This window comes from Pseudomonas sp. HLS-6, from assembly GCF_002753995.1.
Classification (GTDB): Bacteria; Pseudomonadota; Gammaproteobacteria; order Pseudomonadales; family Pseudomonadaceae; genus Aquipseudomonas; species Aquipseudomonas defluvii.
On record NZ_CP024478.1, the window covers coordinates 2,786,589 to 3,247,961 of the forward strand.

The window sequence follows — 461,373 nt, forward strand, 5'->3', positions numbered from 1 at the left end:
TTCGAACAGCGCCGAACCCAGCGGCCCATGGCTGTAGTTCAAGCGCGCACCGTCATAGTCCAGGGTAAAACGGGCGATGCGCTCGCTCATCATCAGCGGGCTGAGTTCGAATGCCAGCTGTGCCTGGTGTTGGCCCGCCGGGAAAAAGCTGTCGCGCAGCTGTGCGGCGTTCTCCAGGGTGGCCAGCAGTGGCGCACTGACGCCGCCCACCGAAGCGCCCTCGTTCAAGCGCCAGGGGCGTGACCGGGTATCAAGCTGGCCGTCCAAGTGCTGCTCTACAAAGCGCTGCAGCACGCCGTCGGCCGCAAACAGCCGGTTGAAATCGTCCAGCGACACCTGGGTGTCTGAATCGCCGTCGAACGGGTAACGCCCGCTCAGCGCACGCTCACAGAGGGGCGCGACGTCGCTGGCCCATGCACGCTCAAGCACGTGTCGGGTGTGTTGCTGCACGTGCTGCTGACCGACCTGAACGATGTCCAGCATCATGGGTTGAAGCAGCGCGGGCAGTTGCTCCACCTCTTCCCTCAGGCGTTGCAACGAATCGCTGGCGTCCATGGGCACTTTCTGCCGCACGCCCTGTTGGCTGGCGTCGATGAACAAGGCGGTGTCTTTCAAGGCGAGCAGCAACTGCTCGGACGTGCTCGCCGGTGCCTCGGCCGACAGCCATTGGTGCAGGGGCTTGAAATGCTGGGTGACCGGATGAGGCAACGGGGTAACCGCCGGTACCGGTTGAGCCAGGCCGACCCGCTGCTGCAGGTGCTCGCCTTTCTGCAGGGCGCGCTCCAGCAAGCCGTGGGATGGTAATACGGGCGACAGCTGGGTGTGGCGCGCCGCAGCGTGCAACAGTTCCAGCAACGGCGAGTCGCGTTGCGCCAGTTGCAACAACCGACGCGGTACATGTTCGGACTGATCCAGACCGCTGACTTGCAGGTCGTCGAAAAACGCCTCCCACTGTTCGATATAGGCCTGATGGTAGAGCGCTAGCACCTCGTCCTTGATGGGCTTGATGCTCAGCACCTCGGCCTGCCCCATCAGGCGTCGCTCTTGTACAAGCGCTAGCGCCAGCATTGGCTCGACGCGTGCGCTAAAACGCCGGTGCCCCTCAACGGTGTAAAGCCCCGGTACCCCACGGGCCTGGGATTCTCCGCTGCGCTTGGTGAACAGCAACAGGCCGCCCGCGCCCAGTACAGAGGCGATACTGAATTCGCTCAGGGTGCGATCATCCACCTGCTCCAGTAGCTGCCGGTACAACCGGTGAGCCACAGGTTCAGCCGCCAGCTGGTTGCGCGCCTGCTCGATGAGCCCGCGGTCCAGTGGCCGTGGCGTGGACAGTGCCAGGCGTTTGAGCAACCGTTGCAGGTGCTCGTCAAACTGCTGATGCTGCGCATCACTCAGGCGGCTTCCGGCACTGTCGCGAAAGGCGCTGGCGTACCACTCGCCCAGCGCTTGCGCATCAAAGCGCCCTTCACCGCCAAGCATCAGGTACAACGACAGGCTCTGGCGCAGTGTTGCTTCGCTAAGGGTTTGAGCACGGCGTAGACGATCTTCGAGACGCTGCAGCAGATCGGCCAGCACCTGCTGTTCAAGGGCATGCGCATAGGCTTGCGCCGCATGCAACTGCAATTGACGACCGGTCGACCAGGGCAACCAGCCCTGGTCGAGGGTGTGCGCCATGTGGGCGAGCCGATCAAGCCGCAACAGGGTGTCGCCCCCCAGCACCGGGGTGTTGGCATGATGGGGCGCCTGCTGTAACGCTGCTATCTGTTGATCGGCGTGTTCCAGGCGACGGGTCTGATCGCGGTGCAGGCTGAGCAACAGCAGGCCGAGCATCAGGCTGATTGCCGGCACCAGAACGTGTGCCCATGAACTGCCCCATGCCAGCCCCTGGCGCATTGGCGTGCGCAGTCGGCCGGGGCGCCAACAGGTGTGCAACGCCCGCAACAAGACCGGGGCCGGCGATTCGACCGTGGCCGGTTGTGCACTGAAACGCACCGACTGCAGGGCGACCTGGGCAATGCCGCGTTCTTGGGCCAGGGCCGTTTCCAGCACCGCCTGCAGGCTCATGGAGAGTGCGCGCCACATCGGCGTGAAGCCGAACAGCATGGAGCGCACCTGAACATCCGGCTCGCGCTGAAGACGTTCGAGCGCGGTGCTGTGCAGGTCGGCAATCAGCGCCCTCATGCGCGGGCCTAAGGTCGCGAGCAGGTCTCGGTTACGCAGGGCAGGCGCAAACGCCAGGCTCAATTCACGCCGGTCTGCCGCCAGCCACGCCAGCGACTCCGTGTACCCGGGCAGTTGCTCACAACCGCTGACGATCACCTGCACCGACAGGGCGTTACCAAAGCGACTGGCCAGTTCTTCAAGGCGCGCACGGAGCATCAGTGCCAACTGATCGCGTTCGGCGACGCTCGCTTTGTGTAACTGCAGCGCCGACAGCACCAGCAGGATTCCGCGCGGCAGTGTGCCGCCAACCTCAGCCTGTTTGAGCTCATCGAGCAACAGACGCCACAGCCGTGCCTGCTCAGGTTGAGACGGGCTCAGCAGGCTGCCGTTGATATCGAACAGGGCGAAACCGCTCACCGTGGTGCAGCGCAGGTCGTCGTTGGCGTTGCCGCTCAGGCCGAGCAACGGGCCCTTGTCCAGCCCCGGCGGGCCGATCAGCAAGAACCCCGGCAACCTGCCGCTGGCGCGTTGAAACCAGGCCTGCAGCCGCTCGCGCAGCAGCCGTTCCCGGTCCGAACAGGCCTCCTGCGGCGCGGCGTCGATCAAGGGCGCTGGATCGGTTTCCTTTGTGCGCCGACGCCGACGCAGCCATAGCACCAGTGCCAGAACCGCAAGCCCGGCGCAGAGCAGCAGACGGCTCACCACACTGGCCAAGGGTGCGTAACCATCGACTGCCAGACGCTGGCCATGCATCAGGACCAGGTACATCATAACTACAAGGCCCAGCAGCGCCGAACAGGCGAACAGCAGGGTTTTCATGGCGCGCAGAAGCATGGCAGCAACATCCGCAAGTAAAAGGTGTGGGGGAATGCCGTCTCAGTCAGCCTTGCGTGGGATAGGCGAAAATTTCCACGCGACGGTTTCGGGCACGGTTATCCGGGCTGTCATTGGCGAACAAGGGTTCAAGCTCACCACGCCCCTCGGCGGTATAGCGCAGAGGGTCAATGTCATTGCCCACCAGCGCGCGAAGCACGGTCTCGGCACGGGCCAGCGACAATGCCTGATTGGAAATCAAGCGGCTCGCCACCGGCGTGTCGTCACTGTGGCCAATCACCTTGATGTGCACCGGCCACTGCTCCAGTGCAGCGGCAATACGCTTCAATACAGGCTCGTAGAGGGACGCCACTTCGCTACCGCCGGCAGCAAACAAACCGGAGGAACTGATCGTGATGCGCACGCCAAGGCCGTCTTCAAGCAGGTACAGGCGGCCAGCCCGTACGTCTGCGGAAAGCGCCAGGGCCAGTTGCTGCGCCAAGGTGTTCAGCGGTGCCTGCTCCAGTGCCTGCAACCGCACCAGGGTTTGGTAGGAACGGTTTTCCAGGTGATAGGCCAAGCCGGCCGCCAACATCACCAGCAACGCCCCACACCCCCACCAGACATAACGGCGACGGCTGAAGTAGTCATGACGCCAGCCACGCACCGGCTCATCCGGGCTGACCGTAGGCAGGTAGCCGCGTTGCATGCGAATCGTTTCGAACAGGTGGTTACGCCGCAGCGCAAGCGCGGCGCGCCCTTCACTCTGAATGCGGTAGCGGCCCTCCAGGCCAAGGGCCAGGCACAGGTACATCACTTCCAGCAACGGGAGGTTTTCCTCAGGTTTGAGCTCTGCAGCATCGAGATAGCCAAAAAAGCCGTCTCCACCTGAGGTCTGGCCATGGAAGATCATCAGCAGGCTGTGTTTCGACCACTCTCCCCTGCCCCATTCAGCACTGGAGATGGTTTCATCGAGCAGCGTACACATCGCATACTGGGCGCGCTCAACCAGGCTGACCGGTACGCGATCCTCCACCGCCTTCCGATGGAACGTACGCATCTGGGTGACCAGATGGGCGCGCAGATCATCAAGGTCGGGCGCCTGCTCAAGGCTGCGCAGCAGCACGACCTCATACAGCAGGTCACTGGCATGCAGCCCAAGCCCTTCGCTGCTCAGCGCGGGCAAGGCGTCATGTGGCCGCGCTGTCGGGGCCGGCAACGCCGACGCGCCCCAGCGCGCCTTGATGTTTGCAAGAGGGGTCCAGAAACGGCGTTTCATTGAGGCTCCTTGATCGCCCAGAAGGCCAGTTGCAAGCCCGGAAAATCACCGGCCACATGCAGGCCGAAACCGGCGCTGCTGCCAAGTGCCTGCCACAACGGGTTGTCGCGCTGAAGCTCGAAGTAGCTGAAGCCTGCGTAATACGGCAGTTCACGCGGCGCGGCCGGCAGAACACAGACGTTGATTCCGGGTAGCTGCAGGTCGACGAGGTCGGCGACGCGTTCGCTTGGCCCAACCTTCAGGCACGTCGGGAACACCTTGCGCAGTTCGTCATCCGGCACTTGCGCACGCACTGCAAGTACAAAGCGGGCGCTGCCATACAGGCTGGTGTCGAGCACGGCGGCAACACGAATACCGTGTTCACGCTCATTCAAGGCCAGGGGCACTACATCGGTTCCGGCCTGCGCACTGAGGATATGAGCCAGGTCGATCATGACGGGGTCGAAGCTGTCGGCGAGCCGATCATGCCGGTACACCGGATAGGACTTTGGCCGCTTGCTGGTTTCAGAGAAAATCGCCAACTCACCGGCCAGTGCGACCAACTCACGGAACAGGACCTCGGGGTGCAAGCCCGGGTAGCTTGCAAGGTGGGCGAGCATCGGCTCGGCTCGGTTGATCGTCTGCAGCATCAGAAAATGATGAACCTCGGCGATTCCGCCCAGCCCTGGTACACCCATGTTGGTCGCCAACATGTAGCCCCGCTGCCGAACACGGCCGAGGAAGTCATCCACGAATGCCGCCAGCCGCGGCGCCAGGCGCCAGTTCAGAACCGGTGCGATGAAGGCCTCATCCAGGCTGACCTGGCCACCAGAACTGCGTTCAAGCACCCGGGCGACATCCAGGTACACATGTGACTGCTCGACGTCCTGCCGACGTGCCAGGCGCAGGTTGAGCCGGGCAAGCTGCAAGGTCGCCTCTGCGGCACCCTCGGCGGTGCTGTCCTGCACCGTGGCCTCCAGCTGATGGTAGCGCGACAGGCTGTCGGCGGCAGACGCGTGCTCGACGTCAATGTGTGCAGCGCCCGCTCTGGGCAAGGCCAATACCACGTCCAGCCCGCGTGCACCCTCAGGGACCACAAAGCCGGCCTGCGCCAGGCCTTGGCTATCGAGGCTGAACAGCGTGCCATCGGGTAGAACACCTGCACACTCGAGCAACTGGATTCGCCCCAGGAGCAACTGCGCCGGGTCGAGTTTCAATGCGCTGAACCCCCAGACGTTAGCCTGTACCGCTTGCAACCCTTGAACCAACTGCGCCTGCACGTGGCGTTGTTGCTGTTGGAAATGCTGCGGCTGGAGGAACATGCCTTCCGACCAGACAACGCCGTCATTGCTGAGCATGTGTTAAGCCCTCTGCTATTGGAATGGCCTGAACCGATACCCTGTCCCGCGCCAGGTTCACCTTCAGTACCTCGGGGCTTTGGGCTTGAAAGACATCTACCGCGCGCCATTGAGCGTTATCCAGGTCGCGGTACTCCGCTACCACGCCCACCAGGCGCATCTGCGGATGGGGTACGAAAAGGTGTTCGCGCCGTTCGCCAGGGCTTAACTGAAACGTCTCGCGCACGAGCCAGGTCGCATCGGCCGACGACTCATTGGCATGCTCAAGCCGTGACAGGTCCGCCTTGAGGAAGGTTGTGGCATCGCTCAGTTGATAGAACGTGAGCAACACAGGAGACGGACGACCAAAGAGGTTCGGATTGACATCGAGCGCCGCCACAATGTCCACGCGCTTTTTCGGGTCGAGTGGCGCAGGCGCCTGAAACCAGCCAAATGCCTGGCAGCCCTGCAGCAATCCCAGGGCCATCAGCAATGTGCCTCGCAGCACCGTGCGCGGGACCTTTGCAACGGTGTTAGTCGCGGCCATCATCAGCCTCCTTGGGGGCTTTGGTTTTTTTCGGTTTTTGCGGTTGTTTGGGTGACGGCGCCTCTGCGGACGCCGAGCTACCCTCGCCGCCCCCGTTGATATCGACCTTGCCCTTGCCGTCGATGGCCACCATCGCGCCATTGATCGAAACCCCCTTGGGGCCTAACTCCACCGTGCTGGAACCGGCTTTGAGCACCAGCGTCTGGCCCGCTTCAAGGGTGATCGTCTGGCTGCCCTTGACGTCGACACTGCTGGCACCGAGCTTGAACTTGCCGCCAACCTTGATATCGCTGTCTGCGCCGATGTCCAGTGAATGCGCGCCGCCCAACTTGATCTGCTGATCAGCGCCCACCTCAAGCGAGCAACTGCCGTTGATCGCACAGGCCTGGTCGCCACCGACATCAAGCGAGTAGTCCGCGCTGACCCGAGCGTTAAGGTCACTGTCAATGTGCTCGTGGGCGTCTTTCATCACCTGGCGGTAAGCATTGCCGCCTACCTTGAGGTGTATATCGTTGCCGATGTGTTCAAAGGCATCGTTACGCACCGTGATGTCCTGGTTGCGCCCGGCATGGAACAACAACTGCTCGGCGCCAACCTTGTCCTCGAAACGCAGTTCGTTGTAGACATCCTCGGCCCCCAGCGACTGGCTCTTGATGCCACTGCGAGCGACCTGCGCGGGTAACGCGTAGGGTGGCCGCATGCCGCCGTTGTAGAGGCTCCCGGTCACCAGCGGACGGTCCGGATTGCCGTCGAGAAATTCCACCACGACCTCTTGGCCTACCCGTGGCAGGAAAACCGCCCCCCAGCGCTGCCCGGCCAGGGGTTGCGCGACACGCACCCAGCATGAGCAGTTCTCGTTGCGCTGGTCGCTACGGTCCCAGTGGAACTGCACCTTGATCCGCCCGAATTCGTCGACCCACAGCGGCTCGCCCTCCTTGCCGACGACGAACGCGGTCTGCGGACCAACGATCTTTGGCGGTGGGGTCTTGAGTTCGGCGCGGTAGCAACCGTCGCTGCGGATCGCCACGACCTGACAACTGAAACGTGGGCCACTGACGCCGTAGGTCGAGGTCACACAGGTTGCCTGAAGCTGTGCCTGGACGATCAGGTAATGCGTGTTCTGGTTGTGCTCGGGATGCCCCTCGAGGGTGAAGCAGGCCCCGGGCAGAAGATACGGTGCGCAACCTGCTGCGCGGATGCGCTGCTGTTCGGCATTCAGCGCCTGTACCCGAACCTTGGTCGCTGCCTCACCCGCAGTGACGTCATTGAAGTGCCCTGGGTAGTGGTAGTGTTCATAAGTGGCCTGATCATGCGCCATGACCACCGAGGCATCGGCGCTGAGCACGCTGGCTTCGCGGGTGTTGGCCTTGGTGAAATCGAAGTCGGTGGCACGCACTCGACCACTGCACAACACCTGCTCCGGCACCCACGCCGAAAAGCGATTGAACAGCTCGGGCTGGCCTCCACCCAGTTCAAACCGATGATCACCTTCAAGCAGCGTGTGTTCACTCATTGAATCGGTGATCACCAGGCAGTGCCCTTCAGCGGTGTGCCGGAAAAAGTAGTAAAGCCCGGCCTCCTCCATCAGGCGGCTGACAAAGGCGAAATCACTCTCACCGAACTGCACGCAGTATTCCAATGCCGGGTACTGCTCAAGGGGCACGCAGTCCAGGTTTCCCGGGTATACGCTCAGTACCTCCTTGAGCACCTCAGGCACCGACTTGCTTTGAAAAATCCGGCTGTTGCTCGCACAGGTTGCAAACCATAACCAGGGGCGCAGTAAAAACTCATAGCACGGCAGTTGGCCCTGATCCGCCACACGGCGGAAACCACAGATGTGCGCGTGCAGGACACGTGCAGGCGCTTGAAAGTCGTACGGGAGCTCGACGACCAGAGGCTGGCCCAGCCAATCATCGGCCTTCAGTTCGCCCTCCGGGCTCAGGGCCTTGACCGTGTATTCAAACAACTGGCTCAGCCCCTCGCTACCGTCCAGGCCGGCGAACAACAACGCAGTGGAACCTGGCGGCCCGGCGAAGGAGCAGGAGGTAGGGGCGTGTTTTGCAGAAGCGCTAGTCACGTGCAGCCCCTCAGGCAATCATCGTTTTACGGGTACCGGGCTGAACGATCTTGATCACGCCCCCCCAGTTGCACAGGCAGGTGGATTGGCTATGCAGCGCCGGTTGCCCCGCGAGATGGGTCTTGGCAGCGCCGGGTGTCCAGGGCGAGGCCGTTGCCGGCACACAGGGCATTGGGGTCAGTACCCCCATTGCCGCAGACGTCGCGGCGGAGACCGTCGGATTGGCCATCGACGAACACACGCCGAACGGGGCGATGTTGACCATCGGCTTGTGGTCCATGATGTTGGCGGCGGGCTGGCCTTCAACGTTGTAGCGGTTTACCGGCAGTACAGCCAAGTTCGCAGGCGCAGCCCCGAATGAACACCGTAACAACGCCCCCATTACAACTTGTTCTGGCACAGCAGCCCCTCCGCTGAATAATTGGTTACGTTATGCGGCAACCGACACCGATGAAAACGTGAAGCGGTATTTTGGCCAAAACCACGAAGCGTTAAATAGGAAAAATCCGAGAGGTACGAAGGATTTTCAGACAGCGTTTTGTTTAACCCAATGGTTTGACCGCACACCCATTTCATCTATTCACCCGCCAAACTCATTTACCATTACGCCAAACAAGCAAACACCTCGCGCCCACATAGCTAAAAGGCGCGCGGTGTTAAACCGTGTTGTTTTAAAACGAATTTTTAAACCGAGTTGTAGTGAAGCAGCCTCTTTGGCCTGAACCGCGCGCCTTAAAACGGGGACTGCCGACTAAAAAAGGCCTTAGTCATTGGCGAACTCGTAAATAATCCCTGCATCCCCAACCGATAAACTGACCCGTTGAGGCACGGTCTGATTTATTTCGCCCAGCAAGAATGCGCGACTGAGCTGCGGTAAAAGCCCATTCGTCAAGATGGAATCAACCATGCGCCCACCACTGTGTATATCGGTGCACTGGCTGACGATATAGTCCACCAATACCGCGTCATAGTGCAGCGGTACCTGATAGCGCTGTTCTACGCGTGCGGCGACGCGCTTTAGTTGCAACTCGACAATACGGGCCAACATGTCGTCGTTGAGCGCAAAGTACGGAATGGCAACAAGGCGACCGAGCAGCGCGGGCGGGAACACGCGCAGCAGTTCCGGCTTGAGCAGCTGTTCAAGGTCTTGGTCCGTCTCGGTGCCTTGCCGGTTGAACAGCACTTCGGAGCCCACGTTGGTGGTCATCAGGATCAAGGTATTGCGAAAATCGATGACCTGGCCCTCGCCGTCTTCCATCCAGCCCTTGTCGAACACCTGGAAGAACACTTCATGGACGTCGGGGTGAGCCTTTTCAATCTCGTCGAGCAGGATCACGCAGTGCGGCCGACGGCGCACCGCCTCGGTCAAGACACCGCCTTCACCGTAACCGACATAACCCGGCGGCGCGCCCTTGAGCGAAGCAACGGTGTGCGGCTCCTGGTACTCACTCATGTTGATCGTTACCAGGTTGTGCTCACCGCCATACAGCAGTTCCGCCAGGGCCAGGGCGGTTTCCGTCTTGCCTACGCCAGAAGGGCCGGCAAGCAGGAACACCCCTACCGGTTTGCCCGGGTGATCGAGCCCGGCACGGGAGGTCTGAATACGACGGGCAATCGCTTCCATCGCATGAGATTGGCCAATGACACGCTCACCCAGGCGCTCGGCGAGGTTGAGGATGGTTTCAATTTCATTGCGCTGCAGGATGCCCAGCGGAATGCCGGTCCAGCCTTGCAGCACGCTGGCCACCGACTGCGCATCGACATCCGTCAGTACCAGGGCAGGCGCTTCAGACTGGGCGGCGTGCAAGCGCTGCTGCAACGCTTCGGTGCGCTCCAGAAAGGCGGCCTGCAGTTCAGCCTGCTCCGCGCTTGGCGCGAGGTGCTCGGTGCAGAGGCGTTCGCGCAACTGCTGGATCTCGCCGACCCAAGCAGTTTGCGCCTGCCAGCGCTTTTCCAGCTCAGCGCTGTACTGCTGTTCATCGCGCAGTTGCTGCGAAAGGCGTTGCAGACGCTCAGGGTCGAGCAGGCCAATGGCCTGTTCCGTTTGCACCACCACTTTTTCAGCGCGCAGGTTCGCAATGCGCTCGCGGCTGTCAGCCAACTGTGCGGGCATCGCTTGCTGACTGATGCCAACCCGCGCACAGGCGGTGTCGAGCAGGCTGATGGCTTTATCCGGGAGTTGGCGATCGGGCAGATAACGGTGTGACAGGTGGACGGCAGCCACCACCGCCTCATCGAGGATCTGCACCCGATGGTGACGCTGCAAGGTGGGCTGCACACTGCGCAACATGGTGATCGCAACCTCGGGGCTCGGTTCGTCTACCCGCAGTACCTGAAAACGTCGCTTGAGCGCAGGGTCCTTCTCGATGTGCTTTTTATACTCGCTCCAGGTCGTGGCGCCGATCGTACGCAGTTTGCCCCGCGCCAGCATCGGCTTGAGCAGGTTGGCTGCGTCACCAGTGCCGGCCTGACCGCCAGCGCCGACCAGGGTATGCACTTCGTCGATGAACAAGAGTGTCGGTTGCGTGGCCGCCTGCACCTCGTCGACCACCTGGCGCAGGCGCTGCTCGAACTCGCCCTTGACGCTGGCACCGGCCTGCAACAAGCCAATATCCAGCGCCAGCACGCGGGCCCCGAGGAACGCTTCGGGCACGTCACCGGCGACAATTCGCTGGGCAAAGCCCTCGACCACAGCGGTTTTTCCAACGCCCGCCTCACCGGCCAGCAATGGGTTGTTCTGACGTCGACGCATCAAAATGTCGATGAGTTGACGCACCTCCTCATTGCGCCCCAGCACCGGGTCGAGGTTGCCAAGCCGTGCCTGCTCGGTGAGGTCGCTGGTGTAACGCTGCAATGTGCTGGATGCTTCACGGGGCTGGTCCGTTGGTGCTCCGTCACCGGGTACCACGGGCTGCTCCGGTGAACGCTGGACAATTTCGTGGAACTGTTCGAGCAGCGTCTCACGATTGATCTTCTCGAACTCACGGGACATTGCGAACAAGGTATGCCGCAAGCTTCCCGTACCCAGCACACCGAGCAACAAGTGACCGCTGCGAATTCTGCTCGCATCCAGTTGCAGCGCCCCATACAACCAGCCGCGCTCCATGGCTTCGTCCAGCTGAGCGGAAAGGTCGACGACCGAGGCCGCCTGCGCGGGCAAGCGGTCGAGGGCGCTGATCAAATCGCTGGAAAGCGTGCCCGCGTTCAGGCCGAAGCGCTCGTTGATGCGTCGCAGGTCGGAGTCTGGCTGTTGCAGCACCAGCTGGAACCAATGCACCAGCTCGACGTAAGGGTTGCCTCGTACCCGGCACAAGGTTGTGGCGGACTCCATCGCCTGGTAAGCCAAGGTGTCGAGCTTTCCAAAAAGCTTGGCGCGGCTGATGTCAGTCATGGCGCAGTTCCTGTTGTAGTCATTGAAGACGAGCCGGGGTCAGAACACAGGCTCGTGGTTGAGTCGCGGGGCGGTTGCTGGACAACCAGGAGGTCAGGCCAAGGGACAGATTGCCCCCCAGACGCATCGGCGTATTGGCACTCGGTGCGAGCAGCAGTTGCACATCCCACTCAAAGCCACACCCCAGGTAGTCATCCACCAGCCGTGCCAGGTCGCGCAACGCCTCGGTGCCAGGCAAGAAGCGTGTCATATCGGCCAGCGACAGCGGTCCGAGTGTCACGCGAACGCTGTGCTGGACATTCCACGCCCTGCGCCCGAGCAAGGAACTGCGCCCCAGTTGCGCGGCCTCGGTGCCAGCGCCCAACTGCAGTTGATCTGTTGGCGCCAGTGCACTCCAGCGCCCATGCCATTGATGCAGGGTGACGGGCACCTGCAGGTGATCGCGCAACACACCCAGCAGGCCCTCGGCACTGCGTCGCTGGTCGAGGTATTGGCTGGCGTAATAGCGTTCGCTGTGTGGAACGAACGCTTGCACATACTCGGAAAAACGGTCCTGGTTTGGCCGGTCGGCGCAGACAACCGGGCGCACCATTGCCCAGCTGCGATACAACAGGCACAGCAGGCGGTGGTGAAAGATGTCCAGAAAACTGGCCAGTGTTCCGTCGTTGTGGTTAATCTGCCGGGACAAGGCCTCTTCACTGAAGGGCAACGGCATCGGGCCATTGACCCCGGTCAGGCCAAAAAAGGTCACCCGCAACTGTGGCGGCAGCCCCTCGCGCAGTTGCAGGTTGCGCAGCATGGCCGGCTCGAAGGCCAGTGACACCGCCTGGCCCAGGCGCAGTAGATCCTCTCGCAGGTGTTCCGACGTGCCCAGGCGCGGGCGCTGCGGGTCGAGCGCATCCAGGCAGCGCAACGCGCTGAAAAAATCGAAACGCCAGGCCTGACGCTGCAGTTGCTCCCAAGGGCTCACAGGGTCATGCATTGGCTACTCCTCACCGGCCAACGCATGATCATCCCGCGTCCCACGGTGTACAGCACGGTCTGGGTAAACGCATTGATGGCCGCATAGCGGGCGAAAAAGACATCCAGCACCGCACCGAAAGCAACGGTACCAATGCCCTCGCAAGCGGCATCATCGAGGGTCAGATGCAGTTGCAAGCCACGGCCGAACGCTACCGGCCCGCTGCCGGGCAAGCGCTGTGTCAGCGCGGTGGCGCGCAAGGAAACGATGCCTTCAAGCAGGCGCTGCAGCACCGCATCATCCGGGGCGATGTAAAGCGATAGCAGTTCGCGCAACGCCTGTGCCCCGGCCAGTCCATCGTCATTGGCCAGTGGCAGGTAGTTCCGCGACAAATGCTGAATTGCCTGCCAGGGCCCCTCGCCCGAAACCGGCACAGCGAGCGGCGTCGACGGGCCAGCCAGCCTGCGAATGGCCAGTACGGGGGCACTGACATCCAGGACAAAATCGGTATTGCCCTTGCCGAAGCCAATGTGCAACGGCAGGTCGCGGTTTGAGCAGAGTACTTCAGCCGCCAGTTGATGCAGGTCCGGTCGATACGGCGGGTGCTGAGGGTCTACCAGGGCAATCGACAGGTCACTGCCCGCATAAGACGGCTTGCCATGCAGTGCAGCCGAGCGCGGACGGCTGGGCGCCCGCTGTACCTGAAAAAAGCCGGTGCCGGCTGCATTGGTTGCCCGCGCCTGCGGCGAATACAATGGCACAAAGCGCTGGCGCTCGCGGCTGCCGCTAAAGTAGCCGTGCACCTCCAGCACCTGATGAACTTCGTGGTTCAAGGGGTTCGCCTGATCGACCAGCACAGGAATCTCCGGCCGATGGTGCAACACGTTGATGCGATCAGTACGTTTCTGGAACAGGTTCTGCACCGGCGCACAGAACAGATTGAACATCGAACCATCGAGCCCGGCAGGCAGCTGATTGGACAACGGCGCCAACACGATCAGCAGTTCCAGGTGCTCACCGTCGCACCGACGTACCGCCGGGCCCAGCCCGGACAGGTTGATAAAGCGCTGCCCTTCGGGAAACGCCAGAAAACGCCTGAGCAGCGCGAAGCCGGCGTGCCCACTGACGCCACGCAAGGGTTCCTGTGTGTCAGGCGCGCCGTCAAGATTGGCCTGGGTGATGCACGCGGGCTCAATGAATTCGCACCAGGCCGGGGTGTCCTCAACCGGCCTTGCAAGCACACCGACTGCACGCGAGAGCAGCGCTTCGTGAACCGCCAACGCCCCTGCCCCACTCAGGTATACGCACAGCGCCTCCAGAGCAATCTGCTTGAACGTGACGCCCGTGGTGGTTCGCAAGCGCAGCCGCAACACCGAGTGCGCCTGGCCGGTAAACCTGGCAGGCAACCCTGATAGCAGGCTGGTACTGGCAAGGTAGTCGGCAGACTCGATCTGCACCGGCCACAAGGTGACCGGCTGAGTGCTACGCCACTCACACCGCACAGTGCGCCCGTCAAGCTTTGTCCGGCGTGAACTGCACCACCGCCATGGACGGCAGTGGCATTAACGATTGAGGCTGGAGCTGCTCCAGCAGGTTGCTGGTGAACTGCGGAAACTCCGACGCCATCTGCAGTTGAATGCGGGCCGTCAGGAAGCCCAGCCCCTCGAGCAGACGCTCCACACCGGGGTCGTGGCTGTGTTGGGTGTCCAGGCCAATGTGGCTTGCCACCTTGGGGTAGGCCTTGGCAAATTCGGCAGCCCCTTCTCGCAGGAACTGCAATTCGCGCTCGTACAAGCGCAACAGTCGCTCATCCATGCCGCCCCCTGAGGGGTGCTGTATCGAGGTGTACCGCACCACTTTGGGTATTCCAGATGGAGCGAAAGGTGAACGGGTGAGCGACCTCTGCATCGCGCAGTTGCCCCTCGATGACCATCTGTATTTCGAACAGGGGCGCTTCGGTGCGGCTTACCCAGGAAACCTGCAAGCTGTGGCGAATCACCCTTGGCTCGTAGGCCAGAATGGCCTGATGAATACGCTTCACCAGAGCCTCCGGAGAAAAACTGGAGAGTGTCTTGCCCGCAATGCTGTCAATCCCGTAGTTCAGTACAGAACGAGCGACGTAAGGCGCTTGGCTGAGGTCCAGTGTGCTGACAAGCCCACGGGTGTTTAGCAGCGTGCTCAGATCTTCGCGTAAACGGGACAACTGAGAATTTTTGCTTGCCGCAATGTCAGGTGTGCTCGCAGCATGAAAATTCAGGTTTAAACGCTCAAGCAACGTGTGGGCATAGCTATTCATAGGTAAGCCTGGTCACAAGCGATAACTGATAACGCATAGAAATCCAACAGACGTAATCAAAAGGACCAAGGCAAACGCATTTCAAACGCGCCTTGATCCTGATAACCACATTACTTTGCAGCAGCCACGTCGAAAGTTTTGTCCGCCGTACCGTTCTCGGCGGTGCCATCAAATTCATTGTACTTGTAACGGATGCGCGTATAGTTTAGAGAGATGCGTTCAGAAGGCTGACCATCGGTGTGACAGTGCGTCGAGAAAGTACTGATAACTGGGTTAGTAAGTTCTATGCGTAGCAGCTCCTGCAGTTTTTGGTTTGTACCCGAAGCGTGTAGCACAACAATAATAGCCTCTGTAAATGCCGTACCTTTCAACGACTGAATGAAAAACTCCGGCGAACTCTTATCCGCAGACTTCGCAAGAGAAACTTCCGAAATATACCCAGCGAGAAGTCTGCGCTCAGCGCCACTCCCCGAAATGTCCCTAGCTGTATTGAACGAATAAGAGTCAAACACGAGCCATTCCCTATAGCCTTCAACCTTGGAAGTACCCTTAATCTCCGAATAAAACTTTACCAAAATCATATATTACCCCTCGCATATTAAGCAAAAATTGAAAACTTTAAGACTTGACTGACGGCAATTTTGAGACCAGGCGTAACGAAACAGTCAACCCTTCCAACTGGTAGTGTGGGCGCAAGAAAAACTTGGCCCGATAGAACCCAGGGTTAGCCTCATTTTCTTCGACCGTCACCTCTGCCGCCGACAGCGGCTTACGCGCTTTATCGATATCCGTTGCCGTTGCCGGGTTCAGATCGACATAACGCATGATCCAACTGTTAAGCCAGCGCTCTAAATCCGCACGTTCTTTGAACGAGCCGATCTTGTCGCGCACGATGCACTTCAAGTAGTGGGCAAAACGGCACGTGGCAAACAGGTAAGGCAAGCGCGCGGCCAATTGCGCGTTCGAGGTTGCATCGGGGTCGTCGTACTGCTGCGGGCTATGCAGCGACTGCGCCCCGATAAACGCCGCTACCGAAGTGTGCTTGCAATGCACCAGCGGCATGAAGCCGTTGTTTGCCAGTTCCAGCTCACGACGATCACTGATGGCGATCTCGGTTGGGCAGGTCATGTCAACACCACCGTCTTCGCTCGGGTAGGTGTGCACGGGAAGCCCGCTGATTGCACCACCCGACTCGATACCGCGGATCTGCGAGCACCAGCCAAACTGCTTGAACGACTGGTTGATGTTCAGGCCCATGGCATAGGCCGCATTGACCCAGAGGTACTTGCTGGCGTCGCCCTGGGTCACTTCTTCAAAGTTGAAATTTTCCACCGGCGCGGTTTTCGCGCCGTAAGGAATACGCCCGAGAAAACGCGGCAGTGTCAGGCCCACGTAGCGCGAGTCTTCGGAGCTACGCAGGTTGCGCCACGCCGCATGCTCAGGGGTCTGGAAGATCTTGCTCAAGTCACGTGGGTTGGCCAGCTCTTGCCACGAGTCCATCAGCAGCGCGCCTGGGTCGGCAGCGCTGATCAGTGGCGCATGGGCTGCCGCCGCGATCTTGGCCATGGACGACAGCAGTTCGACATCCGGCGGGCTGTTGTCAAAGTAGTAGTCGGCAATCAGTACACCGAAGGGCTCGCCACCAAACTGGCCGTACTCGTGCTCATAGATCTTCTTGAACAACGGGCTTTGGTCCCAGGCCGCGCCTTTGAACTTTTTCAGTTCACGGGCCAGATCGCCCTTGGAGACGTTGAAGAAGCGAATCTTCAGTTTCTCGTCGGTCTCCGTATTGCTGACCAGGTAATGCAAGCCGCGCCAGGACGCTTCGAGCTTCTGGAAGTCGTCGTGATGCAAGATCGCGTTGATCTGGCTCGACATCTTGCTGTCGATCGCGGCGATAAGCGCCTCAATGGTGCTCAGCGTGTCGTCCGCAATCAGGTGCGATGCGCTCAGTGCCTGCTCAGCCAGGGTATGCACCGCAGCGTGCAGCGCTTCACTGGCCCGCTCGCTGCGCGGCTTGAACTCGCGTTGCAGCAGGCTGCCGAAACTATCGGGAGCATCGGTCGTCAGCTGACTGTCAGCGACCTGTATCTGTTCAGTTGCAGCCATGGCGGCTTACCTCATTCAGTGGTTTGGGCAGGAGACTTCGCTTGCGCCAGCAGCGAACTCATGAGCGCAGGGTCCTGGAGCAACTGCGCGACCAGTTGCTCAGCGCCACTCTTGCCATCCATGTAGGTCAAGAGGTTGGAAAGCTGATTACGCGCCTCCAACAACTTGTTGAGGGGTTCGACATTGCGAGCGATAGCGCCCGGGCTGAAGTCGTCCATGCTCTTGATATCCAGGGCAACGGACAGCTGGCCTTCGCCGGTCAGTTCATTCTTGACTGCAAATTTCAACGACGGCGCAATGGCATTCATGCGCTCATCGAAGTTATCAATGTCAATTTCCAGAAACTTCCGATCGGCCACGGACGGCAAGTGCGCAGTATTGGCACCCGACAAATCCGTCAATACACCGTTCACAAAAGGAATTTCTACTGTTTTCTCAGCCCCGTAGAGTTCGACGTCGTAGTCGATCTGAACCCGCGGCGCGCGGTTACGACCAATAAACTTTTGCCCACTATTACTCGACATGACACCCCCTCAAATAGAAACCTTAAACCCTCAATCTTCCTGTTCACCCGCCAACGCGCGCATCTCGCCAACACTTGACGGTGCAAGTTCGGCGATTATTTCCAGAAACTCTTTTCCCGCGAGCCGGCGTACTCTGCGGACCAACATGGGGATCGGACTGCTGGGCTCATGACGGCTGTAATACGCCTCGATCGCCTCAAGCGCGACAACCACCTCCTCTCGCGAGGAAAACGCTATTAACCCTGCGTGTTGGTAAACCACCGGCTGTGGCGTCGGTCGCTCCTCCAGTCGCTCAATGGCCACTGCCTGGGCCGTGTTACGCAACCGGCTGTCAACGACCTGAATCCATTGCTGCAGGAGCAGCACCATGGAATGCAGCGGCGAAACCGCGTCCAGGCCGGTCTTTTCATCCAGGCACTGACCGATATCGACCAACAGCTTTTTAAGGCGCTTCAGCACGCCCAACCCACGCATGAGATCCGCCGAGCAAAGTGGCTCGATCAACCCGGTCAAGCGCACCAGCGAGGCGTCACGCTCCGCGGACTCGTTTGCACTGGCAATCAACGCCAGGTCCGAACAACAGAGGCTCTCGCCCCCTGGGATACGGGCTAGCACTTCGCGGCGCAGCCTGACACCGATGGTCGACGGCACCGCAAGTTCTGCAAGCGCATTGACCCTGACCAACGGATCAAAGTGATCTTCGGCACTGAGCCGGGGATGCACGCTCTCCCAACGCTCCCGAAGCAAAAAGGCAATCAACTGGAGGCCATTGGCAAAGCCCGTCAAGCCCTCACGCTCAAGCCATGCGCGCGCCAGGCAAACAGCCACGCGAAGATCATGTGTGCGCTTGAACAAACTGATGCAGCGCGCCTCGACGGAAATCCAGTCAATGGGTTCAGGGACAAACACATAATCGCCGTATTGCGACTCTTCCCGCACCGTTACTTGATTGAACAGCTCAAGGAACTCTGCGTCGTATTCAAGATGCTCACCACACCCTTCATTGGCAAGCGCAGCAATAAAATTATCCACACTCATGCGTTAGCCTTTTGCAACAAACGTTAGTTGCGAAACCTGTTGATCGGGGCATGACAACATTGCAGCCCAGTCCTTGAATACAAACGAGGAAACGTAAAGAAGCGCTATAAACACGCAACCACTAAAAGTGCAGCGGGCTGTTTTTCAATACCCTGATAGCGACCCAATCACTGAAATGACTGTCAGCATGTTCTATCTGTCGGTGTTTGCCGACGACGCTATTGTGCTGATCAACAGGGGCCGTGAAAGTAGGTTTAGTTACCGCAGCAATGTAGGACGTTTCCCGCGAAATGAAGGCGTCGTTACCCTATTGACCACAGATGCCTGCGCGCCGGGCGCTTTGGTGCATGCATACCCTGGCCAGTACGCTTAAACTGAGCGCGTTAACGCTGCCGTGCCCCGGCACGACAGCCGCAGATGATGACCTCAAGCAAGAGACCCTTAATGGCAAACCACGACCTCACCTTCCTCCCCGATCCTGACCCGGAATCCATCTCGTCGGACGTCGCCAGTTTCGGCGGCGTACTGGTTTCAACGCAGATCCCGACCCGCGCTGACGGCAGCCTGGAGCTTGGCGGCATCGTCGAGCAGAGCGAATGCACCCTGCAGGCACTCAAGGTTGCGCTGGAGCGCGCAGGCAGTTCCATGGACCGTGTGATGCACCTGACCATCTACCTCACCGACATGGCCGACCGTGCCGCGTTCAATGAGGTTTATCAGCGCTTTTTCGCCAGGCCCTGGCCGGTGCGCGCTGCGATCGGCGTGGCGGCCCTTGCCGTTGAAGGCATGCGCGTAGAAGTCACGGCGATGGCCGCCAAGGGCTGAATACTCGGTGCTATCCAGTGGCGGCCCTCCGCGAGCGGCCGCCACCGGGCAGCAGGTGGGTGCCGGTCAAGCGTTTCGCAGCTACAATGCGCGCCTTGACCGTGACAAACGACCAGAAAAACATGTCCCTGCCCAAGCATCACCTGGAATTACTCAGCCCCGCCCGCGATGTTGCCATTGCTCGCGAGGCTATCCTGCATGGCGCTGATGCCGTGTACATCGGCGGCCCGAGCTTCGGCGCCCGCCACAACGCCTGCAACGAAGTGAGTGATATCGCTCAATTGGTAGCGTTCGCCCGTCGCTACCACGCCCGGGTGTTCACTACCATCAACACGATCCTGCACGACAATGAGCTGGAGCCGGCACGCAAGCTGATCCACCAACTGTACGATGCCGGTGTCGATGCACTGATCGTCCAGGACCTGGGCGTGATGGAGCTGGATATCCCGCCAATCGAACTTCACGCCAGTACCCAGACCGACATCCGTACGCTGGAGCGGGCGAAGTTCCTCGACCAGGCTGGCTTCTCTCAACTGGTACTGGCCCGCGAACTGAACCTCAGTGAAATCCGCGCCATCGCCGATGAAACCGATGCGGCAATCGAGTTCTTTATTCACGGCGCGCTGTGCGTGGCCTTCTCTGGCCAGTGCAATATCTCTCACGCCCAGACCGGCCGCAGCGCCAACCGCGGCGACTGCTCCCAGGCCTGCCGCCTGCCCTACACCCTGAAAGACGATCAAGGCCGCGTGGTTGCCTACGAAAAGCACCTGCTGTCGATGAAGGACAACAACCAGAGCGCCAACATTCGCGCACTGGTGGAAGCCGGCGTGCGTTCGTTCAAGATCGAAGGGCGCTACAAGGACATGGGCTATGTGAAGAACATCACTGCCTATTACCGCCAGCGCCTGGACGAGGTCCTCGAAGACCGCCCGGACCTGGCCCGCGCCTCCAGCGGCCGTACCGCGCACTTTTTCGTGCCCGACCCAGACAAGACCTTCCACCGCGGCAGCACCGACTACTTCGTCAGCGAGCGCAAGATCGATATCGGCGCCTTTGATTCGCCAACCTTCACCGGCCTGCCGGTGGGCGTCGTCGAGAAGGTCGGCAAGCGTGACCTGCTGGTAGTCAGCCATGAGCCGTTGTCCAACGGCGACGGCCTCAATGTGCTGGTCAAACGCGAAGTGGTGGGTTTTCGCGCCAACATCGCCGAAGCCAAGGGCGAGTTCGAAGAAGATGGCGAAAAGCGTTACCGCTACCGCGTCGAACCCAACGAAATGCCCGAGGGCCTGCACCAGTTGCGCCCCGGCCACCCGCTGAGCCGCAACCTGGACCACAACTGGCAGCAAGCCCTGCTCAAGACGTCCGCCGAGCGCCGGGTCGGTCTTTCCTGGCGCGCTCGCCTGCGCGAAGATCGCCTGGAACTGACCGCCACCAGTGAGGAAGGCATCACCGCCAGCGCTGCCCTGGACGGCCCGTTCGGCCTGGCCAACAAGCCGGAACAGGCCCTGGAGCAATTGCATGACCTGCTTGGCCAGTTGGGTACTACCCAGTACCACGCTACGGCCATCACGCTGGATGCACCACAGGCGTATTTCATCCCCAACTCGCAGCTCAAGGCGTTACGCCGCGAGGTCATCGATGCGCTGACCATGGCCCGTATCAACGCCCACCCACGTGGCAGCCGCAAAGCCGAGACAGACCCGCCACCGGTATACCCGGAGTCGCACCTGTCGTTCCTGGCAAACGTCTACAACCAGAAGGCCCGCGACTTCTATCACCGCCATGGCGTGAAGCTGATCGACGCCGCCTTCGAGGCCCACGAGGAAACCGGCGAAGTGCCGGTGATGATCACCAAGCACTGCCTGCGTTTCTCCTTCAACCTCTGCCCCAAACAGGCCAAGGGCGTCACTGGTGTGCGCACCAAGGTCGCACCGATGCAACTGATACATGGCGACGAGGTGCTGACGCTGAAGTTCGACTGCAAGCCTTGCGAAATGCACGTCATCGGCAAGATGAAGGGCCACATCCTTGACCTGCCGCAACCGGGCAGCGTGGTGGAACAGGTCGTCGGGCACATCAGCCCGGAAGACTTGCTCAAGACCATTCCTCGCGCCCCTCACTGAGTGATCGTGTAGCGCTCAAGGCAGTCGCAACCGCTCATTTCGGCCTGCACCTACAACAGGGCCCTTGGTTTTCCAAGGGCCCTGTTGTCATTCAAGGGCCTTGTCAGCGAGAAAGCGTGAAGTGGGAAAATACACTTTGAATGTTAACGATAATTACTATTATTATCGTTAACATTCAAATTGCTACCACTCGCCTCCAAGGATTGCGCCTTCCATGCGTCGCACGTTCGTCTCGCTATGCCTGCTTCATGCTGTTACGCCCACCGTGTGGGCTAATCCTTCAAATGAAACCGAGCCACCGCTGGTCGAGCTGCAAGCCTTGAGTATCAATGCCGACGCCGCCGATGCCGAGCGCGCCGACGGCCCGGTGCAAGGCTACAAGGCAACCCGATCGGCCAGTGCGACCCGTACCGACACCGCCCTGCATGAAACCCCGCAGTCCGTCAGTGTGGTGCCACGCGATGTGCTTGAAGACACCGGTTCGACCCGATTGCAGGACGCGTTGGACTACGCTGGCGGCGTTGGCCGGGCCAACAACTTCGGTGGCCAGGGCTTGACCACCTTTACTGTCCGAGGCTTTACCACCGGCGAGTTCTACCGCAACGGTTTTCCTATCAACCGCGGCTACCCGAACGCCCCCGATGCCAACACCGTCGAGCGGCTCGAGGTGTTACGCGGCCCGGCTACCAGCCTTTACGGCCGTGGCGATCCCGGCGGCACCTTCAACGTGGTCAGCAAACAGCCGCAGGTTGAGCAAAAGGTGACTGTCGGCAGCCAGATTGACGACCAAGGCATGCACCGTGCCACCCTCGATGCTACGGGTGCGCTCAACCAGGAGGGTTCACTGGCGTATCGTTTGAACCTGCTGGGCGAAGGTGGCGAGAGTTTCCGCGACAATGTCGAGAGTGAGCGTTACGACGTTGCGCCCGTGCTGAGCTGGCAGGTCAACGAGACGACCCGGATCGTTTTCGAGGGTGACTTCATGCGTAACAACCACCCGCTTGACCGAGGCCTGACGCGCTATGCCACGCAAAAAGGCAGCGCCTCGCGTGATACCAACATCTGGGAAAAAGGCAGCGACAACCTGCTGCACAATGACAACAACATGGCTCAACTGCGCTTCGACCACGCGCTGAACGACGACTGGACACTGGCCGGTGGCGTGCAGATGCTTGACGGCAGCCTCGAAGGCAACGCCGTGGAAGCCAACGCCCTGCAAGCGGACGGCCGCACCCTGGGCCGTAATTTCAACTATCGCAAGCTGGAGTGGACCGACCGGGACGTGCAACTGAACCTGACGGGGCACTTCGATACCGCCGGTTTCGCCCATACCCTGCTGACCGGCGTCGAGTACGAGGACTACGACTACAAGTCGATCATCCAGCGCTCTGCGGCTGGGGCATCGGCGTACCCCATCGATATCTTCGATCCCGTGCTCGGCCAACCCCGCCCTGCCCTGACCCGAACCACAACCCATGACAAGGAAAACCTGAAGACCTGGGCGTTTTTTGTCCAGGACCAGGTAGCTCTGACCGAGCGTCTCAAGGCATTGGCCGGGGTACGCGTCGAGCGCTTCGAGCACGACTACAACAACTACCTGCCCAACAGCAAAGGCTGGGAAGCAGCCGACAACGCGGTCACCCCACGCTTTGGCCTGATGTATGACCTGACCGATACCCTTGCGGTGTATGCCAACACGGCGCGCTCGTTCAAGCCCAACAGCGGTGCCAGCCGCCAGGATGAGGGTTTTGCTCCGGAAAAAGGCAAATCCGTCGAACTGGGTATGAAGTGGGAAGCACTTGAACGTCAGTTGAGCGTCGATGCAGCGGTGTATCAGATCGTCAAGGAAAACGTCCTGACCGTCGACCCAGTCAATGATGACTACAAGGTTGCAGCGGGCGAGGTGCGCAGCCGTGGTCTGGACCTCAACATTGCAGGCAACCTCACGCCCGAGTGGCGGGTTATCGGGGGCTATGCCTACGTTGATGCCGAGGTGACCAAGGACAACTCACTGGAGACTGGGACACGACTGGCCAACATTCCCCGCAACACCTTCAGCCTGCTCAACGTCTATGAGTTCCAGGATGGCATAGCCCAGGGGCTGGGGCTGGGCATGGGGGTCAAGTATGTCGATGACCGGGCCGGGCAGACCAGCGCACAGACCTACACCATGGACCGTTACAGCGTGGTCGACCTGTTGAGCTTCTATAAGCTCAACGAACATGTACGTCTGAACCTCGACGTGAAAAACGTATTCAACAAAGGCTATGACGAAGGCGCGTTCAACAACTACGTCTATCCCGGTGCGCCGCGTACGGTTCAGGCGGGCATCGCCTATACCTTCTGACGCGTCAACGGCATACGGCCCAGCCACTGGACGAGCGGGTACTTGCGCACCGGCTCGTCGCCCTGTTGCGTTTGCTCAATTGCAGCGCACTTCTATAGTGAGCTGATGGGTTTGCGGCACCGTCCGCAACGCCACCCGGTGGCCGACACGGGTGGCGGCGTTCCGATCCCGTTCAGGAGGGACATACGTATGCCTGCAAACCGCTTCCTTGGTGTAAACAGCGGTCACGAGCTGCTGGACGTGCTGATTCGTGCCGGGATGATCGCCGTGCTGGTGAGCTGGTGCTTTCAGATTTTCCAGCCGTTCTTGAACCTGATGCTATGGGCAGTGATCCTGGCAATCACACTTTACCCCTTGAATCAGAAACTCGCGGTCGTATTCGGCAATCGACCGGGGCTGGCCAGCATTCTGCTGATTCTGCTGGGGCTCGCCTGCCTGATCGGCCCGTTGAGCTTGCTGGGGAGCTCAGTCGCCAACTCCGTACAAAACAGCATGCAGACGCTACATAACCAGGCCCTCGAAATTCCTCCACCGCCAGACTCGGTGCGCAGTTGGCCTTTGATCGGCGAAACCCTGTTTGGTATCTGGAGCCGTGCGTCCAATGACTTGAGCTGGGCATACTCGCAGATCGCCCCCCATATCAAAGGGGTCAGCAAAACCCTGCTGGTCCAGCTTGCGGGCATCGGGACGGGCGTCCTGGTGTTTGTCGCAGCCCTCATGATCGCCGGCCTGATGATGGCAAAAGGCGACAGTCTGCAGCACAGTGCAGTGGCTATCGCCTCACGCATTTCCGGCGCCGAGCGCGGCACACAGCTTGCAGCGCTGTGCACCTCCACCATCCGTGCAGTAGCCCAGGGCGTTGTGGGCATTGCCTTCATCCAGATGTTGATGGTGGGTATTGGCCTGGTCGCGATGGGCGTGCCTGCAGCCGGGCTGCTGTCATTGGTCGTGTTGCTGCTGGGCATTACCCAGCTGCCGACGATCTTGATCCTCCTGCCCATTGTGATCTACGTGTTCGCGCATGATGGCGTGAGCGTCGCGACCATCGTCTTCACGGCCTGGATGATATTTGCCGGGCTTTCGGACAACATTCTCAAACCCCTGCTATTGGGACGAGGCGTGGCGGTGCCGATGCCGGTTGTGCTGATTGGCGCCTTGGGCGGGATGTTGAGCAACGGCATCATCGGGTTGTTCATCGGGCCGGTGATTCTGGCGGTGGGGTATCAGCTCTTCATGAACTGGGTCTATCAGACACTGCCAGATGACGGTCCCGACGCAAGTGACACGCCGGAAAAACCGCCCGCCGACTGAGCTCACGGCCACCCGGGCATCTGTGCGTCGGGCTGCGCGCCCAGCAGAATATCGAACAGCGCCTGCGCCGCAGCCGAAAGCTCATGGCCGGGCTTGGTCAACACGCCAATTGCCCGCTCCACCGGATCGCGCAAGGTAATGCACCGTGCGCCCAACTCCTGCATTTGCCTGGCGCACAACGCCGGTACCGTACTGACACCCAGCCCGCTGGCAACCATTCGGCCAACGGTCGCAAGCTGATGGCTTTCAAACTCCACCGCCAACTTCAATTGCCGCGCTTGAAGGTGATCTTCAAGCATCACCCGCACGCTTGAGGGGCGTTGCAAGGTAATAAAGGGCTGCTCAAGCAAGGTTTGCCAGTCGACCTCTTGAAGTTCAGCCAGCGGCGAGTCAAGCGGCACCACGGCAACGAATCGATCACGGTACAGCGTTGTAAACGCCAGTGACGAACTCTGCAGCGGCTCAAAAGCGACGCCCAGTTCCACCTGGCGATCGCGGACCATTTCCACCACCTGCTCGTTGATCACATCGTTTACCGTGACGCCAACCTTGGGGTATCGCGTACGAAAGGTTTTCAGGATCGGCGGCAGCAGGTTGCAGGCGAACGATGGCATCGCCGCCAGGGTGACGCGGCCCCGCTGGAGCGTGAACCGCTGGCGGATTTCATCTTCTGCGTTGTCCCAGTCGGCGATCAGACGGCGGGCCAGGGGCAGTAGCGACTCGCCTTCAGGGGTCAGGGTAACCGTGCGCGTGGTGCGGCTGAACAATCGCCCACCCAAGCCCTCCTCCAAGGACTTGATGGTCAGGCTCAGCGCTGATTGCGACAGGTGCAACCGCTCGCAGGCCACGGCAAAACTCAGGCTCTGCGCCACCGCCCAAAAGGCCCGTATCTGCTTGACTGTCATGACTGCTCCTGTATCGCCGCGCTTTATTGAGGTTTATCGATCAATTCATCTTAAAAATCAATTTAACAAATATATGTATTGGCGCAACACTTCAGCACAAATGGCCCTGAACACGGAGAGAGTCAATGCAAGAAGTCGTCATTGTCGCCGCCACGCGCACCGCGATCGGCAGTTTTCAAGGCTCACTGGCCGCGATCCCTGCGACAGAACTGGGTGCTTCGGTGATACGCAACCTGCTGCAACAGGCCGGGATTTGCGGCAGTGAAGTGGATGAAGTCATCCTCGGCCAGGTACTCACCGCTGGCAGTGGCCAGAACCCGGCACGTCAAGCGGCGATTCTCGCCGGCCTGCCCCATGCGGTGCCAGCACTGACCCTGAACAAGGTCTGCGGTTCAGGCCTCAAGGCGCTGCACCTCGGTGCCCAGGCCATTCGGTGTGGCGACGCCGAGGTGATCATCGCCGGCGGCATGGAAAACATGAGCCTGGCGCCTTATGTGCTGCCGGCCGCCCGCACGGGGCTGCGCATGGGCCATGCCAGCATGATCGACAGCATGATCAGTGACGGCTTGTGGGATGCCTTCAACGACTATCACATGGGTATTACCGCCGAGAACCTGGTGGAGCAGTACGCGATCAGCCGTGAAGCGCAGGACGCGTTTGCCGCAGCCTCCCAACAGAAGGCCTGCGCCGCCATCGAGGCCGGTCGCTTCATCGATGAAATCACACCGATCCTGATCCCGCAGCGCAAGGGCGAGCCCATTGCCTTCGCCACCGACGAACAACCACGCAGCGCAACCACTGCCGAATCCCTGGGCAAGCTCAAGCCAGCGTTCAAGAAAGACGGCAGTGTCACCGCTGGCAACGCGTCCAGCCTCAACGACGGCGCAGCAGCGGTGCTGTTAATGAGTGCAGAGAAAGCCAAGGCCTTGGGCTTGCCTGCACTGGCCCGCATTGCAGCCTACGCCAATGCCGGGGTTGACCCGGCAATCATGGGCATTGGCCCGGTCGACGCAACCCGCCGCTGCCTGGAAAAAGCCGGTTGGACCCTGGACCAACTGGACCTGATCGAAGCCAACGAGGCCTTCGCCGCACAGGCGCTCTCGGTAGGAAAAGAGCTGGATTGGGATGCAGACAAGGTCAACGTCAATGGAGGTGCCATCGCGCTTGGGCACCCTATCGGCGCTTCCGGTTGCCGGGTGCTGGTGACCCTGCTGCATGAAATGATCAAACGTGATGTCAACAAAGGCCTGGCCACGCTGTGCATCGGTGGTGGTCAGGGTGTTGCCCTGGCACTTGAGCGCGACTGATCAAGCCGAGGTGCAATAGAACAGCGCCGGTCAGCACAAGCGTGTGCTGACCGGCGTGTTTGCTGGCGTTTTAGCCCAGCAACTGAACCTTGCCACTCGCCAGTTCGTAGACCCCACCGACAATCTTCAAGCGCTTGGCGGCCAAGGCTTCGGTCAACACCGCAGACGCCCCTTTCAGGCGCTCGACGTTGTCCAGAACGTTCTGGCGAATGGCGTTGTCGAGCACATTGCCCGATTTGCCCATCACAGTCTTGACCGAAGGCTCCACGGCTTTGGCAAGCGTGTCGATATGCCCTGGGAAGGTCGTGCCATCGGTTGCCCGCTGCACCCCTGCCTTCACCGCGCCACAGGCTTCGTGACCCAGCACCATGATCACCGGGGTGCCCAGCACCGCTACGGCGTACTCAAGGCTGGCCAGGCCATCGGTGGTAACGAAATTGCCGGCCACGCGCACAGCAAAGATGTCGCCACGGGCACTGTCAAAGGCGTACTCCGGGGCAATGCGCGAATCTGCACAGCTGAGGATGGCCGCAAAGGGGTTTTGCCCGGATGCCAAGGCTTCCCGCTCGGAGAGGAAGTCATGCCGACGGGCGACGCCCTCGACATACCGCTGATTACCCTCCATCAACCGAGACAGCGCCAGGTCGGGCGTGAGGTCATTCTGTGGTTTAGGTAACGGGCCATCCTTGGGTGCAGCTATTGCTGGCATGGCCGGTAGCATCATCGCCCCAGCGGTCAACAAGGCGGCACCGCCACCAAAACGTAAAAACTGTCGGCGACTGGCTTGGCTGGCCGTATTGCGTTGCTCGTTACATTCACACATGGGCATACCTTCTCGGAAGCACGTAAAACGCGCATTTTCCGGTTATCTGCCCCCCGTGAACGCCGGATGATTCTGATAGCTCTGTAGGAGAATTCCTCTTATGACATGTAAAGCTTCAATCCAGTCGACGCCTGGACCGCCAAGCCCCCGCGATGACTGCTTATCGTAAAGCAGCCATTATTCTGCGTATGCGCTGAATGTCGGCCTATATTGAAGGTGTCGATGCCGGTGAAGCGTGCGCGCCTGAAACCTTCATTGACGCACGCTATTTCAGGGAGCTAGCGGACCATCCAAACCGTTGGAGGTGTCACATGAGCCAATATCAGCGCATCTTTCTCATCGCCGGCCAGAGCATGCGCCATTCGCCCGCCATGCAGCGCGCGCAAGCAATTGCCGATGCTACCGGGGCGGCCCTGCACATCACGTTGTTTATCGAAGATGTCGACATTCTGGGCCTGATGAGCGGTGGCGAAGCCTTGCGCAAACAACTGCAGGATGAACACCGCAAGTGGCTTGCCGATGAGGCTGACGTCATGCGCCGCAGCGGCATTGATGTCACCAGCGAAGTGGTGCTCACCCGTACCGTGTACGAAGACATGCTTGAGCAGGTGAAGCGGCTGCAGCCGGACCTGGTGATCAAAGACGTTCACCATGAGTCATTGCTCAAACGTGTATTCATCACGCCGCTGGATTGGCACTTGCTCAGAGAATGTCCGGCTGCTGTGCATTTTGTCAGCCAGATTCAATGCCCATTGCCACGTGTCATCGTCGCTGCCGTGGACCTCGCCCCACAACACACGCAAAACCCGGCCTCAACTACCAACGACTGCATCATGGCGACGGCTACCCGGCTCGCTGAACAATGCGATGCTGAGCTCCACTTGCTGCACGCCTACGATACGGCACACACCCATATCACCGATGCAGGTGCCGGGACGGTAACGATGCCAGGGTTCAACAGTGAAGTACGCAAAGCACTGCAGCATGCGTTCACTCAGCTTGCTGAACATTATGAAATACCGCCTGAGCGACAACACCTTCTTGCCGGATTCCCCGTCAAGGCGATTGCCGAATTTGCCGCGCAGCACCGCGCAGACGTCATCGTCATGGGCAACACCCATCACACAGGTCTTGATAAACGAGTAGGCAGCACCACCGAGCATGTGCTCTATCAAGTGCCCTGCAACATACTGGCAACTCGAGAAAAACTTGAACCCTGAGGAACTGTCCATGTTCACACCCGGTCATCTGCGTCGCAGTAACAACCCGAATATCCCTGGCGTTCCAAAGTTCGACATTGAGGTGTTCTATGAGGTTCGTCATGTTCCCGAAGAAGGCATGCTGATGCACTTCACGATGTCCGGGGAGGTCAATGGTCGTGCTTTTTCCGAAGAGTTCGACATGCACCGAGATACCGCGCACAACTTTGCCAGCCTGATTGCCAAGCATGCGGTCAAAAACGGCGTACCGCCCAATGCCAGCCCAATCATGCGTAATCACAGCGAATACGACGCGATGTTCAAGGATATTCGCGACAAACTGGGTATCAAGCCAGGGGATCCGATCAACCTGGATAACCTGGACAAAGACGGTCTCTGAGCCCTGCCCTGGTCGGTTGATCTACCTGGCACCCACTGCGCAAGTCGCCCCCTGAAGCAACGAGCCTAAGGTGCCCGGTGATCACCGTCCGGATTGGCGGGCGGGCTGTACCATTTGTCTCTGGGCACCCACTTCGCCTCGTGCGGGTCTCCCAGATAGTGCGGCGACATGATCTGTACGCCGTACTCATTGAACACGTCCTGGATATTGGCATGCAGCAGGGTCAACAACTCCGCACGCGGATGGGGTTGGCTCGGAATGGCTTGCGCCACTAACCGGTACTCGGGGTAGAAGTCCGACAGCGCGGTCTGGAACACCTGCGGCGGGGGTTGTTCGAGTACCCCCGTGGTACGCCGAGCAGCTTCCAGCAACATCGCTTCCACCTGCCGCCAAGGCGTGTCGTAGCCAATAGTGACCGTGGTGTCGACGACATAACCAGCCCCTTGCACGGTGCGCGAGTAATTCTTGGTCACCGCATTGGTGATCATCGAATTGGGCAGGGTCAGCACTTCTCCAAGCCCGGTACGAATGCGAGTCGTAAACATCCCAAGCTCCGTCACAGTGCCTTCATGCTCACCGATACGCACAAATTCGCCCGGGCGCAATGTGCGCGTATAGGTCAGTATCAACCCGGCCGCCGCCTGCCCGACCACACTGCTGGCACCTAGCGAGATCATCAGGCCAATCAGTACCGACAGCCCCTTGAAGGCTTCCGTATGGGCGCCCGGCAGGTATGGGTAGGCCATCGCCAGAGCAAACAACCAGATGGCCAGCGAGGTAAGGCGCGTGGTGGGTTGCAGGGTTTCCTCGTTGAGCCAACCGAAAACGCCCGAGATGGCGATACGCCGCAGCACGCTTTTGCTAAAGCCACTGAAGCCCCGAGCAATGAGAAAAATCGCCAGCACAACACCCAGCCGAGGCACAGCATCGATCATGCTCTCGAACAATGACTGGGCAACGCTGAGCAAGTAGTTGTTCAGGCTCTCGCCCCAAGGGCGCGTATACGGAAAGCGTGAAAGCACAAAGCCCAACCACTGATACGTGAGCAACACCACCAGCACCCAACGCAGGAACCACAAGACACGACTAATCAAGGGGTACAGGTAACTGGCGTCGATCAGCGGCATCTGGCCAACCTTCAACGACAGCGCATGCCGTTTCATCAATGCCGGCAGTACTGCAAGCAGCCTGCGACGAATGAAAAAGATCACCCACAACAGACCAAACAGCAGCAGAGAGGCCACCGCACAGGCCAGGGCAGCCCTGAGCATCTGCTGCACACTTCGCGCTTCCCGGGTTTCAGCAACGACCAGACGCAAATTCTCCGCAGCACCCTGTGCCGCTTGCATCACCGACTCGAACTGCAGTTCATCAACGTCCTTGGGAGAGATGATGAAAGCCCGCCTGGGCCCTATCAACACCAGATAGCTGTTCAACATCGGATCGACGCTGACCTCAAGCGAGTCTGTGCTGTCGAGCGCTTCATTGATTACAGCAGTGGCGTGCTTCACCCGCAGCTCCGGCACTTCGCCAAGCAAGGGCACCCGAAAGACCGTGATGGTGCGGTTGGCGATCTTCAGCTCAGCGCTGGGCGGTGGCTCTGTTGGCGTGTCGGCGGCAACACCCAAGGCTGGCATCAGCCAGCAGCACCACAAAAGTATCCCTACCAGCGCCCGGCTACGCATACGCTCTCAACCCCCTCGACACAGACGACCACCGCAGATGGTGTTTTCGCCAGTGTAGTCGCTGTTGCCAGAGGGGCAGCGGGAGCTAGTCCCGAGAGCGGAGTTCAGGTCGACCTTTCCGGGTAGACGCAGGTAACGGCCGAACATGACGGTTCATATAAAGCCTTGTTTTTGGGTGGAGTTATGCCGCCAACATGCAGGACAAATGACGTACAGTCTTCAGGATGAATTCGTTGAGTTATGCACCAGCATGCGAAAAACAGGGCCGTTAACTACCACAGATTACGCAACCTTGGAACATAAAAACGTAAGCTGCAGGCAGCAATAATAAGAAAAACAACTCCAACAACACCCCAATAGTAATGACCCTCAATCGGAACTATTGCCGTCACGCCCCACACAACGAACAACGCATAAAACATCGATGAACCAATAATGGCCAAATACAAACCAAAAATAGAAAAATCAATACGCATGACTTATGGAGCCTCATGAATACACATTATAAAAATCAATATACCCTGCGTTCATAGGCGATATGGAGCACACGACACAAGAGGCCGAGAACCTGTCGCTTCTACCATGGCCGGGGTGCTCAGCGAAAACCCGTCTTGCAGCAGGTGGATGTGCCGCATGGTTTCCAATGGATAAGGCTTACGGCCGCCACCCGCCTTTGGATGGAGCCCTCACAATGAGATAGCTTTGGAACTATCGGTTTTCCAGCCCGCAACGAAAAGCCCCGCAGACGTTGATCTGCGGGGCTTTCAAACAATAGAGGCCGAGGTCGAACCGGCGTAGAAGGATTTGCAATTCGACAGGACGATGATCAGCACGCTGAACTGTGTCATCTGCCGCACACGACGTGTCTTTCTGGGGCCTGCAAGCAATGCTTTTAATCCCTCACAGATCTGTGTAAAACAGATGGGATCCAAAACGCACAGGGGGCTTCAATCATGATCTACCGTCCATTGGGCCAAAGCGGCCTGCAAGTGTCCGCGCTGACCCTGGGCAGCATGATGTTCGGCGAACAGACCAGCGCCGAAGACTCGCTGCGTATCATCGACAAGGCCTGGGACCAGGGCATCAACTTCATCGATACCGCTGACGTCTACAACGGCGGCCGCTCCGAAGAAATTGTCGGCGAAGCCATCGCCCGCCATCGTCAGGATTGGGTGCTGGCCTCCAAGGTGGGCTTCGGCCCCGTGGATGGCGTTCCCAACCGCAGCGGGCTGAGCCGCAAGCATATTTTCAATGCCATCGAAGCCAGCCTGACACGCCTGGGCACAGACTATCTGGACATCTACTACCTGCACCGCGAAGACCATGGCACCCCGCTGGAGGTCACCGTATCCGCCATCGGCGACCTGCTGCGCCAGGGCAAGATCCGCCATTGGGGTGTGTCGAATTTTCGCGGCTGGCGCATTGCCGAGATCGTCAACCTGGCCGAGCGCATGGGTGTCGCAAAACCCGTGGTCAGCCAGCCGTTGTACAACATCGTCAACCGTCAGGCCGAACCTGAGCAGTTCACCGCCGCCGCCCATCATGGCTTGGGCATCGTCCCCTTCAGCCCACTGGCCCGTGGCGTCCTCAGCGGCAAGTACGCGCCCAATGCCACCCCTGACGCCAACAGCCGGGCCGGACGCCAGGACAAACGTATCCTGGAAACGGAATGGCGAGCCGAGTCGCTGGAAATCGCCCAGAAGATCCACGCCTACACCGAAACCAAAGGCGTTGGCATGGTCGAGTTCGCCATTGCCTGGGTGCTCAACAATCGACTGATCAGTTCAGCCATCGTTGGCCCGCGCACCGAGGCCCAATGGGACACCTACAGCGGCGCCCTGTCGGTCGAGATCAACGCCGAAGACGAAGCCTTCATCGAGGCGCTGGTGACCCCGGGCCATGCCTCAACCCATGGCTACAACGATGTCAGCCACTTCGTCAGCGGACGTCTGCCGCGCTGAGTACCGGGCCCAGAAGGTGGCTGATGGCAGCCTTGAGCTTCATCGGCCGCACTGGTTTGTTCAGCAAGCTGTGCCCCAAGGCCCGCACTTGCTGCTTGAGTTCGTTGCTGTAGTTGGCGGTGATCATCAAGGCGGGCAAGGGTGTCGCCCGCCGGGCGTTGATCGCAGCCACGGCGTCAACACCATTGCGGTCGTTATCCAGGTGGTAATCGGCAATCAACAGGTCGGCACCGGCATGGTCGGTGGCCACTTGGCGAGCCAGGTCTGCTTCGCTCAGCGCGGTCACCACTTCGCACCCCCATTGTTCAAGCAAGGTGCGCATCCCCGCGCAGATCGCCGCGTCATTGTCCAACACCCAGATGCGCGCGCCCTGCAGGCGTTCCACAAACGGCTCCAGCGGTGGCGTGGCTATGCGAGTGCGAGGCCCGCGCTTGCTGCGCGGCACTTCAATGGAGAACACAGAGCCTTTACCCGGCGTCGAGCGTACCGCGATCCGGTGCCCTAGAATGCCGGCGATTTTTTCCACGATGGCCAACCCCAGCCCCAACCCGCGATCCTGATCCGGGCGCTGAACATCACCGCGCTTGAACTCCTGGAAGATCTCACCGCGCTTGTCGGCAGCAATGCCGATACCGGTATCCCAAACCTCAATCAACAACCGCTTACCGCGCCGACGACAGCCCAGCAACACGCGGCCTCGGGGGGTATAGCGGATGGCGTTGCTGAGCAGGTTGCGCAGGATGCGCGCCAACAACTGGATGTCACTGCGCACTTTCAGGCTGCACGGTACGTAATCCAACCGTAAACCTTCAGTGTCGGCGATGTGGGCATATTCCGCCGCAAGGTTATCGAGCAGGTCACTCAGCGCGAAAGGCGCAACATCGGCCTTGATCACCCCGGCATCGAGCTTGGAAATATCAACAAGGGTACCGAGCAGGTTCTCCACATCATCCAGCGAGTTGCTGACATTGCGCACCAGCGCCGGGCTGCTGCTGGGCTGCTCCTGCAACGCGCTGGTAAACAATCGCGCGGCATTGAGCGGCTGCAGCAAGTCATGGCTGACGGCAGCGAGGAACTTGGTCTTGGACAGGTTGGCCCGATCGGCATCCTGCTTGGCCTCCCGCAGCCGCGCCTCGGCCGTGCGTCGTTCCTCGATCTCACGCAACAGCTGCTGATTGAGGCTTGTGAGCTCAGCGGTGCGTTCGCGCACCCGCACTTCGAGGTGTTGATAGGCCTGGTGCAAGGCCTCTGCAGTACGCCGACGCTCAGTGATGTCGCGAATCAGTACGAAGATACCAACCACTTCACCACTGGCCAACTGATTAGGGACATAGGAGCGCAGCATGTAGCGTTCCTGGCCGTTGACGTTGGTTTCAGCCATCTCAAAGGTCACGCTCTCCCCCGCCAGCGCGCGTTCAACGTAGCTTTCCAGGCGCTGGCAGTGCTCGGGGCTGTGCGCCTCGCGCAGGCTCTGGCCAAGCATCAGGCCGCGTGGCCAGCAATACCACTGCTCGTACACCTTGTTGGTGAACTCGTAGACCAGATCGGCATTGAGGTAGGCAATGAGCGCCGGTACGTGGTCGGTAATCAGGCGAATCCAGCGCTCGCTTTCGCTCAGTGCTTCAGCATGCTGGTAACGCTCGGTAATGTCGGTGAAGGTGTTGACGAACCCACCTGCGGGCAATGGATGAGTACGTATCTCCAACATGCGCCCATCGTACAGGCGCTGCTCCAGCTCACGGATGGCGCGGCCATTGGCATCGCGACTGGAGGGGGTCAGCAAGGCCAATTCGCTGTCGCCGATCACTTCGGCGAAGTCGCGATGGGCGGCAATCGGTGCCAGCCCGCTGAGTTCGAGAAAGCGTCGATTCCACAATTCGAGAACACCGTCGGCACTGACCATCGCCACCCCTTGGGAGAGGTTGTCGACGGCCCGTTGCAACAGCCGCGTTTTTTGTGCGAGCGCCTGCTCACGGCGCTGGGTTTCACTGAGTTTGACCTCGGTGATATCGGTGAACAGCATCACCCGCCCACCGTCACGGGTCGGGCGCTCGCTGACCTGCAGCCAGCGCCCGTTATGCAGGCGGTACACCGCGTGTTCTTCAGCCGAGCCGCGCAACGCCTCGGCGAACAGGCCGGTGCTGTGCATCAGGCGCTTGACCTCAGCCAGGCGCATGCCACTGATGATGCGGATCCGGCTACCGGCCCAAAAGGCCTTGAACCGGCTATTGAACAACACGATACGCAGGTCCTGATCGAACAACACGAACGCATCCGAGATGCTCTCAATCGCATCGACCAGATGCTGATGGGCCGTCTCGGCGCGCAATCGGGCGTCGCTGAGCAAATGATTGCTGGCCTTGAGTTCAGCCATTGCCTGGTTCAACGCATCGGTACGCTCGCGCACCTGCTCGGCCAGGACGACCGAGTGCTGGAATGCTGCGTAGGAGTCGTCAGGACGCGCAGCCCCCGACTCCAGGCGTTCAATCAGCGCCGCATTGATCCTGGCCAGTTTTTGATTGGCCCGCTGGAGCTGGGCAATCTGCTCCGCTGCGCAAATCTCGGGGCCGTCCAATGGCAACACCGGTGAAGGTCTGGTTGATGTGCATGCCATTGAACTGTTCTCCATAGGAGTTGAAGCCAAGCACTCGGCGTTCGCGCAGGAATGTACTGACGGCGACAAAGTCATCACTGCCTTCAAGCTCCAGGCGACGCAGGAAGCAGTCGCAACCGATGGTCAACAGCAGCGGCCCCAGGCGCTGCTGCAGCCCTTCGAACAACTGCTCCAGGTTGGGTATCAGCGGCCCGGGGTGCATGGCGGTGAGCACGATGCCGTTCTCCACCGCGCAGTAGAAACTCAGGCTCAAGTCATCGTGAACCTGTTGAATGGCCCGTACGTAGTAGCGCTCATTGAGCCGAACGGCCAGCGGGTGCGCAGCAAAGGTCCGATGATTGATCGCCTCGACCGGCACACCGATCAGTTGTGCATATTCCAATGCCGCAGGTTCGGCATTGAGCTCATACACACGGCGCAGGTTGCGGTCAGCCCGGGTGACAACCAGCTTCTCTGTACGTGGCTGGATGTGGTGGGTGGTGAACACCTCGAAATCCAGCCAGGTATTGACCAACAGCACCACTGCCGCGCCCGTGTGGAAGGCGCCGTCAAAATAGACATGGGTGTGGTGCAAGTAGTTGTCGTCGCCGGCCGAACCACCGAAATGCGGGATATCCCCCAGTGCCGCACTGAGGGCAGCGAGGAACATTTCTTCACGACTGGACAAGCCATCAAGCAAGGTCAGGGCGAAGCTGTGACCTTTGATCGGCGCCAGGGTGTTGCCCCGACACCCACCGACCAGGCGCTCAACCATGTGTTGAGCATCGATCAGGCTGAAATGCTGCATGTGATCGACCAGTTCGGCGGCAATGGAAAACTGCCGATGGTCGAAACCCAGCGCCGTGACACACCCGCGACCGTAGCCGTCAGGGGTGATCTCTCCGGCGCTGGTACAACCGGCCAGGCGGATCCCGCCAAAGCTTTGCCCCAACGCCTGGGCCAAGGCTGGCAGGTCGTACTCGGCCGAGCAGAAAAACAGCACAAACCCCAAATGCGGGTGCAGCAGTTGCCGAGCCAGGTCCTGCGCCACCTCGTCGGCGGCTGCGGCCCGTGACATGGCGCTGATGACACCTTCGGCCTGAAACTGCTGCATAACGGCCTCCTGGGTGGGGCGATAGCTCATGGCGGCAGTGTACGAGCGGTGCAGCACAGGCCGAATGCTACTTGGGTACTGGGTTGGCGTGTCGTTGGTTGTAGTGCCGTGGGTGTCAGGCGCAGGCCCTGTCAGAAACCAGAGGCATGGGAGCTCACCAGGTCAGCACGGCCCCCACCGCGAAGGTATCGGTGTCTTCGTTCTGGGCATCGCCCTCATGCCCGGTGATCTCGAACTGGTTGTACTCGGCCACCAGCTTGAGGTTGTCGTTGATGTCATGAAACAAGGCGACACCTCGGGTCTCGTAATCCGCCCCGGTATTGACCGCACCGTTGCCATCATCGTTGGTCTTGCCATAGGACAATGCCACGCGGTTCTTGCCGAACCGGTACGAGCCCTGCATCAGGTAACCCTTGCTGTCCACCTCGCGCAGCGTCGCTTCCCCGGCATTGTTGGTAAAAAACGGATTGATCCCTTTGGCGGTAAAGCCGGAGCCGGTCAGCGAAAAGCTGCCCATCTTGGCCTGCACACCGTAGCCGAGCCCTTTGGAGGTCACCGTATCGACCGTACTGTCGGTGTTCTCCGAAGTCTGGTAGGAGCCGTTGAGCCAACTGTAGATCTGCGCGCCACCGAGGTCGAACTGATAGGTAATCTCGCTCTCGGTACGCGGGGCTTCCTGATAGGCCTTGCCCACATCGCTGTCATCGTTGGTATCAACCGGGTCCATGATCCCCACCGCCACGCGCAGCCCGTCCATCAGCGGCGTGCGGTAGGTAATCTGTGAGGTCGGGAACGGGTATGGATAGCCACTGCCGATGTTGCCGAACGATACCCCGCCACCGTCCACCAGCCCCAAGGTGTCGCTGACCTGGCCATAACCGGCAAGCAACTCGTCGAGCAGGATGTTGGAGCGGGCAAACAGACCGAAGTCCTTGCCGATCAGCACTTCGCCCCACTCGGGGTTGGCCACGGTACCGTAGAACTGCCGGACGTCGATGGCCGTGTCAGTGCCGTTGGTCTCACTGTCGTTGATGGTCACCCAGAACGAAGCACGCCCGCCCAGCTTCAGGTCATCGACCTGACGGGTCATGTTGAAACCCAGGTAGTTGGGCAGAAAGCCCATCTTCACCCGTGACTGGCGCCGATCGTACTGCTCACCCGCACGGTCGACATCGCTGTTGACGTAGAAGGCGTTGATGTAGCCGTCGGTAGCGAAGGTGGTCTGGTCCTTGTCGTACAGCATGATTTCGGCCTCGGCCAAGGGGCTAAGGCCCAGGGCTGCGACGCTGGCGAGCAAGGGCAGGAAACGGGCATTGGCGTTGTTATTGTTGTGCATGGCGCTCTCCGCAAGCAGGGGGACAGGTGTCGGAGGCGATTATCGGAAGCCTGCGCTGGCTGCCCTACACTGCATTGGAGGCAAAGTGCTGCTGCTTTGGCCCGGCGTGACAGGCGGTGGGCCAAGGGCACTAGTACCGCGTACGGCGGTGCCACAACGCTAAAGTGCCAGTACTGTAGGCATAAGGCGTGGTTCGCCATGCAAAAATGCAGATTAGGACTGCAGTTTTGCGGATTGTATTCGGCAAATTTGCACTGCTACGATCCGGCAATCCTTGAAGGCTCATCCACAGCGTGACAATTCATGTGGAAAATCAATAACAAAGCAGGGAGATAGCGATGACCGCGCAAGCCCACCCTCCGGTCTCTGTCGACACGACCCAAGTACTGGCGGAGGTCCGCAACCATATCGGTTACCTGACGCTCAACCGCCCCGCCGGCCTCAATGCCATCACACTGGAAATGGTGCGCAGCCTGCACCAGCACCTCAAGGCCTGGAGCAGCGATCCTCAGGTACGTGCTGTCGTCCTGCGTGGAGAAGGCCCGAAGGGCTTCTGCGCCGGTGGTGACATCCGCTCGCTCTACGACAGCTACAAAGCCGGTGACAGCCTGCACAAGGACTTCTTCGTCGAGGAATATGCCCTTGACCTGGCGATCCATCATTACCGCAAACCGATCCTCGCCTTGATGGACGGTTTCACACTGGGCGGCGGCATGGGCCTGGCGCAAGGCGCCGAGTTGCGTATCGTGACCGAACGCAGCCGCCTGGCCATGCCGGAAACCGCCATCGGCTACTTCCCGGATGTCGGCGGCAGCTACTTCCTCTCGCGCATCCCCGGCGAGCTGGGCATTTACCTGGGTGTCAGCGGCGTGCAGGTGCAGGCCGCCGATGCACTCTATTGCGGGCTGGCCGACTGGTACGTCGAGAGCAACCAGCTGGCCGTGCTGGAAGAGCGCCTGGACAAGCTGAACTGGAGTGCCAACCCACTCAAGGACCTGCAAGGCGTACTGGCCAAGCTCGGCACCCAGGCGCTGGACAATCCGCCACTGGCAGGCCTGCGCCCTGCCATCGACCACTTCTTCGCCCAGCCCGACCTGCCGAGCATCATCGAGCAACTGCGCAGCGTGAGCGTCGCCGATAGCCGCGAGTGGGCCTTGAAAACCGTAGAGATCCTGGAGAGTCGCTCACCGCTGGCCATGGCGGTCACCTTGCAGATGCTTCGTCGGGGTCGCACGCTAAGCCTTGAAGACTGCTTCAAAATGGAACTGCACCTGGACCGGCAATGGTTCGAGCACGGCGACCTGATCGAAGGCGTACGTGCGCTGATCATCGACAAGGACAAACAACCGCGCTGGAACCCGCCGACCCTGGCGGCGCTGGAATCCAAGCGCGTCGACCAATTCTTCGAAGGCCTCTGAGGGCTGGAGTACGCACATGCAAGACCTGGAACTGACTGAAGAACAGATCATGATCCGCGACATGGCGCGCGACTTCGCCCGAGGCGAAATTGCCCCCCACGCCCAAGCCTGGGAAAAAGCCGGCTGGATCGACGATGGTGTGGTCGCGAAGATGGGCGAACTCGGCCTGCTCGGCATGGTCGTGCCGGAACAATGGGGCGGCAGCTACACCGACTACGTCGCCTACGCCCTGGCGGTTGAAGAGATTTCCGTGGGTGACGGCGCCACAGGCGCGTTGATGAGTATTCACAACTCGGTCGGCTGCGGCCCGCTGCTGGCCTATGGCAGCGCCGAGCAACAACAGACCTGGCTTGAGCCACTGGCCACGGGCAAGGTCATCGGCTGCTTCTGCCTCACCGAACCACAAGCCGGCTCGGAAGCCCACAACCTGCGCACCCGTGCCGAGCTGCAAGGCGATCACTGGGTCATCAACGGTGCCAAGCAGTTCGTCAGCAATGCCCGCCGCGCTGGCCTGGCGATTGTCTTTGCCGTGACCGATCCAGAGTTGGGCAAGAAAGGCCTCTCGGCCTTCCTGGTGCCTACCGACAACGAAGGCTTTGTCGTCGATCGCAGCGAGCACAAGATGGGTATCCGTGCCTCCGACACCTGCGCCGTGACATTGAACAACTGCCGTATTCCTGCAGCCAACCTGCTGGGCGAGCGCGGCAAAGGCCTGGCCATCGCGCTGTCCAACCTTGAAGGCGGGCGTATCGGCATTGCTGCCCAGGCATTGGGCATCGCCCGCGCTGCGTTTGAAGCGGCCCTGACCTACTCCCGCGACCGTATCCAGTTCGGCAAGCCAATCAACGAACACCAGAGCATCGCCAACCTGCTGGCCGACATGCAACTGCAGATCAACGCTGCACGCTTGCTTATCCTGCACGCCGCGCGCCTGCGCAGCGCTGGCTTGCCGTGCCTGTCGGAAGCCTCCCAGGCCAAGCTGTTCGCCTCGGAAATGGCCGAGCGGGTATGTTCCAAGGCGATTCAGGTGCATGGCGGCTATGGCTACCTGGAAGACTACCCGGTTGAGCGCTACTACCGCGATGCGCGGATCACCCAGATCTATGAAGGCTCCAGCGAAATCCAGCGGATGCTGATTGCGCGGGAATTGAAGCACTACCCGCTCTGACCGCTACAAGAGCCAGCCTCTGCGGTGAGAGGCTGGCTTGCCAGCGCTACAAACGCCGCGTACTCACGGCCAAACCTCAGCGATCCACCCGGCGCAACACGTCACGTTCATACTGCGGATACAGATGGCTGACGGTTCGGGTCAGCTCATACTGGGTCAGGCTGATCCCGGCAAAGCGCTCAGGGATCGGCGTTGCCAATACCTCGTTCATCTCAAGACCTTGCAGGGCGCTGTCGTGCAGCAACCCATCGAGCCATCCCAGGTAATCCACCATCTGTTCAAAGGGCGCCGAGTCATTGGCCAGCGGACCGTGGCCAGGTACCAGCAGCGTCCAGGGCAAGCCTTTCAACTGCTGCAAGTCCTGCAGCCAGACATCCAGCCCCGGACTATGCGGTGTGGTCAGGGCGCGTTGATAGAACAACAGATCACCGGCGAACAGCACCCCGGTCTTTTCATCGAATACTGCTAGGTCCGCACCGCTGTGGCCGCTGAACGCCAACAAACGCAAAGGGTGGCTGCCAAACACCTGCAGGCCGGGCTCAAGCACCTGGTCTGGCAAGTGCACCTGAGTGCCGCGCATCCAGTCACCCACCAGCCGGTACATGTTTTCGGCCAGGGCGTCGCCCTGCTCCTTGAGCCGCACACCCGTCCCGGCCAGGGCCCCGACAGGCACATCGGCAAACGCCTGGTTACCCAGCGCATGGTCGGGGTGATGGTGGGTCAACAGCACCTGCACGACAGGCTTGTCGGTCACACGGGCGATGGCCTGGCGCAAGGCCTGGCCGTAACGTAGTGACGGCCCCGTGTCGATCACCACGACGCCGGCTTCCGTGACAATAAACGCGCTGTTGACGATGTTTGCACCATTGCTGCGAGAGAAGTTTTCGGTGCTGCCCTCCAGCATCCAGGTGTCGGTGGCGATCTGGCGCGGCATCAGCCGGTAGTCCAGATCGGCAAGGCTCGGCAGGCTGAACGCAGCCAGCAATAGCACTATCAAGCGCATGGGTGGGTCTCACTCCAGGGCAGCATCGAATTGATTGCCGTTGTTGTCGCGCAAGCGTAGCCGTACCGGGCCGGTATCGCGCAGATCGAAAGAAAGGCTGGGGTTCTCACTCACCGCCGGGTACAACACCAGGGTCGCCAACGAGTGCCCGGCGACGTCGAACAGTTCAGCCTGCTCGATGAAAAACTCCGGTGTGCCCGCCACCAGGCCATTGTCCATGGGGTGCGCAACGTGCACGCGCAGGCGACTGAACCCCTCTCGCGGGTAGCGGCCACCCAGTACCTGGCCCAGGCGCTGCTCCCAGTCAGGTTGGCTGCGCACCACGCTGGGCGCCGTACAGCCGCCACCCGCCGCATCGATCAGGGTCGAGCCGACATGCCAGACACCGTCTTCGGTCTGCACGGCTGCGCGCAAGGCCGTAGCCTGCTCAATACGGATACGGATCGCCAGCCAAGGCAACACATGAGGCCCCGGTTGAAAGTCGACGATTGTCGGCAAGGGGTTAAGCTCTGCCCAGGCAATAATGCGCGTAACCTTACCCGGCACGTCACGCGCATCGATTTGCAGCGGTACCTGGCGGGCGTCCTCGGCAAATGGCGGGGCAATCACACGCACCCGCGCATCAAAAAGATAGGGGTCGTCCTTGATCCACTGTTTACGGTAGAACTCCCACATCACCGACGGTACCGGGTCCGGCCCTGGCTCAATGGCCTGCACAGGCATACCGAGCATCAGCAGCGCCAGCAGCAACGGCCCGCGGCTCATGGCTCACTCCTCGACGTGCACGCTGTCCAGGTAGCTGCGTACCGCCCAAAGCGCTTCCTGGCTCAGGTAATCTGCCATTTTCGGCATGTACACACGACCGTCGCGCACCGCGCCGTTGCGCACGCGCTCAACAAACCATTCATCACCGTTCACGCCGGCATCGAGCATGCGCAGGTCCGGTGCAATACCACCGGATTTGGCCTCCAGACCGTGGCAGGCGGCGCAGTTCTGGTTATAGGCAGACGCGCCGATCGAGACTGCCTTTTCCTGTTGTTCGGTGTTGCGATAAGGGTTTTCCGTGCGCCATTCGCTGCCCAGTTGCTCCAGACCGTCGGTCTTGACCGCCTGGGGAACGACGTTGCCATGGGCGAAGACTGCGCCCGCACTCAACAGGCTGCCCGTCACAATCAGGCTCAACCAGGCTTTCTTTACTGTTTTCATTGTTCTGCCCTCGACTTCTCTGCACGATGCACGCGAAAACCTCTCGACTGAAAGGTTCTGCCGGGCATCTTAGGAAGGCCGCAGAGGTGCCCCCATGCTGCTTTGGTGGTCGCGCCTTACTCCCTTGGTAGTAGGGCTTGTGGGGCAGTGCCAAATCATATCCGGGGTGGGAAGTTTTCCCGGGGCAGGCGGGAGTTTTTCCATATCACGCAGCGCAGCAGCGTTCCAGTCTATGCAGGCCAAAACCTCCATTGGGAACACTCACCATGACAATAAGATCGTTACCCGCCGCGCTTTCGCCACTGTCCATCGCCGTGCAGACCGTCCTGCTGGTCGGCAGCCTTGCCCTGGCCCCGGCCGCCCATGCCAAGCCCGTGAGCTGGGAAGACATCGCCAACGACCACACGACCACCGAAAACGTATTGCAGTACGGCATGGGCACCAACGCTCAGCGCTGGAGCCCGCTGGCTCAGGTCAACGACAAGAACGTGTTCAAGCTGACCCCCGCCTGGTCCTATTCGTTTGGCGATGAGAAGCAGCGGGGCCAGGAATCCCAGGCCATCGTCAACGACGGTGTGATCTATGTGACCGGCTCATACTCGCGGGTATTCGCCCTCGACGCCAAGACCGGCAAGCGTCTGTGGACCTACAACCACCGCCTGCCCGACAACATCCGTCCGTGCTGCGACGTGGTCAACCGTGGCGCCGCCATCTACGGCGACAAGATCTACTTCGGCACCCTCGACGCCCGGGTCATCGCACTGAACAAGGACACCGGCAAGGTCGTCTGGAACAAGAAGTTCGGCGACCACAGCGCCGGTTACACCATGACCGGTGCGCCGACCTTCGTCAAAGACCAGAAAAGCGGCAAGGTCCTGATGATTCACGGCAGCTCTGGCGATGAATTTGGCGTGGTCGGCCAACTGTTCGCCCGCGACCCGGACACCGGTGAAGAAGTCTGGATGCGTCCGTTCGTTGAAGGCCACATGGGCCGCCTGAACGGCAAGGACAGCACCCCGACCGGTGACGTCAAGGCGCCGTCCTGGCCGAACGACCCCACCACCGAAACCGGCAAGGTCGAAGCCTGGAGCCATGGCGGCGGCGCCCCATGGCAGAGCGCCAGTTTCGATCCCGAAACCAACACCGTCATCGTCGGTGCCGGCAACCCTGGCCCGTGGAACACCTGGGCACGTACTGCCAAAGACGGCAACCCACACGACTACGACAGCCTCTACACCTCCGGCCAGGTAGGCGTCGACGCCACCACCGGCGAAGTGAAATGGTTCTACCAGCACACCCCGAACGACGCCTGGGACTTCTCCGGCAACAACGAACTGGTGCTGTTTGACTACAAGGACAAGGATGGCAAGCAGTACAAGGCCACCGCCCACGCCGACCGTAACGGTTTCTTCTACGTGGTTGACCGCACCAACGGCAAGCTGAAGAACGCCTTCCCGTTCGCCGACAACATCACCTGGGCCAGCCATATCGACCTCAAGACCGGTCGCCCGGTCGAAAACCCGGGGCAGCGTCCAGCCAAGCCTGAGCCAGGCCAGACGAAGGGCAAGCCGGTCGAAGTCTCGCCGCCGTTCCTGGGTGGCAAGAACTGGAACCCAATGGCCTACAGCCAGGACACCGGGTTGTTCTACGTGCCGTCCAACCAGTGGAAAGAGGAATACTGGACCGAAGAGGTCAACTACAAGAAAGGCTCGGCGTACCTTGGCATGGGCTTCCGTATCAAGCGCATGTACGAAGACCACGTCGGCTCGCTGCGAGCCATGGACCCGACCACCGGCAAGATGGTCTGGGAACACAAAGAGCGCCTGCCGCTCTGGGCCGGTGTACTGGCCACCAAGGGCAACCTGGTGTTTACCGGTACCGGTGACGGCTTCTTCAAGGCCTTCAACGCCAAGACCGGTGAAGAGCTGTGGAAATTCCAGACCGGTAGCGGCATCGTTTCGCCGCCCATTACCTGGGAGCAAGACGGCGAGCAGTACATTGGCGTAACCGTCGGCTATGGCGGCGCGGTACCACTGTGGGGTGGCGACATGGCCGAGCTGACCAAGCCGGTGGCACAGGGTGGTTCGTTCTGGGTGTTCAAGATCCCGGCTTGGGACACCAAGACCGCTCAGCGCTGATGTGAACCTCAGGGGCGCCTCTGGCGCCCATCGCCAGCAATGCCGGCAGCTAGCGCAACGCGTTGTAGCTGCCGGCTTGCCAGCGATAGCCCTCTCACTGCCCCAGGAGACTCCCATGAAGTACCTTCCACTGCTGCTCGTCGTGGCCATGAGCCCCGTCTTCGCCGCCAGTAGCGACACCGGCGACGACACGCCGTTGACGATCAACGGCTGCGTCATCCAGCCCGAAAGCCAGTGCCCCGATGCAGACCTGCGCAATGCCGACCTGAGCAATCAGGACCTGCGCAAGATGAACCTGGCGGGCGCGGATCTGCGCGGGGCCAACCTGCGGCACGCCCGCCTCGACCTGGCCAACCTGGAAAAAGCCAACCTGCAAGGCGCCAACCTGACCCGCGCCAGCCTGCAACAAAGCAACCTGCGCCTGGCTGACCTGAGCGGCGCCAACCTGATAGCGGCGCAAGCCTGGGGGGTCTTTGCTCAGGGTGCCAATTTCAACGATGCCAACCTCAGCGCAGCCTACCTGGAGTTTGGTCGACTCTCCGGTGCCAAGCTGCACAAGGCCAACCTGCAAGCTGCGGACCTGGAAATGACCTGGCTGAGTAAAGCCGACCTCAGGGGCGCCAGCCTGGTCGATGCCAACCTGCAAGAAGCCAAGCTGGGTGAGAGCAACCTGGAACAGGCCGACCTGCGCGGTAGTCGCCAGCACTATGCGAATTTTCAGGACAGCAACATGGAGGCCTGCCAAGGCTGCCCGGTTTCGTGGGACTAAGCGGCAATCCGCAGCAGGCCGGCGTCAATCGCCAGGTGCACCAGCTCGGCCTGCGAGCTGACCTGCAGTTTGCTCTTGAGCAAGGTCAGGTAGTTGGAAACGGTCTTGGCGCTGATACACAACTGCTCGGCAATGAGCCGGCTCGGCGTACCTTTAGCCAGCATCAGGAAGATCTCCGTCTCACGCTGCGTGAGGCCGCGAAGGCGTGCGTCGCCTGCCTGCATATGGTGGGACTGGCAGGCCAGTTGGGTCGCCAAGGACTGTTCGATGTAGGCGTGCCCGGACAGCACCCGACGAACTGCCTCCACCAGTATCTGAGGTTGCACGGCTTTGGACAGGAAGCCGCAGGCGCCGGCATCAAGCGCTTGTCGCACTAGGCTCAATTCGGTGTGTTCGCTGAAAAACAGGATTCGCAACTGCGGTACGCGCTGACGCAGGCGCCGGGTGGTTTCCAGGCCGCTGATACCGGGCAGGTCGAAATCCATGATCAATAACCCTGGCAGTTGCTCCTGCACCCGCTGCAGGGCCTCCTCACCACTGGCCGCCTCGGCAATCGGCAGCTCAGGCAACGCCTCGCGCAAGGTGTGTGCCAGGCCAAGGCGGACCATCGGGTGGTCGTCGACCAGCAAGATCTCCATACAGCCTCCGGCAGTGAGTGGGTTGGTCGTCGCAGGCCTTCATGCTAGAGCTGCCACAACGCGCACAATCTAATACTTTGGTACTGCTTTAGCTGTCGATGGTCGCATTCACAAAGCGTCACGACTGGCCTGTAATGAAGGCATAACAAAAATGAGACTGCCGACCATGTTGCGTGCCATGTCCGCCCTCGTCTGCCTGACGCTATCTGCCGTCGTGGCACTGCCGGTGCTTGCCGAAACGCCGCTGTTTTCCAGCGATGGCTACCGCATTGCCCTGTATCGAAGCCCCACCCCTGCCCACGCCGAACCGGCGCAAACCCTCGACACCAAACAGTTGCAAAGCCTGCTGCGGGAAACACCGGGGCCTGTGCTGATCGATGTCTACCGCCGCACCTGGTTGCATGGCCAGTTCATCGATAGCGAAGCGCATGCCAACCTGCCCGGTAGCCATTGGCTGGCCAACACCGGAGACGGCGAGTTGAGCGCTGACTGGGCGGCCTACTTCCAGAAACACCTGCACCGCCTGAGCGCTGGCGACCGGCAACGCCCACTGGTGTTCTATTGCCGCTCTGATTGCTGGCTAAGCTGGAACGCGGTCAAACGTGCTGCCAGGCTGGGCTACACCCGGTTGTACTGGTACCGTGACGGCATCGACGCGTGGGAGGCCGCCGGGCTGCCACTGAGCGCTGCAACACCCGAAGTCTTCCCCTGAGTTTCCTGCCTGCGAGCATGACCACAACAATAAGGTGCAAAGCCATGTACAAGATTCTGATCGCCGACGACCACCCGCTGTTTCGCGAGGCCATCCACAATGTGATCAGTGACGGCTTCCCTGGCAGTGAAGTGCTGGAAACCGCCGACCTGGATAGCGCCCTGGCGCTCACTCAGAACGCCGATGACCTCGACTTGATCCTGCTTGATCTGAACATGCCGGGCATGCACGGTCTCGGCGGGCTGATCAACCTGCGTAACGAGGCCCCCACGGTACCGGTGGTCATTGTCTCGGCTGAACAGGACAAGCAAGTGGTCCTGCAGGCCATCACCTATGGCGCGGTGGGCTTCATCACCAAATCCTCACCACGGTCGCAAATGACCGAAGCCATCGAGCAGATCCTGAACGGCAATGTCTACCTGCCGCCTGACATCATCCGCACCCAGAAAAACACCAGCCGGCGTAGCCAGAACGAGCCTCAGGGGTTTGCCCCGGAGCTGCTCCAGGCACTGACCCGCAAGCAACTGCTGGTGCTTGAACGAATGACCAAGGGTGAGTCGAACAAGCAGATCGCCTACAACCTCGATATCGCCGAAACCACGGTCAAGGCCCATGTCTCGGCCATTCTGCGCAAGCTCAACGTGCATAACCGGGTGCAGGCGATTCTCAGTGCCGGCGACATCGACTTTACCGCCTACTTGCGACGCTGAGCGGGCAGGTTTATCGCACTCATGCAAAAAGACTATTGAATCCGCGGGCCGCCCTACAGTAAGCTCGGGGACATCAACTGGAGCCAGACATGTCACTTACCACCCTCACTCAAGCACGTCACACCGGTCGCCTCGCGCAGCCGCTGCTGGTTATTGCCGAGTGCGGTAGCTGCGCTCCAGCCAGCTTTTATTTTGGGTATTGGTTTAGCCAACGGCGCCGCTGATACCTACACCGGCGCCCACTTCCAAGGGGACGCCAGGCACAGAGAATACTCAACCCCCGGTCGGCTCCCCGACCGGGGGTTTTGTTTTTGGGCGTCGTACACCACACACATTGAGGAACAGCACATGAACTACAGCACTTATTACCGTTACCCAGGTTGCATCGCGTGGCGATTTAGCCAGTTCCGTTCGGGCCTGCCAGCCGCCGCCGATCGGTCAAACACAGGTGGCAACGACACAGATGATCTTAATCCGGCCCACTGTCGAACACCTCGATAGGGCCGGCTGCGCGGGCCAGAACCCGCTCTTCGCCAAGGATTCCCGAATATGCAATCGTCCAGCCTCGCTCTGCCCCTGACTCACCCGCAACCTCAGGTTGCCGCCAATACCGCTGTTAGCCAGCGCCTGCCCAGCAGCCACATGCTCAAGCAACACCTGCCGCTTTCCAATGCGCTCAGCGCACAGGTCGAGCAGCACCGCCAAGCCGTCAAGGCCATCCTCGAAGGCCGCGATCCACGCCTGTTGGTCGTCGTCGGCCCCTGCTCCATCCACGACCCGCAATCTGCACTGGAATACGCCGAGCGCCTGGCCCATCTGGCCGAACGCGTCGATGACCAGATGCTGCTGGTGATGCGCGCCTACATCGAAAAGCCACGCACTACGGTCGGCTGGAAAGGCCTGGTCTATGATCCGCAGCTGGATGGCAGCGATGACATGCACGGCGGCTTGAACCTGTCACGGCGCCTGATGCTGGACATGCTTGCGCTGGGCTTGCCGATTGCCACCGAGTTGTTGCAACCCATGGCCGCAGGCTACTTCGACGACCTGCTGAGCTGGGCCGCCATCGGTGCCCGCACGACCGAGTCACAGGTACACCGCGAGATGGTCAGTGGCCTGGCCCTGCCGGTGGGCTTCAAGAATGGCACCGACGGCAGTATCGGGATTGCCTGCGATGCCATTCGCAGCGCCGCTCATGGCCATCGTCATTTCGGCATCGATGCCCAAGGGCACCCGGCGATCATCGAGACCCTGGGCAATCCGGATACCCACCTGGTATTGCGCGGTGGTCACAAGGGCCCCAACTACGATCGCCAGAGCATTGAGCAGGCGCGCAAAGGGCTGGAAAGCGTCGGCCTGGCGCCGCGTATCATGGTCGACTGCAGCCACGCCAACAGTGGCAAGGACCCGGCCCGCCAACCACAGGTGTTCAACGAGGTGCTGGAGCAGCGCCTGCAGGGTGACCGTGCGCTGGTTGCGGTCATGCTGGAGAGCCATTTGTTCGACGGCTGCCAGGCACTGGGCAAGCAACCACTGCGCTATGGGGTATCGATCACCGACGGCTGCCTGGGCTGGAACAGCACCGAGACGTTGCTCACCAATGCCGCCGACGCACTGCGCGAGAATGCGCGGGAAAAACCCGGCGCAATCCTGTAGGCTCGCCATTTTAACGCCAAGGAGCCCTGTATCATGGCCAAAGCCACTGCCCGTCACATCCTGGTTGCCAGCGAAGCCAAGTGCAACGAACTGAAAGCCGAAATCGAAGCCGGTGCCGACTTCGCTGAAATCGCGAAGAAGCACTCCACCTGCCCGTCCAGCCGCCAAGGCGGCGACCTGGGCAGCTTCGGCCCTGGCCAGATGGTCAAGGAGTTCGACACCGTGGTCTTCAGCGCACCGGTCAATACCGTACAAGGCCCGGTGAAGACCCAGTTCGGTTACCACCTGCTGGAAGTCACCAGCCGCCAGGACTAAACGTCATCGGCATCCAGCGCACGGCCCCTGTGGGTCGTGCGCCTGGCACTGGGCCTGGAAGGATCGCAGTGCGTTGCCCCGCCGTCGTTGCGTACACTGTCAGAACGAACAGACACACACCGCCAAACGATCAGGCCAACCTTCCATGCGGTCAGCATTCTGCTACGTCCTCGCCCTGCTTTTCGTGCCAATCGCCGCATTGGCAGCGCCTTCACACGCACTGACCGTCTACGGTGAAGCCCCCCGCTACGCCGCCGGCTTCCAGCATTTCGCCTACACCAATCCCGAGGCCCCGAAAGGTGGGACGATGCGCCGCTCGGCGCTGGAAATCGGCCAGTTCGACCATGTGTTGCCCTACATCGACAAGGGCATCGGCGTCAGCCAGGTAGACGGCTGGTTGTACGCACCCTTGGCGGTGCGCAGCGAAGATGAGCCCTATACCGTCTATGGTTTGGTCGCAGAGCGCATGGAGCGTGGCCCGGATGGCTTATGGTTGCGTTTCTACCTCGACCCGCGCGCGCGCTTTGCCGATGGAACGCCGATTCGCGCTGAAGACGTGAAGTACACCTTCGCGCTGCTGATGCGTGAGGGCAACCTGAAGTACCGCACACAGTTTGCCGATGTTGCCGCGGTCGAAGTGGAGCAGCCAGGCCAGGTGCGCTTCCTCTTCAAGAACAATCAGAACCGGACCCTGCCGCTGGACCTGGCAACCCTGCCCGTGCTGCCTGAACACTGGTGGAAAACCCGCGACTTCGCAGCCGGTGGCGGCTTTGAAGCGCCCTTGGGCAGCGGCCCCTACCGCATTGCACACATCGACAATGGCCGCAGCGTCACCTTCGAGCGCAATCGCGACTGGTGGGGCAAAGACCTGCCGGTCAATCGCGGACGCTACAACTTTGACCAGATCCGCATCGAGTACTTCGGTGATACCGATGTTGCACGGCAGGTGCTGCGCGGCGGCGGCTACGACTACAACCGCGAGTTTTCTGCCACCGGCTACACCTTGGGCTACAACGGCCCGGCACTGGACGACGGTCGCCTGCAGCGCGCACACCTGGCCCGAGAAGCACCACAAAGCGCCCAAGGGTTTGTCTTCAACCTGCAACGGCCCGTGTTCCAGGACCGGCGCGTGCGTCAGGCATTGGCCCTACTCTGGGACTTCGAGTGGAGCAACCGGCAGATGATGCGAAACCTGTACATCCGCCAGAACAGCTACTTTGCCAATACAGCACTGGCGGCAACGAAACCGCCAGATGCAGAAGAGCTGGCCTTGCTCGAACCGTTGCGCGGGCAGATTCCCGATGAAGCCTTCAGCCAGGTGTTCGAGGCGCCGAAAACCGATGGTTCAGGCTTGATCCGCGCCCAGCAACTCCAGGCCCTGGCGTTGCTGAACGCGGCGGGCTGGCGAGCTCAAGGCGACCACTTGGTCAATGCCCAGGGCGAACCCCTGAGTTTCACCTTCCTCAATGCCCAAAACGGCTTTGAGCGCTTGTTGCTGCCGTGGAAGAGAACCTTGGCACAGATCGGCATTACCCTGGACATCCGTCGTATCGACGCCTCGCAGTACATCAACCGCGTGATGGAACGCGACTACGACATGATCGTCACCGGCTACCCCGTATCGCCCTCCCCAGGCCTTGAGCTGTACAACTACTTCGGTTCGGCAGCCGCCGACGACCCAGGTTCAAACAACTACATGGTGCTGCGCGACCCGGCCGTGGACCGTTTGATCGACGGCCTGGTAAAAGCCGCAACCCAGGCGGACATGCTGCGCCACGCACATGCACTGGACCGGGTGCTGCAATGGAACCACTACTGGATTCCCAACTACTATCCACCGGGCTCCTCTACCGTGTGGTGGAACCGTTTCGGCCAGCCGAAGGTGCAGGCCAGCAACGACGAGGCGCTGGACACCTGGTGGGAAATCAGCCCCACACCACTGACCAACGCACAGATGGCTGAACGGCTTGGCAAGGGCACCGTGGCCGGGAGCACCCCATGACCGGTTACATCCTGCGACGCCTACTGCTGATCGTGCCAACCCTGCTGATCATCCTGCTGGTGAACTTCGTCATCATCCAGGCGGCACCTGGCGGCCCGGTGGAACAAGCTGTCGCCCGCCTGCAGGGCATCGGTGCTGGCGCCCCGGGTTCCAGCAGCGAAACCCTGCACAGCGGCTCGCGGGCCAGCCGTGGCCTGGACCCCAAGCTACTGGATGACATCAAGCGCCAGTACGGCTTCGACAAATCGGCGCCCGAACGGCTCTGGCTGATGCTGAGCAACTACGCCCGGCTGGACTTCGGCAAGAGCTTCTTTCGCGGCGCAAACGTCACCGACCTGATCCTCGAGAAAATGCCGGTCACGCTGTCCTTGGGCTTCTGGGCGACCTTGATTACCTACCTGGTTTCCATCCCCTTGGGCATTCGCAAGGCGGTGCATCATGGCAGTGCCTTTGACGCCTGGAGCAGCACATTGATCGTGATTGGCTATGCCTTGCCGGCCTTTCTCTTCGCCCTGCTGTTGATCGTGTTGTTCGCCGGCGGCACCTCACTGAACTGGTTCCCGGTCCGCGGCCTGGTCTCGGAGAACTTTGCCGAGCTGAGCCTGCTGGGCAAAGTGGCCGACTACTTCTGGCACCTGGTATTGCCGGTCGGCGCCTTGGTGATCGGCGGCTTTGCCACCTTGACCCTGCTGACCAAGAACGCCTTTCTCAACGAAATCACCCGCCACTATGTACTCACCGCCCGGGCCAAGGGCCTGAGCCAGCGGCGAGTGCTGTATGGCCATGTGTTCCGTAACGCCATGCTGCTGGTGGTGGCCGGCATTCCGCAGGCACTGATCACGGTATTTTTCGCCGGTTCGCTGTTGATCGAGGTGATTTTCTCCCTCGATGGCCTTGGCCGCATGAGCTACGAAGCCGCCGTATCTCGGGATTACCCGGTGGTATTCGGCTCGCTGTTCATCTTCACCTTGTTCGGCCTGCTGATCCGCCTGCTGGGCGACCTGTGCTACACCCTGGTCGACCCGCGCATCGATTTCGCGACGAGGAACGCATGATGTTCAAACCCTCACCGCTTGCCCTTCGGCGCTTCCAGCGTTTTCGGCGCAACCGTCGTGGCTGGTGGTCACTCTGGCTGTTCATCGGCCTCTTTACCCTGTGCCTGGGGGCTGAACTGATCGCCAACGACAAGCCCTTGCTGCTGGGCTACAAAGGCGACCTGTATTTCCCGGCCCTCAAGCGCTACACCGAACAGGATTTTGGCGGGCAGTTGCCCTTTCAGCCCGACTACCGCAGCCAGTACGTGCGCCAGTTGATCGCGCAACAGGGTGGCTGGATGCTCTTTGCGCCGATCCCCTTCAGCGCCGACACCCCCAACTACGACCTGCTGCAACCTACCCCCAGCCCGCCGTCGACAGACAACTGGCTAGGCACCGACGACCAGGCCCGCGATGTGCTGGCGCGGGTGCTCTACGGCACGCGAGTATCGATCCTCTTTGCCCTGGCGCTGACCGCCGTCAGTACGCTGATTGGCGTTGCCGCTGGCGCACTGCAGGGCTATCACGGTGGTTGGGTCGACCTGATCGGTCAACGCCTGCTGGAAGTCTGGTCGGGCTTGCCGGTGCTGTACCTGCTGATCATTCTCTCTGGTTTCGTCGAACCGAACTTCTGGTGGTTGCTGGGGATCATGGCCCTGTTCTCCTGGCTGGCCCTGGTGGATGTCGTTCGTGCCGAATTCCTCCGTGGGCGCAACCTGGAATACGTGTTGGCCGCACGGGCCATGGGCCTGCCTGATCGGCTGGTGATCCTCCGGCATATCCTGCCCAACGCCATGAGTGCCACCCTCACCTACCTGCCATTCATTCTCACCGGCGCTATATCGACCCTTACCGCCCTGGACTTCCTTGGCTTTGGCATGCCTGCCGGCAGCGCCTCGCTGGGCGAATTGGTGAACCAGGGCAAACAGAACCTGCAGGCACCATGGCTGGGCTTCACCGCCTTCTTCGCCCTGGCGCTGATCCTGTCACTGTTAGTATTCATTGGCGATGCGTTGCGCGAAGCCTTCGATCCTCGGGCCTGAGCGGTGCATAATTCCTGACCCGGCCCCAAGGAGCGGTTCATGCACGACAGCGACAACCTCAAGGACTATCAGCGGGTACGCTTACTGGCGATTCGCTCGCTGTTCGAAATCATCGAGCAATCCAGCGAAGGCACGGTGATCGTTGACCGCGATGCACGCATCGTCTGGATGAACGAGCGCTATGCCCGCCGCTTTGGCCTGGAGGATGCCAGCAGCGCCATCGGCCAACCGTGCGAAGCGGTAATCCCCGGCACCCTGATGCGTGAAGTGGTCAGCAACGGGCGCCCCATACTGCTCGACATGCTCGACACCCCCAAAGAACCGCTGGTGGTGATGCGCCTGCCCATTCAGGATGCCAAAGGCGGCGTGATCGGCGCCATTGGCTTCGCCTTGTTTGATGAGCTGCGCAGCCTCTCGCCATTGCTCAAACGCTATTCGAGCATGCAGCAGGAACTGGCCTCGACCCGCTCGCTGCTGCAGGCGCGCCAGGCCAAGTACAGCTTCGCCCAGTTCATTGGCACCAGCGCGGCAACCCTTGAGATCAAACGCCGTGCCCGACGCGGTGCAGGCAGCGATTCACCGGTGCTGCTGCTCGGCGAAACCGGCACCGGCAAGGAACTCCTGGCCCATGCCATTCACGCGGCCTCACCGCGTGCGCACAAGGCGTTTGTCAGCATCAACAGCGCGGCCATCCCGGAAGCCTTGCTGGAAGCCGAGTTCTTCGGCACGGCGCCAGGCGCCTTTACCGGTGCAGACCGCAAGGGCCGCCCCGGCAAACTGCAGATCGCCCAGGGCGGCACCTTGTTCCTCGACGAAATTGGTGACATGCCGTTGCCGCTACAGAGCAAGTTGCTACGTGTACTGCAAGAGAAAGAGTACGAACCCGTTGGCTCCAACCAGGTGATGCGCAGTGACGTACGGATCATCGCCGCCACATCGACAAACCTGGAAGCTGCCATGGCCAATGGCAGCTTCCGTGCCGACCTGTACTACCGGCTCAATGTCTTGCCGATCAATGTGCCACCGCTGCACGCACGGCTGGAAGATCTGCCGGCCCTGAGCGAGGCGATTCTGGAAGACCTGGGTAGCCAGCATGAGCTGGATGGCGAGGCCCAGGCACTGCTGCTCCGGCATGCCTGGCCGGGCAACATACGTGAACTGCGCAACGTACTGGAGCGAGCGACCTTGCTGGCCGATCATCCACGACTCGGCGCGAGCGACATCCAGGCCGCCTTGGGCACCTTGGCGCCGCTGGCGCAACAAGCGCCACAGAAAACCTACAAACAGGCCTGCGAAGATTTCGAGCGGCAGTTACTGACCGATACGTTGGCGCAGTGCGCAGGCAACGTGCCAGAAGCCGCCAGACAACTGGGCCTTGGCCGTTCGACCCTGTACAAGAAAATGGTTGCGCTGGGGTTGTGATCGTCGCCGGCCTTGCGCGCAGCACCTGTCTCTATATAGAGAAATACCATCTCTTTATAGAGACAGTGGCCATAAAGCACTAATCCGGCTTATTTCCAGCGCCACAGCGCACTCAGGCCAATCACTTGTCTCTGTTCAGAGAAAATAGTGCCTCGCATTGCGCTTGAAAACAATAAAACCCTTATATTTCAATACGTTGTAAAACTGGCACGAATCCCGCTATCTCCGTCGCATCAACAAAAACAAGATGCCTCAAGGAGACACTCGATGAGTGTAATCATCGCCCTGGCAGCGCTTGCGCTGCTGATGCTGGCTGCCTACCGTGGTTATAGCGTTATCCTGTTCGCCCCCATCGCCGCGCTTGGCGCGGTGTTGCTGACAGACCCTTCTGCCGTTGCGCCCGCCTTTACCGGGGTGTTCATGGAGAAAATGGTCGGGTTCATCAAGCTCTACTTCCCGGTGTTTCTGCTGGGCGCCGTATTCGGCAAGCTGATTGAGCTGTCCGGCTTTTCCCGCTCGATTGTCGCTGCAGCCATACGCGTCCTCGGTACCCGCCAGGCAATGCTGGTGATCGTACTGGTCTGCGCCCTGCTGACCTATGGTGGCGTTTCGCTGTTCGTGGTGGTTTTCGCCGTCTACCCGTTCGCGGCCGAGATGTTTCGCCAGAGCAACATCCCCAAGCGGCTGATCCCGGCCACCATTGCCCTGGGCGCGTTCTCCTTCACCATGGACGCCTTGCCCGGCACCCCACAGATCCAGAACATCATCCCCAGTACCTTCTTCAACACCACCGCTTGGGCAGCGCCGTGGCTGGGGCTGATCGGTACGGTGTTTGTCTTCTGTGCCGGCATGCTTTACCTGCAACGCCAACGCAACAAGGCCCAAAGGGCCGGCGAAGGTTACGGCACGGATTTGCGCAACGAGCCCGAAACCGCCACCGACCTGACCCTGCCCAACCCACTGTTGGCCCTGTCGCCACTGGTATTGGTGGGGGTGATGAACCTGCTGTTTACCCACTGGATTCCCGCTTGGTACGGCAAGACCCATAGCTTGAGCCTGCCCGGCATGAGCACCCCAGTACAAAGCGATATCGCCAAGCTCACCGCAATCTGGGCGGTAGAAGCCGCGTTGCTGATTGGCATTCTGATGGTGCTGGTGTGCGGCTACAGGGCCATTCGCACGCGCCTGGCAGAGGGCACCAAGAGCGCCGTCAACGGTGCCTTGCTGGCCGCGATGAATACCGCGTCGGAGTACGGCTTCGGTGCAGTCATCGCCTCGCTGCCGGGGTTTCTGGTGCTGGCCGATGCGCTCAAGAGCATTCCCAACCCACTGGTCAACGAAGCCGTCACCGTCACCCTGCTGGCAGGCATTACCGGTTCTGCGTCCGGCGGCATGAGCATCGCCCTGGCAGCCATGTCGGAGACATTCATCGCTGCCGCCAACGCCGCGAACATTCCGCTGGAAGTCCTGCACCGCGTGGCTTCGATGGCCAGCGGTGGCATGGACACCCTGCCGCACAACGGTGCGGTGATTACCTTGCTGGCAGTCACCGGGCTGACCCACCGCGAAGCCTACAAGGACATTTTCGGCATTACCCTGATCAAGACCCTGGCGGTATTCGTGGTTATCGCCACTTTCTACGCCACGGGCATCGTTTAAGGAGCACAACATGAACTTCAACGGAAAGACCGCATTGGTGACCGGCTCTACCAGTGGTATTGGCCTGGGGATCGCGCAGGTATTGGCCCAGGCCGGTGCCAACCTCATACTCAACGGCTTCGGTGACGCCAGTGCGGCCATCGCCGAGGTTGCCCGTCACGGCACCCGCGTGGGCCACCACCCCGCCGACCTGAGTGATGTGCAGCAGATCGAAGACCTCTTCGCCTATGCCAACCGCGAGTTCGGGGGTGTCGATATCCTGGTCAACAATGCCGGCATCCAACACGTCGCGCCGGTTGAGGCCTTCCCCACCGAGCGCTGGGACGCGATCATCGCGCTCAACCTGTCGGCCGTGTTCCATAGCACGCGGCTGGCACTGCCGGGCATGCGCCAACGCAACTGGGGGCGGATCATCAATATCGCCTCGGTGCATGGCCAGGTCGGCTCGGTGGGTAAAGCCGCCTATGTTGCAGCCAAGCACGGGGTGATCGGGCTGACCAAGGTGGTTGGGCTGGAAACCGCCACGACCCCGATCACCTGCAATGCTATCTGCCCTGGCTGGGTGCTGACGCCGCTGGTGCAAAAGCAGATCGACGACCGCGCCGCAGGTGGCATCGATCCGCAGCAGGCGCAACACGATCTCTTGGCCGAGAAGCAGCCGTCACTGGCCTTCGTCACCCCCGAACAGCTGGGTGAGCTGGTAGCGTTCCTCTGTAGTGAGGCTGGCAGCCAGGTTCGCGGCGCCGCCTGGAACATCGACGGCGGCTGGCTGGCCCAGTAAGGCAGGCGCTTTGCCGGGCGGGCTGCGGCCAACACAGCAATTCTGGCTGTCAGCCCCGAGGTTCGCGAATACACTGTTCTCAGGACGATAACAAAGAGGACATGGCATGAACGAGGTGCTCTGGCGCCCGACCGAGGCGCAAATCCAGGCCAGCCCGATGGATGCCTTTCGTCGGCAGATCAACCGTCGCCATGGGGTGCACCTTGACGACTATCATGACCTGCACCGCTGGAGCATCGAGCAGCGCGAGGCCTTCTGGCAGGCCCTGGCCGACACGTTCGAGGTGCGCTGGCATCAGCCACCGCGGCAAGTGCTCGAGGAAGGCCCACACATGCCCGATGCTCGCTGGTTCAGCGGCGCGACCCTGAATTTCGCCGAGCACCTGTTGCGCCGCGACGACCTCCGCCGTGACAACTGCGCCGTGGTGTCACTGCGCGAAGACGGCAGCCGTTTCACCCTCAGCCACACGGAGCTGGCCGCCCAGGTTGCAGGGCTGCAGCGCAGTTTCAAGGCGATCGGTATCGGTGTCGGCGACCGTGTCGCGGCCTGCCTGCCTAACACCTGGCAAACCCTGGTGGCGATGCTCGCCTGCACCAGCCTGGGCGCCGTCTGGTCGTGCTCCTCGCCAGAGTTCGGTACCCATGGCATTGTCGACCGCTTTGGCCAGATCGAACCCAAACTGCTGATCGTCTGCGCGGGTTATCACTACGCCGGCAAAGACATCGACCAGACCGATAAAATCAACGAAGTACTGGCCCAGTTGCCAAACCTTGAGCAGGTGCTGGTGCTGCCGTACACCCGCACGCAAGCGCAGACTGCGGACTTCCACTGCGCGGCCAAGGTCAGCCTGTGGGACGACTTCTATCAGCCAGGCGGTACACCGACGTTTACCCCCCTGCCGTTCGACCACCCGCTCTACATCCTGTACTCCAGTGGCACTACCGGTGTGCCCAAGTGCATCGTTCATTCGGCCGGCGGTGTGCTGCTGCAACACCTGAAGGAACATGGCCTGCACAACAGCCTTGGCCCGGACGACACCCTGTTCTACTACACCACCTGTGGCTGGATGATGTGGAACTGGCTGGTCAGCGGCCTGGCCCTGGGCGCGACACTGGTGCTCTACGATGGCTCACCGCTGTACCCTGACGCGGGACGCCTGCTCGACCTGATCGACAGCGAGTCAATCAGCGTGTTCGGCACCAGCGCAAAGTACCTGACTGCACTGGAGCATGAAGGCCTGCAACCGCAGCTCAGCCACCGTCTGGAGCGCTTGCGCCTGCTACTGTCCACCGGCTCGCCGTTGTCACCGCAGAGCTATGACTACGTGTACCGCGCGTTCAAGCACGACCTGCATCTGGTGTCGATGTCGGGTGGTACCGACATCGTCTCCTGTTTCGTGATCGGCAACCCCACCCTGCCCGTGAGGCGTGGCGAGATCCAGTGCAAGAGCCTGGGCATGGCGGTAGAAGTCTGGAACGATGAGGGCCACCCGGTGATTGGCGAAAAAGGCGAGCTGGTCTGCACCCGACACTTCCCGGCGATGCCGTTGGGGTTCTGGAACGACCCGCAGGGCGAGCGTTTCAAGGCGGCCTACTTCAGCCAGTTTCCCGGTGTATGGGCACAAGGCGACTATGCCGAGGAAACAGCCAGCGGCGGCATTATCATCCACGGCCGCTCCGACGCCGTACTCAACCCCGGCGGTGTGCGCATCGGTACGGCTGAGATCTACCGTCAGGTAGAAAAGATCGACGAGGTGCTGGAAAGCGTCGCCATCGGTCAACACTGGCAGGACGATGTTCGGGTGGTGCTGTTCGTCCGGCTGCGCGACGGTATCGTCCTCGATGATGCCCTGCAAACACGCATCCGCCAGACCATCCGTGCCAACACGACACCACGGCATGTACCCGCAGTGATTGTGGCGGTCAGCGATATCCCACGCACCATCAGCGGCAAGATCGTCGAACTGGCAGTACGTAATGTGGTTCACGGTCAGCCGGTGAAAAATACCGATGCCTTGGCCAACCCCGAAGCACTGGCACATTTTCGCGACCGCGCAGAGCTGCGCGATGAGGCATAATCGGCGCTTTTCTCAGGCGTCACAGAGGTACCTACAGCCATGAAAGCACAGGCCCGCCATATTCTGGTCAAAACCGCCGAAGAGGCCGAGCAACTCAAGCAACGCATTGCCAAGGGCGAAGCCTTTGACGTGCTGGCCAAAAAGTTCTCCACCTGCCCTTCCGGCAAGCGCGGCGGCGATTTGGGCGAAGTGCGCCCCGGGCAGATGGTCGGTGCAATTGACCAGGTCATTTTCAAGAAACCCCTGCGTACCGTGCACGGGCCGATCAAGAGTAAATTCGGTTACCACCTGGTGCAGGTGTTCTTCCGCGACTGAACCCAGCCCGGGCCTCTCCAGCGGCGAGCCGCGGTAACCGTTCACCACCTGTCATTTCTGTCAGTTGTCAGTTTCGGCCATTGGGTTATACCCCTTGGAGCACACAGACGTGCGCCATTGAGGTACTCAAGCATGCGAAAATTTCGCTGGTTCATGACCCTCGGGGCCTTGCCCCTGTTGGGTGACGCCGCTTTTGCAGCCTGCAGCTTCGCCCCGGGGAGTGGCGACGATGCTTACGTGTGTGACAGTGGCATCGCTGCATCGCTGTCCGACACCTCAGGCGACAACAGCCTGCTGATGCCCACGGATGGCACCGGCAGTATTACGGGCAACGTGACCTTTGGCGCTGGACGTGATCGGGTGCAGATTGATTCCGGCACCATTGCGGGCAACGTCGGCCAAGGGGGCGGTATCGACACCTTCGTCATGAACGGAGGACAGATCCAATCACTCACCCAAGGCGATGGCCTCGATACCTTTCTCATGAGCGGTGGGCGCATCGTCGGCGCGTTCGAGGATGGCGACTACGCCATCATGACGGGTGGCCGGATTGGCCGCGTGAACATGAAACTGGACGACAACCTGTTCGACATGTCCGGGGGCAGCATCGACGGCAACCTGGTGGCCGGCTTCGGCAACGATACGATACTCCTCAGCAATGGCAACATCGGCGGCAACATCAGTCTCAGCGGGGGTGCCGACAACGTGACCATCAGCGGCGGCGAGGTCGGTGGCGACGTACTGCTGAGTTTCGGTAGCGACCGCTTCATCTGGAAAGACGGCGGTGTAATCCGCGGCAGCGTGCAAACCGGCCCTGATGATGATCAGGCATTGCTGATCAACCTTGATGAAACACATTTGGCCACTACCCGGCTGATTGATGGCGGCGATGGCAATGACCACCTGATCTTCGACACCAGCAGCCCGGAGGGCGGCGCTCGTTATGTGGGATGGGAGACCGTGTCATTGAATAGTGGCTCAGCGCTCACCTTGAACGATACCCTCTTGCTGGGCGATACAAACAGTGGCACTGGCGTGCTGAACATCGATTCCAGCAGCCAGTTGCTGTCACACAGCGGCGCCGTAGCGCCACTGGCCGCCGGGCAGCACGCCACGCTGAACAATGCAGGGCTGGTCGACCTGAGTGGTGGCAGCGATGCGCAAGGGCGCCTGACACTGACCGGCGATTACATCGGGCTCAATGGGGTTCTCAGACTCAACAGCGTCCTGGCCAGCGATGCAGCCCATTCCGACCGCTTGATCGTCAGCGAAGGCAGCGTTTCCGGCACCACAACCTTGCAGGTCAACAACCTGAACGGCGTTGGCGCGCAAACTGCCCAAAACGGGATACAGGTGGTTGAGGCGACAGCCGGCGCAACCAGCAGCGCCGATGCCTTCCGCCTGGGCTCGTCGCTGTCTGCCGGTGCGTATGAGTACTACCTGTTCAAAGGCGGCGTCACGGCGGGCAGCGAGAACAGCTGGTACCTGCGCTCGAGCGTGATCGCCCCCGTTACAACGGCGGAGCCGGGTGAGGCGCCGCCAGCCCTGAGTGTGCCGGTCGCGGCCCCTGGAACCCCGGCATTACCGACAGCGATCGCCGGTGAGAGCATCCCCCTGTACCGCGCAGAGGTGCCACTGTATGCGGCAGCAAGCCGTTCAGCTGCACTGCTGCCGCGCCTGACCCTGAGTACGTTCCATGAGCGCCAGGGTGAACAGAACCTGCTCAACGAAACCGGGCCGATTGCCGCCGGTTGGGCGCGAACTGTTGGTGATCAACTGCGGCAACGTTGGTCTGGTACGGTTACCCCGAGCCTTGACGGCGATCTGCGCGGCTATCAGGTGGGGCATGATCTGTATGCCGCGCTCGACAATGACGGCTATCGCCACCACCTGGGGCTGTACCTCGGTCATGCCCGGCTCACGGGTGATATCAGCGGTTTTGCCTTGGGTTTCACCGACAATCACGTCGGTGACGTGCGCCTGGATGGCGATAGCATAGGCGCCTATTGGACGCTGGTCGGCCCGCAACAGTGGTACCTGGATGGCGTGCTGCAGTACACCGACCTGGACGGTCGCACCCGCTCAGATCGCGGCGTCACATTGGACCTGAACGGCCACACGATTACCGGCTCGCTGGAAAGCGGCTATCCATTGCCCATGAACAGCCGCTGGGTGGTGGAACCGCAGGCACAACTGATCGTCCAGTCGGTCAGCCTGCACAGTGCCAATGATGGGATCTCACGGATCAGCTACGACAACCAGCACGACATCAGCGCGCGCGTGGGCGCACGCCTTAAAGGCCATTTCCAGGCCGGTCGAGTACCCGTGCAACCTTACCTGCGCAGTAACGTCTGGCAGAGCTTCGGCGGGCGCGACAGCGTCAGCTTCGACGCTGCCGATGCGATCAAGACAGATCACAAAAGCACCTGGATGGATGTCGGCGCAGGCCTCAGCGCCCAGCCAAGCCCATCCCTCAGCGTGTACGCCAGCCTGGATTACGGCTACAACCTCGACAGCCGCCAACAGGAACAGGTCGGCGCCAACCTCGGCTTGCGTGTGAGGTGGTAGCGGGCCTCACGCGCGGCGAGCAGCCAGCAGACCAACACCTGCGCAGGCAAGCAACGACGCACTGACCCGGTTGAACAGCCGGCGCCGAGCCGGCTGGCTGAACCAGCGCTGCATGTACGCCCCCAACCAGGCATAAATGGCAATGGCCAGCCATTCCAGCAGCAGGAACAAGCCACCCAATACCGCAAACTGTTCACTGACTGCAGTGTCGCTGGACACATTGACGAACTGTGGCAGGAACGCGGTGAAGATCAAAATGGCCTTGGGGTTGCCAGCTGCGACCCAGAACTCCTGACGCGCCAGGCGCAGGGTACCGGCATCGCGCTCGACGGCCACGCCGTCTTGCCCGACCGGCGCCCGCCAGAGCTGCCAGGCAATGTAGAACAGGTAGGCCGCCCCCAGCACCTTGATCATCAGGAACAGGTATTCACTGGCGTGCAAGACCACGGCCAGCCCGGTCGCGGCCAGGGCGATCATCCCGGCAAAGGCCAGCAGGCGACCGGCACCCGCCACGCAAGCGGTACGCAGACCGTAGCGGCTGGCGTTGTTAAGGGACAGCAGGTTGTTGGGCCCCGGCGCCATGTTCAAGGCAAAGCAGGCGGGCACAAACAGCAAGAGGCTCGAAAGGTCCATGGGCCACTCCAAAAACCTCAAGACTCTCGCCTGGCCGACCTCACGTCAAGCGTGGCCAACTCCAGAAAAGAGAAATGCCCGTTCAACCAGCCGCCGGTATCGATATGCCAGACATTACCGAGCACCCGCACTGATGGCCCTGGCGTATGCCCGACAATCAGCGCCCGCAAACCCGCGACAGGTGTCGGGTCATTCTGCTGCAAGCGCCGACGTGACCACTGGCAAATGTCCTGCGCAGCTTTCACCGGACCGACAGCTAGTTGATCACACCACGCCTGCCAACTGGGACTCGGGCAGTCGGCGTGCAGCACACCGACCGGGCCAGCAAGCGTGTCGATCTCCAACGCCAGCGGCAAGCGGGCAAATTGCTCGGCATATCGGGCCTGCTCTGCGGCGGGGCTATCCAGGAACCAGGCACCACCATTGGCCCGATACAATTCAACATCGAGCCACTGTCCTTGAACATGGGCCACGGCAAGTGCCTCGTGATTGCCCTGCACGGCAAAGAACCAGGGGCGCTGCAACCAGGCAAGCGCCTCTTCGCTGTCTGGCCCGCGATCGACCAGATCGCCCACGCTGAACAGACGGTCCCTGCTGGCATCGAAGCCAATCAATGCCAGTGCCTGCTCCAACCGCCGAAAATGGCCGTGAATATCACCGACCGCGAAATCCCGGCCCCGTTCATTACGCGCAACGCGCTGCAAGCGTCCCACCGCGCCCCTCCTGCTGATACGAGGCTCAGGTTTTCACGAAGACAATCCAGAACGGTAAAGAATCGATGATCTGCTCCTCGAACGCGAGCTGAACCTGACCAAGGCCGAAAGGGGTTATTTACTTCAAGCATAGCCCGCCCTGAACACGTGCCTTCACGCCTCAGGCAAGCCAATCCGTGACGGAGGTTTGCAAACGGGGAACTACAGGCACTCGTACACAGCACGTTTAACCGACGTATGCCAAGGCGCGCCCTCATAGAAGGAAATCAGGCTGCCCTCACCTTGCCGATGAACCTCAAGGTAGTCACTGGCAGTCACGCTGCCTGACACGCTGAGCTCATAGCCTCTGGAGATCGCCTTGCGATCCACCTGAGCATGCTGCTGTTGCTGCCAGCGCCCCATGACACACGCGCTATAGTCGTCCGGCGACTTTGCCGAGTGCTCTGAAATCGTTGGGGAATTGGGCGTGAGGGCCACTGGCAATGAGCATCCCGCCAGGAGCACGCTGATCATCGCGGCGACGACTGTCTTCTGCATGGCGCACCTTGAGCAAAAGCCGGCACTTTAGATCAAAGCGGCGGGGTTGTGACCTCACCAAAGGTCTAGCAAGGGCGGATAGCCGGCAGCGGCTATTAGCCCACGGCGTGACTGCTGACTTTTCGATTACATCACTTTCACGCAGCCTTCACAGCCCAACGCCTAAGGTCGCAACTGCTCCTTTGGAAACTCCACATCAGCCCGCCTCCCCTAGCGGGCTTTTTTTTGCTCGCCAGGGCTTGAATGCGTGTGGAGACTGGCGGTAGGCATTCGGCGTTACAGCGTTGCCGTTCAGCATCAGGTTGTTGCGATTGCCGGTTCAGGCATCATGTGATGTTGCCGCAAAAGAGATTGACACTCCCGTCCATCGGGCCGGCCCTCAAGACCAGGACATAGCCACCGGAGCGAAGCGCGGCGAGTGAAACAGGCGCTATGGTGGACAGCCGCATTGGCGACGACATAGACCTTGTCGTCATCGACTGATTCATCTCATAGACCGGCTTTGGCCCCATGCGCTCACACGTCCCTGAGTAGATGTACGTGTCGATGTGTACAGGTAATGCCGTACCGCTTGGCACCCCGCCCAAAACAATCGAAAGCCCTGTCCTGTTTCCTGTCGTTGACGACAACAACGCTGATGCCACATGGCCGGTGTTGTACTGAGTGGCGTTCAGAGCAACGTTGACCACCTGATGATCACCCGCTGTTGCCACGCCTGAGAGCAAGCCGGCTGTCACCAGCAATGCCAGTGAGGGTACTCTGTTCATCGTAAGCCTCCTGATTTTTCAGGTTACGTTGACGTGATCCCCCCACTAGATTCTAGCCAGCTAGCATCGGCTTGATTATCTTTCGACGACCGGTCCCACGCTACGCCCAAATGACCGTCTCGCTATTGATTAACGGTATTCGATCAGGGTTGATTTCACGCTCACAATGAAGAAACGTCTGAGTTCTCTCGACATCAAACGCCCGCATGGCCCTCTGCTTCATGATCAGGGATGAAACCCCGAAGTGCCCGCACTCCGGGCATACGAGCTCAATGCCATCCATTTCAGAGTCCACTTCCCGCGCGTCTGCAGAACAGATCAAGCACTTCATGTGTTATCCCCTTAATCAGCACCACACTATAGCCTCGCAACTGCTGATAATTCCTGGTTACGATGCCGCAGATCCGGAGCGCGGCGAAGGATACGGCCCCTTCCCAGATACCCCCAGTGCGCGCTGCTGGTAGTGTTGCACGGCCCGCATCAGCGACTCGGCTTCCAGGCGAAGACGCTCAACCTCTTCAGGTGGCGTCGAAGAATCTCTAGCTTTGTGATACGCGCAAACAGCCTCAAGGGCTCTTTTTAGAAGCTGCTCACCCGCCTTCATCATCTCGGTCAGATCCATGGTGCAACCCCCAGGCTTGCTCGCTCGTCTGGAGTATAGGCAGCGATCTGGCTGCCCCCCCTGCATTTAGGCGCTAATGCCCTGTACCCCAGGGTCCTGGAAAGCCTTCCTGTGCCGTATACCCACCGATCATCCGCCACGGATACACTTTGCAAAAAAACAGCGCTTGAAGAATCAAAGCGGTTATTTCTAGTCTGTCATCAGTGACGCCGGGCCACTCTGACGGCATGCAGCCGCCATGTCGGAGTCATAGTTGGTAAAACTACGACTAACAGGAGAGGCTCATGACTGTCTTACATTCGATCATCTTCGCTGATGTGCTGGGCACTGCCGCCTGGCTCTGGCTGACTTTCCTTGCGATCGTCATCGCATTACTCGCCTTTGACCTCGGCGTCCTGCATCGCGAACACCGAGAAATCAATGTAAAGGAGAGTTTGTTACTGTCGGCGGGCTACATATCCATGGGCTTGCTTTTCTCCGTCTGGGTCTACTTCCAGAAGGGTGCCGACGCCAGTATGGATTACCTGACCGGCTTCTTGATCGAGAAGTCGCTCTCGATGGATAACGTTTTCGTCATCGCATTGATTTTCGGATTCCTGGCCATTCCCCGGGCACTTCAGCATCGCGTACTGTTCTGGGGAATCATGGGTGTGATCGTGCTCCGGGCCATCATGATCGCCTTGGGCGCAGCTTTGATCGCCGAGTTCAGCTGGGTTCTTTATATATTCGGCGCCTTCCTGCTGTTCACGGGTGTGAAAATGCTTTTTGCGTCGATTAACGATCAACCCGATCTGGAGAACAATCGATTCGTCAAATTCCTGCGCAGCCATCTGCGCATAACAGAGCACCTTCACGGACATTCGTTCTTCATTCGTCAAGCGGACAAGACTGGCAAGAAGGTGCTCTGGATTACACCCTTGTTCCTGGCGTTGATTCTGATTGAATGTGCCGATCTGGTATTTGCCATTGACAGTGTTCCCGCCATTTTCTCAATCACCCAAGATACCTTTGTCATTTACACATCAAATATCTTTGCCATCTTGGGCCTTCGTGCACTGTACTTTGCACTTGCCGCGATGATTCATCGTTTTGCCTACCTGAAATACGCCTTGGCTCTAGTGCTCGTGTTCATTGGCGCGAAGATCTTTCTACACGACATCATAGGCAAGGTACCTGCTGCACTATCGCTAAGCGTCACACTTGGGCTACTCACCGGTGGGGTATTGTTGTCACTGTGGAAGACGCGAGTGCGGCCAGGCCATGAAGGCGATCACTGAATTGAGAGCCTGGGCGTGTAGCGCGTGAAACAGGAATTCGACCTGTGAAGGTCGCCCCCACCAAGGGCGACCTCTGCTTGCAAAACTGGGCATTCACGACCGGAAGCCTTACAGCGGGTGGCTAGGCGTTGATTTTGCTGGGCCAAATCCCCCGCTGCCCCCATCAAAACATACAGTTTGGTATCAGCATTGGTATCGCTCTGCCTTGCTCTGCGGCATCCTGCCGAACGAACACCGCCCTCCCCTTACCGATCGTCACCCGGGATTAATCAGGCCTTCTCAAGCGCCGAGCTGTTGGCCACTAAACCAAAACACAGTTTCGTTCTGATGCTATAGCTATCCCGCAGATAAGAAAAAATGATTCTTTCTTTTTAATGATCCCCGGATGAAAAAACCAATAAATCACCAAGGCGCCAGGCATGTTGATCCTCTCGACCTGAACTGCAGTCTGCCTGACAGACCAAGCTCAAACCCGTGCCAAATTTTTCCAATCATATTAATGTGCTACCACCTAATGACTTAGAAGAAATGCTTCATGATCAATGTTGAGCAAATGGCTTTGATTCTGGAGGCTTTGCCGGACCCGGCTTTCATCCTGTCCCGCAGCGGCAAGTATGTCGCCGTGTTCGGCGGCCGTGATAATCGCTACTACCACGATGGCAGCTGCCTTGTCGGCCAGTACATTTCAGACTTGGTCAAGCCTGAGAAGGCAAGCTGGTTTCTCGAACAGATCGACAGGGCGCTCGAGTCGCGAGAGCTATTGATCGAAGAGTACGAACTGAGCAATAGGGATGTGAAAGGCTTATCCGATGAAGGCCCAAAAGAAGCGATCTGGTTTGAAGGCCGTATCCAGGCCCTGAATTTCCTGGCTGACGAGGAAGCAGTTGTGCTCTGGGTCGCGAGTAATATCTCGGAGAGGCACAACCTGGAGGTCAGACTGAGGGAGCTGAGCGATACCGATCAGCTAACCGGCCTTTTCAATCGAAGAAAACTGGAGCAGGACCTCGCTCTTCACTACGAATCATCAGTGCGGCACTCCGTGCCGACGTCCATTTTGATGCTTGATCTGGATGGGCTCAAGAAAATCAACGACACAAAAGGACACCATGCAGGGGATGAGATAATTCTGGCCGCTGCCAACATTTGTAGGTCGGTGCTACGAAAAACTGATACCGCATGCCGCTTGGGGGGTGATGAGTTTGTGCTTGCTCTGCCCAATACCAACCATGGGCAAGCAGTGCAGTTCGCCAAGCGTTTACAGGCGTGTTTTAGAGAGACGCTGAGCCGGTTTTCGGCGGATGGTATCGCCGTCACGGCAAGCATTGGTGTCACGACTATAGCGCCGGATGATCGCTCATACGAAGACACGCTCAAGCGTGCCGATCGCGCATTGTATGAGGCCAAAGGCATGGGCAAAGACAGGGTGGTTTCTGCATGACAGTCCTGGGCCAAGCCAGAGGGATGCCAGAGCCGGAATTTTCGAGCTTCAGCGATGCGCTGCCTGGTCATACGAAAGGACCTATAGGTCAACCCCCGAGAATTGCCTTACCTGTTCGACCTGAGCTACCGTGATGGCAAAGTGAATCGCCGGAGGAAAGACCCAGCATGAGCAGTCGCGTGGTAACAACCAAGGAAGATCTGAAAAAGGCGTTAAAGGATCGTGTTGAGGTCATCCACATCGCTGCCCCTGATCTGGCTCGTCACGTCAAAACAGTAAAGACCGCGAAAAAAGGAACCGCCATTGCTTGTGCGACCGTCTTGGGCATAGGTGTGGCAAGCGCCTGGAATCCTCTAGGATGGGGAATCGCCGGAGCTGCCGGGCTCACTGCTGCCATGTCAGGCGCTACGGCCGGAGTGCTGATTGCCGCAATCACTGCGCTGACCTTTCTCGGTACGCTTTACCTGGTCATGGTAAAAGATTACGAGCTTGAAACTAACGGCGACTTCAGCGGCAAACAAAAAAACACGCTCGGCGGCTCTGAGGGTGCCGGCGCGTCAACGACACAGCAGGGTAAGGGAAGCTTCAGTTTGACCCTCAGAAAGAGCAAATAGCGGTGACCCATTTCCATCCTGGCCCACCCTACTTTTTTATCTGCAAAAAGTGCAAACATCGCTTCGGGCGAAAAATCCGCCTAGGGGGGATCTGCCCGTCCTGTAAAAGCCTTTTCGTGGAAAGAGATCGATCCATACTCAAGTGAACCGTCTGATGCCAGTGCTGCAGCACAAAGGCAGACGTGCCAGGCCGTTTCCTAGCAGCAGGAAACACAGCAGCTCTGGATGAAGGAACTGCGGATTCGTTATCGGCCGTCGTACAACTGCCGTCATACCTATGCGACAATAGCGGCAATGTCTGGCCTCAACCCCGCCTTTATCGCCCAACAGCTTGGTCATAGCGTGCAGATGCTTCTGTCGACTTATGCACGATGGATCAACTCGACCTCCCATTGGAACGAACTGGAAACGTTGAAGATTGATCCCAATCTGGTCCCAGGCGACATCAGCATCACATAAGTTATTGATAGGTAAGCCCTTTGATCTCCACCGCAAATATCACCATGCAGTTCGGCGCCAAGCCGCTGTTCGAGAACGTCTCGGTCAAATTCGGCAACGGCAACCGTTACGGCCTGATCGGCGCCAACGGCTGTGGCAAGTCGACCTTCATGAAAATCCTCGGCAGCGACCTGGAGCCATCCGCTGGCCAAGTCATGCTGGAGCCGAACGTACGCCTGGGTAAGCTGCGTCAAGACCAGTTCGCATACGAAGAATTCACCGTGATCGATACCGTGATCATGGGCCACGAAGAGCTCTGGCGGGTCAAGGCCGAGCGCGACCGCATCTATTCGCTGCCGGAAATGACCGAAGAGGACGGCATGGCCGTCGCTGAGCTGGAAACCGAGTTCGCCGAAATGGACGGCTATACCGCCGAGTCCCGTGCCGGTGAGTTGCTGCTGGGCCTGGGCATTCCGCTCGAGCAGCATTTCGGCCCGATGAGTGAAGTTGCCCCAGGCTGGAAACTGCGCGTGCTGCTGGCACAGGCGCTGTTCTCGGACCCGGAAGTGCTGCTGCTCGACGAACCGACCAACCACCTGGACATCAACACCATCCGCTGGCTGGAAAACATCCTCACGGCGCGTAACAGCACCATGATCATCATTTCCCACGACCGGCACTTCCTGAACAGTGTCTGCACCCATATGGCCGACCTGGACTACGGTGAGCTGCGCCTGTTCCCGGGCAACTACGACGAGTACATGATCGCCGCGACCCAGTCGCGCGAGCAGTTGCTGTCGGACAACGCCAAGAAGAAAGCCCAGATCGCCGAGCTGCAGACCTTCGTCAGCCGGTTCTCGGCCAACGCCTCGAAAGCCAAGCAGGCCACGTCGCGGGCCAAGCAGATCGACAAGATCCAGCTGGCTGAAGTCAAGCCTTCGAGCCGTGTCAGCCCGTTCATCCGCTTCGAGCAGACGAAAAAGCTGCACCGTCAGGCAGTTACCGTCGAGAACGTCTCCAAGGGCTTCGATGGCAATACCCTGTTCAAGAATTTCAGCTTCCAGGTCGAAGCCGGCGAGCGCGTGGCGATCATTGGCCCGAACGGTATCGGTAAAACCACCTTGCTGCGTACGCTGGTTGGCGAACTGCCGGTAGACAGCGGTGAAGTGAAGTGGACCGAAAGCGCCGAGATCGGTTACTACGCTCAGGACCACGCCTCGGACTTCGAAGACGATGTCAGCCTGTTCGACTGGATGGGCCAGTGGACCCAGGGCGGCGAGCAACTGGTTCGCGGCACGCTGGGTCGCATGCTGTTCTCCAACGATGAAATCCTCAAGTCGGTCAAGGTGATTTCCGGTGGTGAGCAAGGCCGTATGCTGTTCGGCAAGCTGATCCTGCAAAAGCCCAACGTACTGCTGATGGACGAACCGACCAACCACCTGGACATGGAGTCGATCGAGGCCCTCAACATGGCGCTGGAGAACTACCCGGGTACGCTGGTGTTCGTCAGCCACGACCGTGAGTTCGTGTCCTCGCTGGCCACCCGCATCATCGAGTTGAGCGCCAACGGTGTCGTGGACTTCAGCGGCACCTACGATGACTACCTGCGTAGCCAGGGTGTAATCGTTTAACACTCGTAAAAAGCCTGTTTGAAGGCGATGGCGTGCTACCCGGCCCCGTCGCCACAAGCGGGACGCCTATAAAAGCAGGCTAACGGACCGCCAAGATTCGTTAGCCTGCTTTCTTTTTCCCTCGCATACAGCGATGATGGCGTTTCCAAACGCCCATCCTGTGTAGCCATGTCTGCGCTAGAACCCGCCGCACTGCCGGCAACGACGATTACCCGAAAAATCGTCTCGATCATCTTCTATACCTTTATCGCCTTCCTCTGCGTAGGGCTGCCAATTGCCGTGCTGCCGGGTTACGTGAATGAGCAGTTGGGCTTCAGTCCGGTTGTGGCCGGGATAACCATAGGCTTGCAGTACTTCGCCACGCTGGTCAGCAGGCCGATGGCCGGGCGCGTGGCTGATAGCCTGGGCGGCAAGCGTGCAATCATCTACGGCCTGCTCGCCATTGCCCTGAGCGGCCTGGTGACAGCGGCCTCGACACTGCTGGTCAGTATGCCCTTGCTCAGCCTGGCGGTATTGCTGACCGGGCGCGTGCTGCTGGGCCTTGCCCAAGGGTTGATTGGTGTTGCCAGCTTGAGCTGGGGCATCAGCCAGGTGGGAATAGCGCATACAGCGCGGGTAATCTCCTGGAATGGCATCGCCTCTTATGGTGCCATCGCCATTGGTGCGCCGCTTGGGGTGAAACTGAACCAGTTGCTGAACTTCGCAAGCATCGGTCTGGTCCTGTTTGTCCTGGCGACATTGGCCCTGCTGGTGATCCGCAACAAGCCTTCGCTCCCGGTCGTTGCTGGCGAGCGCCTGCCGTTCTGGGCGGCCTTCGGGCGGGTAGCGCCCTGTGGTGTTGGCCTGACGTTGGCATCCATAGGCTATGGCACCCTGACCACCTTCGTGACCCTTTTCTACAGTGAGCGTGGCTGGACCGGCGCAGCCTGGTGCCTGAGTGCGTTCGGGGTCTGCTTCATTCTGTCCCGCTTGCTGTTCGTCAATGCGGTGAATCGATGGGGCGGCTATCCGGTTGCGGTTGTCTGCATGGCGACTGAAGCCGTTGGCCTGGCGTTGCTCTGGCTGGCGCCCTCCCCGCTACTGGCATTGCTCGGCGCGGGCCTCAGCGGTGCCGGGCTGTCGCTGGTCTACCCGGCACTGGGCCTTGAAGCCATCAAACAAGTACCCAGTAGCAGCCGTGGCGCGGGTTTGGGCGCTTACGCGGTGTTCTTCGACCTGGCCCTGGCCATCGCCGGGCCGCTAATGGGCGCGGTAGCTGCACATCTGGGCTATGAATCGATCTTCGGTATCGCGTCATTGCTGGCATTACTTGGAGTCGGGTTGGTACTGCTGCTGTCGCGGCGCAGCGCACATACTCACTGATCAGCCGTACGCCATCCCGTACGGTCCGCTCGCCCAAGCGTCTGACTGAAAAACAACGCCGCCTCCGACTGCAGCGAATGATGAATGCTGGCACGGTCGACGCCCTCGGCGTCGGTGCATAGCGCGGCCATGTGCACACGCTGGGCTTCATCGCAAGGCGCCATGAAAATGAAATGCCCTGCACCGGCCAGTAGCCGGTAATCAGGAGTGCGGGGTAGTTTACGCGCCAGCGCAGCGGCGTTCTTGTCGATTGCCAACAGCTGATCGCGATCACCACTGTAGATCAGCGCCGGTACTTTCACCCCGGCCAGGGCATGACGACCGAACATCAGGCTCAACGGTGCCATCAGCAACAATGCCTTGATCCTTGAGTCTGCGGCGGGCAGCAGGTCGTCACGGTCGGCGATCAGTTGCCCGCGCATCTTGCAGGCGTCAGCATCCAGAGGGCGCTCTTCACAATAACGGCGCAGGCGGTCCAGTTCCGGGCGTGCGCCGGAAAGGATCAACGCGGTTTCACCACCCGCCGAATAACCAATCACCCCGACCTGCTCGGCGTTCACATAGGGCGCCAGCAGCTTGTCGTTCAGGGTTGCGCTGATGGCCGCGCTGATCTGCAGCGGACGCCCATAGAGGTTGCTCAGGGTGCCCAGTCGGCTGTGATCATGGGCATTGTCCCCCGGGTGCACCACCGCCACCACCACAAAGCCCTTGCGTGCCAGTGCCGTTGCCAGGTCATGCAATGCCAATGGCGTACCGGTATTGCCATGGGAAAGCATCAAGAGCGGGAAACGCCCCATCGCAATGGGCGCCTCAAAACCGGCTTCCACCCGATAGCCTTCAACCCGGCTCCAATGTGCTGGCCCGGTTGCCGGGTAAAAGGCCAACGCCTGCATCGGCTGTTCGTCCAGCGGGTCGGCGAGGATCATCCGGTGCAACCCGACATGCCAGCGCTCGCCCGCCTCGCCCGGCAGCGACAACACGATCCCGATCACCGCGAGGATGAACATACCAGACAGACGCTGCATGGCTGACACCTTGTCCCTTTATAGCCAGCGATCAGCATAGGCTGGCGCACTGCGCGCCAGATGAAAACTGAATGAAAAAACCGACTGCCGGTTACCCCGGCAGTCGGCTTATGCGGTGGTTACTCCAAATCAGGCAGCTGCAAACAGCTCGTTATCGATCTGAGCGCGCGCTGCACTCATGGCATTGCTGCGGTGTTCATCGCCATATGCCAAGCCATGAGCGCGGACGAACTCGACATCGGTGATACCAATAAAGCCCAGGAACACCTTGAGAAAATCTTCATGACCGACACCGGTTGGCTGGCCAACATGCAGGCCACCCGAGGTGGATACGACAATGACTTTCTTGCCACCACACAGGCCTTCAGGGCCAGCCTCGGTGTAGCGGAAGGTTTTACCGGCAACAGCGATACGGTCGATCCAGGCTTTCAGTTGGCTGGGAACGCTGAAGTTGTACATCGGTGCGGCAATCACCACGGCATCGGCATCCAGAAACTCTTGCAGTGTTTCGCTGCTCAGTTGAGCTTCGTGCTTCTGGGCGGCATCGCGCAGTTCTTCTGGCGTACCAGCACTGACCAGGGTGGCAGCGGAAAAATGGCTGATGGCATCACTGGCCAGGTCGCGGTAAGTCACTTCAACACTGGCATCAGCAGCCTGCCAGGCCTGCACGACTTCACGGCTCAACTGACGGGAAGCCGAATTGTCGCCGAGGATACTGGAATCGATGTGCAACAGTTTCATGGGTGTTCTCCTGGATTTTGAAGACCGCGAGGCGGCGATCACGATGGAGAGAATCCTACCCAAACAGCGAATAGAGGATTAGTCGGCAAAAATGCGTTAGTTTGTCCTACATACAGAACAGTGCAGGGCAAGCTATGCAAGACCTCAATGATCTCTATTACTTTGCCCGGGTGGTTGAGGCCGGAGGCTTCTCTGCGGCCGGGCGCCTGCTTGGTATACCCAAGTCCCGGTTATCCCGACGCATTGCCGAACTGGAAGAACGCCTGGGGACTCGCCTACTGCAACGCACGACCCGACAACTGAAGCTGACCGGAGTTGGCGAGCGCTACCTGCGTCATTGCCAGGCCATGCTGCTGGAGGCGGAGATGGCCGACGAAGCGGTTGCAAGCATGGTCAGCGAACCACGCGGGCGCTTGCGCGTGTCCTCACCGGTTGCGTTGGCCCATGCATTCTTGCCGGACGTCATCAGCAGCTTCCTGGCACGCTACCCACAGGTACAGCTGGACATGGTGCTGCTCAATCGTCGGGTTGATGTAATCACCGAGGGTATTGACGTTGCGTTGCGCGTACGCGACCAGGGCGACGAAGACCCTACCCTGGTCACGCGGCGTTTGCGCCAGGCACAAATGCTGTTGGTCGCAGCACCGAACTTCGCCGCCGAGCATGTCATCGAGCAACCACAGGACTTGATCAATCTCCCCGTGCTGGGCGCGCTGGAGGCTGACCGCCTGGTTCACCTGCGCCTGCTGGATGCCAAGGGCAATCGCGAGGACCTGGCGCTGGAGGCGAGGCTTGGTATTGATGACTTTGTCGTACGAAAATCCGCCGCCGTTGCCGGCCTGGGGTTCACGGCCCTGCCGATCATGCATTGCGAAGAAGAACTCGCCCGCGGCGAACTGATCCGTCTATTGCCCGAGTGGTCGCTACCCAGCGGCTATCTGCAGGCGGTCTACCCGCACAGGCGAGGTGTACTACCTGCCGTACGCGCCTGGATTGATCACCTGGTCATTTCATTTGAAGCCTGTGGAGAGCGTTATGTCTGAAGACGACGTGGTGCAGTTTTGCCTGAGCCTGCCGGGCGTACAGGACGATTACAAATGGGGGGGCGTCCGGGTGTTCTCTGTGGCCGGCAACAAGATGTTCGCCCTGATCAACCTGGGCCGAGCCGACCTGGCCTTCAAGGTCGACAACGAGCTGTTCCTTGGCTATGTGGACAGGCCCGGTATTCGCCCGGCACCGTATCTGGCTCGCGCCCACTGGGTCAGCATGGAGCAGCCCTACCCCATGGGCCGTGAAGAACTGTGCGATCTGCTGCAACGGTCGCACCAACTGGTGGTACGACGCTTACCGAAGCGTTTGCAAGCAGGCTTGTTGCTCTGATTGGCGCGGGCAGACTCAGCGCTTACTGAAACAGCCTGCCCAACCCGCGCCCCGCCAGCACCAGATAATCAAGCCAGAACACCTGATGCGCGGCGACGATTGCCCAGAAGATCAACTGAAACGACAGTTTGCGGGTCTTGTGCCGAAAGGCCTGCTGAGCCACCAGGGCGCCTGGCCAACCGCCACACAGCTCAACGACGTGAAGCCATTTTTCCGGGGTCCGCCAGGTATTGTTGCGCGCCTTGCGTTTGTCGTTCCAATAGAGGAAGACGCTGAGCAGGCTGGCTGCCGGGTAGAGCACTGCTGGCAACCAGAAATGCCCGCTCAGCAGCATCTGCAGCACACCCCAGGACGGCAACAGGCAGATACCGGCAAACAACGACAGTTTGAGCTTGAGGTGTTGAACCGCGCCTCGGACTGGGGCCGGGCGCGGCTTGATAGCAGCCTGACGCACCCTGTCAGCTCTGCGCCGTTGCCCAGTCGACCAGCCCGAGTTGCCAGGTGGCCAGAATGATCAGGCCGAAGGCAATCCGGTACCAGGCAAAAACGGCGTAGCTGTGGCTGGCGATGAACCGCAGCAACGCACGCACCGAGATCATGGCAAAAATGAACGAGACCACAAAGCCAAGCGCAAACACCGGGAAGTCACCAGCCTGGAACAGTGCACGGTACTTGTAGCCCGAATACACGGCTGCACCCACCATGGTCGGCATGGCCAGGAAGAACGAGAACTCGGTCGCAGCCTTGCGCGACAGCCCGAACAGCAAACCACCAATGATGGTGGAGCCTGAACGCGAAGTGCCTGGAATCATCGCCAGACATTGGGCTACACCGATCTTCAAGGCATCGCTCCAGCGCATGTCGTCTACATGCTCGACAGACACCACATGCTCCCGACGCTCGGCCCACAGCATGATCACGCCGCCCACCACCAACGCCGTCGCAACGGTAATCGGGTTGAACAGGTAGTGATGAATCAGGTCGGCAAACAGCACACCCAGGACCACTGCCGGCGTGAATGCGATCAGCAGGTTGGCAGTGAAGCGTTGCGCCTGGCGTTGGCGCGGCAGCCCAACAACCACGTCAAAGATCTTGCGCCGAAATTCCCAGACCACTGCCAGGATCGCCCCCAACTGGATGATGATGTTGAAGGCCATGGCCCGTTCACCGCCGAAATTGATCAGATCGGCAACAACGATCTGGTGGCCGGTACTGGAGATGGGCAGAAATTCCGTCAAGCCCTCGACAATCCCAAGTATTACAGCCTGCATGGCGGTCCAAAAATCCATCATTCCCCCGTGAAGCGCTGCTCAAGGCAGGCCCCTTCATGTTTTCTAGAGTGGTGTATGCACGGTAAATCACAGCGACAGTGGATCGTGAAACCACGGAAAAGGTTCACGCCCCTCAAGGTTTATCGCTTTGGCGCCGAAATGCTAGCAGACCTGCCGGATAAACGCTGCTGATCTACGCAACAGATGCCTCTGGATCAAGCACTTAGCCCTTGGTCGACTAGGTAAGGGCAGTAAAAACGTGCTTGGATGCACAAGACAATAAAAATACCTGAGTGACCTACATGAAGACTCTACGGAATATGTCGATCAGCCGCAGGCTTTGGCTCATCCTGGTGGTGGCGGTGGTGATGTTATTTGCCCTGGGGCTGTTGATGCTGCGCCAGATTCACGGTGACCTGTACCAGGCCAAGGCCGAAAAAACCCGCCATGTGGTCGAAACTGCTGCGGGCATCCTGACCTACTACCAAGGGCTTGAGGCAAGCGGTAGCCTGACCCGCGATGCGGCTCAGCAACAGGCGCTGAACGCTGTACGCGGCTTGCGCTACAACCAGAACGAGTACTTCTGGATCAACGACCTCGAGCCGAAGATGATCATGCACCCGGCCAACCCCAAGCTCGACGGCCAGGTACTCTCAGGCATCAAGGACCCAGACGGCTTCGCCTTGTTCAATGCCATGGTTGCGCTGGCCAAGGACAAGGGGGCTGGCAGCATCGATTACCGCTGGCCTAAACCCGGGGCGAGCGATCCGGTACAGAAAACGTCGTATATTCAACTGTTCAAGCCTTGGGGCTGGATCATTGGTTCAGGCATCTATATCGATGACATGAAAGCCGAGTTCAACCGGCAACTGCGTGATGCCTCGCTGCTGGGGTTGGCTATTGCGCTGATCATGGGACTGCTGGTCGTAGTGATCGCGCGCAGCATTTCCCGCCCCTTGCAGGAGGCGGTCGATGCCATGGCCACCATCGCCAGCGGCGAAAGCGACCTGACCCGCCGCCTGGACACCCATGGCCGCGACGAGATTACGCAACTGGGGACACACTTCAACAGCTTCACGGCACAGCTGCAGCAGGTGGTCGGCCAATTGCATGACGCTGCACGTGCGCTGGGCCACTCGGCAGTCGAGATGGGCGACAACGCCAACCAGGCCGAGCTGCGCAGCGAACAACAGTCGCAGCAGATGGAACAGGTCGCCACCGCCATCAACGAGGTCACCTACGCGGTACAGGATGTGGCGAAGAACGCCGAACAAGCCTCCACCGAGATGCAAGACGCCCAGCACCGTGCAGAACAGGGGCAGCAGAGCATCCAGGGCAGCCTGCAACGTATCGGTGAACTCTCCGGCACCATTGATGAAGCCGTTGAAGTCATTCAGGCCTTGGCCAACCAGAGCACGAAGATTGGCAGCGTTCTGGAAGTGATCCGGGCCATTGCCGAGCAGACCAACCTGTTGGCGCTCAACGCGGCCATCGAGGCGGCCCGCGCAGGTGAGCAAGGCCGCGGGTTCGCGGTGGTTGCCGATGAGGTACGCCTGCTGGCGCAGCGCACTCAGCAGTCCACCGCCGAAATCCAGACCATGATCGAACACCTGCAGGGGCAGTCCGAAGCGGCAGTCAAGGCCATCGGTGCCAGCAGCACCGCTTCGCGCCAAACGGTTGAGCAGGCCAGTGAAGCTGGTGCCAGCCTCGATGCAATCAGCCAGGTGCTACTCAACCTCAATGCCCTGAACGCCTCGATTGCCAGCGCCACCTTGCAACAATCCCATGTGGTTGAAGAGATCAATCGCAACGTGACCGAAACTGCCGACCTGTCTCGGCAAACCGCCAGTGCAGCACAACAGTCCAGCAGTGCCGGCCTGGCATTGCGCCAGCTCAGCGAGCGCCTTGAACAATTGTTGCGCCAGTTCCACGTCTAAAACCCCGCGCACCTGTGGCGTGTTCTGCGCCACAGGTTACAATCCCCGCCTCTTTCGAACCTGCCTCAAGGAATGCCGATGTCCGGCCTCGAACTGTTCGCCGCCGTGCTCGGCGTCATTGCCGTTTGGCTCACCGTCAAACAGAACCCCTGGTGCTGGCCGATTGGCCTGGTGATGGTGCTGCTGTACAGCGTGGTCTTTTACGAGGTGAAACTGTACTCCGACATGCTGCTGCAACTGGTGTATGCACTGTTGCAGGTCTACGGCTGGTGGCAATGGACACGCCCCGAGCGCCTCGCCGAGGCACGCCAGGTCAGCTCCCTGCAACCTGCCCCGCTGCTGTTTGGTCTGGGCCTGGGCGCACTGGCAAGCCTGGGCTTGGGTGCGGCCATGGCCACCTGGACAGATGCGGCGCAACCCTGGCTGGATGCCACGCTGACGGCCTTCAGCCTGGTGGCGCAATTATGGATGGCGCAAAAGCGCCTGCAATGTTGGGCGCTATGGATTGTCCTTGACGTCGTCTTCGTCGGTTTGTTTGTGTACAAGGCGCTTTACCTGACGGCAGCACTCTACGCCCTGTTCACCCTGATAGCTGTCCAGGGCTGGCGTGAGTGGCAACGCGACCCTGCCTTGGTGAACGCGTGAAAGTGTTGGTGCTGAGCGGCCCCGAGTCCAGCGGCAAGAGCTGGCTTGGCAGCGAAATCCAGGCTTGTTTCGGTGGCGAACTGGTTGGCGAATACGTACGCCACTTCATTGACCGCGAGCAACGTGACACCTGCTACGCCGACATCCCGACCATCGCCCGTGGCCAGTTGGCCTGGGAGGATGCAGCGCGCGGTAGAGCGCCTGAGCTGTTGATCCTCGACACCCACCTGCTGAGCAATCTGCTCTGGAGCCGCACGCTGTTCGGTGACTGCCCACACTGGGTCGAATCAGCGTTGCTTGAGCGCCGCTACGATCTGCACCTGCTGCTCAGCCCAACGTCAGTTGAATGGGTAGATGACGGACAGCGCTGCCAACCGGAATTGGCCCAGCGCCTGGCATTTTTCGAGGAAAGCCGCGCCTGGCTGGAGCAACATCAACAACCGTTCATCACCATCGACGGTGACTGGAACCGACGAAAAAACGCGGTTTTTGATGCGGTTTCAGGTTTGCTGTCCCGCTAAGCCATTGGGTTGTTACATCAGCGATACAGTCCCACCTGCGCTAAACCCCGTTCTTGATGGGTTGCCTCCATGATTGCCTAACAGTGTAAACCTGGCGTAACAGGGTATAGGGTGCCCAGCAGGGCAAGATCTGTCTCGCCAACGTTACAACGCTCTGCCCTCGCCGTCCGCGCTTATCCGCAAGCCGTTGATATTTCTGGATAAACCAAAAGCGGCACGCCTTCTGCTCTCCTTCTCGCAACGCTGATAGGGCCAGCGAACTTGAAGAAGGAACCGCCGCCGTGGGGAATCAGAACAGCAAGCTGCTTCATCTTCTGCTGATGGGATGCGCATTGAGCGCCACCTTCTGCCTGCCCGTTCAGGCTGCCGGGAATGGAGTCATCGTTCTGCAACGCGATGTACAGGCCCGCCCTGCGGTACGTCCCACCGGTACACCAGACCCGCACCCGACTACCGTCAGCGCCAATCCGTCCAAACGCGTAATCGCCCAAACCAATAATGAACTCAGTGACGGCGACTTCGCCAGTGTTGCCAGCGGTTCATCACTGATGACGCGCGTACTGACCCCAGACAACTCCGGCACTGTTCGCGGCCTGGGCGCAGCGCAACAGGTGCGTCTGCCTGGCATGGCCGGCGGCTCCGGGGCGGGCAGCGGTGGCGGTAACAGCATCTCCAATCAGGTCAATCAAAACGTTCAGCGTGGCATGGCGCCGCTGCAGATCCTGACTGGAGGCCGCTGAAATGAGGTACTCACTCCTGTTCCTGGCCCTGTGCAGCAGCGGCCTCGCGCTGGCCGGATCGCCAGTCAAGGACAACGCCACTATCGACACAAGCGGCCAAGGCTACCGCGGCAATATCGCAGTCAACCAGGCAGCGGGCGATCAGCAGCAACAGAACAACAGTCGGGCTATTGCCATCGGCACCAACGCCAATGCCTCAACCCAGATTCGTCAGCACATCGACACTGCCACCAGCCAGGCACGTGATGCCCGGGCCGGTATTGGCGGCAACTCATTCAGCAATGGCAGCGGCGCGCTGGGTATCAACCAGTCAGCCGGTGCCAATACACAACAAGTCAATGCCGTTCGGGTCAGCATCAGTGCCGTCCCGCAGCGCATCGACGACAGCGTCCTCGATCAACAGAACGTGGCGCTGACAAAAGGCTCCGACCCAACTGATCAAGCACCCGGCAGTCGCCAGATCGCGAACAGCGATAGGGCCTTCACCGGCAGCCGTGGAGTGATCCAGTTGAATCAGAGCGCCGGGGTGGGCAACCGAATGGCAAACACCCTGAGCGTACGGGTTGCGGACTGACCCGACAGGTAACCGAGTAACAACAACACTTAACTACCTAAAAAAATGCGGAGAAACACCATGAAACCTAAAATGGCACTTAAGCCTCTGGTTTTCGCACTCGCAGCGGTCATGGCTGTTGCTGCACACGCTGGCGGACGTAATGACGACCACGGTGGTCATAATGGCGGTCACAATGGCGGCCATAACGGTGGTCATAACGGTGGTCACAATGGCGGCGGCCACGGTGGTCATGATAACGTTCTGCTGGGCCTGCTGATCAATGCAGGCTCCCTGGCCAAAGTTGGCGACACCCAAAACAACTATGGGAACAGTGTCACCAACCAAGCCACCGAAAATACCGCCACGATGGATAACTCGGCCAACAACTCTCAGGGCAACCTGGGCGTTAACGTGGCCGCGGGTGACGGCAACCAACAAGACAACGTTGCCGCTATCGCCACAGCCGATGAACGTTTCATCTTCGGTAGCGCTATCGCCGACTCCACCGCAACTCAAAACAACACCGGCAACACCGTTAAAAACTACTCGACCCAGAACGCTGCCGCCCTCAACAACTCGGCCAACGGCAGCTCGGGTAACATCGGTATTAACGTTACCGCTGGCGACTTCAACCAACAGAAAAACAACATGGCGATCGCCGTATCCGGTGGCCGTGTGGCCTCAGCCACAGCGAATGCCACTCAGACCACCACTGGCCTGAAAGTCACCAACAAAGCTGACCGCACCTACGACACCCAGACACTCAGCTCTTCGTTCTCCGCTTCAGGCACCTACCAGGGCAACGGCAAAGGCTGGGTCGGCGGCGACGATCATCATGGTGGTGGCGGCCACAACTACGACGATCGTCGTGGTGGTGGCGGTGGTCATGACGACGACAAACAACCGCTCAAATTCCACGAAGAAGGCACCTTTGTGCTGAGCGGCGTAGCCACCTATCAAGTGCTGACCCCAAGCGGCTGGATCAACCCTGTGACCAACAGCGCTTCGCTGACCAACTCGCTGAACGGCGTGTCGGGCAACGTCGGTGCCAACGTCTCGGCTGGCTCGGCCAACCAGCAAAGCAACTCGCTGTCCATCGCCGCAGGCTGCAAGGCCTGCCTGTAGACGCAACAGTGAACGGGGCCCTTCGGGGCCCCTTTCCTTGCTTTCACAGGGTGTGAAGACCATGCGAATTGCCCTGCTAGCGGCACTGATAGGTTTGGCCAGCGTGGCCGAAGCTGCACAGATGCCAATCGCCGCCCTGCCTGGCGGTACGGTCATTTACAAGCCGGTTCAAAGCCTGCGCGAGCGGCGCTTTGCGGACCTGGTGCAACAGAAAACCGATTTCAGCTGCGGCGCTGCAGCGCTGGCAACCGTACTCAAGCAAGCCTACTGGCTGGACGTGGACGAAGCCCACATCATTGAGGGCATGCTGGCCAACTCCGATCAGGAACTGGTGAAAACCCAAGGTTTCTCGATGCTCGACATGAAACGCTACGTCGAGAGCATTGGCATGCGCGCCCGTGGTTACCGCATCGCACCAGAGAACCTTTCAAGCGTCAGCATTCCGGTTGTGGTGCTGATGGACATTCGTGGCTACAAGCATTTTGTGGTGCTGCAGCGCACCGAAAAAGACTGGGTATACGTTGGCGACCCGGTACTTGGCCACAAACGTTATGCATTCGACGACTTCATCAAAGGCTGGAACGGGATCATTTTCGCCGTGATCGGCCCTGGATACGACAAGGCCAACGCCCTGCTCGACCCGCCCGTACCTCTGAGTGCCAAGAACAAAATCAACAACTTCCATCCGGTCCAGGATGCGGAGTTGATGGAGTTCGGCTTCATTCAGAGTGACTTTTTCTAATGACAAGGGGCATGAAGCTCTGGGGAGATACCCGATGAAGACTTCAACCTTGCTGGTTGCCGCCTGCCTGGCAGCCAGTTTGCCTGCCCAGGCGCAGGTATTTAAACCGATCGAGGTAAAAGACAGCGAGTTAGCCGGTCTGCGCGGGCGCTATGTAATGCCGGGCCGCATCATCAGCTTTGGTGTTGTAATGAACAGCACTTGGCAGAATGCCAATGGCGACCGCATCGGTGCAACGGCCACACTGCATGTTCAGCAAAACACCTTCAAGCCACAGTTCTACGTCTCGCTCATCAACGACAAAGGCACTGGCAACTCCATGACCCCAGGTACCGGTAGCGTGTCCGGTGGTTCAGGGCTAAACAACACTCAGGGCGTTACCCAAACATTGCAGGCCGCCGGTGACTACAACACCGCGTACAACAACGTCTCCATCAACGTGAAAGAGGGCAAGGCCGCAACAGCCAATGGAACCCCCTCAGGACAGGTGCTGGCAGGCGGGTCAAGTATCAGCGGCAGCAACGGCGCTGGCACCCTGAACATCTCGGCAGGCGCCAATGGCATCAAGATGGGCATCAACGCCAGCAACAATCAGGGCTATACCGTGCAGAGCCTGGCCCAAGGCGGCCTGTCACAGGCAGCAGTGCTGCTGGGCGGGAACAACGTTGTCAGCAACATGACCCAGCTCAATGTGGTGCTGCGTGACAACATGCCCACCGCTGGCGCGCTGAACTGCAACCTTGATCAACTCAAGGGCCTTCGCATCTCAGGATATTGAACTACGCTCTGTCTCAACATTCGTAGTTGAAAGGGACGGCTAACCCATGCATCGTTCGTTTTCACTGAAAGCTGCCGTATGTTTAAGCACATTAATCCCGGCGACGTTCCTCCAGGCGGCGCCGGACCCTCAGGTAGAGGCGTTGAAACAGGAACTGCAGGCACTGCGCCAGCGCTATGACGCGCAGCAGCAGGCGCTGATGGTTCTGGAGCAACGCGTTCGCCAAGTCGAAGAGCAACCTGCGGCCCCGCCGCCCAAGCGCTTGACACGCTCACCCGCCTCGCAACCGCGCACGGGCCAGACCGTTGCCGCATCAGGTACTGGCAGCTCCTACGGTGAGTCGCTGAAAGACGACTCGCAACCGGCGCAAAGTGTCTCCAACCTCTATGACGAAGCCAGCGGCTTTTTTGGTGGCGGCAAGTTTAGCGTTGAAACCGGTATTACCTATGCGCGCTACGATACCCGGCAGTTGATTCTCAACGGTTTCCTGGCACTGGACTCGATCTTCCTCGGTAACATCAACCTCGACCGGATCAAGGCCGACAACTGGACCCTCGACGTTACCGGGCGCTACAACCTCAATCAGCGTTGGCAATTCGACATAAACGTACCCGTGGTCTACCGCGAATCCACCTACCAATCCGGTGGTGCTCAAAACAACGCTCAAGGTATTACCGAACAAACCGTTACCCGTGACCCCACCATCGGTGATGTCAACTTTGGCGTGGCGTACAAGTTCCTCGACGAATCGGAAAGCCTGCCAGATGCGGTCTTTACCCTTCGGGTCAAAGCGCCAACCGGCGAAGAGCCCTTTGGTATCAAGCTACTCCAGGATCCCAACAACGACAGCCTGTTCTACCCCGAGGACCTGCCGACCGGCAACGGCGTCTGGTCGATCACACCGGGCATCTCGCTGGTCAAGACATTCGACCCGGCGGTGCTGTTCGGCAGCCTGAGTTACACCCATAACCTGGAGGAGTCGTTCAGCGATATCAGCTCTACCGTGGGCGTGAGCCACCCAGGCAAGGTCAGGCTGGGTGACAGTTTCCAGCTGGGTGCGGGCATCGCTTTTGCGCTTAACGAAAAAATGAGTATGTCATTCTCGGTGTCCGACCTGATTGTCAAAAAATCAAAAATCAATCAAACGGATACCAATGATGGCTGGGTCACTGTGCCCAGCAGCGATGCCAACGCCGCCTACTTCAACGTTGGCATGACCCTGGCAGCCACCGATAAACTGACCATCGTCCCCAACCTGTCGATCGGCCTGACCGACGACGCCCCGGACTTTACCTTCAGCCTGAAATTCCCGTACTACTTCTAAGCATCAAGCACGCCTTGTGGTCGCCTGCAGCTAGCGTCCACAAGGCCAACCTGAGCGCAGCAGTCAAAAATGCAGCGTCGGTTGCTGACTGTTCGGCTGCTCGGCCAACCAGCGCTCAAAGCTGTCGGCCGGCATGGGTCGACCAATCAGGTACCCTTGCCCCTGGTCACACCCGGCATTGCGTAAAAATGCATACTGGGCATGTGTCTCGATACCTTCTGCCGTAATGCGAAAGCCCAACGCGTGCCCCAGGTCAATGATCGACTGGGTAATCGCAACCCCGTCGTCATCATCAGGCAAATCCTTGATGAACGTGCGGTCGATTTTCAGGTGATCAATCGGCAGCACTTTCAGGTAGGCCAGCGAAGAGTAGCCCGTACCGAAGTCGTCGACAGCCGTTGCCACGCCCATCTGCTGCAACTGCGTAAGAATCTCGCAGGCGTGCTGCGGGCTCTCCATGAGCAAGCTCTCGGTAATTTCCACCTCCAGCAATGTTGCAGGAAGATCGTAACGTTGCAAGGCACGAGACAGGCTCTCGACAAAGTTGCTGCGCTCAATCTGCAACGCCGCCACGTTGATTGCCAACGGCCCGGGCAAGCGTTCACGCGCACGCCAACAGGCAAGCTGAGCGCACGCAAGATCGAGCACTTTCTCGCCGAGCGGAATGATCAGACCTGTACGTTCAGCCAGGGGAATGAAATCTGCCGGAGACACCAGGCCGTGCTCTGGATCACGCCAACGCAACAACGCTTCTGCACCTTCGACACGGCCACTGAACAGGTCGATCTTGGGTTGGTACCACAGTTCGAATTCATTCTGCTGCAACGCTCGGCGCAACGCGCCTTCAAGAAAGATCCGCTGCTGCAACTGCTGGGTCATGTCGGGATGGTAGATGCGATAGGTGTTACGACCGCTCTCCTTGGCTGCGTACATCGCCGTATCGGCATGGCGCAGCAAGCTGTCACAGGTGTGCCCGTGCTCAGGGTAGAAGGCGACACCTATACTGCCTGTGACCAGCGCGGCCGTACCCTTGAGGTCGAAGGGCTGCTGCATGGCCAGCAGCAACCCTTGCACCTGCGCCATGACCTGCTCGTCCTGCGGGCAACACAACACAAATGCAAACTCATCGCCGCCCAAACGGCACGCTGTATCCTGAGCCGTGAGCAGCCCGAAGAAACGCTGGGTTGTCTGCTGAAGAAGGAGATCGCCCAACGGGTGACCGAGGCTGTCGTTGACCAGTTTGAAACCGTCGATATCCAGTATCAACACGCCAAGGCGCTCGCCGTTGGCCATGGCGAGTTCAAGGCGCTGCTGGAACAACAGCCGATTAGGCAGCCCCGTCACGGCATCATAATGCGCCGACTGCTCAAGCTGAGCCTGCGAGCGCTTCAGCTCATCGTTACGCTGATGAATCACCTGGTTGCTACGGATCAACTGCGCTACGAACAAGCAGAACACGCCGGTGCAGGCCAGGGAGAACATAAACAGCGGCGAAGCGAACAGGCTCATCGTCGGCCAACCGCCCTGAGGGGTTGCTGCCAACTGCCAATGCCCACCCGGCACATCAACGTTGAGCGTCACGCCAGGCTCGTTGAACAACGTAGCCTGGCCCCAAATGACCGCGCCTTGATCCCCGCGACCGTCGGCGCCCCGCAAGGCCAGTTCAAACGCGCCGTCTTGATCCAGGCCCGCGGCCTTGAGCAGGCGGTCGGTATCGGCAACGATCGAGAGGTTGCCCCAATAGGTATTGCCCGACGGACCACCGACAAACACAGGACGCCGATAGATCAGCCCTCGCCCGCCTTGATAAAGGTCAACGGGCCCGGCCAGCACCGCATGATGACTGTCCCGCGCACGCTGCAGCATCGGGTATTGCGTCGGCAATGTCCGATAGTCCAGCCCGAGCACACGTTGATTGCCCTCCAGTGGGAAGACATCAGCGACAACATCCGCAGGCGCCACAGCGATGTGCCGTATATAGGGCACTGAAGCGATGGCCTGACGAGCCATGTCGTGGAAATGTCCAGGCGTGATGGTGCCATCAGCGCTGATGAGCTGAGCAATCCCTTCGGTTTCGCCGAACGCAGAACGTAGTTGAGCCTCAAGGCCGGCACGCAAGCCTGAAAGCCGCGCACTGGCATTGCCCATCAACTCGCTTTCCTGGCGCTGTACATCCAGATAGCCCAATGTCACCGACAAACCGATGCCCACCACCGCGAAACCGATCGGTAATAGCCTGAACAAAGGCATGCGCATGCTGCGGGGCCAATTCCAGATACGAGCAAACGTTACGGTTCTGGTTGTCATACGCCTGCTTTTCACTGACGGGGCGACAGTTTATCGACCTTTTTCGAACAACATTGAGCGGTGCTGGCTTTTTTTTTACAGGCTGGCGCTATGCTGCAACTGAATCGTTTCACCCACATTCCAACAAGAGGTGCTACGCATGAACCATCTGCTTGATTCACTGTTCCCCAACGCCACCGAAGTGCCTGAAGCCTGGCGTTTGAGTGAACCGCTGGAGCAGCGCGATTACCTGGTCGACGGCCAACTGCAACAGTGGCATGGCCCGCTGGCGACCGTGCGCAGCCCGATCTGGCTGAAAGGCCCTGACGGCGAACAGCAGGTGATTCTGGGCAGCGCGCCACTACTGGATGCCGAGACCGCGCTGACTGCGCTGGATGCCGCCGTACGCGCCTACGACAAGGGTCGCGGCGCCTGGCCCACACTGCGCGTAGCCGAACGCATCCAGCACGTCGAAGCGTTCCTGGCACGCATGCGCGAACAGCGCTCAGCCGTGGTCAAACTGCTGATGTGGGAAATCGGCAAGAACCTGAAGGACTCGGAGAAAGAGTTCGATCGCACCTGCGACTACATCGTCGACACCATCAACGCGCTCAAGGAACTGGACCGCCGCTCCAGCCGCTTTGAACTGGAGCAGGACACCCTCGGGCAGATACGCCGTGCGCCCTTGGGCGTTGCGCTGTGCATGGGGCCTTACAACTACCCCTTGAACGAAACCTTCACCACCCTGATTCCAGCGCTGATCATGGGCAACACCGTGGTGTTCAAACCGGCCAAGTTCGGTGTGCTGTTGATCCGCCCGTTACTTGAGGCGTTCCGCGACAGCTTCCCTGCCGGGGTCATCAACGTCATCTATGGCCGTGGCCGCGATACCGTCAGCGCGCTGATGGCCAGTGGCAAGATTGATGTCTTCGCGTTCATCGGCACCAACAAGGCCGCCAGCGACCTGAAAAAGCTTCACCCGCGCCCGCACCGCCTGCGCGCAGCCCTGGGGCTGGATGCGAAAAACCCGGGGATCGTGCTGCCGGACGTCGACCTGGACAACGCCGTCAGCGAGGCAGTGACTGGTGCGCTGTCATTCAACGGCCAGCGGTGCACTGCACTGAAGATCCTCTTTGTGCACGAACAGGTGGTCGAGCAGTTCCTCGATAAATTTCAGCAGAAACTGGCCGCGCTCAAGCCCGGTATGCCCTGGGAGGCCGGTGTCAGCCTGACGCCACTGCCTGAGCCGGGAAAAATCGAATACCTCGATGGCCTGGTTGCCGATGCCCTCGCCAAAGGCGCCGAGGTGATCAACCCCAATGGTGGCGACAGCCGCGGTTCGTTCTTCTACCCGGCCCTGCTCTACCCAGTGAACGCCAACATGCGCGTGTACCACGAGGAACAATTCGGCCCGGTAGTACCGATTGTGCCCTACCGTGATCTACAGACCGTGATCGACTATGTACTGGACTCGGACTTTGGCCAACAACTGAGCCTGTTCGGCAATAATTCTGCGCAGATTGGCAGCCTGGTCGATACCTTTGCCAACCAGGTGGGCCGTATCAATCTCAATGCCCAGTGCCAGCGCGGCCCGGACACCTACCCGTTCAATGGCCGAAAAAACTCTGCCGAGGGCACCTTGTCGGTCCATGACGCGCTACGCGTGTTCTCGATCCGTACGCTGGTTGCAACCCGATTCCAGGAAAGCAACAAGCAACTGATCAGCGACATTATCCGTAACCGCGAGTCGAGCTTCCTCACTACCGACTATATTTTCTGAACGACAGCAGCACCGCTGACAATCCCGTTGCCCATCGTGAGAATCACTGCCTTGCGTGGGTGACAGGTGACGTTGCGGTGCATTTCGCTTACCTTGCCGACAAAGGATTTCTGGCCAGGACCGTGCATGAGAATCATCGATAAAAACACTACGCTGGTGCGAACCCTTACCGCCGCCGAGTACGACCTGGTTTGTCGCTTTGTCGAAGGCAGCCTGGAAGGTCATCGCCTGTTACAGGCCAACCAGTTCCTGATGAAGGTGCGCGCCGCTGGCCATTGGTTGGCATGCGAATGCCAGCAACAGGTGATGCCGATACTCAATGTCACCCTCAATAGCAACACTGGCACGCTGTTTCTGAAGAACAACCCAGGCACTCCCGAACATGCTGTCGACTGTCCATTCGGCAAGGCAGCACGCGAGGGTGAAAGCACACGTAGCGAACATACTCAGTTTCCAGCGGCATGGCTGCCCCCTGATACGCCACTGCGCTTGATCGGGGACTTTCCTCGCGACGAGGACACCAGCACTGCAAGCGGCACGGGCGAAAAACGCGAACAGCAAAAACTGCTGTCCCTGCTGCTGACCCTGATCGAAGCCAGCGGCCTGAACGTATATGCCACACACCTGAAGAAAGACCTGAGCGGACAGTTCGCCGAGCTGCGCGGAGTCGCCAGCCGCTACCCGTTGGTCGAGCGGGTACCGGCGAGTAACTACCTGGAAACCCGCCTGGACATGAAGCACATGATGATGCTCAAGGCACGTCTGCGAGAATCATCGGCCTTTGGCAACCACCGGCGCTATGGTTTGATCCTCGATTGCGTCAACCAGATCAAGGCACGCAAGGTATTCAACGACCGTAGCGAAGACGGCTTCGACTTCCAGGGGCATCACCTGCTCTGGGGCGGCAGCAAGACCCCAGGGCCGTTGTTGGCGCTGGCGATCTATTCCCCGATCCGGGCAGGCAGCCACTTTTACGAACTGATCCATGTCGCCAGCGTACCCGTACTCTCGCGCGGGCAGCTATTTCCGATCTACCGCGACGAAGAGCGCGAGCCATTGAAGATGCTGCAGTCGCTGATCGACTGGATGGCCAGCAAGGGCGTCAAGGTCATCATGCGCCGACCGGTCATCGGCGCCGAGGTCATGGATGAGCTGGTGCTAAGCTCCGACCAGGACCGCGTGTTGTCCGTATCACTGACCGAACAACCCCTGGGCCCGGAACCGGAGGTCGAACACTTCAAGCGTTACGCCGACTTCAAGAGCCTGGACACCTTCCGCAAGTACGTGGCGGGCTTTTTCATGCGCGAACGCGATTGAGGCGTAGCCATGAACCGGTGATTGGCTGATCGCCATCTTTTTACGATGCCCAGCAGCCTTGGGTGCTGCTGCAACATACCTGGGACACTCACACAGCCCCCGCCACCAGCGAACGGTAACGCATTCCTCAATCTGCGTAGGATTTTTCCCAATCCGCCTGACGTGACCGAATGTGCCCAATCACGAGGGTATGCTTTCCTCCTGCACCGACCAGCACTCATGCTGCCAACTGATCACAGGAGAGAACATGGCTTCCATCAACGCCGCCGTCTTGCCCCCCATCGCCCACGGGAAAATCACTCCACAACCGGTACGTGCCGGATTGGCTGCCAGCCCGGCAAGGCCCGCAACGCTGGAAAGTGTGCAGGTCAACCTGTCAGAAGCGGGCACGAACAAGTCGGCACAAGCGAATGCCAAGAACGCTGACATCGACGCCAGCAACCTGCCCGATAACGTGAAGAAGGTGTTGAAGTCTGTTCGGGAAATCCAGGAGCGGATCAACAAGACGATGGATGAGCTCAAGGCCGTGATGAATGATCACATGCTGCCGATAAAATCGCGTGAGGCGAAAATCAATGGTTTGCAAACAGTATTAGCCTGCCTGACCAGCGACCTGAACAAGGCCACCCAGCTGTTACGCCGGACAGAAAACGAGATGAAACTGTCAACAGCTGAAAAAAGCCTGTCCAAGGCACTGGCCAACCCCTATCGATAACCCGGCACTCTTCATCAGGTGTGCACAAGGGATAGCCCATTGCTGCATGTGAGCCTCAGTTCCTAACAGCTTCCTGACCTTATGAGCCCTCAGCTACCCGCAGCAACACGCGCAGCGGACACTTGTTCGGGCACTGTGGTGCCTTCCTGGGAGCAACCGCACCTAGGTGTGCGCTACGGGTGTATCTTCGGTACGGCTTCAACCGGTTGGCCCGAATGCTGCCGCTCTGCCTGTACATGAGCGACCAGCTCCGCCAAGGCCCGACTGCTGGACAATTCATCGGCGCGAATACCGGCGACGGTCAATGCACGACCGTGCGCATCCTGCTCCAACTGGATGGTCAGCGAGCCGTCATCAAGGCAGGACACCACGCAGTGAGAAGGCAAAAAAGCCTGTTCGATGACCTGACGTAATTCCAGGCTGCAAATGCCGTGTAATGACATGATCAACTCCTGCGTACAAGGTGGTTGAAAACGCAGTAATCCCCCTGTTTTCCGCGCATTTCAAATTGATAAATACGATGCCTGGCAGGAGCGTCATGCACCGCCATTATTCTTGTACAACAACAGCATTGACTCACTGTTTTGTACAACCTTGTACAACCTTGTACAACCTTGTACAGCCCCGATATAGCGCCGTGAAAAGGCCAATGGCCGGGCGCCCCCAAAGGGTCGCCCAGCGTAAAACTCACTTGCCTGCGGTCAAGGTGGTGTAACTGGTGATCAGGTTGCGGTAATCCGGAATATGGTTGGAGAACAGGGTGCCCAGCCCTTCGATGTCGTTGCGCCAGTCTCGGTGCAGTTCACAGGCGACACCGAACCAGGTCATCAGTTGCGCACCGGCAGCCGACATACGGTCCCAGGCCGACTGCCGGGTGATCTCATTGAAGGTGCCGGACGCATCAGTCACCACGAACACCTCGAAGCCTTCGGCAATCGCCGACAGGGCCGGGAACGCCACACACACCTCGGTCACGACACCGGCAATGATCAGTTGCTTCTTGCCGGTGGCCTTGACCGCCTTGACGAAGGCTTCGTTGTCCCAGGCATTGATCTGTCCTGGCCGGGCGATGTACGGCGCCTCGGGAAACTGAGCCTTGAGTTCCGGCACCAAAGGGCCGTTGGGGCCACTTTCAAAACTGGTGGTGAGGATGGTCGGGAGGTTGAAATACTTTGCCAGATCACCCAGCGCCAGCACATTGTTCTTGAACTTGTCCGGTTCGATGTCACGTACCAACGACAGCAGCCCAGCCTGATGGTCAACCAACAAAACCGCTGCATTGTGCTTGTCCAGACGGGTGTAAGGGACGCTCATGGTCTTGCTCCTTGTCGTTGAGGTACGGCGTGCGGATCGCAATACGGATACACCAGACTAGTCGGCGTTGTGGTCGCCGGCCTTGCCTTTGGTCATCTGGCCGAAGCGACCGGCATGAAAGTCGTCAAACGCCTCGGCAATCTCGGCCTCGCTGTTCATCACGAACGGGCCGTAACCGACGATCGGCTCGTCAATCGGCTCGCCACTGAGCAGCAGCACACTGGCATCCTGAGTTGCCTCCAGCAGCACCTCATCGCCGTCACGCTCAAACAGCACCAGTTGTGCCGCACCAGCGCCCTGCTCGCCGTTGACCCTCACCTCGCCGCGCAACACTACCAACGCCGCGCTATGGCCCACCTCGAGCGGCAGCGACAATGACGCCCCGGCGTTCAGGTGGATGTCCCAGACGTTCATGGGCGTGAAGGTCCGGGCCGGGCCTTTATGGCTAAGGTACTCACCGGCGATCACCCGCAGGCTTCCCCCATCGTTGGCCAATGGCACACGCGGGATATCGCCATTGAGCAGGGTCTGGTAGCCCGGCGCTGCGAGCTTGTCGCGTGCCGGAAGGTTGACCCACAACTGCACCATTTCCAGGGTACCGCCGGTGGCCGCAAACGTCGCAGCGTGAAATTCTTCGTGGAGAATGCCTTTGGCCGCGGTCATCCACTGCACATCGCCCGGGCCGATCATGCCGCCTGCCCCCGTTGAATCGCGGTGCTCCAACTCGCCCTGATACACAATGGTCACTGTTTCGAACCCCCGGTGGGGGTGCTGCCCGACCCCACGCCGGGCAGCGGTCGGGGTAAAGGTGTATGGGCCGGCGTAGTCCAGCAACAAAAATGGGCTGATGTGCCGCGCCAGGTTGTCGTAGGTGAACAGGCTGCGAACCGGAAAGCCGTCACCCACCCAATGGGGCTGGGGGCTGCGGTAGATGCCTTGGATCGTTTTCATGGGATACCTCCTCTCGTGCATGGCTATAACAATACGTATGCAACGACAGTGGCGGTAGACCCGCAAAAACGCCCTCAGCGTTCCATCTACAGAACAGTCCGAGCAGGACCGTGCGAGAGAAAAGCCTCGACGCGCTTGGCGCTGTCAGCAGGATGCTCCTGCATGAAGCAATGCCCACCGGGCACCACTGCCGAGGTGACGCAACGGTTCATGCTTACCCAGCGCGCGACCGAGGGCGGTACGAAGGGGTAGGTCTGCTCGCCGTGCAAAACCAGCGTTGGCGTCCTGACCTTGGCCAGTGATGCCCACAACCGCCGTGGAAAGGAACTGAACAATTCCATCTCGCGGCTGGGCCGACACTTCAACGCCACCCCTTCGCCACAATCCGTCAAGGCATGCTCCACATAAGCCTGCAGCGCCGCATCGCTCCAGCCCTTGAAGGTTCCCCTTCCCTGAAGCCCTGCATGGGCAGCGGCACGGTCCGGCCAGTGGCTGCGGCGCGTGGCCGCCTTGCGCGCCAAGGTATGACGACGGTGCATGCCCACCATCGACGCCACGCCCAACACGGCGATCATCGAGCGGCTGAACAGCACCGGATCAAGCAGCACCGCCCGTTTAAACAGCGTCGGTTCATGGGCCAGGATCAAACTGGTCAATACCCCACCGAAGCTGTGCCCCAGCGCAAAACAGGGTACGTCGGCATAGGCGCCACGCCCAGCCACAAAGGCCTCAACAGCCAACTCGGCGGTACGGTTCCAACCAAGAAACGCCCCGCCATGGTCGCTGTCGCCATGGCCCTGGACATCGCTCAGCCACAGATCGAAGGACTCACTGAGCACCTCCAGCATGGGCCGGTAGGCCAGGCAGCAGAAACCGGTGCCGTGCAGAAAATGCAACAACGGCTTGCCACTGGGCGGCGAACGCCAGCCACGCAAGGTGAAACCGGCTGAAGACGGAAAAGACCACGGAACGAGGTGCATGCAGGTCACTGAATACAGGGCGGCACAATAGCCAGGGAGGCTGATTACAACGTCGCCCCCTGGCAAGTTCAAGCACCTTGCGATTTAGTCGGCGTGTTTGTCTGAAATCGCCGGTTCCACGCCTGGCACGCTTACTGAAAACTGTGCGAGGCAAACAACAACGGGTACAGCGAAATCACCAGCAATCCCGCCATCAGCCAATTGAATGCCATCAACCAGCGCGGGTTCTGCAACACCTGGCGCAACGCACTGCCAAACATGACCCAGACACAGACGCTGGGCAGGTTGACCAACGCAAACAGAGTGGCAATGACCATGACATTGGTCAGGTAACCCTGCGCCGGGGTGTAGGTGGTAATCGCACCAACCGCCATCACCCAGGCCTTCGGATTAACCCATTGAAACGCCGCCGCGCCCCAGAACCCCAGTGGCCTGGGCGTTTCCGAGCGGGTCGCCGACAGCGGGCCGGACGTTGCGATCTTCCAGGCCAGGTACAACAGGTACGCGGCACCCACGTAACGCAACAGGGTGTAGAGGGGAGGAAACGTCTTGAATACTTCACCCAGTCCAAAGCCTACCGCCAGCACCATGACCATGAATCCGACACTGATGCCGACGGCGTGAGGAATCGAACGACGCACGCCAAAATTCACCCCGGAGGCCAGCAGCATGGTGTTGTTCGGCCCCGGCGTAATCGAGGACACAAAGGCAAAGAGCACAAAGGCTAGAAGCAGATCGAGGGAGGCAAACATGGCGGCGGCATCCTTGGAGTCGTTGTGTCACGACACTAACGGAGCCCGCAGCGGCAACAGCCATACAGTTACCGGAAAATAGTGCACTACACCTGCGCTGTACCGAACCTGCGTGGTGCCGCCTGCTGACTAGCCACGGGGCAAGCGAATCCTGAACTGCGCACCGCCCAGCGCCGACTGCTCCGCCGTCAGGCTTCCACCCTGGCTCTCGATCGCCCGTCGGCTGATCGCCAGGCCAAGCCCAAAACCACCGGTGGTGCGATCGCGGCTACGGTCCAGGCGGTAGAACGGCTGGAAAATCCGCTGACGCTCCTCAGATGGAATGCCAATGCCGTCGTCTTCCAACGTCAACAGGCAGGCACCCTGCTCGTCCATGTCCACGCGCAACAGCAAACTGCGGTGACAGTAGCGCATGGCGTTGCGTATCAGATTCTGAACCGCCCGCGCCGTGAGCCTCGGGTCGAGCACGAAACGCGGCAAGCCGGCTTCGGCCCGCACCTCCCACTCAATGCCACGGCCATCCAGTTCCTCGGCGAAACTGCCGAGGATACTGTCGACATACTCGGTCAACGACACCTCGACGCGTTCAGCCAACTGCCCTGGTGTCTGCAAGCGGCTGTAGGACAGCAGTTCCAGGACCAGCTCATCCAGTTCCCGCACATGGCCAACCAGCTCCAGCAGGCGCTTGCGACTGGCCGGCGGCACTTCGTCGAACAGCAACACCAGCCCGAAGTCGAGCCGGGTCAGTGGAGTGCGCAGTTCATGGGAGACGGCATTAAGCAATTCACGCTGTTGGGTCAACAAGCGCTCAATATCCTGGGCCATGGTGTCGAAGACCGTCGCCAGGTCGCCGATATCCGAGCGCGGCGAAATGTGCGTACGCTCCGACAACTGCCCTTGGCCCAGGCGCTGGGCCGTCGCCTGTAGCCGTTTCAGGTCTCGCCAGTGCGGCCAGACCCAGAGCAACAGGCAACTGAGCAAGGCAGCGCCGATCAATACGGTAATCCCCCAGGACAACAGGTTGATCTCCAGTGGGTCCGGCGGGTTGCGCAACTCAACCAGCCACTGGTCGTCCAAGGGGGCAATGGCGGTGCTGTAGTAGCCCCATTCGCCCACCCGAACGACAAACTGCCCGGCGCCCAGGCGCGCGCGCTCGACAGGGCTCAGTTCAGTCTCGTCCTGACGGCGCAATTCGACTTCCAGCGGTGCAAAGTCAGCTGCCAACGCTTGCGCCACTTCAGGCCACTGGGTCGAGGGCACGTGCTGGAACTGCTTGAGCATCAAGCGCTGCACACCTTGGGCCTGCTGCAGGTTGTAGGCTTCGTAGCGCTCGTGGAACACGCTCAGGATCAGCTCGGGAATCAGGAAGATGGCCCCGGCGTAGCTGACGATGGTGATCAGGTACAGGCGGACAAGGATTTTCAGCATGGTTCGGGCAGCGCCTTCAGCATTCCCATTCGACTCGGCTGAACAAGTAACCCTTGCCCCACACCGTCTTGATCTTGCGTGCTTCGCCCGCATTGTCGTCAAACTTGCGGCGCAACTTGGAGATGGCGACATCCACCGAGCGGTCAGTGCCGTTGAACTCGATACCGCGCAGGTGCTGCAGGATGCAATCCCGGCTGAGTACCGTGCCGGCATTACGCGCCAGCACCACCAACAGGTTGAACTCGCCGCTGGACAACTCCACTGGTTGCGCGTCCCAGTGCACAGTGCGCTCGGTAAGGTCGATCTGCAGGCCACCGATCTGGATCAGGTCCGAAGCCACTTGAGGTTCATTGACGCTACTGCGCCGCAGCAACGTGCGTACCCGCGCCAGCAGCACCCGAGGTTCACAGGGTTTGCTGACATAATCGTCGGCCCCCATCTCAAGGCCCAGCACCTGGTCATGACTGTCATCACGCGCGGTGAGCATCAGGATGGGCAACACGGCCGACTCGGCACGCAGCAGGCGACACACCTGCAAACCGTCCAGGCCCGGCAGCATCAGGTCGAGGATGACCAGGTCGGGCTTGTTACGGCGTGCTTCCTCAAGCACGTGGTCGCCGCGAGCGATCACCCGGACGAAAAAACCGTTGCGTTGCAGGTAGCTGGCGATCAGTTCGGACAGCGCGCTGTCGTCTTCGACCAAAAGAATATTTGTCATGGAAAGTGCGTAAGCGCAAATAAGTCCGGCAGGATATCGAACCTCGCACACGCGAGGCGGTAATCTTCACACTTTTTCACAGACCGCCTACAGAGCTTAACAGTTGCGCCGGGGGTGCCTGCCTTAGCATGGCCGGGTCATTTTCGGAAGATCCGCATGTCCAGCCCAAGCCCCTCCCGTCTACGCACCCTGCCCGCCCTTGTCCTGCTCGGCCTGGCGCTGGCGGCCTGCGACAAGCAAGCCCCGGTCGAAGAAAAAGCACCGCCACGCCCTGTTTCGGTGGAAACCATGCGTGTCGAACCCTTGGCCATCAGCAGCGAGTTGTCCGGGCGCATTCTGGCCCCGCGCACCGCAGAGGTACGCGCGCGAGTCGCCGGCGTGGTGCTCAAGCGGGTGTACCGCGAAGGCAGCGACGTCAAACAGGGCGAGGTCTTGTTCCGCATCGACCCGGCACCGTTTCAAGCCGACTACGACAGCGCCCGTGCCGCCCTGGCCAAAGCCGAGGCCAACCAGTTCCAGGCGCGCCTGCAGGACCAGCGCTACAGCGAGTTGATCGCCATCAATGCGATCAGCCGCCAGGACTACGACAACGCCCGCGCCGCCGCCCTCCAGGCCAATGCGGACGTCGCCGCTGCCAAGGCGGCACTTGAGCGTGCGCGCTTGAACCTGGGGTATGCCACCGTCACCGCGCCGATTTCCGGGCGCATTGGCCGTGCCTTGGTCACCGAGGGCGCACTGGTCGGGCAGAACGAGTCGACGCCTCTGGCGACGATCCAGCAACTGGACCCGATCCACGCCGACCTGACCCAGTCCACCCGGGAGCTGAACGCGCTGCGCCGGGCACTGCGCGCCGGCGAATTGCAACAGGTCGGCCAGGACCAGGCACGTGCCACGTTGATCCAGGACGACGGCACGGCTTACCCGTTGCCCGGCAAGTTGCTGTTTTCGGACATCAGTGTCGACCCGAGCACCGGGCAGATTACCCTGCGCAGCGAGTTCCCCAACCCTGATCTTGACCTGCTGCCGGGCAGTTTTATCCGCGTTCGCCTGGAACAGGCCATCAAGCAACAGGCAATCAGCGTGCCGCAGCGCGCCATCCTGCGTGACAGCGCCGGCCAACCGCGTGTGCTGCTGGTGGATGCCGAGCAACGCATCAGCGAGCGCCCGATCGTGCTGGGCAGCGCGCAACAGGACCGCTGGATCGTCAGCGAAGGCCTGGTTCCGGGCGAGCGCGTAGTCATCGAAGGCCTGCAACATGTGCGCGTAGGTGATCAGGTGCACGTCACCCCTGCCGCCAAGGATGCCGCTTCTGTCGTACAGACCACTGGCCAATGAGGGCCTGATCAATGCCGCAATTTTTCATTGACCGCCCGGTGTTCGCCTGGGTGGTCGCGCTGTTCATTCTGCTGGCCGGCGCGCTGGCCATCCCGCAACTGCCGGTGGCCCAATACCCTAACGTAGCCCCGCCACAGGTAGAGATCTATGCCGTCTACCCGGGTGCATCGGCACAGACAATCGATGAGAGCGTCGTCAGCCTGATCGAGCAGGAGCTCAACGGTGCCGACCATCTGCTGTACTTCCAGTCGCAAAGCAGCCTGGGCAGCGCCACCATCACCGCCACCTTCGAGCCGGGCACCAACCCTGAACTGGCTCAGGTGGATGTGCAGAACCGCCTGAAGATCGTCGAGTCGCGTTTGCCGCGCGCGGTCACCCAGCAAGGCCTGCAAGTGGAGAAAGTTTCCACCGGGTTCCTGATGCTGGTGACCCTGACGGCTGAAAACGAGTCTCTGGACGAAGTCGCCCTCAGCGACTTCCTGGCGCGAAACGTCATGAACGAGATCCGCCGCCTCAACGGTGTCGGCAAGGCGCAGCTGTACGGCGCCGAGCGCGCCATGCGCATCTGGATCGACCCGCAGAAACTGATCGGCTTCAACCTGACCCCCGAAGACGTCAACCTGGCCATTGCCGCACAAAACACCCAGGTAGCCCCCGGCAGTATCGGTGACCTGCCAGGCCGGGCGACCCAGGAAATAACCGCCAACGTGGTAGTCAAAGGCCAACTGTCGACACCGGAGGCGTTCGCCGACATCGTTTTGCGGGCCAACCCGGACGGCTCGCGAGTAACCCTCGGCGACGTCGCACGGGTAGAGATTGGCAGCCAGGAGTACCAGTTCGGCACGCGCTTGAACGGCAAGCCGTCGACCGCCTTCAGCGTGCAACTGTCACCGGGTGCCAACGCCATGCAAACCGCGACCCTGGTCCGCGCCAAGATGGACGAGTTGTCGCGCTACTTTCCGGCAGGCGCCCGCTACGACATCCCCTATGACACCTCGCCGTTCGTGAAAGTCTCCATCGAACAGGTCATCAACACCCTGCTCGAAGCGATGCTGCTGGTGTTCGCGGTGATGTTTCTGTTCCTGCAGAATATCCGCTACACCCTGATCCCGACCCTGGTGGTGCCTGTGGCGCTGATGGGGACCTTTGCAGTAATGCTCGGCATGGGGTTCTCGATCAACGTACTGACCCTGTTCGGGATGGTGCTGGCCATCGGCATCCTGGTCGATGACGCCATCGTGGTGGTGGAAAACGTCGAACGGATCATGGCCGAGGAAGGCCTGCCGCCCCGAGAGGCCACCCGCAAGGCCATGGGCCAGATCAGTGGGGCCATCGTCGGGATTACCCTGGTGCTGGTCGCGGTGTTCCTGCCGATGGCCTTCATGCCAGGCTCAGTGGGAGTGATCTATCAGCAGTTCTCGCTGGCGATGGCGGTGTCGATCCTGTTCTCGGCCTTCCTCGCCTTGAGCCTGACACCCGCCCTGTGCGCCACCTTGCTCAAGCCCATCGAAAGCGGTCATGCGCAAAAGCGCGGTTTCTTTGGCGCGTTCAACCGACGCTTCGAGCGCCTCACCGACGGCTACCAATCCTGGGTGACCCATGCCCTCAAGCGCAGCGGACGCTACCTGCTGGTATACGGCCTGCTTTTGGCCGGCCTGGGCTACCTGTTCAGCCAACTGCCCTCCTCGTTCCTGCCGACCGAAGACCAGGGCTACACCATCACTGACGTCCAGCTCCCGCCCGGTGCCAGCAAGCCACGTACCGAGCAGGTTGCGGCGCAGATCGAAGCGCACAACGCCGAAGAACCCGGTATCGGCAACACCACGGTGATCATGGGCTTCAGCTTTTCCGGCACCGGGCAGAACGCGGCGCTGGTCTTCACCACACTCAAGGACTGGTCCGAGCGAAGCGCCGAGGACAGTGCAGCGGCCATCGCCGAGCGCGCCACCGCCGCTTTCAGCCAGTTCAAGAACGCAATTGCCTACTCGGTGCTGCCGCCACCGGTCGACGGGCTTGGCACGTCCAGCGGCTTTGAGTTCCGCCTGCAGGACCGTGGCGGTCTCGGCCACACCAACCTGATGGCCGCACGCGATCAGCTACTGGCCGCTGCCGAGAAAAGCCCGGTGCTGATCAACGTACGTGAAAGCGCCCTGGCCGAAAGCCCTCAGGTACAACTGGAGGTAGACCGCAAGCAGGCCAACGCCCTGGGCGTTTCCTTTGCCGACATCGGCACCGTGCTCAACACCGCCATCGGTTCGACCTACGTCAACGACTTCCCCAACCAGGGCCGGATGCAGCGGGTGGTGGTACAAGCCGAGGGCGACAGCCGCAGCCAGGTCGAAGACCTGATGAAAATCCATGTCCGCAACAGCAGCGGCAAGATGGTGCCACTGTCGGCGTTTACCCGCGCCCATTGGGTTTCCGGGCCGGTGCAGTTGACGCGTTACAACGGCTACCCGGCGATCGCGGTGTCCGGTGAACCAGCGCCCGGCTACAGTTCGGGCGAGGCCATGGCAGAGATCGAGCGCCTGGTCAGCCAGTTACCACTGGGCATGGGCCTGGAGTGGACCGGCCTGTCGCTGCAGGAACGGCTGTCCGGCAGCCAGGCACCCATGCTGATGGCGCTCTCGCTGCTGGTGGTGTTCCTGTGCCTGGCGGCGCTCTATGAAAGCTGGTCGATCCCGACCGCGGTGCTGTTGGTGGTGCCGCTGGGCGTGCTGGGCGCGGTACTGGCAGTGACCCTGCGAGGCATGCCCAACGACGTGTTCTTCAAGGTCGGCCTGATCACCTTGATCGGCCTGTCGGCGAAGAACGCGATCCTGATCATCGAATTCGCCAAGCATCTGGTGGACGAAGGCCACGACCTGATAGACGCGACGGTACAGGCCGCGCGCCTGCGCCTGCGCCTGCGGCCCATCGTCATGACCTCACTGGCGTTCATCCTTGGCGTCGTGCCGCTGGCCATCGCCACTGGCGCCAGTTCGGCCAGCCAGCAGGCGATCGGCACCGGGGTAATTGGCGGCATGCTCAGCGCAACGCTGGCCGTGGTATTCGTACCGGTGTTTTTCGTGGTGGTCATGCGCCTGGCGGGCACGCGACGACGCCAGCCTGAGGGTACGGTAAGCCTGGAAAGCTGATGGACAGCCAAAGCCGGTCATGGGATCGTGAGCGGCTTTGGCGCTACAGGTAAACATCATGATCCAGCTTCCGTCGCCCTGCTCCATCCTCCTCTTGGCGGGCGGTCGTGGCCAGCGTATGGGCGGACGCGACAAGGGCCTGATTCCCTGGCACGGGCAGCCCCTGATTGCCCACGCCCAGGCCGTGGTGCGTCCACTGACCGACGACCTGATCATTTCCTGTAACCGCCACGCCGAGCAGTACCGGCCCTATGCCGATCATCTGGTCAGTGACGAATCAGGCGACTATCCAGGCCCGTTGGCCGGTGTGCTCAGCGGGTTGGCCCAGGCGCGTCACCCGTGGCTACTGGTGCTCGCGTGCGATGCACCGCTGATCGACCGCACACTGGTTCTTGACCTGCTGAGCCAGGCGAACGATCAGGGGCGACCGGCGATGATCCGTCAGGATGGCCACTGGCAACCGATGTTCTGCCTGCTGCCGAGCAGTCTGCTCGACGACCTTCGCCAGCGCTGGAGCCAGGGTGAGCGCAGCCTGCTGCGAGCCCTGCTGGCACAGCCACTGCAGGCGCTGGAGTATCCGCTGGACGATCCACGCCTGAGCAACTTCAACTCGCCAGAGCACCTGACGCCATGACTGTCAGCAAGCGCGAACCAGACAAGGAAACGCGATATAGCGACCGCACTCAAGGCCTGAGGTCGTCGAAGAACGCTTTACTGCCATCAACCTGGGACGATGCCCGGGGCAGATTCTGCGCCTCCCCGGTCGGCGTCTCGACATGCCAGTAACAATGCCTGACGGCGCGGGTAACCGCGACATAGGCCAGGCGCAGGACTTCGTCCTTCTGCGCGTTGTCGTAGGCTTCAGGGTCACCGCTACGGCCAAGCCCCGCCTGGCGATAGACCTGGTTCTTGTACGGTGAACGGGTCACGTGCTGGCAGTCGCCAAGCATGAACACCGCATCCGCCTGCAGCCCCTTGGCGCTGTGGTAGGTCAATTGACGGAACCGGCGCTGCCCCGGCGCAAGGCTTTTCTCATGATTGATCAGTGGCTGCAAATGCTCTGAAATCAATGACTTATCACTGCTTTTTCGATACAACATCATCACCGAATCGCCCTGCCGGTAATGCGCCATCAACTGCTGGGCAAGCGCAGCCTCGTCACGCGGCTGTACCGTGACCGGCACCGCATCCTCGGCCGCCAGGCCGCAGGCCTTGGCTTTCTTGCCATTGATCGCCGGCGCCGGCTTAACGATGTGCTCGGCCGCATCGATGATGTGCTGGTGGCTGCGGTAATTGTCGCTGAGCATCACCCGCGTATTGGCTGGCGAGACGAATTCCTTGGCGAACTCCATGAAGTACTTGGGTGAGCTCCCCCGCCAGCCGTAGATCGATTGCCAGTCATCGCCCACACACAGCAGCGACGAATGCTGGGCGGTGCGCCCCACATGCAATGCCGGCCCGCGCCGACGGATTTCACGCAGGCTGGCCCTTAGCCAGGAAACGATCTGCGGCGAGACATCCTGAAACTCGTCGATCATCAAATGCGCCAAAGGCCTGAGCAAGGCATCGGGCAACAAGCGCAGGTTCTCGGGGTTGTTCTCCGAGAACAGGGCGAACATCCGGTTATAGCTCATGATCGGCGGCGACTGCGCCAACAGGTGGTTCTCCAGCGCCCGCCAGTACAGGCTCAACGCCTCGAAGAACAGTGCATCGCTGTCACCTGTTGGAAAACTCATGTTTGCGACTGCCGCGCCCACGTCCAGCCCGAGGTTCTCGATGAACCCGGCAGCACTGACGAAAGCATCCAGGAGCGGCACCGACGAGAGCTCGCCCTTGACCTTGTAGTCAAAGCCCGGCCCGGCCACGGCATCCGTTGCAAGGGAGGCGGTCAAGCGCTTGGCTGCCGAATAGTTTTCCAGCCATATCAAGGGTTTATCACAGAAAGCTTGAAAAAGTGTGCGCTTGATAACCCATTCGGCCCACACCGGTAACTTGGCGTTCGAACGTTTGTAGTCCTTGTTTTCCCCGGGATCGAAGCCCAGTACCACCCAGGCATCGAGTTCGGCAATATGGCCATGGACGTGAAAACGGCTGCCATTGATCTCCACGGTTTCCCGGCGTGGCTCAATGCCCTTGATCGGCCACGCGCCCGCCCTGAACCAGAGGTCTTCAATCGTGTCGCACAACTCCTCGTCGCGCTCGGCGGACAGTTGCGTCACGGCCACACGCTTCTGCACGTCGGGATGATCGCGGTCCAATGCCTTGAGCTGCAAGGCCTGGCGCCGCAGGGACATGATCAACTCGGCAAAGCGTGGGCTGCCCTGCATCAGGTCGCGGTAGCACAGGTTCAGTTGCTGACGCTGGGCATCATTGATACGCAGGTCGAACGGGTTGGTCTCGGCATTCGACTCGCTGCCACCCGGTAACTCACTGCCCAGCGTCTCAAAGGCCCGCAGCTGGCTGAAGCCCGGCAGGCTGCGCACCAGTGGCAGAATCCGCGAATGGAAGGTGCGCACCAACTCGCGGGCCTCTACCGGGCTCAGGTTGATGCCCCACAGGGCAAACACCTGGGTCAGTCGTGCGATGAAGTCCTTGCGCGACTCGCGCGTGAACGTGACCACGGTCATGGCGTCCAGTCCATAGCCCAGGTAGTGACGCAACAGCAGAATACGCAGCACCAGGGACGTCGACTTGCCGGCACCGGCACCGGCAATCACGCAGGTCGAAGGCGTCTCACTGAAGATCATTTTCCATTGCGCAGTACTTGGCTGCGCCTGGGCTGGCAGGCGCTGCGCAACGTCGGCCTTGAAGCGTTTTTTAAGTTCCGTGGTGAGCGGCAGGCGCCAATCGTCGAACAGGCTGTCGTCTTGCCCCGGCACTGCGTGGGCATCGGGGCGAGTATCACGGATCACCAGAACCTGGCGGCCAGCCTCGAAGCCATCGACACGGCCCTCCTCATAACCCTCGCGCAGGCCCTCGGCATGGCCGGTACGTTGACCGCTAGCATGCCCGTGAAACCACGAGTCGCGGTGCTGAGCCTGCAGCCGGCTCAGGCCTCGACCCAGTACACGGGCCAACAACCGTCTGACCCAGGGCAACTGGGCCGGCGGGGTTAATTCCGGGGGGTGCTTGGGGCGCTCGTGTGACACACCGACTCCAACTGAAAAGGGCTCTGCCGCCATGTTCGCTCCATTGACCGCAAAGCACCAGCCGAATGCTTACAGATCAGTCAATTAGGCGATGAAGTGAATCAATCACTGCACCTTAAGTATCTAATAAACCGATTAGAATCAGCCATTATTTACGCTTAATTTCGATCATTAATTGGGCGATCATCGTTCACATAAACCTTGCCGAGGAGATGAATCATGCTGCAACTTCGCCCGTTCGCCACACTGGGCCATGCCAACCACGGCTGGCTGGATGCCCATCATCACTTTTCATTCGCCGAATACTACGATCCCGAGCGCATGCACTGGGGCACCCTGCGGGTCTGGAACGATGACCTGATCGCCGCAGGCAGCGGTTTCCCACCGCACCCACACCGCGACATGGAAATCATCACCTATGTCCGCGAAGGCGCTATCAGCCACCAGGACAACCTGGGCAACAAAGGCCGTACGGAAGCGGGCGATGTGCAAGTGATGAGCGCCGGGACCGGGATCGTCCATAGTGAGTACAACCTGGAGAAGGTTGATACACGCATCTTCCAGATCTGGATCATTCCAGAGCGCAGCGGCGAAGCACCCTCGTGGGGCACCCGTCCATTTCCCAAGGGTGAGCGCGGTGAAGGCTTCGTGACCCTGGCCAGTGGTCGTGAAGGTGATGAGCAGAGCTTGCGCATTCGGGCTGACGCACGGCTGGTCGCGGCTACCTTGAAAGCCGGAGAAAGCGCCGAGTACGTGCTGGACAGCGGACGTCGCGGCTATCTGGTGCCGGCGAAGGGGCTGGTCGAGGTCAACGGTGTGCGCGCCGCTGCCCGTGACGGCCTGGCGATCGAAGATGAATCGTTGTTGCGGGTGACTGCGCTGGAGGACAGCGAAATCGTTCTGGTGGATGTCGCCTGACCGCCCCCCGCCAAGCCTGCTCCCATAGAACCTGTAGGAGCCGGGCTTGCCCGCGATACAAACGCCGCGAACTCACTGGCACCCCACCGACGCCATCGCAGGCAAGCCAGCTCCAACAGAGCCCGCGTAACCTGTAGGAGCCGGGCTTGCCCGCGATGCAGACGCCGCGCACTCACAAGCACCGCGCCGAGGCCATCGCAGGCAAGCCAGCTCCAACAAAGCCCGCGCAGCCTGTAGGAGCCGGGCTTGCCCGCGATGCAAACGCCGCGAACTCACGGATACCCCACCGACGTCATCGCAGGCAAGCCAGCTCCAACAAAGCCCGCGCCAGTCTGTAGGAGCCGGGCTTGCCCGCGATGCAGACGCCGCGTACTCACGGGGACCCCACCGACGCCATCGCAGGCAAGCCAGCTCCAACAAAGCCCGCACAGCCTGTAGGAGCCGGGCTTGCCCGCGATGCAGACGCCGCGAACTCACGGGCACCCCACCGACGCCATCGCAGGCAAGCCAGCTCCAACAAAGCCCGCGCCAGCCTGTAGGAGCCGGGCTTGCCCGCGATACAGACGCCGCGTACTCACTGGCACCCCGCCGACGCTATCGCAGGCAAGCCAGCTCCAACAAAGCCCGCGCAAGCCTGTGGGAGCCGGTCTTGCCCGCGATGCAAACGCCGCGAACTCATGGATACCCCACCGAGGCCATCGCAGGCAAGCCTGCTCCAACAAAGCCCGCGCAAGCCTGTGGGAGCGGGTCTTGCCCGCGATGCAAACGCCGCGAACTCATGGATACCCCACCGAGGCCATCGCAGGCAAGCCTGCTCCAACAGGGCCCGCGCCAGCTGTGGGCGCGTGGCTTGTGCCCGCGATGCAAACGCCGCGAACTCACGGGCACCCCACCGACGCCATCGCAGGCAAGCCAGCTCCAACAGCGCCCGCGCCAGCCTGTAGGAGCCGGGCTTGCCCGCGATGCAAACGCCGCGAACTCACGGATACCCCACCGACGCTATCGCAGGCAAGCCTGCTCCAACAGGGCCCGCGCAAGCTGTAGGCGCGGGGCTTGTGCGCGACCGATGATCAAGAAATGGCGTTGTCGACCAATTCCTGGGCTTCGCTTACCAGGCGCTGCAAATGCGCATCATCGATAAAGCTTTCGGCGTAGATCTTGTAGATGTCCTCGGTACCCGACGGACGCGCCGCAAACCAGCCGTTGGCGGTCATCACTTTCAAACCGCCAATGGCCTGGCCATTGCCTGGGGCATGGCTCAGGATCTGCTGAATCGGCTCACCGGCCAGCTCAGTGGACTTCACCTGCTCCGGCGCCAGTTTGCTCAACAAGGCTTTCTGTTGCGGGTTGGCCTTGGCCTCGACACGCGTTGCGAATGGCTCACCCAGCTCGGCAGTCAGTGCCGCATAGGCCTGGCTCGGGTTACGCCCGGTACGTGCAGTGATTTCCGCCGCCAGCAACGCCGGGATCAGGCCGTCCTTGTCGGTGGCCCAGACACTGCCATCCTTGCGCAGGAACGAAGCGCCTGCACTCTCTTCGCCACCAAAACCGAGTGAACCGTCGAACAACCCTTCGGCGAAGAACTTGAAACCCACCGGTACTTCGTAGAGGCGACGCCCCAAACGTGCCGTCACCCGGTCAATCAGGCCGCTGCTGACCACCGTCTTGCCGACGGCTGCATCGGCGCGCCACTGCGGACGGTTCTGGAACAGGTAGTCAATGGCAACCGCCAGGTAGTTGTTCGGTGCCAGCAGGCCGTTCGGCGTGACGATGCCGTGGCGGTCATGGTCGGGGTCGCAGGCAAAGGCAACGTCAAAACGCTCACGCAGGCCGATCAGGCCCTGCATGGCATAAGGCGAGGACGGGTCCATGCGGATCTGGCCGTCCCAGTCAACGCTCATGAAGCGGAAGGTCGGGTCGACCTCAGTGTTGACCACCTCCAGGTTCAGGCGATAGTGATCGGCAATGGCCGACCAGTAGCGCACACCGGCACCGCCCAGCGGGTCAACGCCCAGGCGCAGGTTGGCACCACGAATAGCATCGAAATCAATCACATTGATCAGATCGCTGACGTAGTTGCCCAGGTAGTCATGGCGATGGGTCGTGCTAGCCTTGAGCGCCTGCTCGTAGTCCATGCGTTTCACGTCTTTCAGGCCATCGGCCAGCAGTTCGTTGGCCTTGGCCTCGATCCACTTGGTGACGTCGCTGTCAGCCGGGCCGCCATTGGGCGGGTTGTACTTGAAACCGCCACTCTGTGGTGGGTTGTGCGACGGCGTGATGACCACACCATCGGCCAGCCCGCGGCTGCGACCACGGTTGTAACAGAGAATCGCGTGGGACACTGCTGGCGTTGGCGTGTACTCATCGTCCTTGGCCAGCATCACTTCGACGCCATTGGCCGCCAGTACCTGCAGTGCGGTAGCCGCTGCCGGGGTGGACAGTGCATGGGTGTCGATGCCGACGAACAGCGGACCATCGATGCCTTTGACCTTGCGATACAGGCAGATGGCCTGGCTGATAGCCAGTACGTGGTCTTCGTTGAAACTCAACTCCAGCGAACTGCCGCGATGCCCGGAGGTACCAAACGCCACGCGTTGGGTGGCGATGCCGGCGTCCGGCCGGCCAGAGTAATAGGCGGTCAGCAGTCGAGGGATATCGACCAGGATCGACGCAGGTGCCGGTTTGCCCGCCAGGGGACTGAGCTTCATGCAAAACCTCAAGAATGGGTGTTCAGGGTAATGAAAGGACACAGTTTACTGGCAGTTTGACCTTAAGGCGACGAGGAAGCTCCCTGCCCTGACGACTATTTTTTTTGCGGTGCCCACCAGCCTGGAAACATCTGCTGTACCTTCTGCTCGGCGAATCGATCATCAATCAGCATGACCACCCCACGGTCCTGCGGGCCACGAATGACGCGCCCTGCGGCCTGGATAACCTTGCGCACGCCTGGGTACAGGTAGGTGTAATCGAAGCCCGCGCCAAACCGCTCGGCCATGCGCTGCTTGATCTGCTCGTTGACCGGGTTGACTTGTGGCAGGCCCAAGGTGGCGACGAATGCGCCGATCAGGCGGGTTCCCGGTAGATCAACCCCTTCGGCGAACGCCCCGCCCAACACCGCGAAACCAACCCCTTGCCCACCTTCGACAAAGCGTTCGAGAAACGCCAGGCGTGCCTCCTCCGCCATCCCTTGCGACTGACGCCATTGGGGAATGGCCGGGTACCGCGTTGCGAGCATTTCAGCCACGTGCTGCAGGTACTCGAAGCTGCTGAAAAACGCCAGGTAGTTGCCTGGTTGCCGGGCGTACTGCTCGGCAATCAGCTCGCTGATGGGGGCAATAGATGCCTGACGGTGCTGGTAGCGCGTCGACACATTGCTCACCACGCGTACCTGCAACTGCTCTGCGACAAAGGGAGATGCCACTTCCAGCCAGGCAGTGTCGCCTGGCATCCCCAGCAGGTCGGCATAGAACTGCCGGGGGCCGAGGGTGGCGGAAAACAGCACAACGCTGCGCGCCGCCGCCATTTTCGGCGCGATCAATGCTGCGGGCAGCACGTTGCGCAGGCACAGGGTGGACAGGCTGCGCCGCCCCTGTGCCTCGCGCTTACTGATGTCGAACAGGAAGTTCCCATCAAAGACCTCGCTCAAGCGGCTGAACTGCAGTGCACGGAAATAGAAGTCCATCAATGCGGGGTCCAGCCCCGACGGGGCCTGATTCATCTGTTCCTGAATCAGCGTCAGGCAGCGCTGCAAGGCCTTGAGAAAGGCCGTCGGCAACTCGGCACTGGCCCTGTAGGGCGCAACCTGGTCATTGTGCAGGGCATTCCATTGACGATTGAGTTGCTGCAGGGCACTGCTCATGCCGACAGGCTTGCTGCGACGCAGGCTCTGCAATAACCACTGATCGAGGCTCGCGCTGTACATCTGACGGGCGCGCTCGACCAGGTTGTGTGCCTCGTCCACCAACACCGCCACCCGCCATTGGTTGACCTGGGCCAGGCCGTACAACAAGGCGCTTTGATCAAAGTAATAGTTGTAGTCGGCGACCACCACATCGACCCAGCGCGCCATCTCCTGGCTCAAGTAGTAGGGACAGACCTGATGCGTCAGCGCCACCTCGCGCAACGCGGCTTTATCCAGCAAGGCGACTTCCCGGGCCGCCTGGCGAGCCACCGGCAATCGGTCATAAAAGCCCTTCGCCAACGGGCAGGATTCGCCATGGCAGGCGCTCTGCGGATACTCGCAGGCCTTGTCCCTGGCCACCAGTTCAAGGCTGCGCAGCGCCAACGTCGGGGCACTGGTCATGACCTGGCGCACCGCCTCCAGCGCCAAGGCCCTGCCCGGCGTCTTGGCGGTCAGGAACAGCACTTTGTCCAGCTGTTGCGGCACGACAGCCTTGAGCATCGGGAACAACGTGCCCAGGGTCTTGCCGATACCCGTTGTGGCCTGGGCCATCAGACAACGACCGGTGCTGACCGCCTTGTACACCGTTTCGGCCAGATCGCGCTGGCCGCTACGCATCTGCGCATAGGGAAAGCTCAATGCCTGCAACCCGCTGTTACGCTCGCTCAGGCGCTGCATCTGCGGGATCGCCCAACCCAGAAACACCGCACATTGCTGCTTGAAGTACTGCTCCAATGCCTCGGCCTGGTAGTGCTGCTCGATACGCGTCTCGCGGTCACTGTCGACATCAAGGTAGACCAGCGCCAGGTGAATGTCGGTCAGTTGCCGCGCGCTGCACAGCAGCCAGCCATAAATGCGCGCCTGCGCCCAATGCAGCTCGCGGTGGTTATGCGGTTGGCTGGCAAGGTCGCCTCGGTAGGTCTTGATTTCCTCCAGGCGGTTGGCTGATGGCGCGTAACCGTCGGCGCGGCCGCGCACGCGCAGTTGCTCGTAACAGCCCTCCAGGGTGACTTCTGCTTCATAGTCGGGCCCGCGCCGAGCAACCACCCGGCGATGCCCGGCCATTCCTTCCTGCGCCGTGGGCGACGGGGTGAAGCGCAGGTCAAGATCGCCCTGTTTTGCGGTGAATTCGCAGAGGGCACGCACCGCGACTACGTAGCTCATGACGCCTGCGGCGCCCATTGCACATGGCAGACCTCGACCGGCAGGCCATGCTCACTGCAGAACGCTATCCAGCGCAGCTGGTTGTCCTGCAGACGGTCGCCAGGCCCCTTGACCTCGATCATTCGGTAACGCCGCGCCTCGGGCCACAGTTGAATCAGGTCTGGCATGCCGGCGCGGTTATGTTTGATATCTTCCAGCAAGCGCCGGAAACACGCGGACAGATGCTCAGCGGGAAGGCACGCCAAGGCCTGCTCCAACAGCGTTTCGTCAAGCACCTCCCACACCACGAAAGGCGACTGCAAGCCGCGCTTCGCCGTATGGTTGGCGCGAATCGTCTGGTGATAGCGACCGTCTTCCAACTGCGCTAGGCAATCGCCAAACAGCGCCTCACGACGTGCGTGGAAACCGGGATCATGAAGGTCCTGAGGGCTACGTTGGAAAGGGTGGAAGAACGCACCCGGCAGCGGCGCGAAAATCGCGTCCCAGCAAAGCAGGCCGAACAGGCCATTGAACAGGCAGTTCTCGACGTAGAACACCTGACCGCCCTCTTCCTCCAGGTGCTGCTGGACTGCCCGCTCGACACCCAGCGTCGAATGCTCGCGAGGCAGGCAGAGGTCGACCCGGTGTACGTCAGGTGCGCTGCGCCTCGGCTGCGCGGGCCCACCCAACTTGCGCCGCAGGCGCGGCAGTACGCGGTCCAACGCCTGCGCTTGCAGTGCATTCAGCGGCTGCTCACTGACCGCCTCGGCCAGATTCAGCGCGGCCGCCCACTGTTCGTCGCGCTCCAACACCCGTATGTGGCGCAATGGCGCCTGCGGGTGCGCACTGAGCGGATAGATCTGCTGGGCCAGCGCCCAGTTACCCTCGCGCTCACACTGCTGGCCCAGCTGGAACAGCAAACGAGCGCGACGGCGTTCCAGCCAGGGGTTAAGGCTGTGCAGGCACTCGGCACGCGCCAGTACCTGCTCGACAGCAACCCCCGCAGCCAGTTGCTCGGCACACTCATGCAGGGCCAAGGCGACCTCGACATCGTTGCGCTCACGCATCGCCCGGGAATCGGCACTGAACGCCACTTGCTCGTAGCGCAGTACGCCAAGGTCAGCCAATACGAATTCGGACCAGTCCTGGTGCAGATTGCCAAAGAACAGCAGGCGCAAGCGGTCGCACAGGGCTTGCAAGCGCCACGCGTAGACAACCTCGGCAAACCCCGGATACCACTCGGACAAACGACGTGGCTCTGGGTACAGAGGTGCCAGTTGTTCAAAAAGCTCGGGTTTGGCCGCACGCGGGCGCGTCAATGCCGTGGCGAAACAGTCAACGATTTCATCCTTGCGCAGCATCTGAAACAGCTGTTCCAGGCTCAGCACGGCATCATCGTCGACCCACGCCAGGGCCACCAACGGCGCCAGTGCCTCGGCTGACGGGCCGATTTCGGCGTATTCCAACTTGCTTTCGCGGAACAACTGCCCCTTGCGCATCACCATGCGCACCAGCATCGCCCGGGCGGCCTGCGGTTGTTGGCCGAACTGGTGAATGAAATCATGCTCCTGCTCCGAGAGCAGATCGGCATAACGCAGCAGCAACCAGTCCAGTACCTGCTGGAAGTTGTGGAGGTAGTAAAACGGATCAGAAACAGGGTGAGCGATCACAGCAGGCAGGCAACCAGAATGTCCAGGCACTGGTTATACATACAGATCAGCTCTCTTGGCAACTTCCCGTGATCAGCGGCTTGCCATGGCCCTGCCAGGCGACAGATCGCTTACCGGGTGACAGAGCGTTTTACTCAACGTCTCGGCTTCAAGCCAGTACAACGTCTGCAAGGTCGACAGCGGCAAGCCACTGATATTCACCAGCCACTGAACAACCGGCTCCGGTGCCCGCTGCTCACGCAGCGCCTTGTGCATGTAGGGCAACGCAACCAGCATACCCGGGTGACACTGGCGCAAAAACGCCTCCAGCCGCTTGCCGCCTTCGATAAAGGGCGCAAACAGCAGGCAGATCAACTGAGCCTCACTCAAGCCATAGGCCTGAGTGGCAAGATCAGCGGCCTGCTGGCGACGCTGTGCCAACTGATCGGCGCCCTGCCACGCTACCAGGACCTCGCGCTGCAGTAGCGGCGACATCTGCTTGCGCTGCATCCGAATACCGGCTCGCTTGAGGTAATCGCTCACGCCGTCCGCGTAGCACTGCCCGTGCACATGCTCGCGCCGAAGGCCCCACAGGTGCGCGCTCAGCAGTGGCGTGACGCAATCCGATTCGCTGAGCACGCACGAATGCTCACTGCACTGGAAACCAAGAAACGCGCTTAACACCTCACACTCCGCGTCAAACGGCTGGTGAACCAGATCATCGATCGCAATGAACCGCAAAGGACGTTGATTGCCGGAGAAGTACTGGGTTTGCAGCGGCAGGCCCAGCAACCGTTGCAGGTGTTGACGCCGCACCGCGCTCAGCGCGTCGATCATCGCCCGGGGAAATGTCGCAACCTGGGCACTGAGGCCAACACCCGCTCGCCTCAGCTTGCGCCGCCCCCAGGCCAGGTAGCGCTTGCGCTCAGGCAAGGGGTCGGCGCTGATGACCGCATCCACACCGCCGTCCCATGCCATTGCATGCCGGTACAGGTCGGCCAGGCCCGCGTAACAGCATCCACAGAATGGGGGGCAAGCCACCCCGCCCGCCAGATGCCCGGCCAACAACAGATCGTTGCGGTCTGCCTGACGCTGGTTTGGCGACGAGAGCTGAGCACTGTCGAACGGCTGCATGACACCATCATCGAGCACCAGCACTTCAACACGCGGATCATCCTGGACAAACAGTGCCGAGTAACCACGCTCGATGTTCGCAATGACGTCAGCGGTTATGCCCGCATGCCGGGCGGTGGCAATGCGCAGGTTGAAGGTCGCGTGAGCGCGAGCCGCAATGCTCAATTGCGCAGCCCGCAGAAATGCCAGGGCATGAACACTGTCTTTGCCACCCCCATGGGCATACATCACTTTGAAGCTACCGACGCGCTCATAGCCGCCCGCGGCGACGATCACGCGCTGGATCAACAGTTGCAATGAAGCGCGCTGAGCCGGGGAAAAGCGCTCCATCAGCCGCTGAAGGACTTGTCGATAGACATACTGCATGGCCTGGTCATGAACGCTACTCATAGTGCTTACCTGCTGTACCGGAAAAGCTGACGACCGTGTTCGACCGCGAGAGCAGGTCGGGAAGAAGAATGAAGGTGGCCATAGATGTTTCCTACAGAGCCATAGGACGTTTAGAGGACAAACGCGCAGGCGCAACGCCTGTCCCAGGCTTTGTCGTGAATCCGCAGAGGTCGCCTGTAATCAGTCGAACAATCATTTCTCGCTCCGTGAGAGGACAGTGAGTGGGGTATCCAGTTAACGTGTCGGACAGGCCGCAGTACTTTTTCCTATTCATTCAACAGTAAGCCAATACGCGCTCATCCGTTTCAGCAAACCGAGTAGGAAATTTCTGAAGCTCACTCAGAGCGCCAAGCGCGGGCGTCTTGGCGCGGGATATCGCAGGCAAGCCCCCTGTGAAGTGACTTGCCTACGACGGTATTGGCGGGGTAAATACCAAGGTGCCAACTATTGCAGTTGGCCATCCAATACAGCGATCTGCTTGAATCCGTCGCCGTCACGCAGCAAAAACACCGCATCCATACCCCGCTGCTGCGCCAAGGCAACGCCTTTATCCGGGCCCAGCACCATCAACGCGGTGGCCCAGGCATCCGCGTACATGCAGCTGGTGGCAACCACCGAAACCGCCGCCAGCGGCGAGCTGAGTGCGCGGCCACGGGCCGGGTCCATGGTGTGTGAATACACTACGCCGTCGCGCTCGACCCAATGCCGGTAGTCTCCGGAGGTGGCGATGGAGGCATCGCTGAGTTCCATGACCCCCAGCACCTCTCGCCGGCCACGCAGCGGCTTTTCAATCGCGATGTTCCAGGGTTCGCCCGAGGGCTTGTGCCCGGCGGCACGCATCTCGCCATCGATGCCGACCAAGTAATGCCTGATGCCCGCCTGTTCCAGGCAGTGAGCCAGTTGGTCGACAGCAAAGCCTTTGGCGATGCCGTTCAAGTCCAGGGTAATGGGCAAGCGTTTACGTACACGCTGAGCGCTGAAGTCGAGTTCAAGGGCCGCAGAGGCGCGGTTTCGCTTCTGGCTACCCTTCACCAGCGGCAGTTCGGCGGATTGGCCGCCCGCACCAAACCCCCAGGCGTTGACCAGGTCGCCCACGCCGATATCGAAGGCCCCCTGTGACTCATGCTCGATACGCAGCGCAGTCGACAAGACCCACAGCAAGGCGTCGGGAATCACCCTCCACGCCCCCACCGGCAAGGCGTTGAACTGCATCAAAGCGGAGTCGGGCTTCCAGGTGGACATCTGCTGGTCCACGGCATCGACCGCCTGAAACAACTGCGCACCCAACACCGCCAAGTCCTGGCCCGCTGGCGCATAGAAGACGGCGCTGTAGCGAGTTCCCATGGTTTCGCCATTCAGGCTGTAGCGCTCAAGCGCCGCCGCTTCAGAACACATCTTCACGGTATCGCCCCTGTACGTTAAGGGTTTCGACGTTCAGGCAAAGGGGTGCCAACAGCCCATCAAACACCTGCCTGACGCTTTCTGCCATTTCACGCCCACCGCAGACCAGCACCTGCGCACCGCTCTGGATGAGCGCCTGCAACTTCAGCGCATCGGCGCGAATACGGTCTTGAACATAAGCGCGCTCCGCACCGCGAGAAAACGCCGTGCTCAAGTGGTGGAGCCGTCCGTCCTCCAGGTAAGTACCCAGTTCGTCCTCATAGAGGAACTCCGTTGTGGCCGAACGCCCACCCCAGTACAGGTTGATCGGGCGCGCCCGGTGGTTCTTGCGGATAAAACCTACCAAAGGTCCGATCCCGGTACCCGCGCCCACCAGAATGACCGGTGCCTGCCCGGCACTGGGGCGGAAATGCGGGTGTTGCTGAACAAACGCCTCGATACGACCGCCAAGCGGCAGCGTATGCAGGTATCCCGAGCACAGCCCCTGCGCATGCCGGCGCACACAGATCTCCACCACCCCATCGCTACGGCTGGTGGCAATCGAGTAGAACCTCGCCTCTTCCCCGCGGCTCGGTACCACACCCAGCAAGTCACCGGGCTCGAACGCTGGCAAGCGGTCTTTGCCCAGTAATCGGGACAGCAGGTTACGACCGCTGCCGGGTACCGGTGCAAAACGCAAGACGGCGGTACTGGTTGCCTCGGTTTCGCCATAGACCACCCGCTCGATCAATTCGAGGCTGCGTGTCGGCACCGAGACGCGTGCCGGTTTCAGCAGCAATTCGACCCCCAATTGTTCGGCAAGGGCACTGCCCCACTGGCTGAAGGCCTCGGCATCGCCACGGTCAACCGTTGCCAAGGGCAGCAACATCGAGCAACCCGCGCCCTGCAAGGCATCCTGTACCCGGTGGGCATAGGCGCAGAACTGTTTGAAACGCGAGTCACCAAAGCCCAGCACCGCAACGCTCAGGTCCGGGCCCAACTGTGCCTGTTGCAGACGCGCCATGAACGCACTGGCGGAGTCCGGGGCGTGGCCGTCGCCGTAGGTCGAGGTCAGTACCAGCAGGCGCTTGGCCTGGCGATAGCGCGGTTGCAAGCTGTTCATGGTGGCGGTATGCACGGCATGGCCAGCGTTCGTCAGCGCATCATGCACGGCACTGGCGAATGCCCAGGTGGTCGCCGACTGACTGCCGACCAACACCACGGTATCCGCCTGTTGCGCGCCGACGTTGGCACGCAGTGTCGGCGTCAGCCTGCGCCGTTGCCACCAGATCAGTGTGCCGGTAATGGCCAACAACGGCACTGCCGACACACACAGGCCACACAGCAGGCTCAACCACCAGTAGCCTTCGCCGGTGTGCAATTGATAGACCGTCTCATACACCTGACGCGTCAGCGTGTGGGCCTGATAATTCAGCAGTTCGCCTGATGCCGGGTCGACGTAGCCATCGCCAGATGCGGTTCTCAGGGTGATGACCCCGTTGCTGTCATTGGGCTTGGGAAACTCCAGCTCACGCAGGTCAGCGATATCAACCGCCTTGAGTGCCTTGAGGTCAGCAACGGCCGCATGCGGGCCTTGTGCAACCTGGCTGGGATAGGCCGGCTCAAGCGCCATGCCATCGTCGATCAGGCCAAAGGTGACGCCGGACATGTACAGGCCTGTCACCGACAGCAGTATCAGCCCCGGCAGGCTCAGGCGGCCAGCGGCCGAGTGCCAGCGCTGAGAACGGTCGCCCGTTGATCGGGACAGCAGCATGCGCCATCCCCCCATTTTGCGGGCCAACAGCACCACACCAGACAGTGACAGCAGCGCCATCGCCAAGGCGACGACACCACTGACGCCGCGCCCCACATCGCCCGAGAAAAACGAACGGTGCAAGTCCCGCATCCAGGCCATAAAGGCACCCGGCTCATAGGACCCAAGCGTTGCCCCTGTGCGCGGATCGACACGCACGGTGTCGCCACCGTGCTTCGAATCGACGGTCACCCGAACTTCGCCTGACGGCGCGCGCTCGATCAGTTCGACACCGGCAACCTGCTGGGTGATCCGCGAGGCGACGACGGCGGCGCTGACACACTGCAGCGGGCTGCCGACATCCAGACGCGTAAGTGTCGGTTGCAGTGCCAGGGTCACACCACTCAGGGCGACGACCATGACCAGCACACTCAGCGCCACACCTGGCCATGAATGAAGTTTGCGCAGCATTAGCCTGTACCTCACCGGTATCAGAGATCGTAACGGAAGCTATCGACGTAACCGTTGCCCGACGTGGCCTTGCCTGAACCTTCGCGGGTCAGCGGCACCTGAACTTCGGCGCTGTTTTCGCGCTTGTCTTCCACCGCAGTATCGATGCGGATTTGATAGCCGGCGTCGATCAATGCATCAGCAATGTCCACCGACACTTTCAGCGTTTCACCACTGCCGACGCTGGCGCCACTGACGCCGTCGAATTCGGCAGCATTCAGGCCGCTGCCACGGGCCCAGTCACGCAGGTGCTTGTAGTACTTGGCCTTCTTGCCGGCCACCCACAGGGTCCGTTCGTACTTGCCCTGGGCATCGGTCAGGTAAATGGCAACATAGGCACCGTTGCCCCGATAGGATTGCAGGGTGCTGGTGAGGGTGACTTCCCGAGCGTGAGCAAATGCTGGGGCAGCGGCGACACCCGCGAGTGCAAGGGAAAAGACAACCTTTTTCATCGAGAAGCCCTCAGGCAGAGGAAAAGATGGCTTCACGATAACGGCCATTACTTAATGGAAGCTGAACAGGCTTTCAGCGGTGCTTAAGGGTTCCTTAAGGTGCTTGTGCACCAACAGCGCGGGTACGGGCCAGGTCAGTCAGCGCGCGTTTTGCCCAACAGCAGGAGCAATGACAGCGCCGAAAACACGGCACCGGCGTAGAACGCCATCGCCGCACCATAGGCTTGCCAAAGCCAGCCGGCAATCACACTCGCCAGCAGCAAGGCCAGCCCACTGACCAGGTTGAACACCCCGAATGCCGTGCCTTTCAGAGCGGCGGGCGTGGTATCGGCGACCAGTGTGGCCAGCGTGCCCTGGCTAAAGCCCATGTGCAGCCCCCACAGCGCAACGCCGACCATCATCGACCAGGCGCTTTGGGCATGCGCCAGAACAACGTCAGCCAGTATCAGCAACACCAGGCTCATGGACAACAGCGACGTGCGGCTCACGCGGTCAGACCACTTACCGACCGGGTATGCCGACACCATGTAGAAACCCGCCATCACCACCATGACCACAGGCACCCAAGTGGCCGCGAAACCTGCCTGCTGTGCACGCAGGATCAGAAACGCCTCACTGAAACGTGCCAGTGAAAACGCCGCACCAATGGCCACGACCCACCAGTATTCGGCGGAAAACTGCTTCAACGAGGCCATTCGCAACGGCGCACGGAAGTGCCGCTCGCCCGCCTCATGGACGGGCTCGCGGATCCCTACCAGTAACAACCCAACGGCCAGCGCTGCAGGAATCACGGCAAACCACAGAACCGACGAAATCGCCCCGGCAAAGACGGTCATCAGCAGAATGGCCAGCAGCGGCCCGAGAAAGGCACCCACGGTGTCCATCGCCTGGCGCAAGCCAAAGCAGGCACCGCGAATGTCGGCAGGCGCCACATCGGCGACCAGTGCGTCGCGTGGTGCGCCGCGTATACCTTTGCCGATCCGGTCCAGAATACGTGCGGTAAATACCACGCCTGCCGAACTGGCCAGCGGGAACAGTGGCTTGGTCAGGGCCGCGAGGCCATAGCCAAGCAACAACAATTCCTTGCGCCGCCCGATGAAGTCGCTGAACGCCCCGGAAAACACTTTCACGATCAGGGCGGTGGCTTCTGCCACCCCTTCGATGATACCTACCGCCAGGATGCTGATGCCGAGCTCACCTACCAGATACAGTGGTAACAGGCTATGCACCAGCTCGGACGACAGGTCCATGAACAGGCTGACAAAACCCAGCGTCCAGACCGTTCGCGGGATACGTGGAAGCGAACGATCGGCCCCCCTGTTCATCGAGTAGCCCCCTGACGATGACCTTGGCCGGCGGGAACACACCCGCCGCGGATGCAACCAGAGCATAGTCGATCGCCCCGCCCGCCTCCTGCGCCTTGGCCCTCGTCATGTTTGGGATTACGCCAGGACCTCAGGCTCGTTCACCGCGGGTTTTACCGTCGCACGGGCGTCGAAAGCGCCACCCGTCAGTACTTGGTCTGCTAGCGTCACCGGCTTTTTCCCAGGCAACAGCGGGAACACCAGCTCGGCAAAGCGAATCGACTCTTCCAAATGCGGGTAACCCGACAGTACGAAACTGTCGACACCCAGTTCGGCGTACTCCTGCAAGCGCGCCGCAACCGTTTGTGGGTCGCCGACCAATGCCGTACCCGCGCCGCCACGCACCAAGCCGACCCCGGCCCACAGGTTCGGGCTGACTTCCAGTTGGTCGCGCCGCCCGCCGTGCAAGGCGGCCATGCGTCGCTGGCCTTCGGAGTCCATGCGGGCGTAGTTGGCCTGGGCGCTGGCAATGGTGTCGTCGTCCAGGTGGCTGATCAGCCGTTCGGCGGCAGCCCAGGCTTGTTCGGTGGTCTCGCGCACGATCACATGCAGACGCACGCCAAAACGCACTGTACGCCCGTATTTCGCCGCACGTTCACGCACATCAGCAATTTTTCCGGCCACCGCAGCCGGCGGCTCGCCCCAGGTCAGGTAGGCATCCACATGCTTGGCCGCCAGCTCATGGGCGGCTGCCGAGGAGCCACCGAAGTACAGCGGTGGATAGGGTGTCTGCACTGGCGGGAAGACGTTCGAAGCCTGTTTGACGTTGACGTGTTTGCCTTGGAAATCCAGGGTTTTGCCAGCCAGCAGTTGGCGCCACACGGTGAGGAATTCGTCTGCTGCTTCGTAGCGCTGGTCGTGATCGAGGTAGACGCCCTCTGCCGCCAGCTCAGTAGCATCGCCACCGGGTACGACATTGAGCAGCAGGCGGCCGTTCAACGCCTGGTCGAGGGTGGCGGCTTGCCGCGCCGCCACCGTCGGGCCGCTCACCGAAGTGCGCAACGCTACCAGCAACTTGATCCGCTGGGTCACCGGCACCAGGCTCGCAGCGGTGACCCACGGGTCCAGGCAACTGCTGCCGGTTGGAATCAACAAACCGTCGTAGCCCAGGCTTTCAGCGGTCACTGCAATCTGGCGCATGTAGGCGTTGGTCGCCGGGCGACCGGACGACGACTTGCCCAGGTAGCGGGTGTCACCAGAGGTGGGTAGAAACCAGAAAATCTCCAAGCTCATAGGTACAGGCCTCAATAATAAATGCGCGGCTGACAGGGCAACCCGTTCTGGCGCAAGGCGCGCGGCATCCGTGCCGTCGGTATGTTGCGCGCGCTCTGCGGCGCGCTGAGCAGCAACGTGGCTGTATGGGACAGCGGTGAGCAAGAGCTGTACCAGTTGCTGCCAGGCCTGGCTCAAAGCCTCTCGGGCCGGAGAAAACCAGCAGGGCGACCAGCGCTCATAGCCCGCTGACGGCGTGGCAACTATTGCCCAGCCAACAACACTGTTGATTGGCTGTTGCCAGGAAAACACCTGCACCGGGAACCCACAGAAAATTCCACAGGTCGCGATCCAGAGCCGCCCGGCACGTCACGGCAACGCCTTAAGCTAATAACTAAAATGTCTTTATTTAATGTTTGTTAGATCAATTACATTCAACACCGCACACACCGATACTGTTGTGCCTTACGCAGCTCAGCAGTGTTGCCAGCCCAACAGCCCGTCTACGACTGAACGGCTGGGCGCCAAACGGGGCGCTACAAACACCGTCTTTTTACTCATAGGCCCGATCATGCAACTACTCACGCTGCCGCCCTCACCCGCACTGGCCACGTCGATCCGCGCCACTGCGCAGGTTTTCGAAGACCCTAAATCGCAAGCGCTGCTGGCGCACCTGCAACAGATCGCGCCCAGTGACGCCAGCGTGTTGATCATTGGTGAAACCGGTACCGGCAAGGAGTTGGTGGCGCGTCACCTGCACAACCTCAGTGCCCGGCGCAACAAGCCGTTTATCGCGGTGAACTGCGGCGCTTTCTCTGAAACGCTGGTGGAAGCCGAGTTGTTCGGTCACGAGAAAGGCGCCTTCACCGGCGCCCTGAGCGCCAAGGCCGGCTGGTTTGAAGAGGCCAACGGCGGCACGCTGTTCCTTGACGAGATCGGCGATTTGCCAATGCCCATCCAGGTCAAACTGTTGCGCGTGCTGCAGGAGCGGGAAGTGGTGCGCCTGGGCTCACGCAAGAGCATCCCGATCAATGTGCGGGTACTGGCCGCCACCAACGTACAACTGGAAAAGGCGATCAATGCCGGACATTTCCGCGAGGACCTCTACTACCGCCTGAACGTCGTCAGCCTGGAACTCAACCCTCTGCGTGAACGACCAGGCGATATCCTGCCGCTGATTCGCCACTTCATTGCCGAGTACAGCCGACGCCTGGGCTACGGCGAGATTGTGATGGATGCCGAGGCCCAGCAGAAACTGGTGAACTATTCCTGGCCGGGTAACATTCGCGAGCTGGAAAACGTCATTCACCACACGTTGTTGATCTGCCGTGACAACCTGATACGCGCACATGACCTGCACCTGTCCAATTTGCGCATAGAGCGCCAGGAGAGCAGCAACCACAACGACAGCGCCGAAGCCTTGCTGGAACAGGCCTTCCAGAAATTGTTCGAAGAGGAAAGCGGTGCCTTGCATGAACGGGTCGAGGCACTGCTGCTGCGCGCCGCCTACCGTTTCTCCCACTACAACCAGGTGCACACCGCCAACCTGCTCGGCCTGAGCCGCAACATCACCCGGGCAATGCTGATCAAAAGCGGCGAGCTGGTGGTCAATAAACGCCAACCCGCACCACGCGAGACCGGTGCCAGGGCATTCAACCTTTCAATCTGAACAGCCGTGATCAATACAAAGAAGCCCGGGGCTATCCCATCGATAGCCCCGGGCTTTTCAGCTTCAACAGCGCAAGCCCCTTCAGCGTGGCGCGAGGTACCCCAGCAACTGCACCCGGTCGGCCAGCGTCGCCGCTTTTGCGATCAGCGCCTCGGCATCGCCCTGAACCGGCACGCCGACCAGCAAGCGCCCTTGGGCGCGCCCCTGAATACGCTCGACACCACCGTGCAGCAAACGGCTCTGGGGCCCCAGAGCCCGGGCAATCGCCAGCAGGTCCACTTCGTGCCGGTGGCCGCTGAACTGCAGGCTCAACAACCGTTCATCCGTCACGGCCCCCGGCCCGGCGTGCAACCGCTGTTGCAGATCGGCAGGTACGTCACTGAGCTGATGGTCCAGCAGGGTGCGGGTGACCTCATGCTGTGGGTCACCGAACAGTTGCCAGACCTCGCCCTGCTCCACCACCTCTCCGCGCTCCAGCACGACCACCCGGTCGCAGATCGCCCGGATGACTTCCATTTCGTGAGTGATCAATACAATGGTCAGGCCCAGACGGCGGTTGATATCGCGCAGCAGGGCCAGGATTGCCTGAGTACTTTCCGGGTCGAGGGCTGAGGTAGCCTCGTCACAAAGCAGGATCTGCGGCTGGTGCACCAGGGCACGGGCAATGCCGACGCGCTGCTTCTGCCCTCCGGACAGTTGCGCCGGGTAGGCCTGATGCTTGTCTTGCAACCCCACCAGAGCCAGCAGTTCGCTGACCTTGCTGGCAATCTGCGTCTTGTCCACCCCGGCCATGCGCAAGGGCAGTGCCACGTTGTCCCAGACGGTTTTCGCCGACATCAGGTTGAAGTGCTGAAAAATCATGCCCACTCGCCGCCGCAACTGCACCAGCTGCGCGGCGTTGTAAAGGCCGATATCCTGATCGTCGATCAGCACCCGACCGCTGCTCGGCTGCTCGAGGCGATTGAGGGTGCGAATCAGCGATGACTTGCCAGCACCGCTACGGCCAATGATGCCAAATACCTCACCGTGACGAATTGCCAGGTTCAGGTTGCTCAACGCTGGCTGGGGATTGCCCGGGTAGTGCTTGCCTACCCCTTGCAGGCGGATATGCGCCGGTTCATGCAGGGTGCTCACCTGTGCCTCGCGACGGGCGGAGGGCGCCGGCGCCAGATCATCAGGTGCAACCTTGAGTGCAGTGTACTGGGTCATCTGAATGGGCTTCCTGACAGCCACGATGCCGACAGGGCTTAGAACCCTGGGGCAATCTGGCCTTTGTAACGGGCAAGGATGAATTCACGCACCTGTGGCGAGTTCAGCGCTTTGGCCAGTTTCTGCACGGCCGGGCTCTGCAGGTTGTCCGGACGGGCGACCAGGTACTCGACGTAGAGGTCCTTGCCCTTCTCGACAATCAGCGCACTGCGGGTGTCGATACCGGCTTCAAGGGCGTAGTTGGCAAACACGAAGGCCAGGTCGACCTGGCTTACCGAGCGCGCCAACAGTGCGCCTTCCAGCTCACGAATCTTCAGTTTCTTCGGGTTCTCGGCGATATCGCGCTGGGTCGCCAAGGTGTTGCTTGGGTCTTTCAGTTTGATCAGGCCAGCTTCATGCAGCAGTACCAATGCCCGGCCTGTGTTGACCGGGTCGTTGGGTATCGCCACCGAGGCGCCGTCCTTGAGTTCCGACAAGTCCTTGATCTTGGTTGAATAGGCGCCAAAGGGCTCGATATGCACGCCGACCACCGGCACCAGGTTGGTGTGGCGGGTCTTGTTGAACTCGTCGAGGAACGGCCGGTACTGGTAGTAGTTGGCGTCGAGGTTCTTTTCTGCCAGTTGCAGGTTGGGCTGGATGAAGTCGGAGAACACCTTGATGTCCAGATCGACGCCCTCCTTGGCCAGTGCCGGTTTCACGAATTCGAGAATTTCCGCATGGGGAACCGGGGTAGCACCCACGACCAGTTTTTCACCCGCCTGCACGCTGAACGCGACCACGGCAGCCAGAATGGCAATAGCCTTTTTCATTACAGTGACTCCTTGAACAATAGAGGATTGGCCGTCGTGGGGTGGACGTGGGGCCACAGTTGGCAGCACTACCCGGCTGCCACTCGGGAGGATATTTTTCAGCGTCGGCTGTAACGCACCACCAACCGGTCACCGCTGACCTGCAGGGCCTGCACCAGGACAATCAGCAAAAGCACGGTGACCACCATCACATCGGTCTGGAAACGCTGATAACCAAAGCGAATGGCCAGATCGCCCAGGCCACCGCCACCGATCACCCCGGCCATTGCGGTGTAATCCACCAGGACAATGGCGGTGACGGTCACGGCAGCGATCAGCCCGGTGCGTGCTTCAGGCAGCAAGGTGTGCCAGATGATCTGCCAGGTGCTGCCGCCCATGGATTGGGTTGCCTCGACCAGGCCTCGGTCGACCTCGCGCAGGGCGGTTTCCACCAACCGGGCGAAGAACGGCGTGCAGCCCACCACCAGCGGCGGAATGGCGCCTGCCACGCCCAGCGAAGTACCGGTCAACAGCGTGGTTACCGGTACCAGAACAATCAGAAGAATAATGAACGGCAACGAACGCAGGGTGTTCACCAGCACCGACAGGCCGCGGTACACACCCGGGGTTTCGTGCAGCTGCTGTTTGCCGGTGAGGTACAGCCACACCCCCAACGGCAAGCCCAACAGCACGGTAAAGCTCAGCGCAGCGCCGAGCATGGTCAGGGTATCGAGGCAGGCCTGAGCGATTTCCCCTCCATTGAGATTGGCGAACAGTTCGTTCATCCCTTCACTCCTCAGTGCAGTCCGCCCTACGACCAGTCATGGCGTGGCGGTTTAACCCCATTGAGCAACCAGTTGCCCACCACGTGGTACTTCCAGCGCACCGGGTCGTGCAAGGTATGCACGCGGGCGTTGCGCCAATGCCGGTCATGGTTGTGCAGGGCCAGCGAGGAACGCGTGCCGCCCAGTTCGAACAGACGGTTACTGGCTTCCAGGGCGATTTCCGTGGTCAGCACCTTGGCTTTGGCGACGGCCACCGAAGCCCTTGCCACCCCGTCTTCGTCCGGCGCTGCCCGCACGCTGTCCATGACCTTGCCGGCGCGCTCCAGCAATGCTTCGGCAGCCTCCAGGCGGATGCTCAGGTTGCCGACCTGGACGATAGTCAGCGGGTCTTCACTGGCCTTGGCCAGCCCGGCGTCGATCCAGGGCCGCGCATGCTCACGCACAAAACGCACGGTGTCGCGCAGCGCAGCCTGGGCAATACCGGCATCAATGGCGGCGGTGGTGATCTGCGCAAACGGCCCGGCCAGGGTCGGGTTCTCGTAAGAGCGATAGGTCTGGAACACATTGAACGCCGGTACCCGCAGGTTCTGCGCCAGTACCGTACCGCTGGCGGTATTGCGCTGCCCGATACTGGCCCAATCATCGACCACGGTCAGCCCATCGGTGTGGCGTGGCACAAACGCCAGGTGCGCCCTGCCCTCGGCATCCAGCGCCAAAACGCCCAGCCAGTGAGCGTAGAGCGAACCGGTGCAGTAACCCTTGCGCCCATTGATGACGATGGACTCGCCATCGTGGGTAAAGCGCGTCTGGATGTCCTGTACCGTCTTGCCGCCCGTCTCGGACAGTGCGTTGGCGAAACGATTGCCCTTGAGCGCCAGGCCGAAGAAAAAGCGCTTTTGTGCGTCACTGCCCTGCAGGCGGATGTCTTCGAGCAAGCAATAGTGGTTTTGTGGAATCTGCCCCAGCGACGCATCGGCCGCGGAAATAATGGCAATCACTTCGGCCAGGGTGGCGTAGGACACCTCAGCGCCACCGAAGGCCTTGGGCACGGTAATACCCCACAGGCCGCTGTTGGAGAACACATCCACCACCTCGGCGGGCACCTGGCGCTGGCGATCACGCTCAGCGTCGCGCTCCAGCAGGAAAGCTGCAACCTTGTGCGCAACGGCAATGGCTTCGGCATCGCTGCGGATGACATGCGCATCCGGTTCAGAAAGTGGGTAGTGCGCGCTGGTCAGGGTGTTCGGCATAGGTTCCTCACGGCTTACTCATCGTCGGCCACCACCTTCGGCGGCCTTTTGATGAGGCACTGCAGGAGCCATGCCAGTATTTTTATCCTTATATTTCAGTAACTTATGGTTAGTGCTGAAATCCACGCAGTGTAAAAAGCAACAAAGTGTTGGGTGCCTGTTGCCTGGCGAACAGTTCGCCAGGAATCAGCGTCCTGCTACGCAGAAAACCCCCGCGATAAACAAAAGCGATACCCGCTTAAAGATTTCCAAGAGGCCGTCCCACGGCCTGCAGCCGTAGACTCACCCCACTCCGCGATGCGGTCAGGTGATTCCTGCCGGTCATCAGTGTTTTCGAATGCCCGGCGGAATTTTCACCACTACAAAAACAAAAGGTGAATGCGCATTCTCAATCAAACTGTCGATGTGAAAGCGTGGATCGACAACCGGCCCATGACAGGCTACCAGTGGCTTATTCTCGGTTTGTGCTTCCTCATTGTCCTGTTCGACGGCTTCGACGTCGCGGTCATGGGCTTCATCGCCCCTTCGCTGATGCAGGAATGGGGGTTGTCCCGTGCGGCCTTCGGCCCAGTGATGAGTGCCGGCATGGTGGGCCTGGCAATAGGTGCCCTGACCGCCGGCCCCTACGCCGACCGCTTCGGGCGCAAGCGGGTACTGGTTTTCGCCGTGACCGGCTTCAGCCTCCTCAGCCTGGGCTGTGCATTTGCCCGCAACCCTTATGAGCTGGCGGCCTTGCGCCTGCTGATCGGTATCGCGCTGGGCGCGGCATTGCCAAACACCACGACCCTGCTCTCGGAATACCTCCCCGAGCGCAATCGTTCACTGCTGATCACCCTCATGTTCACCGGGTTCAACCTGGGCTCGGGTGCCGGTGGGCTGCTGGCCGCCTGGCTGATCCCTCTGCATGGCTGGCAATCGGTACTGATGGCCGGCGGTATTCTGCCCTTGCTGCTCCTGCCCGCTCTTTGGTTCCTGCTGCCTGAGTCGGCGCGTTTCCTGGCGGCGCGCAATGCACCCGCGAGCCAGATCGCCAAGGTCTTGAACCGGCTGGGCGGCACCTTCGATGCGAACACCTGCTTTACCGTTGCCGAACCCAAGGCCCAGCATAAAGCACCTGTACGCATGCTGTTCAGTGAGCGCTATCGCCTCGGCACCCTGGCACTCTGGATGACCTACTTCATGGGCCTGCTGGTGATCTACCTGACTATGGGCTGGCTGCCAACACTGCTGCGTGACAGCGGCCTGAGTATCGAGCGGGCAGCCACCCTGACCGGCCTGTTCCAGATCGGCGGCACCGTCGGCGCCATCGTCGTCGGCTGGATCATGGACCGCCGCAACCCGAACGGCGTCATCGCCACATCCTATGCCCTGGGAGGCACCTTCATCCTCTTGCTTGGGGCCTTGAGCCTGGAGTCGAACTTGCTGGCCGTGGGCGTGATTGCCGCGGGCTTCTTCATGAGCGGTGCGCAAACTGGCCTGAATGCCTTTGCGCCCAACTACTACCCAACGGATTTTCGCGCCACTGGCGTCAGCTGGATGCTCGGCATCGGTCGCTTCGGGGCGATTTTCGGCTCGCTGATCGGTGGCGTGATTCTAAGCTTGGGGCTGGGCCTGCCCACCCTGTTCACCCTCCTTGGCTTGCCGGCCTTCATCGCGGCCCTGGCGATTCTGGCCAACGGTCAGGCAAGGCGCCGCGCCAACCAGACGTTGATCGCGCAATGATCCGCTTCGTTTAAAGGAAACTCACATGGCACGTATTATTGGTGGTCTTGCGGTCTCGCACACCCCAACCATCGGCTTCGCAGTCGATCACGATAAACAGGACGAGGCAGCCTGGGCGCCGATTTTCCAAGGCTTCGAGCCGATCAAGGCCTGGCTGAAGGAACAGCAACCCGATGTGCTGTTCTACATCTTCAACGACCATGTCACATCGTTCTTCTTTGACCATTACGGCGCCTTCACCCTGGGTGTGGACGAGCGCTACGACGTGGCTGATGAAGGTGGCAACCCACGTGCGCTGCCGCCCATCAGGGGCCATGCGGCACTGTCACGGCACATCGGCGAAAGCCTGATGAGCGACGAGTTCGACATGGGCTTTTTCCGCGACAAACCGCTGGATCACGGTTTCTTCTCGCCCATGTCGGCCCTGTTGCCCTGTGAACCCGACTGGCCAGTGGAAATCGTCCCCCTTCAGGTCGGCGTCCTGCAGTTCCCGGTTCCCAGCGCAGCGCGTTGCTACAAGCTGGGCCAGGCCCTGCGCCGCGCCATCGAGAGCTACCCGCAAGACCTCAAGGTTGCGATCGTGGCAACCGGCGGTGTGTCGCATCAGGTGCACGGCGAGCGCTGCGGCTTCAATAACCCGCAGTGGGATGCCCAGTTCATTGACCTGTTCGTCAACGACCCGGTGCGCCTGAGTGAAATGACCCTGGCCGAATACGCCACGCTCGGTGGCATGGAGGGTGCAGAAGTGATCACCTGGCTGATCATGCGCGGCGCGCTGTCATCGACGGTGAAGCAACTGCACTACGACTACTACCTGCCCTCCATGACCGGCATCGCCACGCTGCTGCTGGAAAACCAGGCGCGCCCAGTGCCGGCCGAACTGAACGCACGTCATCTGCAACACATGGGCCGTCAACTGGCCGGTATCGAGAAGCTGGAAGGCACCTACCCGTTCACACTGGAACGCAGTGCCAAGGGTTATCGCCTGAACAAGTTCCTGCACCGCATGATCGAACCGAACTGGCGCCAGCGCTTTCTGGACGCACCCGAAACCCTGTTCGAGGAAGCCGGGCTGAGCGAAGAAGAACGCGACCTGCTGCGCCGACGTGATTGGCGGGGATTGATTCACTACGGCGCGATCTTCTTCGTCCTGGAGAAGCTCGCCGCCGTCCTCGGCATCCCCAACCTGCACGTCTATGCAGCCATGCGCGGGCAAAGCCTGGAAGACTTCATGAAAACCCGCAACCAGCAAGTGCTGTACTCGGTCGCAGGTAAAACCGCACGCTGATCCATGGGCGGGGCCCGCGCGAAAAGGCGAAGGCCCCTACCCCCACCCGCTGCACCAGCGCCCGCCCAGGCCACCCTGCAACAGCCCCATTCGACCTGCCCTGCAACGGGGCGGCGGGCCACGCTTTGCTCAAAAAACGGAGAACAACAACAATGAAAACAACCGTCACCCCTCGCTTGCTCTGCACCCTGGCGATTGCATCTGCACTGCCACTGGAGGGGTTCGCAGAAGGTTTCAGCGATGACGCCAGTGCGACACTGACCCTTCGAAATTTCTATCTGAATCGAAACTTCGTCGATCAGACCAGACAGGGCAAGGCCGAAGAATGGACGCAGAGCTTCATTCTCGACGCCAAGTCTGGCTTCACCCAAGGCACCGTCGGCTTTGGCCTGGACGTGCTCGGCCTGTACAGCCTCAAGCTCGATGGCGGCAAAGGCACCACCAATACCCAGCTACTGCCGGTGCATGACGACGGCAGGCCTGCAGACGACTATGGACGCCTGGCCCTCGCGGCGAAGGCCCGCGTATCGAAAACCGAACTGAAAGTCGGCGAGTGGATGCCCGTGCTGCCGATCCTGCGCGCCGATGATGCACGGTCACTGCCGCAGACCTTCCAGGGCGCCCAGATCAGCTCGCGGGAAATCGACCACCTGACCCTCTACGGCGGGCAAATCCGCGGCAACAGCCCGCGCAACGACGCCAGCATGGAAGACCTGTCGCTGTTCACCCGTACCGCGTACACCACTGACCGGTTCAACTTTGCAGGCGGCGAATACCGGCTGAATCAGGACCGCACGTTGATTGGCCTGTGGAACGCCGAACTCAAGGACATCTACCAGCAACAATACCTGCAACTGCAGCACTCACAACCGCTGGGGCGCTGGGTATTGGGCGCCAACCTCGGCTATTTCTGGGGCAAGGAAGACGGCAGCGCGCGGGCTGGCGAACTGGACAATCGCACCGCTTCCGGGTTGTTCTCCGCCAAGTACGGCGCCAGCACCTTCTATGTCGGGCTGCAGAAAGTCATGGGTAAAGACGAGTGGTTCCGCGTCAACGGCACCAGTGGCGGCGTGCTGGCCAACGACAGCTTCAACTCCAGCTACGAAAACGCCAGGGAGCGCTCCTGGCAACTGCGCTACGACCACGATTTCGCCAGTTTCGGCGTACCGGGCCTGACCTTCATGACCCGCTACATTCACGGCACCGACGTGCATAACAGCAGCACCACGGATGGCACCGAATGGGGCCGCGAGAGCGAACTGACCTACACCGTGCAAAGTGGCAGCTTCAAGGCCCTCAACGTCAAATGGCGCAACTCCAGCATCCGCCGTGACTGGGGCAGCACCAACAGCTTCGACGAGAACCGTCTGATCATCAGTTATCCGCTCAGCCTGCTCTGATCCACCCGCAACAGGCTGGCCGAACGTTCGGCCGGCCTGTCAGCCATCCACCTGCTCGCGAATCGCCTGGCGAATGATCGTCATCATGACCTGCGCGGCGGGCGAATGCAGGCAACCACTGCGGTAAGTCAGGCCAATGGCACGGGTGGTCTGCTTCAGTTGCACCGGCAGGATGCACAGCGCCCCCGAGGCAATGTCCTGCTCCAGTTGGTGGGCGGACACAATGGCCAGCATGTCCGAGCGCAGCAACAGCCCGCGAATGATCGCCAAGTCGCCACTTTCGACCACCGGCCAGGGCACGGCCAGGCCCGAGTCGGTGAACCACGCGTCCAACAATTGCCGCGCCGGCGAACCGGCCCGTGGCAACACCCAGTGCGCCTCACTGAGCGCTTCGCGTCCAACCGGCACGCTGCACAGCGGGTGGTCACGGCGCGCCAGTATGACCATTTCCTCCGTCAGCAAGGCCTCGCCGACCAGGTCCGAGGCATAGTCAGCCGAACGCAACGCCCCCAGAATGAAATCGACATCGCCGGCCCGCAGTTCGGTAGCCAGCAGGTCGAACGGGCTCTCGTTGGTGATCACGCGAATGCCGGGGTGCGCGGCCGTGAGCCGAACGATGGCGTCCGGCAGTATGCGGGTACGCCCCAACGGCAGCGCGCCGACATGCACCACACCCTGCAATGTGCCGCGCATTGCGGTGATATCGGCCTGAATATGCCGCAGTTCGTTCAGCGCACGACGGATCGGAAAGACAATCTCGTGGCTGGCCCGCGTCGGTTGCAAGCCCCGTGGTGTTCGCTCGAACAGCGATTGCCCACAACCACCCTCCAGCACCTTCAGCGCCGCACTGACGGCAGGTTGGCTCAAGCCAAAATGGCGCGCCACCGTCTGCATGTGGCAGGTCTCGCAGAGTTTGACGAACACCTGCAAGCGCCGGGCCTGGAACAGGTAGAGCGGCTCGACCGCTTTGCCCGCTGCCCCCTCCAGCAGGCGTGGCACCGTCTCCAGCTCCGCCAGGACACGCCGTGCTCGGGGCAGCACCCGGGCGCCATAGTCGGTCAGGCGCATGCCGTTGACATGCCGCTCAAACAGCGGCACCTCCAGGCGCGCCTCCAGCTCGGCGATTGCCCGCGTGACCACCGACTGTGCCCGGTAAACAGCCTCGGAGGCCTTCGACACGCTGCCCAGTTCAGCCACCCGAACGAACGCTCGCACCTGCATCAGGTTTGGAAGCTCATCAGCCAACATTCGTGCTCATACCTTCTGGAAGTCTCATGCTGGCGGAACTATGCCCCTGCGTCTTGAGGACATCAATAAGAAAAACGCATACCTCGAACAACTGAACGCATTATTCGCCAGTGGCGCTGAGTGACATGCTTTTCAAAAAGCAGGAGGACACCTCGCCATGATCGATGTACAGAAAACCGCACTGGTCGTCAGCGCACATTCCGCCGATTTCGTCTGGCGCGCAGGCGGCGCCATCGCCCTGCATGCCGCACAAGGCTATGCCGTACATATCGTCTGCCTGTCGATGGGTGAACGCGGTGAGTCCGCCAAGCTGTGGCGCAAGGGCGACATGAGCGAGGAGCGGGTCAAGGCCGTGCGCCGTGACGAAGCCCTGGCAGCAGCAGAGGTGTTGGGGGCCAGCGTCGAGTTTTTCGACATCGGCGATTACCCGATGCGTGCCGATACAGACACCCTGTTTCGCCTGGCCGATGTGTTCCGTCGCGTGCAACCGGCCTTTGTCCTCAGCCACTCGCTGAAGGACCCCTACAACTATGACCACCCCTTGGCCATGAACCTGACCCAGGAGGCGCGCATCATCGCCCAGGCCGAAGGCTACAACCCCGGCGAGAAAATCCTCGGGGCACCGCCGGTCTACAGCTTCGAGCCGCACCAACCAGAGCAGTGCGAGTGGCGCCCGGACGTGTTCCTCGACATCACGGAGGTCTGGGACAAGAAGTACGCTGCGATCCAGTGCATGGCCGGTCAGGAACACCTCTGGGAGTACTACACCCGCGTGGCACTGCAGCGGGGCGTACAGGCCAAACGCAATGTCGGCATCACTTCCAGCCGCAACATTGTCTACGCCGAAGGTTACCAGAGCCTCTTTCCACGGGTTACGGAGAAACTGGCATGAGCGCACTCATCGGAAAAACCGGGATTGTCGTGCGCAACGCACCCCGTGCCGACGCCGCGCTGATCGACGAACTGGGGCGCTTCGGCGTAGCCACGGTGCATGAAGCACAAGGGCGCAAGGGGCTGCTCGGCGCGTCGCTGCGGCCCATCCAGCAAGGGGTGTCGATCAGCGGCTCAGCCGTCACGGTACTGGTGGCGCCGGGCGACAACTGGATGTTTCATGTCGCCGTCGAACAGTGCCGGCCAAGCGATGTCCTGGTCGTGGCACCCAGTTCACCCTGCACCGACGGCTATTTCGGCGACTTGCTCGCCACCTCGCTCAAGGCACGCGGTGTACGCGCACTGGTGATCGACGCCGGCATCCGTGATAGCCACACACTGCGTCAGATGGGCTTCCCGGTCTGGTCCAGCGCCATCAACGCCCAGGGCACGGTGAAAGAAGTGTTGGGCTCGGTCAACCTGCCGCTGGTCTGCGCTGGCCAATTGATCAACCCCGGGGATGTTCTGGTGGGCGACGACGATGGCGTCGTGGTCGTACGCCACAACGAGGTGCATCAGGTCGTAGAGGCCACGCGCAAACGCGCCGACCTGGAGGAACAAAAGCGTGTACGCCTGGCCAATGGCGAACTCGGTCTGGACCTCTACAACATGCGCCAGCGCCTGGCCGAAAAGGGCCTGCGCTACGTCGATAGCCTGGATGAACTGGAGGGCTGAGCATGAGCCAGGTACGTATACCTTGCCTGCTGATGCGCGGTGGCACCTCCAAGGGCGCCTACTTCCTGGCCAGCGACCTGCCCAGCCAACCGACACAGCGCGACCGCCTGTTGCTCGCGGTCATGGGCTCACCGGACAAACGCCAGATCGATGGCATCGGAGGCAGCGACCCGCTCACCAGCAAGGTCGCGATCATCAAGCCGTCTGACCGACCCGATGCCGACGTTGACTACCTGTTCGCTCAGGTACTGGTGGATGAACCACGGGTGGATTACGGCCAGAACTGCGGCAACATTCTTGCGGGTGTCGGTCCGTTCGCCATCGAAAAGGGGCTGGTCGCGATTCACGCAGCCATCACCCCGGTACGGATCTTCATGGAAAACACCGGACAAGTCGCGGTCGCGCAGGTACCGACACCGAACGGTGCCATCTGCTACGCCGGGGAAACCCGGATCGACGGCGTACCCGGTCAGGCCGCGCCCATACTCATCGAGTTCGCGGATGTCGCCGGTTCCAGTTGCGGCGCGCTGCTGCCAACCGGCAATGCGCGGGATGTCTTCGACGGCGTCGAAGTGACCTGCATCGACAACGGCATGCCGGTCGTGCTGGTGCGCGCTGCAGACCTGGGCTGCAGTGGTGAGGAAAGCCCCGAACAACTAGACGCAAACACACTGCTGAAGGCCCGCCTTGAGTCGATCCGCCTGCAGGCGGGACCGCGCATGAACCTGGGTGACGTCAGCGCGCGCAATGTGCCGAAAATGTGCCTGGTCGCGCCGGCGCAGTCGGGGGGTGCCATCAGCACCCGCTCGTTCATCCCCCACCGCTGCCATACCGCTATCGGCGTGTTCGGGGCCGTGAGTGCGGCCACCGCCTGCCTGATCGAAGGTTCTGTCGCACACGCCATCGCGCACCTACCGGGCGGTGAGGTAAAGCGTATATCGGTGGAGCATCCAACCGGCGAGTTCAGCGTCGAGATCCGCCTGCACAACGGCCAGATCGCCGGCTGCGGCCTGATCCGTACCGCCAGGCTGTTGTTCGAAGGAAGGGTCTGTGTACCGGAATCGCTGTCGCAGCAGTGAGCATGAACGATGGGGTCGCACTGTGGTTGCATGCCAGCCAGCAAAGGGAGCGCTGGGCTTCAGCGACCCGACGGTACCTTTGCCAGCGGCATCGTGCCCGTCACGGGCTATTTGTTGGCGATCACTGCGGCGAGTAACGGCGCCGCCTGCTCATCGGTCAGTGCAGGGTGAATCTCCATGCTCATGAGATCCGTCCATTCAAGTGCCCACTTTTGCATCAGCGCGGCATCGCTGGCTTCTGCGATACCGACACCGGTCATGCGCCCGATGGCATGCCAGCGCCCCAGCAGGGTCACACCTGCGGGTGGAGCGCCTCCCGTCTTGAGAAACCGCTCGATTGCCGCGTTACGACGTTCCGACGAAATTGACCAACTGACAATGAACAACATCGGCCACCTCCTGCCAGGGATTGGCACCTGTTTTTCGGTTCGCGCACCGAGCCTGCATAACAACCCAGATACGCTGCGGTTTGTACCGTTTGTACATTGCTCCTGAGTGAACTGAAACACTGCTCCCTTGTGAAGGCATAGCAGCCGCGAGCATTGACCGTACGACCACTGATCCTCTTTCCACGCCGCAGCGCTGGCAGCTCCAGTGTGCTTTACTTCTGCCACCCGAGCGCTGAATGCTTGTGGAGCGTACAGCGCATGGCTTGCGAGTACACTCTGACGACAAGTATTGGGATACCAAGGTTGTAATCAGCGCGACAGGTGGGGCGTGTCATTGACCAGCCCTGGGGGAAACAGCGATGCCTAAGTTGGTTATACCCTTGCCCGACAATGACGCAGCGTTTCTTTCGACGGCCGCCGCTGCGGCGGCTCTTGCAGGAGTGCCTATCGAAACCCTAAACAGTCAGTGTTTTTGCATCAGCCTGGATAAAGACGCCCTGCGCGAGACCCTGGAGTCGACTCTCGGTCAGCCTGGCTTGTTTGAGCTTGTGCAGCAACGCTGCCCCCACCTATTTGCCGCCCATCCGGTCTTTATCGCACCAGCCCACTTGGATCGAATGGCGCAGGTCGTGCGCGCGGTCGAATCAGTCGTTGCACTCCCGGCTTACCGAGAGGAAGTGCTGGCTCACTCTCCTGCTATCGCACGACATGACCCAGGTGGGGCCAAGGGAGTGTTCTTTGGGTATGACTTCCATGTCACCCAGAACAATTTCGGCCTGATCGAGATCAACACCAATGCGGGTGGGGCGATGCTCAATGCAGTGTTATCAAGAGCGCAGCACGCCTGCTGCCCGGCTATAGAGCAGTTGCTGCCACCATCAAGAAGAGCTGAGGTAATTGAGAGCAGCATTAGTGCAATGTTTCGTCAGGAGTGGTCACAGTATGGGCGGGACAAACCGTTGCGCAGTATTGCCATTGTCGATGAGACGCCCAAGCAACAATACCTGTACCCAGAGTTCCTGCTGTTCCAGCAGTTGTTCCAACGCAACGGTATAGAAGCAGTGATCGTCGACCCCTCCGAACTGAGCCTGAGGGATGGACAGCTTTGGCATGAACAGTTGGCCATCGACATGGTCTACAACCGTTTAACCGACTTTTCCCTCGAGGCCGTTGGCAATGCCACACTGCGCCAAGCCTACCTTGAACGAGCCACGCTACTCACACCACACCCGCAAGCCCATGCCTTATACGCAGACAAACGCAATTTGGCCTTACTCTGTGATGCCCAACGATTGAACGCATGGAAGGTTCCACAAGCGACCCAAGATCTATTACTGACCAGCATTCCGCATACCGAAGTCATTACGGCAGAAAATGCTGAGCGCCTTTGGCAGGAGCGCCGGGGGCTGTTCTTCAAACCTTGCACCGGATTTGGCAGCCGGGCAGCCTACCGTGGTGACAAGCTCACCCAGCGGGTCTGGCAGGAGATTATTGCAGGTAGTTATGTAGCCCAAGCCTTGATCCTGCCAGGCCAAAGAACCCTATCAGCCGAAACGACAGTCTCAGTGCTGAAGTTCGACGTTCGTAACTACGCCTATGCTGGCGAGGTACTGTCAGTGGCCGCACGGCTATACCAAGGCCAGACAACCAACTTCCGTACATTGGGCGGCGGATTTGCTCCTGTGTATCCAGGCCCACAAACAGCGGGTTGACGCATAGGCAGTCCTGCAGCTCATACGCTGATAAATACGGCGGGACAGCAAAGTACCAAGCGGTCAGCCCAGGGCATTGGGTCGGCCAAACCGGCGTGCAAGTCCAACCCTCAGTCGATGCACTACGCCATATTCAACGATCACGGCAGTGGTTTACGACTTCAGTCCGAGAAGCGCGGACGAACATTCCCGCAACTTCCTTGGTCAGTGGAGCGCCAAGCTAGAGTGCGACGATTTTGCTGGTTGCAAAGCAAGGAACTCGCGTAGCGAATTTTCTGATTGGCCAATCCTGCGATTTACCGCTGCGCAGGCATGCTGCGGCCAGTGTCGTAACGGCCGTGATTCAGGTCGTATTTGGATGCGCCTCGATCTTACCGGTCAGTATAGTCAACGCCATCCCTATGCCGGAGCACCTTAAATTGGACAATACCCGTGAGCGCTTGATTGACGCGGCGATGAAGCTGTTTCTGTCACAAGGTATATACATGACGGGGGTGATGGCCATTGCCGCGATGGCGGGTGTTACCAAGATGACGCTCTACAGCCATTTCCCTTCCAAGGATGCGCTGATAGTGGCTTGCCTTGAAGAACGTGACCGACGCTGGCGCGAAGAGGTAGCGCGCACCTTGGCAGGGCATCCTGAGCCGGTCAGTGGCATGCTCGCGTTTTTCGATTTGTATCAACGCTTTCTTTTGCAAGATAGCGAGCGTGGGTGCCTGTTCGTCAACAGTGCGGCTGAATTCCCGCAGTTTAGCCACCCTGTGCATTTGGCAGTGAGTAGACACAAGCAAGGGATACGCGAAAATCTTACTGCCTTGGCCATGAGCGCCGGTATAAGCGACCCTGACGTAGTTGCTGAGGGGCTGTTTGTCTTGCTGGAGGGCAGTTTTGTCAGCGGCGCCATGGGCCAGGACGTGCGGGTATTCGACACTGCCCGGCACGTAGCTCATTGCTGGATCCGGAAGCAGCAGGGCCAGCAGGAGCAGAGCGTATGATCCTAGGCTTGTTAGCAGCCATTGCCGCTACTTTTTCATGGTCGCTGCTCTATATCTTTCCGAGTTTGGTCGGCGATTACAGCCTTTTTGATCTGGCCGTGGTGAGCTATGCCTTTGCCGGTTTAGGTAGCCTGCTCGTGCTGTTTGTTTACCGTAGCGAAGTGCGGCAATTGCAACTGAGCGACTGGGCCATTGCCGCATTGCTGGGCTTCTTGGGCTACATCGGCTACTTCTTTCTGATCACCACTGCGGTCTTGGCAGCTGGGCCGGTGATCCCTCCGGTAATGATGGGGTCAGTACCGATCGTGCTCGCGATTGCCGGCAACATGCGAAGTTCCAGCGTGCCCTGGCGCGCCATTGCCGGGCCGCTGCTGGTCGCGGCTTTGGGCATCAGTTTGGTCAACTTGAGCGTGTTTGATTTCAGCGCCGCAAAGGTGGCGCTCCCGACCAATTCGATACTGCTCGGGCTGCTCGCATCGTTAATGGCCATTGGATTTTGGACAGGTTTTGGCCTGCTGAATGAAAGTGCTTTGGCTCAACGCCCACGCATGTCGCCCATGTTGTGGTCAGCCATGCTGATCTTCATGTGCAGCGTCGAAATGCTGGCCTTCATCCCAGTTGGGCTGTACTTGAAACTCTCCCACTTCGCTAGCCATCCGAACGGGTTAGCAGGTACTCAGGCGCTAATCGTATGTGGGTTAATTCAGGGAGTAGGTGCCACCCTTGCAGGTGCCTGGGCGTGGTCAATCGCAACGCGGCGCCTACCCCTAGCTCTAAGCGGGCAATTGATCGCCAGCGGAACCATTTATGCAACTACGATGGGCCTTCTCATTGACCAACGATGGCCCTCTCCTATGGAAGCAGTTGGGACAGGATTGTTATTCGTAGGGGTGGTGTGGGCTATTCACGCCTTTTATCGCAGGCAAACACGCCTCGCGACGCATGGCGGGATAACTGATCTTGGCCAAAACTAATGCGACCGTGCCGATATGGGCATTGCATGTGTCCACTTTGGTTTGATTTGGCGGGGCACTGACGCTTCAGGCTTACGGTGTCACTTGATAGCCGCGCTGCTGCATGCACGTGCTGTAGGCAGAGGATGTACTGGCGCTGTTCTGATCCGCATTGCGCCGGTCCTGGCGCTGCCGCGATCCACCGACCGCCATCCCGGCCACCGCGGCATTCTTGGCCTGGTTCTGCCGGTAGTCTTGCTTTACATCATCGTCGACCCGGTCATACACCTCGTCATGCTGACGCATACGCGCCCCGGCAACCGCCGCCCCCGCGACCGCGCCGGTAGCGGCACCACGGGCACGACCACCCGATTGCGTAGTGTTGGTGCTGCTGACGCTGCCAGCCTGTGCCTGGCAGGCGCTGATGTCCTGCTGGACAGTCTCCGGGGACTGGCCCTTGAGCGGTGTAACGGTCTCGGCCGTGGCGCCAAGGCAAAATAGCGAGAGGAGCGTTGCTACGCAGGGAACAAGGGCGGTTCTCATAAGGGCTCCACTGTCATTTAGCGTGGTCTGAGGATTGAAGTCTAGCGCGACAGCTCGACCATACCCCTACGGCTGGACCTACGGTCTCAAGGGCACCGCGCGGACGCTTCGCGATAGCTGCCCCTGCGCTACTCACTCCAGTGGAAGTTAACCGTGCCGGTTGACGTGCCGGCGAGCGCAATGCTGCGCCGCTGTTCACGGCCATCAGTGCGGGCAATCACAAGGTATTTGTCTGCCGGCAACTGTACATACACCAGCGGCCCTACCTGACTCAGCGACAGTACAGGCTTGCCACTTTCAGTCTGAATCACCAGATCGACATTGCTGACGTACTGGTTAGCGGGCCCCGTTGAAAAGGTCAGGTGCAGGTTATAGCCCTTCGTCTGCTGAAGGGCCGTCGACTCGTCCAGGCCAATGCCTCCGCTGAGGTAGCGGATTCCGTTCTGCTCCTGAGGTTCCAGTTGTACCGCCGAGCTATCGACTGTTTCTTCAGTCGTCGCGTACAGCATCGCTGAAGACAGCCCGAGCAGCAGCGCCAAGGCAAGCCTTGAACGTGTCAGTTTATGAGTGAATATCATGATGACGTGCTCCTTGATGCGCTAGCGCGCATAGGGGTGACAACTACTTGGTTTCGTGGCCGATGATTCCGCCAATCGCGGCGCCGCCGACAGTGCCCATGGTGCTGCCACCGGTCAAAACGGCACCACCGACAGCGCCAACGCCCGCGCCAATGGCCGTGTTACGCCCCTGTGTCGACATGCTCGGACAGCCACTCAGGCTGACGAGCAAACCCACCATCAAGGCGCTATACGTGAATCTGTGCAAGGTGCTCATACTGTTCTCCGACGAATACTGGCAGGGATCTACCTATGACCCAGCATGCGCGTGCCCGTCCGCCAGCGTCTGTGCGCTAGTACACGTAGGCCTATGTGTTTCAGCGAACAGACCCTGTGTCGCCAATCCCTCAAACTCAGAAAACGGAGCGGCACGGTTCGACACCGCGTTCCGATTGGCTCCAAGGCGTAGCGCGAGCAAACGCCCTGCGCTGCCCTGCACTCACGACAAAGGACGTACACCATGGTCATTCATTTCAAGGTCGCCGGGCATCTCGCCTGCGGCCATCACGGCGACAACCTCAGCACCACACTTGAGCTTTCAAAGGTGAAATGCCGCAGTTGCCGCAACACCGATGCCTTCAAGGCAGCCCGCAGAGACCTGCGTAACGCCACGCGCCGTTCCGCACGGCACGCAAAGGGGGCTCACGCCATCAATGACTGGCGCGCGGACTGGCGGGCAAAACTCGCCGCGATGCCCGGTCGTCAGCGACTTCCAAGAGGTTTCCACGGTCAATCGTTCGCCTAGCAGTGCAGGCGGCAACCGTTGGCCGGATGCCTAGTTTCGTCAGGGTATCCGGCTCACACGGGTGTCGAGCCAGACTGTGACGTTCCTGCAACAACGGTGGCAGCAAGGCTCAGGCACTCGCTGCCCCGTACGCTCGACCGCGAAGCCTGTAGACATAATCCGTCAAAATCATATTTGATAATGATTATCAACACGACTACTATCGCCACGCCTGATCGGGCAGTCATTGTGTTTAACAAGCGTGGTCGTTGTGTCAGAACACCGTCAAAAACTTGAACTTTACCTCTCACACCGCAAGGCGCTGGTGGAGTATGCGTCGCCAATCGTGGGCTGTCGGTCCAAGGCTGAAGACGTGGTTCAAGAGGCCTGGCTGCGCTTCAATGACATCAACGCCGATCGAACACCCTTGGCTCAGCCCGTGGGTTACCTCTACCGTATTGTGCGTAACCTCGCCCTTGACCTGAATCGGCGCCTCTCCCGGGAAAACCGTCACCCGGCCAGCGAGGACGAGCTCGAAGGGTTGCCTTCTGAAAATCCTTCGCCAGAATGCGAAGCCCTCTACAGCGATGAGTTGCAGCAGCTTCAAAATGCCTTGGCCCAATTACCCGAGCGATCTCGCCAAGCGTTTGTCATGCACCGCTTGCACGGCATGACCTTCAAGGACATCGCACAACGCCTGGGCATTTCCTTGAGCCTGGCCCATCAACTCGTTCGGGACGCCCTCACCTACTGCGCGGAGCAATTGAGCGATGACTGACAACACGCCAGCGGTACGCCTGCATGCCATTGCAGCAGGTGTTGCCCACACGACCTGCAACGCCCGTGCTTGAGCCTCGCGCCGAAACACCCGCGGCGGTGAACAGTCGTCCTGGGGATCCAGTCTGGGAAACGGCGCTGGACTGGTTCCTGCGCGTGCAGGAAAACCCTGCAGACCAAGCCTTGCACGATGAGCTGCAGGCCTGGCTTGAGGCGTCCCCTGCGCATTTGCGAGCCTATCGCAAAGCCGAGAAAGTCTGGCGGATAAGCGGGCAATTGATGAGCAGCCCCCTGCTCGATTGCCCTTTGCCTGCGCCGATCACCCCACCAGGCGCACGACGTCGCTGGCTGCGCCGCATGGTCGTCAGTGGCGCCGTGGCCGCCTGTGCGATGCTGTTGGTGCTCCCCGACTGGCAAGGCAACACTGCCGACTACAGCAGTCCTGTCGGCGAGCACCGCCAGGTCATCCTGAGCGATGGCAGCGTGGTGGAACTGGACAGCGGCAGCGCTATCGATGTCCAGTTCAGCGCCGATAAACGCCAGGTAACCTTACTGCGCGGGCAAGCGTTCTTTTCCGTCAAGTCCCAGCCTCAGCGCGTGTTCCAGGTATCCGCCGAGGCGATAACCGTCACCGTCACCGGCACCGCCTTTGCCGTCGAGGTGTCGCCCGACACCATTGATGTGAGCGTGGCAAACGGCTCGGTCAATGTCGAAGACCAACGTGGTCATGGCGCCACACTGGAACCGCTCAAGCCAGGCCAGCGCATCAGCTTCTTGCGTCAGGACCAGAGTATTCAACGCGCCTCCATCCCCGTGGAGCAGATTGCGGCCTGGCGCCACTGGCAGATGTTGGTGATCGATCAGCCAGTGAGCGACGTCGTTGCACGCTTGCGGCCTTACCAACCTGGGCTGATCGTCCTCAACGACGAGGCGCTGGGCAAACGCCGGATCACCGCCGCGCTCGACCTGCGCTCGCCACGGCAAGCGTTGCAGGCAGCCATCGCCCCCTTGGGCGGCCATGTGACAACGTTGAGCCCCTACGTACTGATGGTGTCCGGCGCCGACTGAGTCGGTGCACTCCCCTCGCTGCGCCAAACCTGAGCCTGAGCCTGAGCCTGAGCCTGAGCCTGAGCCTGAGCCTGAGCCTGACAATCGCCGTTTCATCGAATCGGCGATTTTTTTATTTATTTCTGGAAATTACGAAAGGTCGAGCGTCATTAACCTGAAGGCTACTGAAAACTATTCGCATTAGCGAACCTGAATTTCACGTCACAGGTACACGAATGTCCCGCTCGAAGCGCTCTGTCTCCTCTACGCCGCAGTCTTTCTTGCCCAAATCCAGTGTGCTCGCCCTACTGATGGCGCTGCCGTACCTGGCGCACAGCGCGCCCACAGCGGCCACCACGGATCTGCTGGCACCCTCGGCACATCGCACCTACTCGTTCGATATACCTGCCGGCTCACTGAGCAACGCGCTGATGCTGTTTGCCCAACAGTCGGGCGTGCAGGTCAGCGTCGAAAGCGCATTGCTGCAAGGGCTATCCTCAGGGAGAGTCAAGGGCCGGATCAGCCTGGAACAGGCACTGGCGCAACTGCTCACCGACAGTAACCTTGCCTGGCAACACAGCGCAGACAACGCCGTCTCGATCCATAGGCGCGAGGCGGCCGATGTGCTGCAGTTGGACAGCACCCGCGTCAATGGCCAGGCCGCTGAGTATCAGGCGGACAGGACCATCGACCGACGAACCATCGAATCACTGCCCAGCGGTAACGGCGACATCACCAGCCTGCTACGAACCAATCCCAGCGTGCAGTTCGACGACGGCCAGCTCTCGGGCAAAAGCCCCGGAGAGATCAGCCCGGCCAACGTCAGTATCAACGGCGCCCGTTACTGGCAGAACCTGTTTGTGGTCGATGGCATGAGCATAAACAACGATATCGACCCTGGTTCGACAACCAACAGTTATGACCAGGTTGAAGGCCGCAGCCAGGGGCTGGCACTGGACACTGATCTGCTGGATGAGATCAAGGTTTATGACAGCAACGTGCCGGCCGCCTATGGCGGTTTCAATGGCGGGGTGATTGAGGCCAATACCCGTAACCCCAGCAAGGAACTGCACGGCAAAGTGTCGACTCAAATGACCCGCTCGTCCTGGACCCGTTATCACCTGGACAAGGACGACCCGGACCTGGATGAGTTCGAGGCAGGATATGGCACAGGCAATCAGCCGGAGTTCGACAAAGTCATCACCCGCGCCACGCTGGAAGGTCACCTGACCGACACGTTTGGCTTGATGGGCAGTTTTTCGCGCAAGGACTCCACCATCCCGACCCGCACCTTTGCCTTGAGCCACAACTCGGCTCAAGCCAGTGAGGAGCAAGAGCAGACGCGCCGCATCGACAACTACTTCTTGAAGTCGGTCTGGCAGATCAACGATGACTGGGGCCTGGATGTCAGCCTGACCCACGCGCCGGAAACAGCGCATACCTATGGCAACAATGCCTTGTATTCGGCCAGGGACACCACGGCAGGCGGCGAAAGCATCGCAGCACGCTTGGTATGGAACGCCCCTCTGGCCAGGGTCGAGCAGAACCTGAGCTGGAGCCAACTGGAAAACTCCCGCTCGTCCGAGTCTGACTACCTCATCGCCTGGCGCTCTTCGACCACCAAGAACTGGAGCAACTCGACCACAGCCAGTGAAGGTGGCCTGGGTGACATCGAGCAGGAACAGAAAAACCTGAGCTACAAGCTCAAGGCCGACTGGAACAGCTTCCGCACCTTTAGCCTTGAGCACACGCTGCAAACCGGCCTGGAGCTGTCACACAGTTCAACAGCCTATGACCGCTCTTCGCCCTATACCAGCTACGCCGTTTCAGGGATGACCAAGACCTCGACCTGTGTTGGCGACGACCCGCTGTGCTCGATCGGCAAGACCGTCAACGGCTGGGATGGGCAGTACGCAAAAACCAAAACCGTCACCCAAGGCAAAATTGACTTCGATACCCGCGCCTGGGCAGTCTTCCTTCAGGACGACATGCGCTGGGGGCGCTTGAAAGTCAGGCCTGGCGTACGTGTCGACGCCGATGACTACATGAATGCGACCACGGTTGCCCCTCGCCTGGCGGTGGAGCTGGACGTATTTGGCGACGGCCAGACCCGACTCACCGGTGGTGCCAACCGTTATTACGGGCGCAACCTCTCCGCCTATAGACTGCGCGACGGCGTTGCGGCCCTGCAGAGCAACTACACACGTGCCAGCCAGACGTCGGACTGGGTCTACACGTCCCGCGTGGCCAACGGCGCCAAATTCAACGAACTGGATGTACCCTACGACGATGAGCTGACCCTGGGCCTGACACACATCCAGTGGAACACCGAGTTCGCGCTGAAGTACGTCAACCGCAAAGGCCATGATCAGATTTCACGGGCCTGGGGCGCCCAGATTGGTCAACCCAGTACCGATACCCAGGTACTGGCCAGCAACTACTTCACCTATTACAACGGCGGTGAGAGCGAGTCCGATATCTACACCCTGACCATCACCCCGCTGCGCGACTTCGCCTTGTGGGGCACACGCAGCAGTGGCCAGCTGGCGCTCGACTGGACCGAAGTGCAAAGCTCAGGGTTGTCCGATTACACCACCAGCATTGGCCTGCTGTATGTCGACGATCCCATCATTCAGTACCAGGGCACCTTCATGAACTATTCGGACCGCCCTGCCGAGAACTACAACCGGCCCTGGACCGTACGCCTGACTACCCTCACTGAGATCCCCCAACTTAACCTGAAATGGGGCAACTTCCTGCGTTACCGCGATGGCTACCGGCGCATTGCCGGCACCGGTGAAACGGTCGCTTACAACGGCCAGCAGGTACGCGTCTGGGAAGAAACCGATTATGCCGCCGCACTGACCTGGGACACCCGACTGGCCTGGGAACTGCCTACTGCCAAGGATCAGGCACTGTTCGTCAATCTGGACGTGAGCAACCTGCTGGATAAAGCCATTGTCAGCAACACAGACAGTGACGACATTGCCACTTACGAGGTGGGCCGCCAGTTCATGGTTGAAGTGGGGTACCGGTTTTGAACGCACCTGCAGATGGACGCCCGTTTGACATGAAGCGACCGCTCAGGCGCACCTTCCTGACTGCGGCCTGGCTCATGGCCTTGCCGCTGGCTGCCGACCCAGCCGATGCCGCCGAACCCTGCGAAGCCGTAGCAGGAACACTGCGCGCCTATCAAGCCTGTATCGGCCAGCTGTACCGTCAACCTGTCGCGCAATGGCCCGCGCCGCAGATTGACCCGGACGTGTCCTGGGAAGAAATGGGCCCCTTGCCTGAGCTGGCCCCCTCTCCGCCCGAGAACCCCTACACGCAAGCCAAAGCGGCCTTGGGTGAGCGTCTGTTCAACGACCCGAAACTGTCCCGCTCCGGCCAGATCGCCTGCGCCTCCTGCCACGAACCCGACGAGGCGTTTGCAGACGGACGCCGGGTTTCCTTCGGCCACGACCGTCAAAGCGGTCGGCGCAACGCCCCCAGCGTGGTGATGAGCGGCTTTACCCGGCACTTGTTCTGGGACGGTCGCAGCAGCAGCCTTGAGGCCCAGGCACTACGCCCCATCAACGACCACGTCGAGATGGCGTTCACCACCGACGAACTGCTCTCACGCCTGAACGCTGACGCCGAGTACCCCGGCCTCTTTGATCAGGCCTTCGCCAGTAAAGGCACGGTCACGGCTGAACGCATTGCGCAGGCACTCGCCACCTACCAGCGCACACTGGTGACCGCTACCCGCAACACCGCGTTCGAGCAACTCCTGCGCGGTCGACCACAACGCATGAGCGACGAGCAACTGCATGGCCTGCACCTGTTCCGTACCCAGGCTCGCTGCATGAACTGCCACTTCGGCCCGAGCCTGAGCGACGATCAGTTCCACAACCTGGGGCTGACCTATTACGGCCGCAAGTATCAAGACCTCGGACGCTACGAAGTGACTGGCAACGTGGACGATGTCGGTGCCTTCCGCACACCGTCACTGCGCCTGCTCAGCAAGACCGCACCGTGGATGCACAATGGTCTGTTCGTCAACCTGGAGGGCACCATCGCCCTGTACAACAGCGGCATGCCTCGACCACGACCGGCCGAGCAACAGAAAAACGATCCGCTGTTTCCCAAGACCAGTGATCGCCTGAAGCCGCTGGGGCTGGACATGGATGAACGCCGGGCACTGATACGTTTTCTCGAAACGCTGTAAAACCAGCGTTTGAGCAGATCTGAGGCCAGGCATCACACGTTCAGCAGGAACATGGCCTTGGCCAGAAACAGGATGCCGAGCATGTGCAACAGCACACTAAGATGGAGCCGCCGTGATCGTGATGCGGTCATGCGGCCGGTGCGCATCAGGTACACCACGCCGATGAACTGCACGAGGATACTCAGGGCCAGGCCGATTTTCAGCGCCATCATGGTCCCAAGGCTGCTGTCCAAGGGGTTGTGCAGCACCGCGCGATACTGCCAGGCCAACCCCAGGCCTGCACCGTAAAGCACCGGTATCACCCAGCGCATGACACTGCGCGCACGCAGGCCCACGGCTTTGGACAACTGCTCGCGCGGGGCCTGCTCCAGTTGTCGGGTCACCCGACTGAGGATCATCACCTCAAAAAAAACACCGCCAATGAAAAAGGCTGCCGCCGTCAGGTGGATAAACTTCAACAACAGGTAACTCATAGCGTCTCCATCAGCCTGGGTGACCATCAGCACGCGTGCGCCAGAGCATGGGCGCATAGCAGAAAAGGTACTGGGCAAACGCCCCCGCCCAGCAGGCAGCCGCCAGCCAAAGTGCCGGCTGGTGCCAGAAACTGACCGCCAATACGCGAAACAGGCTGCCCAGGTTGAGCAATACGAATGCCCAGGCAAACCCCTGTGGCAGCACCAGAGGACGCCCGGTATGCCCCAGCGAGACACGCGCCAACATGGCCAGGATCAACCCGCCCAAGGCGCCGACCGTGAACGCATGCAACGCCAGGCTTACACTGCCGAGCAGGCCGAAATGCCAGAGCGCCATGCCAAAGCAGGCCATTGCCAACCAGGCATACGCCACATGCAGTGACCACAACAACGGCTCCTTCAGCAGGCCACGATCAAACCAGCGCAACAGACGAATACCATGCCCCGCGGCCAAGGCAATAAAGACCAACCCCAGCCAGGCGTGCACCTGCAGCGCAAGCCCCGACGCATACAGGATCGCCAGCGAAACCGTGACAATCAGCAACGCCCAGTCCAGCCAGGCCCAAGGCTGAACGGCAGCCGCACGCCCGAGCCCCCGTTGGGTGAAGAATGGAATCACCCGCCCGCCGATCAACCCCATCATGGCGGCGACCAGCCACACTGCCGCCCAGACGCCTTGGCGCTGCCAACCGTCGTTTGCCTGCTGCAGCCCGAGCTGCGTCAACAGGTCGGCCCCCAACAGCAACACCAGGACCGCCACAATCGGATAGTTACGGGTTTGCCGTACCGCCCACAGCTGATGCGCCATGACCAAGGCCACACAGGCAAAGAACATAAGGTTGGCCGTCATCAGCAACGGTGGCGACCCCGTCCACCATGCCAGCCGAGCCGCCAACCAGATCACCACCAGCACGCCCAAGGACTTGCCAGACAGGCCGGGGCGCCCCGTCCAGGTCTGTACCGCAGTCAGCAGAAAACCGGCAATGATCGCTCCGGCAAAACCGAAGACCAGTTCATGTCGATGCCAGGCCAGCCAACCGCCCAGGGGCTGCGCTGTAATGCCATCCCCCAGCAAGGCGAAAACCCAGAGGGGCACGGCCAGGGCGGCCAAGGTACTGCCAAGCAGAAAAAAGGGCCGAAAACCCAGGCGCAATAATGGCCACGTGCTCATGGCCTGGCGTTTATCGAGAATCTGCATGGTTTCTCCGGGAGGCAGGCCGTTCATCCATCTCAGTCTCGCAGCTCTATGCCCATGTCGCCATGACAGACATCAAGCATTGGGCCACAGATTTCGCCACCTGCTCACCTTGTTCTATGCGACATGGCGGCAACCTTGATCATCAGCGCCTATAGTCCAATCTCCTATCGCTGACAGGGAAGCGTGCGATGCCATCGCGTCGAATTCCACTTTATGTCCACATTGCCTACCTGTTCGTTGGCCTGCTGCTGACCTTCGCCATTCTCAGCAACGGCTATCAGTTTCTGCAGAACCGCGAACAGATGGTCAGTGGCGCGAAAAAACACTTTGAACTGGTCCGTCAGCTCGCCATTTCCGAACTGGACGCCCTCTACCGGCCCACGGTGAGTACAGTGTCATTACTGGCCCATCAGCGCCTGATGCGTGCGCAGACGCTCGAGGCACGCCTGGATAGCCTGCAGTTTCTGGCCGCCGCCCTGGATAGTCAGCCCGCATTGACTTCGCTGTACATGGGCTACGACACCGGTGATTTTTTCATGATTCGTCCGTGGCGCAATGAAGCCGTATTGGTTCCGCTGTTCAACCCTCCCGCCGGGACACGCTGGATCGTGCAGAGTATTCAGGTGATCGACGGTCAGCCATTGGGTGAGCATCTGTTCATCGGTCAGGACTTTCAGGTGATAGAGCGACGAGCACGGCCGGACTACCGCTACGACCCGCGCGGCCGTCAGTGGTTTATCGCCGCTAAACAGCACGGTGATCTCTACGTCACCGATCCGTACGTGTTTTTCTCCACTGGACAGCCCGGCGTGTCCTTTGCCCATCCCACCGAGAATGGCAGCGGTGTTGCGGGGGCAGACATCACCCTAAGCTCGCTGAACGCACTGATGCTGGAGCTTAAAGCCACCCCGGACAGCCGCATCGCCCTGCTCAACGCCATGGGCGAAGTGCTCAGCTGGCAAAAAGGTGCACCGCAGATGCTTGATGACGGCGCTGGCAAACTGCGTTTACCCCGCCTGGATGAGTTGCAGGCGCCGATACTGCAACGCCTGGTCAGCACACTGAACGAGCGCACAGAAGACGGCCTGAGCTTTCAGGCTGCTGGCGACGACTGGCAAGGTATCCGCATTGCCCTGCCCACGGTCGGCGGACAGACCCTGACACTGTTGATGGCGGCGCCCTACCGTGAGCTGCTGGCAGACGCCATCGCACTGCGCAACCGCGGCATGCTGATTGCCTTGGCCTTGCTGGTCCTTGGTGTACTGATGGCCCTGGCCATGGCGCGCCTGGCGTCCAAACCCCTGCAAGCCTTGACCGCCGAAGCAGAAAAAATCGAGCACTTCAACTTCGACGAGCCCATCGAGGTAGAGTCGCAGATTGCCGAGGTGGTCGACCTGTCTCGCGCCATGGGCAGCATGAAAAACACCATTCACCGCTTCCTTGAGTTATCGATTGCCCTCTCCAGCGAGACCAACTTCCAGCGGCTGCTGGCCCATCTGGTACGTGAAATGCAGGAGATCACCAGCGCCGAGGTCAGCCTGATCTACCTGGCAGATGCTGATGCCACTCGTCTGCAACTGGCCCGTGTTCACTGCCGAAACGGCCCGTTCGACGCAGCGCCTGGCAGTGATATCGAGCTTGCCGTGGCCCATGATCATCCCGTGGTACGGGCCATGCGCACGGCCACACCCTGCGCAGTGTCGGCTGATGAGTTGCAGCGCAACTTTCCGCCGTTCAGCAACATCGATCAGCCCTTGTCATTGTGGGTACTGCCGCTGAAGAGCCGGGCAGGCGATCTGCTTGGCGCACTGGCGCTGCTGGTCAACGAGCAGCATCACCCGCTGAGCCCGGAATTGATGGCCTTTGTCGAGGCACTGTCCACAACCTCGGCGGTGGCGCTGAACACCCAGCGCCTGATCGATGAGCAGAAGGTTCTGCTGGAAGCCTTCATTCAGTTGATCGCCGGGGCCATTGATGCCAAGAGCCCCTACACCGGCGGGCACTGCCAACGTGTGCCTGAGCTGACCAAGATGCTCGCACGCGCCGCCTGTGCCGAACGCAGCGGGCCTTTCGCTACCTTCAACCTGACTGAAGAACAGTGGGAGGAACTGCACATTGCCGCCTGGCTGCACGACTGCGGCAAAGTCACGACGCCGGAGTACGTGGTGGACAAGGCAACCAAACTGGAAACCCTGCACGATCGTATCCATGAAATACGCATGCGCTTTGAAGTGCTCAAGCGCGACGCAGAACTGGCCTGCTGGCAGGCAATCGCGGCGGGTGGCGATAGCGATTTGCTGCAGGCCGCACTGGCTGAGCAGTTGCATGAGCTGGACGAGGAATTCGCCTTCGTTGCCCAGTGCAATGAAGGCGGCGAGTTCATGGCCCCGGAGCGCGTCGAGCGGCTACAGCGCATCGCCGCGCGCACCTGGCGGCGTACCCTGTCCGATCGCCTTGGGATTTCCCATGAGGAGAAAGCGCGCAAGAACCTCAACCCGGAGCCGGCACTGCCCGTCGACGAGCCGCTACTGGCCGACAAACCCGAACACATTTTCCCTCGCGGGCCGCGCGAACAGATGCCTGCCGACAACCCTTGGGGCTTCAAGGTCAAGGTGCCCGAACATCTGTACAACCGCGGCGAGCTCTACAACCTCAGCATTGGCCGAGGCACCCTTGTCGAGGAAGAACGCTACAAGATCAACGAACACATCATCCAGACCCTGATCATGCTGGAGAAGCTGCCGTTCCCACGGCACCTGCGGCGCGTGCCGGAGATCGCCGGTGGCCATCACGAGAAAATGGACGGTACCGGCTACCCCAAGGGCCTGACACGCGAGCAGATGAGTGTGCCTGCCAGGATGATGGCGATTGCCGATATCTTTGAGGCGCTCACCGCCGTCGACCGCCCCTACAAACAGGGCAAGACCCTGTCCGAGGCGATCAGGATCATGGGCTTCATGCGCAAGGATCAGCACATCGACGCGGAGCTGTTCGCGCTGTTCCTGCGCTCGGGTATCTATCGTCAATACGCCGAACGCTACATGCCCCCGGCGCTGATCGACGAGGTGGATATTGCCGCCTACCTGTAGCCGCTTGCGTTTATACGGATATCCCGGCCTGCTGCACAAAGGCACGCGCCTGGCGGGTCAGTTGATCGAGGTGCCGGTCACGCTGCTTTTCCGCTTCCACCATCGCTTTCTTGCCCTGTTGCTGAAGCAGATAGGTGTGTATCTGGCGTACCTCCACGGAACGGTAGATGGGCGCTACATCCAGCACTGCCACATGCCCGTGGGTGCTGTGGTCACGGGTGTTCATCAGTACTTGCGGGCCACGCACGCCGATGACCTGAAACCCCATCGACTCGAAGCACGGCACTTTACCGGTAAAGCACGCCAGCTCGGCATGTGGGTAGCGACTCAGCATGGCCTGCACCATCGCCCGGGCAATCCCCTGACGCCGGTGGCTGAGCGGCACGGCCATATAGGCGACCGAGCACGCCTCGGGATCACCCGTCGCGGGCAGGTACAGCAGAAAGCCGACAACCGTTGCCGGGTCGTCGGCATCCAGGGCCACGATCAGCTCGACAGGCATTCCCCTGGAACCGTCCATCGCCTCTAGATAAAGATGAACCTCGTAGCCAACGCCGTATTGGTAAAGCCGGTAGAGCGGGTTGCTCGGCGCAATGGCCACCGCGCTGATGTCCGTGACGTAATCGACGACCATCTGCATGATCTGGCTTCTGATCGCCTCGGGGGGTGGGCTTTCAAGGCGGGTGACAGTGAACATTGCGTTTCGAACTCCGGGACTAAGGCATGCCCATGGCCTGAGACGTTGGCGCTGGGCGCCGACATGATAACCCGTCTTTACGCCGCTGGCCTGCTACACGGCTCACCGATGATGAGGGGGTACCAGAGCAAAACCGCGCTCAACCGCGCAGGCGCCCTGCCAGTGCCGGTATCACTGTCGCTGGCACCGGGCGTGCCAACAGGTACCCCTGGCCCAGCTCGCAGCCCAGCCGTAGCAGTTCGTCGGCGGTGCATTGATCTTCGATGCCTTCGGCCAGGGTTTCCAGCCCCAGCGAGCGCGCCATCTGGATGATCGCTTCGACGATGGCGTGGCCATCGGCGGCGCTGGTCATACCGCGCACAAAGGACTGGTCGATCTTGAGCGTGTCTACCGGCAGCCGACGCAAGTACGCCAGCGAGGAATAGCCGGTGCCGAAATCGTCGATAGACAGCTTGATGCCATAGGATTTAAGGCTGATCAGCGTCGCCAGCACCTGCTCGGTGTCTTCGATCAGGCTCGACTCCGTCAGTTCCAGCTCCAGTGCCGACGCTGGCAAGCCGGCATCGCTCAGCGCCTGCTTGATTACCGCTTCCAGCGAATGGTGGTGCAGTTGCACGGGCGACAGGTTGACCGCGACCCTTGGAATATCCAGCCCACTGGCCCGCCATTGTGCGGCCTGCCGACAGGCCTGCTGGATAATCCAGTCGCCCATTGGCACGATCAACCCGCTTTCTTCAGCCGCAGTAATGAAACGGTCTGGCGAGATCAGCCCTTGGGTTGGATGCTCCCAGCGTACCAGCGCTTCGGCACCGACAATACGACCACTGCCGAGCTCGAACTGCAACTGGTAATGCAGCGTCAATTCATGCTGGTCGATGGCCTGGCGCAGGCTGTTGAGCAGTTGCAGGCGCTCACTGACCTCCAGGTTCATTGCAGCGCTGTAGAAGCGCCAGGTCTTGCGGCCGGCCTGCTTGGCCTTGTACATGGCTGTTTCAGCATTACGCAGCAATTCAGCCGGTGCTTCGCCATCGTGAGGGGCCAGGGCGACGCCGATAGACACTGAGGTTGAGATTGCCTGCCCGGCAATCCGGAAGGGCGCAGCCAGCAGGTCGAGAATGGTTTGCGGTACCTTGGCAATGTCATCGGCATTCACCGGGCCAGTCGGCAGTACAGCAAACTCATCACCACCATAGCGACACACGGTAGCCGTCGCTGGCAACCCTTCACGCAGGCGCTCACCTATTGCCCGCAGCAAATCATCGCCGTGGGCGTGGCCCAGGGAATCGTTGACCAGCTTGAACGCATCGACATCCAGAAAGAGCAAGACGACCGGGTGGTCGTCACCCCGCATACTGACCAGCGCCTGCAGCGTCCGGTCTTGCAGCAATGCCAGATTAGGCAGGCCGGTCAGCGTATCGTAGAACGACATGACCTCGATGCGCTTCTCGGCAGCCTGGCGGTCGGCGATTTCTACAGCAAGACGCTCGTAGGGTTCGCGCACGCTTGAAACAAACACAATGCGGTAGATCAGGCAGTACGAGAGAACCTTATAGAGGTGCCCGGTCAGGCTGTAGAGCTCGTTGACGTTGTGATAGGCGGTGAAGCAAAGCTCCGAAAGAATGGAAATCAGTGCAGCAGCCAACAGGCCATTGGCGTCATAGGCAAGGCTGCGCCGAGCGCGCCAGAAACACACGGAAGCGATGGCCAGCACGCCAATGATGGCCCACTCCATTGCGATCTTGAAGGGCGTCAGGCCCATGCCCTCAACGAAGGTGTGCGGCCAGACATCGGGGAAAAACAGGCCGAGCACGTAAATCACCGCCACCATCACCAATGCCGCGAGCAGCATGGGCAAGCGCGGCGTGCTACTAGTCAGTGGGCGCCAGGAACGGATGGAGATCAGCAACAACGTGCCTGCGGTCAGTACGCGCGATACCAGCCAGAAATTGATCGCTTTTTCGGGAGATGAAAGCGTAACGAACACTGGCATGCCCCTATAGGACAGCACATGTGCCAGATCAAGCAGCGCAATTGAGAGGAACGCACAGCCGAGCAACAACAGGTTACTGGGCTGCCCTGGCCGATAGCTGTGCCAGGTCACCGCGAATACCAGCACCGCAACGGTAATGGCAAAGATTTCACAAATCGAATGCAACGCAACCGGGAACCAGCCGGCACTGACTTGAACCGCAGCCGGCGCAAGCCATACGGCAAGCAGCACCAACCCGAGAACAACGACCATGATCAGGTGGTTACTGTCGCGAGGCTGACGGTCTGTAGCGGGGAGTGTCGGAGAAGAACTGCTCGGATAGGTCATAGGCACAATCAGGCTGTGTTTCCGATAGCAGCATGGATACCGTCAGCTGCGGGCGGGCGCCATTGTATAAGGCGGCCTGAGCTAAAACCATATTTAAAATGGGTTTACTGGTGTCCTTCAAGGCCCTGAAGCCGCGTAAATCAAGGCACGTACGTCCCAACATTGCGACAACCCGCCGGGTTAAAGATTTCTATTCTCACAAGCAATGTTATAGAGTAACTAGCCTTAATGCCTATCAACCCCCGCATTGCGAACGGCCCATGACCCCTGCTCTTGCTCACACCACAACCACTACCACTGCCAACCGGTTGCTCTCGATTGATGCCTTGAGGGGGCTGGTCATGCTCTTCATGTTGCTGGACCACGTCCGGGAGACCTTCCTGCTCCACCGACAAGTGTCCGACCCGATGGACATAACGGTGACAGAGCCTGCGCTGTTCGTCAGCCGGACCCTGGCCCACCTGTGTGCGCCTGTGTTTGTCTTGCTGACCGGGCTGTCGGCTTACCTGTTCGGTGAAAAGTACGCCGGTAAAGGCGATGTGAGCGGTTTTCTGTTCAAGCGTGGGCTGTTTCTGCTGGTACTGGAGTTCACCCTGGTCAACTTCGCCTGGACGTTCCAGTTGCCACCCACGGTTATCTACCTGCAGGTCATCTGGGCGATTGGCCTGAGCATGATCGCCTTGTCAGCCCTGGTCTGGCTGCCACGTCAGGTCCTGCTGGGTTTGAGCCTGCTGATCATTGTCGGCCACAACCTGCTCGACCCGCTGCACTTCCCGGATGGGACGGCGCTGCACGTGCCGTGGGCGATTTTGCATGATCGCGGCTGGATCGAGCTGTCGGATACCCTGCGGTTGCGCACCTCTTATCCCGTGCTGCCGTGGATTGGCGTCATCGGCCTGGGCTATGCCATCGGCCCCTGGTTCGCACGCGGTGCAGCGCCGGCTGCACGCCAACGCAAACTGGCAGGCTGGGCAAGCTTCGGTTTAATTGGCTTTGTTGCCTTGCGCCTGCTCAATGGCTACGGCGAACGCCCCTGGACGGCCGGCGAAGCTCCTTTGCATACGTTGATGAGCTTCTTCAACATCACCAAGTACCCGCCATCCCTGCTCTTCCTTGCCCTGACCCTGAGCCTTGGCCTGTTGCTGCTGCTAACGTTCGAGCGCCTCCAGAAACACAAGGCCATCGGCCCTTTGAGCGTGCTCGGGTCGGCGCCAATGTTCTTCTACCTGCTGCATCTGTACGCGCTGAAAGGGCTGTATGTGCTCGCCGTGGCGCTGTTTGGGCTGAACCAGGGCGACTATTTCGGGTTCGATGGCATCTGGGCCATCTGGTTGACTGCCGGGGTGCTGGCTGTAGCGCTATACCCTGCCGTACGCAGGTTCGCGAGTTTGAAGGCTCAACGCCGTGATATTGCCTGGCTCAAGTATTTCTAGCGGCCATTGCACAGCATCGCCATGGTCGGCCCACGGCGATGCCGAGGCGGGATTAACCCAGCAATTGCGGATCGATCATGTCGCACTCAAAGGCCAGCCAGCCGCCATTCGGTTCGGCATGGCCGTTAACAATCGGGCCGTAGTAGGACAGGCCGTTCTTAAGGGTAATGCACACATGCGTCGGTGCATCCGGCGCCGCCAACTGGCCGGTGAAATGCACCTTCTTCAGGTTGTCGGTCACTGCTTCCAGGCCAATGGCTACGTTTTCATTGTCGACCGCCTCGACCTCTCCCGCGCTTTGCTCAGCGCTGACGGTCACGGTGGCTGTGTCTTGGTACATGCTTGAACTCCATCGGCAGGGCATTCGGCACAGTGCCGCGCCAAAAAGACACTAGGGTAAGCCAGTGACGGCATTAGCTGAAGCGCCTACGCGAAAACATTTAGCCGCGACACGGCCAAGGCGACGGAGAACACCCTACATCAGTTGAGCACCCAGCGCTGGCGAATGCGGTCACTCACCGCGTCGACGATCAACACCAGCGCCAGCATGGCGATGATCACGGTACTGGCCCGCGACTCCTGGAACAGGCTGAGCGTCATGTACAGCATCTGGCCCAGCCCTCCGGCACCGACGAAACCCAGTACCGCAGCCATGCGGATGTTGTTTTCCCAGCGGTACAGGGTGTAGGCCAACAGTTGCGGCCAAAGGTTGGGCAGCATGCCGTAGCAGAACGCCGAAACCTGGCTGCCGCCCTGCAAGCGAATGGCCTGGGCCGCTGCAGTGGGTGTGTTCTCGAAGGCTTCAGCATACAGCCGGCCCAGCACACCCGCCGTGTGCAAGGCCAGCGCCAGGGTACCGGCATTTGGCCCAAGCCCTGCGGCCAATACCATCAGCACCGCCCAGACCAGTTCGGGTATCGCCCGCAAGGCATTGAGCAGCAGCCGCGCGAGCCCTCGCAAGGCCCCGCCGAACAATCCGGCCGCAGGCAATGCCAGAAGCAGGCCCAGTGCCGCCGCCAACAACGTGCCTACACCCGAAATGGCCAGTGTTTCCAGCGCACCTCGCGCAACGGCCTGCAGGTGCTCGCGACTGGTATCAGGAGCGAGGAAACGCGCCGCGTACTCCCCCATCTTGCCCGCCCCGCCCTCACCCACCAGCGCCCACAGATCCAGGCTCAAGTAAGCAAACGATGAAACGATCGCGGCCAATACCGCAAACAGCACCAGCAGGTTGATCAGGCGCCTCATGCCAGCCTCCTGCGCAGCAAGCCACTGAGTTGATCGGCCAGCCAGACCAGCACCAGGAACGTCAGCAACATGCTAGCCACTTCCGCGCCAGCAAACATGCGCATCGACAAATCGATCTGCTGGCCCAGCCCACCAGCACCGACAAACCCCATCACCACCGAAGCCCGAATCGCGCATTCCCAGCGGTAGATGGTGTACGACACCAGCTCTGTACCCGCACAGGGCAAAATACCGTAGAAAAAAGCCCCAAGACGCGTGCTGCCAGCTTGCAGCAACGCATGGGCAGGTCGCTGATCGACCGACTCGAAAATCTCCGCATAGACTTTGCCCAACATGCCGCTGTAGGTAATGGCGATAGCCAGCACACCCGCGGTCGGCCCCAGGCCCACGGCCCTTACGAACAGCAACGCCCAGACGATTTCCGGCACACTGCGCAGAAACACCATCAGCGCACGCACCGGCCAGCGCAGTGCCACAGCCAACGCACTGGGGCGCCCGCCCCGGGAGGCTGCGGACAACGACAACGCGCGGCTGGCCAGCAGGCTGGCCGGGACCGCCAGGAGCAAGGCCAGGGTCATGCCCGCCGTGGCAACGGCGAGGGTTTGCAGCGTGGCGCCCCATAGCAACTCAAGGAACGCCTGGTCATGAGCCGGCGGCCAGAAAGCGCTGACGAAGCTGCCGATCTGACGACGGCTGTCGGCCTGAAACAACACACCGAGGTCGAGTTCGCTCAGGTGCAGCCCCGGCCAGAGCAGTGCCAGCGCCAGCAGGGTCAGCAACAGCCGTGGCGCGGTTGCCGGGTCGCGCAGGTCACGACTCAGCATCGGGGAATCTGCAGGGTCAGCGGCGCAACGGGCTGAACCGGCGAGGTCAGTTGCTCATTGGCGTACAAGGCATCAAGCAAGTCCTCGGTCACTTCAGTCGCCGGTTTGTCGAACACCAGACGGCCTTCACGAATACCGATCACTCGTGCGAAGTGGGCCAATGCCAGGTCTACCGCATGCAGGCTGGCGACCAGGGTAATACCCCGTACGCTGGCGTAGCTGCACAGGGTCGTCAGGCTATGCGCAGCGAGCACCGGGTCCATCGCCGAGACCGGCTCATCGGCCAGCAGCAGGTCCGGCTGCTGGTACAGCACCCGGGCGATGCCAACTCGCTGCAATTGCCCGCCGGAGAGTTGTTGGCACTGCACGAACAGTTTGTCCGCCAGGTCCAGGCTCGACAGCACGGCGCGCGCGCCGGCCACATCGACGGGCCGCAACAGGCTGAGCAGCCCACGCAGGGTCCCCCACTGCCCCAGCCGGCCGGCCAGTACGGTGGTGACCACCCGCTGACGCGGCGGCAAGGGCGGCACCTGATGAATCAGCCCCAGGCGCGTACGCAGCTTTTGCCGCAGCCGCGCCGAAAGGTGCCAGGGCCGCTGGCCGAGCACCTCCAGCTCGCCGCTGCCTGGTTTGGTGGCGGTGGCAATCAGGTGCAGCAAGCTCGACTTGCCAGCACCCGAGGGGCCAATAATCGCCACCTGCTCGCCGGCCTCGATGGTCAGGTTCAGGTCACGCAGCGCTTGCAGCGCACCATGGTTGAGGCAGGCCCCGGTCAGTCGGATCGTCATTTCAGCAGTTCAGCAGCCCGAGCGGCCTCTTCAATACCCGCATAGTTCTCCGGGCGCGTTTCGATGAAACGGGTAGCCGCCTGCAAATCAAGAATGGCCTTGTGCTCGGGGTTGGCCGGATCAAGGGCCAGGAACGCCGCCTTGATCTTCTGCGCCAGCGCCGGGTCAAGGCTGCCACGCACGGTCCAGTTGTAGTCGAAGTACGTAGGCGTCGTGGCGAACACGTGTACCTTGCTGGTATCGACCTTGCCAGCGGCCACCAGTTTGTCCCACACACTGGCGTTGAGCACACCGCCGTCGACCTTGCCCGCCTGCACCCAGGCAGCCGTGGCGTCATGGGCACCGGAATACGCTACGCGGCTGAAGAAGGTTTCTGGCTTGATGCCGTCCTTGAGCATGAAGAAACGCGGCATCAGGCTACCGGAGGTGGACGATACCGAGCCAAAGGCAAAGGTCTTGCCCTTGAGGTCAGACAACTGTTTGACCTGCGGGTCGGCCGTGATGAATTTGCTGGTGAACCGGGCATCCTGCTCGCGCTGTACCAGCGGCGTGGCACCAGGGCTTTTCAGGTGAACCTGGACGAAGGTGAAACCGCCAAGCCAGGCGAGGTCCAGACGGTCACTGGCCAAAGCCTCGACGACCGCCGGGTAGTCGGCCACCGGCACAAACTCCACCTTCATGCCCAATTGCTGCTCAAGATAAGCGCCCAGCGGCTTGAACTTGCGCAGCAGCTCGGTTGGGGCTTCATCGGGAATCGCGCTGACGCGCAAGGTTTCAGTGGCCTGAGCCAGAAAAGCGGAACCACTCAGTACCAGGCCGGCAAGCAGTGCCAGGGTGTTTTTGAGCATGGGAGTTCTCCGGTTCGACAGCGCAATAGGTAGGGCTTACAGGTGCCGAATTATAGGAGTTAGCAGCACAAAGACCAGCTTTGCTAGAATCCGGCGCTATAACTCCTTGAGGTGTGACATGAGCGAACCCATTCGCCTGACCCAGTACAGCCACGGTGCCGGCTGCGGTTGCAAGATTTCCCCCAAGGTGCTGGACGTGATCCTGGCCGGTAGCGGCGCCCAGCATCTGGACCCGAAACTCTGGGTCGGCAATGCCTCACGCGATGACGCCGCCGTCTACGCACTCGATGACGAGCGCGGCGTGGTCTCGACCACCGATTTCTTTATGCCGATTGTCGATGACCCCTACGATTTCGGCCGCATTGCCGCCACCAACGCCATCAGCGATATCTACGCGATGGGTGGCGACCCACTCATGGCCATCGCGATTCTCGGCTGGCCAGTGAACCTGCTACCCGCAGAAGTGGCCCGCGAAGTGATTCGTGGTGGCCGCGCCGTATGCGATGCCGCAGGCATTCCCTTGGCCGGTGGCCACTCCATTGATGCACCCGAGCCGATTTTCGGCCTGGCCGTCACCGGCGTGGTCGAAAAACGCCACATGAAACGCAACGACACCGCCACACAGGGCTGCCGCCTCTACCTGAGCAAGCCACTGGGGATTGGCATCCTCACCACGGCGGAAAAGAAAGCCCGGTTGCGCGAGGAGGACAAACACCTGGCCCGCGACTGGATGTGCACACTGAATACACCCGGCAGCCGTTTCGGCAAGTTGTCAGGTGTTCAGGCGATGACCGACGTTACCGGTTTCGGCCTGCTCGGCCACCTTGTGGAAATGGCCGACGGCAGCAACCTGACCGCACGCATCACCTACAGCGCCGTACCGCGCCTGCCCGGCGTCGATTACTACCTGGCCGAAGGCTGCGTGCCTGGCGGCACGCAACGCAACTTCGACAGTTACGGCGAGAAGATCGCAGCCCTGAGTGATGAACAGAAAAACCTGCTCTGCGATCCGCAGACCAGCGGCGGCCTGTTGGTTGCAGTAAGCCCCGAGGGTGAAGCCGAATTTCTGTCTGTAGCCACCGAACTGGGCCTGACACTGGCTCCGATCGGTGAACTGGTCGAGCGACAGCGGCACGCGGTAGAGGTGGTGTAATGGCTGACAACACCCACGACTACCGCTCACTGTTTATCGATGATGTGCCACTGATGGACGTTCGCGCCCCCGTTGAATTCAACAAAGGTGCCTTTCCCGGTGTAGTCAACCTGCCGTTGATGAATGATCAGGAACGTCAGCGAGTCGGCACCTGCTACAAGCAACGCGGCCAGCAGGCGGCCATTGAACTGGGTCACCAACTCGTCTGCGGTGCTACCAAGGACGAGCGCATTGCCGCCTGGGCTGCCTTTGCCCGGGCCAATCCAAACGGATACCTGTACTGCTTTCGCGGCGGGCTGCGCTCACAGATCACCCAGCAGTGGCTCAAGGACGAGGCCGGTATCGACTACCCGCGTGTAGTCGGTGGCTACAAGGCAATGCGCACCTTCCTCCTTGAGACCACCCAGCAGGCAGTGGCGCAGTGCGATTTCGTCCTGGTCGGCGGCCTCACCGGCACCGGCAAGACCGAGGTGATCCATGCCTTGCGCAACGCCATCGACCTGGAGGGGCTGGCCAACCACCGTGGTTCCAGCTTCGGCAAGCGCGCTACCGGCCAGCCGGCACAGATTGACTTTGAAAACCGCCTGGCCATCGACCTGCTGAAAAAGCGTGATGCCGGTATCGAACAGTTCGTACTCGAGGACGAGAGCCGTCTGGTCGGCAGCTGCAACCTGCCCCTGGAGCTCTACCAGGGCATGCAGCAATACCCCATGGTCTGGCTCGAAGACAGCCTGGAACACCGTATCGAACGCATCCTTCAGGACTACGTCACGGGCCTGTGTGCCGAGTTCATCGCTGTCCACGGCGAGGAGACGGGGTTCGTACAGTATGCCCAGCGCTTGCAAAACAGCATGGCGAACATCCAGAAACGCCTGGGTGGCGAGCGCTACAAGCGTTTCTCGACCCTGCTGCAGGACGCGCTCGATGAGCAGCAACGCAGTGCTCAGGTTGACTTGCACCGCGGCTGGATCGCAGGCCTGCTGAACGAGTATTACGACCCGATGTACGCCTTCCAGCGCGCCAGCAAGGGCGAACGGGTTGAATTCGTTGGCGAACAACAGGCCGTCATCGAGTACCTGCAACAGCGCATGGCACGCCACTAAGCGCTATCAATCGCCCTGCACTACTTCAGATAAGACCTGAGCAGAGCGGCAATCTGGTCGACTTCGGCTTGCCGCTGCTGCGCAGTCAAATCCTCTGCTCCTAGGTGCTCACGAATGTGACCCTCCATCACCTCGGTCATCAAGCCATTGACGGCACCGCGAATGGCCGCGATCTGCTGCAGGATCGCGATGCAGTCAGTGTCCTGCTCCAGTGCCGTTTCCAGTGCCGTTGCCTGCCCTTTGATCCGGCGAACCCGGGTCAGCAGTTGCTTCTTGCCTTTGGTTGTGTGTGCCATTGCATTCTCGCCAATTAGTATACTGGGGTATAGTATGCGAACCCCCTGATATCCCGAGCATGATACCCATGAATTCACTGGCCTCCGAGTACCGGCATTCCCATGTCTTCGACGAAGGGAATCCGCTGGCGGAAAAAAAGACCCGCTGGGCCCTGGGTTTGACCCTGGTGATGATGGTCGCAGAGATCTGCGGCGGCTGGTTGTCCAACTCGATGGCGCTGCTTGCCGACGGCTGGCACATGAGTTCACACGCTCTGGCGCTGGGCTTGTCGGTTTTTGCCTATCGCGCGGCCCGGCAGTTGGCCAACGACGGGCGCTTCGCCTTTGGTACCTGGAAAATCGAGATACTGGGTGGCTACTCGAGCGCCATCGTGCTGCTGGGTATCGCGGGCTTGATGCTGTTCCAGTCCGTCGAGCGACTGTTCAGCCCCAGCCCGATCCATTATGACGAAGCCATCGCGATTGCCATTGTCGGGTTGGCGGTGAACCTGGCCTGCGCCTGGCTGCTCAAGGACGATCACTCGCATCATCACGATCACCACCACGGGCACGCTCATGAAGGGCATGGACATGGGCATGACCACCACCATCACGACCTGAACCTGCGCTCAGCCTACCTGCACGTCATTGCCGATGCGGCGACTTCGGTGCTGGCAATCATCGCCCTGATCGGCGGCAAACTCTGGGGCGCGGTATGGCTGGACCCATTGATCGGAATTGTCGGCGCGGCAATGGTTGCGATCTGGGCCGTAGGCTTGCTGCGCGAAACCGGGCGCGTGCTGCTGGATGCCGAAATGGACGCGCCAGTCGTCGAAGAAATCCGCGAGGTGATCGAGCAGTTCCCCATCCAGGCGGAAATCGCCGACCTGCATGTCTGGCGTGTTGGTAAAGGAAAGTACGCCTGTATCCTCTCCCTCGTCAGCCACGGCTCATTCAACGCCGATGCCGTGCGCCGGCGGTTGAGTATTCACGAAGAACTGGTACACATTACGGTAGAGGTGAATCAGCCCCGCGCGGCGTGATCCACCTCTACGACAACGACAGCCCTGCGTATCACCCGCTAGCGGTGTCGGGCATCAGGACGGGCTTCAGGCACAGGGCTTCTGCGCCTGATCCAGGGCGCGTAGCACCTGGACTTCCGGGGGTGTCGCCAGCCAGCCGCTGATGCGACTGCGGTAGGCCTGAAAATGCGCGCTGTCACGGTGAGCCTCCAGTGCTGCCTGGTCGGCATAGGTCTCGAACAACGAGAACCCGGCGCCACCGTCAAGGTCCGCAAACAGGTCATAGCACAGGTTGCCCGGCTCTTGGCGGGTAGCGGCGACCATCGTGCGCAGCTCCGCCTCAACCTGTGCCTGGTGCTCCGGCAACGCGACTACACGGGCAATGACGTGAATCATCAATACAGTCCTCTCTGCAATATTCAGTGCTGAAGGTCGGCCAGTCTACTGGCTGACCTGATAGCGTTCCAGCCAGTGGGCGTAGGGCGTGGGCAGCACCCAGGAAGGGCGTTCTACCTGCAGTTGCAGTGCCGCCTGGTAGGGCCAATTGGGGTTGGCCAGGTGAGCGCGGCCCACCATCACCAGATCCATCTGCCCCTCGGCCAGGGTAGCTTGCGCGATTGCCGGGCTGTCGATGCCCCACGCAGCAGCCACCGGCAGTTCCGTTTCACGACGCACGCGCTCGGCAATCGGCGCAAGGAACGCTGGCCCCCATGGAATAGAGACGTCCGGCACAGTGAAACCCACGCTGACACTGAGCAGGTCCAGCCCACCCCGGCGAAATGCCTTGGCCAGCTCGATGGACTCTTCCAGCGTCGCCTCGTCGCGACCGTCATATTCAATGACACCGAAACGCGCGGTCAGCGGCAGGTGCTCCGGCCAGACCTCTCGCACCTGCGCCAGGGTTTCAAGCAGGAAGCGGCTACGGTTTTCAAAGCTGCCACCGTAGGCATCATCGCGCTGGTTGCTATGGCTGGAAAAGAAGCTCTGGCCCAGGTAACCATGAGCAAAATGCAGCTCCAGCCACTCAAAACCGGCCGCCAGGGCACGGCGTGCCGCCGCCACGAAGTCCGCGCGAACACGGGCAATGTCTTCGAGGGTCATGGCCTTTGGGGTTTTCGGCAGATGAGTACCGAAAGGAATCGCCGAGGGTGCGAGGGTGTCCCAACCACGGGCATCCTCTTCGCCAATGTGATCGTCGCCTTCCCACGGACGGTTGGCACTGGCCTTGCGACCGGCATGAGCGATCTGAATACCCGGTACGGCACCGGCGCGCTTGATCGCAGAGGCGACCTCAGCCAACGCGTCGGCCTGGGCATCGTTCCAGATGCCGGCACAACCCGGGGTAATGCGCCCTTCCGGTGAAACAGCGGTGGCCTCGACAATGACCAGGCCGGCACCACCACGCGCAAGGCTGGTGTAGTGCGCCAGGTGCCAGTCATTGATCAAGCCGTCAGTGGCGGTGTATTGGCACATCGGCGGGACGGCAATGCGGTTGCGCAAGGTCACGCCCTTGAGCTGGAACGGGGTAAAGAGTGCGGACATGTAATCAACTCGTCTGATGCTGAAACGAAGAGAAGGCAGGCTGAACAGCGCCTGCCTCGGGGGCAGCCGGGTGGCCAGCCTTAGAGCAGCTTGAGCAAGGCGTGGGCGGTGGCATCGGAGGACGCTGGGTTCTGCCCGGTTACCAGCAGGCCGTCGACGACCACATGGCTGTGCCAGTCCTCGGCACGGCTGTACACCCCACCATGGCCTTTGAGCATGTCTTCAACCAGAAAAGGCACCACATCCGTCAAGTTGACAGCCGCTTCTTCGGTGTTACTGAAACCCGTCACCTGCTTGCCCTTGACCAAAGGCGCACCGTTGGCATCCACAGTGTGGCGCAGCACCGCCGGTGCGTGGCAGACCGCACCAACGGGCTTGCCCAGTGCCTGGAAACGTTCAATCAAGGCGATCGAGCGCGGGTCTTCAGCAAGGTCCCAGAGCGGACCATGACCACCGGGGTAAAACAGTGCATCGAAATCATCGGCGTTGACCTGAGCCAAGGTCAGGGTGCTGGCCAGGGCCTTGCGTGCAGCCTCATCGGCCTGGAAGCGTTCAGTGGCGGCAGTCTGCGCGCCGGGATCGTCGCTCTTGGGGTCGATCGGCGGCTGGCCGCCCTTGGGCGAGGCCAGGGTGACCTGCGCCCCTGCATCGAGAAATGCGTAGTAAGGGGCTGCGAACTCTTCCAGCCAGAAGCCGGTCTTGTGGCCTGTATTACCCAGGGTGTCGTGGGACGTGAGCACCATCAAAATGTTCATCGGGTTCTCCTGCTATGGCCGCGGGGCCAGTGATGAGTCAGTGCCGAGGATCTTAGAGCGGGACTCAGGATTCGATAAATCGAACGCAGTGATTAACGGTATTCGATTAATGAATAGCAGGTAGCACCCGTGCTACAGGGCGGTGCCCAGTACCTGGCGCAACTGCGCGCCACGCGCATCGGCAACGTCACTGATCAATGCATAGTTATAGTCACCGCGAGACCAGTAGCGCGCTTGCAGTTCGCCCTCGGTGCGCTCACCACTGGGCATCCGCACATAACGCTCACTGGGAGAGCGCAGGAAAAGGCTGACACGCTCACCGTTTCGGTCCTGGAACAGCAGCAGCGCGGCCGGGCCCTGCTCATTGCTCAGCAACCGTGCCCCTACCGGAGTAAACCCATAGGCCGAGAGGTCCGGCAGATTGCCGGCATGCCTGAAGTGCTGGCCCAACCAGGCCTGCAGTTGCTCTGGGGTGTTTACCGACAAGTCCAGTGAGGATGCATAGGCGAACAGCCGGTGCGCCTGCACGGCGTCGGCCATCGGCGGGTTGCCAGCCATCAGATTGACCTCCCGCGCCTGCCAGCCACCCAGCCCCCCTACGCCCAACGCGACCAGCAGCATCGCAGCACTGGCCCAGCGGCGCTGGCGACGCTGACGCAGGTCGCGGCGAACCCAGGCCGGGTCGAGGCGCGGGTTAGGCGCCTGTTCGATTTGCCCTGCCAGGGCAGCACGCAAACGCCGGGCATCGGCACGCCAGGCATCAAGCTCGGCGGCCCGCTGCGGATGTGCCGCCAGGTACCTGTCTACCTCACGTCGACGTTCGGGCAGCAACCGATCATCGACGTAAGCCTGTAATTCCTCTTCGGATGGGATCAACCGACTCATTTCAACCTCCGCAACCCAGGGGGCAACGGCGTGCCCTCGGTCAGTTCTCGCAGTGCTGCACGGGCCCGCGACAAGCGCGACATCACCGTGCCAATCGGTACATCCAGGGCCTGCGCGGCCTCCTTGTAGCTCATGCCTTCAACACTCACCATCATCAACAAGGCGCGCTGCTCAGCCGAAAGCCTGGCAAAGGCAGCCAGACCGGACTGAGCCTCGACAATATCCTCGGTATTGTTCCCGACCTCTTCGGCCCGCCCGAACCAGCTCAGCCAGCGCATATGGCGGCGCTCTCGACGCTTGCTGTCGAGAAACTGCCGGTAAAGGATCGAGAACAGCCAGGCACGCAAGCTCGCAGGATCACGCTGCTGCGCGCCCCGGCTCAATGCTCGCTCCACCGTTGCCTGCACCAGGTCGTCGGCGCTCGTGCCCTCGCGGGTCAACCACAAGGCGAAACGGCGCAGCCGCTGAAGCATCTCGCGTAGTTGGTCGTCATCCAGTTCGTTCATCGAGTGATCCGTGATCGTCGTGCAGTCAGTGTACGAGGTAGACGGCCGACCGCGAATTTTATTCCAGGCCAATGGAATAAAACTTCAGCGGGTGCGTCCTACCCGCTCATTTACTGACCTGGATAGCACCATGAGCACTCCGCTAAACGGTCGCGCCCGTACGCTGCGCCTGACTGCCATCGGCCTTGGCGTCGCTGCAATGGGCGCAGGCTTTGCCTTTACCGCCGGCTGGATCGGCCCGGACCGGTTGACACCGAAACGTATCGTCGACACCTTCGAAGCTCAGGCCGGACACTACCCTGGCTACCGGAAAAACCACGCCAAAGGCCTGTGCGTCAGCGGCTACTTTGAAAGCAGCGGCCAGGCCGCCGAACTCTCAAGCGCTCGGGTGTTTGCCCAGCCAAGGGTACCGGTTATTGGCCGCTTCGCCATCGGCGGCGCCAACCCGCATAGCGCCGATGCCAGCGTCGCCACTCGCAGCCTGGCCGTGGAATTCACCAGCGATGATGGGCAACGCTGGCGCAGTGGCATGAATACCCCGCCGGTACTGGCAGTGAACACCATCGAGGGTTTCTACGAACAGGTGCTGGCAATGACCCCGGTACCCGCCACCGGTAAACCCGACCCGGCAAGGTTGCAGGCCTTCTTTGCCGCACACCCGGAAAGCGCGGCCTTTCGCCAGTGGGTCAAGGACTATAAGCCCTCCGACAGCTTTGCCAGTTCGGCTTACCACAGCATCAACGCCTTTCGCCTGATCGACACCAAGGGCACCCCGCATTACGTGCGCTGGAAACTACAGCCACTGACCCCGTTCAGTGCATTACCCGCCCAGGTGGAAGACCCGAATTACCTGCAGAATGACCTGCGCAAACGCCTGACCGAAGGCCCCTTGCGCTGGAACCTGCTGTTGACCCTGGCCGAGCCGGGCGATGCAGTCGACGATCCCGCTCAACCCTGGCCTGAGCAACGGCGGCAAGTCAACGCGGGCACCGTGGTCATTGAGCAGGTCGATGCGGCCGAGCAAGGCGCCTGCCGTGACCTGAACTTCGACCCACTGATTCTGCCAACCGGCATTGAACCGTCTGCTGATCCGATTCTCGCCGCCCGCTCGGCCGCCTACTCGGAATCCTTCAACCGCCGCAGCCGCGAAGCGGCCCATTCAGGAGTACAACCATGAACCCCTCCTTCCATCCCCTGCTGCGCGGGCTGCACTGGCTGATGGCTCTGCTGATCCTGAGCATGCTGTTCATCGGTGTAGGCATGATCAGTGACCTGTCACCCCGGCACACCCTGTTGGTCAGCGTACACAAGCTGGTGGGGCTGGCCCTTCTGGTCTTGGTATTGATCCGTATCGGCGTACGCGTGTGCGTTGGCAGCCCCGCGTTGCCGAGCGACCTGCCACCGGCGCAACGCTGGGCAGCCAAGGCATCGCACCTGGTGCTCTACGGGATGATGCTGGCCATGCCGCTGCTCGGCTGGGGCATGCTTTCGGCGGGAGGTTATCCATTACCCCTGCAGTTACCCGCACTGCTGCCTCAGGATATCCGCGTCTACGCCGTCCTTCGCCAGGCGCATGGCTGGCTCGCCTACCTGCTCTTCGCGACCGTGTTGTTGCACTTGGCGGCGGCGTTGGTTCACGGCTTGATCCGCCGCGACGGCGTGTTACGCAGCATGTGGTCGGGACGTGTCAATTGAGCGTGCGCTACTGAGGGCCCGAGTGTGCTTTAATGCGTCGCCATTTATTTTTGACACTAAGGCAGCTATGGATACGGGGACACGACTCAGACTGGTGCGTGAACGCAACAAGCTCTCGCAACGGGAACTGGCCAGACGCAGCGGATTGACCAACTCGACGATCTCGCAGATCGAGCAAAACCGCGTCAGCCCGTCGGTCAGTTCCCTGAAGAAACTGCTCGAAGGCATCCCGATGTCTCTGGCAGAGTTTTTCAGCTTCGATGAACCGCCGCGCCAGGAACGCTTCGTGTTCCGCTCCAACGAACAACCCGACCTGGGCAATAGCGGCCTGCGCCTGTTGCTGGTCGGCGCCAGCGTGGAAGGTCGGCAAATGCGTATGCTGCGCGAACTGTATGCACCCGGCGCAGACTCCGGTGAAGAGCCGATCGTGCATACCGAGGGCGAGGAATGCGGCCTGGTTACCCGTGGCACCATCGAATTGCGCGTCGATGGCCAGGTCAGCGTGCTCAATTCCGGTGACGGTTACTACTTCCCCACCACCCTGCCCCACAGCTTCAAGAACATCGGCCCGGATGAAGCCGAAATAATCAGCGCCAACACCCCGGCGAACTTCTGACGGGCAAGCGCCTGCGAGCGTGAGCCTGCCTGCAAAGGTGTTGACTGGGTGTCAGTGAGTTCGCGGTGTGTGCATCACTGGCACGCCAGTTCCCACACGGTGGCGACGCCACCGCGAAGTCTCACCCTGTTTTCACATCCAGCCCAGCCAGTGCCACCAGGTAGCCGCGAATACCAGCATCAGCAGGTAGCCGATCAGGGTAATCACCACACCGACCCGCGCAAACTGCCTGGCATTGAAGGTTTCGGTACCCAGGCAGACCATGTTCTGCGGCGCGTTGATCGGCAAGATGAAGCCATAACTGACGACAAACCCCAACGCCATGGTCATCCCCAGGCGACTGAAGTCGCCCGGCAGCGTCTGCAGCACGGCAATCAGAATGGGCAGCAGCGCCGAGGTCAGTGCGGTGGCACTGGCGAAGCCGAGGTGGATAAGGATCAGGAACGCCGCAAGAATCGAGAACACCCCCAATGTACCGAGTTGGTCCAGGCCGGTATGGGCCACGACCTGCTGCCCCAGCCACTGCCCGGCCTGCGTCGTGAGCAAGGTAGTGCCCAGGCTGATCCCGACACCGAAGACAATCACCGTGCCCCACGGAATGCGCGACTGCACATCTTTCCAGGTCATCACGCCAAAGCGCGGCAGCAACAGCAAGACCAGCCCGGCGTAGGTGGTCGAGGTCGTGTCAAAGCGATGCAACTTGCCTTCCGTGGCCCAGGCCAGCAGCAACAGGACCGAAACGCCTAGCAAGCGTTTCTGCGCAGACGTCATCGGCCCCAATGCGGCCAACTGATCCGCCACCGCCGCCTTGCCACCGGGAATGCTGTCGCTCTCTGGCGGAAGCATTTTCAGTACCACGACGATCAGCACCAACGACATGAGCACCGCCCAGGGCGCACCGGCGATCAGCCAGTCAATCCAAGACACTCGCCCGCCGAGCATTTTGTCCATGAAGCCCACTGTCAGCAGGTTCTGTGCCGCTGCGGTCTGGATACCGATGTTCCAGATACTGGTGCCCTGCGCAACGATAATCATGATCCCGGCGGCGATGTTTGAGCGCTTGTCGACGCCAAAGGCCGCAATCACCCCCATCATGATCGGCACGACACAGGCACTGCGCGCCGTCGCGCTGGGCACTACCAGGCTAAGCAATACCGTGACTGCGACGGCGCCCAGCAGGATGCGCCGGGTGCTGACACCGACACTGGACAAGGTCACCAGTGCGATACGCCGGTCCAGCCCGGTATGGGTCATGGCCGCTGCAATGAACAAGGCGCCAACCACCAGCGCCAGCGCTGCGTTGGAGAAACCGGTCAAGGCCATGGTGATCCCGGCGGACGAACCGTACGTCACCGAGGGATCGGCCAGGGTCGGTGCCGTGCCAAGCAAGAACGCCATAAGCGAAGTGATCATGATGGCGCTGGCTTCGTACGACACCGCTTCAGTGATCCAGATGACCACGGCAAATGCGAGGATCGCCAAGACCCGCTGCCCCGCCACAGGCAAGTCAGCCGGCAATGGCAGCAACAGCACCGCAATCAAGGCCGCAATACCGACCATAAGGCCCAACGGCAGCGAAGCCTTGGCGGTTTCTGAGGAAGGCGTGGAGGCCGGTGAATGCATGAGGATCTCCCTGAAAGGCATGTGCCGGCCATGATCCGCCATCCCGATGACACCTGCGCTGATGCGGATCAATAAGCCCAGGCCCGGTATTGTCGGACAATATGTAGTGAAGATAAAAAAACACTACAAACCCTATTGACGCCGTTCATCGCCGCTTGCATGATGCAGACGTCTCCCCGATCGGGAGCGCTGGCAAGGGTGTTCCAGACGGCTCAACGGATCCAAGAGCTGTCGCTGGATGGGTACTGCCCAAAAGGCAGAAAGTAGAAGCCCCCTGTTGTGACGCTGCTGTAGCAGCTTTCTGTCAACGCTACATGATTGGCGCCAAGCAATAACTCAACAATTAATGGTGGTTAAGGGGGCTTTAATGATGAACTTGAACAATCAACCTACTATCGACGAATTGGCCCGGCTGTTCGCAGCACGCAAGGACAGTCTCGACAGCCACATTCTCTGGGTCTGCGACTCGGGCGAAGTTCGCATCGACAAGGTCTCGCCGCTGGCTGGTGAAGAAGAGTTCGAGCAACGCAACCCGAACATGCGTGCCCGCTTCAAGATGTACCGCCGTGGCCATGGCTACGTCGGCAAGAAGGCCGCTGCCGATACCCACTTCATCGGTAACGTACTGCAGACCCTGCAACATGAATGGGCCGCCGTACAAAACCAGCCTGGCGTACGCTTGATCGACCGCTACAGCTGATCACGCCATTGCAACGAGAAAGCCCGGCCTGAAAAGGTCGGGCTTTTTTCGTTCAAGGCGGCGCCAGCTCTGGCTACAATGACCCTTTGAGCTCATGAGTCCTGCGGATGAACAAACCTGCATTCGGTACTGGCGATGCATCCTACCAAGCCGCTGGCGGCATTGATGGCCTGCGCCGACTGGTCGACGATTTCTATCGGTTGATGGACGAACGCCCGGAAGCTGCACTCATCAGACGCATGCACCCGCAGGATTTGAGCATGGCCCGGGACAAACTGGCCTGTTTTCTCAGCGGCTGGCTGGGTGGCCCACGGCTGTTCAGTGAGCGTTATGGGCCCATCTCGATCCCGGCATTCCATGCCCAGTGGCCGATCGATGAAACCCATAGCGCCCAGTGGCTTGAGTGCATGGCACAGGCCATTGCCTTGCAACCCTACGACGCGGGCTTTGCCGAATACCTGCTAACGCAGTTACGCGTGCCAGCCCAACGCATTGTCCAGGCCAGCCACAATCGCCACGGCACGCCCTAGGCCTGGCGCCGTAACGTTTGGGTTTCAATCGCTATCGCGCCCGTGGCCAAGGCCCGGGCCCGATCAACCCCCCACACCAACGCCCGGGTCATGCTTTCGCAAGGCCGGTTCGCGTAGTACTCCTCGACCAACGCCTTGCCGTTGCGGGCATAGATACCCACGAACAACTGTGTAGCGCCAGTACGTGAAAGGCGGGCTTTCACATCAATACTGATGCCGTCGCTGAGTTTTTCATCATGGCTACGGCAGCTCAATTGCCGGTCTGCCCAGCGCCAATAAGTCGCTTCCCTGATACGCATTGAGGTCCTCCTCGATTGAATCGCACCTAGTAAGACACACAAGTGTTACAGCCGCGAGACCAACTGCTCAGGCGTTTGAGCGAGATCAATCAATCAGAAAAAATACCTTGCTCAACAGGCTGTTACCGACAAAAGGCATTAAAAAGCCCCTCATGCAGACGGGGCTATTCTTGACGTGTTCGTTAACGCTTCGGTACCACAACCCTGGGCACGAACTTGGCCAGGCGACGCCGCTGCTGGCTGGCAGGCGGGTTCAGGCCTGACGCATCGTCGGCAGTCATGTTGGCAAAACCGAGCCTGACTGCCGCCTGGCCACAGCGGACCCGGCTATTGATTGGAAACTCGTCCCCATCGTCTTCAATGTAAGGATCACTCATCCTTGCGCCCCCTCCTGCGATAGACCGCTACCGGTAACCCATCGATTACCTGAAAATACCGGCCATCAACAGAAACTGAGACTAGCTGGTCATTTGCAGACTTAAAGTCCGAAATGCAAAAAGCCCGACCAGTTGCCTCACCGAGGACACCGTTGACTCAGCGCCAGCGGCTCAAACGGCTCCACAGGCCCACCAGCGTATTCTCGATCGAACTGCTGGCGGCCAAGCCAACCCGCTCCTGCAGGCTTTTGCGCTCGGCAAAATGCAGGTGATAGAGGTTCGCCTCTCGGGCACGGTCGCTGAGGTACTCATCGCTGGTTTTCAGCTCATCAACCAGATGCTTGTTCAGCGCGGCAACACCCAACCAGACTTCGCCGGTGGCGACCTCATCGATGTGCAACTGAGGGCGATAGCGCGACACGAAATCCTTGAACAGCTGGTGAGTGACGTCCAGGTCTTCCTGAAACTTCTCCCGCCCCTTCTCGGTGTTCTCGCCAAAGACGGTCAGGGTGCGCTTGTACTCACCTGCGGTCAGCACTTCAAAGTCGATGTCATGCTTTTTCAGCAAGCGATTGACGTTGGGCAACTGCGCCACCACGCCGATGGAGCCCAGCACGGCAAACGGTGCACTGACGATTTTCTCGCCGATACAGGCCATCATGTAGCCGCCGCTGGCCGCGACCTTGTCGATGCACACGGTCAGTGGTACACCCGCCTGGCGAATGCGCGCCAACTGCGAAGCAGCCAGGCCGTAGCTGTGGACCATGCCGCCGCCGCTCTCCAGGCGCAGCACAACCTCGTCACGCGGCGTCGCGAGCGTCAGCAGCGCCGTAATTTCATGCCGCAGGCTGTCGGTGGCAGACGCCTTGATGTCACCGTCGAAGTCCAGCACGAAGACCCGGCTTTTATCGTCAGGTGTTTTTTTCTGCAACTTCTCGGCCTTGCCCTGCTGCTTGCGCAATGCCTTGAGCTGGGCCTTGTCGAGCAGGTTGGTCTCCAGCCGCTCACGTAGTTCCTTATAGAAGTCGTTGAGCTTGGTAACCTGCAATTGCCCACCGGCCTTGCGCCGACCCTTGCCACGCAGGCCGGCGAGGGCCGACAGAACAACCAGTATCGCGATCACCAGGGTCGCGGTCTTGGCGAGAAAGCTTGCGTACTCAGCAAGAAACTCCACAGGGGCACCTCAAAGGCTTGAAAGCCCCATTCTACGGGCATCGAGCAAGCGATGTCTAACAAGGTTCTAACACTGTTCTAACACTTTTGATGTCAACAACAACGCCACCTCAGGCAGCGCTGAGGCCACGATGAGGACCATCGAGAGGATCAATCAGGGGTCCTTATCGCCTGCCGCGAGGGGTCCCTATGGCGCCTGCGAGAGGCCACACGGGGGAACCTGCACGAGTAGAAGCAATGAGGTGGTCAAGGAAAAATATCCGGTGAAATGCGAAAGCCTTTACGGTGACCTATGCGTCCACAGTCAGAGGACCACACGGACTACCAGACAGGCCCAGATGATGGCCTGTAAGTAGCCCATGGGGTTCTCTCCTTTCAGATGGTGGTGGAATCAGTAGTCCGGCGAAGAGTTCTCAAGGACCTTCTTGAGGCGGGTCTTGGAAGCTCGATTGGCTTTACCCTTACGGGCCTTCTCCTCGGCCACCTTAAGGTTGATCTCCTCGGCCTTGCTGCGCAGCCAATCCAGACCACGGGGCTTTACGCGCCAGCCTTCCCGGTTACCGAAGTCCGATGAGACTTTCACGAAGGCAGTCTTCTCGAAGCCGGACTTGTGTGGTCGAGGTGAGCCCTCACGGCTCCCGAAGTTGTCCACGGGGTACACAAAGGCGCCCATTGAGACCAAAGCGTCCAGAGCGAGCCGGGGTTGCTGGATACCAGCCACACGACAAGCCTCAGTCCACGTAAGGCCAGCGCCTCGGGCTTTCATGTCGAGGGCCGAAGCCTTGGGCATGTTGGCGTCCAAGAGGACATCCTTGTGGCGAAGCTCACTGAGAGCGTGGTTACGCATAGCAACGAAGGCATCTACGACCATCACATAGAAGTCCAGTGAGCAGGCCATAGCGTAGGCGATGGTTGCCCGTTCGGTCGCGTAGGTGCCCCCACTGTCACCACGAACGGTATGCAAATTTGCACATCGCTCGAAGTAATCACGGTCACGACCACGCCATTGAGCAGGTGGCTTTGTCAGGTCAGGTAGAGCCTTGTTGATTTCAGTGAGGCTCCACAGGCCCTCAACGTTTGGCTTAAAGGTGTGCCCCTCGATAGCGATAGGTAGCAGGGTGTTGGTGTTGTGCATAATGTCAATTTCCTTTTGGTAGAGCCCTTCAGGCCGCACCCACAGCCGGTCATCCAGCCCCCGACAAAGGGAACCGGCGTGGCATGAACGGCGCTATCAGAAAGACTGGATTGATTGAGATGCCCAGCAACGGGCGAGGAGATGGAACAGGCAGATCACGAATGAGATCCCCGCAGGGTTGCCCGTTAAGTGGCCTATCCCAAATGGCTGGTGTTCGACAACAAACACATTCACCCCTGACGGGGCTCGTCGAGTGTCCCTACATACATACGACACTAATTCGACGAGGCAGGCCATCGGCGTCTGCATAGCTGGTCGAATCACTGCGTTTGCGGTACTGCCCCAGGAGGCAGTAGATCTCCCCGTCGAGTGGCACTCCCCCCGAAAGAGCTCGATACGTCTTCTCTACATACATGCGGCGTAAATAAATCGGGCAGTCCTCCGGAGTTGCGTGACTGCCCATCGCGTCGATGAGACGCTGAGGTCGAGACGCAAGGACATGCGGCATCGCCAGCTCGATAGCTTTGACGTAGCGCTGTGACTGTCGGAGTTCCAGGCCAGTGAATTCCTTGACCGTCGCAGCGGTGATCTCTTCGACGGATGCGAAGAGGTCCATCAGCACACTGACGGACAGCGGCTTGGCGGTTTCGGTCGAGCCCTCTTTGCGGTCGTGCCAGTTGAGCCTTGATATGCCTTCGATGATGTCCAGAGTGAACGCAGGGTATCGACCATACTCGGTGGCTGGCCCGACGTGACCCACGAAGGGATTTGCAATTCGCTTGGGTGGCCTGCCGCGCCGTTCGCTGGCGCTCTTCTGCTTGGGTTGCTGCTTGACTATGGTGAGGTTCTTCTGATTGTACGCGTCAATAAGTCGGTCGGCGTTCGCTCCGAGTTGCTGAGAAAGCTCGGCGAGCTGCCCCGGAGAAAGCATGTCGGTCATGTTGTGGCCCTCGTATGGCTGGTTGGCCATAGTGAGGGCTTTTACAATTAACTATTGACTTTTTATAAAAATGCCGAGCTCGAACTTTATGCCGTACATAGTGAGGGTTTTTCCAGACCCGCGAGATGCTCCAGAATCGCCACGTCCGCCATCCTGACCCAGCGTATTGGTCGTGTGTCGATCATCGCGCCACGGGGCTAAGCGATAGCCTCAAAAACTGCGGGCATGAGATTTTTTAGTCATTCCTGACCCTCAAGTCAGCTCAAATAGACATCTTGCCTTGTAGCTAATTTGGCGAAGTCGCTTTTGATGGCGAGGACACGGGCTGACTCGAAAACAGCGGTTTTGAGGGCTCGTTGCGGGAGTTGCCAGATCAACGCCGCGAACTCGACGCAGGGTTACTTGCGGATCACGAGACGGAGCACATAGATGATGCTTTTCGCTATCTGTAGTTTGAATATTTTTTGTATATCCCGAGGGGCCGCTCGATTTCCTTGTGATGCCAGTCCATAACGTTATTGCCGCCCGCCAGCATGCCTTCCTCAAACTCATCAAACCCCAAGATATGAGCCGCTTCTTTGTCTGATGCCAAGGTAAGTCTGGCGATATGGTATGTATGAATGGCTTCCACTGCATCTGCTTTTTCGTAAAATGCCGCGTAAATAATATAAAGGACATTGATGTCAAATTTTCTTCCGCAGAGTTGACTGAAAGCGTCGCAATAACCACTTATATACCCCGCGAGCCATAGGTCAACTATTGCCTGCTTATCTCTATTTCTTCCCCGGACTATGGGGGGTGGTACTCCATCGTTTTGCGATCTAAGAAGAAAGAACTGAGGGCTGAGTGTGGAGCATACGGCGCTAATGAATCTCTCTGTCTCCGGATCGATAATAGTATTCGGATCAAAATGCGGAGGCGTGTTGGGCTCTACTTTCTTTCGCTTCTTCAAAAAACCAAATAAGTTCATTAACTACGCAACCTTGGCTTGGCAAAATAAAGCACATGATAGCAGTTAAGCATCACAAGCAGAGTCACGCGTAAGCCTTGGTCGATGTACCAGGGGCCTTGGGCGCCCTCGTTGGGCAGATAGGAGGCAACGTGGACCGACGTCAGGTGCTGCGGCGTCAAATTGAAGAGGACCTTTGCGAGCGAAGGGAGGAGGTCCGCGATTTCGGCAGGCCCCAGGGCTTCACCTCAACCAAGTCAAAGGCTTTCTTCATGGCCTTATGGAGGATCGAGATTCGATAGGTCATCAAGCTCGATGCCTATGACATTGCGCTTTTCAAAGCAGGCCTACCGGCAAGCGGTAGCCCTTCAACTTTTTTGTAGGTGTCATAGGCGCGTACTACTCCCGAAGGGATCTGCGGGAAACTGATATTGGATTCCCGTATCAGTGAGACCCATACCGAATTTCGGTAGGTCACCCAGCATCACTACTTGGTCAGTAAGGCTGCTCCCAGAGCCTCAGCCATTAAGCCAATCTCAACGCCCCTACCCGCCCCATAGCGGTCATACGTGATCGACCCGGAGCTATGCCCGGTGATCGCATCAGCCACTTCAACGGAAACACCAGCAGCCTTCAAGGACCCTGAAAGATGGTGTCTAAGCGAATGGAATGACAGCCCGGTCTTGGTCTCGGTGCCCAGCACATCACGGATCAGCAAGTTCAGCATCTGCTCGAAGCCACTCTGCGACATCTTGAACAGCTTCCCATTGGCAGACTCAGCGAACGCCTGGAGCGCCTCAAGATCCAGCCCATAGGCCGCTACCAAAGGCACCTTACGAATGCTGAATTTGTTCTTGATGGTCTTCCCGTCATTGATGTTTATGTCCATGACCAAGTGACCATTGATCTCAGCGATGTCCTTCGAGGTGATCTGATAGATCTCCCCGATGCGAGCCCCAGTGATGACCCCAAGGCTCAACCCCCAGCGCTTCCAATCGGTTGCTGGCAGCTTGTTAGCGTGCTCCATGAGCTTGGCTACTTGGTCCGGTGAGAACTCTTTACGCTGGCTCTCAGCACCTTTACGGATCTGGAGCTTGTCCACGAATGCCTTGTTTATATGGGCATTGGCCTCAGCCCACTTAGCGATGGTGGCGAGATGGCTGAGGATCTTGTTCACCGTTGAGACCTGCCGACCCTCCTTCAGGCTCTCCCTCAAGGCCAGCATGTCAGCCCGTGTGTGGGTCGTCATATCCAAGTCACCGAGCAGCCCGCTGATGGTCCGCACAGATGCCGTCAGGTTCTTCAAGGTCGAGCCTTCAAGATCGTCCTTGCGTTCCTCCATGTAGAGGTCCGCGAGATGCTGAAAGGTGGTGAGCTGGCGAGTAGCTAACGTGGTGCAAGTACCTTGAGAGCCGTTAAGAGGGCCTTGAGGATTCGTATATACAGATAGGGACACAGGATCAGGCACGTCAGTGGCGTGCTTCATTCCCTCAATGATCTCCACGATGCCCTCAAGGTCGCCCTCTGTGCGCCTCTCAGCAGCAACCATTATCTTGGTCCCCAACATCACAGCCTTTGCCTGGTCGACCGTCAGAGGCATCGTGTGGGCAATCTCTTCGAGATCTCTACGGAAGTCCGAGTAGACCACTCCCATGCCACCATAGGCCGGAGAGGCACTGATAGGGTCGAAGCGATCCCACACTGAGCCAGCCGAAAGGATGCCCTCTGCGATCTCCTTGAGACGCTCGATGAGCTGGTTCCAAGTGGCATCAGGGTTATCGAGATGGAACGTTCTCAGCGTGGTCAGCAGGTGGTTAGCGGTGGTCACAGCGGTTTGCCTATGGGTCGTCTTGAGTGAGAGCGTGCAGGTAGCTTTGGAGCCCATTGGGCGTATTCGGAGTGTGTAGCGGCCTTGCCTGCGGTAGACCCATGGCGTGGCAAGTTCTAACACTGTTCTAACATTGGTTCGCTTGGCAGTGGTGGTCATATGTGGTCCAGCCCTTGTGCTGCGTGGCTTTGACCTCTGTGGCTCCCCTGTTAGCAAGAAACTCCACAGTAACTCCTTAACATGCCTGCGCCCATACGGCGCGAACCAGAGCTCAAGCATACCGACGCTACCCCGCCCCTGCCAGCGCCTGAAAACACCGGCATCACAGTTCAAACAACCTTTTCAAACGCTTGTATGTTTTTTCATTGACAGCCTGACAGCGGCAACCTAACCTCGCCGAAACCCTTAATTCCGGCAGACGGTCGCAACGTGGGCAGCATTTACCTGATTCGACATGGCCAGGCCTCCTTTGGTGCAGACGACTACGACGTCCTCTCGCCCGTCGGTGTTCGCCAGAGCACCGTGCTTGGCGAACACCTGGCCGAACTGGGCCTGCGCCTGGACCGTTGCCTGGCCGGCGATCTGCGTCGCCAGCAGGATACCGGGCGCCTGGCACTGGCGCGCATGCAGGAGGCCGGCGCCACGGTGCCGAGGCTGGAAACCGACAGCGCCTTCAACGAGTTCGATGCTGATACGCTGATTCGCGCCCTGCTGCCGAGCCTGCTGCCAGACGAGCCCCACGCACTGGATGTCTTGCGCAACGCGGCACAACACCGCAGTGAGTTTCAGCGTATTTTTGCCCTGATTGTTCGCCGCTGGCACACGGGTGACTACCAGCACCCCGAGGTGGAAAGCTGGCAGGGTTTCGTCGCCCGGGTAAATGCCGGGTTGCAACGCGTGCTGCAACAGGCCGAGCATGGCGACAATATCGCGATCTTTACGTCGGGCGGCACCATTACTGCCCTGCTCCACCTGATTACCCGAATGACACCAGACCAGGCCTTCGCACTGAACTGGCAGATCATCAACACCTCGCTCAGCCAATTGAAGTTTCGCGGCAGCGAGGTGGCCCTGGCTTCCTTCAACAGCCAAGCCCATGTGCAGCTGTTGAAGGCGCCGGAACTCATGACCTATCGTTGAGTACCGGCCCATGGTGACCTTTGCCGGTCGCCGAAATCACTTAATAAGGAATGCACCATGACCTCTGTAGCTGATGCCGTTCAAGCCATGAAATCCAAGTTCAACCCAGCTGCCGCTGCTGGCCTGGACCTGGTTTTCGGTTTCAACGTGACCGACGAAGACAAGCACTATGCGCTGATCATCAAGGATGGCACCTGTGACCTGCAGGAAGGCGAAAACCCAGACGCCAACGTCACCCTGGTCATGGACAGCGAAACCCTCAAGGGTATCGTCAGCGGCGAAACCGACGGCATGCAGGCCTTCATGGGCGGCAAGCTGCGCGTTGAGGGCGACATGATGCTGTCGATGAAGCTCAGCGAGCTGTTCCCGGTTTAAGCCGTCTGCGGATGCAATTGAAACCGAAGTGTTGCCTGCTTCGGTTTTTTTTCGCCTGCATTTTGCTGGCCCATCAGGACCGCTGATCGACCGGCAACACGGCCGCCAATAAAGCCCTGCGGCACTTGTTCGGCCCGAGGGCCAGAATTAGATTAGCCAATAATCTCAGGCCTCAATCATAAGGGATAAGCATGACGCTCAACGACCAGTCCACCCAGGTCCGTCCCGGCGAAGAACTCGACGTCGCCCTCATCGACCCTTATCTGAAAGCACAGATTCCCGGCCTGGGCGGCACGCCGCGCATCAGTCAGTTCCCCGGCGGGGCCTCGAACCTGACCTACCTGCTGCAGTACCCGGAACAGGAACTGGTACTGCGCCGCCCGCCTTTCGGGCACAAGGCCAAATCGGCCCACGACATGGGCCGTGAGTTCCGTATCCTCAACCAGCTCAACCGTGGTTTCCCGTACTGCCCCAAGGCCTATGTGCATTGCACCGACGCCTCGTTGATCGGCAGCGAATTCTACGTAATGGAACGGGTCAAGGGCATCATCCTGCGCGCCGACCTGCCGGCAGAGCTGAACCTGAACGCCGAGCGCACCGAAGCCTTGTGCAAGAGCTTCATCGATCGCCTGGTCGAGCTGCATCAGGTCGACTATAGCGCCTGCAACCTGACCGACCTCGGCAAGCCTGAAGGTTACGTACAGCGCCAGATCGAAGGCTGGAGCAGTCGCTACGAGAAGGCATTGACCCCTGACGCGCCGCGCTGGGAAGCCGTGGTCGCCTGGCTGCGCGAGAAGATGCCGGCAGACCACGCGCGCCCCGGCATCATTCACAACGACTACCGCTTCGACAACGTGATCCTCGATGCCGCCAACCCAATGCGGATCATCGGCGTACTGGACTGGGAAATGACCACCCTCGGCGACCCGCTGATGGACCTGGGTAACACCCTGGCGTATTGGATCGAAGCGACAGACCCTGCCCCCGTACAACTGATGCGCCGCCAGCCGAGTAACGCCCCCGGAATGCTGACCCGTCGCCAATTCGTTGATTACTACGCCGAACGGGCGGGCATCACGATCGATAATATTGATTTTTACTACACCTACGGCCTGTTTCGCCTGGCCGGTATCATCCAGCAGATCTACTACCGCTTTTATCACGGGCAAACCCAGGACAAGCGTTTCGCCCCGTTCATCCACATGAACAGACTGCTGGAGCATATGAGCCTACAGGTCATCGAAAAATCCAGCCTTTGACACCAACAAGAAGAAAGGAATTGCCCATGTCCAAGACCCAACTGTTCGACCTCGACGGCAAGATCGCCTTTGTCTCGGGGGCCAGCCGTGGCATCGGCGAAGCCATTGCGCACCTGTTGGCCCAGCAGGGCGCCCATGTCATCGTCTCCAGCCGCAAGCTCGAAGGCTGCCAGCACGTAGCCGATGCCATTATCGCGGCAGGCGGCAAGGCGACCGCCGTGGCATGTCACATCGGCGAAATGGAACAGATCCGCGAGACCTTTGCCGTTATTCGCGGGCAATTCGGGCGCCTGGACATTCTGGTAAACAATGCGGCCACCAACCCGCAGTTCTGCAACGTGCTGGACACCGACCTGAGTGCCTTCCAGAAGACCGTTGATGTGAATATCCGCGGCTACTTCTTCATGTCGGTGGAAGCCGGCAAGCTCATGCGCGAGCACGGCGGCGGCAGTATTATCAACGTCGCCTCGATCAATGGGGTTTCGCCGGGGCTGTTTCAGGGCATCTACTCGGTAACGAAAGCCGCCGTGATCAACATGACCAAGGTGTTCGCCAAGGAGTGCGCCCCGTTCGGTATCCGCTGCAATGCCCTGCTGCCCGGCCTGACCGATACCAAGTTCGCCTCCGCGCTGGTCAAGAACGAGGCCATCCTCAACACGGCCCTGCAGCAAATTCCGCTCGAGCGCGTGGCCGATCCCAAGGAAATGGCGGGTGCGGTGCTGTATCTGGCCAGCGATGCCTCGAGCTACACCACAGGGGTGGCGTTGAATGTCGATGGCGGTTTCCTGTCCTGAGCCGCGCGGCGAGGCGGTTTGTTGGCTTGCCTGCGGCAGCAGGCGCCAGCAAGGCTGGCCCCAGCAGGCACCTGGCGGTACCATGTCGGCCCTTCTGCGCCCTGCCGAATTAAGCCGATTAAATGCCTTTTGAACTCAGCGTTGACCTGACCACCCTCGCCATTCTCGCCGCCGTTGCTTTTGTCGCCGGCTTCATCGATGCCATCGCCGGTGGCGGCGGATTGCTTACCACACCCGCCCTGCTGACTGCCGGCCTGCCACCGCACCTGGTACTGGGTACCAACAAACTCAGCTCGACCTTTGGCTCGGCTACCGCCGGTTTCACGTTCTACCGGCGCAAGCTGTTCGACCCCATTCAATGGCGTCGAGGCCTGATCGGTACGGCGATTGGTGCATTGATTGGCGCGGTCACCGCCCATTACCTGCCCGCCGAGTGGTTGAACAAGATGCTACCGGTGATCGTCTTCGCCTGCGGCGTCTACCTGTTGTTCGGTGGCACGCCCAAGGCGCCACTGGACGCCAACGCGCCGATCAAGAAAGGCAGGCAGTTTCCCCAAGGCTTTTCCCTGGGTTTCTATGACGGCGTTGCCGGCCCTGGCACGGGCGCCTTCTGGACCGTCAGCAGCCTGCTGCTGTACCCCATCGACCTGGTACGGGCCAGCGGTGTGGCGCGCAGCATGAACTTTGTCAGCAACGCAGCCGCACTGTCGGTGTTCATCTTTTCGGGGCAAGTGGACTGGCTGATCGGGCTGTCCATGGGGTCGGCGCTGATGGTGGGTGCGTTTTTCGGTGCACGCACCGCCATCAGCGGCGGCGCCAAGTTTATCCGCCCGGTGTTCATCACCGTCGTGCTCGGGCTGACTGTCCGCTTAGCTTGGCAACACTGGTTCAGCCAGGCCTGAACGACGGGCTACATAAAGGTCAATCAGGTACCGGGCGATAGAGCGGCTTGCTGGCAACGGCGGCAATGCATCGACCCGGAACCACCGGGCATCCTCGATCTCGTCAGGCTGCATGACGATCTCGCCCCCGGCGTACTCAGCATGGAACCCCAGCATCATGGAGTGCGGGAACGGCCAGCACTGGCTGCCGACGTACTGGATGTTCTTCACCTCGACCTGCACTTCCTCACGCACTTCACGAACCAGGCAGTCTTCAGCGGACTCACCTGGTTCGGCAAAGCCTGCAAGGGTGCTGTACACCCCGGTGACAAAGCGTGGTGAACGGGCCAGCAGGATTTCATCGCCACGGGTGATCAGCACAATCATGCTGGGCGAGATACGTGGGTAGAAACGCAGGTCGCACGGCGCGCAGTACATCGCGCGCTCCCAGTGGATCTGTTGCATCGGCTGACCACAACTGCCGCAGAAGCGGTGTTCACGGGCCCAGGTACCGATCTGCGCGGCGTACCCCAGCACCTTGTAAATCTCGAAGTCACCTTCGAGCATGAACTGGCGCAGCCCACGCCAGCTGCAGCCGGGTACGTCCTGCTCGGCCTTGAGCTCCAACAGAAACACCGGTTGCCCATCAAAATAGCCGATGCCGTGTTCGCACAACACCTCCAGGCCCTGGTGCTTGAGCCAATCGCGGGGAAACAAGGCACCGTTATCGTCAACCAGAAAACCCTGGGCACAGCGGGCGACCGCCAAGCCGCCGCTGATGTTCGTATCCAGTACCGCGGTTGTCCAACGCACTGACATATTCCGGTTCCTTGTGCGAGCCCGCGGCTGGGTGGTTTCAGTCGGCGAACTCGGGTTTCTGTTTACTCATGTGGGCAGCCATGGCTACCCGCAGATCGGTGGACTGCAGCATGGCAGCATTCCAGGTGGCGATGTACTCCAGACCATCGTCGATGCGGTGGTCGCGCATGTAGCTGAGCATCTCCTTGGTGCCGGCCACGGCAATGGGGGATTTTCCCGCAATTTCCTTGGCAATGGCAAAGACCCCGTCGAGCAGGCTGGCCTGATCGGTGAAGGTACGGTTGACCAGGCCGATTTGCCGCGCCTCTTCAGCGTCGATGGTACGGCCGGTATAGGCCAGCTCTCGCACCAGGCCATCGCCGATGATACGTGGCAAACGTTGCAAGGTACCGACGTCCGCCGCCATGCCCATGTCGATTTCCTTGATCGAGAACTGTGCATCGCTGGCGGCATAGCGCATGTCGCAGGCGGTGACCAGGTCGATGGCACCCCCCAGGCAGTAGCCCTGAATGGCCGCCAGGACCGGTTTGCGGCACGTGTCGACGGCATTGAAGGACGCCTGCATCTGCAAAATGGTGCGCCGCAGCAGGCGCGCATTGCGGCCAACGTCCTTGCCCAGCTGGTTGGCCACCGAGGCCAGCAGCATCAGGTCGATGCCGGACGAGAAATGCTTGCCCGCGCCGCTGATCACCACGACCCGCACAGCATCGGTATCGTCGATCCATTTGAAAATGTCGATGATTTCCGCCCAGAACGCGGCGTTCATCGCGTTGACCTTTTCCGGACGGTTGATCTGTACATGGGCAATGTTGTTCGACAGTTCGACCTTGAACGCTTGATAGTCGGTCACAACGGCACTCCTCGGGCTAAGGCAGGGTTAGTCGCAGGACTATATCAAGGTGACGGCCGACACCCAGACCGTGGTTTTGCCAAAACAAGGACTACATCCGCCTTGATCTTGCGGCCCACATCCGGCAAGTTGCGCAGCTGTTGAATCATAAGGATACATTTTTCATGTCCCGCTCCCTGGCCGGCGCCCTGGCCCACAATTTTCTCGGGCAGTCGCCACGTTGGTATAAAGCCACCATTTGCCTGTTCCTGCTGCTCAACCCACTGTTGCTGTTTACCCTCGGCCCGGTAGTGGCTGGCTGGGTACTGGTAATCGAATTCATTTTCACCTTGGGCATGGCGCTCAAGTGCTACCCATTGATGCCAGGCGGGTTACTGATGGTCGAAGCCCTGTTGCTGGGGATGACCACGCCACAAACACTGTACGAAGAGCTGCAACACAACTTCCCGGTGATCCTGCTGCTGATGTTCATGGTGGCCGGCATCTACTTCATGAAAGAGCTGTTGCTGTTCGTGTTCTCGCGCATCCTGCTCGGGGTGCGCTCAAAGGCCCTGTTGTCGCTGCTGTTCTGTTTCCTCTCAGCGTTTCTGTCGGCCTTCCTTGATGCCCTCACCGTGACCGCGGTGATCATCAGTGCCGCCGTGGGCTTCTACTCGGTGTACCACCGGGTGGCATCAGGCAACAACCCACGCGAAGAGTCGCTGGTCGATGATGATCAGCACCTGGCCAACCTGCACCATGAAGACCTGCAACAGTTCCGCGCCTTTCTGCGCAGCCTGCTGATGCACGGCGCAGTCGGTACGGCACTGGGCGGTGTCTGCACCCTGGTGGGTGAGCCGCAGAACCTGCTGATCGGTCATGAAATGGGCTGGCACTTTGCCGACTTCTTCCTCAAGGTCGCACCGGTGTCCTTGCCCGTACTGGCCGCCGGCCTGGTGACCTGCGTGCTGCTGGAGAAACTGCGCTGGTTTGGCTATGGCACCTTGCTGCCGGACAACGTGCGCCGCGTGCTCGCCGCCTACGCCGCCGAAGACGATGCCGCCCGGACCTCCCAGCAACGCGCCGCACTGCTGATTCAGGGCCTGGCCGCCTTGATCCTGATTGTCAGCCTTGGCCTGCACATCGCCGAAGTGGGCCTGATCGGCCTGCTGGTCATCGTGCTGATCACCAGCTTCACCGGGATTACCGATGAGCATCGGCTGGGCCGCGCCTTCCAGGACGCCATGCCATTCACCTCGTTGTTGGTGGTGTTCTTTGCCGTGGTCGCGGTCATCCACCAACAACAACTGTTCAGCCCGCTGATTGCAGCGGTACTGGCCCTGCCGGCCGAGCAGCAGCCCGGCATGCTGTTCATTGCCAACGGCCTATTGTCGGCGATCAGCGATAACGTCTTCGTCGCCACGATCTACATCACCGAGGTCAAGCAGGCGTTCCTGGCGGGCAGCATGAGCCGCGAGCATTTCGAAACCCTGGCGGTGGCGATCAACACCGGCACCAACCTGCCGAGTGTGGCCACCCCGAATGGCCAGGCGGCGTTCCTGTTCCTGCTGACGTCGGCCATCGCACCGCTGATTCGCCTGTCCTACGGGCGGATGGTCTGGATGGCCCTGCCCTACACCATCGTCATGGGCGGGCTGGGCTGGTGGGCCGTGACCTATTGGCTGTAGGCCAACAGCACACTTGAGCGCCGAACAGGGCTTCGACAGGCAACCGCCGGTCGAAGCCCTGTTTTTTTCAGCCAATTTTCAGCCAATCGGATGCCAGGCGCGGTGATCCCGTGCCAGCAGTTCATCCGCTGCAGCCGGGCCATCTTCGCCAGCCGCATACGGCTGTACATCACCGCCACACTGCCACGCATCGAGAAAAGGCTGTACCGCACGCCAGCCATTCTCGATGTTGTCGGCGCGCTGGAACAACGTCTGATCGCCGGTCAGACAGTCATAGATCAGCGTTTCGTAGCCCGTTGATGGCTGCATCTTGAAAAAATCCTTGTAGGCAAAGCCGAACTCCACCGTCTCCATGGCAAGGGTTGGCCCCGGGCGTTTGGCTTGCAGGTCAAACCACATCCCTTCATTGGGCTGGATCTGGATTTTCAAGTAGTTGGGCTTCGGCCGCTCGGCATCGCTGTCACGAAACTGCGCATAAGGCGCCGGCTTGAAGCAGATGGCGATTTCGGTATCACGCACGCTCATCCGCTTGCCGGTGCGCAGGTAAAATGGCACCCCGACCCATCGCCAGTTGTCGATCATGACTTTCAGCGCAACATAGGTCTCGGTCTGGCTATGCGGGCCAACCCTGGGCTCTTCGCGATACCCCGGCAGTTTCTTGCGCCCTTGTTTGCCTGCCGTGTACTGCCCACGCACCGAATTTTTCAAAGCCATGGCCGTCGACCAAGGCCGGATAGCCCCGATCACCTTGGCCTTCTCGCTGCGCACGGCATCGGCGCCAAACGCCGCTGGCGGCTCCATGGCAACCATCGCCAGCAACTGGAACAAGTGATTTGGCACCATGTCCCGCAATGCCCCAGTGTGGTCGTAAAACCCGCCACGGCTTTCCACGCCGATGGTTTCGGCTGCGGTGATCTGCACATGATCAATGTAGTGATTATTCCAGAAGGCCTCGAACAAGCCGTTGGAGAAGCGGCTGACAAGAATGTTCTGCACCGTCTCTTTGCCCAGGTAGTGGTCGATGCGGTAGATCTGCTTTTCGCTCATCACCGTGAGTAACGCCGCATTCAGCGCCTCAGCGCTGGCCAGGTCGGAACCGAACGGTTTTTCCACCACAACCCGACGAAAGCCGTTGGATTCGTCGAGCAACCCAGCGCCGCCCAGTTGCCGGGCCACCTCGGCGAAAAAACGCGGGGCGGTAGCCAGATAGAAGATGGCATTGCCCGTGCCGCTCTTGTCGATCCGTTGTGCGATGGCTTGATAGGTGGTCGAGGCGAGGAAATCGCCAGTCAGATAATGAATACGCCTGGCCAGGCGCCCCCATCGCTTTTCATCAAAACAGCGTGTGCCCTCATTACCCTGGTCGCGTTCACGCATGAAGGCTTCCAGACGCGCGGCAAACTCACGGTCGGCGGACGGGTTGTGATCGACCCCGACAATACGCATGCGCGGGTCAAGCAAGCCATCACGCTGCAGGTTGAACAGGGCAGGCATCAGCAGACGTTTGACCAGATCGCCATTGGCACCAAACAGAAACAGCGTGCACGGTTCAGCGGTTTCAGCCTTGGCTAGCGTCATTCGAACTTCTCACTGTGCCCACCAAAACCAAAACGCATCGCTGAAAGCAGTTTGTCGGCATAGGTGCCTTGCTGCTGGCGTGAGCGGAAGCGCGCAAACAGGGCACTCGACAACACCGGCACGGGCACTGCCTGCTCGACTGCCGCATCAATGGTCCAACGCCCCTCCCCACTGTCGGCAACGGCGCTGCTGAAACTGTCGAGTTGCGGATCGGCGACCAGCGCGTTGGCGGTCAGGTCTAGCAGCCAGGACGTGACGACACTGCCACGGCGCCAGACCTCGGCAATCTCGGCCAGGTCGAGGTCAAGACGCTGCTCGGCGGGCAGTGCTGCGCTGGCTTTGCTCTTGAGCAGGTCGAAGCCCTCGGCATAAGCCTGCATCAGGCCATACTCGATGCCATTGTGGATCATCTTCACATAATGACCGGCACCTGCAGGCCCGGCATGGATGTAGCCCTGCTCAGCGCGCCCGAGCGGCCCCGTGCGCCCCTCGGTACGGGTAACGTTGCCAACCCCCGGCGCCAGCGCGATGAACAACGATTCCAACCGTTCCACGATGGCTGCCTCGCCACCGATCATCATGCAATAGCCGCGCTCCAGGCCCCAGACGCCGCCCGAGGTTCCTACATCGACATAATGCAGTTGACGTGTGGCCAAGGTGTCGGCCCGACGGATGTCATCCTTGTAGTGGGTGTTACCACCATCAATAATCACGTCATCGGCTTCCAGCAGGTCGGCCAACCGGGCAATGGTCTGCTCGGTAGCCTCACCGGCTGGCAGCATTACCCACACGGCCCGCGGCTTGTCCAGCAGACCAACCATGTCCTCGAGGCTCTGCGCGCCGCGCGCGCCTTCAACGACCAGGGCATCGATTGCCTCCACGTTACGGTCGTGAACCACTGGAAGATGGCCATGGCGCATCAACCTTCTCGCGATGTTGCCGCCCATGCGGCCCAGCCCCACGATTCCCAATTGCATGACGATGGCTCCACTGGATGTCGGAAAATTCAGCCCGTTGTTGGGCTCAAGATTAGTCCAGAGAGAGGCATTGGCCGTCATAAAGCGCACCGACGCGCGATGACTGACCGGCCAACGCCTGCAGCAGCGCCGTCGTTCACTCAGGGTTGGCCGAGAAACACTTCATCTGCGGTTTTCTTGTCCAGTTTGGCGCGATAGATCGCAATCACCTGCTGGCCGTCGCTGGCCTGCGCTTTCTGCCACTGCAAGCCTTGTCGTCGTTGCTCGCGGGTTTTCACATGGGCAGCGCTGAAGTCACGCTCGGCTGCGTCGGCACTGGCGTAATGAAAATGGGCATACCAGAGCACTTCGCCATCCTTGTCACGTATTTCGTACTCATCCAGGTAGTCCACCAGCCGTTGCTGCTTGTCCTTCAACGGTTTACGCCTGACGGTACGTGCGATGGTGATCGCCTTCTGCTCGTGCAGGTAGGCAATCCGTGCAGCCGTTGGCAGTTGGCGTTTGATCATCTCGATACGAATCCGCTTGCCAGCCTCGCGCATCTGCTCGGACTTGTCCCATAAGGCCTTGTTTATCAATTCTGCAGACTGCCCCGTCACCGCCTCATCGGTCGCGTTGTCACGAATGAGCAGCGCATCGATCTGCGAGTACAAGTCAATCAAGGGCCGAGCCTGCAACACCAGCAGGTCCTCCATGTCAGAAGGCAACTGAGCCGTCAGTGACTGGGCCTGAGCACGCGCAATGGACTGATCGGCTTGACGCAACAGCGCATCGGCACGCCCCAGCAATGTCCGCAGGGCAACACCCGGTTGCGCGGCGGCCTGTGTCCGTTGGGCCATTGGCACCTCGCGCCATACTGACTCGCCAGGGGTCTGTTCATAACTGGTAATGACCGTGTTCTCGATCGGGTCCATTACATCGACAATCGCCGGTTGCCCCGCGTGCCCCTCAGCACGGCGCTGCCCGATGACCAGGCGCTGCCCTCGGGTACGAATCAGCGTTTTACCCCGGCTGGAAGGCCCCGGTTTGGGCTTTGGCGCTTTGGGAAGGTGAGTGATCTGCTCTGCCAGCGCCTGTAATGCCTGGTCCAGGAGTTTATGAATCAGATCGCGCAGCGGCGCCAGCAACGCCTGATGTTCGGCTTCATCAAGGCTTTGACGGTAGTTATCGAGCGTGTCGAGTGATTTTTGGTAGCTTCGTACCGCGTTATCCAACACCTCCACCTGCTCCTGCGCCGACAAGGCAGGGTCCTTCGCATCGATTCTCAACCGACAGGCCAGTTTGGCTTGCGGAACGACCTGTTCCAGCAACACCGTGCTGCTGTCTTCGATCTTCAGCATGATCCCGAGGGCAATCGTGTACAACTGCGTCCCCCGCCAGGCCAGGGAGGATGACAACCCGACCTGAAGCAGTTGAATTTCCGTCAAGTAACGAGGGCCATCAGGAAGCGTTTTTTCCAATACTGGCGCCAGCGACTCCATGGCGTAAGTCGTCTCGGCAATTTCAGTGATTTGGGCCTGTTGCTTGGCACAATACTTCTCCAACAGTGCACGTTCCGGCGTACCGTGCCCCTTGAGCAACGCAGGCAACCCGCCTCGCCCCTCAAAACTGTTGACCAAGCGGTCGATCAACTGCTTGACGCTAAAGCGCTGCAAACGCAGCTCTGAAGACAGTTGCCCCTTGACCAGCATGTGCTGCCTGAGCATTTCGGCCATAATGCGCCGATAGCCGCTTACCGCCGACAGGTCGTTCAGCGTTTGCATGTTGCTGATCACCTGCCCGACCAGTTCGTCGTGCTGACGCAGCCGTTCAATCAGGCTGGCCAGTTCAGCCCCGGATAATTCCTCTGGGCGCCTGGGTGCGTCCCGCAGCGCTTCCAGTTGCGCACGCTGGGTTGTCAGCTCTCCCTGTAACGCTGCAATACGCGCCTGCTTGCTCACCTGGGCCGCACGTATACGCGCACTGCCGTGCATGCCACCGCGCAGGCGTAAACGCAGGTCCAACGCCCAGGTGCCATCGGCCTGACGTTTCAGCCAGGGCCCCGGCTCATCCGGTGTGCGGCTGTCGGCGATGCGTACCCCCTCTTCATCCACTCGCACCGGGTAAACGTCATGGCCGATCTGAACCCAGTTTTTGTGCTGGAAGGAATACACGCCCTGCGCATCCGGCGAGCCGAGTGTGTCGATTGATTTAGCTGAGCGAAAACGTGCCAGCGCCCGAACCTGTGCGCTCGACAACCGGCCTTGAGCCGATGACCAGGAAAAGTCCAACTGATTGAGCACCGTACCGTTACTCAATACCGCGGGCGCCTCTTCAACACGCAGCGATATCGGAGCCTCGGTTGACGGGGGTAACGGCGCAGCCCCTGCAGCCGATGGCCGTACCGGTAGCGGCAGTAACTCCAGGACGTACATCAGGCAGAACAACAGATCGAGCAAGGCCGGTACAAGTTGCGACGGGCTGGTCTGGCCATTGAGCTGCTGTACACCATGGGCAAACGCCAGCGCCCAACCCACAGCGGCCAAGGGACCACGCACAAATGGCAACAGCGTATTGAACAGCAGCCAACTGAGCGTTTGCCAATGTTTTGCACGGTCCTCGGCATTGGAGATGGACTGCAGGTCGGCAATGCGCAGCAGCTGCGCAACAGTTCCTTCATAGACATGCCGAGCGGCCTCACCCGACAGTGCCAGGCTACTCAACACTACAGGTGCCGGCGTTTCGATGAGCTGGAAATCGGGTTCCAGCAGAACCCTTCGCAGGTGCGGCTCGCTGAAACCGCCATGGTCGTAGATCGGCCTTACCAGATCGGCCAAGCGGGACAGGATATCCGCCTGCAACCCTGGGTCAGCCACTATCTGCTCCAACAGTGCCTTGCGCGAGGCAAACTGCAACAGCGGCGTGGCGTGCAGGGGTCGAAACAACAGCAGAGGCCCCGGCGAGGAAGGCTCAATCAAGTAGGTGTTCTCTACCTTGTCTGCCGAGGCGCCCGGTTCAGCGACAAAGGCCAGTGCGGACACCGTTGGCGACGGCCCCGCAGGCGATGACGTCAGTGCAACCGCCAACTCATACCCCGCCTCGGTAAAGCCACATGCACCGCGAATGGTGTTTTCAAGTGCCAGCAACGGCAGTTGCCCATACCATTGGGCCCTGAACAACGGATAGCGCAGTTCAACCTGCGCAGCATCATCACGCAGTTGGTTTGCCAACAAGGCCTGATACTGCGCGCCTGCATCGACGCTACGGACCAGGTGCCTGACATAGTCAATGTCGAACCATTCCGGCAAGGCAGCCGCGCCTCGGGTGCGAACTTCAAGTGCCCCGGGGCGCAAGCTCTCGAGGTTGTCGAGTGCCAGTTGTGTCAGGCTGCGGACGCTGGTTTTAATCGTACCCTGCACCGTCAGGTTGCCAGCGCTACCCAACGCTGCACCGATCACCTCATGATTGAGGACTTCGATCTGCTCGATCGCCACGGCCTGGGCATCAGGGTGATCACGCAGCATTTGTTGCTGCAGGCGCTTTTGTGCAAAGACCTCGATCGTCGGAATACCGTCGAGATAAGAACGGCCACTCATGACCTCCGGTATCTGCGCCACTGTCTTGAGGCACTGAACATAGCGATCCTGGTCGTTTTTGCGTGCGTTCAACAACCACTCCGGGAGATGCCGGGACAGCGCACGTGCATAATCAATGGCCTGCAGTTGCCCGATGGCTTGCATCGAGATCACGCCATCCAGCGTTGCAGCGAAGGTACTGCCATCAAGGTCCGCGCGCTTGCCCATCAGGTCAATCCAATGGAGCTGCTGCTCAAGCAGCAAACGTGCCTGAGCCTCGAACATATCGCCAAGGGTACGGGAAACGGTACAGGCGATCGCACGGTGTTCGGGCCATTGTCCAACATACTGCAGCAACGCCTGGAGTGAGTCGAAGGGTTGCAGATAGCCGCTCAGGTCGTACAGGTACACCTGGGTATTGTGCTCACCCTCCAGCCCACTGATGATCAGGCTGCTCATCAATTCGCCAGCGACCCCATGCTCGCCCGGCGGTACACCCAGCACGTACAGCTTTACCTTGGCCAGTTCGGTAACCCGTGAACGATCCGCCTCGACAGGGTAGCGGGCCAGTTCAGTCAGCAGTGACTGCTGGGTAGCGGTAAGGCGACCCGACGCCTTCGCGACCTGGACTGCGCTTGCAAAATGCTGCCGCAGCCAGTGCTCAGTGCAACTGAGCGGCGTTTGCCCGGTGGGTAATGCGCGGTTCCAGAATTCGACCAGCGCCTGTTTGTACGCATCGAGAAGTGCAGTGCCGCAGGCATTGATCAGCAACTCCACGGTATGCAGATCAAGCGTCAGGGCCTGAGGAAATTCGGAGCCCTGCTCTTGCGTGAGGAAATCATGGCCGGGGGTAAGGTTGCAGGTGATTTTGCTGGCGCACTGCTGGACTACCGCTTGAGCCAGGCTCAGCGCGGTACTCGCCTGGTCAGACACCGGCCCACGCACGGTGACATGCAGGGGGTCGAGCGTCACAGGCAATTGCCGCGCTGCCCATTCTCGGCTCAGTAGTTGCTCGGCCACCGTGCCCAGGGTGGGTCGGGAGGCAACGATCCCGGCCAAGGTCATTGCCTGTGAAACATGGCGCTCGCGCCATTGGGCATAGTGTAGGTCTGTCATCTGAAAAGCCTTCTTGTATAGAACTGAAAGCCCGATTTGAACGCAGTGCTGCCAATGCCACGCGGTATCCTGATACCGCCCTGCAACAAAACCGCTTAACCTTCGCAAAACCCTCGCTAAAGTGACCAGCGGGTCACATATTTCGCTCAAGCTCTCCTACACACATAACGCTGCCCGGATAACGTTTGGGGAACTTGCCCTGTCGCACCGGTCACGCCTGAAAAACGGGCTAACCACCCAGTAGTAACCAGGCCAGGGTTCCTGACAACAGGTACAACCCTTTCGCCCTCAGTCTGAAACACGCCTTCGGCTGAAAGCATCAATGGGTGCGGCGTTTGCATGCAAGAAAACGAACACCTCAACACGACGTATAAAACAGAGAAATCGCTTTACCGCTAATGACCATTTCGGGTGCCATTACACCCGTTTGCATAGGGACGGAGAGACGTATGATTGATGCTGCTGTCGAACCTCATGTAACGCATTTCACTGCTCAAGTCATCGAGCCGGCCAGCCCCCCTTTCGCACCTGCAGCGACGCCATCCAGGCCCGTACCACAGCAAAACCCGAACAAGAAAAAAATCCTGTTCGTCACGTCCGAGATTGCCGACCTGGTCAAGACCGGTGGCTTGGGTGATGTCTCGGCTGCCCTGCCGCGCGCCATGAGCCACCGGCATGACGTGCGGGTACTGATCCCCGGCTATCCGCAGGTGCTGGAAAGCGATAATCCGATTCATCTGGTCGGGGAACTGGGCGGGCACGCCGCACTCCCTCCCTGCAAGATCGGCCGCATGGACCTGGCCGACGGCCTGGTGATCTATGTCCTGATCTGCCCAGAGCTGTACCAGCGCGAAGGCACGCCCTACGGGGCAAACAATGGCCGCGACTGGCCTGACAACCACATCCGCTTCGCCCGCCTGGGGCTGGCCGCCGCCGAGATCGCGGCTGGCGAGGGCATGGTGCACTGGAAGCCCGACCTGGTGCATGCCCATGACTGGCCCGCTGGCCTGGCGCCGGCGTACATGCACTGGCGCGGCCTGCATACCCCAACCCTGTTCACCATTCACAACCTCGCCTATCAGGGGGTGGTCAGCCGGGCGTGCTGCCCGGAACTGGCCATCCCAGAACACGCCCTGCAGCAGGAAGGCATGGAGTTCTATGGCAAGCTGTCCTTCCTCAAGGCCGGCCTTGCCTATTCCAGCCACATCACCACCGTCAGCGCCACCTACGCGCAGGAAATCACCACACCCGCGTTTGGCTGCGGCCTCGACGGTTTTCTCTCGAGCAAGGCGCAGTTGGGCCTGTTGAGTGGCATTCCCAACGGTATCGACGAGAGCTGGGATTCGGCTACCGACACTCACCTGAGCCACCCCTTCAGCCTCAACGACTGGGAGGGCAAAGCGCGCAATACCCAACAGGTGCGCACGCTGTTCGGCTTGCAGCCCAGCGAGGGGCCACTGTTTGCAGTCGTGTCACGACTGGTCTATCAGAAAGGCCTGGACCTGACCTTGGGCGTTGCCGAATACATCGTCCAACAAGGCGGCCAGATCGCGATTATCGGCCGTGGCGAGCCGGAAGAAGAACAGGCCATGCGTGACCTGGCGCTACGTTTTCCAGGGCAGATCGGCGTACGCATCGGTTTCAATGAAACTGACGCCCGGCGCATGTTTGCCGGCAGCGACTTCCTGCTGATGCCGTCACGCTATGAGCCCTGCGGCCTCAGCCAGATGTATGCGCAGCGCTTCGGTTCACTGCCGGTAGCCCGCAATACCGGCGGCCTGGCCGACACCATCGAAAATGGCGTCACCGGGTTTCTGTTCAACGAGTCTACGGTGGAGAGTTACCGCGAAGCCTTGAGCCGGGCCTTTTATGTCTATGCCAAAAAAGACCTGCTGCACGCCATGCGCTGCCTGTCGATGACCCAACCCTTCAACTGGTGCCAAGCGGTAGAGCCCTACGCCCGTTTGTATGAAGCGTTGGTAGAACGCGCCACTCAAGGTCACTCATAAGCACGAGGTAACGGGCATGCCCAAAAGCCCGGCCCAGTTGCCAACCCTCGGTAATCACCTGCTGGAGCACGAAACTAGCCGTTTCGTGCTCCGGGCACCGGAGCCTTCCCATGACTGACCACGCCTTGCTCTTGCTGGCGCACCGTGCCGGCCTGCAAGTGGACTGGACCGACGCCAACGGCCGTCAACAACGGGTCACCGACACCGTCCTGCGTAAAATGCTGGCCGGGTTGGGCCATCCGGCCGACACCCCAGCAGCCATCGAGAAGAGCCTGAGCGCACTGCTCAAAGCCCATGACGCCAAGCATCTCCCTCCCCTGTTGACGGTGGATCTGGGGCAGCCACTGGACCTGTCGCACTACTTTGCCGCAGGCAGCACCTGCCAGGTGACACTGGAAGACTCGCATCAACAGTCGCTGCAACTGGACGCCCACGCCATGCTGCCCGGCACGCTGCCAATCGGCTACCACCAGGTGGCGATCGACGGACGTACCTTCACCCTCGCCGTTGCACCTTTGCGTTGCTACAGCCTGGCGGATGCCTTGGGCACCGATCATCCACGCTGCTGGGGGCTGAGCGCTCAACTCTATAGCCTGCGTCGCCCGGGTGATGGCGGTTTCGGTGACTGCCTGGCACTGGAGGCGCTGGCACGCAGTGCCGCCGAGCGCGGTGCGGATGCCCTGGCTATCAGCCCGGTGCATGCGATGTTTGCCAGCGACACTGAACGCTACAGCCCCTACTCACCGTCCAGCCGACTATTTCTGAACAGCCTGTACGCTAGCCCGGCGATCATTTTTGGCGAGCGTGCCGTACGCCAGGCAAATGAACAGATCGGGCAAGAGGAACTGCAACGCCTCGAAGACCTTCCACTGATCGAATGGCCCAGTGCCGCGAAGGCCAAGCAGCGCCTGCTAGAGGCGTTGTACCGAGACTTCATCCAGCAGGAACATCCGCTGTACAACGACTTCCAGAGCTTTCGCGACACCGGTGGTCAAGCCCTGGAGCATCACTGCCGCTTTGAAGCCATGCTGGAGGCCGCCGCTGAACGCGGCATGGACGCTGACTGGCGACATTGGCCGAAAACCTGGCACAACCCCTACAGCGCGGAGGTCGCAGCCTTCGCCGAGCAGCACGCCGAACGGGTTACTTATCACGCGTTCTGCCAATGGCTGATTACCCGCAGCCTTGAACGTGCCCAGGACGCTGCCCGCAGCAACGGCATGAGCGTTGGCCTGATCAGCGACCTGGCCATCGGTGCTGACGGTGTTGGCAGCCAGGCCTGGAGTCGCCAGGACGAACTGTTGGCCGACTTCAGCATCGGCGCGCCGCCCGACCTGCTCAACCGTGCCGGGCAGAAGTGGGGGCTGTGTGCGTTTTCGCCTGAAGGACTGCGGCGCAATGGCTTTCGCGCCTTTATCGAGATGCTCAGGGCCAGCTTTCAGCATGCCGGGGGCTTGCGCATCGACCATGTACTGGGCCTGCAGCGGCTCTGGCTGATCCCCTTGGACGCCGAAGCAGGTGACGGCGCCTACCTGCACTACCCGCTCGACGACCTGTTGCGCCTGCTGAGCCTGGAATCAGTGCGACACAAGGGCATTGTGCTGGGTGAAGACCTCGGCACCATACCGGAAGGCTTGCGCGACAAGCTCTCCGCACGGGCCATACTCGGCCTTCGTGTGCTGTTGTTTGAGCAGCATGGACATGGCCAGTTCAAGCCGATCCTTGATTGGCCAGACGATGCGCTGGCAACCAGCAGCACCCACGACCTGCCACCGCTGGCCGGCTGGCTGCAGGCCCGCGACATCGATTGGAACCAGCGCCTGGGGTTGATCGACGCCATCACCGAGCGGCACTGGCGCGAAACCCGCGTAGCGGAATGCAAAGGCCTGCGCAGCATTCTGGAACAGAACTACCACCAGTCGCTCCCGGACAGTGATTCGCTCATCGATGCCTGCGTACGCTTTATCGGCCATACCCGCGCGCCGCTGGTGCTGCTGCCACTGGAGGATGCCTTGGGTATTGATGAACAGCCCAACCTTCCGGGTACGGTCAGCGGCCATCCCAACTGGCGTCGACGCTTCGCCCTGAACGCCGATGCCTTGCTCGATGACCCGGACGCCGCTCGCCGCCTCGAGCTGCTGGCGCAAGCCCGTGAACAAGCCTTCGAGCGTGACAGATGAATTCAACCCCGGCGATCTCGGCGCTGCTGCACAGCGGTTTGCCTGCCACTGCAACACCCCGCTTGATCCCGGCACAGAACCGGGACAACACACCTGTGCTTCTACCCTTTGTCTTGTCCTCTGCCAGCTGTTCGGGACGTGCTGACACATTTCCCGTCAATCTCGTTATCCAGCCTATCGCCTGAAACAGGAGCATCAAGATGAGTGTCGAGGAAAAACGCATTAAAGAATTCGCCTACCTGATCTGGGAATCGGAAGGTAAACCCGACGGCCAGGAGCATCGCCATTGGGAAATGGCACGCAAACTGGCTGAAGCCGAAGCACTGGCACCCAAGGCAAAACCGCGCAAACCCAAAGCTGCCGCCAGCGCCCCCTCGCGTGCCAGCCCCCCAAACGCTGACAAGCCAGCGTCGGTGAAAAAACCACGCACCACCAGAAAGCCTGCTGCACAGTAAGCGCACTGCAACGTCGGCCTGCCGCTGCACAGGCCGACGTATGTTCGAGCAAGCGACAGATGAACGGTGAGTGCGTCCGTTGCAGGCACAACATGGCCCGGAACTGCGACCGCCACCACCCACCGGCCCCCATGAAGCAAGGACCTCCATGACGACACGCAAGCCCGCTGCGCCACTCCATGAACCTTCGCGATTGCGTGAGGGCCTGCCCTATCCGCTGGGTGCCACCTGGGATGGCCTGGGTGTCAATTTTGCACTGTTCTCAGCCAACGCAACCAAAGTTGAACTGTGCCTGTTCGACGCTGACGGTCAGGTGGAACTTGAGCGAATCGAACTGCCTGAGTACACCGACGAGATCTACCACGGCTACCTGCCCGACGCGCATCCAGGGTTGCTCTATGGCTACCGTGTGCATGGTCCCTACGCGCCGGAAAACGGCCACCGTTTCAACCCCAACAAACTGCTGATCGACCCCTACGCCAAACAGTTGGTCGGCGATGTGCGGTGGTCCGAAGCGCTGTTTGGCTACACCATCGGCCACCCCGACGGCGACCTGAGTTTTGACACCCGCGACAGCGCGCCCTTCGTGCCCAAGTGCAAGGTCATCGACCCGGCCTACACCTGGGGGCGCGATCAGCGCGTCAACGTCCCCTGGGATCGAACCCTGCTGTATGAGGCACATGTACGCGGCATCAGCATGCGCCATCCGGCCGTGCCGGAGACCCACCGCGGCACCTTTGCCGGTTTGATGTGCGAGGCGTTGTTGAGCCATATCAAACAGCTGGGGGTTACCTCCGTTGAACTGCTGCCCATTCATGCATTTGTCAACGACCAGCACTTGCTGAAAAAAGGCATGAACAATTTCTGGGGCTACAACAGCATCGCGTTTTTTGCCCCTCATCAGCGCTATCTGGCCAGCGGCAAAATCGCCGAATTCAAGGAGATGGTCGCGCACCTGCACGATGCAGGGCTGGAGGTCATACTCGATGTGGTCTACAACCATACCGCCGAAGGCAATGAGCAAGGCCCGACCCTGTCCATGCGCGGTATCGACAATGCCTCCTACTACCGCCTGATGCCCGATAACAAGCGGCTCTATATCAACGACTCAGGCACCGGCAACACCCTCGACCTGAGCCACCCGTGCGTGCTGCAACTGGTGACCGACTCCTTGCGCTATTGGGCTGGCGACATGCACGTGGACGGGTTCCGCTTTGACCTGGCGACCATCCTTGGTCGCTACCATAGCGGCTATGACGAACGTCACAGTTTTCTTGTTGCCTGTCGCCAGGACCCACTGTTACGTCAGCTCAAACTGATCGCCGAGCCCTGGGACTGTGGCCCCGGAGGCTATCAGGTGGGCAACTTCGCTCCCGGCTGGGCCGAGTGGAACGACCGATTCCGCGACACCATGCGCGCCTTCTGGAAGGGTGACGAGGGCCAGTTGACGGACTTCGCCTCGCGTATGACCGCCTCCGGCGAGCTGTTCAACCGACGTGGCCGACGGCCTTTCGCCTCAGTGAACTTCATCACCGCCCACGACGGTTTCACCCTGCGCGACCTGGTGTCCTATAACCAGAAACACAACCTGGACAACGACGAAAACAACCAGGACGGCAGCGACCACAACCTGTCCTGGAACCATGGCGTCGAAGGCCCTACCGACAACCCCGAGATCCGTGCCCTGCGCATGCAGCAAATGCGCAATTTCTTCGCAACCCTGCTGCTGGCCCAAGGCACCCCCATGATCGTCGCGGGCGACGAGTTCAGCCGTACCCAGCACGGCAACAACAACGCCTATTGCCAGGACAGCGAGATCGGCTGGGTCAACTGGAACCTGGATGAAGAAGGCACAGCCCTGCTCGACTTCGTCAAACGCCTGACCGCACTGCGCCGGCACTACCCGGTGCTGCGCCGTTCGCGCTTCCTGGTGGGCACATTCAATGAAGCCCTGGGTGTCAAGGATGTCACCTGGCTGGCAACCGACGGCAACGAAATGACCACAGAGCACTGGCATGACCACCAAGGGCGCTGTCTGGGCATGCTGCTGAACGGACGGGCACAGGCCAGCGGCATCCTGCGCCCGGGGAACGACGCGAGCGTGCTGTTGATCGTCAACGCCTACCACGACCCACGCACCTTCACCTTGCCGGCAGTCCCGGATGGCAACCACTGGCGCTGCCTGCTCAATACCGCCCGGCCTGCGGAGGGCAAGACCAGACGGCTGGCGTTCGGCAGCAAACTGAAGGTCAGCGGCCGTTCTCTGGTGTTGTTGGAACTGCACGCTGCCGAGGATGCGTGATTTCGGGCGTGCTGATCTTCGTCGAGGCGGCAGGCTCGTTTTTTTAGTTTTTACAAATCAGATAGTTAAGCTTTTTCGCACGCCTTGATCATTTTTCGTACCGAAAGACACGAAAAGTGCGCAACAAGGAACGAGCGCGCCAGGAAAGATGCAACACCGTTGCAGTGCACTACCCGGAAGCACTCCTTAGAAATGATTCGAAATAGCCAGCCCCGTTGAAAGACCCACCGGGGCTATCAAAAATGAAGAAATCATAATTTTCAGCACATTAGATGCTCCAACGCACCGCTCACGACACTTTCACAATTTCTTGACGCCCGCCTTGACCTCTCCTTAGCTTCAGGGAGTGAAACCTTACAGAATTTCTCATTCCGAGCCTCTAGCTCGCGGTTTTTAGCGCAAGCCAGAGGTAGGTTTGCTGGCGCGTGTCGCCCTCTGATTTTGTTGTACAGCCCGTGACATTCAGCCAGGCCATTGGCTGTTACAACAGAGGAGATCCGCCATGAAAAAAACATCGAGTCCTTCGGGCTTTGAGTATGTTTTCTATGCGGTTTCCACGTCGCTGCTAATCGCAACCCCTGTGGAAACCCATGCAGTGAGCCTAGAGGATAACGATTCGTTCTACGCACAATCGGCGGACCTGCCGGTTGTGTCGCTGCAACCGGTCAGCGTTGCGGGGTTGAGCCTGAGTAGCCTGAGCGGCTTCTCTGGACGCCAGGCTGAGCGAGCAATACAGGTTCCGCAGGACAGCATTGCCAGCCAATGGGCGCAGTTCCTTCCATCCCCTGGCAAGCCTGCAGGCACTGCACCGTACAACCTTGACGCGCCGAACCAGAACCTGCAGATCAGCCCCGACCTGTTCGTCCGTGAAACCAGTGATGGCAATACTCACCGCGCTGGTTTCTTCGTCGGTCACAGCAACTTGCAAAGCCGCTTTGATGGTATGCGCCCACGCGGCAGCGAACCGAAGAATGCGGTCAAGCTGGAAGGTGAAAGCCTGGGGGTCTATTGGAGCATGACCCATGACCAAGGCTGGCATGTGGATGCTGTCGCCATGGGCACCCGCTTCGATGCCAGCGGCCGCAACGAAAGCGGTACTCGCCTGGACGGTACAGGCCATGCGCTAACCCTCTCGGTAGAAGGTGGCTACCCCATTGGCCTGGGTGACAACTGGGTGATCGAACCACAGGCACAATTGATCAACCAACAGTACTACCCCGGGAACCCTAACCAGGCCGAAATGCTGCAAAGCCACGACAGCCTGCCGAACTGGAGCGGACGCGTCGGCGCGCGCTTGTCTGGACGCTATGAGGTGCGCGGCATGCCGATCGAGCCCTACGTGCGCACCAACGTCTGGTATGACTTCTCCAACGCCGACACCCTTAGCCTCGACAAGGTAGACAAAGTCAGCAGTAGCCGCAGCTCTGCCACGATTGAACTGGGGATGGGCCTGGTCGCGCGAATGACACCCAAGGTGAGCCTGTTCGTCAGTGCCGACTACAGCAGCGTTGTCGACGATAACGCCCTGAATGGCTTGATTGGCAATCTGGGTATACGGGTGCGCTGGTAGTGGCGTGGCCCCATCGTCGGCAACGCCGGTCCTGCATGGGGCTCGGCATACCAGCCCCAGCAGGCGGTAGGCGGCTATGCCGGACGCAGGATCAACACCGCCAGCGGTGGCAGATTCAGTGCCAGTGACCGCGCTTGCCCATGGCTGGCAATCGGCTCACTGGCCACGCTGCCACCATTGCCGTAATTGGACCCGGCATAGCATTCGGCATCGCTGTTGAGCACCTCACGCCAGTGCTCACCGCAGGGTACACCGATGCGGTAGCCCTCACGCGGCACAGGGGTGAAGTTGGCGACCACCAACAACGGCTCACCTTTCGCGCTCCAGCGCAGCCAAGCGTAGACACTGTTGTGTGCATCGTCACCGATCAGCCATTGAAAGCCGCCTGGCAGGCAGTCCTGCTCATGTAACGCGCGCTCCTCGCGGTACAACCGATTGAGGTCCCCCACCAGACGCTGAACGCCCAGGTGCTCGGAGTACTTGAGCAGGTACCAGTCCAGCTCACTGTCGTGGTTCCACTCACGCCACTGGCCGAATTCGCAGCCCATGAACAGCAGCTTCTTGCCTGGATGCGCCCACATGAAGGTCAGGTACGCCCGCAGGTTGGCAAACTTCTGCCAACGGTCGCCCGGCATCTTGTCAATCAGAGAGTGTTTGCCATGCACCACTTCGTCATGGGAAATAGGCAGGATGAAATGCTCGGAGTAGGCATAGATCAGGCCGAAACTCATCTCGTTGTGGTGGTGCACGCGGTGCACCGGATCGTTCTGGATATAGTGCAGGGTGTCGTGCATCCAGCCCATGTTCCACTTGTAGGAAAAGCCCAGCCCGCCCTGCTGAGTCGGCTGGCTGACACCGGGCCAGGCCGTCGACTCTTCAGCGATCATCAGCGCACCCGGCACTTCCTCGGCAACCACCGCGTTCAAATGCTTCAGGAAGTCGATGGCCTCAAGGTTCTCACGACCACCATGACGGTTGGGTATCCACTCACCTTCGTTACGCGAATAATCGCGATACAACATCGAGGCCACCGCATCGACCCGTAACCCATCAATGTGGAAGTGCTTGAGCCAGTGCAGTGCCGAAGCCAGCATGAACCCATGAACTTCGGTACGGCCAAGGTTGTAGATCAGCGTATCCCAGTCCTGATGAAAGCCCTCCAGCGGGTTGTCATACTCATACAGTGCCGTACCATCAAAACGTGCCAGGCCGTGGGTGTCGGTCGGGAAGTGTGCCGGTACCCAATCGAGAATCACACCGATGTCGGCCTGATGGCAGGCGTCGATAAAGGCAGCGAAATCCTCGGCCGAACCGTAGCGTGCCGTGGGCGCAAACAGCGACAACGGCTGATACCCCCAAGAGCCGCCGAACGGATGCTCCATGATCGGCATCAGTTCAATATGGGTAAAGTCCAGGCTCTGGATGTAGGGGATCAGGCGCTCGGCCAGCTCTCGCCAGTTGTAAAACCTTGCAACCTCACCCTCATCGTCCAGCTCGCACTGCCAGGAACCCGCATGCAGTTCATAAATTGACAATGGCGCATCGGTGGCCTGGCGAGCACTGCGATTCTGCATCCAGTAGTGATCCTGCCAGTCATGCTGCAGGTGCCCAGCCACCTTCGACGCCGTGCTCGGTGGCAGCTCCGTGGCCCGGGCCAAGGGGTCGGCCCTAAGCGGCAGGATCCCTTCATGGCCGAGAATTTCGTACTTGTATGCCTCGCCGGGATACAACCGAGGCACGAACACTTCCCAGACCCCGCTGGAATGGCGCAGGCGCATCGGATGCCGGCGTCCGTCCCAGTTGTTGAAATCACCCACGACAGAGACCCGCCGGGCATTGGGCGCCCACACCGAGAAACACACACCATCAATACCGTCCACCTGCATCGGCTGCGCACCGAAACGCGAGGACAGGTCGCGGTGATTGCCTTCGGCGAACAGGTAAAGGTCCATATCACCCAGTAGCGGGCCAAAGCTGTAGGGGTCTTCGGTGATTTGCTCGTCGCCCTCCCAACCGATCTTCAAGCGATAAGCCTGTGCCGTACCGATACGCCCGGTAAACAGTCCCTCTACGTCACCCTGCACCAGGTCGGCGAGCACCTCATCACGGTCACGGGCCAATACCTGTACCGTCAATGCCTTGGGCAGGTAGACCGTGACCCACTGAGCGCCGGCACCATCAAGGTGCGGCCCCAGGACTGCAAACGGATCAGCATGTTCGGCCTTTACCAGCGCCTCGATATCCCGTTGGTCAAGCCGCCCCTGCTCCCGCTTGTGCACGCTCATCTACTGCTCTCCCAGGTACTGATAAGCCCATGCAGACCATGCAAGGATACGGCCAACCGCTTGGGCGGTCGGCGTCATGAGCCCCTGCACCAGCCAACACCCTGGCAGCAGCATAGACGACTGAACGCAGCGTGCGCGCTTGATATGCGCACTGGCGTTAACCGCGCTTGCAGGTATTGATACCCAACAATGCGTACGCCGGGCAAAAGCGGAAAATACCGGTCAATACCGGCACTACGCCGATCCAGCCCCAAACGCCGATCACCCCGGCCAGGCTCAGGCCGATGAGGATCAGGCCAGCGATAACACGCAGGCTACCGTCGATGGTTCCAACATTTGCGTTCATGGTGATCTCCCGATCAATGCGCGCGCCGACGCTCCAGCGCCGCGAACAGCAACATGCCGGCCAGCATGGCCAACACGAAGACAACGCTTTGCCAATGCCCGGTTAACAACACTGCAACCGCCGGCCCCGGACAGATACCGGCAATTCCCCAGCCTATACCGAACACCAGACCACCGACGATCAAGCGACGATCCAGCTCACGCTTGACCGGCAGTTGCATGGGCAGGCCCAGTAACGACGTCGAGCGCTTGCGGGCCACGCTCATAGGCACAAAGGCCACAGCTATCGCTCCCACCATCACCAGTGCCAGCGAGGGGTCCCAGGCACCGCCCAGGTCGAGAAACGCCAGTACTTTGCCTGGGTTGGCCATCCCCGCCAGCAGGAGCCCGATACCGAACAACAGCCCTGCAAGAAACGCTGTCAGCTTGTTCATGCTCAACCTCCCCATAGATGACGCAGGACAAACACCGTGGCAAAACCACTGGCCATGAAACACAAGGTTGCCACCAGCGAGCGCCCAGACAACCGTGAGATGCCACACACCCCATGGCCACTGGTGCACCCGGCGCCATAACGTGTACCGATACCAACCAGCAAACCGGCGCTGACCAGACCAAGCACCCCGTTCTGGAACTCAAGGCTTGGCAGCGCAGCAAAAAGCCCCCAGACCAATGGCGCGACCAGCAGCCCCAACAAGAACAGCGCCTTTTCGCCACGCCCCTCGCCGTCGCGCTGCAACACGCTACCCAGCAGGCCGCTGATACCGGCAATCCGCCCGTTGGCAAGCACGAACAGGCTGGCCGCCAGGCCAATCAGCGCGCCACCGGCCAGGGATGAGCCTGGTGTGAAATGTAACCAGTCGATGTTCACGAAGCCTCTCCTGCACAGAACAGTTGATACAGCGTATTGATCACCGCCAGCGCCGCCGGGCTGCTGATCCGGTAATAGATCTGCTTGCCTTCACGGCGGGTGGCAACCAAGCCCTCGCGACGCAACACCGCGAGCTGTTGCGACAGCGTCGGTTGTTGAATGCCCAGCAGTGCCTCCAATTCACTGACATTGCGCTCGCCCTCGGTCAGTTGGCACAGCAACAGCAGACGATCCGGGTTGGCCAGGGCCTTGAGCAACTGACTGGCCTGGTCGGCATTGGCATGCAGTTGCTGGATATCGAGGGGCTGCACGTGGCTATTCATGTCAGGCGGGCTATTCAATTAAGACAATAACAATCTATTACTTTATATAGTGTATGGCAAGCAAAACGCCACCGGGAGGCGACATTGCATCGCTCCTTGGTGGCGTCTGCTGATCGACGTTGATTTACCCGTTGTTGCCCTGACGCGTGCGCAGCTCCTCGATACTGATTTCGCGCATGCGGAACTTCTGCACTTTCCCGGTAACGGTCATCGGGAACTCGTCGACAAAGCGGAAGTAACGCGGTGTCTTGAAGTGCGCAATACGGCTCTTGCACCACTGCTGCAGCTCGACATCGCTGGCGCTGTGGCCCGGGTGGAACTTGATCCAGGCCACGATTTCCTCGCCATAGCGGTCATCCGGAATGCCAATGACCTGCACATCGGCCACCGCGGGATGGGTGAAGAAGAACTCTTCCAGTTCGCGTGGGTAGATGTTCTCCCCGCCGCGGATGATCATGTCCTTGTTGCGCCCGGCTATGCACACATACCCCCGCTCATCCATCGTCGCCAGGTCACCGGTATGCATCCAGCCTGCCGGGTCGATGGCATCACTGGTTGCCGACGGGTTGCCCCAGTAACCGAGCATGACGCTGTAGCCCCGGGTACAGAGTTCACCAATCTGCCCACGCGGAACGACGCAGCCGTGCTCATCGATGATCTTGCTTTCCAGTTGCGGCTGGGTGCGCCCTACCGTGGTCACCCGCAGCTCCAGCTCATCGTCCGGCCCGGTCTGCAACGACACCGGGCTGGTCTCGGTCATGCCATAGGCGATCTGCACTTCACTCATGTGCATCTCATTGATGACCCGGCGCATCACTTCAATCGGACAGGTCGCACCAGCCATGATCCCCGTGCGCAGGCTGGAGAGATCGAACTCACCACGTTGCGGGTGATCGAGCAAGGCAATGAACATGGTCGGTACGCCATACAACGCCGTGGCCCGCTCTTCACTGACCGTACTCAGGGTCAGCAATGGGTCGAAGGCATCGTTGGGGTAAATCATGGTGCTGCCATGGGTGACGCAGCCCAGGTTACCCATGACCATGCCGAAGCAATGGTACAGCGGCACCGGGATCACCATGCGGTCGTGCTCGGTGAGCCCCAGGCTTTCACCCACCATGTAGCCATTGTTGAGGATGTTGTAATGGCTCAGCGTCGCGCCTTTCGGGAAGCCGGTGGTGCCGGAGGTGTACTGGATGTTCACCGGCTGATCGAACTGCAGGCTGTGCTGACGGGCCAGGTACTCCTGTTCACTGACACCCTCGGCCAACGCAGCCAGATTACCCCAGGCGAGAAAACCGCCCGGCGGTTGTGCCGCAAGGCTGATCACGCCGTGCAGATCCGGCAGACGCTCACTGTTCAACTGACCAGGTGCCTGATGTGCCAGGTCAGGCAACAGCTCGCCGAGCATCTCATGGTAGTTCGAGGTTTTGAACGCATCGGCACAGATCAGCCACTGGCAGCCTGACTGTCTGAGTACATACTCCAACTCACTGGTGCGGTAAGCCGGGTTGATGTTGACCAGGATCACACCGACCTTGGCACTGGCGAATTGGGCAATGCACCACTGAGCGCAGTTTGGCGCCCAGATACCCAGTCGATCACCGGTTTTCATGCCCAGCGCCATAAACGCTTTGGCATGCTGGTCGACACTGTCAGCCAGTTGCTGCCAGGTGTAACGTATCTGCTGGTGACGCACCACCAGGGCCTCACGATCAGCAAAGCGTGAGGCCGTGTGATCGAAAGCCTGGCCGATGGTCTTGGCCAGCAAGGGTTTGTCCTGGCGGCCCTGGGTGTAGCTCGGTTGATTCATGGCGGTCCCTTTTTGTGTTTGTTCTGGGAGCGGATTCAAGCGGCTCTTACTCTGGCGAAAATTTACGTTAACGTAAAGGTCATGGTGCGATTGACAGTTAACAGCGGCAGGTTTACGTTAACGTAAAGGTTAGAAATGAACGGCCACGGTACTGGCCAGTCGCTGAAAAGCCTGCGACACGGACCTCATAGAACACACCTCCCAAGAACAACCATTAAAGGTGCCAGCATGCGTTATCCGACCCTGAACTTTGCCCTTGGCGAAACCATCGACATGCTCCGCGACCAGGTCCAGGCCTTCGTTGCGGCGGAACTGGCGCCACGCGCCGCGCAAATCGACCACGACAACCTGTTCCCCGTCGATATGTGGCGCAAGTTCGGTGACATGGGCCTGCTCGGCATCACCGTACCGGAAGAATATGGCGGTGCTGGCCTGGGCTACCTGGCCCACGTGGTAAGCATGGAAGAAATCAGCCGTGGCTCGGCCTCGGTCGCCCTCTCCTATGGTGCGCACTCCAACCTGTGCGTGAACCAGATCAACCGTAACGGCACCCACCACCAGAAAACCAAGTACCTGCCGAAACTGATCAGCGGCGAACACATCGGCGCACTGGCCATGAGCGAACCCAACGCCGGTTCCGACGTGGTCTCGATGAAGCTGCGCGCTGACAAGCGCGGCGACCACTATGTACTCAATGGCAGCAAGACCTGGATCACCAACGGCCCGGACGCCAACACCTACGTGATCTACGCGAAGACCGATCTGGAGAAAGGGGCGCACGGCATCACCGCCTTTATTGTCGAGCGTGACTGGAAAGGCTTCACCCGCAGCAACAAGTTCGACAAGCTGGGCATGCGCGGCTCCAACACCTGCGAGCTGTTCTTCGACGACGTCGAGGTGCCGGAAGAAAACATCCTCGGCAGCCTCAACGGTGGCGTCAAAGTGCTGATGAGCGGCCTGGACTACGAGCGCGTGGTACTGTCCGGCGGCCCGACCGGGATCATGCAAGCCTGCATGGACATCGTCGTGCCGTACATCCATGACCGCAAGCAGTTCGGCCAGAGCATCGGCGAGTTCCAGCTGATCCAGGGCAAAGTGGCTGACATGTACACCCAGCTCAACGCCAGCCGTGCCTACCTGTATGCCGTGGCCCAGGCCTGCGACCGCCGCGAGACGACCCGCAAGGACGCTGCCGGGGTGATCCTGTACAGCGCCGAACGCGCCACACAGATGGCCCTGGACGCCATCCAGATTCTCGGCGGCAATGGCTACATCAATGAATTCCCTGCCGGCCGCCTGTTGCGCGACGCGAAGCTGTACGAGATCGGTGCCGGCACCAGCGAGATTCGCCGGATGCTGATCGGTCGCGAACTGTTCAACGAATCCCGCTGAGCTGCGATAAGGAAAAGGCGCCCATGGCTATCCTGCACTCCCAGATCAACCCGCGCTCGGCGGAGTTCGCCCACAACAGCGCGGCCATGCTCGAACAGGTTCAGGCCTTGCGCACCCTGCTCGCCCAGGTTCACCAGGGCGGCGGCGCCAAGGCACAGGAGCGGCATACCTCTCGTGGCAAACTGCTGCCGCGCGAGCGCATCGACCGTCTGCTTGACCCCGGCTCACCGTTTCTCGAAATCGGCCAACTGGCCGCCCATGCGGTGTATGGCGAGGACGTTCCGGCGGCCGGGGTAATCGCTGGCATCGGCCGTATCGAAGGCGTCGAATGCATGATCGTGGCCAACGATGCCACGGTCAAAGGCGGCTCCTACTACCCATTGACGGTGAAAAAACATCTGCGCGCCCAGGCGATTGCCCTGCAGAACCGTCTGCCCTGCATTTACCTGGTGGACTCAGGCGGAGCCAACCTGCCGCGTCAGGACGAAGTATTCCCCGACCGCGAACATTTCGGGCGGATCTTCTTCAACCAGGCCAACATGAGCGCCATCGGCATTCCACAGATCGCGGTGGTGATGGGCTCCTGCACCGCAGGCGGCGCCTATGTGCCGGCCATGGCCGATGAAGCCATCATGGTTCGCCAGCAAGCGACCATCTTCCTTGCCGGCCCACCTTTGGTGAAAGCGGCCACCGGCGAAGTGGTAAGCGCCGAAGACCTCGGCGGTGCCGACGTACACTGCAAGACCAGTGGCGTCGCCGACCACTACGCTGACAACGACGAACACGCCCTGGCGATTGCCCGGCGCTGCGTGGCCAACCTGAACTGGCACAAACTCGGCACCTTGCAGCAGCGCATGCCGATCGCGCCGCTGTATGACGCTGAGGAACTCTATGGCGTGGTTCCGGCCGATGCCAAACAGCCGTTCGATGTGCGTGAAGTGATCGCCCGCCTGGTCGACGGCTCGGTGTTTGATGAGTTCAAGGCACTGTTTGGTACCACCCTGGTGTGCGGCTTCGCCCACCTGCACGGCTACCCGATTGCGATCCTGGCCAACAACGGCATCCTGTTTGCCGAAGCGGCGCAAAAAGGTGCGCACTTCATCGAACTGGCGTGCCAACGTGGCATTCCGTTGCTGTTCCTGCAGAACATCACCGGCTTCATGGTCGGCCAGAAGTACGAAGCCGGCGGCATCGCCAAGCACGGCGCCAAGCTGGTCACCGCCGTGGCCTGCGCCCAGGTACCGAAGTTCACCGTGATCATCGGCGGCAGCTTCGGTGCGGGCAACTACGGGATGTGCGGCCGGGCCTACGACCCACGTTTCCTGTGGATGTGGCCGAACGCCCGAATCGGCGTGATGGGTGCCGAACAGGCGGCCGGGGTACTGGCCCAGGTCAAGCGCGAGCAGAGCGAACGCAGCGGCCAGCCATTCAGCGCCGACGACGAAGCGCGGCTCAAGCAACCGATCCTTGACCAGTATGAGCACCAGGGCCATCCCTACTACTCCAGTGCCCGGCTCTGGGACGACGGCGTCATTGACCCGGCACAGACCCGCGATGTCTTGGGCCTGGCCTTGTCGGCGGCACTCAACGCACCGATCGAGCAAAGCCGTTTCGGCATTTTCCGGATGTGACCGATGAGCGACTTCACGACCCTCGAACTGATCAAGGACCCACGCGGTTTCGCCACACTGTGGCTGAGTCGCGAGGACAAGAACAACGCCTTCAACGCGCAGATGATCCGCGAGTTGATCCTGGCCATCGACGCCGTCGGCAACGATGCCAGCCTGCGCTTCTTGCTGCTGCGCGGACGCGGACGGCACTTCAGCGCCGGGGCAGACCTGGCCTGGATGCAGCAATCGGCACAACTGGACTACAACACCAATCTGGACGATGCCCGCGAACTGGCCGAGCTGATGTACAACCTGGCCAAGCTCAAGCTACCGACCCTGGCAGTGGTGCAAGGCGCCGCCTTCGGGGGTGCGCTGGGGTTGATCAGTTGCTGCGACATGGCCATTGGCAGCGAAGATGCCCAACTGTGCCTGTCGGAAGTACGTATCGGCCTCGCCCCTGCGGTGATCAGCCCGTTCGTGGTTCAAGCCATGGGGGAGCGTGCCGCACGCCGCTATGCACTGACCGCCGAGCGTTTCAGCGGCCTGCGTGCCCGTGACCTGGGTTTGCTGGCCGAAGCCTACCCCTTGGCCGAACTGGAACAGCAGGTCGAGCTATGGGTCACCAATCTGCTGCAGAACAGCCCCCAGGCGATGCGCACCAGCAAAGAGCTGTTGCGTGAAGTCGGCCATGGCGAGCTCACCCCTGCCCTGCGCCGCTATTGCGAAACCGCCATTGCCCGAATCCGGGTCAGCGCCGAAGGCCAGGAAGGCCTGCGCGCCTTTCTGGAAAAACGCACGCCAAACTGGCACGTCGAACCCAACAAGAAGGAACCGCGCCCATGAGCCGTCCCACGCTGACCACCCTGCTGGTTGCCAATCGTGGCGAAATTGCCTGCCGCGTCATGCGCACCGCCAAAGCCCTTGGCCTGACCACCGTGGCCGTTCACAGTGCTGTGGACCGCGAGGCCCGGCATAGCCGCGAAGCCGATATCCGCGTTGACCTGGGCGGAGCAAAAGCCGCTGAAAGCTATCTGGATGTCGCGAAGTTGATTGCTGCGGCCAAGGCCAGCGGTGCCCAGGCCATTCACCCCGGCTACGGTTTCCTCTCGGAGAACGCCGGCTTTGCCCGCGCCATCGAAGAGGCCGGCCTGATATTCCTCGGCCCACCGGCTTCGGCCATCGAGGCCATGGGCAGCAAGTCGGCGGCCAAAGCCCTGATGGAAACCGCCGGTGTGCCACTGGTACCGGGCTATCACGGTGAAGCCCAGGACCTGGAAACCTTCCGCGCGGCCGCCGAAAAGATCGGTTACCCGGTACTGCTCAAGGCGACGGCCGGTGGTGGCGGCAAAGGCATGAAAGTGGTCGAACAGGAAAGCCAGTTGGGCGAAGCCCTGGCGTCGGCCCAGCGTGAGGCGCTGTCGTCGTTCGGCGATGCCCGCATGCTGGTGGAAAAATACGTGCTCAAGCCCCGCCACGTGGAAATCCAGGTATTTGCCGACCAACACGGCAACTGCCTGTACCTGAACGAGCGTGACTGTTCCATTCAGCGGCGCCACCAGAAGGTCGTCGAGGAAGCGCCAGCGCCCGGTCTGAGTGAGCAACAACGTCAGGCGATGGGTGAAGCCGCTGTGCGCGCGGCTCAAGCCATCGGTTATGTGGGGGCCGGTACCGTAGAGTTCCTGCTCGACGCCCGGGGCGAATTCTTCTTCATGGAGATGAACACCCGCCTGCAGGTTGAACACCCGGTCACCGAAGCCATTACCGGCCTCGACCTGGTCGCCTGGCAGATCCGTGTTGCCTGCGGTGAGCCGTTGCCGATCACCCAGGCACAGGTACCGCTCAACGGTCACGCCATCGAAGTGCGCTTGTACGCAGAGGATCCGGCCAACGATTTTCTCCCGGCCACTGGGGATCTGACGCTGTACCGCGAGTCGGCTCCCGGTGCTGGGCGTCGGGTCGACAGCGGTGTCAGCGAAGGCGACAGCATTTCGCCCTACTACGACCCAATGCTCGGCAAGCTGATTGCCTGGGGCGAAAACCGTGAGCAGGCACGCCTTCGCCTGCTGGCGATGCTCGACGAGTTCGCCATCGGTGGCCTGAAAACCAACATTGCCTTCCTGCGGCGCATTCTCGCGCACCCGGCGTTTGCCGACGCCGAGCTGGATACCGGGTTCATTCCACGCTATCAGGCGCAACTGTTGCCTGAAGCCGACACGCTACCTGCCGAGTTCTGGCAAGCGGCTGCCGAAGCCTTCATCCAGAGTGAACCGCTGGTACAACGCGATGACGACCGGCATTCGCCATGGGCCACCCACAGCGGCTTGCGCCTGGGCGTGCCAGCGCATATCAGCCTGCACCTGCGCTGCAATACCGAAGAACAGGCTGTCAGCCTTGACCACAGCGCGCCCTCAACCCTGACGCTGCGCGGTGAGCAGTTGGTCCACGAGCACAACGGCTTGCGTCGCCAGCACCTGGCGATCCGCCGTGGCAATACCCTGTATCTGCAGTGGAATGGCGAACTCCAGGCAATCACTCAGCTCGACCCGATTGCCGAAGCCGATGCCAGCCACAGCCATCAAGGCGGCTTGGGCGCGCCCATGAACGGCAGCATTGTGCGGGTCATGGTGGAAGTCGGCCAGGTTGTCGAAGCCGGTACACCACTGGTGGTACTGGAAGCCATGAAGATGGAACACAGCATCCGTGCACCGTATAACGGTACAGTGAAAGCCTTGTTCTGTGAGGAAGGCGACATGGTCAGCGAAGGCAGCGTACTGGTCGAGCTGGAAGGCAGCGACGCGTAATACCACCCGCGACGCCAGTAGCCTGGGAGACCGGCTGCTGGCGCCGAGCGAAGGGTGCCGATCAGAACTTCATCGTGGCCTGCACCACCACACCGATCATTTCACACGCGTCATCGCATACAACCTTGGGATAGGTCGGGTTGAGCGGGCGCAGATAACGCTGCCCGCCTTCCTCGATCAACTGCCGGAAGACCGGCGTTGCACTCGTGGGCAAGCGGGCAATCACCAGTTTGCCGGGCAGTGCCGATAGCCCCGCATCCACCAGGATCAGCATCCCGGCGGGCACACTCAAGCCCACCGGCGCCGTCATCGCATCGCCCTGCACCTCCAGCCAGAACGCCGAACCCTGGGCGTAATAATCGGTGGCTTCAAAACGTGCCTCAGGGTCTTCCACCCCGAGGCTTTCCCAGCGCGTGACCGGGTAGCGAAAATACAGATTGTGCTGTGGGATACGTCCTTCGGCATCTGTAGCCGAATTCTGATCGTCACCATAGGAACCGGAGGATTCGGCGAGTTCGGTAACCAGCGCGAACTCCATTGGCGGCAACCCGAGCACCACCAGAATCTGGTTCATCGTCTCCAGTTTTGGCCGGCGCTCGTTGCGCAACCAATGCCCGACGGCGCCTTGAGTCACCCCAATGCGCTCACCCAACTTTTCCTGCGTGATCTTCAGCTCACACATTCTGGCCCTGACCAGGGCAATCCATTTATCCATTGCTGGCACGATACGGACTGCCCCGAAGCTCTCAATACACAAATTGTAGTATTTAAAACGTCGAAATAAATACATCCCGTACTTATCGTTAATACACCCACCCACAATCGCCACAGGCAGCCCCCATGAGCTCACATTCACCGGATGCACTGGATGCCAAACTGGACAGCGAATCGCTGAGCAGCAGCGACGCCGCCCGACGTGCATTGGACTACTACCTCAACCCCCCACAGCGCGCCGCAGAAATGGAGGCACCGTTTTTTGTCCCGCGCCCCGATCTTGGCCGCCTGAAAGCCAGCGAACACGCCTGCAGCCTGCTGCGCTGTGCGTCGGCAACCACCTATGAAATGGCAGACGACCTCAAAGGGACACGGCGCGACATGGCGCTGTCAGTGGTGCACATCATCAACATGGCATTGGCTCTGGTGGAGCACAGCCTGGGCGAGCGAACTGGCTTGCCGCCAGGAATCGAAAGCACCTGACCCGGCGGGTCAGTAATGGCCCGAATGGGTCATCACGCGGGAAAACAGACACACCGAGAAACCTATTTTCTGCCATGACAGAAAATTCACTTGACCTGTAAATGATAACGATTATTATTGTCAGCAACTGGTCGCGAGACTGGTTGGATAAACTGAAAGCTCACAGGTCGGACTCTCAGGTTATCTCCTCATCAGGCTAATCACGGTTTTTGACCCGGCTTTTTGCCGGGTCTTTTTTTTGCGCTTGTCCCGTCCGAATGGCCGCATTCAAGCACCACGCCCCACCCGTTTTCTTGCAAGGAGCCCGTACCATGACCCCTCTGTTGCTGCCCCTTGAATCCCCTGCCCTCGCCGCCCCGGGTGATCAGGCACTGCTGCAGCGCCTGAAAAAACTCCCGCGCCGCGCTCAACAGGTGTTCCTGCTCAGTCGCCTCGATCAATGGTCGTTTGCCATGATCGCCGAACACCTGGCCGTCCCTCCAAGCACGGTGGAGCGGTACATGAACCAGGTGCTGCAAAGCGTGCAACCCGCCACTGACCCGCTAGCCCGTGAGGCCGGGTACTGGTATGTGCGCCTGCAAAACCCGCAGATTACCGCCAGCGAACGTATCGACTTTCGCCGCTGGCTGGACAGCGCACCCGCCCACCTGACCGCCTTCCATGCCACTGAGCTGCGCTGGCGCAGCCTGCTCGCACCCGCGCAGGTACTGGGCGATGGCCACGGTTACCGTCAGGTTCGTCCGGCACTGTCCCTGGGTGGTTGCTCGGTCGCCATTGCCGTACTGCTCGGTACGCTACTGACACTCGGTTTCTGCGCCTGACGCAGGGGTGTAGAGTAAAGGGCACAACAACGCTGAAGGAGCCTGGTAATGAGCGTGACGCTGTCCCCCCTGCACATCACTTGCGATTTCGATTCCGGTAACATCGTGGTTCGCGATGCCAGCGAGCCCTCTCAGGTGCGCCTGGCGATCCGTCCCGATACCCGCAGCGATCATTTCCAGTGGTTTCACTTCAAGGCCAGCGGGCTGACCCCAGGGCACACACACCGCTTCACCCTGGAGAACGCTGGGCAATCCTCCTATAACCAGGCATGGGACGGCTATCAGGCGGTTGCCTCTTATGATCAGCAACACTGGTTTCGGATACCGACCCAGTTCGACGGCCAGGCGCTGCACTTCCAGCTTGAGGCCGGCGAACAGGAGGCCTGGTTTGCCTACTTTGAACCCTACTCCCGCGCCCGCCACAACCAACTGATTGAACGGGCGGTCAGCCTGCCTGGCGTGGAACTGCTGGCCACAGGGCGCAGCGTCGAAGGGCGCGACATCCCGCTACTGCGCGCAGGCAACGGCGCAGCAGGCAAACGCAAGCTGTGGATCATCGCCCAGCAGCATCCCGGCGAGCACATGGCAGAGTGGTTCATGGAGGGCGTGATTGATCGCCTGCAGGCCAACGATCCAACGGTTCAGGCGCTGCTGAAGGTGGCCGACCTGTACCTGATCCCGAACATGAACCCCGACGGCGCGTTCCACGGGCACCTGCGCACCAATGCTCAGGGCAAGGACCTCAACCGCGCCTGGCAGGACGCCAGTGTCGAACACAGTCCGGAAGTGTTCTTTGCACAGCAACAAATGAAACTGCAGGGTGTCGACCTGTTCCTCGACATTCACGGCGATGAAGAAATCCCTCACGTCTTCACGGCAGGCAGCGAAGGTACACCAGGCTACACGCCCCGTATCGAGCAACTGGAAAGCGCGTTCCGTGAGCGTTTGTGCCGCCTGACCGCGGACTTCCAGCAGGTGCATGGCTACCCGCGCGACAAACCTGGGCAGGCGAACCTGACCCTGGCCTGTAACAGCGTTGCACAGGCCTATGGCTGCCTGGCACTGACCCTCGAAATGCCGTTCAAAGACCACGACGACGCACCCAATGCCGTTACCGGCTGGTCTGGGCAGCGCTCCAAAGCGCTGGCCAGTGCGGTGCTGGATACGCTAGCGCCGATGGTCGGCGACCTGCGTTGAGTGCTTGCGGTTGGCCCTGGTGCGTTCAGCGCGTCGTGGCCAACCGCAACCGATAGCTTCCCGGGCTCTCACCGGTCCACTTCTTGAACGCCCGGTGAAAGGCACTGGGCTCCTGAAAACCCGTCTGCTCGGCAATTTCCGCGACACTCAGTTCACTGCCACGCAGGCACTCGAACGCCATCGCCCGGCGCACTTCGTCCTTGATCTGCTGGAACGAACAGCCCTCACGCTCCAACTGCCGACGAAAACTGCTGGGGCTCAAGCCTTCCCCCTCGGCCATGGCCAACAATGTCGGCCATTGCCCGTACTGCCGTGCACGCAAGTGCCGATAAACCCTTGCTGCCAGGCCGTTCTGATTACGGTAGCGAATCACCAGCCACTGCGGCGCACTGTGCAGGAAGGTCTTCAGTGCCCCCAGGTCCTGAACCACCGGCAGGCGCAGGTAATCGGCAGCAAATTCGATTTCGGTATGCCCCGCCCCCAACTGCAGGTTCGGCCCCCACAGCAGTGCGTCATCATCCAGCGGTGCCCGGGAGTCGGCCAGCTCCGTGCGGTCGATGCCGATGCGCCGTCCACTCAGCCAGCACAACAGGCTGATCACCAGCACCAGGAAGGTTTCCTCGGCATAGACCCGGGTCTGTGCATCGGCCATCGTCGACTCCAGGCGGATCACCGCGCGCTGCCCCTTGAGGGTCAATACACCCTTGAGGTCACGCAGGAACAGCGCAAAGTAACTCAAACACTGGCGCAAGGCTTTTTCCAGGTTGGGCTCCTGGATCAGGCCACGGCAGATCAAGGCAAAACTGCCCAATGGCATGCCGTGGCTGTCGAGGTGGAAGAACTCGTCATCCAGTTCGTGAATCAGGATAAGCCAGAGCCGAGCGAAGGCCTTCGCCGGCACCCGGGCGCCCGGCTCGTCAAGCAGCTCAACAGCGATGCCGGCCTGCTCCAGCAGCGCAGCCGCGCGCGCAGGCTGATCACGCAAGCCATGAAGCATGACATGAACAAAATACACCGCGACCGAATCGTTTTCCCGCATGGCTGGTTCCGCTGTAACACGCACTGGTATGGCAAAAAATGCCAGCTCGTCTGGACAGTTATGGCATAGGACGACAGCGTCCCTTTGCCTAGACTCGACTGCATCCTGAAGCTGGTGCCCGGCATTCTCGCAGAGCCGAACACTGCCACGCCACGCTTTCGCACTCTGGAGTCGACGATGAACAACCACGAAATCTATGTAGTCAGCGCCGTACGCTCGGCCATTGGTACCTTTGGCGGCTCGCTGAAAGACCTGCCGCTGGCGGATCTGGCCACTCAAGTCTGCCGCGCCGGCATCGAGCGCGCCGGCATCGACCCGGCCCAGATCGGCCATGTGGTCATGGGCACCGTGATTCCAACCGAAGCGCGCGACGCCTACCTGGGCCGCGTCGCAGCAATGAATGCCGGCATTCCCAAGGAAACCCCGGCCTTCAACGTCAACCGCCTGTGCGGTTCGGGCCTGCAGGCAATCGTCTCCGCCGCCCAGAGCCTGATGCTGGGCGATGCCGAAGTCGCACTGGCCACCGGCGCCGAATCCATGAGCCGTGGCCCTTACCTGCTGCCACAGGCCCGTTGGGGCGCGCGCATGGGCGACCTGCAGGGTATCGACTATATGGTCGGCGTCCTGCATGACCCCTTTGAACACTTCCATATGGGCATCACCGCCGAAAACGTCGCGGCCAAACTGGGCATCAGCCGGCAGATGCAGGACGAACTGGCCCTTACCAGCCAGCGCCGCGCAGCCCGCGCCATTGCCGAGGGCCGCTTCGCCGGGCAGATCGTTACGGTCGAAGTCCCTGGGCGCAAAGGGCCACAGCAATTCAGCATCGATGAACACGTGCGCGGCGAGGTCAGCCTTGAGCAACTGGCCGGCATGAAAACCGTATTCAAGAAGGACGGTACGGTCACCGCCGGTAACGCCAGCGGCCTGAACGACGGTGCCGGGGCCTTGGTGCTGGCCACTGGCGATACGGTACGCCGCCAAGGGCTCAAGCCGCTCGCCCGCCTGGTGGGCTATGCCCATGCCGGGGTTGAGCCGGAACTCATGGGCCTGGGGCCGATTCCGGCCAGCCGCAAGGTGCTGGAAAAGGCCGGTCTGACCGTCGCTGACCTGGACGTGATCGAGTCCAACGAGGCCTTTGCCGCCCAGGCTTGCGCCGTTGCCCGCGAACTGGGTTTCGACCCTGAGAAGGTCAACCCCAACGGCTCCGGTATCTCGCTCGGCCATCCAGTGGGTGCGACCGGCGCGATCATCGCGACCAAGGCCATTCATGAATTGCACCGCATCCAGGGCCGTTATGCCCTGGCGACCATGTGCATCGGCGGCGGCCAAGGTATCGCCGTACTGTTCGAACGCACTTGAGCCCAAAGGAGTTTTATACCGTGACAATCAACAACATCGCCGTGATCGGCGCCGGGACCATGGGCAACGGTATTGCTCAGGTCTGTGCCGTAGCCGGCTTCCAGGTCACCCTGATCGACATTTCCGACGCTGCCCTTGAGCGTGGCGTAGTCACCCTGCGCAAAAACCTCGAGCGTCAGGTCAACAAGCAAACGCTGGACGCTGCACAGGCCGAGGCGGCGCTGCAACGAATCAGCACCAGCACCGACTATGCCCAGCTCAAGAGCGCGCAACTGGTCATCGAAGCGGCTACCGAGAACCTTGAGCTCAAGCAGCGCATTCTCGGCCAGGTCGCAGCCAGTGTCAGCGATACCTGCATCATCGCGACCAACACCTCGTCGCTGTCGATCACCCAACTGGGCGCGACCATCAGCCTGCCAGAGCGCTTCATTGGGGTGCATTTCTTCAACCCGGTGCCCATGATGGCCCTGGTGGAGGTGATCCGTGGCCTGCAGACCAGCGACGCGACTCACGCAGCAGCGCTGGCCCTGACCGAAGCACTGGGCAAGACCGCCATCAGCGCCGGCAACCGTCCGGGCTTTGTGGTCAACCGGATTCTGGTTCCGATGATCAACGAAGCGATCATGGTGCTGCAGGAAGGTCTTGCCAGCCCGGAAGACATCGACACCGGCATGCGCCTGGGCTGCAACCAGCCGATCGGCCCGCTGGCCCTGGCTGACCTGATTGGCCTGGACACCTTGCTGGCGATCCTCGAAGCCTTCTACGACGGTTTCAACGACAGCAAATATCGCCCGGCCGCACTGCTCAAGGAAATGGTCGCCGCTGGCTACCTGGGCCGTAAGAGCGGTCGCGGTTTCTACACCTACTGAGGCTATCACCATGCCAATGACCTGTGCCGAACGCGGTGGCTACTATGAAGAGCGGCGCGACAAGGCGCTCGAACTCCTTGCAGTCAAGGGCTTCGGCCAGGTCAGCATGCGCGAACTGGCCAGCCACCTGGGCCTGACCGCAGGCTCGCTGTACCACCACTTCCCGAGCAAGCAGCACCTGCTGTTCGACCTGATCGAAGAGCTGTTCGAGGAGTTGCTGGCCACGCTGCAGCCGCCACGGCGCAGCCGTGGCAGCAGCGAGGACTGGCTGACGAGCGTCATCGATGCGCACTGGCAGTTGCACCGCGAACGTCCGCTGCAGTTTCGTCTGGCCGAGCGTGACCTGTGCTGCCTGACCGACGAGCAACAGGCCCGGATCAAGCACCTGCGCGATGACTACGAATGCCAGTTGCTGCGCCTGATCGCACCGACGGCGGCGCTGTCGAAGGCGGCACGACAGGCGGCCGGCCATGCCATCGCGACACTGCTCAACAGTTTGCCGGGCTGGCTACAGTCGAGTGAATTGCCCGAAGCCCAGCGCCTGACGTTGATGCAGAACCTGCTGTTGGGCGCCATCGAGCGGACGCTGCACGATAGCGCTCAGGTGTGCGCTGCCTGAAGCACTCAGGCGAGCAACTGTTGAATGCGCTCGCCCAGCGTATCGAGGTCGAAGGGCTTGGTCAGGATCGGCGCCTTGCGCGCAATGGCACTGCCGGACTCCAGAATTTCTTCGGGGTAGCCACTGATGAAGATCACTTTCAGCTCGGGCCGCAACTTCACCGCGGGCTCGGCAATATCGACCCCCGAGATCCCGCCCGGCAGACGAAAATCCGTGACCATCAGGTCCAGGTGCGGTTTGCTGGCAAGCATTTCAAACGCCTGCGCACCATCTTCGGCCACCAGTACCCGGTAACCTTCCCTGGCCAGATAATCGTGCAGCACCCTGCGGATCGCCGGCTCATCCTCGACGATCAGCACGACATCTTGTGCATCTTCACTCATATCAACGCCTTGTTTTTCAATTCAATCGCTATCCGACCCCAGCGTCAGGCAGAGGTTGCCTGCTGCCGGTCAATTTCCTGCACGTGGCGTGCCACCTGTAAGCGTACCGCAAAGGTCAGCCCCTTGCCTGCACTCCTGTACGTCGATACCCCTTGCCACCACACGGTTCAGGACTTGCGGTAGATTCGCTCGGCTTTGACCAACGCCTCGAAGCGCTCGCTATAGCCCGAAAAGCTCAGGGTTTCCTTGCTGCCCAAGACCAGAAAACCACGGTGGCACAATGACTCGTGGAACAAACCCAGGGCCCGGTCCTGCAACGGCTTGTTGAAGTAGATCAACACATTCCGGCACGAGATCAAGTGGGTCTCGGAAAATACGCTGTCAGTCGCCAGGCTATGATCGGCGAAGGTCACCTTCTCACGCAGGCTACTGTCGAGTATCGCGCTGCCGTAGGCCGCCGTGTAGTAATCACTGAGCCTCTGCAGGCCTCCTGCCTTTTCATAGTTGCGCGCATACCGCTCCATCGCCTGCATCGAGTAGATACCCTGCCTGGCCCGCTCCAGTGAATACGGGTTGATGTCGGTTGCGTAGATGATCGAGCGCTCCAGCAGCCCCTCCTCACGCAACAGGATGGCCATGGAATACACCTCCTCACCCGTGCTGCAACCGGCGATCCAGAGTTTGATCGACGGCCAGGTACGCAACAACGGCACCACCTCCCGGCGCAATGCAAGGACGTGCTCGGGATCACGGAACATCTCGCTGACCGGAATGGTCAAGTATTGCAATAACGCCATGAAGGCCGCGGGGTCCTGCAATACGCGCGTCTGCAAGGCCGCTACGGTCGCACAGCCGAGCTGACGCAACGCGTGCTGTATCCGACGCGTGATAGAGGCGCCAGAGTAGTTGCGAAAGTCATAGCTGTACGTGAGGTAAATCGCCTCGATCAGCCCTTGAATCTCGATATCGGCACTGCACTCACTGGTCAAATGCGCTCCAGATGCGGCAACCACACGCGAATCAGCGAGAACAATCGCTCCAGCTCTATCGGCTTGGCCAGGTAATCGTTGGCACCGGCCTGCAGGCAGCGTTGCTGATCATCCTTCATCGCCTTGGCCGTCACGGCGATGATCGGCAACTTGCGCCAGCGGGGGTCTTTGCGAATCAATCGGGTTGCCTCATAGCCATCCATTTCCGGCATCATCACGTCCATCAAGACCAGATCGATAGCCTCGTTCTGCTCTAGCCTGTCGATGGCCTCGCGGCCATTACGGCCAACCTCGACAATGGCCCCCTTCTGCTCCAACGCACTGGTCAAGGCGAAGATATTGCGAACGTCGTCGTCAACCAGAAGCACCGTGCGCCCCTCGAACACCCGGTCGCGGCTGCGCGCGGTCTTGAGCATGCGCTGGCGCTCGTGGGACAGCTGCGATTCGACCTTGTGCAGAAACAGCGTCACTTCGTCGAGCAGGCGCTCTGGAGAACGTGCGCCCTTGATAATGATCGAGCGCGAGTACTTGAGCAGGTTGGCCTCTTCATCACGGCTCAGGTTACGCCCGGTATAGACGATCACCGGCGGGAAGGCCCGGATACTGTCCTCGGCCATGCGCTGCAGCAGCTCATTGCCCTGCATGTCAGGCAACTTGAGGTCGATGATCATGCAATCGTAGACCTGCTCGTGCAGCAATTCGAGGGCGTCCTGGGCCATGCCGACCGCCGTGATTTCGATATCCTCATCGCCGATCAGCCGGGCAATGCTGTCACGTTGCAGGTCGTCATCTTCGACCAGCAGGATGTGCTTGAGCTTCTGGGTCAGCGTGGCCTCCAGCCGGCCAAACACCGCCTTGAGCTGTTCTCGACTGGCCGGTTTTACCGCATAACCAATCGCCCCCATGTGCAGCGCCGCCTCGACGCGGTCCTCCACCGAGATCACATGAACCGGGATATGCCGGGTGAGCGCCTGCTCCTTAAGCCGTTGCAACACCGTCAACCCAGAGTGATCCGGCAGGCGCATGTCCAGCAATATGGCATCGGGCACATAACTGACGGCCAGGTCGAACCCTTCATCGGCCGCGTGCGCCACCAGGCAGCTGTAGCCCAGCTCATGGGCCAGGTCGAAGAGGATGCGAGCGAAGTCCGGCTCGTCTTCAATCACCAGAATGCAACGTTTGCTGAACGGCGCTAGCTGGCGGTCATCAGCAAAACCTGGCGCGCGCGGCACTGTCTCTGGCGGCGCACAATCAGCCTGAACCGGCACAACGGATGAACGGATGATAACCGGCGAAACGGTTTGCTCGACAATCGGCTCGTAGCGCTCCGGGAGGATCAGGGCGAACTCACTGCCCTCCCCCAAACGGCTTTCGACGCTGATCTGGCCACCCAGCAACTGGGCCAGGTCGCGGGAAATCGAAAGCCCGAGGCCCGTGCCGCCATAGCGCCGGTTGGTGGTGCCATCGGCCTGGTGAAAGGCCTCAAAGATGGTCTGCTGCTGATGGGCCGCAATACCGATACCACTGTCGCGGACACGAAAAAAAATCCCCTCGCCCGCCTGTCGAGCAATGCTCAGGTTGACCTCGCCATGTTCGGTGAACTTCACCGCATTGGACAGCAGGTTCTTGAGGATCTGCTCCAGGCGTTGGTGGTCGGTGTAAAGGGCTTTTGGGGCCGTGGCGTCGACGTTGATACTGAAGCCCAAGCCCTTGTGCTCAGCCAGCGGTTCGAACAACTGGCGCAAGCGCTCGGTCAGGCCCTCGACCTGAGTGGTCTCCGGGCGCACCTCAAGCTTGCCGGCCTCGACCTTGGCAATGTCGAGGATGTCATTGATCAAATTGAGCAGATCATTACCGGCCGAATAGATCGACTCGGCAAACTTCACCTGTTCTTCGCTGAGGTTTCCCTGTTCGTTCTCAGCCAGCAACCGGGCCAGAATCAGCGAACTGTTCAATGGCGTGCGCAGCTCATGGGACATGTTGGCAAGAAACTCGGATTTGTACTGGCTTGAACGCTGCAGCGCTTCGGCACGTTGCTCCAGCTCGATCTGAGCCTCGTTCAGCTCAGCGTTCTTGCGGTCCAGCGTGTCGCGCTGAAGGGCAAGCGCTTCGGTGCGCTCCGCCAGTTGCTCATTGGTTTGCTCCAACTCTGCCTGCTGGGCCTCCAAATACGCCTGTGACTCCTTGAGCACACGTGACTGTTCTTCCAGTTCCTCGTTGGCGGATTTCAGTTCTTCCTGCTGAACCTGCAGCTCCTCATTGAGCAACTGGGTTTCAGCCAGCACTTCCTGCAAGCGCTGTCGATATCGGGCGCTCTCGATCGAAATGCCCAGGTTATTGGCCACCCGCTCCAGCAACTCGACATCACGCGGCTCCAGCGGACGCAGGAAGCCCAGTTCGACGACACCATTGATCTGACCATCATTGCGGGTCGGGGCTACCAGAACGCTATGTGGCGACCCTTCACCCAGCCCGGAGCTGACCCGCAGGTAGTCCCCCGGCAGGTCGTCCAGACGCAACACGCGTTCCTGCAGCACCGCCTGGGCCACCATGCCCTCATTGCTGCCGATCAGTTGCTCCTGCTGTTCTTGCTCTCGGGGCAGGCCATAGGACGCCACGCGACGCAAGTGGCCCTGAGCATCACGAACATACAGCGCCGCGACCACCGTCCCCAGATACTCGGCAAAAAACTGCAGGGCGTTGCGTCCCAGCAACGGCAGGCTCAACTGCCCCAGCAGTTGTTCGGCCAGGCGGGTCTGGCCCGTGCGTAGCCAGGCCTCTTGCTGCAGGCTCAATGCACTGCGTTGTTGAGCTTCAAGGTTACTGTTGTAACTGCTGGACAACCCCAACAGATCGCGCCGACCAAAATAGGCCAGCATGCCACTGAGCAACACAACGAAGCCCAGGTACAGCGAAATCGAGGCCACCGTCGTGCTCTGCACGCGATCGCTGCGCGCTTGGCGCAGTTGCTGCTCGGTGGACACGAAGGCTTCATACTCCTGGCGGATCTGGTCGGTCAGGCGCTTGCCGTGACCCGCCCGCATCGCCTCGACATAAGCACCTCCGCTGCGACGCAGGTTGATCATGTTCTCGGCAAAGCGATTCCACTCGGCTTGCAGGGACTTTATCCGAGCCACCCGTTCAACCTGTTGAGGGTTGTTCGACACCAGTGCCTGCAGCGAAGCCAGGTCGGCGTCTATCCTGGGTTTGGCCACGCTGTAGGGTTCGAGAAAATGCTCATCACCGGCAATCAGGAAACCACGCAGCCCGGTCTCCATGTCGATGGACAGCTTGATCGACTCATTGGCACTGTTGATCACCCGGTCGGTATGCTCCACCCACTGGATCACTGACAGCAAGTAGCTGATGACGGCAACAAACACCACCGCGCTGAGCAATCCAACACCCAACGGCAAGCTGATATTACGACCCAGGAGCTTGCGAAAACTCCGTTGGTCGATTGCGGTTGGCTGAATCATCCTTAAAAAGCCCCCGTAACGGTGTATCAGGACAAGAGAGTCTGGCGTTCTCTCGAGTAATAGTTCCATTTTCGCAATCGTGCTGTAACGCAACGCACTCGCCAGGGCTGGAGTCTAACCGCTAGAACCCTTGAGCAGCATAGAAAGCATGCCTTTCAGGCAGATTACCGACAATCGCTGCGTGCCCACGTCGGCAGGCTGCACTGTGGTTAAATACGCATTTTTCGCTGAAGGCCGATCGCTCATGCCCGCATCACCGCTCAAGGTTCTCGTTATTGGTTATGTCTGGCCGGAACCGCGCTCGTCAGCCGCTGGCGGGCACATGATGCAGATCCTCGAGAGTTTTCTTGAACGCGGCTGGCAAATCACCTTCAGCAGCCCGGCCACCGTTGGCGAGCACAAGGCAGACCTCGCGGCACTGGGCATTGCCGAACAGGCCATCGTGCTCAATTGCAGCAGTTTCGATCATTTTGTCGCGGAACTGGCGCCCGATGTCGTGCTGTTCGACCGCTTCATGATGGAGGAGCAGTTTGGCTGGCGTGTCGAGAAACACTGCCCTGCGGCGCTGCGCGTGCTGGAAACCTCTGACCTGCAAAGCCTGCGCGATGCCCGTCAACAGCTGTTGCGCCGCCGCTTGATCGAGGGCCTGGACAGCAACGACTTCAGCGCGCTGTTTGCCACCCCGAGCGCGACCCTTTACCGCCACATGGCCAACGCCGACCTGACCCAACGTGAAGTGGCCGCGATCTACCGTAGCGACCTGAGCCTGATGATCTCGGATGCAGAAATCGACCTGTTGACCGCGCATTTCGGTGTTCCACCCGCGCTGCTGCACTGGTGCCCGCTGATGCTCGATCAACCGGCAACCCCTGCACGAGGTTTTGCCGAACGCGCGCACTTTCTCAGCATCGGCAACTTCCGCCACGCCCCGAACTGGGACGCCGTGCTCTGGATGAAGCACAGCCTGTGGCCGATGATCCGTCGACAACTGCCGCAGGCCCAACTGCATGTCTACGGCGCCTACACCCCGCCCAAAGCCACCGCATTGCACAACCCGGCGCAAGGCTTTCATGTACTGAACTGGGCCGAAGATGCCCTGGAGGTCATGAGCGCCGCACGCCTGTGCCTGGCGCCTCTGCGCTTCGGCGCCGGGATCAAGGGCAAACTGACCGATGCCATGCTCTGCGGCACCCCCAGCGTCACCACCCCGATAGGGGCCGAAGCCATGCACGGTGCCCTGCCCTGGCCTGGCGCTGTTGAAGTCACCGCCGAAGCGCTGGCCGAAGCGGCCGTGCAGCTGTACCAGGACGAAGCCCGCTGGAACGCGGCACAACAGGCATGCACGCCGCTCATCGCGACGCGCTTCAACCGGCGCATTCACGCGACCGCGCTGGTCGAACGGATCGAACAAACCCTGGCCGACCTGCCACAACAACGCCTGAACAACTTCACCGGCGCCATGCTTCGTCATCACCAGCACAAAAGCACCCAGTACATGGCCCAGTGGATCGAAGCGAAAAACCGCTTCCCGACACAGGCCTCATAACCGTCGCGCAGCGACAGGCCCCGAGGCGATCACTGCGCCCTCACAGTGATCGCCTTTTCGGAAAGGTCCTACAACAAGTCGTCGGTCCAATCTGCTAGCGTCCAAACCTCTGGCCTTGAGGCCCTTGAGGATGCTTCAGTGTTCTGCCTGCCAACGACTCAATTACTGTTTCCAGTTGCAGTCCTGCTGTTACTGACCGGCTGTCAGGCCCAATCCCTGCCGTTGCCCAAAAGCGAAAAACTCTCCGCGGAAAAAGTCGCGCAGATCGCGACGAACATCGACCAGACCTACCCGAAGCTTTCTACCGACATACGCACCCAACTGCTCAACACCGTGGTGCAGTCACTGGACAATATGGTGTTTGTCGAAGGCGGCGAGTTTCAGATGGGGGACTTTGGGTGGAAGTGTGACTATGACCCCAGCAATATGTGTGAATGGCCGTGTGGGGTTGAGCCAGAGCGGTTGTGCAACATCAGCATGGATGGGGATGATGATTTTGTTCATCCGGTAAAGCTGAGCAGCTACTACCTTTCAAAATTTCAGACCACGATAAAAGACTTCGATCTGTTTTTTATTGCTCAAGGCAAACCGCTGTATGACGCAGAAGATCGTAAGCGTGAGGACATACAGTTCCTGTACACACCCAATAATCCTGCACCGCCCAAAAGCTGGGATGAAGCCAAGGATTACTGCAATTGGCTGGGCAAGCTGAGTGGTTACCCAGTCGATTTACCCAGCGAAGCACAGTGGGAATATGCTGCTCGCAACCGTGGTCAGTATGTTTTTTTTGCTACCGATAACGGTGGTTTGGACTATGGGCGAAATTTTCCTCACCCCAATGAAACGCGCACCTTTGCTGTAGACCGTTTTGTACCCAACCCCCTGGGAATTCATAACCTTTCTGGTAACGCCGTTGACTGGGTTAATGACTGGTATGGTGCGGATTACTACCATCACTCCCCCGTAGAAAACCCAACCGGCCCAGAAACGGGAACACTGCGTGTACACAGAGGCTCAACCTATGCCGAAGGGCCGCTACTTTCTGCAAGTACGGTTCGGCGCTGGGCTGATGAGCCAGTCAAAAGTGGATATTTTCCAGGGTTCGGCTTCCGCTGTTCCATACAGTCCGATCAGCCACTCTAAAACTCTGCACCAAAGCAGCCCTACAGCGCCTACCTCATGTATGCGCATTCGCTGGTCATTGAGTTTGGGAAAGGTCCTACATCCAACCAGTAGCCGGATCTGCTAGCGTCCACGCTTTTCTGACGCTTGGCCCACAGGGATGCTGCCATGTTCTACCTGCCCGCTGTTCGCGTACTTCTGCCTGCATGCGCACTGCTGCTACTGACCGGCTGTCAGGCCCAATCCCTGCCATTGCCCAAGAGCGAAAAACTCTCCGCGGAAAAAGTCGCGCAGATCGCGACGACCATCGACCAGACCTACCCGAAGCTGTCCACCGACATACGCACCCAACTGCTCAATACCGTGGTGCAGTCGCTGGACAATATGGTGTTTGTCGAAGGCGGCGAGTTTCAGATGGGGGATTTTGGCTGGAAGCGTGACTATGACCAGAGCAATATGTGCGAATGGCCGTGTGGGGTTGAGCCCGAGCGGTTGTGCAATATCAGCATGGATGGGGATGATGATTTTGTTCATCTGGTAAAGCTAAGCAGCTACTACCTTTCAAAATTTCAGACCACGATACGCGATTTCGATCTGTTTTTTATTGCCCAAGGCAAGCCGCTGTATGACGCAGAAAATCGCAAGCGTGAGGATATACAGTTCCTGTACAAACCCGACTTGCCTGCACCCACTCAACGCTGGCAGGAGGCCAAAGACTATTGTGGTTGGCTCGCAAAGCTCAGTGGATATCCGGTAGATTTACCCACCGAAGCGCAATGGGAATACGCAGCACGCAGTCGCGGTCAGTACGTGTTTTTTCCTACTGACAATGGCGGCTTGGACTATGGGCGTAACTTCCCAGAACCACGCGAGCGCCATACGTTTGCCGTGGACAGTTATGTACCCAACCCGCTCGGGCTCTATAACATGTCAGGAAACGCTACTGACTGGGTCAATGACTGGTTCGATGAGGACTATTACCGAAACTCGCCCCTGGAAGATCCCAAAGGACCTGATGTTGGAATCCAAAAAATTCGTAGAGGCAGCGATGTAGGCGAAAGCCCATTGCTGACCGCCAGCACTGTACGACGCTTCCCTTATGATCCTGTCAGAAGAGGCTACTTTCCAGGAACTGGTTTTCGCTGCTCCGTACAGTCCCATCAGCCTCTCTAAAACCATGCGCCTATAGTTACCTTCGCTATCCATGCATGCACATTCGCTGGCAAAAGGAGTTTGGGAAAGGTCCTACATCCAACCAGTAGCCGGATCTGCTAGCGTCCAAGCTTTTCTGACGCTTGGCCCACAGGGATGCTGCCATGTTCTACCTGCCCGCTGTTCGCGTACTTCTGCCCGCCTGCGCACTGCTGCTACTGACCGGTTGCCAAGCCCAATCCCTGCCATTGCCCAAGAGCGAAAAGCTCTCCGCGGAAAAAGTCGCGCAGATCGCGACGACCATCAACCAGACCTACCCGAAGCTGCCCACCGACATACGCACCCAACTGCTCAATACCGTGGTGCAGTCGCTGGACAATATGGTGTTTGTCGAAGGCGGCGAGTTTCAGATGGGGGACTTTGGCTGGAAGTGTGACTATGACCCCAGCAATATGTGCGAGTGGCCGTGTGGGGTTGAGCCAGAGCGGTTGTGCCCGATCAGCTTTCGCAACAATGATGATTTTGTTCATCCGGTAAAGTTGAGCGGCTACTATTTTTCAAAATTCCAGACCACGATACGCGATTTCGATCTGTTTTTTATTGCCCAAGGCAAGCCGCTGTATGACGCTGAAGATCGTAAGCGTGAGGACATACAGTTCCTGTACACACCCAATAATCCTGCTCCCCCCAAAAGCTGGGATGAAGCCAAAGATTACTGCAATTGGCTGGGCAAGCTGAGTGGTTACCCAGTCGATTTACCCAGCGAAGCACAGTGGGAATATGCTGCTCGCAACCGTGGTCAGTATGTTTTTTTTGCTACCGATAACGGTGGTTTGGACTATGGGCGAAATTTTCCTCACCCCGACGAATCGCTCACCTTTGCTGTTGACCGTTTTGTACCCAACCCCCTGGGAATTTACAACCTTTCTGGTAACGCCGTTGATTGGGTTAATGATTGGTATAGTGAGGATTATTACCGTAACTCTCCACTGGAGAACCCAACCGGCCCAGAGACTGGCACGTTACGCATCCATAGAGGTTCGTACTATGGTGAAGGCCCGTTAATATCTGCGAGCACTGTTCGGCGCTGGGGTGATGATCCGGTCAAAAATGGATACTTGCCAGGATTCGGCTTCCGCTGTTCCGTGCAATCCGATCAACCACTCTGAATCTAAGTAGCATACAAGGGCGCAATTATCCGCCCTTGTCAATCTCAGCGTTTACGCCAACCCTGTAAACCTACCGCTGCGTTGTGCGGCCAATAGAACGTCCTGTTTCGCGCTAAGAGAACTCGGCGTCCAAGCCATACGTTTTTCGCCACGCTCAGCTTTCGGGCTGACGGCTAACGCGTCAATAAAACGGTTGAAGAGGCGTTGCTCGCGGGCATCGAGTAACGAGTTGATTCGTGCCAGACTCTCCATGGCATTTACTTTTTTGGCTTTTGGATCGCAGTGCTCCAATACCTCGATAAACTGTCGCCAAGTGCGCACAGCTGAAAGCAACATAATCAATGCACGCTCCCTATGTTCGTTAAAGCTCCAAACAAGGCTCTCGGACAACAAGTGGACCATGGGCCCCATTGTTTCGGGTGGTAGCAGGTCCAAGGGAATACGCTGTCTGTTTATCATTACAGCATGATGTTCAAGTAGGTGGTCTGTGAGACTGTCGGCTTCAAGCTTGCTAGCGTTTCTCTTCCCCCACCAAATAGTCATATCCATGAAGCTGGTTTCAAAGGCAGCTTGGACGGCTTCTTTCGGCCCGCTCGCCACTTTAAACAACCCTGATACCAAGTAACTAAACGCATCTCCGGTTACCCCCAGCAAATACCGGTAATCCACCTCAGCCAACGCCTTGCAAAACAGTAGGACCAGTTTTCCGACCAGCTCCACGTCGACTACGGTAGTGAAGCCGCCTCCAGCACCAGGCCCCAGTACCAGCGCACCACTGCAGCGGATGGCCACACGCCTTTCGGCAATCTCGATCCCAAACTCACCGCTGGCGCCAATGCCTGCAGCAAAGTTCCCCTCCGCCTTGATCTGCGCCAGATTCACCCAGTTGCTGCTGGCATTCGCCTGCCCGGGTTCGATGTTGCCGATGCCTTGCAGGTCGGGTTCGATCCATTGAAAGTTGCCGGTCAGGGCGCCTCCCGTTTGGGCGCCGGCAAACGCAGTGCCTTTGACCCCGATGTAGCCGCTTTTGCCGACGTCCAGGGTTGGCGTGCCGAGCAAGGCCGTTGCGCCCGCGGGCTGTTCGCGGGGTTTGTACTGTGTCTTTGTTGCCGCTTCCCCCTGTAATTGGCTGCCCACAAAGCAACTCAGCTCCAGCCGGCCGCTCAGGCGGAACACGCCCAAGGGGTGGCGCACGGTCTTACCCTCGCCGTTGCGGTAGGTGATGCTGGCCAGGTAGCCGCCCTGGCTGGGGAAGTAGCTGTTGAAGGACACCGAGGCGTCAGCCAGGGAAAATTCGGCCGTGCCCTTGACCCCGACGTCGATCAGCCCCTGCGCCGGGTTCCAGCTGTTGATGCCGGCACTGGCGCTGGCGGCGAAGCGCAGGGCCTGGGCGTCGGCCGAGACGGCGTAGCGGGCCGCATCGTTGGCGTTGGACGTCCAGGACACTTCCTGGTGCAGGGTGTTGAGCAGGTTGTCCTTGTCACTGCTCCACGAGGCCAGCTTGGCCTCCAGGCTACCCAGTGGCCCTGATTTACGGCTGGTGCTGATCGCCGACTGAATGTCCTTGATCAGTTCACCGGCCAACTGCTTGTTGAAGGGTTTACCAGCCAGAATCCGTGTACTGACATGCCCTTTCCAGTCGACGCGCTGATGGAACGACGTGCGGATGTAGTGGCGACGGCTAGGGTCGCTGAACAGGATCACTTCCACCACATGAATACCGGTGCGCTGCTGATGCCCTTGTTCTGCTCTGCGCTCACGGCCCAGGCCGTGCTTGAGGTCGGGCATGGCCGCCGTGGAGCGGGTGCTGCTGGCTTCGGCTTCGCCCTTGCGCTGGGCAGCCAACTGCGTGCGCAGTTCGGTGATTTGCGCGTCGATATCCTGCACTTTCCGTTGCTGCAGTTGTTCCCAGTTGCTTTCGCTGCGGCTGCCCGAGAACAGGCTGGGCTCATAGCGTTGGTACCAGTCGCGGGCTTCCTGCAGGGTATGGAGTTGCCCGGACAGATCTTCCTCGGTCGTCGGCGTTGGTGTGCTCGGCTCAGCAGGTTCGACCGGCGCCTCACGGGTGAGCACGCCTGCGGCTTCGGCCTTGAGCGTCCAGTCCTCTTTGACGCAACGGGTGCAACTGCACGCGGCATAAGGCACTTCGATGCGGGCGCAGTGGCTGACGGGCTGGGCGGCTGCCAGCGTTTCGTGCAGTTCGTCCATCAGTTCGCGAACGAAGGCGACTTCCTGTTTCAGGGCCTTGGCCTGCGGAGCGGTCAACACGCACAGGTGCGGCGAGCCTGTTACATGGACCACATCGACCAGCTCTTCCTTGCATTCGATACTACCTTCAATGGAAAGGCAGGTCTGGCTGTCCGCGTGCATGCGCGGGGGCAACCGCGGACGCGAAGGCGTAGCAGGCAGGTTCAGTTGCCAGCCCACCTTGATCACATCGGGATCCTTGATGATCGGGTTGAGCGCCAGTACCTCTGGCACGCTAGACCCATTCTGCTGGGCGATGAGCACCAGCGTGTCGCCGGCTTTGACGGTGTAGGTGTTAACCAGCATCTGTTTGTCGTCCTTGTACGTTATTACAGTTAGAGCCGTTCAAGCGCGTTTAGCTTGTCCACGCTGGCAAGGTCATTACGGGCCAACAGATCGCTGTCTGGGGAGCGATGCCAAAAGCCATCGCCTCGCTGGAGGGCCAGGCACAGCCAGCGCTCAAACTCAGCTACGTGCGCATACCCCGCCTGCCGGGCGCCCAGCAGTTGTCGAAGCACAAACTCGACCGGTTCAGGCATGGGTAACGCCCGCTGATAATCCTGAGCCAGGCGTTGCGCCAGTACCTCAAGTTGTCGCTGTTCCAGACCTGCCTGATGCGCCTGGCTCAGGTACAGCCAACCCGGCGCACGCAGTTCGCCGTCCCACTCGGGGTAAGGGTTGGCGCAGTGACGCCAGCCAAGTTCGTTGCGCCAGGCCAGGTCAGTGCAGGGGCCGATGAAATGCGCCCGCTCACGCTCGTCGAAACTGGTTAGCAACGGTTCGAGCCAGCGTGGATCGAAAAAACGCAGCATCCGCAGGGAGGTGTCGGTGCGCATCGTCAGCAGGCTGCGCCAATGCTCCACGGCCTGCGCAAGGGTGGCGTCGTCCGCCAGGTACGCCACATAACCGGCATCGGCCCGCTCCAGCAGGCCACGGGCGTAGTCGGCGAGTTCGCCATGGGCCGGGCAACGCAGCACATAGGGGCCAGCGGCTTGCAGCCCGGCGTAGGGCGTGCCCTCGAACAATGGCACGCAGCAGGCAGGGGTGTAGCCATAGGCATGCTTGAGGGTGGTCGGCAGGTTCATGTCGAAACAGGCGTCGAGGATGACGCACAGGGTTCCCGACGCAACAGGTGCCTCGAACGGCGAAGTAATGGATGTGATCATGCTGGCTTCCCTGATTGATGAACTGGGCACTCACCCTTGCCGCCGCAACTACAGACTTCGGGTGGTGACAAGGCTCCCAGCACTGCATGCGGTTGGTAAATCGGCAGTCTTACCGGCACCGAGGCTGCAGCCGTGCCGGTCATGGGTGCACCGCCCAGTTGAATTTCCGTACTGCTGAATATCCCTCCGGCGCTGATGACGAGGTGGTGGCCTCCCGCCCTCAAGGTGAGGCTGGCCCCGGCCTCAAGCACTACCTTCAACCCGGAGCTCAGGTGTATCTGTTGCCCCGCCTCCACCACCAGCGTCTGCCCGATCCGGGTGTGGCTGCTGGCCCCCACGTCCAGGTACTCACTGGCCTTGAGCTGAACCTTGCGATCCGCCTTGACCGTGTGGTGCTCCTCCGCCTCCAGTACCGTGATGCTGTTGCCCGCGACCCGGGCCGCGTACTCACCGCCCACCTCCAGCCGGCTGTCACGCTCGACCTTCTGTTCCAGATCTCGCTGGGCGCGCAGGTAGATCAGTTCGTGACCTTTGCGGTCCTCCACATGCAGTTCGTTGTAGCCACCACCACCCGGTGTGCTGCGGCTGCGAAACACGCTGCGGGTCTTGTTCGCCGGCAAGGCATGGGGCACCGGGTTGAGGCTATTGGGTAGGCAACCGCTGACCAGCGGACGGTCCGGGTCGCCCTCCAGAAAGACCACCAATACCTCCATGCCCACCCGAGGAATGCTGACGCTGACATGGCCGTTTCCTGCCCAGCCCGAGGCGACCCGCAGCCAGCAACTGCTCTGGTCGTTGTGCTGGCCCTCGCGGTCCCAGTGGAACTGCACCTTGACCCGGCCATAAGCGTCGCAATAGACCTCTTCGCCTTTCGGGCCGGTAACCCGGGCTGTCTGGCTGCCCAGCACACGGGGCTTGTGGTACGCCTGCTGCGGACGGTAGAACACGTCCCAGGGGGTGGCGCTAAAGTGGTTGCGATAGCCCTGCGAGAAGCCGTCATCCGCCGCCGCGCAGTCGGCAGTCATGCTCTCCTCCAGCACTTGCGGTTGCTTGCCTTCATGCTGAATCTCGGTCAGCAGCCACAGGTCGTTCCAGGCCTGGCACGGGTGCCCGGACAGCTCCAGCAGATGGCCCGTCACCAGGCTCGGCTGGTCGCTTCGGCCCTCCGCTACCCGATGCTCGGCCCGGTGGCGTTCCAGGGCGCGCTGGCTGAGTCGCTTGCCCTCCTCGCCCTGCAGAAAACCACCGGGGTAGGTGTAGTCCTCCAGGTTCGGCTCCGGGTAGGCCGCATCAGCCTGACGCTCGGCCTCGAGCACGAAGCTGGATTTCTCGAAGTCATAGTCGCGCCAGAACGTGCGCCGGGTGCGCGCTTCCACGCGCAGGTTGAAACGGCTGATTACCGGCTCGTCGACCACCAGGCCGCTGTCCTGTTGGTAGGGGGTGGGCTGGCCGAGCTTGGGGAAAAAGGTCTGGTGGTCACTGAACACCACCGTGTGCCCGGTGCGGCTGTGCCGGAAGGTATAACTGACGCCCTCCTCGAAGCACAGACGCTGCAGAAAGTGCAGGTCGGACTCGCCGTACTGCACGCAGTACTCCCGTGGGGTACTGGTCTTTTCCAGGTGCAGTTGGTAGGCATCGCTGAGGATGCCGTGTTCCTCAAGCACCTGGGCGATGATCTGCGCCAGAGTGCGCTGCTGGAAAATCCGGTGGTTGCGGCGCAGCCCGAGGTAGGCCAGTTGCGGCACCAGCCTCAGGTTGTAGCGGGTCAGGCGCTTACCGGCATCGCCCTGCGAAACGCGGTAAACCTGCCCGTGAATGCCGGCGCCCTGCGCGTTGAACGCCAGGAAAGCCTGCTTGTGCAGCAAGGTTTCAAGCTCAAGGTCTGCGCGTTCGCTGACCAAGGCCACGTCAAAGGCAAAGGGTGTGCTGATGGCTTCCGTGCCGGTGAATGACAGCACCTGAAGGTCGTGCTGAAGGTCATCGATCGTCAGGCTGAAGTGCGCGTGATTGGCGGCTGAGAACATCCCTTGTCCCTATCGCGACGGTGATGGGCGAGGCGCTCGTGCAAGCATGAGCACCCCACATACGAAGGGATTTGACGCTAGCAGGGGTGTTTTCAGAAGGATGTAGGATGCGTCTGAACTCTGCGCCAGACGCGTCGCTAAACAGAATTGTGTGGCCTGTTTTAGTACAGCCGTCGCAGCAAATAGGTGTCCATGATCCAGCCTTTGCTGGCCCTGGCCTGCTCGCGCCGGGAAAGGATCTGTGCCTTGACCTCCAGCAACGGCCCCTGGATCAGGATTTCATCATCCGTTCCCAGATAAGCGCCCCAATAGATGTGCAACTGCGGATCGTCCAGCGTGGCAAAGACCGACTGGGCGTCGAGCATCACCACCACGTTTTCAATTGGCGACACATCAGCCAAACGCCGACCGGGCAGTATCTGCAAGGGCTCGCCAATGCGGTTCAAGGGGATGCAATGACGCGCGGCCAGCGCCTGGACACTGCTGATACCGGGAATGACCTCAAGGGAAAAGTGCCGCGCTTCGATCAGATCGAGAATGCGCAATGTACTGTCATACAGCCCAGGGTCGCCCCATAGCAGGAAAGCGCCGCATTCCCCCTGCTGCAGTTCATCTACCAGCAGTCGCGCATACAAACACGCGCGCAGGCGGTGCCAGCACTGTACGGCCTCGACATAATCCGGTGCCCCGGCGTCACGCAGCGGGTCATCAACCACAACCACCCGGTAAGGCCGATGCACATGCTGCTCAAGCAACTCCATGCGAGAACGCAGCAAGTCATCCTTGCCCGCCCCCTTGTCCAGCAGGAAAAAGACGTCGGCGCGGTTCAGTGCATCAATGGCTTCCAGCGTGATCTGTCGGGGATTGCCCGGGCCGATGCCGATCAGCAGCAGGTGTTTCATCACTGTCGCTCCCAGGAATACACGGTCATTGTCGAACGGCCGCGTATTCCTGGCAAAGCCGTTTACAGCAACGAGAAGTTGTAGCTGACAATCACCCGGGTTTCGTCCATGTCGCGGGCAAATTTTTCGTAGTTGCTGCGGTAGGTAGCGTTACGCAGGCGCACACTGACATCCTTGAACGTACCGCTCTGTACCTGGTACTTGAACTCGGTGTCGCGCTCCCATTCCTTGCCTTCGGCCTGGCTACCCGGCACCTTGATACTGTCGCCGTTGATGTAGCGGGTGAAGAAGGTCAGCCCCGGAACACCCAGTGCCTTGAAGTCATAGTCGTAGCGCAGTTGCCAGGAACGCTCCTGTGCGGCGGCAAAGTCGTTGACCTGAGAATAGTTGACCAGGTACGGATTACTGCCATCGAGGTACGGCATGGCGTTTTCGCCATACATGCGCTGCCAGCCAGCACTGAACTTGTGCCCGCCGAGGCCGTAGCCCAGCATGCCGCTGAACGCACGGTGATCGATACTGCCAGCCTTGGCTGCGCCGATGTCGTCACTCTTGATAAGCCGCAGGTCTGCCGACAGGCTGCCCACGCTCAGGGGCTGGCTGGCGAGCACGCCCAGGAAGTGCTGACGGTAGATGTCGTCCAGGGTCGCAACCTGGTACTGACCCGTGAGCCGCTCATTGAAACGGTAGTCGACCCCAGCCATGTCAAAGTGATCGGCCTTGGTATCGCAGGCGTAGCGCTTGTTCTTGCAATGTACGCGAATCTCTTGTGCATCGGTCGAATCCCGCGCGGTGTAGCGATCCAGGCGCGCCGCCATGAACTTGAGGTCCTTGACCTCTTCAGAGGTCAACTGGGTGCCGTGGAACATGGTTGGCAACAAACGGCCATCGTTGTACTTGAGCAACGGCACATCGGGCATCATCGCACCGTACTTGAGCACGGTGTTCGAGTAGCGCACTTTCCCCGCTACGCCCAACTTTGCATACTGGTCCGCAGAATGCCGGGGGTTGTGGCCACTGGAAGGCAACAGTCCACTGTTACTGTCGCCGGGGCTGGAGTCGAGCTTGAAACCGAACATGCCCAGTGCATCAACGCCAAACCCGACAGGCCCTTCGGTATAACCGGATTGCACATTCAGGATAAAGCCCTGAGCCCACTCTTCACGTTTTGAGCCCCCCTGTTGCGAGCTGGTGTGACCATCGCGAAAGTCGCGATTGAAATAGACATTACGTGCCTCGACTTTGGCACTGGTGTCGTCAAGAAAACCGGCGGCCTGGGCCGAAAAACCGGCAAACAGGGCCACTAGGCCCGCCAGATGGCGCCCTTGGACAAATGGAGAGGGGGGGAACATGAGTTACGACAATCCGAATAAAGGCAAAGAACCAACCGGCGCCCTTCCTGGCACCGGCCACATGCACCGACATACCACCTGCGGCGACCTTAAATTATCGCCAGACCGCTCTAGAACGGGCCATTGGACCTTGGTCTAGACACCTCGGCCGCTCGACTAATCCTCAAATAGCGGAAAGCGCTGTAGTTCAATAGTTCTGCACACCGTCATTATAAAAGCCTAACCGCGGCGCGTTATTTATTGACTACACTGATTATTACTATGACGCCATGCCCCTGCGACCGCTGTGCTTTTCAATACGCTAATGATGGCCGTGCATACAACGCCATTGCAGATAAAGAGGAGTAATGATTGTGTCCCGACTTGCTGAGTTTCGTGCTGCCGAAAGAGCGCTCCAGGAACAGCTTGCTCAACTGGAGGCCTTGAAAAAGGATGCCGGCCTAAAACGTGAAATAGAGTTCGAGCAGAAACTTGTCGGCCTGATGAACAGCTATGGCAAGAGCCTGCGCGATGTGATCGAAATACTCGATCCCAAAGCAGCCGAAAAGACATCGCCCGCCACTGTCCGGCAACGTCGTCCACGCGTGGTAAAAGTCTACGAAAACCCCCACACCGGCGAGTTGATCGAAACCAAAGGGGGCAATCACCGTGGCCTGAAAGCCTGGAAACAACAGTACGGTGCGCAGACGGTCGAGAGCTGGGTACGCCACTGAAAAACGCCCTTTTACTTCACATATTTTTCACATCATCTCTTCCAGGATGAAAGCTGCTAAAGGACTAGCGCCCCATTTGCCCGCTCCGGCGGGCTACTTATTTGATTGCGCCCTGCCGACCCCGTCTGCAGGGCGCAAACCGTTTGCGCAATCGCTTCACTTCCGTATCATGGCCGTCTGACCGTTTCGCTGGCACCACCGTGCCAGCCTTTTCTGCGGAGAGCCCATGAGCTTGCAACATCTCGACACATTTCCTGGCGTCACTGCACAACCGGACGCTGCGACCCAAAACTTCGTGTTCAACCACACCATGTTGCGGGTCAAGGATGTCGCCAAATCCCTGGACTTCTACACCCGTGTACTGGGCTTCAGCCTGGTGGAAAAGCGCGATTTCCCGGAAGCTGAATTCAGCCTGTACTTCCTCGCCCTGGTCGACAAGGCGCAGATCCCCAGCGATCCAGCAGCACGTAACACGTGGATGAAGTCGATTCCTGGCATCCTTGAATTGACGCACAACCACGGCACCGAGAATGATCCTGCGTTCGCCTATCACAATGGCAACACCGATCCGCGCGGCTTTGGCCATATCTGCATTTCGGTACCGGACATCCGCGCGGCCTGCGAACGCTTTGAAGCACTGGGTGTCACCTTCCAGAAGCGCCTGAGCGATGGCCGTATGAAGCATCTGGCCTTCATCAAGGACCCGGACGATTACTGGGTCGAGATCATTCAGCCTACTGAATTCTAAGCGATGCCCCGGGCGCTTGCGTCACAGGGGCACAGACAGCCGAAAGCGCTTCCACCCTCCTGGGGTAGAAGCGCTTTCGGTAATGGTCAGGCTAGGCCTCAGGCTGGCGCCGAGGTACGAATCAGGTGATCAAAGGCTGCCAGTGATGCTTTGGCGCCCTCACCGACCGCAATGACAATCTGCTTGTACGGCACAGTGGTCACGTCACCGGCGGCAAAAACACCTGGCAGGCTGGTCTGACCGCGGGCATCGACCACAATCTCGCCACGCGCGGACAGTTCAACGGTGCCCTTGAGCCAATCGGTATTGGGCAGCAAGCCGATCTGTACAAAGATCCCTTCCAGCGCCAGATCATGCACCACTTCAGTCGTGCGGTCCTTATAGCGCAAGCCGCTGACCTTCTGCCCATCGCCCAGGACTTCAGTCGTCAAGGCGCTGGTGATGACCTTGACGTTGGGCAAGCTGTGCAGCTTGCGTTGCAGTACCGCATCGGCACGCAGTTGGCTGTCAAACTCGATCAGGGTGACCTGAGCAACGATACCCGCCAGGTCGATAGCCGCTTCCACACCGGAGTTGCCACCACCGATCACCGCCACGCGCTTGCCTTTGAACAGCGGGCCATCGCAGTGCGGGCAATAGGCGACACCGCGGCTGCGGTACTCCTTCTCCCCCGGGACGTTCATTTCACGCCAGCGCGCACCGGTAGCAAGAATGACGGTCTTGGCCTTGAGCGACGCACCACTGGCCAGGCGCACCTCGTGCAGGCCACCCTCGGTACCTGGAATCAGCGCGTCGGCACGCTGCAGGTTCATGATGTCGACGTCGTACTGCTTGACGTGCTCCTCCAGCGCCGTAGCCAGCTTCGGCCCTTCGGTTTCCTGCACCGAGATAAAGTTCTCGATTGCCATGGTATCCAGTACCTGACCGCCAAAACGCTCAGCAGCAACACCGGTACGAATACCCTTGCGCGCTGCGTAAATGGCCGCTGCAGCACCGGCCGGGCCACCACCGACCACCAGCACATCGAACGCATCCTTGGCATTGATCTTCTCGGCCTGACGCTCACCGGCGCTGGTGTCGAGTTTGCCGAGGATCTCCTCCAGCCCCATGCGGCCCTGACCGAAGACCTCACCATTGAGGTACACACTTGGCACGGCCATGACCTTGCGTGACTCGACTTCATCCTGGAACAGCGCGCCGTCGATCGCGACGTGGCGCACGCTCGGATTGAGTACCGCCATCAGGTTAAGCGCCTGGACCACATCCGGGCAGTTCTGGCAGGACAACGAGAAGTAGGTTTCAAAGTTGAACTCACCCTTGAGCGCACCAATCTGCTCGATCACTTCGGCGCCGGCCTTGGACGGATGACCGCCGACCTGCAGCAACGCCAGCACCAACGAGGTGAATTCGTGCCCCAAGGGGATACCCGCGAAACGCAGGCTGATATCGGCGCCAGGGCGATTGAGCGAGAACGACGGGCGACGGGCGTCACTGCCATCCTCACGCAGGGTAATCAGGTTCGACAGGCTGGCGATTTCGCGCAGCAGGTCGTGCAATTCACGGGACTTCGCGCCGTCGTCGAGGGAAGCAACGATCTCGATCGGCTGAGTGACCCGCTCCAGGTAGGACTTCAACTGAGTTTTAAGCGTGGCGTCCAACATACGGGCGATTCCTTTTTAAACAGTAGAAAAAACAACGCCCGGGCGAAAGCGCCCGGGCGTTTTGCGGGGCGGTGACAACGTCAGGTGCGGTAGACCGCCCTCGGCTGGTTCACGGTCTTAGATCTTGCCGACCAGGTCCAGCGATGGCGCCAGGGTGGCTTCGCCTTCTTTCCACTTGGCCGGGCAGACTTCGCCTGGGTGGGCGGCAACGTACTGGGCGGCCTTGACCTTGCGCAGCAGCTCACTGGCATCACGACCGACACCGCCGTCATTCAGCTCGACGATTTTGATCTGGCCTTGCGGGTTGATCACGAAAGTACCGCGGTCAGCCAGACCGGCTTCTTCGATCAGCACGTCGAAGTTGCGGGAGATGACGTGGGTTGGGTCACCGATCAGCGGGTACTGGATCTTGCCGATGGTGTCCGAGGTGTCGTGCCACGCTTTGTGGGTGAAGTGGGTGTCGGTGGACACGCCATAGATCTCTACGCCCAGCTTCTGGAATTCGGCGTAGTTGTCGGCCAGGTCGCCCAGCTCGGTTGGGCAGACGAAGGTGAAGTCGGCCGGGTAGAAAAATACCACAGACCATTTGCCCTTCAGGTCAGCTTCCGACACCTCGACGAACTTGCCGTTGTGGTAAGCGGTAGCGTTGAACGGTTTGACCTGGCTATTGATGATAGGCATGAGTGACGCTCCTTCAGGGGTTGAGAAATCTGATGGAGAGAATCCTAGTCACTTATCGAAAAAATCGCTCATTGGCAAAGCTGATGCCGCCGATTGGTTTTGGCTATAAGCCGAAGTGATTAATAGAAGATTTCTGTTTGTATCGCAGGCAAGCCAGCTCCAACAAAAGCTAAACAGCCTGTAGGAGCCGGGCTTGCCCGCGATGCAGACGCCGCGCACTTACTGCCACCCCGCCGACGCCCTCGCAGGCAAGCCTGCTACAAAGGCCGTTCCAACACAGGTGCCTGCAATGGGCGACTGTTAGCGAACAGGCGTGCGCATGGTCACAAACTCTTCGGCAGCCGTTGGATGCACACCGATGGTTTCGTCGAATTGCTGTTTTGTCGCCCCCGCCTTCAGCGCAATACCCAACCCCTGGATGATCTCGCCAGCATCCGGGCCAACCATATGGCAGCCAAGGACGCGGTCCGTCTTGGCATCGACTACCAGCTTCATCAAGGTGCGTTCCTGGCACTCGGTGAGGGTCAGTTTCATTGGCCGGAAACGGCTTTCAAAAATACTCACCTCATAGCCCTGCGCGACCGCCTGCTCTTCGCTCAGGCCAACAGTGCCAATCGGCGGCTGACTGAACACCGCTGTCGGTATGTTCTGGTAGTCAACCTTACGGTACTGCTCAGGCTTGAACAGGCGCCGCACCACGGCCATACCCTCGGCCAGCGCCACCGGGGTCAATTGCACACGCCCGATCACATCACCAATCGCCAGAATCGATGGATCAGTGGTCTGAAACAGTTCGTCGACGCGGATGAAGCCGCGCGAATCAAGTTCGACACCGGTGTTTTCCAGGCCCAGGTTATCCAGCATCGGACGACGCCCAGTGGCGTAAAACACGCAATCGGCGATCAGTTCACGGCCATCGTTGAGGGTGGCCTTGAGGCTTCCGTCCGCCTGTTTCTCGATACTGCGAATTTCAGTATTGAACTGCAGGTCCATGCCGCGCTTTTCCAGTTCCTCCTTCAGGTGCTCACGCACGGCACCGTCGAAGCCGCGCAGGAACAGGTCCCCTCGGTAGAGCAGCGAAGTTTTGGCACCGAGCCCTTGGAAAATACCGGCAAACTCTACCGCGATGTAACCGCCACCCACCACCAGCACGCGCTTGGGCAGGTCCTTCAGGTAGAAAGCTTCGTTGGAACTGATGGCCAACTCTTTACCCGGGATGTCCGGAATTTGCGGCCAGCCACCAGTAGCGATCAGAATGTGCTCGGCGCTGTAACGCTGCCCGTCGACCTCCACTTCATGGGCCCCGGTCAGCCGCGCATGCCCCTCAAGCAAAGTCACGCCGCTGTTCAGCAGCAGGTTGCGATAGATACCATTGAGCCGCTCGATTTCACGGTTCTTGTTGGCGATCAATTGCCCCCAATCGAACTGTGCATCTTCCAGTGACCAGCCAAAACCACTGGCTTGCTCAAAGTCATCGGCGAAATGAGCGCCGTAGACCAGCAGCTTTTTCGGCACGCAGCCGACGTTTACGCAGGTCCCCCCCAGGTAACGGCTTTCAGCAACCGCCACCTTTGCACCGAAACCCGCGGCAAAGCGTGCCGCACGCACACCGCCGGAACCGGCACCAATCACGAACAGATCAAAATCGTAGGCCATCTCAGGTCTCCTTGGCAGGCCATCAGCATAACCCCGGCGACAGCCAGGAACAAAAAAGCCACCCGAAGGTGGCTTTTTCGACTTCAACGGTTACGCCAACAAATCAGTAGGCCTTGCCGGTCTTGTAGAAGTTTTCGAAGCAGAAGTTGGTGGCGTCGATGTAGCCTTCGGCACCACCGCAGTCAAAACGCTTGCCCTTGAATTTGTAGGCCATTACGCAGCCGTTCTGCGCCTGCTTCATCAGGGCGTCGGTGATCTGGATCTCGCCACCCTTGCCTGGCTCGGTCTGCTCGATCAGGTCGAAGATGTCCGGCGTCAGGATGTAGCGACCAATGATGGCCAGGTTCGACGGCGCATCTTCAGGCTTTGGCTTCTCGACCATGCTGTGGACGCGGTAAATGTCGTCACGGATCATCTCGCCGGCAATCACGCCGTACTTGTTGGTTTCCGAAGGATCGACTTCCTGGATGGCCACGATCGAGCAGCGGAACTGCTTGTACAGCTTGACCATCTGGGTCAGCACGCCATCGCCTTCCAGGTTGACGCACAGGTCGTCGGCCAGTACTACGGCAAACGGCTCGTCGCCGATCAGCGGACGACCGGTCAGGATCGCGTGGCCCAGGCCTTTCATTTCGGTCTGACGGGTGTAGGAGAACGAACACTCGTCGAGCAGGCGGCGAATACCGACCAGGTACTTTTCCTTGTCGGTGCCCTTGATCTGGTTTTCCAGCTCGTAGCTGATGTCGAAATGGTCTTCCAGAGCACGCTTGCCACGACCGGTAACGATGGAGATCTCGTTCAGACCTGCCTCCAGCGCCTCTTCAACGCCGTACTGGATCAGTGGCTTGTTCACCACCGGCAGCATTTCCTTGGGCATGGCTTTGGTTGCTGGCAGGAAGCGAGTGCCGTAACCGGCTGCCGGGAACAAGCATTTTTTGATCATAAAAGTCCTTAACAAGGGCTGTGCGTACGAAATTCGGCGCAGTCTAATCAGGCGGCGGTCACCTTACAATGCCCCGCCCACGGTTAGCCGATGCCAAATAGAGAAATACCAGTGTAGATAGTTCCCTGGCCAGGTAAATATTGCACCTGCCGATCACCCTCGACAGGCACAAAATGGCAGGGGCTGAGCTTACTCAGTGCCTTGACCAATCAAGACACCCTCGACCTTTTGCCCATACAGGTTCACGCCATCATTCGCGTGGAACTTCAGACGGGTCTTCTCGATGGAGCCTTCGATCAACCGTGGATCCTGAGGGCGCTCGTGTTTGTTGATGTAAGCCGCCACGTCCCAGGCTTGCTGGTCCGAGAGGCTGCCGGGCTTGCCCAAGGGCATATTGTGCTTGATGAACGAGGTGGCCGTATTGATCCGGTGCATGCCCGCGCCCCAGTTATAGGAGTCCTTGCCCCAAAGTGGCGGCATCACATAGTCGCTGGCAACCTTCTGGCCTTCACCGTTGTTGCCATGACACACCGCGCACTGATCCTTGTACACCTGCTCGCCCCGGCTGAAATCGTAACCCTGAGCAGGTTCCGGTACGTCCGGGTAACCACGCCCGGGTGTCTCGACGCCAATCGGCGCCTTGCTGGCCAACCAGTAGGCGTAGACCGACAAGGCGGTCATTTCCGGGCTATCCGCTGCAGGCGGCTTGCCATTCATGCTGAACTGAAAACACCCTTGGATACGCTCGGCGAAGGTGTTGACCTTGTCGTTTTTCTTGCGATAGGCCGGGTACATGGGGTACGCCCCCCACAGCGGGGCCGAGTTGGCCAGGCGCCCCTGATCAAGGTGGCAGTTACTGCAATTGAGACCATTGCCGACGTAGTTCGGCATCAGCCGCCGAGTATCGACGAACAGGGCGTAGCCATCACGGACCATCTTGCCGAACGCGTTGTCCGGCAGTTCACGTTCGGCAGGAGGAACGAAGCCACTTGCCGTGCTGGCAGGTGGCACGTTCAACTGGGACTGGTCCTCCATGACAACCTGTGCAGCGTGAACACTGCCCATGGACAATGCCAGCGAAGCCAAGATAAAGCGCGTCATTGTTTGCCCTCCTGGCTGCCAAGGTTGGCAAAGTACTCCGCTACCGCCTTGACCTCGTCGTCACTCAATGCCTTGGCTACGCCAACCATGAGCTGGTTGGAATCGTTGCTGCGAGTGCCGTCTCGCCACGCGTTGAGCTGTGCCGCCAGATAGGTGGCCGGCTGATGCACCAGTGGCGGGAAATGCTCGCCGACGCCCACGCCGCCAGGGCCATGGCATTGAACACAGCCAGGAATGCTGCGTGCCCAATCGCCGTACAGCGCCAGCTTCTCATCTGGGCTGCTCGCCATCTGCTGACGGCGGACAAGCGGGGTTTTCGGGGTGGGCATGGCTGCCAGGGCAGCGCTGACTGCCTGGATTTCCGAGGCGCTCAGGGCCTTGGCCAACGGCTCCATGATCGGGTTCTTGCGGCTGCCACTACGAAAGTCGGCCAGTTGCTTGCTCAGGTAGCCGGCAGGCAAGCCTGCCAACCGTGGGAACCCGGCCGCTGCCATGCCCATGCCATCAGCGCCGTGACAGCCCATGCATGCCATGGCGGCGGGGTTCTGGCCGCCTTGAGTGAAAACGTTTTGACCTTCCGTAGCCTGCGCGACCTGAAGCGAGAGCAGCAATGCGCCGCTCGCCAGGATTCGATCCAGTGGGATCATCACGAACTCCATTTTCTAGTTATTAGCTTAGGCACATAAAATATAAGCCTATGAATAGTAGGCCTATATACCGCCCGCTACAAACATTGCGCCAACACTGGAAAAGGAGGGATACCGCACTGAATCGTTCTATCTGGAGACCATCATCGAAACACCGGCCTCAGCCCGAGATACAGTGCGTGGCTGCGGTTTTCACATCCCCCAAACGCATTGGGAAGTTGTTCAGGCGTTCATACAACTTGATGCTGCTGCCACTGCCACGTTTTTCAATATCGAATACCGCTGCAGGCCCAGCGGAAAGTTTTTGCGGCACGATCAAGCGAACCCCATCATGGCGCTCTTCCAGTTGCAAAGGTGCGCGACTGTCGGCCAGCGCTTGCTGGACACAATGGGCATACGCCTGTGGCGACTTGCCTGAAATAACATCCAGGGTCTCGGGGGTTTGCTCAAGCTCTGCCACACTCGCACAACCAGTCAGCGTTACTGCCAACGCTGGGACAAGCCATCTCATCGATACCACTCCATCGAAAAAAGTTCTGACCACGCGCCGACAGATTTGCTCCCTTGATTGGCAGATTTCTCCTAGGTCTGGCGCGAAGGCCGACAGTGTAACCGACATCGTGGTATCGTTTTGATTTGCGAAAAGTTCCGTTGCGGAGAGTCACATGAAATTTGTACATCGGCGCGAACATCTCAATGAGGACGACATTGTCGTTATCGAGTGTTCCCAGCGCTGCAATATTCGCCTGATGAGCGATGCCAACTTCCGCAGCTTCAAGAATGGTGGTCGCCATACCTACCACGGTGGCGCTTTCGACCGGTTCCCGGCAAAAATCACGGTACCCAGTTCCGGCTTCTGGAACATCACCATCGATACCGCCGGCCCGCGCCTGAACAATGCCGCCTCACGCAAGACGACGTTCACCCATTCCATCAAGATCATCCGTCGATCTTCTTCAAAGCTGAGCTGAACATGAGCGACACACGCAAGTACGTCATCCATTACAAACTCGACGATCAACGCCGCTGGGACTTTGCCCAGTTGACTGATGATTCGCTCGAACAAGCTCGAGCCGCACTCAAGACGATGCACGGCGAAGACGCCGAACGCATCACTGAAATTCGCGTCACCCGAGCGCTTTAACCACAGGACTGCACATTACGCCACAAGGAGCACCGGGCAATGAGCCGCTGGCCAGACAGCCGTATCCTCGATTTGCTGGGCATCGAACTGCCCATTATCCAGGCACCGATGGCCGGCGCTACGGGCTCCGCCATGGCCATTGCCGTCAGTAACGCTGGCGGCCTGGGCTCCCTGCCCTGCGCAACCCTGAGCATCGAGCAGATGCGCCAGGAGCTGCAGGCGTTTTCCCAGGCCAGCCAACGCCCGCTTAACGTCAATTTTTTCTGCCACCGTTCGCCAACCCCCGACAGTGAACGCGATGCGCGCTGGAAACAGGCATTAAAACCGTATTACGACGCCTTGGGCGCCGATTTCGAGGCGCCTACACCGGTTTCAAACCGCGCCCCTTTTGATGCCGCAGCCTGCGAACTGGTAGAAGCCTTCCGCCCGGCGGTTGTCAGCTTCCACTTTGGCCTGCCAGACGCCGAGCTGGTAAGACGGGTCAAGGCAACGGGGGCCAAGGTGTTGTCGAGCGCAACGACCGTCGCTGAAGCCGTGTGGCTGGAGCAACAGGGTTGCGATGCGATCATTGCCATGGGCTACGAAGCCGGCGGGCACCGCGGCATGTTTCTCAGCAGCGACCTGAATACCCAGGTCGGCACCCTGGCGCTGGTCCCCCAGGTTGTTGATGCCGTGCAGGTCCCGGTCATTGCCGCTGGCGGTATTGGCGACGCACGCGGCATCGTTGCAGCGTTTGCACTGGGTGCTTCAGCCGTACAGATGGGAACCGCCTACTTGTTCTGCCCGGAAGCCAAGATCTCGGCTGCCCATCGCCAGGCCCTGCACACCCATGCGGAGAGCGATACGGCACTGACCAACCTGTTCACCGGGCGCCCGGCCCGCGGGATTACTACCCGCATCATGCGTGAACTTGGCCCGATGAACCCCGCCGCACCCGCCTTTCCTCTGGCAGGTGGTGCCTTGATGCCACTGCGGGCGATCAGCGAGCCCCAGGGCAATACCGATTTCAGCAACCTGTGGTCCGGCCAGGCGCTGAGGCTGGGCGTTGAACTGCCGGCTGCACAACTCACCCAACAGTTGGCGAACAAGGCCCTGGCACTCCTCACACGCTGAAACAATCCTTCCGGTGTACCTGCGTATCGCTATATATTTACGTACATAGCGATACCCCTTCAGCACACGGAGCCGTGTTTCATGCGTATGAAAGCCCCCCGTTTCGCCCTGGCCCTCCTGGGCGCCGTCGTGACCAGCAGCGCTTGGGCCGATGACGTGCAGGTTGCCGTGGCAGCCAACTTCACTGCGCCCATTCAGGCAATCGCCAAAGAGTTCGAGAAAGACACTGGCCATAGGCTGGTCACGGCCTTCGGTGCCACCGGGCAGTTCTATGCACAAATCAAGAACGGCGCACCCTTCGAGGTGTTCCTGGCCGCAGACGACACCACACCAGCCAAACTCGAAGCCGAGGGCGATACCGTCAAGGGCTCGCGCTTTACCTATGCAATCGGCACGCTCGCGCTGTGGTCAGCCAAAGACGGCTATGTCGATGCCGAAGGCAACGTGCTGAAACAGAACCAGTTCCAGCACTTGGCCATCGCCAACCCCAAGGCCGCACCTTATGGCCTTGCCGCCACTCAAGTACTGCAGAAACTGAACCTGACCGAGGCAACCCGGGCCAAGCTCGTGGAGGGCCAGAACATCACCCAGGCCTATCAGTTCGTCGCCACCGGCAATGCGGAACTGGGCTTTGTGGCGCTGTCGCAGATTTATCAGGAGGGCAAGATCACCCGCGGCTCAGCCTGGGTAGTGCCCGCAGCACTGCATGAGCCGATCCGTCAGGACGCTGTGATTCTGGCCAAAGGCAAAGACAACCCAGCCGCTCAGGCCCTGGTTGACTACCTCAAGGGGCCAAAGGCCGCTGCCGTCATTGCCGCCTACGGTTACTCACGCTAATGCCACTGGACGCCAACGACCTTGCCGCGATCTGGCTGACCTTCAAACTGGCCAGCCTGACCACGCTGATTCTGCTGATCGTTGGCACCCCCATCGCCTGGTGGCTGGCACGCACCCGTTCGTGGCTGCGCGGCCCGATTGGGGCTATCGTCGCCCTGCCCTTGGTCCTTCCGCCCACCGTCATCGGTTTCTACCTGCTGCTGGCGATGGGCCCCAATGGTTTGATCGGCCAGGCCACCCAGGCACTGGGCCTGGGCACTGTGGTGTTCAGCTTCAGCGGCCTGGTAATCGGCTCCGTGATCTATTCCATGCCCTTTGTCGTACAACCCTTGCAGAACGCCTTCAGCGCCATCGGCGAGCGTCCACTGGAGGCTGCAGCAACATTGCGCGCCGGGCCTTGGGACACCTTTTTCAGCGTAGTACTGCCGCTGGCCAAACCCGGCTTCATCACCGCCAGCATTCTTGGATTCGCCCACACCGTTGGCGAGTTCGGCGTAGTGTTGATGATTGGCGGCAATATTCCCGACAAAACACGCGTGGTTTCGGTACAGATCTACGACCATGTGGAAGCCATGGAGTACCTGCAAGCACACTGGCTGGCGGGCGCCATGCTGGTGTTCTCATTTGTGGTGTTGTTGGCCCTGTATGCCAGCCGCCGTGAAAAACCGGGCTGGAGCTAAACATGCACCCCATGATTCATGCCCGCTTGAAAGTGGCCTGGAAGGCGTTTGAACTGAACGTCGACCTGCAGTTGCCCGGCCGCGGGATCAGCGCCCTGTTCGGTCACTCCGGCTCTGGCAAGACAACCTGCCTGCGTTGCCTGGCAGGCCTTGAGCGAGCGAAAGAAGCGTATATCGAGGTCAATGGCGTGGTCTGGCAAGACTCACGCAGGCAGTACTTCCTGCCCGCGCACAAGCGTTCCATTGGCTACGTGTTCCAGGAAGCCAGCCTGTTCAGCCATCTGTCGGTGCGTGGCAATCTGGAGTTCGGACAGCGCCGCACCCCGCCCCGTGAGCGCAAAGTGGCGTTTGAGCAGGCCTGCGAACTGCTTGGCATCGGCCACCTGCTTGAGCGTCAGCCTGATACGCTCTCTGGCGGCGAACGGCAACGCGTAGGCATCGCTCGCGCCTTGTTGACCAGCCCGCAGCTGCTGCTGATGGATGAGCCACTCGCGGCACTCGATGCACCGCGCAAGCGCGAGATCCTGCCGTACCTTGAGCGCCTGCACGACGAACTGGAGATTCCCCTGGTATACGTCAGCCATGCGCTGGACGAAGTGACACAACTGGCTGATCACCTGGTGATCATCGAACAGGGCAACGTACTGGCCAGCGGTGCCATAGCGCCAACCCTGGCGCGCATCGACCTGCCGCTGGCGCAGGACGAAGATGCCGGGGTCATCATCGAAGGCAGCGTCGCACATTATGACCCGGCCTATCGATTGCTGGGGCTGCATCTGCCCGGCACAGCCTTGCAACTGCGCGTCACTCATACGCCGCTGGCGCTTGGAACGTACCTGCGGCTCAAGGTCCGCGCGCGCGATGTGAGCCTCAGCCTGGTCGAAAACGACCATTCCAGCATCCTCAATCGCCTGCCCGTGCGTGTTGGTCAACACCGCATTGCCGACAATGACGCCCACGTGCTGCTCAGCCTTGATGCCAGTGGCACACCATTGCTGGCGCGCATCACCCGCTTCTCATACGACCAATTGGGTATCCATGAAGGGCAGCAGCTTTGGGCGCAAATTAAATCGGTGGCTTTGCTTGGCTGATCACACGTGCCACGCGTTAAAATTCTAGGCTGTTGGGATACGGCATATTAAGATTTTGCTCATGCCTAGCAGAGAAATTTCCCATATTCGTCGCCCCCCCCCTATGCTTGCGTCTGCGGGCAAAGGTGCGTTCCTACGTTTGCATCCGCCCAGTCGCCTCCTGCGACTAAAGACACGCAGCAGAATCTTTGCTCGGAGAATTTATTTTCAACGAATGCGTCTTTAATAAAGGAAAGAGGAAGCGCATATAGTGCGCGACCGGCCTGGGCAACAACGTTGCCAGGCAATTCAAGCTACCAAGGAGAAATACATGCTGATACTCACCCGAAAGGTCGGCGAAAGCATCGTTATCGATGATGACATCAAGGTCACCATTCTCGGCGTCAAGGGGATGCAAGTGAGGATCGGCATTGATGCACCCAAAGATGTACAAGTGCATCGAGAAGAGATTTTCAAGCGCATCCAGGCTGGCAACCCAGCACCAGAGAAAGGAGACGATCAGCACTAACAGCCCATGACTCGAGTCGCACGGATGCGCTTGGTCGCTGAAGACCGGCCATGACCGCAGATCGCATGCCTTTCAGGAGGCCCAGGCGCGCCGATCAACGCCTGCAACTGCAACGTGCCGCCCCATGAGCGAAAAGCCAATAGCCGACTATTGAGGCGTCTCTTGCTCAGGATTTCGTCCTGGAACACGCAGATTCAGCCACAACGGCGTGATAAGTGTGCCTGCCACAAATGCCGGTAACCGTTGACCGTCGGGCAAACCGACTTCAGCACTGACCGTAAACACTATTCCCGCGCACCTGCCAGGTTCAGCAGTAGAAAAGCTGCAACCCGCCGAACTGTGGCAAACCGTAGTTGCCATTGTCCGCGCACCGGCCCTCGGCCTTCCCTTCGCTGCGCAAACACCTGATCAGGCACTGGTAACTTGCTATAGTCCCCCCGCGGCCATAGCAAAGCCCACTGCCGATAAGGGACTAGAGGATAAGGTCTTGGTATCAGACATGCGGATGAAGGGAATTCATGACGACTTGGAGCACACGGCCGAGAAACTTGAGCAGGTTGCGACAACGTTAGCGGGCCATGCGCTCTACCTGCAACACTCGGTACATGCGCAGGATGCCGCGGATATGCAGGGACGAATAGCAGGCTTACAGGCCTCTGTAGATGACCTGCGCGACGTGGCGCAGAGCATTGAGCAGCAACAGCTTGAACAGGGCAAAGCCCCTGCCCGGTTGACTCAAATATAACGATGAGTTATAAAGACGCCTCGATTTTGCGCCACTGATTAGTTGCGCCGAGTGGCTTGATGTAGCTTGCTTTGAGTTGCTTGATGTAGCGCAGTAAAGAAATCGAGCATGCGAGTGTGGTGGAATTGGTATACACAGCAGACTTAAAATCTGCCGGCGTGAGCCTTGCGGGTTCGAGTCCCGCCACTCGCACCATATTAGAGAAGGCGCCTTGATAGGCGCCTTTTTGCTGCCTGCGATTCATCCAGAACAGTCATCCAGCCCTTTAGGCTAACCGCTCCATACAGCCTACAAATGCGGCATCCTGCCGAAACCAATAACAGAAAACACTGTCAGAGCCTTGCAACTAAAAAACCGCGCTGCGGATCAAGGAAACAACAGTGCTGACTCGCCTTTCGCAATTCGCCCTGATCGCCACTTTCCTGGCGTCCTCCGGCTGTTATCACCATCATTACCATGACCGGGATGACGATGGCTGGCGCGATCAGGACCACCGCTACTCGCAAGACCGGGATCACCGCCGTCATCACCGACATGATGATCGCTACCGGGACGAGGACCGCTAAAGCCCTCGCTGACATGTTTGCTGTACGACCTGCCCATTTGAACACTGCCCCCCTTTTCTGAGGCTCATATCATGCGTTTTACATTGCCTACCCTTGCTCTAGGTCTTCTCTTGTCTCAATGCGCGTTGGCTGCCGGCGATGGTACTGCCGCAGTCGGCGGCGGCCTGGGTGGCGCCTTGGGTAATGTCATCGGCCAGCAAATCGGCGGTAGCACAGGCGCAGCGATTGGCGCTGGTGTTGGCGGCGCAGCCGGCAGTGCTGTCGGCGCCAAGAAAGGCAACCGCACCGAAGCTGCTCTGGGTGGCGGGCTCGGTTCTGCGGGCGGCTCGATCATCGGTCACCAGATCGGCGGCTCCACCGGTTCCACTATCGGCGCAGGCCTCGGTGGCGCAGCGGGTGGCGCACTGGGTAACCATCTGGGTGACGATGGCGACAACAACGATGGTGGCAAGCGACACAAGCACAAGCGTCACCACAAGCACGATTGATCCCTCGTGACACAAACCCGGCCTGGCGCCGGGTTTTGCATTTTCTCGACACCCTCTTCACAAACAGTTCACGTCGAGCGCCCTATTCTGGCAATGCTCCTACAGAATCTCCCTTGGCCCGCCCAGTGCGGGTTTTTTTATGCCTGCCCGCCGCCGACCAGTTACTCAAACTGCTGGCCGGGCACTGAGGGCGGCAACAGCGTGCACATTTCATCTGAAGCCGCTGCCCGTCACACCCAATGAAGGTTCGACCACGGACTGATCCCATCAGGCGGTCAAAGCAATGGCGTTGTTCTGGCGGACGCAAAAGTGAAGATGAAAATTCAAACCTGACTGAGTATTCTGACCGGCGGCACTCCGCGGCCAGCAAGCGCCAGGTGACAGTACCTGACGATGTTTTGAGAGGTAGGAATGGGCACCAGGAAATCAAGCAGTGAACTGAAACGCGACCTGAAAGCGGTTGCATCAAACCTGGAACGAACCGCCGGGGAAATCAGCAAACTCGCCGAACGGGTCAAAGACGTCGATGTCGTGGCAGTACTGCACTTGATGAATCGTCTGTACAAGGATTCTGACAGGCTGAAGGCCTACGCAGACGAGATCAAACAAGGAAAAATCGTACGAGGCAAGTCAGATTAAACCCCAACAGGCGTATCCTGTTTTTGAATCAGACCCTGTTCTGGCCGGCAGATACCGATGGAGATGTTCATGCTTGGTGTAACGGACTACAGCGCTTTTGTCATTGCCTTCATTATCTTGCTGGCCATCCCCGGCCCAGGTAACTTCGCCTTGATCACGTCGACCGGCAAGGGCGGAATCAAAGGCGGGCTCGCGGCCACCTTCGGCGTCATCTTCGGTGACCAGGTGTTGTTGTGGCTGGCGGTCGCTGGCGTTGCGGCACTGTTGAACACCTACCCGGCAGCCTTCCATCTGGTGCAGTGGCTCGGTGCGGCCTACCTGGCCTGGCTGGGCGCACGGATGCTGCTGGCAAAACCGGGTACAGCCCCTCTCCGGCAGATGAAGCCCAACCGTTACCTGCGCCAAACCCTGATGATCACGCTGCTTAACCCCAAGGCCATCGTCTTCTACATGGCGTTTTTTCCGCTGTTCGTCGATCCGGTACGCCACCAAGGGCTGGTGACGTTTGCCTTCATGGCCGTGACAATCGCGGTGCTCACGTTTCTGTATGGCCTGATAGCGGTGCTGCTGACTCACTTTCTGGCCGAGCGTTTGCGTGCAAATCCGAAGGTATCCAGCGCCCTGGAAAAACTGGCAGGCGCATGCCTATTGGGATTTGGCATCAAACTGGCTGTGCTTCGCTGAAGCGCCACCTGTTTCAAACACCTCGAGTCACCGACATAAAAAAAGCCGCCAGCGACCAGGCTGGCGGCTAAACATAGCGCAATGAAGATAGTGCCGTCGCCACCGAGGGACCTCTCCCAAGTGACCGCAAGAGTATCTCCTGAACCCGCGTACGGTGCTTGTTCATGCCTGCCAAAGACGTTGCAGCTGCGTGCCACGCGCAAACCTCAGCAGCGCCCACCAAAAACGTAGATATTTTTATTTTTTAGCGATACTTTTAACCGCTTGGCGACCTTAACCGCTGATCCGTCGTCGCCATGCCGAAGTTCTGCCAGCCACATCAGGCACCCCCTGTCTCGCTCAAGCGCTGACAGACCACACATTATAAAAAGCCTCGCTGCGTGCATTTCACACCACCAGGGTCTTAGTCGGAGACTAAACGCCGTGCTGCAAAACCTGAAATTCAGCCACAAGATCCTGATCGCTGCCTCATTGGTGGTGATCGCCATTCTCTCGCTGTTCTCGGTTTACAACGATGTTCGCCAAGGCGCCTACATCGAGAACGAACTGCGGGGCGACCTGCAGAACAACGGAACACTCACCGCACAGAACATCCAGAGCTGGCTCTCCGGACGCGTCGCCCTGCTTGAGTCGATGCAGCAAAACATCGAGCGCGACCTGAGCGATGACTCAATCATCGCAGCCATGTCATTGAAAGCCATCCGTCAGGCATTCGAACTGGCCTACATCGGAACCCAGGCAGATGGCCGCTTCCTGGCCAACAAGCCGACGGACCTGGGCAAAGACTATGACCCACGGGTCCGCCCTTGGTACAAAGAGGCCGAGACTGCAGGCCAGGCCATACTGACCAACCCCTACATGGACCTGGTGAGCAATGAGCTGGTGATGTCGATCACCGCACCTGTGCGGCACGACGGGCGCCTGGCCGGTATCACCGGTGTAGACCTCAGCCTGAAGACCATGACGGACATGATCAACGCCCTCGACTTCAATGGCACCGGCTATGCCTTCCTGGTCAGCAGGGACGGTACGATTCTGGTCCACCAGGACCGCAAACTGGTCATGAAGTCGCTGAAGGATCTGTACCCGAACCATACCCCGGGTATCGACCAGCGCTTTGCCGAAGCTGAAGAGAATGGCAAACCCCGCATCGTCAGCTTCACACCCATCAAGGGCCTGCCCTCAGTCGACTGGTACATTGGCCTGTCAATCGACAAAGACATGGCTTACAGCCAACAACGAGAGTTTCGTGCCAGCGCACTGATCGCCAGCATTGTGGCGGTCGTGGTGATCATCGCCCTGCTGGGGATGCTGATCCAGGTGCTCATGAAACCCCTGAACAACCTTTCTCGCGCAATGGAAAACATTGCCCAAGGCGAAGGCGACCTGACCCGGCGAATCGATGTGCAATCGCGCGATGAATTCGGCCAACTGGCCATCGCCTTCAACCGCTTCGTTGAGCGCATCCATGGGTCTATCCGCGAGGTGGCGTCTACCACGGCTCAGGTCAACAAAGTCGTCAAGCAAGTGATCCGATCGTCAGAGTCGTCAATGAGCAGTTCTGACGAGCAAAGCCAACGCACCAACAGTGTCGCCGCGGCCATCAACGAACTGGGCGCCGCAGCCCAGGAGATTGCGCGCAACGCAGCAGATGCGTCACGCCAGGCGTCAGGTGCCAGCCTGCAAGCCGAGGACGGTGGCCAGGTCGTGGCCCGAACCCTCCAGGCCATGAGCGAGTTGTCCTCGAAGATCAGTGCGTCGTGCCTCAATATCGAGACCCTGAACAACCGTACCGTCGACATCGGTCGAATCCTCGAGGTGATCAAGGGCATTTCCGAACAGACCAATTTGCTGGCACTGAACGCGGCCATCGAAGCCGCTCGGGCGGGTGAGGCAGGACGTGGCTTTGCCGTGGTGGCGGACGAAGTACGCAGCCTGGCACATCGTACCCAGGAGTCCGCACAGGAAATCCAGACGATGATTCAAGAGTTGCAGGTCGGCGCACGCGAAGCCGTGGCAACCATGACGGAAAGCCAGCAACACAGTGAGGAAAGTGTGACGATTGCCAATCAGGCGGGCGAACACCTGAATGGCGTAACCGGCCGCATCGTGGAAATCGACGGGATGAACCAGTCCGTCGCGGCGGCAACAGAGGAACAGACCTCGGTCATCGAGTCACTGAACGTCGACATCATCGAGATCAACAGCCTCAACCAACAAGGCATCTCCAACCTCAATGCAACGTTGCAAGCCTGCAAGGCGCTAGACGAACAGGCCGAACGCCTGAAGACCCTGGTGGACAGCTTCCGCATCTGATCTGATCGACAGGGGCGCCCGTGCGCCCCTGCATCACTGCCCGAGCGTGTCAGGACGCCGGGACAAGCGATACCGCCTTCCCCAACCCTTCACGCTGCATGACCTCAAGAATGATCGGCACGGGCGACATCAGGTGGTTACGCATCATGGTCGTCGCGCGCTCCGTGTCCCGCGCCAGGATCGCTTCAACCAGCGCGGCATGCTCCTTGCGCTTGATCTCCAACGCTTCCTCCGAGAACACCGTCTGGGTCAACCACAGATGGCGGTAGCGCTCGGCCTGATCGAACAGATAGGTGCGCACCTGCAACAAGTGCTTGGAACCGCAGCCTGCGGCGATGGCGCTATGAAAAGCCTTGTGCCGCATATCCCAGACATCGAGGACTTTTTCGCGGGTTTGTACATCCATCACTTTGGACAAGGTATGGGACTGGGCCACGACCTGCGCTTCCCACGCATCATCGCCGCGCTCGATGGCGAGGCCCACGATCATGGCTTCAAGGTTCGCGCGAGCATCATAGATATCCTGAAGCTCCTGCAGCGACATGGACGCAACCCGATAGCCCTTCTGGCTGATGACCACCACCAGATGCTCTGCCACGAGCTGCGACAGCGCCTCGCGTAGCGGGCCGACGCCCAGGTCATAGCGCTCCTTGAGCCCGCTCATTAGCAGCTTTTCACCTGGTTTGAATACGCCGCGAATGATGTCGTGCTTAAGCCGCTCGTACCCACTGAATGCAGAGTTATGCCTGGGGGCGAGGCTTTCCAAGGTACTGCTCCTGAACTCAAAAAAATCAATCATACCCAAACCGCTTGCAGCGGAAAAACATTAGACAAAAAGATTTTCTGTCGCTCAAATTGAAAAATGTAGACATTTTTAATTTGTAGCGATATTTTACTCCTGCCTGATCCAGATCATTGCTGGAAGACGCCTTTTACTACCTCTGCCAGGAGCCTCCATGAACGCCTTCACTCACATTCAAGACCCCGTTATGCCGCTTCCGGTAGAGACCAAGGGCTTTACCGTCAGCCCGTCCAAGCAGTCCCCACGCCTGCTGGAACTGACCTTCAGCAAGGAAGTCGTCGATGCCTTCGTCAGCGCCGTAGCCCAATGGCCGGTACAGGCGCTGGAGTACAAGTCGTTCCTGCGTTTCCGCGTCGGCCAGATCCTCGACGAACTGTGTGAAGGCACACTGCGTCCGGTACTGCTGAACACCATCCTGGATCGCGCTACCGGCGGCATGCTGGTCACCCCGCAGGGCCTGTGTGACGTGACCCAGGCCGACGAGATGGTCAAGTTCTCCTCGGCCATCGCGCACCTGATCGGTCGCTCGAACTTCGATGCCATGAGCGGTCAGTTCTATGCCCGCTTCGTGGTAGTCAACACCGACAACTCCGACAGCTACCTGCGTCAGCCTCACCGTGTAATGGAACTGCACAACGACGGCACCTTCGTCAAAGAGCACACCGACTACGTGCTGATGATGAAGATCGACGAGCAGAACATGGTCGGTGGCAACACCCTGCTGCTGCACCTGGACGACTGGGAAGACATCGACCACTACTTCTCTCACCCACTGGCGCGCCGTGAGATGCGTTTCACCGCACCACCGAGCAAGAACGTGCGTGAAGATGTCTTCCACCCGGTGTTTGACAATGACGACCAGGGCCGTCCAACCATGCGCTACATCGACCAGTTCGTGCAGCCGCAGGACTTCGAGGAAGGCATCTGGCTGAACGCCATGTCCGAGTCGATCGAAGGTAGCCAGAAGAAGCTTTCGGTACCGGTACCGGTTGGCAGCTTCGTACTGATCAACAACATGTTCTGGCTGCACGGTCGTGATCGTTTCACCCCGCACCCGGAACTGCGTCGCGAACTGATGCGTCAGCGCGGCTACATCAGCTATCAGAAGACCCTGTACAAGCGCGGCCAATAATGCGCGCAACACGCTGAAGCGACGAGGCCACCACCGGGTGGCCTTCGTCGTCTCTCCAATAAACCTAATTCAGGTGGGTGCAGGCTAATGGCTATGTACGACTTCATTATCATCGGTGGCGGCATCGTGGGTATGTCCACGGCCATGCAACTGATCCAGGTTTACCCCGACGCAAAAATCCTTTTGCTGGAAAAAGAATCCGGCCCGGCCAAACACCAGACCGGCCATAACAGTGGCGTGATTCATGCCGGTGTCTATTACACCCCCGGCAGCCTGAAGGCGCGCTTCTGCCTGGAAGGCAACAAGGCCACCAAGGCGTTCTGCGACAAGCACGGCATCCGCTATGACGAGTGCGGCAAGCTGCTGGTGGCAACCAACGAGCTGGAAATGCAGCGCATGAGTGCGCTGTGGGACCGCACCGAAGCCAATGGCTTGAAACGCGAGTGGCTGAGTGCTGACGAGCTGCGCGAGCGCGAGCCGAACATTGTCGGCATGGGTGGCATCTTCGTGCCGTCCAGCGGCATCGTGAACTACGCACAAGTGACCGCCGCCATGGGCCGCGAGTTCGAAGCGGCCGGTGGCGAAATTCGCTACAACAGTGAAGTGAACGGTATCGACGAACGTGCGGATGAAGTGCTGGTGCGCACCGACGGCCACGAGTACCACGGACGCTTCCTGATCACCTGCTCGGGCCTGATGGCCGACCGCGTGGTGCGCATGCTGGGGGTCAAGCCGAACTTCATCATCTGCCCGTTCCGTGGCGAGTACTACCTGCTGCCCAAGCAGCACAACCAGATCGTCAACCACCTGATCTACCCGATCCCGGACCCGTCCATGCCGTTCCTCGGCGTACACCTGACCCGGATGATCGATGGCACCGTCACTGTCGGGCCGAACGCGGTGCTGGCGATGAAGCGCGAAGGCTATCGCAAGACCGACATTTCGATTCCCGACCTGTTCGAAACCCTGACGACCCCGGGCATCCTCAAGGTACTGATGAAGAACCTGCGCCCGGGCCTGATCGAGATGAAGAACTCGATGTTCAAGGGTGGCTACCTGAAAGAAGTACAGAAGTACTGCCCGAGCATCGTCAAGAGCGACCTCACCGCCTACCCGGCCGGTGTGCGCGCGCAGGCCGTTTCGCTGGATGGCAAGTTGATCGACGACTTCCTGTTCGTGAACACCAAACGCAGCATCAGCGTGTGTAACGCGCCTTCTCCTGCCGCGACCTCGGCCATCCCTATCGGCGCCCACATCGTCGACAAGGTACGCGAACAGCTTTCCAGTCAGGGCGCCAGCTTCGTCAAGCCCGCCAACACCGCCCGGCCTGCCGTGGCAGCGGCATCCGCCGCGACCAAGTAACGAGGAACTCAACGTGCAACTCAACGATTTGAAACTGTTTCGCCAACACGCCTACATCGACGGCGCCTGGGTAGAAGCCGACAACGGCCAGACCATCACGGTCACTAACCCGGCCACGGGCGAAACGATCGGCACCGTGCCGAAGATGGGCGCGGCCGAAACCCGTCGTGCCATCGAAGCCGCGGACCGCGCGCTGCCGGCCTGGCGTGCATTGACCGCCAAGGAACGTGCGGTCAAGCTGCGTAAATGGTTTGAATTGATGATGGCCAACCAGGAAGACCTGGCCCGTCTGATGACCCTGGAACAGGGTAAGCCACTGACCGAGTCGAAAGGCGAGATCGCCTACGCTGCATCGTTCCTGGAATGGTTCGGTGAAGAAGCCAAGCGCATCTACGGCGACATGATTCCTGGGCATCAGGTCGACAAGCGCCTGATGGTGCTCAAGCAGCCTATTGGTGTAACGGCAGCGATCACCCCGTGGAACTTCCCTTCGGCAATGATCACCCGCAAAGCCGGCCCGGCACTGGCCGCCGGTTGCACCATGGTGCTCAAGCCTGCTTCCCAGACCCCCTACTCGGCACTGGCACTGGCTGAACTGGCCGAGCGCGCCGGCATTCCAAAAGGCGTGTTCAGCGTTGTCACTGGCAGCGCGGGTGAAGTCGGTGGCGAGCTGACCGGCAACCCGATCGTGCGCAAGGTGACCTTCACCGGCTCGACCGAAATCGGTCGCCAGCTGATGGTCGAATGCGCCAAGGACATCAAGAAAGTCTCCCTGGAACTGGGTGGTAACGCCCCCTTCATCGTATTTGACGATGCCGACCTGGACGCGGCTGTCGACGGTGCGCTGATTTCCAAATACCGCAACAACGGCCAGACCTGCGTCTGCGCCAACCGCCTGTACATTCAGGACGGTGTCTACGACGCCTTCGTCGAAAAACTCACCGCAGCCGTCGCCAAGCTCAACATCGGCAACGGTCTGGAAAATGGCATCACCACCGGCCCGCTGATCGACGCCAAGGCCCTGGCCAAAGTCCAGGAGCACATCGACGACGCCGTGAGCAAAGGCGCTCGCGTCGTTGCGGGCGGCAAGCCGCATGCACTGGGTGGCACCTTCTTCGAGCCGACGATTCTGGTCGACGTGCCGCGTAACGCCGCGGTAGCCAAGGAAGAGACCTTCGGCCCACTGGCACCGCTGTTCCGCTTCAAGGACGAGGCCGAAGTCATTGCCATGGCCAACGACACCGAGTTCGGCCTGGCGTCCTACTTCTATGCCCGTGACCTGAGCCGGGTGTTCCGTGTCGGCGAAGCCCTGGAATACGGCATCGTCGGAATCAACACCGGCATCATCTCCAACGAAGTGGCCCCGTTCGGCGGCATCAAGGCTTCGGGGTTGGGCCGTGAAGGTTCCAAGTACGGCATCGAGGACTACCTGGAAATCAAGTACCTCTGCATCGGTATCTGAACCTTTCCTTTCTACATCGGACAAGACCGCAACCCGTTGCGGTTTATGAGGTAATAATGAGCGACACCAACCAATCGCTGCAGCAACGTCGTCTGGACGCCATCCCACGTGGCGTCGGGCAGATCCACCAGATCTTCGCCGAGCGCGCAGAAAACGCTACTGTCTGGGATGTCGAAGGCCGTGAGTACCTCGACTTCGCAGGCGGCATTGCCGTGCTGAACACCGGCCACCTGCACCCAAAAGTCATGGCTGCCGTGCAAGCACAGCAAGCCAAACTGACCCACACCTGCTTCCACGTGTTCGCCTACAAGCCTTACGTCGAACTGTGCGAGAAACTCAACACGCTGGTACCAGGCAACTTCGCGAAGAAGACCCTGCTGGTCACCACCGGTGCTGAAGCCGTCGAAAACGCCATCAAGATCGCCCGTGCTGCCACCGGCCGTACTGGTGTCATCGCCTTCACCGGCGCCTACCATGGCCGTACCCACTACACCCTGTCGCTGACCGGCAAGGTAGTGCCCTACTCTGCTGGCATGGGCCTGATGCCAGGCGGCATCTTCCGTGCCCAGTACCCGAATGAACTGCACGGTATCTCTACCGACGAGGCCATCGCCAGCATCGAGCGCATCTTCAAGAACGATGCCCAGCCGAGCGATATCGCCGCGATCATTCTGGAGCCGGTACAGGGTGAAGGCGGTTTCAACGTCGCGCCAAAAGCTTTCATGCAGCGCCTGCGCGCCCTGTGCGACGAGCACGGGATCGTCCTGATCGCTGACGAAGTACAAACCGGCGCCGGTCGTACCGGTACCTTCTTCGCCATGGAACAGATGGGCGTCGCCGCCGATCTGACCACCTTCGCCAAATCCATCGCCGGTGGTTTCCCACTGGCGGGCGTGGCGGGCAAGGCCGAAATCATGGACGCCGTTGCCCCAGGTGGCCTGGGCGGCACCTATGCCGGCAGCCCTGTGTCCTGTGCTGCGGCCCTGGCCGTCATCGAAGCCTTCGAGCAAGAGCACCTGCTGGATCGTGCCAAGGCCGTGGGCGAGATCCTCGGCACCGGCCTGCGCAAGATCGCTGAGCAGCATTCCAGCATTCTTGAAGTGCGGACCCTCGGCGCCATGGTTGCCGTGGAGCTGTGTGAAGGTGGTGACGTACACAAGCCGGCCGCTGAACTGACCGGCAAGATTGTTGCCCTCGCTCGCGAGAAAGGTCTGATCCTGCTGTCGTGCGGTACTTACTACAACGTCCTGCGCATCCTCGTACCTCTGACCGTCAGCGACGAGGACCTTGCTCGCGGTCTGACGATCATCGGTGAGTGCTTCAACGAACTGGCGTAAGACCTCCACTTGTCGTTGCCCACGTGAACACGAAACAGCAGGGTGGCCGCACTACGCGTGCAGCGGCCGCCCTGCGTTCACGCGGGCAACGACATCGCGTTAAAAAGGTAAGACCATGAACAACAAACATAAAAACAACTTGAGTCACGGGCTTAAATCCCGTCATGTCACCATGCTCTCGATTGCCGGGGTGATTGGCGCCGGGCTGTTCGTCGGCTCCGGACGTGCGATTGCCGAAGCCGGCCCAGGGGCTGTTCTGGCCTATGTCTTTGCCGGCATTCTGGTCATGCTGGTGATGCGCATGCTCGCCGAAATGGCCGTTGCGTCGCCGGATACCGGTTCGTTTTCCACCTATGCAGACCGCGCCATCGGCAAATGGGCGGGGTTCAGCATCGGCTGGTTGTACTGGTGGTTCTGGGTACTGATCATTCCGATCGAAGCCAACATCGCCGCCACCATCATCAACACCTGGGTGCCCGAGTGGGATATCTGGGTACTGTCCCTGATCATCACCCTGGTGCTGACCGCGACCAACCTGGCCAGCGTGAAGAACTATGGCGAATTCGAGTTCTGGCTCGCATTGGTCAAGGTACTCGCCATCGTCGGTTTCATCGCCCTGGGCGCCTGCGCCATTTTCGGGCTGCTGCCCGATGCCCCGGTCAGCGGCGTTTCGCGCCTGTGGGACAATGGCGGCTTCATGCCTAACGGCTTCGGCGCAGTCATCAGTGCCATGCTGATCACCATGTTCTCGTTCCTTGGCGCCGAGGTGGTGACCATTGCGGCCGCCGAATCCGACGCGGCCGAGAAGCAGATCTCCCGGGCCACCAATTCGGTGATCTGGCGGATTACGCTGTTCTACATCCTGTCGATTTTCATCGTCGTAGCCCTGGTACCCTGGAACGATCCGCGCCTGGCCTCCCAAGGCTCCTACGTAACCGTACTGGAAATCCTGGGTGTTCCGCACGCCAAGCTGCTGATCGACGTGGTCGTACTGACCTCGGTGACCAGCTGCCTGAACTCCTCGCTGTACACCGCCTCGCGCATGCTCTTCTCCCTCAGCAAACGTGGTGAAGCACCGGCCTGCGCCCGTTACACCAACAGCATCGGCACACCGATCTATGCCGTGTTGCTGTCTACCGGCGCGGCGTTCCTGACGGTCATCGCCAACTACCTGGTGCCCTCCAAGGTATTCGGCTTCCTGATGGCAAGCTCCGGCACCATTGCCCTGCTGGTCTATCTGGTCATCGCCATCTCGCAACTGCGTATGCGCAAGAAGCTGATCGCCGAAGGCAAGACGCTCAACTACCGCATGTGGCTTTTCCCGTGGCTGACCTGGGGCGTGATCCTGTTCATCAGCGCCGTGCTCATCGTGATGCTGTTCCGTCCCGATCATCAGCTTGAAGTCATCTCCACCGGCGTATTGAGCCTGTTGGTGGTCTGTTCGGGCTTGTTGGTCAGCCGTCGCCATGCCAAAGCCAAGGCCTTGGCTACCGCACAAGGTGGCATCCCTGTCGCGCTGGGGCGCTGACAGGTCCATTTACCTATTTGATGAGTGTTGACGAATGAGCAAGCAAACACTGTCGTTGGCTGAAAAAGATGTCCAGCATCAACTGCACCCCTACACCGATGCCCGCATGCACGAAGAGCTTGGCCCGCTGATCATTGAGCGCGGCGAAGGCATCTATGTGTATGACGACCAGGGTAAGCAATACATTGAGGCCATGTCCGGCCTGTGGAGCGCTGCCCTGGGGTTCAATAACGAACGCCTGATCAAGGCCGCCGAGCAGCAATTGCGCACGCTGCCGTTCTACCACCTGTTCAGCCACAAGGCGCATGCCCCCAGCATCGAGCTGGCGGACAAGCTGATCGAAATGGCGCCGGTCCCGATGAGCAAGGTGTTCTTCACCAACTCGGGCTCCGAAGCCAACGATACCGTGGTCAAGCTGATCTGGTACCGCAACAACGCCATTGGCAAGCCGGCCAAGAAGAAGTTCATCAGCCGCCTCAACGGCTACCACGGCATCACCATCGTCAGCGCCAGCCTGACCGGCTTGCCGGCCAACCAGCGCGGCTTTGACGTGCCGTTGCCGGGCTTCTTCCACGTCGGCGCACCACATCATTACCGCCATGCGCTGCCAGGCGAAACCGAAGAACAGTTTGCCGACCGTCTCGCCGCCGAGCTGGAAAGCCTGATCCTGCGTGAAGGCCCGGAAACCGTCGCCGCCTTCTATGGCGAGCCCTTGATGGGTGCCGGTGGCGTCATTGTGCCGCCACGCACCTACTGGGAAAAGATCCAGGCCGTCTGCCGCAAATATGACGTACTGGTCGTCGCTGACGAAGTGATCTGCGGGTTCGGCCGTACCGGCAACCTGTTCGGCAGCCAGACCTTCGGTATCAAACCGGACGTGATGGTGTTGTCCAAACAGCTGTCTTCGTCCTACCAGCCGATCTCGGCGATCCTGATCAACGATGCGCTGTACCAGGGCATTGCTGACCAAAGCCATTCGCTGGGCACCCTTGGGCATGGTTTCACCGCCAGTGGCCATCCGGTTGCGGCGGCGGTTGCGCTGGAAAACGTGAAGATCATCGAAGAACAGAACCTGGTCGAGCATGCTGCGGCCATGGGCGCGATTCTTCATGAGGGTCTGAACCAATTCGCCGACCACCCACGGGTGGGCGAAATCCGTGGCCTTGGCCTGATTGCGGCGGTCGAACTGGTTGCCGACCGCGAGCTCAAGACCCCGTTCGAGGTCACCGGCAAACTGGGACGTTTCCTGGCCGGTCGCGCCCAGGCGCACGGCATGATTACCCGTAACATGGGTGATGCGATTGCCTTCTGCCCGCCGTTGATTTCCAGCGAAGCGGAGATCCGCCTGATCGTCGAGCGCTTTGCCCGTTCGCTTGACGAGACCGAGCACTGGTTCAACGCCAGCCGCTAAGTCACCGTCATACGCCAGGAAGGCACGTGAACGACAAGCCCCCGCTTTTTAGCGGGGGTTTGTTTTTCCAGGCTGAATCCCACAGCGATCCCCACAGAACACTGCTTTTCCTGTAGGAGCGGGACTTGCCCGCGATGACTTCAGCGCGGTGTCAGCACGTCCGCGGCGCCTGTATCGCGGGCAAGCCCGGCTCCTACAGGTTGCGCGGGCTCTGTTGGAGCTGGCTTGCCTGCGATGGCCTCGGCGCGGTGTCAGTGAGTGCGCGGCGTCTGTATCGCGGGCAAGCCCGGCTCCTACAGCTTGCGCGGGTTCTGTTGGAGCTGGCTTGCCTGCGATGGCTTCGGCGGGGTGTCAGTGGGTTCGCGGTGGCTGCATCGCGGGCAAGCCCGGCTCCTACAGGTTACGCAGGCTCTGTTGGAGCAGGCTTGCCTGCGATGGCCTCGGTGGGGTGTCAGTGAGTTAGCGGCGTCTGCATCGCGGGCAAGCCCGGCTCCTACAGGTTACGCAGGCTCTGTTGGAGCAGGCTTGCCTGCGATGGTGTCGGTGGGGTGCCCGTGAATTCGCGGCGTCTGCATCGCGGGCAAGCCCGGCTCCTACAGGTTACGCGGGCTCTGTTGGAGCTGGCTTGCCTGCGATGGCCTCGGCGCGGTGACAGTGAGTTCGCGGCGTTTGCATCGCGGGCAAGCCCGCTCCTACAGGTTGCGTGGGCTCTGTTGGAGTTGGCTTGCCTGCGATGGCGTCGGGGGGGGTGTCAGTGAGTGCGCGACGTCTGCATCGCGGGCAAGCCCGGCTCCTACAGGTTACGCGGGCTCTGTTGGAGCAGGCTTGCCTGCGATGGCCTCGGCGCGGTGTCAGTGAGTTCGCGGCGTTTGCATCGCGGGCAAGCCCGGCTCCTACAGGCTGCGCGGGCTCTGTTGGAGTTGGCTGCCTGCGATGGCGTCGGGGGGGTGCCTGTGAGTACGCAGCGACTGTATCGCGGGCAAGACCCGCTCCTACAGGCTGCGTGGGCTCTGTTGGAGCTGGCTTGCCTGCGATGGCGTCGGGGGGGTGTCAGTGAGTTCGCGGTGGCTGCATCGCGGGCAAGCCCGGCTCCTACAGGCTGGCGCGGGCTCTGTTGGAGCTGGCTTGCCTGCGATGGCGTCGGTGGGGTGTCAGTAAGTGCGCGGCGTCTGCATCGCGGGCAAGCCCGGCTCCTACAGGTTGCGCGGGCTCTGTTGGAGCTGGCTTGCCTGCGATGGCGTCGGCGCGGTGACAGTAAGTTCGCGGCGTTTGCATCGCGGGCAAGCCCGGCTCCTACAGGCTGCGTGGGCTCTGTTGGAGCTGGCTTGCCTGCGATGGCGTCGGTGGGGTGTCAGTGAGTGCGCGGCGCCTGCATCGTTGGCAAGCCAATGCTCCACAGGTTCTCAATGCGCTGACCTGCAAAAGACAGTGCAGCCAAGCACAATTATTGAGCGGATGAGCCTTTTTATAATCGCGACTCTTCATACAACAATAAAGAGAAGAGCCATGGCCACACCCATCCCCAAACAGGTCGACAGTACCGACTGCACCGCTTTTGCCGTTCCGGACACGCACCGCCTCAGTAAACTATCGCTAACGATGGCCTGGTGGGGCATCTGCAGTGCAATGTTCTGGCTAGTGGTCTCGGCCACGCTGGCCATGACCTTCGGCACTGAGCAGGCCATTATCGGCCTGGTGCTGTCGGTCATCGCCTATGCCGCTATCAACACCGTCATCTCCCGCTATGCAATGAAAACCGGGCTTTCGGTAGCGCTTTTCTCCCGAGTGCTGTTCGGGCGAACCGGTGCAACACTTGCCACACTGATCTTCTTCGCCACGGCCACCTACTACAGCGTCTTTGAAGGTTCGGTCATTGCCATCGCCATTCATGACTACGTGTCGTCAATGTCGTTGAATCAGGCCTACCTGTTGGTTGTGCTGTACAGCGTGCCGTTGATCTTCGGCAGCGTTCAAAACTGGATGGACAAGCTCAACGGGGTGCTGTTGCCGTTTTACCTGGTGGGCCTGGTTGCGTTGGTGATCATGACCATCGCCGAATACGGCTACAGTTCGGCGTGGTTGCACATGGGGCCGGCAAGCGGCCCGGTGGAAAACGGCTGGTGGCACTGTTTCAGCTACTTCATGGGCGTATGGATCCTGATGATGTACACCTGGGACTATGCCCGGTTCGGCCGTAAGCAGGACGTGTCCTTCCATAGCCGATTCAACTTCGGCCTGCCGTTCTACACCTTTACCTTTCTCATCAACGGCCTGGTGGGAATCTTCATTGCCGGGACGATCCCTACGCCAGGAGGGCTGACAGAAGTTTCGGTCGTGAAGGCGATCGTCGAGCTGATGGGTGTGTGGGGCCTGATTTTCGTCTGGGTAAGCCAAACCCGCATCAACTCGGCAAACTTCTTCCTGGCGGCGACCAACATGCAAGCCTTCTTTGGCCGCCTGGGCTTGGCCAGGGTGCCTTACATCGCGTGGGCAGTCGCAGTCGGGGCATTGGTTTACGCACTGATGCGCTTGAATGTGTTCGACTACATCCTGCAGGCGTTGGCCTACCAGAGCATCTTTGTCGTGGCCTGGGTGGCGATTGCACTGGCGCATATTTTCTCGCCCAAGTACCACCAACTGTTCGACGGCAAGATCGAGTATGAACTGGAACGTGTCAGCGCGATAAACCCTTGCGGTCTTGGCGCCTGGTTCTTCGCCGCCGGGCTGGGGATTCTCTTGCTCAACTCGGGCAGCGCCACGCTCGCCACTTTTTCTGCCCCGGTGACGTTCATCAGTGCCTTTGCTGCCTACTGGCTGTTGCTCAACAGTGCCAAACGCAGTTGGTTCGTGCGACCGCACTGTTCCTGACAGCCACTTCACCCCCCCTTTTCAGCACCTGAAAGCGCTTTACCTCCCCGAGCCGCGGGATGACTGCGGCTCGGCTTTTTTACGCGCCTAAAACAACAATAAGACCCAAGGACATACACATGCGTTCAGTGAACTATCGCACGGTGACGGCTGCAGTTTTTGCACAACTGCTGACCCTGTACGGCGCTCCCGCCTTTGCCGTGGCCATCAACGAAAACCTGGATATTGGCGGCGCCATCCGTGCGCGTGTTGACTACGACCCGGATCAAGACCTGGAAAAAATCAGCTTCGATACGTTTTTCCTGACCGCCACCTACACCTCCAGCAGTTGGATAGGCGCGGCGAAATACCGCTTCTACGGAGATGCCTATCCCTTTTCCTACACAGACAGCATCGGCGACATCTCTTTTCCCGAGTACGCCTGGCTAGGCTACAAATTCAACGATTCGCAACAGGTCCAGGTCGGCCTGAACCACATTCCGTTTGGCTTGCAGCCCTACTTCGGCAGCCCCTTCTTTGAATCGCTGGGCAATGTGATCGGGTTGGAGGACATTCAGGACCTGGGCATCAAGTACATCCAGAACACCCCGGACTGGAACCTGCAGGCCGGTTATTACCTGCGCCCGATTGATCAGGGCCAGGGCACCAGCCGCGGTGGACGTACCTATTCGACCAGCGTCGCCAAGGCCGACACCTATGTGGCAGACGGCAGCAGCAACCAGGAACGCAATATTGTCGTTGGACGCCTGGCCCGCAACCTGAAGCTCGGCAACTGGCAGTCGGAGGTCGGCGCATCGGCGCTTACTTCGGAACTGGAGAACCGCGACACCCATGACAGCGGTCGACGTAACGCCGTGGCCGTGCATTACCTGGGCAAGAACGGCCCTTGGGGCGTTCAACTGCAGGCCACACGCCAGGACATGACGCCGAGAAATCCCGGTAACGACAAGTACGTCACGTTCGGCAGCTATGACGCGACATTCAACGTTGCGGCCAAGGGTGACCTGTATGTGACCGACCTCAGCTATGACATCGCCGGAAAGTACGGTTGGTTGTCAGGCATCAAGCTGTACGGCAACTACAGCCTCTTCGACAAGCGCGACAGTGCGTTCCATGACTCCCAGCGTTTCATTCTCGGCACGTCGTTCTCACTCAAGGACCTCTGGATAGCCGTGGAATGGCTGCACGGCAAGAACGACCCGTACATCGGTGGCAGCAGCTTCACCCAGAGCCTGGGCGCGGGTGGCAGCAATCAATGGGAGAACCAGCTTTACACCAACATCGGGTACTACTTCTAACCCCGCCCGACAGTACCAGTGCCCTCAGTATCAAAAAACAGTGCACGCGGCGACAAGCCTGCCGCCTCGAGGTACGCGTAGCTTTGTGTCGTGGGTCAGGCATCCGTCCTGCCCCACCCAGATAACAACAAGATTCTTGGTGACCCATGAGTACAGTAGATCCGATCACCCTGGCCGTCGTGCGAGGCGCACTCGAAACCGCGCAGCGGGAAATGACCCTGACGCTGGAAAAAACCGGCCGTTCGAGTGTTTTCAACCTGGCACACGACTATTCCAACGCCCTCTTCGACCACCTGCCGGAAATGATCCTGCAAGGCCAGGACATCCCCATACACCTGGGGTCGCTGATCCCCGCGATGAAGTGCGTTGCCGGCTTCTTTGGCGACGACATCCTTGAAGGCGACGTGATCTATCACAACGACCCTGCCTACAACGGCAGTCATATTCTCGACTGCTGCATGTACAAGCCGGTTTTTTACAAAGGGGAACTGGTGTTCTGGACGGTCTGCAAAGGCCACCTGACCGACATCGGTGGCCCGGTACCGGCCGGTTACAACCCGGACGCCAAGGAAATCTACGCCGAAGGCCTGCGTATTCCGCCAGTGAAGCTGTGGTCCAGAGGCCAGCGCCGCGAAGACGTCATCAACCTGTTGCTGACCAACATGCGCGCCCGGGCTTACCAGGAAGGTGATCTGAATGCTCAATACGGTGCTTGCAGTGTCGGCGAGCGGCACTTGATCGAGCTGCTTGACCGCTATGGCGTGGAACAGGTTCGCGCCTGCATCGCCGAGTTGAAAGACATGGCTGACCGCCATATGCGTGCCTTGCTGCGTGACGTACCTGACGGTATCTACAGCGGTACGGCGGTGCTTGAAGACTCAGGCCATGGCCTGGGCCAACTGTCGATCACCGCCCAGGTGGAGATTCGCGGTGACGAAGCCCACGTATTGATCGAAAGCCCGCCACAGGTGCCCTACTTCATCAACTCCTATGCCGGCAACTCGGTCTCCGGGGTGTACCTGGGGCTGATGATGTTTGCCCAGGTGCCACCGCCTTACAACGAAGGGCTCTACCGCTGCGTCAGCGTCGACCTCGGGCCACCAGGCACCCTGTGCAACGCGCAGGAACCGGCACCGCACGTCAACAGCACCACCACGCCCATGGAAACCCTCGCCGACGCCGTGCGCCAGGCGCTCGAGCAAGCCGCACCGGAGCGGGTCACCGCCTCCTGGGGCCACGCCAGCGGCATCAACATTGCCGGTCACGATCCGCGTAACGGCAACGACGAATACGTGACCATGGTGCTGGCCTCGATCATTTCCGGCGCAGGTGCGAACAAGGAAATGGATGGTTGGCCGGCCTGCGGCCCGCTGTGCTGCTTCGGAGCACTGATGTCCGGTGATATCGAGCTGCTGGAGTACTCCTACCCGGTGTTGATCCACCGCTACAGCCTGATGACCGACAGCGGTGGCGCCGGGGAATTCAGAGGCGGCTCGGGCACACGCATCGAGATCGAGCCACTGAACCATGCCATGACCGTGGTGGGGTTTGGTGAAGGTCGGCAACTGCCAACGGCGGGCGCTGCGGGTGCGACCAACGTCCTGCTCGAACCCAAGCTTGGCCGCCTGATCCACCGCAAGGTAGACGGTGAGGAAGCCCACTTTACCTACAACGCACTGCTGACTGCCCAGCCGGGCGAACGGGTCATCAACGTCAATCCAGGGGGTGGTGGCTACGGCAACCCCATGCGCCGGCCTGTCGCCACGGTATTGAACGACGTGCTGAACGGCCTGGTGTCGCCTGAAGGCGCCCGCCTGGAATACGGCGTGGTGCTCGACAGCAACGGCAACCTCGACGAAGCCGCGACATACGCCATCCGCGCCGCACACTGATTGATGCCCCTTGAGCAATGCAGAGACTTTTACCATGACTAAGCAGCAATATCGCCTGGGCATCGACGCCGGCGGCACCTTCACCGACTTCATCCTCGCTGACCGCAGTGGCAACGTTCAGTTGTTCAAAGCGCCTTCGACGCCACAGGACGGCACCCTCGCCATCCGCAATGGCCTGGCGCAAATCGCTGACGCCATCGGCCGCACACCGGCGCAGATCATTGCCGACTGCGACCTGTGCATCAACGGCACCACAGTGGCCCTCAATGCCCTGATCGAGAAAACCGGCGTCAAGGTCGGCCTGCTCTGCACCGAAGGCCATGAAGACAGCCTGGAAATCCGCCTGGGCCACAAGGAGGATGGCCACCGCTACGATGCCAGCTACCCGCCGGCGCACATGCTGGTACCGCGTCATCTGCGCCGCCCTGTCGGTGGCCGAATCCTCAGCGACGGCAGCGAGTACAGCCCGCTTGACGAAGACGCCATCCGGGAAGCCATCGACTACTTCCGCGAGCAGGACGTCAAGGCCGTGGCTATCTCGTTCGTCTGGTCGGTGCGCAACCCCAGCCATGAACAACGCGCCGCAGCCATGGTTCGTGACGCCCTGCCCGGCGTGTTCGTGTGCACCGGTAACGAGGTGTTCCCACAGATTCGCGAATACACCCGTACCTCGACCACCGTGGTCAACGCTTACCTGAGCCCGGTCATGGGCCGTTACATCGAACGGATCGATGCGCTGTTCGAAGAGCTCGGTGCGCAACAACCCACCCGCTACTTCCAGTCCAATGGCGGCCTGGCGCCGGGTGTCGTGATGCGCGAGCGCGCGGTCAATGCGATCAACTCAGGCCCGGCATCCGCCCCACAAGCCGGGCTGTGCGTGGCGGCGCCGTTCGGCATCGACAACGTGATCACCGTGGACATGGGCGGCACCTCGTTCGATATCACGCTGAGCAAGTCCGGGCGAACCAACTTCAGCAAAGACACCGACTTCCTGCGTTACCGTATTGGCGTACCGATGATCCAGGTCGAAACGCTGGGCGCTGGCGGCGGCTCGATTGCCTACCTGGACGACTTTGGCATGTTGCAGGTTGGCCCGCGCAGTGCCGGCGCCAACCCTGGCCCGGTCTGTTACGGCAAAGGTGGCGTCGAACCCACCGTCACCGACGCCAACCTGGCACTCGGCTACCTGGCCGATGGTGCGCTGCTGGGCGGCAGCATTCGCCTGAACCGGCAAGCGGCGATTGATGCCATTCGCCACAAGATCGCTGAACCGCTGGGCATCAGCGTCGAGCGTGCGGCCATCGGTATCATTACCCTGGTCAACCTGAACATGGTCAGCGGCATCCGCCGGGTATCGGTCGAACGCGGCTACGACCCCCGTGACTTTGCCTTGATCGGCGCCGGTGGCGCAGCGGGCATGCACGTCATGCGCCTGGCCGAGGAAATCGGCAGCAAAGTGGTACTGATCCCTAAAGTCGCCTCCGGCCTGTGCGCGTTCGGGCAGATCCTCTCGGACATCCGTTACGATCAGTTGAGCACCCTGCCCATGCGCCTGGACGACGACCTGGTCGACCTGCCACTGCTCAACCAAACCCTGCGCGCCCTGCGCGAGCGCGGCCTGAACAACCTGCGCGATGACGGTTTCAGTGCGGGCAATGCGGTCGAATGCCTGTACAACCTGGAAATCCGCTACCTGGGCCAGGTTCACGAGTGCAGTGTCGAACTGGACTGCGATCAGCTGGATCATGAGCGCCTACAAGACTTGCGCACGGCGTTCCATGAGCGACACAAGGCACTCTTCTCCTACAGCGAGCCGGACAGCCCGGCAGAGCTGGTCAACCTGGAGTGCTCGGTGATCGCCCGCCTGCAGCGCCCACCCATGCCGGAATTGCCCGTGCAGGCCGACCTCGATCCGGCCAGCCCGATCGCTCACCGGGCCATGCTCTTCGACGCGCAAGACGCCTGGCAGGAAACCCCCGTGTACAACGGTGATCGACTGCAGGCCGGGCACACGGTTCAAGGCCCCTGCGTGATCGAGGAAGCGACGACCAACATCGTCGTGCCACCGGGCTGGCAAGCCACACTGGCGCCTTCGGCTACCTACCGGCTGACGCCCAGTGATTGACCTTAGCTAAGCATTGGCAAATTATGGCAAAGCAACGGTGCCGGGGGCTTACCCCCGGCACCGTCCTCACAATAAAAAAGACACGAGGATCGGCCATGGCAATCACACTCAGCAGCCGCTATTGGCCCGACAACGAACGCCAGGCACGTTGGGCCGCGGCGATCGGCAGTACCTATTTCCCGCTGTCACTGAATTTCGATCCCGGCGCACGTTTCAGTGGCAACCTGCAAGTGTGGGAAACCCAAAGCACCGCGTTGACCCTGTCACGGCTGCGCTCCACCCAAATGGGCTACTCACGCAGCAAGGCCCAGGTCAGTGAGGACCGCGAGGCGTGCTACCTGGTCACGGTACCGCGCCGCAGCGAGGTGCACTTCGAGCAGGATGGCCGCGTACTGCACTGCCAGCCTGGCGGGTTTATCTTTGAGCGCGGTGATGCGCCCTACCGCTTTCACTACGCCAGCGACAACGACCTGTGGGTGTTCAAGCTTCCCGAACGCGCCCTGCATGGCCAACTGCGCGGCGCCGAGCGCTATACCCGCCTGTGCTTCGATGCCAAGCGCGGGCTGGGTCGAATCTTCGTCGACCAACTGGCAATGTGCGCGGCACGCTTCGATGAATGCGACGATATCGCCCGCCATATGCTGCTGGAGCAAGCGCTCTCAACCTTGCTGATGGCGCTACGCGATGACCAGCGGGTACTCAACAGCGAAAGTTCGAGCCTGGCAGCCCTGCATTTGCAGCGTATTGAACACTACGTCGAGCAACAGTTGGGCAACCCGGATCTCGCCCCGCAAATGATCGCTGACGCCTGCAAGCTGTCGGTGCGTTATCTGCACAAACTGTTCACGGCCACCCCCTACAGCCTCAGCGAGTGGATCCGCCTACGGCGTCTTGAAGCGGTGCACAGAGACCTGCATGACCCTTATTGCCACTTGTCCATCGGCGAACTGGCAATGCGTTGGGGCTTCAGTGATCAGGCTCAATTTGCCCGCAGCTTCCGCCAACGCTTCGGTTGCACCGCCAAGGAAGTACGCGCCACCGCCAGCGGGCACCCTCACTGAAAAGGCACTGAAAAAGGCCACGCCGCCTGCTGGCGGCGGCATTGTGCCAGAAAACAAGGCCTGACCTGATCCGAACGGACGATTCGGACACCGCAGGGGCGTCGGTATCGTAAACGGCGCCACGGCATTACGGCTGCGGCCCTGAAACACACTAACGAACGCCTGCCCGACGCACTCTGTCGGCACCACCCACCGCGATCTGATTCGCGATCCACGCGGGGCGGCCCACTGCTGCCGTCACTGCCCGCTATCACGATGCACCACCTTTGGAGAGCGCTATGAAAGTGCTGGTAAGCGTCAAACGAGTGGTCGATTACAACGTCAAGGTTCGCGTCAAGGCGGACAACTCCGGCGTCGACCTGACTAACGTGAAAATGGCCCTGAACCCCTTCTGCGAGATCGCTGTGGAAGAGGCCGTACGCCTGAAGGAAAAAGGCCTGGCGACCGAGATCGTCGTCGTTACCATCGGCCCGAGCACGGCTCAGGAACAACTGCGTACGGCGCTGGCGCTGGGCGCCGACCGTGCGATCCTGGTCGAGACCGATGAAGCGCTCAATTCCCTGGCCGTGGCCAAACTGCTCAAGGCGGTTGTCGACAAGGAGCAGCCACAGCTGGTGATTCTTGGCAAACAGGCCATCGACAGCGACAACAACCAAACCGGCCAGATGCTGGCAGCGCTGAGCGGTTTCGCCCAGGGCACCTTCGCTTCCAAGGTTGAAGTCGCCGGTGACAAGGTCAACGTCACCCGTGAAATCGACGGCGGCCTGCAGACCGTTGCACTGAACCTGCCCGCTATCGTCACCACCGACCTGCGCCTGAACGAGCCGCGCTACGCGTCCTTGCCAAATATCATGAAGGCCAAGAAGAAGCCGCTGGAAACCGTCACCCCGAGCGCCCTGGGCGTATCCACTGTCTCTACCCAACAGATCCTGCGCGTCGACGCTCCAGCTAACCGAAGCGCCGGCATCAAGGTCAAATCGGTGGCTGAACTGGTCGAGAAACTGAAAACTGAAGCGAAGGTGATCTGATGGCTATCCTGGTTATCGCTGAACACGAAAACGGTGCCGTTGCCCCGGCTACCCTGAACACTGTAGCCGCTGCTGCGAAAATCGGTGGTGATATTCACGTACTGGTTGCTGGCCAGGGCGTTGGCGCCGTAGCGCAGGCCGCTGCGAACATCGCTGGCGTCAGCAAGGTGCTGGTTGCCGACAACGCTGCCTACGCGCACCAGTTGCCAGAGAACGTTGCGCCGCTGGTTGCGCAGCTCATCCAGGAGCAGGGCAAGGCCTACAGCCACGTACTGGCACCTGCGACCTCCAACGGCAAGAACATCCTGCCGCGGGTTGCCGCACTGCTGGACGTTGACCAGATCTCCGAGATCATCTCGGTTGAGTCGGCCGACACCTTCAAGCGTCCGATCTACGCAGGCAACGCCATTGCCACCGTGCAGTCGAGCGCTGCGGTCAAGGTCATCACCGTGCGTGCTACCGGCTTTGACGCCGTTGCTGCAGAAGGCGGTTCGGCGGCTGTGGAAGCGGTTGCCGCTGCCCACGATGCGGGCAAGTCGGCGTTTGTCGGTGAAGAGCTGGCCAAGTCCGATCGTCCTGAGCTGACCGCTGCCAAGATCGTCGTCTCCGGCGGCCGCGGCATGCAGAACGGCGACAACTTCAAGCACCTGTATGCGCTGGCCGACAAGCTAGGCGCTGGGGTCGGTGCTTCCCGTGCCGCCGTCGACGCCGGTTTCGTACCCAACGACATGCAAGTCGGCCAGACCGGCAAGATCGTTGCGCCGCAGCTGTACATCGCTGTCGGTATCTCCGGTGCCATCCAGCACCTGGCGGGTATGAAAGATTCCAAGGTGATCGTTGCGATCAACAAGGATGAGGAAGCGCCGATCTTCCAGGTGGCCGACTATGGCCTGGTGGCGGATTTGTTCGAGGCCGTCCCGGAACTGGAAAACCTGCTGTAGGTTCACGCACAAACGCTGTTTACAGACGAAAAAAGGCTCGGAGAACCTTGACTCCGAGCCGAACAGCGCCGGGCCCTGCCCGTGCTGTTTGCATCAGCCAGATGCCGTGCGAACGTTGGCGTTAGCGCACGTTCGGCCAGCCCTGGAAGCTTGGCGTCACCCCAACGCAGGCCGGGGACGTCTTGCAGGCCCAGGGACTGTGCGCTTCCGGTGGCACCGAGACAAGCACGGTGAACACCAGGAAAAGCAGGATCAACAGAGGAACGGAATAGGCTAGAAGGCTTTTTATTTTCATTGTCGGCTTTCTCGTGACCTTTGATTCGGACCTACGTCGTTACAACGTGACGAAGTACAGGTTCACCCTCCCTGGCCGGAGCCCGTCAAACGGCAAGCACGCATTGCCCGCTCGCCGTTCACGGCCCCGTTACAACTCAGCGCTCGTCGACAGTGACGATCTCGCGACGCTCGGCCATGCTCGCGGGCACCAGGTCTTCATCGGTGAAGAACTGCTGGTACCACTCGCGCAGCTGGTACACCGGGCCGTCGTTTTCCGCCAGTACCGGCTTGTCGATACGGATCTTGTGCTTCCAGATGTCCACGTCCTGGTAGAACGAGGCGCGGTTACCCATGACATAGGCCTTGGCCACTTCGAGGTTCTGCTCCTCGCTCCAGCCCGGTATCCGCTTGACCATGCACCCAAAGCGCAGCTCAAAGCTGTCCGGGGTAACGGGCACGTGGCTGTTGAGAAGAATGGCATGCACACGAACGTCACCGAACATCGAGCTCAGGTGAGTGAAGTGGGTAGCAGGACCGTAGTAGGCCGACGGCGCGATCAAGTCACCGCCCAGGCGCTCGGAATCGCCATGGAAAATCTGCCGGCCGATATGCCCTTCAAAGACGTTGGCGAAATATTTGGTCGGGGTGCCATGCACAGGCCCGAAGTGCTGGGCGTCCACCAGGTTGTCGACCAACTCGCGCGGGTTGGTTTCGATCAGCATGGTGTCGATGTTCCAGTCGTGAATCCACTCGGGATCGTCCATCTCGGCCAGGTGCGGGATGATCACGCCGTCTTTCGGCGGGCGCCCCTCTGGGTTGTTCCAGACGAACAGCAGGTTGTTCTCCTCGCAGGTCAGCCAACTGCGGGTCTTGGCCTTGGGCGGAATACGCTTGCAGTAAGGGATTTCGACGCACTTGCCGGTGGTGTCGTACTTCCAATGGTGGAAGGGGCACACCACGGTATCGTTCTCGATGGTGCCCTGGGACAGGTCGGCGCCCATGTGCGGGCAATGGGCGTCAAGAATACTGATCGCGCCCTCGCTGTTGGCAAACGCCACCAGACGGGTGCCAAAGATATTCAGGGTGTGCAGCTTGCCATCGCGGTAATCGTCGGCCACGCCCAGGCAGTGCCAGCCACGGGCATAACGGTGAGTACGCTGGGCGTTCTCGATCGAGAGTTCAGCGAGTTTCGTCATTGTTGTTGTTCCTCTGTTGGAAACTCTGGGGGAGCAATACCCCCTGAAAAAACAGGGTGAATCCATGGCAGACATCATTGAGCAGCCTGAGCAAGGTGCTCATCCTCCAATTGGACTAGATCAAGCGAGATCGACTCTCAACGCGCCACCCCATGATGGATTCGCCCCTGTCACCACACTGCAGGCGAAGCGCCTGAACGGCGCCCCACTCAAGCACTACTGACCGAAGCGACGCGCGGCCTCCGGGCCAAAGTCGCGCGGGCTGAAGCCTGGCTTGTTCAGTTGATAGCCGTTGCGCTGCTCGTTGATCAGGTTGAAGGCCAGGTAGCTGCCCGCGTTGAGGTCGTGGTAAAGCCCCACACCCGCTTGCTGTGCCTGGCTTTCGTAGGCATAGAAGTAGTTGACCATCGAGGTACGCCACAGCTCGCCACGGTTGTCGTAGTTGTCCGCAAGCATCGGGAACCAGGTGTCTTCATCGATGTACAACTTGCGCTTGCCATACAGATGGCGGTAACCCGGCTTGAGGGTGCCTTCCAGCTCCCACACGCGGTGGCGCTCGTAGCGCATGGCCTGCGGGTTGATGTGGCCTGGGGTGAGCAGGTCGGCGTACTTCAGGTTGGCGGCGTGCAGCCGGTAGGCGTTGTAAGGGATGTACATCTCGCGCTTGCCGACGATCTTCCAGTCATAGCGCTGCCCCGAACCGTTGAACAGACGTACCTCGTCGACGGTGATCGAACCACCACTGCCCGGGAACGACATGTCGAAGCCATACCCCGGCGACTGCCGCACGCGGCGGGTGCCCGGGTCGTAGCGCCAGCTCTGGCGGGGCTCGGTCTTGTCGTTCCAGAATTCGGTACCGGTGTTGATCTCGCCCTTGTCACGCTGCGGCAGCAAGGTTTCGTTCAAGTAGAACGAGGAGTTGCCAACGGTGTCGCCAATCTTGCCCGGCTCCAGTGCCGGCGCCAGGTTGCGCGAATGCACGCGGCCCCAGTTGATGTTGCCGTCCTTGAGCACGTAGGCGTTGTCGGAGGTGTATTCCTCGGTCCAGGCACGCAGGGTGAAGGTCGAGGCGTTCTTTAGCAGTTCCAGGCCACTGCGGGGTACCGGGAACGGCGTACCGCCGGTTTTGCCAACCACACCCTCTCCGTCATCGACCAGGCGGGCAACGCTGGCGTTCTCGCGGGTCGCCTGGCACACCGAGTCGGGGCCGCGGAAGTCCCGGTGCGACGGATAGACCGGCATGTTGAAGGTTGCAGGGTAAAGCTTGAACAAGGCTTTCTGCCCGTCGGACAAGTAGTCACTGTATTGCGCCAGGTTGGCTGCGGTGATCACGAACAGCGGTTTTTCGTCCGGGTAAGGGTCAACCGGGTGGTTGCCAGTACCCTTGAAGTCGACATGCGGCGGAACCCCCAGCCACTTGCCACTGTACGGCGGGATGCTGCCGTCGGCGTTACCGCTCTTGTCAGCCCCCAAACAGGTCAGATCCTTGCCCAGGCGTGCCAGATCTTCCGGCGCCGCACTGGCCGTGCCAATCACACTGCACCCCAGCAACAGCGCTAACGTCCACCTATGCGTGACATTGGCAGTCCGCGAAACAGAACAACGAGAGGCCAGATTACTGCCGGTCATTTCTTATTCTCCTTGGTTACCGATAGCGGTCCCTCAGTATCAGCAGCCAATGGAGCCAGGAGCATCGTCCGCACGGACTAACGCATTTTTACGGCGACACGCTAGCCAACGCTTACCGCCACCGGTAACGCGCCCGGCTTACCCAGTGCAACAACGCTGTTGAGCATGATCCGCACCAGTTCGGTCTGGCGCCGTACACCGGTCTTGGAGAAAATCGAGCGCAGGTGCGCCCGTGCCGTATTGCGGCGGATGTTCAGGGTCTCGGAGGCTTCCTCCAACGACAGGCCGTTGGCCAGCTCCAGCGCCAGCGCCGTCTCTGCCGGCGTGAGGTTGTAGAGCTGCGAGGTCACTGCATTGCTGACCAGCGATTTGCTCACGGCATCACGCACATACACCATCACGGTGGGCTTGCCCTTGCCCTCGACCAGTTCCTGTGACGGGATCAGTTCCACCACGACCCCCAGGCTGACCTGCCCGGACGGACGGGAGATCGACATCGCCTCGGCCCCTTGCAACACATCGCCGCCTTGCCTGGCCCGCAGGAACGCATTGCGCACCAGCCGCAGCAGCTCTCGGTTATCGCTCGGGTAGGTGGCCTCCAGCCGGCCACCGACCACTTTGAGGCCGTCATTACTGTCGAGGATCTCCCGCGCCACCGGGTTCAGTTGCAGTACGTTGCCGCCCTCGTCGAGCACAATCGTCGCCACCGACAAGCGGCTGATGGTCTGCGAGTACAGGCTACCCAGCGACTCGCTGCGGTCCAGCAATGAGTGCATGTGCAAGGCGCGACGTAAATGCGGCAGCAACATCGCGCACATGGCCCGTTCGGCGGCCGAAAAACGCGGGTGGTCCTTGGGCCGGTTGATGCGGAAACGCAAGGTGCCGCCATCGGGCATGCTGATGTCGGCGCCTAGCATCTGGTAGCAGCCGTAGGGCTCGCAAAACAGCAGGTAGAACGATGAACTGACCCACTCGGCATCGCTCATCAGGTCATCGATGGTGAACACCTGATCCGTGGGCAGATTGTTGAACAACGTGGACTTGGCGTAGTACGCGTAATGGTTGATCCCTCCCTCCCCCAGTTCGATATCGCCGGCGACCATCATCGGCGACAGGAACGGCTCATCCATCACCCGCAGGATCAGTGTGACGAAATTGGCCTGGAACAATGTCCGGATCTGCTGCAGCGATTCGGTCATGTGGCGGGTATCCAGGGCCGAATCGTACATATTGCCGATGATCTGTTCGTATTCGGCCAACTCAAGCCCCATTTCCGCCAGGACCTGAGTATTGGGCACGCTAGTTTGCATAGACACTCCCCAAGCGCAGGCCCCGTCGTGGTCTGAACCACCAGGGCCTGCATGATTTTTCATTGTGATGGGTTAGCTGCGCGCTTAACGACCTGCGAGCACACCGGAGAACGGCGGCGACGCCTTGGTGCCGAGCGAAGCGGCTTTCACAGCAACCAGTGGCCGGCCACGATTGAACCAGGCCGCAAGCGCGGGCAACAGGAAGATGGCGCCAAAGACATTCACCAGGAACATGAACGCCAGCAAAATGCCCATGTCGGCCTGCAACTTGAGGGGAGCAAAGGCCCAGGTACCGACCCCGATCGACATGGTCAGGGCGGTGAACACCGCTGCCGTGCCACGCTGGCACATGGCGCGATAAAAGGCATGACGCAGGTCCCGGCCCTCAGCCATTTCATGCTGGATGCGCTCATACAAATAAATGCCGTAGTCCACACCGACCCCGACGCCCAGCGCCATCACCGGCAAGGTGGCGACTTTCAGGCCAATACCGAGCATGGCCATCAGCGCATTGCAAAGAATCGCCACGATGCCCATCGGCACTAGAATGCACAGCACTGCGCGCAACGAACGGAAGGTCAGCAGGCAGAAAAACGCCACCGAGCAGAACAACGCCGCGAGCATCCACACTTCGGCACGTTTCACCGCTTCGTTGGAGGCTGCCATGACCCCGATATTGCCGCCAGCCAGCTTGAACTCAACCCCAGGGGCCCGGATACCGGCGATAATCCGCTTGGCTTCATTGACCACATGGAACACCGTCGCGCCCTCATGGTCATTGAGGAACACCAGGATCTGCATGCGCTTGCAGCCATCGGTGACCAGCCCGGAATCCGGCGAATAGGCCATCGAGCCCTGCTGCAAGCCGCGCGACGAACCCGGGATGGCCGACCAGCGCGGGTTCCCTTCGTTATTGCCGGCAATCATTTCCTTGCCCATGCCGGCAACGCTTTGCACCGATTGCACGCCCGCGACATTGCGCATCTGGAAGTCAAAGGCCTCGACCGCACGCATGACACCCGGGTTAAGGCAGGCTTCGTCGATACCCTGGGTCTGCAGGAAGACCGCCAGCACATCCAGGCCGATCGAGTAGCTGTCGATAATGCGCTGGTTGTCCTGGTTGTAGCGCGAGTCGGCGCGCAGCTCAGGGGCACCCGGGCCAATGTCGCCGACCGCCAGTTCCCGCGCCTTGAACACGCCGAAGCCGAGCAACACCAGGCTGATGGCGAACACCACCAGTGCCGGACGCGGCTCAGCCAGCGCCGACAACCGCCACCACAACGGGTGGCGAGCTTCGTCATGCGTCGGTCGTGCTGCACGCGCAGACGATCCCAGGGACAAATGAGAAATGATCAGTGGCAACATCATCTTGTTGGTGATGATCATCAACATCACGCCCATGCAGGCAGTCACCCCCAATTCATGCACGATGGGGATGTCGATCAGCATGATCACCGCAAAACCCAGGGCATTCATCAGCAGCGCCAGGGACCCTGGAATGAAGATCTTGCAGAACGCCGAGCGCGCCGCCTGCAGCGAGGAACTGCCGGCCAGCACGTCCTGCTTCCAGGCGTTGGTCATCTGTACCGCATGGGAAACACCAATGGAGAAGATCAGGAACGGCACCAGCACGGACATCGGGTCGATGCCCAGCCCCAACAGTGGCAGCAGCCCGAGCAACCAGACCACGGGCAACAGCGCCACGACCAGGGCCACGACGGTCAATGGCAAGGAACGCGAGTAAGCCCAGAGCAGCAACGCGGTGATGACGAACGCCACGACAAAGAACAGCATGACGGTATTGAGCCCTTCGACCACATCTCCGACCAACTTGGCGAACCCCACCACGTTGATCTCGATGGTCGGGCTGTTGTATTTGGTCCGGATCTCTTCGAGGCGCTTGGCGATTTCGACATAGGACACCGGCTGCCCGGTTTTCGGGTCTGTGTCCTGCAAGTCGGCCCGCACCATGGCCGAGCGCTGATCGTTGGCCAGCAGCCGGCCAACCTGCCCGGCGCGGGCGGCATTGCTGCGGACTTTCTGCAGGTCCTCATCGGTACCGGCGTATTGCGGCGGTACCACCAGGTCACCGACATACCCTTCTTCGGTGATCTCGACATAGCGCACGTTCGGGGTAAACAGCGAGGTCACACTCGGGCGGCTGACCCCGGAGATGAAGAACACGTCATCGGTAACCTGCTGCAGCACCCGAAGAAACTCCGGGTTATAGATGTCACCCTCGCCCTTCCAGTGCACGTTCACCAGCAACCGGTTGGCACCCGTGAACACCCGACTGAAGTCCAGGAAGCTCAACATGTACTCGTGGCGTACCGGAATCTGTTTGTTGAACCCGGGATCCAGCCGCACCTGGGTTGCGCTATAGCCAAGGGCCACCGTCACCAGCATGAACAGCCCCAGCCACCAGCGTCGATGGTTCAGCAATACGTCCGCGCAGTCTTGCACGCGGCGTTCGATCCAACCTGTAGTCTGTGTCATATGCCTACTCACTGTGCAACGGCGGCAAGACCACCGTCTGCGCCCTGAAATACCCCACGCTCCCCGGCCACCAGCAAACGACGGGCGTTGAGCACCACCGCCGAGGTCAAGGTGCCCAAGCCAGCCCGTTGCGCGCTGTCAACCAACGCGCCTTCGGCATCCAGTCGGATCAGCCGGCTACCGGCACCGACCAGCACCAGGCCGGCGTGTTGGGGCAACAATGCATGGCCATAAATTGGCTGGCTGCTGCCAATATCGACCTGGCTCCAGCTGTCCCCGAAATCGGTACTGATAAAGACATGCCCGCGCATGCCGTACGCCAGCCAGCGAGAGGCCGACAAGCGCACCACGCCAAACAGCGAGCCGTTGTAGAACGGCGTCAGGCTCTGCCAGTCTTGCCCACCATTACTGGATCGCAGCACCAGCCCCTGCTCGCCCACCAGCATCTGCCGGCCATCAGCGCCGCCGTCCAGGCCATTGAAATGCGCGCCCTCGCCCGGCATGTCACGGGGCGTCCAGTGTTCGCCGGCATCGCTCGACTCCAGGTACTTTCCGTAGCTGCCATAGGCGACCACGTGCTTGCCGTCGCCACTCCACACACCCAGTAACGGCTCACCCAGCTGCGCGTCATAACGCATCTCCTGCCAGGTCTTGCCGCTGTCGCTTGAACGCAGGATCCAGCCATCATGGCCAACCGCGACCAGTACCTCGGGGCTCAGGGCAATGACCCCGGTGAGGGTCGCCTCACGTCCGGCGGCCACCTGGCTGGTTTGCCAGGACAGGCCGCTGTCGGTGCTGGTCAGAATCGTGCCACGCTCGCCCACCGCGATCAGTTGCGAACCATTGGCCAGCAAAGCGTTGACCTGAACCCGGTCGGCATTGATCCGGGTGATCGCCAACGGTGTGGGGTTACGCGGCGAGAAGGCAAAGGCCACCGCAGCGATGATGATGGCGCTCATGGCGTATCCAATCAGCTGGCGCATACTGGACTCCATGGCGAAACGCAGGGGCACGGGACGGGCATCATGGGGCGATCCTCTTGATTTTGTTTGAAGGATCATCAGACCGCCCCGCCCGTGCTACATCGTCCAAACGGCCTAGTCAGAGCGCTCGGCCGGGTTCGCTGGCGATCACGGCAGCTCGAACAAGCCGGCAGCACCCATGCCGCCGCCAATGCACATGGCCACGACCACGTAACGCACGCCGCGACGGCGGCCTTCGAGCAAGGCGTGACCGACCATACGGGCGCCCGACATGCCGAACGGATGGCCAATCGCAATGGCCCCGCCATTGACGTTCAAGCGCTCGGCCGGGATGCCCAGCGCGTCGCGGCAATGCAACACCTGGCAAGCAAAGGCCTCGTTGATTTCCCACAAGCCAATGTCCGCCACGCTCAGGCCAAAGCGCTTGAGCAAGCGAGGGACCGCCACCACCGGGCCAATGCCCATTTCTTCGGGTGCACAACCACCGACGGCGATCCCGCGGTAGATGCCCAGCGGTGTCAGGCCACGGTGCCGGGCTTGCGCACGGCTCATCAACAGGCTTGCCGAGGCGCCATCGGAGAACTGCGAGGCGTTGCCCGCGGTAATGAACTCACCCTGTGCAACCCATTTGCCGTCTTTCCAGACCGGCTTGAGCGCCGTCAGGTCCTCCAGACGGGTACCTGGCCTGTTGCACTCATCGCGCTCGACCAACACCCGGGTATGCCCGCTAGGTTGGCCCGCCTCGTCGAAACACAGTTTGTCGACCGTCAGGCCGACGATTTCATCGTCGAACAGCCCGTCACGCTGCGCGGCCGCAGTGCGCAGTTGACTCTGCAAGGCATACTCATCCTGCGCAGCCCGGCTGATGCCATAGCGACGCGACACAATTTCGGCCGTTTCCAGCATTGGGATGTAAGCACTGGGCATCACCTCCAGCACCGCCTCGGACTGGGCACGGTAGGTGTTCTTGTGCTTGGTCTGGGTCAGGGACAGCGACTCGACGCCGCCAGCAATGGCAATACTCATCTCGCCGGTCATGATGCCCTTGGCGGCGACACCAATACTCATCAGGCCTGATGCGCACATACGGTCCAGGGCCATGCCCGGCACAGTGTCCGGCAAACCACCGGTATAGGCACACAGACGACCGATGTTGTAGGCCTGGGTGCCCTGCTGCACTGCAGCGCCCATGATTACATCCTCTACCGCCTCAGCTTCGATACCGGCCCGCTCGACCACGGCACGTACCACATGGCCGCCCAGCACAGGGGCCTCGGTGTCGTTGAACGATCCACGGAAAGACTTGGCCAGCGCGGTACGCGCGGTGGCGACAATCACAACTTCATTCAGGTCCATGAACAGGCTCACTCGGCAATAGGGTTGAAGGTGTAACGGCTGATGGTGTCCACCACGCAGCCAGGGCGCGCTTCGCCCTCGATTTCCACGGTGATGCGCACCACCAGTTGCACGGCTTCGCCAAGTTGCTCGGCACGCACAATGACGCCATGCCCGCGTACACGCGAACCGACCTTGACCGGCGCGGGAAAGCGCACCCGGTCACTGCCATAGTTGACGCCCATCGCCATGTTTTCGAGGGTGAGCAACTGCGGCATGAACAGGTTCGCCAGTGCCTGGGTCAGGTAGCCGTGGGCGATACAAACGCCGAAAGGGCCGCTGGCGGCACGCACGGGATCGACATGAATCCACTGGTGATCGCCCGTGGCTTCGGCAAACAGGTTGATCCGCTCCTGGCTGATGCTCAGCCATTCGGTGTAGCCAAGATCGAGGCCCTCGGCCTCGAGCAACGCCTGGGCGCTGCTGAAGGTATGACTCATCACGGACTCCTCAGGCCTGCTGCGAACTGACGGACAACACTTCGCCAACCATGTAGGAGGCGTAGTCGCTGGCCAGGAACATCATCACGTTGGCCACTTCCCAGACTTCTGCCGCACGACCAAAGGCCTCGCGGTCCGCAAGACGGGCAAGCAGCTCCTCGCTGGAGGCTTTCTTGAGAAAGTCATGCAGGGCAATCGAAGGCGAGACAGCGTTGATCCGAACCCCGAATTCCGCAGCCTCCAGGGCGCTGCAACGGGTCAGGGCCATCACCCCGGCCTTGGCGGCGGCGTAATGCGCCTGCTCTTTCTGGGCGCGCCAGCCCAGTACCGAAGCGTTGTTGACGATGGCACCAGCACCACGCCGCTGCATGTGCGGGAGCATGGCGCGGGTCATGCGGAAGGTGCCGGTGAGCGTCACGTCGAGTACCCGCGACCATTCCTCGTCGCTCATGTCGACCAGCCGCTTCTGGCCACCGAGGCCGGCGTTGTTGATCAGCACATCGACACCACCCAGCAGGGTTTCGGCGCTGTCGACCAAGGCCTGAACCTCTTCCTCTACCGTGACATTGCACAGTTGGCCGTAAATGGCCTGTAAACCCGTTTCGGCCTTGAGCCGCTCCACCGCCTCTTCCAGGCGGCGCGGGTGCACATCCGAAATCATCAATGCCCGGCAGCCCTCTTCGGCGCTGCGGCGGGCCGCCGAATAACCGATACCCGCACCCGCAGCGGCGGTAATCAGTACGGACTTGCCGGCCAGCAGTTGATGGCCGGGTACATAAGGGGGAGCTTGTTTCACAGCGATTACCTCCGAAGAAATCAATACGCTGTCAGGTATAAAGCGCCGCCCCGGCGGGCACATCGTCAAAACGGGGTATGGCCGCATGAAGCGGCCATTTCAGGGCCGCTTCAACGGCCCCCGATTCAACTGCCCCAGACACGCTGGGCCGCAGGCGCTTCAGCAAGAATCGCATCGACGACGGGGCCAATTTCCTCGACCTGCCAAAGCCCGCCCTTGTCACGGGTGGTGCCGGTGCGCCAGCCATCGCCGAGGGAAATTCGCCCGCCCTGGCTCTCGAAGACCTGCCCCGTGACATGGGACGATTCAAGGCTGCCGAGCCAGACCACCAGCGGTGCGACGTTTTCCGGGGCCCAGGCATCGAAGCTGCCGTCCTCGGGCTTTTTCACCACCTCGGGCATGGCGCTCTCGGTCATGGACGTCCGTGCCGCCGGTGCCAGGGCGTTGGCGGTGACCCCATATCGAGCCAGTTCAGCGGCCTGCACCAGGGTCAGTGCGGCGATCCCGCCTTTGGCAGCGGAATAGTTCGACTGCCCGATCGAGCCCTGCAGGCCGGCACCGGAGCTGGTGTTGATGATCCGCCCAGCGACCGGGGTTCCCGCCTTGGCCAGGTCGCGCCAACGACGCCCCAGCAGGTTTGCCAGGCAATAATGCCCCTTGAGGTGAACACGCATCACCGTGTCCCAGTCCTCTTCCGAGAGGCTGATAAACATTCGGTCGCGTAACACCCCGGCATTGTTGACCAGTACATGCACCTCATCGAAGGCCGCCAACGCGGCGTCGACGATACGCTGAGCGGTGTCCAGGGTTGTAATGTCGTCGCTGTTGGCGATGGCCTGGCCGCCACTGGCGCGGATCTCGCCAGCAACATCCTGCGCCGCGTCGGCACGGATATCGTTAACCACCACATTGGCGCCTTGCGCGGCGAACGCCAATGCGTAGGCGCGACCGAGCCCACCGCCAGCACCGGTAATGATCACGGTGCGGTCTGTGCAAATAGCCATGTTTGACTCCTTTGACTGCATGGCCGCGCGCCCTGAGGGCGGCGGCACGGATTGATTGAGGGAACGGGACTACAGGCGCTCGATGATGGTGACGTTGGCCTGGCCACCGCCTTCGCACATGGTTTGCAGGCCGTAACGGCCACCGCTGCACTCCAGTTCGTGCAGCAAGGTGGTCATCAACCGTGCTCCGGTGGCGCCCAGTGGATGGCCAAGGGCGATGGCGCCGCCGTTGACGTTGGTCTGCGCCGGGTCGTAATCCAGCTCCTTGGCCCAAGCCATGACCACCGACGCAAAGGCCTCGTTGATCTCCACCCGGTCGATATCAGCCATGCGCATGCCGGCCTTTTTCAAGGCGTGGCGCGTCGCCGCAATCGGGGCGGTCAAATGCCAGATCGGGTCATCACCCAACACCGTGAGGTGATGAATACGTGCCCGTGGCGTCAGGTCGTAGCGCTTGAGGGCAGCCTCCGACACCACCAGCAAGGCGGCCGAGGCATCACAGGTCTGGCTGGAGACGGCAGCGGTGATCGAAGGAAACTGTGGATCGACCGGTTGCAATTCGGCCATTTTTTCCAGGCTGGTCAGGCGCGGTGTTTCATCATGCTGCAGCCCCTGGCAGGCGACGATCTCGCGGGCAAAACGCCCACTCTCGATGGCCGCCAAGGCGCGGTGATGGCTCTGCAGGGCGAACACTTCCATCTGCTCGCGGCTGATCTGCCAATGGTCGGCGATACGCTGCGCAGCATAGAACTGGTTGACCGGCTGGTTGGCGAAACGCGAGCGCCAGCCTTCACTACCGGAGAACGGGTCAGCAAAACCCAGCGCTTGCCCGGCCAGCATCGCCGAGGAAATCGGGATGCGCGTCATGGTTTGCACACCGCCCACGGCAACCACGTCCTGGGTGCCGCTCATCACTGCCTGCGCGGCAAAGTGCAGCGCCTGCTGCGACGAACCGCACTGGCGATCGACCGTGGTACCCGGCACGTTCAGCGGCAACCCGGCAGCCAGCCAACTGGTGCGGGCGATATCCCCGGCCTGTGAGCCGATGGTATCGACGCAGCCAAAAATCACATCGTCATAGTCTTCGCCGGGAATGACGTTGCGCGCCACCAGTGCCTTAAGCACATGGGCACCCAGATCAATCGCGTGAACCTCCGACAGCGCCCCTTTGCGCTTGCCGGTCGGGCTGCGCAGCGCATCGACAATATAGGCTTGTGCCATGATTCACTCCTCGAAGGTATGCCCTGGCCCGAGTCGGGCGCCGTCGGCGAACAGGTAGTCGCTGACACGCGACTTGTGGAAGGCACGGTCACCCCAGGATGCATCGAGCGACCAGGCGCGTTTCATGAACATCTGCAAATCGACTTCCCAGGTGTACCCCATGGCGCCATGCACCTGAATACCCTTGCGCGCCGCCAGCCAGCTCGCTTCACAGCAGGCCAGGCGCGCCTGGGAGACCCAGAGGCTGGCATTGCGCTCACCCCGGGCCAGGCCATGGGCGGCACGGTAGAGCACCGGTTTGGCCTGTTCGATTTGCCGTGCCACATCAGCCAGGTGGTGCTTGACCGCCTGAAAGCTGCCGATCGGTTTGCCGAACTGCTTGCGCTGGGCCACGTAGTCAACCGACAGGTCGAGCATGCGCTGCGCCAAGCCCAGCAGTTGCCCGGCCACCGACAACGCGCCACGGTCGAGCAACTGGGCCTGCAAGGCGCGCCCTTGCTCTGCGCTGGCGATCAATGTTGCCGGGCTGGGGTTCCAGGTCACCCGACCCAGGCGCCGCGAGGCATCGATACTCGGGTTGGCCTCGACATCAACCTCCGCCCGCGGCACGACATGAATGTCATCCCCATCAAGCAAGATCAGAACTTCGGCCAGTTGCGCATCACTGACCAGCGGGTTGACCGGGTGACCGATGGCCAGGCGCAAGGTGCCCTCGGCGATACGGGGCAGCAGGCGAGCACGCGCCGGATGCGCTGGCGCCAGGCCTGCAAGCAGGCCCGTGGCGACATAAGCGGTGTCGGCCATGGAGTCGGGAATGGCGTAGTAGCCCAACTCCTGAGTCATCAAGGCCCACGCTACGTCATCCATGCCCAGGCCGCCCTCCGCTTCGGGCACCGACAGTGCGGTAAGGCCCTGGGCGGCGATCTTGTTACGCAGGTCGGGCGAGCGCCCGGCATCGGTTTCCCAGATTTCGCGGAGCATTTCCGGCGCTGCTTCGGTCATCAGAAAACGGCTGATGGCTTCGCGAAACGTGAGCTGGTCATCGGTAAAAGTGAAGTCCATGGCCTGTTCCTTACTTCGGCAAGCCGAGCATCCGCTCGGCAATGATGTTGCGCTGGATTTCGTTGGTACCGGCATAGATCGGTCCGGACTGGGCGAACAGGAAACCCTCCAGCCAGCCCGCCGCATCGCCAGCGACGGGTGCAGTGGCCAGCAGCTCACCGCGCGCGCCGAGAATGCGCATGGCGGTCTCGTGCATCTTCAGGTCCAGTTCCGACCAGATGATCTTGTTGATGCTCGACTCGGCACCAATCGCCTCTCCCCGGCTCAGCCGGCCGACGGTGTGGTACGCAGACAATGCGTAGGCCTCGGCGCCCATCCAGGTCTCAAGCACGGCGTCACGCAGGCCGGGGTCACGGTCGGCGCTTTCGCGGTTGGCCTTGTACAGCTCGACCAGCTTGCGGGCGGTGTGCTGGAAACGTGCCGGTGAACGCAGCAGCAACCCGCGCTCAAAACCGGCAGTGGCCATCGCTACATGCCAGCCCTGCCCCTCGGCACCAATACGGTTGCCGACCGGCACCCGCACGTCGTCGAAAAACACTTCGGCGAACGCGTCCTTGCCATTCAGGGCCTTGATCGGGCGAATACTCACCCCCGGCGCATTCAGTGGCACCATCAGGAACGACAGGCCGTGGTGCCGGGTGGAGCCCGGTTCGCTGCGAAACAGCCCGAACAGCCAGTCGGCAAAGATAGCCCGGGTAGACCAGGTTTTCTGACCGTTGATGACGTAGTGTTCACCCTCAAGTACCGCCTTGCTGGTGATCGCCGCCATATCAGAACCGGCATTGGGCTCCGACCAGCCCTGAGCCCACATGTCGGCACTGGCCGCCATACGCGGCAGAAAGCGTTGTTTCTGCTCGGTGGTGCCGAACTCCATCAGCGTGGGGCCCAGTAGTAACTGGCCGTTCTGGTTGACGCGCATCGGCGCCCCGGCACCGTAGTACTCTTCCTCGAAGATCAGCCACTCGATAAGGTCGCAACCACGGCCCCCCAGTTCAGAGGGCCACATCACCATCGACCAGCGACTGTCAAACAGCTTCGCCTCCCAGGCGCGGTGCTGCTCAAAGCCTTCGCGGGTGTCGTAGCTGGCCAGCGGTTCACGCGGCAGATTGTCTGCCAACCACGCGCGGACTTCGGCGCGGAAGGCTTTTTGTTTTGGCGTGTAAGTCAGTTCCATGGCGTTCTCTCAGAACTTGGCGTCGCGTTTTTCGACAAAGGCCCGACGGGTCTCCGCCGAATCGGGGCTGCTGTAGGCCTGTAAAGTGAAGCCCTGCTCCCAGCGGTATTTGTCTTCCAGGTTGCCGTCTTCGATACCGTTCAAGGCCTCCTTGGCAATGCGGATCATCCCCGGGCTTTTCGCCGCGATGCGCGCAGCGATTTCCAGTGCGGTTTCACGCAGTTGATCCTTCGGCACTACCTGTTCGATAAAGCCGTATTGCTGAGCCTCGATGGCACCAATCGAGGCGCCGGTAAAGAACAGGTAACGGACCTTCTGCACCGGAAACAGCCGCTGCAAATGCGCGCCGCCGCCCATGGCGCCGCGATCGACCTCCGGCAAGGCAAAGGTGGCGCATTCGGAGGCCACGACAATATCGGCCGCGCCGGTAATGCCGATGCCACCACCGAGCACGAAACCGTGCACAGCGACGATCACCGGCACCGGGTTGCGGTGTACGGCCTTGAAGGTCGCGTAGTTGCCCGCGTTGACCTCGACAATGCGCTCCGGGTGAGCGTCCAGTTCCTTGATATCCACCCCGGCACAGAACCCCCGGCCTTCGGCGCGGATGACGATGACGCGCACCTCGGGGTTGGCTCCGAGCGCTTCGATCTGCTTGGCCAATGCCAGCCACTCCTGGCTGTCGAGTGCATTGACCGGTGGTTTGGCGATCACAAGTTCCGCGATCCCCTGATTGAGCTGCGTGGTAAAGGCCTGGTTCACAGGGGTTCTCCAATGCTGGCGGGATGATGGGGTTGGCACGGCTCGGCGGTGGGTTGGCAACGGGCCAGGAGCGCGTCGAGGCACTGTTCGGCTTCATCGGCGATGCCTTCGATCACCTGGCGGCAACTCAGCAGTTCATCGATGGCCGCAGCCACCTGGCCGCTGGGCAAGATGCCTTCGTCCGGGTGCCCATCGACCATCGAACGCTGCAGCAGCACCGGCTGGTTGGCAGCCATGACCACCTGCGACAAAGCGGACGGGTCTTCGCGCAGCGACCGGAAGAACACCCCGGCCATATGCGCCAGGCTCATGCCAGTCTGCTGTTTCCACTGCCAGGCACTGCCCAGGGCAATGCGCAACCGGCCAAAAGGCCCGGCCCGCTCCAACTCATTGATAAAACGGTTTTCGATCATTCGGTGGCGCATGCCGTCCACCGCGGTGGTCACCCGCACCTGCTGTGGATCGGCCACTTTCAGGTAACGCTCAAGCGTCGCGCGCGGGGTTGGCGACTCGCGGGTCATCAGAAACCGCGTACCCATGGCAATCCCGCTGGCACCCGCCGCCAGCACCGAGGCCAAGCCGCGCCCGGTGGCATAGCCGCCAGCGGCAATCACCGGTACGTTGACCGCCGCCAAGACTTGCGGCAACAGGATCGAACTGGGCACGCCGCCGGTGTGGCCACCGCCCTCGCCGCCCTGAATAGTGATGAGGTCGGCGCCCAGCTCCACCGCCTTCAGCGCATGCTTGAGCGCACCCACCGTCGGGATGCACAGCACCTTGGCCGCCTTGAAACGGGCGATGGTCTGTTTGTCCGGCCCACGGCCATAACTGACGGCACGCAAGCGGTACTGGATGGCCAGATCAACGCATTGCGCGGCGTTGTCCTGAAACATGTGGAAATTGAGCCCGAAGTTGCTGCCACCGGTAGCGTCGATCACCTTGCGGATCTCGCCTTCGAGCTCATCCGCAGGAATTGTCGCCCCCGCCAGGAAGCCGAAACCGCCGGCCTGAGTGGTGGCGATCACCAGGTTCGCGTCGGCGACCCAGCCCATGGCGGTTTGCACGATCGGGTAGCGACAGCCCAGGGCCTCGGTCAGCGGTGTGTTCAACCAGCGACTCATACGGATTTATCCTCGGCTGTGGCCGCCCGCTTGTTGGCCTGGGCCATGCCTTTGGCATCGAAGCCGCCGAGCTTGTCGCCGGAGAGCAATTCGTTGTGGGCATGGGCGAAGTGGTGCCAGGCAAACGCCGCGTCCATGGCAGTGCGCTTGCCTTGAAGGTCCTCGACATGGTTGATGGCCTGCTTGGTCAAGGCCAGGCCCATGCGCGGTTGTCGAGCAATACCGGCGGCCAGCGCGTAGGTCGCCTGTTCCAGTTCCTCCGCCGGCACCAGCCGATTGACCATGCCCATCTGATAAGCCCGTGCGGCGCTCATGCGGTCACCGCAGAACAGGAATTCCTTGGCGATGCGCGGGTTCAACTCGTACGGATGGGCGAAATACTCAACGCCCGGAATGCCCATGCGCACCACCGGGTCCTGGAAGAACGCGTCCTCACTGGCGACAATCAGGTCGCAGACCCACGCCAGCATCAGCCCACCGGCCACACAGGCGCCCTGGACCATGGCAATGGTCGGCTTGGGCAGGTCACGCCAACGGCGGCACATGCCCAGATAGACTTCCTGTTCACGGGCGTACAATTGCTCCCCGCCCGGCTTGTTGGTGTGGTCCCACCACAGGTGTGCCCGCTCGAACGGCTTGTTGATATCGCGCCCTGGGGTACCAATATCGTGCCCTGCCGAAAAATGCTTGCCGTTGCCGCGCAAGACGATGACCTTGACGCTGTCGTCGTCGACCGCCTGGCGAAAGGCGGCGTCCAGCGCATAGGTCATCTGCGAGTTTTGTGCATTGTTGAAGGTCGGTCGGTTCAGTGTCAGCGTGGCAATACCCTCAGCCACGCTGTACAGCACCGGTGCATCTGTCTCATAGACCGCCTGGTCTTCGCGGACGACGAATTCACTGTCGCGGCTGTGCATGTTCGCTGTCCTCGCCTCAGGCCGTACGGATACCGGCCGGGTTGCCCTTGATCGCCGAGGCCCGGTAATCGTGGGGGTCAAGTCGACGGATCAGCGCCAACTGTTCAGCGCTGGGGTGCGCGGTTTCCTGCAGGTGCGCAGACTTGAGCAACGGGAAGCCGGTCTTGTCCTGAACCTCGTCGAAACTCACCCCGGGGTGCAGGGTGCGCACTTGGGCGGCACGTTGCGGGCCGTCGAAATCCAGGGTGCAGAGGTCCGTGACCACCCGGCGAATGTCCATCAGGTCGCGGCGAACCCCCTCAGGCCAGCGCTCGGCCTTGAAGCCGACGCCCGAGACCATATCCACTTCACCACTGACGAACACCCGTGTGTTGTGGTTGGGCACAAAGAACGAATTGAGGTGGTTGATGCTGTTACCCGGCAAGCCGCGCACCCCCAGAATCGCGGTCTTCGGCTTTTGGTAGTCGCCGACGCACGACAGGTTGGTCTGGCCCCAACGGTCGATCTGGGTTGGCCCGATCATCGCGTGACGGCGGCCACCCCAGACGCATTCGAACACCCGCTCAAACGACAGATAGCCCGAGTAGCGCGGCACGAAATCGCCGCGCGGCCCAAGCGGGATCGGCTCTTCGACCAGGAAGGCCTCGCTGTCGGTCATCAGCAGTTCAGGGCTGTGGGTCAGCTTGGCCAGGCTTGCGCCCAAACGGGGGATCACGCCCAGGCCCGAGGCGATCACCTCGCCATTGCCGCGCCAGGCTTCGGCTGCGGCGACAATCATCAATTCCGCGAGGGTGAAATCACAGGTTGCAGACATTGTTCATACTCCTCAGAACACGGGTAGGGGCAAGGCGCCCATGCGTACGGCACCGCCGTTCTGCGCTTGATAGGCCTGCTCGCCACCCGCCACGTAAGTCTCGACATAGGCGTGCCAGCCGTTTTCTTCCTGGCTGCTGGCGACATAGCGCTTGAGATGTTCCAGGTCCCAGCCGTAATCCGACGGGCAGGAGGTCGGGTGCGCACCCAGAGGGGCATGCACCACACCGGTCACCAGATAACGCTCGAAGGTATTGAAACGGGCCAATTCGGCACTCAGCTCAAGGCGCTCTTCAAGCGTTTCGCACGAGACAAAGCACTGCGCGGCGGCACGGGCGAACAGGTGATCGAAATACGGGTCTGGTCCGGTCACCAGGCAGTTGCCCAGGCGGTCCGCGACGTTGACATGCAGGAACGCAACATCGAGGTTCAACGCGGGCATCGCCAACAGCACTTCACCATCGGCATAGGGCGACTGAATCGTCTTGAGTTCCGGGTTGAGACGGGTCACATCGGTGGCCAGCCCGCAGCGGGTCGGCAGGAACGGCAAGCGCATGCCGGCAGCGCGCAGCCCCCACTGGAACATGCCTTCATCCAGCTCAAGCAGTTCCAGCTCACCGGCTTCACGGGCCTTGCGGTAGTAAGGTTCGAGCGGAATGGCGTCGAGGGTGGCGAAACCGAACACCAGCTTGCGCACCTTGCCCGCCGCACAGAGCATGCCCACTTCGGGGCCGCCGTAGGCAACCACGGTCAGGTCCTTGACTGGCGAACGGAGGATCTCGCGGACAATCGCCATCGGCTTGCGCCGCGGCCCCCATCCACCGAAACCGATGGTCATGCCGTCACGCAATTGAGCAACCGCATCGGCCGCTGTCAGTTGTTTGTTCATGTGCAGGTTCCTTACTGTTGGCCGACCGAAAAGTCGTGCCCCCAAATGCTCACGCGGGTGAATTCGAACGCCGAGTGTTCGGCCCAATCGACTTGCAACCCGCCGTAGCCGTACTCCAGGTCAAAGCCGGACGGCGTCTTCATGTAGAAACTGGTCATGCGGTCGTTCAGGTGCTGCCCCAACGTCGCCGACAGGCGCACGTCATGTGCCAGCAGGCGGTCATGGGCACGGCCAACCTCGGTCATCGAGTCAACCTCGACCATCACGTGCACACAGCCCGACGGCACCGGGTACTCGGCCAGCGCCAGGCTGTGGTGCCGGGCATTGCGGCAATGCAGGAAATGGATACGGATCGGCGCGGCCGCCGGATCAGGACGGAAGTTGAAAATGTCCGACAGGCCAAAGCCGAGGACGTCCTTGGCGAACGCCAGCGTTGCGTCGAAGTTCGGTGCCGGCAGCACGGTGTGCCCCAGCCCCATGTCGCCGGTGACGAAACGCGGCACCCCCTGGGGCGAGACGAACGGCTGGCAGTCGGAGCGATGCCCCCAGCTCAACTCATGACGGTTACCGGAAGGGTCGACCACCGTCGCCAGTGCCTGCACGCCGCGCTGCTCGACCTGCGCGGCACTGCCCAGTTCCCACTCAACGCCGGCCTGGGTCAGGTGCTGAAGTGCATCACTGAACGCCTGCTCGGAACCCAACTCCCAACCGGAGGCCAGATAACGCGCTTCGCTGCCCTCGACGATCAGCATGCGGAACGGCCGCTCGTCCATTTTCACGTACAGGCCGCCACCTGGCGCCGGATGGACCTGCATACCGAGGACGTCCTCGGCGTAACGCTGCCACTGGCTGAGGTTCTCGATCTGCGAGACGAAATAGCTCAAACCGCGAATGTCGATCATGCCTATGTTCCTCAATGGCTGAGTTCATTGCCTGATGAACATTGTGCAAACCCGCGGCGCTGCCTTCATCGTCCGTTGAGACTACGCAAGTTGGCCATTCCCGGGCCCTTGGGTAGATGGCGGACTAGTCCGTTTCAATGATTCGGCGAAAAGCCCCGCAACCCTAGACTCGGGCATCCATCCGCCCAGCAGAGACAGCCCCATGGAGTTCGCCTTTACTCAAGAACACGAGATGATTCGGGACAGCGCGATACGCTTTCTGACACAAGTCAGCGACTCGCATGCGGTACGTGCCGCCATGAGCCGCCCTGACGGCTACGACCCTGCCGTCTGGCAACGCATCGGCCAGGAGCTGTACTGGCCCGCCCTGATGGTGCCCGAAGCCTTGGGCGGCATGGGCCTGGGCTTTGTCGAGCTGGCGATCCTGCTCGAACAAAGCGGCCGCTACCTGCTCTGCTCACCGCTTTTTGCCACCACCTGCCTGGCGACTCCAGCCCTGCTGCTGGCCGACAACGCCGCATTGCAGGCCACCCGGCTCAACGCCATTGCGGCCGGCACGACCACTGCCAGCCTGGCCTTCGCCAGTGGCCCGGGCCTGGACGCCAACAGCGTGCAGACCGAGGCCCGCCCCTGCACCGGCGGTTTTCGCCTCACAGGTACCTATACCCAAGTGATCGATGGGGCCCAGGCCGACCTGCTGATCGTCGCGGCGCGTACCCCTGGCAGTCAGGGCGAACACGGCATCAGCCTGTTCGCACTGCCTGCGGATACCGCGGGCGTCGTGCGCCAGGCACTGCCGACGCTGGATCAAACCCGGCGCCTGGCCCGGATCGAACTGCACGCGGTAGACGTGAGCGACGCCCAGTTGCTGAGCGCAACCGGCCAAGGCTGGCCGTTGCTGCGCGACACCTTGCAGATCGCCGCCATCGGCCTGGCTGCCGAACAGACCGGCGGCGCGCAACAGGCCCTCGACCTGACCTTGGCCTACACCGCCGAACGCCGGCAGTTCGGCCGCAGCATCGCCAGCTTCCAGGCCATCAAGCACCGCTGCGCCGACATGATGCTGCAGGTCGAATGCGCCCGCTCGGCAGCCTACTACGCCGCTTGCGTAGCCCAGGAGCGCCTTGATCCAGCGGGCGATGCCGCCGTCTCGAGCGAGCTCGATGCAGCCGCCGCAACGGCCAAGATCCACGCCAGCGAAGCGTTCTTCCACTGCGCCGCCGAGTCCATTCAACTGCACGGCGGCGTTGGCTTCACCTGGGAATATGACCCGCACCTGTACTTCAAGCGGGCACGTGCCAGCGAGCAGTTGCTGGGCACCCCGGCATTCCACCGCGAGCGCCTGGCCGCGCATCTATTTGGAGAGCAACCATGAAAATCGGTTTCAACAACGAAGATGAAGCGTTCCGTCAACAGGTTGCCCAGTGGATGACCGAGCACCTGACAGGCGACTTCGCACCCCTGCGTTTTCGCGGCGGCCCTGGCGACGAGCACAGTTTTCCTGCCGAACGCAAAGCCTGGGAGCGAACACTGGCCGCTGGCGGCTGGATCGGTGTGGGCTGGGCCAAGGAACACGGTGGGCGCGGCCTGAGCATCAGCCAACAGGTCATTTTCCATGAAGAATACGCACGCGCCGGCGGTCCTGGACGCATGGGCCACATCGGCGAAGGCCTGGTCGGGCCGACACTCGCCGCGTTCGGTACCCCAGCCCAGCAGCAGCGGTTGCTGCCGGGCATCCTCAACGGTACTGAATTCTGGTGCCAGGGCTATTCCGAGCCCGGTGCCGGCTCTGACCTGGCAAACGTGCAAACCCGTGCCCGGCTTGATGCCACCGGCGAGCACTGGCTGATCAGTGGCCAGAAAGTCTGGACCTCACTGGCCCACGAGGCCGATTGGTGCTTCGTCCTGGCCCGAACCGAGCCGGGCAGCAGCGGGCATCATGGGCTGTCGTTCCTGCTGGTGCCGATGGCCCAGGAGCAGATTCGTGTGCAGCCTATCCAGCAACTGACTGGTACCAGTGAATTCAATGAAGTGTTCTTCGACCAGGCCAGCACCTCGGTGGACAACCTGATCGGACAACCCGGTGATGGCTGGAAAATCGCCATGGCCCTGCTGGGTTTCGAACGCGGGGTATCGACGCTGGGTCAGCAGATGCAGTTCCAGAACGAACTTGACGAGATCATCCGCATTGCCCGTGACAACGGCGCCTCCCGCGACCCGTTGCTGCGACAACGCATTGCCCAGGCCTGGGCAGGGCTCAAGGTGCTGCGCTACAACTCGCTACGGATGCTGTCCGGGCCGCAGGACGGCAGCCTGAGCCGCGAGGCCATGATCTATAAACTGGCCTGGTCGACCTGGCATGCCGACCTGGGCAAGCTGGCCATGGACGTGCTGGGCAGCGAGGGGGAGATTCTCGAAGGTGCGCCTTACCAATTGAGCCGGTTGCAGTCGCTGTTTCTGTTCACCCGTTCCGACACGATCTATGGTGGCAGCAACGAGATCCAGCGCAATGTCATCGCTGAACGGGCGCTGGGGATGCCGCGCGAAGCGCGTGTGCGTGGTTGATACACAGGTTCTGGGGCAGTGCATACGTGGCGCCTGCATCGCGGGCAAGCCCGGCTCCTACAAGGATCTGCGCAGAGCACTGCCTTTCTGTTGGAGCAGGCTTGCCTGCGATGGCATCGGCGGGGTGTCAGTGAATACGCGGCGCCTGCATCGCGGGCAAGCCCGGCTCCTACAGGGATCTGCGCAGGGCACTGCCTATTCTGTTGGAGCAGGCTTGCCTGCGATGGCGTCGGCGGGGTGTCAGTACGTGCGTGGCGCCTGCATCGCGGGCAAGCCCGGCTCCTACAGGGATCTGCGCAGGGCACTGCTTTTCTGTTGGAGCAGGCTTGCCTGCGATGGCGTCGGCGGGGTGTCAGTAGATGCGCGGCGCCTGAATCGCGGGCAAGCCCGGCTCCTACAGAGATCTGCGCAGGGCACTGCCTTTCTGTTGGAGCAGGCTTGCCTGCGATGGCGTCGGCGGGGTGTCAGTAGATGCGCGGCGCCTGAATCGCGGGCAAGCCCGGCTCCTACAAGGATCTGCGAAGAGCACTGCTTTTCTGTTGGAGCTGGCTTGCCTGCGATGGCGTCAGCGCGGTGTCAGTACGTGCGCGGCGCCTGCATCGCGGGCAAGCCCGGCTCCTACAAGGATCTGCGCAGAGCACTGCCTTTCTGTTGGAGCAGGCTTGCCTGCGATGGCATCGGCGGGGTGTCAGTGAATACGCGGCGCTTGCATCGCGGGCAAGCCCGGCTCCTACAGGGATCTGCGCAGGGCACTGCCTTTCTGTTGGAGCAGGCTTGCCTGCGATGGCATCGGCGGGGTGTCAGTACGTGCGCGGCGCCTGCATCGCGGGCAAGCCCGGCTCCTACAGGGATCTGCGCGAAACACTGCTTTTCTGTTGGAGCAGGCTTGCCTGCGATGGCGTCGGCGGGGTGTCAGTAGATGCGTGGTGCCTGCATCGTTGGCAAGCCAACGCTCACAGGAGTGAGAGCAGGCTTGCCTGCGAAAAACGTCACCTACCGAACACGAATCTTGGGATCACCCGCACCCCGTCGCAGGTTCGCCAGAAACCCTTCCAGCGGTGCCGGTTCGGCAATGTGTGGCAATGCGTCTTTATCCGGGCGCTGTGCCCAGAACGCATCCCATGACGGGAACAGCTCGTGAAAACTCCCCGCGTAAGGCTCACGCCCCGGCCAGCGCATTTTCAAGCCTCCAATCGGTGGTTTGTTCAGGTCGGTGGCATACCAGTAACACGGTAAACGTCGACGGAAGCACCAGCGGCCGTCGATACGCTCATAGTCATCCCAATACAGCATCTGCATGATGACCCACTCAGGGCCGGTCTCATGCTCGTTCTTGGAGTAGACCACGCCAGTGGCATGGTCCGGATCGCTGAACTCGATGATGTGCTGCCCCAGGTGATGAGACGTGCCATGAAACTGTTTGCGCATGGTCTCGTCCAACCAGGCCTTGAGGTGCGCGCGCCCGCTCTTGTCACGACCAACCCGAACATCCGGGGCGAAGCAGTTGGCCATGGCGTCCATGTCGCGCATGTCCAACGCCAACGCGTACTTGCCGGCCAGTTGGCGAATGGCATCCAGCGATTCCAGACGGTCGATCCGCTCAAGCAGTGAGGTCGAGTCCATGTTCATCAATCCAACACCGTGTAAAGGTCGGAACTACGCCCGCCGTCCACTGCCAGGCTCGCGCCAGTGATGTAGGACGCCTCATCGCTGGCCAGGAAGAGAATGGCGTTGGCCAGTTCCACCGGCAGACCGACACGTTTCATGGGGATGACTTTTTCGGTGTTGCTGCGGGTTTTGTCGTCGCTGAGCATGCCGGCAGTCGCCGGGGTATCGACCACGCCCGGGATGATCACGTTGCAGCGGATGTTGTTGGGTGCGCCTTCACTGGCAGCGGCACGGCTGAAGTTGATCACCGCCGCTTTGGCCGCTGAGTAGCCCGCCATCCAGGCCGTACCGAACAGGCCACAGATGGAGGCAATGTTGACGATGGCACCACCGCCCTGCGCCTTCATCAATTGCATGGCGGTACGGGTACCCCAGAACGTGCCATCCACGGTGGTGGCAAAGTTGGCGTGCCAGTCTGCCGTAGACATGGTGTCGATGCCGCCCCAGGTGTAGGCCATCGCGTTGTTGACCAGGATATCCAGACGACCATGACGTTGCGCTGCAGCTTCAAGCGCGCCGACATAGGCCTGCTCATCACTCACATCCGCAACAGCGATTTCAGCGCGACCACCCAGGCCGATGATCTTCTCCTGGACGCCTTGCAACGGTTCGGCACGTCGGCCACACAACACCACCGTGGCGCCCTCCTCGGCGAACCGCAACGCAGTGGCTTCACCGATACCGGAACCGGCGCCGGTGACAAAGGCAATTTTTCCTTCCAGACGCTTGCTCATAGGTCATTCCTCTCTCAGATAAAGGCCATGCCGCCGTTGACCGCAATGTTCTGCCCTGTCATGAAGCTGGCATCTTCGCTGGCCAGGAATACCGCGACACGGGCGATTTCGTCGGTTTCACACATGCGTCCCAACGGTACGTTCTTGAGCAGCGCCTGCATGTGTTCGTCGGGAATGCCGGCCATCATCGGTGTGTTGGTCGGGCCGGGTACCAGGGTGTTGACGCGAATGCCACTGGCAGCAAGGTCGCGGGCGATCGAGCGGGTCAGGCCCATGACGCCGGCTTTCGACGCGCAGTAGTGGCTAGGCCCTTCACCGGTCAGTGCGGCCGTACTGGAGAGGTTGATGATGGCGCCCTTGCGAGCCCCCTTGACCATCAACCTGGCACCTTCGCGGCAGCACAGGAAGGTCCCGCCCAGGTTGACATTGATCACCCGCGCCCAGCTTTCGTCCGGCGTGTCGAGGAAGCTGTCGAGGGCACCGACACCGGCATTGTTGACGAGGATGTCGAGGCCACCAAAGTGTTGTTCGGTCTGCCCCATGGCATCGGCAACCGATCCACTGTCAGCAACGTTGCAGGCCAGGGCCAGCACACTGTCACCGAGGTCTGCGAGGCTTTCAGCCAAGGCTGGCAGGTTGAGATCAACCGCCACCACTTTCGCCCCTTCGGCGACGAACCGACGCACGATGGCCTGGCCCATACCTTGTCCTGCGCCTGTCACGAAGGCCACTTTATTCAGCAACTTCATTGCGTTCTCCTGGATTGACGAGCATCGCAACCCGCTGCAGGTGCAGCGAGCCAGTCACCTGCATGATTAGCTGCCACCCCGATACGAACATCGTCCGATAGGACTAACGGCACGCCGATCGGCGTGGTCTGAACGGACGATGCCATCAGGACCACGGCAGCCCAGGATCTGTTCTGCGCAAACCGGGCCGGACATCAGCATCCCCTTCAGGCATCAATGTGGCCCGGCCGGTAAGCGCCTCATGAACCCGCAGACTCTGGAGAACCCCCATGAATCAAGCCGTAGACCTGCCATTGCCTACAGGCCATTACGCGACCCTGCCCAACGGCCTGCGCCTGCACTACCTGGACGAAGGCAGCGGCCCGGTGGTGCTGTGGCTGCATGGCAGCGGACCGGGCGCCAGTGGTTTCAGCAATTTCAAAGGTAACTACCCAGCATTCGTCGAGGCCGGTTACCGCAACATCCTGCTGGACTTGCCGGGTTTCGGGCGTTCGGACAAACCCGACGATGTGCAGTACAACCTGGACTTCTTCGTCGACTGTGTGGGCACTTTCCTGACGGAAATCGGCGTAGAACGCTGCACGATGCTGGGCAATTCCCTGGGGGGTGCGATTGCCCTGGGGCTGGCACTGCGTTATCCATCACTGGCAGAGCGCCTGATTCTGCTGGCACCCGGTGGCGTCGAAGAACGCGAGACCTACTTCCAGATGCAAGGCATCGTGCGCATGGTCAGCCTGTTCAACGCAGGCCCCATTGGCCTGGAAGAAATGCGCAGCATGATGCGCCTGCAACTGTTCGATGACTCGATCCTGCCAGAGAGCCTGCTGCTGGAACGCGTAGCGGTCGCGGTGACGCAACCGAAGAACCTGTTCAGCACCATGATGGTGCCCAACATGGAAGCCCGCCTAGGCGAGATCAGGTGCCCGATCCTGGGCTTCTGGGGCAGCAACGACAACTTCAACCCGGTCAGCGGTGTCCAGCGCATTATCGACGGAGCCGAAAACGCCCGCTTCATTGTGCTCAACCGCTGCGGGCATTGGGTGCAGGTCGAACATCCCGAGCTGTTCAACCGCAGCTGCATCGACTTCCTGCAGCACGGCTGAGCCTGGGAACAGGGGCTACACCCGCTGTAGCCTCACCGAGATGCACCCAGGATGCGCTGACCTACAAGGGCTCGCGCATCCTGGCGGTGCCTGGGTAGAACAAGCCGCCCTACTGGGCCGCTGCCGGTTGCCGGTTCAGCTCGGCATCGCCGGGCTTGCCCAGTACGCACGAGGTGCCGCCTGGCGTGTACATCATGGCCACGCAGCGGTTGCAGGCGGTGCAGATCGAGTTCTTGCTCGCCCCGCTGGCCAGTTTGTTGACGTAGTCTTGCTCTGCCAACAGCACCCGCCCCATGGCGATCAGGTCAAAGCCCTCGGCCATGATCCGCTCGATGCTGTTGAGGCTCTTCGCGCCGCCCAGATAGGCCAGTGGCATCTTCACCGCGGCACGCACCTTGCGAGCATGCTCAAGCAGGTAAAGCTCTCGAAACTCCACCTTGGGATCGGTCAGTCGCTGAATGGCCATCGCCAGGGCGATCACCGGGTTTTTCTGCTGGACGCGATTCTCCTTGGGAAACGAGGAGCCAAACATGGTGGTAATCGACTCGGCGTTCATGCCGGCACTGAGCACCAGCAGGTGCGCGCCCTCCTGTTCCAGCATGCGGGCAATCTGGGCACCATCCTCGGCGCTGTTACCGCTGCGTACGCCTTCGGTAATGCTGTACTTGCAAATCACGGCCATGTCCCGGCCAACCGCATCGAGTACCGCACGCAGCACACGACGCGGAAAACGCAGACGGTTTTCCAGGCTGCCGCCATATTGGTCACGACGCTTGTTGTACAGCGGCGAAATGAACTGGCTTAGCAGGTAGCCGTGCCCCATGTGAATTTCCACGGCGTCGAATCCGGCCTGCCGGGCCAGCCGCGCCCCGCGAGCGAAATCCTGCACAACCTGATGCATATCGCCCTCATTCATCGCCTGTTTGAGGAACATGCCGCTCATCATGCCGATCTTGTTGAAACCGCCACTGGCGGACAGCGGACGCGGGGTGGAGCGTTCACGAATAAAGGTAAAACAGCCTCCATGGGTGATCTGCGCACTGGCCAGCCCACCTTCGCGGTGTACCGCATCGGTCAACGCCTTGAAGTGCGGCAGGCTCTCAGGCGCCAGGATCAGTTGGTTGGGCAGCGTGCGACCATCGCGGCTCACGGCACAATAGGCCACGGTGGTCAGCGCTGTGCCACCATTGGCCAGGGCGGCATGCAGTTTGACCAATTGCTTGGAGGGCACGCCCTGGGCACTCATGCCCTCATTGGTCGCCGCCTTGATGAATCGGTTTTTTAACGTCAGCGGGCCAATGGTAATGGGGCTGAACGGTGACGGTGTCGGATGAAGGTTCATGGCAGACCCTTTTTTGGCAGCAGATTATCGGAGAATACCGGCCACGCCTGCCTGGGCGCAGGGCATGGCCGGTAGAGCATCAGAAGGTGTACTTGGCGTTGAACGACAGGTAGTCGCGGTCAGCCAACAGGCGCCCTTGGGCGACATCCGGCGAACTCAGGTAAGCGACATAGGTCAGGCCCACCTGGAAGTTGCCCAGGTACTTGAAGTCGCCGCCAACGGTGAGGCGCTTTTCATCGCGGCCCAGGCCCTGGTAGGCACTGCCGTCGACGTTCTGCGTCCAGACCACCTTGGTGGTCAGGTCCAGGCCATCGCTGATTGCCGGGTAATCCATGTAGGCCCCCACGCCAAGCAGGGTCGAACCGCGGGTCTGGGTGTTGGACTCAAACTGGTTGAATGTCCCGTCGATACCGGGACCGCCACCGCTGACCACCAACGTGTCGACCCCTTCGATACGCTGATGCACCACTTCGCCGAGGAAGGTGGTCTGCTGGGCCAGGAAGCTTGGGCCCAGGATGTAGGTAGCGTTGAGGTTGGCCTGCCAGAGCTGCCCGGTCGTCGGTGCACCATTGTTCAGATAAACCGAGGCACCATCGCGGTAACTCAAGTCACCGGCATACTGTACCGAGTCGCCGATCTTGGAGCTGAAGCTGATTCCCGTCAGCTCGACATCCTCGAAATAGCCCAACCGGTAGGCCGGCGCAACCGCCGTGTTCGAGCGCTCGCCGATGCTCTTGAGCGAGGAGTACTGGGTATTGCCGCTGAAGTCGAAAAAGATCGACCCGACCCGCTCGTGGTAGCGGTAATGGAACAGCCCCACTTCGGTGTTTTCGGTGAGCCGGTAGCGCGCGCCAAGGCCCCACTGGCCACTGTCGCGGGCATCGACTTCACCGGCATAGTTGACGCCGGTAAAGGTCTTGTCCGGCAGGCTGTTGATCACCCCCGCGTTGAGCCGGAAGAACTCGGCGCCCGGGCCGAAGTAATCGCTGCCGAAGTAGTCACCCACCGGGTTGAGCTGGGTCTTCTCCCACTCGTACTGATAGTAACCGACCAGTGCCAGGTCTTCGTTGAGCGACCAGGACGCGGACACCTGCCCCACCGGCAGGTAGGAGTCCTTGGCTTCGGTGCCTGGCACGTTGAACTTGGTGGCGTCCACCGGCGCCTGCCCCTGGCTGATGTTCGGCCAGAACAGGCTTTCACCCCAGGCCACCAAGTGGCGACCGGCCTTGACCGACAGGTACTGGCTGTCGGCGACATCGAAGTTGCCGTAGACATAGGCATCAAGCAGGCGCGCCTTGCTTCCGCTCAGGCGACGGGTGTCTTCGCTGAAGCCGTTGGCCCGACCGATTTTGTTCACGGTGTCCGGCGAATCGTTGTCGTTGCGCTCGTGGTAGACGTCATCGTAGAAATGACTGCCGCGCAGCACTGCGCCGAGATTGTCGTGCTTGAGCAGCAGCTCACCAAACAGGCTGACCCGGTTGTTGATCATCGAGCCACGGTCGAAGTTGCGCGTACCGTCGTCGTTGTTCAGGTCGTTGAGGTATTGCTGGGCAGGCTTGGCGGTACGTACCGACGCGGTGTAGTTGACGGTCAGCGACGAGTCCAGCGTGGTGTTTTCGCCCAACTCGATGGTGGGCCCGGCGCTGGCGGTACCGCTGGCCAGCGCAACGGCCACGGCCAGCAGGCAGTGCCGGCGAGTACCGTTAGCCGCGTTGAGCGCCGCAGGGTTCAACGTAGACATGCTCCTCTCCTTTCTTGTTGTTTTCCGGTTTGCGGGCCCAGTCTGGAAAACTGCCTGGGCCTGCGCATCGTCCGTTTGGTGATGTCGGCCTGTTGCCCTTCAGCCTGGATTGATCGCAGCGCGCAGTTCGTTCTTGGCAACCTTGTTCGAGGGGTTGAGTGGCAGCGCATCGAAGAAGCGCACCAGACGGGGTACCTTGTAGTTGGCCATCCGTTCACGGCTCCAACTGATCAACGCGCTTTCGTCCAGCGTCTGGCCTTCACGCAACACCACACAGGCACACCCCACTTCACCCATGCGTGCGTCCGCAACGCCGATGACGGCAACCTGGGCAATGGCCGGGTGGGCGATCAATGCGGCTTCGATTTCCGCCGGGTAGCAGTTGAAGCCACCCACGATGTACATGTCTTTCAGGCGGTCGGTGATGATCAGGTTGCCCGCTTCATCCAGGCGCCCGACGTCGCCGGTGTGCAGCCAGCCGTCAGCATCGATGGCTTCGGCGGTGGCCTCGGGGTTCTCGAAATAGCCCTGCATGACATGAAAGCCGCGCAAGCAGATTTCGCCGGTTTCGCCATTGGCCAAGGCGTGGTTGTGCGGGTCGCGGATGCTGACTTCGGTACCGGCAATCGGCCGCCCGCTGGTGCCGGCGATCACCTGCGCCGAATCCTGCGGGTCGCACAGGGTCGCCAGGCCGCCGCATTCGGTCAGCCCGTAGGCGGTGGTCACCACGCTGAAACCCAACTCGTTGCGCATGCGCTCGATCAGGCTCGGCGGGATACTGGCCGAGCCGGTTACGGCAATCCGCAAGCTGGACAGGTCGGTTTCGGCCAAGCGTGGGTGGGCCAGCAGTGAGAGGTAAAGGGTCGGGGCACCAGGCAAGACGCTGATGCGCTCATTGGCAATACGCTGGAACACCGCATCAGCATCGAACACCGCATGCGGCAGGATGGTTGCCCCGGCAATCAGGCAGGTCAACCAACCGGCCTTGTAGCCAAAGGCATGAAAGAACGGGTTGACGATCAGGTAGCGGTCACCCGGCACCAGGCCAATCACCTTGACGTACTCGCTGAACGCCCGCAGGTTCTGCCCATGGCCGCTCATTACGCCCTTGGGTTTGCCCGTGGTGCCCGAGGTGAAGAGCAGATCGCACATCGCCTGCGGCTCAATGGCCAGCGCACGACGTCGCGCCGCCTCCGTGTCGTAGGTGGCAGCCCCCAGCAGAAACTGCTGGAAGCTCAGATCGCCCGGGCGCGGCGGCGTGTCACTGGCCAACACCACCAGATGCTCAAGGCTGGGGGGGCGATGGGGCTCAAGCATCGCCGGGTAATCGACGTCGAGAAAACGCTGCTGGACGAACAGCACCCGGCAGCCGCTGCGCGCCAGTACATCGGCCGCCTCGGTGCCTTTCATGCGGGTGTTGATCGGCACCAGCACCGCACCGGCACAGTGAATACCCAGCGCCGCCAGGATCCAGTCCCGGCTGTTCGGTGCCCATGTGCCAACCCGGTCACCGGCCTGGATGCCCAGTGCCATCAGGCCACGGGTGATGGTCAGCGCCTGATTGGGCAGTTCGGCGTAGTCCGTGCACTGGCCATTCTCTTCAATGGCGGTATACCCAGCGAACCGCTCGGCGCTGGAGAACAGTAATTGGGCAATGGTGGTCGGCGCGTCGAGCACCGGCAGGGAACACTTCAGGCTCTGATTCATCGTAGGCTCGGTCATCTGCATCATTCAGGAAAGCGGATACGCAGGTGCGCGCTGGTCGGCACGGCCTGGCAGGCGAGGATCCAGCCCTCGGCCAACTCGTTGTCATCCAGGGCATCGTTGTGCAGCAGTTCGACGTCGCCGCTTTCCAGGGTGCACATGCACGAGGCGCAGCCACCGACACGGCACGCACTCGGCGGGTTCAGGCCGGCGCGCTGCATCGCTGCCAGCAGGGTTTCGCCGCTGTCGCAGGCCAGGTTGTGCTCCTCACCGTCCAGGCGAACGGCAAGTTGCGCGGCTACGGCAGCCTCACTGCTGGTTACCACTGGCAGCTCACCCTCGCCCGGCAACGACACGAAGCGTTCTACATGCACCCTGGCATCGGGCATGCCCAGACTTTTCAGGGCGCTGACCGCAGCGTCCATGAACGGGCCTGGGCCGCAGATGAACGCCTGCGCATCGATGAACGGCCGGGCCAGTTCGGCCAGTTGCCCGACCGCCGGAATGCCCTGTACCGAATCCAGCCAATGGACGATTTGCAGGCGCTGTGGATGAGCACTGGCCAGAAACCTGAGCTCATCGCGAAAAATCACCGAGCCTTCGTCGCGGTTCGCATAAATCAGCAGGATCCGCCCCTGCCCCGCCAGTAATGCCGAACGCAGAATTGACAGCACTGGTGTTACGCCGCTACCGCCACCAAAGAGCAGCAGGTCGCTGTCGAGGTTACGCGGCACGAACACGCCTGCTGGTGGCAGCACCTGCAAGGTCTGCCCCTCCTGCAGCTCAGTGCAGAGCCAGTTCGAGGCGCGGCCTTCATGCACGCGCTTGACCGTCACACGCAACGGCTCATCCAGCATCGGCGTACTGGACAATGAGTAACAGCGGGGCAACCAGCCATCTTCAAACGGGACACGCAGCGTCAGGAATTGACCGGGGCGATAACGAAAGCGTTCGACCAGGTGCTCGGGTACGTCGAACACCAGAGAGCGCGCGTCGGCCGTTTCCTCGATCACCCGCGCCACGCGCAGGGCAAGATAATCATTCATAGGTCAGGTACTCATTAACACCCGCCAGCGGGAGACAGGCGGGTGTAGACGCGATGGCGTTAGAACGGCCGGGCAGCCTCAGACGTACGGGTCCGGGTTGGGCAAGCCCAACTGCACCGCACCGAAGGCGCGACCGTAGGCCATGAAGTTGTTGGCGATGTGCCCACGGGCCTGGTGCAGGTCACGGAACAGTCGGGCAACCGGGTTGGTGTTGTACAAACCGGACGCTGCCATGCTGCGCAGAAGGTCATTCACCTTGTCGGCACAGACGTTGGTCACGTAGGCGGACTGGTAGCGATACAACAAGCGTGTTTCGGTGTCCGGGTATTCGCCGGCCCTGGCCAGACTCATGAGGTGCTCGTAGTTGCGCTCCAGCACCAGCTTCAGGCTGTCGACGGTAATCGTCGCTTCGGCCACCGCGGTTTGCGCCACGGGGTCATCCGCCGTGCGTGCACCATGCTTGCCGATGTGCTTGGCGGCATTGGCGCGGAACTCATTGATCGCCCCTTGCAGCGCGCCGATGGCCGAGGTCGAGACCGCTCGGGAGAACACCTGGGCAAACGGAATCGCATAGATCGGGTTGGTGTTGACCTGACGCCCTGGCGTGGCCTCGACGGTGCAGTTGTTGGTGCGCTGAACCCGGTGCGCCGGCACAAACACATCCTCGACCAGAATGTCGTGGCTGCCGGTACCGCGCAGCCCGAGTACATCCCAGTTGCGCTGAATGCGGTAGTCGCTACGTGGCAGCAGGAAGGTGCCGTGCTCCGCCGCAACATCACCCTCGGCGGGCAGGATGCCACCCAGCAGCACCCACTGGCAGTGCTCGCTGCCACTGGAGAAGCTCCACTGACCGCTGATGCGATAACCACCCTCGACCACTGTCACCTTGGCCGACGGCATATAGGTCGAGGAAATCAGGGCATCATGATCGTTGCCCCAGACCTCACGCTGGGCTTCGACAGGGTAGCGGGCCAACTGCCACGGGTGGACACCCATTACCCCGTAGATCCAGGCCGTGGACATGCAGCCTTCGGCAAGAATCATCTGGATTTCAAAGAAGGTTCGCGGATCGACTTCATAGCCTCCGAACGCACGCGGCTGCAAGGCACGCAGCAGCCCGGCCGATTGCAATTCGGCAATGCTTTCTTCCGGGACCTTCAAGTCGCGGTCAGCCTGTGCCGTACGCTCCTTGAGTGCCGGCACAAGGCGCCGCGCACGTTCGATCAGTTCGATTTCGTCCTGGGTCCTTTCTCGCATGCTTTGCATCACTCAATTCTCCCAATCTCGCTGCGCCGGTGCGCGAGCCGTGATTGATCATCGGGGCGAGTGACAGATCGTTCATCGTCAAAGCGGACTAGGACACCCGCTGCCGCAAAGGGCGCAGGTCACTTGCGTTAGTCCATTGAGACGATGCAGCCGCGGGTCAGTCTCGGGATATTCGATACATTGAAAACCGGTTCAACCCAACCCCTACCTTGAGGAAGGACAGCCCATGAGTATCCTGCAGCGTTTCCATCTGGACGGTAGCGTCGCCATCGTCACCGGCAGTGGCCGAGGCATTGGCCGCGCCATCGCGCTGGCCTATGCCGAAGCGGGTGCCGATGTCGTCTGCTCCGCGCGCTCGCTCGAGGATGTGCAACGCGTTGCCGAAGAAGTGCGCGCCTTGGGCCGACGCGCCCTGGCCATCGCCTGCGATGTCAACGACAGCGAGCAGCGCAAGGCGCTGGTCAGCCAGAGCCATGAGCAGATGGGGCGCATCACTCATCTGGTAAACAACGTCGGTGGCGGCGGCCCCAACGATCCACTGAGCATGAGCCCGGAGCAGTTCGACGAGATCCTGCGTTTCAACGTGTCCACCGCCTACGCCTTCTGCCAACTGTGCGTGCCTCTGATGCGTGAGGCCGGTGGCGGCAACATCGTCAACATCAGTTCGGTAGCCGCCCGCTACTCACAGCGGCACTTCAGCGCGTACGGCGCCGCCAAGGCCGCCCTGAGCCACTTGACCCGCTTGCTGGCACAGGATTTTGCTCCGCTGGTGCGGGTCAATGCCGTCGCGCCCGGCCCCACCCTGACCGAAGCGCTGAACGGCGTGATGCCAGCGGCCATGCGTCAGACCATGGAAGCCAATACCCCGCTCAAATGCCTGGGCAGCCCGGAAGATATCGCCGCCGCAGCCCTGTACCTGGCCAGCCCCGCCTCGGCCTGGGTCAGCGGAAAAATCATCGATGTCGATGGCGGCGCAGACTCCACGGTCTGGCCCGGCTGAACATCGCCCTTTTTGGCCGGCGCCCTGAGCCCGTTGGGCCCGGCCCTTTTATTTCCTTCACACAGAGCACCCCGTCATGGACGCCCACTTGATCAACGCACTCGGTGACGAACTGTTCAACGCCCTGCGCACACGCCAGACGCTCGCCCCCCTGACCCGCCGCTACCCGCACATCACCCTTGAGCAGGCCTACCGGATTTCCCTGCATTTTTTGCAACGCCGCGAAGCCCTCGGTGAGCGTGTCATCGGTAAGAAAATCGGTGTCACCAGCCGCGCGGTACAAGAAATGCTCGATGTCCACCAACCGGACTTCGGCTTCCTCACCGATGCCATGCAGGTCGACGACGGCAGCGATGTCAGCCTGGCCCGCTACAACCTGATTCAGCCACGTGCCGAAGGCGAAATCGCCTTTATTCTCGGCGAAGACCTCCACGGCCCGGGAATCAGCGCCGAAGACGTGCTGGCGGCAAGCCAATACGTGGTGCCGTGCTTCGAGATTGTCGACTCGCGTATCGACAACTGGCAGATCCGTATTCAGGACACCGTGGCCGACAACGCCTCCTGCGGCGTGTTCGCCCTCGGCCCACAGCGCATCGACCCTCGCGGGCTGGACCTGGCCCGGGTCGAAATGCAGCTGTCCAAGAACGGCCAACCGGCGGGCAGCGGCCTGGGTTCGGCGGTGCAGGGCCATCCGTGTGCGGCGGTGGCCTGGCTGGCTAACACCCTGGGTGAGCTCGGCATCCCGTTTCGCCGGGGCGAAATCATCCTTTCGGGAGCATTGGCACCACTCGTTCCGGTTGTGGCGGGCGACCGCATCAGCCTTTCCATGAGTGGCCTGGGCCAGACCAGCCTGCGCTTCGTGCCCTGAGTGAACCTTACGCAATCCCTCCCCTGGAGCCATAGATAATGAGCAAGAAGATCAAATGCGCGCTGATCGGGCCGGGCAACATCGGCACCGACCTGCTGTACAAACTGATGCGCAGCGAGGTGCTTGAGCCGGTCTGGATGGTCGGTATCGATGCCACCTCCGAGGGCCTCGCACGGGCACGTGAGCTGGGCCTGAAAACCACCGCTGACGGGGTCGACGGCTTGTTGCCCCACGTTATCGAAGACCAGGTACAGATCGCCTTCGACGCCACATCCGCCTATGTTCACGAGCAGAACTCACGCAAGCTCAATGCGCTGGGGGTGTTGATGATCGACCTGACCCCTGCTGCCATCGGCCCCTACTGCGTACCACCGGTCAACCTCAAGACCAACCTCGGCCTGGGCGTGATGAACGTCAACATGGTCACCTGCGGCGGCCAGGCCACCATTCCGCTGGTCGCGGCAGTATCCAGCGTGCAGCCGGTGGAATACGCCGAAATCATCGCAACCGCGGCCTCCAAATCGGTCGGCCCGGGTACGCGCAAGAACATCGACGAGTTCACCCGCACCACATCCAGCGCGGTCGAACAGGTCGGCGGTGCGAAAAAGGGCAAGGCGATCATCATCATCAACCCCGCCGAGCCACCGCTGATCATGCGCGACACCGTGCATTGCCTGACCGAAACGGAACCCGACCAGGCGGCCATCACCGCCGCTATCGAGGCAATGATCCTGCAGGTGCAGCGCTATGTCCCCGGCTACAAGTTGGTAAATGGCCCGGTGTTCGAGGGCAACCGCGTCTCGGTGTTCATGGAAGTCGAAGGCCTGGGCGACTACCTGCCCAAGTACGCCGGCAACCTCGACATCATGACCGCCGCCGCTGCGCGTACCGCCGAAATGTTCGCCGAAGAAATCCTCAAGGGCGAACTGGTCCTGCACGCCACCCACGCACAACCCGCCCTTGCCTGAGGAATCGACCATGGATCTTCGCGGTAAACACATCACCGTTCATGACATGTGCCTGCGCGATGGCATGCACCCCAAGCGTCATCAGATCAGCCTGCAACAGATGAAAGACATTGCCTGCGGCCTGGATGCGGCTGGCGTCCCGCTGATCGAAGTCACCCACGGCGACGGCCTGGGCGGCAGCTCGGTCAACTACGGCTTTCCCGCGCACAGCGACGAGGCCTACCTGTCGGCCGTCATCCCGCTGATGAAACGGGCCAAGGTCTCGGCCTTGCTGCTGCCGGGGATCGGCACCGTCGACCACCTGAAGATGGCCCATGAGCTGGGCGTCAACACCATTCGCGTAGCCACCCACTGCACTGAAGCAGACGTCAGCGAGCAGCATATTTCCCACGCCCGCAGCCTGGGCATGGACACGGTCGGTTTCCTGATGATGGCCCACATGAACAGCCCGGAAGGCCTGGTCAAGCAGGGCAAGCTGATGGAAAGCTACGGCGCCAACTGCATCTACCTGACCGACTCGGCAGGCTACTTGCTGCCCCATGACGTCAGCGCCCGGGTAGCGGCAATGCGTGCGGCACTGAAACCGGAAACCGAGATCGGCTTCCATGGCCACCACAACCTGTCGATGGGCGTGTCCAACTCGATCGCCGCCATCGCCGCCGGTGCCACCCGCATTGACGCCGCCTGTGCCGGCCTCGGCGCAGGCGCCGGCAATACACCCATGGAAGTACTGGTCGCGGTCTGCGACCGCATGGGCATCGAGACGGGTGTCAGTGTGTTCGGCATCCAGGACGTGGCCGAAGACCTGGTCGTACCTATCATGGACTTCCCGATCCGCAGCGACCGCGATGCACTGACCATGGGCTATGCCGGGGTCTATGGCTCGTTCCTGCTGTTTGCCAAGCGAGCCGAGAAGAAGTACGGCGTCTCGGCGCGGGAAATCCTCGTCGAAATGGGCCGTCGCGGCATGGTGGGTGGCCAGGAGGACATGATCGAGGACACTGCCATGACCCTCGCCCGGCAACGCCGCCAGGCCTGAGCCACTGAGTATCGACTGATCCTGCCCCTGCGTTATTGGCGACCTGAGTCGCCAATAACTTCACATCAAGGTGTCAATACATCAAGGGTTCAACGCCAATCGGCAACGATGCCATGCTCCAGTGCAAACGGCTGCGCAGCGATGGTTCGACACTGGTAACGAGGCGCCTGTTCTTCCGTCGCCAACCAGAGCATCACCTCGGCAGGAACCTGCGGCGGCGCACTGCCGGCACGCAAGGCGATCACGCCCTTGTCACCAATGGTCGCCTTGAGTGCGTCGGTCGTCACCACACCCGGGTTGAGGGTGTAGGCACACACACCGGCTTCCCCCAGCTCTACCGAGAGGATCCCTGAAAGGCGCGATACCGCCGCCTTGCCGGCCCCATAGGCGTACCCCCACCCGCCCTTGCCCGCCGCCACGGGCGGGTCACTCTCGCCGGCCCCGGAGGTGACGTTGATCACCACGCCAGTGCCCTGCTCGGCCATGTGCTCGACCACTGCCCGGGTCAACAGGAACGGCGTCAGGATGTAGCCCTTGTACATCCGCTCCAGCGTTTCTGGCTGCAGGCTCATGAAGCCCGCATTAAGGTCACTGCCCTGGTAGATCGCGTTGTTGATCAGCACGTCGATCCGCCCATACTCGGCGAGCACCGCCTCACAGGCGCCGATGGCCGAGGCACTGTCGAGCAGGTCCATGGGCACGACCAGTACCCGCCGTCCCAGTGCCCGGATCGCTTCGGCGGTGCCGTTGAGGCTGCCGGGAAGCGGCGCGCCTGTAGCGTCGCGCAGGGCGTGCGGGTGCTGCTCACCTTCGTCGAGGGTGCGCGCACTGATCGCCAGGTCGAAGCCGGCCCGCGCGAACGCCAATGCCGCTTCGCGACCGATGCCACGGCTGGCGCCGGTAATGAATGCCACCTTGCTCATGAGGAGTCCTTTTAGAAACGCTGCGGGCGAACCATGGCGTCCATGCCGCCATCGATGAACACCACGCTGCCATGGATGAACGCGGCTTGCCTGGACTGCAGGAACGCCACCAGTGCGGCAATTTCCTGCGGATGCCCGGCACGGCCCAAGGGCGCAACGAACTCCCGTACCGCTTTGCCGAAACGTGCATCGTCGAGCGATGCCTGATGCAGCGGGGTTTCCACCGCCCCCGGTGCCACCACATTCAAGCGAATACCCTTGCTCGCCCAACTGGATGAGGTGCGCCGGGCATGGTGGGTGATTGCATACTTGGAGCAGGCATAGGCCACATGGGGCTGACCAAGGGCATTGGCCAGTTCCAGTGCATTGGCTTCATCGCCAGCGAGCATCGCCTCGGTCATCGCCTGCTGATCGGCACCGGTCTGGGTCGCGGCCACCGAGCCGATCACCAGCGCAGCCGGGCTATCACCCTTGGCCAAAGCCCCGGCCAGGCCACTCAGCAACTGGCTAACGCCGAAGTAGTTGACCGCCAGGATCAACCCGCAGGACGGGGCCGTTACCCCGACACCCGCACAACAGACCAGGCCGTCGAGTACCCCGTCGCTGAGCTCGAGTACCTGGGCAATCGCGGCCTCGCGGCCTTGGGGCGTTGAAAGGTCTGCGAGCACCTCGGCATTGCTGCGGTCGATTCCGATGACACGATGTCCGGCGGCGCGTAACGCAGTGCTCACCGCGGCACCGATTCCCGAAGCGCTGCCGCTGATAGCTGTAACTGGCATAGGTATTCTCCGTGATAGGTTCGGGCAGTATCGAGAGACCGACCACGAGGCTGCATCGTCTGTGCGGACTAAGGGTGTTCAGGCTCGTGGTGGCGCCGGGCGACTGCCTGCCGCCCGGAAACAGAATGGCGATTCACGCCTGACGGGCAGCTACCGCCAGCTGCGGCGGTGGAACCTTGAGTTTTTCAACAGCCTTGAGGGCGACCTTGGGCTTGCCCAACGCCACGACACTGTTGAGCATGATGCGCACCAGTTCGGTCTGCCGGCGCACGCCGGTCTTGGAGAAAATCGAACGCAGATGGGCACGCGCGGTGTTGCGCCGGATGTTCAGCACTTCGGCCGCTTCCTCCAGGGACAAACCGTTGGCCAACTCCATTGCCAGGGCAGTCTCGGCCCTGGTCAGGTTGAACAACTGCTTGGTCACCACTTCGCTGGCCAGCGATTTGCTCGCGGCGTCGCGGATATACACCAGCGCGGCGGGCTGGCCCTTCTCTTCCGCCCAGTCCAGCGAGGGAATCGACTCGACCACCAGGCCCAGGTTGACCAGCCCGGATGGCCGCGTGACAGACATCGCTTCGGCGCTCTTGGGGGCATCCGGGGAAAATGCGGCACGAATCAGCCGTTGCAGCTCGCGATTGTCACTTGGGTAGCTGGCCTCAAGGCGACCGCCGACCAATTTCAGCCCATCGGCGTTGGCGAGGATGTCCTGGGCGACCGGGTTGACCCGCAGCACACTGCCGCTTTCATCCAGCACCAGGGTTGCCACCGACAGCCGACTGATTGCCTGGGAATACAGCTCGCTCAACGACTCGCTGCGGTCCAGCAAGTTATGCACCTGTAGCGCCCGCCGCAGGTGTGGCAAGAACACGCCGCACAACGCGCGTTCGTTGGCCGAGAAGTTGGGAGCGTGCTTGGGACGGGTAATGCGAAAGCGCAACTTGCCGCCGTCCGGGGTGGAAATATCGGCCCCCATCACGTGGTACACCCCTTGCGGGCCGCAGAACATCTTGAAGTAGGCACTGTGCTCCCATTCCGCGGACGTCATGACGTCGTCGACCGTGAACACGTAGTCCAGCGGCTGGTTGGCAAACGGGGTATTGGTCTGGGGGTAGGTCATGTAGCTGACGTCGCCGGCCCCTTCGATGTCGCCGGCGATGATCATCACACCCATGTCCGGTTGGTCCGGCACCCGCAGGATCAGTGTGACGTAGTTGGCGTCGTAGAGCGTACGGAAGCTCTTGAGAGCACGCGCCATCAACTTTGGGTCGAGGGCACCTTCATAGACTTCCCCAACCAGGCGGTCGTATTCGCTCAGGTCAAGGCCGACGCTGGCCAAAACCTCATGGGTCAAGACAGCACTTACCATAGTCTTCTCCGCGCACGGGTAAGGCACGATGACCTTCCCTTGTTATTTTTATAATTTCGGCTTGAGGGCAGCACGCCCCCTTTTTGACTACACGCGACTTGCACAGGCCTGCAACAGGGCCCGCGCCACAGTCTCCCTGTCCACTACGCACTCCACAATAGGTGTTGGCGTTTTATTTTTAGTTACTGAATGTCTAAATTCCATCGCGGGCAAGCCCGCTCCAACAGAGCCCGCGCCAGCCTGTAGGAGCAGGGCTTGCCCGCGATGCCGGCACCGCGAAATCACTGGCACCACGCCGATGCCATCGCGGACAAGCCCGCTCCTACAAGGCCTTTTGCCGGCTCACTGGACCTGGGCCACGGGACTTTCCGTGGCCACCAACCGGCGCCCACGGTTGAACCAGGCTGCCAGCGCCGGTAGCAGGAATATGGCTCCCAAGACGTTCACCAGGAACATGAAGGACAACAGCACGCCCATGTCTGCCTGAAACTTCAGCGGCGCAAACGCCCAGGTGCACACACCAATCGACATGGTCAAGGCCGTGAACACTGCAGCCGTGCCCCGTTGGCACATCGCCTCGTAGAACGCCTCGCGCAGGTTCGCACCACCGGCCATTTCGTGTTGGATACGTTCATACAGGTAGATCCCGTAATCGACACCCACACCCACACCCAGCGCCATCACCGGCAAGGTCGCGACTTTCAGGCCAATGCCCAGCATCGCCATCAACGCGTTGCAGAGGATCGCTACAATCGCCAGGGGGACGAGAATGCACAGTACCGCGCGGACCGAGAGGAAGGTCAGCCAGCAGAACAGCGCCACCGAACCAAAGAGTGCCGCCAACATGATGATCTCCGCCCGTTTCACCGCCTCATTGGATGCCGCCATCACACCCACGTTTCCGCCCGCCAGGAGAAACGCCACCTGCGGGGTGCGAACCTCGGCGATGATGCGCTTGGCTTCATTGATCGCATGGGCCACCGTGGCCCCTTCGTGGTCGGCCAGGAACACCAGGATCTGCATTTGCTGGCAGCCGTCGGTCACCAACCCGTCGTCCGGCATGTAGGCCCGTGCGCCTTGGCTCAGGCCGCGTGCTGAACCTGGGATCGCCGCCCAACGTGGGTTGCCTTCGTTGTTACCGGCAATGACCCGTTTGCCCATGCCGGCGACGCTCTGGACCGACTGCACACCGGTGACAGCGCGCATGCGGAAATCGAAGGCTTCTACCGCGCGCATCACTTCCGGCGACAAGCACCCTTCTTCGATGCCCTGGACCTCGACAAACACTGACATTACGTCGAGGCCGATCGAATAGCTGTCGACAATCTTGCGGTTGTCCTGGTTGTAGCGCGAGTCGGCCCTGAGCTCCGGCGCGCCTGCACCGATATCGCCCACCGCGAGGTCACGTGCCTTGTAGGCGCCGGCCACCAGCAGCAACAGGCTGATGGCGAACACACTCAGTGCAGGTCCCGGCTCGGCCAGCGCAGACAACCGCCACCACAGCCGATGCCTGCCGGCCTGACGGGTTTGCGCCCGTCGCAGCAACCCGGGCTCCAGCCGCAGGTAGGAGATGATCACCGGCAGCATCAGCTTGTTGGTGATGATCATCAGCATCACGCCGATACAGGCGGTCACACCCAGTTCATGCACGATCGGGATATCGATCAACATGATCACCGCAAAACCCAGGGCATTCATCAACAGCGCCAGGGAGCCGGGAATGAAGATTTTGCAGAATGCCGAATGCGCGGCCCGCAACGAATCGCTACCCGCCACCACATCCTGCTTCCAGGCATTGGTCATCTGCACGGCATGGGACACACCGATGGAGAAAATCAGGAACGGCACCAGGATCGACATCGGATCAATGCCAAGCCCCAACAGCGGCAACAGGCCAAGCAACCAGACCACCGGCAGCAACGCCACCACCAATGCAACCACGGTCAGGCGCAAAGAGCGCGAATAGAGCCAAAGCAGCAGCCCGGTAATGACGAAGGCGATCACAAAGAAGCCGATCACCGTGTTCAACCCCTCGACCACATCACCGACCAGCTTGGCGAAACCGACAATGTTGATCTCGATCTGCTCATTGCTGTACTTGTCGCGAAGCTCTTCAAGACGGCGGGCAACCTCGGCATATTTCACCGGTTCGCCGGTCTGCGGGTCGATATCCTGCAGGTCGGCACGCACCATGGCCGACTTCAGGTCGTTGGCCAACAAGCGCCCGATCTGCCCGGACGCGGCGGCATTGCTGCGTACCTGAGCCAGGTCCTGTTCGGTGCCGCTGAAGCGTGGCGGTACGACCACATCACCGAAAAAACCCTCCTCGGTGATTTCGATGTAGCGTACGTTGGTGGTGAACAGCGAGGTGACGCTGGCACGACTGACCCCAGAGATGAAGAACACATCGTCGGTCACCTTGCGCAAGGTGTCGAGGAACACCGGGTTATAGATATCCCCCTCGCCTTTCCAATGCACGCTGACCAGGAAACGGTTGGCACCGGTGAAGTACTGGCTGAACTTCAGGAAGTTGACCATGTACGCGTGTCGCACCGGAATCTGCTTGTTGAAGCCGGGGTCCAGTTGCGTGTGGGTAGCGCTGTAACCCAGGCCTGCGGTCACCAGCACAAACAGCACTAACAACCCCTTGCGCCATGCCATCAGCCGATCCGCGACTGCTTCGACGCTGTGCGTCACCCAGCTTTTAGCTTGTTTCATTGCCCGCCTCTCATTTACCTAGGGCGGCAACGCTGCCACCAGAACCCTGGAGTAACCCGCGCTCACCACCGACCAGCAGACGCGAACCGACCATCGTCGCCGAGGTCAAGGTGCCGAGGCCGGCCAAGCGACTGACACCAACCAGCGCACCCCGAGCATCCAGCCGAACGACCGAGCTGCCAGCTCCGACGATCACCAGGCCAGAGTGGTCGGGCAACAGCACATGCCCGTAGAGCGGCAACTGGTTACCGACGTTGACCTGTGCCCAGCTATCACCGAAGTCGTGGCTGACGAATACATGGCCGCGCATGCCATAGGTCACCCAATGCTCTGGGCTCAGGCGCACGATGCCGAACAACGAACCGCTGTAAAATGCAGGCAGGGTCTGCCAATGCTTGCCGCCATCGCGGGTACGCAGCACCAGGCCTTGCTCGCCGACCAACATCCTTCGACCATCAGGGCCGCCGTCCATGCTGTTGAGGTGCGCGCTGTCGACATCAAGCGCCAGCTTGCGCCAACTCAGCCCGGCATCATCGGACTGATAGAACTTACCGAAGCTGCCGAACGCCAGGACACTCTCGTCACCGGCAGCCCAGATACCCAGCAGCGGCTCGCCCAATTCGTTGTCGTAGCGCATTTCCTGCCAGTGGCTACCGGCATCCTCGGAGCGCAGGATCCAACCGTCGTGCCCGACCGCCAGTAGGCGTTGCTCACCCAGTGCCACCAAGGCAGTCAGCGCGACATCACGTTGCCGGTCGACACTGGCCTGCTGCCAACTCACACCCTGGTCGTCGCTGAACAGGATGCTGCCGCGTTCGCCCACGGCCACGACACGTGTCCCCAGGCTGAGCAAACCGTTGATTTGAACCCGGTCCGAACGCAGCGCGACTTTCGCCTGCTCGGGCTCGGTTTTGGGGGAAAAGGTAAACAGGATGGTCAGCCCGACAACCAGGCAGACCAGGTATCCGATCACTGAGCGCATGAGGGACGCTCCTGTTCGTGACACGCGTGCAAAGTAGGGGTCATTGGGCCAATCCTCTTGTTCTTGTATGGCGCCACGCCTTGGGTCGCAGCGAGCTAAGTGGGCATTGCCTAGGGGGGATACTCAGGTGTAGGGCCGTTTGAAACATCGTCCAAACGGCTTAAAAAATGGCGTGAATGGCGTGAATGGCGTATGCCGGAAATGTGCGGCAAAGGCGCACGGCAACGCCGCCCACAGCTTTGCCGTGGGCGCAGGACGGGTACGATCAGGCCCGGTAGAGAATCACCAGATCGTTGATGACCGACGGCCGTTCATGACCGACGACATGGGTGTTGAGCTCCAATGTCAGTTGGGTGCCTCTGGCAAGCAGTTCGACCTGCTTGACCCGCGCCCGCGAATGGATACGCGACCCCGCTGGCACGGGTGCCGGGAAGCGCAAACGGTCGGAGCCATAGTTGATCTGGGTAGTGAACCCTGTGATCTCGAAACCCAGCGCCAGCTTCATCCGCGACTGCAACACCTGCACCAAAGCGCCGTGGGCGATGGTGCCGCCGAACGGACTCTGCAGACGAGCACGCTCAGGGTCGGTATGGATCCAGTAGTCGTCGCCAGACAACTGCGCAAAGGCATCGATCAGGGCCTGATCCACCACGATGCTGTTGCTCCAGTCACTGAACTGTTCACTGACCAGCGCCTGTAGACTCGCGGCATCGTTGAAATCGATCTTGCGTGGCTCGGGTTGCGAGTGCGTCGGTGCCGGTTCGCTGTCAACGGCGGGCAAGCGTTCAAGGCTGGCAGCCTCCTTGTCCAGGCCAGTGAAGCGCAACAAGCGATTGCCCTTGGCGTCGACCTCGGCAAACACCGGTTTCAAACGCATGCCGATGTGTATTTCGTCTTCAGCCAGGCCGACCAGATTGGTGTTGATGCGCACACCTTCGGCCAACTCGACAACCGCCAGTTTCTGCGGCATTTCATCCATGAAATCGGGCAAGGTGGGAATGCGCGTCAGCGTGTAACTGTACAGCGTCGCGCTGCCCTCGACCTCGCGCCAGGCCAGGTCATGGGCCATGCAGGCGGGACAATGCCGACGCGGGTAGAAAATCCAGTGCGCACAGGCTGTGCATTGCTGAATCAGTAAGCGCCGGGCCTTCAGGCCTTCCCAGAACGGTGCGGAAATTTCCGTCGGTACAGGCATCGGTTTATTGTTGGACATGGTGCTTATGCTCCCTGAAGTATCAATGCGCCCTGCTCACTCATCACGCCGCCGGTACCGGAGACATAGACGCTGTCACAGCGTCCAAGCTGCCGTTCGCCGGCTACCCCGGCGATTTGCGTCACCGCCTCGATCACCTGGGACATGCCGCCGGCCGAACCGGCCTGACCGAAACTGAGCTGCCCGCCGTGGGTATTCATCGGAAAATCACCCCGCCAGGTCAGGTCATGCTCACGCACAAACGCCATGCCCTCGCCCTTGCCACAGAAACCTGCATCCTCAAGGGTCAGCAACGCGGTGATGGTGTAGCAGTCGTAAATCTGCGCCGCGTCGACATCGGTCGGTTTGAGCCCGGCCATCTCGAAGGCACGTCGCGACGCCGGCCCAATCGGCGTGTGGATCATGTCTGCCGCATAGGACGGCGACTTGAAGGCCAGGTGTTCGCCAAAACCGGTAATGAATGCAGGCCGCTTGCGCGCCCGAGCCGCGACTTCCTTGGAAGCGATGATCATTGCCGCACCGCCAGCCACGGGCATGACGATTTCCAGTATGTGCAGGGGATCGGCAACCATTTTGCTCGTCAGCACCTGCTCAATGGTCAACGGCTGGCCATAGAACATGGCCTGCGGGTTGGCCTGGGCGTTGGTGCGCTGATCCACGGCGATCTTGGCCATCGCCACCGGATCGTAGCCGTACTGGGCGGCATACCGCTGGGCGATCATGGCGTAACCGGTGTTCTGGCCCATGTGCCCGTAGGGCAGGTCGAACTCAGCCTCCGGCGCACCGAACGCCGTGCTGTGGCCACCAAAGCGCATGGCCCTGGCCATCCAGCTCGGGTCTTCATCCGGGCCCAGCGGTGCCATGCGTGCAGGCAGTACGCACAGTACCGCCTGGCACAACCCCAGTTCGATGGCGGCGGCAGCGCGCCAGACCATACCCACCGAGGTACAGCCGCCGAGGTCCACCACTTCGGCAAAATTCAGCCGCAACCCCAGGTACTCGGCGGCCATTGCCGGGACGAACACCGACGCCTCATGAAACTGCGGGCCGTTGATCACCAGCCCGTCAAGGTCTTCAGCCCTGAGCCCCGCATCGCGCAGAGCCTGGGCCGCCAGGTCGGCGACTTGTTCAAGGTGAAACATCTTCGGCGCAGTCGCGTACTTCTCCGGTTTGTACTGCGCGGTACCAATAATGGCCGCATGCCCTTTGAGCCCCATAGTGCCTCCACTCCGAAGCGCCGGGCTTCGGACATTTCCAGGTGATGGTTAAGGCCCGAGGCAGGCAACCTGCCCCGGACCTGAGTGGTCAAGACGAAACAGCCGGGATCAGAAGGAGTACTTCATCGAGAACGTGGCGTAGTCACGGTCGGCAAACGGCCGCTTGATCGCATCCGCTGCACCCAGGTAGCTGGTCACGTTCATGCCGACTTCCAGGTTGCCCAGGTACTTGAATGTGGTACCGATACTCATGCGGCGGTCGCCCTGAACGCCGGAAATGCTGCCGGCCATCGGGGTCGAGCCACTGAACACGTTGGAGAAGCGCACGGGTACTTCAAGGTCCCAGCCCTGGAAAACGCCCGGGTAGCTGAACGAGGCGCCCAGGGTGTAGGCGCTGGCCGATTTGGTGCGCCAGGCCGAACTGGTCTTGTAGGTGTAGTCATCCGACGCCCCAACCAACGGTGCCAGCGAAGGCAACAGGTTCAGGCCTTGCAGATTGCCCGCGGCCGAAGTGGATTCGACGCTGTCGACCAGCACGTGAACAATCTCCGCCGTCAGGCTGGTCTGGCTGGCCCATGGCCGATCGCCGAGAATGCGGATCGCCGACAGTTGCATCTGTTGGCCCTTGCCCTTGGCCGGTACCGGCCCGAGGCCAGTGTTGACCATGACCGGCGCACCGTCGCGGTAGGACCACTCGGCACCGACCTGGGTATCACCCAGCTTGGTCGAGGCGCTGATACCGGTCAGCTTGATGTCTTCGAAATACTTCACCCGGTAGCCGTTGGGCGTGAAGGCATAGAGGCCGCCACCCACGGGCAACGGGTCATACCCCACCAGCGCAGTGGCCGGGTTCTTGTCGTGGTAATTGACGTGAAACAGCGACAATTCAAGAGCCGGTACGGGGCGGTAGCGAACCTGTACCCCCCACTGGCCACCGTCGCGAGGTTCGTCGGTACCACGGTAGGGAACCTTGCCGCCTTGGGTGATGATGAATTCGCGGCCCGGGCCGACGACGTCACTGCCAGACAGGTAGCTGCCCACTGGCGGCAACTCGGTGCCTTTCCATTCGTACTGCACATAAGCGCCAAAGGTAAGGCTTGGATTCAACCGATAGGACCCGGAGAACTGCCCTACCGGCAACAGGATTTCCTTGACCTCAACGCCCGGCTGCGCCGCCTTCACCGCATCGGAGGGGTTCTGTACGCCGTTGACGCCGGGGTAGTAAAGGCTCTCGCCCCAGGACTCGATATGGCGGCCCGCCTTGACGTCGAGCATGGAGTCATTGTCAAAGCGCCAGCCACTGAATACGTAGGCATCCAGCAAACGCGTGCGACCACCACTGTAGTAACGGGTATCACTGGTAAATTCGTCATTGCGACCGGCCTTGTTGACGGTCGCGGGCGAATCGTTGTCGTTTTCCTGGTGGTAGACATCATCGTAGAAGGTACTGCCGCGCACGACGGCACCGTAGTTGTCCTTGCGCAGGATCATCTCACCCAGCGCACCCACACGGTTGGTGGTCAGGCTGCCGCGATCGAAGTTTCGGTTGGCATCGTCAGCGTTGACCCCAAGCAAGCGATCATTCTGATCGTTAAGGCGCACGCCCACGCCGTAGCTGGTGGTTACCGACCAGTCGAGGGTCGTGCCGTTATCAAACTCGATCGTCTCCCCCGACCATACCGGTGTCGAAACCAAAGCGATGGCCGCCGTCAGGCTGACTGCCTGAACACCGCGCGAACCAAGGCCAGTACAATTATTGTTGTTCTTATCGATCACACTGACTCTCCTCAAGGGCAACCGGTTGGCCGCCTGGAATGTTGAACATTGCCGCTGCACCGGCCGCTCAAAACACCACGAGCGGGGTGACAGCAGGTGCCCCCTGCGGGGAACGCCGATACTGGTGAAGCCCGCGGTGTTCCTCCCGCAACAGCGACCCTTCGGCCACGAGGTAGTTGGCATGCGCCAACGTTTCTCCCAGCGCCATCAGTTCGTCGAAACGACCTGAAAGCTTCGGGAACAACACAGCCATCAGTTCGAGCGCACTACGCGGCTCCTCACAGCTGGCCAACAGCAGCGCCAGGTGAGCCTGGTGATGGGCCTGTAACTGGTCCAGGCGCTGATGCAGGTTGAAGAACGGCCGTTCATGGGCCGGCAGAACCAGAACGCTGTCCGGCAAGCCACGCAAGCGCTCAAGGGAGGCCAGCCAGTCGCGCAGCGGATCGGCTTCCGGCTCAGTGGCATGCACGCCGACCGTCGGGGTGATGCGCGGCAACACCTGATCCCCGGAAATGAGCAGGCCATCCTCTTCAGCAAACAGGCAGGCATGTTCGGGCGAGTGCCCGCGACCGACCACTACCTGCCAGAGGCGACCGCCGATGCGCAGGTGGCTGCCGTCGCGCAAGCGCCGGTAACTGTTGAAATGCGCGGGACGGAAATGCCCGTTCTGGATCACCTCGTACATCTGGGCGGCCTGCTCGCTGCTGAAACCGGCCTTGCGGTAGAACGCCAGGAAGTCCCAGCCGGGCGGCTGATCAGAGGGAACGCTGACGTACAACGACTGGTATTCACTGGCGGTCATGTACACCGGGCAGCGAAAGCGTTCGGCCAACCAGGCGGCGACACCGGCATGGTCGGAGTGATAATGCGTGCAGACCACCGCCAGCAGCGGCAGCCCCGCGCACGCCTCACTCAACACGCGCTCCCAGACCTCGCGGGTTTGCGCGGTGTTCATGCCGGTATCCACCGCTACCCAGCCATCGCCATGACGCAGCAGATAGAGGTTGATATGGTCCAGACGAAACGGCAGCGGCATACGCAGCCAGAGCACCCCCGGCGCGACTTCACAGACCTGCCCGGCGGCCGGGGCCTGCGGCCACGGGTAGCGCAGGCCGCTGCGCAGCTCATGGCCGTTCGGGTCCAGATCAGCCATGATGCGCACCTGCGAACGGCGCCAGACCGACTCGCGCCAACACCTCTGGCGAATAGGGCTGGTAGGTTCGCGTGCTTTCATCACGAATGAACAACGGATCGCTGCAGGCAATCGGGCAATAGCCCTGGCGCTGCAAATCGACCTTGCGCAGCTTGAAGGTGCTGGTCAGGTCCGCCGCAGCGGTCACACGTACGAACACTGGCGCGGCGTAACGCGGCAGGCACGCTTCGGTGAGTGCGTACAAGGCCTCGGGCTGGAACACCTGCCCCGGCTGCATCAGCACTGCGGCCATGCCCGCACGCCCTTCATGCCCCGGTACCTGCACACCGTAGATATTGATCAGTTCAAGGCCCGGCAGATCCCCCAGGGCATCGGCGACTTCCTGGGTGGAGACGTTCTCGCTCTTCCAGCGGAAGGTGTCGCCGATACGGTCCACGAAATAGCAGTAGCCATCGGCGTCCTCGCGCAACAAGTCGCCCGAACTCCAGTAGGCATCACCTTCGCGAAAGACATTGCGGCGGATCTTGCTCTCGGTGGCCTCGGTCGAGGTATAGCCTTCGAAGCGCCCACCGCCGATATCCGGATGATCGACGATGAACCCCATGGCTTCACCCACTTCGCCGACCTCGCAGAGCTGATAGAAGCCATTCTCGTCGCGCGGATGACAGTCATTTTCGACATCGAAGCGCACCAGCCGCAGGTTGGTCTTGTTCCAGTCAGGTATACGCCCGCACGAACCGATATAGTTGTCGACATTGATCAGGTTGGTGTTGGCTTCGGTGGCACCCCAACCCTCGAAAACCTGGATCGGTCCAAAACGTTCAATCCAGCGTTGCCAGGACTCAGGTGTCAGGCCGGCACCGAGCATGCAGCGCAGGCTATGTTCGCGTTCACCCGGTACAACCGGCCGGTTGAGCAGGTAGCGGCAGATTTCGCCAATGTACTGGAAGACACTGATACGGTGACGGGCGACGTCGCTCCAGAACTCACGCACGCTGAACTTGCGGCGCACGACGATGCTCGCACCGGCACGTAGCGCGGTCGAGGTCACCGAGGTGGCGGCGGCCCCGTGGTACAGCGGCAGGCAACAATAGAACACGTCGTCGCTGGTGGCCTGCAGCGTTACCTCCATCACATCGCCAGACGACATCCAGCGCATATGGCTGTAACGGGCGGCCTTGGGCAACCCGGTGGTACCCGAGGTAAAAATCAGCAAGGTCAGGGCCTGGGCCTCGATGTTCGCACGCACATCGCGGGGGAAGGCACTGCGTGGCGCACTGTCCAGGCGCGCAGCGAAATGCCCGTCGACCCCCTTGGGAAGCGCCTCGGGCCATGGGTTCTCTGGATCGCGCACCAGCCAGTAGGGCAGCTCAGGCAGGCCCTCGGTAATCTGAACATTGGCCAGGCACTCTTCCCCGACCACCAGTGCCTTGGCCCCGGTGGTTTCCAGCGCATGCAACAGGGGCCGGCCATTGACCTGGGTGTTGATGAACGCGACCACCACCCCCAGCTTGACCAGGCCAAACCAGGTGCAGAAGAACGCCGGGCGGTTTTCCATCACGATGGCACAGACATCACCGGCGCGCAGGCCATTGGCATAAAAGGTATGGGCCATCTGGTTGGCGCGCGCATCGACTTCGGCGTAGCTGAGGATTTCGTCGCCATAGATCAGAAACGCCCGATCGGCGTGACGGATGGCCTGCTGCTCGAGCCGATCGGCCAGGGTGTAGTGGTCACGGGGTTTGATCTGCGCGCTGGCTACCGAACGTCGATCCAGAATCGCCTGGGTCTGTTCACGGGGCACAGGGCAGCTCGGCAGGACGCTGGCCAGGTTACTCAGGCTCATGGCGTCACCTCCAGTGCATCGGCCTGATACACGGGGTAGTCGGTATAGCCACGAGGGCCAGAGGTGTAGAGGGTCTTGCGGTCAAAGCCGGCCAACGGCAGGCCGTGCTTCAAGCGTTCGACCAGGTCGGGGTTGGCAATGAAGTGTCGGCCGAAGGAGACCGCTGCGCCCTCGCCTGCTTCCAGCGCGGCGCGGGCCGAAGCGCCATCAAAACCGTCGTTGAGAATCAGCCCATGGGCGCTATGCTCGTGCGCCAAGGCAAAGGCATCGAGCCCCGCCACCGGTGAACGCATGATGTGCAGGTAGGCCAGGCCCAGCGGTGCCACGGCGGCACAGAGTGCGACAGCGGTGCCTGCCGGGTCGAGGTCGTCGATATCGTTATAGGGGTTGCCCGGGCACATCCTAAAGCCCACACGGCCAGCGCCAATCGCTGCAGCCATGGCCTCGATCACGTCCTTGGCAAACCGTACCCGGTTGCTCGCCGAACCGCCGTAGGCATCGGTACGCTGGTTGCTGCCCGAGGCCATGAACTGCATCGGCAGGTAGCCGCTGGTGCAATGCAACTCGACGCCATCGAAACCGGCTTCACGCGCATTCAACGCTGCCTTACGGTAGTCCTCGATCACCGCGGCGATGCCTTCCAGGGTCAACGCCTGCGGGCTATCGGTGTCTACCAGGCCAACGGCATCACTGAACACTTGAGTGCGTGCGCGCACCGCCGACGGGCCCACGGTAGCCGCACCGCCGGGTTTGTTGTAATGGCTGGCAGCGCGCCCCACATGCATCAGTTGCAGTACGATGCGACCGCCTTGGTCATGCACGGCACGGGTCACCTGGCGCCAGGCGGCAATCTGTTCGCCGGTGTAGATCGCCGGTGTACGGCAATAGCCCAGGCCACTGGCCGATGGCGCCGTACCCTCGGCAACAATCAACCCGGCGCTGGCACGCTGGCGGTAGTACTCGACCATGTCGGCGCTTGGCACCGCACCGGCATCGGCACGACTGCGGGTCATCGGCGCCATGACGATACGATTGGCCAGCTGCAGTTCGCCGAGGCACACCGGCTCGAACAAGATGCTCATGTCAGCTCCTTAACGTCTTATTGTTTCCGGCGATGCCAAGCGGCTCACCGCAAGGTGGCCAGGGATTGCGCAGAACCGGATATGGGCTGAATGATTCACCTTGAACGCAACTGAAACATCGTCCGACAAGACTAGATTTACCGGCCTGGACATCGCAGCCAAATGCCCGCAACTACGGGAAAAATGGTCTGAATGGACGATGAAAAAACAGCCGGATGCACTGACGATCAAGCCCACTAGAACAAGACCGGGAGCACCCGCAGTGAACGCATCCAACCCCGTGACATGGCGAACGCATTACGCGCTTTTCGTGCTCGCCAGCATCTACGTTTTCAACTACATCGACCGCCAGTTGATGGCGATTCTGATCGAACCGGTGAAGCTCGAATTCGGCATATCGGACACCGGCATCGGCTTGTTGTCGGGTGTGACCTTCGCGGTGTTCTATACGGTTTTTGGCTTCCCCCTGGGCCGCCTGTCGGATCGCATCGGGCGTAAACCGGTCATTGCCTTCAGTTGCATCGCCTGGAGCCTGATGACCATGCTCTGCGGCATGGCTGGCAGCTTTCTGACGCTGGTACTGGCACGGATCGGCGTCGCTGTCGGTGAAGCCGGCGGTACCGCGCCGTCAGTGGCGATGGTTTCGGACCTGTACCCGGCACGCCGACGCTCGACAGCACTGGCCGTGCTGATGCTGGGCTCAAGCCTGGGTGCGATTGTCGGCCTCGGCCTGGGCGGCTGGATTGCCCAGCATCATGGCTGGCGCTACGCCTTCTTGCTGATCGGCGCCCCCGGTATCTTCCTTGGCCTGCTCCTGCTGTTGACCGTACGCGCGCCAAAACCTGCACTGCCGCCAGCGCACCTGAACAAGGCTGCACTGCAGCAGGAAGGCTGGCTCAAGACGTTGGTCGAGCTGTTCCAGATGCCATCATTCCTGTGGCTGGTGCTCACCGGCGGTGCGGCGGCCATTGCCGGGTATGCGATTGGTACCTGGAGCCCGAGTTTCCTCATTCGCTCCCATGGCCTGAACCTGCAAGAGGCTGGGTTCCTGGTCGGCGTGGTCGGCGGCACCGGCTCGACTATCGGCACCCTGACCTGCGGCCTGCTGACCGACCGAATGGCACGGCGCGATGTCGGCTGGCAAATCGGTGTACCCCTGTTGGGCACGCTGATCAGCATCCCCTTTGCACTGGCCTATTTCCTCTGGCCACAAGGCGTTGCCTTCCATATCGGCAGCATCGCCGTACCGCAAGCGTTCCTGTTCTACAGTGCGTTCGGGTTCTTCGGTGTCTGGTGGGCAACGCCCTGCCTGAGCGCGATCACCCACCTGTTTCCGGCCTCGCGACTGGCCCAGGCCACCGCTATTTTTGTGATGTCGATGACCTTGCTCGGTGTCGGTGTCGGCCCGCTGCTGATTGGCATGCTCAGTGATTTTTTCATCCCGACCCTGGGCGGTGAGTCGCTGCGCTATGCACTCGCCTCTTCCGTCTCGCTGCTGGTGCTGGCGGCGGTTTTCCTAGCGCTGGCACTGCCGCGTTATCGACAGCAGTTGAAGCAAACGGCGCTGGCTGTCCCTCCCGCACAGGCCGTTACCGCCTGACGGCATCAGGTACGCACGCGAACCGTGTTGAGACTATCGCAGGCAAGCCTGCTCCCACCTGGCGCGGGCTCTGTTGGAGCTGGCTTGCCTGCGATGGCGTCGGTGGGGTGCCCGTGAGTACGCGGTGTCTGCATCGCGGGCAAGCCCGGCTCCTACAGCCTGCGCGGGCTCTGTTGGAGCTGGCTTGCCTGCGATGGCGTCGGTGGGGGGCCAGTGAGTGCGCGGCGCCTGCATCGCGGGCAAGCCCGGCTCCTACAGCTGGCGCGGGCTCTGTTGGAGCTGGCTTGCCTGCGATGGCGTCGGTGGGGTGCCAGTGAGTGCGCGGCGTTTGCATCGCAGGCAAGCCTGGCACACGGGGCCGAGCCAGGATCACAGGCTCAAGGCCAGGCTCAGGCTGACGTTGCGCGGATCACCCGGCATGACCCACGCCGCGTTGTAGCTGCGCTCGTAATAGGTGCGATCGAACAGGTTGTTGAGGTTCAAACCAAGCGTAAGGTTCTCCGTCGCCTTGTAATGGGCCAACAGATCGACCGTGCTGTAACCGGGCAAGCGGAAATCGCTGCCAGCAAGGCCCGAGCGCTCGCCTACATAGTTGGCCGCCACCCCCATGTCAGAACCGCGCAAGGCACCGTCCTGGAACTCATACACTGCCATCAGGCTGCCGCTATGCCGGGGAACACCCAGCAAGTCGCTGCCCTTGGGCACGCTGGCATCGCCCTTGGTGACTTCGGCGTCGATGTAGGCATAAGCGCCAATCACGCGCACGGCATCGCTCAACTGGCCACTGAACTGTGCATCCAGGCCCTGGCTGCGTGCTTTGCCCGCCGCGATGCTGTCGCCATTGGCATCGGTGGTGATGACGTTTTCCTTGTCGATCTGGAACAACGCAATCGTCGCGCCCAAACGGCTGTCGAACAGGTCGAGCTTGACCCCGGTTTCATAACCCAGACCTTTCTCCGGCTTGTAGACCTCGCCCTGGGTGCCCATGCCGTTAGGCTTGAACGAGGTCGATGCGTTGGCGAACAGCCCCACCTGCGGTGTCAGCTGATACAACAGGCCCACCCGAGGCGTAACGGCATCTTTTTCCTGGGTGTTACTGACCTGCGTTGCTCGGTTCTGAGCGGTCTGCTCGATATGTTCAAGACGTACGCCGAGCAACCCCCGCAGCCGTTCGGTGAAAACGATCTGGTCCTGCAGGTTCAGGGCGTAACTTTCGGTGCGCTCGAAGAAGTCGTTGGCCTTGACGATGGCAGGTTTGGGTTGGCCATACACCGGGTTATAAACATCCAGGCCATAGTCCAGGGTCGTAGCGCTTTGCGGGTACTTCTGGCTGTTGCGGTAGTTCTCGTACTCCAGGCCAATCAGTGTCTGGTGTTGCCAATTGCCCACATCGAAACGGCCATGCAGCTCAGCCTGGGTGATGTTGTCGTTCCATTCAAAATTCCGCTGACGGTAGAACCGGCTGATGGCCGTTCCCACCACCCGTGAAGCTTCCGAGCTGTCACCGTTGAGGGTGCCCTGGGTGTAATGGTTGGCCAGCCGCAGCTTCCAACTGTCATTGAGGTAATGTTCCAGCGCCAGGTCCAGCGTCTGATTGTCATTGCGGATACGGCCATCGTTGGGTTCGCCCAGGAAGGTCGAACGCTTTACTGAACCCAGTTCGTTGTTCACGGCCGCAATGCCACGGTCGAACACCGACTCGGTACGGGAGAATTCCGTATCGACGAACAGTTGCGTGTCCGGGTTGAGCTGCCAACTCAGCGACGGGCTGACGATCCGCCGCTGGCTGTCGACATGGTCACGGAAGCTGCCGTTATCTTCCACCGCCAGGTTAACCCGCGACAGCAGCGAACCATCGTCGTTGAGCGGAGTGTTCACATCCAGGCTGCTGCGGTAGCGGTCCCAACTGCCGGCACTGGCCTTGAAGCGGGTGAAGGCTTCGGCCTCGGGCCGTTTGGTCACGATGTTCACCAACCCGCCGGGGTCACCTCGCCCATACAGGCTGGCAGCAGGCCCCTTGAGCACTTCGATACGCTCGATAGTCGAGGTATCCGGCGCGCTGTAGCTGCCCCGGTTGACGGCAAAACCATTCTTGTACAACTCGCCGGTGGTGAAGCCCCGCACGCTGTAGTTGAGGAAGGTCAAGCCACCAAAATTGTTTTGCCGCGATACACCCCCGGCAAAATCCAGTGCGCGATCAATGCGGGTGCTGTTCAGGTCATCGAGCACTTGGGCGGGTACCACACTGATGCTCTGCGGGGTGTCGCGGATGTCGGTATCGGTCTTGGTCGCGGTGCTGGAGCGCGTGGCCCGGTAACCCTGTACCGGGCCATCGGCACGCTCTTCAAAACGACTGTCACTGACGGTGACGGCATCGAGGACGATGGTTTGTTCGGCAGTGACAGGCACGCTCAACAGGCCTGCGGACAGGCCAAGGTACAACCTTCCTAGCGGGTGATTCATGGGTGCTCCTTTATTAAATATGTAATAACATAACAATAAAGCGAGCAATATCCTACTGCTTAGCGAGAATCATTTACTGGAAGGAGGGTATCGCGGTGAGTGCCTGCCGCATTGCTGCAGGCACTGGGCTGGCGTGCCGGGAATGATCAGTCTTCAAGCGGCTTGGGCGGCGCTGCCGGTTTTGCTGGCTTCGCCGGTTTTCCCGGCTTGCCCTCTTTGACCTCCTTGCCTGGCGCAGCCTCTGTCACGACAGGTGTCGTCGTAACCATTTCTTTCTCGCTGGCCGGCAACTGATCGATGGTGGTGAAAAGCTCCTTGGGCTCAACCGTACCAATGCGCTCGAGCTTTTTCTCGCCATCCTTGCCCATCAGAATCACCTTGGTACCCACGCTGGCACCCAGCTTGAGCTCGCGAATCAAGGCCATGGTGGTTTGCGGGTCCATGTTCTTGCCGTCGCGTTGACCGATGGTATTGGCGATGGTGAACAGCACCATGTTGCGTTCAGTGAACGCCTGACGGTTGGCCGGTTCATCCAGGGCCTTTTTCAGGCTGACCAGCGTCGGGTCTACCGTACTGGGCGCAATGATGATCAAGGGTCGGGTTCTACCCCGCTCCAGAGCGAGGGGGCCGTCACTGTCAGCGGCCATCAAGGGGCAGGCAACAGCCAGCAGGGTGGCAAGGGTCAGTGAACGAATGAGCATACGCCTCTCCTTCTTGTTTCAATGCTCCATAGGCTACGAATCCTGACGAAAGATCCGACCTGCGAGCCTAAACGACTGTACCGACCATGTACGCAAGACAACGGTAACTTCCGATGACCAAGCCCCACCCGACGCGCTATGAAAGGCTGAATCCATTGAACCAGAGGATAGCTGATGGTCTGCACTTTGCTGCCGTCCATCGGCTCGCAGCATCGAGTTTCATCTAATCCGCGCGAAGGCACCCGGCATTAGAACAACCCCATCTGCCGGTCAATCAGGGCACTGAAGCTATCGCCCACAAACGGCAGGATGGCATCGGCGATTGGCTGCAGCTGCTTGGTCAGGTAATGATCGTAATCGATCATCGCGTTGCGGTTTTCCAAGGGTTCAGGCCCGGCCAAGGTGATCACGTAGCTGATCCAGCCACCATTCTGATACTGGCGTGGACGCCCCTGACGGTCGTTGTAGTCATCGGCCAGGCGCGCGGCACGCACGTGCGGCGGGACGTTACGCTGATAGTCCGCCAAGGGTCGACGCAGGCGCTTGCGGTAGATCAGTTGCTCATCCCGTTCACCCGCCAGCGTCTGCCGCACATAGTCACGCAGATAAGCCTGGTAAGGCTGGCGCAGAAAGATGCGCTGGTAGAGCTCCTGCTGGAACTGCCGGGCCAGCGGCGACCAATCGGTACGCACGGTTTCCAGGCCCTTGAAGACCATCTCGTCACGCCCGTCTGCACGGCGCACCAAGCCGGCATAGCGTTTCTTGCTGCCCTCCTCGGCACCTCGGATAGTCGGCATCAGAAAGCGTTGGTAGTGGGTTTCAAACTGCAACTCCAAAGCGCTTGTCAGGCCGTACTCTGCCTGCAGGTGTGCTTGCCACCACAGGTTGACCTGCTGCACCAGGCGTCGGCCGATGGCCGTTGCATCCTCTTCACTGTGTGTGCGCTTGAGCCAGACGAAGGTCGAGTCGGTATCGCCATAGATCACTTCATACCCCTGGGCCTCGATCAGCTCGCGGGTGCGACGCATGATTTCATGACCGCGCATTGTGATCGACGATGCCAGCCGTGGGTCGAAGAACCGGCAACCACTGGAGCCGAGTACCCCGTAGAACGCGTTCATGATGATTTTCAAGGCTTGGGACAACGGAGCGTTGCGCTCGCGCTTGGCCGCTTCACGCCCCTGCCACACCCGCTCGACAATCGAGGGCAGGCAATGCCGGGTACGCGAAAAACGCGCCCCCCGAAAACCTGGCACCGACGTGGCATCGCCGGGTTCGCGCAGGCCCTCGACCAAGCCGATCGGGTCGATCAGGAACGTGCGGATGATCGACGGGTACAGGCTCTTGTAATCGAGCACCAGCACCGACTCGTACAAGCCCGGGCGCGAGTCCATGACAAAGCCGCCCGGGCTGGCTTCGTCCGGACGGCCACCAAGGTTGGGCGCCACGAACCCCTGGCGGTGCATCAGCGGCATGTACAGGTGACAGAACGCCGCCACCGAGCCGCCACTGCGGTCCGCGGGCAAGCCGGTGACGCTGGCACGCTCCAGCAGGAAGGTGAGCAATTCGGTCTTGGCGAAAATCCGTGTCACCAGTTCGCAGTCCTTGAGGTTGTAGCGCGCCAGAGCCGGCTTGTCCTCGGCAAACATGCGATTGATTTCGTCCATGCGCTGATAAGGCGTGTCGATTGCCTTGCCCTCGCCGAGCAAGGTCTGGGCAACGTTTTCCAGGCTGAACGACGGAAAGCTCCAGGTCGCCGAACGCAACGCTTCGATGCCGTCGATGATCAAGCGCCCTGCGGCACCGGCAAAAAAATGAGAACGACTGCCGTGCTCGCGCCACTCCATCGGCTCGCCTCCACGCCCGAGGATCAACGGGACCTTCAGCCTTTGAGCATGCTCATGAAGTACACGCAGGTCGAACTGCACCAGGTTCCAGCCAATGATCGCGTCAGGGTCGTGACGGGCCAACCAGGTATTCAGCCGCTCAAGCAATTGCGCACGGCTGGCACAATACTCCAAGGCGAAATCCACGGTCTGGTCGTCGCCATTGGCCGGCCCCAGCATGTACACCTGACGCTGGCCACAGCCTTCCAGTGCAATGGAGTACAGCTCACCGCGTTCGGTGGTTTCGATATCCAGCGACACCAGCTTCAACTGTGGGCGATAGCCTGATTCGGGCTTGAGCTGAGCATCCAGCCATACACCGCTGGCGTCGACGCGCCCGGCGAAACTCACCGGCGCGGTGATGAAGCGCTCCATCAGGTAGCGCTCCGGCGGACGAACATCGGCTTCCAGCAGTTCAATGCCGGCCGCACGCAGGCGCTTGTCCAGTTGCATCAACTGACGGTGCTGGCGGCAATACAGGCCCAGTACGGGGCGGTGCTGGAAGTCACAGAGGTCCAGCGGGCGCAGCTCGACCTCTCGCTCGCCAGCCAGCAAGGCCTCGACGCGGTCTCGCTGCTCGGCCAGGACAAAGGCCACGGAGGTTTGCACCGGCAGCCGCACCTGGCGTGGGCCGGCATCGGTCGCCAGCCAGAATTCCACCAGGGTGCCGTCAGGCGTATCCCGCCAATGCCGGGTCAGGACGAAGCCCTGTTGTACATCCACCGCTGCAACCCCTGAACTGAATCGTGAGCGTCGATTCTACCCGAGCTGTCACCCGCTCCGGCGTGTCCTCTGCGCTTAACCGCAACGATGTCGATAACGCGGCCCTGCAGCCGCTTGCCGACAAGGTGCATGACAGGGCATAAGGCATCACTTCAGCTGTCTGCCTGCAGCCGCTAGAATAGCGAGCATCAGGTAACGCCCTTTCCACTGCTGGACCATCGGATCGACCCATGCATACCGTAGTCGGCTCATCTGCTTCGCTCTGGCGTGTACACGTCGAGCACTCATCCCTGCTCACAGGTTGCGCGAAGTGAACCGCTGCCTGCGTCTGTTGACGGTGCTTTCGATAATGGCACCTTGCCTGAGCCTGGCCGACAGCCCTATCGACCCTCACGCCGACCTGCTGTACCGCCAGGCCCTGCCGTTTCTGGAGCAGGCTGACACCCAGGCCAGTACCTTCAGCCCGCAAGCCAACGCAACCCAGGACGACCTGTTGCGCCAGGGCACGACACTGGTGCAAACCCTGACACCAGGTGTGGAGCTGCTGCGCAAGGCAGCGTCGCTCAACCACCCGGTGGCCGAGTACCGACTGGCGCTTTACTACATGACCTACCTGAGCCCCGCCGAAGTACCGGCACAGGCCTGCCCGCTACTTGCCGCCAGCCTCAGCCAGGGGTTCGCACCGGCCTCGCTGCAGATCAACTCGCTGTGTAGCGAGTACCGCGACAGCGATGCCTATCGGGCAGCGCTGAAGAAAGCCGTACAAGATGCCACGCGCTATGCCACCTACTACCCGCAACCGGCCATGCGCCTGGAGTGCCGACCGCAAGGTCGTCGGGGGCTGACGCTGCAATGGGGCCAGCAACGTGACTTTCAGGCCGAGGTCTATCGACTGCTCGGTGCCGTCGACCGACCGCAGCGCCAGATGTGGTACCGCAAGGCGGTTGATGCCAATGGCTGCGCAACCGCCCAGCATCGCCTGACCAGCCAACGCTGAGTGGGATGACATGTGCCAGCTCGCAGCCTGACAAGATCGCTCAAGCAGCGCAGCTGGCACTCTGGCATGCTATGCCCCCCTATTCAGTCGCGTTTGTAGACCATGACTCACCCACACCTCGCCCGCCAGGCGTTCATCCATGGCACCATTGCCATCCTGCCGCTGTCGTTGGCCGTTGCCCCCTGGGGCCTGCTGGCCGGCTCGATGGCCATTGAAGCCAACCTGACACCCCTTGAAGGTCAGGGGCTATCGGCAATTGTCTTCGCCGGTGCCGCACAACTGGTTGCCATCGGTATGCTCAAGGGCGGCGCGAACCTGTTTTCGATCATCCTGACCACCCTGCTACTGACCTCACAGCACCTGCTCTACGGTCTGTCGATGCGCCCGGTGATTTCTGACCTGCCTGTGCGCTGGCGGGTGGGGCTGGGCTTTCTGCTGACCGACGAATTCTTCGCCCTGACCAGCCAGTACGACAAACAACAGTTCAACCGCTGGTATGCGCTGGGCGTAGGCCTGACCTTCTACGTGGCCTGGAACCTGTTCACCCTGGCCGGCATCGTCCTGGGCCAGAACATTCCGCACCTGGACAAACTGGGCCTGGACTTCTCCATCGTTGCCACGTTTGTAGCCTTGATTGCGCCACTGGTACGCAACCTGCCAACGGTGGTGTGCGTCGCGGTTTCGCTGTTCAGTTCAGTGCTGTTCAGTTTCTGGCACTGGGAAACAGCGCTGGTGCTGGCCGGCCTGCTGGGCATGAGCGCCGGTTTCATCTGCCAGAAACTGAGCGGAGGCCGCTCATGATTTTCCTGCTGATCGTCGGCATGGGGTTGGTCGTGTTTCTCAACCGCTACGCCTTTCTCGAGCCCCGCCTGCCATTGCGCCTGAGTTCAAATGCGCGGCAATTTCTCGGTTTTGCCGTGCCCGGCATGCTCACCGCTATCTGCGGGCCGATCATCTTCATGCCCGACCACCAGCTTGACCTCAACCCGGCCAACCCCTACCTGGTGGGCTCGATGGTGGCAGTCGTGCTGGTGTTGTTGACCCGTAACACCTTGATCAGCATGCTGCTGAGCATGGCGTTTTTCTTCGTCTTTCGCTGGTGGATGAACGGTGCGGCGTGAAGCAGTGAAGGCTTGCCAACGATAGCAGTGTTGAAAGCACGGGATTATTGCTGATTAACGGGTAAATCCCTGCTGGATATTGCACATAAGTCGACCTGTCAAACAGTAACAATATGTTCAAAGACTAGGCGCGATTGTTTATGCTGGCGCACTTACGCAATGGCTCATAGCCACACCGACAAGTAACCGTGCATGAAACTATTTCTCGTTCTTCTGTTCGTTTTTTCGATTGCCTATGTCCACCTGCGCGGTCGCGTTCGACACAAACTGACCCGTCAGTTGGGCGACCACTCCAGCTTCCTGGCGCCCGTCAACGTCTTCCTCTACCTGTTCTCCAGGCTGCCCGCCCGGCCCTACCTCAGCACCGATTCATTTCCCGAGCTCAAACCCCTGCAGGACAACTGGGAGGCCATCCGCGAAGAGGCCCAACAGCTCCTGAATGTCGGCGAAATCAAAAGCTCGCAGCGTTATGACGATGTGGGCTTCAACTCATTTTTCAAAAGTGGCTGGAAACGTTTCTACCTGAAGTGGTATGGCGAAAGTCACCCTTCGGCGATGAAGCTGTGCCCACGTACCACAGAGCTGCTGCAAGGTATCGGCACCGTCAAGGCAGCCATGTTCGCCACCCTGCCACCGGGCTCGAAACTGGTTCGTCACCGCGACCCCTATGCCGGTTCTTACCGCTACCACCTGGGCCTGGACACCCCCAACAGCCCGGACTGCTACATCGACGTGGACGGTGAGAAGTACCACTGGCGTGACGGTGAAGGTGTCGTGTTCGATGAAACCTATATTCACTATGCCGCCAACCAGACGGATCAAAACCGCATCATTCTGTTCTGCGATATCGAGCGCCCCCTGAAGTACCGCTGGGCCACTGCGTTCAACCGCTGGTTCAGCCGCAATGTCATGGCCGCGGCTGCCGCGCCGAACGCTGACGGGGACAAGACCGGCGGCATCAACCGCCTGTTCACCCGGATCTACAAGATCCGCGAGCGCGGCAAGGCACTGAAGAAACGCAACCGCGCACGTTACTACGCCGAAAAATGGGCGGTAGTGGCCGTGTTGGCGCTGATCTTCATTTATATCTGACCCGTTATGGCGGCGCCGACACAGTCGGCGCCCACGTCTTGCAAAGACTGCCTACGTCCCTGCCCTGCGCCTATCGACCAACGGCGCAGCAACTGCCGAAAAACTAGCTTCACTGTTCATTTTGTCGAAACACACAAGGTGAACACCATGTTGGACTGGAACGAGTACCGTAAACAGCTGACGGCCGGCATTCGCGACCTCAAGCAACTCTCACCGGACACGGTCAGCGGCTACCTGACCGCCAGTGCTGCCGGCGAAAAAACCAACCACCTCGACGCCAAGACCCGCGAACTGATCTCTCTGGCCGTGGCCGTCACGACCCGTTGCGATGGCTGCATTGCCGTGCATTCGGCACAGGCCGTGAAACACGGTGCCACCCGGGAAGAAATTGCCGAAGCATTGGGCGTTGCAATCGCAATGAACGCGGGTGCAGCACTGGTTTACTCGGCACGGGCACTGGATGCGGTAGGCAAGGTCGAGCCATAATCCCGCCATCGCCAGGCTGGCGCGACACGTCCGTTGCAGCCAGCCCACACGCACGCCCCCTCCGAGAACAGCATGATTCACATCCGCCCCATGACCGCCGCCGACTTCGAGCACTTCTGGCCGACCTTCAAGGCCATCGTCGGCGCCCGCGAAACCTATGCCTTCGACCCCGCCATCACTGTCGAACAGGCACGCCAACTGTGGCTGGAAATGCCCTTGCATACCCTGGTAGCCGAGGAAAACGGCGAACTGCTGGGCTCCTATTACCTCAAGGCCAACGCCGCCGGCCCAGGCGCCCATGTGTGCAATTGCGGCTACATGGTTACCGAGGCCGCACGCGGCCGAGGCGTAGCGCAGGCGATGTGCAAACACTCTCAGCAACTGGCCCGCGATAACGGTTTCATGGCGATGCAGTTCAACTCGGTAGTGTCGAGCAACGAAGTGGCCGTGGCCCTCTGGCAAAAGCTTGGTTTCGAGGTGGTCGGGCGCCTGCCCAAGGCCTACCAGCACGCACGGCTGGGCTTGGTGGATTGCCTGGTGATGTACAAATGGCTAGGCGAAGCTATGCCGCATGAGCAGCCAAAACTGATTGGTCGCAAGAATATCGAGGCGGTGGTGTACCGGCGTCGCGGCCGTTGATTACGGCTGCCACATAACCTGGCGCACGCCCGTCAAGCGGTGACGCCAAACAAAACACCGACCCCCGCCGTCAAGCCCATGGCCAGTGCGCCCCAAAAGGTCACGCGCGCTGCAGCCGTTACCACAGACGCGCCACCGGTGTAGCCTGCCAACACCCCCAGAAGCATCAGAAACAGCAGCGAACTGCCAGCCACGGCATACATCAGCAGCGATTGCGGCACCCATAGAACGATCAGCAATGGCAGTGCCGCACCGACTGAAAACGTACCTGCCGAGGCCAGGGCAGCCTGCACCGGTCGCGCGGCCAATGCTTCGGAAATGCCCAGTTCATCGCGGCCATGCGCACCCAGCGCATCGTGTGCCATCAACTGTGTGGCGACGCGGCTGGCCAATTCTTTATCGAGCCCGCGACCAACGTAGATCTCGGTCAACTCTGCGTGTTCATGTACAGGATCAGCCGCCAGCTCTTTACGCTCCCGGTCCAGGTCGGAACGCTCGGTATCCGCCTGCGAACTAACCGACACGTATTCGCCAGCGGCCATCGACATCGCCCCCGCAACAAGGCCTGCAACGCCGGCGATCAGAATACTTGCAGCACTTGCGCCGGCCGCCGCCACACCCAGGATCAGGCTGGCAGTGGAAACAATACCGTCATTGGCGCCAAGCACAGCGGCACGCAGCCAGCCGATACGCTGTGTTTTATGAGCTTCGATATGCCTCATGAACAACTTCCCGGTGCAGGTGAAAAACGATGCGGCAAGCGTAGCGCCCGCTGTCGAGGTCAGCGCGCAAGCTCGGCAGCGTCAGCCAGTGCGTCACTGAACGCCGCATGGTAATGCTGGCTGCCAATGGCTTGCAGGATGCCTACCCTGCCGAGCTTGCCCAACACCTTGGCATTGGCTTCACAGAGCTTTACGACAATGTGCCGCTTGTGCAGTTGCTGGATGACTTCTTCGAGCATTTGCAGGCCGGTGATATCCATGAACGGTACGTGTTTAAGGCGCAAAATCAGTACGACGGGATCGGTATGCGTCTGGGCCAGGGCACGCTCAAAGGTTTCCGCCGCACCAAAGAACAGCGGCCCCTCGACGGTGTAGATCAACACGCCAGGCGGCAGGTGCTGGTGACCGTTCTGGCGCAGTTCGTGTTCGAGCTCGTGCTCGACGACCTGCTGCACCTCGACGGAGGATGCCATGCGCCGCATGAACTGCAGCATCGCCAGAATCACGCCGATGTTCACGGCGATTACCAGATCGCTGAATACGGTGAGGGTGAAGGTAATGAGCAGAATCGCTACATCGGCGCGCGGGGCACGTTGAACCATACGCTTGAAGTGTTTCAACTCGCTCATGTTGTAGGCGACAACGAACAGGATGGCCGCCAGGGCGCACAGAGGAATGTTCGAGGCCAAGGGTGCCAGGAACAGAATGATCAAGACCAGGGTAATGGCATGGGCAATACCGGCCAGCGGGCTTGTACCGCCATTACGGATATTGGTCGCGGTACGGGCAATCGCGCCGGTCGCAGCAAACCCACCAAACAGAGGGGTTGCCAGGTTGGCGATACCCTGGCCGATCAGTTCCTGATTGGAGTCGTGCCGAGTGCCGGCCATTCCGTCGGCAACCACAGCGGAAAGCAGCGATTCGATGGCCCCCAGCATGGCGATCGCAAACGCCGGCCCAATCAGGTCAATAACACGCGCCAGGGTGATCTGCGGCGGGTTGAAGTCAGGGAAACCTTGAGGGATACCGCCGAAGGCACTGCCAATCGTGGCGACGCCATCGAAGTGAAACAGCGACTGGATCAGCGTCGCAACCACCATGGCAACCAATGGCCCGGGAAAGCGTTTGAGCGCTGCAATTCTGGGGGTGATCAGCACCAGGAACAGGCTGAGCAACGCCAACGACGTCGTGGCCATGTGCAGGTTCGGCAGCGCGAGCAGCAAATGCCAGAACTTCTCGTGAAAGTACTCACCGGTAATTGCCGGCAAGCCGAAGAAGTCCTTCCACTGACCCACCCAGATGATCACGCCGATGCCCGCGGTAAAACCGACGATCACCGGGTCCGGGATGAACTTGATGATTGCACCCAGGCGGGTGATGCCCAGCAGCAACAGGATGACGCCGGCCATCATCGTGGCAATGTGCAGGCCCTCGACACCGTGGGTCGCGGTGACACCTGCCAGGATGACGATAAATGCCCCTGTCGGACCGGCAATTTGCAGCCGGCTACCGCCAAAGATCGACACCAGCAGGCCACCAATGATTGCGGTGTAGATGCCTTGCTCGGGCTTGACACCCGAGGCGATGGCAAAAGCCATGGCCAAAGGCAGTGCAACCACCCCGACAACCACCCCGGACACCAGATTGCCTAGCCAATGCTCGCGCCCGAACAAACCGGCTTTCCATGCTTCACGTATCGCAATCATGCCAGGCTCCTTAACGGCTGCATGTTCATACTAGTAGCATGAGTGCGACCCGCACGCGGCAATCCTCTGCTAAGCGTCCCGGTTAGCCAGCGCAACCAGAACCTGGTTAACCTTCAAGCTGGCGACTTCCATGCTGTTCAACGACTGCACCACGGCATTCCAGTCCTTGTGCTGCGCCTTGTGCAACGCCTCGCTTGCGGACTCGTGGCAGAGACGGTGCGGATCGTCGAGCTGGCTGAATGACCGATCATTTCGGTAGGTTTCCTGGGTTTCAGGCGTGAGGTACCACTTCCCGAGACGGCAGTTCTTGTGGTCCGAGAGCTCAAGGTTCTGGTCTTGATTGAACAGGCGCAGATAGACCATCAACTTGAACAACAGGTGATCAAGCTTGACCGCCTCACAGAACGAACTGAGCGCGATATTCTCGATCAAGCCGGTCATGTGGTCGCCCATCACCACCATTTCATCCAGGGTCTGCGCCGACGACGACACATCGCTGGCCAGGCGGGTTGCCTCGGTGGACAGGTTACCGATCGAGGCGCTTGCCGCCGCCGTATCGGTGTTGATGCCATCCACCAGAACGCTGATGTCCTGGGTCGCCTGATGGGTGCGTTGCGCCAGCGCCCGGACCTCATCGGCAACCACTGCAAAACCACGGCCCTGTTCACCGGCACGCGCCGCCTCGATGGCCGCATTCAGTGCCAGCAGGTTGGTCTGGTCAGAAATCGCCTTGATCAAGCCAACGATGTTGCTGATCTCACTCACGCGGGTCTTGAGTTGGCTGACACTCTCCACGCTGCTCACGCCCTGCTCTGCCATGTGCGTGAGCGAACTGGAGAACGAGGACAGCATCTCGGAGGTTTGGGCAAATACACCGCTATTGGCCTTGAGGTGGTCCACTTCGCCGCGCAGAATTTCTGCCTGATGGACCACGCCATCACGGGTCTGCTTCATGGACTCATCGAACATGCCCAGCTTGTCATGCAGCTCACTCTGGTAGCGGCTGTAACCATTGAGCGCAGCCTGTTCGGCCTGGGTCTGGGCAACCAGATCGGCCAATTGCCGGTTTTCCTGGCGCAAGGCTTCGTTTTCTCGGCGCAACGCGACCAGCTCATCGTCCTGCTCGGCAACTCGCGTTCGCCATTTACCACTAAACATCGCAACCGCTCCTTAGCACCCGTGTGCCAAACGTCATGGTGTCAGTAATCAAAACGCGGGCCTGAAGTCGGTGCACCTTGATCGTATCGAGGAACTTTAAACGCGTCACACTGACGCAGCATTGACATCAATCAGCCATCATCCAAGTATTCAATACTGTTATCAACCATGAGGCAGGCGCACATATCAAACAGCAGCAACTGAGCACGGGCGGCTTGAACGTTGATTCATGTCAGTGAACTGCAACAGGCGTTGCTGTACATAGCCCGTCCACCTTCGTAGGGATGCAGTGCCATGTACGAGTCCAACCAGGCAGCCCGAATCATCTGCAGCAATGAAGTGCTAGCCGACCAGCTACGCCCGCTGCTGGCTAACATCGCGCCAGACTGCGAGGTGCTGGTTGTACCGAGTGATTGCAGTGCCGCCCCCCTTTGTCGCTGGCTAGGTGACGCGCACCTCGGGTCGACCGGGCGAGTACACGCGGCCTTGGTCGAAACGACCGAGGTTTTGGAGCAGACGCGTCATGCCTTCAAATCCCGGGAACTGGGGATGTTACGGCGGCGTCTGGTTGGGCTGCTGGAGAAGTTGTCAGACAATCCAGAATGATGTAATTATGCCATCAGTAGGTTCCGCTAGAAGCGGGAACCGGCTTTGCCGAGCAGGACATCGGGCCTGAAAGACGAAGCGCCGTGACCATGCGTTCTTGAGCAGAATGCAGGGGCACGGCGCTTTTTTTTCAGCAGAAAACGTATCTGTACAAGTACAGGGCCATGTGAATGAAGGTGACAGCAGATCTGACGGAGTTGCTTAAACGTATTCGCCTCGACCAGGAGGAAATCGCCGAGCGCTTTCGCTTTCTAGACTGGAGCGCAGCGGATGCCGAGCGTCTCAGCGCAGCAGCAGCGCGCATGGCCCCTGCTCAGCCGACGTTCATCAATCGGCTGTACCGTCACCTGGAGCAGTTTGCCACACCGTCTGCACTGCTGCGCACGCCCGAGATCACTACCCGCCTGAAGCACAGCCAGGCGGAGTACTACCAGCGCTTGTGGGCTGGTCTCTACGATGATGCCTACATCAACAGCCGCCTGCGCATTGGCGTGATCCACCAACAGGTCGGCCTGGAGTTGAAATGGTACCTGGGCACCTACCGTCTGTACCTTGACGATATGCTTGCCAGCCTATTCGGTGACAGCGATCAGGCCACGCTTTACTCAAGCCTGTTGAAGGCCGTGTTCTTCGACATGACCCTGGCCATCGACACTTACAGCGCAGCGCAGCACAAGGCGCTGGAAGACAGCGAAGCACGCTTCGCCCGTGCACTGCGCGGTGCCAACGACGGCATCTGGGACTGGCACATCGACCAGGATCGACTGTATGTATCCGAGCGTTGGGCCAGCATGCTCGGCCTCAGCCGCGACAGCATGGGCGAGAGCAGTGCCAGTTGGTTCAACCGCGTTCACCCGGACGACTTGCCGGATTTTCGTCAAGCCATCGATGCTCACCTGCAAGGGCGGACCGCCCTCGTGCACCATGAGTACCGTATCCGCCAAAGCAACGGTGACTATACCTGGGTACTGGCACGCGGGGTCGCCGAAGTCACCACACCGGGCCAGTTACGCATGACCGGCTCGCAGTCCGATATCAGTGCCCGCAAAGACGTCGAGCAACGCCTGATGCATGCCGCTCACCATGATCCGCTGACCGGTCTGGCCAACCGCATACGCCTTGATGAGCAAATGCAGAAGACCATCATGAAAGAACGCAGGGGCGGCGACTACGAAGCTCTGCTGTTCATCGACCTCGACCGCTTCAAGCTGATCAACGATAGCCTCGGCCACAGTGTCGGTGATCGCGTGCTGGTCGAAGTGGCCCAGCGCCTGAGAAACGCGCTGCGTCCCAGTGATCAACTGTTCCGCTTCGGCGGCGACGAATTCATCGTCCTGCTTAGCGACCTCAGCTGCAGCCTTGACGCCGAACACATCTCCCAGCGCATTCTGGACAACCTGCATCAGCCGCTGCATATCGACGGCCATACCCTTGTGGTCAGTGCCAGTATTGGCATCGCCCCCATGCACGAACATGGCAAGGCGCTGGATGTCGTGCAGGCCGCCGACCTTGCCCTCTACAGCGCCAAATCTGCTGGCAAGGCACGCTTTGCCCACTACAGTGAAGCCTTGCAGGACGATGCACAGCACCATCTGGAACTGGAGTCCGCGCTGGGCCAGGCACTCCAGCACGATGAATTCGAACTGCACTACCAACCGATCTATCGCCTGGACCAAGGGGTACCACAGGTGTGCGGGGTGGAAGCGCTGCTGCGCTGGCGCCAGGATGAACGCCTGATTTCACCCCTGGAGTTCATTCCAGCGCTGGAGGAATCAGGAGAAATCATCCACGTCGGCGAATGGGTACTGCGCCAGGCCTGCCAGCAGACCCGCACCTGGCAGATGGAAGGACATGAGCACATCCGCTGTTCGGTGAACATTTCCAGCCTGCAACTGCAACAAACCGACTTCACCCCCAGGCTGATCGACATCCTGCAGGAAAGCGGCCTGCCCCCTGCCAGCCTGATCCTGGAAATTACCGAAAGCCAGTTGATCAATGAGGACTCGAACACCTTGGCCTGCCTGAATGAACTGGCCAGCCTGGGCGTATTGTTGGCGTTGGACGACTTTGGCACCGGATACTCATCACTCGGCTATCTCACGCGCTTTCCACTGCACATTCTCAAACTGGACAAGAGCTTCATCGGCGGTATCCCGTTCAATAGCAAACAAGGCACGATCAGCCAGGCGATCATCGGCCTTGGCCGGAACCTCGGCCTGGAGGTCGTCGCCGAGGGCATCGAAACCCCGGCACAACTCGATTTTGTGCTCAATGAAGGCTGCCACTATGGCCAGGGTTACTGGTTTAGCCAGCCACGACCGGCCGACCAGATGCAACGCCTGTTCAACACAGCGAACAGCTTAGAGACGCGGTGATGGGCTGGCTGCAGGTACTCACCTCAGCCTTTGCGCGTACTGGCACTCGGCGACGCAATGACTAGACTCATGGCATTACATTCAGCATCGGGTAAAGACCATGCGTTACACCCTGTTTGAACAGCAGAAAGACTTGATCATCCTCATCGCACGCCTTTTGCTGATGACTATTTTTGTCATGTCTGGCTGGAGCAAGCTGACCAACTTCGAAGGTACTGCAGGCTATCTTGCGTCGCTTGGCGCACCGATGCCGCCCGTGGCAGCAGGGATCGCAATACTGATGGAGTTCTTCGTCGGCATTGCCCTTATAGTCGGTTTTTTTACCCGGCCACTGGCGGCATTGATGGCGTTGTTCGTGCTGGGGACGGCACTCATTGGCCATCCCTTCTGGAGCATGCCTGAGCCCGACAAGGCCGCCAACATGATCCAGTTCTACAAGAACATCAGCATCATGGGAGGCTTGTTGCTGCTCAGCGTGACAGGCGCAGGCAAGTTCTCGGTCGATCGGCAGTAACCCGATCCCCCCATGATTCAGTGCAAACGCGCCTACACCCCAGCAGCCGCGGAAGACGGATACCGCGTTCTGGTTGATCGGCTGTGGCCGCGAAATTGTCGGAAAGACCAGCTGTTGCTGAACGCGTGGCTGCAAGACGTTGCACCCTCTACGCACTTACGCAAGGCCTTCAAGTCCGGTGAACTGGATTTTGCCCAGTTCACCGCGGCCTATCGGCAAGAGCTGGCCGCACATCCGGAGTATTGGCAAACGCTTTTGCCCCATGCCGAAAAGGGTACGCTTACCCTTGTGTTCGCAGCCAGGGATCCGCAGGCAAACAATGCCGTGGTCCTCGCCGACTGGCTGGAAGAGGCGCTTGATCGATCGGCAGGCGCAAGCTCGCCTGTGTGCTACCTGGGTGACTTCCCAGAGTACTGATGAAAGTGAAGTGGGTTTTAGGGGCTTGTACATGACGCAGGTTGGCTATTTTCCGGTATTTTCCGGGTGGCCTCTGGATTGCATAGATACGTCGCTGAGTTATCCTTTATATTCGTAAGGTTTTTAGCACTCGCGCGCCTGGGTCGATGACAGTCAACCATCCCCCAACTGCGCTGATGGAGCAGTGTCATGATTGGGCGGCGCGAATGAACCCTTTTGCACTACAGCATGACCAGAATGTGCTCATTGCCGAGCAAGTTCGTACCGACCGCTTGCATCTGCTGTTCCGTCAGTCTGTAACGGCGGTGGTCGGCAGCTTCATTGCCGCCTGTATGCTCTGCTGGCTGTGCTGGGAACGTGCGGATCAATCCGTCATTCTGTTATGGATCTCACTGCTCGGTGGCGCAACACTGCTGCGCATCGGCTTGTTCCTGGCCTACTTTCGCAGCCATGAGCGCGAACGCGTTCCTGACCGCTGGGAAGGCAAATACTGGATCACCCTGGTGCTCTCTGCCGGCCTCTGGGGGCTCGGCGCGCTGGCGATAATGCCCAGTGATGACCTCCTGGCGCAGGCGATCGTACTGCTGTTTACCGTCGGCATGGCCGGCAGCGCCGTGTCCTGCTACTCGGCATACCGATCCATGACCTTGTCGGCCATGGGGCTGGTCTTGCTGCCGTGCACGCTCTGGCTACTGCTTCAGCCATCGGCGATGCAGGTCGGCATGGCCATCGCCGCCCTGTTGTTCTCGGCATCCATCGTGCGGGCGACGCGCGAGCTCTCCGAGGCGCTGGAGAAAGCCTTTCGTCTAACCCATGAAATGGAGCACGCACACCGCATTGCCAGCTATGCCGCGCAGACCGACGAACTCACCGGCCTGAACAATCGCCGCGCATTTTTCGAGCATGCCCAGCAACTCTACAGCTACTGCAAGCGCAATCAGCGCCCTCTTTGCGCCCTGGTGCTGGACATCGACCACTTCAAGCAGATCAACGACACACACGGCCACCAGGCCGGTGATGAGGTTCTGCGCCAAATAGGTGCAGTGATCCGGGCGTCCTTTCGCGAATCGGACGTCTACGGCAGGCTTGGCGGTGAGGAGTTCGCGGTACTGCTGGCAGATACCACCCTGGAGGCAGCGCTACGCATTGCCGAACAGCTCGGAAAATCGATTGCCGAGATGCCCTTGATGCTCGAAAAAACACGAACACAACGCCTTACCGCCAGCCTCGGGGTAGCCTTGGCGAGTGCCGAGGATATGGACCTGCACGACCTGTTGAACAATGCCGACAAAGCCATGTACCGCGCCAAGGCCCTAGGCCGCAATCAGGTGGTTGCGGCCGAGTAACCCTCCTCGTCCTTTTAACGAGAATACTGGCGCTACCCCAACAACTCCCGCAGCCGATACCACAACATCCCCAGCGCCAGCAGCGGCGAGCGCAAGGCCGGGCCACCGGGGAAGGTCATGTGCGGCACTTTGCTGAAGATGTCCAGGCCATGGCTGTGCCCGGCATGAATCGCTTCGGCCAGCAGTTTCGCGGTCCAGTGAGTGACGTTCAGGCCATGGCCTGAGTAGCCCTGGGCATAGAACACGTTCGGGTGCTGTTGCAAACGCCCAACCTGGGGAAAACGGTTGGCCGTAATGCCGATCTTGCCGCCCCATTGGAAGTCGATGCGCACGTCGGCCAGCTGCGGGAACACCTTGAGCATTTTCGGTCGCATGTAGCTGGCGATATCCGCCGGGTCGCGCCCGGAATAGTGACACGCGCCACCGAACAGTAAGCGCCGGTCAGCGGTCAGGCGGTAATAATCCAGGCCGACTTTCTGGTCACACAGGGCCAGGTTCTGCGGGATCAGCGCGTTGGCCACGGCGGGCGCCAGCGGCTCGGTGGTGATGATGTAACTGCCAGCAGGCAGCACCTTGCCGCTCAGGCGCGGCTCCAGGTCGTCCAGGTGCGCGTTGCACGCCAGCACCAGGCTTCCCGCCTTGACCGTACCCTTGGCACAACGCACCTGTACCGTGTTGCCGTGGATCAGTTCCAGCACCGGGCTTTGCTCGTAGATACGCACGCCCAGTGATTCGGCCAGACGCGCTTCAGCCAAGACCAGATCAAGGGGATGAAGGTGGCCCGAGCCCATGTCCAGTAAGCCACCGGCATAAGCGTCCGACGCCACGACCTGGCACATGTGCTCTGGCCTGATCAGTCGGGTTTCATGGCGGTAACCCAAGGCTGCGAGGCTTTCCTGCTCCTCGCTGAAGGCGGCGAACTGCGCAGGCGTATTGGCCAGCTCACAGAACCCCCAGCGCAGGTCGCAGTCGATCGCGTGTTCACGAATCCGCGTGCCGACCACCTCGACCGATTCAATACCCGCGCGCTGCAGGTAGCGCACGCCCTCCTGGCCGACATGACGAGCAAAGCCTGAAACGTCGTGACCGATTCCGCGAATCAATTGGCCGCCGTTGCGCCCACTGGCGCCCCAGCCGACTCGCCGGCCTTCGAGCAGCACCACCGAGAGCCCCCGCTGGGCCAGCTCAATCGCGGTGTTGACCCCGGTAAAGCCGCCGCCGATCACACAGACATCGGCGATAACATCCGATGCCAGTGCGGGATAGGCAGCCATGTGTTTCGCCGTTGCGTAATAGTACGAACGGGCATGTTCCGACGACGTTGCCATGGTACGTGCTCGACTCATTGGTTGGATTTCACTTTGCTCCAGGCGCGGGTCATCAAGCGCATGATCGCAGGCGGCAGCGTTTTCGAGATGTACAGCTTGTCCAGCACGGCTTGCGGCGGATAGACCTCCGGGTTGCTGGCAAGCTCGGCCTCCATGTACGCCTTGGACGCCGGGTTCGGGTTGGCATAACCAACGGTGCTGCTCACGCTGGCGATCACTTTTGGCTCAAGCAGGTAGTTGATGAAGGCATGGGCTTGTGTGGTGTTTTTGGCATCGGCGGGAATCGCCAGCAGGTCAAACCACAGGTTGCTGCCTTCCTTGGGAATGGCGTAGGCGATGTGAACACCGTTTTTTGCATCCTTGGCACGGTTGGCGGCCTGGAACACATCACCTGAGTAACCCATTGCCACACAGATATCGCCGTTGGCCAGGTCCGTCACGTATTTGGAGGAATGAAAATAGGTGATGTACGGCCGCAAGGTCATCAGCTTGGCTTCGGCCTTCTTGTAGTCTTCAGGGCGGGTGCTGTTCGGGTTCATGCCCATGTAGTTGAGTACCGCCGGAAACAGCTCATCGGCCGAGTCCATCATCGCCACGCCGCACTGACTGAGCTTTTTCAGGTTCTCGGGCTCGAACAGCACGGCCCAGGAGTCGATGTGGTCTACACCCAGCACCTGCTTGACCTTGTCGACGTTGTAGCCGATGCCGTTGGTGCCCCACAGATAGGGCACCGAGTGCGCGTTACCGATATCGTTCTTTTCCAACAGCTTGAGCAGCGCCGGATCGAGGTTCTTCCAGTTGGGCAGCTCGGCGCGGTCCAGTTTCAGGAACGCGCCAGCATTGATCTGGCGTGCCAGAAAGTGGTTGGACGGCACCACCACGTCGTACCCGGTCCGCCCTGCCAACAGTTTGCCCTCCAGGGTTTCATTGGAGTCGAATACGTCGTAGATCACCTTGATCCCGGTTTTGCCCTGAAAGTCAGCGAGCGTGGTCTCACCGATATAGTCGGTCCAGTTGTACACACTGACACTTGGCTGAGCCTGGGCAAGCGTACCGAACAGCAAGGCAAAGCCCGCCGGAACAACGGTTTTCATAAGACGCATATCGACACCTTTCATATTGTTTTATCGATGGTTATGACGTGGCCGAAATCAGACGCTGAGCAACAGGAACTCACGCTCCCATGAGCTGATGACCCGCTTGAAGTTCTCGTGTTCGGCACGTTTCACCGCGACGTAACCGCGCACGAACTTACTGCCCAGGTAGCGCTCGATGGTCGGGCAGTCTTCCATGTGCGCCAGCGCATCCTCGATGGTGATCGGCAGGCGCAGGTTGCGGCGCTCATAGGCTCGGCCCTGCACGGCGGCACTCGGGTTGATCTGCTCGACCATGCCCAGATAACCACAGAGCAAGCTGGCGGCAATCGCCAGGTAGGGGTTGGCATCCGCCCCTGGCAGGCGGTTTTCCACGCGCATGGCTTCAGGGCTGGAGGTCGGTACACGCAGGCCCACCGTGCGGTTTTCTTCGCCCCACTCCACGTTCACCGGCGCCGAGGTGTCCGGCAGGAAGCGGCGGAACGAGTTGACGTTGGGTGCGAACATCGGCAGCACTTTCGGGATGTACTTCTGCAGGCCGCCGATGTGGTGGAGGAACAGTTCGCTCATCTTCCCGTCGGCATCGACAAAGATCGGTTTTCCGCTGGCGATGTCCACAACGCTCTGGTGCAGGTGCATGGCACTGCCTGGCTCATCCCCTATCGGCTTGGCCATGAAGGTGGCGGTGACGTTGTGCTTGAGCGCAGCCTCGCGCATCGTGCGCTTGAACACGGTGATCTGGTCAGCCAGGTCCAGCGCATCGCCATGACGGAAGTTGATTTCCATCTGCGCCGGGCCGTCTTCGTGAATCAGTGTGTCGAGGTCCAGGCCCTGAGCTTCGCACCAGTCATAGACGTCTTCAAACAGCGGGTCGAATTCGTTGGCGGCGTCGATTGAAAACGACTGCCGACCACTTTCGGCACGGCCCGAGCGGCCCAGCGGGGCTTGCAGCGGCAGGTCCGGATCGTCGCAGCGCTGGGTCAGGTAGAACTCCATCTCGGGCGCGACGATGGGTTGCCAGCCTTTGTCGGCATACAGCTTCAAGACGTTCTTCAGGACGTTGCGCGGCGACAGTTCGATCGGGTTGCCGAGCTTGTCGAAGGTGTCGTGAATCACAATGGCAGTCGGCTCTATGGCCCACGGCACGGCATAGATCGCGTTTGAGTCTGGCCGACAGATCATGTCGATATCGGCCGGGTCGAGCAGGTCGTAGTAGATTTCGTCGTCGACGAAATCGCCGGTCACCGTCTGCAGCAGCACACTTTCCGGCAGGCGCATGCCCCGTTCATGCAGGAACTTGTTGGTGGGCGCGATCTTGCCACGGGCAATCCCGGTCAAATCGCTGACCACGCACTCCACTTCAGTAATCTTGTGTTCTTTCAGCCAGGCGGACAGCTGATCGAAAGGGGTATTCATAAAAACCTCGTTGTTGTTTTGGGGTGGCACCCGACATGGCGCCTTCTACGCATCGCGGGGTGCATGGCTTCCCCTGCATCGCGTTGAGGACTATCTTGGGCGAGCGATCGGGCTTCGATCTATCCACTTTGAACACAACAAAATGCACCAATGTAGTGCATTGAAGGTTTCCATGACATCGCTGAACCCCTTGCGTGTCCAGGCTTTTACCACCGCCGATGTTGCCGAACAGGTGCGTGCGACCCCTGGCTGGGCACAGCACTATCAGCAGATGTCCCCTGGGCATTTCGCGGGGCTGGTGCGCTGCCTGGACCTACAGGGCGTGGACGTCTACGAAGAACGCATGAACACTCGCGTAGAACAGAGCTTCAGCGCACCCAGTGGCTCACTGGCGTTCTGTTTCGACCGCAGCGACAACAGCCTTTACGTGTTGAACGGCGAGAGCCGCAATATCTGGATCACTCCGGAGAACTACCAGGAAGTGGCCGTGGTGTTTGGGCCGGAGTTCGTTCGTGGGCACGGGCTGGATGTCGCCGCGATGGAAGGCCTGTTCATGGCGCCGCTCAACTCCCAGCAGAATGCCTTGTTCAGCAGCTGGCTGAGCAGCACCCTCACCCGACTCTCGCAAAGCCTCGACTCACCCGACCAGGGCGCACTGGCCGAGCAGTTGCTGGAAGACTGTTTGTTCATCCTCGACAACGCCTGTGCCCGCCTTGGGCAGAACGAGCTGTGGCGGCGCACCGAAGAGCGCAACATCATGCGCAGGGTATGCGAGTGGGCGGCGGACTCACCCGAGGAAACCGTCAACTTGCTGGAGCTCTCGCACATTGCGGGAGGATCGTTGCGCCAACTGCAGAGCGCCTTCAAAGCCTATACCGGCATGACCCCGACCCACTGGCTACGCCTGCGTCGCCTCAACGGCGCACGACGCGAACTGCTCAAGGCCCGCGATGTGACCGTGGCGGAAGTGGCAATGCGCTGGTCGTTCTGGCACCTGGGGCGGTTTTCCAGCAGTTACCAGGCACTGTTCAAGGAGCTTCCGAGCGAGACACTGAAGCGCAACGGGTTCCGCTTGCCCCTCAAACACGGCTAACCCGGCGGTGAATGGATGCGAACACCGGTAACCGGCAAGCTTTCCACCCGGATGAGTCTATAGTGTGAAAGTTTCTTGCCACCTGCCTTGATGAGACTCGATGAACAGCTTTGACTGGCTTCCCACAGACGCAATCCACCTGTTCTTTGTGCTGTTCCTGTCTTTCCTCATCGGGCTGGAACGCGAAGAGCACAAGACCAACAATGACCAGTATGCGTTTGGCGGCGTCCGTACCTATCCACTGATAGGCCTGATCGGTTACTCGATTGCAGTGTTGAACAGTGGCGAACTGCTGCCGCAAGCGTTGGGCTTTGCCGTTGTGGCCGCCTTCCTGTTACTGGCCTACTGGCACCGACTCTCCTCTACCGGATCACCCGGCATCACCTCGGAAATGTCCGGGCTGACCACCTACCTGGTGGGCGCCCTGATCTATCACGAGATGTTCTGGCTGGCCACCGCGCTGACCGTGTCGAGCATCATCCTCCTGGAGCTGAAGACACAGCTGGAAAACCTGGCTAAGCGCATTGAAACCACGGACATCCTGACCTTCGCAAAATTTCTCCTGCTGTCCGCAGTCATCCTGCCACTGTTGCCGAACACACCACTCACCCCGTTTCAGATCAACCCCTTCACCACCTGGCTTGTTGTGGTTGCTGTGAGCGCATTGTCGTATGGCAGCTATGTGTTGCAGCGCGTGACAAAAAACCAGAGCAGCGTGTTGATGTCGGCACTCGTGGGGGGCGCCTATTCATCGACTGTGACCACGGTGGTGCTTGCCAGGCGCTCGCAGCAGGAAGAACAGGCGCACCTTTATTCTGGCGCCATCCTGATTGCATCGGGCGCCATGTACTTGCGCCTGGCGGCACTCCTGGCCCTGTTCAACCGCGACCTGATGAGCCGCCTGGCACTTCCGTTCATCGTCCTGGGCAGTATGGCGATACTCATCGGTTGGCTATGGTCGCGAAAAGGATACGCCGGGGCGACGACGATAAAGCCACTTGAACCCAAGAACCCGCTGGAAATCAGTGCCGCGCTACTGTTCGCATTTCTGTTTGTCGGCATGCTGGTGGCAACACACCTGGCAATCGAATACTTGGGGTCCGTGGGCATCTACTCACTGGCCTCGGTGATGGGCGTCACCGATGTAGACCCGTTCATTCTCGGCATGACGCAGTCTGCCGTGAGCAGCACCCCGCTGTCGGTCGCAGCCTCCGCCATCATCGTTGCAGCGGCCAGCAACAACCTGGTCAAGGGGATCTATGCCTTCACCCTGGCCTCCCGAAAAGCGGGCGTGGAAAGCCTGTGCTTCCTGCTAGGCCTGTCAGCCGGGGGCTTGCTGCTCCTGCTGTAGCGCCGCATGAACAGCCACACGGTTGCGGCCTGCGGCTTTCGCGCTGTAAAACGCCTGGTCCGCAGCCCGAATCAGCGCGATTGCTGAAGTAGTCGATATCGATCAGCAACTCAGCATTCTGTGCTTGAGGCATCAGCACATCGCTTATGATGCAAGCAGAGATGACGGCCAAGCGGAACAAGTCACCCCTTCGCGCAAAAAACGTTTCACCCCAGAGACTGCACGTCGACACACAGGCAAGGATCAACCCATGTTTTTCAACAAGCGCGATCAGGCGAACATCGAGCGCCGCCTGGTGGCAACCCTGACCGAGGCCTGCGAGACGGCCAAGGCAGAAATCGTCGGGTTCTGCTGGCTAACCCACACGGTGGATTACCGGGCGTTCCCCTCCAGCCTGAGGGTGACCTGGGTCTTCGATACCCTGACCAACAAGCAACAGGCCCTGGCCAGCGGGCAAGGCGCGCGCATGGTTGAGCTGACGGCAATGGCGCTGGCTGAAGCCGGGATTGCCCTCGACCCCGTGTCGAGACATGTGCACTACGACACGGAAGAACAATGCCAGCGCACTCATGCGGGAAACTGGCAACAGCGTTTGGCGCGGGGTTGAAGCATGGCCAAGGATATCGAGAACCCGTGTATCGCCGTCTGCCAGCTCAGCGGCGACCTGTGCCTGAGCTGTGGTCGCAGCAAGGAAGACATCAAGAAATGGAAGCGCATGAAGCGGCCGGAAAAGATGGCCGCCGCACAGCGCGCAACCCAGCGCCTGAAAAGTCTGCAAAAGAAACGCCCCTAAGCCAAATACCGAAAGCGCCGTGCTCCCTGTGGGAGTTGGCTTGCCAACGATGCAGGCACCGCGCACGTACTGACACCGCGCCGATACCATTACAGGCGCTCACGGCGTACCGAACATCGCGGTCCAGTAGATCCCCGCGTCACTCTTGGGGTCGACTGCGTAGGCTGCGCCCAGTTCGCGGAACCTCGGGTTCATCAGGTTGGCACAATGGCCAGGACTGGCCAGCCAGCCGTCGACCACCTTGCGTACGGTGTCCTGCCCGGCGGCAATGTTCTCGCCAATCAGTTGGCCGCTGTAACCTGCCAGTTCAGCCCGGTCACCCGGTGTACGACCCTCGCGGTCCTTGTGATCGAAGAAATTGTTGTTGGCCATGGATCGGGTATGGCCTTCAGCCGCCGTTGCCAGTGTCGCATTCCAGGCCAACGGTGTTGTCGCGCCAAAGGGCTGGGTGCCGCACTGGCGGGCCTGCGCACGTGCGCTGTTGATCTGTTCGAGGAGCTTCTGGCCCTCGGCTTGCCAGTCGCCCAGTCGCCCCGCCAGCAGCGGCCGGGCCAGCACGATGCGCCAGGCACGGTCTTCGCGGCTGACGCCGATATCGACGAACTGCGGGTCGAGCACAATCTGGCAGAAACTCTCCTGCACCGCCTTCATCGCCGCCTGCGCATCACGCGGCCCGGACAAGCTGATCGCCTGCACATTGACCATCGGGTACGAGGCTCGCGCCAGTGCCTGCTGCAGGTCACCGACACTACTGGCAGACAGCACCAGACGCGGATCGGCTGCAAGTGGCGGCAACTCCTGCGAGGCCTGCCCCGCACAACGCTGCACCTGGCTGCGGTAGGCATTGATCGACTGGACCAGTTGCGTCTCCTCGGTCGCGGCTGCCGTGGCGGCTAACACCACCCCCACAGACAACGCGGCAAAACGCAAAGCGGATGATAGGACGCGCATGTAACTCTCCCTTTTGCTGATGGTGCTAATAATGCGCGAAATCCCCCCCTGCGGCACAAGGGCTTTACTCAGGGCGCACCGAACACCATCGTCCAATAGACCCCCGCATCGCTACGCGAGTTTGTCGCATAGGCCGCGCCAACCTGGGTAAACATCGGGCTCATCAGGTTGGCGCAGTGGCCAGGGCTGGCCAGCCAGCCCGCCAGGGCCTTGCTCGCTGAACCTTGCCCGGCGGCGATGTTCTCGCCAATCTGCCGGCCACGGTAGCCTGCCGCCCATGCCCGGTCTGCAGGCATGTCACCATCAAGGTCCCGATGGGCCAGGTAGTTGCCGCTGGCCATCGACCGGCTATGCCCTTGCGCTGCGGCCCCCAGGGCGCTACTCCAGGTAAGCGGCCGGGCGGCGGCAAACCGTTTACGACCACAGAGGCGCGGCTTTGCCCGCGCCGCATTGACCTGTGCCAGCAAGGTAGCGCCCGCTGCTCGCCGATCCTCCAGATGCCCCTCGAGCAAGGGGCGCGCCAACACGACTCGCCACTCACTGTCGTCACGACGGATGCCGATATCCGCGTACTGGTTATCGAGCAAGGCTGCGCAGTAATCACGCGCTAGCTGGTCGAACGCCTCATCAGCGTCGTAGGCACCCACCAAGCGGATACTCCGCACTGCAACGGCCCGATAGCCGGAATCCTTCAGCGCCTCGCGCATTTCACCGCGATAGCGAATCGGCAACGCCAGGCTCGACTTCAGCGCCAGTGGCGGCAAGGCGCGGCCCGCACTTCTGCTGCAACGCTGGGGATGAGCACGGTAGTCGTTGATCGCCTCCGCCAGTTGCTGTTCCCCGCGCGCATGGGCGGGGCTGGAAAGCAGCGGCAACAGCGGGACGAGGCAGAGCGAAACAACGCGGGAACAGTGGACGGCTTGGCGCATGAGGCAGACAGCTCTGAAGAGGTGACGACAGAAAAGGCAGTAACGCAGCCAAGGCAAGACATGCCAAGGCAGGGCCTAAGACTGGAGCCGCTGCACAAGGTTCATGGGGTGAAGGGTATTTTTTACCGAGGTGGCAAGGTCGCCAGCCGGGTCAGCGTCTTCAGGACGTCGTGGTACAGCGGCCCGAGGGCCGCTGCGAGCAGTAAGGCGGGCAATGATGTCAGGCGCTGAGTCCAGCCAGGCAGCGTTCGAGAATATCCAGGCCTTCCTCGAACACCTCGGGTTCAATGGTGAGCGGCGCCAGCAGGCGCACGATATGCCGGTATTTGCCACTCGGCATGATCAACAGCCCCGCCTCACGGGTGGTTTGCAGCAACGTGGCCAGCGCCTGAGGCGCTGGCGAGCCGTCCGCGTTTACCAACTCGATGCCGCGCATGGCGCCCGTGCCGGTCAAGCGCCCCAGGTAAGCGGACAAACCGGACGCTTTCCAGCGCTGATAACGCTCGACAATCGCCTTCTCTTGCCGCTCGCCCCAGGTGGCGAGGTTGCTGTCGCTCATTTGCTCCAGGCTGGCCAACGCCGCCGCACAGGCTATTGGGTTGCCTGAATAGGTACCGCCCAATGCGCCGCGCTGCAGCGTGTCCATCAATTGCCGACGGCCCACCACCGCGCCCAGCGGAACCCCGCCAGCAATACTCTTGCCCAGCAGCAGCAGGTCCGGCTCAATACCCAGGCGACCGAAGCCAAAACGCTGCCCGGTGCGACCGAAGCCAGACTGAATTTCATCGACAATCAGCAGAATCCCGCGCTCATCGCAGAACTGACGCAGGTGCCGGGCAAACGCTGGCTCCAGCGCCAGGAAACCACCCTCGCCCTGAATCGGCTCCAGGATAAAACAGGCCACCTCGTTGACGTCGATTTCGACACTGAACAGGCGCTCCATGGCCTTCAGCGCCTGATCGACACTGACGTCGTTGTCCGGGCTAGGGTATGGCAAGTGATAGACCGGCCCCGGCAACACACCAATGCCTTGTTTGTACGGGGCGACCTTGCCATTGAGGTTCAGGGTGGCCAGGGTGCGGCCATGAAAACCGCCGTCGAACGCCACCACTGCAGTGCGCCGGGTAACGCCCCGGGCAATTTTCAGGGCATTTTCGGCTGCTTCGGCACCACTGTTGGTGAGCATGCCACTGGCTGGGTAGCTCAGGCCGATGAACGCCACAAGCCGCTCCATCAACTGAAGGTAAGGCGTGTGCGGCACAGCGTTGAACGCCGAGTGGGTCAAGCGTGCTGCTTGCGCCTGAATCGCCGCCACCACCGCCGGGTTGCAATGGCCCAGGTTGAGCACGCCGATACCGCCGACAAAGTCGATGTAACGCTTGCCATCGACATCCCAGACCTCGGCATTGCAGCCATGATCGAGTTCGATCGGGTGAACTATTGCGATGGAATTGCTGATGGTTTGCGCAGGCATGACAAGCGCCGCTCCCGTGGCTTGAGGGTCGTGTATGGCGGCTATCTAAGCGAGTGACGGTGGCCTGGCACAAGCGAATAAAAATTCTACTGTCATTCCTAAAAGTATCGAATTTGGCGTCACCGGTCACAAAGCACTTAGCAAGAAGGTTTTCCTTAAGACCTCGCACGGTCGTCCCAGGCACACCTTGAATTCCTCCAAGGAATGATGTTCTGAGTATTGCTCGTTTGTTGAAGCCCCGTTCGTCGACCAATACTGATCTGGATCAATTACCAGGACCAGGACGCAGTACCGACACGGAAGGTTTCCTTACTAACGATTGTTCAGCGCCGGCTCATCCCGAACGGACCTGTGAGCCAGGGGGCTGCTGAACCGAGGGTTGATGCATGAGTTCAAACAATAACAACCGCGGGCAACGCTCGCTCAAGCATGGCCTGACCACACGCCAGGTCTCGATGATCTCCATCGCAGGCATTATCGGTGCGGGTCTATTCATCGGCTCCTCCAACGCCATCGCCACCGCAGGCCCGGCCATCCTGATCTCCTACGCACTGACCGGCTTGCTGGTGCTGTTGGTCATGCGCATGCTCGGCGAAATGGCCGTTGCAAACCCGAACAGCGGTTCGTTTTCCACCTACGCCGGCGAGGCCATCGGCCCTTGGGCCGGCTTCACCATCGGCTGGCTGTACTGGTGGTTCTGGGTGTTGATCATCCCGGTCGAAGCCATCGCCGGTGCCGACATCCTGCATGCCTGGTACCCCGCCATCCCGTCCTGGGCCTTCACTTTCCTGATCATGATCACCCTGTCGGCCACCAACCTGATCAGCGTGCGCAATTTCGGCACCTTCGAGTACTGGTTCGCCCTGATCAAGATCATCGCCATCCTGGCCTTCATCGGCGTATGCAGCGCGGCCGTACTGGGCTACTGGCCGCTGGCTGAGGTCTCGGGGGTCGGCCAACTGCTGAGCAATGGCGGCTTCATGCCGAATGGCTTTGGTGCGGTACTGGGCGGCATTCTGGTGACCATCTTCTCGTTCTTCGGCGCCGAGATCGTAACCATCGCCGCCGACGAAACCGAGAACCCCAAAGAGAAGATCCGCCGCGCCACCAACCTGGTGATCTACCGCATTGCGATCTTCTACATTTTCTCGATTTTCTTCATCGTCTCGCTGGTTGCCTGGAACGACCCACGACTGCTGCAAGTCGGCTCGTTCCAGCGCGCACTGGAAGTGCTCAATGTGCCAGGCGCGAAACTGATCGTTGACCTGGTGGTGTTCGTCGCCGTGACCAGTTGCATGAACTCGGGCCTGTACACCGCATCGCGCATGCTTTACTCGCTGGGCGCACGCGGCGAAGCACCGACTGCAACCCGCTACATTTCGCGCAGCGGCGTGCCGACCGTGGCCGTGCTGATGTCCACCCTGGCAGGCTTCGTCGGCTGCCTGATCAACTACCTGTTGCCGGGCAAGGTCTTTGGCTTCCTGCTCTCGACCACCGGCGCCATCGCCCTGCTGGTGTACCTGGTGATCGCGGTGTCACAACTGCGCATGCGTAAGCAGCTGGAGCAGAAAGGCCAGACCCCGGTGTTTCGGATGTGGCTGTTCCCATGGCTGACCTGGTTTGTCATCGCCTTGATCTGCAGCGTGCTCGGCTACATGTTGTTCAGCGCCGCATACCGCTATGAAACCCTGATGACCGCAGCGGTCGCCGGCATCGTCCTGATGATCAGCCTGGTGCGCAAATCGAGCACGACAACACCTGCCACTGCTGCCGCGCAACGCGGCTAAGTGATTGACTGAGCTGGCGTTCGATGTTCAGATGCGCGCCAGTTTCAGGTGTCCTGCGCCGCCGTGCGCAGGGTGAAACGGGAAGCCGGTGCGTCTCTTTGACCAGTCCGGCGCTGCCCCCGCAACGGTAAGCGAGCGAGGCCTTCGACAAACCACTGTGCCACGGCATGGGAAGGTGAAGGCCTCATGACCCTCGCAAGCCCGGAGACCGGCCTGAAGCCTTGTTTGGCAACCCCGCGGTGGGCGGGCGCAGGCCGGTTGGCGGGCGCCTGCGTGCTCGTCATGCCTCTATGCGTTATTCCCCCGGGATTCATTCATTCCTGTTTCAGCCTGGAACGACATGTCCCGCAATTACCTGTTTCACACCCTTGTGTCCTCTGCTTGCCTCTCGCTTTCACTGCCGACACTGGCCACCGATGATGCCGAGCGCATCCTCGCCCTGCCCTCGACAGCCATCACGGGCGATCGTGATAGCCAACGCGAAGCCATCAATCTGGCAACGCCACTGCCGACCGGCTCCCGACTGAACCTCAGTGCGCTGGAGACGCCTGCCAGCACCAGCAGCCTCGCTGCCGAGGCCATCGACGGGCGCAACAACCGCAGTGTGCAGGACGCGGTCAGTCGCTCGCCGGGTATCACCTCTGTGGGCACCCCGGGCAACGGCAACACCGCCCTCTCTGCCCGAGGCTTCAGCGGTCACAGCTCGGTGATGACCCTGTTCGACGGCTCGCGCTTGTACACCGGTGCAGGCACCCAGAGCTTCCCAGTAGACCCGTGGATGGTCGAACGCATCGACATCATTCGCGGCCCGGCCTCGGTGCTGTATGGCGAAGGGGCAACCGGGGCCGTGATCAATGTGATCCCGAAGAAGCCCTTCACCGGCGAGATCCGTAACCATCTGCGCCTGGGCTATGGCTCGTATGACCGCCAGCAATTGGGCCTGGACAGCGGTGGTTCGTTAAACGAGCGGCTGAGCTACCGGCTCACCCTCAACCGTGAGCAGAGCAACGGCTGGATTGATCGCGGCGACTCGGAAAACCTCGCCGTCAGTGCCGCATTGCGCTGGGATGCCAGTGATGACCTGAGCTTCACCCTGGCCCACGAGCGCGGCGACAGTGAGCCGATGAACGACTTCGGTACTCCGCTGATCGACGGCCACTACCGCGACAGCCTGCGCAAAAAGAACTACAACCTCCACGACGCGGTACAGCGTTACCACGATGAATGGACGCGACTGAACAGCGACTGGTCGATCAACGAGAGCCTGACGGCCAGCAACCAGCTCTATTACATCAAGAGCCGCCGGCACTGGCGCAATGCCGAGGACTACAGCTGGGACAGCAGCCGCGACCAACTGCTGCGCCAGAGCTACCTGCACATCAAGCATGACCAGGAGCAAATCGGCGACCGCCAGAGCTTTTCCCTCGACCATATGTTATTAGGCCTGACGAGCAAGACCGTGGTCGGTGCCGAATACAACCGGATTCGTTTCGACGTCGACAGCAATTCGCCGTACACCGACAACGGCGGCGACTACATCGACCCGTGGCAACCAGCCCCGGGATACTTCAGCAGCCAGGACCCCACCCGCCCACAAACTCACAGCACCACCCAGACCTTTGCCCTGTTCGCGGAAAACCGCACGCAATTGTCAGAGCGCTGGTCGTTGGTCACCGGAATTCGCCGCGACCAGAACCATATCGACCGAGACAACCGGGTCGACGGCACGCGCAGCGACCGCAGCCTCGACGGCGGCAACTGGCGTGCCGGGCTGGTGTATGCAGTCACCGATCAGTTGTCGCTGTACGGCCAGTACTCCACCAGTGAAGACGGGGTTGGCGACCTGATCAGCCTCAGCCCGGCTGCACAGCAGATGGACCTGACCGAGTCGAAGCAAACCGAACTCGGCCTCAAGCAGCAGTTCTGGAACGGCCGTGGCGAATGGACGCTGGCGGCTTATCAGATCGTGAAAAAGAAGCTGCCAGTGGTCACCGACAGCCACACGCGACTCACCCAGCAAGTCGGCCAGCAGTCTTCCGAAGGCCTGGAGGCGACCCTGGAACTGGCCCTTGCGCAGCAGTGGCACGTCTCGGCAAACGCCTCGCTGGTGCGTGCCGCGTATGATGACTTCGACGAGGTGGTGGCCGGTAATATCGTGTCCCGCTCGGGCAACCGCCCGATCGGTGTACCACGGCGCACCGCCAACCTCTGGCTCAGCAAGGCCTTGCGCAATAACCTCGATGCCGGGCTGGGCTTGCGTTACGTTGATGCGCGCTATGCCGATACCGCCAACACCGCAACGGTACCGGGCTACACCGTGATCGATGGGAATCTCGGCTGGCAACTGCTGCCGGAGGTGCGTTTGGGCCTGCAACTGAATAACCTGCTCGACCGCCGCTATGCCGTCACGGCCCATAGCGCTGAGCAATGGCTGATGGGGGCGCCGCGCTCGTACTTCGCCACCCTCGATTACCGTTTCTAAGGCACAAGGAACCGCCGCTCATGACCGCATTGAATATCCACCAACTGCGCTGGACGCCGGCAGCACTCGAGCGTCGTCAGCACTGGTTGCTGCACGGTATCGACCTGCACGTGGCGGCCAGTGAGTTCGTCGGTCTGATCGGCCCCAATGGCAGTGGCAAGACCAGCCTGTTGCGCTGCGCCTACCGCTTCAACCTGCCCTTGGCCGGGCATGTCAGCCTGGACGGCACTAACCTCTGGCAGCAGCGCCCGCGCTGGAGCGCGCAACGCATCGCCGTCGTGCTGCAGGAGTTTCCCCAGGCGTTCGGCCTTACCGTGGCTGACGTCGTGGCCATGGGCCGCACGCCCCACCAGGGGATGTTTACCGGCGACAACCAGGCAGACCGCCAGCTGATCGCACAGACCCTCGACGCGGTTGGCCTGGGCAACCTTGATCAACACGATTTCGCCACCCTTTCCGGTGGCGAGAAACAGCGCGTGCTGCTGGCCCGTGCACTGGTGCAGCAACCGCAACTGTTGATACTCGACGAGCCGACCAACCACCTCGACCCACGCTACCAACTGGAACTGCTGGGCCACTTGCGCCGCCTGGGCTTGAGTACCCTGGCCAGTTTCCACGACCTGAACCTGGCTGCGGCATTCTGCGACCGCCTTTACGTCATCGACAACGGCTGCATTGTCGCCAGCGGCACACCGGCCGAGGTGTTGACGGCCGAACGCCTGCACCAGGTATTCGGTGTGCATGCACTGGTCGACACCCATCCACTGGCCGGCTACCCGCGCATTACCTGGATCACCGAACCATGAAACGAGCGCTTCCCTACCTCGCCTGGCTTGCGCTGCTGCCGGCCCTCTCGACCCAGGCCAGCCATTACCCGCTGAGTGTGCAGAGCTGCAACCGCCAGGTCACATTCAAGCAGGCGCCGCAGCACGTGGTCAGCCATGACATCAACCTGACCGGGATGTTACTGGCCCTCGGCCTGCGCGAACGCATGGTCGGCTACACCGGCGTCAGCGGCTGGAAAACCCTCGACCCGAGGCTCAGCACGGCCCTCGAGGGTGTGCCGGAACTCGCCAGCCACTACGCCAGCGAAGAGAACCTGCTGGACGCGGGTGCCGACTTCTTTTTCGCCGGTTGGGGCTATGGCATGCGGATTGGCGGCCCGCTCACCCCGGCCAGCCTTGAACCACTTGGGATCAAGGTCTATGAACTGAGCGAGTCCTGCTCGCGGATCATGCCGCAACGCGAGGCCAGCCTTGACGACCTGTACCGTGACCTGAGCAATCTCGGGCGAATCTTCTCGGTCGAAGCCCGCGCCGAGGCGTTGATCAACGAGCTGCGCCAACGTATCGCCCGGGTTCAGGCGCGGCTGACGGCAACGAACGAAACGCCGCGCGTATTCCTCTACGACAGCGGCGAAGACCGCCCCATGACCTCTGGGCGCCTGGGTATTCCGCAGGCGCTATTGACGACGGCAGGTGGCCACAACGTGATGGACGACATCGCCGCCAGCTGGACCCAGGTCAACTGGGAAAGTGTGGTCGAGCGAGACCCCGAGGTCATCCTGATCGTCGACTATGGCCCACGCACCTGGCAACAGAAGCGTGATTTCCTGCTGCAGCACCCGGCCCTGCAGGGCGTGAGTGCAATCCGCACGCAACGCTTTATCGTGCTGCCCTATGTGGCGGTGACGCCGTCCGTGGACAACGCCGAGGCCATCGAAACCATCGCCAACGCCCTGCATCCGCAGACCGTGGCGCGGGCAGGTCAGTGATGCCGATACGTAGCGTGGCGGCGTACCGCCTGTTGGTGCTTGGGTTACTGGGCGTGCTGCTGGTGTCGTGCCTGACGGCGCTGGCCTTTGGCTCGGCGAGCGTACCGTTGGCGTACGTCTGGGGGATTGTTGGCGAGCAGTTGGGGCTACGCGGTGGCGGTGAATGGACGCAGGGCCAGTCACGCATCGTCTGGCTGATTCGTGCACCACGGGTGGTGCTGGGCGCACTGGTTGGCGCCGGCCTGGCCCTGGTCGGCACCGCCCTGCAAGCCGTGACTCGCAACCCGCTGGCCGACCCGCACCTGCTGGGGGTCAGCTCCGGTGCGGCGCTGGGCGCAGTACTGGTGGTGCTGTTCCTCGGCGATTTTGCCGGGGTGTTCAGCCTGCCGCTGGCCGCCTTCATCGGCGCCCTGGGCAGCATGGCCCTGGTGCTGGCGGTAGCCAATCAACAAGGCCGCTTGAGCAGCGAACGGTTGTTGCTGGCCGGGGTGGCGGTGTCGTTCGTGCTGATGGCACTGGTCAACCTGCTGCTGTACACCGGCGACCAACACGCCAGCAATTCGGTGATGTTCTGGATGCTCGGCGGGCTTGGCCTGGCACGTTGGGAGATGCTCTGGCTGCCGGCACTGTGCTTGCTGCTCGGCCTGCTCGCCTTGCTGGCCCTGGCCCGTGGCTTGAATGCATTGATGAGCGGAGAACACACGGCCGTGAGCCTGGGGTTCAATGTCCAGGCGGTACGCGTGCAGGTGTTCGTCTGCACCGCATTGCTGACCGGGGTGCTGGTGGCGTTGTCCGGGGCGATTGGTTTTGTCGGGTTGATGCTGCCGCACCTGGCCCGGCGCCTGGTGGGCGCCGAACACCGGCGACTGCTGCCGGTCAGCGCCTTGCTCGGCGGTTTGTTTCTGGTCTGGGTGGACGTTGCCGCCCGCACCCTGATCGCCCCGCAAGACTTGCCCATCGGCATCGCCACGGCAGCGATTGGCGGGGTATTCTTCATCGCCCTGCTACGGCGCCGTTAGGGCAAGCCAGCTTTGTTGGCGATCCAGTAGCCGCGCACAGGGCCTGAGAACACAATGACTACCCAGGCAAGGTGTAGCGTTCGGCAAAGTACTGACGGAAAAACTCCACCGCAACGCGAACCTTCGCCGAACTGGCCAGCGGCGAAGCGTACACCGCCCAGATGTCCGCCGGCTGGTGGTACTCGCTGAGCACCTGAACCAACCGCCCTGCCGCCAGGCTGTCGTGCAGGTCCCACCAAGAGCGCAGCAGTATCCCGCGACCATCCAGGCACCACTGGTGGGCCACTTCGCCATGGTTGGTCGACAATGTGCCAGTCACCCGCACGCTCTCCTCACCCTGCTGGCCTTCCAATTGCCAGATCCCGAACGGGTGGTCACGTTCCTTGATCACCAGGCAGTCATGACTGGCCAGTTCCGCCAGGGTTCGCGGCGTGCCACAACGTTCGAGGTAGTCTGGGGAGGCACAGAGCACACGGCGGTTCTTCGCCAGTGGCTTGGCGATCAGGTTCGGGGCGATGGTGTTGCCCACGCGGATATCCAGGTCGACCCCTTCGTCGATCAAGTCAACCAGGCGGTCATGCACGTCCAGCCGGATATCCAGCTTCGGGTAACGTTCGGCCAGCTCCGACAAGGCCGGGGCAACGAAACGCCTGCCCAGCCCCAGGCTGCTGGCAATGCGCAGTTGCCCTACCGGCTCGCGGTGCTGGGCACTGATGTCGTCGCCCATGCGCTGCACCGCATCAAAGATATGCAGCGCCCAGCGGTACACGCGCTCGCCCTCTTCACTCACCGACACACGCCGGGTGGTGCGGTGCAACAACCGCACCCCCAGGTTGTCTTCAAGCACGCGAATGCGCTTGCTGATGAACGCGGCAGACATTCCAAGCTCATCGGCAACTGCCGCAAAGCTGGCACGTTTGGCGACCTGAACAAAAATGGTCAGGTCTTCAAGGCTGGGCATATTGTTCACGATACGTGCACTAAGAATCCATGATTGACGAGATTATCTCTAAGCGAAGCCCTTATAGCATGGTCCGCACCTGTTCCCTAGACAACGAGTGTGCCCCCCATGAGCAAGACATTCCGGATCGCCGCAATCCCTGGCGATGGCATCGGCAACGAAGTTCTCCCAGAAGGTATCCGCGTGGTCGAAGCGGCTGCGCGCAAGCACGGCCTGAACCTTGAGTTCGAATTCTTTGAGTGGGCCAGCTGCGACTACTACCTGGCGCACGGCAAGATGATGCCGGACGACTGGTTCGAGCAGCTCAAAGGTTTCGATGCGCTGTACTTCGGCGCAGTCGGCTGGCCGGACAAAGTACCGGACCATATTTCCCTGTGGGGTTCGCTGCTCAAGTTCCGTCGCGACTTCGACCAGTACGTGAACATTCGCCCGGTTCGCCTGTTCCCTGGCGTGCCGTGCCCACTGGCCGGACGCAAACCTGGCGATATCGACTTCGTGGTAATCCGCGAAAACACCGAAGGCGAATACTCGTCGCTGGGCGGGCGGATGTTTGAAGGCACCGAGAATGAGTTCGTCCTGCAGGAGTCGGTGTTCACCCGCCGTGGTGTCGACCGCATCCTCAAGTACGCCTTCGACCTAGCCCAGACCCGCGAACGCAAGCACCTGACTTCAGCGACCAAATCCAATGGCATGGCGGTCAGCATGCCGTACTGGGATGAGCGTACCGCCGCCATGGCGGCGCACTACCCTGACGTCAGTTGGGACAAGCAGCACATCGACATCCTCTGCGCACGTTTCGTGCTGCAGCCAGAGCGCTTCGACGTGGTCGTGGCCTCCAACCTGTTCGGCGACATTCTCTCCGACCTGGGCCCGGCCTGCGCCGGCACCATTGGCATCGCGCCGTCGGCCAACCTCAACCCGGAACGCAAATTCCCGTCGCTGTTCGAGCCGGTACACGGTTCGGCGCCGGACATCTTCGGGCAGAACATCGCCAACCCGATTGCCATGATCTGGTCCGGTGCACTGATGCTTGAATTCCTTGGCAACGACGGTGCCGACCCACGCTACCGCGCCGCCCACGACGACATCCTCAAGGCCATTGAACAGGTCATCGCCGACGGTGACACCACCCGCGACATGGGCGGCAACGCGTCCACCCAGCAGGTCGGCAAGGCGATCGCCGAACTGATCGGGGCCTGATCCCCCAAGGCCGGTTGTCAGGATTGTCCGACAACCGGCCTTCGCGTGCTTGCAGTCCTCGACGATTCTATGCAAACTGTTAACCGAAAGATTCACGTTAACTTTTGGTTAACGACAAGGAGATAGAGGTACCGCAGTACCCCGGACTTGCTCCGGGCCAAGCACTACGTACGCCAACGTCCAGGAGACGATGATGTCCCACAAAAATAAAAAGATTGATGTGTTTCTGATTACCGTGAGCCTGATTGCCGTGCTGCTCACTGTCATCGGGTTAGCCTTGTTCCCCACCCAGGCCGAAACCACGGCCAACCTGTTGTTCGAGTTTTCCACCCGCACCTTCGGTACCAGCGTGCAGTTGCTGGTGTTCATCAGCTCCCTGGCGGTGCTGTACCTGGCCTTCAGCAAGTACGGCAACATCCGCTTCGGCAGTGGTAAACCGGAATACTCCACGACCACGTGGGTATTCATGTTCATCTGCGCCGGCATGGGCTCCTCGACCCTTTACTGGGGCGTCATGGAATGGGCCTACTACTACCAGACGCCGGGCCTGAACATTGTTCCGCAGTCGCGCCAGGCACTGGAATACAGTGTCAGTTACTCGTTCTTCCACTGGGGCATCAGCGCCTGGTCGATCTACGCGCTGGCATCCCTGGCCATGGCCTACCACTTCCATGTCCGCAAGAAGAGCGGCCTGAACCTGGCCTCGATCGTTGAAGCGGTAACCGGCTTCAAGGCCACCGGCCCGGTCGGTCGCACCGTGGACCTGATCTTCCTGCTGACCATGATGGGCGCACTGACGGTATCCCTGGCCCTGACCGCCTCGACCCTGACCCGAGGCCTGGCTGACCTGGCCGGCACGCCCAACACCTTTACCGTGCAACTGCTGGTGATCGGTGCCGTGGCGGTGCTGTTCTCGCTCAGTTCCTACATCGGCATCGATGGCGGCCTGCAGCGTCTGAGCAAGATGGTCTGTATCGGCGCGCTGGTGTTTGCCGGTGTGGTACTGCTGGTCGGCCCAACGCAGTTCACCATCAACAACACGGCCAACGCCGTCGGCATCATGATCCAGAACTACGTGCACATGAGCCTGTTCACCGACCCTGCCGGTGACGGTGCATTTACCCGTAACTGGACGGTGTTCTACTGGCTGTGGTGGGTGTCCTACGCACCGGGCGTAGCCATGTTCGTGACCCGCGTTTCCCGTGGTCGGCAGATCAAGGAAGTGGTCTTCGCCCTGCTGCTGGGTGGCAGCTTCGGGTGCTGGTTCTTCTTCGGCGCACTGGAAAGCTACAGCATGCACCAGTTCATCACGGGTGCCATCGACGTGCCGAAAATCCTGACGGAACAAGGTGGCGAAAGCGCCGTGAGTGCGCTGCTGACCGCCCTGCCGCTGGGCAAGGTGTTCCTCGCCGTGTACCTGTTCATCATGGCCGTGTTCTGCGCCTCGCACATGGACGCCGCTGCCTATGCGGTCGCCGCCACCAGCACCCCGAACCTGCGCGAAGGTGAAGACCCAACGCCAACCCACCGCCTGTTCTGGTGCCTGGTGTTGACCCTGGTACCACTGGCCATGCTGTTCGCCAAGGCTTCGCTGTCGACCATGAAAACCGCTGTCGTGCTCACTGCGATCCCTTTCATGCTGATCCTGCTGGTGAAGATCTACGGCTTCTTCAAATGGATGCTTCAGGACTACAGCCATGTGCCGGCATACCGCATCGAAGAAGAAGCGGCGCGGCTGGCAGGTGAGTCCCCTGAAGAAAAAGCCCCGGCCCCTGCGGTTGTCGCAACGCCGTAACCACGGCGACGGTCTGCTCGCCCTCAAGGACCGAGGCGGCAGGCTATTTTTTTGCCCAGCTTGTTAACCAATAGATACTCGTTAACCAACAAGTAAAAAGTACGACGCTAACGCGTCAGTGCCTGTAAGAGGAAACCACCGTGAACGATTTCAAACGTCTGCCCGCCGACTTCTGCAGCAACGCCGATGAAGCCTTTACCATTCCGGCGAACTTCTACACCCAGCAATCGGTGTTTGAGCACGAGAAAGAAACGATCTTCGCCCATAGCTGGATCTGTGTGGGCCACCGCAGCGAAGTCGCCGAAAACAACGCCTACATCACCCGTGAAGTGATCGGCGAAAGCATCATCGTTGTTCGTGGTCGTGACAGCGTACTGCGCGCTTTCTACAACGTCTGCCCACACCGTGGTCACCAGTTGCTCAGCGGCAGCGGCAAGGCGAAGAACGTCATCACCTGCCCTTACCACGCCTGGACCTTCAAGCTCGATGGCGAGCTGGCCCATGCCCGTAACTGCGAAAACGTGGTGAACTTCGACAAGGAAAACTCCACCCTGGTGCAGTTGCGCGTCGAGGAGTACGCCGGTTTCATCTTCATCAACATGGACATGAAAGCCGGCACCGTTGAAGAACAACTGCCTGGCCTGGAAGCGCGCATGCGTCAAGCCTGTGCGGTCATTGATGACCTGCACCTGGCCGCCCGCTTCGTCAGCGACACCCCGGCCAACTGGAAGTCGATCGTCGACAACTACCTGGAGTGCTACCACTGCGCGCCGGCCCACCCAGGCTTCGCCGATTCGGTAGACGTCGGCCAGTACACCCACACCACCTTCGGTAACTGGACCCTGCAATACGGTCTGGCCAAACCGTCGGAGCAGTCGTTCAAGTTCGACGACTCGGTGAAAGACCCATCCTTCGCCGGTTTCTGGACCTGGCCATGCACCATGTTCAACGTACCGCCAGGTGCGAACTTCATGACCGTGATCTATGAGTTCCCGGTCGATGCTGAAACCACACTCCAGCATTACGACATCTACTTCCTGAACAAGGACATCACCGAAGAGCAGCAGAAGCTGATCGACTGGTACCGCGAAGTGTTCCGTCCTGAAGACCTGCGCCTGGTGGAAAGCGTGCAGAAGGGCCTGAAGTCGCGTGGCTACCGTGGTCAGGGCCGGATCATGGCCGACCGTCAGCGCAGCGGCATGAGCGAGCACGGCATTGCCCACTTCCACAACCTGATCGCCGTCGCCCATATCAACGACTGACCCTGCCAGCCGCCGACCTACGGGTCGGCGGCGGTATACGGAGTGCCTTGCGTGAAACTTAACGATTCCAAACTGTTCCGCCAGCAAGCCTATATTGCTGGCGCCTGGTGCGAGGCCGATGACGGTCGCCACCTGGCCGTGACCGATCCGGCCAATGGCAACGTGCTCGGCAACGTACCGCTGATGGGCGGCGCCGAAGCGGTGCGGGCCATCGAAGCCGCTGAAGCCGCACTGGACGGCTGGCGCGGGCGCACCGCCAAGGACCGCGCGCAGGTACTGCGCCGCTGGTTCGAGCTGCTGCTGGAGCACGAACAAGACCTGGCCCAGTTGATGACCCTGGAACAGGGCAAGCCGCTGCACGAAGCCCTGGGTGAAATTCGCTACGCCGCCTCGTTTGTCGAGTGGTTCGCCGAAGAAGGCAAACGTGTCTATGGCGATGTCATCCCAAGCCCGGCCAGCGACAAGCGTCTGCTGGTGATCAAGCAAGGCATTGGTGTCTGTGCCGCCATCACCCCGTGGAACTTCCCGGCGGCGATGATCACGCGCAAAGTCGCCCCGGCACTGGCCGCCGGTTGCACCATCGTGGTCAAGCCGGCCAACGAAACCCCCTTCTCGGCCCTGGCCCTGGCCGAACTGGCCGAGCGCGCTGGCATACCGGCGGGCGTGTTCAGCGTGGTCACCGGTGATGCGCCGGCCATTGGTGCGCAACTGACCGGTCACCCGGCCGTGCGCAAGCTGAGCTTCACGGGTTCGACCCCGGTTGGCCGCCTGCTGATGGGCCAATGCGCCGAAACCATCAAGAAGGTGTCACTCGAGCTGGGCGGCAACGCGCCGTTCATTGTGTTTGAAGACGCCGACATCGACGCCGCCGTGGAAGGTGCCCTGATAGCCAAGTACCGCAACGCCGGGCAAACCTGCGTCTGCGTGAACCGTTTCTACGTGCATGACCGCGTGTATGCGCAGTTCACCGAGCGCTTCGTCGAACGCGTACGCGCCCTCGGCGTCGGCCATGGCCAAAGCGACGGCACGCAGGTCGGACCGCTGATCAGCGACAAGGCCGTGGCCAAGGTCCAGAGCCTGATCGACGACGCGGTGAGCAAAGGCGCCGAAGTCGTACTCGGTGGCAAGGCCCATGCCTTGGGCGGAAATTTCTTCGAACCGACCGTGCTGGCCAACATCGGCCCGGGCATGGAACTGCTGGACGAGGAAATCTTCGGCCCGGTGGCGGCACTGGTGCGTTTCTCCAGTGATGAAGAGGTGATCACCCTGGCCAACGACACCCTCTATGGCCTGGCCGCGTACTTCTACAGCCGCGACCTGGCGCGGGTCTTCAAGGTGGCCGAACGCCTGGAGTACGGCATGGTCGGGGTCAATACCGGGCTGATCTCCAACGAAGTCGCCCCCTTTGGCGGGGTCAAGCAATCCGGCCTGGGCCGCGAAGGCTCGAAGTACGGCATCGAGGATTATCTGGAAATCAAGTACCTGTGCCTGGCCGTTTGAACAGGCATTGAGTTACAGCGCGCGGCAGGGCCTGCCGCGCGTTGCTGCAGTCGAGGTGAACCATGGCCAACCCCTATGAAATGTTCAACGTGCGGGTAACCGCGGTAGAGCAAGCAACACCCCTGATCAAGCGCTTCACCCTGGCGCGCGACGATGGCGCAGCGATGCCAGCCTTTACCGGTGGTAGCCACATCATCGTACAAATGCAGGGTGCCGACGGCAGCCAGTTCAGCAATGCCTACTCGCTGATGAGCGACCCACGCGACACCCGTAGCTACCAGATCGGCGTACGCCTGGAAGAGCAGTCCAAGGGTGGATCGGCGTTCATGCATCAACAGGTCGAGGTCGGCAGTACCTTGACCATCTCCAGCCCGAACAACCTGTTCGCCTTGGACCCGACCGCCGGACGCCACGTGCTGATCGCTGGCGGTATCGGCATCACGCCGTTCCTGGCGCAACTGCATGAACTGGAAGGTGGCGACACCGACTACGAACTGCACTACGCCTTTCGCAGCCCGGAGCACGGCGCCTTCCAGGATGACCTCTCGAGCGGCCCCCATGCCGGGCGTACCCGGTTCTATATCGACAGCCTGGGGCGCAAGCTTGACCTGGCCGCACTCTGCGCAGGCCTGACGGAGGACGCCCACCTCTACGTCTGCGGGCCCAAGCCACTGATCGATGCGGTGATCGCCACTGCCGCCAAGGCCGGCATCGCCGAGCAACGCGTACATTGGGAGCAATTTGCCGCCACGCCGGCCACCGGCGCGGCATTCACCGTGGTGCTGGCCCGTTCCGGTCAGGAGCTGCTGGTGGAAGAAGGCATGACCATCCTGCAGGCCATCCAGAAGTCCAAGGCCGCCAACGTCGAGTGCCTGTGCCGGGAAGGCGTGTGTGGTACCTGCGAAACGCGGATCATCGACGGCGAGGCCGAACATTTCGACCAATACCTGAGCGATGAAGAAAAAGCCGCCCAGCAGAGCCTGATGGTCTGTGTGTCGCGGGCCAAATCGGCACGCCTGGTGCTGGACCTGTAACACCGCCTCACCGACAAGCCAGCCCCAACCCTGTGGTCCTGTGATCCTGTGGTAAAGGGGTGCTGGCTTGTCGGCGCTGCAAGCACCGCCTGACGACCGACACGGGCGCACACCGTCAACCTCAAGTTGACAGCTTAGGTATACTGCAGGCTCTGTACCTGACCAGGACACCCCTGCGCATGATGGAAAACAGCTTCGCGTTTCGCCTGAAAGAACTGCTTGAGCACCACAAACTCACCTTGCAGGCGGTGGGTACGGCATTGGGCATTTCGCGTACGGCAGTACACAAATGGACCCGTGGCGGCGAAATCGATTACGACAACCTGCGCAAGCTGGCAGCCTTCCTCAAGGTCAACTGGATCTGGCTGCGTTATGGCGAAGACGCGCTGCAGGATGTGCAGACCGCCCAGGTGGTCGAACTGCCGATGACCGATTTGCGTCGCCGCTATACCGCCGAGATCATGGAAAGCGAAACCCGCATGAAGCTGGCCCAGGAAGGCGCCCGCATCGTGACCTGGGAATGGAACCTGATCAGCGACGAAGTCACCTATTCACCTAACGTCGAAGCGGTCTACGGCTGGCAAGTCAACCGTAACGAGGACTTCTGGGTTCACCTGCCCGAAGAGGACGTCCTCAACATGCAGGCCATGTACGCCCAGGCCGTGGCAGAAGGCACTGGCTGCGAGTGTGACTTCCGCATCTACCAACCCGACGGCGAACTGCGTTGGATCTCTTCGCGTGCCACGGTAGTCCGCGACAGCGCCGGGCGTTCGATCAGGATGGTCGGCATCAGCATGGACACCACGGACCGCAAGGTGGCTGAAGAAGCATTGCGCAACAGTGAAGAACGCTTTCGGGCGATCTTCGAGCTGGCCTGGGGCGCCCTCGCCTACATTGATCTGGACGGCACCTGGAAGCGGGTCAACAGCAGTTTCTGCGAGCTGTTGGGCTACCGCGCCGAAGCACTCTATGGCATGACCTTCCAGCAACTCACCCACCCTGACGACCTGGCGACCAACCTGACACTGCTGCAGCGTCTGTTGGCCGGCGAGATCGACCGCTATGTCGTGGAAAAGCGCGTGCGCCATCAAGACGGGCATTATGTCTGGGTACGGGCGCGTACCGCCCTGCAACGCTGCCAGAATGGTGAGCCGGAACAACTGATCAGTGTGTACGAGGACATCAGTGCCCAGCGCGAAGAGCAGGCACGCCTGCAGGCGCGCATTGCCGACCTGGAAGCCCAGTTGGCGGCCACACACTGAGCCCGTTCAGAGGCAGGTGGCCAAGGCGGCCATGCGACGCTGGGCAACCGCGTCAGGCTTCACCGCGTAGTAGTTGACGCGCGAGGCCGCCCCTTGGCTCTGGATGTCTGCAAACGACTCCGCACCGCGGGTGTAGACGGTAAAGCCGCCCTGTTTGCCGGGTTCCAGGTAACCACTGGCATCTACACCGAACACGGCTTCGTCCTGCCAGGAAAACTGAATGCACTGGGCAACGATGTCCGCCGACTTGGCCGATGAAAACGTTTTGCCCGGTGTCTTGCTTCGTGCTTCATCCATCGTCGAGGACGCACAGCCCGCCAACAACGCTGCGGCAACAACCGCGATGACTACCCGCATGGTCCATCCTCTTTGAGAAAACGCGACTGTATCACTGCGCGGGGCTGATGAGCGTGCCTGCCCGTGAAAACCTCCAGCCGGGCCTGTACATGCGTCACCGATAGAGCGTGTCGATGGCGCCATCGACAAGGTCAATTAGTCTTACATTTAGTAAGGCAATAGACTGCGGCGCAAGCGCGCACTCAGCCCTGCGCAGAATGGGCACCGGCGCACCCTCTGATTTCCAGCCTGTAAACCGAAGACCACCATCGACACGTTGCTGTCGGGCCTTGCCCTGACACGCAATGCCTGACGTCGTCTGTATAAGGAGATAACCATGGGTCTTGGCAGAAGACAGTTCTTCAAGCTCTGTACCGTCGGCGCTGCCACCGCCACTTGTGCCACCCTCGGCTTCGCCCCCGGCGTAGCACAAGCGACCCAGTCGCGGCAGTACAAGCTGCTGCGCGCCAAGGAAACCCGCAACAACTGCACCTACTGCTCGGTGGGTTGCGGCATCCTCATGTACAGCCTGGGCGACGGCGCAAAGAACGCCAAGGCCCGCATTTTCCACATTGAAGGCGACCCGGACCATCCGGTCAGCCGTGGCTCGTTGTGCCCGAAAGGGGCCGGGCTGGTGGACTACATCCACAGCGAACAACGCCTGCTCTACCCCGAATACCGGGCGCCGGGCTCGGACAAATGGCAGCGCATCAGCTGGGAACACGCCATCGAGCGCATCGCCCGCTTGATGAAGGACGACCGCGACGCCAACTTCATCGAGAAAAATGCCAAGGGCACCACGGTCAACCGCTGGCTGAGTACCGGCATGCTCTGTTCCTCGGCTGCCAGCAGCGAAACCGGCTCACTCGATCAACGCTTCACCCGCGCCCTGGGCATCCTCGGTACCGACAGCCAGGCGCGGGTCTGCCACGCCCCGACCGTGTCAGCCCTGGCGCCGACCTTTGGCCGTGGCGCGATGACCAACAACTGGGTCGACATCAAGAACGCCAACGTGGTGCTGATCATGGGTGGCAACCCTGCCGAAGCGCACCCGGTAGGCTTCAAGTGGGTGATCGAGGCGAAGATCCGCAATGGCGCCAAGGTCATCGTGGTCGACCCACGGTTCAACCGCAGTGCCTCGGTAGCGGACATCTATTCGCCGATCCGCGCGGGCTCCGACGTGACCTTCCTGATGGGCGTGGTCAACTACCTGATCAGCCACGACAAGATCCAGCATGAATACGTACGTGCCTACACCAACGCCAGCCTGATCGTCCGCGAGGACTACCACTTCGACGATGGCCTGTTCAGTGGCTACGACGCGCAGAAGCGAGCCTACGACCGCAGTTCGTGGACCTACGAACTGGACGCGCAAGGCTATGCCAAGCGCGACCTGACCCTGAGCCACCCACGGTGCGTGTGGAACCTGCTCAAGGCCCATGTCAGCCGCTACACCCCGGAGATGGTCACCACGGTTTGCGGCACACCGAAAGACGATTTTCTGAAGATCTGCGCGATCCTGGGTGAAACCAGCGCCCCGGACAAGACCGCGACCTTCCTCTACGCCCTGGGCTGGACCCACCACACCAACGGCGCGCAGATGATCCGTGGCTCGGGCATGATCCAGTTGCTGCTGGGCAACATCGGCATGGCCGGTGGCGGGGTCAACGCCTTGCGCGGGCACTCCAACATTCAGGGCTACACCGACCTGGGCCTGCTTTCGCTGCGCTTGCCGGGTTACATGAACCTGCCGTCCGACGCGCAAACCGACCTTGAAACCTACCTCAAGCAGATCACCCCGACGGCGCTGCTGCCTGATCAGGTCAACTACTACAAGCACACCCCGAAGTTCTTCGTCAGCCTGATGAAAAGCCTTTGGGGTGACAAGGCGACCCGGGAAAACAGCTGGGGCTTTGACTGGTTGCCGAAGTGGGACGACAGCTATGACGTGCTCAACTTCAGCAACCGCATGTATGAAGGCAAGGTCAACGGCTACATCGCCCAAGGCTTCAACCCGGTCGCGGCGTTCCCGGACAAGAACAAGGCCCAGGCCGCCCTGGCCAAGCTCAAGTTCCTGGTGATCATCGACCCGCTGGCCACCGAAACCTCAAGCTTCTGGCAGAACCACGGCGAACAGCATGACGTCGATACCGCCGCGATCCAGACCGAGGTGTTCCGCCTGCCCTCGTCCTGCTTCGCCGAAGAAGACGGCTCCATCGTCAACTCCGGGCGCTGGTTGCAATGGCACTGGGCGGGTGCCGCACCGCCCGGGGAAGCCTGGCACGACGGCAAGATCCTCGGCCACCTGTTCCTCAAGATCCGTGAGCTGTACGAGAAGGAAGGCGGCGCCAACCCGGCGCCGATCCTTAACATGGCCTGGGATTATGCCGACCCGCTGGACCCGAAACCTGAAGAAGTGGCGAAGGAGTCCAACGGTCGCGCCCTGGCCGACCTGCACGATGACCAGGGTAATCTGATCCTGCGCAAAGGCCAGTTGCTCAACGACTTCTCGCAACTACGCGACGACGGCAGCACCAGTTGCTTCAACTGGATCTTCGCCGGTTCATGGACCGAGCAAGGCAACCAGATGGCACGGCGCGACAATGCCGACAGTGGCCTGGGCTGCACGCCGGGCTGGGCCTGGGCGTGGCCGCAGAACCGCCGCATCCTCTATAACCGTGCCTCGGCCGACCCGCAGGGTAACCCTTGGGATGCCAAGCGAAAACTGATCGGTTGGGACGGCACGCGCTGGAGCGGTGTCGACGTACCGGACTTTGCCGTCACCGCCGCACCGGGCAGCAATACCAACCCCTTCATCATGCTGCCAGAAGGCCTTGGCCGGCTGTTCTCGGTCGGTGCCATGAACGACGGGCCATTCCCGGAACACTACGAGCCAACCGAAAGCCCGCTGGCGAAGAACCCGCTGCACCCCAACGTCACCTATAGCCCGACGGCACGGCTGTACGAAAGCGACCGCCTGCGCATGGGCACCCGTGAAGAGTTCCCGTATGTGGCGACCACCTACTCGATCACCGAGCTGTTCCGTCACTGGACCAAGCACTCACGGCTGAACGCCATCGTCCAGCCCGAGCAGTTCATCGAGATCGGTGAAAAACTGGCCAGCGACAAGGGCATCGTTCAGGGCGACACGGTCAAGGTCAGCACCAAGCGCGGCTACATCAAGGCCAAGGCCGTGGTGACCAAGCGTATCCGCCGCCTGACCATCGACGGCCAGGACGTCGACACCATCGGCATCCCCTGCCACTGGGGCTACGAAGGCAGCACACGCAAGGGATTCCTGGCCAACACCCTGACCCCGGGTGTCGGCGAGTCGAATACCCATACGCCGGAATACAAGGCGTTTCTCGTGAATATTGAAAAGGTGTAACGGAGCGAACCCATGTCCATGCAATCCCAAGACATCCTCAGGCGCTCCGCCACCAACGCCTTGACCCCGGCGCCACATGCACGCGATCACCAGGCCGAAGTGGCCAAGCTGATCGACGTCAGTATCTGCATCGGCTGCAAGGCCTGCCAGGTCGCGTGCAACGAATGGAACGACCTGCGTGACGAGGTGGGTCACAACGTCGGCGTCTACGACAACCCGGCCGACCTCTCGGCTGAAACCTGGACGCTGATGCGCTTCGACGAAGTCGAAGACGAGAGCGGCAAGCTGGAGTGGCTGATCCGCAAGGACGGCTGCATGCACTGCGCCGACCCGGGCTGCCTGAAGGCCTGCCCGCAGCCGGGGGCAATCATCCAGTACGCCAACGGTATCGTCGACTTCCAGTCCGAACACTGCATCGGTTGCGGCTATTGCATCGCCGGCTGCCCGTTCGATGTGCCGCGCATCAGCCAGAAAGACAACAAAGCCTACAAGTGCACGCTGTGCGTCGACCGTGTTTCGGTCGGCCAGGAGCCGGCCTGCGTCAAGACCTGCCCGACGGGCGCGATCAACTTCGGCAGCAAGCAGGACATGCAACACCTGGCCAGCGAGCGGGTGGTCGAGTTGCAGGGGCGCGGCTTCGCCGGGGCAGGCATCTATGACCCGCAAGGCGTCGGCGGCACCCATGTGATGTATGTGCTGCAACATGCCGACAAACCGCACCTGTACCACAAGCTGCCGACCGACCCGCGTATCAGCAGCGCCGTCCATGGCTGGAAGGGCTGGCTCAAGCCTGCTGCCGCAGTGGCGTTCTTCGCTACCCTGGCCGGCACCCTCTTCCACTACGTTGGCGTCGGGCCGAACGAGGTGGATGAACAGGACGAAACGCACGAAGAGGACACCCACGCATGAACAAGGACAAACTGATCCTGCGCACCCGTTTCATCGAGCGTGCCAGCCACTGGTTCATGGTCATCTGCTTCTTTGCCGTAGCGCTGTCGGGGCTGTCGTGGTTCTTCCCGTCGCTCAATGGCCTGAACGCAGTGTTTGGCACGCCGCAACTGGCGCGCATCCTGCACCCGTTCTTCGGGGTGGTGGTGTTCTTGCTGCTGATGTTCCTGTTCATCCGCTTTGTCAAATACAACCTGCCGGAGCGTGAGGACCTGACCTGGTTCAAGAACATCAAGCAGGTACTGGCCGGCAAGCATGAACCAGCGCTGCAGATCGGCAAGTACAACGCCGGCCAGAAAGTGCTGTTCTGGGGCATCATGGCCCTGATTACCCTGCTGTTGATCAGTGGCGTGGTGATCTGGCGACCGTACTTCGCACCGCTGTTCTCGATCCCGATGATTCGCATCGGCCTGTTCGTCCATGCCCTGGCCGGCATCAGCCTGATCCTGCTGATCATCGGCCACGCCTACCTGGCGTTCTGGGTAAAAGGCTCGATCCGTGGCATGGTCACCGGTTATGTCTCGCATCGCTGGGCCAAGACCCACCATGATCGCTGGTACCGGCAGATCAGCAACAAGCAACCAGGGAGCGGTCGCAAGCAATGAGCAGCATTCAACTGACCCCGGTCGAGCCGCGCTCGCCGGGTATCACCGAGATCCCCGCCGTCCTGCTGCCAAGCCTCAAGCAACGCTATGCACCGCGTGCCGCGCGGCTGCGTCAGTTGGCTGAAGAGCATGTGATGGCCGATTACCTGAACTTCGCCGCCAACATCGTTGCAGCACAGCAACACCTGCTCGACACGCGGCCATTACCGGCGGCCTGCGTCGACGGTTTGGCTGAACGTTTGGGCCGCGCACAACCACCGCTGGCCTATCACGAGTACCCGCGTGCGCCTTACTGGCAAGACCTGCTGGAGCAGTTGCTCAATCAACTGACTGCCGAGGCAACCCCGACCGTAAGCACCGCCCTGGACGCGCTGCGCTCGCAGACACCTGCTCAACGGGAGCAGCAGGCCAGTGCCCTGCTCGCAGGCGACTACACGGCAGTCGACAGCGGCCAGGCAGTATTCCTCTGGGCAGCCTTGTCGCTGTACTTCACCCAGTTGGCGGCGCACCTGCCCGCCTCTGCCAAGGCCCTGCCGGGTGAGGCGCGCCAGCATTGCCCGGTGTGCGCCAGCGCGCCGGTCGCCAGTGTGATCATGACCGGCGCCCAGGCCGGGCTGCGCTACCTGCAATGCGGCCTGTGTGAAAGCCGTTGGCACATGGTGCGCCTGAAATGCAGCAACTGCGAAGCCACCGGCGCGCTCGACTACTGGTCGCTGGAGAATAAAGAGGCACCGATCAAGGCCGAGAGCTGTGACGACTGCCAGAGCTATCTCAAGGTGTTCTATCCAGAGCGTGACCGTGACCTGGAGCTGGTAGCCGATGACCTGGCCTCACTGGCGCTGGATGCGGAACTGGAACGCGAAGGGTTCGGGCGCAGTGCGCTGAATCCTTTCCTGTTTCCTGGCTAGGCGCTACCTGCCTGGCCAATACCCCCTGCGGCGTCAACGTCGAAGGGGGTATGTTCAGGCCTCAAAGCTGACGGCACATGGCGGCCCACTCATCCAGCATACCGGCACGCACCACTGCCGCCGCCCCCGCTTCCTTACGGTACTCGGCCGCCATTTTGCTGACGCAATCATCACTGCCAGCGGCACGAGCGGTCGGCCGCGCGACGACTTTGACGCCGTCCTTGTAAGTGGCCTCTTCCACCAGCGTGCCTTGGGCATTCCACTGCTTGACCACGCCATTGAGCTGACCGTTGGCCCATTCGGCTGAAACCGACGGCTTGCCGCTGTCGGGGTAGAACTCTTCATGCAGGCCGACCTTTGCCCCGTCGGCATAGGTGCCGCGATAAATCAATTGGCCCTGCTCGGTAAAGCGCTGCATCTGACCGTTGTACTTCCCTGCAACCGCACCAGCAGACAGGACCCGCTTGCCGGTCTTGGCACTGAAACTCTCAATCGTGCCCTGGGTCTGGTTATCCTTGTACTCGGCGCGGTACAGCGGCTTGCCGGTCTCGGGATGGAGCACTTCCATTTCACCGTCGAGCAGGCCGCCCTTCAGATGGCCTTTGGCAAGCGTGCGCTTACCGTCATGGCTGAAGACGGTGGTCTCACCCTCGAAGGTGCCGCCGGCATAGCGGGCCTGATAACGCACCAGTGTGGATCGTGGGGTAAAACAGGTCACCGGCCCGTCGAGCCGACCTTCGTCGACCGTGATGGTGCACAGCAGGTTCTGCCCGAGCAAACCATCGGAGGTATTCCCGATCAGGTTCAACAGCCGGTTCAGTGTGTCGAGCAAGTCGTTATGCCCGACCTGAAAGGCCAGCAAGCGCTCAGGAAAGTTGGTGACTTCACCGGTCAACGGCTGGTTGGCACCCTTTTCGTAGACGGCGCCGTTGACGATTTCGGTATTGCGAAACTCGATGCTTTTGCCACAGCCCGCCAGCAAGACGGAACCGGCCACCAGTAGGGAAGCCGCTATTTTCTTGAACATGTGTTCCCCGCGTGCAGATGATCAGCCAGCCAATCGATCATCATTTGCCGCTTAAGTTCCATGGAGCGGCCTGCACGGGGGACGCACCGGCTCGGCGAGCCGGATCAATAGACCAAGGTATTACTGCCGGGCTGCCCGGCTGTGGTAGAAATACAGGTACGGCGTAATGAGCGTGTAGGGTTCCAGCTCATTTACAAGGCTCACTCAGGGGGACCAATGCTGCCCGATTCAACCCATACCAGCGTCCGTACCGTTCATTCCGCGAAGTTACGCGGCCGTGTGGGCCTGTACTTTGTTGCCGGCCTGTCGGTACTCGCGGGGATGACCGACGCCATCGGCTTCATGGCCACCGGCGACTTCGTCTCCTTCATGAGTGGCAACACTACCCGCCTCGCCGTTTCACTGGGCGAACAGCAGTTTGGCCCGGCCCTGCGTATCGTGTTGCTGATCGCAGCCTTTGTGCTGGGGAATGCCTTGGGTGTCATCGCCGCCCGCCTTAGCGGTCGTCGGCCATGGCCATTGCTGCTGACAATTGCCACTCTGCTCTGCATCACCGCCCTCCTGCCCGCATCACTGCAACTGCTGGCACTGGTCACCGCAGTGGTTGCCATGGGCCTGGTGAACACCGTGGTGGAGGAAGTGAACGGCCTGCCCATCGGCCTGACCTACGTCACAGGGGCATTGTCGCGCTTCGGCCGCGGCCTGGGCCGCACGTTGCTCGGTGAGCGTCGGCACGGCTGGCGTGTGCAGTTGGTGCCCTGGACCGGCATGTTCGTAGGTGCCGTCATCGGCGCCCTGCTGGAAACAACCTTTGGCCTGGGCGCCATGTTGTTCAGCGCGCTCCTGACACTCAGCCTCGGCCTGATCTCGTTGAAGATCCCTCGACGCTGGCAACTGCGCTACATGCCACGCTGAGGCCGAAGCTGAGGCGCCGCTGCCCGACAGCTCATGGCCTTAAGCTATGCTTAAGCTCCCTCGATTACCGTCTGCGGCGAACCCACCCACAATCGCGCAAAACTAGGGAATCGTTATGACGCGGAACAACAATGAACAGCGCTATGGTCGCCTCACCATTGCCCTGCACTGGCTGATGCTGGTGTTGATGGTTGGCGTGTACGCCTGCATAGAACTCAAAGGCAATTTCCCCAAGGGCAGCGAGCCTCGTGAACTGCTCAAGCAATGGCACTTCATGCTGGGCCTGGGCATCTTCGCCCTGGTGTGGATACGCCTGCTCAGCCGCCTGATTGCCCCCACGCCGAAAATCACCCCGACACCACCACAATGGCAGACGGCACTCTCCCATCTCATGCACCTGGCCTTGTATGCACTGATGATCGGCGCACCGCTGGCCGGCTGGCTGGTGTTGAGCGCTGCCGGTAAACCCATCCCGTTCTTCGGCCTGGAATTACCCCCGCTGATTGGCAAGAGCCCTGAGCTGGCAGGTCAAATCAAGGAGTGGCACGAACTGGCCGGCTCGGCGGGTTACTGGCTGATCGGCTTGCATGCCGTGGCTGGTTTGTTCCACCACTACGTCAACCGCGACAACACCCTCAAGCGCATGCTGCCAGAGCAGGTTCGCCTGAAGTAATACTCGAACTCATACTCGATCGAGCCCTGGCGCAGTACGTGTAACGCGGGCGCCAGGACATTCCGGCCATCGGACCATTCCCCCGATAGACACTCGCCGTATACCTCCCGCCTGAAACGCCTGCCGAAAAATGTACGCCTGCGTGCAACCATTTCGCCTTAAAGCTCGCCTGAAACGCGCCGATACATGCTGCAATTCCCTGTCGAGACGCCCACCAGAGCCGCTCTTCTTAAGCGCTTTACATAAGCCTCATACATGCCAAAATGCCATCACCAAGTGGCCTATTGGAAGTAAAAAGTGCGCTTGAAATAACCAATAAGTACTACCGTGTTCGGCACTGATGCCCAGACACGGCCGTTTACCCCGACACCCGATCGTCACGGCACTAGCGCCGTACCTGGTCATGTAAGGAAATGGAATATGAGCAGCTCAGTTACATTTAATGGAAATCAAACGGACACCAGCGCCATCATCGCCTCTGGCACAGTAGAAAGCCCGAACCTGACCGGACTGACCGATAACGGCTATGTAGTCGCCTGGTCGGTGGACAACGTCGACTTCGAGGGAATGGTGGTCAATCGCTACGCGGCCAATGGTGACTTGCTGAAAAGTACCCAGATTGCGTCCAATGATGTAGACGATCCATCGGTCACTGCATTGCCCAATGGCCAGTTCATTCTGGCCTGGAGCTCGGCAAATGATGCGACCCACACCTCTACCGTTTACACCCAGCGGTTCGATGCCAATGGCAATAAAAGCGGCAGCCCGGTGGTCGTTACCACCTCCCCGCTTGAGCTTGAAGACGCCAAAGTCACTGTACTGAGCGCCACCCAGTACATCGTCACCTGGGGAGAGACCCATGAAAGCCCTTCGGGTGACGAGCGCGAAGACACCTCCGACCTCAAGGCAGTGGTGTACACCAATAACGTGGCGGGCACTGTGCAGACCCTCGCCACCGCCAACCCGGCCGACGGTGAAGCGGACGACATGACCGTGCTGCCCACTGGCAACGGTGGCTACTGGCTGGCGTACAGTGTTGAACGCAGCGAGGTGATTGACGCCACCAGCACACCACCGACCTACCAATACACCTCCAAGTACCTGATCAGCCAGATCGGTGCCGATGGCAAGGTGGTCGCGGGTACAGCGAAAACACTCGACACGATCACCAGCTACTATGGCAATGCCGCCTATTTCAACGTTGTCGACGTGACCGGTGGCTATGTGGTCAGTTGGGTTGACCAAAATTCATTGAGCATGGACCGGGTCATTCATACCCAACGCTACGACAGCCAGTTCAATTCCGTCGGCACGCCATCGGAAGTCGGCAGCTCGTCTTCAGTCAATGGCGCCAGCATTACCTCGCTACCGGATGGCGGTTACCTGCTGGCCTGGAACGAATACGCCATGGGCGAAGCCAATGTCTATGTCCAGCGCTTCGCCGCAGACGGCACGGCCAGCGATGCGACACCTATCAAGGTCGCAACCGCAGGTGTCAATGAAATTCTCTGGGACACCCCGGCAGTGACTGTACGGGACGATGGCACGATTTCCATCAGCTGGGAAACCGGCACACAGGCAAACGAAAGCCCTAGCGCAATCCACCTGCAGAACATCAGCAGCACGGGCGAGCTGCTGGGTGTCGACACGACCGTCGACAGTGGCGGCGATATCCCTTCTGGAAGTGGTGACACCCCTGTTGACCAAGCGCTGACCGGCAACCTGGCCAACTACACCTTCAGCCAGGACAACGCGGGCAACGTCGTGGCCACCACGGGCAACACCAGTACTTCACTGACCGGCGTTGGCACGGTCACCTTCAGCGACGGCAGCACGGTGACCATCGACGCTGGCAAGAATGCCAACGAAAGCGGCAACGTCGTGTCCATGGAGCCGACCTCAACTCTGTTGAGCAACGGCGGCTACGTGATTGCCTGGGAGCAGGCAGGGCAAATCCACCTGCAGCAATACGACAAGAACCATGACCTGCTGAACGATCGTCTGCTCTCCGGTGTCGTCGGCAACAACCCGATCATCGCCCCCGACAACAAAGGCGGCTTCCTGCTCGGCTGGACAACCCAAGACACACTGGTCGTCCAGGCCTTCGACGCCGACAGTGTGGCCGTCGGCAAGTCGATCACCATCACCAAGACCGACAATACAGCCGATGTGCACATGGAGGACGCCTCGGTCACCGTACTGGCGAACGGCAACTATGCCGTGTCCTGGTCGGAAGAGATGGTCGAGTCCTTCGATAATAATGGCCAAGGCTGGCAGAACCAGATCGGTGGAGAGCTGTTCGTCCAAGTGTTCAACGGCACCACTCACATGCCGCTGGGCAAGCCAATGCACGTGGACACCAACACCAAAGACTTTGCGATCTACGCCAGCGAACCAAGCATCACCCCGCTGGCCAATGGCGGTTTCGTAATTGCCTGGGAGCGTGAGTACGACGCCGCCGACAACGTCGATGTCTACCTGCAGCGTTTCAAGGCCGACGGTAGCAAGGACGGCGCCGCCGTGCGGGTCAACAGCACCCTCGCCGGGGAGCAGTACGGCCCGGAACTGGCCACCCTCAACGATGGCAGCTATGTCGTGACCTGGGTCAGCGTCCAGTACGACAAGGATGAGAATGCAATCAGCGGCGACGTGTTCATGCAGCGCTACAGCGCCAATGGCGCGAAGCTGGGCGGTGAAACACGGGTGAACAACCCCACCAAGGAAATCCAGGGTGAGCCGGCCATTACCGCGCTGAAAGGCGGCGGCTACGTGATCAGTTGGGCCACCTCCGATGAGACACCGCACACCGGTAACGCCAACCTGTACGCACAGATCTATGACAAGAATGGCGCCAAGGTCGGCAGCCAGATGCTGATCACCAGTGACGACGATGACTTGTTCCCGGTTGTCAACGCTACCAACGATGGCGGCTTCATCGTTACTTGGGAAGAGCTGTCGTCCACCAACGACCACGGCGACATCCACAGCCAGCGTTTTGATGCCAATGGCAACTCCACCAGCCTGATCGGTGATGCCAACGACAACACATTGATCTGGACCAGCGCAAATGCTGTCATCCTCAGTGGCGAAGAAGGCAATGACACCCTTCAGGGTGGCGCTGGCAACGACACACTGATCGGCGGCGCCGGTAACGACCGCCTCATCGGCGCTGCCGGGGCCGACACTCTGGTCGGTGGCACCGGCGATGATACCTACGTGGTCGACTCCCTCAAGGACCAGATCATCGAAAACCTGAACGAAGGTACTGACAGCGTTCAGTCGTCGATCAGTTGGACCCTGGGCGCCAACCTGGAAAACCTGACCCTGACCGGCGCGGCGGTGATCGACGGAACTGGCAACGCGCTGAACAACGTCATCATCGGCAACAGCGCCAAGAACACCCTCACCGGTGGTGCAGGCGACGACACCCTGGACGGCGGTGCGGGCGTCGACAAGCTGGTCGGTGGTACCGGCAACGACACCTATCTCGTTGACCTGCTGAGCAAAGGTGCAGGCGACAAAGCAACCGTAGTACTGGAAGACACGCTCATCGAGGCTGCCAATCAGGGCTCCGACACCCTGAAGCTGCGCATGGACGCCAACCTGGCCCAGAATTTTGCCGGTAAAGCCGGGCTGACCCTGGGTGCCAACCTGGAAAACCTCGATGCCTCGGCAACCGGTAAGCTCAACATTGGCCTGACGGGTAACGCCCTGGCCAACCGGATCGTCGGCAGCGATGGCGACAACCTGCTTGACGGCAAGGCCGGCATCGACACCCTGATCGGCGGCAAGGGCAACGATACCTATGTCCTCGACAATGCAGCTGAACTGGCGCTGGTTCAGGAAAGCGCGGACGAAGGCGACGATACCCTGCAGATTGGTTATGCCAACAAGGGCACGGCCCTGAACGTCGACCTGAGCCAAGGCAATCTGCTGAACTTCGAGAACGTCACGGTAACAGGTGCGGGCCTGTTCAACCTGACGGGCAACGCGCAGAACAATACCCTGATTGGTAACGCCGCCAACAACACCCTTAGCGGTGGTGACGGGAATGACGTGCTCGATGGCAGAAAAGGTGCTGATACCCTCATGGGTGGTGCTGGCAATGACACCTACTATGTCTACAGCGACAAGGACGTGGTCAGCGAGAACGCCAGCGAAGGCATCGACACCGTGCGCGTCGTGTCCTACGCCAAGAACAGCTACACCTTGGCCGCGAACGTTGAAAATGCCATCGTCGACTCCAAGGCCGCGATCAGCCTGACCGGGAACGCACTGAGCAACACCTTGACCGGGAACGATGCAGCCAACACGCTCAACGGTGGTGCCGGTGCCGATACCCTGATCGGCGGCAAAGGCAATGACACCTACGTTGTCGACAACGCTAACGATAATGTGGTCGAGAAGGCCAACGAAGGTACAGACACCGTCAACGCTTCCATCGACTACGCTCTGGGCGCCGATGTCGAAAACCTGACACTGCTTGATGGTGCGCTGGAAGGTACTGGCAACGAGCTGAAGAACACCCTCATCGGCAACGCAGGGAACAACACGCTGGATGGCGGTGCGGGCGTCGACAAACTGGTCGGCGGCGCAGGGGATGACACCTACATCGTCGACCTGCTGGCCAAGGGCGTGGGCAGCAAGGCCACCGTGGTACTTGAAGACACCATCATCGAGAGTGCCAAACAGGGCGTAGACACCCTGGCACTGCGCATGAGCGACGCGGCCGTCAACGCCTTCCAGGGCAAGGCAACCATCACGCTGGGCGCCAACCTGGAGAACCTCGATGCACGTGCAACCGGTACACTGGGTATCACCTTGACCGGCAACGCTGCGGACAACATCATTTGGGGGAACACTGGCAACAACACCCTTAATGGCGGTGCGGGTAACGACACGCTCCATGCCGGCAATGGTGGCAACAACGTGCTGATCGGCGGCACCGGTGCCGACACTCTCTATGCCGGCAGCGGTATCGATACCATCAAGTTCAATGCGTTGAATGAAATGGGCCTGGACGACAAGCAAGACGTGATCCACGGATTCACCACCGATGCGGCCAACCCGGGCAAAGGCGACAAGCTCGACTTCTCGGCGCTCAAGGGCTACAAGTTCGCCGGTGAGGCATCCGACTTCAGCGGAGCGGCCAAGGAGCTGCGCTACGTGACGGATGGATCTTCCGTCACGCTGTACGGTACCTCGAACGCGGATCATAGCGCTGATTTCTCGATCAAGCTGGTGGGTATCACTTCCCTGACCGCTGCAGACCTGGTGCTCTAAGCATCAGTGACCGTTGTCTCTGTGACCTTGATGGTCACAGAGACAGCACACACTAGTGCCCACCCCTGACGGCCAACGCTGATGTGTGGCCATCAGGGGTGGGCATTTGTTCACTCTACAGACAATGATTTTTGAGACACCCCCTCGCGGGCCTCAGGTAAGGGACCATGTCAACGCAACCCAGGACTGAACTGCAAAGCGCCCTTGCGGCATGCAGGGAGAGTTTTCTTTCGGTCGGCTTTTTCAGTTTTTTCGTCAACCTGCTGATGCTGGTGCCCTCCTTCTACATGCTCCAGGTGTATGACCGCGCCGTAGGCAGCGGCAGCCTCTCGACACTGCTGATGTTGACGCTGATCATGCTGCTGTTGATGGTCACCCTCGGCGCCCTGGAATGGGTGCGTTCGCGAGTCATGGTGCGCATCAGCACCCGCCTGGACACGCTGCTGAACCAGCGGCTGTTCGATGCCAGCTTCAAGCAGGCGCTGAACAGCGGCGGCATGAATGCGTCGGCCCAACCCCTCAACGACCTCAGTAGCCTGCGCCAGTTTCTGACCGGCAATGGCCTGTTCGCCTTTTTCGACACACCCTGGATACCGATCTACCTGGCGGTCATGTTTATCTTCCACCCCTGGTATGGCTGGATGGGCGTGATCAGTGCCCTGCTGCTGGGTGCGCTGGCCTACCTCAACGAAAAACTCACCCAGGCACCCCTGCAAGCGGCCAACCGCGAGCAGATGGCGGCCACTACCTTCACCCAGAAAAGCCTGCGCAATGCCGAAGTCGTCGAATCGATGGGCATGCTTGCAGACCTGCGCCAGCGCTGGAGCCAGCGCATCAACAAGGTCCTGATGCTACAAAGCTGCGCCAGTGATCGTGCTGGCGCCATTGCAGCGGTCTCCAAGACCTTCCGCCAGATTGTCCAGTCACTGGTACTGGGCCTGGGCGCCTACCTGACCATCAAGCATGAGATTTCTTCCGGTCTGATGATCGCAGGCTCCATTCTGCTCGGGCGCGCCCTGGCCCCGATTGACCAGTTGATCGGTATCTGGAAAGGCTTCGTTGGTGCGCGTGCGCAGTACGCCCGGCTGCATGAACTCCTGCAGAAAGTTGCCGCTGAACCGGTGCGCATGTCACTGCCGGCACCACACGGTGCCATCACGGTCGAAAGCCTCTCCGTCAGCTCGCCAGGCAACCGCACGCCATTGGTGCGTAACCTGAGCTTTCGCGTGGCTGCTGGGGAAGCCGTGGGTATCATCGGCCCCAGCGGTGCCGGCAAGTCGACCCTGGCCCGCGCTCTACTGGGGATCTGGCCAAGCCTGGCCGGCACGGTACGCCTGGACGGCGCCGACATCAGCCAATGGCGACGCGACGAACTGGGCCGCTACATTGGCTACCTGCCACAAGACATCGAGTTGTTCGAAGGCAGCATCAGCGAAAACATTTCCCGCTTCGGTGAAGTCGACGCTGCCGCCGTTGTCGCTGCGGCCCGAATGGCTGGTGTGCATGAGTTGATTCTGCAATTGCCACAGGGCTACGACACCCTTATCGGCGCCAATGGCGGCGGGCTTTCCGGTGGCCAGCGCCAACGTATCGGCCTGGCCCGCGCCCTGTATCGGGCACCGCGACTGGTGGTATTGGACGAACCCAACTCGAATCTCGATGACACCGGTGAACAGATGCTCGCTGAAGCCTTGCGCAAACTCAAGCAAAGCGGTGCCACGGTATTTGTCATCACACACCGCTCGGGCGTGCTGGCAAACGTGGATAAATTGCTGGTGTTGAGCCAAGGCGAACTGAGCCTGTACGGGCCACGCGACAAGGTCTGGGCGCACCTGCACAGCAATATAACCGCGCACGCGCAAACCGCTCAGGCCTAACGAACAAGCAGATGATCAACGCCATGCAAGACTCTATGCACGCCTCCGTCACTACGGCGCAGTTGCCTGTCGATGACCGGCCAACCCGTCGTGTCGGTTTCCTTATTGTGATGGTGACCTTTGGCCTGTTCGGCGGCTGGGCGGTCTTTGCCCCCCTGGAAAGCGCTGCACTGGCGCCCGGTGTCGTCACCGTTAAAAGTTACCGCAAGACCGTGCAACACCTGGAAGGCGGCATCGTCCGCGAACTGCGGGTACACGACGGCGACCGAGTAACGGCAGGCGACGTCTTGCTGGTCCTGGACAACACCCAGGCCCGCTCCGAGACAGAGATGATGCGCAGCCAACTGATCGCCGCACGCGAACTGGAAGCACGACTGGTCGCCGAACGCGACGGATTGGCAGAGCCTGCCGCCGTGCCCGACCTCGACGCCACTGATCCGCGAGTACGTGAAGCCCGCGACAGTGAAGCGCGTATCTTCCAGACCCGCCGCAACGGGCTGCTGGGCGAGATCGGCATACAGGAAAAAGCGATCCGTCAGATCGAGGAACAGATTCGCGGCTTCCGGGCGATCATCGCCAGCAAACAGACCCTGGCCACCTCCTACCAGGAAGAAATCGTCGACCTGCGCGCCTTGTTGGCCGAAGGCTACGTTGATAAACAGCGCCTGCGCGAACAGGAACGCAGCCTCGCACGCCTGCAGGCCGAAGTGGTCGAGCATCAATCAGCCAGCGCCCGCGCCCAGGTACAAATCGGTGAGGCCGAGCTGAAGATTCTCCAGTTGAAAAAGACCTTCGCCACCGAAGTTGCCGGGCAACTGGGTGAAACCCGCACCAAGATCTACGACCTGCGCGAGCGACTGGCCACCGTACAAGACCGCGACAAGCGCACGGAAGTGCTGGCACCAGAGTCGGGCATGGTCATGGGCATGACCGTGCATACCTTGGGCGGTGTGGTGAACCCGGGCACGCCGCTGATGGACATTGTTCCGGCCAACGAAGAACTGATTGTCGAAGCACAGCTGTCGCCCACCGATATCGACCGTATCGTGGTCGGCCAGTTGGTGGACATTCGCTTCAGCGCCTTCAAAAGCAGCGCAACCCCGGTCATCGAGGGGCAATTGCTGCAGGTCTCCGCCGACCGCCTGACCAACAAGGAGACCGGGACGGCGTATTACCTGGCCCGTGTAGCGCTGACCGAAACGGGTCGAAAAACCCTCGGCAACCTGGCGCTGGTACCGGGTATGCCTGCCGAAGTCCTGATCAACACCGGCGCCCGTACCCTGCTGCAGTACCTGATACAACCTGCCAGCAATGCCTTCGCCCGCTCGCTGATCGAGGACTGACATGAAGTACCTGATCGCGATGTGCTTAACCGTGCCACTGGCAGCACTGGCCAACAGCCCAGTTGAAAGCCGCGCCGCAGGCCACGCCGTCGACCTCTGGCAACTGCAGCAGGAGGCCAGCAGCGCCGACCCACGCATACTGCGTGCGAACGCCTTGATTCGCAGTGGCGAAGGCCGCCAGCGCGAAGCGTTTGGCCAACTCCTGCCGCAGCTCAGCGCCGGTGCCAGCGTCAACCGTAGCCGGCGTGACGACGACCTGAGCCGAACCGAGTACACCGGTCGGCGCGCTACCCTGAGCCTGAATCAGGTGATCTATGACCCGCAGGTCTGGCGCAGCTACCAGAAGTACACGCAACTGACCAAGCAGCGTGAGTACGAGTCGGACGACACTCAGGTACAAGCCAGCATCGACTTGTCCGAACGTTACTTTGCCGTGCTCGCCGCCGAGGACGAGCTTTCCCTGGTGCGTAGCGAACGCAGCGCGACCGAACGCAACCTCAAGCAAGTGAAAGCGATGTTCGCCCGGCAAATGGCGATGATCACCGACGTAAACGACCTTGAAGCACGGGTCGACACGCTGCTGGCCGATGAGATCGAGGCAGGCAACAAGGTCGCGAACAGCCGCGAGGCCATCTCCGAACTGGTAGGGCGTGACGTTCAGGAACCGCTCAAGCGACTGGGTGACAACCCGAGTTTCAGCCTGCCGGCTCAAGCCCAGGATTACTGGGTAGAAGCGGCCTTGAGCAGCAACCCGGCACTGCTGGCCCGCCAACAAAGCGTCAATGCCGCCGATGCGGCAATCGCCGAAGCCAAGGCCGGGCACCTGCCCCGTCTTGGGCTGAACCTGACCGCACTGCGCAGCGACATCGGCTATGAGGGCACCCTGACACCGCGCTCGGAAAACTATGTCGCGTCCCTCGACCTGCAAGTACCGCTGTACAGCGGCGGCTCCACCAGCGCCCGCGTGGTCAGCTCGGAAGGCGACAAGGACGCTGCCCAGCAAGAAATGGAAGCCTTGCGCCGCGAGATCATCAAGGAAACCCGTACAGCCTACATCGGCATGAGCGCCGAACTCGGACGTATCAAGGCCACCCGCCGCGCGCTGGAATCAGCAACGAAGTCACGCATCTCGACGGAAAAAGCCTTTGGCTACGGGGTCAAGAATGCAGTCGATGTGCTCTACAGCATCAAGGAAGAGTTCCGCGCCCGCCGTGACCTCTACCAGGCGCAGTACCGCTTCATCACCAGCATGCTGGTGCTGCACCGCTGGAGCGGACGCTTGGCACAAGCCGATATCCGCAAGGCCAACGAGTGGCTCGTAGAGCCACTCTAGTGCTGCACAAGCGGCCTGAGTGCCCTGACAGTTCGTCTTCCACTCCCGATACACCGCTCTGGATACGCTAACCTGCAGGGATGAGCACCTGCAGGGGCTTTCGATACCGGTAGCAACCGGACCGGATACCAGCTCATCCCCCGGCAACAGCTTGAACCGCGCGTTCAATCATTGCCCAGACGGTAACCTCGACCTTTGCCCCCTTCCCGCCCTCTCCCGACAATGTGAGACGCAGCTGCCGACACCGGCCTTGTAACAACTTTCGGAAGCGTCCTACATCCCTCCAGAAGTGCATCTGCTAGCGTTCCAATCCTTTGCCATTCGAGGTGTTCCGCTATGGGCGAGCATCCCACTCATTACCACTGCAGTCAGCAAGGCCACTGTCGGCACGCCCTTCATGGATGACCACTGCCGGGCAATCGAATTAGACAAGGATGCAACATGAATCAGGAAGCCAGTCCGGCAGAGCTTAGGCAGGCGCGTCTCAGGCAAGCCTTTGACAATGTTCCGGTGGGGCGCGGCTGTTGCCCGCTGAAATCCCCCGAGGTTGCCATCTTTCCGGTGCGCTACGCGATTGACGCGTCCCCGGAAAAAGGCCAGGCACAAGGCCCACATCCACTGCCCAAAGGCTGGGCACCCAAACTCCAGCCCACCTTGAAAACCCGCAGCTACACCCTGCGCCAACTGCGGGACGGCTGGTTGTATGTCTGGGACAGCGTCGACAAGACCTTCCATGAGTACCAGGTCATCGGGCGGCTGTTTATCCGCCACACCTGGACCGCATTGGAAATTGGCCAGGACCTGCGAACCAACCCCGGCGAATCACGGCCTTACCTGCTGTACCCCCGCCGCAGCATCTTGCGCCTGGCCTTTTCGCCGGTGCAATGGACCTGGCGCCTGTGCGAGGCCATGCGTTCCGGTGGCCTGCAAACGCCCTGGCTGCGCGACCTCGACCTGCCGGATTACTGCGACACCTACCAGGTTGCCCACGGTGCACCACTGGTGCAACTGGGCCAGAGCGTGGCCGATATCCGCGTACAGGACCAGCCTGCACCGAACCTGCTCAGCACCACGCTGCCCACCGATGCCGACCCTTCCGACCCCGACCGGCCGTTCAAGCGGGATTTCGAGGAAGCGCTGATTCGTGGCTACGTGCCAGACCAGCACACCGCACTGTTCATCGCCCTCGACGACCCGTTGGCGCTGGTTGACGACCTGAGCCTGAACCTCACCGGGCGGCGCCTGGAACAGGCACTGTTCGAGCAGGAGCACCAGGAGAAACTGCAAACGGCTACGGCGGTACAAGCACTGTGCGGCTTTGATTGCACACCGCTGTTACCCGCGCACGTCGCCCAGGACCCGGCGCTGACCCGTGCCTACACCGATGACCTGTACGCGTTGCTCAAGGCTGATGATGAAGCCGAGCGAGCCCGTGAGGTCGGCAGTGCGGGTGATGCGCCCATGATCGAGACGTGGCGCTGGGAGGTCGAAACACTCGAGGCGAAGTTCATTCAGCGCTGGGGCACACTGCCGCACCCCGGTACCTGGCGGCGCACGCTGGCCGAGTGGCGCGACAAACGCCTGTGGCGCGAAGACGTCCACTTCGATGAACTGCAAGGCTTCCTGAGCCGGGCCACTGCCCAGGCGGCCCAGCTTGAGGCCCATGCCCAGCGCAGCGAACGCGACCTGCTCAACTGGCTGGAGCGGCTTGCACCGAATGCCGACACCCTGTTCTTCGACACCTGCCACCCGGCCCACAGCCGCGCCTTGCTGGAGACTGCCGAAGGCCTCGCAACCCTGTTGGGCGGCGGCGAGGCCGGGCAGGACTGGCTGTGCCGGCAGGCGGTGAAACCGAGCACCCTGCTGGGCACGGCGCTGTTCAACTTCAACCCGGAAATTGCCACACTGGTACGCACGGTTGCGCACAACTTCGCCACCACCGGCCTGCTCGATGGCCGTAGCCAGGGCGATGGCAGCACCCGCCCCGTCGACCCCGACAACCCGGCGGATGTCACCAGCGTTGCCACCCGGGCGAACGAACTCAAAGGCGTGCTCGACCTGCCCTCGGTCAAGCAGAGCAAGGCCTACCAGGGGCTGAGCACGACAGCCCGGCGGGCGTTCGACACCTTGGTGACGGTGGCCAACAGCAGTGCCGAAGGGGCCTGGCACACCCTGAGCATGACCCTGGCGCCGGCCTTGCAACGGGCCTACGCCAGCGCGACGGACGTGCTCACTCAGGTGGTTACCCAGGCCTTGATCTCGACCCAGGCCTCTGACGCTACCCAACTGCGCTTCAACCCCGACTTCAAGGCGCAGTTCCGCCGCTGGCAGCAGCAGGCCCTTGGCCTGCAACGGCAGATCGACGCCCAGCAGCGCACGCTGACACGCCCCGGCGCGCCTCACGATCAAGCCGCGACCCGCACTGCGTTACGCAGCTTGACCCTGCAACTGCAGGACCTGCATTTCAGTCGGCCGCATCAACTGCTGTTCACACTGTCCCCGGTCAACCGCCTGAATGTGCCTGTCGATCACCTCCACCAACAACTGGGCGACCTCGGGCAACAGGAGGCCCTGGCCCAGCACCGCCTCAAAAGCCAACAACGCGAGCGCTTCAACGCCCGCAGCCGCGAATGGATGGGCAAGCACTTCGGCCAGGCGCTGCCGCTGATGCTGGTCGGGCTGAATGTCTGGAACACCCTGTACAGCCTTGAACAAGCGAGTGCCGACGGCCTGTTCAACAACAGCGAACTGCGGATGATGACCGCCAATGCGGCCTATACCGGTAACGCAATGATGGCCGTGTGCGTGGGCCCGGCGTGGAATCGGGCGCAGGGGCTGTCTGCACCGTTGGGCAACGAGATCACGAAACTGACGAAAGCGGGCGCCAGGGCATGGCTGGCTCAAGGCGACATCAACTTCGCGCAGGCCGCAAAGCGGTTGATTGCCCGCACGGCGACTTGGGCGGCGCTTGGTGCGATTGCTGCGGGTGTTGAGGCGTGGCAGGTGTCCAAGGATATTGCGGGGGCGAGTAGTGAAGATGAAAAAGATGCACTGGAATGGAAGCGTCTGTCGCTGCTCGGGATGGCGGGCGTTGCCAGTTTTCAGCTTGCGGGCGCGATTGCAGGCTACTGGTTCAACTTTGCCTGGATCATGTCCTCACCGGTCACCATTGTTCTGGGCGCACTCGGCATTGCCTATCTGCTGTTTTCAGTACATGCCAACCGCTACAAGCGCGAAGGCTTGCGCCTATGGCTGTACCGCTGTAGCTGGGGCAAGGCTCCGGAAGACACCTGGGTGGGCATTGACGGCCATAAAACCCAGTTGATGGCCTTGCTGGAGATCCTGCAGCGACCCAGCGTCTGGGCCCGGGCGGTGTACACCTACCCGGACCGTGGGCCACAACGTTGCCTGGGGTTCTGGGTGCAACTGCTGCTCCCCGCCACGCTGGCGGGCAGTATTGTCCAGCTGCAACCAGTGGTGATCGACAGCGAAGGTTCACCGGTCTATCACACGCCGCAGCAGCAGAGCCCACTCTACGAGCACTTTCTGCGCGGTCATTGGGTTGATCCTGAGTTGGCCGGGCAACTGCCGGAGGCCGCCGGTGGCCAGCAATTACAGAGCGACTTTGCCTATCAGGCCAAGGATCAATACCGCATATGGCAGGCCTGGGTGGCGACACCCACGAGCAATGCAGCACTGGAACTGGAGGTGCATTACCCGCCACCGCTCAATCAACGCGCAGACGCCCGTGGCTACATGTTCCGTGTGGCGCTGCGCGACGCTTTACGGGAGGCCGAGCGAAAAAATACGCTGTTCACCGACATGCTGCCTGAAGAACAGAAGCTGGAGAAACACAGCCTCTACGGGTTGAACCTTCAGGTGCCAGAGGGGATGGCGAAATGAAGGTTTCAGAAGGGTTGTCTCGCGTGAAGTCCCTACTGGGTAACTGGGCCACGCCACGAGAACTGCCGTCGCAACTGACGTGGAAGTATGCACATGAACCAGAGCTGCTGGGGTGGAGGATCAAGGCTCGAAACTATAATACGACCATAGCCAATGGCCTATTGGTTGTGATGTTGTCGATAGTTTTTGGGCTCGCACTTTACCAATATTTCACTTCAGTATTCGAACCTGGTTTTTCGAAGATATTGATCTATGTTCTATTTTTCTTTTTCATATCGACGCCTGCGGTGTGCATGACCCATCAGCGCATGAATTTCGCCTACCGCTTTACAGCAAGCGGCGCAGAATTTTGCAAATGGAAGGTTTTTCCGGAGTGGACACTCACTTTTTTGAAGGGATTGGCAGCATTCACGGCGATTGCATTTATGTGTATGGCAAGTGCATATAACGATCCGGCGCTTCTGATCGGTGCTATTGGCGGATCCGGTAGCGTGATGTTGACACATGCCTCCATGAACTCAGCACGCTACCGTGATTTGCATACAGACTTTCATCACCATACCTACGAGTGGTCGAGGTTTACAGAGGTAGCCATAGACCGAAAGCAAAAATTGGTTGGCTTGGAGTTCGCTTGGTACAACGATTATCTGAACAAACACTCGCGCAGTACCTTCCCACTGTTTGCCAAGCGTAAAGCGTTCGAGTCGATCCTGGAGCTTGTTGAGCAGCACCTCCCGAATGTACCTCGAGTCGACAGGCACGTTGACCGTGGTTAACGCGCACTGGTCGGACGGAGACGGCTAAATGACCGCAGTCAGCGGTTTATCTAACGTGAAGTCCGTGCTGACATACTGGGTTGGAGCATCAAGGCACGGAACTACAGTAGCGTTATTACTGACACCGTCGTGACGCCCGTGACCCAGGTCAGCGCCGACCGCCTCGAAAACCGTTAAGCTATTAACGTTGATAACTGGAGGCTAACCGTTTGAAAAGCTGGCACTGCGTCGTGGGTATCCTGCTGATCACCACGCTCACCATTTTGCTCGAAATTCCTTCCGATACCTGGATGACCTCGGCCACCCTCAGCTTGGTGCTGGGCGCTGCGGCGTTGGCCAACATGGCGGTTTCATGCCTGCTGGCCGCTCGCTGGCACCTCATCGAGCGACTGTTCGGCGGGCTGGATCGGGTGTATGAAACGCACAAATGGCTGGGCATCTGGGCGTTGGTCTTTGCCAGCTACCACCTGGTGTTCAAAGCCAACCTGGACGTCTGGAACAGTGCTGCGATTGTGGAGTTTTCCAAGTACTGGACGCGCATGGTGCGCCAACTGAGCTATGTGGCACTGGGCATGATCGTGTTGCTGGCCCTGAACCGAAACATCCCCTATAGCGTCTGGCGCTGGTGGCACAAACTCTCTGGCCCGCTGTTCCTGATCGTCATTGCCCATTGGCTGAGCTTCAAGTCACCGATTACCCTGAACAGCCCTTCCGGCATCTGGTTGGCCGTACTCTGTGGCCTGGGGGTCATTGCTGCCCTGTACAAGCTGGTGCTCTACCCCTTCATTGCCACAGCCGGCGAGTACAAGGTTGCTGCGGTGTCCATTGCCAAAGGCTCCCTGCACCTGGAACTGGCACCGGTCCATCGCGGCTTCCCGTTCAAGGCCGGGCAATTCGCATTCCTGGCCATGAAGGAAAAGGGCTTGCGTGAGCCCCACCCGTTCACGATCGCCAGCGCCCATAAAGACAACGGCCACATCCACTTCGTGATCCGCGCCTTGGGCGACTACACCCAGGCGCTGCGCAAACAGGTCAAGGTCGGCATGCTGGCCGATATCTATGCCCCTTACGGGCACTTCAAGCGCCTGCCCGATGCCCAGCGGGAAATCTGGATTGGTGGCGGGGTGGGCATTTCGCCGTTCGTTTCCTGGTTGCAGGACAAAGCTGCCAAGCGCTTCGACAATGTCACGCTGGTTTACTGCTTCAACCCTTCGCGGGCGTTCCCCAGTGTCGAACAGATGAAAACGATGGCTGAAGAACGCGGCGCCGAGTTCGTCGGCCATGACAGCAGCGCCGACAAACTGGCTGAGACCTTGCGCCGGGTTGCTGGCGAAACCAATCCAGAGCACATCCAGATCAGCTTCTGCGGCCCCAAAGGGCTGCTGGCCCAGGTCAAGGAACTGATGCGCGAACAGCGGATTCCAGAGGGAAATCTGCGTTATGAGTTCTTCGAGTTCCGCTAACAGCCGTCACTGAATCTCTCGCGCTGCTACGCCAAGGCCGATTGGCGTAGCAGCTACATCACGCCCTCGCCTTTCCCCCTCGCCCTCCCAGCACACCTCCAGCAGACAGCGGAATCCCTGTTTGCAGGCCATCTGTCGCCTTCTTGCTCTACAAACTCATCTGAGGGACTTGCGCTTACAGTATTATGGTATACCATCATACGCACAAACCTTATTCCCTCAGATGGAGCCGCTCATGAGTTTTGAAATTCGCAAAATCGTCAGCTATGTCGAAGAAACCTTCATCGAAGGCGGTAAAGCTGCAGACAAGCCGGTGACCATGGTCGGGCTGGCTGTGGTCATCAAGAACCCTTGGCTGGGCCGCGGCTTCGTTGAAGACCTGAAGCCGGAAATCCGTGCCAACTGCTCCGACCTCGGTGCCCTGATGGTTGAGCGGCTGGTGGCAACCATTGGCGGCGCGGAAAAGATCGAAGCCTACGGCAAGGCAGCCGTCGTCGGTGCCGACGGTGAAATCGAGCACGCTTCCGCTGTCATCCATACCCTGCGCTTTGGCAATCATTACCGTGAAGCGGTCAAGGCCAAAAGCTACCTGAGCTTCACCAACAAGCGCGGTGGCCCTGGCACTTCGATCCAGATTCCGATGATGCACAAGGACGATGAAGGTCTGCGTTCGCACTACATCACGCTGGAAATGCAGATCGAAGATGCACCGCGTGCCGACGAAATCGTTGTGGTCCTGGGTTGCGCCGACGGTGGCCGCCTGCACCCGCGTATCGGCAACCGCTACATCGATCTGGAAGAACTGGCCGCTGAGAAAGCGCAGTAACCCACACAGCATGTAGGAGCGCTCCATGATTCGGCTCACTGCTGAACGCACACCGGCTGGCACCAGTTACCTGGCGACCGGCCAAGGCCAGCCCGTGATATTGATCCACGGCGTGGGCCTGAATAAAGAAATGTGGGGCGGGCAGATCGTAGGCCTGGCCACAAAGTACCGTGTCATTGCCTACGACATGCTCGGGCATGGCGACAGCCAGCGCCCGCCCACTGGCACCGACCTGCTGGGCTATGCCGATCAGTTGCTGGAGTTGCTTGAGCACCTTGAGCTGCCGCGGGCGACCGTGATTGGCTTCTCCATGGGCGGGCTGGTCGCTCGCGCCTTTGCGCTGCACTATCCGCAGCACGTGCAGGGGCTGGTGATCCTCAATAGCGTGTTCAACCGTAGCCTGGAACAACGCGCTGGCGTCATTGCGCGAACCGCCCAGGCCGCTGAGCACGGGCCAGACGCTAATGCCGAAGCGGCGCTGTCACGCTGGTTCAGCCGCGAGTATCAGGCTGCCAACCCGGCACAGATCGCAGCCATCCGCCAAACACTGGCCAGCAATGATCCACAAGGCTACCTGACCACCTACGAGTTGTTCGCCACGCAGGACATGTACCGCGCTGACGACCTCGGCAGCATTCGGGTGCCTACCCTGATTGCCACTGGCGAACTGGACCCCGGTTCGACCCCGGAGATGGCCCGGCAATTGGCCGAGCGCATTCCCGGCGCACAAGTGGCAATACTCGACGAACAGCGGCATATGATGCCGGTAGAGTCGCCGCGCCTGGTCAATCAGGTGCTGCTGAACTTTCTGGATAACGCACAAAACCAACACAACCAGATAGAGGGGATCGTTGCATGACACTCGCACGCTTCCAGATGTGCATCGGCGGCGAATGGGTCGATGCCCTTAACGGCAAGACGTTTGAAAGCCTGAACCCGGCGCTCGCCGAGCCTTGGGCGGTGCTGCCCGATGCTGACGAAGCCGATGTCGAACGTGCCGTTCAATCGGCCCAGGCAGCCTTCGAGGGCGCAGCCTGGCGGGGCCTGAGCGCTACCGCACGAGGCAAGCTGTTGCGCCGCCTTGGCGATCTGATCGCCGAGAACAAAGAGCAACTGGCACAACTGGAAAGTCGCGACAACGGCAAACTGATCCGCGAAACCCGCGGCCAGGTGGGCTACCTGCCAGAGTTCTTCCACTACACCGCGGGCCTGGCCGACAAGCTCGAAGGCGGCACGCTGCCGCTGGACAAGCCGGACATGTTTGCCTACACCGTGCACGAGCCCATCGGCGTCGTGGCCGGGATCATCCCGTGGAACAGCCCGCTGTACCTGACCGCGATAAAACTGGCGCCAGCATTGGCCGCAGGTAACACCATCGTGCTCAAGCCGTCCGAACATGCCTCGGCGACCATTCTTGAGCTGGCACGCTTGGCCCTGGAAGCCGGCATTCCGCCTGGCGTCGTCAACGTCGTGACCGGTTACGGCCCCAGCACGGGTGCTGCACTGACCCGTCACCCCCTGGTGCGCAAGATTGCCTTCACCGGTGGTGCCGCCACGGCGCGCCATGTGGTTCGCAGCAGCGCCGAGAACTTTGCCAAGCTGTCGCTGGAGCTGGGCGGCAAATCACCCAACATCATCTTTGCCGACGCAGACCTCGACAGTGCAATCAACGGAGCCATCGCGGGTATCTATGCGGCCTCCGGCCAGAGTTGCGTGTCCGGTTCGCGCCTGCTGGTTCAGGACGAAATCTACGATGAGTTCGTCGAGCGCCTGATTGCCCGCGCCAAACGCATTCGTATCGGCAACCCGCAGGACGACAGCACCGAGATGGGCCCGATGGCCACAGCCCAACAGCTGGCAGTCGTCGAAGGCCTGGTGGCTGATGCCCTGGCCGAAGGTGCTCGCCTGCGCCTGGGTGGCAAGCGCCCGGACATTGCCGGCGGAGGCTGGTTCTATGAGCCGACCCTGTTCGAGTGCGACAGCAACTCGATGAAGATCATGCAGGAAGAGGTGTTCGGCCCAGTGGCCTCGGTGATTCGTTTCAAGGACGAAGCCCAAGCCCTGGCAATCGCCAACGACTCGCAATTCGGCCTTGCTGCCGGTATCTGGACACGCGATCTGGGCCGCGCCCATCGCCTGGCCCGGGACGTACGCTCCGGCATCATCTGGGTCAACACCTACCGCGCGGTATCGGCCATGGCGCCTATCGGCGGCTTCAAGAACAGCGGCTACGGTCGCGAGAGCGGCATCGAATCGGTGCTGGCCTATACCGAACTGAAAACGGTATGGATCAACCTCTCGCAAGCACCGATGCCCGACCCGTTTGTCATGCGCTAGGAGACCTGCATCATGATCGAACCCGGCATTTACAAAGAAGTCATGGGCTCCTTCCCTTCCGGGGTGACAGTAGTCACCACCCTGGACGCGCAGGGTGACATCGTCGGCATCACCGCCAGCGCGTTCAGCGCGCTGTCGATTGACCCGGCACTGGTCCTGTTCTGCCCTAACTACGCGTCTGATACCTACCCGATTCTGCGCAACAGCAAGCAGTTTGCCATTCACTTGCTAGCAGCCGATCAGCAGGCCGAAGCCTATGCCTTTGCCGGCAAGGGCAAAGACAAGGCCAAAGGCATTGAGTGGCACCTCAGTGCGCTGGGCAACCCCTTGCTGAGCAAGGCCACTGCAATCATTGAATGCGAGCTCTGGCGCGAATACGACGGCGGCGATCACGCCATCATCGTCGGCGCGGTAAAAAACCTGATCCTGCCCGATCAGCCAGCCACGCCGATGATCTACCACAAAGGCAAGCTGGGCGCGCTGCCCACCCTGACCTAAGCGTTTACTCCGGGGCCGCTTGCTACCCTCCCCCTCGGTAGCGGCCCCTTTTTATTCCGGGAGCCGGCATGACACCTGCAGCCTCGCAACTATTCCGCCAGCAAGCCTTTATCAATGGCCAATGGCTGGACGCGCCAGACGGCGCCTATCAGCAGATTTTCAATCCGGCCAACGGCGAAAAAATCGGCCAAGTGCCCAACCTCGGTGCCGACCAGGCCCGCCTGGCCATCGATTCGGCAAACGCGGCCTGGCCGAGCTGGCGCAGCCTGACGGCCAAGGAACGCAGCACCCTGCTCAAGCGCTGGCACAGCCTGATGCTCGAACATGCCGACGCCCTGGCCGAAATCCTCACGCTGGAACAGGGCAAACCCCTTGCCGAAGCCAAGGGTGAGATTCTCTACGCGGCCAGCTTTATCGAGTGGTTTGCCGAGGAAGCCAAACGCATCTACGGCGATACCATCCCCAGCCACAAGGCTGATGCACGTATCGTCGTCAGCAAGGAGCCGATCGGTGTCGTGGCCGCCATCACACCGTGGAACTTCCCGGCCGCGATGATCACCCGCAAAGCCGGTCCGGCCTTGGCGGCAGGCTGCACATGTATCGTCAAACCGGCACCGGAAACCCCCTTCTCAGCGCTGGCCATGGCCGCGCTGGCCGAACAGGCCGGTATTCCACCCGGCGTGTTCAATGTCATCACGGGCGACGCCGTGGCGATTGGTGCAGAACTGACCGGCAGCCCCGTGGTGCGCAAGCTCTCCTTCACTGGCTCTACCGGCATTGGCAAATTGCTGATGGCGCAGTGCGCGCCGACCCTGAAGAAAGTCTCGCTGGAACTGGGCGGCAATGCGCCCTTTATCGTCTTCGACGACGCCGACCTTGAGCGCGCCGTGGAAGGCGCATTGGTCGCCAAGTTCCGCAATGCCGGGCAGACCTGCGTGTGTGTCAACCGCTTCCTGGTTCAAGACGGCATTCACGATGCGTTTGTTGCACGCCTTGCCGAGCGTGTTGCAGCACTCAAGGTTGGCAATGGTTTCGAGCCCGACGTCCAGCAAGGGCCACTGATCAACGAACGTGCCGTGGCCAAGGTTGAAGAGCATGTTCAGGATGCACTGGCATTAGGCGCGCAGCGGGTCTGCGGTGGCGCACGCCACGCACTGGGGCACGGCTTTTTCCAGCCAACCGTCCTCGCCGGGTTGACCCGCGACATGAAGGTCGCGCAGGAAGAAACCTTCGGGCCACTGGCAGCGGTGTTCCGTTTCGACACTGAAGCCGAAGCGATTGCGCGTGCCAACGACACCGAATTCGGCCTTGCGGCCTACTGTTACACCCGCGACCTGGGGCGTGCCTGGCGCATGAGCGAAGCCCTGGAGTACGGCATGGTCGGCATCAACGAAGGGTTGATTTCCACCGAAGTGGCGCCCTTTGGCGGGGTCAAGGCATCGGGCCTGGGCCGTGAAGGCTCGAAGTACGGCATCGAAGACTACCTCGAAATCAAATACACCCTGATGGGCGGGCTTTGACCCGACAGGAGCAGCACGACATGAGCAACGAAAAATATGAAAAGGGCCTGGCGATTCGTACCCAGGTGCTGGGCGAAGCCTACGTCAACCGCTCAATCGAGAATGCCGACGACTTCAACCGCCCCCTGCAGGAGCTGGTCACAGAGTACTGCTGGGGTCACGTCTGGGGCCGCGAGGGCTTATCGCTTAAAGAGCGCAGCATGATAAACTTGGCCATGATATCGGCCCTCAACCGGCCTCACGAACTCAAGCTGCATATCCGTGGCGCCTTGCGTAATGGACTGAGTCGTGAACAAATACGCGAAATTCTGCTTCAGGTCGGCATCTACTGTGGCGTACCCGCTGCCGTAGACAGCTTCCGGCTTGCCCGTGAAGCCTTCGCCGAAGCCGATGCAGAGGCCTCCAGTTAAACCTGGGCTGCTGATCCAAACGGAGCACGGACGATCCCGATGATCGACGTGCGCCTTTTACCTGGACAGCCCAACTCAGAGCAGACCCCATGAAACGCCTGCCACTCGACGACAGCTTCAAGGTCAATCGCAACCCCGTTACCCTGCGCGAAATCGTGCTGGACAAACTGCGAAGCGCCATCATGAATTTCCAGCTCCTGCCCGGAGACCGCCTGGTCGAGCGCGACCTGTGCGACCGCCTCGGCGTCAGCCGTACCTCGGTTCGCGAAGCCTTGCGCCACCTGGAATCCGAAGGGCTGGTTGAGTTCGCCGACGCCAAGGGCCCTCGGGTGGCAATCATTACGCTGGACGATGCGGTCGATATCTACGAGCTACGCTGTGTACTGGAAGGCATGATCGTCCAACTGTTCACCCTGCGTGCCAAGGCCAAGGATATCAAGGCCCTGGAAAAAGCCCTCGAAGAAAACCGCAAGGCCCTCGCAGAGGGCGAGCTGCAGCAGGTCATTGATTCGGTTCAAGGCTTCTATGACGTGTTGCTCGAAGGCTCGGGCAACCACATTGCCGCGACCCAGTTACGCCAGCTGCAGGCCCGTATCAGCTACCTTCGCGCCACATCGGTGTCTCAGGAGAACCGCCGTGGCACCAGTAGCCACGAAATGGAACGTATCGTCGAGGCCATCAAGAGCGGCGATCAACTGGCCGCGCACCAGGCCTCGGTCGACCACGTACGCGCGGCGGCGAAGGTGGCCTTGGAGTACCTCAAGCGCAAGCAAGGGGAAACCGGCGACATCCCCGAGATCATTGCACCCATCGCCCTTAAAGAACCGCGTATAGGCCGCTGAAATGATGACCCCGCGCTTTTGCCCGCAATGCGGTGGCAATGACCTGGTTCGCCAGCTGCCACCGGGGGATACCCATGAGCGCCAGATGTGCCGCAGTTGCGGCTACATCCACTACGTCAATCCAAAAATCATTGCCGGCTGCATCATCGAGCAGGACGGCAAGTACCTGCTGTGCCAACGCGCCATCCCTCCTCGCCCGGGCACCTGGACACTGCCGGCCGGTTTCATGGAAAGCAATGAGACCACTGAACAGGCTGCCTTGCGCGAAGTGTGGGAAGAAACGGGCGTGCGGGCGGAAATCCACTCACCCTACTCGATCTTCAGCGTGCCGAAGATCAGTGAGGTGTACATCATCTACCGCGCCATCGCCCTGGAAGTCACCGGCCAGTTTGGCCCGGAAACCCTCGACTACAAGTTCTTCGCACCCGAGGATATTCCCTGGGACAGCATCTATTACCCGGCAATACGGCAGATCCTCGAACGCTACATCGAGGAACGCCGCGCGGGGGTCTATGGCATCTACATTGGCAATGATGACTGCGGCAAGATCCACTTCATCCGCTGACCCCACCGCGCCCATCATTCAGGGCGCTATGCCCTCGACTATAATCACTTCAGCCCGAGCAACACCTTCACGGTAGCCCTTGGCCTCTTGGTACTGCTGCGAGTGGTAGCAGGCCAGCGCCTGCGCGTAGGAGTCAAATTCGATGACAACGCTGCGTTGTGGCGTTGCTCGCCCTTCCAGCGCTTCGCTGCGGCCGCCCCGAGCCAATAGACGCCCGCCATAAGCAGCAAACGCCGCAGGCGCACGACGGGTGTATTCGCTGTAAGCGTCCGGGTCGGTGACATCCACATGCGCAATCCAGTAAGCCTTCATCGTGACCTCCTCAGTCAAACCGTATTATGGTATACCATAGAATTTCATACCACACACTGAGAGTCCAGCCATGGCCTTCAACAGCATCGAAGAAATCATCGAAGACTACCGCCAGGGCAAGATGGTGATCCTGGTCGATGACGAGGACCGCGAGAACGAAGGCGACCTGCTGATCGCAGCCGACCATTGCGACGCCAAGGCCATCAGCTTCATGGCCTGCGAGGCCCGTGGCCTGATCTGCCTGACGTTAACCGACGAGCACTGCCAGCGTTTGGGCCTGGAGCAAATGGTGCCCAGCAACGGCAGCGTATTCAGTACCGCGTTCACCGTCTCCATCGAAGCGGCCAGCGGCGTCACCACAGGCATTTCTGCTGCCGACCGGGCCCGTACCGTGGCCGCCGCAGTGGCCAGCAATGCCGTGCCAGAGGACCTCGTGCAACCCGGGCATATCTTTCCGCTGCGCGCCAAGGAAGGCGGCGTCCTGACCCGCGCCGGGCATACCGAAGCGGGCTGCGACCTGGCGCGACTGGCGGGCCTTACCCCGTCCTCGGTCATTGTCGAGGTCATGAACGACGATGGCACCATGGCCCGGCGCCCTGACCTGGAAGTGTTCGCCCGCCGGCACGGCATCAAGATCGGCACCATTGCCGACCTGATCCACTACCGCCTGAGCACCGAACACACGATAGTCCGTATCGGTGAGCGTGAGCTGCCGACGGTACATGGCACCTTCCGCCTGGTCACCTATGAAGACCGGATTGAAGGCGGCGTACACATGGCGATGGTGATGGGCGAACTGCGCCGCGAACAACCAACCCTGGTACGGGTGCACGTCATCGACCCACTGCGTGACCTGGTGGGCGCAGAGTACAGCGGGCCAAGCAACTGGACACTCTGGGCGGCCCTGCAGAAAGTCGCCGAGGAAGGCCATGGGGTTGTGGTAATCCTGGCCAACCATGAATCCTCACAAGCGCTGCTTGAACGCATACCGCAGTTGACCCAACCGCCACGGCAGTACAGCCGCTCACAGTCGCGCATCTACTCGGAAGTCGGCACTGGCGCGCAGATCCTGCAGGATTTGGGGGTGGGCAAACTGCGTCATCTTGGCCCACCGTTGAAGTACGCAGGGCTGACCGGCTATGACCTGGAAGTGGTTGAAAGTATTCCATTTTCTGCCTGATCACCGCTGTTTCAAGCGCGGCAACGCGCGATGTTGTCCAGAAACACAGCATTTTGCCGGATGGTCGGTACGGCAAAATGCTTGCAGAAAGTTTGGAATACCATAATATGATATTCCGTAGACCGGACACTTTTGCCAAGTGCGCCCGCCAGGGACAGCACAAATAACAGCCCTTGGCACGGTCGCCTTTCAAGGCCCCGATGGACCTACTGCTCCCGATAAGCGGGTGTCTACAGCCCGCTCAAAAACACAACAAATGAGGGCGTGAAAATGGTGTTGAACAAACGTGTAGCCGCGGTACTTGTTGCAGGCATGCTGTCATCGGCCTGCTCATTCGTCTCAGCGGCCGAGAGCGTCAACTTTGTCAGTTGGGGCGGTACAACCCAGGATGCGCAGAAGCAGGCCTGGGCCGACTCCTTCACCCGCAGCAGCGGCATCACCGTGGTTCAAGACGGGCCAACCGACTATGGCAAGCTCAAGGCCATGGTCGAAAGCGGCAATGTGCAGTGGGATGTTGTGGATGTAGAGGCTGACTTCGCCTTGCGTGCAGCGGCTGAAGGCTTGCTCGAGCCACTGGACTTCAACACGATTCAGCGCGACAAGATCGACCCGCGTTTCGTCTCTGATCACGGCGTCGGCTCGTTCTTCTTCTCCTTCGTGCTGGGCTACAACGAAGGCAAGCTGGGCGCCAGCAAGCCAGTCGATTGGAGCGCACTGTTCGACACCAAGACCTACCCCGGCAAACGTGCCCTGTACAAATGGCCAAGCCCTGGCGTGCTTGAACTGGCCCTGCTAGCCGACGGCGTGCCCGCCGACAAGCTCTATCCACTGGACCTGGACCGCGCCTTCAAAAAACTCGACACCATCAAGAAAGACATCGTCTGGTGGGGCGGCGGCGCGCAATCGCAACAACTGCTTGCCTCGGGTGAAGCCAGCCTCGGGCAGTTCTGGAACGGCCGGATCTATGCCCTGCAGCAAGATGGCGCCCCCGTGGGCGTAAGCTGGAAACAGAACCTGGTCATGGCCGATTTCCTGGTAATCCCCAAAGGCTCCAAGAACAAGGATGCGGCCATGAAGTTCCTGGCCAATGCCAGCAGCGCCAAAGGCCAGGCCGACTTTTCCAACCTGACCGCCTATGCGCCGGTCAACGTCGACAGCGTCGCGCGCCTGGACTCCGTGCTGGCACCTAACCTGCCGACTGCCTACGCTAAGGACCAGATCACTCTCGACTTCGCATACTGGGCCAAGAACGGTCCTGCCATTGCGACACGGTGGAACGAATGGCTGGTCAAATGAAAATGGCGGCCACTGCGTCCCGTCACGCTAACCCGAGCAGCAGCGCCAAGGGCGCTGCAGGCTCGACCACTGGCAAGGCAGTCACCATGAAGCAATCCCCCACCCTGGCCCAACGCTGGCGGGGCGTCGGCAACCTGATACCGGCCCTGCTGTTCCTTGGCCTGTTCTTCCTGGCGCCATTAATCGGCCTGTTGCTGCGTGGCGTACTGGAACCCACGCCAGGGCTGGGAAACTACGAACAACTGTTCGCCAACTCGGCCTATGCACGGGTGCTGCTGAACACGTTCTCGGTGGCCGGGCTGGTCACGCTGTTCAGCCTGCTGCTGGGCTTTCCGCTGGCCTGGGTGATCACGCTGGTACCTCGCGGTTGGGGTCGCTGGGTGTTGAACATCGTCCTGCTGTCGATGTGGACCAGCCTGTTGGCGCGCACCTACTCTTGGCTGGTGCTGCTGCAGGCGTCCGGGGTCATCAACAAGGCGCTGATGGCCTTGGGCATCATCGATCAACCGCTGGAAATGGTGCACAACCTGACCGGCGTGGTGATCGGCATGAGCTACATCATGATCCCGTTCATCGTCCTGCCGCTGCAGGCCACCATGCAGGCAATCGACCCGATGATCCTGCAGGCCGGCTCAATCTGCGGCGCCAGCCCCTGGACCAACTTCTTCCGGGTGTTCTTGCCGCTGTGTCGTCCGGGGCTGTTCTCTGGCGGGCTGATGGTGTTCGTGATGTCCCTGGGTTACTACGTGACGCCAGCGCTGCTGGGCGGTGCGCAGAACATGATGCTGCCCGAGTTCATCATTCAGCAGGTGCAATCGTTCCTTAACTGGGGCCTGGCCAGCGCCGGCGCCGCACTGCTGATCGTGATCACCCTGGTGCTGTTCTACTTCTACCTGAAGCTTCAACCGGAGTCTCCGGTTGGTGCCAGTAACGCGAGGTAAGCGATCATGCTCCTGACTCCCAATGCCATGGGCCGGCGCATGCGTCTGGGCCTGTACCTCACCACCGGCCTGATCGCGCTGTTCCTGCTGCTGCCGATCGTGTTCATCGTGCTGCTGTCATTCGGTTCTTCGCAGTGGCTGGTGTTCCCACCACCGGGCTGGACGCTGAAATGGTATAGCCAGTTCTTTTCCAATGCCGACTGGATGAACGCCGCACTGGCCAGCCTGAAGGTGGCGGTGCTGACGACAATCTGCGCCGTTGCACTCGGCCTGCCGACGGCCTTCGCCCTGGTTCGCGGGCGCTTTCCTGGCCGGGAAATGCTCTATGGCCTGTTCACCCTGCCGATGATCGTGCCACTGGTGATCATCGCTGTGGCGGTGTATGCGCTGTTCCTCAAACTGGGCTACACCGGAACCCTGTTTGCCTTCGTGGTAAGCCATGTGATCGTCGCGCTGCCCTTTACCATCATCTCGATCATCAACTCACTGAAGCTGTTCGATCAGTCTATCGAAGACGCCGCGGTGATCTGCGGGGCGTCGCGTCTGCAGGCGGTGGTCAAGGTGACCTTCCCGGCGATCCGCCCGGGCATGGTTGCCGGTGCACTGTTCGCCTTTCTGGTCTCATGGGACGAAGTGGTGCTCAGCGTGATGATGGCCAGCCCGACCCTGCAAACCCTGCCCGTGAAAATGTGGACCACCCTGCGTCAGGACCTGACACCTGTGATCGCCGTCGCTTCGACGCTGCTGATCGGTCTGTCGGTACTGGTCATGGTGATCGCCGCCGCGCTGCGCCGGCGCAATGAAATCAGCGCCTGAGCGCCTAGGAGTACGACATGAGTGCCGTCATCAAAGATCCTGCACAGCAGCGCGACAAGCCCCTGGTCAGCCTGCGCAACCTGAACAAGCACTACGGCGACTTTGCCGCCGTGGACAACATCTCGCTGGACATCCAGGACGGTGAGTTCCTCACGTTCCTCGGCTCCAGCGGCTCGGGAAAGAGCACCACCCTGTCGATGCTTGCCGGGTTCGAAACACCCAGCAGCGGCGAGATCCTGGTCAATGGCCAATCGCTGGTCAATGTCCCGCCGCACAAGCGCGACATCGGCATGGTGTTCCAGCGCTACTCACTGTTCCCGCACCTTTCGGTACGCGACAACATCGGTTTCCCCCTGGCCATCCGCAAATTGGCGGCCAGCGAGCGAGACAAACGTGTCGATGCCATGCTCAAGCTGGTACAACTTGAGAAATTCGCCCATCGGCGCCCGTCCCAACTCTCCGGCGGCCAGCAGCAACGCGTGGCGATTGCCCGTGCGCTGGTCTACGAGCCACGCATCCTGCTGATGGATGAGCCGCTCGGCGCCCTGGACAAGAAACTGCGCGAAGACCTGCAGGACGAACTGCGTCAACTGCACCGTCGCCTGGGCATTACCATCGTTTATGTCACCCACGACCAGGAAGAAGCCATGCGCCTGTCTCAGCGCATTGCGATTTTCAGTCACGGCAAGATCGTTGGGCTGGGCAGTGGCTACGACCTCTATCAGAACCCACCGAATGCCTTTGTCGCCTCGTTCCTTGGCAACTCCAACTTCCTCAAGCTCAAGGCCCAGGGTAATGCGGTGGCCAGCTTTGAAGGCCAGCCATTGTCGATCCGTCTGACCGGTGGCCTGCAACTCGACCAGGACGTGCTGTTGATGATCCGGCCGGAGAAAGCACTGGCCCTGAGTGTTGAGCAGGCCCAGCGGGAACCACTCGCTGCGGGCTGGAACGAAGTCTCGGCCAAGGTCAGCGAAATGCTCTTCCTCGGTGAAAGCCAAACCTGCAGCGTGGTTACACCGGGTGGTACGGCGATGACCGTCAAGGCCCTGTCGGCCACCGGCATGCCACTCACCGCTGGCGACACCGTGCGGGTACGCTGGGCAACCAGTGATGCCTGCGTGTATACCCAATGGTCTGAAAGCGACCTGAACAAGGCCGCTGGCGCGCATTAACGCCCCTCCACGTTCCCGTGCCCTGCACGGGAACGCCCCTACCGACGGTACTAGTCGGCCTGCATCGCCCCCCCCCCTTTCCTACGCTACATAAAACACGACACCCTCTCCTGCCTTCGCTAATCCTCACGAGACTTCGCGCTTAACCGCCAGCGTAGCCATACAGCGGGTCGGTACCGTGCCTGTCCGCGAGCCAGGTATTCCAGAGCCGATCCGCCTGTATCAATTGAAAGGAATGAACGCTGAAAGGGAATGAAGCGTAATGCCCGAAAGCAGCAGCGAAGCGCAGGGCGCAGGCAACCCGGCCACTAACCTGAGCACTGCACGCCAGGTCAGGAAGCGGTATTGGTTCGATTATTCGAGGGGGGGATTATCGGTTCGTCGTCGACGCAGCGGGGCTGACGCTTGAAACGCAATACGCCGTCGCCGAGCAACCTGGGTATGAACCCAGCTGCGCCCAGCGACGGCGAGTAACAGTAACGCGCTTGATCAGTCGGTAAAGCCCAGTTTGACGGCACCGCGTGCTGCAGGCTGGCTACGGGTAGCCAGGCAGTAGTACAGCGGGCAGGTCACTGCCAGCCCGACCAGCCAGGACAAGTCAGCGCCTTCCACCAGGTTGGCGTAGGGCCCGACATACAGCGAAGTATTGGCAAACGGCAGTTGCACGAGGGTGCCGATAAAGTACGCAACAATCGCATGCAGATTGAAACGCCCATACACGCCGCCGTCGGCACTGAAAATCGAGCTGATGTCGTACTGACCGCGCTTGATCAGGTAGAAATCAATCAGGTTGATCGACGCCCACGGCACCAGCACCAGCACCAGCAACAGTGCCAGAACCAGGCCGATAAACTGCGAAATGAAGTTCGGCGACGCACCCAGCGCAACCACGCAGCACCCCGCCAGGATCAGCGTCGACAACACTACCCGTACCCTGATGCTTGGGGTCCACTGGCTGGCAAAAGTCTGGATCGAGGTAATGATCGACAACACAGCGCCATACAGATTCAGGGCGTTGTGGCTGATGATGTTGAGCAGGAACAGCACCATCAAAATCGGCCCCAACCCGCCCGTGGCCTGCTTTACAGCAGCCATGGCTTCAGTACCGTCGGGCGTGGCCAGCACGGCGACGACACCGAAGGTGAACGACAGAATGCTACCCAGTGTCGCGCCCAGGTAGGTGGCCAGGAACGGTCGGGCGATGCCGATATCGGCGGGCAGGTAGCGCGAGTAATCCGACGTGTAGGGCGAAAAGCTGATCTGCCAGATGATCCCCAGTGACACCGTGGCCAACCAGCCAGAAAGGTTGAAACCGCCACGGCTGAAGAAATCAGCAGGCACATCGTGGGCAAAGATATAGACGAAACCTGCCAGCAAGGCACTGCCCATGACCCAGGTGCCGATACGGTTCAAGGTATGGATAAAGCGGTAGCCGATCACGCCGATTGCCGTAGCGCTCAACGCCCCGATCAGAATGCTCGCCGGTACCGGCACCGAAGGCGCGATGCCGGTAATGGATTTTCCGGCCAGGACGATGTTGGAAATGAAAAAGCCGATGTAGATGATTGCAGTGAAGAACACGATCAGCAATGCACCGTAGCGGCCGAACTGACCACGGCTCTGGACCATCTGCGGAATCCCCATGCATGGGCCTTGCGCCGACGCCAGGGCAATCACGATGCCGCCGATCATGTGCCCGAGGATGATCGCCATCACGCCCCAGAACAGGTTGAGGTGGAACACCTGAACCACCATCGCACCGGTCACGATGGGTAATGGCGCAATGTTGGTGCTGAACCACAGGGTGAAAAGATCGCGCGCCTTCCCATGGCGCTCCGCAAGCGGTACGTAGTCGACCGTATGGTTCTCGATCAACGGGTCTTGTTTGGACATCTGGGACATGTTCATCAACTCGAGTTTGTCTGTTTTTATCGTTGTACAAAGCCAAACCGGGGCCGCTCTGCGAGCCGCCCAAGATGAACACCATATTATGGTATTCCAACTTTTTAACAAGACTGAACCGGTCTTTTGCCGACCAGCTGATCTGCCCTCGTGCCGTGGAACGCCCGTTTTTAATGGTCAAAAACCCAGAAAACACCGGGTCTGAAGCGCCTTTGTGACACTCGTCGTGTTGTACGTAAAAGGCGTTGCAAAGATCATATTATGGTATACCATCATACCTGAAGCCCGACCCAAACCTTCCTGCTGCTTCGAGGACAGTCCAATGATCGATGCCACCCTCTACAAACAAGTCATGGGTTCATTCCCGTCCGGGGTGACCGTCATCACCACCCTCGACGATGATGGCCAGGTTGTCGGCCTGACTGCCAGCGCGTTCAGTTCGCTGTCGATGGACCCGGCCCTGGTGCTGTTCTGCCCCAACTACAGTTCCGACTCCTACCCGGTCCTGATCAAGAACAAACGCTTTGCCATCCATGTGCTGTCCGGCGTCCAGCAAAAAGAAGCCTATGCCTTCGCCCGCAAGGGTAAAGACAAGGCGCAAGGGATCGAATGGACCCTCAGCGAACTGGGCAACCCACTGTTGAGTAACGCCACGGCCATCATCGAATGTGAACTGTGGCGCGAGTATGAAGGCGGCGACCACGCCATCATGGTTGGCGCAGTCAAGAACCTGATTGTGCCGCAGCGCGACAACGGGCCGCTGGTGTACTGCAATGGAAAGATGGGTGCATTGCCAGTACTGGCTTGAGCCTAGGCACAGAAGACAAATCGCTTGCAGATATCCCGTATTATGGTATACCAATAATTCAGTACCCGGGCCTTCCTGTTCCACTCGGTACCCGGTGATAACGGCCAGACACCACCCGGCAGCGCACAGCGCTCTTTCCTGATATCAGGCCTGCAGTCGACAGGCCCACAACAAAAGATCCGAGGTAAGCGTCATGAAATTTTCGTTGTTCGTACACATGGAGCGTTGGGACGAAAGCGTCAGCCATCGCCAGTTGTTCGAAGACCTGACCGAGCTGACCCTCATGGCCGAAACCGGCGGCTTCAGCACCGTCTGGATTGGTGAACACCACGCCATGGAATACACCATCTCGCCAAGCCCGATGCCGCTGCTGGCCTACCTCGCGGCCAAGACCACCACTATCCACCTGGGTGCAGGCACGATCATTGCGCCGTTCTGGCACCCTTTGCGCGTTGCGGGTGAGTGCGCGCTGCTGGACGTGATCAGTAACGGGCGGATGGAAGTCGGCCTGGCCCGTGGTGCCTACCAGTTTGAATTCGACCGCATGGCCGGTGGCATGCCCGCCTCCTCCGGTGGTCAGGCCCTGCGTGAAATGGTCCCGGTCGTCCGTGCCCTGTGGCAGGGTGACTACGCCCACGACGGTGATATCTGGAAATTCCCGACCTCCACCAGCGTGCCAAAACCCGTACAGAAACCCATGCCACCCATGTGGATTGCCGCCCGCGATCCAGACTCGCACAACTTTGCAGTCGCCAACGGGTGCAATGTGATGGTCACGCCACTGATGAAGGGCGATGAAGAAGTCCTGGACCTCAAGAACAAGTTCCAGACCGCCTTGAACAACAACCCCGAAGTACCACGCCCGCAACTGATGGTACTGCGCCACACCCATGTACACGCCGTTGACGACCCTGAAGGCTGGAAAGTCGGTGCCCAGGCCATTTCGCGCTTCTACCGCACCTTCGATGCCTGGTTCGGCAACAAGCAAACCCCGGTCAATGGTTTCCTTGAGCCAAGCCCGGAAGAAAAGTTCGCCGAACGTCCAGAGTTCGAGCTGGAAAACATCCGCAAGAACACCATGATCGGCACCCCGGAAGAGATCATTGCGCGCATTCGCTACTACCAGGAACTGGGCGTGGACGAGTTCAGCTTCTGGTGCGACAACAGCCTGCCGCATGCCGAGAAGAAGAAGTCCCTGGAGCTGTTCATCAAGCACGTGGTACCCGCCTTCAGCTAAGCAACAGGCATCGACACAAAAACGCCGGGGCATGCCCCGGCGTTTTTGCACTCAATTGCTACAACTCAATGGTTGTACGCCCGCTCGTTGTGCTCGGCGAGATCCAGCCCCATCTCCTCTACCGACTCATCGGCACGCAAGCCTGTCAGCGCATTCACCACTTTCAGAATGAGCCAGCTGACCACAAAACAGTAAACCGTGGTCATCAAAACACCCTGAACCTGCGCCCACACCTGCGCGCCCATGCTCACGCCCTCAACCAGCCCACCCATGGACGGTACGCAAAACACACCGGTCAGCAGCGCGCCAATGATGCCGCCGATACCATGCAGGCCAAATACGTCGAGGCTGTCGTCATAACCCAGGCGCCGTTTCAGCACGGTGACGCTCAAGTAACAGAACACGCCGCACAACACGCCGATGGCCAATGCCCCGCCAACCCCAACGTAGGCACACGCCGGGGTAATACCGACCAGGCCGGCCAAGGCACCGCTGGCCAGGCCCAACGCACTGGGTTTACCGACCTTGAACCATTCGGTGAACATCCAGCCAAGGATGCCGGCGCACGCCGCCAGCTGGGTGTTAAGCATGACAATCCCGGAGACGCCGCCAAGGCCACCACCCGAACCGATATTGAAGCCGAACCAACCGACCCAGAGCATGGCCGCACCGACCATGGTCAGGCTCAGGTTATGCGCTGGCATCGGCGTATTGGCATAACCCTTGCGCTTGCCGAGCATCAAGCACGCAGCGAGCGCTGCCACCCCGGCATTGATGTGCACCGCTGTTCCGCCGGCGTAATCCAGCACCCCCCAGTTGTGCATCAACGCTCCCGCCCCACCCCAGACCATATGCGCCACTGGCGCGTACACCAGGGTGAACCACAAGGCCATGAACAACAGCGCCGCCGAGAACTTCATGCGCTCGGCGAAAGCACCCGCGATCAACGCCGGGGTAATGATGGCGAACGTCATCTGGAAGGTGACGTAGACGCCCTCGGGAATTTCACCCACCAGGCTGTCAGGCGTCATGCCAGCCAACATCGCGCGGCTCAGACCACCGACAAAGCTGTTGAAGGTCACTTCCCCTTCAACCATCCCAGTGGTATCGACCACCATGCTGTAGCCATAGATCACCCACAGCACGCCCACCAGACCGGCGATACCAAAACACTGGGTAAACAGCGAAAGCATGTTCTTCGCCCGCACCAGGCCACCGTAGAAAAGCGCCAGCCCCGGCAGACACATGAACATCACCAGCACTGCTGCGCTGATCATCCAGGCGGTACTGCCAGTATTGAGTGTCGGTGCCTCGGCGGCCTGGGCCAGCGGCACAACCGCGCCCAATGCCATCAGGCTCAAGAGGAGATTGCCAGAAAAGCGCTTGACCATTTTCGAAGCTCCTGCAAAAAAAGGGTTTGCTGGCAGCACGTAAAAAGACACTGATAGACGGGCTTTTATAAGCCTCTAGGCATGCACAACACCCCTCCAGGGAGGGGTGCTGCGTTTACAGCGCTGGCTCAGTACTGTTGGCCAGGAATCCAATGGGTGCCTGCCAGCGGCACCCGTGCCATCGCAGCCGCTTCCACCGTCAAGGCCACCAGGTCCTCAGGATCGAGGTTGTGCAGGTGCGACTTGCCGCAGGCGCGCGCCATGGTTTGCGCCTCAAGCACCAACACCCGCAAGTAATTGGCCAGACGACGCCCACCTTCAACAGGGTCCAGGCGCTTCGACAGTTCCGGGTCCTGGGTCGTGATCCCAGCCGGATCACGACCGTTCTGCCAGTCGTCGTAGAAGCCTGCGGCCGAGCCGATTTTCTTCAGTTCCTCATCCAGACGCGGGTGGTTGTCACCCAGCGCAATCAGCGCCGCAGTGCCGATCGCAACAGCATCCGCGCCCAACGCCATGGCCTTGGCGACATCGGCGCCGTTGCGGATACCACCAGAGACGATCAACTGAACCTTGCGGTGCATGCCCATCTCCTGCAAAGCCTGTACCGCTTGCGGGATGGCCGGCAGGATCGGAATGCCCACGTGCTCGATAAACACTTCCTGGGTCGCCGCCGTGCCGCCCTGCATACCGTCGAGGACAATCACATCAGCCCCGGCCTTGACCGCCAGCTTGACGTCGTAATAAGGACGGCTGGCACCGATTTTCACGTAGATGGGCTTTTCCCAGTCGGTGATTTCACGGATCTCGGCGATCTTGATCGCCAGGTCGTCCGGTCCGGTCCAGTCCGGGTGGCGGCAGGCACTGCGCTGATCGACACCAATTGGCAGGGTGCGCATACCCGCTACCCGCTCGGTCACCTTCATGCCCAGCAGCATGCCGCCACCACCCGGCTTGGCGCCCTGCCCCAAAACGATCTCGATGGCATCGGCCTTGCGCAGATCGTCCGGGTTCATGCCATAGCGCGACGGCAGGTACTGATACACAAGGTGCTGCGACTGGCCACGCTCTTCCGGGGTCATGCCGCCGTCGCCGGTGGTGGTGCTGGTACCGGCAATGGTCGCGCCACGGCCCAACGCTTCCTTGGCGTTGGCCGACAAGGCGCCGAAGCTCATCCCGGCAATGGTCACGGGAATTTTCAGGTGAATCGGTTTCTTGGCAAAACGGTTGCCGAGCACAACATCAGTGCCGCACTTCTCGCGGTAGCCTTCCAACGGATAACGCGAAACGCTGGCACCGAGTAGCAGCAGGTCATCAAAATGCGGCAGCTTGCGCTTGGTGCCACCGCCGCGGATGTCGTAGATGCCGGTTTCGGCGGCACGCTGGATTTCCTGAATGGCCAGGCGGTCGAAGGTGGCGGACTCGCGCAGCACTGGAGGGGTCTTTTCGCTCATTGTGGTTCTCCTGGATCAGTACGCGGAGGCGTTGTCGACTTTGAAGTTGTACAGCTGGCGGGCTGAGCCATAACGCTTGAAGTCAGCGGCCTTTTCATTGAGGCCAGCGCGATCTAGCAACTGCTGCAGCTCTTCCAGGTGCTCGGCACGCATTTCCTTGGCAATGCAGTCCGAACCCAGCGACTCGACCTTGCCTTTGACATAGATGCGGGTTTCGTACAGCGAGTCGCCCAGCGCATCGCCGGCATCGCCACACACCACCAGACGACCCGCCTGCCCCATGAAGCAGCTCATGTGGCCGATGCTGCCGCCGACCACGATGTCGATGCCTTTCATGGAAATGCCGCAACGCGCACCGGCATCCCCCTCGATCACCAACAGGCCGCCATGTGCGGTGGCGCCCGCCGCTTGCGAGGCGCTGCCCTTGACCCGCACATACCCCGACATCATGTTCTCGGCGCAGCCGACACCGACGTTGCCATGCACGGTGACCGAGGCTTTCTGGTTCATGCCTGCGCAGTAGTAACCGGCGTGGCCCTGAATATCGATAGAGACCTCCTGGTTGACCCCGACCGCCAGGTTGTGTGCACCGTTAGGGTGAGTCACGACCCATTCGCGGTCATCCACATGCTTGGCCTGGTCATGCAGGGCCTGGTTCAGATCACGCACAGAGGCGTTGGACAAATCGATAGTTTTCATGTGCGTGCTCCTTAAGCCGACTCGCGTTCCCAGATGTACATGGTGGCCGGGACCGGTTCCCAGACCTTGGCGTTCTCGATACCTGGCAGGCTGGACAACGCCTGATACTCCGAGGCCATGGCAACGTAGTCGTCAGTCTCGGCGAGGATCGCCGGCTTGCAGGCAATCGGATCGCGAATCACGGCAAAGCCGTTGCGTGTGCCGATCGCAAAGGTGAAGAAGCCATCGAGGTCTTCCAGCGACTTGTCCAGCGCTTGCTTGAGCGTGTCGCCCTGCTGCAAGCGCCAGGTCAGGTAGCCGGCGGCCACTTCGGTGTCGTTCTCGGTTTCAAAGGTGATACCTTCGCGGCGCAGGTTCTGGCGCAGGCGCGAGTGGTTGGAAAGCGAGCCGTTATGCACCAGGCACAGGTCGGCGCCGGTGGAAAACGGGTGGCTGCCTTCCATGGTCACCGCGCTTTCAGTGGCCATGCGGGTGTGACCGATGATGTGGCTGCCTTTCATGCTGGCCAGGCCGAAACGCTCAGAGATTTCTTTGGGCAAGCCCATGCCTTTGAGAATCTCGATGCTCTGCCCGGCGCTCATGATGCGCACGCTTGGCGCCAACTCGGCCAACACGGCCCGCACCGCGGCTTCGTCTGCCTGTACTTTCAGGACAATGGCGCTGGCATTCTGAAACCAGTCCAGCGCGCAGCCCAGGCGGGCCTCGACGGCTGCAACCAACGCCTTGAAGTCATAGCCCTCGGTGGTCGCCTGCAGGGTCAGCTTGACCCAGCCATCCGCCACTTCATCACCGTAGATGGCAAAACCGGCACTGTCCGGACCACGATCCGTCATGGCCTCGAGCATGGGTTCAAACAGCTTGCCCAACTGGGATTCAAGCTTGGGGTTTTTCAGGTAAAGACCCACGATTCCACACATATTAGAAACTCCAGGGCAGAAGACGCCCTCCCCACTCACCGGGCGTCAGGAACGGTTGATTAACGAATCAGAAAAACTCGGTGTAGCGCTGGATCTCCCAGTCGCTCACATGGCGGCTGTATTCCACCCACTCCATGCGCTTGAGGCGGATGAACTCGCCCACGATCTCCGGCCCCATGACCTCGGCGAACAAGGGGTCGGCCTCCAGGGCATCACAGGCTTCCTTGAGTGATTGCGGCAAGGTCTTGATGCCACGTGCGGCGATCTCTTCAAGGCTGAGCTTGTAGAGGTTCTCGTTGCAGACCTTGTCGATTTCGAGCTTGCGGTCGATGCCGTCCAGGCCCGCTGCGATGATTGCCGCGCTCACCAGGTACGGGTTGCAGCCCGCATCGGGCAAGCGAAACTCCAGGCGACCGTACGGCACACGGACCATCGCTGATCGGTTGTTGGCACCAAAGGCGATGAACGCCGGCGCCCAGGTTGCGCCAGACAGCGATTGACCGACCACCAGGCGCTTGTAGGAGTTGACCGTGGGTGCTGCAAAGGCACACAGCGCCGGGCCGTGCGCCAGCAGGCCTGCGGCAAAGTGATACGCCAGCTTCGACAGGCCCATGCCGCTTGGATCGCTGGCATCGTGGAACAGGTTCTTGTTTTCGGCACTGGCGATCGACAAGTGAAAGTGCATCCCGTTGCCGGCCCGCTTCGGGTCTGGCTTGGGCATGAACGAGCAGATCATGCCCAGGTCGTTGGCAATCTCACCCGCTGCCATGCGGAAGAAGGTGAAGCGGTCCGCGGACTCCATGGCTTCACTGTAGGTGTAGTTGATCTCGAACTGACCGTTGGCGTCTTCATGGTCAATCTGGTAAATGTCAAAACCCACCGGCTGCAAGGCTTCGGTCAGGCGCTCAAGGAACACCCGCGAACGCGACAGCCCCTTGTAGTCGTAGCAGGGCTTGTCCAGGGTATCGCTGCTGTCCACCAGCTGCAGACGCCCCTGCTCATCACGACGCATCAGGTTGAACTCTGGCTCCAGCCCGGTGTTGAGCGTCCACCCCTTATCGCTCAGGCGTTTGATCTGCTGCTGCAAGACATAACGGCTGTCATAGGGATGGGGCTTGCCATCGACATGACCGATGCACACGATACGGCCGTAGCCTGGCTGCCACGGAACCGGCGTCAGCGTCGACAGATCGCCCCGGGCCATGAAGTCCGGGCCATGCGGCTCCATGCCCATGCCGCAGATGGCGAATCCCGCGAAGCCCGCACCGTCTTCGGCAACCATTTTCAGGCCAGAAACCGGCACTGATTTGGTCTTCGCCGAACCGTGAATGTCAACGAACTGAGCCAGCACGTACTTGATCCCATGCTTCTCGATCAAATGCTGGGTATCTGGTGGCAACATGGATCTCACTCCTCGTGAAAGGCAAAGCGTTGTGGAAGGTTGAAACGCCTGACTTCCCTGACAACCACATTATTCCAATCAGGAAAGTTACTTTCCCAATAGGAATGCAATCAGCTTGCCAACTCTGGGATACCACTGACCTGAATGCGCGAAGGGGAGCGTTGCTGCTGTCTATATGGGAAACTTGCTTTCCCACCGCGAATAATCGAGGGTGGACAGGCTCGACAGGGGTGTACATCGCACATTCCTGGTGCGAATATAAAATTATTGAAAAGAAATAGTGCAGGCTGTGATAACGATGACCGATGAAACGCAACCCCGCCTGAAGCTCGAGCAGTACCTGGGCATGCAAATCAAACGTCAGCGCCAGGCCCAGGAACTGAAACTGGCCGACGTCGCCCGTATCGCCGGTATCAGCCAGGGCATGCTGAGCAAGATCGAAAACGCGCAGGTGTCCACCAGCCTCGATACCCTCAGCCGTCTCTGCGACGTACTGGGCATGCCCATGTCGAAACTGTTCAGCCAGTACGATCAACAAGGCAGCAGCGCTCTACTGGTCAAGGCTGGTGAAGGCCTTGAAGTGGTCAGGCGAGGTACCGAGAAAGGCCACACCTACCACCTGCTCAACCATACCCGTGGGCCAAAGAAGAACTTCGAGGCCTACATGGTGAGCATGGATGACGCCAGCGAAGAGTTCCCGACCTTCTCCCACCCCGGTACCGAGTTTCTCCACCTACTTGAAGGTGAACTGATCTACCGGCATGGCAATCAGCTGTACCGCATGGAAGCCGGCGACAGCCTGACCTTCGACGGGGAGGTTCCCCACGGGCCGGAGCAACTGGTGCAGGTGCCGATTCGCCTGCTGTCGATCATGAACTACGGCAACCAGAACGAGTAAGCAGCACGCAAGTAAAACCCGCTCCTGCGCAGGGCCTCGGCGGGCCGGCGATGACGCCCTCATCGCACCCGCCTGACCTCGCCCGCCCACCAAAAAAATTCCTGTAAGTAAAAAAAGTTTCCAGAAACCACTGGACGCTACGGCCCTCCTTCACCTATAAAAGCACCCATAGGAATATTTTATTCCCAAGGGTGATTTTTATTGACCCGCAAAAAACGATTTCACCGATGAACTTTTCCGCTCTGCGATGACCTGCCGCCATCTTTCCGAGGACCAGCCATGCAACACGAAAAGAACCCGTTCATTCTCAAGATCAGCTGCCCGGCGACGTCAGGCATCGTCGCCGCCGTTACCTCCTACCTCGCGGAAAACGGCTGCTACATCGGAGAAATGGCACAGTTTGATGATGAGTTCAGCGGCAAATTCTTCATGCGGGCGGTGTTTCGCTTCAACGACGGCCACGACGGCGACATTGACCAGCTCAAGCACGCGTTCCAGGCCGTCGCCGATGGCTTCGACATGCACTGGGAGCTCTTCGATACCCGTGAACCGATGCGCGTGCTGCTGATGGTCAGCAAGTTCGACCATTGCCTGACCGACCTGCTCTACCGCTACCACAAGGGCGAGATGGACATGACCATCACGGCCATCGTCTCGAACCATCTGGACCTGCGGCCGATGGCCGAACGAGAAGGCATTCGCTTCATCTACCTGCCAGTGACCAAGGACACCAAGGCGCAGCAGGAAGCCGAGCTGATGAAGGTCATTGATGAAACCCGTACCGACCTGGTGGTACTCGCCCGCTACATGCAGGTCCTCTCTGACGACCTGTGCCGGCAACTGTCGGGCCGGGCAATCAATATCCACCACTCGTTCCTGCCCGGCTTCAAAGGCGCCAAGCCTTACCACCAGGCCTACCAACGCGGGGTAAAGCTGATCGGTGCAACCGCCCACTACGTCACCAGCGATCTGGATGAAGGCCCGATCATCGAGCAGGAGGTCCAGCGGGTCGACCATGTCTACCAGCCGGACGATCTGGTCGCCACCGGACGGGACACCGAAACCGTCGCCCTCTCCAAGGCGGTGAAATACCACCTGGAACACCGGGTTTTCCTTAACAACGACAGAACGGTGATCTTCCGATGAGCCCGCTGAAACTGATTGATGGCAAGGCCGCTGCCGCACAGGTGCTGCAACAGGTGCGCGAAGACGTCCGAACGCTGAAAGCCGACGGTATTGAACCTGCACTGGCGGTGATCCTGGTAGGCGAGGACCCGGCCAGCCAGGTCTATGTACGCAACAAAATCCTGCGGGCAGAGGAAGCCGGTATCCGCTCGCTGGAGTACCGACTACCCGCCACCACCGGCGAAACCGAGCTGTTGGCATTGATCGGCAAGCTCAACGACGACCCGCAGGTACATGGTTTGCTCCTGCAACTGCCATTGCCGCCACACATCGAGGAAACCCGGGCCCTGCAAGCCATTGCGCCGAGCAAGGACGTCGACGGCTTTCACAGCGAGAACGTCGGTGGCCTGAGCCAGGGCCGCGACGTGCTGACACCTTGCACGCCCAGCGGCTGCCTGTACCTGCTTGAGCAGGTCCTTGGCGACCTGAGTGGCAAACACGCCGTGGTAATCGGTCGCTCGAACATCGTCGGCAAGCCCATGGCCGCCCTGCTGCTCAAGGCCCATTGCTCGGTGACCGTGGTTCACTCGCGCAGTGCCGACGCCAAAGCCTTGTGCCAGCTCGCCGACATTGTCATCGCCGCCGTCGGGCGACCACGGCTCATCGATGGTTCGTGGCTCAAGGAGGGCGCCGTGGTCATTGATGTCGGCATCAACCGCATTGATGACAACGGTCGCAGCCGACTGGTCGGCGATGTCGATTTTGACAGTGCCCTGCCCAAGGTTGCAGCGATTACGCCGGTGCCCGGCGGGGTGGGCCCAATGACCATCGCCTTCTTGATGAAAAACACCGTGATCGCTGCCCGGCAGCAAGCCCAACGCAGCCAGTCGGAGGCCGTATGCCTTTCAACCTACTGAAATACGGGCTGAGTTCGGAGTACCCGGTGGAGGTCGACTTGCCGGCCCCCAAAGCCCTCAAGCCTGCCTACGACGTGGTCATCATCGGCGGCGGCGGTCATGGACTGGCAACGGCGTATTACCTTTCCCGCTACCACGGCATCAACAACATTGCCGTGCTGGAAAAGTCATACCTGGGCGGTGGCAACACCGCTCGCAACACCGCCGTGATTCGCTCCAACTACCTGACCAGCGAGGGCGTCAAGTTCTACGCCGAGTCGGTCAAGATGTTCCAGGGCCTGTCCAACGAATTTGACTTCAACATCATGTATTCGGAACGCGGCCAACTGACCCTGGCCCACACCGACGCCACCGTACGTGCATTCCGCCAGCGTGCCGAGGTGAACAAGCACTTCGGCGGGCGAACCGAAATGATTGATCGCCAGCAGATCCGCGAACTGGTGCCTACCTTGAACCTGGACCCGGGGCACCTGCCGGTACTGGCCGGCCTCTGGCACATCGACGGTGCGACAGCGCGTCACGATGCGGTGGCCTGGGGCTACGCCAAGCAGGCAGCCAAACGGGGAGTGGAAATCCATCAGTTGACCGAAGTCCAGGAACTGGTCATCGAAAACGGCACGATCAGCGCGGTGAAAACCAACCGCGGCACGGTACGCTGTGGCTGCGTCGTGCAAGCCGTGGCAGGCATGAGCTCGCAGATGATGAAAAAGGCCGGTATTCGCTCGCCTATCCAGACCTTTCCCCTGCAAGCGATGGTCACTCAGCCGTTCAAGCCCTTCCTTGATCCGTTGGTGAGCTCTTCGGCCCTGCACTGCTACGTCCAGCAGACCGGTCGTGGCGAAGTGGTGTTTGGGGGCGGCTCGGACCCTTATCCCCTGTTCAACACCCGCTCGACGCTCGACCTCAAGGAAAGCCTGCTGGCCCACGCCATCGAAATGTTCCCGTTCCTGGCCAACGCCAAACTGATGCGCCAATGGGCCGGAATCACCGACATGACCCCGGACTACAGCCCGATCATGGGGTTGTCCCCGGTGAAGAACTATTACCTGGACGCCGGCTGGGGCACCTGGGGTTTCAAGTCTACGCCCATCTGCGGCAAGACCATGGCCGAGCTGGTCGCCAGTGGCGGCAAGGTACCGGACCTGATCAAACCGTTCAGCCTGGAGCGTTTCTCGACCTTTGCCCAAGTCAACGAAATGGGCGCCACGGCAGCCAGTCACTAACAGGAGAGCGTGAGATGAAAGTCATGATTTGCCCGCTCAATGGGCCTCGCAACATCAGCGAGTTCACCTACGGTGGCGAGTTCAAGCCAATGCCGAACCCAAACACCTGCAGCGACAGTGAATGGGCGGCCTATGTCTTCAACAGCGAAGACACCCTCGGCGTGGTTCGCGAATGGTGGATGCACAGCCCCTCCAGCTACTGGTTCCTGGCTGAACGCCACACCGTCACTGACGAGATCATCCGGACCTTCGACCCACGGGAACTGTTCAGCACGCGGGTTGAGTTCACTGCCGCGCAACCGCAGGAGATCGCAGGATGAGCCTCCCCAATCGCCTTCCGGCCCCCATGGGCCTGCTGATCGATCGCAATCAGCCGCTCACCTTCAGCTTTGATGGCACCGCCTATCAGGGCCTGCAGGGTGACAGCATCGCCAGCGCCTTGCTCGCCAACGGCCGTTTTCTGCTGTCACGCTCGTTCAAGTACCACCGCCCACGCGGCCCACTGAGCATGGCCGGGCAAGATGCCAACAGCCTGATCCAGTTGCCCCACGAACCCAATGTCCTGGCCGACTGCCAGCCGTTGACGCAAGGCCTTGAAGCCAGCGGGCAAAACTTCAACGGCTCGCTGGAGCACGACAAGGACGCCTACCTGGGCAAGTTCTCCAGGTTCATGCCGGTGGGGTTCTACTACCGTTCGTTCTACAAGCCCAAGGGCATGTGGAAAATCTGGGAGCCGATCATCCGCAAAAAGGCCGGCCTTGGCGTACTCGACCTCGACTTCAAGCCCGAGTACTACGACAAGGCCTACCTGTTCGCCGACCTTGCGGTGATCGGTGCAGGCCCGGCCGGCCTGCAAGCCGCCCTGACCGCCGCCAATGCCGGTGCCAAGGTGTTGCTGGTTGAACAACAATCGATTCTCGGCGGCTCGCTGAACTATGCCCGTTTCGACATCGACAACCGACGCGCCAACACCCTGCGCAACCAGTTGATCGAGGCGGTCCAACAGCATGCCAACATCCGCATCCTTACCCAGGCCACCTGCAACGGCTGGTTTGCCGACAACTATCTGCCCGTGATTCAAGGCAAGCGCCTGTACAAGGTCCGCGCCAGCCAGTGCCTGATCTGCAGCGGCTCATTCGACCAGCCCGTCATCTTCCGCAACAACGACCTGCCGGGTGTAATGCTGACCAGTGCAGCCCAGCGCCTGATGAAACTGTATGCCGTGAAACCCGGCAAACGCGCCGTGGTGCTCACCGGCAACGACGACGGCTACCTGGCCGCCCTCGACCTGTATGAGCAAGGCGTTGAAGTTGCCGCACTGGTGGACCTGCGAAGTGGTCCGGGCAATCGCGATCTGCTGGTCGCGCTGGAGCAACGCAGTATCCGCTGCCACCTTGCCACGACCGTCTACGAAGCCCTGCACAGCAAAGGCATGCGCCACATTACTGGCGTCGAACTGCGCAGTATCACCGGCCAGGGCCAGGTGGCCAGCCAGGCCTTGACCCTGGACTGCGACCTGCTGTGCATGTCCGGCGGCTACATGCCGGTGTATCAGTTGCTTTGTCAGGCTGGCGGCAAACTGGCCTACAACGACGCATCGGCAGAGTTCACCTTGAGCGGCCTGCCGAACAACCTCGGCGTAGCGGGTTCCGCCAATGGCCGGCATACCCTGGACAACGTCCTGGCCGATGCCACCAATGCCACCGCCACGGCCCTGGCTGCGTTGGCATTACCCTACCCGGCGCAGCAATCGTTCAAGGCCGAAGCGCGGGTCAACTTCCCTTGGCCGATCTTCCCTCATCCCAAGGGCAAGGACTTTGTCGATTTCGACGAAGACCTGCAGGTCAATGACATCATCAACGCAACCCGGATCGGCTACCGCGATATCCAACTGGTCAAACGTTACTCCACCGTCGGCATGGGCCCGTCCCAGGGCCGTCACTCGGCGTTGCCCACGGCTCGCCTGGTCGCGGCTTCGACACAGCGCAGCATCAGTGAAACCGGAATAACCACTGCCCGCCCACCCTTCGAGGCAGAAAAACTGGCCCACGTCGCCGGACGGGCGTTCGACCCCTTCAGGCAAACGCCCATGCACGCACAACATCTGGCTGCCGGCGCGAAGATGATGCCTGCCGGCATCTGGCAACGCCCTGCCTACTACGGCAAGGCCAGCGAACGCGAGCGGTGCATGCAGGAAGAGGCACTGCACGTACGCACCAAAGTCGGCCTGATCGATGTATCCACGCTCGGTGGCCTGGATGTGCGCGGGCCGGACGCCGGCGAGTTGCTCAACCGCCTCTACACCTTTGCCTTCCTCAAGCAACCGGTGGGCCGCTCACGCTATGCGCTGATGACCAACGAGCAAGGGGTGGTGATTGACGATGGTGTCTGCGCACGCTTCGCCGAGCAGCACTTCTACGTCACCGCCACCACCAGCGGCGTCGATCGCATCTACCAGCAGATGCTCAAGTGGAACGCCCAATGGCGCCTGAACGTCGATATTGCCAACGTCACTGCGGCCCTGTCGGCCGTGAACCTGGCCGGGCCGGATGCGCGCAAGGTATTGCAAACGCTCTGCACCGACATTGACCTGTCCAGCGCGGGTTTCCCTTACCTGGGGGTGCGCCAGGGCACGGTCGCCGGCATCAAGGCCCGCGTGCTGCGGGTCGGCTTCGTCGGTGAACTTGGCTACGAGATTCACGTGCCGTCGCGCCATGGCGCGGCCCTCTGGCAGGCTCTGATGAATGCCGGCAAGGAGTACGACATCCGTCCCTTCGGCGTCGAGGCGCAGCGCCTGCTGCGCCTGGAAAAAGGCCATGTGATCATCAGCCAGGACACCGACGGCATGACCCATCCCGACGAAATCGACATGGGTTGGGCGATCAACCGGAGCAAGCCATTCTTCGTGGGCCGCCGTTCACTGGACATCCTTCAAGCACAACCGGCAAAACGCAAACTGGTCGGTTTCACTCTACCCAAGGACAGCCCTAAACCACTGGAGGGCCACTTGGTACTGAACGGCCCCGACATCAGCGGCAACGTCACCTCGTGCGAACACTCGCAGACCCTGGGGCAGATCATCGGCCTGGCCTATGCCGCACCCGAGCAAAGCACACCAGGGCAACAGATTCCCATCCGCGTCGACGGCGGCCTGGTGGTTCAAGCCACAGTGGTGCAGTTGCCGTTCTTCGACCCCGCCAACCAGCGCCAGGAGCTCTGAGCCATGTCTAACCTGCACGCACAGCCCTTACTCGATGTTGGCGCCCTGCAGCAGTGCGCCTTGATTGACCTGACCGCACTGCCCCGCATCGGCTTTCGTGGCACGCACAGCGCCGACTACTTGCGTGTACGCGGTTTCGAGCTGCCCGAAGCGCCCAACCGCGCCGTCCTCCAGGCCGACGGCAGCCAGGTCGCGCGCCTGTCCCAGACCGAGTACCTGCTGCTCGGTGGCCTGGCCGACCAGGGTCAACGCATTGCCGATGAGGAAGTCAGTTGGGAGCTGGACCACAACGCCAACTACCTGCTGCCACGCCAGGACAGCCATGCCTGGCTGCAACTGAGCGGCGCCTGCGTCAGCGAGGTCATGGCCAAGCTCTGCGGGGTCGACCTGCGGCCCGAGGTGTTTCCCGTCGGTGCAGTGGCGCAGACCTCGGCGGCGCGGATCAACGTCATCGTGATCAACCTGGGCCCCGTCGGCCTGCCCTGTTTCCAACTGCTGTGCGATCGCGCCTCGCTGGCCTACTTCAAAGATGCCGTGCTGGACGCCATGAGTGAGTTCAACGGTGCCTTGCTGGCGCCTGAAGTGTTGATGGATTAAGCCGCACACGGGCTTGAACGAGGTACAACGCCCGGGTCGCCACCGCTAGCCGACCCGGCTACCCGACGCGCAACACCACTGGAGCTGATGATGCCAAGCCTTGAAAAGGAAACCGACTACAGCGTACCAGCGCTGCAACGTGGGCTCAGTGTGCTGGGGTTGTTCGACGCTCACACCCGCTCGCTGGGTATCAACGACATTGCCGAACAGCTTGGCGTAAGCAATTCGGCGATCTACCGCATCCTCTACACCCTGACCGACATGGGCTACCTGAAAAAGCACAACAATCACTATGAACTGGGCGCCCAGGTCATCTCCACGGGTTTCAGCTACCTGGCCAGCCGCGACATTGTCGAAATCGCCATGCCGCACCTCAATGCACTGCGTGACAGCACGTCCCTTTCATGCCACTTGAGCACCCGGGAAGGCACCGACAGCCTGTACCTCTACCGAGCCTTTGCCGCCCAACGCTTATCAGTGAACATCCCGATTGGCACACGTATCGCCTGCCATTGCACCGCGATGGGTCGCGTGCTGCTAAGCGACCTGAGCACCGCGCAACTGCGCCTGCTGTACCAGCATGTGCGCCTTGATGACTACCCGGCACCAGCGCCGCGCACCCTGCCGGAACTGGAACAGCTCACAGCCGTGGACCGCGAGCGGCAATGGGTCGTGCATCGCTCGGACTATTCGACGGCTATCGCCACCGGCGTACGCGATCACACCGGGCGTATCAGCGCAGCAATCAACCTGTCCGGCCCCGATGCGATCATGGACCCGGACGGCACGCAGGCACGCTTCACCGAGTTGCTGATGCACTGCGCACTGAAGATCAGCGAAGAGCTCGGCTATCGCAAGGCAAACACCCCGCAAGGTATCGGCACAACGGGCACGCGCTAGGCCGCATCCCGTTGCCGGGCATTGCTACTCACCTCAAACAGCCCTACCAGCTTCTGCAGCTTGTTGGCATCGAGCCTGACGGTTTCCGCGCTGGTCTGCAGCACGGTGACGGTCTGGCGCATTTGCGCAGACGACTGATCGACCTGCTTGATGGTCTTGCCGTAGTCCAGGCTGCGCTGATTCAGTTGCTGAATGATCGCGAACATGTTTTCCACGGCCTGGTGCAGTTGCACGTTCTCCGAAGACGCCTCTTCAGCCAGGCGCAGGCTGTTGTCGACATCCTTGACCCCGTCCTCCATGAAACCAACCGCCTGCTGCGTTTCGCGTTGCAGCCCTTCGACCATCTGCCGGATATCGTCGGCTGCCTTCGAAGTACGTGACGCCAAGGTGCGAACTTCATCGGCGACCACGGCAAATCCGCGGCCATGCTCACCGGCGCGCGCCGCCTCGATCGCCGCGTTCAGCGCCAATAGGTTGGTCTGGTTGGTGATATCGCTGATCAGTCCGGTGATGGTGCCAATCTCACCCATGCGGCTGTCGAGCAACTGGACGCTGGAGGACGAGCGCTCGACGACATTGCGAATCGACTGAGTGCCCTTCTGAACCTCCAGAAACTGCTCTCGGGCGCGGGTGACCACTTCATCCATGGCCTGTTTCATCTGCTCGGCACTGGCCGAAGCCTGCTGGATCTCACCCAACTGGTCTTCGACGATGATCATCATGCTGTGCACCGCCTGGGCAACTTCTTCAGAGGTGAGACTGGCCGCCTGGCTACGCCCCAGCATCATCTGATTGGTCTTGCCGACACTGTGGCTGGCCTTGATCACCTGCCCGACGACGGCGTCCAGATGGTCGATGAAACTGTTGATCCAGCGCCCCATGTCACCGGTCTCATCGTTGGCCATGCGCGACGTGTCGAGACGCTGGCGCAGGTTGCCCTCGCCTTCGGCGATGGTTCTGATGACGCCGGTCATTTCATTCAAACGTGCCGCCAGGCGCCTGGGGCCCAACGAACGGAACAACAACGCCGCAGCCAACATGCTCGACATCTCGCAGAGGTCAATCAGGCCCTGGGAAAGACCGCTGTAATGCTGGATCAGGTAGTTGCAGCCAAACAGGCCTGCCATGGTTGCCAGGTAAGGCTTCATCAGCCCGTAACTCAGCGAGCGGCGGCGGTAGACTTCTTCCAGGTCAGCCTCGCACATCATCCCCCAACGGTCCGGTGAACCGGGCAACTGGAAGGTAACGCCCTTGCCGACCACCGGAATGTGCCGGTAGTCGGAGTAGCCGGGATAGGCGACAAACAGATTGGCGCCGGTGCGGATGGTTTCGCGCACACCAGGGTGCAGCTCCTGGGTCGACGGATCGGTGAAGCGCAGCTCCAGTTCAGTGTGACGCTGCACCTGAACAGTCTTCCAGGGCGTATGCACGCCGCTCTTGAGGTTTTCACCGTGGGTAAAGGTACCGTCTTCGAAGCGCGAGCGTGACAAGGCGACCCCCGGCTGGATTGCCGGATCGAAGCGCGACTGCACCATGAACAGGTAGTTGTCCCCTGACTCGGCAAAAATGTGCCCGGCCTCACGCTGGATCAAATCACCCAATACATCGTTCGGAACCCGTCCACAGAGGCAGCCGAGTACTTTGCCGTCGGCCTTCAGGGGTTGGTAGAACATCAGCGTGACTTCGTCATGAAAACGCGACGATGAAGGGCCAATCTGCAACGTCAGTGGGTCGCTGTAGGGGCCGTGCAGGAACGCTGCCTGCAACCCGGCAGCAAGGGCCTTGGCATTGCACGGCGACTTCCCGGCATGGCCATTCCAGGTTGAGGCAATCACCGCACCACTGGGGTCGACGACAAACAGTTCGGAAAAGTCTTCAGCCTGGGCCAGCTTTTCCCGCAACAGGCCCGGGCCAGGTTGGCCACCGTCGCGGCTCAAGGTAGCCGCCAGTTCAGCCAAATGGTCCCACTGCTCCCGCGCCCAGTGCTGCAGCAGCTTCACCCGGGTTTCGGCGATGGCTTCGAATGTCTGTTCAATGACCGGGTAAGCCGATCGATTGAGACGGCAAGACCACTTCATGGCCAGTTTTCCGGTCTTGCCAAACCAGGGCAACCAGCGTTTTTCGGCGGAGGATAACTGCATGGAATTGCTTGATAGCGACATTCACTTCTCCAGCTGCGACATTGGGCATCGAACCTGGAAGCAATTACCACGCCATGTTGAAAGCATGCTAACGATCCAACCTAAAGGAAACTGTCGATTTATGACATCTATCCGTGCATATCCTCCAAAAAACATAGAATTTACAGCGTAATTTTCCGAGAAAAATAATAGCCAATAGCCTTCACCCGGCATTCGACCCACAGCGCCAAGGGAGGCCCTTCGCGCATCAAAACGGTGCGTAAAGCACTCCGCGCTCACTGACGGGGCATATGAAATCCTGAGAGAGGTGAGTCGACGCCATCAGCGTTCGATAATCGCGTAAATCCCGTTTTACACGCTCAGGATCAACAGCCTGCCCAGAGATACAGAAGCAGCGGATCACGCTGATAACAACCGGGGTTTGCAGCAGGACCACGAACTGGAGCTAGCCGCTACCGCCGTGATCGAAATGAAGACCGCGGTTGACAGGGCCCGGTCGCCCACCCTGTGTGCAGTCAAGGTCAGCCTGGCCACCTCAATCTTCTGTCAGGTCGCAGACCCCTTTCGCCCCGTCCTTGCTGCTGTACGAGACTGAAGGTGTGCCATCACGGTCGATGCTCAACGAGATGGTGATACCTTGGCCAGTGGCTTCATAGCTATTTTCATTCAACGTCCTCAGTCTGCCCTCTTCGCCATTGATGTAGATCGGCCCGCCTTCATCAGCGTGAACATCAATACCCCCTGGGCAGGTGGCATCCACCAATGGAATTTCGGCTTTCACGAACCCGACCATCGCGAACAGGGCAAGGCTCAACAGTACTCGCTTCATGGTTGCCTCCTCGGACCGGCGCTATGCCGTGACGTCTAGAAACAGACTAGCTCACTGCATCCGCATGACGGCAAGGTCGGCTTACTCGATCAAACTCTGGGCTGCCCCGGACAGTTGCCGCTGCCCACTCAAGCCCACCATGACCCGTTCGACGATCTGCATGCGTTGCTCTGCGGCGCCACGGATCTCGTCCATGGCGCGCAACGCGACGCTGGCTTGCTCCATGCCTGAACGTGTTGAAGCACCAAGCCCCTCAATTCCGGCTCGGGCGTCACCCGCCGATTGTTGCAGTTCGCCTGCAATGGTTTGAATCTGGGCGCTGGAGTCCGCGACACGACGAGACAGGTTCCGAACCTCATCGGCTACCACCGCAAAACCGCGTCCATGGTCACCCGCACGTGCGGCCTCGATCGCCGCGTTCAGGGCCAGCAGGTTGGTTTGCCGAGCGATATCCTGAATGCTGCCGACCAACGCACCAATGCGTACAGACTGCGCACCCAGTTCATTGAAGGTATGGGCGATCGTGCTCATCGACGTGTCGAGCTCACAGAGAATGTGCGAGGACGCCTGAATACTCTCGGCACTTGAACGCACATGCGCACCAGCAGCACGCGCCAACTGGTCGGCGAACTGCATGTCGGCCTCGGTCTGGATGATGGCGTCATCAAGCTTTTTCAGCGTCTTCTGCAGCCTGCCGTCGCTCCACAAGGGGGCAATTACTTCGGTTGTCGAAGCCACGGGCGCAGGCGCAGGCGCAGGCTCAGGCACAACCGCTGCCACACCGCTCGGCATGCATTCAACCGGCACCTCAATCACCGTCGCCGGGCGAAAGTGATACAGCAGCCCTGCACACACAAAGCACAGTAACGCCACGCTGCCAAGGGCAGCCTGCTGCACCTCTGACACCAGTAACGCTGTTGCGATCAACACACCTGTCAGTTGCAGGATACCGGCGAGAAATCCACGACTCATCGTGACCGACTCCATGACCAGCGGTTTGAGTGGGCACTGCAGGGTGTGAAACAGGCAGATGGCGTTACCGATAGCGCAGGTGGAACCCCGTCAAGCGTCCATCGGGAAGAAGGTATCGAAATCATAGGGCGCTCTTATTGTTCTTTATCCCACGATAGAGGCTGCAAGTAGTGGCAGTCCAATATTAGGTGGGTCTGGCGCCATACCTGAAAAGTATCATCGTCATGACGGACTGTTACTTAACAGGGAATAGTCTTTTACAAAACCTCGGTATTCAGAAAACGTTCATTTTCGGCAAGATGCCGGAAGATCCGTGCACACGGACGAAAAGAAGAACAATGTTTCAACGCCAACGCGCCTTCCAGGGCCAAACGCGGCGTACTTGTCTGCCATTTCCACAAGACCATTCATAACAATCTCAAACCGAGTGTCTGTCAGACATTTTGTGCAGAGGGGCGACCGAAAGATGAATCACCTGAAAAATGGCGTACTGCTATTGGCCGTGTCCGGTGGGCTGGTACCACTGGCCAACGCAGCACCCTTCGTTAGCGACCAGGCCGAAGCCAAAGGCATTGTCGAAGACAGCAGCCTCAAGGTGCTGCTACGCAACATGTACTTCGATCGCGATGGCAAGAACGGCAGTGACACACGCCGCGACTGGACCCAGGGGTTCATGGCCAACTTCAGCTCCGGCTACACCCAGGGCACCGTCGGTTTTGGTGTCGATGCCTTCGGCTACTGGGGGATCAAACTTGACGGCAGCTCAGGCCAGACCGGAACCGGCAACCTGCCGGTTAACCGCGACGGCAGCCCTGAAGACGAGTTCGGCCGCGCCGGTGGCGCGCTCAAGATGCGCGTCTCCAAGACCGAGCTGAAGTTTGGCCAGATGCAACCCACCGCCCCTGTGTTCGCCGCAGGTGGTACCCGACTGTTGCCGCAGACTGCCACCGGCTTCTCGCTGATGAGCAGCGAGATCCAGAACCTTGATCTGGAAGCCGGACATTTCTACGCCGGCACCTCCAATGCCACCACCAGTTCCAGCGGCGGCCTGTGGGCCACCTATGCCAACGTCGAGACCAGCGATGTCGATTACCTCGGCGGACGCTATGCACTGAACGACAACCTCGGCCTGATGCTGTACGCCTCGCAGTTCAAGGATATATGGCGCCAGTACTATGGTGACTTGAACTATCAGTTGCCGATCTCCAGCAGCCAGTCCGTGGCACTGGACTTCAGCCTCTACCGCACACTGGATGAAGGCAGTGCCAAGGCCGGCTCGATCAACAACACCACCTGGTCGGCCTCGGCGGCCTACACCTTCCTCACCGCCCACACCGTTACCTTGGCCTTTCAGAAAGTCGATGGCGATACCCCATTTGACTATGTCGGGTTTGGCGATAACGGCGGGGGGGCTGCTGGTGACTCGATCTTCCTCGCCAACTCGGTCCAGTATTCGGACTTCAACGGCCCTGGCGAGCGCTCATGGCAAGTACGCTACGACCTGAAAATGGACACCCTTGGCGTGCCCGGCCTGAGCTTCATGGCCCGTTACATCAACGGTGACAACATCGACGGCTCGCACATGGCGGCAGACAGCGCCTACCGTGCCTATGGCTATGGTGACAACGGCAAGCACCACGAAACCGATGTGGAAGCCAAGTACACCATCCAGAGCGGGCCGGTCAAAGACCTGTCGTTCCGCCTGCGTCAGTCGTTCCACTATGCCAACGCCGACCAGGCCGAGAGCGACAACAATGAAATGCGCCTGATCATCGACTACCCGATCTCGATCCTGTAACGGCTGCACCAGCAGGCGTAACGCGGTGGTTTTTTCCACGCTGGGAACCCCATACAGCTGGATAAAACCGCCGCTACCATCGCGCGCCACAGAACCTCGCAAAACTCTATGGAATCGGTGCTCAATCGCAAATTACCGGGTACAAACGTACAAGATATCGATCACTCCTGTTCGCTAAACTGATCAGCGTCAACAACCCAGCATGGCGAGCAACAACTCTATTTTTTTGCCATAAATTTGACACACGCCTACACTGTAAGGGAGAGATGACTAAATACCTCCATACTGAGCAGGGTGAGCGGATTGAGTTGGGACAGTGGCGCAATGCGGCAGCACTTTGAAAAAATGCAGGCGGTGCTGTCTGCTGACAACGAAATACTGGACATTGAGGACTACGTCGATCAGTTCCTGCGGACACGCGGCTACGCCCTGACCAACGAAAACAGGCTTCGCGTTGCGATGCGATTGGAGCAAATCACCGAGTGGACCCATTACACCGTCAGTGAGCTGGATCATTGGCTTGATACGTGTTTCAAGGCGTAGCAGCACCGAAGCAACGCCACCTCGGTTTATGGAGCGGAACCGGCCAGCAACTGTTGGTTAATGAACATTTGCTCCCGTCCTCGCGCTACCAGCCAACGATGGAAGTCACGGCAGTGGGCATTGTCGAATGCGCCCTTGGCACCCACCAGCAAATACGATGAGGGCATCGGCAATGCGTGTGCAAAGGGCATGATCAAGCGCCCGTCCGCCAGCGCACCGGCGATCATCGAACATTGAGCCAGTACTACGCCCTGCCCCGACAATGCGGCCTGAATCGCCATTGATGACAATGAGTAAACACGGTAGCCGTCACGCAACGACGAGCAATCGACCGCCTGAGCCATAAACCAGTCGCGCCATGACGGCGGCGAAGCGAACTTTGGTAGCCAGTCAATCGACAATAACGGGTAGGCCAACAGATCGGCCGGGGTATCCAGTGGCCGATCATCTTGAATCAGGCCGGGGCTACACACCGGAACGACACAATCGCGAAACAACTCAATGGCATTTTCGGTCGCCTCAAGATCACCGTACGTGAGCCGGAAGTCGACCTCGTAGCCATCAGGCGAGGGCTCGGCATGGCTGCCGTCGAGAAACAGATTGAGCCCCGGGTGATCGCTCTGCCACGCGTAAATAAGCGGTGCCAGCCACTCGGACAGCAACGACGGCAAGGCGCTGATGCGCAAGTTGCTGGCGTTTTTCGAGCGTTCGACCTCTACCTGGGCAATGCGCAGGCTTTCGAATGCCGACGCACAGCTCTCATGGTAACGCTGCCCCGCCGCGGTCAACCGGATACGCTTGCCCACCTTGAAGGTCAGGCTCAGACCCAGGCTATCTTCCAGCAGTTTCATTTGCTGGCTGACCGCACCGGCAGAAATTCCAAGACGCCTGGCGGCCTCGATAATGCCACCGTAGCGCCCGACTGCTTCAAAAACCTGTAAGGCGCGCAGAGAAGGCAAGCTGTTCATCAGTCTCTCCTAAAGGGTGCTGACGGCTTGATACTTTAGCCCAGCTATACAAAGCAACAGCTTTCAGCATCTTTTCGCAAATTCAGACTCTCGTATGCTGGCCTTGGCACTGCCTCCCCTTCCCCTAACAAAAAAGCAAAAACAAGGAGAGCACCATGTCTATACGCACTACCCAGAGCGTCGCGCGTTACTCGCCTAACCGATGGGATACCCCACGGGCTTCAGCGTGTTCCAACGGGAACAAAAAAAAGCCCGACGTAACAATGCGTAACGAAACCGCGCACCGCCCCACCCCTCGGATTACCCTCCAGCACTCAAACCCCTTGGAACAGAGCCTTGCACCTGCGCGGGCGCAGTTTGGCCTGCATATTGCTAATCATGTATATACAAGTACATGCATATCATGATGTATCTGTGCTTTAGCCACGTACCCTCCGCCCCCTGTAACAGACAAAGGAAAACAACAATGAGAAAATTTGTCCTTGCCACTGTCCTTGCACTGGCTTCCACCGGCGTCCTCGCCAAGGACCTGAGCGTTATTCGCTTTGGCGTAGACCCGACGTTTGCGCCTTTTGAGTCGAAGAACGCTGACGGCGAGCTGGTTGGCTTCGACATTGATCTGGGCAACGCCATTTGCGCTCAGCTCAAGGCCAAATGTGTCTGGGTCGAAACGGCATTCGACAGCATCATTCCTGCGCTCAGGGCGAAGAAGTTCGACGGCGTGCTGTCGGCCATGACGGTCAACGAGAAACGCAAACAGAATGTCGCCTTCTCCGACCGCCTCTACAACTCGCCCAATCGCCTGATCGCGAAAAAGGACAGCGGCCTGCTGCCAACGGTCGAGTCGCTCAAGGGTAAACGTGTCGGGGTTGCACAAGGCACCACCCAGGAAGCCTTCGTCAAGGCCATGTGGGCACCACACGGGGTGATCATGGTCTCGTACCAGAACCAGGACGTGCTGTATCCAGACCTGGTCAGCGGGCGGATCGATGCCAGCCTGACCGATGCGGCCGTGGCCGATATCGGCTTTCTGCAAACACCGAGGAACACCGGTTTTGCGTTCGCCGGCGATGCCGTCAAGCACGACGAACTGCTGGGCGAAGGGATCGCAATCGGCCTGCGCAAGGATGACCATGAACTGATCGAGGCCATCAACGGTGCCCTGGCAGAAATGCACAAGAACGGTACCTACGACACCATTCAGAAGAAGTACTTCAGCTTCGACATCTATAACTGAAGACGGCTACAGCGCGCTCAATCGCCTGCTATCCAGCGCTTGAGCGCGCTGTAGATACACAGCCCCTCCCCGAACACTCAAGCCTCGCAATGGACGGCCCACGGCCCCCCATTGCCTACGGAGAGACAGAACATGCTTTTACAGGGCTACGGTTCGCTCATTCTCGACGGTACCTTTGCGACCATCCAACTGGCATTGCTCTCAATGCTGGTAGCCGTGACGATCGGCCTGGCCGGTGCCTCGGCAAAGCTATCCAAACAGCGGCTGTTACGTAACCTGGCAACCGGCTACACCACCTTGATCCGCAGTGTCCCTGACCTGGTCATCATGTTGCTGTTGTTCTACAGCCTGCAAATCTGGCTGAACAACTTCACGGAATGGATGCAGGTCGAGCAGATCGACATCAACCCGTTCGTTGCCGGCGTTATCACCCTGGGCTTCATCTATGGTGCCTACTTTACCGAGACCTTTCGCGGTGCATTCCAGTCCGTACCTGCCGGCCAACTGGAGGCAGCCGTTGCCTACGGCATGAGCCGTCGGCAGATCTTTATCCGGGTGTTGTTTCCACAAATGATGCGATTTGCATTGCCGGGCATCGGCAACAACTGGCAGGTACTGATCAAGGCGACCGCCCTGGTCTCGATCATCGGCCTGATCGATATCGTCAAAGTGACACAGGATGCCGGCAAGAACTCAATGCAACTGTTCTTCTTCAGCATCATCGGTGCGCTGATCTATCTTGCCATCACCACCGTCTCGAACGGCCTGCTGCTATGGCTGGAGCGCCGCTACAACATCGGCGTCAAGGGAGCCGCACTATGACCGAGATCATGAAGGACTACTGGAAAGCCTACCTCTGGTTCGATGGTTATCAGCTCTCGGGCGTCGCCATGACCCTGTGGTTGCTGGTCGTTGCCATTGCCCTCGGCGGCCTCCTCTCGGTGCCCTTGTCTGTGGCACGGGTATCGAGAAACCCACTCATCCGTGGGCCGGTCTGGTTCTACACCTATGTGTTTCGAGGAACGCCGCTGTACATCCAGTTGCTGATTCTCTACTCCGGTATCTACAGCCTGCAGATGGTCCGCGAGCAGCCGGTGCTGGATGCCTTCTTCCGCGAAGGGATCAACTGCACCTTGCTGGCCTTTGCCCTCAATACCTGCGCCTACACCACGGAAATATTCGCGGGCGCCATTCGTGCCACCCCATATGGCGAGATCGAAGCCGGGCGGGCCTATGGCATGTCGCCGTTCACTCTGTACCGTCGGATCATTCTGCCTTCGGCACTGCGACGCGCACTGCCGTACTACAGCAATGAAGTGATCCTGATGCTGCACTCCACCACCCTGGCGTTCACCGCCACCGTGCCCGACCTGCTCAAGATTGCCCGCGACGTGAACTCGGAGACCTACTCCTCGTTCGAGGCATTCGGCATTGCAGCCGTGCTGTATGCCCTGATGGTGTTTGCCCTGGTCTGGCTGTTCCGACGTTGTGAAATGCGCTGGCTAGCCTTCTTGAAGCCACAGACTCACTGACCCGCCGTACGTAATAAGAGAGCATCGAACATGTACAAGCTGAACGTAGATGAACTGCATAAAAAATACGGCGCCCATGAAGTCCTCAAAGGGGTATCGCTCAGCGCCAAAGCCGGCGATGTCATCAGCATCATTGGCTCGAGCGGGTCAGGCAAAAGCACCTTTCTGCGCTGCATCAACTTCCTTGAACAACCGTGCAGCGGACGTATTGCCGTAAACAACGAAGAGATCCGCACCAAGCTGGATATCAACGGGGCCATGCAGATTGCCGACCCTCGCCAGTTGCAGAAAATCCGTACCAAACTGTCGATGGTGTTCCAGCATTTCAACCTGTGGCAACACATGACGGTGCTGGAGAACATCGTCGAAGCGCCGGTCCACGTCCTCGGCGTGAAGCGCAAGGACGCCGAGCAGCGGGCACGCCACTACCTGAACAAGGTCGGGCTGGATGCAAGCGTGGCAAGCAAATACCCCTCGCACCTCTCTGGCGGGCAGCAACAACGCGTGGCCATCGCACGGGCACTGGCAATGGAACCGGAGGTGATGCTGTTCGACGAGCCGACCTCCGCCCTGGACCCGGAACTGGTCGGCGAAGTCCTGAAAGTGATGCAGGCCTTGGCCGAGGAAGGCCGCACCATGGTCGTGGTCACCCATGAAATGGGCTTTGCCCGCAACGTCTCCAACCATGTCATGTTCCTGCACCAGGGCCGCGTTGAAGAAGAAGGCCCACCCGGCGAGGTATTGAACCATCCGAAAAGCGAACGCCTTACGCAGTTCCTCTCCGGGCGCTTGAAGTAAGTCGGCACATTCCCCTGCTGGCCACCGGGCAACCTCTGGATGCCCGGGGCCGGCCTATCGATACGAGGCCACCATGCTCGCAGGTTTCCCCAAACATCCCGGTTTCGCCCAGCAACGTGAACAGTTTCTAGCGGCGGCCAACGCTGCCGGCGCATGCCTGAGCGAATACCGCCACCCCTTGCGCGGCCCCTTTGGCGAGACGCTGAGCACCGACGTTGCCCTGCTCGGTGATCCCCAGGCCAAACGGGTGCTGGTTGCGCTCAGCGGCACTCACGGCGTTGAAGGGTTCTATGGTTCCGACTGCCAGATCAAATGGTTGCACGCACTCGGCAACACGCCCCTGCCTGCGGATGTCGCGGTACTGATGATCCACCTGATCAACCCCTGGGGCACCGCCTGGATGCGTCGGGTCAACGAAGACAACATCGACCTCAATCGCAACCAACTGGACTTCTCTCAGGCACTACCAGACAACCAGGCCTACGAAGCGTTGCACCCTATCTACACCTGCGCCCAACTGCACGGTCCGCTACGGGAGCAGGCTGACGCGCTGCTCAACCAGCGAATTCGCGCCGAAGGCTGGTCAACCGTGATGTCGATTGTCGAGGCCGGCCAGTACCGTCATCCCGATGGCCTGTTCTATGGCGGCCAGTCTCCCGCGTGGTCGAACACCACCCTGCACACGATCTTGCAAACCCATCTGGCGCACAGCGAGGTTGCCATGTGCTTTGACCTGCACACCGGAGCCGGCGACTACGGGCACCCGATGCTGATGACCATTGCCCAGTCTGCCTACCCGGCACTGCAGGATGCCCAGACCCTCTATGGCCCATGGCTGTACACGTTGATGACCGGAGCCGGCAGCCACAGCGACACCGGCGTAGCGGCAACAGCTACCGGCTACACCTCACAGGCGATCCTCAATGCCCTGCCCCACGTACACCTGATGCCATTCGTCATTGAATGCGGCACCTACCCGGGCGAGCAGGTTCACACCGTGTTGCGCAACGACCAGTGGCTGCACCTGCATGGCGACCTGGACGATAAGGTCGCGGCACACATCAAACGGGAACTGGTCGAGCAGTTCTACCCGGCGGACCCTGACTGGCACGCCGTCGTCTGGCTGCGCACCCAACATATCTGGGAACGAGCCTTGAGTGCGTTACCCAGGATTCACCCCGCCGCCCGTCGCTAAACACAGCGCCTGACACCCTTGTACAAGGCGACGCTCAACGTAGCGTCGCTTTGGTTTGCCTGCAAAAAACGATTTAGTTTTTCTAAATCAATAAACAGTTTTAAGTATCTATTCTGAGCTTATCAGTGCCTCGTATTCTGGCTTCGCCGAAAGCCGCGCCCTGCCGCACAGGGTGAAAACCAGAACAATAAGGAGAGACCCCATGTTTTTGCGCAACGCTTGGTACGTAGCCGCCAGTGAAGCCGAGTTGGGCGAAGCACTGTACCCTGTCACCCTGCTCAGTGAGCCCGTGCTGCTTTACCGCAAGACCGACGGCACCCCGGTGGCCCTTGAAGACGCCTGCCCCCACCGCAAGCTGCCGTTGTCCATGGGACGTCGCCAGGGCGATGACATCGAGTGCGGCTACCACGGCCTGACCTTCGACTGTTCCGGCAGCTGTGTCCGTGCCCCCGGCAGCCGACACATCCCTCAGGGTGCCAAGGTTCGCAGCTACCCCCTTGCCATGCGCTACGGCCTGATCTGGATCTGGATGGGCGATCCCGAACTGGCCGACGAAGCGAAGATCTGCGAAGTCCCGGAATGGGGTGATCCGGCATGGGGGCTCAACCGTGGCGACAGTATGGTCGTGCCGTGCAACTACCTGTACGTGACCGATAACCTGCTCGACCCTTCCCATGTCGCCTGGGTACATCAGTCGTCCTTTGGCAATGCGGCGTGCGCCCAAGAGCCCCTGCAAACCCGGGTAACCGATACCGGCGTGATCGTTTCGCGCTGGATGCGCGATGTGGAAGTGGCACCTTTCTACGCCAAGTTCGTCAAGTTCACTGGCAACTGCGACCGCAAACAGCACTACGAAGTGCACTACCCCGCCCAGGCCGTTATCAAGGCGATATTCACCCCGGCCGGCACGGGCAGCGACGAGGGCGAACTGCACGAGCAGGTGTTCCTGATGAACTCCTACAACTTCATGACCCCCATCGACGAGGAGAACACCCGTTACTACTGGTTCCAGGTACGCAATTTCGACCCCGAGAACCAGGACGTCTCCCGCCAGTTCGATGAAGACGTGCGTCACGCCTTCGCCGAAGACCGTGTCGTGCTCAGCGCCGTCCATCAAGGCATGGCCAACAAGCGCAGCCCCAACATCGACCTGGCCTCCGACTCAGGCCCGCTGCGTTTTCGCCGCAACCTGGAGCAGTTGATCGCCAACGAACAACGTAATGGCCTGATCGCCCGCAGCCAAGCGCAGGCCGAGCACGACAAAACGGAGGCGTGAGATGAGCACTCAACCGAAGACGGCACTCAGCGCGCAAGGCTTCAGGGCCTTGCGGGTGATCGAAAAGAAACAGGAAAGTGCGGTCATTACCTCGTTCGTGCTGGCGGCGGACCATGGCACGTGCCCGCCCTTCGTGCCGGGTCAATTCCTGGTGGTTCGCCTGCCCACGGGCAACGGCGCCACACTGCTGCGCAACTACAGCCTCTCAGGCGACCGCAACGACCTGTCGCACCTGCGCATATCCGTCAAGCGCGAGCCTGCGCCCGCAGACCAGCCACAACTGCCACCCGGGCAAGGCTCCAACTACCTGCACGATCAGGTGCAGGTCGGCGATCTGCTCGAGGTCGCCGGGCCTGCCGGCGAGTTCGTTCTCGACGAACACAGCACACGCCCCGTAGTGCTGTTAAGCGGTGGCGTGGGCCTGACCCCCATGCTGAGCATGCTCCATCAGCTAAGCCGCCATTCAACCCGCACCGTGCACTTTATCCATGCCTGCGAGAACGGTGCCGTACATGCGTTCCGTGATGAAGTACGCCAGTTGGCCGAGCGGCGCCCCGGGATCAATGTGCATTTCTGCTACCGCAGCCCGAGCGTCGACGATCAGGCCAACCCGGCATATCACAGCCAGGGCCTGATCAACCGGGAAACCCTGCAAGCGCTACTGCCATTGGACGACTACGAGGTCTACCTGTGCGGTCCACCACCGTTCATGCAGGCGAACTGGCGCCTGCTGCGCGACCTGGGAATCGACCGCCAGCGTATTCACTATGAGTTTTTCGGCCCGGCAACGGTTCTTGAGAACGACCAGGAGCGAGCCCCAGCGTCCGTGACGCCAACCATCAGCAGCCCACCCGCAGCGACAGACAACGCCTTGACCGTGCATTTTTTGCCATCTGGCACCCGTGTGGACTGGCAACAGGGCTGTCACTCACTGCTTGAACTCGCCGAGCAGGCCGGCCTGACGCCCTCGTTCAACTGCCGGGCAGGCCTGTGCAACAGCTGCCAGGTCGGCCTCAGGGAAGGTACTGTCGAGTACTTCGAAGAGCCGCTGGATGCCCCCATCAACGGCAACATCCTGCTCTGCTGCACACGCCCAACGAGTGCGCTGACCATAGAACTGCGCGCATAGGATCACCACCAGCCACTGCCTGGTTGTCGGAGAGTCGCGTGGGCTACGCTTTCGAGTGCATCGGCTCCATCACGCGTGCATGATGGAGCGCGAACCAGCAAGCTTGGCGCCCCTCTTGGGGAAGCACTCCCCTTGCCCTGAGCGCCCCTGACCCTATTGTACAAACCCAAGAGAACCCAAAGATGAGCATCTTCACACACGTCACCGTTGGCACGAACGACCTGAACAAAGCCCGCGGCTTTTACGACAAGGCACTGGGTGAGCTAGGCCTCAAGCGTATCGCCGACCTGGGCGACAATGGCTCGATCTGGGGCGAAAATTCCCCGGCCTTTTTCGTCCTGAAACCCGCCGACGGCAAGCCAGCCACCGTCGGCAACGGCGTCACCATCAGCTTTGAAGCACCGAGTCGTGCAGCTATCGACGCCTTCCATGCGGCTGCCCTGGCATCCGGCGGTCAAGATGAAGGCAAGCCGGGCCCACGCAGCTGGGCACCCAATGCCTACGCGGCCTATGTGCGTGATCTCGATGGCAACAAACTAGCTGTTTACTGCTTCAAACCGGCTTGATCAACAGCCGTATCAAATGCCCGAAGCACTGCTTCGGGCATTTTTCGTTATGAGCCCTGCCGACTGATGTGACGGAAAAAACAAAGCCATTGTAACGCTGCATTTTTCGACCTATCTTATACAAAACCTATACAAGGCTACTAGTCGTGTACAAGATAGAGCAATGGCCCCTGACGCTTTACTTCGACGGTGACTGCCCGCTCTGCGCTCGGGAAATCAAGCTCCTGCGCCGACGTGCTACAGACGCCCGGCTGCTACTGGTTGATATCAGCAGCGACGACTTCGATGCGCCTGCACTGGGTTTCCCCCTTGAGCGCATGCAATCAGTCCTGCATGCGCGCTTTGCCAATGGTCACTGGGTTACGGGCCTGGACGCCACCCTCTGGAGCTGGCGAGCGGCAGGTCTGGATGTGTGGGCCGCACCGCTGACATGGCGCCCCCTGCGGCCACTGTTTGCCATCGGCTATCGCCTGTTCTGCCGCTTACGCCCCCATTTGGCCTGGTTACCTCATCCCGATGGCAGCCGTCGCTGTCGTGACAACCACTGTACGCTGCCGAAGTCGGCACCCGCGCCAGGCAACCCGCATACCCTTCAAACAACACATGGCTGCAAGGAGTCAAAATGAACCTGTCATTAGCCGAGCACTACCGTGAAATTCTCTCCGGCGTCGGCGAGAATCCTGAACGTGAAGGGTTGCTGGACACCCCCAAACGCGCCGCCAAAGCAATGCAGTACCTGTGCAATGGCTACACCCTGAGCCTGGAGGAAGTGGTTAATGGTGCCCTGTTCGAGTCGGACAACGATGAGATGGTCGTCGTGCGTGACATCGAACTGTACTCATTGTGCGAGCACCACATGCTGCCCTTCATCGGCAAGGCGCATGTGGCCTACATCCCTACCGGGCGAGTGTTAGGGCTGTCGAAGGTTGCCCGCGTGGTCGATATGTTCGCCCGTCGCCTGCAGATACAGGAAAACCTCACAAAACAAATTGCCGACGCCATCCAGCGCGTCACCGATGCCGCGGGTGTGGCCGTGGTCATCGAGGCCAAGCACATGTGCATGATGATGCGCGGTGTGGAGAAGCAAAACTCGATAATGACCTCATCCGTGATGCTGGGAGCCTTCCGCGAGTCGTGCACCACGCGTCACGAGTTCCTGCAACTGATTGGGCGGCGCAGCTGATGCCAGGACCGGTGCAAGACGGCGTTACACCGACGTCACCTGCACCGCCCCTACCGCTCGACCGGGCTGCGCCTATGCCGTCGACAACGCTCTGAGCAGTAGCGCACCTCATCCCAACAGCGCGCCCACTTTTTACGCCAGACAAACGGCAGCCCGCAGACCACGCAGGTTTTGGCTGGGAGGTCGCTCTTTTTCACAACGCCTCACCGGCATCCAGAACGGCCAATAGCGCCTCGCCACGCTGCCAGAGCGCCTGCTGCTTGTCCTCCGGCATGCGCGCGAGGTTTTTATACACCATGGCAAGGCGTTGATTACGTTGCAGCAGGTCACGGTGACGCATCAGAAAGTGCCAATAGAGCGCATTGAAGGGGCAGGCATTGTCCGTTGTACTTTCACTGACGTTGTACGCACAGCCACTGCAGTAATCCGACATGCGCTTGATGTACTGCCCGCTGGCACAGTAAGGCTTCGAGCCCAGATAGCCACCATCGGCATGCATGACCATGCCCAGGGTATTGGGCAGCTCGACCCAGTCGAAGGCGTCCATATAGATGGACAAATACCAGTCGCACACCTGGCTCGGCACGATGCCCGATAACAGGGCAAAGTTGCCGGTCACCATCAGCCGCTGAATATGATGGGCGTAGGCGTGCTCCAATGTCTGGCCGATTACCTGGCGCATACAGTTCATCCGCGTGTCGCCCGTCCAGTAGAACGCTGGCAGCAGCCTGCTGTTGCCGAAAAAATCAAGGCTGGCATAGGTGGGCATCTGCAGCCAGTAGATACCGCGCACATACTCGCGCCAACCAATCAATTGGCGGATAAACCCTTCGGCAGCATTCAAAGGGATCCTGCCAGACCAGTAGGCAGCCTCTACATCCGCGCACACCTGACGCACATCCAGCAGGCCGATGTTGAGCGCAGCGCTGATACGGGCATGAAACAGAAACGGCTCATCCTGGGCCATGGCATCTTGATAATCGCCAAAGGCCGCCAGGCCAAAATCCAGAAAGTAGTCCCACAATGCCTGCGCATCGGCATGTGTCACGGGATAGTCAAAGGCTTCCAGCGAACCGTAGTGGTCAGTAAAGTGCTCGGCCACCAGCGCAATCACCTCACGGGTCATTGCATCCACGGTAAAGCGCGCAGGCAATGGAGCGCGCTGGTGCTTGGGCAGCGCCTTGCGGTTGTCTGCATCAAAGTTCCAGGCCCCTCCGACCGGGCTGCCGTCGCCATTGATGAGCAGCCCGCTCTTGCGCCGCATCTCGCGATAGAAAAACTCCATGCGCAACTGCTTTTTGCCTTTGGCCCAGGAAGCGAATTCGGCGCGACTACACAGGAAACGGCTATCAACATGCCAGTGGATAGGCAGGCCACTGCACGTGAGCGAATGCTCAAGACGCCAGTCGCCACACTCGGTCAGGTGCAGCACTTCCGGCTGCAATAGCCCATGCCAGCGGCGCAATTCCCCCGGCAGTGAGCCCGTATTATCCGGATCATCCAGAGCGACGTACTGCACACGGAAACCACGTTGGCGCAGCGCCTCGGCAAAGTGGCGCATGGCGCTGAAAACCAGCACGATTTTTTGCGGATGATGAGGCACGTGGCGGGCCTCCTCCATCACCTCGGCAAACAGCACCGTATCGCGTTCGGTATCCAGCCCTTGCAGTGAAGGCAGGTCGAAGGACAATTGATCGCCCAGAACCAGGCACAGCCGTCGAGTACCGCTCATACCACAGCGTCCGATGAAAAATGGTTGCGCGCGTTTTTTGCGTCTATCAGGTGTATCCACCCATTCAGCATGCTTCCTGCCTCGAGATCACACGTTTGACAGGCCCAACAGGTGCTCATAACGCTTTGCACACCGCCTCAGCCGGGGAAAACCTGTACAATTTTAACTTCTTGTACAAATTTTACATAGCGCTATTGATGACAGGTCAGATCTGTTGCCTGCCTGTAAACACTCATGGAGCCATTAATGTTCAACAGCCGCCTGAAAAAAGCACTCCAAGACCAGAGCGCAGAGCTGTACATGCTGCGCCAACTCATTGAGCAGATGAATCGCGGCATGCTATCGATACGGCTTGATGCGCAAACCCGTATCTGCGATTTCAACCCGCATTTCGCGCAAACGCTGGGCTACAAAGACGAGCATCTAAGAGGCCGCCCACTGTCCGAAATTGTGCCGCCTTACGTCACAGAGTGTGTAAAAACGCCCGGACATACCCTTGCTATGATTTCTGAGAACTTCATCGCAAGGGAAGCCCATGAAACGGTTTATCCAGGGTGAGCACCGAGGGCAAAGCACCTTACTTCCCGAGAGCCTCGACGACTACGTCAGCGATACCAACCCGGTACGGGTGGTTGATGTCTTCGTCGATGAACTCAACTTGGCCACGCTGGGTTTTGATGGCGTCATTCCAGCCGAAACCGGCAGACCGGCATACCACCCTGCGATCCTCCTGAAGATCTATATCTACGGCTATCTGAACCGCATCCAATCGAGCCGACGCCTTGAGCGAGAAGCTCAGCGCAATGTCGAGCTGATGTGGTTAACCGGGCGCTTGATGCCCGACTTCAAAACCATCGCCAACTTCCGAAAAGACAACAGCAAAGCTATTCGCGGCGCGTGCCGCCAGTTCGTTGTGCTGTGCCAGCAGTTGGGGCTGTTTAGCGAAAACCTGGTGGCCATCGACGGGAGCAAATTCAAGGCAGTGAACAACCGCGACCGCAATTTCACCAGCGCCAAACTAAAGCGGCGAATGGAGGAAATCGAGTCGAGCATCAACCGTTACCTGACCTCCCTTGATGCAGCTGATCGGCAATTGCCAAGCGCCGCTGAGCCAGATGCTACGCGCCTGGAAGAGAAAATCGCCAAGCTCAAAGCTCAGATGAAAGCGCTTCAGGTGATCGAATCTCAACTCAACGACTCTCCAGACAAACAGATTTCACTGACCGACCCCGATGCCCGCTCGATGATGACGCGTGGCAATGGCATTGTCGGCTACAACGTACAGACGGCGGTCGATACCCAGCACCATTTGATCGTTGCTCACGAGGTCACGAACGTTGGCTCTGACCGCGACCAACTCAGCTCGATGGCGAAGCAGGCTCGGGAAGCCATTGGTTCAGAAACGCTGTCGGTAGTGGCTGATCGGGGCTACTTCAAAAGCGAGGAAATCCTGGCCTGCCATAATGCAAAAATTACCGCTTATTTACCCAAGCCGATGACTTCAGGAGCTAAAGCGGACGGGCGTTTCAACAAAGATGCCTTCGTTTTTAACGCAGCCAAAAATGAATACGTTTGCCCAGCTGGTGAGGCATTGATTTGGCGTTTCTCTAGCGTCGAGAAAGGCCTGAACATGCACTGCTACTGGAGTTCGAACTGCCAGAGCTGCGCCCTGAAAACTCAGTGCACGCCGAGCAAGCAGCGACGAGTGCGGCGTTGGGAGCATGAAGCAGTGCTAGATGAAATGCAGATCCGGCTGAACCACGCGCCGGACATGATGCGAATCCGAAAACGCACTGTTGAGCATCCCTTCGGGACGCTCAAGCAATGGATGGGATCCACGCATTTTCTTACACGTAGGCTGGTCGGCGTCAGCGCGGAGATGAGCCTCAATGTGCTCGCCTACAACATGAAGCGAGTCATGAAAATCATCGGTACGGAAAGCTTGCTGAAGGCGCTGGCGGCATAAAAGCCCCGGCTTTTGCTGCTCTAGGTGGCGCTAAAGCGCTTCATAAGCGCCCTGGGGCGTTACCGGTGCTGATCGTGGCAAATGCCTGGGCAATCGACTCGCCCAACTGCGCTGGGCTGAGGTATCCAAGATACAAAAGTGTTTTTACACACTCTGGTCAGTAAACTGCCCTGCTTTCACGCGTTCAGATCTGCCGTGGAAAAGTTCGAACCGATCAGCGACGACTACCGCTATCTGCGTGCAGATGGCAGCCTTGCTTGGTTGAAATTGCATTGGTTTCCCATTCGCGGCGAAAACGGCGAGCTCTCCCACATTCAGGGCTACGGCAGCGAAGTCAGCCGGACCATTGAGCAGATAAAAGAGAATGAGTCGTTCATCGATGCGCTTATCCGCTCTACTGCGGTAATCCAGTTCAAACTGGATGGCACCGTTGTAACCGCCAACCAGCAGTTCCTCAACGCCATGGGCTACTCGCTCGAGCAGATCAAAGGCAAACATCACCGCATGTTCTGCTGTGCAGAGGACGCTGCATCACCTCAGTACTCGGCGTTCTGGAAAACACTCAACAACGGAGAATACGTCGCTGACCGTTTCAAACGGATTGACAGCCGCGGTCGTGAGGTTTGGCTGGAAGCCACCTACAACCCCGTTTACGACACGGAAGGCAATCTGTGCAAAGTGGTGAAATTCGCCAGCGTCGTCACCGATCAGGTCGCACGGGAAACGGAGGTCAGAGAAGCGGCAGCGGTCGCCTATGACGTCTCATTACAGACTGATGTGAGCGCAGAACGGGGTGCGGCAGTTGTCCAGGAAACGGTACAAACCATGCAGCAGATCGCCGGACAGATGCAATCGGCCACCCATCGAATTGAGGCACTCGACAAGCAGTCACTGTTAATCAGTTCCATCGTGCAGACCATTGGCGGTATTGCCTCGCAGACCAACTTGCTGGCGCTCAACGCAGCCATTGAAGCCGCCCGAGCAGGTGAGCAGGGTCGCGGCTTCGCAGTGGTTGCCGATGAAGTCCGTCAGCTTGCTGGCCGCACAAGCGCGGCAACGGAAGAAATCGTGAGTGTCGTAGTGCAGAACCAGGCGCTCGCCAGCGAGGCCGCTAAAGAGATGTTCAGCAGTCGGGAACAGGCCGAACAAGGGCTTGCATTAGCCAGCCAGGCCGGTGCCGTGATTGTGGAAATCCAAAACGGCGCCAAGCAGGTCGTTGGCGCGGTTGGACGTTTTGCCAATGAGCTACAGTAATCCGCACCGCCACAAAAGCCTGTTACGATCTGCGGCAGATCAGTTTTCAGGGGGCGCACCATGCGAACATCAGTACCACGGAGGGACTCGCAATCGCCTGAACATCCGGTAACGCCCCCATCGTTGTCTGCAACCGATAGGTAGAAGAAGGACCCTGTGCCTAGCGTGGTCGGCGATTTTCAAGGTAGTTGTCGCGTGAGCGTGTCACGCTGCCTTTGATGTTTGCTGCAGTACCGCTTCCCGCTCCGGGTTCAGGCACACGATTGGTGCCAGCACCCAGTTCCTAATGTTGCCGCTCCAGCGCTCCGGGTGCCGTGCACGCGCCGCCTCGTACAGCTCGATACGCTTGCGCAGCAACTCTTCCGCCTGGCCAGTATGTCGCTGCGCCGGGGTCACAAACTTCAGGGCGCTGTGGCGATGTTCATGGTTGTACCAGGCCACGAAGCTGTTCACCCAGTTCCTGGCCTGCTCCAGCGTGTCGAAGGGCCGCTCCGGCCACAGCGGGCAGTACTTCGCCGTGCGGAACAAGGCCTCGGCATAGGCGTTGTCATTGCTCACCCGCGGGCGGCTGAACGAGGGCATCACACCCAGGTTCTGCATGGCCGCCAGCATGGTCGAGCCCTTCATAGCGCTGCCGTTGTCCGAGTGCAGTACCAGCGGCTGGCCTGCTCGCTGTTCACGTAGGCAGGCCAGGCGTAGCAGCTGGGCGGCCTGCTCGGCGCTTTCACTTTCATGCACCTCGTTGGCCACCAGCTTCCGGCTGTAGACGTCCTTGATCATGTACCAGTAGAAGTAACGGCCCTTGACCGTGGTCGGCAGCCAGGTGATGTCCCAGCACCACAGCTGGTTCGGGCCGTCGGCCACATGGGTCGTCAGCGCTCGTTTCACCGGTGGGCGGCTACGGCCGCGCGGATGCTGCTGTTCGGCGTCCTTCAGCAACCGGTAAAAGGTCGACTCCGAGGCCAGCCAGGTGCCCTGATCGGCCAGCCGCGCCACGATCTGCTGCGGCGGCAGGCTGGCAAACTCGGGCTGATTGGCAACCTCCAGCACGCGGCGGCGCTCTTGCGGGGTCAGCTTGTTGGCCGGCTCAGCTCGCTGTGCCGAAGGACGCCGATCCTCCGGGCAGTGCTGCCAGCGCTGCAGGCTGCGCAGCGACAGGCCCAGTTCGGCGCAGGCCTGCGCCCGCCGCGCTCCCGCCGCCACGGCGTCCTCGATCAACTGCAGCGTTTCACGGCGATCCGGGGCGCTGATCATTCGTCCTCGTCCTTCCCCCAGAGCGCCTCGGCTTTTTTTCGCAACACCAGCAGAGCCGCGGTTTCTGCCAGCGCCGCATCCTTGCGCCGTAGTTCACGCTCCAGCTGCTTGATGCGCTTCTTCGCGGCCTTTTCCTCTTCGCGTTCGCGCCGGGTCTTGCTCGGCTGAGCCAGGCTGTTGGCCTGCTCGCAGGCTTCGCGCCAGGCGTTGATCTGCTCGACATACAGGCCTTTGCGCCGGCAGTACTCCGCCAGCTCAGCCGCATTGAGGCTGGCGCTTTCCAGCACCACCCGAAACTTGTCCTGGCTCGACCACTGGTCGGCCTGCTGTCCATCTCCCGGCACCACTGCTCCCGCTGCTCTGGCCTGTTTGCGCCAAGCATACAGGGTGGCATCAGTAATGCCTGTCGCTTCCACCAGCTCCGGCACCGTCCGGTTCAAGGGCGGCATCATCTGCCGCACCACCCACTCCCGATGCTCTATCGAATAACGCGCCACACGGCTCTCACGTCCGCCCACCGACCAAGACTCATCGAATCAACTCACACGACAACTATCCTGACGCGGCGGGTGGTTATGAACACTGTACGTTAGCGGGTTAAAAATCCGAGGAGCCCGCGAAAGCCCATGAGCACTAAAGGCCAGGTCCTAAATGATTGACGAAACACCTTCGACGCTCCCTTGCCAAGCCTGTAAAGAGGGCAAGAAACTGAATTTCGACTTCAGCATGGCATTCCAGCCGATTGTCGATCTTCGCGACAACAGTGTTTTTGCTTATGAGGCCTTGGTGCGCGGTACCGATGGCAGTGGCGCAGCCACTATTCTTGGCAATGTCACCGAAGAAAACCGTTATGCCTTTGACCAGGCGTGCCGGGTAAAAGCGGTGGAGCTCGCGTCCAGGTTGCAGATCCCCTGTTTTGTCAGCATCAACTTCTTGCCTAACGCCGTATACAAGGCGGAAACCTGCATTCGCGCCACGCTTAACGCAGCGCGGCGCTTTGGTTTTCCCACTGAGCGCTTGATTTTCGAAATCACCGAAAATGAAGAACTGGTGGACAAGGAACACCTGAAAAGCATTATTCGAGAATACAAACTACAGGGCTTCAAGACCGCCATCGATGATTTTGGTGCGGGTTATTCTGGCTTGAATCTACTGGCAGAGTTTCAGCCGGATATTATAAAACTCGACATGAGCCTTGTACGGCGCATCTGTACCGACCCGGTACGGCAAGCGATTGTCAAAGGCATTCTAGGCGTCTGCGAGGCGTTGAATATCAATGTGATCGCAGAGGGTGTAGAAACAACTGCCGAGCTTCAACAACTCTTGGCCCTGGGTATCAACCTCTATCAAGGCTACCTGTTTGCAAGACCAGAATTTGAAACCTTGCCGACAGTGAACTGGCCTGGCCACAGCGTGTTGTAACGCTGGACACAGGGTTGATGCACCCCGCACGAATGCAGTTTTCTCGGCGCGCGGCTAATTCAGGCCGCCATCCCAAGGCGCATACGCCGCAATGGGGCAGTCATCACAGGCTGCCCAGATAATCCGCCTTGCCGATGTCCACCCCGTTGTGGCGCAAGATGCCGTACGCAGTGGTCAGGTGGAAATAGAAATTGGGTATGGCAAAGCCCAGCAGATAGTCCTGCCCGGTAAAGTGGATTTCCTTGTCGTGTACCTTGAGGGTAATCGGGCGCGCTTCACTGCCATCCAGTTGCTGCGCAGTGATGCTCTGCAGAAACGTGATGGTTCTGGCAATGCGCGCCTGCAATTCGGGAAAACTGCTTTCAGTGTCGGCAAAACTCGGTACCTCTACCCCTGCCAGACGAGCAGCACAGCCCTTGGCAGTGTCGGACACTATCTGCACCTGACGCACCAGCGCAAACATATCAGGGGCAAGTTGGGCGTTGAGGAAGAACGCCGGCATGATGTCCTTCGCATGAGCGTGGGCGGCGGCCTTGCGCAGAATGGCGGCCAGATTATCCAGCCCGCGGACGAATACAGAGATAGAGGCTTGGTACATGGAGACAGACATACGCTTTCTCCGGAGAGAACGTGGTCTAACAGGCGTCCGACCCTTGCTGATGAGCATGCCGTCCTGTTTGGCGTCTGTCTGTTAACGATAGCTGAAGGCGCTCACTTGTGTGGGGGCCGTCGGCAAGCAGCAGAGGCTGCCTATACTTTCAGGTGCCCCGCGGTTTGAGCTTGGAGTTACCGTCATGAAAAGCATGATACTTGGCAAGCTTTCAAAGCCCATCAGAGGTCGTAAAATTTCATGGATGTGCGCCCTACTCATTATCTCTGGATGCGCGCACAACCCTGATATACGCGTTGGTCACGATACGGTTGATGGCGTTACGTCCAGGGACAATAACGCCTACATAGCGTGCGTAAAAAACGAGGTCAAGAATGGTGTCCCAACGTTTACCGTGGAAGATAACGGTAAAACCGATCTGTTTTTCGGCAGTACAGACCCCACTACAACAGAAGGGCTAGTTGTACTTTCCAGTGCTAACGGCCACAGCACCTACGCTGCCTACCAGAGAGACGCATGGTATGACAGAGGGCGGTTGCTCGATGCCGCCCAAGCCTGCTCCAGAATCTAAGACCAGGTGTTGTATCGTTCGACAGTGGCTTGTGGCGCCGTTGAGGGTGCCATGGCCTGCTCGAGACCAGGGACGACTTGTCAGGGGCAACCAAGTCGTCTCGGTTTCATCTTCATTCGCGAGGCGCTTGGCTGTTTTTGCAGCGGCTCGCTGGCCCACACTGCAAGATCATTCGCTTTTTCCCATCTATCATTGATTCAGACAAAGAACCTGCCTTACCAACAGGCTTGGCTTACGTCAGGCCTCAGTACGACTGCTGAACGCTAAGCATTCGCTCAAACGTCACGGGAAAGGGAGTCATTCGGCGTTCCAAGCGGCTGAACCGACTAGGAGAGGCAGTGTGAAAACGCACCTGAAGGCTGAGAAAACCGCTCACTCCAACACCGCCTCACTTCGCCTGGATATCGTATCGGGCCTCACTGCAGCAGCGGTTGTGCTGCCCAAAGCCATGGCCTACGCCACCGTTGCAGGCTTGCCTGTTGCTGTCGGCCTGTATACCGCATTCGTGCCGATGCTGATCTACGCATTTCTGGGCACATCACGCGTACTCAGCGTCAGTACCTCAGCCACACTGGCGATCCTGGCCGGAGCACAGATCAGTTTGGCCGTCCCCGATGGCGACCCCGGAAAGTTGATCACGGCAACGGCAACGCTAACCGCACTGGTTGGTGTGATGCTGCTCGTGGCACGCCTGATACGCCTGGGGTTTCTCGCGAACTTCATTTCCACCCCGGTGTTAAGCGGCTTCAAAGCCGGGGTCGGCCTGGTGATCGTGCTGGACCAGGTGCCAAAACTGCTGGGTATCCACATCACCAAACACGGTTTTTTTGTCGACATCCTCAACATCGTCCATCACCTGCCAGAAAGCTCGTTGATCACCCTTGCAGTGACGGCAGCAGCATTCCTGATACTCATCCTGATGGAGCGTCTGTGGACGCACTCGCCTGCCCCGCTGGTGGTGGTCGGCGGCAGTATTGCCGCTTCCTGGTACTTCGGCCTGCAAGCACTTGGCGCCTCGACGGTTGGAGTGATTCCACAAGGGTTACCCTCACTGACCCTGCCCGACCTGACCCTGGTCGAGCAGATGGTGCCTGGTGCACTCGGGATCGCCCTGATGAGCTTTACCGAGACGATTGCGGCAGGTCGTGCCTTTGTGCGGCCCGGCGACCCACCCATCAACGCGAACCGTGAGCTGGTTGCCACTGGGCTAGGTAACCTTGGCGGCGCACTGTTTGGCGCAATGCCGGCCGGTGGCGGCACGTCTCAAACGGCGGTTGTACGCGCCACAGGTGGGCAATCCCAAAAAGTTTCCATCGTCACGGCCGCAACCGCACTGGCTACCATGCTGCTGCTCTCGGGGCTACTCGGGTTCCTCCCACACGCTACCCTTGCTGCCATCGTCATCTACTACTCCGTGGGGCTGATCCAGCCGCAGGAGTTCCTGGCAATCCGCAAAGTACGGCCCATGGAGTTCCACTGGGCGCTCGTTGCCACGCTCGGTGTACTGCTGTTCGGCACACTGCAAGGGAT

Annotated in this window: 391 protein-coding genes, 1 tRNA gene, 9 pseudogenes and 1 riboswitch (2 of these 402 running past the window's edge); of the genes and pseudogenes, 219 read left to right on the forward strand and 182 right to left on the reverse strand. The window is 60.4% G+C overall.

The window, feature by feature from the left end:
• From tssM to tssA, 15 genes are all read right to left on the reverse strand, one after another.
• Positions 1-2,997, reverse strand: partial view of a type VI secretion system membrane subunit TssM gene (gene tssM / locus CS390_RS13025; protein WP_099774874.1) — the 5' portion only. It extends 291 nt beyond the left edge of the window; only the first 2,997 of its 3,288 coding nucleotides appear in the window; its start codon is at positions 2,995-2,997; the stop codon falls past the left edge of the window.
• Between the two features lie 46 nt (positions 2,998-3,043).
• Positions 3,044-4,255 carry a type IVB secretion system protein IcmH/DotU gene (gene icmH, locus CS390_RS13030; protein ID WP_099774876.1) on the reverse strand — a complete coding sequence of 404 codons (1,212 nt, stop codon included), beginning with the start codon at positions 4,253-4,255 and terminating at the stop codon, positions 3,044-3,046.
• Positions 4,252-5,592, reverse strand: coding sequence for a type VI secretion system baseplate subunit TssK (gene tssK / locus CS390_RS13035; protein ID WP_065760183.1), 1,341 nt, complete (start codon positions 5,590-5,592; stop codon positions 4,252-4,254). Before tssK ends, icmH begins: the two co-directional genes overlap by 4 nt.
• Positions 5,579-6,118, reverse strand: a complete 540-nt coding sequence (tssJ, locus tag CS390_RS13040) for a type VI secretion system lipoprotein TssJ (RefSeq protein WP_099774878.1) — start codon at positions 6,116-6,118, stop codon at positions 5,579-5,581. The genes tssK and tssJ overlap by 14 nt, the downstream gene beginning before the upstream one ends.
• The gene (locus CS390_RS13045; protein WP_099776676.1) at positions 6,105-8,195 is read right to left on the reverse strand and encodes a type VI secretion system Vgr family protein; all 2,091 of its coding nucleotides are present in this window, start codon (positions 8,193-8,195) and stop codon (positions 6,105-6,107) included. The genes tssJ and CS390_RS13045 overlap by 14 nt, the downstream gene beginning before the upstream one ends.
• A 10-nt stretch (positions 8,196-8,205) precedes the next feature.
• On the reverse strand, positions 8,206-8,577 hold the full coding sequence (locus tag CS390_RS13050; RefSeq protein ID WP_099774880.1) for a DUF4280 domain-containing protein: 372 nt from the start codon (positions 8,575-8,577) through the stop codon (positions 8,206-8,208).
• Positions 8,578-8,958: 381 nt separating this feature from the next.
• A complete protein-coding gene (gene tssH / locus CS390_RS13055; protein ID WP_099774882.1) occupies positions 8,959-11,586 on the reverse strand; it encodes a type VI secretion system ATPase TssH in 2,628 nt (875 codons plus the stop codon).
• 19 nt (positions 11,587-11,605) lie between these two features.
• Positions 11,606-12,568, reverse strand: a complete 963-nt coding sequence (tssG, locus tag CS390_RS13060; protein ID WP_099774884.1) for a type VI secretion system baseplate subunit TssG — start codon at positions 12,566-12,568, stop codon at positions 11,606-11,608.
• Positions 12,553-14,049: a type VI secretion system baseplate subunit TssF gene (gene tssF / locus CS390_RS13065; RefSeq protein WP_256587481.1), complete on the reverse strand. Its 1,497-nt coding sequence runs from the start codon at positions 14,047-14,049 to the stop codon at positions 12,553-12,555. Before tssF ends, tssG begins: the two co-directional genes overlap by 16 nt.
• Before the next feature lie 10 nt (positions 14,050-14,059).
• Positions 14,060-14,362 (reverse strand): type VI secretion system baseplate subunit TssF, encoded by a 303-nt coding sequence (locus CS390_RS25355; RefSeq protein ID WP_256587482.1) that lies wholly within the window; start codon positions 14,360-14,362, stop codon positions 14,060-14,062.
• Positions 14,355-14,843, reverse strand: a complete 489-nt coding sequence (gene tssE / locus CS390_RS13070; protein WP_157767142.1) for a type VI secretion system baseplate subunit TssE — start codon at positions 14,841-14,843, stop codon at positions 14,355-14,357. Before tssE ends, CS390_RS25355 begins: the two co-directional genes overlap by 8 nt.
• Positions 14,844-14,953: 110 nt before the next feature.
• On the reverse strand, positions 14,954-15,424 hold the full coding sequence (locus CS390_RS13075; RefSeq protein ID WP_099774886.1) for a type VI secretion system tube protein Hcp: 471 nt from the start codon (positions 15,422-15,424) through the stop codon (positions 14,954-14,956).
• A 37-nt stretch (positions 15,425-15,461) separates the two neighbouring features.
• Complete coding sequence (gene tssC / locus CS390_RS13080; RefSeq protein WP_099774888.1) at positions 15,462-16,952, reverse strand: type VI secretion system contractile sheath large subunit; 1,491 nt, start codon at positions 16,950-16,952, stop codon at positions 15,462-15,464.
• An 11-nt stretch (positions 16,953-16,963) separates the two neighbouring features.
• A complete protein-coding gene (tssB, locus tag CS390_RS13085; RefSeq protein WP_099774890.1) occupies positions 16,964-17,476 on the reverse strand; it encodes a type VI secretion system contractile sheath small subunit in 513 nt (170 codons plus the stop codon).
• Positions 17,477-17,506: 30 nt separating this feature from the next.
• The gene (tssA, locus tag CS390_RS13090) at positions 17,507-18,514 is read right to left on the reverse strand and encodes a type VI secretion system protein TssA (RefSeq protein WP_099774892.1); all 1,008 of its coding nucleotides are present in this window, start codon (positions 18,512-18,514) and stop codon (positions 17,507-17,509) included.
• Between the two features lie 444 nt (positions 18,515-18,958).
• On the opposite strand from tssA, the gene CS390_RS13095 reads away from it, so the two are divergent.
• The 4 genes from CS390_RS13095 to CS390_RS13110 all read left to right on the forward strand — a co-directional run bounded on the left by CS390_RS13095 (position 18,959) and on the right by CS390_RS13110 (position 25,120).
• Entirely contained in the window at positions 18,959-19,339 is a 381-nt protein-coding gene (locus tag CS390_RS13095) for a RidA family protein (RefSeq protein WP_099774894.1), read from the forward strand.
• Between the two features lie 122 nt (positions 19,340-19,461).
• The gene (locus CS390_RS13100) at positions 19,462-21,462 is read left to right on the forward strand and encodes a U32 family peptidase (protein ID WP_099776680.1); all 2,001 of its coding nucleotides are present in this window, start codon (positions 19,462-19,464) and stop codon (positions 21,460-21,462) included.
• A 214-nt stretch (positions 21,463-21,676) separates the two neighbouring features.
• On the forward strand, positions 21,677-23,809 hold the full coding sequence (locus CS390_RS13105) for a TonB-dependent siderophore receptor (RefSeq protein WP_099774896.1): 2,133 nt from the start codon (positions 21,677-21,679) through the stop codon (positions 23,807-23,809).
• 189 nt (positions 23,810-23,998) lie between these two features.
• Positions 23,999-25,120 carry an AI-2E family transporter gene (locus CS390_RS13110; protein WP_099774897.1) on the forward strand — a complete coding sequence of 374 codons (1,122 nt, stop codon included), beginning with the start codon at positions 23,999-24,001 and terminating at the stop codon, positions 25,118-25,120.
• A 2-nt stretch (positions 25,121-25,122) separates the two neighbouring features.
• Here CS390_RS13110 and CS390_RS13115 read toward each other — a convergent pair whose 3' ends face one another.
• Entirely contained in the window at positions 25,123-26,025 is a 903-nt protein-coding gene (locus CS390_RS13115; RefSeq protein WP_099774899.1) for a LysR family transcriptional regulator, read from the reverse strand.
• A 125-nt stretch (positions 26,026-26,150) separates the two neighbouring features.
• Here CS390_RS13115 and CS390_RS13120 point away from each other — a divergent pair, with 125 nt between their 5' ends.
• A complete protein-coding gene (locus CS390_RS13120; protein ID WP_099774901.1) occupies positions 26,151-27,332 on the forward strand; it encodes an acetyl-CoA C-acetyltransferase in 1,182 nt (393 codons plus the stop codon).
• Positions 27,333-27,402: 70 nt separating this feature from the next.
• Here the strand turns inward: CS390_RS13120 and CS390_RS13125 are convergent, their stop codons facing one another.
• Positions 27,403-28,155, reverse strand: coding sequence for a carbonic anhydrase (locus CS390_RS13125; RefSeq protein ID WP_065758358.1), 753 nt, complete (start codon positions 28,153-28,155; stop codon positions 27,403-27,405).
• A gap of 311 nt (positions 28,156-28,466) precedes the next feature.
• On the opposite strand from CS390_RS13125, the gene CS390_RS13130 reads away from it, so the two are divergent.
• The gene (locus CS390_RS13130) at positions 28,467-29,375 is read left to right on the forward strand and encodes a universal stress protein (protein WP_099774903.1); all 909 of its coding nucleotides are present in this window, start codon (positions 28,467-28,469) and stop codon (positions 29,373-29,375) included.
• Positions 29,376-29,385: 10 nt separating this feature from the next.
• Positions 29,386-29,754 carry a DUF5064 family protein gene (locus CS390_RS13135; RefSeq protein ID WP_099774905.1) on the forward strand — a complete coding sequence of 123 codons (369 nt, stop codon included), beginning with the start codon at positions 29,386-29,388 and terminating at the stop codon, positions 29,752-29,754.
• Between the two features lie 65 nt (positions 29,755-29,819).
• Here the strand turns inward: CS390_RS13135 and CS390_RS13140 are convergent, their stop codons facing one another.
• The 3 genes and pseudogenes from CS390_RS13140 to CS390_RS13145 all read right to left on the reverse strand — a co-directional run.
• Positions 29,820-31,439 (reverse strand): mechanosensitive ion channel family protein, encoded by a 1,620-nt coding sequence (locus CS390_RS13140; RefSeq protein WP_099774907.1) that lies wholly within the window; start codon positions 31,437-31,439, stop codon positions 29,820-29,822.
• A gap of 272 nt (positions 31,440-31,711) precedes the next feature.
• Positions 31,712-31,915, reverse strand: coding sequence for a hypothetical protein (locus CS390_RS24975; protein ID WP_145991817.1), 204 nt, complete (start codon positions 31,913-31,915; stop codon positions 31,712-31,714).
• A gap of 96 nt (positions 31,916-32,011) precedes the next feature.
• Positions 32,012-32,119, reverse strand: a pseudogene (locus CS390_RS13145) (IS5/IS1182 family transposase); the annotation flags it as partial.
• A gap of 273 nt (positions 32,120-32,392) precedes the next feature.
• On the opposite strand from CS390_RS13145, the gene CS390_RS13150 reads away from it, so the two are divergent.
• Complete coding sequence (locus tag CS390_RS13150) at positions 32,393-33,400, forward strand: aldo/keto reductase (RefSeq protein WP_099774909.1); 1,008 nt, start codon at positions 32,393-32,395, stop codon at positions 33,398-33,400.
• On the opposite strand, the gene nahK is transcribed toward CS390_RS13150, so the two are convergent.
• From nahK to CS390_RS13165, 3 genes and pseudogenes are all read right to left on the reverse strand, one after another.
• Positions 33,378-36,014, reverse strand: a complete 2,637-nt coding sequence (gene nahK, locus CS390_RS13155) for a hybrid sensor histidine kinase/response regulator NahK/ErcS' (RefSeq protein ID WP_099774911.1) — start codon at positions 36,012-36,014, stop codon at positions 33,378-33,380. The two genes, CS390_RS13150 and nahK, sit on opposite strands and share 23 nt — an antisense overlap.
• A pseudogene (gene nosP / locus CS390_RS13160) lies at positions 35,962-37,107 on the reverse strand (nitric oxide-sensing protein NosP); the annotation flags it as partial. The pseudogene nosP and the gene nahK, both read right to left, overlap by 53 nt.
• Before the next feature lie 154 nt (positions 37,108-37,261).
• The gene (locus CS390_RS13165; protein ID WP_099774913.1) at positions 37,262-38,443 is read right to left on the reverse strand and encodes a porin; all 1,182 of its coding nucleotides are present in this window, start codon (positions 38,441-38,443) and stop codon (positions 37,262-37,264) included.
• Between the two features lie 338 nt (positions 38,444-38,781).
• On the opposite strand from CS390_RS13165, the gene CS390_RS13170 reads away from it, so the two are divergent.
• The gene (locus CS390_RS13170) at positions 38,782-39,861 is read left to right on the forward strand and encodes an enoyl-CoA hydratase/isomerase family protein (RefSeq protein WP_099774915.1); all 1,080 of its coding nucleotides are present in this window, start codon (positions 38,782-38,784) and stop codon (positions 39,859-39,861) included.
• A gap of 16 nt (positions 39,862-39,877) precedes the next feature.
• Positions 39,878-41,029: an acyl-CoA dehydrogenase family protein gene (locus CS390_RS13175; protein WP_065758349.1), complete on the forward strand. Its 1,152-nt coding sequence runs from the start codon at positions 39,878-39,880 to the stop codon at positions 41,027-41,029.
• A gap of 76 nt (positions 41,030-41,105) precedes the next feature.
• On the opposite strand, the gene CS390_RS13180 is transcribed toward CS390_RS13175, so the two are convergent.
• From CS390_RS13180 to pedF, 3 genes are read right to left on the reverse strand one after another with little or no spacing between them, the layout of a single operon-like run.
• Positions 41,106-42,032, reverse strand: a complete 927-nt coding sequence (locus tag CS390_RS13180) for a quinoprotein relay system zinc metallohydrolase 1 (protein ID WP_099774917.1) — start codon at positions 42,030-42,032, stop codon at positions 41,106-41,108.
• Positions 42,033-42,041: 9 nt separating this feature from the next.
• Complete coding sequence (locus tag CS390_RS13185; RefSeq protein WP_065758347.1) at positions 42,042-42,797, reverse strand: quinoprotein dehydrogenase-associated SoxYZ-like carrier; 756 nt, start codon at positions 42,795-42,797, stop codon at positions 42,042-42,044.
• Positions 42,798-42,800: 3 nt separating this feature from the next.
• The gene (pedF, locus tag CS390_RS13190; RefSeq protein WP_099774919.1) at positions 42,801-43,238 is read right to left on the reverse strand and encodes a cytochrome c-550 PedF; all 438 of its coding nucleotides are present in this window, start codon (positions 43,236-43,238) and stop codon (positions 42,801-42,803) included.
• Between the two features lie 266 nt (positions 43,239-43,504).
• Between pedF and exaA the strand changes: the two genes are divergently transcribed.
• Positions 43,505-45,376, forward strand: coding sequence for a quinoprotein ethanol dehydrogenase (gene exaA / locus CS390_RS13195; RefSeq protein WP_065758345.1), 1,872 nt, complete (start codon positions 43,505-43,507; stop codon positions 45,374-45,376).
• Between the two features lie 115 nt (positions 45,377-45,491).
• On the forward strand, positions 45,492-46,145 hold the full coding sequence (locus CS390_RS13200; protein ID WP_099774921.1) for a pentapeptide repeat-containing protein: 654 nt from the start codon (positions 45,492-45,494) through the stop codon (positions 46,143-46,145).
• Here CS390_RS13200 and CS390_RS13205 read toward each other — a convergent pair.
• Positions 46,142-46,783, reverse strand: a complete 642-nt coding sequence (locus CS390_RS13205) for a response regulator transcription factor (protein ID WP_099774923.1) — start codon at positions 46,781-46,783, stop codon at positions 46,142-46,144. The two genes, CS390_RS13200 and CS390_RS13205, sit on opposite strands and share 4 nt — an antisense overlap.
• Positions 46,784-46,949: 166 nt before the next feature.
• Between CS390_RS13205 and CS390_RS13210 the strand changes: the two genes are divergently transcribed.
• The 13 genes from CS390_RS13210 to CS390_RS13270 all read left to right on the forward strand — a co-directional run bounded on the left by CS390_RS13210 (position 46,950) and on the right by CS390_RS13270 (position 63,077).
• A complete protein-coding gene (locus tag CS390_RS13210; RefSeq protein WP_099774925.1) occupies positions 46,950-47,495 on the forward strand; it encodes a PQQ-dependent catabolism-associated CXXCW motif protein in 546 nt (181 codons plus the stop codon).
• Positions 47,496-47,539: 44 nt separating this feature from the next.
• Complete coding sequence (locus CS390_RS13215; RefSeq protein WP_099774927.1) at positions 47,540-48,205, forward strand: response regulator transcription factor; 666 nt, start codon at positions 47,540-47,542, stop codon at positions 48,203-48,205.
• 549 nt (positions 48,206-48,754) lie between these two features.
• Positions 48,755-49,861, forward strand: a complete 1,107-nt coding sequence (locus CS390_RS13220) for a 3-deoxy-7-phosphoheptulonate synthase (RefSeq protein ID WP_099774929.1) — start codon at positions 48,755-48,757, stop codon at positions 49,859-49,861.
• Positions 49,862-49,894: 33 nt separating this feature from the next.
• The gene (locus tag CS390_RS13225; protein WP_065758339.1) at positions 49,895-50,176 is read left to right on the forward strand and encodes a peptidylprolyl isomerase; all 282 of its coding nucleotides are present in this window, start codon (positions 49,895-49,897) and stop codon (positions 50,174-50,176) included.
• A 145-nt stretch (positions 50,177-50,321) separates the two neighbouring features.
• Positions 50,322-52,178 (forward strand): extracellular solute-binding protein, encoded by a 1,857-nt coding sequence (locus CS390_RS13230; protein ID WP_099774931.1) that lies wholly within the window; start codon positions 50,322-50,324, stop codon positions 52,176-52,178.
• Complete coding sequence (locus CS390_RS13235) at positions 52,175-53,233, forward strand: microcin C ABC transporter permease YejB (RefSeq protein ID WP_065758337.1); 1,059 nt, start codon at positions 52,175-52,177, stop codon at positions 53,231-53,233. Before CS390_RS13230 ends, CS390_RS13235 begins: the two co-directional genes overlap by 4 nt.
• Positions 53,233-54,255 (forward strand): ABC transporter permease, encoded by a 1,023-nt coding sequence (locus CS390_RS13240; RefSeq protein WP_065758336.1) that lies wholly within the window; start codon positions 53,233-53,235, stop codon positions 54,253-54,255. The genes CS390_RS13235 and CS390_RS13240 overlap by 1 nt, the downstream gene beginning before the upstream one ends.
• Before the next feature lie 39 nt (positions 54,256-54,294).
• Entirely contained in the window at positions 54,295-55,677 is a 1,383-nt protein-coding gene (locus tag CS390_RS13245) for a sigma-54-dependent Fis family transcriptional regulator (RefSeq protein ID WP_099774933.1), read from the forward strand.
• 267 nt (positions 55,678-55,944) lie between these two features.
• Entirely contained in the window at positions 55,945-57,336 is a 1,392-nt protein-coding gene (locus tag CS390_RS13250) for a GntP family permease (protein WP_065758334.1), read from the forward strand.
• Positions 57,337-57,346: 10 nt separating this feature from the next.
• Positions 57,347-58,117: a 3-hydroxybutyrate dehydrogenase gene (gene hbdH, locus CS390_RS13255; protein ID WP_065758333.1), complete on the forward strand. Its 771-nt coding sequence runs from the start codon at positions 57,347-57,349 to the stop codon at positions 58,115-58,117.
• A gap of 106 nt (positions 58,118-58,223) precedes the next feature.
• Positions 58,224-60,194 carry an acetoacetate--CoA ligase gene (locus CS390_RS13260; RefSeq protein ID WP_099774935.1) on the forward strand — a complete coding sequence of 657 codons (1,971 nt, stop codon included), beginning with the start codon at positions 58,224-58,226 and terminating at the stop codon, positions 60,192-60,194.
• A gap of 39 nt (positions 60,195-60,233) precedes the next feature.
• Positions 60,234-60,509, forward strand: a complete 276-nt coding sequence (locus CS390_RS13265; RefSeq protein WP_065758331.1) for a peptidylprolyl isomerase — start codon at positions 60,234-60,236, stop codon at positions 60,507-60,509.
• Positions 60,510-60,641: 132 nt separating this feature from the next.
• The gene (locus tag CS390_RS13270; RefSeq protein ID WP_099774936.1) at positions 60,642-63,077 is read left to right on the forward strand and encodes an autotransporter outer membrane beta-barrel domain-containing protein; all 2,436 of its coding nucleotides are present in this window, start codon (positions 60,642-60,644) and stop codon (positions 63,075-63,077) included.
• Between the two features lie 6 nt (positions 63,078-63,083).
• On the opposite strand, the gene CS390_RS13275 is transcribed toward CS390_RS13270, so the two are convergent.
• From CS390_RS13275 to CS390_RS13290, 4 genes are all read right to left on the reverse strand, one after another.
• Positions 63,084-63,710 (reverse strand): LysE family translocator, encoded by a 627-nt coding sequence (locus CS390_RS13275; RefSeq protein WP_065758329.1) that lies wholly within the window; start codon positions 63,708-63,710, stop codon positions 63,084-63,086.
• Positions 63,711-63,727: 17 nt separating this feature from the next.
• Complete coding sequence (locus CS390_RS13280) at positions 63,728-64,423, reverse strand: metallophosphoesterase (protein ID WP_099774938.1); 696 nt, start codon at positions 64,421-64,423, stop codon at positions 63,728-63,730.
• A 201-nt stretch (positions 64,424-64,624) separates the two neighbouring features.
• Complete coding sequence (locus CS390_RS24980; protein WP_065758327.1) at positions 64,625-64,960, reverse strand: hypothetical protein; 336 nt, start codon at positions 64,958-64,960, stop codon at positions 64,625-64,627.
• 326 nt (positions 64,961-65,286) lie between these two features.
• Positions 65,287-65,727 (reverse strand): hypothetical protein, encoded by a 441-nt coding sequence (locus CS390_RS13290; protein WP_099774940.1) that lies wholly within the window; start codon positions 65,725-65,727, stop codon positions 65,287-65,289.
• A gap of 906 nt (positions 65,728-66,633) precedes the next feature.
• Here CS390_RS13290 and CS390_RS13305 point away from each other — a divergent pair.
• The 6 genes and pseudogenes from CS390_RS13305 (at position 66,634) to CS390_RS13330 (ending at position 73,109) form a co-directional block, all read left to right on the forward strand.
• A complete protein-coding gene (locus CS390_RS13305; RefSeq protein ID WP_099774942.1) occupies positions 66,634-67,626 on the forward strand; it encodes a TerC family protein in 993 nt (330 codons plus the stop codon).
• Between the two features lie 535 nt (positions 67,627-68,161).
• Entirely contained in the window at positions 68,162-69,064 is a 903-nt protein-coding gene (locus CS390_RS13310; RefSeq protein ID WP_099774944.1) for a sensor domain-containing diguanylate cyclase, read from the forward strand.
• A gap of 167 nt (positions 69,065-69,231) precedes the next feature.
• Positions 69,232-69,678 (forward strand): hypothetical protein, encoded by a 447-nt coding sequence (locus CS390_RS13315; protein WP_099774946.1) that lies wholly within the window; start codon positions 69,232-69,234, stop codon positions 69,676-69,678.
• 225 nt (positions 69,679-69,903) lie between these two features.
• Positions 69,904-70,137, forward strand: a pseudogene (locus CS390_RS13320) (site-specific integrase); the annotation flags it as partial.
• Positions 70,138-70,157: 20 nt separating this feature from the next.
• On the forward strand, positions 70,158-71,747 hold the full coding sequence (locus tag CS390_RS13325; protein ID WP_065758321.1) for an ABC-F family ATPase: 1,590 nt from the start codon (positions 70,158-70,160) through the stop codon (positions 71,745-71,747).
• A 168-nt stretch (positions 71,748-71,915) separates the two neighbouring features.
• Positions 71,916-73,109: an MFS transporter gene (locus CS390_RS13330; RefSeq protein WP_099774948.1), complete on the forward strand. Its 1,194-nt coding sequence runs from the start codon at positions 71,916-71,918 to the stop codon at positions 73,107-73,109.
• Here the strand turns inward: CS390_RS13330 and CS390_RS13335 are convergent.
• Complete coding sequence (locus CS390_RS13335) at positions 73,103-74,116, reverse strand: alpha/beta hydrolase family protein (RefSeq protein ID WP_371918264.1); 1,014 nt, start codon at positions 74,114-74,116, stop codon at positions 73,103-73,105. The genes CS390_RS13330 and CS390_RS13335 overlap by 7 nt on opposite strands.
• A 147-nt stretch (positions 74,117-74,263) precedes the next feature.
• Positions 74,264-74,875 (reverse strand): FMN-dependent NADH-azoreductase, encoded by a 612-nt coding sequence (locus CS390_RS13340; RefSeq protein WP_065758318.1) that lies wholly within the window; start codon positions 74,873-74,875, stop codon positions 74,264-74,266.
• Between the two features lie 134 nt (positions 74,876-75,009).
• Between CS390_RS13340 and CS390_RS13345 the strand changes: the two genes are divergently transcribed.
• Both CS390_RS13345 and CS390_RS13350 read left to right on the forward strand, forming a co-directional pair.
• On the forward strand, positions 75,010-75,918 hold the full coding sequence (locus CS390_RS13345) for a LysR substrate-binding domain-containing protein (RefSeq protein ID WP_099774951.1): 909 nt from the start codon (positions 75,010-75,012) through the stop codon (positions 75,916-75,918).
• Positions 75,911-76,255 (forward strand): MmcQ/YjbR family DNA-binding protein, encoded by a 345-nt coding sequence (locus tag CS390_RS13350; RefSeq protein ID WP_099774953.1) that lies wholly within the window; start codon positions 75,911-75,913, stop codon positions 76,253-76,255. The genes CS390_RS13345 and CS390_RS13350 overlap by 8 nt, the downstream gene beginning before the upstream one ends.
• A 22-nt stretch (positions 76,256-76,277) precedes the next feature.
• On the opposite strand, the gene CS390_RS13355 is transcribed toward CS390_RS13350, so the two are convergent.
• Positions 76,278-76,709: a DUF1294 domain-containing protein gene (locus CS390_RS13355; protein ID WP_256587483.1), complete on the reverse strand. Its 432-nt coding sequence runs from the start codon at positions 76,707-76,709 to the stop codon at positions 76,278-76,280.
• Between the two features lie 4 nt (positions 76,710-76,713).
• Positions 76,714-77,544, reverse strand: coding sequence for an undecaprenyl-diphosphate phosphatase (locus tag CS390_RS13360; RefSeq protein WP_065758364.1), 831 nt, complete (start codon positions 77,542-77,544; stop codon positions 76,714-76,716).
• A 374-nt stretch (positions 77,545-77,918) separates the two neighbouring features.
• Between CS390_RS13360 and CS390_RS25670 the strand changes: the two are divergent.
• The 10 genes and pseudogenes from CS390_RS25670 to CS390_RS13405 all read left to right on the forward strand — a co-directional run.
• Positions 77,919-78,608, forward strand: a pseudogene (locus CS390_RS25670) (cache domain-containing protein); the annotation flags it as partial.
• Between the two features lie 120 nt (positions 78,609-78,728).
• Entirely contained in the window at positions 78,729-79,463 is a 735-nt protein-coding gene (locus tag CS390_RS25675) for a methyl-accepting chemotaxis protein (RefSeq protein ID WP_371918265.1), read from the forward strand.
• Positions 79,464-79,541: 78 nt separating this feature from the next.
• Positions 79,542-80,108, forward strand: coding sequence for a nicotinamide riboside transporter PnuC (pnuC, locus tag CS390_RS13370; protein ID WP_099774957.1), 567 nt, complete (start codon positions 79,542-79,544; stop codon positions 80,106-80,108).
• Entirely contained in the window at positions 80,105-80,629 is a 525-nt protein-coding gene (locus tag CS390_RS13375; RefSeq protein ID WP_099774959.1) for an AAA family ATPase, read from the forward strand. Before pnuC ends, CS390_RS13375 begins: the two co-directional genes overlap by 4 nt.
• Before the next feature lie 281 nt (positions 80,630-80,910).
• A complete protein-coding gene (locus CS390_RS13380; RefSeq protein WP_065758312.1) occupies positions 80,911-81,369 on the forward strand; it encodes a hypothetical protein in 459 nt (152 codons plus the stop codon).
• Position 81,370: 1 nt separating this feature from the next.
• Complete coding sequence (locus CS390_RS13385; RefSeq protein ID WP_099774961.1) at positions 81,371-81,943, forward strand: adhesin; 573 nt, start codon at positions 81,371-81,373, stop codon at positions 81,941-81,943.
• 60 nt (positions 81,944-82,003) lie between these two features.
• Complete coding sequence (locus CS390_RS13390) at positions 82,004-83,050, forward strand: heme utilization protein (protein WP_099774963.1); 1,047 nt, start codon at positions 82,004-82,006, stop codon at positions 83,048-83,050.
• A 61-nt stretch (positions 83,051-83,111) separates the two neighbouring features.
• On the forward strand, positions 83,112-83,792 hold the full coding sequence (locus CS390_RS13395) for a C39 family peptidase (RefSeq protein ID WP_099774965.1): 681 nt from the start codon (positions 83,112-83,114) through the stop codon (positions 83,790-83,792).
• A gap of 34 nt (positions 83,793-83,826) precedes the next feature.
• Complete coding sequence (locus CS390_RS13400; protein WP_065758308.1) at positions 83,827-84,570, forward strand: hypothetical protein; 744 nt, start codon at positions 83,827-83,829, stop codon at positions 84,568-84,570.
• Positions 84,571-84,616: 46 nt separating this feature from the next.
• Entirely contained in the window at positions 84,617-85,894 is a 1,278-nt protein-coding gene (locus tag CS390_RS13405) for a transporter (protein ID WP_099774967.1), read from the forward strand.
• 63 nt (positions 85,895-85,957) lie between these two features.
• Here the strand turns inward: CS390_RS13405 and CS390_RS13410 are convergent, their stop codons facing one another.
• Complete coding sequence (locus tag CS390_RS13410) at positions 85,958-88,144, reverse strand: bifunctional diguanylate cyclase/phosphodiesterase (RefSeq protein WP_256587484.1); 2,187 nt, start codon at positions 88,142-88,144, stop codon at positions 85,958-85,960.
• Positions 88,145-88,340: 196 nt separating this feature from the next.
• Between CS390_RS13410 and CS390_RS13415 the strand changes: the two genes are divergently transcribed.
• From CS390_RS13415 to CS390_RS13425, 3 genes are all read left to right on the forward strand, one after another.
• Positions 88,341-89,960 (forward strand): NADP-dependent glyceraldehyde-3-phosphate dehydrogenase, encoded by a 1,620-nt coding sequence (locus CS390_RS13415; RefSeq protein WP_065758306.1) that lies wholly within the window; start codon positions 88,341-88,343, stop codon positions 89,958-89,960.
• Between the two features lie 126 nt (positions 89,961-90,086).
• On the forward strand, positions 90,087-91,277 hold the full coding sequence (locus CS390_RS13420; protein ID WP_099774971.1) for a hypothetical protein: 1,191 nt from the start codon (positions 90,087-90,089) through the stop codon (positions 91,275-91,277).
• A gap of 247 nt (positions 91,278-91,524) precedes the next feature.
• Entirely contained in the window at positions 91,525-91,992 is a 468-nt protein-coding gene (locus tag CS390_RS13425; RefSeq protein ID WP_099774973.1) for a hypothetical protein, read from the forward strand.
• 173 nt (positions 91,993-92,165) lie between these two features.
• Here CS390_RS13425 and CS390_RS13430 read toward each other — a convergent pair whose 3' ends face one another.
• The 7 genes from CS390_RS13430 to CS390_RS13460 form a co-directional block, all read right to left on the reverse strand.
• The gene (locus tag CS390_RS13430) at positions 92,166-92,435 is read right to left on the reverse strand and encodes a DUF1652 domain-containing protein (protein ID WP_099774975.1); all 270 of its coding nucleotides are present in this window, start codon (positions 92,433-92,435) and stop codon (positions 92,166-92,168) included.
• A 244-nt stretch (positions 92,436-92,679) separates the two neighbouring features.
• Positions 92,680-93,306 (reverse strand): isochorismate family cysteine hydrolase YcaC, encoded by a 627-nt coding sequence (gene ycaC, locus CS390_RS13435; RefSeq protein WP_099774976.1) that lies wholly within the window; start codon positions 93,304-93,306, stop codon positions 92,680-92,682.
• A gap of 57 nt (positions 93,307-93,363) precedes the next feature.
• Positions 93,364-94,257: a pirin family protein gene (locus CS390_RS13440; RefSeq protein ID WP_099774978.1), complete on the reverse strand. Its 894-nt coding sequence runs from the start codon at positions 94,255-94,257 to the stop codon at positions 93,364-93,366.
• Positions 94,258-94,343: 86 nt separating this feature from the next.
• On the reverse strand, positions 94,344-95,237 hold the full coding sequence (locus CS390_RS13445; RefSeq protein ID WP_099774980.1) for an alpha/beta fold hydrolase: 894 nt from the start codon (positions 95,235-95,237) through the stop codon (positions 94,344-94,346).
• A 131-nt stretch (positions 95,238-95,368) separates the two neighbouring features.
• The gene (locus tag CS390_RS13450; RefSeq protein ID WP_099774982.1) at positions 95,369-95,989 is read right to left on the reverse strand and encodes a LysE family translocator; all 621 of its coding nucleotides are present in this window, start codon (positions 95,987-95,989) and stop codon (positions 95,369-95,371) included.
• Positions 95,990-96,118: 129 nt separating this feature from the next.
• Positions 96,119-97,417: an ATP-binding protein gene (locus CS390_RS13455; protein ID WP_099774984.1), complete on the reverse strand. Its 1,299-nt coding sequence runs from the start codon at positions 97,415-97,417 to the stop codon at positions 96,119-96,121.
• 16 nt (positions 97,418-97,433) lie between these two features.
• On the reverse strand, positions 97,434-98,135 hold the full coding sequence (locus CS390_RS13460; RefSeq protein WP_099774986.1) for a response regulator transcription factor: 702 nt from the start codon (positions 98,133-98,135) through the stop codon (positions 97,434-97,436).
• 156 nt (positions 98,136-98,291) lie between these two features.
• Here CS390_RS13460 and CS390_RS13465 point away from each other — a divergent pair, with 156 nt between their 5' ends.
• The 3 genes from CS390_RS13465 to mobA are packed head-to-tail and all read left to right on the forward strand — an operon-like array spanning position 98,292 to position 103,241.
• Entirely contained in the window at positions 98,292-99,470 is a 1,179-nt protein-coding gene (locus CS390_RS13465) for an efflux RND transporter periplasmic adaptor subunit (RefSeq protein WP_099774988.1), read from the forward strand.
• Positions 99,471-99,481: 11 nt separating this feature from the next.
• Positions 99,482-102,607: an efflux RND transporter permease subunit gene (locus CS390_RS13470; RefSeq protein WP_099774990.1), complete on the forward strand. Its 3,126-nt coding sequence runs from the start codon at positions 99,482-99,484 to the stop codon at positions 102,605-102,607.
• 58 nt (positions 102,608-102,665) lie between these two features.
• Positions 102,666-103,241, forward strand: a complete 576-nt coding sequence (gene mobA, locus CS390_RS13475; RefSeq protein WP_099774992.1) for a molybdenum cofactor guanylyltransferase MobA — start codon at positions 102,666-102,668, stop codon at positions 103,239-103,241.
• Positions 103,242-103,290: 49 nt separating this feature from the next.
• Here mobA and CS390_RS13480 read toward each other — a convergent pair whose 3' ends face one another.
• On the reverse strand, positions 103,291-105,789 hold the full coding sequence (locus CS390_RS13480; RefSeq protein ID WP_099774994.1) for a UvrD-helicase domain-containing protein: 2,499 nt from the start codon (positions 105,787-105,789) through the stop codon (positions 103,291-103,293).
• Between the two features lie 186 nt (positions 105,790-105,975).
• Between CS390_RS13480 and CS390_RS13485 the strand changes: the two genes are divergently transcribed.
• Complete coding sequence (locus CS390_RS13485) at positions 105,976-106,674, forward strand: pirin family protein (RefSeq protein WP_099774996.1); 699 nt, start codon at positions 105,976-105,978, stop codon at positions 106,672-106,674.
• A 1,070-nt stretch (positions 106,675-107,744) separates the two neighbouring features.
• Here CS390_RS13485 and pgm read toward each other — a convergent pair.
• The 9 genes from pgm to ssuD all read right to left on the reverse strand — a co-directional run bounded on the left by pgm (position 107,745) and on the right by ssuD (position 121,583).
• Complete coding sequence (pgm, locus tag CS390_RS13490; protein ID WP_065757608.1) at positions 107,745-109,382, reverse strand: phosphoglucomutase (alpha-D-glucose-1,6-bisphosphate-dependent); 1,638 nt, start codon at positions 109,380-109,382, stop codon at positions 107,745-107,747.
• Between the two features lie 95 nt (positions 109,383-109,477).
• Positions 109,478-111,739 (reverse strand): ATP-dependent DNA helicase, encoded by a 2,262-nt coding sequence (locus tag CS390_RS13495; protein ID WP_099776684.1) that lies wholly within the window; start codon positions 111,737-111,739, stop codon positions 109,478-109,480.
• Positions 111,736-113,388, reverse strand: a complete 1,653-nt coding sequence (locus CS390_RS13500; RefSeq protein WP_099774997.1) for a VRR-NUC domain-containing protein — start codon at positions 113,386-113,388, stop codon at positions 111,736-111,738. Before CS390_RS13500 ends, CS390_RS13495 begins: the two co-directional genes overlap by 4 nt.
• Before the next feature lie 72 nt (positions 113,389-113,460).
• Positions 113,461-114,891, reverse strand: a complete 1,431-nt coding sequence (locus CS390_RS13505) for a hypothetical protein (protein WP_099774999.1) — start codon at positions 114,889-114,891, stop codon at positions 113,461-113,463.
• Positions 114,892-115,335: 444 nt separating this feature from the next.
• Positions 115,336-116,286 (reverse strand): FAD:protein FMN transferase, encoded by a 951-nt coding sequence (locus tag CS390_RS13510; protein WP_099775001.1) that lies wholly within the window; start codon positions 116,284-116,286, stop codon positions 115,336-115,338.
• Positions 116,276-118,495, reverse strand: coding sequence for a PepSY-associated TM helix domain-containing protein (locus CS390_RS13515; protein WP_099775003.1), 2,220 nt, complete (start codon positions 118,493-118,495; stop codon positions 116,276-116,278). Before CS390_RS13515 ends, CS390_RS13510 begins: the two co-directional genes overlap by 11 nt.
• 20 nt (positions 118,496-118,515) lie before the next feature.
• The gene (locus tag CS390_RS13520) at positions 118,516-118,986 is read right to left on the reverse strand and encodes a DUF2271 domain-containing protein (protein WP_099775005.1); all 471 of its coding nucleotides are present in this window, start codon (positions 118,984-118,986) and stop codon (positions 118,516-118,518) included.
• Between the two features lie 134 nt (positions 118,987-119,120).
• On the reverse strand, positions 119,121-120,311 hold the full coding sequence (locus CS390_RS13525) for an MFS transporter (protein WP_099775007.1): 1,191 nt from the start codon (positions 120,309-120,311) through the stop codon (positions 119,121-119,123).
• A 117-nt stretch (positions 120,312-120,428) separates the two neighbouring features.
• Positions 120,429-121,583: an FMNH2-dependent alkanesulfonate monooxygenase gene (gene ssuD / locus CS390_RS13530; protein ID WP_099775009.1), complete on the reverse strand. Its 1,155-nt coding sequence runs from the start codon at positions 121,581-121,583 to the stop codon at positions 120,429-120,431.
• A 550-nt stretch (positions 121,584-122,133) separates the two neighbouring features.
• Between ssuD and CS390_RS13535 the strand changes: the two genes are divergently transcribed.
• Positions 122,134-123,231, forward strand: coding sequence for a sigma-54-dependent Fis family transcriptional regulator (locus CS390_RS13535; protein WP_099775011.1), 1,098 nt, complete (start codon positions 122,134-122,136; stop codon positions 123,229-123,231).
• An 81-nt stretch (positions 123,232-123,312) separates the two neighbouring features.
• On the opposite strand, the gene CS390_RS13540 is transcribed toward CS390_RS13535, so the two are convergent.
• The 4 genes from CS390_RS13540 to CS390_RS13555 form a co-directional block, all read right to left on the reverse strand.
• Positions 123,313-124,440, reverse strand: coding sequence for a methionine ABC transporter ATP-binding protein (locus CS390_RS13540; RefSeq protein ID WP_099775013.1), 1,128 nt, complete (start codon positions 124,438-124,440; stop codon positions 123,313-123,315).
• Between the two features lie 38 nt (positions 124,441-124,478).
• Positions 124,479-125,249, reverse strand: a complete 771-nt coding sequence (locus CS390_RS13545; RefSeq protein WP_099775015.1) for a MetQ/NlpA family ABC transporter substrate-binding protein — start codon at positions 125,247-125,249, stop codon at positions 124,479-124,481.
• 98 nt (positions 125,250-125,347) lie between these two features.
• Entirely contained in the window at positions 125,348-126,013 is a 666-nt protein-coding gene (locus tag CS390_RS13550; RefSeq protein ID WP_099775017.1) for a methionine ABC transporter permease, read from the reverse strand.
• A 26-nt stretch (positions 126,014-126,039) separates the two neighbouring features.
• A complete protein-coding gene (locus CS390_RS13555) occupies positions 126,040-127,263 on the reverse strand; it encodes an SfnB family sulfur acquisition oxidoreductase (protein WP_099775019.1) in 1,224 nt (407 codons plus the stop codon).
• Positions 127,264-127,647: 384 nt separating this feature from the next.
• Here CS390_RS13555 and CS390_RS13560 point away from each other — a divergent pair, with 384 nt between their 5' ends.
• The 3 genes from CS390_RS13560 to CS390_RS13570 all read left to right on the forward strand — a co-directional run bounded on the left by CS390_RS13560 (position 127,648) and on the right by CS390_RS13570 (position 131,673).
• Positions 127,648-128,985, forward strand: coding sequence for an aromatic acid/H+ symport family MFS transporter (locus CS390_RS13560; RefSeq protein WP_099776685.1), 1,338 nt, complete (start codon positions 127,648-127,650; stop codon positions 128,983-128,985).
• 25 nt (positions 128,986-129,010) lie between these two features.
• Entirely contained in the window at positions 129,011-130,273 is a 1,263-nt protein-coding gene (locus CS390_RS13565) for a gallate dioxygenase (protein ID WP_099775021.1), read from the forward strand.
• A gap of 152 nt (positions 130,274-130,425) precedes the next feature.
• Positions 130,426-131,673, forward strand: a complete 1,248-nt coding sequence (locus CS390_RS13570; protein ID WP_099775023.1) for an OprD family porin — start codon at positions 130,426-130,428, stop codon at positions 131,671-131,673.
• Between the two features lie 39 nt (positions 131,674-131,712).
• On the opposite strand, the gene CS390_RS13575 is transcribed toward CS390_RS13570, so the two are convergent.
• The gene (locus CS390_RS13575; RefSeq protein WP_099775025.1) at positions 131,713-132,921 is read right to left on the reverse strand and encodes a LysR family transcriptional regulator; all 1,209 of its coding nucleotides are present in this window, start codon (positions 132,919-132,921) and stop codon (positions 131,713-131,715) included.
• 157 nt (positions 132,922-133,078) lie between these two features.
• Here CS390_RS13575 and galB point away from each other — a divergent pair, with 157 nt between their 5' ends.
• From galB to CS390_RS13590, 3 genes are read left to right on the forward strand one after another with little or no spacing between them, the layout of a single operon-like run.
• A complete protein-coding gene (galB, locus tag CS390_RS13580; protein ID WP_099775027.1) occupies positions 133,079-133,813 on the forward strand; it encodes a 4-oxalmesaconate hydratase in 735 nt (244 codons plus the stop codon).
• A complete protein-coding gene (locus CS390_RS13585; protein ID WP_099775029.1) occupies positions 133,810-134,526 on the forward strand; it encodes a 4-carboxy-4-hydroxy-2-oxoadipate aldolase/oxaloacetate decarboxylase in 717 nt (238 codons plus the stop codon). The genes galB and CS390_RS13585 overlap by 4 nt, the downstream gene beginning before the upstream one ends.
• 2 nt (positions 134,527-134,528) lie before the next feature.
• Positions 134,529-135,605, forward strand: coding sequence for a 4-oxalomesaconate tautomerase (locus CS390_RS13590; protein ID WP_099775031.1), 1,077 nt, complete (start codon positions 134,529-134,531; stop codon positions 135,603-135,605).
• 107 nt (positions 135,606-135,712) lie between these two features.
• On the opposite strand, the gene CS390_RS13595 is transcribed toward CS390_RS13590, so the two are convergent.
• A complete protein-coding gene (locus CS390_RS13595; protein ID WP_065757618.1) occupies positions 135,713-135,994 on the reverse strand; it encodes a DUF3303 domain-containing protein in 282 nt (93 codons plus the stop codon).
• Positions 135,995-136,353: 359 nt separating this feature from the next.
• Here CS390_RS13595 and CS390_RS13600 point away from each other — a divergent pair, with 359 nt between their 5' ends.
• The 3 genes from CS390_RS13600 (at position 136,354) to CS390_RS13615 (ending at position 139,675) form a co-directional block, all read left to right on the forward strand.
• Positions 136,354-137,706, forward strand: coding sequence for a hypothetical protein (locus tag CS390_RS13600; RefSeq protein WP_099775032.1), 1,353 nt, complete (start codon positions 136,354-136,356; stop codon positions 137,704-137,706).
• A gap of 419 nt (positions 137,707-138,125) precedes the next feature.
• On the forward strand, positions 138,126-138,701 hold the full coding sequence (locus CS390_RS13610) for a TetR/AcrR family transcriptional regulator (protein WP_083199713.1): 576 nt from the start codon (positions 138,126-138,128) through the stop codon (positions 138,699-138,701).
• A complete protein-coding gene (locus CS390_RS13615; RefSeq protein WP_065757619.1) occupies positions 138,698-139,675 on the forward strand; it encodes a DMT family transporter in 978 nt (325 codons plus the stop codon). Before CS390_RS13610 ends, CS390_RS13615 begins: the two co-directional genes overlap by 4 nt.
• 72 nt (positions 139,676-139,747) lie before the next feature.
• Here CS390_RS13615 and CS390_RS13620 read toward each other — a convergent pair whose 3' ends face one another.
• The 3 genes from CS390_RS13620 to CS390_RS13630 all read right to left on the reverse strand — a co-directional run bounded on the left by CS390_RS13620 (position 139,748) and on the right by CS390_RS13630 (position 141,031).
• A complete protein-coding gene (locus CS390_RS13620) occupies positions 139,748-140,197 on the reverse strand; it encodes a hypothetical protein (protein ID WP_099775036.1) in 450 nt (149 codons plus the stop codon).
• Between the two features lie 128 nt (positions 140,198-140,325).
• Positions 140,326-140,775, reverse strand: a complete 450-nt coding sequence (locus tag CS390_RS13625; protein ID WP_099775038.1) for a hypothetical protein — start codon at positions 140,773-140,775, stop codon at positions 140,326-140,328.
• Positions 140,776-140,818: 43 nt separating this feature from the next.
• Positions 140,819-141,031, reverse strand: a complete 213-nt coding sequence (locus CS390_RS13630; RefSeq protein ID WP_099775040.1) for a glycine zipper 2TM domain-containing protein — start codon at positions 141,029-141,031, stop codon at positions 140,819-140,821.
• A gap of 243 nt (positions 141,032-141,274) precedes the next feature.
• Here CS390_RS13630 and CS390_RS13635 point away from each other — a divergent pair, with 243 nt between their 5' ends.
• The 5 genes from CS390_RS13635 (at position 141,275) to CS390_RS13655 (ending at position 147,569) form a co-directional block, all read left to right on the forward strand.
• Complete coding sequence (locus tag CS390_RS13635) at positions 141,275-141,559, forward strand: hypothetical protein (protein ID WP_099775041.1); 285 nt, start codon at positions 141,275-141,277, stop codon at positions 141,557-141,559.
• Positions 141,560-141,809: 250 nt separating this feature from the next.
• Positions 141,810-142,316, forward strand: a complete 507-nt coding sequence (locus tag CS390_RS13640) for a sigma-70 family RNA polymerase sigma factor (RefSeq protein ID WP_176717381.1) — start codon at positions 141,810-141,812, stop codon at positions 142,314-142,316.
• Positions 142,317-142,339: 23 nt separating this feature from the next.
• Positions 142,340-143,383 (forward strand): FecR family protein, encoded by a 1,044-nt coding sequence (locus CS390_RS13645; RefSeq protein ID WP_256587485.1) that lies wholly within the window; start codon positions 142,340-142,342, stop codon positions 143,381-143,383.
• Positions 143,384-143,598: 215 nt separating this feature from the next.
• The gene (locus CS390_RS13650; RefSeq protein WP_177442404.1) at positions 143,599-146,403 is read left to right on the forward strand and encodes a TonB-dependent receptor plug domain-containing protein; all 2,805 of its coding nucleotides are present in this window, start codon (positions 143,599-143,601) and stop codon (positions 146,401-146,403) included.
• Between the two features lie 29 nt (positions 146,404-146,432).
• A complete protein-coding gene (locus CS390_RS13655) occupies positions 146,433-147,569 on the forward strand; it encodes a cytochrome-c peroxidase (RefSeq protein WP_256587487.1) in 1,137 nt (378 codons plus the stop codon).
• 32 nt (positions 147,570-147,601) lie between these two features.
• Here CS390_RS13655 and CS390_RS13660 read toward each other — a convergent pair whose 3' ends face one another.
• Both CS390_RS13660 and CS390_RS13665 read right to left on the reverse strand, forming a co-directional pair.
• Positions 147,602-148,042, reverse strand: a complete 441-nt coding sequence (locus CS390_RS13660; protein WP_099775043.1) for a CopD family copper resistance protein — start codon at positions 148,040-148,042, stop codon at positions 147,602-147,604.
• 10 nt (positions 148,043-148,052) lie between these two features.
• Positions 148,053-149,240, reverse strand: a complete 1,188-nt coding sequence (locus tag CS390_RS13665; RefSeq protein ID WP_099775045.1) for an NnrS family protein — start codon at positions 149,238-149,240, stop codon at positions 148,053-148,055.
• A gap of 188 nt (positions 149,241-149,428) precedes the next feature.
• On the opposite strand from CS390_RS13665, the gene CS390_RS13670 reads away from it, so the two are divergent.
• A complete protein-coding gene (locus CS390_RS13670; RefSeq protein ID WP_099775047.1) occupies positions 149,429-152,329 on the forward strand; it encodes an HD domain-containing phosphohydrolase in 2,901 nt (966 codons plus the stop codon).
• Between the two features lie 10 nt (positions 152,330-152,339).
• On the opposite strand, the gene CS390_RS13675 is transcribed toward CS390_RS13670, so the two are convergent.
• Positions 152,340-153,026, reverse strand: coding sequence for a GNAT family N-acetyltransferase (locus CS390_RS13675; RefSeq protein WP_099775048.1), 687 nt, complete (start codon positions 153,024-153,026; stop codon positions 152,340-152,342).
• A 139-nt stretch (positions 153,027-153,165) separates the two neighbouring features.
• The gene (locus CS390_RS13680; RefSeq protein WP_099775049.1) at positions 153,166-155,343 is read right to left on the reverse strand and encodes a bifunctional diguanylate cyclase/phosphodiesterase; all 2,178 of its coding nucleotides are present in this window, start codon (positions 155,341-155,343) and stop codon (positions 153,166-153,168) included.
• Positions 155,344-155,603: 260 nt separating this feature from the next.
• Here CS390_RS13680 and CS390_RS13685 point away from each other — a divergent pair, with 260 nt between their 5' ends.
• Positions 155,604-156,776 (forward strand): DUF1624 domain-containing protein, encoded by a 1,173-nt coding sequence (locus tag CS390_RS13685; protein WP_099775050.1) that lies wholly within the window; start codon positions 155,604-155,606, stop codon positions 156,774-156,776.
• 52 nt (positions 156,777-156,828) lie between these two features.
• Here the strand turns inward: CS390_RS13685 and CS390_RS13690 are convergent, their stop codons facing one another.
• The 5 genes from CS390_RS13690 to CS390_RS13710 all read right to left on the reverse strand — a co-directional run bounded on the left by CS390_RS13690 (position 156,829) and on the right by CS390_RS13710 (position 160,484).
• Positions 156,829-157,116, reverse strand: coding sequence for a hypothetical protein (locus CS390_RS13690; RefSeq protein WP_099775051.1), 288 nt, complete (start codon positions 157,114-157,116; stop codon positions 156,829-156,831).
• Between the two features lie 140 nt (positions 157,117-157,256).
• Positions 157,257-158,024 carry a phosphonate ABC transporter, permease protein PhnE gene (phnE, locus tag CS390_RS13695; RefSeq protein ID WP_099775052.1) on the reverse strand — a complete coding sequence of 256 codons (768 nt, stop codon included), beginning with the start codon at positions 158,022-158,024 and terminating at the stop codon, positions 157,257-157,259.
• The gene (locus CS390_RS13700; RefSeq protein ID WP_099775053.1) at positions 158,021-158,848 is read right to left on the reverse strand and encodes an ABC transporter permease; all 828 of its coding nucleotides are present in this window, start codon (positions 158,846-158,848) and stop codon (positions 158,021-158,023) included. The genes phnE and CS390_RS13700 overlap by 4 nt, the downstream gene beginning before the upstream one ends.
• Positions 158,842-159,636: a phosphonate ABC transporter ATP-binding protein gene (locus tag CS390_RS13705; protein WP_099775054.1), complete on the reverse strand. Its 795-nt coding sequence runs from the start codon at positions 159,634-159,636 to the stop codon at positions 158,842-158,844. Before CS390_RS13705 ends, CS390_RS13700 begins: the two co-directional genes overlap by 7 nt.
• Entirely contained in the window at positions 159,633-160,484 is an 852-nt protein-coding gene (locus CS390_RS13710; RefSeq protein ID WP_099775055.1) for a putative selenate ABC transporter substrate-binding protein, read from the reverse strand. Before CS390_RS13710 ends, CS390_RS13705 begins: the two co-directional genes overlap by 4 nt.
• Positions 160,485-160,602: 118 nt before the next feature.
• Between CS390_RS13710 and selD the strand changes: the two genes are divergently transcribed.
• Together selD and mnmH are read left to right on the forward strand one after the other, a co-directional pair.
• Positions 160,603-161,637 (forward strand): selenide, water dikinase SelD, encoded by a 1,035-nt coding sequence (selD, locus tag CS390_RS13715; protein WP_099775056.1) that lies wholly within the window; start codon positions 160,603-160,605, stop codon positions 161,635-161,637.
• Positions 161,637-162,740, forward strand: a complete 1,104-nt coding sequence (gene mnmH / locus CS390_RS13720) for a tRNA 2-selenouridine(34) synthase MnmH (protein WP_099775057.1) — start codon at positions 161,637-161,639, stop codon at positions 162,738-162,740. The genes selD and mnmH overlap by 1 nt, the downstream gene beginning before the upstream one ends.
• A gap of 20 nt (positions 162,741-162,760) precedes the next feature.
• On the opposite strand, the gene CS390_RS13725 is transcribed toward mnmH, so the two are convergent.
• Positions 162,761-163,036 carry a metal/formaldehyde-sensitive transcriptional repressor gene (locus tag CS390_RS13725; protein WP_065757639.1) on the reverse strand — a complete coding sequence of 92 codons (276 nt, stop codon included), beginning with the start codon at positions 163,034-163,036 and terminating at the stop codon, positions 162,761-162,763.
• Between the two features lie 68 nt (positions 163,037-163,104).
• Here CS390_RS13725 and dmeF point away from each other — a divergent pair, with 68 nt between their 5' ends.
• Positions 163,105-164,058: a CDF family Co(II)/Ni(II) efflux transporter DmeF gene (gene dmeF, locus CS390_RS13730; protein WP_099775058.1), complete on the forward strand. Its 954-nt coding sequence runs from the start codon at positions 163,105-163,107 to the stop codon at positions 164,056-164,058.
• A 66-nt stretch (positions 164,059-164,124) separates the two neighbouring features.
• Here dmeF and CS390_RS13735 read toward each other — a convergent pair whose 3' ends face one another.
• The 5 genes from CS390_RS13735 to CS390_RS13755 form a co-directional block, all read right to left on the reverse strand.
• Positions 164,125-164,433: a putative quinol monooxygenase gene (locus tag CS390_RS13735; protein WP_099775059.1), complete on the reverse strand. Its 309-nt coding sequence runs from the start codon at positions 164,431-164,433 to the stop codon at positions 164,125-164,127.
• 45 nt (positions 164,434-164,478) lie between these two features.
• Positions 164,479-165,579, reverse strand: coding sequence for an NADH:flavin oxidoreductase/NADH oxidase (locus CS390_RS13740; RefSeq protein WP_099775060.1), 1,101 nt, complete (start codon positions 165,577-165,579; stop codon positions 164,479-164,481).
• An 80-nt stretch (positions 165,580-165,659) separates the two neighbouring features.
• The gene (locus CS390_RS13745) at positions 165,660-166,334 is read right to left on the reverse strand and encodes a type 1 glutamine amidotransferase domain-containing protein (protein ID WP_065757643.1); all 675 of its coding nucleotides are present in this window, start codon (positions 166,332-166,334) and stop codon (positions 165,660-165,662) included.
• Between the two features lie 132 nt (positions 166,335-166,466).
• Positions 166,467-167,219 carry an anti-sigma factor gene (locus tag CS390_RS13750; RefSeq protein ID WP_065757644.1) on the reverse strand — a complete coding sequence of 251 codons (753 nt, stop codon included), beginning with the start codon at positions 167,217-167,219 and terminating at the stop codon, positions 166,467-166,469.
• Complete coding sequence (locus tag CS390_RS13755; RefSeq protein WP_065757645.1) at positions 167,216-167,725, reverse strand: sigma-70 family RNA polymerase sigma factor; 510 nt, start codon at positions 167,723-167,725, stop codon at positions 167,216-167,218. The genes CS390_RS13750 and CS390_RS13755 overlap by 4 nt, the downstream gene beginning before the upstream one ends.
• Before the next feature lie 130 nt (positions 167,726-167,855).
• On the opposite strand from CS390_RS13755, the gene CS390_RS13760 reads away from it, so the two are divergent.
• From CS390_RS13760 to CS390_RS13770, 3 genes are all read left to right on the forward strand, one after another.
• Positions 167,856-168,902 carry a catalase family peroxidase gene (locus tag CS390_RS13760; RefSeq protein ID WP_099775061.1) on the forward strand — a complete coding sequence of 349 codons (1,047 nt, stop codon included), beginning with the start codon at positions 167,856-167,858 and terminating at the stop codon, positions 168,900-168,902.
• A complete protein-coding gene (locus CS390_RS13765) occupies positions 168,899-169,420 on the forward strand; it encodes a cytochrome b (protein WP_099775062.1) in 522 nt (173 codons plus the stop codon). Before CS390_RS13760 ends, CS390_RS13765 begins: the two co-directional genes overlap by 4 nt.
• Positions 169,421-169,487: 67 nt before the next feature.
• Positions 169,488-170,036: a cupin domain-containing protein gene (locus CS390_RS13770; RefSeq protein ID WP_065757648.1), complete on the forward strand. Its 549-nt coding sequence runs from the start codon at positions 169,488-169,490 to the stop codon at positions 170,034-170,036.
• Between the two features lie 132 nt (positions 170,037-170,168).
• Here CS390_RS13770 and CS390_RS13775 read toward each other — a convergent pair whose 3' ends face one another.
• On the reverse strand, positions 170,169-171,659 hold the full coding sequence (locus CS390_RS13775; RefSeq protein WP_099775063.1) for a DASS family sodium-coupled anion symporter: 1,491 nt from the start codon (positions 171,657-171,659) through the stop codon (positions 170,169-170,171).
• Between the two features lie 370 nt (positions 171,660-172,029).
• Between CS390_RS13775 and CS390_RS13780 the strand changes: the two genes are divergently transcribed.
• Positions 172,030-172,359: a hypothetical protein gene (locus tag CS390_RS13780; RefSeq protein ID WP_065757698.1), complete on the forward strand. Its 330-nt coding sequence runs from the start codon at positions 172,030-172,032 to the stop codon at positions 172,357-172,359.
• Positions 172,360-172,466: 107 nt separating this feature from the next.
• Positions 172,467-172,889, forward strand: coding sequence for a group II truncated hemoglobin (locus tag CS390_RS13785; protein ID WP_099775064.1), 423 nt, complete (start codon positions 172,467-172,469; stop codon positions 172,887-172,889).
• Here the strand turns inward: CS390_RS13785 and CS390_RS13790 are convergent.
• The 7 genes from CS390_RS13790 to CS390_RS13820 form a co-directional block, all read right to left on the reverse strand.
• On the reverse strand, positions 172,886-173,188 hold the full coding sequence (locus CS390_RS13790; protein WP_099775065.1) for a hypothetical protein: 303 nt from the start codon (positions 173,186-173,188) through the stop codon (positions 172,886-172,888). The two genes, CS390_RS13785 and CS390_RS13790, sit on opposite strands and share 4 nt — an antisense overlap.
• Before the next feature lie 182 nt (positions 173,189-173,370).
• Positions 173,371-173,565, reverse strand: coding sequence for a hypothetical protein (locus tag CS390_RS13795; RefSeq protein WP_099775066.1), 195 nt, complete (start codon positions 173,563-173,565; stop codon positions 173,371-173,373).
• A gap of 157 nt (positions 173,566-173,722) precedes the next feature.
• Complete coding sequence (gene sohB / locus CS390_RS13800; RefSeq protein ID WP_099775067.1) at positions 173,723-174,739, reverse strand: protease SohB; 1,017 nt, start codon at positions 174,737-174,739, stop codon at positions 173,723-173,725.
• A gap of 390 nt (positions 174,740-175,129) precedes the next feature.
• Entirely contained in the window at positions 175,130-175,873 is a 744-nt protein-coding gene (locus tag CS390_RS13805) for a hypothetical protein (protein WP_256587488.1), read from the reverse strand.
• A gap of 259 nt (positions 175,874-176,132) precedes the next feature.
• A complete protein-coding gene (locus CS390_RS13810; protein WP_157767143.1) occupies positions 176,133-176,813 on the reverse strand; it encodes a hypothetical protein in 681 nt (226 codons plus the stop codon).
• A 442-nt stretch (positions 176,814-177,255) separates the two neighbouring features.
• Positions 177,256-177,783: a hypothetical protein gene (locus CS390_RS13815; RefSeq protein ID WP_099775069.1), complete on the reverse strand. Its 528-nt coding sequence runs from the start codon at positions 177,781-177,783 to the stop codon at positions 177,256-177,258.
• Between the two features lie 466 nt (positions 177,784-178,249).
• Positions 178,250-179,590 carry a tyrosine-type recombinase/integrase gene (locus CS390_RS13820; RefSeq protein WP_157767144.1) on the reverse strand — a complete coding sequence of 447 codons (1,341 nt, stop codon included), beginning with the start codon at positions 179,588-179,590 and terminating at the stop codon, positions 178,250-178,252.
• 429 nt (positions 179,591-180,019) lie between these two features.
• On the opposite strand from CS390_RS13820, the gene CS390_RS13825 reads away from it, so the two are divergent.
• From CS390_RS13825 to CS390_RS13845, 5 genes are all read left to right on the forward strand, one after another.
• The gene (locus CS390_RS13825; RefSeq protein WP_099775071.1) at positions 180,020-180,730 is read left to right on the forward strand and encodes a histidine phosphatase family protein; all 711 of its coding nucleotides are present in this window, start codon (positions 180,020-180,022) and stop codon (positions 180,728-180,730) included.
• 57 nt (positions 180,731-180,787) lie between these two features.
• Complete coding sequence (locus CS390_RS13830) at positions 180,788-181,105, forward strand: SCP2 sterol-binding domain-containing protein (protein ID WP_065757654.1); 318 nt, start codon at positions 180,788-180,790, stop codon at positions 181,103-181,105.
• A 191-nt stretch (positions 181,106-181,296) separates the two neighbouring features.
• Positions 181,297-182,364, forward strand: a complete 1,068-nt coding sequence (locus CS390_RS13835; RefSeq protein WP_099775072.1) for a phosphotransferase family protein — start codon at positions 181,297-181,299, stop codon at positions 182,362-182,364.
• Positions 182,365-182,390: 26 nt separating this feature from the next.
• Complete coding sequence (locus tag CS390_RS13840; protein ID WP_099775073.1) at positions 182,391-183,158, forward strand: SDR family oxidoreductase; 768 nt, start codon at positions 182,391-182,393, stop codon at positions 183,156-183,158.
• A 122-nt stretch (positions 183,159-183,280) separates the two neighbouring features.
• The gene (locus CS390_RS13845) at positions 183,281-184,060 is read left to right on the forward strand and encodes a TSUP family transporter (protein WP_065757657.1); all 780 of its coding nucleotides are present in this window, start codon (positions 183,281-183,283) and stop codon (positions 184,058-184,060) included.
• Here CS390_RS13845 and nudC read toward each other — a convergent pair.
• On the reverse strand, positions 184,028-184,858 hold the full coding sequence (nudC, locus tag CS390_RS13850) for an NAD(+) diphosphatase (protein WP_099775074.1): 831 nt from the start codon (positions 184,856-184,858) through the stop codon (positions 184,028-184,030). The two genes, CS390_RS13845 and nudC, sit on opposite strands and share 33 nt — an antisense overlap.
• Positions 184,859-184,895: 37 nt before the next feature.
• Positions 184,896-185,708, reverse strand: a complete 813-nt coding sequence (locus tag CS390_RS13855; protein ID WP_099775075.1) for a crotonase/enoyl-CoA hydratase family protein — start codon at positions 185,706-185,708, stop codon at positions 184,896-184,898.
• Between the two features lie 164 nt (positions 185,709-185,872).
• On the opposite strand from CS390_RS13855, the gene nhaB reads away from it, so the two are divergent.
• Entirely contained in the window at positions 185,873-187,375 is a 1,503-nt protein-coding gene (nhaB, locus tag CS390_RS13860) for a sodium/proton antiporter NhaB (protein WP_099775076.1), read from the forward strand.
• 78 nt (positions 187,376-187,453) lie between these two features.
• Here nhaB and zwf read toward each other — a convergent pair whose 3' ends face one another.
• From zwf to CS390_RS13875, 3 genes are all read right to left on the reverse strand, one after another.
• Positions 187,454-188,953, reverse strand: a complete 1,500-nt coding sequence (zwf, locus tag CS390_RS13865; protein ID WP_099775077.1) for a glucose-6-phosphate dehydrogenase — start codon at positions 188,951-188,953, stop codon at positions 187,454-187,456.
• Complete coding sequence (gene gnd, locus CS390_RS13870) at positions 188,950-189,930, reverse strand: phosphogluconate dehydrogenase (NAD(+)-dependent, decarboxylating) (RefSeq protein WP_099775078.1); 981 nt, start codon at positions 189,928-189,930, stop codon at positions 188,950-188,952. The genes zwf and gnd overlap by 4 nt, the downstream gene beginning before the upstream one ends.
• A 140-nt stretch (positions 189,931-190,070) precedes the next feature.
• A complete protein-coding gene (locus CS390_RS13875; protein ID WP_099775079.1) occupies positions 190,071-194,600 on the reverse strand; it encodes a dermonecrotic toxin domain-containing protein in 4,530 nt (1,509 codons plus the stop codon).
• A gap of 449 nt (positions 194,601-195,049) precedes the next feature.
• Here CS390_RS13875 and glgA point away from each other — a divergent pair, with 449 nt between their 5' ends.
• The 5 genes from glgA (at position 195,050) to CS390_RS13900 (ending at position 203,116) form a co-directional block, all read left to right on the forward strand.
• Positions 195,050-196,609: a glycogen synthase GlgA gene (glgA, locus tag CS390_RS13880; RefSeq protein ID WP_099775080.1), complete on the forward strand. Its 1,560-nt coding sequence runs from the start codon at positions 195,050-195,052 to the stop codon at positions 196,607-196,609.
• 110 nt (positions 196,610-196,719) lie between these two features.
• Positions 196,720-198,789, forward strand: coding sequence for a 4-alpha-glucanotransferase (gene malQ, locus CS390_RS13885; RefSeq protein WP_099775081.1), 2,070 nt, complete (start codon positions 196,720-196,722; stop codon positions 198,787-198,789).
• 200 nt (positions 198,790-198,989) lie between these two features.
• A complete protein-coding gene (locus tag CS390_RS13890) occupies positions 198,990-199,244 on the forward strand; it encodes a DUF2934 domain-containing protein (protein ID WP_099775082.1) in 255 nt (84 codons plus the stop codon).
• Between the two features lie 148 nt (positions 199,245-199,392).
• On the forward strand, positions 199,393-201,546 hold the full coding sequence (glgX, locus tag CS390_RS13895) for a glycogen debranching protein GlgX (RefSeq protein WP_099775083.1): 2,154 nt from the start codon (positions 199,393-199,395) through the stop codon (positions 201,544-201,546).
• A gap of 502 nt (positions 201,547-202,048) precedes the next feature.
• On the forward strand, positions 202,049-203,116 hold the full coding sequence (locus tag CS390_RS13900) for an autotransporter outer membrane beta-barrel domain-containing protein (RefSeq protein WP_099775084.1): 1,068 nt from the start codon (positions 202,049-202,051) through the stop codon (positions 203,114-203,116).
• A 74-nt stretch (positions 203,117-203,190) separates the two neighbouring features.
• Here CS390_RS13900 and glgB read toward each other — a convergent pair whose 3' ends face one another.
• From glgB to CS390_RS13930, 6 genes are all read right to left on the reverse strand, one after another.
• Complete coding sequence (gene glgB / locus CS390_RS13905) at positions 203,191-205,401, reverse strand: 1,4-alpha-glucan branching protein GlgB (RefSeq protein WP_099775085.1); 2,211 nt, start codon at positions 205,399-205,401, stop codon at positions 203,191-203,193.
• Between the two features lie 157 nt (positions 205,402-205,558).
• Positions 205,559-205,747: a DUF2892 domain-containing protein gene (locus CS390_RS13910; RefSeq protein ID WP_065757671.1), complete on the reverse strand. Its 189-nt coding sequence runs from the start codon at positions 205,745-205,747 to the stop codon at positions 205,559-205,561.
• A gap of 13 nt (positions 205,748-205,760) precedes the next feature.
• On the reverse strand, positions 205,761-206,180 hold the full coding sequence (locus tag CS390_RS13915; RefSeq protein ID WP_099775086.1) for a DUF6691 family protein: 420 nt from the start codon (positions 206,178-206,180) through the stop codon (positions 205,761-205,763).
• A 2-nt stretch (positions 206,181-206,182) separates the two neighbouring features.
• Positions 206,183-206,617: a YeeE/YedE family protein gene (locus CS390_RS13920; protein WP_065757673.1), complete on the reverse strand. Its 435-nt coding sequence runs from the start codon at positions 206,615-206,617 to the stop codon at positions 206,183-206,185.
• Positions 206,614-206,940 carry a helix-turn-helix transcriptional regulator gene (locus tag CS390_RS13925; protein WP_065757674.1) on the reverse strand — a complete coding sequence of 109 codons (327 nt, stop codon included), beginning with the start codon at positions 206,938-206,940 and terminating at the stop codon, positions 206,614-206,616. The genes CS390_RS13920 and CS390_RS13925 overlap by 4 nt, the downstream gene beginning before the upstream one ends.
• Positions 206,941-207,064: 124 nt before the next feature.
• Positions 207,065-208,753: an AMP-binding protein gene (locus tag CS390_RS13930; RefSeq protein WP_065757675.1), complete on the reverse strand. Its 1,689-nt coding sequence runs from the start codon at positions 208,751-208,753 to the stop codon at positions 207,065-207,067.
• Positions 208,754-208,981: 228 nt separating this feature from the next.
• Here CS390_RS13930 and CS390_RS13935 point away from each other — a divergent pair, with 228 nt between their 5' ends.
• Genes CS390_RS13935 through CS390_RS13950 form a run of 4 tightly spaced genes read left to right on the forward strand, consistent with a single transcriptional unit; the run spans position 208,982 to position 214,556 of the window.
• Positions 208,982-210,145, forward strand: a complete 1,164-nt coding sequence (locus tag CS390_RS13935; protein ID WP_099775087.1) for an isovaleryl-CoA dehydrogenase — start codon at positions 208,982-208,984, stop codon at positions 210,143-210,145.
• Between the two features lie 23 nt (positions 210,146-210,168).
• A complete protein-coding gene (locus tag CS390_RS13940) occupies positions 210,169-211,776 on the forward strand; it encodes a carboxyl transferase domain-containing protein (RefSeq protein ID WP_065757677.1) in 1,608 nt (535 codons plus the stop codon).
• 3 nt (positions 211,777-211,779) lie between these two features.
• Positions 211,780-212,598, forward strand: a complete 819-nt coding sequence (locus CS390_RS13945) for a gamma-carboxygeranoyl-CoA hydratase (RefSeq protein ID WP_065757678.1) — start codon at positions 211,780-211,782, stop codon at positions 212,596-212,598.
• Positions 212,595-214,556 carry an acetyl/propionyl/methylcrotonyl-CoA carboxylase subunit alpha gene (locus CS390_RS13950; RefSeq protein ID WP_099775088.1) on the forward strand — a complete coding sequence of 654 codons (1,962 nt, stop codon included), beginning with the start codon at positions 212,595-212,597 and terminating at the stop codon, positions 214,554-214,556. The genes CS390_RS13945 and CS390_RS13950 overlap by 4 nt, the downstream gene beginning before the upstream one ends.
• A gap of 61 nt (positions 214,557-214,617) precedes the next feature.
• On the opposite strand, the gene CS390_RS13955 is transcribed toward CS390_RS13950, so the two are convergent.
• Positions 214,618-215,271 carry a LexA family transcriptional regulator gene (locus CS390_RS13955; RefSeq protein ID WP_099775089.1) on the reverse strand — a complete coding sequence of 218 codons (654 nt, stop codon included), beginning with the start codon at positions 215,269-215,271 and terminating at the stop codon, positions 214,618-214,620.
• Between the two features lie 125 nt (positions 215,272-215,396).
• Here CS390_RS13955 and CS390_RS13960 point away from each other — a divergent pair, with 125 nt between their 5' ends.
• The 3 genes from CS390_RS13960 to CS390_RS13970 all read left to right on the forward strand — a co-directional run bounded on the left by CS390_RS13960 (position 215,397) and on the right by CS390_RS13970 (position 217,771).
• On the forward strand, positions 215,397-215,753 hold the full coding sequence (locus tag CS390_RS13960) for a DUF6124 family protein (protein ID WP_065757681.1): 357 nt from the start codon (positions 215,397-215,399) through the stop codon (positions 215,751-215,753).
• Between the two features lie 311 nt (positions 215,754-216,064).
• Positions 216,065-216,574: a sigma factor-like helix-turn-helix DNA-binding protein gene (locus CS390_RS13965; RefSeq protein ID WP_099775090.1), complete on the forward strand. Its 510-nt coding sequence runs from the start codon at positions 216,065-216,067 to the stop codon at positions 216,572-216,574.
• Between the two features lie 48 nt (positions 216,575-216,622).
• The gene (locus CS390_RS13970) at positions 216,623-217,771 is read left to right on the forward strand and encodes a M14-type cytosolic carboxypeptidase (protein ID WP_099775091.1); all 1,149 of its coding nucleotides are present in this window, start codon (positions 216,623-216,625) and stop codon (positions 217,769-217,771) included.
• Positions 217,772-217,796: 25 nt separating this feature from the next.
• Here CS390_RS13970 and CS390_RS13975 read toward each other — a convergent pair whose 3' ends face one another.
• Positions 217,797-218,810 (reverse strand): AraC family transcriptional regulator, encoded by a 1,014-nt coding sequence (locus CS390_RS13975; protein ID WP_099775092.1) that lies wholly within the window; start codon positions 218,808-218,810, stop codon positions 217,797-217,799.
• A gap of 177 nt (positions 218,811-218,987) precedes the next feature.
• Here CS390_RS13975 and CS390_RS13980 point away from each other — a divergent pair, with 177 nt between their 5' ends.
• The 3 genes from CS390_RS13980 to CS390_RS13990 are packed head-to-tail and all read left to right on the forward strand — an operon-like array spanning position 218,988 to position 221,660.
• Positions 218,988-220,172, forward strand: a complete 1,185-nt coding sequence (locus tag CS390_RS13980; RefSeq protein WP_099775093.1) for an acetyl-CoA C-acyltransferase family protein — start codon at positions 218,988-218,990, stop codon at positions 220,170-220,172.
• Positions 220,173-220,192: 20 nt separating this feature from the next.
• A complete protein-coding gene (locus CS390_RS13985) occupies positions 220,193-221,041 on the forward strand; it encodes a 3-hydroxybutyryl-CoA dehydrogenase (protein WP_099775094.1) in 849 nt (282 codons plus the stop codon).
• Positions 221,042-221,051: 10 nt separating this feature from the next.
• Entirely contained in the window at positions 221,052-221,660 is a 609-nt protein-coding gene (locus CS390_RS13990) for a TetR/AcrR family transcriptional regulator (protein ID WP_065757686.1), read from the forward strand.
• A gap of 5 nt (positions 221,661-221,665) precedes the next feature.
• On the opposite strand, the gene CS390_RS13995 is transcribed toward CS390_RS13990, so the two are convergent.
• The 3 genes from CS390_RS13995 to CS390_RS14005 form a co-directional block, all read right to left on the reverse strand.
• Positions 221,666-222,043, reverse strand: coding sequence for a response regulator (locus CS390_RS13995; protein WP_099775095.1), 378 nt, complete (start codon positions 222,041-222,043; stop codon positions 221,666-221,668).
• A 167-nt stretch (positions 222,044-222,210) separates the two neighbouring features.
• The gene (locus CS390_RS14000) at positions 222,211-223,032 is read right to left on the reverse strand and encodes a protein-glutamate O-methyltransferase CheR (RefSeq protein ID WP_099775096.1); all 822 of its coding nucleotides are present in this window, start codon (positions 223,030-223,032) and stop codon (positions 222,211-222,213) included.
• A complete protein-coding gene (locus CS390_RS14005) occupies positions 223,029-226,511 on the reverse strand; it encodes a response regulator (protein ID WP_099775097.1) in 3,483 nt (1,160 codons plus the stop codon). The genes CS390_RS14000 and CS390_RS14005 overlap by 4 nt, the downstream gene beginning before the upstream one ends.
• A gap of 244 nt (positions 226,512-226,755) precedes the next feature.
• On the opposite strand from CS390_RS14005, the gene CS390_RS14010 reads away from it, so the two are divergent.
• The 4 genes from CS390_RS14010 to CS390_RS14025 all read left to right on the forward strand — a co-directional run bounded on the left by CS390_RS14010 (position 226,756) and on the right by CS390_RS14025 (position 231,500).
• Positions 226,756-228,057: a glycosyltransferase gene (locus CS390_RS14010; protein ID WP_099775098.1), complete on the forward strand. Its 1,302-nt coding sequence runs from the start codon at positions 226,756-226,758 to the stop codon at positions 228,055-228,057.
• A gap of 138 nt (positions 228,058-228,195) precedes the next feature.
• Positions 228,196-229,200, forward strand: a complete 1,005-nt coding sequence (locus tag CS390_RS14015; protein ID WP_256587489.1) for an SUMF1/EgtB/PvdO family nonheme iron enzyme — start codon at positions 228,196-228,198, stop codon at positions 229,198-229,200.
• Between the two features lie 147 nt (positions 229,201-229,347).
• On the forward strand, positions 229,348-230,352 hold the full coding sequence (locus tag CS390_RS14020; protein ID WP_099775099.1) for an SUMF1/EgtB/PvdO family nonheme iron enzyme: 1,005 nt from the start codon (positions 229,348-229,350) through the stop codon (positions 230,350-230,352).
• A gap of 143 nt (positions 230,353-230,495) precedes the next feature.
• Entirely contained in the window at positions 230,496-231,500 is a 1,005-nt protein-coding gene (locus tag CS390_RS14025; RefSeq protein WP_099775100.1) for an SUMF1/EgtB/PvdO family nonheme iron enzyme, read from the forward strand.
• A gap of 51 nt (positions 231,501-231,551) precedes the next feature.
• On the opposite strand, the gene CS390_RS14030 is transcribed toward CS390_RS14025, so the two are convergent.
• The 5 genes from CS390_RS14030 to CS390_RS14050 form a co-directional block, all read right to left on the reverse strand.
• Entirely contained in the window at positions 231,552-234,053 is a 2,502-nt protein-coding gene (locus CS390_RS14030; RefSeq protein WP_099775101.1) for a LysM domain-containing protein, read from the reverse strand.
• Between the two features lie 29 nt (positions 234,054-234,082).
• The gene (locus CS390_RS14035; RefSeq protein WP_099775102.1) at positions 234,083-234,913 is read right to left on the reverse strand and encodes a DUF4123 domain-containing protein; all 831 of its coding nucleotides are present in this window, start codon (positions 234,911-234,913) and stop codon (positions 234,083-234,085) included.
• On the reverse strand, positions 234,910-236,937 hold the full coding sequence (locus CS390_RS14040) for a type VI secretion system tip protein VgrG (protein WP_099775103.1): 2,028 nt from the start codon (positions 236,935-236,937) through the stop codon (positions 234,910-234,912). The genes CS390_RS14035 and CS390_RS14040 overlap by 4 nt, the downstream gene beginning before the upstream one ends.
• 161 nt (positions 236,938-237,098) lie before the next feature.
• The gene (cobF, locus tag CS390_RS14045) at positions 237,099-237,839 is read right to left on the reverse strand and encodes a precorrin-6A synthase (deacetylating) (RefSeq protein WP_099775104.1); all 741 of its coding nucleotides are present in this window, start codon (positions 237,837-237,839) and stop codon (positions 237,099-237,101) included.
• 62 nt (positions 237,840-237,901) lie between these two features.
• Complete coding sequence (locus tag CS390_RS14050; protein WP_099775105.1) at positions 237,902-239,191, reverse strand: OprD family porin; 1,290 nt, start codon at positions 239,189-239,191, stop codon at positions 237,902-237,904.
• Positions 239,192-239,544: 353 nt separating this feature from the next.
• Here CS390_RS14050 and CS390_RS14055 point away from each other — a divergent pair, with 353 nt between their 5' ends.
• Both CS390_RS14055 and gloA read left to right on the forward strand, forming a co-directional pair.
• A complete protein-coding gene (locus CS390_RS14055) occupies positions 239,545-239,904 on the forward strand; it encodes a histone-like nucleoid-structuring protein, MvaT/MvaU family (RefSeq protein WP_099776696.1) in 360 nt (119 codons plus the stop codon).
• A gap of 226 nt (positions 239,905-240,130) precedes the next feature.
• Positions 240,131-240,652, forward strand: coding sequence for a lactoylglutathione lyase (gloA, locus tag CS390_RS14060; protein WP_099775106.1), 522 nt, complete (start codon positions 240,131-240,133; stop codon positions 240,650-240,652).
• Between the two features lie 98 nt (positions 240,653-240,750).
• Here the strand turns inward: gloA and ahpF are convergent, their stop codons facing one another.
• From ahpF to CS390_RS14095, 7 genes are all read right to left on the reverse strand, one after another.
• Positions 240,751-242,313 (reverse strand): alkyl hydroperoxide reductase subunit F, encoded by a 1,563-nt coding sequence (gene ahpF, locus CS390_RS14065; protein WP_099775107.1) that lies wholly within the window; start codon positions 242,311-242,313, stop codon positions 240,751-240,753.
• A 117-nt stretch (positions 242,314-242,430) separates the two neighbouring features.
• Entirely contained in the window at positions 242,431-242,994 is a 564-nt protein-coding gene (gene ahpC / locus CS390_RS14070) for an alkyl hydroperoxide reductase subunit C (RefSeq protein WP_099775108.1), read from the reverse strand.
• A 300-nt stretch (positions 242,995-243,294) separates the two neighbouring features.
• Positions 243,295-244,650, reverse strand: a complete 1,356-nt coding sequence (gene gorA / locus CS390_RS14075) for a glutathione-disulfide reductase (protein ID WP_099775109.1) — start codon at positions 244,648-244,650, stop codon at positions 243,295-243,297.
• Positions 244,651-244,753: 103 nt separating this feature from the next.
• Positions 244,754-245,593: a UTP--glucose-1-phosphate uridylyltransferase GalU gene (galU, locus tag CS390_RS14080; RefSeq protein ID WP_065761837.1), complete on the reverse strand. Its 840-nt coding sequence runs from the start codon at positions 245,591-245,593 to the stop codon at positions 244,754-244,756.
• 189 nt (positions 245,594-245,782) lie between these two features.
• Positions 245,783-246,694, reverse strand: coding sequence for a c-type cytochrome (locus CS390_RS14085; RefSeq protein WP_099775110.1), 912 nt, complete (start codon positions 246,692-246,694; stop codon positions 245,783-245,785).
• Entirely contained in the window at positions 246,691-247,341 is a 651-nt protein-coding gene (locus tag CS390_RS14090; RefSeq protein WP_065761839.1) for a cytochrome c, read from the reverse strand. The genes CS390_RS14085 and CS390_RS14090 overlap by 4 nt, the downstream gene beginning before the upstream one ends.
• A gap of 160 nt (positions 247,342-247,501) precedes the next feature.
• A complete protein-coding gene (locus CS390_RS14095) occupies positions 247,502-247,852 on the reverse strand; it encodes a hypothetical protein (protein WP_065761840.1) in 351 nt (116 codons plus the stop codon).
• Positions 247,853-248,006: 154 nt separating this feature from the next.
• On the opposite strand from CS390_RS14095, the gene CS390_RS14100 reads away from it, so the two are divergent.
• The 15 genes and pseudogenes from CS390_RS14100 (at position 248,007) to CS390_RS25685 (ending at position 258,152) form a co-directional block, all read left to right on the forward strand.
• Positions 248,007-248,312 carry a DUF1883 domain-containing protein gene (locus tag CS390_RS14100; RefSeq protein WP_065761796.1) on the forward strand — a complete coding sequence of 102 codons (306 nt, stop codon included), beginning with the start codon at positions 248,007-248,009 and terminating at the stop codon, positions 248,310-248,312.
• Positions 248,313-248,314: 2 nt separating this feature from the next.
• Positions 248,315-248,485 carry a hypothetical protein gene (locus CS390_RS25080; RefSeq protein ID WP_099775111.1) on the forward strand — a complete coding sequence of 57 codons (171 nt, stop codon included), beginning with the start codon at positions 248,315-248,317 and terminating at the stop codon, positions 248,483-248,485.
• A 39-nt stretch (positions 248,486-248,524) separates the two neighbouring features.
• Positions 248,525-249,598, forward strand: a complete 1,074-nt coding sequence (locus CS390_RS14110) for a nitronate monooxygenase family protein (RefSeq protein WP_099775112.1) — start codon at positions 248,525-248,527, stop codon at positions 249,596-249,598.
• An 81-nt stretch (positions 249,599-249,679) separates the two neighbouring features.
• Positions 249,680-250,435, forward strand: a complete 756-nt coding sequence (gene modA, locus CS390_RS14115; RefSeq protein WP_099775113.1) for a molybdate ABC transporter substrate-binding protein — start codon at positions 249,680-249,682, stop codon at positions 250,433-250,435.
• Positions 250,435-251,115 (forward strand): molybdate ABC transporter permease subunit, encoded by a 681-nt coding sequence (gene modB / locus CS390_RS14120; RefSeq protein ID WP_099775114.1) that lies wholly within the window; start codon positions 250,435-250,437, stop codon positions 251,113-251,115. Before modA ends, modB begins: the two co-directional genes overlap by 1 nt.
• Before the next feature lie 2 nt (positions 251,116-251,117).
• Positions 251,118-252,206, forward strand: a complete 1,089-nt coding sequence (gene modC, locus CS390_RS14125; RefSeq protein ID WP_099775115.1) for a molybdenum ABC transporter ATP-binding protein — start codon at positions 251,118-251,120, stop codon at positions 252,204-252,206.
• A 310-nt stretch (positions 252,207-252,516) separates the two neighbouring features.
• Positions 252,517-252,714: a carbon storage regulator CsrA gene (csrA, locus tag CS390_RS14130; protein ID WP_065761791.1), complete on the forward strand. Its 198-nt coding sequence runs from the start codon at positions 252,517-252,519 to the stop codon at positions 252,712-252,714.
• A 487-nt stretch (positions 252,715-253,201) separates the two neighbouring features.
• Positions 253,202-253,459, forward strand: coding sequence for a hypothetical protein (locus CS390_RS14135; protein WP_245704413.1), 258 nt, complete (start codon positions 253,202-253,204; stop codon positions 253,457-253,459).
• A 110-nt stretch (positions 253,460-253,569) separates the two neighbouring features.
• Positions 253,570-253,654 (forward strand) — tRNA-Leu (locus CS390_RS14140).
• A gap of 185 nt (positions 253,655-253,839) precedes the next feature.
• On the forward strand, positions 253,840-254,025 hold the full coding sequence (locus tag CS390_RS14145) for a hypothetical protein (protein ID WP_256587490.1): 186 nt from the start codon (positions 253,840-253,842) through the stop codon (positions 254,023-254,025).
• Between the two features lie 71 nt (positions 254,026-254,096).
• Positions 254,097-254,513 carry a glycine zipper domain-containing protein gene (locus CS390_RS14150; RefSeq protein ID WP_065761789.1) on the forward strand — a complete coding sequence of 139 codons (417 nt, stop codon included), beginning with the start codon at positions 254,097-254,099 and terminating at the stop codon, positions 254,511-254,513.
• 411 nt (positions 254,514-254,924) lie between these two features.
• Positions 254,925-255,152 carry a hypothetical protein gene (locus tag CS390_RS14155; protein WP_099775116.1) on the forward strand — a complete coding sequence of 76 codons (228 nt, stop codon included), beginning with the start codon at positions 254,925-254,927 and terminating at the stop codon, positions 255,150-255,152.
• A gap of 69 nt (positions 255,153-255,221) precedes the next feature.
• Positions 255,222-255,836 carry a LysE family transporter gene (locus CS390_RS14160; protein ID WP_099775117.1) on the forward strand — a complete coding sequence of 205 codons (615 nt, stop codon included), beginning with the start codon at positions 255,222-255,224 and terminating at the stop codon, positions 255,834-255,836.
• A gap of 477 nt (positions 255,837-256,313) precedes the next feature.
• Positions 256,314-257,294 (forward strand): annotated as a pseudogene (locus CS390_RS25680) (cache domain-containing protein); the annotation flags it as partial.
• A gap of 93 nt (positions 257,295-257,387) precedes the next feature.
• Complete coding sequence (locus tag CS390_RS25685) at positions 257,388-258,152, forward strand: methyl-accepting chemotaxis protein (RefSeq protein WP_371918266.1); 765 nt, start codon at positions 257,388-257,390, stop codon at positions 258,150-258,152.
• Between the two features lie 49 nt (positions 258,153-258,201).
• Here CS390_RS25685 and csiR read toward each other — a convergent pair whose 3' ends face one another.
• Positions 258,202-258,918 (reverse strand): DNA-binding transcriptional regulator CsiR, encoded by a 717-nt coding sequence (gene csiR, locus CS390_RS14170; RefSeq protein ID WP_245704411.1) that lies wholly within the window; start codon positions 258,916-258,918, stop codon positions 258,202-258,204.
• A 190-nt stretch (positions 258,919-259,108) separates the two neighbouring features.
• Here csiR and glaH point away from each other — a divergent pair, with 190 nt between their 5' ends.
• From glaH to CS390_RS14235, 13 genes are all read left to right on the forward strand, one after another.
• Positions 259,109-260,086 (forward strand): glutarate dioxygenase GlaH, encoded by a 978-nt coding sequence (gene glaH, locus CS390_RS14175; RefSeq protein WP_065761769.1) that lies wholly within the window; start codon positions 259,109-259,111, stop codon positions 260,084-260,086.
• Between the two features lie 93 nt (positions 260,087-260,179).
• Positions 260,180-261,448 carry an L-2-hydroxyglutarate oxidase gene (lhgO, locus tag CS390_RS14180; RefSeq protein WP_065761768.1) on the forward strand — a complete coding sequence of 423 codons (1,269 nt, stop codon included), beginning with the start codon at positions 260,180-260,182 and terminating at the stop codon, positions 261,446-261,448.
• Between the two features lie 13 nt (positions 261,449-261,461).
• Complete coding sequence (gabD, locus tag CS390_RS14185; RefSeq protein WP_099775119.1) at positions 261,462-262,910, forward strand: NADP-dependent succinate-semialdehyde dehydrogenase; 1,449 nt, start codon at positions 261,462-261,464, stop codon at positions 262,908-262,910.
• 56 nt (positions 262,911-262,966) lie between these two features.
• Positions 262,967-264,247: a 4-aminobutyrate--2-oxoglutarate transaminase gene (gene gabT, locus CS390_RS14190; RefSeq protein WP_065761892.1), complete on the forward strand. Its 1,281-nt coding sequence runs from the start codon at positions 262,967-262,969 to the stop codon at positions 264,245-264,247.
• Between the two features lie 115 nt (positions 264,248-264,362).
• A complete protein-coding gene (gene gabP / locus CS390_RS14195) occupies positions 264,363-265,775 on the forward strand; it encodes a GABA permease (protein WP_099775120.1) in 1,413 nt (470 codons plus the stop codon).
• 34 nt (positions 265,776-265,809) lie between these two features.
• Positions 265,810-267,186 carry an aspartate aminotransferase family protein gene (locus CS390_RS14200; protein WP_099775121.1) on the forward strand — a complete coding sequence of 459 codons (1,377 nt, stop codon included), beginning with the start codon at positions 265,810-265,812 and terminating at the stop codon, positions 267,184-267,186.
• A 1,506-nt stretch (positions 267,187-268,692) separates the two neighbouring features.
• Positions 268,693-270,054 carry a cytosine permease gene (locus CS390_RS14205; protein WP_099775122.1) on the forward strand — a complete coding sequence of 454 codons (1,362 nt, stop codon included), beginning with the start codon at positions 268,693-268,695 and terminating at the stop codon, positions 270,052-270,054.
• A gap of 119 nt (positions 270,055-270,173) precedes the next feature.
• Positions 270,174-271,352: a hypothetical protein gene (locus CS390_RS14210; RefSeq protein ID WP_065760556.1), complete on the forward strand. Its 1,179-nt coding sequence runs from the start codon at positions 270,174-270,176 to the stop codon at positions 271,350-271,352.
• A gap of 146 nt (positions 271,353-271,498) precedes the next feature.
• Positions 271,499-273,244, forward strand: coding sequence for a hydantoinase B/oxoprolinase family protein (locus tag CS390_RS14215; RefSeq protein WP_099775123.1), 1,746 nt, complete (start codon positions 271,499-271,501; stop codon positions 273,242-273,244).
• 34 nt (positions 273,245-273,278) lie between these two features.
• Positions 273,279-275,369 carry a hydantoinase/oxoprolinase family protein gene (locus CS390_RS14220; protein WP_099775124.1) on the forward strand — a complete coding sequence of 697 codons (2,091 nt, stop codon included), beginning with the start codon at positions 273,279-273,281 and terminating at the stop codon, positions 275,367-275,369.
• 95 nt (positions 275,370-275,464) lie between these two features.
• Positions 275,465-276,430, forward strand: coding sequence for a helix-turn-helix domain-containing protein (locus CS390_RS14225; RefSeq protein ID WP_099775125.1), 966 nt, complete (start codon positions 275,465-275,467; stop codon positions 276,428-276,430).
• A 278-nt stretch (positions 276,431-276,708) separates the two neighbouring features.
• The gene (locus CS390_RS14230; RefSeq protein ID WP_099775126.1) at positions 276,709-277,458 is read left to right on the forward strand and encodes an electron transfer flavoprotein subunit beta/FixA family protein; all 750 of its coding nucleotides are present in this window, start codon (positions 276,709-276,711) and stop codon (positions 277,456-277,458) included.
• Positions 277,458-278,399 (forward strand): electron transfer flavoprotein subunit alpha/FixB family protein, encoded by a 942-nt coding sequence (locus CS390_RS14235; RefSeq protein ID WP_099775127.1) that lies wholly within the window; start codon positions 277,458-277,460, stop codon positions 278,397-278,399. Before CS390_RS14230 ends, CS390_RS14235 begins: the two co-directional genes overlap by 1 nt.
• Positions 278,400-278,830: 431 nt before the next feature.
• Here the strand turns inward: CS390_RS14235 and CS390_RS14240 are convergent, their stop codons facing one another.
• From CS390_RS14240 to CS390_RS14325, 18 genes are all read right to left on the reverse strand, one after another.
• Positions 278,831-279,871 (reverse strand): Rieske 2Fe-2S domain-containing protein, encoded by a 1,041-nt coding sequence (locus tag CS390_RS14240; protein ID WP_099775128.1) that lies wholly within the window; start codon positions 279,869-279,871, stop codon positions 278,831-278,833.
• 216 nt (positions 279,872-280,087) lie between these two features.
• Positions 280,088-281,500 (reverse strand): DUF1329 domain-containing protein, encoded by a 1,413-nt coding sequence (locus CS390_RS14245; RefSeq protein WP_256587492.1) that lies wholly within the window; start codon positions 281,498-281,500, stop codon positions 280,088-280,090.
• 101 nt (positions 281,501-281,601) lie between these two features.
• Complete coding sequence (locus tag CS390_RS14250; RefSeq protein WP_099775129.1) at positions 281,602-282,810, reverse strand: LuxR C-terminal-related transcriptional regulator; 1,209 nt, start codon at positions 282,808-282,810, stop codon at positions 281,602-281,604.
• 84 nt (positions 282,811-282,894) lie between these two features.
• Positions 282,895-285,306, reverse strand: coding sequence for an RND family transporter (locus CS390_RS14255; RefSeq protein ID WP_177442406.1), 2,412 nt, complete (start codon positions 285,304-285,306; stop codon positions 282,895-282,897).
• 8 nt (positions 285,307-285,314) lie between these two features.
• Positions 285,315-286,289: a YCF48-related protein gene (locus CS390_RS14260; RefSeq protein ID WP_099775130.1), complete on the reverse strand. Its 975-nt coding sequence runs from the start codon at positions 286,287-286,289 to the stop codon at positions 285,315-285,317.
• A 147-nt stretch (positions 286,290-286,436) separates the two neighbouring features.
• Positions 286,437-287,645, reverse strand: coding sequence for an acetyl-CoA C-acyltransferase (locus CS390_RS14265; RefSeq protein ID WP_083199915.1), 1,209 nt, complete (start codon positions 287,643-287,645; stop codon positions 286,437-286,439).
• Positions 287,646-287,653: 8 nt separating this feature from the next.
• Positions 287,654-288,124, reverse strand: coding sequence for a MaoC family dehydratase (locus CS390_RS14270; RefSeq protein ID WP_099775131.1), 471 nt, complete (start codon positions 288,122-288,124; stop codon positions 287,654-287,656).
• A gap of 10 nt (positions 288,125-288,134) precedes the next feature.
• Entirely contained in the window at positions 288,135-288,920 is a 786-nt protein-coding gene (locus CS390_RS14275) for an SDR family oxidoreductase (RefSeq protein ID WP_099775132.1), read from the reverse strand.
• Positions 288,921-289,045: 125 nt separating this feature from the next.
• Positions 289,046-289,924: an SDR family oxidoreductase gene (locus CS390_RS14280; RefSeq protein ID WP_099775133.1), complete on the reverse strand. Its 879-nt coding sequence runs from the start codon at positions 289,922-289,924 to the stop codon at positions 289,046-289,048.
• 69 nt (positions 289,925-289,993) lie between these two features.
• On the reverse strand, positions 289,994-291,145 hold the full coding sequence (locus CS390_RS14285; RefSeq protein WP_099775134.1) for an acetyl-CoA C-acetyltransferase: 1,152 nt from the start codon (positions 291,143-291,145) through the stop codon (positions 289,994-289,996).
• Positions 291,146-291,148: 3 nt separating this feature from the next.
• Positions 291,149-292,207, reverse strand: coding sequence for an acyl-CoA dehydrogenase family protein (locus CS390_RS14290; protein ID WP_099775135.1), 1,059 nt, complete (start codon positions 292,205-292,207; stop codon positions 291,149-291,151).
• A gap of 10 nt (positions 292,208-292,217) precedes the next feature.
• On the reverse strand, positions 292,218-293,381 hold the full coding sequence (locus CS390_RS14295; RefSeq protein WP_099775136.1) for an acyl-CoA dehydrogenase family protein: 1,164 nt from the start codon (positions 293,379-293,381) through the stop codon (positions 292,218-292,220).
• Between the two features lie 9 nt (positions 293,382-293,390).
• Complete coding sequence (locus CS390_RS14300; RefSeq protein ID WP_065761509.1) at positions 293,391-294,143, reverse strand: enoyl-CoA hydratase family protein; 753 nt, start codon at positions 294,141-294,143, stop codon at positions 293,391-293,393.
• A complete protein-coding gene (locus CS390_RS14305) occupies positions 294,140-295,264 on the reverse strand; it encodes a nitronate monooxygenase family protein (protein ID WP_099775137.1) in 1,125 nt (374 codons plus the stop codon). The genes CS390_RS14300 and CS390_RS14305 overlap by 4 nt, the downstream gene beginning before the upstream one ends.
• Positions 295,261-296,178, reverse strand: a complete 918-nt coding sequence (locus tag CS390_RS14310) for an enoyl-CoA hydratase (protein WP_099775138.1) — start codon at positions 296,176-296,178, stop codon at positions 295,261-295,263. The genes CS390_RS14305 and CS390_RS14310 overlap by 4 nt, the downstream gene beginning before the upstream one ends.
• A gap of 16 nt (positions 296,179-296,194) precedes the next feature.
• Positions 296,195-296,992, reverse strand: coding sequence for a CoA-transferase subunit beta (locus CS390_RS14315; protein WP_065761512.1), 798 nt, complete (start codon positions 296,990-296,992; stop codon positions 296,195-296,197).
• Positions 296,993-297,004: 12 nt separating this feature from the next.
• Positions 297,005-297,880 carry a CoA transferase subunit A gene (locus tag CS390_RS14320; RefSeq protein ID WP_065761513.1) on the reverse strand — a complete coding sequence of 292 codons (876 nt, stop codon included), beginning with the start codon at positions 297,878-297,880 and terminating at the stop codon, positions 297,005-297,007.
• A gap of 11 nt (positions 297,881-297,891) precedes the next feature.
• Positions 297,892-298,782 (reverse strand): VOC family protein, encoded by an 891-nt coding sequence (locus tag CS390_RS14325; RefSeq protein WP_099775139.1) that lies wholly within the window; start codon positions 298,780-298,782, stop codon positions 297,892-297,894.
• 202 nt (positions 298,783-298,984) lie between these two features.
• On the opposite strand from CS390_RS14325, the gene CS390_RS14330 reads away from it, so the two are divergent.
• A complete protein-coding gene (locus CS390_RS14330) occupies positions 298,985-300,157 on the forward strand; it encodes an acyl-CoA dehydrogenase family protein (RefSeq protein WP_099775140.1) in 1,173 nt (390 codons plus the stop codon).
• Positions 300,154-301,347, forward strand: coding sequence for an acyl-CoA dehydrogenase family protein (locus tag CS390_RS14335; protein WP_099775141.1), 1,194 nt, complete (start codon positions 300,154-300,156; stop codon positions 301,345-301,347). The genes CS390_RS14330 and CS390_RS14335 overlap by 4 nt, the downstream gene beginning before the upstream one ends.
• Positions 301,348-302,340: 993 nt before the next feature.
• Here CS390_RS14335 and CS390_RS14340 read toward each other — a convergent pair.
• From CS390_RS14340 to CS390_RS14350, 3 genes are read right to left on the reverse strand one after another with little or no spacing between them, the layout of a single operon-like run.
• Positions 302,341-302,976, reverse strand: a complete 636-nt coding sequence (locus CS390_RS14340; protein ID WP_371918199.1) for a nuclear transport factor 2 family protein — start codon at positions 302,974-302,976, stop codon at positions 302,341-302,343.
• Entirely contained in the window at positions 302,976-303,749 is a 774-nt protein-coding gene (locus tag CS390_RS14345; RefSeq protein WP_099775142.1) for an SDR family NAD(P)-dependent oxidoreductase, read from the reverse strand. Before CS390_RS14345 ends, CS390_RS14340 begins: the two co-directional genes overlap by 1 nt.
• Positions 303,750-303,763: 14 nt before the next feature.
• The gene (locus CS390_RS14350; RefSeq protein WP_065761208.1) at positions 303,764-304,498 is read right to left on the reverse strand and encodes an SDR family NAD(P)-dependent oxidoreductase; all 735 of its coding nucleotides are present in this window, start codon (positions 304,496-304,498) and stop codon (positions 303,764-303,766) included.
• A 269-nt stretch (positions 304,499-304,767) separates the two neighbouring features.
• Between CS390_RS14350 and CS390_RS14355 the strand changes: the two genes are divergently transcribed.
• Positions 304,768-305,601, forward strand: a complete 834-nt coding sequence (locus CS390_RS14355; RefSeq protein ID WP_099775143.1) for an alpha/beta fold hydrolase — start codon at positions 304,768-304,770, stop codon at positions 305,599-305,601.
• A 109-nt stretch (positions 305,602-305,710) separates the two neighbouring features.
• On the opposite strand, the gene CS390_RS14360 is transcribed toward CS390_RS14355, so the two are convergent.
• From CS390_RS14360 to CS390_RS14380, 5 genes are all read right to left on the reverse strand, one after another.
• Complete coding sequence (locus CS390_RS14360) at positions 305,711-306,943, reverse strand: NADH:flavin oxidoreductase (protein ID WP_065761210.1); 1,233 nt, start codon at positions 306,941-306,943, stop codon at positions 305,711-305,713.
• A 79-nt stretch (positions 306,944-307,022) separates the two neighbouring features.
• A complete protein-coding gene (locus CS390_RS14365; protein ID WP_065761211.1) occupies positions 307,023-308,684 on the reverse strand; it encodes a DUF1302 domain-containing protein in 1,662 nt (553 codons plus the stop codon).
• A 99-nt stretch (positions 308,685-308,783) separates the two neighbouring features.
• On the reverse strand, positions 308,784-310,391 hold the full coding sequence (locus CS390_RS14370) for a FadD3 family acyl-CoA ligase (RefSeq protein WP_099776706.1): 1,608 nt from the start codon (positions 310,389-310,391) through the stop codon (positions 308,784-308,786).
• Positions 310,392-310,411: 20 nt separating this feature from the next.
• The gene (locus CS390_RS14375) at positions 310,412-311,434 is read right to left on the reverse strand and encodes a ferredoxin--NADP reductase (RefSeq protein ID WP_099775144.1); all 1,023 of its coding nucleotides are present in this window, start codon (positions 311,432-311,434) and stop codon (positions 310,412-310,414) included.
• Between the two features lie 78 nt (positions 311,435-311,512).
• Positions 311,513-312,700 carry an acyl-CoA dehydrogenase family protein gene (locus CS390_RS14380; RefSeq protein WP_099775145.1) on the reverse strand — a complete coding sequence of 396 codons (1,188 nt, stop codon included), beginning with the start codon at positions 312,698-312,700 and terminating at the stop codon, positions 311,513-311,515.
• Positions 312,701-312,926: 226 nt separating this feature from the next.
• Between CS390_RS14380 and CS390_RS14385 the strand changes: the two genes are divergently transcribed.
• The 4 genes from CS390_RS14385 (at position 312,927) to dmpG (ending at position 316,575) form a co-directional block, all read left to right on the forward strand.
• Positions 312,927-313,700, forward strand: coding sequence for a glucose 1-dehydrogenase (locus CS390_RS14385; RefSeq protein WP_065761214.1), 774 nt, complete (start codon positions 312,927-312,929; stop codon positions 313,698-313,700).
• 76 nt (positions 313,701-313,776) lie between these two features.
• A complete protein-coding gene (locus CS390_RS14390; RefSeq protein WP_099775146.1) occupies positions 313,777-314,568 on the forward strand; it encodes a fumarylacetoacetate hydrolase family protein in 792 nt (263 codons plus the stop codon).
• A 38-nt stretch (positions 314,569-314,606) separates the two neighbouring features.
• Positions 314,607-315,536, forward strand: a complete 930-nt coding sequence (locus CS390_RS14395; protein WP_065761216.1) for an acetaldehyde dehydrogenase (acetylating) — start codon at positions 314,607-314,609, stop codon at positions 315,534-315,536.
• A gap of 10 nt (positions 315,537-315,546) precedes the next feature.
• Positions 315,547-316,575: a 4-hydroxy-2-oxovalerate aldolase gene (gene dmpG, locus CS390_RS14400; RefSeq protein WP_065761217.1), complete on the forward strand. Its 1,029-nt coding sequence runs from the start codon at positions 315,547-315,549 to the stop codon at positions 316,573-316,575.
• An 89-nt stretch (positions 316,576-316,664) separates the two neighbouring features.
• On the opposite strand, the gene CS390_RS14405 is transcribed toward dmpG, so the two are convergent.
• The 11 genes from CS390_RS14405 to CS390_RS14455 form a co-directional block, all read right to left on the reverse strand.
• Entirely contained in the window at positions 316,665-317,498 is an 834-nt protein-coding gene (locus CS390_RS14405) for an SDR family NAD(P)-dependent oxidoreductase (RefSeq protein ID WP_099775147.1), read from the reverse strand.
• An 11-nt stretch (positions 317,499-317,509) separates the two neighbouring features.
• A complete protein-coding gene (locus CS390_RS14410; protein ID WP_099775148.1) occupies positions 317,510-318,277 on the reverse strand; it encodes an SDR family oxidoreductase in 768 nt (255 codons plus the stop codon).
• 133 nt (positions 318,278-318,410) lie between these two features.
• Positions 318,411-319,643: a helix-turn-helix transcriptional regulator gene (locus CS390_RS14415; protein WP_099775149.1), complete on the reverse strand. Its 1,233-nt coding sequence runs from the start codon at positions 319,641-319,643 to the stop codon at positions 318,411-318,413.
• Positions 319,644-319,985: 342 nt separating this feature from the next.
• Positions 319,986-322,361: an RND family transporter gene (locus CS390_RS14420; protein WP_099775150.1), complete on the reverse strand. Its 2,376-nt coding sequence runs from the start codon at positions 322,359-322,361 to the stop codon at positions 319,986-319,988.
• A 10-nt stretch (positions 322,362-322,371) separates the two neighbouring features.
• A complete protein-coding gene (locus tag CS390_RS14425; protein ID WP_065758669.1) occupies positions 322,372-323,343 on the reverse strand; it encodes a YCF48-related protein in 972 nt (323 codons plus the stop codon).
• 265 nt (positions 323,344-323,608) lie between these two features.
• Entirely contained in the window at positions 323,609-324,556 is a 948-nt protein-coding gene (locus CS390_RS14430) for an OB-fold domain-containing protein (protein ID WP_099775151.1), read from the reverse strand.
• A gap of 5 nt (positions 324,557-324,561) precedes the next feature.
• The gene (locus CS390_RS14435) at positions 324,562-325,773 is read right to left on the reverse strand and encodes a thiolase family protein (RefSeq protein WP_099775152.1); all 1,212 of its coding nucleotides are present in this window, start codon (positions 325,771-325,773) and stop codon (positions 324,562-324,564) included.
• Between the two features lie 108 nt (positions 325,774-325,881).
• Positions 325,882-327,549 (reverse strand): DUF1302 domain-containing protein, encoded by a 1,668-nt coding sequence (locus tag CS390_RS14440; RefSeq protein ID WP_099775153.1) that lies wholly within the window; start codon positions 327,547-327,549, stop codon positions 325,882-325,884.
• A gap of 67 nt (positions 327,550-327,616) precedes the next feature.
• A complete protein-coding gene (locus CS390_RS14445) occupies positions 327,617-328,702 on the reverse strand; it encodes an MBL fold metallo-hydrolase (RefSeq protein WP_099775154.1) in 1,086 nt (361 codons plus the stop codon).
• Positions 328,695-330,548 carry a long-chain-acyl-CoA synthetase gene (locus tag CS390_RS14450; protein WP_099775155.1) on the reverse strand — a complete coding sequence of 618 codons (1,854 nt, stop codon included), beginning with the start codon at positions 330,546-330,548 and terminating at the stop codon, positions 328,695-328,697. The genes CS390_RS14445 and CS390_RS14450 overlap by 8 nt, the downstream gene beginning before the upstream one ends.
• The gene (locus tag CS390_RS14455; RefSeq protein WP_099775156.1) at positions 330,545-331,630 is read right to left on the reverse strand and encodes an alkene reductase; all 1,086 of its coding nucleotides are present in this window, start codon (positions 331,628-331,630) and stop codon (positions 330,545-330,547) included. The genes CS390_RS14450 and CS390_RS14455 overlap by 4 nt, the downstream gene beginning before the upstream one ends.
• Before the next feature lie 262 nt (positions 331,631-331,892).
• Between CS390_RS14455 and CS390_RS14460 the strand changes: the two genes are divergently transcribed.
• Positions 331,893-333,230, forward strand: coding sequence for an MFS transporter (locus tag CS390_RS14460; RefSeq protein ID WP_065758663.1), 1,338 nt, complete (start codon positions 331,893-331,895; stop codon positions 333,228-333,230).
• 369 nt (positions 333,231-333,599) lie between these two features.
• Here the strand turns inward: CS390_RS14460 and CS390_RS14465 are convergent, their stop codons facing one another.
• The 3 genes from CS390_RS14465 to CS390_RS14475 all read right to left on the reverse strand — a co-directional run bounded on the left by CS390_RS14465 (position 333,600) and on the right by CS390_RS14475 (position 339,003).
• The gene (locus CS390_RS14465) at positions 333,600-335,693 is read right to left on the reverse strand and encodes a TonB-dependent siderophore receptor (RefSeq protein WP_099775157.1); all 2,094 of its coding nucleotides are present in this window, start codon (positions 335,691-335,693) and stop codon (positions 333,600-333,602) included.
• A gap of 146 nt (positions 335,694-335,839) precedes the next feature.
• Positions 335,840-336,394 carry a DUF4174 domain-containing protein gene (locus tag CS390_RS14470; protein ID WP_099775158.1) on the reverse strand — a complete coding sequence of 185 codons (555 nt, stop codon included), beginning with the start codon at positions 336,392-336,394 and terminating at the stop codon, positions 335,840-335,842.
• Between the two features lie 248 nt (positions 336,395-336,642).
• Positions 336,643-339,003, reverse strand: coding sequence for a DNA polymerase II (locus CS390_RS14475; protein ID WP_099775159.1), 2,361 nt, complete (start codon positions 339,001-339,003; stop codon positions 336,643-336,645).
• 349 nt (positions 339,004-339,352) lie between these two features.
• Between CS390_RS14475 and CS390_RS14480 the strand changes: the two genes are divergently transcribed.
• The 6 genes from CS390_RS14480 to CS390_RS14505 all read left to right on the forward strand — a co-directional run bounded on the left by CS390_RS14480 (position 339,353) and on the right by CS390_RS14505 (position 343,338).
• Positions 339,353-340,000, forward strand: a complete 648-nt coding sequence (locus CS390_RS14480; RefSeq protein WP_371918267.1) for a sel1 repeat family protein — start codon at positions 339,353-339,355, stop codon at positions 339,998-340,000.
• A gap of 102 nt (positions 340,001-340,102) precedes the next feature.
• Positions 340,103-340,801 carry an AzlC family ABC transporter permease gene (locus CS390_RS14485; protein WP_099775161.1) on the forward strand — a complete coding sequence of 233 codons (699 nt, stop codon included), beginning with the start codon at positions 340,103-340,105 and terminating at the stop codon, positions 340,799-340,801.
• Positions 340,798-341,121: an AzlD domain-containing protein gene (locus CS390_RS14490; protein ID WP_099775162.1), complete on the forward strand. Its 324-nt coding sequence runs from the start codon at positions 340,798-340,800 to the stop codon at positions 341,119-341,121. The genes CS390_RS14485 and CS390_RS14490 overlap by 4 nt, the downstream gene beginning before the upstream one ends.
• 192 nt (positions 341,122-341,313) lie before the next feature.
• Positions 341,314-342,213: a lipid A hydroxylase LpxO gene (gene lpxO / locus CS390_RS14495; protein ID WP_065758656.1), complete on the forward strand. Its 900-nt coding sequence runs from the start codon at positions 341,314-341,316 to the stop codon at positions 342,211-342,213.
• A 147-nt stretch (positions 342,214-342,360) separates the two neighbouring features.
• Complete coding sequence (locus tag CS390_RS14500; RefSeq protein ID WP_065758655.1) at positions 342,361-342,699, forward strand: carboxymuconolactone decarboxylase family protein; 339 nt, start codon at positions 342,361-342,363, stop codon at positions 342,697-342,699.
• Between the two features lie 72 nt (positions 342,700-342,771).
• Positions 342,772-343,338 (forward strand): GNAT family N-acetyltransferase, encoded by a 567-nt coding sequence (locus CS390_RS14505; protein ID WP_099775163.1) that lies wholly within the window; start codon positions 342,772-342,774, stop codon positions 343,336-343,338.
• Between the two features lie 32 nt (positions 343,339-343,370).
• Here CS390_RS14505 and CS390_RS14510 read toward each other — a convergent pair whose 3' ends face one another.
• The 4 genes and pseudogenes from CS390_RS14510 to CS390_RS25695 form a co-directional block, all read right to left on the reverse strand.
• On the reverse strand, positions 343,371-344,060 hold the full coding sequence (locus tag CS390_RS14510; protein ID WP_099775164.1) for a VIT family protein: 690 nt from the start codon (positions 344,058-344,060) through the stop codon (positions 343,371-343,373).
• 59 nt (positions 344,061-344,119) lie between these two features.
• Positions 344,120-345,766 carry a SulP family inorganic anion transporter gene (locus CS390_RS14515; RefSeq protein ID WP_099775165.1) on the reverse strand — a complete coding sequence of 549 codons (1,647 nt, stop codon included), beginning with the start codon at positions 345,764-345,766 and terminating at the stop codon, positions 344,120-344,122.
• Positions 345,767-345,835: 69 nt separating this feature from the next.
• A complete protein-coding gene (locus CS390_RS25690; protein ID WP_371917191.1) occupies positions 345,836-346,228 on the reverse strand; it encodes a CZB domain-containing protein in 393 nt (130 codons plus the stop codon).
• A gap of 3 nt (positions 346,229-346,231) precedes the next feature.
• A pseudogene (locus CS390_RS25695) lies at positions 346,232-346,507 on the reverse strand (methyl-accepting chemotaxis protein); the annotation flags it as partial.
• Positions 346,508-347,218: 711 nt separating this feature from the next.
• On the opposite strand from CS390_RS25695, the gene CS390_RS14525 reads away from it, so the two are divergent.
• The 5 genes from CS390_RS14525 to CS390_RS14545 all read left to right on the forward strand — a co-directional run bounded on the left by CS390_RS14525 (position 347,219) and on the right by CS390_RS14545 (position 352,182).
• A complete protein-coding gene (locus CS390_RS14525; protein WP_065758650.1) occupies positions 347,219-347,530 on the forward strand; it encodes a hypothetical protein in 312 nt (103 codons plus the stop codon).
• Between the two features lie 170 nt (positions 347,531-347,700).
• Complete coding sequence (locus CS390_RS14530) at positions 347,701-349,905, forward strand: bifunctional diguanylate cyclase/phosphodiesterase (RefSeq protein ID WP_099775167.1); 2,205 nt, start codon at positions 347,701-347,703, stop codon at positions 349,903-349,905.
• Positions 349,906-350,005: 100 nt separating this feature from the next.
• Positions 350,006-350,419 (forward strand): DoxX family protein, encoded by a 414-nt coding sequence (locus tag CS390_RS14535; RefSeq protein WP_099775168.1) that lies wholly within the window; start codon positions 350,006-350,008, stop codon positions 350,417-350,419.
• Positions 350,420-350,431: 12 nt separating this feature from the next.
• A complete protein-coding gene (locus CS390_RS14540; protein ID WP_099775169.1) occupies positions 350,432-350,836 on the forward strand; it encodes a DUF488 domain-containing protein in 405 nt (134 codons plus the stop codon).
• A gap of 206 nt (positions 350,837-351,042) precedes the next feature.
• The gene (locus CS390_RS14545; RefSeq protein WP_099775170.1) at positions 351,043-352,182 is read left to right on the forward strand and encodes a diguanylate cyclase; all 1,140 of its coding nucleotides are present in this window, start codon (positions 351,043-351,045) and stop codon (positions 352,180-352,182) included.
• 32 nt (positions 352,183-352,214) lie between these two features.
• On the opposite strand, the gene CS390_RS14550 is transcribed toward CS390_RS14545, so the two are convergent.
• Genes CS390_RS14550 through CS390_RS14560 form a run of 3 tightly spaced genes read right to left on the reverse strand, consistent with a single transcriptional unit; the run spans position 352,215 to position 356,020 of the window.
• Positions 352,215-353,510: an NAD(P)/FAD-dependent oxidoreductase gene (locus CS390_RS14550; RefSeq protein ID WP_371918200.1), complete on the reverse strand. Its 1,296-nt coding sequence runs from the start codon at positions 353,508-353,510 to the stop codon at positions 352,215-352,217.
• 14 nt (positions 353,511-353,524) lie between these two features.
• Positions 353,525-354,613, reverse strand: coding sequence for a polyamine ABC transporter substrate-binding protein (locus tag CS390_RS14555; RefSeq protein WP_099776708.1), 1,089 nt, complete (start codon positions 354,611-354,613; stop codon positions 353,525-353,527).
• Between the two features lie 48 nt (positions 354,614-354,661).
• On the reverse strand, positions 354,662-356,020 hold the full coding sequence (locus CS390_RS14560) for a glutamine synthetase family protein (RefSeq protein WP_065758644.1): 1,359 nt from the start codon (positions 356,018-356,020) through the stop codon (positions 354,662-354,664).
• 172 nt (positions 356,021-356,192) lie between these two features.
• Between CS390_RS14560 and CS390_RS14565 the strand changes: the two genes are divergently transcribed.
• The 4 genes from CS390_RS14565 to CS390_RS14580 all read left to right on the forward strand — a co-directional run bounded on the left by CS390_RS14565 (position 356,193) and on the right by CS390_RS14580 (position 359,257).
• Complete coding sequence (locus CS390_RS14565; RefSeq protein ID WP_099775172.1) at positions 356,193-357,113, forward strand: helix-turn-helix domain-containing protein; 921 nt, start codon at positions 356,193-356,195, stop codon at positions 357,111-357,113.
• Between the two features lie 100 nt (positions 357,114-357,213).
• Positions 357,214-358,464 (forward strand): MgtC/SapB family protein, encoded by a 1,251-nt coding sequence (locus CS390_RS14570; RefSeq protein WP_099775173.1) that lies wholly within the window; start codon positions 357,214-357,216, stop codon positions 358,462-358,464.
• Between the two features lie 250 nt (positions 358,465-358,714).
• A complete protein-coding gene (locus tag CS390_RS14575; protein WP_099775174.1) occupies positions 358,715-359,071 on the forward strand; it encodes a hypothetical protein in 357 nt (118 codons plus the stop codon).
• 3 nt (positions 359,072-359,074) lie between these two features.
• The gene (locus tag CS390_RS14580) at positions 359,075-359,257 is read left to right on the forward strand and encodes a DUF1289 domain-containing protein (protein ID WP_099775175.1); all 183 of its coding nucleotides are present in this window, start codon (positions 359,075-359,077) and stop codon (positions 359,255-359,257) included.
• Positions 359,258-359,356: 99 nt separating this feature from the next.
• Here CS390_RS14580 and CS390_RS14585 read toward each other — a convergent pair whose 3' ends face one another.
• The 3 genes from CS390_RS14585 to CS390_RS14595 form a co-directional block, all read right to left on the reverse strand.
• Positions 359,357-360,208 (reverse strand): CAP domain-containing protein, encoded by an 852-nt coding sequence (locus CS390_RS14585; protein ID WP_099775176.1) that lies wholly within the window; start codon positions 360,206-360,208, stop codon positions 359,357-359,359.
• 68 nt (positions 360,209-360,276) lie between these two features.
• A complete protein-coding gene (locus CS390_RS14590; RefSeq protein ID WP_099775177.1) occupies positions 360,277-361,137 on the reverse strand; it encodes a CAP domain-containing protein in 861 nt (286 codons plus the stop codon).
• Between the two features lie 220 nt (positions 361,138-361,357).
• Complete coding sequence (locus CS390_RS14595; RefSeq protein ID WP_099775178.1) at positions 361,358-362,611, reverse strand: aspartate aminotransferase family protein; 1,254 nt, start codon at positions 362,609-362,611, stop codon at positions 361,358-361,360.
• Between the two features lie 386 nt (positions 362,612-362,997).
• Here CS390_RS14595 and CS390_RS14600 point away from each other — a divergent pair, with 386 nt between their 5' ends.
• The 5 genes and pseudogenes from CS390_RS14600 to CS390_RS14620 all read left to right on the forward strand — a co-directional run bounded on the left by CS390_RS14600 (position 362,998) and on the right by CS390_RS14620 (position 369,673).
• On the forward strand, positions 362,998-364,398 hold the full coding sequence (locus CS390_RS14600; RefSeq protein WP_065758636.1) for an amino acid permease: 1,401 nt from the start codon (positions 362,998-363,000) through the stop codon (positions 364,396-364,398).
• Positions 364,399-364,427: 29 nt separating this feature from the next.
• Positions 364,428-364,630: riboswitch (cobalamin riboswitch) on the forward strand.
• 58 nt (positions 364,631-364,688) lie between these two features.
• Positions 364,689-366,880: pseudogene (locus tag CS390_RS14605) on the forward strand (TonB-dependent receptor).
• A gap of 20 nt (positions 366,881-366,900) precedes the next feature.
• Complete coding sequence (locus CS390_RS14610; RefSeq protein WP_099775180.1) at positions 366,901-367,686, forward strand: ABC transporter ATP-binding protein; 786 nt, start codon at positions 366,901-366,903, stop codon at positions 367,684-367,686.
• Positions 367,683-368,654 carry an ABC transporter substrate-binding protein gene (locus CS390_RS14615; protein WP_065758633.1) on the forward strand — a complete coding sequence of 324 codons (972 nt, stop codon included), beginning with the start codon at positions 367,683-367,685 and terminating at the stop codon, positions 368,652-368,654. The genes CS390_RS14610 and CS390_RS14615 overlap by 4 nt, the downstream gene beginning before the upstream one ends.
• A complete protein-coding gene (locus CS390_RS14620) occupies positions 368,654-369,673 on the forward strand; it encodes an iron ABC transporter permease (protein WP_065758632.1) in 1,020 nt (339 codons plus the stop codon). Before CS390_RS14615 ends, CS390_RS14620 begins: the two co-directional genes overlap by 1 nt.
• A gap of 58 nt (positions 369,674-369,731) precedes the next feature.
• Here the strand turns inward: CS390_RS14620 and CS390_RS14625 are convergent, their stop codons facing one another.
• Positions 369,732-370,634 (reverse strand): LysR substrate-binding domain-containing protein, encoded by a 903-nt coding sequence (locus CS390_RS14625; protein WP_305885270.1) that lies wholly within the window; start codon positions 370,632-370,634, stop codon positions 369,732-369,734.
• Between the two features lie 108 nt (positions 370,635-370,742).
• On the opposite strand from CS390_RS14625, the gene CS390_RS14630 reads away from it, so the two are divergent.
• The 6 genes from CS390_RS14630 (at position 370,743) to CS390_RS14655 (ending at position 378,687) form a co-directional block, all read left to right on the forward strand.
• On the forward strand, positions 370,743-371,834 hold the full coding sequence (locus CS390_RS14630; RefSeq protein WP_065758630.1) for a tartrate dehydrogenase: 1,092 nt from the start codon (positions 370,743-370,745) through the stop codon (positions 371,832-371,834).
• Between the two features lie 193 nt (positions 371,835-372,027).
• On the forward strand, positions 372,028-373,629 hold the full coding sequence (locus CS390_RS14635; protein WP_099775182.1) for a BCCT family transporter: 1,602 nt from the start codon (positions 372,028-372,030) through the stop codon (positions 373,627-373,629).
• A gap of 140 nt (positions 373,630-373,769) precedes the next feature.
• Positions 373,770-374,891, forward strand: coding sequence for an aromatic ring-hydroxylating dioxygenase subunit alpha (locus CS390_RS14640; RefSeq protein WP_099775183.1), 1,122 nt, complete (start codon positions 373,770-373,772; stop codon positions 374,889-374,891).
• Between the two features lie 51 nt (positions 374,892-374,942).
• Positions 374,943-376,391 (forward strand): NAD-dependent succinate-semialdehyde dehydrogenase, encoded by a 1,449-nt coding sequence (locus CS390_RS14645; protein ID WP_099775184.1) that lies wholly within the window; start codon positions 374,943-374,945, stop codon positions 376,389-376,391.
• A gap of 62 nt (positions 376,392-376,453) precedes the next feature.
• Positions 376,454-377,425: a PDR/VanB family oxidoreductase gene (locus tag CS390_RS14650; RefSeq protein WP_065758626.1), complete on the forward strand. Its 972-nt coding sequence runs from the start codon at positions 376,454-376,456 to the stop codon at positions 377,423-377,425.
• Between the two features lie 179 nt (positions 377,426-377,604).
• Entirely contained in the window at positions 377,605-378,687 is a 1,083-nt protein-coding gene (locus CS390_RS14655) for a helix-turn-helix transcriptional regulator (protein WP_099775185.1), read from the forward strand.
• A 6-nt stretch (positions 378,688-378,693) separates the two neighbouring features.
• Here the strand turns inward: CS390_RS14655 and CS390_RS14660 are convergent, their stop codons facing one another.
• Positions 378,694-379,044 (reverse strand): hypothetical protein, encoded by a 351-nt coding sequence (locus CS390_RS14660; protein ID WP_065758624.1) that lies wholly within the window; start codon positions 379,042-379,044, stop codon positions 378,694-378,696.
• A gap of 316 nt (positions 379,045-379,360) precedes the next feature.
• Here CS390_RS14660 and fdnG point away from each other — a divergent pair, with 316 nt between their 5' ends.
• The 4 genes from fdnG to fdhE are packed head-to-tail and all read left to right on the forward strand — an operon-like array spanning position 379,361 to position 384,872.
• On the forward strand, positions 379,361-382,411 hold the full coding sequence (gene fdnG / locus CS390_RS14665) for a formate dehydrogenase-N subunit alpha (RefSeq protein WP_099775186.1): 3,051 nt from the start codon (positions 379,361-379,363) through the stop codon (positions 382,409-382,411).
• An 18-nt stretch (positions 382,412-382,429) separates the two neighbouring features.
• Complete coding sequence (gene fdxH / locus CS390_RS14670) at positions 382,430-383,320, forward strand: formate dehydrogenase subunit beta (RefSeq protein WP_305885274.1); 891 nt, start codon at positions 382,430-382,432, stop codon at positions 383,318-383,320.
• A complete protein-coding gene (locus tag CS390_RS14675) occupies positions 383,317-383,964 on the forward strand; it encodes a formate dehydrogenase subunit gamma (RefSeq protein WP_099775188.1) in 648 nt (215 codons plus the stop codon). Before fdxH ends, CS390_RS14675 begins: the two co-directional genes overlap by 4 nt.
• Complete coding sequence (gene fdhE, locus CS390_RS14680; protein WP_099775189.1) at positions 383,961-384,872, forward strand: formate dehydrogenase accessory protein FdhE; 912 nt, start codon at positions 383,961-383,963, stop codon at positions 384,870-384,872. Before CS390_RS14675 ends, fdhE begins: the two co-directional genes overlap by 4 nt.
• A gap of 61 nt (positions 384,873-384,933) precedes the next feature.
• Here the strand turns inward: fdhE and CS390_RS14685 are convergent, their stop codons facing one another.
• Entirely contained in the window at positions 384,934-385,899 is a 966-nt protein-coding gene (locus CS390_RS14685; RefSeq protein WP_099775190.1) for a toxin-antitoxin system YwqK family antitoxin, read from the reverse strand.
• A gap of 216 nt (positions 385,900-386,115) precedes the next feature.
• Here CS390_RS14685 and CS390_RS14690 point away from each other — a divergent pair, with 216 nt between their 5' ends.
• The 17 genes from CS390_RS14690 (at position 386,116) to CS390_RS14770 (ending at position 410,463) form a co-directional block, all read left to right on the forward strand.
• Positions 386,116-386,814, forward strand: coding sequence for a YoaK family protein (locus tag CS390_RS14690; protein ID WP_065758618.1), 699 nt, complete (start codon positions 386,116-386,118; stop codon positions 386,812-386,814).
• A 115-nt stretch (positions 386,815-386,929) separates the two neighbouring features.
• Positions 386,930-387,487 (forward strand): cytochrome b, encoded by a 558-nt coding sequence (locus CS390_RS14695; RefSeq protein WP_099775191.1) that lies wholly within the window; start codon positions 386,930-386,932, stop codon positions 387,485-387,487.
• 420 nt (positions 387,488-387,907) lie between these two features.
• Complete coding sequence (locus CS390_RS25525; RefSeq protein WP_157767145.1) at positions 387,908-392,770, forward strand: calcium-binding protein; 4,863 nt, start codon at positions 387,908-387,910, stop codon at positions 392,768-392,770.
• A gap of 167 nt (positions 392,771-392,937) precedes the next feature.
• Complete coding sequence (locus CS390_RS14705; protein WP_099775192.1) at positions 392,938-394,647, forward strand: type I secretion system permease/ATPase; 1,710 nt, start codon at positions 392,938-392,940, stop codon at positions 394,645-394,647.
• A 23-nt stretch (positions 394,648-394,670) separates the two neighbouring features.
• Positions 394,671-395,990 (forward strand): HlyD family type I secretion periplasmic adaptor subunit, encoded by a 1,320-nt coding sequence (locus CS390_RS14710; protein ID WP_256587497.1) that lies wholly within the window; start codon positions 394,671-394,673, stop codon positions 395,988-395,990.
• Position 395,991: 1 nt separating this feature from the next.
• The gene (locus tag CS390_RS14715; protein WP_099775193.1) at positions 395,992-397,323 is read left to right on the forward strand and encodes a TolC family outer membrane protein; all 1,332 of its coding nucleotides are present in this window, start codon (positions 395,992-395,994) and stop codon (positions 397,321-397,323) included.
• A 441-nt stretch (positions 397,324-397,764) separates the two neighbouring features.
• Positions 397,765-401,226 carry a T6SS effector BTH_I2691 family protein gene (locus CS390_RS14720; protein ID WP_099775194.1) on the forward strand — a complete coding sequence of 1,154 codons (3,462 nt, stop codon included), beginning with the start codon at positions 397,765-397,767 and terminating at the stop codon, positions 401,224-401,226.
• Entirely contained in the window at positions 401,223-402,002 is a 780-nt protein-coding gene (locus tag CS390_RS14725; protein ID WP_099775195.1) for a hypothetical protein, read from the forward strand. Before CS390_RS14720 ends, CS390_RS14725 begins: the two co-directional genes overlap by 4 nt.
• Before the next feature lie 209 nt (positions 402,003-402,211).
• Positions 402,212-403,465: a ferric reductase-like transmembrane domain-containing protein gene (locus CS390_RS14730; RefSeq protein WP_099775196.1), complete on the forward strand. Its 1,254-nt coding sequence runs from the start codon at positions 402,212-402,214 to the stop codon at positions 403,463-403,465.
• Between the two features lie 235 nt (positions 403,466-403,700).
• On the forward strand, positions 403,701-404,291 hold the full coding sequence (locus CS390_RS14735) for an amino acid synthesis family protein (protein WP_065761139.1): 591 nt from the start codon (positions 403,701-403,703) through the stop codon (positions 404,289-404,291).
• Between the two features lie 25 nt (positions 404,292-404,316).
• A complete protein-coding gene (locus CS390_RS14740; RefSeq protein ID WP_099775197.1) occupies positions 404,317-405,150 on the forward strand; it encodes an alpha/beta fold hydrolase in 834 nt (277 codons plus the stop codon).
• Positions 405,147-406,628 carry an aldehyde dehydrogenase gene (locus tag CS390_RS14745; protein WP_065761137.1) on the forward strand — a complete coding sequence of 494 codons (1,482 nt, stop codon included), beginning with the start codon at positions 405,147-405,149 and terminating at the stop codon, positions 406,626-406,628. The genes CS390_RS14740 and CS390_RS14745 overlap by 4 nt, the downstream gene beginning before the upstream one ends.
• A gap of 12 nt (positions 406,629-406,640) precedes the next feature.
• Positions 406,641-407,126, forward strand: coding sequence for a flavin reductase family protein (locus tag CS390_RS14750; protein ID WP_065761136.1), 486 nt, complete (start codon positions 406,641-406,643; stop codon positions 407,124-407,126).
• A gap of 68 nt (positions 407,127-407,194) precedes the next feature.
• Complete coding sequence (locus tag CS390_RS14755; RefSeq protein WP_099775198.1) at positions 407,195-408,646, forward strand: NAD-dependent succinate-semialdehyde dehydrogenase; 1,452 nt, start codon at positions 407,195-407,197, stop codon at positions 408,644-408,646.
• A gap of 20 nt (positions 408,647-408,666) precedes the next feature.
• Positions 408,667-409,056 carry a carboxymuconolactone decarboxylase family protein gene (locus tag CS390_RS14760; RefSeq protein WP_065761134.1) on the forward strand — a complete coding sequence of 130 codons (390 nt, stop codon included), beginning with the start codon at positions 408,667-408,669 and terminating at the stop codon, positions 409,054-409,056.
• A gap of 89 nt (positions 409,057-409,145) precedes the next feature.
• Positions 409,146-409,898 carry a GntR family transcriptional regulator gene (locus CS390_RS14765; protein WP_065761133.1) on the forward strand — a complete coding sequence of 251 codons (753 nt, stop codon included), beginning with the start codon at positions 409,146-409,148 and terminating at the stop codon, positions 409,896-409,898.
• A 1-nt stretch (position 409,899) separates the two neighbouring features.
• On the forward strand, positions 409,900-410,463 hold the full coding sequence (locus CS390_RS14770) for an NUDIX hydrolase (RefSeq protein ID WP_065761132.1): 564 nt from the start codon (positions 409,900-409,902) through the stop codon (positions 410,461-410,463).
• A gap of 18 nt (positions 410,464-410,481) precedes the next feature.
• Here the strand turns inward: CS390_RS14770 and CS390_RS14775 are convergent, their stop codons facing one another.
• A complete protein-coding gene (locus CS390_RS14775) occupies positions 410,482-410,775 on the reverse strand; it encodes a DUF1330 domain-containing protein (RefSeq protein ID WP_099775199.1) in 294 nt (97 codons plus the stop codon).
• Between the two features lie 70 nt (positions 410,776-410,845).
• Here CS390_RS14775 and ribBA point away from each other — a divergent pair, with 70 nt between their 5' ends.
• From ribBA to CS390_RS14800, 5 genes are all read left to right on the forward strand, one after another.
• A complete protein-coding gene (ribBA, locus tag CS390_RS14780) occupies positions 410,846-411,955 on the forward strand; it encodes a bifunctional 3,4-dihydroxy-2-butanone-4-phosphate synthase/GTP cyclohydrolase II (protein ID WP_099775200.1) in 1,110 nt (369 codons plus the stop codon).
• Positions 411,956-412,225: 270 nt separating this feature from the next.
• Complete coding sequence (locus CS390_RS14785; protein ID WP_065761129.1) at positions 412,226-413,251, forward strand: ABC transporter substrate-binding protein; 1,026 nt, start codon at positions 412,226-412,228, stop codon at positions 413,249-413,251.
• Positions 413,248-414,192: an ABC transporter permease gene (locus CS390_RS14790; protein WP_065761128.1), complete on the forward strand. Its 945-nt coding sequence runs from the start codon at positions 413,248-413,250 to the stop codon at positions 414,190-414,192. Before CS390_RS14785 ends, CS390_RS14790 begins: the two co-directional genes overlap by 4 nt.
• A gap of 6 nt (positions 414,193-414,198) precedes the next feature.
• Entirely contained in the window at positions 414,199-415,008 is an 810-nt protein-coding gene (locus CS390_RS14795; protein ID WP_099775202.1) for an ABC transporter permease, read from the forward strand.
• Positions 415,009-415,025: 17 nt separating this feature from the next.
• The gene (locus tag CS390_RS14800) at positions 415,026-416,180 is read left to right on the forward strand and encodes an ABC transporter ATP-binding protein (RefSeq protein WP_065761126.1); all 1,155 of its coding nucleotides are present in this window, start codon (positions 415,026-415,028) and stop codon (positions 416,178-416,180) included.
• Positions 416,181-416,669: 489 nt separating this feature from the next.
• Here the strand turns inward: CS390_RS14800 and CS390_RS14805 are convergent, their stop codons facing one another.
• Entirely contained in the window at positions 416,670-418,082 is a 1,413-nt protein-coding gene (locus CS390_RS14805; protein ID WP_099775203.1) for a cytosine permease, read from the reverse strand.
• Between the two features lie 322 nt (positions 418,083-418,404).
• On the opposite strand from CS390_RS14805, the gene CS390_RS14810 reads away from it, so the two are divergent.
• Positions 418,405-418,890 carry a flavin reductase family protein gene (locus CS390_RS14810; RefSeq protein WP_065761124.1) on the forward strand — a complete coding sequence of 162 codons (486 nt, stop codon included), beginning with the start codon at positions 418,405-418,407 and terminating at the stop codon, positions 418,888-418,890.
• Positions 418,891-419,083: 193 nt separating this feature from the next.
• Positions 419,084-420,127 carry an LLM class flavin-dependent oxidoreductase gene (locus tag CS390_RS14815; protein WP_099775204.1) on the forward strand — a complete coding sequence of 348 codons (1,044 nt, stop codon included), beginning with the start codon at positions 419,084-419,086 and terminating at the stop codon, positions 420,125-420,127.
• A gap of 65 nt (positions 420,128-420,192) precedes the next feature.
• Here the strand turns inward: CS390_RS14815 and CS390_RS14820 are convergent, their stop codons facing one another.
• The 5 genes from CS390_RS14820 to glnT all read right to left on the reverse strand — a co-directional run bounded on the left by CS390_RS14820 (position 420,193) and on the right by glnT (position 425,987).
• Positions 420,193-421,518 (reverse strand): ammonium transporter, encoded by a 1,326-nt coding sequence (locus tag CS390_RS14820; protein ID WP_099775205.1) that lies wholly within the window; start codon positions 421,516-421,518, stop codon positions 420,193-420,195.
• 128 nt (positions 421,519-421,646) lie between these two features.
• Complete coding sequence (locus CS390_RS14825; protein ID WP_065761881.1) at positions 421,647-422,969, reverse strand: FMN-binding glutamate synthase family protein; 1,323 nt, start codon at positions 422,967-422,969, stop codon at positions 421,647-421,649.
• A 15-nt stretch (positions 422,970-422,984) separates the two neighbouring features.
• Positions 422,985-423,668 carry a protein glxC gene (locus CS390_RS14830; RefSeq protein WP_099775206.1) on the reverse strand — a complete coding sequence of 228 codons (684 nt, stop codon included), beginning with the start codon at positions 423,666-423,668 and terminating at the stop codon, positions 422,985-422,987.
• Positions 423,669-423,679: 11 nt separating this feature from the next.
• Complete coding sequence (locus CS390_RS14835) at positions 423,680-424,585, reverse strand: glutamine amidotransferase family protein (protein ID WP_065761883.1); 906 nt, start codon at positions 424,583-424,585, stop codon at positions 423,680-423,682.
• A 67-nt stretch (positions 424,586-424,652) separates the two neighbouring features.
• Positions 424,653-425,987 carry a type III glutamate--ammonia ligase gene (gene glnT / locus CS390_RS14840; protein ID WP_065761884.1) on the reverse strand — a complete coding sequence of 445 codons (1,335 nt, stop codon included), beginning with the start codon at positions 425,985-425,987 and terminating at the stop codon, positions 424,653-424,655.
• A gap of 298 nt (positions 425,988-426,285) precedes the next feature.
• On the opposite strand from glnT, the gene CS390_RS14845 reads away from it, so the two are divergent.
• From CS390_RS14845 to CS390_RS14880, 8 genes are all read left to right on the forward strand, one after another.
• Positions 426,286-426,885 (forward strand): helix-turn-helix domain-containing protein, encoded by a 600-nt coding sequence (locus tag CS390_RS14845; protein ID WP_065761885.1) that lies wholly within the window; start codon positions 426,286-426,288, stop codon positions 426,883-426,885.
• Positions 426,886-427,164: 279 nt separating this feature from the next.
• Entirely contained in the window at positions 427,165-428,031 is an 867-nt protein-coding gene (gene purU, locus CS390_RS14850; RefSeq protein ID WP_099775207.1) for a formyltetrahydrofolate deformylase, read from the forward strand.
• On the forward strand, positions 428,028-428,927 hold the full coding sequence (gene folD / locus CS390_RS14855) for a bifunctional methylenetetrahydrofolate dehydrogenase/methenyltetrahydrofolate cyclohydrolase FolD (protein ID WP_099775208.1): 900 nt from the start codon (positions 428,028-428,030) through the stop codon (positions 428,925-428,927). The genes purU and folD overlap by 4 nt, the downstream gene beginning before the upstream one ends.
• Positions 428,909-430,150 carry an FAD-dependent oxidoreductase gene (locus tag CS390_RS14860; RefSeq protein WP_099775209.1) on the forward strand — a complete coding sequence of 414 codons (1,242 nt, stop codon included), beginning with the start codon at positions 428,909-428,911 and terminating at the stop codon, positions 430,148-430,150. The genes folD and CS390_RS14860 overlap by 19 nt, the downstream gene beginning before the upstream one ends.
• 14 nt (positions 430,151-430,164) lie before the next feature.
• A complete protein-coding gene (locus CS390_RS14865) occupies positions 430,165-430,470 on the forward strand; it encodes a sarcosine oxidase subunit delta (protein ID WP_065761534.1) in 306 nt (101 codons plus the stop codon).
• Positions 430,467-433,370 (forward strand): 2Fe-2S iron-sulfur cluster-binding protein, encoded by a 2,904-nt coding sequence (locus CS390_RS14870; protein WP_099775210.1) that lies wholly within the window; start codon positions 430,467-430,469, stop codon positions 433,368-433,370. Before CS390_RS14865 ends, CS390_RS14870 begins: the two co-directional genes overlap by 4 nt.
• A 3-nt stretch (positions 433,371-433,373) precedes the next feature.
• On the forward strand, positions 433,374-433,967 hold the full coding sequence (locus CS390_RS14875; RefSeq protein WP_065761536.1) for a sarcosine oxidase subunit gamma: 594 nt from the start codon (positions 433,374-433,376) through the stop codon (positions 433,965-433,967).
• 90 nt (positions 433,968-434,057) lie between these two features.
• Positions 434,058-434,867, forward strand: coding sequence for an IclR family transcriptional regulator (locus tag CS390_RS14880; RefSeq protein ID WP_065761537.1), 810 nt, complete (start codon positions 434,058-434,060; stop codon positions 434,865-434,867).
• On the opposite strand, the gene CS390_RS14885 is transcribed toward CS390_RS14880, so the two are convergent.
• From CS390_RS14885 to CS390_RS25530, 3 genes are all read right to left on the reverse strand, one after another.
• Complete coding sequence (locus CS390_RS14885) at positions 434,864-437,029, reverse strand: methyl-accepting chemotaxis protein (RefSeq protein WP_065761538.1); 2,166 nt, start codon at positions 437,027-437,029, stop codon at positions 434,864-434,866. The two genes, CS390_RS14880 and CS390_RS14885, sit on opposite strands and share 4 nt — an antisense overlap.
• A 514-nt stretch (positions 437,030-437,543) precedes the next feature.
• Positions 437,544-437,837, reverse strand: a complete 294-nt coding sequence (locus CS390_RS14890) for a hypothetical protein (RefSeq protein ID WP_065761539.1) — start codon at positions 437,835-437,837, stop codon at positions 437,544-437,546.
• Positions 437,838-437,918: 81 nt separating this feature from the next.
• Positions 437,919-438,824 (reverse strand): methyl-accepting chemotaxis protein, encoded by a 906-nt coding sequence (locus CS390_RS25530; RefSeq protein WP_099775211.1) that lies wholly within the window; start codon positions 438,822-438,824, stop codon positions 437,919-437,921.
• 451 nt (positions 438,825-439,275) lie between these two features.
• On the opposite strand from CS390_RS25530, the gene CS390_RS14900 reads away from it, so the two are divergent.
• Together CS390_RS14900 and CS390_RS14905 are read left to right on the forward strand one after the other, a co-directional pair.
• Positions 439,276-440,607, forward strand: coding sequence for an OprD family porin (locus CS390_RS14900; protein ID WP_099775212.1), 1,332 nt, complete (start codon positions 439,276-439,278; stop codon positions 440,605-440,607).
• A gap of 324 nt (positions 440,608-440,931) precedes the next feature.
• Positions 440,932-441,150 (forward strand): hypothetical protein, encoded by a 219-nt coding sequence (locus CS390_RS14905; protein ID WP_099775213.1) that lies wholly within the window; start codon positions 440,932-440,934, stop codon positions 441,148-441,150.
• Positions 441,151-441,176: 26 nt separating this feature from the next.
• Here the strand turns inward: CS390_RS14905 and CS390_RS14910 are convergent, their stop codons facing one another.
• Complete coding sequence (locus CS390_RS14910) at positions 441,177-442,118, reverse strand: LysR substrate-binding domain-containing protein (RefSeq protein WP_099775214.1); 942 nt, start codon at positions 442,116-442,118, stop codon at positions 441,177-441,179.
• A 466-nt stretch (positions 442,119-442,584) separates the two neighbouring features.
• Here CS390_RS14910 and CS390_RS14915 point away from each other — a divergent pair, with 466 nt between their 5' ends.
• The 10 genes from CS390_RS14915 (at position 442,585) to folE (ending at position 451,034) form a co-directional block, all read left to right on the forward strand.
• Positions 442,585-443,355 (forward strand): ABC transporter substrate-binding protein, encoded by a 771-nt coding sequence (locus CS390_RS14915; protein WP_099775215.1) that lies wholly within the window; start codon positions 442,585-442,587, stop codon positions 443,353-443,355.
• A gap of 132 nt (positions 443,356-443,487) precedes the next feature.
• Positions 443,488-444,177: an ABC transporter permease gene (locus CS390_RS14920; protein WP_065759651.1), complete on the forward strand. Its 690-nt coding sequence runs from the start codon at positions 443,488-443,490 to the stop codon at positions 444,175-444,177.
• Complete coding sequence (locus tag CS390_RS14925; RefSeq protein WP_065759652.1) at positions 444,174-444,887, forward strand: ABC transporter permease; 714 nt, start codon at positions 444,174-444,176, stop codon at positions 444,885-444,887. The genes CS390_RS14920 and CS390_RS14925 overlap by 4 nt, the downstream gene beginning before the upstream one ends.
• A gap of 30 nt (positions 444,888-444,917) precedes the next feature.
• The gene (locus CS390_RS14930) at positions 444,918-445,685 is read left to right on the forward strand and encodes an ABC transporter ATP-binding protein (RefSeq protein WP_065759653.1); all 768 of its coding nucleotides are present in this window, start codon (positions 444,918-444,920) and stop codon (positions 445,683-445,685) included.
• Positions 445,686-445,758: 73 nt separating this feature from the next.
• The gene (locus tag CS390_RS14935; protein WP_065759654.1) at positions 445,759-446,880 is read left to right on the forward strand and encodes a DUF2817 domain-containing protein; all 1,122 of its coding nucleotides are present in this window, start codon (positions 445,759-445,761) and stop codon (positions 446,878-446,880) included.
• Positions 446,881-447,082: 202 nt separating this feature from the next.
• Positions 447,083-448,156, forward strand: coding sequence for an aromatic ring-hydroxylating dioxygenase subunit alpha (locus CS390_RS14940; RefSeq protein ID WP_065759655.1), 1,074 nt, complete (start codon positions 447,083-447,085; stop codon positions 448,154-448,156).
• A 1-nt stretch (position 448,157) separates the two neighbouring features.
• A complete protein-coding gene (locus CS390_RS14945) occupies positions 448,158-449,285 on the forward strand; it encodes an FAD-binding oxidoreductase (protein WP_099775216.1) in 1,128 nt (375 codons plus the stop codon).
• 182 nt (positions 449,286-449,467) lie between these two features.
• A complete protein-coding gene (locus CS390_RS14950; RefSeq protein WP_065759657.1) occupies positions 449,468-449,851 on the forward strand; it encodes a VOC family protein in 384 nt (127 codons plus the stop codon).
• A 146-nt stretch (positions 449,852-449,997) separates the two neighbouring features.
• Positions 449,998-450,477: a thiol-disulfide oxidoreductase DCC family protein gene (locus CS390_RS14955; protein ID WP_065759658.1), complete on the forward strand. Its 480-nt coding sequence runs from the start codon at positions 449,998-450,000 to the stop codon at positions 450,475-450,477.
• On the forward strand, positions 450,474-451,034 hold the full coding sequence (gene folE, locus CS390_RS14960; RefSeq protein ID WP_099775217.1) for a GTP cyclohydrolase I FolE: 561 nt from the start codon (positions 450,474-450,476) through the stop codon (positions 451,032-451,034). The genes CS390_RS14955 and folE overlap by 4 nt, the downstream gene beginning before the upstream one ends.
• Positions 451,035-451,084: 50 nt before the next feature.
• Here the strand turns inward: folE and CS390_RS14965 are convergent, their stop codons facing one another.
• Both CS390_RS14965 and CS390_RS14970 read right to left on the reverse strand, forming a co-directional pair.
• Positions 451,085-451,231 (reverse strand): DUF2256 domain-containing protein, encoded by a 147-nt coding sequence (locus CS390_RS14965; RefSeq protein WP_099775218.1) that lies wholly within the window; start codon positions 451,229-451,231, stop codon positions 451,085-451,087.
• Positions 451,228-452,766 (reverse strand): cryptochrome/photolyase family protein, encoded by a 1,539-nt coding sequence (locus CS390_RS14970; protein ID WP_099775219.1) that lies wholly within the window; start codon positions 452,764-452,766, stop codon positions 451,228-451,230. Before CS390_RS14970 ends, CS390_RS14965 begins: the two co-directional genes overlap by 4 nt.
• Positions 452,767-453,012: 246 nt before the next feature.
• Between CS390_RS14970 and CS390_RS14975 the strand changes: the two genes are divergently transcribed.
• From CS390_RS14975 to CS390_RS25705, 4 genes and pseudogenes are all read left to right on the forward strand, one after another.
• The gene (locus CS390_RS14975) at positions 453,013-453,324 is read left to right on the forward strand and encodes a PAS domain-containing protein (RefSeq protein ID WP_099775220.1); all 312 of its coding nucleotides are present in this window, start codon (positions 453,013-453,015) and stop codon (positions 453,322-453,324) included.
• Entirely contained in the window at positions 453,302-454,732 is a 1,431-nt protein-coding gene (locus CS390_RS14980; RefSeq protein ID WP_099773594.1) for an IS1182 family transposase, read from the forward strand. The genes CS390_RS14975 and CS390_RS14980 overlap by 23 nt, the downstream gene beginning before the upstream one ends.
• 138 nt (positions 454,733-454,870) lie before the next feature.
• Positions 454,871-455,443, forward strand: a pseudogene (locus CS390_RS25700) (PAS domain-containing protein); the annotation flags it as partial.
• A 108-nt stretch (positions 455,444-455,551) separates the two neighbouring features.
• A pseudogene (locus CS390_RS25705) lies at positions 455,552-455,986 on the forward strand (methyl-accepting chemotaxis protein); the annotation flags it as partial.
• 204 nt (positions 455,987-456,190) lie between these two features.
• Here CS390_RS25705 and CS390_RS14990 read toward each other — a convergent pair.
• Positions 456,191-457,737, reverse strand: a protein-coding gene (locus CS390_RS14990; RefSeq protein WP_256587615.1) for an IS3 family transposase whose coding sequence is annotated in 2 segments (ribosomal slippage) — positions 456,191-457,251 and positions 457,251-457,737 — 1,548 coding nt in all. Because the reading frame shifts where the segments join, the coding sequence is not laid out codon by codon here.
• 154 nt (positions 457,738-457,891) lie between these two features.
• On the opposite strand from CS390_RS14990, the gene CS390_RS14995 reads away from it, so the two are divergent.
• Positions 457,892-458,662: an EAL domain-containing protein gene (locus CS390_RS14995; RefSeq protein WP_065759662.1), complete on the forward strand. Its 771-nt coding sequence runs from the start codon at positions 457,892-457,894 to the stop codon at positions 458,660-458,662.
• 103 nt (positions 458,663-458,765) lie between these two features.
• On the opposite strand, the gene CS390_RS15000 is transcribed toward CS390_RS14995, so the two are convergent.
• Positions 458,766-459,272 carry a DUF1993 family protein gene (locus CS390_RS15000; RefSeq protein ID WP_065759663.1) on the reverse strand — a complete coding sequence of 169 codons (507 nt, stop codon included), beginning with the start codon at positions 459,270-459,272 and terminating at the stop codon, positions 458,766-458,768.
• Positions 459,273-459,456: 184 nt separating this feature from the next.
• Between CS390_RS15000 and CS390_RS15005 the strand changes: the two genes are divergently transcribed.
• Together CS390_RS15005 and CS390_RS15010 are read left to right on the forward strand one after the other, a co-directional pair.
• Positions 459,457-459,843 (forward strand): hypothetical protein, encoded by a 387-nt coding sequence (locus CS390_RS15005; RefSeq protein ID WP_245704329.1) that lies wholly within the window; start codon positions 459,457-459,459, stop codon positions 459,841-459,843.
• Between the two features lie 340 nt (positions 459,844-460,183).
• A protein-coding gene (locus CS390_RS15010) for a SulP family inorganic anion transporter (RefSeq protein ID WP_065759664.1) crosses the window boundary here: on the forward strand, positions 460,184-461,373 show its 5' portion. Its footprint extends 490 nt past the window's final position; 1,190 of the gene's 1,680 nt are visible here — the first part of the coding sequence; its start codon is at positions 460,184-460,186; its stop codon lies beyond the right edge, outside the window.

What these genes read in the sequence shown, in the direction of transcription:
- icmH (WP_099774876.1), bottom strand. Translation starts at nt 4,255, where the DNA reads ATGAAACGCCGTTTCTGGACCCCTCTTGCAAACATCAAGGCGCGCTGG.
- tssK (WP_065760183.1), bottom strand. Translation starts at nt 5,592, where the DNA reads ATGCTCAGCAATGACGGCGTTGTCTGGTCGGAAGGCATGTTCCTCCAG.
- tssJ (WP_099774878.1), bottom strand. Translation starts at nt 6,118, where the DNA reads ATGGCCGCGACTAACACCGTTGCAAAGGTCCCGCGCACGGTGCTGCGA.
- CS390_RS13050 (WP_099774880.1), bottom strand. Translation starts at nt 8,577, where the DNA reads ATGGGGGCGTTGTTACGGTGTTCATTCGGGGCTGCGCCTGCGAACTTG.
- tssH (WP_099774882.1), bottom strand. Translation starts at nt 11,586, where the DNA reads ATGACTGACATCAGCCGCGCCAAGCTTTTTGGAAAGCTCGACACCTTG.
- tssG (WP_099774884.1), bottom strand. Translation starts at nt 12,568, where the DNA reads ATGCATGACCCTGTGAGCCCTTGGGAGCAACTGCAGCGTCAGGCCTGG.
- CS390_RS25355 (WP_256587482.1), bottom strand. Translation starts at nt 14,362, where the DNA reads ATGGATGAGCGACTGTTGCGCTTGTACGAGCGCGAATTGCAGTTCCTG.
- tssE (WP_157767142.1), bottom strand. Translation starts at nt 14,843, where the DNA reads ATGAATAGCTATGCCCACACGTTGCTTGAGCGTTTAAACCTGAATTTT.
- CS390_RS13075 (WP_099774886.1), bottom strand. Translation starts at nt 15,424, where the DNA reads ATGATTTTGGTAAAGTTTTATTCGGAGATTAAGGGTACTTCCAAGGTT.
- tssC (WP_099774888.1), bottom strand. Translation starts at nt 16,952, where the DNA reads ATGGCTGCAACTGAACAGATACAGGTCGCTGACAGTCAGCTGACGACC.
- tssB (WP_099774890.1), bottom strand. Translation starts at nt 17,476, where the DNA reads ATGTCGAGTAATAGTGGGCAAAAGTTTATTGGTCGTAACCGCGCGCCG.
- tssA (WP_099774892.1), bottom strand. Translation starts at nt 18,514, where the DNA reads ATGAGTGTGGATAATTTTATTGCTGCGCTTGCCAATGAAGGGTGTGGT.
- CS390_RS13095 (WP_099774894.1), top strand. Translation starts at nt 18,959, where the DNA reads ATGGCAAACCACGACCTCACCTTCCTCCCCGATCCTGACCCGGAATCC.
- CS390_RS13100 (WP_099776680.1), top strand. Translation starts at nt 19,462, where the DNA reads ATGTCCCTGCCCAAGCATCACCTGGAATTACTCAGCCCCGCCCGCGAT.
- CS390_RS13105 (WP_099774896.1), top strand. Translation starts at nt 21,677, where the DNA reads ATGCGTCGCACGTTCGTCTCGCTATGCCTGCTTCATGCTGTTACGCCC.
- CS390_RS13110 (WP_099774897.1), top strand. Translation starts at nt 23,999, where the DNA reads ATGCCTGCAAACCGCTTCCTTGGTGTAAACAGCGGTCACGAGCTGCTG.
- CS390_RS13115 (WP_099774899.1), bottom strand. Translation starts at nt 26,025, where the DNA reads ATGACAGTCAAGCAGATACGGGCCTTTTGGGCGGTGGCGCAGAGCCTG.
- CS390_RS13120 (WP_099774901.1), top strand. Translation starts at nt 26,151, where the DNA reads ATGCAAGAAGTCGTCATTGTCGCCGCCACGCGCACCGCGATCGGCAGT.
- CS390_RS13125 (WP_065758358.1), bottom strand. Translation starts at nt 28,155, where the DNA reads ATGTGTGAATGTAACGAGCAACGCAATACGGCCAGCCAAGCCAGTCGC.
- CS390_RS13130 (WP_099774903.1), top strand. Translation starts at nt 28,467, where the DNA reads ATGAGCCAATATCAGCGCATCTTTCTCATCGCCGGCCAGAGCATGCGC.
- CS390_RS13135 (WP_099774905.1), top strand. Translation starts at nt 29,386, where the DNA reads ATGTTCACACCCGGTCATCTGCGTCGCAGTAACAACCCGAATATCCCT.
- CS390_RS13140 (WP_099774907.1), bottom strand. Translation starts at nt 31,439, where the DNA reads ATGCGTAGCCGGGCGCTGGTAGGGATACTTTTGTGGTGCTGCTGGCTG.
- CS390_RS24975 (WP_145991817.1), bottom strand. Translation starts at nt 31,915, where the DNA reads ATGCGTATTGATTTTTCTATTTTTGGTTTGTATTTGGCCATTATTGGT.
- CS390_RS13150 (WP_099774909.1), top strand. Translation starts at nt 32,393, where the DNA reads ATGATCTACCGTCCATTGGGCCAAAGCGGCCTGCAAGTGTCCGCGCTG.
- nahK (WP_099774911.1), bottom strand. Translation starts at nt 36,014, where the DNA reads ATGGCATGCACATCAACCAGACCTTCACCGGTGTTGCCATTGGACGGC.
- CS390_RS13165 (WP_099774913.1), bottom strand. Translation starts at nt 38,443, where the DNA reads ATGCACAACAATAACAACGCCAATGCCCGTTTCCTGCCCTTGCTCGCC.
- CS390_RS13170 (WP_099774915.1), top strand. Translation starts at nt 38,782, where the DNA reads ATGACCGCGCAAGCCCACCCTCCGGTCTCTGTCGACACGACCCAAGTA.
- CS390_RS13175 (WP_065758349.1), top strand. Translation starts at nt 39,878, where the DNA reads ATGCAAGACCTGGAACTGACTGAAGAACAGATCATGATCCGCGACATG.
- CS390_RS13180 (WP_099774917.1), bottom strand. Translation starts at nt 42,032, where the DNA reads ATGCGCTTGATAGTGCTATTGCTGGCTGCGTTCAGCCTGCCGAGCCTT.
- CS390_RS13185 (WP_065758347.1), bottom strand. Translation starts at nt 42,797, where the DNA reads ATGAGCCGCGGGCCGTTGCTGCTGGCGCTGCTGATGCTCGGTATGCCT.
- pedF (WP_099774919.1), bottom strand. Translation starts at nt 43,238, where the DNA reads ATGAAAACAGTAAAGAAAGCCTGGTTGAGCCTGATTGTGACGGGCAGC.
- exaA (WP_065758345.1), top strand. Translation starts at nt 43,505, where the DNA reads ATGACAATAAGATCGTTACCCGCCGCGCTTTCGCCACTGTCCATCGCC.
- CS390_RS13200 (WP_099774921.1), top strand. Translation starts at nt 45,492, where the DNA reads ATGAAGTACCTTCCACTGCTGCTCGTCGTGGCCATGAGCCCCGTCTTC.
- CS390_RS13205 (WP_099774923.1), bottom strand. Translation starts at nt 46,783, where the DNA reads ATGGAGATCTTGCTGGTCGACGACCACCCGATGGTCCGCCTTGGCCTG.
- CS390_RS13210 (WP_099774925.1), top strand. Translation starts at nt 46,950, where the DNA reads ATGTTGCGTGCCATGTCCGCCCTCGTCTGCCTGACGCTATCTGCCGTC.
- CS390_RS13215 (WP_099774927.1), top strand. Translation starts at nt 47,540, where the DNA reads ATGTACAAGATTCTGATCGCCGACGACCACCCGCTGTTTCGCGAGGCC.
- CS390_RS13220 (WP_099774929.1), top strand. Translation starts at nt 48,755, where the DNA reads ATGCAATCGTCCAGCCTCGCTCTGCCCCTGACTCACCCGCAACCTCAG.
- CS390_RS13225 (WP_065758339.1), top strand. Translation starts at nt 49,895, where the DNA reads ATGGCCAAAGCCACTGCCCGTCACATCCTGGTTGCCAGCGAAGCCAAG.
- CS390_RS13230 (WP_099774931.1), top strand. Translation starts at nt 50,322, where the DNA reads ATGCGGTCAGCATTCTGCTACGTCCTCGCCCTGCTTTTCGTGCCAATC.
- CS390_RS13235 (WP_065758337.1), top strand. Translation starts at nt 52,175, where the DNA reads ATGACCGGTTACATCCTGCGACGCCTACTGCTGATCGTGCCAACCCTG.
- CS390_RS13240 (WP_065758336.1), top strand. Translation starts at nt 53,233, where the DNA reads ATGTTCAAACCCTCACCGCTTGCCCTTCGGCGCTTCCAGCGTTTTCGG.
- CS390_RS13245 (WP_099774933.1), top strand. Translation starts at nt 54,295, where the DNA reads ATGCACGACAGCGACAACCTCAAGGACTATCAGCGGGTACGCTTACTG.
- CS390_RS13250 (WP_065758334.1), top strand. Translation starts at nt 55,945, where the DNA reads ATGAGTGTAATCATCGCCCTGGCAGCGCTTGCGCTGCTGATGCTGGCT.
- hbdH (WP_065758333.1), top strand. Translation starts at nt 57,347, where the DNA reads ATGAACTTCAACGGAAAGACCGCATTGGTGACCGGCTCTACCAGTGGT.
- CS390_RS13260 (WP_099774935.1), top strand. Translation starts at nt 58,224, where the DNA reads ATGAACGAGGTGCTCTGGCGCCCGACCGAGGCGCAAATCCAGGCCAGC.
- CS390_RS13265 (WP_065758331.1), top strand. Translation starts at nt 60,234, where the DNA reads ATGAAAGCACAGGCCCGCCATATTCTGGTCAAAACCGCCGAAGAGGCC.
- CS390_RS13270 (WP_099774936.1), top strand. Translation starts at nt 60,642, where the DNA reads ATGCGAAAATTTCGCTGGTTCATGACCCTCGGGGCCTTGCCCCTGTTG.
- CS390_RS13275 (WP_065758329.1), bottom strand. Translation starts at nt 63,710, where the DNA reads ATGGACCTTTCGAGCCTCTTGCTGTTTGTGCCCGCCTGCTTTGCCTTG.
- CS390_RS24980 (WP_065758327.1), bottom strand. Translation starts at nt 64,960, where the DNA reads ATGCAGAAGACAGTCGTCGCCGCGATGATCAGCGTGCTCCTGGCGGGA.
- CS390_RS13290 (WP_099774940.1), bottom strand. Translation starts at nt 65,727, where the DNA reads ATGAACAGAGTACCCTCACTGGCATTGCTGGTGACAGCCGGCTTGCTC.
- CS390_RS13305 (WP_099774942.1), top strand. Translation starts at nt 66,634, where the DNA reads ATGACTGTCTTACATTCGATCATCTTCGCTGATGTGCTGGGCACTGCC.
- CS390_RS13310 (WP_099774944.1), top strand. Translation starts at nt 68,162, where the DNA reads ATGATCAATGTTGAGCAAATGGCTTTGATTCTGGAGGCTTTGCCGGAC.
- CS390_RS13315 (WP_099774946.1), top strand. Translation starts at nt 69,232, where the DNA reads ATGAGCAGTCGCGTGGTAACAACCAAGGAAGATCTGAAAAAGGCGTTA.
- CS390_RS13330 (WP_099774948.1), top strand. Translation starts at nt 71,916, where the DNA reads ATGTCTGCGCTAGAACCCGCCGCACTGCCGGCAACGACGATTACCCGA.
- CS390_RS13335 (WP_371918264.1), bottom strand. Translation starts at nt 74,116, where the DNA reads ATGTTCATCCTCGCGGTGATCGGGATCGTGTTGTCGCTGCCGGGCGAG.
- CS390_RS13340 (WP_065758318.1), bottom strand. Translation starts at nt 74,875, where the DNA reads ATGAAACTGTTGCACATCGATTCCAGTATCCTCGGCGACAATTCGGCT.
- CS390_RS13345 (WP_099774951.1), top strand. Translation starts at nt 75,010, where the DNA reads ATGCAAGACCTCAATGATCTCTATTACTTTGCCCGGGTGGTTGAGGCC.
- CS390_RS13350 (WP_099774953.1), top strand. Translation starts at nt 75,911, where the DNA reads ATGTCTGAAGACGACGTGGTGCAGTTTTGCCTGAGCCTGCCGGGCGTA.
- CS390_RS13360 (WP_065758364.1), bottom strand. Translation starts at nt 77,544, where the DNA reads ATGGATTTTTGGACCGCCATGCAGGCTGTAATACTTGGGATTGTCGAG.
- CS390_RS25675 (WP_371918265.1), top strand. Translation starts at nt 78,729, where the DNA reads ATGGAACAGGTCGCCACCGCCATCAACGAGGTCACCTACGCGGTACAG.
- pnuC (WP_099774957.1), top strand. Translation starts at nt 79,542, where the DNA reads ATGTCCGGCCTCGAACTGTTCGCCGCCGTGCTCGGCGTCATTGCCGTT.
- CS390_RS13385 (WP_099774961.1), top strand. Translation starts at nt 81,371, where the DNA reads ATGAGGTACTCACTCCTGTTCCTGGCCCTGTGCAGCAGCGGCCTCGCG.
- CS390_RS13390 (WP_099774963.1), top strand. Translation starts at nt 82,004, where the DNA reads ATGAAACCTAAAATGGCACTTAAGCCTCTGGTTTTCGCACTCGCAGCG.
- CS390_RS13395 (WP_099774965.1), top strand. Translation starts at nt 83,112, where the DNA reads ATGCGAATTGCCCTGCTAGCGGCACTGATAGGTTTGGCCAGCGTGGCC.
- CS390_RS13400 (WP_065758308.1), top strand. Translation starts at nt 83,827, where the DNA reads ATGAAGACTTCAACCTTGCTGGTTGCCGCCTGCCTGGCAGCCAGTTTG.
- CS390_RS13405 (WP_099774967.1), top strand. Translation starts at nt 84,617, where the DNA reads ATGCATCGTTCGTTTTCACTGAAAGCTGCCGTATGTTTAAGCACATTA.
- CS390_RS13410 (WP_256587484.1), bottom strand. Translation starts at nt 88,144, where the DNA reads ATGCCTTTGTTCAGGCTATTACCGATCGGTTTCGCGGTGGTGGGCATC.
- CS390_RS13415 (WP_065758306.1), top strand. Translation starts at nt 88,341, where the DNA reads ATGAACCATCTGCTTGATTCACTGTTCCCCAACGCCACCGAAGTGCCT.
- CS390_RS13420 (WP_099774971.1), top strand. Translation starts at nt 90,087, where the DNA reads ATGAGAATCATCGATAAAAACACTACGCTGGTGCGAACCCTTACCGCC.
- CS390_RS13425 (WP_099774973.1), top strand. Translation starts at nt 91,525, where the DNA reads ATGGCTTCCATCAACGCCGCCGTCTTGCCCCCCATCGCCCACGGGAAA.
- CS390_RS13430 (WP_099774975.1), bottom strand. Translation starts at nt 92,435, where the DNA reads ATGTCATTACACGGCATTTGCAGCCTGGAATTACGTCAGGTCATCGAA.
- ycaC (WP_099774976.1), bottom strand. Translation starts at nt 93,306, where the DNA reads ATGAGCGTCCCTTACACCCGTCTGGACAAGCACAATGCAGCGGTTTTG.
- CS390_RS13440 (WP_099774978.1), bottom strand. Translation starts at nt 94,257, where the DNA reads ATGAAAACGATCCAAGGCATCTACCGCAGCCCCCAGCCCCATTGGGTG.
- CS390_RS13445 (WP_099774980.1), bottom strand. Translation starts at nt 95,237, where the DNA reads ATGCACCTCGTTCCGTGGTCTTTTCCGTCTTCAGCCGGTTTCACCTTG.
- CS390_RS13450 (WP_099774982.1), bottom strand. Translation starts at nt 95,989, where the DNA reads ATGTTTGCCTCCCTCGATCTGCTTCTAGCCTTTGTGCTCTTTGCCTTT.
- CS390_RS13455 (WP_099774984.1), bottom strand. Translation starts at nt 97,417, where the DNA reads ATGCTGAAAATCCTTGTCCGCCTGTACCTGATCACCATCGTCAGCTAC.
- CS390_RS13460 (WP_099774986.1), bottom strand. Translation starts at nt 98,135, where the DNA reads ATGACAAATATTCTTTTGGTCGAAGACGACAGCGCGCTGTCCGAACTG.
- CS390_RS13465 (WP_099774988.1), top strand. Translation starts at nt 98,292, where the DNA reads ATGTCCAGCCCAAGCCCCTCCCGTCTACGCACCCTGCCCGCCCTTGTC.
- CS390_RS13470 (WP_099774990.1), top strand. Translation starts at nt 99,482, where the DNA reads ATGCCGCAATTTTTCATTGACCGCCCGGTGTTCGCCTGGGTGGTCGCG.
- mobA (WP_099774992.1), top strand. Translation starts at nt 102,666, where the DNA reads ATGATCCAGCTTCCGTCGCCCTGCTCCATCCTCCTCTTGGCGGGCGGT.
- CS390_RS13480 (WP_099774994.1), bottom strand. Translation starts at nt 105,789, where the DNA reads ATGGCGGCAGAGCCCTTTTCAGTTGGAGTCGGTGTGTCACACGAGCGC.
- CS390_RS13485 (WP_099774996.1), top strand. Translation starts at nt 105,976, where the DNA reads ATGCTGCAACTTCGCCCGTTCGCCACACTGGGCCATGCCAACCACGGC.
- pgm (WP_065757608.1), bottom strand. Translation starts at nt 109,382, where the DNA reads ATGAAGCTCAGTCCCCTGGCGGGCAAACCGGCACCTGCGTCGATCCTG.
- CS390_RS13495 (WP_099776684.1), bottom strand. Translation starts at nt 111,739, where the DNA reads ATGAGCTACGTAGTCGCGGTGCGTGCCCTCTGCGAATTCACCGCAAAA.
- CS390_RS13505 (WP_099774999.1), bottom strand. Translation starts at nt 114,891, where the DNA reads ATGAGTAGCGTTCATGACCAGGCCATGCAGTATGTCTATCGACAAGTC.
- CS390_RS13510 (WP_099775001.1), bottom strand. Translation starts at nt 116,286, where the DNA reads ATGTGTTCTGAAGCGGCGGCGCTTGAGCGCTACAGCCTGAATGGCGAA.
- CS390_RS13515 (WP_099775003.1), bottom strand. Translation starts at nt 118,495, where the DNA reads ATGCTGCGCAAACTTCATTCATGGCCAGGTGTGGCGCTGAGTGTGCTG.
- CS390_RS13520 (WP_099775005.1), bottom strand. Translation starts at nt 118,986, where the DNA reads ATGAAAAAGGTTGTCTTTTCCCTTGCACTCGCGGGTGTCGCCGCTGCC.
- CS390_RS13525 (WP_099775007.1), bottom strand. Translation starts at nt 120,311, where the DNA reads ATGAACAGGGGGGCCGATCGTTCGCTTCCACGTATCCCGCGAACGGTC.
- ssuD (WP_099775009.1), bottom strand. Translation starts at nt 121,583, where the DNA reads ATGAGCTTGGAGATTTTCTGGTTTCTACCCACCTCTGGTGACACCCGC.
- CS390_RS13535 (WP_099775011.1), top strand. Translation starts at nt 122,134, where the DNA reads ATGCAACTACTCACGCTGCCGCCCTCACCCGCACTGGCCACGTCGATC.
- CS390_RS13540 (WP_099775013.1), bottom strand. Translation starts at nt 124,440, where the DNA reads ATGACCCAGTACACTGCACTCAAGGTTGCACCTGATGATCTGGCGCCG.
- CS390_RS13545 (WP_099775015.1), bottom strand. Translation starts at nt 125,249, where the DNA reads ATGAAAAAGGCTATTGCCATTCTGGCTGCCGTGGTCGCGTTCAGCGTG.
- CS390_RS13550 (WP_099775017.1), bottom strand. Translation starts at nt 126,013, where the DNA reads ATGAACGAACTGTTCGCCAATCTCAATGGAGGGGAAATCGCTCAGGCC.
- CS390_RS13555 (WP_099775019.1), bottom strand. Translation starts at nt 127,263, where the DNA reads ATGCCGAACACCCTGACCAGCGCGCACTACCCACTTTCTGAACCGGAT.
- CS390_RS13565 (WP_099775021.1), top strand. Translation starts at nt 129,011, where the DNA reads ATGGCACGTATTATTGGTGGTCTTGCGGTCTCGCACACCCCAACCATC.
- CS390_RS13570 (WP_099775023.1), top strand. Translation starts at nt 130,426, where the DNA reads ATGAAAACAACCGTCACCCCTCGCTTGCTCTGCACCCTGGCGATTGCA.
- CS390_RS13575 (WP_099775025.1), bottom strand. Translation starts at nt 132,921, where the DNA reads ATGTTGGCTGATGAGCTTCCAAACCTGATGCAGGTGCGAGCGTTCGTT.
- galB (WP_099775027.1), top strand. Translation starts at nt 133,079, where the DNA reads ATGATCGATGTACAGAAAACCGCACTGGTCGTCAGCGCACATTCCGCC.
- CS390_RS13585 (WP_099775029.1), top strand. Translation starts at nt 133,810, where the DNA reads ATGAGCGCACTCATCGGAAAAACCGGGATTGTCGTGCGCAACGCACCC.
- CS390_RS13590 (WP_099775031.1), top strand. Translation starts at nt 134,529, where the DNA reads ATGAGCCAGGTACGTATACCTTGCCTGCTGATGCGCGGTGGCACCTCC.
- CS390_RS13595 (WP_065757618.1), bottom strand. Translation starts at nt 135,994, where the DNA reads ATGTTGTTCATTGTCAGTTGGTCAATTTCGTCGGAACGTCGTAACGCG.
- CS390_RS13600 (WP_099775032.1), top strand. Translation starts at nt 136,354, where the DNA reads ATGCCTAAGTTGGTTATACCCTTGCCCGACAATGACGCAGCGTTTCTT.
- CS390_RS13615 (WP_065757619.1), top strand. Translation starts at nt 138,698, where the DNA reads ATGATCCTAGGCTTGTTAGCAGCCATTGCCGCTACTTTTTCATGGTCG.
- CS390_RS13620 (WP_099775036.1), bottom strand. Translation starts at nt 140,197, where the DNA reads ATGAGAACCGCCCTTGTTCCCTGCGTAGCAACGCTCCTCTCGCTATTT.
- CS390_RS13625 (WP_099775038.1), bottom strand. Translation starts at nt 140,775, where the DNA reads ATGATATTCACTCATAAACTGACACGTTCAAGGCTTGCCTTGGCGCTG.
- CS390_RS13630 (WP_099775040.1), bottom strand. Translation starts at nt 141,031, where the DNA reads ATGAGCACCTTGCACAGATTCACGTATAGCGCCTTGATGGTGGGTTTG.
- CS390_RS13635 (WP_099775041.1), top strand. Translation starts at nt 141,275, where the DNA reads ATGGTCATTCATTTCAAGGTCGCCGGGCATCTCGCCTGCGGCCATCAC.
- CS390_RS13645 (WP_256587485.1), top strand. Translation starts at nt 142,340, where the DNA reads ATGCCATTGCAGCAGGTGTTGCCCACACGACCTGCAACGCCCGTGCTT.
- CS390_RS13650 (WP_177442404.1), top strand. Translation starts at nt 143,599, where the DNA reads ATGTCCCGCTCGAAGCGCTCTGTCTCCTCTACGCCGCAGTCTTTCTTG.
- CS390_RS13655 (WP_256587487.1), top strand. Translation starts at nt 146,433, where the DNA reads ATGAAGCGACCGCTCAGGCGCACCTTCCTGACTGCGGCCTGGCTCATG.
- CS390_RS13660 (WP_099775043.1), bottom strand. Translation starts at nt 148,042, where the DNA reads ATGAGTTACCTGTTGTTGAAGTTTATCCACCTGACGGCGGCAGCCTTT.
- CS390_RS13665 (WP_099775045.1), bottom strand. Translation starts at nt 149,240, where the DNA reads ATGCAGATTCTCGATAAACGCCAGGCCATGAGCACGTGGCCATTATTG.
- CS390_RS13670 (WP_099775047.1), top strand. Translation starts at nt 149,429, where the DNA reads ATGCCATCGCGTCGAATTCCACTTTATGTCCACATTGCCTACCTGTTC.
- CS390_RS13675 (WP_099775048.1), bottom strand. Translation starts at nt 153,026, where the DNA reads ATGTTCACTGTCACCCGCCTTGAAAGCCCACCCCCCGAGGCGATCAGA.
- CS390_RS13680 (WP_099775049.1), bottom strand. Translation starts at nt 155,343, where the DNA reads ATGACCTATCCGAGCAGTTCTTCTCCGACACTCCCCGCTACAGACCGT.
- CS390_RS13685 (WP_099775050.1), top strand. Translation starts at nt 155,604, where the DNA reads ATGACCCCTGCTCTTGCTCACACCACAACCACTACCACTGCCAACCGG.
- CS390_RS13690 (WP_099775051.1), bottom strand. Translation starts at nt 157,116, where the DNA reads ATGTACCAAGACACAGCCACCGTGACCGTCAGCGCTGAGCAAAGCGCG.
- phnE (WP_099775052.1), bottom strand. Translation starts at nt 158,024, where the DNA reads ATGAGGCGCCTGATCAACCTGCTGGTGCTGTTTGCGGTATTGGCCGCG.
- CS390_RS13700 (WP_099775053.1), bottom strand. Translation starts at nt 158,848, where the DNA reads ATGCTGAGTCGTGACCTGCGCGACCCGGCAACCGCGCCACGGCTGTTG.
- CS390_RS13705 (WP_099775054.1), bottom strand. Translation starts at nt 159,636, where the DNA reads ATGACGATCCGACTGACCGGGGCCTGCCTCAACCATGGTGCGCTGCAA.
- CS390_RS13710 (WP_099775055.1), bottom strand. Translation starts at nt 160,484, where the DNA reads ATGCTCAAAAACACCCTGGCACTGCTTGCCGGCCTGGTACTGAGTGGT.
- selD (WP_099775056.1), top strand. Translation starts at nt 160,603, where the DNA reads ATGAGCGAACCCATTCGCCTGACCCAGTACAGCCACGGTGCCGGCTGC.
- mnmH (WP_099775057.1), top strand. Translation starts at nt 161,637, where the DNA reads ATGGCTGACAACACCCACGACTACCGCTCACTGTTTATCGATGATGTG.
- CS390_RS13725 (WP_065757639.1), bottom strand. Translation starts at nt 163,036, where the DNA reads ATGGCACACACAACCAAAGGCAAGAAGCAACTGCTGACCCGGGTTCGC.
- dmeF (WP_099775058.1), top strand. Translation starts at nt 163,105, where the DNA reads ATGAATTCACTGGCCTCCGAGTACCGGCATTCCCATGTCTTCGACGAA.
- CS390_RS13735 (WP_099775059.1), bottom strand. Translation starts at nt 164,433, where the DNA reads ATGATTCACGTCATTGCCCGTGTAGTCGCGTTGCCGGAGCACCAGGCA.
- CS390_RS13740 (WP_099775060.1), bottom strand. Translation starts at nt 165,579, where the DNA reads ATGTCCGCACTCTTTACCCCGTTCCAGCTCAAGGGCGTGACCTTGCGC.
- CS390_RS13745 (WP_065757643.1), bottom strand. Translation starts at nt 166,334, where the DNA reads ATGAACATTTTGATGGTGCTCACGTCCCACGACACCCTGGGTAATACA.
- CS390_RS13750 (WP_065757644.1), bottom strand. Translation starts at nt 167,219, where the DNA reads ATGAGTCGGTTGATCCCATCCGAAGAGGAATTACAGGCTTACGTCGAT.
- CS390_RS13755 (WP_065757645.1), bottom strand. Translation starts at nt 167,725, where the DNA reads ATGAACGAACTGGATGACGACCAACTACGCGAGATGCTTCAGCGGCTG.
- CS390_RS13760 (WP_099775061.1), top strand. Translation starts at nt 167,856, where the DNA reads ATGAGCACTCCGCTAAACGGTCGCGCCCGTACGCTGCGCCTGACTGCC.
- CS390_RS13765 (WP_099775062.1), top strand. Translation starts at nt 168,899, where the DNA reads ATGAACCCCTCCTTCCATCCCCTGCTGCGCGGGCTGCACTGGCTGATG.
- CS390_RS13770 (WP_065757648.1), top strand. Translation starts at nt 169,488, where the DNA reads ATGGATACGGGGACACGACTCAGACTGGTGCGTGAACGCAACAAGCTC.
- CS390_RS13775 (WP_099775063.1), bottom strand. Translation starts at nt 171,659, where the DNA reads ATGCATTCACCGGCCTCCACGCCTTCCTCAGAAACCGCCAAGGCTTCG.
- CS390_RS13780 (WP_065757698.1), top strand. Translation starts at nt 172,030, where the DNA reads ATGAACTTGAACAATCAACCTACTATCGACGAATTGGCCCGGCTGTTC.
- CS390_RS13785 (WP_099775064.1), top strand. Translation starts at nt 172,467, where the DNA reads ATGAACAAACCTGCATTCGGTACTGGCGATGCATCCTACCAAGCCGCT.
- CS390_RS13790 (WP_099775065.1), bottom strand. Translation starts at nt 173,188, where the DNA reads ATGCGTATCAGGGAAGCGACTTATTGGCGCTGGGCAGACCGGCAATTG.
- CS390_RS13795 (WP_099775066.1), bottom strand. Translation starts at nt 173,565, where the DNA reads ATGAGTGATCCTTACATTGAAGACGATGGGGACGAGTTTCCAATCAAT.
- CS390_RS13805 (WP_256587488.1), bottom strand. Translation starts at nt 175,873, where the DNA reads ATGCACAACACCAACACCCTGCTACCTATCGCTATCGAGGGGCACACC.
- CS390_RS13810 (WP_157767143.1), bottom strand. Translation starts at nt 176,813, where the DNA reads ATGACCGACATGCTTTCTCCGGGGCAGCTCGCCGAGCTTTCTCAGCAA.
- CS390_RS13815 (WP_099775069.1), bottom strand. Translation starts at nt 177,783, where the DNA reads ATGAACTTATTTGGTTTTTTGAAGAAGCGAAAGAAAGTAGAGCCCAAC.
- CS390_RS13830 (WP_065757654.1), top strand. Translation starts at nt 180,788, where the DNA reads ATGACCTCTGTAGCTGATGCCGTTCAAGCCATGAAATCCAAGTTCAAC.
- CS390_RS13835 (WP_099775072.1), top strand. Translation starts at nt 181,297, where the DNA reads ATGACGCTCAACGACCAGTCCACCCAGGTCCGTCCCGGCGAAGAACTC.
- CS390_RS13840 (WP_099775073.1), top strand. Translation starts at nt 182,391, where the DNA reads ATGTCCAAGACCCAACTGTTCGACCTCGACGGCAAGATCGCCTTTGTC.
- CS390_RS13845 (WP_065757657.1), top strand. Translation starts at nt 183,281, where the DNA reads ATGCCTTTTGAACTCAGCGTTGACCTGACCACCCTCGCCATTCTCGCC.
- nudC (WP_099775074.1), bottom strand. Translation starts at nt 184,858, where the DNA reads ATGTCAGTGCGTTGGACAACCGCGGTACTGGATACGAACATCAGCGGC.
- nhaB (WP_099775076.1), top strand. Translation starts at nt 185,873, where the DNA reads ATGTCCCGCTCCCTGGCCGGCGCCCTGGCCCACAATTTTCTCGGGCAG.
- zwf (WP_099775077.1), bottom strand. Translation starts at nt 188,953, where the DNA reads ATGACGCTAGCCAAGGCTGAAACCGCTGAACCGTGCACGCTGTTTCTG.
- gnd (WP_099775078.1), bottom strand. Translation starts at nt 189,930, where the DNA reads ATGCAATTGGGAATCGTGGGGCTGGGCCGCATGGGCGGCAACATCGCG.
- CS390_RS13875 (WP_099775079.1), bottom strand. Translation starts at nt 194,600, where the DNA reads ATGACAGACCTACACTATGCCCAATGGCGCGAGCGCCATGTTTCACAG.
- glgA (WP_099775080.1), top strand. Translation starts at nt 195,050, where the DNA reads ATGATTGATGCTGCTGTCGAACCTCATGTAACGCATTTCACTGCTCAA.
- malQ (WP_099775081.1), top strand. Translation starts at nt 196,720, where the DNA reads ATGACTGACCACGCCTTGCTCTTGCTGGCGCACCGTGCCGGCCTGCAA.
- CS390_RS13890 (WP_099775082.1), top strand. Translation starts at nt 198,990, where the DNA reads ATGAGTGTCGAGGAAAAACGCATTAAAGAATTCGCCTACCTGATCTGG.
- glgX (WP_099775083.1), top strand. Translation starts at nt 199,393, where the DNA reads ATGACGACACGCAAGCCCGCTGCGCCACTCCATGAACCTTCGCGATTG.
- CS390_RS13900 (WP_099775084.1), top strand. Translation starts at nt 202,049, where the DNA reads ATGAAAAAAACATCGAGTCCTTCGGGCTTTGAGTATGTTTTCTATGCG.
- glgB (WP_099775085.1), bottom strand. Translation starts at nt 205,401, where the DNA reads ATGAGCGTGCACAAGCGGGAGCAGGGGCGGCTTGACCAACGGGATATC.
- CS390_RS13910 (WP_065757671.1), bottom strand. Translation starts at nt 205,747, where the DNA reads ATGAACGCAAATGTTGGAACCATCGACGGTAGCCTGCGTGTTATCGCT.
- CS390_RS13915 (WP_099775086.1), bottom strand. Translation starts at nt 206,180, where the DNA reads ATGAACAAGCTGACAGCGTTTCTTGCAGGGCTGTTGTTCGGTATCGGG.
- CS390_RS13925 (WP_065757674.1), bottom strand. Translation starts at nt 206,940, where the DNA reads ATGAATAGCCACGTGCAGCCCCTCGATATCCAGCAACTGCATGCCAAT.
- CS390_RS13930 (WP_065757675.1), bottom strand. Translation starts at nt 208,753, where the DNA reads ATGAATCAACCGAGCTACACCCAGGGCCGCCAGGACAAACCCTTGCTG.
- CS390_RS13935 (WP_099775087.1), top strand. Translation starts at nt 208,982, where the DNA reads ATGCGTTATCCGACCCTGAACTTTGCCCTTGGCGAAACCATCGACATG.
- CS390_RS13940 (WP_065757677.1), top strand. Translation starts at nt 210,169, where the DNA reads ATGGCTATCCTGCACTCCCAGATCAACCCGCGCTCGGCGGAGTTCGCC.
- CS390_RS13945 (WP_065757678.1), top strand. Translation starts at nt 211,780, where the DNA reads ATGAGCGACTTCACGACCCTCGAACTGATCAAGGACCCACGCGGTTTC.
- CS390_RS13950 (WP_099775088.1), top strand. Translation starts at nt 212,595, where the DNA reads ATGAGCCGTCCCACGCTGACCACCCTGCTGGTTGCCAATCGTGGCGAA.
- CS390_RS13955 (WP_099775089.1), bottom strand. Translation starts at nt 215,271, where the DNA reads ATGGATAAATGGATTGCCCTGGTCAGGGCCAGAATGTGTGAGCTGAAG.
- CS390_RS13960 (WP_065757681.1), top strand. Translation starts at nt 215,397, where the DNA reads ATGAGCTCACATTCACCGGATGCACTGGATGCCAAACTGGACAGCGAA.
- CS390_RS13965 (WP_099775090.1), top strand. Translation starts at nt 216,065, where the DNA reads ATGACCCCTCTGTTGCTGCCCCTTGAATCCCCTGCCCTCGCCGCCCCG.
- CS390_RS13970 (WP_099775091.1), top strand. Translation starts at nt 216,623, where the DNA reads ATGAGCGTGACGCTGTCCCCCCTGCACATCACTTGCGATTTCGATTCC.
- CS390_RS13975 (WP_099775092.1), bottom strand. Translation starts at nt 218,810, where the DNA reads ATGCGGGAAAACGATTCGGTCGCGGTGTATTTTGTTCATGTCATGCTT.
- CS390_RS13980 (WP_099775093.1), top strand. Translation starts at nt 218,988, where the DNA reads ATGAACAACCACGAAATCTATGTAGTCAGCGCCGTACGCTCGGCCATT.
- CS390_RS13990 (WP_065757686.1), top strand. Translation starts at nt 221,052, where the DNA reads ATGCCAATGACCTGTGCCGAACGCGGTGGCTACTATGAAGAGCGGCGC.
- CS390_RS13995 (WP_099775095.1), bottom strand. Translation starts at nt 222,043, where the DNA reads ATGAGTGAAGATGCACAAGATGTCGTGCTGATCGTCGAGGATGAGCCG.
- CS390_RS14005 (WP_099775097.1), bottom strand. Translation starts at nt 226,511, where the DNA reads ATGATTCAGCCAACCGCAATCGACCAACGGAGTTTTCGCAAGCTCCTG.
- CS390_RS14010 (WP_099775098.1), top strand. Translation starts at nt 226,756, where the DNA reads ATGCCCGCATCACCGCTCAAGGTTCTCGTTATTGGTTATGTCTGGCCG.
- CS390_RS14020 (WP_099775099.1), top strand. Translation starts at nt 229,348, where the DNA reads ATGTTCTACCTGCCCGCTGTTCGCGTACTTCTGCCTGCATGCGCACTG.
- CS390_RS14025 (WP_099775100.1), top strand. Translation starts at nt 230,496, where the DNA reads ATGTTCTACCTGCCCGCTGTTCGCGTACTTCTGCCCGCCTGCGCACTG.
- CS390_RS14030 (WP_099775101.1), bottom strand. Translation starts at nt 234,053, where the DNA reads ATGCTGGTTAACACCTACACCGTCAAAGCCGGCGACACGCTGGTGCTC.
- CS390_RS14035 (WP_099775102.1), bottom strand. Translation starts at nt 234,913, where the DNA reads ATGATCACATCCATTACTTCGCCGTTCGAGGCACCTGTTGCGTCGGGA.
- CS390_RS14040 (WP_099775103.1), bottom strand. Translation starts at nt 236,937, where the DNA reads ATGTTCTCAGCCGCCAATCACGCGCACTTCAGCCTGACGATCGATGAC.
- cobF (WP_099775104.1), bottom strand. Translation starts at nt 237,839, where the DNA reads ATGAAACACCTGCTGCTGATCGGCATCGGCCCGGGCAATCCCCGACAG.
- CS390_RS14050 (WP_099775105.1), bottom strand. Translation starts at nt 239,191, where the DNA reads ATGTTCCCCCCCTCTCCATTTGTCCAAGGGCGCCATCTGGCGGGCCTA.
- gloA (WP_099775106.1), top strand. Translation starts at nt 240,131, where the DNA reads ATGAGCTTGCAACATCTCGACACATTTCCTGGCGTCACTGCACAACCG.
- ahpF (WP_099775107.1), bottom strand. Translation starts at nt 242,313, where the DNA reads ATGTTGGACGCCACGCTTAAAACTCAGTTGAAGTCCTACCTGGAGCGG.
- ahpC (WP_099775108.1), bottom strand. Translation starts at nt 242,994, where the DNA reads ATGCCTATCATCAATAGCCAGGTCAAACCGTTCAACGCTACCGCTTAC.
- gorA (WP_099775109.1), bottom strand. Translation starts at nt 244,650, where the DNA reads ATGGCCTACGATTTTGATCTGTTCGTGATTGGTGCCGGTTCCGGCGGT.
- galU (WP_065761837.1), bottom strand. Translation starts at nt 245,593, where the DNA reads ATGATCAAAAAATGCTTGTTCCCGGCAGCCGGTTACGGCACTCGCTTC.
- CS390_RS14085 (WP_099775110.1), bottom strand. Translation starts at nt 246,694, where the DNA reads ATGACGCGCTTTATCTTGGCTTCGCTGGCATTGTCCATGGGCAGTGTT.
- CS390_RS14090 (WP_065761839.1), bottom strand. Translation starts at nt 247,341, where the DNA reads ATGATCCCACTGGATCGAATCCTGGCGAGCGGCGCATTGCTGCTCTCG.
- CS390_RS14095 (WP_065761840.1), bottom strand. Translation starts at nt 247,852, where the DNA reads ATGAGATGGCTTGTCCCAGCGTTGGCAGTAACGCTGACTGGTTGTGCG.
- CS390_RS14100 (WP_065761796.1), top strand. Translation starts at nt 248,007, where the DNA reads ATGAAATTTGTACATCGGCGCGAACATCTCAATGAGGACGACATTGTC.
- CS390_RS25080 (WP_099775111.1), top strand. Translation starts at nt 248,315, where the DNA reads ATGAGCGACACACGCAAGTACGTCATCCATTACAAACTCGACGATCAA.
- CS390_RS14110 (WP_099775112.1), top strand. Translation starts at nt 248,525, where the DNA reads ATGAGCCGCTGGCCAGACAGCCGTATCCTCGATTTGCTGGGCATCGAA.
- modA (WP_099775113.1), top strand. Translation starts at nt 249,680, where the DNA reads ATGCGTATGAAAGCCCCCCGTTTCGCCCTGGCCCTCCTGGGCGCCGTC.
- modB (WP_099775114.1), top strand. Translation starts at nt 250,435, where the DNA reads ATGCCACTGGACGCCAACGACCTTGCCGCGATCTGGCTGACCTTCAAA.
- modC (WP_099775115.1), top strand. Translation starts at nt 251,118, where the DNA reads ATGCACCCCATGATTCATGCCCGCTTGAAAGTGGCCTGGAAGGCGTTT.
- csrA (WP_065761791.1), top strand. Translation starts at nt 252,517, where the DNA reads ATGCTGATACTCACCCGAAAGGTCGGCGAAAGCATCGTTATCGATGAT.
- CS390_RS14150 (WP_065761789.1), top strand. Translation starts at nt 254,097, where the DNA reads ATGCGTTTTACATTGCCTACCCTTGCTCTAGGTCTTCTCTTGTCTCAA.
- CS390_RS14155 (WP_099775116.1), top strand. Translation starts at nt 254,925, where the DNA reads ATGGGCACCAGGAAATCAAGCAGTGAACTGAAACGCGACCTGAAAGCG.
- CS390_RS14160 (WP_099775117.1), top strand. Translation starts at nt 255,222, where the DNA reads ATGCTTGGTGTAACGGACTACAGCGCTTTTGTCATTGCCTTCATTATC.
- CS390_RS25685 (WP_371918266.1), top strand. Translation starts at nt 257,388, where the DNA reads ATGAGCAGTTCTGACGAGCAAAGCCAACGCACCAACAGTGTCGCCGCG.
- glaH (WP_065761769.1), top strand. Translation starts at nt 259,109, where the DNA reads ATGAACGCCTTCACTCACATTCAAGACCCCGTTATGCCGCTTCCGGTA.
- lhgO (WP_065761768.1), top strand. Translation starts at nt 260,180, where the DNA reads ATGTACGACTTCATTATCATCGGTGGCGGCATCGTGGGTATGTCCACG.
- gabT (WP_065761892.1), top strand. Translation starts at nt 262,967, where the DNA reads ATGAGCGACACCAACCAATCGCTGCAGCAACGTCGTCTGGACGCCATC.
- gabP (WP_099775120.1), top strand. Translation starts at nt 264,363, where the DNA reads ATGAACAACAAACATAAAAACAACTTGAGTCACGGGCTTAAATCCCGT.
- CS390_RS14200 (WP_099775121.1), top strand. Translation starts at nt 265,810, where the DNA reads ATGAGCAAGCAAACACTGTCGTTGGCTGAAAAAGATGTCCAGCATCAA.
- CS390_RS14205 (WP_099775122.1), top strand. Translation starts at nt 268,693, where the DNA reads ATGGCCACACCCATCCCCAAACAGGTCGACAGTACCGACTGCACCGCT.
- CS390_RS14210 (WP_065760556.1), top strand. Translation starts at nt 270,174, where the DNA reads ATGCGTTCAGTGAACTATCGCACGGTGACGGCTGCAGTTTTTGCACAA.
- CS390_RS14215 (WP_099775123.1), top strand. Translation starts at nt 271,499, where the DNA reads ATGAGTACAGTAGATCCGATCACCCTGGCCGTCGTGCGAGGCGCACTC.
- CS390_RS14220 (WP_099775124.1), top strand. Translation starts at nt 273,279, where the DNA reads ATGACTAAGCAGCAATATCGCCTGGGCATCGACGCCGGCGGCACCTTC.
- CS390_RS14225 (WP_099775125.1), top strand. Translation starts at nt 275,465, where the DNA reads ATGGCAATCACACTCAGCAGCCGCTATTGGCCCGACAACGAACGCCAG.
- CS390_RS14230 (WP_099775126.1), top strand. Translation starts at nt 276,709, where the DNA reads ATGAAAGTGCTGGTAAGCGTCAAACGAGTGGTCGATTACAACGTCAAG.
- CS390_RS14235 (WP_099775127.1), top strand. Translation starts at nt 277,458, where the DNA reads ATGGCTATCCTGGTTATCGCTGAACACGAAAACGGTGCCGTTGCCCCG.
- CS390_RS14240 (WP_099775128.1), bottom strand. Translation starts at nt 279,871, where the DNA reads ATGACGAAACTCGCTGAACTCTCGATCGAGAACGCCCAGCGTACTCAC.
- CS390_RS14245 (WP_256587492.1), bottom strand. Translation starts at nt 281,500, where the DNA reads ATGACCGGCAGTAATCTGGCCTCTCGTTGTTCTGTTTCGCGGACTGCC.
- CS390_RS14250 (WP_099775129.1), bottom strand. Translation starts at nt 282,810, where the DNA reads ATGCAAACTAGCGTGCCCAATACTCAGGTCCTGGCGGAAATGGGGCTT.
- CS390_RS14255 (WP_177442406.1), bottom strand. Translation starts at nt 285,306, where the DNA reads ATGACACAGACTACAGGTTGGATCGAACGCCGCGTGCAAGACTGCGCG.
- CS390_RS14260 (WP_099775130.1), bottom strand. Translation starts at nt 286,289, where the DNA reads ATGCGCCAGCTGATTGGATACGCCATGAGCGCCATCATCATCGCTGCG.
- CS390_RS14265 (WP_083199915.1), bottom strand. Translation starts at nt 287,645, where the DNA reads ATGGACCTGAATGAAGTTGTGATTGTCGCCACCGCGCGTACCGCGCTG.
- CS390_RS14270 (WP_099775131.1), bottom strand. Translation starts at nt 288,124, where the DNA reads ATGAGTCATACCTTCAGCAGCGCCCAGGCGTTGCTCGAGGCCGAGGGC.
- CS390_RS14280 (WP_099775133.1), bottom strand. Translation starts at nt 289,924, where the DNA reads ATGGCTATTTGCACAGACCGCACCGTGATCATTACCGGTGCTGGCGGT.
- CS390_RS14285 (WP_099775134.1), bottom strand. Translation starts at nt 291,145, where the DNA reads ATGGCACAAGCCTATATTGTCGATGCGCTGCGCAGCCCGACCGGCAAG.
- CS390_RS14290 (WP_099775135.1), bottom strand. Translation starts at nt 292,207, where the DNA reads ATGGACTTCACTTTTACCGATGACCAGCTCACGTTTCGCGAAGCCATC.
- CS390_RS14295 (WP_099775136.1), bottom strand. Translation starts at nt 293,381, where the DNA reads ATGGAACTGACTTACACGCCAAAACAAAAAGCCTTCCGCGCCGAAGTC.
- CS390_RS14305 (WP_099775137.1), bottom strand. Translation starts at nt 295,264, where the DNA reads ATGAGTCGCTGGTTGAACACACCGCTGACCGAGGCCCTGGGCTGTCGC.
- CS390_RS14310 (WP_099775138.1), bottom strand. Translation starts at nt 296,178, where the DNA reads ATGCACAGCCGCGACAGTGAATTCGTCGTCCGCGAAGACCAGGCGGTC.
- CS390_RS14315 (WP_065761512.1), bottom strand. Translation starts at nt 296,992, where the DNA reads ATGTCTGCAACCTGTGATTTCACCCTCGCGGAATTGATGATTGTCGCC.
- CS390_RS14320 (WP_065761513.1), bottom strand. Translation starts at nt 297,880, where the DNA reads ATGAACAAACAACTGACAGCGGCCGATGCGGTTGCTCAATTGCGTGAC.
- CS390_RS14325 (WP_099775139.1), bottom strand. Translation starts at nt 298,782, where the DNA reads ATGATCGACATTCGCGGTTTGAGCTATTTCGTCTCGCAGATCGAGAAC.
- CS390_RS14330 (WP_099775140.1), top strand. Translation starts at nt 298,985, where the DNA reads ATGGAGTTCGCCTTTACTCAAGAACACGAGATGATTCGGGACAGCGCG.
- CS390_RS14335 (WP_099775141.1), top strand. Translation starts at nt 300,154, where the DNA reads ATGAAAATCGGTTTCAACAACGAAGATGAAGCGTTCCGTCAACAGGTT.
- CS390_RS14340 (WP_371918199.1), bottom strand. Translation starts at nt 302,976, where the DNA reads ATGAACATGGACTCGACCTCACTGCTTGAGCGGATCGACCGTCTGGAA.
- CS390_RS14345 (WP_099775142.1), bottom strand. Translation starts at nt 303,749, where the DNA reads ATGAGCAAGCGTCTGGAAGGAAAAATTGCCTTTGTCACCGGCGCCGGT.
- CS390_RS14350 (WP_065761208.1), bottom strand. Translation starts at nt 304,498, where the DNA reads ATGAAGTTGCTGAATAAAGTGGCCTTCGTGACAGGCGCAGGACAAGGT.
- CS390_RS14355 (WP_099775143.1), top strand. Translation starts at nt 304,768, where the DNA reads ATGAATCAAGCCGTAGACCTGCCATTGCCTACAGGCCATTACGCGACC.
- CS390_RS14360 (WP_065761210.1), bottom strand. Translation starts at nt 306,943, where the DNA reads ATGAACCTTCATCCGACACCGTCACCGTTCAGCCCCATTACCATTGGC.
- CS390_RS14365 (WP_065761211.1), bottom strand. Translation starts at nt 308,684, where the DNA reads ATGTCTACGTTGAACCCTGCGGCGCTCAACGCGGCTAACGGTACTCGC.
- CS390_RS14370 (WP_099776706.1), bottom strand. Translation starts at nt 310,391, where the DNA reads ATGAATCAGAGCCTGAAGTGTTCCCTGCCGGTGCTCGACGCGCCGACC.
- CS390_RS14375 (WP_099775144.1), bottom strand. Translation starts at nt 311,434, where the DNA reads ATGAATGATTATCTTGCCCTGCGCGTGGCGCGGGTGATCGAGGAAACG.
- CS390_RS14380 (WP_099775145.1), bottom strand. Translation starts at nt 312,700, where the DNA reads ATGCAAAGCATGCGAGAAAGGACCCAGGACGAAATCGAACTGATCGAA.
- CS390_RS14385 (WP_065761214.1), top strand. Translation starts at nt 312,927, where the DNA reads ATGAGTATCCTGCAGCGTTTCCATCTGGACGGTAGCGTCGCCATCGTC.
- CS390_RS14390 (WP_099775146.1), top strand. Translation starts at nt 313,777, where the DNA reads ATGGACGCCCACTTGATCAACGCACTCGGTGACGAACTGTTCAACGCC.
- CS390_RS14395 (WP_065761216.1), top strand. Translation starts at nt 314,607, where the DNA reads ATGAGCAAGAAGATCAAATGCGCGCTGATCGGGCCGGGCAACATCGGC.
- dmpG (WP_065761217.1), top strand. Translation starts at nt 315,547, where the DNA reads ATGGATCTTCGCGGTAAACACATCACCGTTCATGACATGTGCCTGCGC.
- CS390_RS14405 (WP_099775147.1), bottom strand. Translation starts at nt 317,498, where the DNA reads ATGAGCAAGGTGGCATTCATTACCGGCGCCAGCCGTGGCATCGGTCGC.
- CS390_RS14410 (WP_099775148.1), bottom strand. Translation starts at nt 318,277, where the DNA reads ATGCCAGTTACAGCTATCAGCGGCAGCGCTTCGGGAATCGGTGCCGCG.
- CS390_RS14415 (WP_099775149.1), bottom strand. Translation starts at nt 319,643, where the DNA reads ATGGTAAGTGCTGTCTTGACCCATGAGGTTTTGGCCAGCGTCGGCCTT.
- CS390_RS14420 (WP_099775150.1), bottom strand. Translation starts at nt 322,361, where the DNA reads ATGAAACAAGCTAAAAGCTGGGTGACGCACAGCGTCGAAGCAGTCGCG.
- CS390_RS14425 (WP_065758669.1), bottom strand. Translation starts at nt 323,343, where the DNA reads ATGCGCTCAGTGATCGGATACCTGGTCTGCCTGGTTGTCGGGCTGACC.
- CS390_RS14430 (WP_099775151.1), bottom strand. Translation starts at nt 324,556, where the DNA reads ATGTCCAACAATAAACCGATGCCTGTACCGACGGAAATTTCCGCACCG.
- CS390_RS14435 (WP_099775152.1), bottom strand. Translation starts at nt 325,773, where the DNA reads ATGGGGCTCAAAGGGCATGCGGCCATTATTGGTACCGCGCAGTACAAA.
- CS390_RS14445 (WP_099775154.1), bottom strand. Translation starts at nt 328,702, where the DNA reads ATGGCTGATCTGGACCCGAACGGCCATGAGCTGCGCAGCGGCCTGCGC.
- CS390_RS14450 (WP_099775155.1), bottom strand. Translation starts at nt 330,548, where the DNA reads ATGAGCCTGAGTAACCTGGCCAGCGTCCTGCCGAGCTGCCCTGTGCCC.
- CS390_RS14455 (WP_099775156.1), bottom strand. Translation starts at nt 331,630, where the DNA reads ATGAGCATCTTGTTCGAGCCGGTGTGCCTCGGCGAACTGCAGCTGGCC.
- CS390_RS14465 (WP_099775157.1), bottom strand. Translation starts at nt 335,693, where the DNA reads ATGAATCACCCGCTAGGAAGGTTGTACCTTGGCCTGTCCGCAGGCCTG.
- CS390_RS14470 (WP_099775158.1), bottom strand. Translation starts at nt 336,394, where the DNA reads ATGCTCATTCGTTCACTGACCCTTGCCACCCTGCTGGCTGTTGCCTGC.
- CS390_RS14480 (WP_371918267.1), top strand. Translation starts at nt 339,353, where the DNA reads ATGGCACCTTGCCTGAGCCTGGCCGACAGCCCTATCGACCCTCACGCC.
- CS390_RS14485 (WP_099775161.1), top strand. Translation starts at nt 340,103, where the DNA reads ATGACTCACCCACACCTCGCCCGCCAGGCGTTCATCCATGGCACCATT.
- CS390_RS14490 (WP_099775162.1), top strand. Translation starts at nt 340,798, where the DNA reads ATGATTTTCCTGCTGATCGTCGGCATGGGGTTGGTCGTGTTTCTCAAC.
- lpxO (WP_065758656.1), top strand. Translation starts at nt 341,314, where the DNA reads ATGAAACTATTTCTCGTTCTTCTGTTCGTTTTTTCGATTGCCTATGTC.
- CS390_RS14500 (WP_065758655.1), top strand. Translation starts at nt 342,361, where the DNA reads ATGTTGGACTGGAACGAGTACCGTAAACAGCTGACGGCCGGCATTCGC.
- CS390_RS14505 (WP_099775163.1), top strand. Translation starts at nt 342,772, where the DNA reads ATGATTCACATCCGCCCCATGACCGCCGCCGACTTCGAGCACTTCTGG.
- CS390_RS14510 (WP_099775164.1), bottom strand. Translation starts at nt 344,060, where the DNA reads ATGAGGCATATCGAAGCTCATAAAACACAGCGTATCGGCTGGCTGCGT.
- CS390_RS14515 (WP_099775165.1), bottom strand. Translation starts at nt 345,766, where the DNA reads ATGATTGCGATACGTGAAGCATGGAAAGCCGGTTTGTTCGGGCGCGAG.
- CS390_RS25690 (WP_371917191.1), bottom strand. Translation starts at nt 346,228, where the DNA reads ATGGTGGTGATGGGCGACCACATGACCGGCTTGATCGAGAATATCGCG.
- CS390_RS14525 (WP_065758650.1), top strand. Translation starts at nt 347,219, where the DNA reads ATGTACGAGTCCAACCAGGCAGCCCGAATCATCTGCAGCAATGAAGTG.
- CS390_RS14530 (WP_099775167.1), top strand. Translation starts at nt 347,701, where the DNA reads ATGAAGGTGACAGCAGATCTGACGGAGTTGCTTAAACGTATTCGCCTC.
- CS390_RS14535 (WP_099775168.1), top strand. Translation starts at nt 350,006, where the DNA reads ATGCGTTACACCCTGTTTGAACAGCAGAAAGACTTGATCATCCTCATC.
- CS390_RS14540 (WP_099775169.1), top strand. Translation starts at nt 350,432, where the DNA reads ATGATTCAGTGCAAACGCGCCTACACCCCAGCAGCCGCGGAAGACGGA.
- CS390_RS14545 (WP_099775170.1), top strand. Translation starts at nt 351,043, where the DNA reads ATGAACCCTTTTGCACTACAGCATGACCAGAATGTGCTCATTGCCGAG.
- CS390_RS14550 (WP_371918200.1), bottom strand. Translation starts at nt 353,510, where the DNA reads ATGGCAACGTCGTCGGAACATGCCCGTTCGTACTATTACGCAACGGCG.
- CS390_RS14555 (WP_099776708.1), bottom strand. Translation starts at nt 354,613, where the DNA reads ATGCGTCTTATGAAAACCGTTGTTCCGGCGGGCTTTGCCTTGCTGTTC.
- CS390_RS14560 (WP_065758644.1), bottom strand. Translation starts at nt 356,020, where the DNA reads ATGAATACCCCTTTCGATCAGCTGTCCGCCTGGCTGAAAGAACACAAG.
- CS390_RS14565 (WP_099775172.1), top strand. Translation starts at nt 356,193, where the DNA reads ATGACATCGCTGAACCCCTTGCGTGTCCAGGCTTTTACCACCGCCGAT.
- CS390_RS14570 (WP_099775173.1), top strand. Translation starts at nt 357,214, where the DNA reads ATGAACAGCTTTGACTGGCTTCCCACAGACGCAATCCACCTGTTCTTT.
- CS390_RS14575 (WP_099775174.1), top strand. Translation starts at nt 358,715, where the DNA reads ATGTTTTTCAACAAGCGCGATCAGGCGAACATCGAGCGCCGCCTGGTG.
- CS390_RS14580 (WP_099775175.1), top strand. Translation starts at nt 359,075, where the DNA reads ATGGCCAAGGATATCGAGAACCCGTGTATCGCCGTCTGCCAGCTCAGC.
- CS390_RS14585 (WP_099775176.1), bottom strand. Translation starts at nt 360,208, where the DNA reads ATGCGCGTCCTATCATCCGCTTTGCGTTTTGCCGCGTTGTCTGTGGGG.
- CS390_RS14590 (WP_099775177.1), bottom strand. Translation starts at nt 361,137, where the DNA reads ATGCGCCAAGCCGTCCACTGTTCCCGCGTTGTTTCGCTCTGCCTCGTC.
- CS390_RS14595 (WP_099775178.1), bottom strand. Translation starts at nt 362,611, where the DNA reads ATGCCTGCGCAAACCATCAGCAATTCCATCGCAATAGTTCACCCGATC.
- CS390_RS14600 (WP_065758636.1), top strand. Translation starts at nt 362,998, where the DNA reads ATGAGTTCAAACAATAACAACCGCGGGCAACGCTCGCTCAAGCATGGC.
- CS390_RS14610 (WP_099775180.1), top strand. Translation starts at nt 366,901, where the DNA reads ATGACCGCATTGAATATCCACCAACTGCGCTGGACGCCGGCAGCACTC.
- CS390_RS14615 (WP_065758633.1), top strand. Translation starts at nt 367,683, where the DNA reads ATGAAACGAGCGCTTCCCTACCTCGCCTGGCTTGCGCTGCTGCCGGCC.
- CS390_RS14620 (WP_065758632.1), top strand. Translation starts at nt 368,654, where the DNA reads ATGCCGATACGTAGCGTGGCGGCGTACCGCCTGTTGGTGCTTGGGTTA.
- CS390_RS14625 (WP_305885270.1), bottom strand. Translation starts at nt 370,634, where the DNA reads ATGCCCAGCCTTGAAGACCTGACCATTTTTGTTCAGGTCGCCAAACGT.
- CS390_RS14630 (WP_065758630.1), top strand. Translation starts at nt 370,743, where the DNA reads ATGAGCAAGACATTCCGGATCGCCGCAATCCCTGGCGATGGCATCGGC.
- CS390_RS14635 (WP_099775182.1), top strand. Translation starts at nt 372,028, where the DNA reads ATGTCCCACAAAAATAAAAAGATTGATGTGTTTCTGATTACCGTGAGC.
- CS390_RS14650 (WP_065758626.1), top strand. Translation starts at nt 376,454, where the DNA reads ATGGCCAACCCCTATGAAATGTTCAACGTGCGGGTAACCGCGGTAGAG.
- CS390_RS14655 (WP_099775185.1), top strand. Translation starts at nt 377,605, where the DNA reads ATGATGGAAAACAGCTTCGCGTTTCGCCTGAAAGAACTGCTTGAGCAC.
- CS390_RS14660 (WP_065758624.1), bottom strand. Translation starts at nt 379,044, where the DNA reads ATGCGGGTAGTCATCGCGGTTGTTGCCGCAGCGTTGTTGGCGGGCTGT.
- fdnG (WP_099775186.1), top strand. Translation starts at nt 379,361, where the DNA reads ATGGGTCTTGGCAGAAGACAGTTCTTCAAGCTCTGTACCGTCGGCGCT.
- fdxH (WP_305885274.1), top strand. Translation starts at nt 382,430, where the DNA reads ATGCAATCCCAAGACATCCTCAGGCGCTCCGCCACCAACGCCTTGACC.
- CS390_RS14675 (WP_099775188.1), top strand. Translation starts at nt 383,317, where the DNA reads ATGAACAAGGACAAACTGATCCTGCGCACCCGTTTCATCGAGCGTGCC.
- fdhE (WP_099775189.1), top strand. Translation starts at nt 383,961, where the DNA reads ATGAGCAGCATTCAACTGACCCCGGTCGAGCCGCGCTCGCCGGGTATC.
- CS390_RS14685 (WP_099775190.1), bottom strand. Translation starts at nt 385,899, where the DNA reads ATGTTCAAGAAAATAGCGGCTTCCCTACTGGTGGCCGGTTCCGTCTTG.
- CS390_RS14690 (WP_065758618.1), top strand. Translation starts at nt 386,116, where the DNA reads ATGCTGCCCGATTCAACCCATACCAGCGTCCGTACCGTTCATTCCGCG.
- CS390_RS14695 (WP_099775191.1), top strand. Translation starts at nt 386,930, where the DNA reads ATGACGCGGAACAACAATGAACAGCGCTATGGTCGCCTCACCATTGCC.
- CS390_RS25525 (WP_157767145.1), top strand. Translation starts at nt 387,908, where the DNA reads ATGAGCAGCTCAGTTACATTTAATGGAAATCAAACGGACACCAGCGCC.
- CS390_RS14705 (WP_099775192.1), top strand. Translation starts at nt 392,938, where the DNA reads ATGTCAACGCAACCCAGGACTGAACTGCAAAGCGCCCTTGCGGCATGC.
- CS390_RS14710 (WP_256587497.1), top strand. Translation starts at nt 394,671, where the DNA reads ATGCAAGACTCTATGCACGCCTCCGTCACTACGGCGCAGTTGCCTGTC.
- CS390_RS14715 (WP_099775193.1), top strand. Translation starts at nt 395,992, where the DNA reads ATGAAGTACCTGATCGCGATGTGCTTAACCGTGCCACTGGCAGCACTG.
- CS390_RS14720 (WP_099775194.1), top strand. Translation starts at nt 397,765, where the DNA reads ATGAATCAGGAAGCCAGTCCGGCAGAGCTTAGGCAGGCGCGTCTCAGG.
- CS390_RS14725 (WP_099775195.1), top strand. Translation starts at nt 401,223, where the DNA reads ATGAAGGTTTCAGAAGGGTTGTCTCGCGTGAAGTCCCTACTGGGTAAC.
- CS390_RS14735 (WP_065761139.1), top strand. Translation starts at nt 403,701, where the DNA reads ATGAGTTTTGAAATTCGCAAAATCGTCAGCTATGTCGAAGAAACCTTC.
- CS390_RS14740 (WP_099775197.1), top strand. Translation starts at nt 404,317, where the DNA reads ATGATTCGGCTCACTGCTGAACGCACACCGGCTGGCACCAGTTACCTG.
- CS390_RS14745 (WP_065761137.1), top strand. Translation starts at nt 405,147, where the DNA reads ATGACACTCGCACGCTTCCAGATGTGCATCGGCGGCGAATGGGTCGAT.
- CS390_RS14750 (WP_065761136.1), top strand. Translation starts at nt 406,641, where the DNA reads ATGATCGAACCCGGCATTTACAAAGAAGTCATGGGCTCCTTCCCTTCC.
- CS390_RS14755 (WP_099775198.1), top strand. Translation starts at nt 407,195, where the DNA reads ATGACACCTGCAGCCTCGCAACTATTCCGCCAGCAAGCCTTTATCAAT.
- CS390_RS14760 (WP_065761134.1), top strand. Translation starts at nt 408,667, where the DNA reads ATGAGCAACGAAAAATATGAAAAGGGCCTGGCGATTCGTACCCAGGTG.
- CS390_RS14765 (WP_065761133.1), top strand. Translation starts at nt 409,146, where the DNA reads ATGAAACGCCTGCCACTCGACGACAGCTTCAAGGTCAATCGCAACCCC.
- CS390_RS14770 (WP_065761132.1), top strand. Translation starts at nt 409,900, where the DNA reads ATGATGACCCCGCGCTTTTGCCCGCAATGCGGTGGCAATGACCTGGTT.
- CS390_RS14775 (WP_099775199.1), bottom strand. Translation starts at nt 410,775, where the DNA reads ATGAAGGCTTACTGGATTGCGCATGTGGATGTCACCGACCCGGACGCT.
- ribBA (WP_099775200.1), top strand. Translation starts at nt 410,846, where the DNA reads ATGGCCTTCAACAGCATCGAAGAAATCATCGAAGACTACCGCCAGGGC.
- CS390_RS14785 (WP_065761129.1), top strand. Translation starts at nt 412,226, where the DNA reads ATGGTGTTGAACAAACGTGTAGCCGCGGTACTTGTTGCAGGCATGCTG.
- CS390_RS14790 (WP_065761128.1), top strand. Translation starts at nt 413,248, where the DNA reads ATGAAAATGGCGGCCACTGCGTCCCGTCACGCTAACCCGAGCAGCAGC.
- CS390_RS14795 (WP_099775202.1), top strand. Translation starts at nt 414,199, where the DNA reads ATGCTCCTGACTCCCAATGCCATGGGCCGGCGCATGCGTCTGGGCCTG.
- CS390_RS14800 (WP_065761126.1), top strand. Translation starts at nt 415,026, where the DNA reads ATGAGTGCCGTCATCAAAGATCCTGCACAGCAGCGCGACAAGCCCCTG.
- CS390_RS14805 (WP_099775203.1), bottom strand. Translation starts at nt 418,082, where the DNA reads ATGTCCCAGATGTCCAAACAAGACCCGTTGATCGAGAACCATACGGTC.
- CS390_RS14810 (WP_065761124.1), top strand. Translation starts at nt 418,405, where the DNA reads ATGATCGATGCCACCCTCTACAAACAAGTCATGGGTTCATTCCCGTCC.
- CS390_RS14815 (WP_099775204.1), top strand. Translation starts at nt 419,084, where the DNA reads ATGAAATTTTCGTTGTTCGTACACATGGAGCGTTGGGACGAAAGCGTC.
- CS390_RS14820 (WP_099775205.1), bottom strand. Translation starts at nt 421,518, where the DNA reads ATGGTCAAGCGCTTTTCTGGCAATCTCCTCTTGAGCCTGATGGCATTG.
- CS390_RS14825 (WP_065761881.1), bottom strand. Translation starts at nt 422,969, where the DNA reads ATGAGCGAAAAGACCCCTCCAGTGCTGCGCGAGTCCGCCACCTTCGAC.
- CS390_RS14830 (WP_099775206.1), bottom strand. Translation starts at nt 423,668, where the DNA reads ATGAAAACTATCGATTTGTCCAACGCCTCTGTGCGTGATCTGAACCAG.
- CS390_RS14835 (WP_065761883.1), bottom strand. Translation starts at nt 424,585, where the DNA reads ATGTGTGGAATCGTGGGTCTTTACCTGAAAAACCCCAAGCTTGAATCC.
- glnT (WP_065761884.1), bottom strand. Translation starts at nt 425,987, where the DNA reads ATGTTGCCACCAGATACCCAGCATTTGATCGAGAAGCATGGGATCAAG.
- CS390_RS14845 (WP_065761885.1), top strand. Translation starts at nt 426,286, where the DNA reads ATGACCGATGAAACGCAACCCCGCCTGAAGCTCGAGCAGTACCTGGGC.
- purU (WP_099775207.1), top strand. Translation starts at nt 427,165, where the DNA reads ATGCAACACGAAAAGAACCCGTTCATTCTCAAGATCAGCTGCCCGGCG.
- folD (WP_099775208.1), top strand. Translation starts at nt 428,028, where the DNA reads ATGAGCCCGCTGAAACTGATTGATGGCAAGGCCGCTGCCGCACAGGTG.
- CS390_RS14860 (WP_099775209.1), top strand. Translation starts at nt 428,909, where the DNA reads ATGCCTTTCAACCTACTGAAATACGGGCTGAGTTCGGAGTACCCGGTG.
- CS390_RS14865 (WP_065761534.1), top strand. Translation starts at nt 430,165, where the DNA reads ATGAAAGTCATGATTTGCCCGCTCAATGGGCCTCGCAACATCAGCGAG.
- CS390_RS14870 (WP_099775210.1), top strand. Translation starts at nt 430,467, where the DNA reads ATGAGCCTCCCCAATCGCCTTCCGGCCCCCATGGGCCTGCTGATCGAT.
- CS390_RS14875 (WP_065761536.1), top strand. Translation starts at nt 433,374, where the DNA reads ATGTCTAACCTGCACGCACAGCCCTTACTCGATGTTGGCGCCCTGCAG.
- CS390_RS14880 (WP_065761537.1), top strand. Translation starts at nt 434,058, where the DNA reads ATGCCAAGCCTTGAAAAGGAAACCGACTACAGCGTACCAGCGCTGCAA.
- CS390_RS14885 (WP_065761538.1), bottom strand. Translation starts at nt 437,029, where the DNA reads ATGTCGCTATCAAGCAATTCCATGCAGTTATCCTCCGCCGAAAAACGC.
- CS390_RS14890 (WP_065761539.1), bottom strand. Translation starts at nt 437,837, where the DNA reads ATGAAGCGAGTACTGTTGAGCCTTGCCCTGTTCGCGATGGTCGGGTTC.
- CS390_RS25530 (WP_099775211.1), bottom strand. Translation starts at nt 438,824, where the DNA reads ATGGAGTCGGTCACGATGAGTCGTGGATTTCTCGCCGGTATCCTGCAA.
- CS390_RS14900 (WP_099775212.1), top strand. Translation starts at nt 439,276, where the DNA reads ATGAATCACCTGAAAAATGGCGTACTGCTATTGGCCGTGTCCGGTGGG.
- CS390_RS14905 (WP_099775213.1), top strand. Translation starts at nt 440,932, where the DNA reads ATGCGGCAGCACTTTGAAAAAATGCAGGCGGTGCTGTCTGCTGACAAC.
- CS390_RS14910 (WP_099775214.1), bottom strand. Translation starts at nt 442,118, where the DNA reads ATGAACAGCTTGCCTTCTCTGCGCGCCTTACAGGTTTTTGAAGCAGTC.
- CS390_RS14915 (WP_099775215.1), top strand. Translation starts at nt 442,585, where the DNA reads ATGAGAAAATTTGTCCTTGCCACTGTCCTTGCACTGGCTTCCACCGGC.
- CS390_RS14920 (WP_065759651.1), top strand. Translation starts at nt 443,488, where the DNA reads ATGCTTTTACAGGGCTACGGTTCGCTCATTCTCGACGGTACCTTTGCG.
- CS390_RS14925 (WP_065759652.1), top strand. Translation starts at nt 444,174, where the DNA reads ATGACCGAGATCATGAAGGACTACTGGAAAGCCTACCTCTGGTTCGAT.
- CS390_RS14930 (WP_065759653.1), top strand. Translation starts at nt 444,918, where the DNA reads ATGTACAAGCTGAACGTAGATGAACTGCATAAAAAATACGGCGCCCAT.
- CS390_RS14935 (WP_065759654.1), top strand. Translation starts at nt 445,759, where the DNA reads ATGCTCGCAGGTTTCCCCAAACATCCCGGTTTCGCCCAGCAACGTGAA.
- CS390_RS14940 (WP_065759655.1), top strand. Translation starts at nt 447,083, where the DNA reads ATGTTTTTGCGCAACGCTTGGTACGTAGCCGCCAGTGAAGCCGAGTTG.
- CS390_RS14945 (WP_099775216.1), top strand. Translation starts at nt 448,158, where the DNA reads ATGAGCACTCAACCGAAGACGGCACTCAGCGCGCAAGGCTTCAGGGCC.
- CS390_RS14950 (WP_065759657.1), top strand. Translation starts at nt 449,468, where the DNA reads ATGAGCATCTTCACACACGTCACCGTTGGCACGAACGACCTGAACAAA.
- folE (WP_099775217.1), top strand. Translation starts at nt 450,474, where the DNA reads ATGAACCTGTCATTAGCCGAGCACTACCGTGAAATTCTCTCCGGCGTC.
- CS390_RS14970 (WP_099775219.1), bottom strand. Translation starts at nt 452,766, where the DNA reads ATGAGCGGTACTCGACGGCTGTGCCTGGTTCTGGGCGATCAATTGTCC.
- CS390_RS14975 (WP_099775220.1), top strand. Translation starts at nt 453,013, where the DNA reads ATGTTCAACAGCCGCCTGAAAAAAGCACTCCAAGACCAGAGCGCAGAG.
- CS390_RS14980 (WP_099773594.1), top strand. Translation starts at nt 453,302, where the DNA reads ATGAAACGGTTTATCCAGGGTGAGCACCGAGGGCAAAGCACCTTACTT.
- CS390_RS14995 (WP_065759662.1), top strand. Translation starts at nt 457,892, where the DNA reads ATGATTGACGAAACACCTTCGACGCTCCCTTGCCAAGCCTGTAAAGAG.
- CS390_RS15000 (WP_065759663.1), bottom strand. Translation starts at nt 459,272, where the DNA reads ATGTCTGTCTCCATGTACCAAGCCTCTATCTCTGTATTCGTCCGCGGG.
- CS390_RS15005 (WP_245704329.1), top strand. Translation starts at nt 459,457, where the DNA reads ATGAAAAGCATGATACTTGGCAAGCTTTCAAAGCCCATCAGAGGTCGT.